Below are 426,823 nucleotides of genomic sequence, written 5' to 3'. Positions count from 1 at the left end.
GGGCGTTTTATGCTTAAATTTAAAAAATAATGCACTAATCACTAATCACTAATCAATAATCACTAATCACTTCACTAAAGAGGGGGTTGGTGGGATTTGAGTGAGCGGTAGAAATCAAATTAAAGGATTCAATTGTGATTTATACATTAGCTGTATTTTTTCCATGGGTAGCTTTTTTCTTGAGAGATAGGATTTTTTCGGCTGTATTCAGCTTTATTCTTTGGATCATTTTTGGTTATAATATTTTTGCTTTTGTTTTTTCAGGAGGTGGAGTTTTCGGTATTTCTTTGATTTTAGAGTCATTTTTTTTGTGGGTAATACTGACTGTTTGGTGCTGTTTAGTCATGCATTCAGATCAGAAGCAAGAAGACATGGAACAACTTATTAATGTTATTAATGGAATTGTTAAAGCAAATTCCGGTAAATCTTTACACCTAGAAACACAACAAACAAATGAAGCTAATGATATGAAACAATCTATTGGTGAAACCTCTAAAACAAATTCTAACGAAGCTGATGCAACCCGCATTCTTATTTGTGTATTTATTTTCTTTTTAGCCATTATTTTATTAGTTGCTTTTTTTATAAAAGGAGGATACCAATTAAGCAATAACCCAAGCATTGATGCTAAAAACCCTAATAACCCTGAATAAAAGGGCAAAAAGTAAAGGTTAGAAAAAATGGGGATAAAAATCCCCCTTTAATGTTTAAAAGAATTGATGCCTTAAAGCAATTTATAGAACTAAGAGCGTTGGGCTTTTAGCCTTTTTAGAATATTAAGTATAGTTTTAGACAAATGATATTAAAATCAGTAACCACTTTAGAAAAACAGCGATGGAGCGTGAAAAGTCGTTTGTTTTTAATAAGTGATAAAACAATATAAAGGAATAATATGGCATACAAATATGATAGAGACTTGGAATTTTTAAAGCAATTGGAATCTAGTGATTTATTGGATTTGTTCGAGGTGCTTGTTTTTGGTAAAGACGGCGAAAAAAGACACAATGAAAAACTCACAAGCTCCATAGAATACAAAAGGCATGGCGATGATTACGCTAAATACGCAGAAAGAATCGCTGAAGAGTTGCAATACTATGGGAGCAATAGTTTTGCGAGTTTCATTAAAGGCGAAGGAGTCTTATACAAAGAGATTTTATGCGATGTGTGCGATAAATTAAAGGTCAATTACAACAAGAAAACTGAAACGACTTTAATTGAACAAAACATGCTTTCTAAAATCTTAGAAAGAAGTTTGGAAGAAATGGATGATGAAGAAGTGAAAGAAATGTGCGATGAATTGTCCATAAAAAACACCGACAATTTAAACAGACAAGCCTTAAGCGCGGCGACTTTAACGCTGTTTAAAATGGGAGGCTTTAAATCTTATCAATTAGCTGTCATTGTTGCGAATGCGGTCGCAAAAACCATTCTAGGGCGTGGTTTATCGCTTGCGGGCAATCAAGTGCTTACAAGAACTCTGAGCTTTTTAACAGGTCCTGTTGGCTGGATCATTACAGGCGTATGGACAGCGATTGATATTGCAGGGCCGGCTTATAGGGTAACCATACCGGCATGCATTGTGGTTGCCACTTTACGCCTAAAAACACAGCAAGCTAGTGAAGATAAGAAGTCGTTGCAAATAGAATCCATTTAAGCTTTTTTTAGGGAAAAGGGTATAGAATGGAGACCTAGATGCGAAAAATGCATCTAGTTTTTATTTTAATTTAAGGGAGACACAATGAGTAACAGTTGCAGCAATCAAAACCACAATCAAAAAGGTGATGCTAAAAATCAAAACAACGAAAGTTGTCAAAAAAATAGCCAAAACCAAGCTAATCAATGCAACGCTAACCACGAACATAAAAACGATAAAAAGTAAGGGTTAGAGGGTTAAAGGAGGGGGTTTCTTGTGCCAAAAATCAAAGTAGCGTTTCATTAAATTATACCTAAAGAAAAATCAATAGTTTCCTACTTTCAAATCAGATTTATCTTATCCAAAATGATAAGCGTATCAAAATATTTTAATTATTATTATTCTTTGGTTGTAAAATCAATAAAGCCCATTAGCATTTGTAACGCAATATTCATGCGCAGTTAGCGGGTGTGATTGAGCCTTTTAGGGCGTTAGACATAATTTTAAAAAATGATGCTGTAATCACTAATCACTAATCACTAAAAGAGGGGGTTGGTAGGATTTGAGCGAGTGGTAGAAGTAAAATTAAAGGGATTGCATGGCATACAGACATGATGAAGACTTAGAATTTTTAAAGCGATTAAGCTCTAATGATTTGAAAGATTTGTTTGATGTGCTTGTTTATGATGAAGATGGCACACTAAGAATGAATGAAGAATTGACAAATTCAACAGAATATAAAAGGTATGGCCATGATTACGCCAAATACCCCGAAAGGATCGCTGAAGAATTGCAGTGTTACGGGGGCAATACTTTTATTAATTTTTTTAGAGATGAAGGGGTCTTATACAAAGAGATTTTGTGCGATGCGTGCGATCATTTAAAGGTTAATTACCATGAAGAATCTGAAACCTCTTTGATTGAGAAAAACATGCTTTCTAAACTTTTGAAAGGTAGTTTGGAAAAAATGAGTGGGAGAGAGATTAAAGAACTCGGCCATGAATTGGACATGTCAAATATTGATAAAATGATTAGCGAAAACAAACAACTCCTAATCGCATCTGTTTTAACGCTGTTTCAAGCGGGTGGCTCTCATTCTTATATGTTAGCTATAGCTGTTGCAGATGCAATGGTAAAAAAACTCTAGGGCATGGTTTATCATCTGTGGTGGGTAAAGTAGTGCTTAAAAAAACTCTAGGCATTTTAGCTGGGCATATTGGTTGGGTCATTACAGGTGCGTTAGTGAGCATCAATCTTGCAGGGCCGGCTTATAGGGTAACCGTTCCGGCATGCGTTTTGATCGCCGCCTTACGCCTAAAACTGAAAGCGGAACAAGAAGCAAATAAAACTAAGAAAATGTAGTATCTGGTTATTGTTTTTTGTATTCTCATTGGTCTGGCTGTTTTGGCTGTTTTTTACATGAAAGGGAAACACCATTCAAGCAATGACCCAAGCAATAGCCAAACAAGCGGTGTTGAAAACCTTAAAAACCCTAGCCACAAGAATTAAAGAATGGTAGCAACCGCTCCAAAACACAAAACCACCCCAAGCACAAAAACAACAAGGGAGCAGAGATTAAAGAGCGTTAAGGAGAGTAAAATCCCCTTTTAGCGTTTGAGGGAATTGACGGTTTGGAGCATGGCATCAGCGGTTTGAATGCTTTTAGAATTGGCTTCATAAGCCCTTTGAGCGGTGATTAGATCCGTCATTTCTTCTACCAATCTCACATTGCTCAATTCCAAAAAGCCTTGCCTTAACTTGCCCAATCCTTGAGAATCCGGGTTGCCCACAATCGCATCGCCGCTAGCGTTGGTGATTGAGAACAAATTATCCCCCATAGAATGAAGCCCCGCCGGATTGACAAAATTAGCCAGCGTGATCTGCCCGATCACATTAGAGGTCGTTTGCAAGCCTTGAGTCACGCTCACCGTACCATCCACACCGATGTTTACTTGCGTGGTGTCTTCAGGTAAAGTGATTTGAGGGATGAGAAGATAGCCTTCGCTCGTTACAAGATTGCCCTGTTCGTCTAGCTTAAAATTCCCGCTTCTTGTATAAGCGGTGGTGCCATCAGGCAACTGGACTTGAAAAAAGCCTTTACCCGTAATGGCAACATCCAAATTATTTTCCGTTTCTTTAGGGCTGCCTTGCGAAAACATTTTAGTGATCGCGCTAGGACGCACGCCTAAGCCCACCTCCATGCCATCTGGCGATAAAGTCGTATTGCTTGTGTTGGTGCCAGCGTATTGCATCGCTTGGTAGAACAAGTCGTTAAAATCCGTGCGAGATTTTTTAAACCCGGTGGTATTGACATTGGCGATATTGTTTGAAGTGGTGTCAATGTGCGTTTGTTGGGCAAGCATCCCTGAAGTGGCACTATAGAGAGAGCGAAGCATTTTTTCCCTTTAAACTAAAACTTAATAACCTAAAATTGTAACCAAAATAAGATTAAATTTGACTAAAATGCTCTTTTTTAACACCCTCTTTTTTAAGCTCTTGCCTCAGAATAACCGATACTTGACGCTATTGATAAATTTTAGGGCGTTTTATCATGCGCTTTCTTTTTGTATCCATTCACTCAAAACTTTTTAACAGCGTTCTTGGCGAAATGTTGGCGTTTTCTAAAGGGACAAAGCGCTTTTTTTGATAAGCTTCTAGGCTGGATCGCCCTATCATGGCGGCATTGTCGCTGCAAAATTCTAAAGGGGCTAAAACAAGCTTGCAATCAAACTCAACGCACAAATTTTCAAACGCCTTTCTTAAAGCCAAATTTTGGCTCGCTCCCCCCACAATGCCAAAAATTTTAGGGCGTTTGATTTTAAAATAGCGTTTAGTCTGCTGGATTAAATGCTCAATAGCCGCGCTTTGAAAATGATAGCCAATCTTTTGTTTGATCGCTTCATTCAAATTATGGGCGTTTTTTTCAACCTCCAAACGCACCGCATTTTTTAAGCCTGAAAAACTAAAAGCCAGATTCGGGCTGTTTTTTAAAGGGATAGGGAACATTAAAGGCTCGTTTGGGTGCATGTAATCAAGGGCTAATTTTTCCACTATAGGGCCTCCTGGATAGCCTAAATCAAGCATTTTAGAAACCTTATCAAAACTCTCCCCAAAGCTATCATCTAAACTCGTGGCAACGATTTTAATATTCTCATAATCTCTAGCCTCTAAAATCAAAGAATGCCCCCCAGAGACTAAGAGCACGCTTAAAGGCATGCAGGTTTGTTTTTCATTGATAAAGAGCGAATACACATGCCCTCTCAAATGGTCTTCCAAAATCAAGGGCAAATTCAAAGACAAGCTTAAGGCTTTTGCCATCATCAAACCTTCTATTAAAGTAACGCTCAAACCTGGCTGATTGGTGATAGCGATGGCTTTGAGCTTGGAAAAATCCTTATTCAAGCTTATTTTAATGCGTTCTAATAAGAGCGACAAATTCTCAGCATGCAAGCGCGATGCAAGCTCAGGCACAACGCCCCCATAAGAGCTGTGGTGCTTTTCTTGAGAGATTTTAAAATGAGCGATGAGTTTGGCGTCCTTTATTCTTGTAAGGGCTAAAGAGCTGTCATCGCAAGAACTTTCAATGCTTAAAATCATTATCTTTATCTTTGGGTGGTGTTTTTGCTTGAATTATACCTTGTTAGCAATACTCTAAAGCCTTTAAACCAAAACTAAAAAGTGGATTTACAAAAATACCAATGAATAGAAAGCTAGAATTAAACATTGAGCATGAAGAATAAAGAGATGAAATCTAAAATTAAAGCTTTGAATGAAATAAGCCCCCTTTCTAGAAAAAAGCCTTTAAGCCAAATATTTGATCGCATTCAAATAGCTTTTGTTGTTCGCTTTGTTTTGATAAGCGATATCAAACGCCGTGCCGTGGTCAGTGGAAGTGCGTAAAATGGGGGCGTTCAAACTCACATTGATGCTTTCATCAAAATAGAGCGCTTTTAAAGGGGCTAGCCCCACATCATGGCTCATGCTCACATAAAAAGGGGTTATTTTGCGCTTATTGGGGGCAAAAGCGCTATCAGCAGGCAGTGGTCCTAAAAAACATTCAAAGCCCAGCGTTTGGTTGCTCTTTTGAATGGCCTTTAAAATCTTTTCATCTTCTTCCCCAAACAAGCCCTCTTCGCCCGCATGGGGGTTAAAACCACACACTTGAACGATTTGAGCTTGAGTGCTTTTTTGAAACGCTAGTAAAAACCGGATCAACGCTCCCACTTGAATGAGTTGAGAAACCGCGCTTAAAGGCACGTGGTCGCTAAATAGCCCCACAAAGAGTTTTGAACACCCAAGCATCATGATGATTTGATGATCTTTGTAGCGTTGTTTTAAAAAATCGGTATGCCCCACAAAAGGGATTTGAGCTTGTTGCCATGCGAGTTTGTTGATAGGCAAAGTGCAAATGCCATCCACTTCTTTATCATCCGCTAACTCGCAAGCCTTTTTAAAACTCTCAAAACTATACGCCCCGCTTTGAGCGCTGACTTTGCCTATCGTGCTAGAGTTTAATAAGGGTAAGGGGGCATCAATAGTGAGCGCGTTAAGCGTTTTAGTTCCATAAGCGTTATGAAGCAATTGATTGGCCCGCTCTAAAAGTTCGCTATCAATGAGATACAACGGCTCACAAAGTGTGCTCACTTCCTTATGGCTCTTTAAAATCAATTCTAAGCCTACGCCCTGAACATCCCCGCAACTGATCGCAATTTTCTTTTTAGCCATTTTATCGCTTAATGAGTTGCGCCATTTCTAAAATCGCTTTTTCTAAGCCCACTAAAACCGCTTTTGAAACCACGCTATGACCGATATTAAGCTCTCTTAAAGAGGGGATTTTTAACAATTCTTTCACGTTAGAATAATTCAACCCATGCCCCGCACACGCCGTGATGCCCATAAAAAACGCTTCTTTACTCATTCTTCTTAATTGCAAAAAGGCGTTGTTCAATTCTTCTTTCAGTTCTTTAGGGCTTTTGTCTTTGAGCGCGCTAATGGCATGGATTTGATTGTTAGCGTTAGAATACAGAGCGTTGTGCAAATTCGCATACACCCCAGTGTGGAACTCCACTTGCTTGACTTGATACTCCCTTGCAAAATGCAAGGCGTCTTTTAAAGGGTCAATAAACAAAGACACTTCAATACCCTTATTGTGATACGCTCTAATAACCTCTCCTAAACCCTTTAATGAGCAATCCAATCCCCCCTCTGTCGTAACCTCATTTCTGTTTTCAGGCACGATCGTAACCTTACTTGGCTTATTTTTTAAAGAGCATAAAAAATCAGTGATGGCTGCATTGATAGAGCATTCAATATTAATAGGCAAAGGGCTTATTTCAAGTAGCCTCAAAACATCTTCATTTTGAATGTGCCGTCTGTCTTCTCTTAAATGAATGGTGATTAAATCCACTTTATGGGTGTTTTTAGCGATGAATAGGGCTTCTAAAATCTCAGGCTCATAAGTCTTTCTCACTTCTCTTAAAGTAACAATGTGATCAATATTCAATCCAAAACGCATGGCTATCCTTTATTTTATAATAATGATTTTTGGAATTGTAACATAAAACCCGCCTCTTACACCTATAAGATTTTATCATCAAGCTATCTTTTGCTATAATACCCAAAACAAAATGTCAATTAAATCCAATAAAAAGTGTTGTGGGTGCTATATTTTTTAACCAGTTTATTTATTTGCTCTTTGATTGTTCTGTGGTCTAAAAAATCCATGCTTTTTGTGGATAACGCTAATAAGATACAAGGCTTTCATCATGCAAGAACCCCACGAGCCGGGGGGCTTGGAATCTTTCTTTCTTTTGCGTTGGCTTGTTATTTTGAGCCTTTTGAGACGCCTTTTAAGGGGTTTTTTGTTTTTTTGGGTTTGTTGTTAGTCTTTTTAAGCGGTTTTTTAGAAGACATTAACCTTTCACTCAGCCCCAAAATACGCCTTATTTTGCAAGCTGTAGGGGTCGTTTGTATCATCTCATCAACGCCTTTAGTGGTGAGCGATTTTTCGCCCCTTTTTAGCTTGCCTTATTTTATCGCTTTTTTATTCGCAATTTTTATGCTAGTAGGTATCAGTAACGCTATTAATATCATTGATGGGTTTAACGGGCTTGCATCAGGGATTTGCGCGATTGCGCTTTTAGTCATTCATTATATAGACCCTAGCAGTTTATCTTGTTTGCTGGCTTACATGGTGCTTGGGTTTATGGTGTTAAATTTCCCTTTAGGAAAGATTTTTTTAGGCGATGGGGGGGCGTATTTTTTGGGCTTGGTGTGTGGGATCTCCCTTTTACATTTGAGTTTAGAGCAAAAAATCAGCGTGTTTTTTGGGCTCAATTTAATGCTTTATCCGGTCATAGAAGTGCTTTTTAGTATCCTAAGACGCAAAATAAAACGCCAGAAAGCCACCATGCCAGATAACTTGCATTTGCACACCCTTTTATTCCAATTCTTGCAACAACGCTCTTTCAATTACCCCAACCCTTTATGCGCGTTTATCCTTATTCTGTGCAACCTGCCTTTTATTTTAATAAGCGTCTTTTTCCGCTCAAATCCTTACGCGCTCATTGCCATTAGCCTGGTCTTTATCGCATGCTATTTAATGGGCTATGCTTATTTGAACAGGCAAGTTTGCGCTTTAGAAAAGCGAGCGTTTCAATGAAAAAGCTCAAAAGTCTTTTTTTGATCCTGCTCTTATGGGTCTATCCTTTAAGGAGTGAGCCAATCAATGAGGGGGCATATATTTTAGAAGAGATTGGCGATGTGCTTAGGTTTTTGCCTATTTTTGTAGGCACGGTCAGTTTGGCGATGCGCGATTATAGAGGGTTAGGGGAATTAGCGGTCGGCACATTGGTTACTCAAGGCGTGATTTATGGCCTTAAAGGAGCTTTTAGCAACGCCCATAAAGATGGGGCTAGAGTGGAATTTGCCAAACGCCCGTGCTGTAATTCTTGGAGAGGCATGCCAAGCGGGCATGCTGGGGGGGTGTTTAGCGCGGCTGGGTTTGTGTATTACCGCTATGGGTGGAAACCAGCTCTTCCTGTGATCGCTCTTGCAATCCTCACTGACGCTAGCAGAGTGGTGGCAAGACAACACACGATCTTGCAAGTTACGATCGGCAGCCTTATCGCATGGGGGTTTGCTTATTTATTCACTTCACGCTACAAACCTAAGCAATGGATGCTCTATCCTGAAATTTCTAGCGATTTTAAGGGCAGTAGCCGCTATGGGGTGAGCTTTTCTTATCAATGGTAAAGGGATAAAGTGCTAAAAAAATTATTATTCATTGCGCTCTTTTTAGGGTTTTTAAGAGCGCAAGGTGAACATTATGAAATCATTGTTGAGCTTTCAAAGGCTTTTGTGAAAGCCCAAGAAGTTTTGACTACGATCCATCAAGCTTATAAAACCTGCATAGAAACCGGGCATGATCGCACCCAAATACGCCTTCAAAGCACTTTTTTAGAGAACTTGTCTCAAACAGAACAGCAATTTGATGGCTATTTTGAGAAGGATTTTAAAAGCGTAGAAGTTTTAAAAACCTTGCTTAAAGACATCCAATCGTTAGAAAAAGCTTCCAACAAGCTTGCATGCATTGCTCCAAAAAACGCTCAAAATTTTGAAATTTTAGAAGGAGCGATAACGCAAATCATAGACTTAGAAAAACAGATGGATAAATTTATCAATGGCCATTCAAAATAAAGCCCATTTTTGCATAGCGATTTAATTGAATATTGATTGTAAAAAGCTTTAATTCAAGTGTTGAGCGATAACCTTTTAAAGCGTTTTTAGAGAATTGAGTTTCGCCACAAACAAAGCTTAGCGATCCTATTTAAAAAGCTAAAGCGTATTAAAGTTGACTTTGAATATTCGTATTTGATGAGAGCCAAATCCTAATACTTATGCTTTCTTAGGCGTTTCACCACATAATCCCCTACGCTTTGAACGATTTGCACCAAAACAATAATCACAACCACCGCATAAAAAAGCACATCGCCCCTATAACTTTGATAGCCAATCCTAATGGCTAAATCCCCCAAGCCCCCAGCCCCTAACGCTCCCGCCATAGCCGAATAGCCTATTAAAGAAATTAAGGTGATGGTGATATTGTTCACTAAAGAGGGCAGGCTCTCTAAAAGCATCATTTTAATGACTTCCAAATGAGACGCTCCCAAACTTAAAGTGGTTTCAATCTTGCCATGCTCTACTTCCATTAAAGAATTTTCAAAAAGCTTTGCGACAAAAGGAATGGCTGAAATGGCTAGCGGGATAATGCTCGCGCTAGAGCCAATGCTTGTGCCAATTAAAAAGCGCGATAAAGGCAGGAGCAAAATAATGAGAATGATAAAAGGGAAAGAGCGAGTCATGTTGATAGAAGTGTCTAAAATCTTATGCAAAAGGGGTTTGTTTAACAAATGCCCTTTTTTACTCACTAACAATAAAACCCCCAAAGGCAAGCCAAAAACAACTGCCAAAAAGCTCGCTACAAACACCATATAAAGCGTTTCTAGCGTGGCTTGAATGAGCATTTGAGAAATCATTTTAATCCTTTAATTTTTCAACCTGTAAGCCTAAAGCGTTTAAATACTCTAAAGCCCTTTGAGTCTCTGCAACATTGCCTAAAAACCGCACCACTAAATACCCTATATCTTTAGTCGTAAGCTCTTCAATGTTGCCTGAAATGATGCTCACATCTATTTTAAAACGCCTGATCAAATTAGAAATGATCGGTTCGTCTAAATGCTCCCCTAAAAACACGATGCGATAAACGTCTTGCGATTTCTTATCTGCATGCTCGTTTCTGATGCCAAGCAATTCTTTAGTAACGGCATGTTTAGGGTTAGCAAAAATTTCTTCTACCGAGCCTCTTTCCACAATTTCGCCGCTGCTGATCACACACATTTGATTGCACAATTCCTTAACCACTTCAATCTGGTGCGTGATGAAAACGATACTCAAATTGAGCTTTTTTTGAATGCCGCTTAAAAGCGTTAAAATAGAATGCGTGGTTTTAGAATCCAATGCGGATGTGGCTTCATCGCAAAGCAATAAATCAGGGCAATTCGCTAAACTCCTAGCGATCGCTACTCGTTGTTTTTGCCCGCCGCTGAGCTGTTTAGGATAAAAATGCATTTTATCTTCTAGCCCCACTAATTCCAATAATTCATGCACCCTTGATTGTATCTTGGTTTTTTCCCATCGCGCGATTTCTAAAGCGAAAGCGACATTTTCAAACACATTTTTAGCGCTCAATAAATTGAAATGCTGGAAAATCATGCCTATTTTTTGGCGCGCTTTTTGCAATTCTTTAGGCTTTAATTTTAACAGATTGACCCCATTGACTAAAACTTCGCCAGAACTGGGGCGCTCCAAGCAATTGATTAAGCGGATGAGCGTGGATTTCCCCGCCCCTGAATAGCCTATCACGCCTAAAATATCGCCTTTTTTTAATTCCAAATTCACGCCCTTTAGAGCATGAAACCCGTTTTCATAAATCTTTTCAATGTTTTTTAATTCTACTACCATCGTTTTAACTTTGTATTTTGCTCACTGGGACATTTGCGCGTTATTTTCCACGCTATTGAGCCATAAAAACACTTGCACCACGCTTTCATACAATTCTTCAGGTATCGTGCAGTCTAATTCCACCTTTAAAAGCGAATCCACCAGCATGGGGTTAGAAAAGAGCGCTATATCGTATTCCTTAGCTTTTTGAATGATCCTTTTAGCCACTTCGCCCACCCCGCTTGCGATCACTTTTGGGGCATGATCTTGCCCCATGTTATAGGCTAGAGCGGCGGCTTTTATGGTTTTATTCATCTAATACCCTAAAGTCAAAGAATCCGCGTCATTCCAAGAGAAATTTTTTTCAAACCCTTTTGTTTTTTTCAAAATAGACGCCACGCTGCGAACCAGCATGTCCGTTTCAATATTCACGCGCCGTTTGAGTTTATAAGTCTTAAAAAGGGTGTTTTCTAAAGTGTAAGGGATAATCGTTAGCCAAAACCCCTTTTCTTCTACCTTGCTTAAAGTCAAACTCACCCCATCAACTGCAATAGAGCCTTGCTCAACGCACAATAAAAGCGTTTCTTTAGAAGCGCTGATGAAAAAATCCACTTGATTAGCGTTGTGAATGATTTTTTCAATGACCCCGATAGCGTCAATATGCCCTTGCACAAAATGCCCATCCAAACTCGCATCGGCTTTTAGAGCTGGCTCAATATGGACTAAATCCTTGTAATTTTCTAACGCTACGCTGTTTTGGGTTTTTTGGCTCAATTCCACGCTAAAATGCGTTTTTGAACTTTCTATGGCGGTCAAACATGCCCCATTAATCGCAATGCTGTCGCCAAGCTTGGGATTGAGATCGCTCTCTACGCTTAAAATATTGTTTTGGAAACTTTTCACTTTAGCTATTTGATGGATTAGACCGCTGAACATCGTTAATGATTATTTTCCTTATGTTAAAATGCTTAAATATTGTAACATATTAAATAAAACCATAGGATAAAAGCATGTTTATTGATACGCATTGCCATTTGGATCACAGGGATTATGAAAACGATTTAGAAGAAGTGTTAAAAGAAAGCCTAGAAAAAGGCGTTACTCAATGCGTGATTCCGGGCGCGGACATGAAAGATTTGAATAGAGCAATAGAAATTAGCGAAAAATTTGAAGGCGTGTTTTTTGCCATAGGCGCTCACCCTTATGATGTGGAGAGTTTTGATGAAAGCCTGTTTGAAAAGTTTGTTGGGCATCAAAAATGCGTGGCGATAGGCGAATGCGGACTGGATTACTACCGCTTGCCTGAATTGAATGAAAGAGAAAATTATAAAAGCAAGCAAAAAGAAGTTTTTACCAAACAGATTGAGTTTTCTATCCAACACAACAAGCCCTTGATCATCCATATTAGAGAGGCGAGTTTTGATAGTTTGAATCTTTTAAAAAGCTATCCTAAAGCTTTTGGGGTGTTGCATTGCTTTAACGCTGATAGCATGCTTTTGGAATTAAGCGATCGTTTTTATTATGGGATAGGAGGGGTTAGCACCTTTAAAAACGCTAAAAGACTGGTAGAGATCCTCCCTAAAATCCCTAAAAACAGGCTTCTTTTAGAAACGGATTCGCCTTATTTGACCCCACACCCTTTTAGAGGCACCAGGAATAGCCCTGTGTATATCCCTTTAATCGCTCAAAAAATTGCCGAAATCATCAACATAGAGATTGAAGAGCTCGCTTCTTTAAGCACGCATAACGCCCAAACGCTCTTTAGTTTCCCCTAAAAATAAGGCTATATTTAAAAAAAGCATTATTCAAGTTTGGTTATAATTAGAGCCATTATTCAACTTATCAAACAATTAGGATTTTAAAAAAGAATGAAATATTTTAATACCAAATGGTTGTTTTTTTTAATGACTCATTGGCTCTTATTGGCTTCTTTAAGCCACGCTAAGATCGCTTTTGAATCTAATATTGACACTAAAGCGCTAGAGGCCTTTGGGGTTAATGCGGGCTTTTTATCCCAAATGCCAAACGCTTTAAAAAAAATGAATGAAGAAGAAGAATGGAAAAGACTTGTCAAAAGATTTGATGTGAATTACCAGTTCATCCCCATCATTAAAAACATGCTCATAGAAGCGAGCGTGCCGCAAGAATTTTTGTTTTTAGCCATGGCAGAGTCTAAATTTTCATTAAGGGCTTATAGTAGGAAAAAAGCGGTAGGGATTTGGCAATTCATGCCAAGCACGGCTAAAGAATTAGGGCTTAAGGTCAATCATTACATTGACGAAAGAAGAGATCCCATTAAAAGCACTCAAGCGGCGATCACTTACTTGAAACGGCTCTACAAACAAACCGGGGAGTGGTATTTGGTCGCTATGGCGTATAATTACGGCTTACGCAAGGTTCAAAACGCTATTAAAGCCACCGGCACTTCGGACATTAAGATTTTGTTAGATGAAGATAAGAAATATCTCCCCAAAGAGACACGAGAGTATATCCGCTCCATTCTAAGCCTGGCGTTGAAATTCAACAGCCTAGACAACCTCAAAGATAAAGAATATCTGCTCAATCGTGGGGCGAGGGTGAGTTTAGTGGGCGTTCCGTTTAAAAGGCACACTTCTTTAATCCAAGTGGCTAAAAATTTAAATTTGAGTTTAGAGACCTTAAAATCTTACAACCACCAATTCCGCTATAACATTCTGCCCTCTAAAGACCCCACCTACACCATTTATATCCCTTATGAAAAACTCGCCCTTTTCAAACAACGCCAACTCAAACAAAATAAAAACATTCAAGCCAGTCCTAAAAGCCCTTTTATCACCCATGTGGTCTTGCCTAAAGAAACCTTATCTTCTATCGCTAAACGCTATCAAGTCAGTATTTCCAGTATCCAATTAGCCAATAACCTCAAAGATTCCAATATTTTTACCCACCAGTGCTTAATCATCCCCACCAATAAGAAATTGATCGCTACAAGGGAATTTTAATGGGTTTGGCGTTAAAAAAAGTTTGTTTTTTAGGCGTTATTTTTTTGATTAGCGCTTGCGCGGTTAAAAAAGAGGGGGTAAGGAATTTGTCTTATAAGCATGAAAGCTTGCGCGCTTATGAAAACGCTAAAGACTATGATCCGACAACCAAAAAAGCCGCCTATAAACGCAATTTTTTTGAACGCCATTTCAAACACCGCTCCAATTTGCAAGATAGCAACACAAAAGATCAGCCACTAGATAACGGCATGCGCGATTCTAGCTCGATCCAAAGAGCCACCATGCGCCCTTATCAAGTGGGGGGCAAGTGGTATTACCCCACTAAAGTGGATTTAGGCGAAAAATTTGATGGCATTGCGAGCTGGTATGGCCCTAACTTCCATGCCAAAAAAACCAGTAATGGGGAAATTTATAACATGTATGCCCACACCGCCGCGCACAAGACTTTACCCATGAACACCGTGGTGAAAGTCATCAATGTTGATAATAACTTAAGCACCATTGTGCGCATTAATGATAGAGGGCCTTTTGTGAGCGATCGCATCATTGATTTGTCTAATGCGGCCGCTAGAGATATTGACATGGTTAAAAAAGGCACAGCCAGCGTGCGTCTTATTGTTTTGGGTTTTGGTGGGGTTATCTCCAAGCAATACGAACAATCCTTTAACGCTAGCTATTCAAAGATCTTGCACAAGGAATTTAAAGTTGGCGAGAGCGAAAAAAGCGTGAGCGGAGGGAAATTTTCTTTGCAAATGGGGGCTTTTAGAAACCAAATAGGCGCTCAAACTTTAGCGGATAAATTGCAAGCAGAAAATCCAAATTACAGCGTCAAGGTTGCTTTTAAAGATGATTTGTATAAAGTTTTAGTTCAAGGGTTTCAAAGCGAAGAAGAGGCTAGGGATTTTATGAAAAAATATAACCAGAATGCGGTTTTAACGAGAGAATGATTAAGTTATTGCTTTTAGATGTAGATGGCACGCTCACAGACGGGTCGTTGTATTTTGATGAAAATTTTCACGAGATGAAAGCTTTCAATGTCAAAGATGGGCTTGGCATGACGCTATGGCAAAAATTAGGCAAAAAAATCGCTATCATTACAGGAAGAACTTCAACAATGGTGAAAAAACGCATGGAGAGTTTGGGCGTTCAGTTTGTTTTTATGGGCGTTGAAAATAAAAGCATGGTTGTGGAGCGGCTCAAAAAAGACTTGCAATTGAGTGCGCAAGAAATCGCATGCGTAGGCGATGATTATAACGATTTAGGCATGTTTAAGGCATGCGCTTTGAGTTTCGCTCCTTTTGATGCGCACCCCTTGCTTAAAAGCAAAGCTTATAAAGTGTTGCAAAATTCAGGGGGCAAGGGGGCCGTTAGGGAAGCGATTGATTATCTTTTAGAATTAGAAGGCTTGCAAGATGAAGCGCTCAAGCTTTACCTCTAATAGCGTTTTAAACTTTTTTGTGGTTTTGTCTTTCATCACGATAGGGTTAGTTTTTTTCTTTTTGCGTTCCCAACCCACTAGCGTGGTCTCTAAAGAAAATATCCCTAAAATTGAATTAGAAAATTTTAAAGCGTTTCAAATCAACGATAAAATCCTTGATCTGTCCATAGAAGGCAAAAAAGCTTTACAATACGATGATCATGAGATCTTTTTTGATTCTAAAATCAAGCGCTATGATGAAGACACCATTGAAAGCGTTGAGTCCCCTAAAGCCAAACGGCAGCAGGATTTGTATTTCTTCCCTAATGGGGTTACTTATAAAAGAAGCGACGATTCTAGTTTTTGGAGTGAAACAGGGATTTACAACCATAAAGAGCAAAATTTTAAAGGCAAGGGCCGTTTCATTCTCACTTCAAAGGACAGCAAGATTGAAGGGCTTGATATTTCTTATTCGCATGTTTTAGCCGTTATTGAAGCTCAAAGCATTCAAGTGCATTTATTCTTAGACGAAATCAAACAGAGCCAAAAAGAAAAGAAAAAACTCCCCACTTTCAAAGGAGGTTTTTAATGCGTTGGTGGTGTTTTTTGGTGTGTTGTTTTGGTATTTTAAGCGTGATGGACGCTCAAAAAACAGACAATAAAGGTTTGAAAAAAGAAAGAGAGCTTTTAGAAATTACCGGCAACCAATTTGTAGCGAACGACAAAACCAAAACCGCCGTTATTCAAGGCAATGTGCAGATCAAAAAAGGTAAAGACCGGTTGTTTGCGGATAAAGTGAGCGTGTTTTTAAACGATAAACGAAAGCCAGAGCGCTATGAAGCCACAGGGAACACGCATTTTAATATCTTTACAGAGGATAATCGTGAAATCAGCGGGAGCGCTGACAAGCTCATTTATAACGCGCTGAATGGGGAATACAAATTATTGCAAAATGCGGTGGTTAGAGAAGTGGGGAAACCCAATGTCATCACCGGTGATGAAATCATTTTAAACAAAACTAAAGGCTATGCTGATGTGTTGGGGAGCGCGAAACGGCCCGCTAAGTTTGTGTTTGATATGGAAGATATTAATGAAGAAAATCGTAAGGCTAAATTGAAGAAGAAAGGCGCTAAGAAAAAACCATGATCGCCATTAAAGACGCTCATTTTCTCACTTCTTCTAGCCAACTTTTTCAATGCCCTGCGAGCTTGACTTCTGAAATGGTCATTTTAGGGCGTAGCAATGTAGGCAAAAGCTCGTTTATTAATACCTTGTTAGGAAAAAATCTCGCCAAAAGTTCAGCAACGCCTGGAAAAACCCGTTTAGCGAATTTTTTTTCCACCACTTGGGAAGATAAAGAAAACGCCTTAACGACCACTTTTAATGTGATTGATTTGCCCGGGTTTGGCTACGCTAAAGTTTCTAAAAGCTTGAAAAAAGAATGGGAGGGGTTTTTATGGGAATTGTTGAGCGTTAGGGTTTCTATCAAACTTTTTATCCATTTAGTGGATGCGCGCCATTTGGATTTAGAAATTGACAAAAACGCTAAAGAAAACATTCAAGCCCTTTTAAGGCCCGATCAAGCCTACCTTTCTCTTTTTACGAAGTTTGACAAGTTGAATAAAAACGAGCAACACCGCCTTTTTTTAAACGCTCCTAAACCTTTTTTAATCAATACCACCCATTTTAACGCCCTTTCTTCAAAATACCCAACCCTTGAAATCGTGCGCCAAACCCTTTTGAAATACTTGCTCACTAACCCTTTATAGGCCAAAAAAACCATGCTCTCTTTAAAACAAGATTCCTTTTTTTTCTTATGCTTAGGGATCTTTGGTTTTTATTTTTATAGCCTTTTGAGAGATTTAATGCCTTTTTTACCCCCCATGATTGGGTTTTTATTCTTGTTTTATGCGAAAAAATACGATCATTTTTTACCCAGTTTGAGCGTGTTTGGTTGTTTGTTTTGGTTTGAGAGCATGCATTTAAAGACTTTAGGCGTTTTGGCTTTATTGTTTTTAATCTACCACCAAATCGTCTATAAAAACTCTTTAAAGCTTTTTAATGACGGCTTTTTATTCAAAACTTTGCATGTTTTTTTGGTTTATTACCTCTATTTATCGCGCTTTTTTTCGGTGTCTTTGGATTTGAAGATGATCGGCTTTCTCGCTCTTTTTGCTTTAATAGAGAGCGCTTTGTGGGGTTTGTATGAAAAATCTTCGTTATAAGCTTTTGCTCTTTGTTTTTATAGGGTTTTGGGGGTTACTAGCCTTAAATTTATTTATTTTAAGCGTTAAAAATCAAGAATACTATGAAAAACTGGCCGAACGAAACATGACTAAAAAAGAATTTCTAGTCCCTACAAGGGGCGATATTACAGACAGAAATGATGAGTTTTTAGCCACTAACGAATTGGTGTTTGGCGTGTTTTTGCCCAGCAGATTGAAACAAAAAGAACTTTTAGAAAAAATTGAAATAATCCAAACATTTTTCCCTAACTTTTCCAAAGAAATGCTTTTAAACAATTACCAAAAAGAAAATTCGCTTTACAACCATAACCTCATTAGAGTGGTGGGATTCATTCCTTATATCGCCATGCAACCTCTTTATACCAAACTCATCCAAACTCAAGGCATTTTTGTGCACCCTTTAGACAAGCGCTACTATCCTAATAACGCTTTAGCTTCGCATGTTTTAGGCTATGTGGGGGTGGCAAGCTTGCAAGATCTAAAAGACGATGAAGAGAATCAATACAGCCAGATTGTGGGCAAAACCGGCATTGAAAAAGAATACAACAAGCTTTTACAAGGCAAGGTGGGCTATAAAATCATGCGCGTCAATGCACTCAATCAAGAATTAGCCACCTTAGAAGTAGTACCACCAAGCACCAACAACCACTTGCAATTGAGTTTAGACAAACGCTTGCAAAAAGAAGCGGACAAGCTCTTTGAAAATAAAAGGGGGGCGATTTTAGTGATGGATGCAGAAAATGGGGAATTGCTCGTTGCAGGAAGTTACCCTGAATACAATTTGAACGATTTTGTAGGCGGGATCAGTCAAGACAAATGGCAAAAACTTCAAGATGATATTTATAACCCCTTATTAAACCGCTTCGCTAACGCTTTGTACCCGCCGGGATCTGTGGTTAAAATGGGCGTGGGGTTAAGCTTTTTAGAAAATCTTCATATCACAGAAAACACCACTATCCCCACACCGCCTTTTATTGAAGTGGGCAAGCGCAAATTCAGAGATTGGAAAAAAACAGGGCATGGCAATTCCAATTTGTATAAAGCCATTAGGGAGTCCGTGGATGTGTATTTTTATAAGTTTGGGCTTGAAATCTCTATAGAAAAACTCTCTAAAACTTTAAGGGAAGTGGGCTTTGGGGAAAAAACGGGCGTTGATTTGCCGAATGAATTTGTGGGGATTGTGCCGGATAATTTGTGGAAACTCAAACGCTTCAATCAAGATTGGCGCGTTGGGGACACGCTCATTACCGCTATTGGGCAAGGCTCTTTTTTAGCCACGCCCTTGCAGGTTTTAGCCTACACGGGACTCATTGCTACGGGCAAACTGGCAACGCCTCATTTTGCTATCAACAACAAACAACCGCTCAAAGATCCCTTAAACAGTTTTCAAAAAAAGAAGCTCCAAGCCTTGAGAGTGGGCATGTATGAAGTGTGTAACCATAAAGACGGCACCGCTTATCATTCCACAAGGGGTTCTAAGGTTACTTTAGCGTGTAAAACCGGCACCGCGCAAGTTGTGGAAATCGCTCAAAACATCGTCAACCGCATGAAAGAAAAGGATATGGAATATTTCCATCGATCCCATGCGTGGATTACGGCATTCTTGCCTTATGAAAAACCCAAATACGCTATCACTATTTTAGTAGAGCATGGGGAAGGGGGGTCAAAACTAGGGGGCTTGTTAGTGAAAATGAGCAACAAACTCTATGAACTTGGCTATCTTTAATAAAATTTTAAACCTTTTCAAAAACGCAACCTTTTAAACGCTAAAGACCATTAGCCAACCTGTTTCCAAACTTGTTTCAGTGCTCTATAACCCAGTCTAACGGGTGGTTTAAAACTGGTATTCATTAAAGAACACTCTAAAAGCGTAAAACTTTAATGAGATTTAGGCTTGCTGTATGTTTGGCTTTATTCTAATCGCATATTGACAGCTAAAGTCTTGTTTAATATTTTGTTATTTTGCTTCATCGTTTTAGATTTTATCATGATTTTCTTAAAGGGATAGGGGGTTATTTTGCGCCATTTCCCCCTTTAAGAAATAACGCTTTTAAGAAATTGCCACTTGATTAGCGCAAGCTCTTTTATAGTTGTATTTTAAAAATATTTTTAGCGTTTTTAATGCTCAATGAGAAAAGAGCCTTTTATTAGTGCCTAAAGCCCCCATTCATCTTAAAGATGAATTTTATCCAAATGGCTTAAAAAGCTGGGATAATCGCTCCCTTATAGGTATCCAAAATAAATTTCCTGGTCTTTTCACTTTGTAAGGCTTCAATCAGCGCTTTTATAGCTTCATCTTGCGCGTTATCCTCACGAGCGGCTATTAGATTGGCATAAGGCGAGTTTTTGTCTTCTGAAAATAAGGCTCCGGTGAGTTTTGCTTGCAAGGCATAATTCCCTGTTACAATGGCCCCATCCACATCCCCTAAAACCTTAGGCAATAGCGCGGCTTCTAAAGGCTTGATTTTGATGTTGTAAGGATTTTTGACAATATCAAACTCCGTAGCGTATAGATTGCTTGGGTCTTTGAGAGCGATAAGGCCTTGTTTATGGAGTAAAATCAACGCCCTGCCTTGATTGGCCGGATCATTTGGCACGGCAATCACTGAGCCTTTTTTAAGGTTTTTAATGTCTGTGATTTTTTGAGAATAAAATCTTAAAGGCTCCACATGGATATTGGCCAAACCAACAAGGTGCATTTTTCTGTCCAAATTAAACCGATCCAAATAAGGGCGGTGCTGGAAGTAATTCGCGTCTAAAGAGCCGTCATTGAGCGCTAAATTAGGCAACACATAATCCGTAAAAGACACGATCACTAATTTGATCCCTTTCTCCTTCAAATCGTCCACGACTGATTGCAAGATTTGCGCATGCGGCACAGGGCTAGCGCCCACTTTAAGCTCACGAGTGATTTCATGCTTTTCTTTTTTTTCTTTGTGGTGTTTGGCGTCTAATAGACTAAACAAACCTAAAGCAATTACCCCTACACTAATAATACGCTTGAATATGTTCATAAAAAACCCTTTATTAAAAAAAATTAATTCAAAAATTATAAAAAGATAAAACGATACGAAAATTTTAGAAACTGGCAAAGAATAAAAAGAAAAAGATTCAACCAAGAAAAACGAAGTTTCTCTTGATCAAACAGCGAATTGAACCATTAAAGGTTAATGGAATTTTCTTTAAGATATTCTGCAACGCCTTTATGGGTAGCTTTCATACCTTTATCGCCTTTTCTCCAGCCTGCTGGGCATACTTCACCATGTTCTTCAAAGTGCAAGAGAGCGTCTACCATGCGAAGCATTTCATCTGCATTCCTACCTAATGGCAAGTCATTGATCACTGCGTGTCTTACTTTCATGTTTTTGTCAATCAAAAAAGCTCCTCTCAAAGCGATCGCTTCTTCAAACAGCACATCATAGTCCCTAGAAATGCTCTTAGTGATATCAGCCACCATAGGGAAAGTTACTTGACCAATACCGCCTTTTTCTACAGGGGTGTTTTTCCATGCAAAATGCACTTGTTCGCTGTCAATAGACACGCCAATCACATTAAAGCCTTTTTCTTGGAAGTCTTTCACTCTTTTGTCAAACGCAATGATTTCTGTAGGGCATACAAAAGTAAAATCTTTTGGCCAAAAGAAAAGAATCGCACCGCTCTTACCTAAATTTTTAGAAAGCTCAAAGTGTTCATCAACCTCGTTGTTTCCTAAAACGGCAGGTGCTTTAAAATCGGGGGCAAGTTTTGTAACTAACATATACAACTCCTTAAGTGTTTTAAAATTTTGTTGGATCAAAATTAAACCTGACTAGATTTAATTCATTATGCTTTCCACTCAATCAGCGGAAACATGGTGGAGTATATTCTTAAAAAGTTAATGAAAGGATATTTCCTTTTAAATTTTAAGATTTTGTGAAAAATAGTTTCATTTTTACTGCTTGTATTTCCTTAAATAGTGTTATAATCGCTTCATAAATCATACAAAAAGGATCGTTATGTTAGTTACTCGCTTTAAAAAAGCCTTAATCTCTTATTCTTTAGGTGCACTTATTGTTTCATCTTTATTAGGCGTGGCTAACGCTTCTAATCAAGAAGTCAAAGTCAAGGATTATTTTGGGGAGCAAACTATAAAGCTTCCTGTTTCTAAAATAATCTACTTGGGTAGCTTTGCAGAAGTGCCTGCTATGTTCAATACTTGGGATAGGGTTGTAGGTATTTCGGATTACGCTTTTAAATCTGATATTGTTAAAGCCACTCTCAAAGATCCTAAACGCATTAAATCCATGAGCAGCGATCATGTGGCGGCTTTGAATGTGGAGCTTTTAAAAAAGCTTAGCCCCGATCTTGTTGTAACCTTTGTAGGCAACCCCAAAGCGGTAGAGCATGCGAAAAAATTTGGGATTTCGTTCCTTTCTTTTCAAGAAAAAACCATTGCAGAAGTCATGGAAGATATTGACGCTCAAGCTAAAGCTTTAGAAATTGACGCTTCTAAAAAATTCGCCAAAATGCAAGAAACTTTAGATTTTATCAAAGAGCGTTTGAAAGATGTCAAAAAGAAAAAAGGGGTGGAGCTTTTCCACAAAGCCAATAAGATTAGCGGCCATCAAGCCCTTGATTCAGATATTTTAGAAAAAGGGGGCATAGATAATTTTGGCTTGAAATATGTCAAATTTGGGCGTGCTGATGTTAGCGTGGAAAAAATCGTTAAAGAAAACCCTGAGATTATCTTTATTTGGTGGATAAGCCCACTCACTCCTGAAGATGTGTTAAACAACCCCAAGTTTTCCACTATCAAAGCTATCAAAAACAAGCAAGTTTATAAACTCCCCACAATGGATATTGGCGGGCCTAGAGCCCCACTCATTAGTTTGTATATCGCTTTAAAAGCCCACCCTGAAGCGTTTAAGGGCGTGGATATTAATGCGATTGTCAAAGATTATTATAAAGTGGTTTTTGATTTGAAGGATGCAGAAATTGAACCCTTTTTATGGCATTGATTTCTTAAAAAAGGGCTGATATTTTTTAGCCCTTCGTGTATCGCGCTAGGCTTAAAACAAGCCCTATAGCTAAAATCTTCTTCCCTATTTTTATCTTACCTTTATCTTTTAAGATTTTATGAAAAATAGTTTCATTTTTACTATTGTTATTTTCTTAGTAATGTTATAATCGCTTCATAAATCATACAAAAAGGATCGTTATGTTAGTTACTCGCTTTAAAAAAGCTTTCATTTCTTATTCTTTAGGCGCACTTGTCGCTTCATTATTGTTGAATGTGTGCAACGCTTCAATGCAAGAAGTCAAAGTCAAGGATTATTTCGGGGAGCAAACCATAAAGCTTCCTATTTCTAAAATAGCCTACATAGGGAGCTATGTAGAAGTGCCTGCCATGCTTAATGTTTGGAACAGGGTTGTAGGCGTTTCGGATTACGCTTTTAAAGATGATATTGTTAAAGCCACTCTCAAAGGCGAAGAGCTTAAACGCATCAAACACATGAGCACTGATCATACAGCCGCGCTAAATGTGGAGCTTTTAAAAAAGCTTAGCCCTGATCTTGTTGTAACCTTTGTGGGCAACCCTAAAGCGGTAGAGCATGCGAAAAAATTTGGGATTTCATTCCTTTCTTTTCAAGAAACAACGATTGCAGAGGCCATGCAAGCCATGCAAGCTCAAGCTGCAGTCTTAGAAATTGATGCTTCTAAAAAATTCGCCAAAATGCAAGAAACTTTGGATTTTATCAAAAAGCGTTTGAAAGATGTTAAAAAGAAAAAAGGGGTGGAGCTTTTCCACAAAGCCAATAAGATTAGTGGCCATCAAGCCATTAGCTCAGACATTTTAGAAAAAGGGGGCATAGACAATTTTGGCTTGAAATATGTCAAATTCGGGCGCGCTGACATTAGCGTGGAAAAAATCGTTAAAGAAAACCCTGAAATCATTTTCATTTGGTGGGTAAGCCCACTCACTCCTGAAGATGTGTTAAACAACCCCAAGTTTTCCACTATCAAAGCCATTAAAAACAAGCAAGTTTATAAACTCCCCACAATGGACATTGGCGGGCCTAGAGCCCCACTTATAAGCTTATTTATCGCTCTAAAAGCCCACCCTGAAGCGTTTAAGGGCGTGGATATTAATGCGATTGTTAAAGACTATTATAAAGTGGTTTTTGATTTGAATGATGCAGAAATTGAACCCTTTTTATGGCATTGATTTTAAAAAAAAGGCTAGTATTCTTTAGCCCTTCGTGTATCGTGCTAGGCTTAAAACAAGCCCTATAGCGATACAATTCGCTAAAAGCGAACTCCCTCCATAGCTCAAAAACGGCACCGCTAGACCTTTAACCGGAAGAATTCCTCCCACTCCAAAGGCGTTGATCACTAAAGAAAAACTGATGAGTAGCACCACACCCACGCAAAATAGCGAGTATTTTGGCTCTTTCAAGCGGTTAGCGACCCTAAAAATCAAAACAATCAAAACAGAAAACAAAATAAAACAAACGCATAGCCCCAAAAACCCCCATTCTTCGGCGATTCCGGCTAAGACCATGTCCGTATGCACTTCGCTCAAAAACCCAAGCTTGATTTGCCCAAGCCCAAGCCCTTGCCCAAACAACCCCCCATTATGCATGGCATTGCCTGCATGAAAGACTTGATAGGATTCGGGCAAGTCGCTTATTCTAAGAGCGTTCGCTAATCTATCCGGCAAGAGCGTGAAAAGCGAGTTTTGCAAATTAGACCACCACAATTTCAGGCGTAAAATCCTATGCTCGCTTGTAACAATCGCTAAAACGCTGATCGCAAACGCCCCTGAAATAATCAAGCTAAACAAATGCGCACTCCCCCCAGAAAAAACCAACAACACCGCTAAAACCGCCCCCAAAAGAACGATCTGCCCCAAATCGTTTTGCAAAACCCCCACCCCAATCGCTAAGGCTACAAACACCACCGAATAAGGCACAAAAGTGATGAGTTCTTCTTTGACATTAACCTTTTCCTTTGCCACAAAGGTGCGAGACAAACTCCACGCAAGAAAAAAGGTGAAACCAACCTTTAAAAACTCCAAAGGCGCTAGAGAAAAAAACCCCAAACGAATCCATCTCTTCGCCCCCCCAGCGCTACTAGAAAGGCTTTCTGGCAAAAAAAAACATGCCAATAATGAGTAATGGTGGGATAAAAAGAAGAAAAAACCCCAAACGGCTAAACCACTTGCTAGGATCAACCCTAGACAACCCCCACATGATAACAATCCCCATGATCGCACTTAAAAGCTGGCGTATGAAAAAATGGAATTCCCCATAATGATACAGCACCACTGTGGTGTAAGTTGAGAGCGAATAGCTCATCAATACCCCCAAAAAAATCAATAGCGAAGCGCAAAAAAACAGGTTTCTGTCTGTAGTCATTAGGATTTCCTTATTTTGGTTTTTGAATAGGCGTTCTCTTAAGGTGTTTTAGGGGTATTTTACACTATAATGGATCTGAATTGGCTTATCGCTCAAGCTTAAGCATGTTTTGAAATTGATCGCATTCTTTAAGTGAAAAAGCGAGCCGGTTTTGGAATGCTTTTTGCATGTTATGAATTTGCAAGGGTTTAAAAAAGGGGTTTTATATGGATTTTTCTAAAGCGTTTGGATTGGTTTATAAAGCGTTGGATTATCGGTCTTTGCGTCAAGATATGATCGCTTCTAACATCGCTAATGTGGACACCCCTTTTTACAGGCCAAAGGATTTGGATTTTGAAAGCGTTTTAGCGGAGAAAAAAGCGGAAATTTTTGAAAACCAATCCAGTAAAGTTTTGCCATTAGCCCACACTAACCCTAGGCATTTAGACTTTGAAAATAGCGCTAAAGATGGGGCAAGCCTTTTTTTTAGAGACGGGCATTTGGCTAAAAATGATGGCAACAGCGTGGATTTAGACATAGAAACGAGTGAAATGGGCAAGAACTCCACCATGTATTTAGCCTTGAGTTCAGCCTTAAAAAAGTATCGAGGCGTGATCAATTACGCCATTGATTCCAGTAAGAATTTATAGTTAAGGGAAAGCATGTTTTTATCTTCTTTTGATATTAGCGGTTATGGTTTGTCCGCCCAACGCTTAAGGGCTAATTTGATTTCTTCTAATATCGCTAACGCTAACACCACGCGCACGAGCGAAGGAGGCCCTTATAGGAGGCAAGAAGCGGTGTTTAAGGCTTTTGATTTCAATGAGATTTTAAACCAAAAAATCGCTCAAAACAATCAAATTACCCCCTATGAAGACCCTTTAGATGAAAGCGATGACAACCTAATCCCCATCACAAGCGTGGTGGTGGATAAGATTGTGCGCGATGATAGCGAGCCGTTAATGAAATACGATCCCAGTCACCCTGACGCTAACGCTCAAGGCTATGTGGCTTACCCCAATGTGAATGCGGTGGTTGAAATGGCGGATCTAGTGGAAGCGACTAGGGCTTATCAGGCCAATGTTGCAGCCTTTCAAAGCGCTAAAAACATGGCGCAGAACGCGATTGGCATGTTACAAACATGAACGATTTTCAACAATTTATGGTAGTATAAGGAAATTTAGGTAGTATTAGCCAAAGATCAGTAGAATACAGAAATGAATAAGATATTTAATAGAGTTAAATTTTTAAAAAAGAGCTTAAGGAGGTTCTATGCAAGCCATACACAATGATAAAAGCTTATTGAGTCCTTTCTCTGAGCTTAACACAGACAATAGGACTAAAAGAGAAGAATCAGGTAGCACCTTTAAAGAACAAAAAGGTGGGGAGTTTTCCAAACTCTTAAAACAATCCATCAATGAGCTTAACAACACTCAAGAGCAATCTGATAAAGCCTTAGCCGACATGGCGACAGGGCAAATCAAAGATTTACACCAAGCGGCTATCGCTATAGGGAAGGCTGAAACGAGCATGAAACTCATGCTTGAAGTGCGCAACAAGGCGATCAGCGCTTATAAAGAGCTTTTAAGAACGCAGATCTAGTTTCTTAAGTGGCGTCTCTTTAAATGATCGCTTGGTCTTTTTTAAAGAGAGGGTTCGTTGTTGCTACGCCCCATTTTAACGGATTTTACCATCAAAAATTCATGTTCTCATGCGTTGTGAAGATCCAACGCTACGCCGTTTTCAAGTGAGCGTTCATGAATAATAAAAACATTGATCCCAACTTCAACCCAGAGCGATTTTTAGAAACCCAAAAATACAAGGTCGTATTTACGGCTTTAACCTTTTTGTTGCTTTTTATTGTTTTTTTAATGGTGGCTTTTAAAAAAGCTTTTTTTGCCCAAGCCAACATGCCCACTCTGGTGATGAGCAAACAAGACACTGCGACTAGGGGGACTATCTATAGTCAAGACAACTACAGCCTGGCTACTTCGCAAACCCTTTTCAAACTGGGCTTTGACACAAGGTTTTTAAACCCGGATAAAGAAGATTTTTTCATTGATTTTCTTTCTGTTTATAGCAATATCCCTAAAAAGTCCTTAAAAGACGCTATCAATACGAAAGGCTATATTATTCTAGCCTATGATCTCACGCCCAATACCGCTGCTAATCTTAGGGACTTGAATAAGAAATTTCTAGCCTTTGGGGTTTTTCAAAATTTCAAAGACGCGCGCGATAAGGTGTGGCAAAAGCAAGGGCTAAACATTGAAGTGAGCGGCGTTTCTAGGCATTACCCTTATCAAAATAGCCTAGAACCAATCATTGGCTATGTGCAAAAACAAGAAGAAGATAGGCTCACTTTAACTACCGGTAAAAAAGGCGTTGAAAAATCTCAAGATCACTTGCTTAAAGCCCAACAAAATGGCATGAGAACAGGCAAAAGAGATGTGAGTTTTAACTTTATTCAAAACCACTCTTACACAGAGATTGAGCGCCTTGATGGCTATGAGGTGTATTTGAGCATTCCTTTAAAACTCCAAAGAGAAATTGAAACCCTATTAGATAAAACTAAAGACAAGCTCAAGGCTAAAGAAATCCTAGTGGGTATCATTAACCCTAAAAGCGGGGAAATTTTATCGCTGGCTTCAAGCAAGCGCTTCAATCCTAATGCGATTAAAACTAGCGATTATGAAAGCTTGAATTTGAGCGTTGCCGAAAAGGTTTTTGAGCCAGGCAGCACGATCAAACCCATTGTTTATTCCTTACTGTTAGACAAGAATTTAATCAACCCCAAAGAACGCATTGATTTAAACCATGGCTATTACCAATTAGGAAAATACACCATAAAAGATGACTTTATCCCTAGTAAAAAAGCCGTTGTGGAAGACATTTTGATCCAATCTAGCAATGTGGGCATGATAAAAATCAGTAAAAATCTCAACCCAGAGGATTTCTATAACGGACTTTTAGGCTATGGATTTTCTCAAAAAACGGGCATTGATTTATCCTTAGAAGCCACAGGAAAGATCCCTCCTTTGTCCGCTTTCAAGCGTGAAGTGTTAAAGGGGAGCGTTTCTTATGGCTATGGGCTGAACGCGACTTTTTTGCAGCTTTTAAGGGCTTATGCGGTGTTTTCTAATGAAGGCAAATTGACTACCCCCTATTTAGTGCAACAAGAAACCGCCCCTAATGGCGATATTTACATTCCTAGCCCCAAACCCACCTTTCAAGTCATTAGCCCCAAAAGCGCTAGGAAAATGAAAGAAACCTTAATCAAAGTGGTGCGTTATGGCACAGGCAAAAACGCTCAATTTGAAGGGCTATACATAGGGGGCAAAACCGGCACGGCTAGGGTTGCTAAAAACGGGAGTTATAGCGCGCAGTCCTACAACAGCTCTTTTTTTGGGTTCGCTGAAGATGAAAGGCAGGTTTTTACTATCGGCGTGGTTATCTTAGGCTCGCACGGCAAGGAAGAATATTACGCTAGCAAGATTGCAGCCCCTATTTTTAAAGAAATCACCGAAATTTTAGTGCGTTACAATTATCTATCGCCCTCTATTGCGATTCAAAATGCGTTGGAGAAAAACCGCTTTAAAATTAAGTAAGAATAGTAGGGTAAAATTAGCGTAACTATACCGATGATCTAGTGGCATCAATTCAAGCTAACTAAAAGGCGAATTTAAATGATTAAAAGCATAGAGATTGAAAATTACAAAAATTTCAAGCACCTTAAAATGGAAAATTTTAAACTCATCAACTTTTTTACCGGTCAAAACGATACAGGCAAAACCAATCTTTTAGAAGCCCTTTATATCAACACGGGTCTTTGTGATTCTGCTGTTCAAGTCAGTCTTCCCCCTGAACATGTGGTGCTTGTTAGTGAATTTAGGAAAATCAAGCTCAATAACGACAACCTAAAAACCTTCTTTTACCAAGAGAATACCGCTAATCCCATTAGCATCCGCACTGAGTTTGAACATGCTACTATCCCTCTTACTATCCAATACCCCACACAAACCAATTACAGCAAAGACATCAATTTGAATAGCGATGATATTCATATGACAAACCTTATAAGCAAACCAATAACGAAGCCACAGCTCCAATTTTTCTACAATCCATCTTTTTCCCCCATGACAATGACTTATGAACTTGAAAGACAAAACTTAAGCTTAATCCATTCTGATTTAGATAAGATCGCTCAAACCTATAAAGAAAATGCAATGTTTATTCCTGTGGAATTATCTATTGTTAATTCTCTTCAAGCATTAGAAAATTTACGATTAGCGAGCAAAGAAAAAGAATTAATGGAAGTCTTAAAATATTTCAACCCTGATATTTTAGATGCTGATGCCATAAGAAAGTCTGTCTATATCCAAATCAAAAATGAAAACACACCGCTAGAAAAAAGCCCCAAAAGGCTTTTAAATTCGTTTGGTTGGGGGTTTATCAAATTCTTTATCATGGCGAGCATTCTTATAGACAATCGTGTTAAGTATCTTTTTATTGATGAAATAGAAAGTGGTTTGCACTATACAAAAATGCAAGAGTTTTTAAAAGCTCTGTTTGAGTTAGCTCAAAAACTACAGATTCAAATTTTTGCCACCACGCACAATAAGGAATTTTTATTGAACGCTATCAACACCATGCCCAATAATGAAACGGGAGTTTTTAAAGATATAGCCTTGTTTGAATTTGAAAAAGAAAGCGCTTTTGGCTTTATCAGACACAGCTATTCTATGCTAGAAAAAGTGCTTTATAGGGGCATGGAGGTTAGAGGCTGATGCGAGAAAAGATCGTTTATGTGGAGGGCGAATCAGACAAAATCTTTTTAACGATTTTAAATGAGGTTAAAAATTTAGGCCTTAAAGATTCTAATATTATCAATTGTGGGAGCAAGGATAAGCTTTCTGAAGAAGTCGAGAGTGTTAAAGAAAACCTAAAAGCTAAAGATATTTACATCGTTTTTGATTCAGACAACCAAACAAAAGAGGCTAAAATTCAAGAAATAAAGAAACAACTCCAAGAAAACCCAGAAGAAGAACACCGCTTAAACGATGAAGAGTTTAACCAGATTAAGATTTTTTTATTGCCAGAAAATGATGAGACTGAACACGACCCCAATTATTGCGAATTAGAGCCTTTGCTAGAAAAAATGGCAAAAGAAAGTGAAAATAAAGCGTTTTATCAAGTTTTTTGCGAGTCCTACGAGGAGTTTTTTCGCAAAATCAAACAAATCAAACCTATTCAATCAGAACAAAAAAAACATGCTAAATGTTGGCTACAACCCTATATTACGCTTTCTGTTTGTTTAGAGAGAGGTTTTGTTCCTTGTGGTTTAAACAATCTAGATCCTGTTTCTACAACCGCTAAAATGATAGATAAGCCAAAAAATACAGAAATTCTTAAAAAATTTTTTAATTTTGATTCAAAGGAACTTCAAGCATTGATTGATTTTTTAAATTGACAATTATAAATACCGCTCATTTATTCATGGGATAAACCTTGTTATCGCATGGCTTCCTTATGCGTTTATCGTTATAACTCTCATTAAATAAATCCCTCGTTTTTTCATAATCTTTGGTTATTATTCCTGCTAATGGCAATACGGTATGCAATAAATCATCGCTCATAAAAGGCTTGTGTAAAGCTTCTTCAAAACTTTTTACCATTTGGGGGTGTTTTTGTTTGAATGCATCGCTCATATAGATTAAAAATAGGATTTCCATGCTGGCATTTGAGCATTCATGGGTATTGAAAGCGCTTGATTCAAACATGTCATTGCCATGATCGCTCAGGTAGATAATGAGACTATCCTTATCTTTAAACAATTCAATCAAAGAATGCAAAACATAATCATTATAATAAACGCTGTTAATATAATCGGTTACAACTTGCTTGTCAGCATTGTTTTTAACTTTCAAAGACTTGTTTTTTGAAAAATAAGAAGTGTTATTGAGATTGAAGCGGGAAAATTCTTTAGGAAAGCGGTTTTTGTATTCAAAATGATTGCCAATCAAGTGAAAAACAACAAAATTTTTACGCTTTTTACTCTCTCTCTCTCTCTCTCGTTATTATAATACCGCTTGAAAAGAGCGGCCAAGTTTTCATCATAAGGTTTATCGTTTTCTATATAAGTATCAAAATGCTTAGCCACTTGATAATAGCTATTACCCCACATGAGTCCATAGCCTTGAGAAGTGATCCAAACGCTTTTACAATCGCTCAGTTTAAGGATATGGGCTAGGTTTTTATATTGATACCATGCTTTTTGGTTGAGATTATCCCTATTGGCGTAAGTTAAAAGCATTGTGAAACTTTTGTCCGTATAAAAAGCCGGGCTGATCACATTATCAAACACTAAAAGCGAACCTTTTTCTTTTAAAGCGTTTAAATAAGGGGTTGTAGGGGCTTGATAGCCATAAACACCCATAAAATTTCTGTTCAAACTCTCGCCAAAAACCAACACCACATTTTCAACACTTCCTGTATTTTTGAGCAGGTAATCTTTAGAATAAGAAGCTTTTTCTAAAGCTTGATTAGAGTTGTTGCTTTCTCTCAGACTGCTGATATTCCTACCAAAATAATACGCTCCTTTAGCCAAAGCAATGTATTCCATCGTCCCATCAGCGTTCAACAGGGCTTCACGCTCTTTATATTTTTTGATCGTTGCTATAGTGTGTGGCGCTTCTACAATCAAAAATAAAACGCTTAAAATACTAGCCATTTTTAAAGAAATGGGTTTATTAGGAATGAGACTGAATAGTTTTAGAGAACCTACAGCTATTAAAATAAGCCCTATCACAAAATACCAGTGCGGATAGACATAAGCATGGAGAAATTCCAAGCTCTCTTTATAATGCGTGGTGAATAAAATATTACCCAGCTCATTAGATAAAGGCAAATGAAAATAATACGAACCAAAAATATCTATACAGCTAAACACAACCCCTAAAATTAATATAAAACTTTTTAGGCTTTCTGTTACAAACCTATTCTTAATAAAACTGATCGCATAATAAATAATAAAAAGCCATATAAAACTATACAAAAATGCTTTGAAAATAAAACCAACACTCACCGAAGAGAGAAAGCATGTTGAAAGCACATTAAAAAAAATGAACACAAAAAATTTAGCATCTAAAATCATCGGACCACTCCATTAAGACATAAGGAAATTCTAAGCAACTGACCATAAAACAAGACCACAAAAAAAACACTCTCCCCCCTTTTTTTAATTCAATGCACTTCGCTCCAAACTTTTCTTTTCCACGCATAAGCCAAGAACGACAGCACCGCAAAGAAAATCATGATCTTAATCCCTAAGGTATTCCTTTCATGTTTTTTCCTATCGCCCGCTTTTTCCAAATAAGAGATGACTTGTTTTTGCGCTTGTTCACTCAATCCCACTCTAGGCATAGCCGTGCCAGGCAAAAGCTTTTGCGGATCGTTGATGAAAATATTCAAGCCATGTTCACCTTTAGCTCTAATCATCATGGACAAATCAGGCGCATGAGAGCCTAAATAATTGGCTAAATCTTTAGGATCGCTAAAGGCCTTATTTTTAGCATAATCCAAGCTATGACACCTTTGACAGCTTTGCGCGAACACTTCCTTATCGCTCAAATTTTTAGGCAAAATAGAAGTGAGATACGCCACAATATCGCTCAAATCTTTATCGCTAAATTGAGAAAACGCCGGCATAGGATAGGGCCTTTCATCGTTGAATTTATGGCTCAATTTCGCCGTTTTCACAGGGTCTTTGATGAAGTGGGCTAAGAAATTCGCGTTCAAAACCCCCGCCACATGGCTTAAATCCGGTGGCACGACCCCAAACGAGTTGCTCGCGCTAAGGCTGTCCATAGGGGCTGGAATGTTTTGGGATTTAATGCCATGGCAAGCGGTGCAATTTTCGGATACAAGCTGTTTGCCTTTATTAGCGTCGCCATTTTTTAAATCCATCGGCTCTAAATCCTTGAAAGCAAAATCTGCCGGAGCGACTTTAGGGTGCATCACCGAATGCGCATAAGGCTCAACCCCATAATAAATCACGCCTATCACCACAATAAGGATAATTAGAATCTTAAATTCTTTCATCTAACACCCCCTTGTTTCTTGCTCTCAGCGATAGTGATAATGGGCAATACCACAAAGAAAAGAGCCAAGAAAGTGATTGAACCCACTAAGCCAATGTATTTACCGATCCCAAGCGGGGGCAATTTACCATAGATCGTTAAAACAATCATATCAATGATTAAAAGCCAAAACCACACCATAAACGCAGGCCGTTTGTGAGCAGGAGCGACAACTGGGCTTCTGTCCAAAAAGGGCAGTAAGAAAAAGATCACTTGCGCCACGCCAAAGGCCATTAGCCCTAAATCAGCGCTGAAGAAAAAGCCCCTTAAGACTTCATAGCTCCATAAGAAATACCATTCAGGGTAAATGTGAGGCGGCGTTTTAAGGCTGTTAGCCCTTTCAAAGTTGATAGGATCCATCGCAAAATCATAGTGGTAACACACCAAGTAAAAGAAAAAGACCATAAACGCGCAAACCACAAAAATATCTTTAGACAAGAATACCGGCCAAAAAGGAATGACTTTGGATTCTTTTTTCTTGCCTTCAATGAATTTCTTTTCTTCTGATTCAAAGTCAATCTCTTCGCCTTCTTGGTTATTGACATGCGGGATGCGTAAAGAATAGAAATGCACCCCAATGAGTAAAATGATCGCAATGGGCAGTAAAAACACATGGAGCATGAAAAAACGCGTTAAAGTGGAATCCGCCACAACATAATTCCCCCTAATCCACTCCACCACATCAGCCCCAATGAAAGGAATGCCCCCAAATAAATTCGTGATAACCGCTGCGGCCCAATAGCTCATCTGCCCCCAAGGCAGCATATACCCGCTAAAGGCTTCCGCGCTAAAGACCACAAACAAAATCATCCCGCTAATCCAAATCATCTCACGGCCCTTTTTGTAAGAGCCATAATAGATGCCAACAAACATGTGGATATAAATGATGACAAAAATCATGCTCGCTGCCGTGGCATGCATGTGGCGCCAAAGCCAGCCATAAGCCACTTCTTGCATGATGGTGAAATTCACGCTATCAAACGCCATTTTCGCATCAGGCTTATAATACATGAGCAAGAAAATCCCTGAGATTACAAGCACGCCAAAAAGGGTCAATAAAATCACCCCCATAGCCCATAAGAAATTGATGTTTTTAGGGATCCAGTATTCTGTCATTAGCACTTTAACAAGTTTGTTAGTGCCAAGACGCATGTCTAGCCATTCGCCTAAATTCTTCGCTTTTTTTATCTCTGCCATTGAACTCTCCTTACGCTTTAGCCATCATTTTCTTGTATTCAGCCCCGGCTTCACCAAAAGTGATCTTATTGCCTTCAATTTTAAAAGGCGGAATATCAAAAGGGCGTGGAGGGGGAGTGCCGGCAATATTCACGCCATCAGAAGTGAAACGCCCCCCATGGCATGGGCATAAAAAGCCTTTTTCTTCATCTTGATAAGTGGGGATACACCCTAAATGCGTGCAAATTTGAATGGCTGTGGTAAAAACGCTCTCGCCAATTTTAAAATCGCGCTTTTCATTAAAGCCCTCTTTTTTAGAACGCTTGAGGATATAGACCGGTTTCCCACGCCATTCCACGGTGGAAAACTGCCCTTCTTGCATGTTCGCCACATCTATGGTCGTAAAACCGGCTGAAACAACGCTTGGAAGCGGATCCCAAGTCTTTTTCATCGCTACCAGACTCGCTATAGCCCCTATAGCTGTAACACTAGCAAGGCTCATTCCTAAAAAATCACGCCTTTGAATATCTGCCATGTAAAAAACTCCTTAATGATAATTACCTTTTAACGACTAAAGGCATAGCAAATCCCTATTTTACAACAAACTCTCTTAATAATCTTTTTAAAATAACAAAATTAACGCTAAAATCAAATGCTTTTAGTGTCGCTTTAAAGAAATTTGAGCGTGCAAATGTTTCAAAAGGGTTTCTAAAATATCGTTATCGTCTTTGCTTGGGGCTTTTAAGCTTTCTTTCTTTTCATCGCTATAAGTAATGGTGATGTTTTGATTGAAATTAGAAAGTTTAATGATGCCAAGCTGGTTGGCTAGAATTTTAAGCGTAATGATTTTAAAGAAATTTGAGCGTGCAAATGTTTCAAAAGGGTTTCTAAAATATCGTTATCGTCTTTGCTTGGGGCTTTTAAGCTTTCTTTCTTTTCATCGCTATAAGTAATGGTGATGTTTTGATTGAAATTAGAAAGCTTAATGATTCCAAGCTGGTTGGCTAGAATTTTAAGCGTAATGATTTGCAAAAATTGAGCGCTCAAATCGTCTATTTTGCCAAACCTGTCTTCTATTTCTTCATGGATTTGCCCCACCTCATCTGTATTTTCACACAAACTCAAACGGCGGTACAAATCCAATCTCAAACTATCGCTTGCAATGAGTTCAGGGTTTAAAAAAGCGCTCACGCTCAATTGGATTTCTACGCTCTTTTCAAGCCTTTTTTTCCCCCCACTCAATTCATAAATCGCATCTTCAAGCATGCGCGTATAGAGTGCATAACCGATATTTTTAATATGCCCGCTTTGATCTTGCCCGAGCAAATTCCCGCCCCCCCTAATTTCTAAATCATGATAAGCAATACTCTCCCCGCTGCCTAAATACGAATTTTTTTCTAAAGCGAGCAAGCGTTTTAGGGCCTGTTCATTCAAACTTTTTTGATCTTCTATGAGGAAATAGCAAAAGCCTTCTTTTTTGCCCCTCCCCACACGCCCTCTTAATTGGTGCAAATCAGCCAGCCCAAAATTTTGCGCGTTATCTATAATAATCATGTTAGCGTTAGGCAAATGAATCCCTGATTCCACAATGGAAGTGCATAATAAAACCTGATAGTTTCCCTTAGCAAACTCTAGCATGATTTCTTCGCTCTCATGAGCGCTAATTTGGGAATGCAAAATGGCGATTTTGAGTTTAGGGATTAAATCTTCTAGCTTGGTTTTGACTTTTGAAATGCTAGCGATGTGGTTATGGATGTAAAAAATTTGCCCGTTACGGCGCAATTCTCTATGAATAATCTCTTTTAAGAGTTCGTCATTCTTTTCTTTCAAAAAAGTGCGGCTGGGCTTTCTGTCTGTGGGCGGGATTTTTAAAGAGCTGATGCCTTTAATTTGAGAGAGTGCCATGTTTAGAGTGCGCGGAATAGGCGTAGCGGACATGCTTAAAAAATGCACGCTTTTACTCAATTCTTTTAAAGCTTCTTTTTGTTTCACACCAAATTTATGCTCTTCATCCACCACCACTAAGCCCAAGTTTTTAAATTTCGCGCCTAAAATCGCATGCGTGCCTACAAGCACATCAATTAGCCCTAATTCCACCGCCTTTAAAAGCTTGTTTTTTTCGCTCGCATACCTGTCCAAACGAGCCACTTTAACGCCAAAATTTTCAAAACGCGCCCTTAAAGTCTCAAAATGCTGGTGCGCTAATAAAGTAGTAGGCACAACCAGAGCGCTTTGAAAGCCGTTCAAAAACGCGCAAAAAATCGCATGCATCGCTACTTCTGTTTTCCCAAAACCCACATCCCCACTCAGTAATCTGTCCATCACTCTCTTAGAGCTTAAATCCTTTGAAATTTCAGCGATAGCCTTTTCTTGATCGCTTGTGTATTCAAACCCCGCATGCGATTTAAAGACTTCCAACTCCGCTAAATGCGTGTCCATCTTTTTACCCAAGATCAAATTGCGTTCAGCCGCTAATTCAATGATCTTGCCTGCAATCTCTAAAAGCTTAGTCTTAACCTTAGCTTTCAGTTTGAGAAAACTCCCTTTCCCTAGCCGGTCTTTAGTTGGCACGCTATCGCTTTGCGCCACATAGCGAGCGATTAGGTGCAGGTTTTCTACCGGTAATAGCAGTTTGTCTTCGCCCCAATAAGCGATTTCTAAAAAATCCCTCTTGCTCCCTAAAACGCTGTGTTGGACTAATTGAGAAAACACGCCCACCCCATAATCATCATGCACCACCCATTCGCCCGCATTCAATTCATTCAAAGCGAGCTTGGATTTTTGGCGTTTTTTCTTCCTTTCAAAAGAATTGAGCGAAATAAAAATCCCATCAGGGGTTTTAAAGTTTAGCACAAAGGGGGCGATGACGCATTCAATATGGCTTTTTTCAAGCGCGCTTATCGCATTGTCTAAAATCGTTTTATTAGGGGCTAGGAGCGTGATTTTACGATTTGAATGCAAAGCTATAAAGCTTTCTAGGGCATGCGCATGGATTTCTAAATCTTCATAGCCTTGCGGGTTTTCTAAAACCTTTAAAAATTTGAAACGCTCACCATCCAATTCGTTTAAGCTCGCTAATTCTTGGATTTCTTCTAAAGCTCTAGGGCTTATAACGCTTTTATAGGCATGCAACAAATCGTTTGCTTTTTCTCCTAAAAACCACAAACCAAAACTAGTTAAATCTTTAGAAAAGCTATTTAAGGGGCTTTGCTCCACTTTGGTTTTCAGATCCTTATAAGATTGTTCGTTCAAACTAAAAAGCGTGGGGGGGATTTCAATTTCTAACAAATCTTCTTTGAGGCTCATTTGAGTGGTGGGGTCAAATTCCTTAATGCTCTCACACTCCATGTCAAAAAAACTCAAGCGATACGCTTTAGAATTGGGCGCATAAATATCCACAATATCCCCCCTAAAGCTCGCTTCGCCTTCCACTTCCACTAAGTCTAAAATTTCATAACCATAATAAAAAAGCTTGTCTTTTAAATCTTTAAGGTTATATTTTTCTAAAAGAGTGATTTTAAAGCTTTCTAAAAGTTCTTTTTTAGGCAAATGGTGCAATAACGCGCTAATAGGGGCAATAATGATCGCTTCTTGCTTGTTCTCTAAGGCTTGATAAAACTCCCTTAAACCCCCTAAAAGCTGTAAAAATTCTTCAAAAAACGAACGCAAATCGTCGTTTTTTTTAGCCCTAAACTCCGGGAAAAGAATGGCTTTGATATTTGGCTTAAAATAGCTTATGACTTCTTTAGCGAGCTCGGACTCTTTAAAATCCTTACAAGCGAGTATTTGATAATCAAAGCCTTTGTTTAAGGCTCTATAAAGGCTAGATTGGATCATTCCCTATTTATTTTCAATTTTCTTTTCTTGCTCATTGATCAACAACGCCCCCCCTTGAATATTCTTAGGGCGAGTTTCCCCAATCAAAATCCCCTTTCTTTCCACCACAAGCTCTTGGCTAGAGATCTTACCATCCAAGCGCCCTAAAGGCATGATTTCTACCACTTCCGCTTCCACCGTGCCAGTGAACTTGCCATTAACCACTAATTTATTAGTGAAAATATCACCCACTACCGAGCCGGTTTGCCCGATCACCACTGCGCTTTTAGAATGCACCACCCCTTCTAATTCGCCATCTATGTGCAAATGGCAATCCAAATGAAGCTCCCCCTTTATTTTTGTGCCTTGAGCGATGATAGTCGCTGGTCCTGTTTTTGCATTAGCTGATTTATTATTGTTATCAAAGATTGCCATCTGATGCTCCTTTCTTTATTGAAAACTTCTTCAAAATCTTTCATGTTCCATTTGGTGAAACTCATGGGGTTTATGGGTTGATTTAAAAACCGCACTTCATAATGCAAATGCGGCCCTGTACTCATCCCTGTATTGCCACTATACCCAATCAACTGCCCTTTTTTGACAAATTCGCCCGTTTTTACGATGATTTTATTCAAATGGGCGTAGTAGGTTTTAAAACCAAAAGGGTGGAAAACTTTAATCAAATTCCCATACCCCCCATTCCACCCCTTGCTCGCTAACCCCACTACCCCGCTCGCGCTCGCATACACAGGGGTGTTAATAGCGGTGCTCAAGTCAAGCCCGGTATGGTTGTGCAACACATGCAAAATAGGGTGGATTCTTTTATTGAAGGCGGCTGAAACGCGCCGATAGGATTCTAGCGGGTAGTCATTAGGGATAAGGCGCATGATAAAGCTTTTTTGAAGCCCGGTAATCCCAGCGACATCTAATCGGCTGGAAAAATTGCCCTCTTCTTTTTCTTCTTCAGGCCTATTCACCCCCACCACTTCTTCTAAATCGTTGATGCGCTCCCCTGAAAGTTGCAAATCGTCTAAAAATTCATCCATTTGCAAAGAAAGTTTTTCATTCGTCTCTCTTTTTTTCTCAAATTCCTTAGTGATTAAGGCATGCTGCTTGTCAATGTTTTTAATCTCTTTATTTAAAACCAGTAGCGAAATGCCTAAAAACAATAAAGATCCCACAACGCTCAAAAGTGCATACAAGCCAATTTGACGAAATAGTATATGAACATTAAGATAACGGCTCCCTTTAGAGTCCGTAACCATCACAATCAAACGCCTGTCTAAAAACACTAAAATCCTTATTGGCTTATGAGCGCGTCTTTATCCACATGCTCTTGGAGCTGGACAATGTCTTCTAAAACCCAAAACAAATTCTTCCATTCAATAAATTTATTTTCTTCTAAAGCGCTTTGAAAATGATCTAAATCCCATGCTAGAAATTTTTCTGCATCTAAAATTTTACCTAAAAAGCGCACTTCATAATGCAATTTTTCGCCGCCGCTATTACCGCTCTTCCCGCTATAGCCAACCAACTGCCCTTTTTGGATAAAGCTTTTGGTCTGCACATTGACATGATCTAAATGCGTGTAAATGGAGCTAAAACCAAACGCATGTTCAATGCGCACCAAGTTCCCATACCCCACATTAGAATTGGTTTTCACAAAATCCACAATCCCATCAGCGCTCGCATAAACAGGCGTGTTCAATGGCGCGATAAAATCAATCCCAGATTCAACGCCCTTAATTTTTTTAATGGGGTGGTTCCTTTCTTTGGTGGGTTTGATAGCGCTATAAGTTTTCAAGGGCATGCCATTAGGAATGAGCATGAGCGCTAAATGTTTTTGAGCCAAATTCAAATTGTCTAAATCCACTTCATCATAGAGATGCACGCCCCCATTGGCCCCTCTTTTGACTTCAATCAAGGATTCTATCGTGCGAATCTTTTGCCCCACAATAAAGAGCTCTTCTCGCTTGTTTTTAATCTCTTTTGTCAAAGTGTAATTTTTTTGATATAAATCCCTAAAATCCCTTAAAACCGCATTCCTCTCGCTTGTCATCGTATCCATTTTAGCGATTAAAAATTTTAAAAACCCTACGCCAAGCCCCACGATCAATAAAAGAATGATAACAGAAATGATGAGATTGCGTTTTAAATTTTTAGAAAATTTGAGCTGTTTAGAGCCTGATTCATCAATGATGGTGATCACAAGCTGGTTTTGTGGCATCAATCCCTCTTCTTTTGATAGCGTTCATAAAAAGCGTTGGCTACCAGAAATGAGCCATACACCAAATAATTTTCATTTTCTTTCAAATCTTCAAACAAAGCGTGTTCTAACCCTAAAGTTTCTAAAATCCCTTTAAGTTTTTCTAATTGGATAATTCTTTCATTATGCAATTCTAAAATCAAAACCTTTTTAACCACAGGCTTTAAAATTTCTAACACCCCACAAGCGTCTTTATCTTGATAGCAATTATAAATTAAAATAATTTTAGTGTTAAAAACGCGTTTGATCTCTTCTTTTAAGGCTTTAGCGCTATGGGGGTTATGCCCCACATCTATTAAGATATTAGGGCTTAAAAGCTCGCAACGGCCGATTAAATTTAGGGGCTTTAGGTTTTTTAAAACTTCTTGTTTATTGCATGGCATAAGCGTTTCAAACGCTTTTAGGGCCACTTCTAAATTCATCGCTAAAAAATGGGCTAAATGGTAGCGTTCAATATAATCCTTGACTCCTTTTGAAATCTCATTTTGAACCACAATCAATTTTGCGTGTTTGTCTTTGGCGATCTTTTGAGCCACATTTAAAACCAGTTCTTGTTGGGGAGCGATGATATTAAGAGGGCTCATCGCTTTTAATTTAGTAGTCGCAATGCTTTCTAAACTATCCCCTAAAAATTCCTTATGATCATAATCAATGGGGGTGAAAACGCTTAGGGTTTTTTCTAAAGCGTTCGTGCTGTCAAACTCCCCCCCAAGCCCTGCTTCTAAAACCAAATAATCGCAATCTTTAGCGAGCATGACGGCTAGTAAGGTAGCGTATTCAAAATACGAGCAAGTGCTACTGAAAGCGTGCGATTGCAATTGCTGGTGGGCGTTTTCTAAAACGCTTTCTTCAACAACAGAGCCATTCACAAAAAAGCGCTCCCTAAATTCAAAAACATGAGGGGAGGTGAAATGCAACACCTTAAAATTTTGATCGGCTAATAAAAGGGTTAAAAACCGCCCTGTACTGCCCTTGCCATTAGTCCCTACCACATGAATGACTTTCGCTTGAACCTCAAAAAAAGCGTTTTTAAAATCTTTATAAATTTGAATGAAACGGCTAGGATCAAACTTGTGGTATTCTTTAGGCTTTGTTTCTAAAAACGCGCTCAATCTAGGGCTATTTTTCATTATTGAATTTCCCTTCATAAGCGATTTGAGCCACAAATTTAGTCAAAGTTTGCTCCACAGCCTGATTGATCGCGTAATAGCGGTTCTGGTAGGTATTAAGGGGGTCTTGCAAATTCACAGCGTAATTGTAATACCCGCTATTTTGAAAAGTCTTTTGTGTGCCTCTTTTGTTATCGTAAGTGTAGCTTACAGACACAGTCGCGCGATAGAAAGTCGTAAAGCCTTCTTTATTTTGCGTGATACTCGTATCGGTTACATTCGTGATTTCTATAATAATGATAGAATCCGCATCCTTTTCACTCGCTAAGCGGCTTTGGAAGCGTTGCACGACTAAACGATTCATCAAATCCTTAAACTCTACAGAGTTTTCAGGGTTAGGCAAATTCACGATGAGTTTCACGTATATGCTATCGCCTAAAGCGTTTTGAGCGTAAGCGGCGATGGGCTTATACCCACAACCCTTGAACCAAAGCAACAAAATAAAAAAAAGTAAAGCCTTCATGCGATAACAAAATTAACAAGCTTATTAGGCACATAAATTTCTTTTTTAACGCTCGCCTTTTCTAAATATTTCTCTAATTCTTTTTTAGCCAAAATAATAATTTCTTCCTTACTGGCGTTAATATTGACTTTCAATTCCGCGCGCCTTTTGCCATTAATGGTAAGCCCTAAAGTCATAAAGTCTTCCATCAAAGCGTTTTCATCGATCGCTATAGGCTTAAAATTCTCTCTTTTAAAAAGCCTCTCGCTCAACTCCCATGCGGTGTGTGGGATAATAGGCTCTAAAATTTGCAACAACACAAAATAACCCTCGCATAAAATTTGCTCATTATTTTGTGCACTCAAAGCGTTTAAAGCCTCCATGCAACTTGCGATCAAAGTGTTAAACGCGTAAGCGCTTTCAGCCTTATTGAAAATTTCATGCGATTTTTTTAACGCTTCATAGACTTTTTTACGCCCTAGTTTTTGCGCTTCATTCAAGCTGACTTCTTTAAATTCAGGCTTAGAAGTGGTAGGGGTAATGGCGTTCGCTTTATCGTATAAGCGCTTGATAAACCGGTGTGCGCCCTCTAAAGCGCTGTCATTCCATTCTAATTCTTTAGCCGGTGGGGCAGCAAAAAGGATAAAAAGCCTCGCCGCATCGGCCCCGTATTTTTTAAGTATCTCTTTAGGGCTAACGACATTGCCTTTAGATTTGCTCATCTTAGCGCCATTTTTTAAAACCATGCCTTGAGTGATAAGCTGTTTGAAAGGCTCATCTAAATGAAGATAGCCCAAATCCCTTAAAGCCTTAGTGAAAAAGCGCGCGTATAACAAGTGCAAAATCGCATGCTCAATGCCGCCAATATAAGTATCCACTGGCATGAAATACTTCAAGTAATTTTGATCAAACGCTTGATTTTCACGCTGGTTTTTGGGCGTGGTGTAGCGCAAGAAATACCAACTGGATTGGATGAAAGTGTCCATGGTGTCTGTTTCTCTTAAAGCGTCTTTGTGGCATTTAGGGCATTGAGCGAATTTCCAGCTCGCATGCTTTTCTAACGGATTGCCCTCCCCATCAATCACAATGTCTTCAGGTAAAGTTACCGGCAGTTGGGTTTCAGGCACAATCCCGCAATGTTTGCAATGAATCATAGGAATGGGCGCTCCCCAATACCTTTGACGGCTCACTCCCCAATCTTGCAAGCGGTAGTTGATCACCCTTTTACCGAGGTTTTCTTTTTCAAAATAAGCGATGATTTTTTCTCTGGCCACTGAGCTAGAAAGATTGCTCCACTCCCCGCTATTTTTTAAAACCTCTTCTTTGGTGTGGGGCAAATTTTGAGGGCTTTGAGTGATCACTTTAATAGGGATATGATAAAGATTAGCGAATTCAAAATCCCTTTCATCGCAGGCTGGCACGCCCATTAACGCCCCAGAACCATAATTAGCTAGGGCGAAATTAGCCACCCAAACAGGGATTTTTTGCTTTGTTAAAGGGTGGATAGCATAAATGCCTAAAAACGCCCCTTTTTTCTCTAAAGCTCTTTCTCTTTGAGTCGTGTTTAAAATCGCTTTAATCATCTTTGAATCTTCTTGACTCACTTGCTTAATGGCATGCTCTACTAAAGGGTGTTCTGGGGCGATGGCGATGTAAGTTACGCCATAAATAGTGTCCGCTCTTGTGGTAAAAACTTCAATTTCTTGAATGCCATTGCAAGCTTTCAAGCACTCATCAGCGATTTTAAAACCAAATTGCAACCCGCTAGATTTCCCTATCCAGTTTTTTTGCATAATTAGGACTTGAGAAGGCCAATGATTTTCTAAAGTTTCTAAGTCTTTTAGCAATTCTTCAGCGTAGTTTGTGATCTTCAAATAATATTGATAGAGTTCTTTTTGAATCACTTCTGTATCGCAACGCCAACACCTCCCATCAATGACTTGCTCATTAGCCAAAACGGTTTTGTCGTTAGGGCACCAATTGAGCATGGCTTTCTTGCGATAAATTAGCCCCTTTTCCCACAAATCAATGAAAAATTGCTGTTCAAATTTCGTGTAATCCGGATCTGAAGTGGCAAATTCCCTGTTTTTAGAAAAAGAAAACCCTAAAGCTTCAAACTCTTTTTGCATGGCTTCAATGTTTTCATAAGTCCAGGTTTTAGGGTGGATACCATGCTTAATGGCCGCATTTTCTGCAGGCATCCCAAAAGAATCAAACCCCATAGGGTGCAACACATTATAATGGTGCAAACGATAATAACGCGCCAACGCATCGCCAATGGTGTAATTGCGCACATGCCCCATGTGGATTTCCCCACTAGGATAAGGCAGCATGCTCAAAATGTATTTTTTAGGGAGGTTAAAATCGTCTTTAGGCTCAAAACTCTTATTTTTCCACCAAAATTCTTGCCATTTTTTTTCTATATTGATAAAATCCATCACTACCCCTTAATCTGTTTCGCTCGTTACAACGCTTTCAATCAACAAAAAGATGAGGCTGAAAGCGTTGCTAATCAACGCCCCAATCATGAGCATGTAAGCGGTAACCAAATTATTTAAAATCTGTAAAAACACAAACGCCGGTATGAGATGCAGCACGGTAGCTAAAGAGCTGGCCAACAGCTCTGAAGCGAAACGCTTGCACACCCCAATTTTGAGCGTAACAGAAATAAGGTTTAAAGCTAACGCTACAAACAACACCACCGTGTTAGGCTCATACAAAAACCCTGCAATGGTGGTTAAAGAAATAAGGCTGAACAGCACATGAACGACCCGACCCCAATCCATAGAAACTCCTTAAACTTGACCGCCCTCATACAAACGGTGCATTTTTTCTTTCTCTTGAGCTTTTTTGATTTTTCTAGCCTCATTCTCATAATATTTATCCATATCAAAGCCTAGCAATAACGCTACTTTAGGAGCAATGAAAATAGAACTATAAGTCCCTACAATCGTGCCTATTAACATGGGCAATGAAAAGCCAATAATGATCTTACTCCCGAACACGCACAAAATCAACACCACAAAAAACACGGTTAAAGAAGTTAGAAGTGTGCGCGTGAGCGTGCTGGAAATGGCTTCATTAATGGCTTGAATGGCGTTTTTGTTTTTTTGAGAGAGCATCTCTTCTCTGATCCTGTCAAAAATAATGATCGTATCATTAATGGAATACCCAATCAAAGTGAGTAAAGCCGCAATCACTTCCAGATTCATATCAATCTTAAAAACAATCACTGAGCTTGCCACTAAAATCACATCATGCACAAGTGCAATGACGCTCGCTAAAGCAAAACGCCATTCATAGCGGAAACTCACATAAACCATGATCGCTATTAAAGCTAAAATCAGCGACAAAACGCCCTTTTCTTTCAATTCGCTCCCCACTCTAGGGCCAACGGTGTCAAATTTACGGATTTCAAAATCGCCACTGGGTTTTAGAATGTTAGCCACGATAGCGTTCAAATCTTCATTTTCAGCCGTTTCTACAAAAGGGAATTTGATTAAGATTTCTTCTTTAGAGCCAAATTCGCTCACTTGCACGCCTTTAAAGCGAGCTTCTTTTTCAAAAAGATCGCGCACTTCTTTAATGGGAGCGTTTTGAGTGTAACGCACTTGCACCAAACTCCCCCCCGCAAAATCAATCCCTAAAGAAAACCCTTTAAAAAACAAAAGCCCCAACGCTAGAAGTGCTAAGATCGCTGAAACGATCACCCCATAATTGGAATAACGCATGAAGCTTAAGATTCTAGTTTGCTTGAATAATTCCATAAAACCTCCTAAGCTCTTTTATTCACGCCAAACCAAAAGTAAAGGCTTTTTGTTTGGGTGAGTTTAGGTAAAAGGGCTTGATAAATCCCTTGCGTGCCTATAATGGCGGTGATAATAGAGGCTAAAATCCCAATGCCTGTGGTTAGGGCAAAGCCTTTGATCGCTCCTGTGCCATAAGCGTATAATAACACTGAAGCGATCAAGGAAGTGATATTGGAATCAAAAATCGCTCTACTCGCATTGATATAGCCTAAATGGATCGCCTTAGCGATGCCCTCATTCTCTCTTAAGACTTCTCTAATGCGCTCATTGATAATGATATTAGCATCCACGGCAATCCCCACGGTCAAAACAATTCCCGCCATTCCCGGTAAAGTCAGCGTCGCTCCAAAAATCGCCATGACCGCCACAATCAAAAAAAGATTGACCACTAACGCCATACAAGCGATCACCCCCGCCATGGAGTAATAAAGCGCCATAAAGCCCATCACTAAAATAAAGCCCCCAATGAGGGCGATAATGGAAGTTTTAATGCTGTCTTTCCCTAAGCTCGGGCCTATAATCCTTTTTTCTAAAACCTGAATGGGCGCGCTCATCGCCCCACTCCTTAAAGCGATCGCTAAATCGCTCGCTTGAGCCACGCTAAAATTCCCGCTAATTTGCCCGCTCCCCCCACCGATACGCTCCCTAATTACCGGAGCTGAATAAACCTTATTGTCTAAAACAATCGCCATGCGTTTGCCCACATTCGCGCCTGAGAAATCCCCAAAAATCTTAGCCCCTTGCGCATCCAGCGTGAAGCTCACCACCGGCTGGTTGTTTTGGTCATACACCACTTTCGCATCTGTAAGCATTTCGCCATCTAAAATGGGGATCGCTTTGAGCAAGATTTTACCCCCCATTTCCACATCAGACAACAACACGCTGCCTAATTTTTGAGCCTCTAAATCCGTCATTTTCATCGCATCTTTATTGTGTTCTTCATCCACTGCCATCATCTGCAAATGAGCGGATCTTGAAATCAAGTCTTTAGCACGCCGTTCTTCTTCTAAAGTCTTAATGCCGGGCAATTGCACCGAAATTTCTTCTTTACCTTGCTGAATAACTACAGGCTCTGCCAAACCAAATTGATCCAAGCGGTTACGAATGATCCCTATCACTTGCAAAATCGTGTTTTTACGCAATTCTTCTTGCTCTAAAGGGGTGAGCTTCACGCTATAAAACTCCGCTTCTTTTTTGATTTCAAACTGGCTATGACCTTGCAATTCCAATAAAAGCGCGTCTAATTTTTTCGCTTCATCTTCATCTAAAAGCTCAAAACTGATCCCTTCTAAACTGGATTTAATGTCTTTAAGCAAGATATTTTGCTTTTTAGCGTTGTATTCTAAAGCGGACGCCAAGCTTAAATACTTGTTTTTTAAAGCTTCATCGGTTTGCACCCCTAAAAGCATGTTCAACCCCCCCCTTAAATCCAAACCTAAAGTGATCTTAGGGCCTTTAGTTTCTAGTAAAGAAGGCACAGAAAACCCTACCCCTAAAAGAAGCACGCAAACAAAAACGATTAAACGAGGGTTAAAAAGTTTCATTTAGTTGTTATTTGGCGTTGTTTCAAAGTTTTAGTACCAGATAATTTTGCCGAAATTTCTTCTCTGCCTTGTTGGATAACTATAGGCTCTGCCAAACCAAATTGATCCAATTCGTCTAATTTGAACGCTACATAGTTTTTAGAAAGTTTAGCGGTGGTGTCATCATTGAGCTTCACGCTAAAAAAATTCGCTTCCGCTTTAAGCACTTCAACGATCAACCCTCCTTGAGTAACAATTTTATCGCCCTTAGTCAAGCCCTCTATCATTTCTTTGTGCTTTTTTTGTTGCTGGCGTTGCGGGCGAACGATCAAAAAATAAAAAATAAGAAACAACACCACAAGGGGTAAAAGCGTCGTTAGAATGTCTCTAATTTGTCCCATTTAATTTCCTTAAAAGATGTTTTAATCTCAAATTATAGCATTTTTAGCTATTTCTTTAAAGTCGCTCTTTTGTCTAGCGCGAATAAATACAAAGCCCCTATGATCCCAGAAATCAAAGATCCGAGTAAAATCGCAATCTTTGCCACTTCCATAGCATCCTTATGCTCGCTCGTGAAAGCCAGATTGGAAATAAACATAGACATGGTAAAGCCAATCCCTGCTAAAAGCCCAGCCCCTAAAATATGCCACCAGCTGATGCCTTTAGGGCGTGCAGTGATTTTAAGCTTTTCGCTTATAAAAGTGATGAGAAAAATCCCTAAAGGCTTGCCCAAACAAAGCCCTAGAATAACCCCTAAAAGCACCTTATCCACTTCTAAATTGATGCTAGAATCAACGCTCACCCCAGCGTTTGCAAACGCAAATAAGGGCATGATGAAATACCCGCTAATGGGGGCTAAAAAATGCTCCAATCTTTCTAAAGGGCTTTGTAAGGCGCTCGCTTTTTCTTCAATGGAATGCAAGATCTCTTGCTGCTCTTTAGTCAAAAGCGCTCCTGAACTCGTTTCTGCGTATCGCTTGCCCAGTTCTAAAAGCTCTACATTTTTAGAATCTTTAGGGATCTTCACCGGTATCATAAAAGCTAAAATCACTGCAGCAATCGTCGCATGGATACCGCTCTCATGCACGCAAAACCAAAGCAACACCCCTAAAAGCAAGTAAGGGATAAGCGAGCGCATATTCAAGCGGTTTAATACAGCTAAAACAAGAACCACCCCTAAAGCCCCTAAAAGCCATGCGAATTTTAAATTTGTGGTATAAAAGAGCGCAATCACCACAATAGCCCCCAAGTCATCAGCCACCGCTAGAGTGATTAAAAAAACCTTTAAAGCGGTTGGCACCCTCTTGCCTAAAAGCATGATCACGCCTAAAGCGAATGCAATATCTGTCGCCATAGGGATCCCAAAACCATGCTGAGAAGGCGTGTCAGCGTTAAGAAAAAAATAAATCAATCCTGGGGCTATCATGCCCCCTATAGCCGCAATCACAGGAAAAGAAGCTTTTTTGAAACTGGATAGCTCCCCAAACAACAATTCTCGCTTGATCTCCAAACCTATCATTAAAAAGAATAACGCCATTAAAACATCATCAATCCAGTGATGCAAACTAAAGCCGATAAAAAAATCCCCTATTTGAAACCCAAAAGGGGTGTGCCATAGCGCAAAATAACTTTCTTTTAAAAACGAATTAGCCACCACCATCGCTAAAACAGCGTTTAAAAAGAGGAAAATCCCTCCAAAAGACTCGCTTTTAATAAAGTTTTTAAGCGTTACACTGAGCGCGTTTTCTGTTTTTTTGATATTCATAGACAACCTTAAAATTTTTAATTTCAAACCCATAATTTTTCAAGCAGTCTTTTATGAGCGTAAATAATGCCCGCTTGTATCTTAAAATGGGGGGCTTGAGTTTGCAAAAACGCAGCGTAATGAGAAACTTGTGCTTTATGGCTTTGCTGGTAATTTTGAGAGCTTTTATAATCTAAAACATACAAATTTTGCCCCTTATCCCACAACAAAACATCAATCCTAGACACAACCCCTTCAAATAAAAAAGCCGCTTCGCCCCTTAAGGCATAATTTTTAAAAAGAGCTTGTATCTCTGTATCGTTTTCAAAAAGCTCTAAACTTTCTTCTAACGCTTGGTAATCCAAACCATAAAAACCATGATGGTAGTTTAAATATTCTAAAACGCTTTCTTTAGGAATACTATAAGCGTATTGGTATTCTAATCCCTTATGCAAAGCGATACCAAAATTGATCGCTTCCTGGTCGTTATTCTTTTCATAATCGCTCTCTGGCTCTTCTTCTATCTCTTGGACTTGCTCGCCATAGGCATGGGGTTTGATTAACACGCTTGCGATTAAAGGCTCTTTTTGAGAAGAAATAGCCGGCACGATTTCGCCCTCTTCTAAAGGCGCAAGATCCAATTGTTCGTGCATTTTTTTGTTTTTGCTTTCTTTTTTGCTTTCTTTTTTGTCTTTGGCCACGACAATCAGCCCTAACTCAGCCCTAGTGAATGCGACATAATACACATTAATTTCTTCATGATCTTTAGCCGCTTCTTCTTCATCTAAAGCCCTAGCGTAATCTTTATCTACGATCTCACGATTTTTCATTCTGTAATAAAGGCGAAGAAGCTCTGCACCGTTATATTCTTCAAGGAATTGATTGGAGTTATTGGATTTAGGCTTGCCCAAGCGTTCGCACACGATCACATAAGGGAATTGCATGCCTTTAGATTTATGAATGGTCATGATCTGAGCGCCTTTTAAATTGAAAGAAGCGATCTTTTTAGCCTCTAATTTTTCCAAAAATTCATTCGCGTCTTCACACCCAACCGCCAACTCCAAACAGATTTGCGCGCACTCTCCATAAAGCTCAAACAATTCCATCACCTTCCACACAAAGTCTGCCACGCTCTCTTTTTTAGGGTCAAAACCAGCTAAAGCGATGGCATCATCATGCAAGTATCCAGCGAGTTTTAAAACGCTGTGCTTGTAAAAGGGCTTGTAAGGTTCTTCAGCTAGAGCGTATTTTAAAGCGTTCTTAATGATTTTAGATTCTACAAATTGAGACAATTTCGCGCTAGATTCCGTGCTTGGGCGAATGGCGCTCAAATTCTCTTGCAAATAATTTTTGATTTCTAAAGCGTCGTCATTAGTGGCGCATAAAATGGTAATGTCTTTAGGCTCAATGCGATGCTCTAAAAGGTTTTGAGCTTCTTGTAAGATTTGTTCCAATAACAATCCTCTTTCATCAGCCACTAAAGAGACTTTCACATAGCCGTCTGTAACATGTTTATTGCTGGAAGCTTTAGGGTATTTTTGCTCCAAATAAGCGGTGGAGGAATTTTGATAAGCTTTTTTAAAAATGGTGTTCACATAATTAATAATCAAAGGCGAACTGCGGTGGTTGAATTGTAAATTATCGTGGTAAAAATCTTTAGAAACGCTTTCAAACAAGGAGCTAAAACTCCCCCTAAAGGCATAAATGCTCTGCTTGACATCGCCCACAAAAAACACGCTCCTGTGCCATTTAGCTTGCCCTATCCCGGCTTTAATCTCATCAATAAAAGGGGCTAAAATCTTATAATCGTTCAAGCTCGTGTCTTGAAATTCATCAATCAAAATGTGCGCGATTTTGCTGTCCAATCTGAAATAAAAAAACTCCGCCGGCATTTCTTCATAACCTTTCAATAAGGCATGGACTTTATCTTTAATCGCATCAAAATCCAAAGCTTGGATTTTAGAAGTGGCTTTATCATAAAGCTGGATGAATTTAGGGAATTTTTTAAACAATGCACTTTCTTTGGCTTCATAATAGCGTTTTAAATCGTTTTCAATCTCTTCGCATTCGCTCTCTAAAGTGGGGATTTCATTTTTGAGTTTTTTGAAAGATTGATATTCGCTCTTTTTTTTAAGCCAGGTTAAAGAGCTGTTTAAAAATCCCCTAAAACTATCGCATTTAATGGCTGTTTTAGCCTTATCTGACGCTGTTTCTATGCTTTGAATTTGATTGTTTAAACTCCTTAATTTTTCTAAAAAACCCTCTTCATCAAATGCAGGCTCTTTCTTATTAGGATCAAATAAATAGAGCTTGTTTTTTAAAAAACGCAACCGCTCTAAAATGGAATCGCTTGTGTAATTATCATAACTTAAGCATTGAGCGATAAAAACGCTCAATTCCTCAAGCTGTTCGCCATTTAAAGCGCTCAAAAAACCCTCATTAAGCTGTTGCTGGTGCGCTTTGGTGTCTTCATTGACTTCAAAATTCGCGCTCAACCCCACAAACCAGCAAAATTTCCTTAAAATGCTTTGAAAAAACGCATCAATGGTGCTAATTCTGATTTCAGCGTTTAAAAAGCGTTGGTAGATTTTTTGAGCGCTATTTTGCACCAAGCTAGGGTCTAAATGGTATTTTTCTTCTAATTCTTTTAGGATATTTTGGGCTTTTTCTTTTTCTTTTTCATCTTCAAGGTTTTCTTTTTGCAAAATTTTTAAATAGTCTAAAATGCGCTCTTTCATTTCGGCGGTGGCTTTTTTAGTGAAAGTGAGCGTTAAAATCTCGCTAGGATTAGCCCCCTTAAACAACAGGGCCAAAAACCGCACGCTCAAAGCGAAAGTCTTCCCGCTCCCTGCTGAAGCCTTTAAGGCCATGCATTGTCTTTTTGTATCCATTGAGATCTATCCTAAAATTCTATTTTGTCTTTATTATAACCTAAAAGCCTTTTTTACTTAAGCTAAAAAACCCTAATCTTTTGCTATAATCGCAGGGTTTTGTCGTTTTTTCTATCATTTTAATAGGAATTAAAGGCAAAGACAGCGTCAAATTCACACATGCTAATCCTTGTATTTAGGTGTTCTTAAGAAATTTAAGAATCAAATGAGCATGGAGGAAGAGAACCAAAATAACTTTAAGGAGCGTATTCATGGTAACCATGAAAGATTTATTAGAATGCGGTGTGCATTTTGGACACCAAACAAGGCGTTGGAACCCTAAAACCAAAAAATTCATTTTTGGCGTTAGGAAAAATATCCATATTATTGATTTGCAAAAAACTTTGCGCTATTTTAGATATACCTATAATATCGTGCGCGATGCGAGCGCTCAAGGCAAGAGCATCATGTTTGTAGGCACTAAAAAACAAGCCAACGAGACTTTGAAAGAATTTGCTGAAAGCATTCAAGTCCCTTATGTCAATTACCGCTGGCTTGGTGGCATGCTGACTAATTTTAGCACCATTAGAAAATCGGTGAGAAAATTAGAAATCATTGAAGAAATGGAAAATAGCGGTCAAATTGATCTATTGACTAAAAAAGAAAAGCTCATGATTTTAAGGAAAAAAGAAAAGCTAGACAAGTATCTTGGTGGGGTGCGCCACATGAAAAAAATCCCTGATATGATTTTTGTGATCGATGTGGCTAAAGAAAAAATCGCTGTCGCTGAAGCCAGAAAACTCCATATCCCTATCGTGGCTCCCTTAGACACTAACTGCGATCCTGATTTAGTGGATTACCCCATTCCTGGAAATGACGATGCGATCCGCTCTATCAGGCTATTTTGTAAAGAAATGAGCGAAGCGATTTTAGAGGGGCGAGAACTCATGCAAGAAGAAATCGTCCATGCGGATGAAAATAGCGAAGAGATAGAGTTCGTGAGCAATGAAGAAAAAGAAGAAATGCTCGCTGAAATCCAAAAAGAAATCACTCAAGGAGCTGAATAATGTCAGGAATTAGCGCTCAATTAGTCAAAAAATTAAGGGACTTAACCGATGCGGGCATGATGGATTGCAAAAAAGCCCTTGTGGAAGTGGCTGGGGATTTGCAAAAGGCCATTGATTTCTTGCGCGAAAAAGGCTTGAGTAAAGCCACTAAAAAAGCCGATAGGATCGCTGCTGAGGGCGTAGTCGCTTTAGAAGTCGCGCCTGATTTTAAAAGCGCAATGATGGTAGAAATCAATAGCGAAACGGATTTTGTGGCTAAAAATGAGGGCTTTAAGGAATTGGTTAAAAAAACTTTAGAAACGATCAAAGCCCATAATATTCACACCCCAGAAGAGTTGCTTAAAAGCCCATTAGACAACAAGCCTTTTGAAGAATATTTGCACTCTCAAATCGCTGTGATTGGTGAAAATATTTTAGTGAGAAAAATCGCTCATTTAAAAGCCCCTAGCTCTCATATCATCAATGGTTATGCGCATTCTAACGCTAGAGTGGGCGTGTTAATCGGTATAAAATACGATAATGAGAAAAACGCTCCAAAAGTGGTGGAACTGGCCCGAAACATCGCTATGCATGCCGCAGCGATGAAACCTCAAGTATTAGATTGCAAAGACTTTAGCCTTGATTTTGTCAAAAAAGAAACTTTAGCCTTGATCGCTGAAATTGAAAAAGACAATGAAGAGGCTAAGCGCTTGGGCAAACCTTTGAAAAACATCCCCACTTTTGGGAGCCGCATTGAATTGAGCGATGAAGTTTTAGCCCATCAAAAAAAAGCTTTTGAAGACGAACTAAAAGAGCAAGGCAAGCCTGAGAAAATCTGGGATAAAATCGTTCCTGGAAAAATGGAAAGGTTTATCGCTGATAACACCCTTATTGATCAACGCTTGACCCTTTTAGGGCAATTCTATGTCATGGACGATAAAAAAACTATCGCTCAAGTGGTTGCTGATTGTTCCAAAGAGTGGGATGACGATTTAACAATCACTGAGTATGTGCGTTTTGAATTGGGCGAAGGCATTGAGAAAAAGGCAGAGAATTTCGCTGAAGAAGTGGCTTTGCAAATGAAGTGAGATTTTAGCAAACAACCTTTAAAGGTTGTTTCTTCTAACCTTTCAACTTTCTTTATTTAATCTCGTTTTTAAGACTAATCATCAATTTCTTTAATATTAAAAATAAACTCGTATTCTACAAGAAATAGATAAATGGGTGCAAATATGCTAATGAGTGAGCGTTTTCAAAAATTTTAAGACATTTTGTTCTCTTAAAATGTGATTATGCGAAAAGAAGCTTTCAATCTGGTGGTGGTTAGAAAATTCCTTTTTATGTTCATAAGCTTTTCTGATGTAGGGGGCAAACCCAAAAGGGTTTTCTAAGTCCTTTAAGGCGTTTTTCAAACTTTCTTCATCTTTATCTAAAGTATCAAAATACTTGAGCAAGACCTCTCTGGTTTCATAACTCAAAATATCTGAGCCTTTAAAAAAAGTGATGTCTGCATTAGCGACTCCATACACATAAATCGCATTGGGTTTAGGTAGGTTTGAATTCCACATGGGGCGAGAAGTTTGAAGGTTTTTTTCACCCTTATCGTTTTTAGAAAACTTGATTTCAATCCCTACCACATGATCAAAAATAAAAACCAAAAAATCAGGGTAATTTTGTGAGCCAAAAGGCTGGTATAAAAAATGGCTTGTAAGGTTTGAAAAAGGGTTTTTAAGGGTGTGTGGGTGGTTTTTTTCTAAAACTTGCTTTTTGAGTTGGTTAAAAGTGGTTTTGATTTCTTTATTAGGCTTTTCTTCAATATGGCTTAATTCTTCTGTTAAATCGCCGTTGATTTCGCTAAAGTGTTTTTTTAATTCATTCCTAAATTGGTTTTCAAACTGCTCCCCTGTGCTAGAACTTGCAAAAAACTTTCTTTTATTGGTAATTTCTTGAAACACTTTTTCAAGCATGCATTCCCTTTAATTTGCAATATTCTTCCACAAAATCATAAGTAGAAAACCCTAAAACTTGCGTGTTTTTATGAGCGAGTTTGTTGAAATCAATTTTATGGATAATCCTTAAAGCTTCTTTAGAATGGGCTTTGATGAAAAAATATTGTCGGTTTTTAATCAGTAAATTTGCATTGGTGATCTTTTCGTTGTAATCATAAAAGCCTTGTCTCACCACCGCAAAATCCCATTGGTATTTTTCTTTGTTGAAATATTTTAGGGTGTGTGGCGTGTTGTTATGAATGTAAGTGATGAAGTCATTATGGCGGATTTTTGGGGGTGCAATGATGCGTTCGTCTTTAAGATTTAGGGCGATATTTTTATGCATATAGATTTGAAAAACGCATTTCACATCATAGGGCCGTTCATTAAAAATAAAAGCGTTTTTCTCTAAATCAGCGTTTAAAACCAATTTTGCACGCTTATCAATGTGTTTTTGAATAGAATAGCGTTTGAATAAATTGGGCAAAATAAACGCTACAATAGGTGCTTCGTTTAAAGATTTGTTTAAAAAATCTAGGGCTAATTTCCCTCTATGCCCAAAAGGAGGGTTGCCAATAATGACACGCTTTTTGTTAAACTCAATCAATTCCAACAGATAATCTTTTTTTTGAATGCCTTGAGCTTTAGGGGCAATATCAAGGGCGTCCCAATCAGCAATCCCTAACTCTTTTAATGCATCAACAAAGCTCCCACTCCCTGCACTTGGCTCTAAAAAATGGAACGCGTTTAAGTCTAGCCCTAGATTTTGATTGATGAGATTTTTTAATAAATCCAAACAAAATCGTGCGATTTTGGGGTGGGTGTAAAAAGCGTCTAAATTTTTTTGCAAGGTAGTATTACTAACCATTTTAATCCCATTTTAGTTGAAATCAAACCCACCCGCTTCGCCTAAACTCATGCTCTCATAAGCCGCATCCACATAGCTGTTACGGATCTCGCATTTTAAAACCTTCTCGCATTTCAAGCAACTCGCTACCTGCTTTTCTTCTTGGCATGCTTTTAATTTCAAAAGAGCGTCATTAAAACGCTCTTCATATTCTAATTTTTTAGCGCTATTTTGCATCATTCTCCCTTTAAATATTTTTCTAAAATTTGAGCTTCATGCGGGCTGGTTAAATAGCATTCGCTTTTTTCATGGTAATTTTCTACGCTTTGCTCTAGCAAACGCTTTTTAACCCCCTTATCAAAATAAAACGCTTCCCCTTTAGCTTTTTCAACCATCAAGGCCAAAGGAAAGACTTCAAAAAGCTTTCGCAATTTCTTTTGCGGATAGGAAAACATTCCGCCTTTTTTAATGAGCACATGATGGACATCAGCCACCATAGATCCTGAGTATCGTAAGCGGTAATTTTCTGCAAAAAACCCTTCTAAAGCCTTTTTTAAGCCCGAAGAAAAATCCTTTTGATTGCCCCCGCTAGCGATGATTTTACCCTTATTTTCTAAAACAATGGTTTCTATAAAATGAAACTTGTTTTGGTAAAACGCGTAACGATAAACCTTGTCTAAAGCCACCACTAATTCAATTTTATGCCCAAAAACCACATAAAGGCTTGCGACTAAATTTTGTGCCTTATAATCCTTTTCATAAACCCCTATAATCGTGCCTACTAAGAAATTCGCCTCCATCACTGAACTCCCGTCTAGTGGGTCATAAGCGATCAAATAAGAGCCGTTTTCTTTAGTAACAGGCGTTTCTTTTTCTTCGCTAAAAACGCTTTTGACATTTTCTAAACTCAAAAAATTTTCTTCTAAAAATTTGTCTAGGGCTAAATCCGCTTTAATAGGCGTATCCCCGCTGCTGTTTTCTAACTTAGTGTAACTCCCAGCGTCTGGCCTTTCTAAAATTTCTTGGGCTTTTTTAACCCCTTTTTCTAAAAGACTGATGATTTCTATAACGATGTTTGCATGCTTGCATTTAAAATGTTTGTAATCCATAAAAACCCTTTTATGATTTGATTAAAGATGCTAATATTTTACTTCAAAACATTGAAAATAGGGAAGTATTTTGAAAGTAGCTCCGAGCCTTTTGAGCGTTGATTTTATGCATTTAGCCAAAGAGATAGAGAGCGTGAGTAACGCTGATTTTTTGCATGTGGATGTGATGGATGGGCATTATGTGCCTAATTTAACCATGGGGCCTGTGGTTTTAGAGAAGGTTACTCAAATGAGTAAAGTGCCTTTAGATGTGCATTTAATGGTAGAAAACGCGAGCTTTTTTGTGGGATTGTTCGCTCCTTTAAAACCGCAAATCATCAGCATTCATGCAGAAAATGAAAAGCACCCCCACAGGGTGTTGCAACTCATTAGAAATTCAGGCATCACGCCAGGAATTGTTCTAAACCCCCACACGCATGAAGAAAGCGTTAAATACTTGCTAGAAAGCGTGGGGCTAGTGCTTTTAATGAGCGTGAATCCGGGCTTTGGCGGGCAGAAGTTTTTAGATCTGGTGCTAGAAAAATGCCTGAAAGTTAAGGAATTGATTAAGCGCTACAACCCTAGCTGTCTTTTAGAAGTGGATGGGGGCGTGAATGATAAAAATATCTTTGAACTCCAACGAGCGGGCGTGGATGTGGTGGTTTCAGGGAGTTATATTTTTAAATCCAAAGATCGTAAGCTGGCTATTGAAGGCTTACAGAATGTCAGACAGCCTCTTGCATAAAGATATTCAAGCCCTAATCGCTCGCTTAAAGCACCAGGATTTAAGCTTAGGCATGCTAGAAAAATCGCTCTCTCGCCTTATTTATGATGAAATCAATTTGGAATATTTAAAAGCATGCGGGCTTAATTTCATAGAAACGAGCGAAAATTTAATCACGCTCAAAAACCTTAAAACCCCCCTTAAAGATGAGGTTTTTTCCTTTATTGATTTAGAGACCACCGGCTCTTGCCCCCTAAAACATGAGATTTTAGAAATCGGGGCCGTGCAAGTGAAGGGGGGGGAAATTATCAATCGTTTTGAAACCCTTGTGAAAGTCAAAAGCGTGCCTGATTATATCGCTGAGCTTACAGGCATCACTTATGAAGACACCCTAAACGCCCCAAGCGTGCATGAAGCTTTGCAAGAATTGCGGCTTTTTTTAGGCAATAGCGTGTTTGTGGCCCACAACGCTAATTTTGATTACAACTTTTTAGGGCGTTATTTTGTAGAAAAATTGCATTGCCCCTTATTGAATTTAAAGCTTTGCACTTTGGATTTATCCAAACGCGCTATTTTATCCATGCGTTATTCTTTGAGCTTTTTAAAAGAGCTTTTAGGGTTTGGTATAGAAGTCAGCCATAGAGCCTATGCGGACGCTTTAGCGAGCTATAAGCTCTTTGAAATATGCCTGTTAAACTTGCCTAGCTATATCAAAACCACAATGGATTTGATTGATTTTTCCAAATGCGCTAACACCCTAATCAAAAGACCCCCAAGAGCCAGATACCAAGAAACTCCACCGCCGTTTTCTCTTTTTGAGAGGACAAAGGGTTTGTTAAACATCATAAAAGCAACCAGTTAAACAAAAGCTGTTTAATGGGGCTTAATAGGGCTAGGATTTTATTGTTTTTGTTCTTTGAGAATATCGCATGCTTCTTTTAATCCTAGCTTGCAACTCTTTTCAAGGTTTTCTGTCGTTTGTTTTTCATCCTTTGCTACGCCCTTACCCTCATTATAAAACGCTGCTAGAGCGTAACACCCTTTAGCATCGTTCAATTCACAAGCTTTAGCAGAATATTCAAAAGCTTTTTTAAGATCCTTTGTTACGCCTTCACCATCACGATAAAACTCTCCTACAAGCGTGCATGTTAGAGCCTCGTTTAACTCGCAAGCTTTAGAGTAATATCCAAAAGCTTTTTTAAAATCTTGCGTTACGCTTTCACCAAGAAAATAATCCCCTCCTAATTTAGAACACCCTTCACCATTATTCAACTCGCAAGCTTTAGAGTAATATTTGAAAGCTTTTTTAAAATTTTGTGTTACGCCTTCACCATTATGATAAATATCCCCTAAAATCGCACAGCCATCGCCATAGTTTAACTCGCAAGCTTTAGAATAATATTCTAGATCTTTTTTATCTTTTTTCAAACCCTTTATCATATCGTTATAAAAAGTTGCTGACAGCATACACCCCTCAACATTATTTAACTTACAAGATTTAGAGTAATATTCTAAAGCATTTTTAAGATCGTTTGCATTAAAATAAAACTCTGCTAAGTCCTTGCATTTTTCAGCATCGTTTGATTTGCAAGCTTTAGCAGTAGCGGTGTGTTCAAGAGCTTTTTCAATGCTTTCTCTTGCACTTCCTTTTAGGATGACTTTAGAATAAGCCTCTCTTAAGATCGCACAACCATCAGCATCGTTTAATCTACAAGCTTTTTCAAAGTATTCCTTAGCTCTAGTGAAATCTTTATCCGTGTAAATAGTGATACCTGAAAATATAAGCTCTTTAGGGTTTGACTCTGCCATTAACCCCCCTAAACACAACACCCCCAAACACAAAACCCTAAAAACCGCTTTTTTGACACCCCTTAACATGACGCATTCCCTTTTGTTAAAATATAAGATTCTATTGTGATTGATATTGATAGCTAAAATCTTTTAATGTTTAAAAAACGGGGACTTGATTATTTTATTTTAAACTCATGAAAGGATAGGGGTTATTCGCGACACCCTACCCCACAATATCCAGCAAATGCTCTTCATGCCACAATTCAATTTCTTCTTCTTCCAAGCCAAACGCCTTAGCCCTTTGGCTGTTTTGATAGCGGTTTTTAGAGCCTTCTTTAGGGTCTTTATCGCTAATAGCTTGCATGTTTTCTAACGCTCTTGTTTCTTGAGCTAATTCAAGTTTACTTTGAAAGCTTTGCACTAAATCCAGCATATCACTTCTTGCACCCTGTTGGATAGCAGAATTTAAAGGAGCGTTTTGGTTGATATAAGTCACATTGCCTAAAGCTGAAACACCCATGCTAACCTCCTTAAGTGTTTAAGTGTCCTTTAGACTAATAGTTCGGTATTTTGAGTAAATGACATTAGCTCCTTTGATGATTTTGACAAATTTTCGTTGCGTGTAGTCAATTTCGTAACTATTAAACGCATCTTTTTGCATTTTAATCAACATTTTGGCTAATTCCATAATGACCTCATCTTTGGGCGTATTCTTTTGGCAAAAAACGATCAAATGCGATCCAGGAATATCTCTTACATGCATCCATAAATCATTCGCTCTTGCGTCTTGTAAGAGTTTGATATTCTCTTTTTGGTTTTTCCCTAAACCGATTTTAAAATCCTTATAATACAGCACTTCATACCCGCTCATCGGGCGTTTGATTTTGGAATTTTTTACCGGCATAAACATTTCTAAAACGCTTTCTTCTTTGGCTCCTTTAACATAATTAATTTGATTTTCTTTAAAAGCGATTTTTTCTTTTAGATTCTCTTCTTCTAAATACAAGAATTGCGATTTTTGTTTCTTTTTTTTACTGAGAGTGAATTTTTTATTGATAAAAGCGTTTAAGGGTATGCTCTTATCAATTTCAATCGCGCGTTCTTTATCTTCAAAATCCTTTAAAACCACGCGGCTTTCATGCCTGTTGATTAAATGTTGGTAAGTGAGTAATAGCTGGGCTTGAGTTTGCAATTCTTTCGCTTCCAGCTGTAAATTTTTAGGATCTTCTAATTTTTCTAATTTTTCTTTCAAGCGTTCTTTTTGGGTGTTTAATCGCTTGATGATTTGATTTTTCTTGTGTTCTAATTCTTTATGCTGATAGGATAAAAAATCTTTTTCTAAAATGTCTAACAATCCCTTAAAATCCAAATCCTCTTCTTGATGCTCGTAAATATTAGGAGGCAATGCCCCTAAAATATCGTTTTTAGCGACCCTGTCATTAAAACGAAAGGCTTCTATCACGCATTTTTCTTGATCTAAAATCATGAGGTTGGCTTTTTTAGGGATCATTTCTAAACGCAAAATAAAATTTTCACTCTTATAAGCTAAATCTTTAGCGCCTGTGATTTCTAAAATCCGATCGTTATCAATGATGTTTGCTTGTAAAATTTTGGCGTTTTTAGTGAATTTATTCAAACAAAAATCTAACGCTAGGGTGTTTTTTAAAACGCTCTCTGGGGGTTTTTTGGACAAACCGATATAAGGCACATTCAAATCCACAACAAAGGCGTGTTTTTCTTTAGAAAAAGTCTCTAATAAAAAGCTAGACGCACTCAAGCGTTTGAGGTTAAAATGCGTTTGAGCGTTTAAAAATTCGCTGAATTTCTTTAAAAGAAAAAATTTCATTCTTGCGCCTTTAATTTTTCTTTAGCGAAAGAAATCGCACTCTCAATGTTTTCGCTTCCCCCTATCATGCGCGCGATTTCTAAAACCCTTTCTTCGTTATTAAGGGTTTTTGCAAGGCTTTTATGGTTTTCTTTGAAAACTAAAATATGATTTTTAGCGAGTGCTGGGATATGGACTTGGTGTGAAATGGCAAAGATTTGTGAATGACTGCTCAAGGTTTCAAGGGCTTTAGAGACCGCCAAACTCTCTTCGCCGCTCAAGTTGGAATCCATTTCGTCTAACACCAACACGCCTTTAAAATCCTTTAAAAACTCCATTTCTAAAAGCATGAACGCCAGCCTCAAACGGCTGTATTCTCCAGAGCTTAAAGTCTCTAATTGGGAATTTTGTAAATGTAAAACGAGTTTTTGAGTGCCTTTTTCGCTCATGGGGGCTTCTTCTAAAACCAAACTAGGGCTTTTTAGGAGCAAATCTTTAGCCTTAACGCTTAAAAGAGCGTTAAAACCGGCTAAATACTCTTTTCTAAAGCCACTTATTTCTTCGCACAATTTCAAGCATTCGGTTTTTAATTGCTCTATTTCTTTGTGGTAAGTTTCGCAATGATGGTCAATTTCTTTTAGATTATGCAATTCGTTTTTAACATGCCCTAATCGTTCTTTAGCATGCACAATACTCCCATAATCCTTAATGATCCCGCTTAGCATGCCAAGCCTTTCTAGCACTTTTTCAATATCCAAACGCTCGCACTCTTCTAATTTAGCCTGCTCTTTTTCCAATAAAGCGCTCGCTTCTAATAAAGCGCTTTTTAAAAACTCCGCGCTATGGCCCACGCTCTCTAAAGCATGCGTGATTTTATGGGTATTTTCTAGCACCTCTAACGCCAGAGCGATTTTATCGTTCAATTTTTCCTTACTAGAGAGCAATTTTTTTTGCTCTAAAAGGCGTTCGTATTCATCTTCTTTTAAATCCAGCCTCTCTAATTTCATTTTTTCAAAATTCAACCGCTCTTCTAAATCCTTTTGGAAACGCTTTTTATCTTCTAATAATAGCCTTTCTTTTTCTAGATTCTCTAAACGGGTGAATCTTTCTTCAAGCGCGCCTAAAAGGGGGCTAAACGCCTTGTTTTTGTTTTGGATATAGCCATCTAGTAAGGAGAGCATTAAAGTATCGTTGAGTTCATTCTGGCTGAATCTGTCGTTAGATAAGCGTTTGATCAAACCTTTTAATAACGCTTTGAGCGTGTTTTTAGACAGGCTTGTTTGGTTTAAAAAATAGCGCGTTTTTTCTTTTTTAATCACGCTGATGACTAAGGGCTCATGTTCATCTTCTCTAAAAATGCCGTATTCTTCAGTGTCTAAAAAAGGCGCAATCAATTCCACTTCAATGTTTGAAGCGTTGCTCTCTTTAAGCCCAAACGCCCCTAAAAGGCTCGCAATAAGAACGCTTTTTCCCACCCCACTAGCCCCACTAATCGCGCTCAAGCCGTCTTTAAACTCTAGATCCAATTTTTCAAAAACAGCGTTTTGACGCACTTTCAAGCGTGTGATTTGAGCGTTATTAAAATCTCGCATGTTTTTTACCCTTTTTATCTTTTTTTGCTAGGGCTTTCCCCCCATAAGAGCTTTTCTTTAAGCACTTTAAAATAATCCCTTGAATTTTTTTGTAAGAGCTTGGTGGTCGTGGGGCTTTTTTGGATGTATAGGGGTTGGTTGGCTTTTAAATCATAGGTGGCTTGCCCATCAATGACCACAAGAGCGTCTTCATGAGCGCAAAAATTCAAACAAAATTCCGCTCCTAGCACTAAAGGGCGTTGCGTTAAAGAGAAATCGCACAAGGGCGTTAAAATATAGCTCTGGCTTAAAGCATGCACAATCGGCCCATGAGCGCTCAAATTATAAGCGGTCGAGCCTAGGGGCGTGGCAATGATAAGCCCATCGCCTTTATAGGTGTTAAAGGGCGTATGACCCGCATAAGCTTGGATGTCTAAAACCCCTAAAGCTTTTTTTTTGGCGATCACAATTTCATTGATCGCATAAAAAGAGGTTTTCCCAATACGGCCCTCTAAAGCCAAATGCTCTTCTAATTTGATCCTATCTTGCTTGAGATCTTGTAAGAAACCTTTCAAGCCATTCAATTCAACCGCACTCAAAAACCCTAAATTCCCTATTCTAACCCCAAAACATGGCTTATTGTAAGAATGCGTCATTCTTAAAGCCCCTAAAATCGTGCCATCGCCCCCTAAACATAAAAACGCATAGGCTTTTTCTATCAATCGTTCATCTTTTGCTCCATCAAGGCTATCAATCATAAAGCTTCCAAACCCTTCATCTTCTAAAAGCTTTAAAACCCATTCTTTAGCTCGCTCTAGCTTTTCAAAAAGAGGGTTTTGATAATGGGTAGGCCGCACAAACACGCCGATAGTTTGATGTGAATCTTTCATGCGTATATTGTAGCTTAAAGCTTGAAACAAAATTTTAAAAAAAGGGGGTTTTAATTGCTTTTTTATCATCTTGTGTAAAGTTCATGAAAAGTTTTTATTGTGGTTAATGTTTCATTTTTTAAACTTTTTTAATTGTTTTTTGGGTATTCTTTTTAAGAATGTAAACATTATGTTAAGGAATCACACATGAAAAAATTTTTTTCTCAATCTTTATTAGCTTTGATTGTTTCTATGAACGCGCTATTAGCTATGGATGGTAATGGCGTTTTTTTAGGAGCGGGTTATTTGCAAGGGCAAGCCCAAATGCATGCGGATATTAATTCTCAAAAACAAGCCACTAACGCTACGATCAAGGGCTTTGACGCGCTTTTAGGGTATCAATTTTTCTTTGAAAAACACTTTGGCTTGCGCCTTTATGGGTTTTTTGACTACGCTCATGCCAATTCTATTAGGCTTAAAAACCCTAATTATAACAGCGAAGTGGCGCAATTGGCGGGTCAAATTCTTGGGAAACAAGAAATCAATCGCTTAACGAGCCTTGCTGATCCCAAAACCTTTGAGCCAAACATGCTCACTTATGGGGGGGCTATGGACTTGATGGTTAATGTCATTAACAATGGCATCATGAGTTTGGGGGCTTTTGGCGGGATACAATTAGCCGGCAATTCATGGCTTATGGCGACGCCGAGCTTTGAGGGCATTTTAGTGGAGCAAGCCCTTGTGAGCAAAAAAGCCACGTCTTTCCAATTTTTATTCAATGTGGGGGCTCGCTTAAGGATCTTAAAGCATTCCAGCATTGAAGCGGGCGTGAAATTCCCCATGCTAAAGAAAAACCCCTATATCACTGCAAAAAATTTGGATATAGGGTTTAGGCGCGTGTATTCATGGTATGTGAATTATGTGTTCACTTTCTAGGGGCGCGTCCCTAGAGCGTTAGAATGCCCTCAATGATTTCAATCAGCTCTTCTTTTCTTTTTTCTAAGCTTTTGGGCGTCCATTCTGTGTAGCGACACACATCGTTTTTAGTCATATCATAGCAATCCATCACCTTAAAAGTTTTCTTATTGTCTAGTGCGATAGGTTTCCCCATATAGATTTCTTTTTTCTCTTTGAAATCTTGGTTTAAAGCCTGGCTTAAAGCTTTGGTGTTTTTCTTACCCCCTAAAAGCGTGAGATTGGCTAAAGAATGCGTGTATAATTCCCTTTCTTCTTCGCTAAAGTCTTTAACCCACTGGCTTGAAGGATCGGTGTTTTGGGGCAAAATGCGTTCAACATGAAAATCGTCATCCATTTTAATGTAAGCGGGGTTGGCGTTATCGCTCATGAAATATTCCACTAAAATGAGAATGGGTTTGAGCCATGAATTTTTTTTGCCAGATTTGCCAGTGAAGTAGAATTTTGTGTATAAGTTGCTGTCTTGCAGGTTTTCTTTAAAGCGTTGCGTGATATTTTTATCCTTAAAATATTTTTTCACAATAGAAGCGATGCTCTCTACGCTTTTCTTTTCCTTTAGGGTATTGATGATGTTGCAACAAGTTTGGTTGCGTGTGTAGCTTGTCTTCCCTGCAACCCAATCTTGGTAGTAAAACTTGACTAACAATTCCTTTAAAGCCTCTATATCTTGATCGCTATAGCGGTGCAACAAACTGGTGCACAAAATAACGCATAAATAATCATCGTCTTTATACGAGAGCAAGTAGGCGTGTCGGTCTTGCATTTCTAACGCCTCACAATAAGCGTTGTAAAAATCTTCTACGCCCTTAAGGTATTCTAATGGGGTTTTATTAAGATTTTTAAACCAAGTAACAAGCCTTTTTTCCATTTTTTCTTTAGAAGTTACCGGATTGAGATAGGTTAAATACCAGCTGAATAAGGTTTCTATCTTTAAGTCATTGTCCGAGCATTTTTGATACAGATCATTCCAACGAGACACAAATTCTTCTTGTTCATGTTCTTTAGCGTGTTTTAACAATTCCCCCTTAAAAATATCCGTCGCATTCAAAGCCAAACCTCTAGCGTTTAAAACATTAAAAATCCTTAACGCCTTGTCTGCATCAGGGCAAGTGATGGTGATGAATACGACCTTAAAATACAGCCACTCAATGAAATCGTTAATGTCTTCAATCTCTTTTTTTTTGAGATAGTTTTTTAAACAAATCGCATTTTTTAGGTAATTATTCTTATTGTTGCTTACAGGAGCATCATTGAAAGAAGTTAAGGCGTATTGAAAATCTTTTTTAGAATTAAACCCTATAGCGTTAAAATTCAACCGATCTTTTTTCCCATACCTACCATTCAAGCTCTCTTGTAAATAGTCTTTGCTCTCTTCAGTTAAACGCTCAGAATAAAGGGTGGCTAAAACTTTTGCGAGCAGAATGAAAGTGCTTAAGCGTTGCTGGCCATCCACAACATCATAGGTTTTGGCTTTAGAATCTTCGCTGATTGCAATTAAGACTAATGAGCCGCAAAAATAATCGCTTTCTCTGTCGTCTTCATAATTAAAAAACAAATCGTCTAAAAGCTTTTCGCAGTTTTCTTCTGTCCATTGGTAAGGGCGTTGGTAGATAGGGATTTGATAGTAGAGTTCGTCTTTTAAAATATCTCTTAAGTGAGAATCTTTGCTTTCAATTTTTGCCATAAAAACCCCTTGTATGATTTAGGGTAGATTATAACATTAAAAAGTGTTTTTTTTTTTTTTTTGAAATATTTCTATACATTAAGACGCATGGTTTTTGTTAGAGCAGACAGAAAAGAACCCCTAATTTAGGGGTTTTTGGGGTTTATTTCTTAAAATTTTCCATGGATTTTTTCATATCAATCACATAGCGGAAATTCCCTTGCCCGTTTAAGAGTTTGTCCCAAGTCGCATCAATTTCTTGACCGGTAACTAGCTCAATCTCAGGGTAAATGCCATGCTTGATGGAAAAATCCATCATTTCTTGGGTTTCTTTCACGCCCCCAATCCAAGAGCCATAAACCTTATGATTGCCTGAAAACAGCACCAAATCGCCAAAATCCAAATTCCTTTTCGGATCTTTTGGAGGGATACCCACAATCGCCACTTCACCGCCATATTTTAATAATTTCGTGTAAGCGAGCAAGTCATATTGCGTGGGAATACTAGAAATGATTAGATCAAATTTTTCTTTGCATTCTTCTACGCTTGTATAAAAGTTAGTCGCGCCTAGTTTTTGAGCCATTTGTTTTTTCTTGTCGTTCCTTGCGAACACGCTCACTTGCGCTCCCATAGCCACGGCGTATTTTAAAGCCATATGCCCCAACCCGCCAAAACCAGCGATACCCACTTTAGAGCCTTTAGTAACTTTAGAAAATTTCAAAGGCGAATACACGGTAATGCCCGCGCAAAGCAAGGGGCCACTTTGTCTAATGGGGCTTCTTTAGGGATAGAAATCACAAAGTTTTCGCTCACCACGATATTGTTAGAATACCCGCCATAAGTAGGCTCATTATTGTGGAAAGAATCTTCCCAGCTGTAAGTGTAAATGGTTTTGTTGTTTTCGCACCATTGTTCTTGGTGTTCATGCTTACAGGTATGACACTCACCGCAAGAATTTACCATGCAACCCACTCCAGCGTGATCGCCTACTTTAAACTTCGTTACCTTAGAGCCAACCGCGCTCACCACCCCAGCAATCTCATGCCCAGGCACCATAGGATAAATTCCAGGCAACCAATCGCTATGAGCGAAGTGAATATCCGTATGACAAATTCCTGAAAAATGGGTGTCAATGACAACATCGTATTCGCCCATGGCATGGCGGCTATGCTCCCATTTGTGGAACTTCCCGTCTTTGTTGTCTATCGCAAAACCTTTAAAAGGCACTCGTTGGCTGTTACAATTGCAAGCGTTATGCATAAAAACTCCTTAAAACATCAAAATATCATTCAGTCTTATTTGTAGTTTTAACAACAAGGAAAAAAGGGATTTTTGTGTGTTTCTGTAACCGTCAAACAGGTTCAAAAGAAGAGTGTTTGTGTGTTTCTGTAACCGTCAAAAATTTAACAAAAACTATTAAAGGCTAAATGTGGAAAGATTTTAAGGAATCTATGCTTAAAGCTTTCTTAGGCTAAAGAAAAACCTTTACCCTAAAGCGGCCTTTAAAACCCTTGCTAAAGCTTATTTTTTAAAGCTCCTTTAAAATCTCTAAAGGCGATTTGAACGCTAGATTGAAGGTTTTAGCGATGCCTTCTTGGGTGATATAGCCGTTATAAGCGCTCAAGCCTCCAAGGGTGTTTGCCACGATTTTAGTGTTGGCTATTAAAAAACCTTTCAAGCCATGCTCTAAATAATACAACAAATACGGCACGCTCGCATGGCTATAAGCCACAGAGCTTGTTTTAGCGACAATCCCTGGCATGTTCGGCACGCCATAATGCAACAAACCCTCTTCCACATACACCGGGTTAGAATGGCTTGTCTGGTGTATGGTCTCTATGCACCCCCCTAAATCGCAAGCCACATCTATCACTACCCCTTGTTTTTGCATGCGTTTTAAATGCCTTCTTAAAATCACTTTAGGGGTTTGGCTCGCTGTAACTAGCACCGCTCCCACTAGCCCCACCGCTCCATTTAAAGCCTGAATGATATTGGCTTCATTCACGCTTAAAACTTCTAAATCATACAAATGGTAATAGGGGTGGTTTTGTAATTTAGCGTAGTCTAATTCTAAAATCGTTACTTTAGCCCCCATTTGGCTTAAAACTTTCGCGCTCTCCATGCCAACCACACCGCCCCCAACTACGACAATTTTAGCCCTTTGCGCACCCGACAAACCCCCTAGCATGACCCCCTTACCCATAAAGCCCTTAACATGCTCTAAAGCCAGTAAATAATGCTGGACTAAATGCGCAGCCAACCTCCCAGCGACCACGCTCATAGGCGCTAAAATAGGGTAGTCGTTTTTAGGCCCGGCAATAGTTTCAGTGCAAATGGAAGTGATTTTTTTATCTATAAACATTTCGCACAAGCTTTTTTGATACGCTAAATCCAAGTAACTAAACAGCGTGGCTTTTTCTTTCAACAAAGGGTATTCATGCTCTAAAGGCTCTTTGCATTTGACCACCAAATCTTGCCCCCACGCTGTTTTAGAATCCACGATTTTAGCCCCCACGCTCTCATACGCTTCGTTGCTATAACCGCTATTAGCACCGGCATGATTTTCTACTAAAACCTCCACGCCCTTTTGAACGATTAGCGCCACATCATCAGGCACCAAAGCCACTCGTGATTCTAAATCCATGCTTTCTTTGACTAGCCCAATAGTCATGTTAATCCTTTAAATAGTAGTGTCAGTTATGATTATATTCGCTCAATAAGATATTTGTAGTGTTTTTCTGTCAAAAACTTGAATGGTTTTACTCTTTTACACAATGAAATTGTTCTATTTATTATCCATTTGCTTATTGATAATTGGTTGTTAATTTTGATTTAGAATAGAGATCATTAGAGGGGATTTGAAGGAGTTATACAATGATTTTAGTAGGATTGGAAGCGGAATTAGGAGCGTCAAAAAGAGGCACCGATAAAGGGGTTAGGCGTTTGAGAGAAGCTTTAAGCACAACGCATGGCGATGTGATTAAAGGCATGCAAACAATCATTCAAGAGCGGTGCGTGCTTTATAAAGAGTTTAGATACGCTAAGAATTTTGAAGATTACTACCTTTTTTGTAAAGAAAATTTGATCCCTTGCATGCGAGAAGTGTTTGAGAAAAAAGAATTTCCTTTGATTTTAAGCTCAGAGCATGCGAACATGTTTGGGATTTTCCAAGCCTTTAGGAGCGTTCATAAGGACAAAAAAATAGGGATTTTGTATTTAGACGCGCATGCGGATATTCATACGGCTTATGACAGCGATTCAAAGCATATCCACGGCATGCCTTTGGGCATGGTTTTAAATCGTGTCCGTAGCGGGTTCAATCGCATGAGCGAGAGCGAAGAAAAGGCATGGCAAAAGCTCTGCTCTTTGGGGTTAGAAAAGGGAGCGTTAGAAATTGATCCTAAATGTTTGGTGTATTTTGGGGTAAGAAGCACCGAACAGAGCGAAAGAGATGTGATTAAGGAATTGCAAATCCCTTTATTTAGCGTGGAAGCGATAAGAGAAAACATGCAAGAAGTGGTTCAAAAAACCAAAGAATTGTTAAAAGCGGTGGATATTATTTATCTTAGTCTAGATTTAGACATTATGGATGGCAAGCTTTTCACTTCTACCGGCGTGCGTGAAAATAACGGGCTGAGTTTTGATGAATTAAAGCAATTACTGGGCTTGCTTTTAGAAAGCTTTAAAGACAGATTAAGAGCCGTTGAGGTAACCGAATACAACCCCACGGTGAGCACCAAACACAATAACGAAGAAGAAAAGCAGGTTTTAGAAATCTTGGATCTCATCATCAATAGCTGTAAAATTAAAGATAAGAAGCACTCTTTTGCGATGAGTTACTGATCGCTTTTCAAACCAAACGATAAAAAGTTGAAAAAGGGGCAGTGTTTAGATGGAAAGTTAAACCGCTTTTAGCGTCAAAAAATACCTTGTGTGTTTTGAGAACGCATGCAAGCTCGTTGTGTGTCAAAAATGGGTATTTTCTACTAAAACCAAGCGAAATCAAAAAAAAAAAAAAAGATTTTCATGAGATTAATAAAATTTTAAGAATTTTATGATAAAAGTCTGAGAATTATTAAGTTTTTTTTGTTTTTATTACTTAATAGGCGTTCGTTATCAGTGTGGTTTTACTTGAAAAATTTAAACCATTTTTTAATCTCTCAAAACATAAGGAGTTTGTGTTGCATAAAAAAGTTCTGTTGGCTTTAACTGCTAGTTTGATTTGCCAAGAGTCTTTGTTCGCTAAGGAAAAAGACTACACTTTGGGCAAGGTTTCTACTGCCGGCAAAAAGGATAGATCTGATTATTCTGGGCAGGTCAATTTGGGTTATAGCGGGATCACCGCGCCTAAGAGTTGGCAAGATGAAGAAGTGAAAAAATACACAGGAAGCCGCACGGTGATCTCTAATAAAGCGCTCATCCAACAAGCTAACCAAAGCATTGAAGAAGCTTTGCAGAATGTCCCAGGTCTGCAAATTAGGAATGCGACAGGTGTAGGGGCTATGCCTACTATCCAAATCCGTGGCTTTGGGGCTGGGGGTTCAGGGCATAGCGATGCGACGCTTATGTTAGTTAATGGTATTCCTGTTTATATGGCCCCCTACGCTCACATTGAGCTAGACATTTTCCCTGTTACCTTCCAAGCCATTGATCGCATTGATGTGATCAAAGGCGGGGGCAGCGTGCAGTATGGGCCTAACACTTATGGGGGTATTGTCAATATCATCACTAAGCCTATCCCTACTCAATGGGAAAACCAAGCGGCTGAAAGGATCACTTATTGGGCTAAGGCTAGAAACGCCGGGTTTGCCGCTCCCCCTGATAAAACCGGCGATCCTTCTTTTATCAAGTCTTTAGGCAATAACCTCCTCTATAACACTTATGTGAGGAGTGGAGGGATGATCAATAAGCATGTGGGTATCCAAGCGCAAGCTAACTGGGTTAGAGGACAAGGCTTTAGGGACAATAGCCCCTCTAGTATTTCAAACTATTGGCTAGATGGGGTCTATGACATCAACGAAAACAACGGGATTAAAGCCTATTACCAATACTACGATTTTGCTATCGCTCAACCGGGATCACTCAGCGAGCAAGATTACAAAATAAACCGCTTCGCTAATTTACGCCCTATCAACCAAAAAGGCGGGCGCTCACAACGCTTTGGGGCTGTGTATGAAAACCGCTTCGGGGATTTAGACAGAGTGGGCGGGACTTTCAGCTTCACTTACTATGGGCAGTTGATGACTAGGGACTTTCAGGTAAGCTCCAGCTACAATAGCGCTAACACGGTTACTTGTTTTAGCGAAGCGGCATGTAGGGCGGCAGGACTCCCGGCAGGGTATAACTTGGCTGTGCCTTATTATGCCACCAACTACAATGGCTGGGCAGAAGTAGAAAACCCTGTGCGCTCCATTAACAACGCTTTTGAGCCTAAAGTGAATTTGATCGTCAATACCGGGAAAGTCAAGCAAACCTTTATCATGGGCTTGCGCTTCATGACCACCACTTTTTTACAGCGCCAATACTTAAACACCAATGAGTGCGCCACCAAAACGAGCGGTGAGGGGGCAGGATTCTTGTGTGAGGGCGCTAATGTGATGAGCGGTTGGAAACCCCACATCAAGCATGGCGTTTATAGAAACTGGAATAACTGGCGTAACAATTACACAGCGGTTTATTTGAGCGATCGCATTGAAGCTTGGGATGGGCGCTTTTTCATCGTGCCTGGTTTGCGCTACGCTTTTGTGCAATACAACAACGAAAATGCGGCTAACTGGATGCAAATCCCTGAAAAGGATTTAAGAAAAATCAAGCACATGAACAATTGGATGCCCTCAACCAACATTGGCTTTATCCCCGTGCAAGGCGATCACAACGTGCTTACCTACTTCAACTACCAACGCTCTTTTGTCCCGCCTCAATTAGATGTTTTGAGCTATGGAGGAGCGGAGTATTTTACCCAACACTTTGACACTGTGGAAGCAGGAGCGCGCTACACCTATAAAGATAAATTCAGCTTTAATGCGGACTACTTCAGGATTTGGGCGCGCGATTTTGCCACCGGGCAGTATTCAGTCTATACAAGCGGCCCCATGAAAGGTAATGTGCGCCCCATTAATGGCTATTCTCAAGGCGTGGAGCTGGAATTGTATTACAGGCCTATTAGAGGGTTGCAATTCCATGCCGCTTTCAACTACATTGACACTCGTGTAACCAGCCATGGCCCTTTAACAGACTTGAACGGAGATGTGCTAAAAGGGACTAGCTATAACAAGCATTTCCCTTTTGTAAGCCCTTTCCAGTTCATTTTTGACGCTCGCTACAACTGGCGTAAAACCACCATTGGTATTTCTAGCTATTTTTATAGCCGCACTTATAGCGGGATTAGCAACAGCGCAGCAGGAGGCTATTATGGGATGCAATATTATAGTGGGGGGAACAACTATGAAAGCGTTCTCAATAGCGGTTATCAATGCGAAGCTTGGTGTATGACCCAACATGAAGGGCTCTTGCCTTGGTATTGGGTGTGGAATATCCAAGTGAGCCAAATTTTTTGGGAAAACGGACGACACAGAGTTACAGGAAGCTTGCAAATCAATAATATCTTTAACATGAAGTATTATTTTACCGGGATTGGCTCTAGCCCTGCAGGCTTGCAACCTGCGCCTGGAAGATCGGTTACAGCGTATTTGAACTACACTTTCTAAAGGCTTTAAAAAGGAGGGGGTTATTGTGCGATGATGAGCCGCTCAAGTTAGCCACTTAGCGATTTTATTGAAATGATGAAATCTTCATTTAAGAGTGCTCCAAATAAGTTTCTTTGAGACTGGCCTTAGCCCTTTGCCAATTAGGTAAATACAAACTCAGCAAATCCCTAAAATATTCGTTATGGTGGCGCGCTTTTAAATGCAATAATTCATGCACAACCACATATTCAATGCCCTCGCTAGGCGCTTTAGCCAATTCCAAATTAAAAAGCAAGGTGCGTTTAGCAATATTACAACTCCCCCATATCCGTTTCATTTTTTGGATTTTAAAGCCTTGTATACTTTCGTTTAAAATCTTTTCGTATTGGTTGATATAGGTTTGTATTTTTTCTCTTAAAACTTGTCTGTAATAGCTTTCTAACACTTTTAAGCGGTTTTCTAAACTTGTTTTTTGATGGACATGCAAGATTAAATATTTAGGGCTTTGGAGGACGAAGTGTTTTCTTATGGTGTGTTCAATCTTTAACAAATAGCGTTTCCCAAAAAGATAATGGCTTTCTCTTTCTAGCATTCCTCTTTGGCTTTGTCTGTTTTGGTTTAAAAAATTTTGTTGCTGTTCTTTTATCCAAGGGAGTCTTTTAATCAAAGAAAGCCTAAGGCTCTCATCGTTTAAAGCTAGGGGGCAAGACACACGCACAAAGCCATCAGGCGGGCAAACGCTAATGTGTAAATGCTTAATATCCTTTTTTTCTATAATGATGTCTGTATCATTTAAAGTCAAACAATAAGCGTTCATTAATGATACTCGTCTATGTGTTTGGCTAAATTAAAGGTGTTTTCTAACAAACCCTCATCGTTTATGATTTTTCTTAAAGCGATTTTAAGGTTTTTTTCTTTTTGGTTATGCCCCACCCAACCATCTTTTTTATTATCCCTTATGCATGCGTCTATTTCTAGGGCTAAGGCTTCATTTTGATCTAAATTATCATAGAGGGTTTTCAAAGCGTTAGTGTTGATCTTTTTAGGGTAATTTTTATTTTCTTTATCAATAACCTGTTTGGCTAAATTGTGGATTTGTTGCAAGTATTCTAAATAGGTTAATTTCTTTTCTCTAAACTGGTTGATCAAATCGTTTAAAAGCAAAGATAATTTTTCGTAATACTTAGGATCGCTCGCTTCTTTTTCTATAATGCGTTTTCTGGTGTTATTAGCGATGCTTTCTGCCATAGAGCTTTCATTTTTAAATACTTGAGACAGCTCCTTATTAAAATCATTAATATCCATTTGGGCTAAAACTTCGCACAGCCCTTGATCTTCTATTTTAATTAGCGTCTTGCTATCTGTGGCTTTAATGTAAGCGTCTAAGATCCTGCGCATGTCTTCGCTATAGCTTTTTAAATCCACGCTATCCCCACTATTTAAGCTAACCGCTTTTTGTAAATGCCTATAAAATTGCGCTTCTTGTTTGATTTTTTGCATTTCTTCTTTAGAATAAACGGGCTTTTCTAGATTGTTCAATTCCACAAACATTCTTAAAAACATGCCAACAAGCTGATAAAACAACCGCCTTTTTTGAGCGTTTTTTTCTAAATCGCTCCCGCAAAAATAAGCGATATAATCCCTTTCATCTTTTGGTTCTTTCACGCTTTCACCAAGCGATTTCAATTGATCTCTAGCCTCTTCTAATTTTTTCTTAATCTTTTGGGCTTTGTTGGAGATAAGCCCTTGAATGTCTTCTTTTTCATAGTTTTCAAACGCCCCATTAGTGTAATCGCTGTGCGCTTCTTGCAGGCTGTCAAACAAATCGCTATAGTCTATGATACAGCCAAAATCCTTATCTTCGCCATCCAGTCTATTCACCCTACACACCGCTTGAAAAAGCCCATGATCTTGCATTTTCTTATCAATGTATAAATAAGTGAGGCTTGGTGCATCAAAACCGGTCAATAGCTTATCCACCACGATCAATAGCTTCATTCTATTAGGCTCATTAATAAAACGCTCTTTAACTTTTTCTTCAAACTCTTTAATTTTATTAAGGGCTTTTTTCTCATCTTTTTCATTAAAAAAGTTTTGCAGCATTTTGCAATAAGCACGGTATTTGTAACTCTCTTCGCTCTCATCGCTCCCGCAATCTTTCAGATCAGCGATATTGGGTTCATAGCTTGTGATCACAGCCACCTTATCCTTTAATTCTGTTTCTAAAAAGAGTTCAAAATACCGGCATGCGTTATACACGCTTTCAGCCACCAGCATGGCATTCCCCTTTTCACTCCTTAATCGTGGGAGTTTTGCCATATCCAATACAATATCTTGCACAATACGAGCTAATCTGTCTTTAGTGGAAAAAACTTTTTGCAAATTAACCCATTTCTTTTTAAGCTCTGTTTTAGCCGTCTCATTCAAGCCTTGGGTTTTTAATTCAAAATATTCGTCTAGCTTTTCAGGGCTACTGACATATTGATCCACGCTTCTGGCTTCATAATTTAAATCTAGCACCACCCTATCGCTAACGGCTTCATTAAATTTATAGCAATGGATATAATTCCCAAACACTTCCTGGCTTGTCTTTTTATCTTGTTTCAATAAAGGCGTGCCGCTAAAGGCGATAAAAATCGCATTAGGGAGCAGGCTTTTCATGGCTTTATGCAATTTACCGCTTTGGGTTCTGTGGCATTCATCCACTAAAACAACCCATTCCTTTAAAACAGGTTGTTTTTTTAAATCTTCTAAGTCGTTGTCATCAAATTTATGGACAAGCGCTCCAACTAAAAATTCCTTATTTTCAAACAGCACGCTCAATAAATCCTTCTTGCTGTCTGCGCGATAAAGATCCTCGCCTATCCCACTAAACACGCCTTGAATTTGAGCGTCTAATTCCCTCCTGTCCGTAACGATTAAAATCCTTGGCTGTTTGATATTTCCTCTTAGCCATCTAGCAAGCCACACCATAGTTAAGCTCTTGCCGCTGCCTTGCGTGTGCCAGATAATCCCCCCTTCTTTTCTGTTGATAAATTCCTGCGTTTTTTTAATTGCAAAATATTGGTGGAACCTGGCGCATTTCTTTTGCCCCTTATCAAAAATCAAAAAATCATGGATAAATTCTAGAAACCTTTCTTTTTTTAAAAAGCATTCAATCGTCTCAAACAAATTTTTTTGAACACCTTCTTCTTTCCAAGAAAGGTAGTATTTTTCTTTAGTCTCTATGACGCCATATTTTAGCCCTTGACTTTCATTGCCCGCCATAACCAATTGGATCGTTTTAAAAAAATCTCTAATAAATTCTTTCTTCTGGTTGTCTAAATTTTGCCGGATACCGCTTTCTACGCTCACGCTGGATTTTTTCAATTCCAGCACCCCTAAAGCGATCCCATTAACATAAAGCACTATGTCCGGCCGCTTCATGTTTGCCCCTTTAACGCTCACTTCTTCAGCCACGCTAAATTCATTCTTAGAAACATCTTTCCAATCAATGAGATAAGTCGTTTGGAAGTTTTCATTCTGACTTATTTTAGTTCCCACGCCATAAATCAAAAGGTTGTAAAATGTTTGATTCGCTTCGTATAAATCGTTTTTTAAAGCGTCATGGATTTTCTGCTCAATTCTTTGCCACCTTTCATCATTGATTTTTTGGTTTTTAACTAGCCATGCTTTCAAGCTTTCTTTATTGATGTTTTCATTATCGCTCTTTGTTAAATCCCCCAAATACGCATAGCCCATGCTTTTAAAAGTTTCTATGACTTGTTTTTGAACTTCTTTTTCTGTTTTCATTATTAAACCCCTTAAGAGCGTATCGCTTTATATTATAATCCTAAAAACAAAATAGGGCGATTAAAATGGCGATCAAAAAAAGCGAATTGTATAGCTCTTTATGGGCTGGGGCGGATAGTTTAAGGGGCGGAATGGATGCGAGCGAGTATAAAAACTATGTTTTGAACTTGCTTTTTTTAAAATACATCAGCGATAAAGCCAGAAACAATACTTATAGCGAAATAGAAGTGCCACAAGGGTGTTTTTATGAAGACATTCTCGCTTTAGAGGGCGATAAGGAAATAGGCGACAAGCTCAATAAAATCATCGCCAAAATCGCAGAGCAAAACGGCTTAAAAGGCGTGATTGACAGCGTGGATTTTAACGATAACACTAAGCTTGGAGAGGGTAAAGCGATGATAGACACCCTTTCTAATTTGGTTAAAATCTTTGCTGATTTGAGTTTGGGCGCGCATGGGGCTTTAGACGATGATTTATTGGGCGATGCTTACGAATATTTAATGCGCCACTTTGCCAGCGAATCCGGTAAATCCAAAGGGCAGTTTTACACCCCTAGCGAAGTTTCGCTTTTATTGTCCCTTTTGCTTGGCATTGATGAAAACACCAGACAGGATAAAAGCATCTATGATCCCACTTGCGGGAGCGGTTCGTTATTGTTAAAAGCTTCTAGTTTGGCCGGTGAAAAAGGTTTAACTATCTATGGTCAAGAAAAAGACATTTCCACCACAGCCCTTTGTAAAATGAATATGATCTTACACAATAGCGCTACTGCTGATATTGCTAAAGGGGGTTCTAGCACCCTTTCTAACCCCCTTTTTACTACTGAAAATGGCATGCTAAAAACCTTTGATTATGTTGTGGCTAACCCTCCTTTTAGCTTGAAAAACTGGACTGATGGGCTAAGTATAGATCCTAAAAGCAAGCAAGTCATTAATGATCGTTTCAATCGTTTTGAAGACGGCACGCCCCCTGAAAAAAATGGCGATTTTGCTTTTTTGCTCCACATCATCAAATCCTTAAAAAACACAGGCAAAGGGGCAGTGATTTTACCCCATGGGATGCTATTTAGGGGGAATGCTGAAGCACAAATTAGAAAAAATCTTTTATTAAAAGGCTATATTAAAGGCGTGATAGGCCTAGCCCCTAACCTTTTTTATGGCACTTCCATTCCTGCATGCGTGATTGTTTTAGACAAAGAAAACGCGCACGCCAGAAAGGGCGTTTTTTTGATAGATGCGAGCAAGGATTTTAAAAAAGACGGCAATAAAAACCGCTTAAGGGATCAAGATGTCCAAAAAATGATAGACACTTTTAACGCTTACAAAGAAATCCCTTATTATTCCAAAATGGTAAGCCTAGAAGAAATCAGCGCTAACGACTATAACTTGAATATCCCGCGCTACATTGCCGCCAAGCAAGAATCAGAAAAAGACTTGTTCGCTTTAATCAACAGCCACAAGGCTAGTTATTTGCCCAAAAACGAAATAAAAGCCTACGCCCCTTATTTTCAAGTGTTTAAAGAGCTTAAAAACACGCTTTTTAAAAAGAGCGATAAAGAGGGTTATTACGCTTTAAAAACAGAATGCGAAAACATTAAAGAGTCAATCATTCAAAGCTCAGAATACCAAACCTTCCACGCTTCTGTTTTAAACGCTTTTGACCGATTGGATTTATTTGAAACTTTTAACCATTTAGAGCCAGGTTTTAACCCAAAAACCCTCATAGAGAGCGTTTGCTCAAAGGTTTTAAAAGAATTTGAAAAGGGTGAAATTTTAGACAAATACGGCGTGTATCAGCTCTTTAAAGATTACTACAACGAAGTCTTGCAAGACGATTGGTTCCTTCTTTCATCCAATGGTTTCTTGAGCGCTAAAGAATTGAGGGAATTAACCCCCCTAAAAGACAAAAACAAAAAAGCCAATTATTTAGAGGAGCCGGATTTTGTCATTCAAAAAACCTACTATAAAAGCGATCTAATCCCTAAAAACCTGATCAAACAACGCTTTTTTGAAAAAGAAGCGAAAGAATTAGAACAATTAGAAAACGCCCTTAATGAAAAAGAGGCCAATTTTGAAGAATTTATAGAAGAGCATTCTAATGAAGAGGGGCTTTTTTATGAATCAAAAATCAATGAAAGCGTTTTGAAAAAAGAGCTAAAAAACGCCACCGATTCAGAAGATAAGAAAATCCTAAAAACCGCTTTAGAATGGCTAGAAGCTAAAAACAAGGCACTAAAAATGAAAAATAAAGCCCATGAGGAGCTGGAATTAAAAGCGTTCCACCAGTATAAAAACTTAGAATTAAACGAAATTAAAGATCTCATCATCAAAGACAAATGGCTTAAGAGCCTAAAAAACGCCCTAGAAAACAAAATTTTAAAACGCATCAACGCTTTTATTAGCGCCCTTAATAAAATCATTTCAAACTACTCTAACAGCTTGTTAGAATTAGATAAAGAAGTCAAAGAGAGCGAATCAAAAGTTTTAGAGCATTTGAAAGATTTGGGGTTAATGGGGTGACAGAACGCATGGACGCATTAATGCTACCCTTAAATTGGCAAAGAGTGAGGCTTGGGGATATAGGAATAACTATAAGTGGGTTAGTAGGAAAAACAAAGCAAGATTTTATCAATGGCAATGCTAAATATATTACATTTTTAAATGTTTTAAATAATGTTATAATAGATACTTCTATACTAGAAAATGTAAAAATATACCCAAATGAAAAACAAAATTCCTTTAGAAAATATGATTTATTTTTTAATACTTCTTCAGAAACTCCAAAAGAAGTAGGCATGTGTGCCGTGCTTTTAGATGATATAGACCAAGTTTTTTTGAATAGTTTTTGTTTTGGTTTTAGAATATTTGATAAGGCAGTTGATGGCTTGTTTTTATCATACTTAATTAATAGCGAAATAGGCAGAAAAGCTTTTGAAAATTTAGTGCAAGGTTCAACACGATACAATTTATCAAAGAGTGGTTTTAATAATGTTTGCCTTTTTTTACCCCCTCTAAACGAACAAATCGCTATCGCTAACATTTTAAGCGATGTGGATAATGAGATCACAAGCCTTAAAAACAAAAAAAGCCAATTTGAAAACATCAAAAAAGCTTTAAACCACGATTTAATGAGCGCTAAAATCAGGGTTTTAAAAAAATAAAACGCCCCAAAAGTCAAGGACAAACCCGCTTTTCAAAAGGAAACCCCTAAGCTTTTTAGGCTTAGGGGAACTTTGGCTAATACGTTACTTTTCTATAGAAAAGATTACTTTAAACCCCTTAAAAGAGATTTTAATGTATAATACTAGCCAAGAGTTTTTATCATGTTTTCTTCGCATGATAAACCCTTTTAACCGTGATTTGCCCCATATCGCAACTATGGGGCGTGATGAGATTTTACAACAAACCCCCTTAAAACTTCATCTAGTCAAACGCTAAAAACAAGGCGTTTTTAAAACATTAAAGAATTAGCGTTATTGAAGCGGTATTTTTTAAATCTAGTGCTTCAGGCAATCTTCAAACAAATATTGATGCTCGCAAGGCAAAGCGTCAAATAAGGCTTTGGCTAAATCTTGCATTTCTTTTAGGGCTTTATTACTGCTCCTTAAAGTCAATAAATTTTGCAAGCTCCTAGCGTTAATGCTATAGGCTAAATGCGTTTTATAGCTTTCAGGCATGGCGTATTTGGCTAAATCGTTTTTAATGTTATGCTCGCTCAATAAAACCCTTAGATTTTCTAAAGCCAAAACGCTCATTGCATTCACTTTCTCATTATCCACAAAAACTAAAAACTCTCTGGCTCTTTCTAAATTCGTTTCATTAAGGGGTAAAAAGCTCTCCACTTCTTTCAATTCCCTTAAAGTGTAACGGCTTGATTTCACGCTCAGGCTCGCTATTCGATGCCGGCTCAATTCTTGCAACGCTCCCCTACTCAAACCCTTGATTTCAAAATTGTAATAAAGATGCTCTAAAGTGGAAGAATGCCTAAAAATATTCCCCACCCTGTGGATGAGTTCCTTATCTTTAGAGCCTCCATCATCGCTGTATTCAAAGCTCTGCCAACAAGTGCGGATCGCTTGGCTTGCAATGTCTAAAGGGGTGTAATGCTTACAAATCACTTCCATTATTTGACTCCTAATCGCTTTTATTCCACGGTAACGCTTTTAGCCAAGTTTCTTGGGTGATCCACATCATGATTTAAACGCATAGCGATTTCTAGGGCTAAAAGTTGCATCGCTAAATTCATGCGGAAAAATTCTTCCATGTAGCTTTCGCTCTCTTCTAACTGGATAAAATCATCAGCGATCTCTAAAATTTCAGAGCTTAACACGCAAATCGTAGAATCCCTAGCACTCAATTCTTCAATATTGCTTTTGGTTTTATCAAATAACAAGTGCTTAGACAATAGAGCAATGGTAAAAAGGTTGGAATCCACCAACGCAATAGGGCCATGCTTCATTTCCGCGCTCGCATACCCCTCAGCGTGCAAGTAGCTGATTTCTTTAAGCTTTAACGCTCCTTCTAAAGCGAGCGGGTAAAACACATCGCGCCCGATATAAAAAAAGCCATGCCCATGCAAGTAGCGTTTGGATAGGCGCTTGATTTTTTCATGCAATTTAGGCTCTACTTTCATCGCATTCACGCTATTGAGCATGTTTTTAGCCTGGATTCTTTCTTCTTCTTTAGAGATCGTCCCTAGCTGTTTGCCTAGATACACGCTCAAAAGCCATAAAAGCATCACTTGCGAAGAAAACGCCTTAGTGGATGCCACGCTCCTTTCTACCCCTGCCCTGATCAAAAGCGTGTGATCGCTAATGCGGCTCATCATGCTAAAGGGAGCGTTGCACAAGCTAATGGTTTTAAGCCCTTGGGCTTTGGCTAATTTTAAAGCCTCTAAAGTGTCAGCGGTTTCGCCGCTTTGAGAAATCGCTATAAAAAGCTCGTTAGGGTTGCTTTTAAAATGAGCGTAGCGGTATTCGCTCGCTAAAATAGCCCTCGCTCTTATTTTGGCTAACCTTTCAAACAAATACACGCTCGCCAAACTCGCATGGTAACTGCTCCCGCAAGAACACAGCGTGATTTCATTCACATTCTCTAAGAATTCAGGATCGATCTCGCAATACACATTCAAGGCTTCCAAGCGCCCCTCTAAACACTCTAACAAACTGCTGTGCTGCTCATAAATCTCTTTTTCTAAATAATTCCTAAAATCCCCTTTAGAATAATCTTTATCCTCAAAAGCGTAATCTTTCATGTTTTCAATATTTTTTAAATCTTTAAAATTTTCTAAAGAAATCTGCCCCACGCTGTTTTCTTCTAAAATGACAAATTGATCCACTTTAGGGGCTAACACGCTCAAACTTGATGCAAAAAACACCCCCTCTTTGCCCTTACCCACGACTAAAGGCGAAGAAGATTTAGCGTAAAATAAGCTCTCTTTAGCCCTTTTATGGAGCATTAAAATCGCATAACTCCCTTTTAAAAGGCTGATGCTTTTTTCAAAAGCTTTCAATAAATCGCTCTCGCTTTTAAGCGTTTCTTCTAATAAATGCGCAATCACTTCCGTGTCCGTTTGGCTTAAAAACGCATGCCCTTTATTTTCTAACTCTTTTTTCAAGCTTGCGTAATTTTCAATGATGCCATTATGCACTAAGGCTAAATTTTCTGTAAAATGCGGGTGGGCGTTCGCGCTGCTTGGCTTGCCATGCGTGGCCCATCTGGTGTGAGCGACACTCACGCCAAAATTCAAAAACTCTTTATTTTTAAGCTCTGATGCAAGGTTTTCTAATTTCCCTTGAGTTTTAAACACTTCCAAACGATTGCCGCTCAATACGGCTAAACCCGCGCTGTCATAGCCTCTGTATTCTAATTCCTTTAAGCCCTCTAAAAGAACGGATTTTTTCTCGCTATCCCCTATATAACCTACAATCCCGCACATTTAAAACACCAATAACCCTTTTTTGATCTTATTTAAAGCGTTAATAAGCTCCTTCAATCGCTCCACTTCTTCGCTTAATTGCGTAAAAAACGCTTCATTCACGCCCTTTGGCATGTCCATGCTCCCTCTTTTAATTTCAATGAAATCCCCCAAACTCAAATCCGCTAATTTTAAAAGCATTTCAATTTCATTTTGCGAATCTTCAATATCCGCTAAAATCTTGCGTATTTTTTCAAACATGTGATCGCCTTTAATTTAGAATGCCCCATGATAGCTAAACTATTAAATTATTAAACTATCAATGATGTTTTCTAAAATCTGTTTGACTTTGGCGTGGTTTTCTTTAAATTGCTGATGCGCGTTAAGTCCCACATGGTTACTCACGCAAAAAATCCCTTTAGCCTTCAAAGAAAACGCCCTAGCCACGCTTAAAACGCTAAAAAACTCCATGTTTTCTAATAAAACGCCCTTTTGAGCCATTTTTTTAGCGAACATTTCGCTGGTGTGGATATAGTTACTGCTATTGACGCACACCCTTTCAAAAAGAGTCTCCTCTTTGGTTTCTATTTGAATGGAATTATCCAAAGGCGTGTAGCTGTTTAAATGGCTAAAACTCTCTTCAACTTGATAGCCACAAACGCTTTCAAACACGCTTAAAAGCTCAATTTCTGGGCTATAACTCCCCGCGCTCCCTATAAAAATAAGGCTTTCTGCATCAGGGTTTTTTAGGCACATTCTTGTTAAATTAATCGCGCTCTCTATCAAACCCACACCAATAGGAATCGCTCCCTTTAAAGTTTCATTCCTTCCAGCGCAAAGCAACATGAAAATCCTTTTTTCGCATCTATTAGATTATTATGAGTAAGCATTATAGACAAACCCTTAAAAGAAACACCTTAATTTTAAGGCTTTATTCACATTTCATTCACATGTTATTCCTTTTTCATTCACCACTTATTCACGCTATAATAATGCCATGGATACCAACAACAATATTGAAAAAGAAATCTTGGCGCTAGTCAAACAAAAAGTTAGCCCCATAGAATATGAAAATTGCTTGAGCCAGCTCAAATACAACCCTAACGCGAGCAAGAGCGACATTGCCTTTTTTTATGCCCCTAACATGCTCTTATGCAATTGGATTACGGCTAAACACGGCGAGTTGCTTAAAGAAATTTTAAGCCAAAATAAAGTCGGCATGCATTTAGCCCATAGCGTGGATGTGCGTATTGAAGTAGTGCCTAAAATCCAAATTAACGCCCAAGCTAATATCAATTACAAAGCGGTAAAAACGAGCGTCAAAGACTCTTACACTTTTGAAAATTTCGTCGTAGGCTCATGCAATAACACCGTTTATGAAATCGCTAAAAAAGTCGCCCAAAGCGATACCCCCCCTTATAACCCGGTGCTTTTTTATGGCGGCACAGGGTTAGGCAAAACGCACATTTTAAACGCTATCGGTAACCATGCCCTAGAAAAGCATAAAAAAGTCGTGTTAGTCACTTCAGAAGATTTTTTAACAGACTTTTTAAAGCATTTAGACAACAAAACCATGGATTCTTTTAAAGAAAAATACCGCCATTGCGACTTTTTCTTGTTAGATGACGCTCAATTTTTGCAAGGAAAACCCAAACTAGAAGAAGAATTTTTCCACACTTTCAACGAATTGCACGCCAACAGCAAACAAATCGTATTGATTTCAGACCGATCGCCTAAAAACATCGCTGGCTTAGAAGATCGCTTAAAATCGCGCTTTGAATGGGGGATAACCGCTAAAGTCATGCCTCCTGATTTAGAAACCAAACTTTCCATTGTCAAACAAAAATGCCAACTCAATCAAATCATTTTGCCTGAAGAAGTGATGGAATACATCGCCCAACACATCAGCGACAATATCCGCCAAATGGAAGGCGCGATCATTAAAATCAGCGTGAACGCGAACTTAATGAACGCTTCCATTGATTTGAACCTCGCTAAAACCGTTTTAGAAGATTTGCAAAAAGATCATGCTGAAGGCTCAAGCTTGGAAAATATCTTGCTCGCTGTCGCGCAAAGCTTAAATCTCAAATCCAGTGAAATCAAAGTCTCTTCGCGCCAAAAAAATGTCGCTCTAGCAAGGAAATTAGTCGTGTATTTCGCCAGGCTTTATACCCCAAACCCCACGCTCTCGCTCGCTCAATTTTTGGATTTAAAGGATCATTCAAGCATTTCTAAAATGTATTCTAGCGTTAAAAAAATGCTTGAAGAAGAAAAAAACCTCTTTGTCTTAAGCCTTAGAGAAGAAATCAAAAACCGCCTAAACGAATTGAACGACAAAAAAACCGCTTTCAATTCAAGTGAATGAAAAAAGGCTCATCAAAAAGCGTTTCATTCACTTTTTTACACATCCCACAACCCCCCTAAAAACGCGCACCTCTAAAGCTTTTTATTGTTTCATTCCATTCATTCACGCCCCTACTACTGTTACTAATTATTATTAATCAAAGTATTACCTATCTATAACTTATTGATAACTTTTATTAAACCTTTTTTTAAGCTATAATTCAAAATAAAAAGGAATAAGCATGAAAAAAACCCTTTGTCTGTCTTTCTTTCTGACTTTCTCTAACCCTCTTCAAGCCCTTGTGATCGAGCTTTTAGAAGAAATCAAAACTTCGTCGCATAAAGGCACTTTTAAGGCTAAAGTCCTTGATTCTAAAGAACCAAGACAAGTTTTAGGCGTTTATAATATCTCCCCACACAAAAAACTCACGCTCACTATCACCCACATATCCACTGCAATTGTTTATCAACCCCTTGATGAAAAACTTTCTTTAGAAACGACCTTAAACCCTAACCGCCCTACTATTCCCAGAAACACCCAAATTGTTTTTTCTTCAAAAGAATTGAAAGAGTCGCACTCGCACCAAATGCCTTCTTTAAACGCACCCATGCAAAAACCACAAAACAAGCCCCATTCATCGCAACAACCTTCTCAAAACTTTTCTTACCCAGAGTCCAAACTAGGCTCTAAAAACTCTAAAAACAGCCTTTTGCAGCCTTTAGCAATTCCTAGCAAAATAAGTCCCACTAACGAAACTCAAACGCCAACAAACGACACTAAACCCCCTTTAAAGCATTCTTCAGAAGATCAAGAAAACAACCTCTTTATAGCACCACCCACTGAAAAAACGCTCCCTAACAACAACGCTGATATTAATGAACACCATGAAAGCAATGAAAATAAGGATAATGTGGAAAAACAAGCCACTAGAGATCCTAATATTAAAGAATTTGCGTGCGGGAAGTGGGTCTATGACGATGAAAACTTGCAAGCCTATCGCCCAAGCATTTTAAAACGCGTTGATGAAGACAAACAGACTGCGACAGATATTACCCCTTGCGATTACAGCACCGCTGAAAATAAAAGCGGTAAAATCATTACCCCCTATACTAAAATCTCCGTTCATAAAACAGAGCCTTTAGAAGAGCCACAAACTTTTGAAGCTAAAAACAATTTCGCCATTCTTCAAGCCAGAAGCTCTACAGAAAAATGCAAAAGGGCTAGAGCAAGAAAAGACGGCACAACTAGGCAATGCTATCTGATAGAAGAGCCTTTAAAACAAGCATGGGAGAGTGAGTATGAAATCACCACGCAATTAGTGAAAGCCATTTATGAGCGCCCTAAACAAGACGACCAAGTAGAGCCAACTTTTTATGAAACCAGCGAATTGGCTTATTCTTCCACACGAAAAAGCGAAATAACGCAAAATGAATTGAATTTGAATGAAAAATTCATGGAATTTGTGGAAGTGTATGAGGGGCATTATTTAAACGATATAGTCAAAGAGAGCAGTGAATATAAAGAATGGGTTAAAAACCATGTGCGCTTTAAAGAAGGGGTGTGCATGGTTTTAGAAATAGAAGAACAACCACAAGCTAAAAGCACGCCTTTGAGCATTGAAAACTCTCGTGTGGTGTGTGTCAAAAAGGGAAATTATTTATTCAACGAAGTTTGAAATGGTGGCTTGAGGCGGAATCGAACCACCGACACGAAGATTTTCAGTCTTCTGCTCTACCGACTGAGCTATCAAGCCAAGCAAAAGACAATTATTACATAAAAAAGGTAAAATAAAGCTTAATTTTTAAAAAATGACTAAAAAATATAATTTACTCAAAAAAGAACAAGGATTACAATGAAATTGATTTCATGGAATGTGAACGGGTTAAGAGCTTGCATGACTAAGGGCTTTATGGATTTTTTCAACAGCGTTGATGCGGATGTTTTTTGCATTCAAGAATCTAAAATGCAACAAGAACAAAACACCTTTGAGTTTAAAGGGTATTTTGATTTTTGGAATTGCGCGATTAAAAAAGGCTATTCTGGGGTGGTAACTTTCACTAAAAAAGAGCCTTTAAGCGTGAGCTATGGTATCAATATAGAAGAGCATGACAAAGAGGGGCGCGTAATAACTTGCGAATTTGAGTCCTTTTATTTAGTGAATGTTTATGTCCCTAATTCCCAACAAGCCCTATCCAGGCTTAGTTATCGCATGAGTTGGGAAGTGGAATTTAGAAAATTTTTAAAAGCTTTAGAGTTAAAAAAACCTGTCATTGTGTGCGGGGATTTGAATGTGGCCCACAATGAAATTGATTTAGAAAACTCTAAAACAAACCGAAAAAATGCGGGCTTTAGCGATGAAGAGAGAGAGAAATTTAACGAGCTTTTGAACGCCGGTTTTATTGACACTTTCCGTTATTTTTACCCTAACAAAGAAAAGGCTTACACCTGGTGGAGTTACATGCAACAAGCAAGGGATAAAGACATTGGTTGGCGCATTGATTATTTTTTATGCTCTAACCCTTTAAAAACGCGCTTAAAAGACGCTTTAATCTATAAAGATATTTTAGGGAGCGATCATTGCCCGGTGGGGTTGGAATTAGTTTAAAGATAGAAAGTGTGCGAAATAAAGACAGAAAAAAGCCTCACAAAGGATGAGTCGTATTCAAAAGAAAAAGGCCATTTGATCCCCACTTCAATACTAGCGTCATGGTTGAATAGCACGGTTTGGAATTTAAACCCCACCAAACCCAACATCCTGAAATTGGAAGTTTTGAGCGAAAACCCTTGAATGCTACGCCAATCATCAATAATGAAATTCGCGCTGTGTTTGGAAATCGTCCATGTGTTTTCAGCAACTTGCATGCCATAAAAAAGAGAAAATACATACAAGGGGTTTTTATTGTATTCCACGATCAAATCCCCCCCAAAGCCATAAGTGAACATGTTCGCTTGAGCGCCCGTTCTTTTATTGAGGATGACATTCCCGTAATCCATAAAAAAGTAATAGCGGGAATAAAACCAATAATTAGTGGGGTTAATCTCCCAGCCTAAAGAAAAGCTCGCCCCCTCAATCGTGCGTTTAAGATCGTTGTATTTTTTCATGATCATTTTCCCTACCTGATACTGAGAAGCCACATAAAAACGGCTTTTGGCTTGCGTAAGGGTAGGGTTTAAAAAATAAACGCTTAAAAATAAGGGGATTACTTTTTTAAATAAATCCTTTGAAAAAAATTTCACACTTTAATACTTCCTGTTGAGTGGGGAGTTAAGATTGTCTTGGTGGTTAGTGGCTCGTTGCAAAACATTGTTCGTTCTTTTTTGCGAAGGATCAGCGTTTTCTTCATTATTGATTTCATCAATTTTATTTTCGTTATTGATCAAATCATTCACTTCTTTGGTGGTTTTTTCATCATCTTCTTCATGTTCAATTTTTTCCACATCGTTATTAGCCTGATTATTTTGATTGTTTTGCATCTTTTTAGTAGTTTGATTGTGGTTTTGATGCGATTGGGACGATTTTTTAGGCTCGTCTTTGCACGCACTAAACAGGCTTAAAACAAAAGAGATAGCGATAAAATGAGTGATTTTAGATTTCATCAATTAAATTTCCTTAAGTCAATGTATAATTTGACTATCTTATCATAAAAATGATTAAGGATTGGCTAGGGTAAGAACAAATTGCAAGAAACAGATAATTTATTAAAAACATTGAATGTGAAATCGCTTTTAGAAGCCTTGCTTGTTTATACGCCCAAAGGCTATAAAGATTTGAATTTATTAGAGCGTTTTGAAACGGGCTTGAGTGGCGTTTTAGAAGTGGGTATTTTAGAGAAAAGAAACTACGCCAAAGTTTTAAAGATTTTTGCCTATTCCAAACGATTTTACAAAAATTTAGAGCTTGTTTTTTTCAATTACAGCGCGTTCCATCACAGCCAATTTAAAACCGGCGAGAGTTTGTTCATTTATGGTAAATTAGAGCAAAGCTCTTTTAATCAAGCTTATATCATTAACACGCCTAAAATCCTTACCGAATTTGGCAAAATTTCTTTAATTTTTAAAAAAGTTAAAAATCATAAAAAAATACAAGAAAATTTACAAAAACTCATTTCACTAGAAAATTTAAAAAAGGAAGGCGTTAAAGAGAATATTGCGCATTTATTGTTAGAAATTTTTTTCCCCACGCCGCATTTTGTCAAGGATTTTGAAACGAATAAAAATTTTCCTTCACAACATTTAAATGCATTAAAATACATTGAAATGTTTTTTTATATGAAAAATTTAGAGCGCAAAAAATTGCAATTCAACGCTAAAATTGCATGCCCCAATAATAGCGAACGCCTAAAAGCGTTTATCGCTTCTTTACCCTTTAAACTCACCAACGACCAACAAAACGCCATTAAAGAAATCCAAAGCGATCTCACCAGCCCTATAGCGTGCAAGCGTTTGATTGTAGGCGATGTGGGGTGTGGGAAAACGATGGTGATTTTAGCGAGCATGGTATTAGCTTACCCTAATAAAACCCTTTTAATGGCGCCCACTTCCATTCTCGCTAAACAGCTTTATAACGAAGCCTTAAAATTTTTACCCCCTTATTTTGAAGTGGAATTACTGCTTGGTGGGAGCCGCAAGAAGCGATCCAATCATTTGTTTGAAACAATCACGCATGTGGTTATAGGCACGCAAGCGTTGTTGTTTGATAAGCGCGATTTGAATGAATTCGCACTAGTAATCACTGATGAGCAGCACCGATTTGGCACAAAACAGCGCTACCAATTAGAAAAAATGGCAAGCAGTAAGGGCAATAAACCCCATTCCTTGCAATTTTCCGCTACCCCCATTCCTCGCACGCTTGCCCTAGCCAAAAGCGCATTTGTGAAAACGACCATGATTAGAGAAATCCCTTATCCTAAAGAGATTGAAACTCTAGTTTTACATAAAAGAGATTTTAAAATAGTGATGGAAAAAATCAGCGAAGAAATCGCTAAAAACCATCAGGTCATTGTCGTTTATCCGCTGGTGAATGAAAGCGAAAAAATCCCGTATTTATCGCTCAGTGAGGGGGCGAGTTTTTGGCAAAAACGCTTTAAAAAGGTTTATACCACTTCAGGGCAAGATAAAAATAAAGAAGAAGTGATTGAAGAATTTAGAGAGTTTGGGAGCATTCTTTTAGCGACTACGCTCATTGAGGTGGGCATTTCTTTACCACGATTGAGCGTGATAGTGATTTTAGCGCCCGAAAGGTTAGGCTTAGCGACTTTACACCAGTTAAGGGGGCGCGTGTCTCGTAACGGATTGAAAGGCTATTGTTTTTTATGCACGATCCAAGAAGAAAACGAACGATTAGAAAAATTTGCTGATGAATTGGACGGCTTCAAAATCGCTGAATTGGATTTAGAATACAGAAAAAGCGGGGACTTGCTCCAGGGCGGGGAGCAGAGTGGGAATAGTTTTGAATACATTGACTTAGCCAAAGATGAAAACATTATCGCTGAAGTGAAACGGGATTTTTTAAAGACCGCTAGCGTTTCACGGGGAACATTTGAAAATTGAAAATTGAAAATTAAGGCAGAATTGGGTAATTTAAATCATTTAAAAAAAGGATAGAGATGCAAAATAAAGAAATTGGTGGAGAAAAAAGCGTTAATGAAAGAAATTTAGAGGTTTTTAATCGTTATTTTCCCGGTTGCTTGAGTATAGAAAATGATGATAAACTCACGCTAGATGTGAAAAGATTAAAAGCGTTACTAGGGGATTTTAGCGAAATAAAAGAAGAGGGCTATGGGTTGGATTTTGTGGGTAAGAAAATCGCCTTAAATCAAGCTTTTAAGAAAAATCATAAGATTTTAAAACCCTTAAATAAATCCACCAGCAAGCACATTCTCATCAAGGGCGATAATTTAGACGCTCTCAAAATCTTAAGACAAAGCTATAGTGAAAAAATCAAAATGATTTACATTGATCCGCCTTACAACACGAAAAACGATAATTTTATCTATGGCGATGATTTCTCGCAATCCAATGAAGAGGTTTTAAAAACATTGGATTATTCTAAAGAAAAATTGGATTATATCAAGAATCTTTTTGGGTCAAAATGCCATAGCGGGTGGCTTAGTTTCATGTATCCTAGATTGTTACTCGCTAAAGATTTGCTCAAACAAGACGGCGTGATTTTTATTTCTATTGACGATAACGAATGCGCCCAACTCAAACTTTTATGCGATGAAATTTTTGGGGAGGGGAATTTTGTGGCGTGTTTAAAATGGAAAAAGAAAAAACAACCAAGTTTTTTATCAAAAGTAGCCGTAATATTAGAATATATTTTAGTATATGCAAAAGATTTTAGTCTAATTGATAAGTTAGGTTTAGATAATGTATCTGATAGCGGTAAACCTATCATTAATACCTCTAATAATTTATCAAAAAGATATTTTAAAAAAGGTATTAGGGTTAAATCTGATTTAAATTTTATAAAGAGTGGAAAGTATCAAAATAAGACAATGACGATTGAATTTATGAATGATATTTTTATTGAAAATGGCAGAACTAAAAATGATTTTGAATGTATAGGTAAATTTAGAACAGGACAAGAAAATATTAATGAATTTATTGAAAAAGATTTAATTTTTATAACAAAAAATTTAGGGATTAGAAGAGATTTATTAGAAGAAGAGCAATCAAATAAAAAAACAATTACAGATTTATTAACAGAATGGGGACAAAATCAAGATGCTACTAATGAATTAAATATTTTATTTAATAATTCTAGCGATGAAAGTATTTTTTCAAATCCTAAACCTACAAAACTCATTAACCGACTGATTGAATTATCCACAAACGAGGGCGACATCATCTTAGATTTTTTTGCCGGGAGCGGGACAACCGCGCATGCCGTGTTAGAGAGTAATAAGAGCGATTATCAAAAATTAAGTGAGGGGGGGGGGGTTATTTAATGGCTTGAACGCTGAATTTAAAGAAAGGCGCTTCATTCTCGTCCAGTTAGATGAAAAAATTGACCCCAAGAAAAACAAAAGTGCACATGATTTTTGTTTAAACACCCTAAAATCACCCTCCCCAAGCATTTTTGACATTACCGAAGAAAGGATTAAAAGAGCGGGGGCTAAAATCAAAGAAGCTTGCCCGTATTTAGATGTGGGGTTTAGAGCGTTTGAAATCATTGATGATGAAACGAACGATAAAAATCTCAGTCAAGCCAATCAAAAGGATTTATTCGCTTATTCTAACCCTGACAAAATGGAAACCCAAACGATTTTAATCAAGCTTTTATGTTGCGAGGGTTTGGAGCTCACTACCCCTATAATTTGCTTGATTGAAAACGCCTTGTATCTGGCTTTAAATACGGCTTTCATTGTGGGGGATATAGAAATGAGCGAAGTTTTAGAAAACTTGAAAGATAAAGGGGTGGAAAAAATCAGCATGTATATGCCAGCTATCAGTAACGATAGGCTGTGTTTGGAATTGGGCAGTAATTTGTTGGATTTGAAATTAGAGAGCGGCGATTTAAAGATTAGGGGGTAGAGGTGAAAATCAAATTCAAACGATTGGATTATCAGGAGCAATGTCGGGACCAAATTTTAGGGGTGTTTAAGGGGATCTATTTGAGAGAGCCAGAAAATGACGCTCAAAGGATTTCTAACCATGTTTTTGAAATAGTGGAGATCAAAGATCTTTTATTAGAAAATATCCAAAATTTGCGATCGAAACAAAAAATAACCCATGGAAGCGTGGGGATTGAAAAGTCGTTAAACTGCGATATTTTAATGGAAACAGGCACCGGGAAGACCTTTTGCTTTTTGGAATGCGTTTATTCTTTGCACAAAAACTACCATTTGTCAAAATTTATCGTTTTAGTGCCAAGCAACGCCATTAAATTAGGGGTTTTAAAGAGTATTGAAATCACCAGAGAATTTTTTAAAAGCGAGTATTCTACGCACTTGGAAAGCGATGAAGATATAAGGAGCTTTATTCTAGCGAGCAATCACAAATGCTGCGTGTTGGTGATGACTTTTTCTGCCTTTAATAAAGAGAAAAATACTATCAATAAATCATGCCTAGAAAACACAAATCTTTTCAACGGTGCAAAAAGTTACATGCAAGCTTTAGCCAATATCCGCCCTATCGTAATCATGGACGAACCGCACCGATTTTTAGGCGATAAAACAAAAAAATATTTGGAACAATTAAACGCTTTAGTCACGCTCAGGTTTGGAGCGACTTTTAAAGACGATTATAATAATCTGATTTATGCGCTAGACAGCAAAAAAGCGTTTGATTGCGCCTTAGTGAAAAGCATTAGCGTGGCGTCTGTGGGGGAGAGTAACGAGTATTTTTTAGAGCTTAAAGGGATTGAAAAAAGAAATGGATATGAAGCTATGATTAACTACACGAATTTAGAAAATAAAACTCAAAGCGTCAAAGTCAAAGAGCATGATAATTTAGGGGTGGTAACTCAAATCAGTGCTTTAGAAGATTACATTGTAGAAAAAATCACTAAAACTGAGATTCGTTTTCTCAATGGCTTTAATTTGTTGCTGGATCAAAAAGAGCCTTTTTCTCATCTTTTAGAGGGCGAACAAGAAGTGATGCTGAAAGAAGCGATAAAAAGCCATTTTGAAAGAGAAGAAGGGCTTTTTAAAAAGGGGATTAAAGCCTTGTGCATGGTGTTTATTAGCGGGGTGAATAGCTATTTAAGCGAGAATGAACAGCCGGCTAAATTAGCCCTTTTATTTGAAAAACTCTACCAACAAAAGCTTGAAGAAGTCTTAAAAAAGCCTTTAGATGAAAATTACAGAGCGTATTTAGAACGCACCAAAGACGCTATTTACAAAGTGCATGGAGGGTATTTCGCTAAAAGCAAGAAAGAGAGCGATGAAGCCCAAGTGATCGCGCTCATTTTAAAAGAAAAAGAAAAATTGCTGAGTTTTGATTCCGATCTCAGGTTTATTTTTTCGCAATGGGCGTTGCAAGAGGGGTGGGATAACCCTAATGTGATGACGATTTGCAAATTAGCCCCCAGCCATTCTAATATCACTAAATTGCAACAAATCGGTAGGGGGTTAAGGCTAGCTGTGAATGATAAGGGCGAACGCATCACTAAAGAGCATGCTGATTTTGATTTTGTCAATGAATTGGTGGTGATCGTGCCGCAAGTTGAGGGGGATTTTGTGGGAGCGATCCAGCAAGAGATAAGCGAACATAGCTTGATTAAACAAGTATTTAGCGCAGAAGAGTTAGAAAAAAGCGGCATTGTTAAAAAAGGGTATTACGGGGTTTTGTTTGAAACATTAGAGGGTTTGGGTTTTGGAGAAAAAACAGGTGATGAAAACTTTAAACTCACTCTCAACCAAAACGAATTTTTAGAAAAAGAGCCAGAACTTGAAAAATTAAAAGATGAAAAATACTTGGATTTTGAAAAATTAAAAGATTTTTTAAAAGATCGCTTAGTTGGCAATCCTAGAGTGAGGGACAAAAACGAGCGAAAAACTGAAAAAATCAAAATCAATAAAGAAAATTTTAAAAAATTTGAAACCTTATGGGAGAGCTTGAATCATCAAGCCCGGATCGCTTATGCCATTGATAGCGAGAGCTTGATTGATGAGATTGTCAAAAATATTAATTCTTCTTTTAATGTCAGTTCAAAAATCGTTTCGGTTACAATGCATAAAAAAGTAGAAACGATGGGAAATAACGCCAAAACAGAGATTTTTGAGCGAGAAAGCGCATGCGTGTGGAGCTTGCATGAATTTATCAGCACCTTGTCCAATAAGGTGAAATTGAGTTTTAAAAGCGTGGCTAAAGTGTTAGAAAAAATTGATGAAAACAAGTTTAATGAAATTAAAAAAAACGAACAAGAGGGCTTAAAGTGCTTAGAAGAGCTGTTTTTGGAAATCATTTATCAAAATATTAAAGATAAAATCTCCTATCAAATGCGCGAAACGACGATTAAAAACAAAAAAAACGATGCGTTTTATGATGAAAAAGGAGAAATTAGAGAATTTTTAGACGGTAGTTTGGTGGGGGATAAATATGAGATTAAAAATTCAAGCGCGCAAGAAAAATGCCTGTATGAAAATTTCATGCAAGTGGAGAGCGAGATTGAAAAAGACACGATTGAAGAATCTAACGACACTAAAATCATTGTTTTTGGCAAGCTCCCTAGGGTTAAAATCCCAGTAGGGTTAAATCAAACTTACAGTCCTGATTTTGGGTATGTGGTTGAAAACAACGATAAAAAAGTGTTGTTAGTGGTAGAAACTAAGGGGGTTGAACATGAAAACGAATTGCGCGAAGAAGAAAAGCGCAAAATTTCAACCGCTAAAAAATTTTTTGAAGCTTTAAAAAAGCAAGGCGTGAATATTGAATACAAAACCAAAATTAAAAAAGATCAATTAAGCGCGTTGATTAATGAAGTTTTAAATCGTAAAGATTAGAGTTGCTTTAATGTTTCACATGGAACAATTTTAAAAAAAAGCGTTTTATTTAAAATTCATACCACTTTTGTTATAATCGTTTTTATCCCATTTCAAAGGCGTTTTCATGATTTGTTTCACTCATATCTCGCTCAAGGATTTTATTAAAAAACACAATCCCCAAGAACCCAAAAAGGAAACTATAGAAAATTTTGAAAAAGAAATAAACAGCTTATTAAAAAACGCACCAAAACAAGATGATGAAGAATTTCAAAAAAATGAAATCAATAAGTTTTTAAAAAATGCCTATGGTTATGACTGCAACACCAATAAAAAAGTGGATAGTGCGATCTATGTGGATGGGGAAGTTCGGGTGCTTATTGAAGCCAAAGCCCTAAACAATAGGAACGAATTCCCCAAAGACAGAGAAAACCCGCTCAGTAAAGCCTTTTGTCAAATGGTTTTTTATTTTTTAAATGCGATAGAAGACAATAACTCCCTAAAACACGCCATTATTTGCAACGCGCATGAATTTTTCCTCTTTGATTGTAGGGATTTTTGCACCCTTTTCCAAAACGATAAACGCATCAAAAAATTCTATGATAATTGCGCTAAAAAAGAAGGCACAGACCCTAGCACCAAAAGATTCTACAGCGATTTAGAGGAATATTTAAAAAAGGATTTTGAAGACGAACTCCGCTACACTCACTTTAATTTGAGCAGTTACGATCCTAAAGAACTCCCTTTGATTTATCAAGTTTTAAGCCACGAAGTCCTTTTAAAACAAAGGAAAACCCTTGACGCTAACACGCTTAACAAAGATTTTTATGAAGAATTGCTTTACATTTTAGGGTTAGAAGAGCAAAATGATAAAGGGAAAATCTTAATCAAGCCCAGTCACACCGAAAACTCCCTAAGCGATGCTTTAAAAAAGAAATACGAAAATTTAGACGATGAAGAAGTCATGGCGTTACTCATCGCTTGGAATAACCGCATCTTGTTTTTACGGCTTTTAGAAAGCCTTTTAATTTCTTTCAAGCATTTTGAAAATCCTTTCTTAACCATAGAAAACTTTAAGGATTTCAACGCCCTAAACACCCTCTTTTTTGAAGTCCTAGCCAAGAAAAACAGCGAGCGTTTACCAGAAATTAAAAAAGACAAGATTTTAGAAAAAATCCCTTATTTGAATTCCAGTTTGTTTGATAAAACGCCTTTGGAATTAAAGGGGTATGAAATCAAGCTTTTAGACAATAAAAAGCTAGAAATCTATAAAAATTCCGTTCTCAAAAAACATGAAGATTACCAAAAAGAAAAAGATTTGCCCTTGCTAAAATACCTTTTTGAATTTTTGTGCGTTTATGATTTCACCACCACCCCTAAAGACATTAAAGATAATCAAAATAAGAGCGAAAGCCGTTTGATTAACCCTAGCGTTTTAGGGCTTGTTTTTGAAAAACTCAACGGCTATAAAGAGGGGAGCTTTTATACCCCAAGCTTCATCACAAGCTACATGTGTAAAGAGAGTATCACGCCCATCGTGCGGGATAAATTCAACGCCATTTATCAGTGGGACTGCAAAGATTTAGAAGCGTTGCGAGAAAAAATAGACAGAAATTTTTCAAATCAAAAAGCTAAAGAATACCTAAACACGCTTTTAACCTTACGCGTTTGCGATCCGGCGGTGGGGAGCGGGCATTTCTTGGTTTCAGCGCTCAATGAAATGGTGTGGATCGCTTATGAGTTAGGGCTTATTGCTTCCTTGTATCGCCACGAGCTTAGATTAGAAAACGATGAAATCATCATTCACACGCTAGAGGATAAAGTCTTTAATTACACCATACCGCATAGCGAAAACGACCCCCACCACCAAATCCAAAAAGAACTTTTTGAGCTTAAAAAATCCATCATTGAAAACTGCCTTTTTGGCGTGGATATTAACCCCAATTCTTGCGAAATCACCAAGCTCAGGCTATGGATAGAGCTTTTAAAATACAGCTATTATATTTTTGAAAAGGGCAAGAACACTAACGCGCTTGAAACCCTCCCCAATATTGATATTAACATTAAGTGTGCTAACGGCTTGATCTCACGCTTTAATTTGAATGACGATCTCAAAAAGATCCCCAATATCAAGCAAAAAATCCAAGAATACAAAGATCTAGTCGCCCAATACAAAGACCCAAACCCTCTCTATCCCTTAAATAAAGCAGATCTTATCAACAAAATCCAAGACTTAAAAAACACTTTTTCCCTCACGCTCAAAGACCCTAAAACCAAAGCAGAGCTTGAAAAGGCTATTGAAAAACACATTAAAGATTACAATTATTTTGCCCTAGACGATAAGAGCTTGCTAGCTGGGTTAAATTACTTTACCCCAAGCCTTTTTGGCACACCCAAACTAAGCCCCAAAGAAGAGGAAGAGGCTTTTGCTTCTTATGGGCGTATTAGAGCTTTGAGAAAAAAGCTTGATGATGCTTTAAGTGGTGGAGAGTATCACAATGCGTTTGAATGGCGTTTTGAATTCCCTGAAGTGTTGAACGATGAGGGGGATTTTTCAGGCTTTGATTGCATCATAGGCAATCCGCCTTATATAAATACTCGTGAATTGAGTAAAAATAATTCTATTACTAAAGAGAAATATAGACAGATATATCGTGAAGTTAGTGGTTCATATGATATTTTTATATTGTTTATCTTAATGGGACTTCGGTTACAAAAAGTGTCTAATTTTGCTTGGATTATCCCAAACAAATTCACTTCAACAGAATATGGGAGACCAATTTTTGAGAAATTAAAGTCAGAAAACAAGATCAAAAGTATTGTAGATGTATCGTATATAAAGACATTTGAAAGTGCATCAGTTTACCCAATTTTATTGATTGGAAAAAACAATTCTGTATATTCTGAATATTATATAGAAAGTCAAGATGATTTAAGTGATAACAACCTAAAAGAAAGAACACTAAGTATTGCTAATCTCCGTTTTATCACAATGGCACAATATGGTTTAAAATTTCAATCAGGAACAACAGGATTTGAAGCTCAAAAAATTTTTAGTTATATTAAAAGTGGTTATCAGCAAGATTCAATTCCGTTTGCTGTAAGTGGATCTATAGATAAATATGTTTGTGATATATCAAGAGTTCCATATATGAGAAAACGATTCAAATATCCACATATTTCAGTAAAGGTTCCAGTTGCTAAAACAAAAATTGATTTTTGGATTAATGAAAAAATAGTTATTGCAGGTATGACTAAAATTATAGAAGCATACTATACAAAAACTCCTCTAGCTCTAGGTGTTGGAATATATGCCATATATGATTTTTGTGGTATCAATCCATTACTTATTTTGGGGGTTTTGAATAGTAGTTTTATGAGTTGGTATGCAAGAGAAAACTTTAAAGACAAACATATGTCAGGAGGCTATCTTGGATTAAATAAAGGTAACTTAGAAAAACTGCCAATGTTTGAACTTACCAAATCAAACAAGCCTACAGCCGATAAAATCATCGCTTTAGTGGATAAAATCCTACAAGCAAAAGAAAAAGACCCTAAAGCCAACACCCAAAGATTAGAAAAAGAAATTGACGCTTTAGTCTATCAGCTCTACAATCTCACCGATGAAGAAATTAAAATCATTGAAGACGGGCAGTGAATAAAAAGCGCTTGTTCTTTGTCTAAGAAACACCCCCCTTTAAAAAAGGGGGACTCTTGAAAAACTATCGTTTGATTTTTAATTCCAAACAAAACCCTAAAAAACTAATTTTAAGGTATAATGTTTCCCAAGAGTATTTACTATGATTTTTTCTCATAGAAGTCTCCTAGACAAACTTTACCCCCTAATCTCTAGCAAAATAAAAACTAGGGGGTGAGCGTTATTTTATCCTAACCCTTAAAACAAGCAAAAACAATCAAGTGCAATTTAAAGATTAAAAAAGCTTTTTCTAACGCATGGCTTTGGACTAAAACCATAAATAGTAGGGATCGTGATGTTTAAAGCAAACGCCTTAAAAACTAAAAAATACGATAAAATCGCTTTTAAATCTGTATATTGGCTAGGAAAACTTTCAAAAAGAGGGTAATGTTAGTGAAAAAAATGAAAGAAAAGACTTATTTTGAATGTCTTAATGAGATTTCTCAAAATAAACTTTTTAAGGGATTGTTAGGATACGGGATGTTTGCAGAAAGGATTCCTAATTTTCTGACATCAAAGCTTTTTTACAGATATTGCAAGAATAATAAAGATAAGATATTCCCCAAACGCAAGATGGGGTATCAGCATATTACTTATGAGGGAATAAGAGATATTGGAACGCCCAGATATTTTGCTATCCCTAATCCTTTGGCTTATTATAATCAATGCAAAATTCGATAATTGGGATAAATTAAAGGAGTATTTTAAAGAAAAGACAGATGGCAATACCCATAAGATCAGCCGTATCCACATTCAAAAAATCCCTAAAAATAAAAAAATTTTTCAAAACGATTATTCTAAAGATAGAGTTGCTATGAGAAAAAGTATTTTTGATATGGGTCATAAAGATATTTTTTGTGAGGGAAAATTAGAGAGAAGTATTCGTATTGGTGCTAGATACAAGCTAAAGGCTGATATATCCACTTGTTTCCCAAGCATTTATACGCATTCAATTCCTTGGGCAATAAGAGGTAAAGAAATTGCTAAAAAAGACAAAAATCATTGGAGCGATGAGATTGATACCCAAACAAGAAACATGAATCATAAGGAAACTACGGGGATTCTTATTGGACCGCATAATTCCAATTTGATTTCAGAAATTATTTTAGTCGCCGTTGATGGGGATTTAAAAAATTTAAGAAAAGGGCAAAATAAAACAGAATATAGATATATTAGGCATATTGATGATTATACTTGCTATGTGAATTCAAGAGATGAGGCAGAACAATTTACAATCGATCTCGCAAAGTGTCTTAAAAAATATAACCTTTCACTCAACCACAAAAAAACAAAAATTTTTGAACTCCCTTTGATGCATGAAGAAGAATGGATCAATCAGTTAAAAATTTTTAAAATGGATGAGTATAAAGGGAAAATTAAATACCCTAGCGTTGTTGCTTTTTTAGATAAATCTATTGCATTGATAAGGCAAAATGATAATAAGGCTTCTATTTTAAAATATGCTATAAAAATGCTCAACAAAAAGAAGATGACATATAACGCAAGAGAATATTATTTTAGCACCTTGCACCATTTAGTTTTGCTCTACCCCTATTTAATCCCTTGTATTGAAGGAGTGTTTGATAACAATAACTATCCGATCCAAACCAATCAAATTCAAGAAATTTCTAAGGATATATTTAAGGCAGGGTCAAAAAACAATAATTATGAAGCTTGTTCTTATGCGTTGTATTTCTCTCTAAAATATGATTTTGAGATGGAAAAAACTTGCCATAATATGGTCCTTGAAAGTAATGATTGTATTTTTATGCTTTTAGGATATTTGAGAGCAAGAAAAGATTCAGAGGGTTTTGCCATTGATGAATATTTAAAAAGAGCTGAAACAATGATTAAGTTAGAAGGTAGAATATGTATATTAGATGATGAATTTTGGCTTTTTGCATATGAAGTATTGAGAGTTGAAAACGAAAATGCACTAAAAAATTGCAATGGTTGGAGTGAATTGTCAAAAAAAGGGGTTTCATTCATCAAAAAAGAATTTCAAAAATAAATTAAAAAGGTTACTAAATTCCCTTAATATGTGAAATAGCTCATTAGTTGAACCATCAATTGATTTTTGCTATTTTGAAAGGCTAAATATCCATTGAAAAAAACTTGAATTATTTCTCTAGAATTAGCTTTAAGAAATTCAAGAGATTAAAATCATTGAAGAAGAAATGGTTAGAAAAGTTAACAATATTTAGTTAGAATTAGCAAAAACTAACTAGGGGGTATTAATGGTTAATGCTTTGGAACTAGCAAAATATATTCTTAAGCATTCAAACAAAGAATTGAGTAACTTAGAATTGCAAAAAACTTTGTATTTCACAGAGCTTGACTATATCAAAAAGTTTGACAAACACCTAGTTTCTGATGATTTTGAAGCTTGGAGATACGGGCCTGTTGCAAGAGAAGTGTATTATGAATACCGCAATTATGGTGCCAATTCCATTGACAAACCCAAAGAAGAAACGCTCTCACAAAATCTTAGAAAAGATGAACTTGAAACCATCAATTGCTCCATAGAAAAATGCAGCAAAAAATCTTATTGGGATTTAGTGAAAGAGAGTCATAAAGAAGACGGTGCTTGGCATAAAAGCTTCAAAGAAGATAGAAAAGAAATCATTAGCAAAGATTTGATCAAACAAGAAGCCAAACAAGCAAATGGAAACTAAAGAAGAAGATAAAGATAAAAAGCTAGAAGAAATTATTGTATCGCTGTGCGAAAAGGGGGATTTGTCTAGCCAAACAGATCAAATCATCAAAGATCTCAAAGAAATCTATGAAGGAGAATACAGGCATAAATACTCAAAAATTACAACTATTATTTTAAATTCTACAAGGGATAAAGAGCAAGCCTTTATGACGCTCGCACAAAATATAAGGACACTCAAAGAGATTCAAGATAATAAAGAAGTTGAAAGCATTAAACCAAAACTAGAAAAGCTTTATGATCACATGAATTTAGAGTGTATCAGACTGCAAGATTTTGATGAGAAAATGAGTAGAGTTAAAGATGTTTCTATAAAGTTAGAAAAAGATCTAAATAAAAACTATAAAAAATTAAGCGAAGAATTGAATAAGCAACAAACGCAATACATAACCATTTTAGGTATTTTTGCTTCTATTGTTTTAACATTTGTTGCGGGATTAGCGTTTTCCACTTCTGTTTTATCAAATATTGACAAAGCGAACGCCTACCGTTTGGTTTTTGTTATGGCTTTTATGGCTTTATTTTTTGGGAATATTTTGTATCTGCTTTTTTCTTTTTTATCAAAAATATCCTTATCAAAAGAGGAAAAAGATAAACAAGAAAATTTTTGCAAAAAACCTATTTTTTGGTTTAATTTAATAGTTACAATTCTACTTGTGATTGGTTTTTGTGGAGAATTGCATATAATACAGAGATTAGTTTCTAAATATCTTTAAATTCAACCCAACCCATTTTTTGCGTCATTCCAATAAAATTTGATGCAAATTTTTCTTAATTGAGTGTTTTTTGCAATTTTGAAAATCTCAATACTCATTGAAAAACCTGAATTATTTCTTTCAAATTTAGCCTTAAGAAATCCAATCACGCGCTTATTGAACACCGCAAGCCTTTTAACTTAAATTCTTTTTGATTAAAGACTCAATAAGTTTCACAGAAATCATTTCAATTCTTAAACAAAGACTCTAAAGCTTCTACCCCTACTTTTGGCGTTTCTTTTTCGCTTTCATTTTCTGCGTTTTCTTTCACGCTAGGAATGGTTTCAAACTCTATGTGATAGCCTGTAAGCATGGACGCTAAGCACACATTCACCCCGCCTTTACCGATAGCCTTAGATTTTTCAATGTCCAATAAACGCACTTTAGCCTTTTGCAAATGGTTATTGACAATGAAACGCTCTTGAACGGATTCTTTTTCTTCAGCATTCAATTCTTCTATGGGGATTTTTTTAATTTCAACGCTTAAAATTTTGGCTGGAGCGAGCGCGAGAGTGATATAAATTTCAGGCACATTAGAATACTCTATGCAATCAATGTTTTCTTTATTCAATTCGTTACTGATCGCATTAATGCGCACGCCCTTAACCCCCACAGCCGCGCCTATGGGGTCAATCCTAGCGTTATGGGAAAAAAAGCTCACTTTCGCTCTGTTGCCTGGGATTCGTGCGCAATGGATGATTTCAATTTCTTTATCTTTAATTTCAGGGACTTCTAATTCCAACAAAGCTTCAAGCATTTTAGGGGTGGTGCGGCTCAGCTCTAATAATAAGCCTTTTTTCGTGCGTTTGACTTGCGTTAAAACCGCTTTAATGCTATCGCCCACTTTAAAACTCTCACCCTTGATGCGATGGCGCATGGAAAGAACGCCCTGAAATTGCTGCTCAATCTCAATAAAAGTGTTTTGATTGTGATCCACTAAAATCACTTGCCCCATTAAAACGCTGTTAAGACGCTTTTGAAACGCTTCAAAGTGGCTGTCTTCTAACGCTTTTTCTAACTGGTATTGCAAATCTTTAAAAAGGCGGTTGATCGCTCCTTGCTTCATGCTCTCCAAACTCAAGCTGTAAGATAATTCGTCTTTAATCTTAACGCTTGGATCCATTTCTTTGGCTTTAGACAGGCTGATGTATTTAGAAGGGTCGTTAACCAATCTTTCATCACCATCTTCTAAAACTTCTACCAACTGGATAAGCTGGAGCTGCTTGTTTTCTTCAACCACCAAGTAGCACGCTAGGGGGTCTAATTCGTTTTGCGCCATTTTTAACAAACAGCCTTGAATCACTTTTGAAATCATCTCTTTAGGCAAATTTTTTTCATACGCAATGCATTCTATAAGATCGCTGATTTTTTCCATTCTTAAGTTCCTTTAAATTGATGTTCTATCGTTTTTTGTCATTTTCTATTGTGGGGGAGCGGCGCGTTTAAAAGAAATTTTATTATAGCGAATTTTTAAGCCTTGTTAAGGATTTCTGCTAAAACCAGAGCGATTTTTTCAAAATCTTTTTCATTCAAGCTAAAGACTTCAAAACACACAAATTCGCATGAAATTCTTGCAATAACGCCTTTTTGAAAAAGCTTTAAATAAAGTTTCTCACTATTTAGAGTGCGGGTGTTTTTGGACTGGATTTTCACGCAAAAGGATTCTAATTCTTTGTTGGGCAAATTCCCTATTTTAGAAAAGCTAGAGGCGATGCTCACGTTCAATTCTAAAGGCTTTAAAAGGGCGTAGAGTTTCAAGGCTTTTTGCAATAAGGCGTCTTTAGTTTGGTGGAGTAGCGCATGGATTGTGATTTCTTCTTGATGATTGACCCATGCGTTTAGGCTGCAAAAAAGCAAGGTGAGGGTGATTTTATCCGCTCTCAAGGCTCTATAAAGGGGGTGGTTTTTTAACGCTTCAACCCATTCTTTTTGCCCCATAATAATGCCCGCTTGCACGCTGTTAAAGGATTTATCTGCGCTAAAGCTTAAAAGCGATGGTTTTAGGGCTAAAACCTCTTCTAAAGCCGTTCTATTTAACAAATCCACATCCCCTAAATTGTAATAATCTATCAAATCATGCTCTTTAGCTAGGGCTTGTAAATCTTTAAAGGGCGTGTCTTTTTTAAAAGCGGGGTTATGGGTTTTAAAGAACATTTTGCTGTTTTCATTCAAGGCTAAGCGGTAATCCCTTAAATAAGTGCGACTGGTATTCCCCACTAAATGCAGCCTAGCCCCACTATTCAATAAAATATCTTTAAGGTTAAAATCCCCCCCCACTAATTCGCCATAAGAAACAATGATTTCTTTTTCTTGCGCTAAAGCGTTAGCGATGAGGAATATCGCACTGGTGTTGTTATTGACAATTAAAATTTCTTCAGTGCCAAAGCACGCCTTAAAAAGCTGTTTTAAAGGGGTTAAGCGGTTCTTTTTTTTAGCGGTGTTTAAATCGCATTCTAAATCAATGGGTTGGGTTAAAACTTCTTTTAAATAAGGTTCAATTTTTTCATAAAATTGCGGGCTAAAAAACGATCGCCCATGATTTTCATCAAAAACGCTCGCGCTCGCGTTGATGATTTTTTGATAAGGGCTTTTCAACAGATCCGGGGTTATTTCAAGCGTTTCTTTAGTCGTGATGTTAGCCATGATGAGTGCGTTTGATTCCTTTTTTGAGAGTTAAATAAAGCGTTATCTTAAACTAAACCCGCTAAATTTTTGATAAAACTACTTTTTTAAAATCCTTAAGAGCGTCTTAATGAGTTTATTGAGCGAGCGGAATTTTTTCCATAGAGTTTGGCGGTTTCTATAGGGCTTTTTCATGCTTGTTTCCATGTTCAAAATTCAAAAAGAAATCATAAGATTCCTTTCATTTTAGAACTGATAGGATACCTCAAAACGCGCATTAAATCCAGGAGCCGGGAGCGCCATGCGCTTGCCTTTAGGGATCATATCGCTCGCTGGAGCGTCCGCACTCGCTTGAAACACAGAAGTTTGATCCACATATTGCTTGTTTAAGATATTATTAAACACGGCTGAAATCCTTAAACCCTGCCATTTTTTAGAAGGCGGAGTCCAGTTGATAAAGACATTATGCACGCCATACCCGGGTTTATGGATTTTGATCAAGCCGTATTGCGGGTAATAGATAGAATAGCCTTCATAATACATGTTGGTTACAAAGCGCGAGAGCCAGGTTAAAGTAAGCCCCCACCTGCGAACATCATAATCGGCTTTTAAGATAAACACATTCCCAGTCGTTGCAGCTAGAGCGTAAGTGTCCGCTAATAAATGCCCCCTAGCCGTTGGCCAAGAGCGAGCCACTGAGAAAGTCCCTAAGAAATTCTTATACCTCACATTCCCTGAAACTTCATAACCATAGATATTAATGGTTTCGGGTAAATTCCCTGACATGTTTTTTGCGGTCGCGTTACCCCCACCATTTTTAGAAGTGTCTTGCCCGTAGCTGTTGATGAAATTATTAATGACTTGATAGAACGCAGCTCCACGCACATTGAAATACTTGCTGTTGAAATCCACATTGAATTCCACATTTTGACCGATCGCAGGGCGCAAGTTCCTTTGATAAATCACCGTAGGATCGCGCATCAAAACGCCATCGCCAGGCAAAGCCCCCTTAGTTACATACGCATAACTCACTTTCAAGCCAATGCTTTCAATGGGGTTATAAAGCACGGTTGCAGAAGGCGAGAAACCAGAAGTTACATGCGTGCGGCCGTTTTTATCTAGCAAGGTGTAAATATCATAACGAGTTCCCGCACCCACGATCACATTGCTTAAAATATTGTAGTTCGCTTGCATAAACCCTCCGATGATATTTCCGATCGCATGCGAATTTTGGGGCATGTTACGATAGAGTGGGTTAGGGGTGTTGAGATTTTGAGGGTATTGAGAGCTTTGATCGGTGTAGTAATGGCGGTAAGGCAAGCCCGGCCCATTAGGGTCGTTAGGATCAATGTTGTTTTTATAATAGCCGTTTTTGCCTTTATCCAATCCAGAGAAAACGCTCAGGTTTTGATAAATCATGCCGTATTCAAACACATTCCCGTAATCTTCGCTAATGGGGTGGGTTACTTTAAAATTAACGCCCGAGTTGATTAAGAAAATCCTTCTGGCTAAAGTCCCCTCAGCGTCCGCATTCCCTAAAGTCCAATCGTTTGCGCTAGGGTTTTGAGCGTTAGGGGGGGTCATGTCATAATCAGGATTTTTAGGGACAAGTCCATGATAAACATTCGCGCTTGCAGAAAGCATAGTAGCGTTAAGCTGCCCATACCCTGCTTGCGCCCCTCCACTAGAATCGTTAGATCCCTGCCAATTAATAGAATTAGGCGCACCATAGCCTATTTGATAGCCTCCATTAGAAGGCCTGATAGCCCCTTGCGTGCACTGGCTGATATTATCCGGGTTATTACACCACTCTTTCACTTCAGGGATATAATCCGGGTTAGCCGGCTCGTTAGAATTGTAAGCGAAAGGATTCACCACAGGGTTATAATTGCCCCCCCTTACCCCTAAAAAGGCGGTGGATTCAACGCGCGGCTGGTTAAAATTAGGGCCGCCTTCATGCTTGTATTTCAAGCTCAAATTGTGGTTGAAGTTGATCGTATGGGCTAATTCTTTCCCAAAGTCAATCACAAAGGGGGCTGGCTGGCTTCCTGGGTCATTGGCTTTAGAGAGGGCTGAAGTGGTGTTAGGGCGTAAAAGCCTTGTAGAATTGTCTCGTGTGAGGTTGTAGCTCACGCTGATGCTATCGGTTTCGTTGATATAGCCATTAATTTTAGCTAAAACGCTATTGACTTCACTCGGAGTCCCTACGCTCATTTCGCTATTGCTCGGATCTTGTAAATCGTAGTTAGGGTGGAAGACATTCCTAAAAGCGTTGTTCCCGTCTCTGTAGTAAAAAATATTTTGATGGTTGTAATAAGCGAGTATGTCCCAATTCTTCCCACGATAGGCTGCCGTGGCGTTCATGCGATACCCGAAGTTGGTATAAAAGGCCGCTTCCGCTTTAGCCCCATAAGTTTGATTCTTTCTTAAGAAGTCGTTAGCGTCAATCGTGGTGAAAGACAATTTACCCGCTACCGCACCAGGGCCTGCTGAAGCGTTTGCCGCCCCCTTAATCACTTCCACTTCTTTAACCATGTTAGGATCGATCACGGTGTTAGCGTCATGGTGGAAAATGTTACCATTTTGAGCGACGCCATCTATTGTTACCCTTAAGAGACGGCTCTCAATCCCCCTAACATAGATCTTTTGCGCCATTAAGCCCCCACTGGCCACATTCACATCCGCTCTAGTCCTAAAAATATCACGGACTTGGTTGCTTTGGCGTTGTTGGAGCTCTTTTCTGTCAATATACATTTTATTGTTGTATTCAAAAGTCCTTTCACCCTTAGTGGTTACCTTACCCAAAGTGTGGGTTTTTTCTTGAGCTTGCAAATTGCTAGCGACAATACAAGAGACAAACACGATACGAAATTGATTTCTAAGCATTTCTTTTAGCCTTTTTATTTACTTTTTTCTAAAAATTTAGTCAAGTTTTAAACCTAAGGTTATTATTACATTATTCTATTTAATAATACCTTAAATTTGTTTTAGGATTAAGAAAATACCAAGAAAAATGTGATTAAAAAAAGTTTTAGCATTTTATTGAGCGGCTGATGATTGAGCGGTTGAATCAAGCGCTATTTGTGAAGAAATGCTGCTAATTTCTTTTAAAAAAGTTTGAGAAGACACATTGATTTCAGCGTTTTGGCGGAAAATATCGCTTGGCTGGTTGCTTTGGCGTTCTTCTAAGTCATGGCGTTTGATAATGATGGTATTCCCCCATTGAAAGGGTCTATAAGCGCGCTTTTTTTTAATGATAAAATGAGGTTCTAAATTTAAAAATTGCGCGTAATTGGGGAAATATAACGGCTCTAATAAAGGGTTTATGGGGTGCGCTTTTAAAACAATAAGGAGGAAAAAGAGGCTAAAGATTGGTTTCATAGTAAATTTTCACGCTCGCTCCCACTTGAGAATTGGGAGAAATTTCTAATTTGCTGATTTTCAAATAAAGTTCAGTGATCTCCTTGTAGCGCGTTTTTAAAACATGGCTTAAATCTTTCAGGGCGTCTTCAATGAGAAGATATTGTTTTTCTTGCATCATCTTTTGAATAAGCTCTTGGATTTTTATGTAGTCTAAATAAGACTTATTGGGTAATTGCGTGTAGAAAAGATCCAAATCCACGCTTATTTTTTGGGGTTTTAAGCGTTCAAATTCTAAAATCCCCAAAATCGCCTCAAACACCAAGTTATGGATATGAACGCCTTGTTTAGTTTTCATAAGACTTTCTTTTCCTTACCGGCTAATAAATTAAAAATATTGCCCGCATGCTTGATAAGGGTGAAAATAAAAATAAGCACCATAGGCGTTTGCGTGCCGACTTCTTTAAGGATATTGACGCTATCTGGGATATGCATATAAGGCACAAAAAAGATAAGAACAGTCGCTGTGCCTACCCCTAGAATGCTAGCGAGTGAAGAGATTTTAAGCACCTTACCCACAAAAAACCACACCGTTAAGCCGATCAGGCTTTCAATAGGGATGAGCAACACCACAGAGCCCATGATTGTAGAAACGCCCTTACCTCCATTGAAATTCAAAAAAGGCGAATAGCAATGCCCTAAAATGCTAGCGATAGCGACCATCCATTGCAAACTATAATCCAACCCAAACAATTTGCTCAAAAACACCGCAAACATGCCTTTGAATAGATCTAAGATTAAGACTAATAAGGCCATTTGTTTAGCGTTACTCACGCCCTTACTTTGTAAAGCGCGTAAGACATTCGTCGCGCCAATGCCCCCCGATCCGATTTTAGTAATATCCATGCCGTAAAAGATTTTCATTAACGCATAGCCAAAAGGAATCCCCCCAATCAAATAACCCAAAAGGGTGAAAATCACATTGATATTGGTTAGGAAATTTAAAACGCTTTCCATAAATACCCTTTCAAATAAAATAGCGTTCATTATAACATGTTGCTTTTTAAGTGAAAGCGTTAAGTTGTTAGGGTATAGTGGCTTAAAAATTTTAGGATATTGAGAATGCTTGAATCTTCTAGCCATTTTTTAAAATCGTTTCGCTTGAAGCGTTATATAGGGTTTTTATTGATTTCTTTAGCGCTATTAATCACGCCATTTATTCGCATTGATGGGGCGCATTTGTTTTTAATCTCCTTTGAGCATAAGCAACTGCATTTTTTAGGCAAGATCTTTAGTGCTGAAGAATTGCAAGTCATGCCTTTTATGGTTATTTTGCTTTTTATAGGGATTTTTTTTATCACCACTAGCCTTGGGCGTGTGTGGTGCGGGTGGGCTTGCCCGCAAACCTTTTTAAGGGTGCTTTATAGAGATGTGATTGAAACCAAGATTTTCAAACTCCATAAAAAGATCAGCAACAAGCAAGAAATCCCTAAAAACACCCCAAGCTACAAGATGCGTAAAGCGTTGAGCGTTTTATTGTTCGCTCCTGTTGTGGCGGGGCTAATGATGTTGTTTTTCTTTTATTTCATCGCCCCAGAAGATTTTTTTATGTATCTTAAAAACCCTAGCGATCACCCTGTTGCTATGGGTTTTTGGCTTTTTAGCACGGCTGTGGTGCTATTTGATATAGTGGTGGTTGCGGAGCGTTTTTGCATTTATTTATGCCCTTACGCTAGGGTGCAATCGGTGTTGTATGACAATGACACCTTAAACCCTATTTATGATGAAAAGCGCGGTGGAGTGCTTTATGACAAGCAAGGCCACCTCTTCCCCTTACCCCCCAAAAAACGCAACCCAGAAAACGAATGCGTGAATTGTTTGCATTGCGTGCAGGTTTGCCCCACGCATATTGATATCAGGAAGGGCTTGCAATTAGAATGCATCAACTGCTTAGAATGCGTGGATGCATGCACGATTACCATGGCTAAATTCAACCGCCCTTCACTCATCCAATGGTCTTCAACTAACGCCATTAACACGCGCCAAAAAGTGCGGCTAGTGCGTTTAAAAACGATCGCTTATTTGGGGGTTATCGCTGTTGTAATAGCTCTTTTAGCCATCACTTCGTTTAAAAAAGAACGCATGCTCTTAGACATTAACCGCAACAGCGATCTGTATGAATTGCGATCTAGTGGGTATGTGGATAACGATTACGTGTTTTTATTCCACAACACGGACAATAAAGACCATGAGTTTTATTTCAAAATTTTAGGGCAAAAAGACATTCAAATCAAAAAGCCTTTAAACCCTATCGCCATTAAAGCCGGGCAAAAGATTAAAGCGGTAGTGATCTTAAGAAAACCCCTAAAAACTAACGCCACAGAATACAAACGCACTAAAGACGCTCTAATCCCTATTACCATACAAGCTTATAGTGCGGACGATAAGAATATTACGATAGAAAGGGAATCGGTGTTTATTGCGCCAAGTGAGGATTGAAGCCTAAAACTAGCGCTCAATCACTTCATAAGGCAAGCCTTGCCTAACCAATTCTTCCATAAAGGGATCGGTGTTTAATTCTTCTATGTTAAACACCCCAGCCCTAAAATGATCCGTGCTCCAAGTGTTATTACAAATCATTTTAGCCGCACACATCGCTGGCACGCCGGTGGTGTAGCTTATGGCTTGCGAACCCACTTCTTCATAGCATTTTTTATGATCGCACACGTTGTAAATGTAGAGCGTTTTGTCTTGGTTGTTTTTAATGCCGGTCATATAGCACCCGATATTTGTTTTACCGGTGGTGTCTTTGGCTAGAGTGGCTGGATCCGGAAGCAAGGTTTTTAAAAATTGTATCGGCACGATTTTTGTGCCTTGATGTTCCACTTCTTTAATGCCTAGCATGCCGACATTTTCCAAGCATTTCATGTGGGTTAAATAATTTTGAGAGAAAGTCATAAAAAACCTCGCCCTCCTTAAGCCTTTAATGTTTTTGACTAACGATTCCAATTCTTCATGGTATAAAAGATACGAATCCATTTCGCCAATCTGCGGGTAAGCCCACACTTGCTTGATTTCTAAAGGCTTTGTTTCAATCCATTTGCCATTTTCATAATAACGCCCTTTAGAGCTGACTTCTCTCAAATTGATTTCGGGGTTAAAATTCGTCGCAAAAGGGCGTTTGTGATCCCCGGCGTTGCAATCTAAAATATCTAAAGTGTGGATAGTGTCAAAATGGTGTTTTTGAGCGTGAGCGACATAAGCGTTAGTTACGCCCGGATCAAACCCAGCCCCTAAAACCCCTAAAATCCTTGCTTCTTTATAGGCCCTATCAAACGCCCATTGCTCTTTGTATTCAAACTTCGCTAAATCCGGGTGTTCGTAATTGGCGGTATCAATGTAATGCGTTTTGGTTTCTAAACATGCTTGCATGATCGTTAAATCCTGATAGGGTAAAGCCACATTAATAACGACTTTAGGCTTGTATTTTTGGATTAAAGTTACTAAGGCTTGCGTATCATCAGCATCCACTTGCTCAACGCCAATTTCCCCCAAACCCTTTTTGAGCATGCTTTCTTTAATCGCATAGCATTTGTCTAAGCTCCTGCTCGCTAAAATGATATTTTTAAACACATCTCTGTTCATGCCCATTTTGTGCGCTACCACACTGCCTACGCCACCAGCTCCAATTTGTAATACTGTATGCAAGGAACACCTACTTTCTAACTGATCTCGTTCTTTTAGGGGGGTATTATATTATAATAAGATAAATTTGATTAATAAGGATGCAAGCTTGCAAGAAATTAAGTTGGATATTTATGCCACTTTGGTGTGCATGGTTTTAGTGTTACTCTTGGGGCGTTATGTGATTTCTAAGGTCAAGTTTTTGCGCGATTATGATATTCCAGAGCCTGTTGTGGGCGGGGTTTTAGTCGCTTTTGCTATCATGTTAGCGCGTCAGTTTTATAATTTTGGCTTGCAATTTGATTCTTCTTTAAAAGATCCTTTAATGCTGACTTTTTTTATCACCATTGGTTTGAGCGCGGATTTCAAATCTTTGCAAAAAGGCGGGAAAATGCTTGCGGTTTTTTTGCTGGCTGTGGCGGGGTTTGTGGTGTGTCAAAATGTAGTGGGGGTTTCTATCGCTAGCCTTTTAGGGGTCAATCCTTTAATGGGGCTTTTAGGGGGGTCTATCGCTTTAGTGGGAGGGCATGGCACTAGCGCGGCATGGGCTAATTTTTTCACCCAACCACCTTATAATTTTAGCTCCAGCTTAGAAGTGGGCATGGCGTGCGCGACTTTTGGCTTGGTGAGTGGGGGGATTATTGGAGGACCTGTCGCTAAATATTTGATCTCAAAATACAAACTAGAACCTAAAGACACTAAAGAAAAAGATACTTTAGAGGGCGTGGTGTCTAAAGGCTTTGAAACCCCTAAAGAGCAGCGCCTAATCACCGCATCCAGTTTTGTAGAAACTTTAGCTTTGATTGCGATCGCTTTATTGGTGGGGACTTTTTTATCGCATTTGATGCCTAAAAGCTTCACTTTGCCGACTTTTGTGTGGTGCTTGTTTGTGGGGGTTATTTTAAGAAACACTTTGTCGTTTTTTAAGATCCATAGCGTGTTTGACAGAGAGGTTTCAGTCATAGGGAATGTGAGTTTGAGTCTGTTTTTAGCCTACGCTTTAATGAGCGTGAATTTATTGGAATTGCTAAAACTCGCTGTGCCTCTAGCGGTTATTTTGAGCGTTCAAGTGGCGGTTATGATCCTTTATGTGGTGCTTGTAACCTTTAGGGTATGCGGGAAGGATTATGATGCGGCGGTGTTGTGTGCGGGGCATTGCGGTTTTGGGCTTGGAGCAACCCCAACGGCTATGGTGAATATGCAAACCATCACCAACCACTATGGGCCATCGCATGTAGCGTTTATCGTCGTGCCTTTAGTGGGAGCGTTTTTTGTTGATATTATTAACGCTTTAGCGATTAAAGGCTTTTTGCTCTTGCCTTTTTTCCCGTCATGAGACTTTATGAGAGTTTATTAGAAATTTGCTTGAATAAGGCGTGGGAGCATCAAACCCTAGCCCTAGAAAACCCAAGCGTGGCTTGCATGGTGCTAGATAAAAACCATGAAATCTTGAGTTTAGAAACCCACAAAAAAGCCAAAACCCCGCATGCAGAAGTCTTAGCCGCTAAATCAGCGTTAAAGATTTTACGCCCCGGTTTAAAAAACGATTTAGAAAAATTAGAAGACCCTAAAACTTTAAGCGATTTTTTAAAAACGCACCACAACAACGCTTTTAAAGACTGCGTTTTTTTAATCACCCTAGAGCCATGCAATTCTTATGGTAAAACCCCGGCGTGTAGTGGGTTGTTAGAAATTTTAAAGCCTAAAAGAGTCATCATTGCCGCAGAAGAAAACGAAGCTAAAAAAGGGGGTTTAGCAAGGCTACAAAAGGCTCGTATTGAAACAATAATTTGCCACAATTTAGAAAACAAGGCTAAAGACTTGCTCCTGCCTTTTAGGATAATGGAACAAAAGGGGCGTTTTAATTTGTTCAAACTCGCTTTAAGAATGAATGGGGATTATCATCATGGCAAAATCACCGGGCAAAAAAGCGTTATTTTCACGCACAACCAGCGAGCGATATGCGACACACTTATTGTTTCTGGGAAAACCATAAGAACGGATAACCCCTTATTAGACGCTCGCTTTTGCGACAGCTTTTATCACAATAAAAACCCCAATATCGCTATTTTATCCAAGCGTTCAATTAACCCCCATTCAAAAGTTTTTTCTGCACCTAATCGTTTAGTTAATGCCTTCTGTAACCCCAAAGATTTACCCCTAGAGAAGGGGTTTAATTTCATTGAAGGGGGGTGGGAATTGTTTGAGAGCTTGAGGGATAAAATAGACGCGTTGCTTTTGCATTCGCATGCGTCTATGATTGGCGAAGCGTTTAATACGCTCGCTCTAAAAACCCCTTTTAAAGGGCGGTTGTTGCATGCGCAAATCTTAGAAAATGAAGCCCTTTTATGGATAGAAAACTCTTAAGATTATACCAGCCTTTAAACGCTTATTCTTACAATAGCGATTCGCTTTTTTTATACGATTTTTCACGCCCTTTTATCAAAAACAGCGGTGCGATTTTAGACATAGGTTCAGGGTGTGGGATCTTAGGCTTACTCTGCGCTAGAGATAACCCGCTAGCGAGCGTTCATTTAGTGGAAAAGGATGGCAAAATGGCGTTTTGCTCCCAAAAAAACGCCCTTAAATTCCCTAACGCTCAAGTGTTTGAAAGCGATTTTTTAGATTTCAACCCTCCGATTTTGTATGATGCGATTGTGTGCAACCCTCCTTTTTATGCCTTAGGCTCTATCAAATCTAAAAATAAAGGGCATGCGAGGCACCAGAGCGAATTAGATTTCGCTTCTTTAGCGGCTAAAGTGAAAAAATGCCTGAAACCTAAAGGGTATTTTATTTTTTGCTATGAAGCTTTGTCGCTTTGCTTGGTCATAGAGAGTTTAAAAAGCGCTAAACTCACGCTAGAAACTTTAAGGTTTGTCCAAAGTTTTAAAGACAAAAACGCCCATTTGATGCTTGGAGCGGCTAGGAATAATTCCAAAAGCGCTCTAAAAGTTTTGCCTCCTTTAATCACGCATAATTCCAAAAACCAAAGCGACAACACCAAAGAAGTTCTAAACATCTATCAAATTTGTAACACTTATTCTATCAAAGCGCTTTTAAATTAGCGCCTCACCAATTAAGGATTAAAACATGAAATGTTCGCATTGCCAGTTGGAGTTCAAAGAAAGTGAGCTTTTTAAAGAGATGATCCATCATAAAGAATTGTATTTTTGCTGCACAGGGTGCGCTAGGGTGTATGCGTTATTACTGGATTTGAATTTAGAGAGCTTTTATGACAAATTAAACGATTCCACTTTAGCCCCCGTAACGCCCCAAGATTCAATGAGCGCTTTAGAATTAGAACAGGCCCTTGAAGAAAACAATAAGGGCGATTTTATCCTTAATCTTTTGTTAGAAAAAACGCATTGTAACGCTTGCTTGTGGCTCAATCAAAAGGTTTTAGAGCGCTTAAAGGGGATTAAAAAAGTGAGCGTGAATTTCACCACCCACCATTTACAAATCGTGTTTGACAAGTCTTTAAACCCTAAAGAGATCGTTCAAAAAATTGAGAGTTTGGGCTATGGGGCTAAAATTTATAACGCAAAAAATTACGCCCTAAAAGCCCAAAAAGAGCAGCGCTCCTATTTGCTCACTTTAAGCGTGGGGTTTTTTGCCACCATGAATTTGATGTTTATTGCAATTGCCAAATACGCAAGTTATGGTGGCGCGAGTTATGGTGCTGGCATGGATAAGCTCATGCAAAGGAATTTGGATCTCGTGTCGCTCTTTTTAAGCTTGTTGGTGCTAGTGGTTGTGGGGCGTTTTTTCATTAAGGGGGCGTTTTATGGGCTAAAAAATGGCGTTTTGGGCATGGATTTGAGCGTGTCTTTTGGCGCGTTATCGGCGTTTGTTTATTCTATTTATGCCATGTTGGTGTCCCAAGAGACTTATTTTGAAGCGAGCAGCACGATTTTAACGCTTGTTTTTGGCTCTAAGTTTTTGGAATTAAAGGCCAGGCTGTTTGCGAATGAAAAATGTCTGGCCCTAGAATCGCATGAAATCCATAGCGTGATCGTTGTAGAAAATGGCAAGCAAATAGAAAAACACCCTAAAGATGTGGCGATAGGCTCTGTTGTTTTGGTGCCAAGCGGGGCTAAAATCGCTTTAGATGGAGTGCTTTTAAATAACGCGAGCGTGGATGCGTCTTTGATCAGTGGGGAATTTAAGCCTTTGGAATTGGGGGTTAATGATCCAATTTTGGGGGGTTATGTGAATGTGGGCGTGCCTTTTAGCTATCAAGTGAGCGCTAATTTTCAAAACTCACGCCTTTCTAGCTTGTTAGAAACTTTAAAAAAGAGTTTTTTAGAAAAGCCTTTAATTGAGAGCAACGCGAATAAAATTGCGGATATTTTTTCTAAAGCGGTGTTGTTTTTAGCCTTTGTAAGCTTTTTATTATGGCAATTTGGTTTGGGGGGTAATTTTGAAAAAGCCTTAATGGTGTGCATTAGCGTGTTAGTCATCAGCTGCCCTTGCGCATTCGCCTTGGCTACGCCCATTGCGTTAGTGATAGGGGTGTTTAAAAACCCTTTGATCGTGTTTAAAGAAGCGTTGTTTTTAGAAACTCTGGCTAAAGTGGAAAAAATCTTTATAGACAAAACCGGCACTCTCACGCAAAAAGAAGTCCTTTTAAAAGAAAAAATCATTTATGAAGAATTTGATGAAAGGCTTTTGAAGAGCCTTTTAAAAGTGAGAGAGCATTTAGCCCATAATGCGATTCTTAAAACATTAGATAGCGATGAGGTTAATTTAGAACAGATAGAGTTTTTCGCTCATGGCCTGAAAGCGAATTATCAAAACGAAACTTTGCTAGTGGGGAGTTTGAAATTTTTAAACGCTATGGGGGTTAATATAAAAGCTAAAGAGAGCGCTAATATCATGGTAGGCTTTGCTAAAAATAAGACCTTATGCGCGTTATTCATTTTAGAAGAGCGCTTGAAAAATAACGCTAAAGAAGTCATTCAGGCTTTACAAAATAAAGGTTTAGAATTAGAAATTTTAAGCGGGGATAATGAAAGCTCGGTTAAGGAGTGCGCGAAAAAATTAGGGATTTCTAAGTATCATGCCAATCTGACCCCTGAAGATAAGGCTCAAACCATCAGCTCTTATAAGGGCGTGTGCACGATGATAGGCGATGGCAATAATGACGCGCTAGCCTTAAAACAAGCGAGCGTTTCTTTAGGGTTTGAAAAAAGCGCTTTGAGTAAAAGCGCATGCGATATTTTGCTTTTAGAAGAGGATTTGAGTTTGTTAGAAAAAGCGTTTCATAACGCTCAAAAAGTCTATCAAGTGGTGTTGCAAAACATTGTTTTGAGCTTGATTTATAACGCTATTTTAATCCCAGTCGCTATGTTAGGATACATCAACCCTTTAATAGCGAGTTTGAGCATGAGTGGTAGCTCTCTCTTAGTGGTCTTAAATTCTTTGAGGTTGAAACGCTCTTAAACAAACCACATCGTTTTGGCTAAAATGGCGATTAAAAAGCCAAAAGTTAGAGCGATAGGGTGGATATATTTACCAATAGGGTTTTTCTTGCCCAAAAACTTACACGATAAAGAAAAAAGCACTAAAAGAAAAATGCTTAACGCTAAGATCACTTTAAGCATGAGTATCTTTTGAAAAGGGGTTTCACACCAGCCTTTATCGCCCCCCATGTATTGGCTAAGCATCATGCCCCCTGTTAAGACAAGCCCTAAAACGCATAAGGGCATGATTTTAACCGCTCTTTGAGCGATTCCTGTATTTGCCTTATTGGCAAACTCTTCGCCAAACATTTTCTTCACATTAGGGAAAATTACCCCATCAAAAAACAAGTAGCCAATAAAAATAATGGCGCACAATAAATGAACAACCAACACATAAGGATAAATCGCATCCATTTAAAATCCTTTATTCATGGGAAAATTAAAGAGTTTTTAATCTACTATAAAAGGGTTTTATTGTCAAGTATCCCACTATTATGGGAATTTTAGGGGTGGTTTTTGTTTGACTTTTAAGATTGCAATTAGCTATAATAAAATAATTAAAAAAGTAACACTTAAGCGGAGACCCTAGAGAGTGGTGCTCAATTTTATGACAAAGAAGAAAAATAGAATGCAAGATTGCAAAATGGTTTGTAAAAATTTTAATCGTAAGGAATCTGTTTTGATAGCTCAATCTTTAGATATTTCTAAAAAAGGCTCGGTAATTTTAGGCGTTCTTTTGAGTTCGTTATGGCTGACAAACCCCTTAAATGCCCATGAAAAGAATGGCGCGTTTGTGGGGATTAGCTTGGAAGTGGGTAGGGCTGATCAAAAGACCAACGCTTATAAAAACGGCGAATTGTTTCAAGTGCCTTTTGGCGATGTTTCGGCTAATGATAATGGTAAAGTTCCTGACGGGCAGACCGGTGGCTGTCAGCCAGCTTCAGGGACACCAGGAACGCCAGGCTACACTAAAGCTAATTGCGTGGTCAATTGGACTTCTCGTACCATGCTTAGCACCAATAAAAACATTCCTGGCCGTAACCAGCCGATGTATGGGCTAGGCGTGATGACAGGCTATAAGCATTTTATCGGTAAAAAAAGGTGGTTTGGGTTGCGTTATTATGGCTTTTTTGATTATGGGCATACCAATTTCTCTAACTCCAGAGCCGCTAACGCCATATCGCCTTTTTATTTGAGCGATCAAAAAGCGGACATGTATACTTATGGTTTTGGCACAGACATGCTTTTTAACATTATAGACAAGCCTAAAGCCACGGCCGGGTTTTTTCTAGGCGTGAATTTTGCGGGTAACACTTGGACCAATAATCGTGTGGGGTATTTTAAGGACGGGTATGTTTATGGCGTCAATACCGACGCTGACGCTTACATGACTAACGCTGATGGCACGATCACTTGCGGGGACACGACGCCGGCGAGTTGTAATGTGGGGATTAATCCTAATAGCGTCTATACCACAGGAAAATTGAACGCTAAGGTGAATCACACGATTTTCCAATTTTTAGTGAATGTGGGCATTAGAACTAATATTTTTGAACACCATGGCATTGAGTTTGGTATCAAAATCCCCACGCTCCCTAACCACTTTTTCAAAGGTTCTACTACTATCAAAGAGCAAAGCCAAGGCCCGCTAGAGAATGGCCAACCGACCACTATCACCGGAGCAGAAACCAATTTCAGCTTAACCCAAACCTTACGCCGTCAGTATTCTATGTATTTGCGCTACGTTTATACTTTTTAAATTTGGCAGGGGTTTTAGGCAGGGCTTAGGCAAGGCTTAGAGATGAAAGCTTGATTTGTCAAGCTTTAGGGTTGTCATTGAGTTGCAATAACTCTGCGCTGTTTTCTACTTTTTTGATGAATCTGTCATTACCGCACAATGAGTCCTTATGCTGTTGTGGGGATATTTCTATAATGCGTTCTAATTCTTCATCGCTAAAGGTATATTCATTGGAGTCAAATTTTTCTTTCAATTCTTTATTTTGATTGATAGATAGCTTTGCAAAGAGTTTAAATTAGACTAGGCTGGATTGTCTGAGATAAATACCTTTAGCGTCCTTTATACAAACGCCCTTTTGGTGTTAGAGCATAAAAACCTTTTTGCAATCTTTCAAAGAGTCCTAAACTTTGTTTTGAATGGCTATCTTTTTGATGGTGGTTGAGTTCGCCCCTAATGCTATTTTTAAAAGTATCGCTTTTGTATTTGTATCCCCACTCTTCTTTTTTTATTCTCTCTTCTAATGCCTGATAAATATCTTGTAATGCTACTTGTTTAACGCCTTTTTTCTCACAAGCGAAAATAAATTCTACTATCATTGCCTTGATAGAGGGGATAGTTCCAGGAAGCAATTTTTCTTGTTTTTCAATCTTTTTAATCTTTTCTTGAATGCTTTTATCTTTTGAGACTTTTTGTTCATTTTTAATAATGGCACTAAAAACTTCATCATAGCTTTCTAAATACTCTTCATTAGGAGTGAACAGACTATCTGCATATTTTATAGAATTGTAGATAGCGTTTAGTTGTGAGTAATATAGTGGTTTCTTTTCTGTAAAAATGGTATTGACTTCAAAATTATTCTCCAACCCTCCTTTGGTTAAATTAGCGCTACCTATAATGGAAGTTTTTTCTTTTCCGTTGTCAAACATATAAATTTTAGGGTGGAATACAATATCTGTTTTGTTATTTTCTTTGTCGCCGTAGCAGTAAAATTTTAATTTTTTATAAGTTTTATTTAAGTCTAGCAAAAATCGTATGGATTTTGAGTCAGTTGTTTTAAAATCAAGTCCTACAATAATCTCAAATTCTGCCCCCTTTTCTAAAGAATTAATCAAGGCATCTTGAATCACTTCAACCCCACTGTATTTTAAAAAAGCAACTGCAATATGAGTGTCTAAAGAATTCCTCAGCCCTTCGTTAATCACTTTGGGATAATTGAGATTAGATAGGATTTGAACAGAACTCACCAAAAACCTTAATAATTTTTTAGGTTATTTTATAAGTCTTAAGTTAATGTTGCATGGCAAGTTTCTTAATTTAACCCCCTAATGAGAGCTTGAGTTATCTTGACTATAAGTTTATAAATCTTACAATCTCTTATTAAGCTTTTTAAAATACCAAAGACTGAGAGATAGGAATACGAAAAAGGGCGATAGCACGCCTATTTCAGGAATGAGTATCCCTGAAATGCTGAACTTCCCTAAAGCAAAGAATAGCCCCCAAACAACGAGCGTGATAATGATAAACTTTAGCCCTAAAAGAGCCAGGTTTTCATAGCGGGCGAGACTGGGCGAAAAATAAGCGATTAAAACGCTTAAAAACGGCACAAAAAAGGGCAAAATCGCAAACACATACAAAAACGAACGCACTTTTTTCGTGTCCGCGTTTTGGCGCACTAAAGCATGCAAGGATAAAAGAGCGTCTGTGATAGAAACCGCGGGCTTATTTTGATAAATGGTGTCTAAAACTTTAGGGCGGAAATTTTTGAGCGTTTTAAAGGTTTTTAAACGCGTGGCGTTTAAAGCGTTGGCGCCCAGTTCAAAACTCAAGGGCATCTCATAGATAGTAGTGTCATGCAAGATCCAATACTTGTCTTCAAAAAAAGCTTCTTTAGCTTCAGCGTAAGATTCTAAAGTCTTATCTTTTAGGCGAAAAACCTTGATATTTTGGGCCTTTTGCAATAAGGGATTAATCTTATCAAAATACACATAATCATCGTTATATTTCACTAACAAATGCTCTGAGACGCTCAAAGAATTGTCTTTATAGATTAAATTTTGCGTTTTTTCTTCCATATACACAAAAGGAGTCGCATTCAGTCCCACATAAACAGCCGTGAAAAACAGGCTAATCAAAAAAATAGGGCTTAAAATCTGGCGTTTGGAAAAGCCAATGGAGAGTAGGGCGGTGTATTGGTTGGATTTAATGAATGAGATATAAAATAAAACCATCGCCAAAAGCAAGGAAATGGGCAAGGTGTAATTGAGGGCGAATAAGATGTCATAGGTGAAAAATAAAATGATCATGTTCGCAGAATCGGGCATTTTATCGGCGTATTTCAGGCTGTCAATGCCTACAAAAAACAATTCCAAAGCCAAAAGCACGATTAAAAAGTATTTGAAATAATACCACCCCACAAATCTAAACAAACGCACTTTAAACCCCTAACTTTCTATTTGTAAAGGTTTTTTAAGCGTGAAACGATTTTGCATAGCGTTAAAATCATGGCTTTCTATAAAAAATTTTAAGGCGTTTTTGGCATGTTCAAACACAGCGTTTTTTAAAGGCTCTTCGTTTTTGTGGAATTTTGAAAGCACATGCTCAATCACACCAATTCCTTTAGAAATCCCCACCCTCAAGCGGTAATAAGAATTAGAACACAATAAATCAATGGATTTTAGGCCGTTATGCCCTCCATTCCCCCCACCATTTTTAAACCTCACAACGCCCAAAGGTAAATCCAAGTCGTCATGGACAATTAAAAGTTCTTCAGTTTTGTAAAAATTTTTAGCGCTTAAAACGCTCTCGCCGCTTAAATTCATGTAAGTTTGGGGCTTGAGTAAGATAAAATCCTTATAAACGCATAAACAAGCGTTGTGTTTGGGAGAAAAAGTGAAAGAAAGATCCAATTCGCTAACGAGCGAATCTAAAATATCAAAACCAGCGTTGTGTCTGGTGTGAGCGTAACGCAAAGTAGGGTTGCCTAAACCCACTAAAAGCGTCATAGCCTAAAATCACTTCGCTTTAATCACACCGATCACAGCGATAGAATCATGATCTAAGATCTTCACATTCTCATGTTTTTCTAAATCGCGCACCAAAACAGACTCATTCACGTCTAAAGAGGCCACATCCACTAAATAGTGATCGGGCAAATGCTCTGGAGCGCATTCCACGCTGATACGCTTTTTAGAGAGCATTAAAATCCCTTTATTTTTCAAGCCCACTGGAGTGCCTTGGTGTTTAACGGGGACTTTAAACTTAGACTTCACGCCTTTAGTAACAGCGAGTAAATCCACATGGATAAGCTCGTTAGTAACAGGGTTTTTTTGGTATTCTTGAACCACGACTTCAAAAGTCTTATCCCCTAATTTCACCGGAAAAATCAAATGCTTTTTTTCCTTAAGGTATTTAATGAAAGGGTTTAATTTGAACGCGCCATTCACGTTTTCAATACCCTTTCCATAAACATTTGCGATTAGATAGCCATCTTTTTTTAAAGCTTTAGCGTTAGCTTTAGTAATACTCTCTCTAATAACGCCTTCTAACATGTCAATCCTTTAAAATAAAATAAGGGCTTATCCTATCCAAAAAACCCTTAAAAATCAAAAACTGCTTAAAAGCTTTTCAAAGGATTGTTTGAACGCTATCAAGCCTTCTTTAAGGAGTTTTTGAGCGGTGTTTTCTAAATCAATGTTGTGCGCTTTTAATTCTTTTTTAAACGCTTCAATTTCTGTGCTTTTTAAAGGGGTTTTGTATTCGGTGTTTGGGTCAAGCAAATAAGCGTTTAAAGCCTCTAATGGGGCTGTATTGATAGAGTTTTTAAAACACAGCGCTTTAATGTAATAATCTTTAGCTAAAGCATTAGACTTAACGCCGGTGGACGCAAAAAGGGCACTTGTTAGCTTATTGGCATGCTGATGGATTTGATAATAGCACTCGGTAGCGTTGATGATCCCGCTTTTAGCTTGCAAATTTTTTGGCGCTAAAGGGTCTATTTCTTTGTCAAATCGTGAAACAAACACGCTAATGACCGCTCTTTTTTGCGCTTCTTTGGCTAAGATTTGAGCGATTTCACCGGCAATTTTAGGCGAAAAGACTAAAGTTACATTAACAGGGATAGAGGCTTTAGTTAAAGCGCTAATGACTTCAAGAGCGCTTTCGCTCGCCGGGACTTTAATCATCACATTAGGGCGGTTTAATGTTTTGAATAACCGCTTGGCTTCATCAATGCTTTTAGCGGCATCATCTTCTAAAAAAGGGTCAATTTCTAGGCTAATGTAGCCATTGTTAGGGTCTTTTTCGTATAAAGGCATCAACGCGCTAGAGGCTTGTAAAATATCCTTTAACGCTAGAGTTTCATAAATTTCTTTAGCTTTTTTGCCTTTGAGTTTAGCGATTTCATCTTGATAAAACGCGCTTTTTATGATCGCTTCGCAAAACAAACTAGGGTTACTTGTCGCCCCGCAAATCGCCCCCTTATTAATGAGCTTTAAAAAGTCGTTTTCTAAAAAATCCCTTTCTATAAAATCGCACCACAAACTGAATTCTTGCATGTTTTATCCTTGTTTTAAATGTTGGTAATAGCTTTTAACGACTTCTTGGTCGCTAAAAAAAATCGTTTTGTCTTTAAAGATTTGAGTGTTTTCATCGCCCTTGCCTAAAATCAACAACACCTCATCGTCTTTTAAATTTTCTAAAGCGTTTAAAATGGCTTTTTTTCGGTCTTTTTCTATAATGACTTTAGAAGAATTATTGATGCCTTTTAAAATATCCTTAATAATGTCTTCTTCGTTTTCGCTTCTGGGGTTGTCTGAAGTTAAGATGATTTGATGCGCGTAACAACTCGCTATCGCTCCCATTTTAGGGCGCTTGGTTTTATCCCTATCGCCCCCTGCTCCAAAAAGAGCGGTGATCTTTTGGTTTTTAAAGCTTTCAAAGACTTGTTGCATGCCGTCTGTGGTGTGGGCAAAATCCACAACCACTAAAGGTTTAGAATGCACAATTTCCAAACGCCCCTTCACCCCATAAAAGTTTTCTAACAACGGTGCAATCGCTTCTAGCGGTAATTGAGTGAGTAATTTGACCCCTAAAACGCCCGCTAAGATATTATAAAGGTTGTAACGCCCTAAAAGGGGGGAATGGATGAGAGCGATTTCTTTAAGATTGGGATCTCTTAAATCTTGTTGGTAGCATAAAGACGCGCTAATAAAGGGGTTGAGCGAAAAGGCTTGAACATTTAAATGCGCTTTTTTATCCAGCGCGTAAGTGTGCGCGTTAATGGGGTTAAAAAGGGCGTTTGTTTCATCTCTGTTGATGACTTTCAAGCCCTCATCTTTAAAAAAGCTGTTTTTAGCGTCTCTGTAATTTTCTATATTTTGATGGAAATCTAAATGATCGCTTGTGATATTGGTTAAGATTTTAAGGGCAAAATCAAGCCCGGCAATGCGCTTTTGGACAATCGCATGGGAGCTCACTTCCATAATGAAATATTCGCACCCCAAACGAATCGCTTCTTCTAAATCGCTATAAAGCTCTAAAAGAGTGGGCGTAGTCAAGCCCTTTTCCTTGATTCGTTCATCGTTGATAAAAAACCCTCTTGTGCCTAAAAGAGCGGTCTTTTTATTCAAATCTAAGAGTAAGGAATACATCAAACTCGCTGTGGTCGTTTTACCATTAGTGCCAGTAATCCCTACAATTTTAATCTTAAAATCAAAGTAGTTTTTAAGCTCGTTAGAATCTAAAATAGCCAGGTTTTTTTCTGCAATTAAAGGAGAGTATTTTTCGTTTAAAGGCGTTTTGATAAAAAGGATTTCTTCAGGGTTTTCTAAAACTTCATTCGTGTTATCGCTTAAAAAAGAATAGGTGCGGTTGCGATAAGTCAGGGTTTTTTTAAGTTTCATTTTTTAAGCCTTATTGGATTTGAGAGCGTCTTCCAAAAGAGAACGCAAAAATTTATCGTAAATAAAAGAATCTTCATGCATGTTTTCAATGTAATTTATTGCTAATTCATAATAGCCATAATGGTTCAATTCTTTCAAAAATTCATAAAAATCCTCTTTATTGTCAAAAATCACCCTAGAGCTGAACATCAAATCTTCAAACGCTTCCTTAAAACCGCGCTCCAAGCTCAAGCGTTTGAAATCCGCGTACAAAATGCCATTCAACTCCTCGCCTTTTTGAGAAATTTGCGCGTCAATCTTTTCAGCCATTTGGTTTAGCCCCTTATCAAAAGAAGCGATCAAATTGATGATTTGCTCTTCAGCCTGGTTTTTTAAACTCCGTTTTTGCATAGCGATCAGGCTTTGATACAATTCATAAAAGCTATGGGCTTCTTTAGGGAAATCCTTAGCGATGTCGCTTAATAACGCCCCCACTTTGGCTTTTTGGTTGTCTTTATCCAAAAACAAAACTTCAGAAAAAAGGCGTAACGCTTCAGTGTAATGGGCTTGCTTGAACGCTAAAAAGCCATCTTTAATCAATGCGCGCTTTTTAAATTCATAATCAAACTTTTGCATGCCTATAATCCTTAAAGCTTATCAAACTCCTTAGCATTTTCTAAGCACACCACTTCTAAATTGGGGTGAATGTCCATTTTAAGCTGCCTTTCAATGACATTTTTTAAAGTGATTTTACTGCTAGAGCAAGTCTTGCACGCTCCCTCTAAAGCCACATAAATTTTCATGCTTTTCACCCCTAGCACTTCAATATTGCCGCCATCTTTGAGCAAGTAAGGGCGGATCTTTTCTATCACAATACGCACCGGTTTTTGTAAATCTTCATCGCTAAATTCTATCATTTTTTAAAACTCTCTTTAAAATTTTACTTTAAGATACCATATAGTGAGCCATTTTTATCAAACAACGCTTTTTAAGAGTGGCTCAAGGGCTAATTGGATAGAATAGAGCCACTACTAGAATAAGGTTTTTATGACGATATGGAAATTAAAAACATCAAAGAGTTTGAAAAAGCTTCCAAAAAACTCCAAAAAGACACTTTAAAGATCGCTCTCGCTCTTTTGTTTCTCATTGGTGTCGCTTTGCTCGCTCTTATTTTTGGGCAGGCTAATTCTAAGGGATTGTTGCTTATTTTTGCGGCTGTGATTGGGGGGTATATGGCGATGAATATTGGCGCGAACGATGTGTCTAATAATGTCGGCCCTGCCGTAGGCTCTAAAGCCATTAGCATGGGTGGGGCGATTTTGATTGCTGGGATTTGTGAAATGCTTGGAGCGATCATTGCCGGGGGGGAAGTGGTCTCTACGATTAAGGGCCGTATCGTTTCGCCTGAATTTATTAATGATGCGCATGTTTTCATTAATGTCATGTTGGCTAGCCTTTTGAGTGGGGCGTTGTGGTTGCATGTAGCGACTTTAATTGGCGCTCCTGTTTCCACTTCACACTCTGTGGTCGGGGGGATTTTGGGGGCTGGAATGGCAGCAGCTGGAATGGTGGCTGTCAATTGGCATTTTTTATCAGGTATTGTAGCGAGTTGGGTAATTTCGCCTTTAATGGGGGCTTTGATAGCCATGTTTTTTTTAATGCTCATTAAAAAGACTATCGCTTATAAAGAAGATAAAAAGAGCGCGGCTTTAAAGGTCGTGCCTTACTTGGTAGCGTTGATGAGCTTAACATTCAGTTGGTATTTGATGGTTAAGGTTTTAAAACGCCTCTATGCGCTGGATTTTGAAATCCAACTGGCTTGTGGCTGCATCCTTGCGCTTTTAATCTTTATCCTTTTTAAAAGGTTTGTGTTAAAGAAAGCCCCGCAATTAGAAAACAGCCATGAAAGCATTAATGAGCTTTTTAATGTCCCTTTGATTTTTGCCGCTGCGCTTTTAAGCTTTGCGCATGGGGCTAATGATGTGGCTAACGCTATAGGCCCACTAGCGGCCATCAGTCAAACTTTAGAAGATGCAAATAGCCCTATAGGGAATACTTTAAGCTCTGTGCCGTTGTGGATTATGGTAGTAGGGGCAGCTGGGATTGCTTTAGGCTTGAGTTTGTATGGGCCAAAGCTCATTAAAACGGTGGGGTCAGAAATCACAGAATTAGACAAAATGCAAGCCTTTTGCATCGCGCTTTCTGCAGTCATCACCGTGCTTTTAGCCTCTCAATTGGGCTTGCCTGTGAGCTCTACGCATATTGTGGTGGGCGCGGTGTTTGGGGTGGGCTTTTTAAGGGAGCGCTTAAGAGAGCAATCCAGAAGGCGTTTTGCTAGGATCAGAGATAATATTGTAGCGGCGCACTTTGGGGAAGATTTAGAAGAAATTGAAGGCTTTTTAGAGCGCTTTGATAAAGCCAATTTGAAAGAAAAATCGCTCATGCTAGAGAGTTTGAAGAAAAGCAAGAACACCGCCATCGCTTTGGAATTGAAAAAGAAAGAAAAAAAGTCGCTTAAAAAAGTGTATAAAGAAGAAGTGATCAAACGCTCCATTTTAAAAAAGATTGTTACCGCTTGGTTGGTAACCGTGCCGGTTTCTGCGCTTTTAGGTGCACTTCTTTTTGTGGCTCTTGGTTTTATAGAAAAGTATTTCTAGGGTTTTTGAAGGCTTGATTTTTAAAGTTAGGCTTAATCTTTTATGTTAAAATTCTAAGATTTTATCTTTATTTTATATTGATCGTTAGGTTTTAGGTTTAAATCATGGGGAGGAATCAAGGAGCTTATTTGGATCCGTCTGAATCGATTTTGATGTTGATGGTTGCTTTTTTATTGGTGCTGTTGAACGCTTTTTTTGTGCTTTCAGAGTTTGCCCTTGTGAAAGTGCGTAAAACCCGCTTAGAAGAGCTGGTTAAAATCGGTAATTCCAACGCTAAACTCGCTTTAAAGATGAGTCAAAGACTAGACACTTATTTGAGCGCTACGCAGTTAGGCATCACCCTTTCTTCATTAGCTTTAGGCTGGGTGGGTGAGCCCGCTATCGCAAAATTGTTAGCCGCGCTGTTTGAGTCTTTGGATTTGAGAGAAAATCCTATTTTTATCCATTCAATGAGCGTGGTCATAGCGTTTTTAAGCATCACTTTTTTGCATGTCGTGCTAGGCGAGATTGTGCCTAAATCTTTAGCGATCGCTAAATCTGAAAAAGCCGCTCTTTTTGCCGCACGCCCTTTGCATGTGTTTTGGGTCGTGTTTTACCCGGTGGTGCGCTTGTTTGATGTGATCGCTCATTTCTTTTTAAAAAAAGTGGGCATCAATCCTAAAGAACATGAGGGCACGCATTCTGAAGAAGAGTTAAAAATCATTGTGGGCGAGAGTTTGAGAGAGGGCATTATTGATTCAGTGGAGGGTGAAATCATTAAAAACGCGGTGGATTTTTCTGACACGAGCGCTAAAGAAATCATGACCCCACGAAAAGACATGGTGTGTTTGGACGAAGAAAACAGCTATGAAGAAAATATAGACATTGTTTTAAAAAGCCACTTCACGCGCTACCCTTATTGTAAAGGTTCTAAAGATAACATTATCGGCATGGTGCATATTAGGGATTTGCTTTCGCGCTCTATTTTTACCCCCAAAATGCATGATTTCAATCAAATCGTTAGGAAAATGATCATCGTCCCTGAAAGCGCTTCTATTTCTCAAATCCTTATTAAAATGAAAAAAGAGCAAATCCATACCGCTTTAGTGATTGATGAATACGGCGGCACGGCCGGGTTGCTCACTATGGAAGACATTATTGAAGAGATCATGGGGGAAATTAGCGACGAATACGACTTGAAACAAGAGGGCGTGAACAAGCTTGAAGATGGCGTGTTTGAATTAGAGGGCATGCTGGATTTAGAAAGCGTAGAAGAAGTGCTTCACATTGAATTTGACAAAGAATGCGAGCAGGTAACGCTTGGGGGCTATGTTTTTAGCTTGTTAGAGCGCATGCCTATGGAGGGGGATACAATCGTTTCGCATGGGTATGCCTTTGAAGTCTTAAGCGTGGATGGGGCTAGGATAAAACGCTTAAAAGCGGTTAAACAAGATCAGGGAGAAAATGAAGCATGAAAAAAACAACCCTCTTTGTATTGAGCCTGTTGTTCAATAGCTCTTTGAACGCTGTTGATGGAGTTCCTAAAACCGAGCCTTCTTCTTTGAATTTGGCTGAAGATAGCCTACCTTTGAACCATCCTAACGCTCAAAAGCTCTCCTTAAAAAACGCATGGGCTAGGGTATTGTCTAATCATGAAGGCTTGCATGCGCAAGAATACGCCATTAAAAGAGCGAGTAAAATGAAATTAGCGGCTAAGCTTTCTTTTTTGCCTCAAATTGATTTGAGCGCTTTTTATGTGTACCTCTCTAACCCCATTAAAATGGATTTTGCCAGCCAAAAACAACCGGGCGTGCAAAAAGCCACCAACCAGATCCATCAAGGCTTGCAAAACATCCAACAAAATATCCCCCCTCAAGTATTAACCCCTCAAATCCAAGCGGGCATGCAAGGGGTGATGCAAGGCTTTGGGGCTTTGAGCAGCACTTTAGAAGCCCCCTTATTGTTTTCTAAGCAAAATGTGGTGATTGGGGCTTTGAGCATTATTTATCCCCTTTATATGGGTGGGGCAAGATTCACGATGGTGCGCATTGCGGATTTGATGCAAAAAGACGCTAATGAAGTGTATCGTTTGAAAAAGCTTTCCACTTTTCAAGAGCTTGTGAGCGTGTATTATGGCATGGTGTTAAACGCAGAAGTGGCTGAAACTTTAGAAGAGGTAGAAAAAGGCCATTATAAGCATTTCCAAAACGCTTTAAAAATGCAAAAAGTAGGGCAAATCGCTAGGGTAGAAACCTTAGGCGCTCAAGTGGCTTATGATAAGGCCCATATCGCTAGCGTTAAGGCTAAAGACGTGTTAGAAGTTTCGCAGCTTTCGTTCAATTCTATTTTGTCTAGTAAAGACGATTTAGCGCCTTCAAGCAAATTAGAGATCCACACAGAGAAAAATCTGCCCGATTTGAGCTTTTTTGTTGCTTCCACGCTCAATTCTTACCCGGTTTTAAAGACTTTAGAAAATCAGATTCAAATTTCTAAAGAAAACACAAAACTGCAGATCGCTAAATTCTTGCCCCAAGTGAGTTTTTTTGGCTCTTATCTCATGAAGCAAAACAATTCGGTGTTTGAAGACATGATCCCTAGTTGGTTTGTGGGCGTGGCGGGGCGCATGCCCATACTCTCCCCCACAGGGCGTATCCAAAAATACCAAGCGAGCAAATTAGCCGAGTTGCAAGCTAATAGCGAACAAATCCAGGCTAAAAAAAACATGGAATTGTTGGTGAATAAGACTTATAAAGAGACGCTTTCTTATTTGAAAGAATACAAAAGCTTGCTTTCTAGCGTGGAATTAGCCAAGGAAAATTTAAAACTCCAAGAGCAGGCTTTTTTACAAGGCTTAAGCACGAACGCCCAAGTCATTGATGCAAGGAACACGCTTTCTTCTATCATCGTGGAGCAAAAAAGCGTGGCTTATAAATACATCGTTTCATTAGCGAATTTAATGGCGTTAAGCGATCATATTGATTTATTTTATGAATTTGTTTATTAAAGGAAAAAATCATGTCAAATAGCATGTTGGATAAAAATAAAGCGATTCTTACAGGGGGTGGGGCTTTATTGTTAGGGCTAATCGTGCTTTTTTATTTGGCTTATCGCCCTAAGGCTGAAGTGTTGCAAGGGTTTTTGGAAGCCAGAGAATACAGCGTGAGCTCCAAAGTCCCTGGGCGCATTGAAAAGGTGTTTGTTAAAAAAGGCGATCACATTAAAAAGGGCGATTTGGTTTTTAGCATTTCTAGCCCTGAATTAGAAGCCAAGCTCGCTCAAGCTGAAGCCGGGCATAAAGCCGCTAAAGCGCTTAGCGATGAAGTCAAAAGAGGCTCAAGAGATGAAACGATCAATTCTGCAAGAGACGTTTGGCAAGCGGCAAAATCCCAAGCGACTCTAGCCAAAGAGACTTATAAGCGCGTTCAAGATTTGTATGATAACGGCGTGGCGAGTTTGCAAAAGCGCGATGAAGCCTATGCGGCTTATGAAAGCACCAAATACAACGAGAGCGCGGCTTATCAAAAGTATAAAATGGCTTTAGGGGGGGCGAGCTCTGAAAGTAAGATTGCCGCTAAGGCTAAAGAGAGCGCGGCTTTAGGGCAAGTGAATGAAGTGGAATCTTATTTAAAAGATGTCAAAGCGACAGCCCCAATTGATGGGGAAGTGAGTAATGTGCTTTTAAGCGGTGGCGAGCTTAGCCCTAAGGGTTTTCCTGTGGTTTTAATGATAGATTTAAAGGATAGTTGGTTAAAAATCAGCGTGCCTGAAAAGTATTTGAACGAGTTTAAGGTGGGTAAGGAATTTGAAGGTTATATCCCGGCGTTGAAAAAAAGCGCGAAATTCAGGGTCAAATATTTGAGCGTGATGGGGGATTTTGCGACTTGGAAAGCGACAAATAATTCCAACACTTACGACATGAAAAGCTATGAAGTGGAGGCCATACCCTTAGAAGAGTTGGAAAATTTTAGGGTAGGGATGAGCGTGTTAGTTACCATTAAACCTTAAAAAGGATTGTTTTGTTCAAATTGATAAGCGCATGGGTTTTACAAGACAAGTTCTTGTTTGTCGTGTGTTTTATATTGCCTTTTTGTTTAGGGGTTTTAGGCACGCAAATCTTTAAACAAGAAATCCCAAGACAGCTCCCTATCGTGGTGGTAGATTTGGATAAGACCACTACAAGCCATCAGGTAGCGTTTGAATTGGGCGCAACGAGTGCACTTCAAATCAAATACCAAGTGGCTAGCCTTTTAGAAGCCAAACGCTTTTTAAATTCCGCTGAAGCGTATGGGGCGTTAGTTTTGCCTAGAGATTTAGAGAAAAAAATCAAAATGGGGCGAAAGGTGGATTTGCCCTTTTATTATAACGCTGAATATGTTTTAGTGGGGAAAACGCTCAAAAACGCCTTCTTACAAACCGCTTTAACTTTAGACGCTAAAACCTTAGCCACCAAAGCTTTAGTGCGAGATTCCAATTTGATTTCTGCTAAAGCTCAAGCAATGCCTATTGTTTTGCAATTGCATGCCCTATACAATGAAGAAAACAATTACACGCAATACCTTTTAAGCGTGATGCTGCCTTGCATGTGGCTTATTTTCATTGCGATTGGCATGCTCAATTTCATCCAAAAAACCTCTAACATGCGCGAGCTTTTAATCAGTATTGTAGCGAATGTGTGCGTGTTTAGTTTTTGGGGGATGGGTATGGCGTTTTATTTTAATTTCATTGGCATGCAGGGGAATTATGCACATTTGTTGTTGGTCTTTTTGGCGGTAGTTTTAATGGCACTCGTTATGAGCGGGTTTGTGGTGCTAGTTTATGGCATTTCAAAAAGCGTTATTGAAACCGCGGGCGCGATTGGGGTCTATACCGCTCCAAGCTTTGCGTTTGCTGGGGTTACTTACCCGCAAAACAACATGGAAATTTTTGGGGATTTTTGGAGCCATTGCTTGCCTATTAGCCATTTTATGAAGTTCTTTTTACAAGAGGCTTATTATAAGACAGATTTTACCGAGTCTTTAAATTCGTTAATGCCGCTTGTGTTCTTTTTGATTTTTTTAGCTTTAGGGCTTTTGATTTTTTATTTTTCTTTTAAAAAAGATAAGGCTAGTGCATGAATTTTTTTAAAATCCTTTTAATGGAGTTAAGGGCTATTGTTTCTCATAAAGGCGTTTTGTTAATCCTTATAGGCGCTCCTTTAATCTATGGCTTATTATACCCTTTGCCTTATTTGAAAGACATCGTAACGCAACAAAAAATCGCCCTTGTAGATGAAGACAATTCCTTCCTTTCTAGGCAATTAGCCTTCATGGCGCAAAGCTCCAACGAGTTAGAAATCGCTTTTTTTAGCCCCTCTATGCTGGAAGCTAAAAAGCTTTTAAAAGAAGAAAAAATTTATGGGATCTTGCATATCCCTTCGCATTTTGAAGCCAATATCCATAAACAAGTGCCTGTAACGATAGATTTTTATGCGAATTCCAATTACTTTTTGATTTATGGCGCGTTAGCGAATGCGGTGGTGGAGAGCATCAACGCTTTAAACGATGAAATAAGGTTCAAACGCAACGCCCAAATAGAAGAAGCTGAATTAGGGACAGACGGGATTAAAATCAGGCCTATCGCTTTGTATAACCCTAGTGAGGGGTATTTGAATTACGCGCTCTCTAGCGTGTTTATTTTCATTTTACACCAGGTGATGCTCATTGCAAGCAGCATGTTTACTAGCTCCAGGCGTTTGGAATTGGCCCTTTTAGACAAGAAAGAAATCGCTTTAAGGCTGTGCACAAGACTCTTGGTGTTTATGGGAGCGTTTAGTGTTTTTGTTTTATGGTATTTTGGGGCGCTGTTTTCTTTTTACGGGATCGAACGGCATGGAAGCGCTTTAATGGTGTTTTTGAATAGCTCCATCTTCATGCTTGCAACCTTGAGTTTGGGGTCGTTTTTAGGCGCATGGATCAAAAATGAAGCCCACACCACTCAAATCGTTTTAATCTCTTCTTTGCCCTTGATTTTTATGATGGGTTTTGTGTGGCCTTTTGAATCCTTGCCCTCTTATTTACAGGTTTTTGTTCAAATAGTGCCGGCTTATCATGGGATCAGTTTGTTAGGGCGATTGAATCAAATGCATGCGGAATTTATAGATGTTTCTGTGCATTTTTATGTGCTTATTGCGATTTTTATCGTGAGTTTTATAGGGAGTGTCTTTAAACTCAGCTCTTTAAAGAAAGCTTGTGAAAACGCTTAAAAACCTCATCGCTTCCAAGCACCAGACTAAAGCGTCTCGTTTTTTAGGGTATCTCATGCCTTTTAGCGATTTTGAAAAAACCCTTTTACAATTGAAAAAAGAGCATTTTAAAGCCGCGCATTTTGTAACGGCGTTCCGCTATTCTTTGGAGGGCAAAATCACGGAGGGTTTTAGCGATGATGGCGAGCCTAAAGGGAGTTCAGGCATGTCTATGCTTAGCGTTTTGAGACGAGAGGATTTAATCAATATAGGATTAGTGAGCGTGCGTTATTTTGGAGGCACGCTTTTAGGGGTGGGGGGATTGATGAAAGCTTATGCTAAGAGCGCGTTATTGTGCGTAGAAAACGCTCAAAAAGAAAACGCTTTGAAGGATTTTGTGGAGTTGGAAACTTTAAGCGCTCATTATTCTTACAAAGAATTAGACGCTCTTCAGCGTGAAATTAAGAAATTTAGTTTACAATTAAGCAAAAAGAATTTTTCAAACCAAAGCGTGGAAGTGGAAATCAGTGGCACGAGAGAAAATTTGCAAGCGTTTTTACAACAAAATAAGATAAATTAGGGAGAGTGGTATGGGATTTTTGAATGGGTATTTTTTATGGGTTAAGGCTTTCCATGTGATAGCGGTCATTTCGTGGATGGCGGCGTTATTTTATTTGCCACGCCTTTTTGTCTATCATGCAGAAAACGCGCATAAAAAGGAATTTGTAGGAGTGGTTCAAATCCAAGAAAAAAAGCTTTATTCCTTTATCGCTTCACCAGCTATGGGTTTCACGCTTATTACAGGGATTTTAATGCTGTTAATTGCCCCTGAAATGCTTAAAAGTGGGGGTTGGTTGCATGCTAAGTTGGCTTTAGTGATCTTACTTTTAGCCTATCATTTTTATTGCAAAAAATGCATGCGCGAGCTGGAAAAAGACCCTACAAGAAGAAACGCAAGGTTTTATCGCGTGTTTAATGAAATACCCACGATTTTAATGATTCTCATTGTGATCTTAGTGGTTGTCAAGCCTTTTTAAAGACAAGCCATGAAAAAAGAAAAGTCATGAAGAAAGAAAAGCACCTCAAGCAAGAAAAAATCATCAACATGTTTGATGATATAGCCAGCTCTTACGATCAAGCCAACCGCTTGATGAGTTTTGGCTTAGATGTTAAATGGCGCCAAAGGGCTTGCGAGCATGCGTTTTTGTTTTTGGAAAATAAGAAAGCGTTAAGGCTTGTGGATGTGGCATGCGGGACGGGGGATATGCTTGTGGCTTGGCAAAAAAGCGCTCTAAATTGCGGCATAGAGTTTAAGGAATGTTTGGGGATTGACCCCTCTAATAACATGCTTGAATTAGCCATTAAAAAATGTGAAGAGCTTGAAAATAAAGCTTCTTTCATCCAAGCTCAAGCCAAAGATTTAAAGGGCGTTGAAAATAACAGCGTGGATATCCTTTCCATTGCGTATGGCTTGCGCAATATCGTGGAAAGACAAGAAGCTTTAAAAGAGTTTTTTAGGGTGTTAAAGCCTAGGGGCGTTTTAGTGATTTTAGAATTTTTAAAAAAGGACAACCCCACATGGCTAGATAAAATCTCAGGGTTTTACACGAATAAGGTTTTGCCTTTAGTGGGAGGGGCTATCAGTAAGAATTATGGCGCTTATTCTTATTTACCGCAATCCATTGAGGGGTTTTTGAGTTTGGAGGGCTTGAAACATGAATTAAAAAACGCAGGTTTTGAGATTTTAAGGACTGAAGATTCTATCGCTCAAATTTCAACGACCATGCTTGTTAAAAAAAGCTAAAGGAATGTTATGCAAGATGAATTATTTGAAACCGAAAAAATCCCCCCAAAAAACGCTAAAAACGCCCCTAAAAAAAGCTTTGAAGAGCATGTTCATTCCCTAGAGCAAGCCATAGATCGCTTGAATGATCCCAATTTATCCTTAAAAGACGGGATGGATTTGTATAAAACGGCCATGCAAGAGTTGGTTTTGGCTCAAAAGCTTTTAGAAAACGCTTATTTGGAGTATGAAAAACTCCAAACGCCAGACAAAAAGGCTTAAAGGATGCGAGTGTTTGCTTTACAATTAGAGTCTTTTAAAGAAACCCTCATGCAATCCTTATTCAACTCCATACCCGAGCAAAGCGTAATCGTGTTGCCTGAATACGTGATCAACCCCTTTTTCCACCATAACATGGGATTGGATTTGAATGAAATCAGCGATCAGTCCAAGCGAGCGGTTGAATTTTTATCGCAAAAATGCGAAGAACTAGACTTAATTATCTCAGCCCCAGTGCTTTTAGAAGAACATTCTAAAATCTATAAAAAAATCGCTCTCATTTCTAAAGAAAGCGTGAAGTATTACACGCAACAACGCTTAATCCCCTATTCTCACTGGGATGAAGAGAGCTTTTTTGACAATGAAAAAAGCGCTTTTAAAGAATTGCTCGTCTTTGAAAGAGACGGCTTGAGAATCGCTCCTTTGTTTGGCTTTGAAGCGCATTTTGATGAAATATGGGTTCAGGCTAAAAATCAGGGCGTGGATGTGGTGCTTTTAAGCAGTGTGGCCACCTTTGAATCCAATGAAAGGTGGCGGCTTTTGTGCCAGATGCGCGCTTTTTGCGCTTCTTGCGTGGTGGTTAGGGCTAATAGAATCGGAGCGTATCGCCAAATCATTGTAGAAGAAGATCAAAAAAACGAATTTTTGTGGAAATTTTATGGGGATAGTTTTGTGGCTTTGCCTAATGGCACTATTGAAGATTCTTTAGAGGGTAAAATGGGGGCTTTGAGCGCTCAAATGGATAAAAATGAAATTGATGAATGGGCTAAATTGTGGCATTTTAGAACGATTAAAGAGGGTTGAATGATTGATAGAAAACTTTTATTGCAAGATTTTGACAGGGTGGCTCTTTCTTTAAAAAAGCGTAATAATGCGATGGATGATTCATTGGAGCGTTTGCGCGAAGTCATCACGCGTTATAAAAAGCGACTCATTGAATTAGAAGGCCTGCAAGCCTTTCAAAACAAGGTTTCTAAAGAATTTGGTATCAAAATGGCTCAAAAAGTGGATGCAAGCGATCTCAAAAAAGAGCTAGAAAACAATAAAATCAAACTGAATGAGCTTTCCAAAAGCGTGGGCGAATTGGAGCAACAAATAGATTTGAAGCTTTCCATAATCCCTAATTTAGTGGATGAAAAAACCCCTTTAGGCGCAAGCGAAGAAGACAATATAGAGATTAAAAAAATCTTAACCCCAAGGGTTTTCACTTTCAAACCCAAAGAGCATTTTGAACTCGCTCAACAAAATGGCTGGATTGATTTTGAAAGCGGCGTGAAACTCGCCAAAAGCCGTTTTTCTGTCATTAGGGGTTTTGGGGCTAAAATTTATCGTGCGCTCATCCATTTAATGTTAGATTTTAACGAAAAAAATGGCTTTGAAATCATCTACACGCCGGCGTTAGTGAATGAAAAAATGCTTTTTGGGACCGGGCAATTACCCAAATTCAAAGAAGATGTTTTCAAAATAGAAAATGAAAATTTGTATTTGATCCCCACCTCTGAAGTAACGCTCACTAATCTATACAACGACACGATTGTTAGCGTTGAAAATCTCCCTATTAAAATGACCGCGCACACGCCTTGTTTTAGGAGCGAAGCAGGGAGCGCGGGCAAGGACACAAGGGGGATGATAAGACAGCACCAATTTGATAAAGTGGAGCTAGTGGCTATCACGCACCCTAAAGAAAGCGATGTTATGCAAGAGCATATGCTAGAGAGTGCCAGCGAAATTTTAAAGGCTTTGGAATTACCGCACCGGTTTGTGCAATTGTGCAGTGGGGATTTAGGATTTAGCGCAAGCAACACGATAGATATTGAAGTGTGGCTGCCCGGGCAAAATTGCTACCGAGAAATCAGCTCGGTGTCTAACACGAGGGATTTTCAAGCCAGGCGCGCCAAAATCCGCTTCAAAGAAAATCAAAAAAACCAATTAGCGCACACCTTAAACGGCTCTTCTTTAGCGGTAGGCAGGACGATGGTCGCTTTAATGGAAAACCACCAGCAAGCGGATGGGAGCATTCATATTCCTAAGGCGTTAGAAAAATACCTTTAAGGCTAGTTTGTGCTGAATGAAGAGCAAAATTCATTAGAAGAAAAAGGGGGCGAAAATAAAAACAAAAAAGAAACCCCCCTAAAGGGCATTCATTCTAAAATCCCCTCTTTTAAGCAGGCTTTAGAGCAAACACTCAATAAAATCAAAAGCTCTAAAGAGTTTTTTAAACAATTTTTACACAATAAAAAAAAGCTTTATATCGCGCTTGGAATATTGCTTTCACTCATCGCGCTCATTGTAATTTTGAGTTTGTTACTAGGGCATAAAAAAGAAAATAAACAAACTTCTTTACAAACTAATACCGCCACCACCAATAACGAAACGCCTAATAACACCAACAACGCTAACAACACACAAGCCGAGGGGCAAATAGAGAATTTAGACTTACCCGATTTAATCGGCAAGGATTCCCTCAAACGAAACGATGAAAATCAAGTGGATGCGATGATGAAAAAAGCGAGCCTTTTGTATGAGCAAGGGCAAAAAGATGAAGCTTTGCATTTGTTTGACAAAGCCGCTTCTTTTTCGCAAGGGATTGCGAGCCATAATTTAGGGGTGATTAAGTTTAAGGAAAAGGATTTTAACGGGGCGTTGGATTTGTTTGATTCCGGCATCGCTTCTAAAGAAAACGCGAGCGTGAGCGCGATTGATGCGTTAGTGAGCGCTTATCATTTGCAAGATGAGGATTTGTATTATCATTATCTAAAAATTGTAAGAGACACTTTGTATAAAGACTATAAAAAGTCTTTTTATTCCTACGCTTACGCACTCAAATCCTATTACGCTGGAGAGTATTTTGAAGCCCTTTCGCCTTTAATGCACCCTAATTCCAACGCCTTTTTAAAGCCTAACGCGCGCTTAGCGTCTAAATTGTTTTTGATGTTTAAAGATGAAACGAACGCTTACAAGCAATTACAAAAAAGCGCAAACGCCCAAGATGAGCTTGCTTTAGGGCTTTTGCAGGCGCGTTTGGGCCATTACAAGCAGGCTTTGGAGCATTTGCAGCATTATTTGCACAACTACCCTAAAGATTTAAACGCTTTAATGGCTTTGGAATTGGTGAGTTTGAAAAAAGGCGACACCCTTAAAGCGAGCGAAGCCTTAAAATTAGCCAGCCACACAAAAGAAGACACGCTATTAGCCAACTCTTTTTACCCCATCAAGCCCACTATAAACCCTGTTTTTTTGGATAAAGAAAGAGCCAAAGAGCGTTTTTGGAACACGCAATATTTTGAAGGCAAAAGGGATTTTATCTACCGCTTGCTCTTTTATTACGCTCCTTTTAAGGTTTTAGACTCTAAAGAAACCTTAGGCGTGATTGAAGAAGGGCTGTTTCTTTTAGACTCTGATGCACAAAAGGATTTAGAGGGGGCAAGCCTTGCTTTTAAAAGGGGGCGTTTGATGGCGATAGCGGATAAAAACGCGCTCAAAGGGTTGAAAGCGTTAGAAAACAAGCACTTAAAAAAAGCCCTTGCTTTTTTTGATTTGTCTTTAAAAAACAGCCCCAATAACGCGCTCCTCCATTATAATACGGGCTTGATTTATGCGCAATTGGAAAATTACCACAAAGCCTATTTCCATTTTTTAAGGGCTTTCCATTTGAATTCCGCGGATTATTTGAGCGCGATTTTTGCAATTTTAGCCTCGCATTTCACCCACGAAGACACCACGGAGTTTTTAAGAGAAATCACAGAGAATTTTTATAGTCAGGATTTTTCTAGCCCCACGCAAAAAGCTTTACTCTCTTCGCTCATCGCTTATTTGAATTACCGCACCAATTGGGATATGGACTGGCTTAAAAACGCCCCTAAAAAGCTCCCTTTTTATTACGCGCTAGAAGCGGTGTTCGCTAAAGAGAGCAAGGATAAAAAATTGATGGTGCAATCTTTTGGGAATTTAAAAAAAATGCTCCCTAAAGATCTCATCTCTAATATCTTTTATGAAATCGTTTCGTATTATGATGCGAGCATCCGGCACACTTTAAGCATTTACACCCTTTTAGATTCGCGTAAAATCAGTTGGGATCAAACCATGCAAGGGCCCATTTTAGGGCGTCATTTCTACACTTACATGGGATTTATGGTCAATGATTTGGATCATCAAGAAAGATTATTAGAGCAAAAAATCGCCAGTTTAGAAGAGGGCGAAGCCCCTAACGATTGGTTAGAAAATTTAGCGCTAGTGAGCTTGTTTCAAGGCCAGTATGAAAAAGCGAGCGCGTTGTATCAAAACTTAATAAGCGATCTTAAGGACAATGAGGTGCACTTAAAAATCCTAGCGGGTTTGACTTATATCGCGCAGAATAATTACAATAACGCCGCTTTATGGCTAGAACTAGGGAAACTAGACGATCCTAATAATGAAAATATCCGTTACGCTTTAGGGTTGTTGTATCAAAGAAAAGGGGACTTGAAATCAGCGCTAAACCATTTTTTAGCCATTAAAACCTCTGATTTTTCTTCGCCTTATTTTGATTTTGAAATTGATACCAACCTTTTAAAAGAGCGTTTGAACCAAGAAAAAAAGGGCGAGTTTTTAGAATAATGGATTTTGAAAAAAGTATTTTAGACCATTTAAATGATGCGCAAAAAATCGCTGCAAGCCACATTCAAGGGCCATTGCTCATTTTAGCGGGAGCTGGGAGCGGTAAGACTAAGACTTTAACGAGCCGTTTAGCGTATTTGATTGGCGCTTGTGGCGTGCCTAGCGAGAACACTTTAACGCTCACTTTCACCAATAAAGCGAGTAAAGAAATGCAAGAAAGGGCTTTGAAATTGTTGAAAAACCAAGCCCTTATCCCCCCCTTGCTTTGCACTTTCCATCGTTTTGGTTTGCTGTTTTTAAGGCAACACATGGGCCTTTTAAAAAGAGCGTGCGATTTTTCGGTATTAGATAGCGATGAAGTCAAAACGCTGTGCAAACAGCTCAAAATTTCAAGCTTTAGAGCCAGTATTTCTCAAATCAAAAACGGCATGATGGATTTAAGCATGCAAGATAGCGAATGCTATAAAGCGTATGAGCTTTATCAAAACGCACTCAAAAAAGACAATTTAGTGGATTTTGACGATTTGCTTTTTTTAAGCCTTAAGATTTTACAAGATAATGAAAAACTCGCCAAAGAGATTAGCGAGCGCTACCATTACATTATGGTAGATGAGTATCAAGACACGAACGCCCTGCAATTGGAATTTTTAAAAAAATTGAGTTTCACGCACCATAATTTGTGCGTGGTGGGCGATGACGATCAGAGCATTTATGGTTTTAGGGGGGCTGATATTTCTAACATTTTAAATTTTTCCAAGCATTTTAAAGGGGCTAAGGTGGTGAAATTAGAGACCAACTACCGCTCTAGCGCTGAAATTTTAGCGTGTGCTAACTCCCTTATTAGCCACAACCAACACCGGCATATTAAAACGCTTCAAAGTTTCAAAGGCTCGCATAAAAGCGTGGTTTGTAAAGAATATTTGACGCAAAAAGAAGAGAGCCTGGATGTGGCTTATCAAGTCAAAGCCCTTTTAAAGAATGGCGAAAATTTAGAAAATATCGCTATTTTGTATCGCTTAAACGGGCTTAGCCGCAGCATTGAAGAGAGCCTAAACGCTTTGAATATTCCTTATAGGCTCATTGGGGCGGTGAGTTTCTATGAAAGAGCGGAGGTTAAAGACGCTTTGGCGTTCATGCATTTAGTGGCTAAAAAAGACGATCGCTTTTTTATTAAGCGTGTTTTAAACAAGCCTTCAAGAGGCCTTGGCAAGATCACTCAAGAGTTGATTTTTTCTCTTTTAGATGATGAGGGTTTGAATTTAGAAGAAGCGTTAAAACTTGGGGCGTTTAAAGACAAATTAAACCCTAAAAACGAACACGCTTTAAAGAAATTCACCGCTATGATAGGGCGTTTGAGGGAGACTTTTGAAATTTCAGTAGAGGAGTTTTGCGCTCGGTTTTTAGAAGAGACTAACCTTTTAAAAAGCTATGAAAAAGAAGACAATTACGAAGAAAGAGAGGGTTTTGTTAAAGAGCTTTTAAGCTTATTGAAAGAGCATTTTAAAACTAACCCCACGCATTCTTTACTGGATTTTTTGAATGAAAGCGTGCTAGATGTCCATAACACAGAAAACGCGCAAAAAGTGAGTTGCATGAGCGTGCATATGAGTAAGGGCTTGGAGTTTAAGCATGTGTTTGTGATCGGGTTAGAAGAAGGGTTTTTCCCGCATAGGGGGTTCAATCAAGAAAGCGATTTAGAAGAAGAAAGGCGCTTGGCTTATGTAGCGATCACTAGGGCTAAAGAAGGATTGCAGCTCTCTTATGTCAAAGAGCGTTCGTATTTTGGGAGGAAAATTTCTTGCTCGTCCTCTGTGTTTTTAGAAGAAGCCAAGTTGCTCAATCAAGACAACCCCCCTAAACAGAATTATCAAAAAGACGCGCCCATTAAAGTGGGGGACTTGATCAGGCATAAGATTTTTGGCACTGGGAGGGTTTTAGGCGTAGAAAAAGGCTTGAGCGGTTTGTGCTTGAAAATCAATTGCGGAGGGAATGTCTATGATAAAATCTCAGAAAAATTTGTAGAAAAAGTGGATAACGGGTTTTGAAATTTTTAATCCTTTTTTTTATCTGTTTAAACGCATTGTTTGCCCTAGATTCAAACGCGCTTAAAACAGAGATTAAAGAAGCTTACCTTAAAGAATACAAAGACTTAAAATTAGAAATTGAAACCATTAACTTAGAAATCCCAGAGCACTTTTCTAACGCTTCCATTTTAAGCTATGAATTAAACGCTTCTAACAAGCTTAAAAAAGATGGGGTCGTGTTTTTAAGGTTGGAAAATGAGCCTAATTTACGCCTACCGGTGCGTTATAGCGTGATAGGCAGCATGCAGGCTTTTAAAAGCATAGGAGCGATTAAAAAAGATGAAAACATCACCGCTAACAACACCCAAAAAGAGCGCATTCCTTTTGGCACGCTTTCTAACCCCTTATTAGAGGGCGCGATTGATAAAGTGAGCGCGAAACATTTTATCCCCCCTAACACGCTTTTAAGCGCGGATAAAACCCAAGCCCTAATCATCGTGCGTAAAAATGACATCATCACTGGGGTGTATGAAGAGGGGCAAATCAGCATAGAAATAAGCCTAAAAGCCCTAGAAAATGGCGCGCTCCATCAAGTCATTCAAGCGAAAAATGTAGAAAGCAATAAAATCTTAAAAGCAAAAGTGTTGAGCAGCTCTAAAGCACAAATCTTATAAAGGATATTCATGAAATTAGTTTTAGGCATCAGCGGGGCGAGCGGGATACCCCTAGCCTTGCGGTTTTTAGAAAAATTACCCAAAGAAATTGAAGTTTTTGTCGTGGCGTCTAAAAACGCGCATGTCGTGGCGTTAGAAGAGTCTAATATTAACCTTAAAAACGCCATGAAAGATTTACGGCCTAGTGGTACTTTTTTCAACGAGCAAGACATCCATGCGAGCATCGCTTCAGGGAGCTATGGTATCCATAAAATGGCGATCATTCCAGCGAGCATGGACATGGTGGCTAAAATCGCGCATGGCTTTGGGGGGGATTTGATCTCTAGGAGCGCCTCTGTGATGCTTAAAGAAAAGCGCCCCTTACTCATTGCCCCTAGAGAAATGCCTTTAAGCGCTATCATGTTGGAAAATTTGCTCAAACTCGCCCATTCTAACGCGATCATTGCACCGCCGGTGATGACTTATTACACCCAGAGCAAAACCTTAGAAGCGATGCAAGATTTTTTAGTGGGGAAGTGGTTTGACAGCTTAGGGATAGAAAATGACTTATACCCACGATGGGGAATGAACTGATGCAAAAAATCGGCATTTACCCAGGCACTTTTGATCCGGTCACTAACGGGCATATAGACATTATCCATCGATCCAGCGAATTGTTTGAAAAGCTCATTGTCGCTGTGGCGCATTCAAGCGCTAAAAACCCCATGTTCAGTTTAGATGAGCGCTTAAAAATGATGCAACTGGCCACTAAAAGTTTTAAAAATGTAGAATGCGTGGCGTTTGAAGGGTTGTTAGCCAATCTGGCTAAAGAATACCATTGTAAGGTGCTAGTTAGGGGTTTAAGGGTGGTGAGCGATTTTGAATACGAATTGCAAATGGGTTATGCGAACAAATCCTTAAACCACGAATTAGAGACCTTATATTTCATGCCCACTTTACAAAACGCTTTCATCAGCTCTTCTATCGTGCGATCCATTATCGCACATAAGGGCGATGCGAGCCATTTAGTGCCTAAAGAAATTTATCCTTTGATTTCAAAGGTTTAAAATGTATGTGGCGTTAGAAGGCGTTGATGGCGCGGGCAAAAGCACTCAAGTAGGATTATTAAAAGACCGGTTTAAAAACGCCCTTTTTACCAAAGAGCCAGGGGGGACGAGAATGGGAGAGAGTTTAAGGCATATCGCTTTAAATGAAAACATCAGCGAATTGGCTAGAGCGTTTTTATTCTTAAGCGATAGGGCTGAGCATATAGAAAGCGTGATCAAACCGGCACTGAAAGAAAAAAAGCTCATCATTAGCGATAGGAGTTTGATTTCTGGCATGGCTTATAGCCAATTTTCAAGCTTAGAATTAAACCTGCTTGCCACTCAAAACATCTTGCCTACAAAAATCATTCTTTTAGTGATAGACAAAGAGGGTTTAAAACAGCGCTTAAGCCTTAAAAGTTTAGACAAAATAGAAAACCAAGGCACAGAAAAATTACTCACAATCCAGCAAAAGCTCAAAACTCACGCTCATGCGTTAAAAGAAAGATTCGGGTGCGAAGTTTTGGAATTAGACGCTCAAAAAAGCGTTGGGGATTTGCACCGCCAGATTGCAGCCTTTATTGAATGCGTTGTTTGACTTGTTTGAAGCTTTCTTTTAAGCCCCTTTGTTCAAATTGCTTGAACGATTTGCCCTTAAGCTTAAAGGTAAGGGTTTTAGAGGGCGTGAGCGTGTATAGTTTTTACGCTTATAGCGAAATAGAAGAGCTCATTAAAAGCAAATACGCACTGATTGGCTCTCGCATTTTGCCCTTGCTTTCTCAAAAGGCCGGCGCGGAGTTTGTGAAAATCTTACAAGAACAAGGCTTGAATACCCCCCTTTATGGCATCGCTATTGACGATAAGATCAAATCCTTTTACTCGCATTCAGCCGCACTTTTAAAAGGCTTTTGTCAAGGCAATTTAAAGCCCACTTACGGGCGTTTAAGGGCTAATAATACTATTTCGTATGCCGGGAAAAGCCTAGAATTTCGTGCCAATAACCCACGGAATTTCACCTTCAAAGGCGATGAAAGTTTAGATTATTTTTTATTAGATGATATTATCACCACCGGCACCACCCTAAAAGAAGCCCTAAAATACCTTAAAACCCTAAACATCAAAGCCCATTTTGCGATCGCGCTTTGCAGCGCAGATGAATGAGTTATAATTTTAATTTTTAAAAGGATAAAACCATGCAAGCTTTTCGGTTAGAAGATGATGTTGATGACTATGTTAAAAAAGAATTGACCAATTTAGGGCTTATGAAAAATACGGATTTTAATGTTAAAAGCCAAATGAGTCCTAGCCTTAAAAACGCCCTTTTGAATGCGAGTAAAACTAAAGACAAAACTTCTTATGGCGAGCCAGATTTCAGTTTAGAAAAATACACGCACCCTAAAAATAAAGAGAGCGTTATCCCTATAATCATAGAAAACAAACTCTACGCTAAAAATTTAAAAAAGCTCAAAAACAGCGCGTTGCAAAACGATGATCATTCCATTTCAAAATTCGCCGTGAATGGGGCTTTACACTACGCTCAAAATATCCTAAAAAACAAAGAAAAATATAAAGAATGCATCGCCATAGGCATCGCCGGCGATGATGAAGAAAACCTTTTGATAGAAGTGTATTATGTTTTTGCGAGCGGGATCAATTCGCACAAGCTCACTAACGCTAAAAACCTGCATTTTTTAGAAAATCAAGAATCGTTTAACGCTTTTTATAAAGAATGCACGCTCACTGAAGAAGAAAAGCATTTTATCTTAATCAAAACCAAAGCCGATCTAAACGAAACCGCTAAAAAACTCAACCGCCTTATGCATAACCATAACATCACCGCACCCCAGCGCGTGCTATACGTGAGCGGCATGCTTTTGTCCATGCAAGAAATTAAAGGCAAAAAAGAGGGCTTAAAACCAAGCGATTTAAAAGGCGAATTGACCGATACTAGCCGTGATGGTGTTTTAGTGTTTAACCAAATCAGCGAATTTTTGAAAACCAAAAACTTGAGCGAAGAAAAACGAGATCTCATGCTCGCCAGTTTTAAAGAAATCAGTAAAGACCCGCAGCGCGATAAAATAACGAGCCTGGATAAAGCCATAAGCATGCTTTTAGAAAAAGATTCAAGCATCACTAAGCAAATTTTTACCTTTCTTTATGAATTTGTCCATAAGCCCATTAATGAAAGCGACAATACCGGTCATTTAGACATCATGGGCGAACTTTATAGCGAATTTTTAAAATACGCTTTAGGGGATGGTAAGGAATTAGGCATTGTTTTAACCCCACCTTATGTAACTAAAATGATGAGCGAACTTTTAGGGGTTAATGCGAAGTCTTTTGTGATGGATTTAGCCACAGGGAGCGCGGGCTTTTTAATTTCTTCTATGGTGCTAATGATTGAAGACATTGAAAAAACCTATGGTAAAAACACCACTAAAGCGAACGAAAAAATAAAAAACGCAAAAACCACGCAACTTTTAGGCGTGGAACTTAACGCTGAAATGTTTTCACTAGCCACCACTAACATGATTTTAAGAGGCGATGGCTCAAGCTTGATCATCAAAGGCAACACTTTTGAAACCAATAAAAAGATTTATGAGGATTTTAAACCCAATATCCTTTTATTAAACCCTCCTTTTAGCTACGAAGAAAACGGCATGCCTTTTATTAAGTTCGGGTTAGAGTATATGCAAAAAGGCGCTTTAGGAGCGATCATTATCCAAGATAGCGCAGGGAGCGGGCAAGCTTTAAAATCCAATGTTGAAATTTTAAAAAAACATTCGCTTTTAGCGAGCATTAAAATGCCCACCGATTTATTCATGCCTCAAGCCGGGGTGCAAACAAGCGTTTATATTTTTAAAGCTCATGAGCCACACGATTATGAAAAGCCCGTTAAATTCATAGACTTTAGAAACGATGGCTTCAAACGCACCAAAAGAGGCTTGAATGAAACCTCTAACCCCACCAAACGCTACGAAGAAATCATTAAAATTTACAAAGCCGGCTTAAACGCTAAAGTTTCTAAAGAGCTGTGGGGCGATTTAAAAACCATCTATATTGAAGATTTTATCGCTAAGCCGCACGAAAATAAGCATGCTAAAGACTTTAATTTTGAAGCCCACCAAAAGAATGAGACTAAACCCGAATTAGAGGATTTTAAAAGAACGATAGCCGATTACCTTTCTTATGAAGTGGGTTTGATTTTAAAAAACCAAACGCCCCCAAAGTGATAGGCCCCCTTAGCAGCCAACTCAACGCTATTAAGTGGGGCGAGTTCAAATTAGGGGATTTGTTTGAAGTGTTGCCAAGTAAGAAAATTTATCATGCCAACACGATAAAAATCCATGACACGCAAATAGAAAACAGCTACCCTTATGTCGTGCGCGCTGCAACCAACAATGGTATAAAAGGCTTTATTATAGATGACCCTACATTTGCTAATGAAAAAAATACCCTTTCGTTCGCGCAAGACACTTTCACCGTGTTCTATCAAAAACAACCTTATTTTACAGGCAATAAGGTTAAAATTTTAAAACCAAAATTTGCTTTCAAAAGCCCTAAAATCTTACATTTTATAAGTGCGATTTTACAATTTATTTTAAAACCCTTAACTTGGGGGCTAGGCTCTACAACAGAAAGCATTGCGGAGTTTAAATTTTCTCTACCCCTAAAACCCACCGCTAACACTCAAACCATTGATGACATTGATTTTCCTTTCATGCACACCCTTATAAACGCCTTGATGAAGCAAATTATTCAGGGCGTGGCTGAATACTGCGACGCTAAAATACAAGCCACAAAAGAGATCATCAGCCAAGAAGCGCCCATTCAAAAAGACTCGTTATTTTGAAATAGATGAGGTCCAGCTTGTGTTACAATAAATTTAAAATTTGCTTGATTGAAGAGGGTTGAACCATGGAGCAGCCAGTCATTAAAGAGGGGACTTTAGCGTTAATTGATACTTTTGCGTATTTGTTTAGAAGCTATTACATGAGCGCTAAAAATAAGCCTTTAACCAACGATAAGGGCTTTCCTACAGGGCTTTTAACGGGGCTTGTGGGCATGGTTAAAAAATTTTATAAAGACAGAAAAAACATGCCTTTTATCGTGTTCGCTCTAGAAAGCCAGACTAAAACTAAAAGGGCTGAAAAATTAGGCGAATACAAACAAAATCGTAAAGACGCCCCTAAAGAGATGCTTTTACAAATCCCTATCGCCTTAGAATGGTTGCAAAAAATGGGTTTTGTTTGCGTGGAGGTGAGTGGGTTTGAAGCGGATGATGTCATCGCAAGCCTGGCCACGCTAAGCCCTTATAAAACCCGCATTTATTCTAAAGATAAGGATTTTAACCAGCTTTTGAGCGATAAAATCGCGCTTTTTGATGGTAAAACGGAATTTTTGGCGAAAGATTGCGTGGAAAAATACGGGATTTTGCCGAGTCAATTCACTGATTATCAGGGCATTGTGGGGGATAGCAGCGATAATTACAAGGGGGTTAAAGGCATTGGGAGCAAGAACGCTAAGGAATTGTTACAGCGATTAGGGAGTTTGGAAAAAATCTATGAAAATTTAGACCTGGCGAAAAATTTACTCAGCCCTAAAATGTATCAAGCCCTTATACAAGACAAAGGAAGCGCGTTTTTAAGCAAAGAGTTAGCCACTTTAGAAAGAGGATGTATTAAAGAATTTGATTTTTCAAGTTGCGCTTTTCCTAGCGAAAATCCCTTATTGAAAATTAAAGATGAATTGAAAGAATATGGTTTTATTTCTACTTTAAGGGATTTAGAAAATTCCCCTACGCCTTTAATTTTAGACAACACGCCCCTATTAGAAAATACGCCCGCATCAGACAACGCCCCTAAAAAATCACGCATGATCGTTTTAGAAAATACCGAGCCTTTGAACGCGTTTTTAGAAAAATTAAAAAAAACTAATGCAAGGATTTTTATGCGTTTGGTGCTAGATAAAGAAAAAAAAGTTCTAGCCCTAGCGTTTTTATATGAAGATCAAGGCTATTTTTTGCCTTTAGAAGAGGCGTTATTTTCGCCCTTTTCTTCAGAGTTTTTGCAAAACGCTTTTTCTCAAATCTTACAGCATGCATGTATCATTGGGCATGATTTAAAACCTTTGTTAAGTTTTTTAAAAGCCAAATATCAGGTGTCTTTGGAAAACATCCGCATCCAGGACACTCAAATTTTAGCGTTTTTAAAGAATCCGGAAAAAGTGGGGTTTGATGAAGTTTTAAAGGAATATTTAAAAGAAGATTTAATCCCGCATGAAAAAATCAAAGATTTTAAGACTAAAGCGGAAAAATTAGAACTTTTAAGCGTGGAATTAAACGCTTTAAAGCGTTTGTGCGAGTATTTTGAAAAAGGGGGGCTAGAAGAGGATTTGCTCACTTTAGCTAGAGACATTGAAACGCCCTTTATGAAAGTCTTAATGGGCATGGAATTTCAAGGCTTTAAGATTGATGTGCCTTATTTCAAGCGCTTAGAGCAGGAGTTTAAAAATGAATTGCATGTTTTAGAGCGCCAAATTTTGGATTTGATCGGCGTGGATTTTAACCTCAACTCCCCCAAGCAACTTGGCGAGATTTTGTATGAAAAATTAGAGCTTCCTAAAAATAAAAGCCATTCTACCGATGAAAAAAATTTGTTAAAAATCCTAGACAAGCACCCAAGCATCCCTTTGATTTTAGAATACAGAGAATTGAATAAGCTTTTTAACACTTACACCACCCCCTTATTGCGCCTAAAAGACAAAGACGATAAAATCCATACCACTTTCATCCAAACCGGCACAGCTACCGGGCGTTTAAGCTCGCATTCGCCTAATTTGCAAAATATCCCGGTGCGATCGCCTAAAGGCTTACTCATTCGTAAGGGCTTTATCGCCAGCTCTAAAGAATATTGTTTGCTAGGGGTGGATTATTCGCAGATTGAATTGCGCTTATTAGCCCATTTCAGCCAGGATAAGGATTTAATGGAGGCGTTTTTAAAGGGGCGAGACATCCATTTAGAAACTTCTAAGGCGTTGTTCGGTGGAGATTTAGCCAAAGAAAAACGATCCATCGCTAAAAGCATTAATTTTGGGCTGGTGTATGGCATGGGGAGTAAGAAATTGAGCGAAACTTTAAACATCTCTTTAAATGAGGCTAAAAGCTACATAGAAGCGTATTTCAAACGATTCCCTAGCATTAAAGATTATTTAAATGGCATGAAAGAAGAGATTTTAAAAACTTCTAAAGCCTTCACTTTGCTTGGGCGTTATCGGGTGTTTGATTTTACCGGCGCAAATGACTATGTTAAGGGCAATTATTTGCGAGAGGGCGTGAATGCGATTTTTCAAGGGAGCGCGAGTGATTTATTGAAATTGGGCATGCTCAAAGTGAGCGAGCGTTTCAAAAATAACCCTTCGGTGAGGCTGCTTTTGCAAGTGCATGACGAATTGATTTTTGAGATTGAAGAAAAAAACGCCCCAGAGTTGCAACAAGAAATCCAACGCATTCTTAATGATGAGGTTTATGCTTTAAGGGTGCCGCTAGAAACGAGCGCGTTTGTGGCGAATCGTTGGAATGAACTAAAAGGTTAGTTTTTTAATTGAGTTTAAGAAAAAATATATTATTATTTCTTTATAAGTAATACTTAGCCATTTTAAGCTAATATAATATAGAGCGATTATCAAAAAATAAAGGGAAAAGACTGAATGTTGAAAAGAATTATATTATTAGGGGCTTTGGGTGTTTTAGCGAGCGCTGAAGAGAGCACGGCTTTTGTGGGAGTCAATTACCAGGTGAGCATGATACAAAATCAGACTAAAATGGTGAATGACAACGGCTTGCAAAAGCCTTTGATAAAGTTCCCGCCTTATGCAGGAGCGGGTTTTGAAGTGGGCTATAAGCAATTTTTTGGTAAGAAAAAATGGTTTGGTGTGCGTTATTATGGGTTTTTTGACTACGCGCACAACCGCTTTGGCGTGATGAAAAAGGGTATTCCGGTGGGCGAGAGCGGGTTTATTTACAACAGCTTTAGTTTTGGGGGGAATACTTTAACGGAAAGGGATTCCTATCAAGGGCAATACTATATCAATTTATTCACTTATGGTGTGGGGTTGGATACGCTGTGGAATTTTGTGAATAAAGAAAACATGGTTTTTGGTTTTGTGGTAGGAATCCAATTAGCGGGGGATAGTTGGGCAACGAGCATCAGTAAAGAGATCGCTAATTATGCAAAACACCACAGCAATTCCAGTTACAGCCCGGCTAATTTCCAGTTTTTATGGAAATTTGGGGTCCGCACCCATATCGCTAAACACAATAGTTTGGAATTAGGGATTAAAGTGCCTACGATCACGAACCAGCTTTTCTCCATCACCAACGAAAAGGGATACACCTTACAGGCTGATGTGCGCAGAGTTTATGCGTTTCAAATCAGTTACTTGAGGGATTTTTAACCCCTTTTTAGATACAATCACACCTGAAACTATCCATTTAAAGGTGTGAAATGCCAAATTTAGAAAATTTAGACTGGAAAAATTTAGGCTTTAGCTACATTAAAACGGATTTTCGCTTCATCGCTACTTATAAAAACGGCTCGTGGTCGCAAGGCGGATTGGTTAGCGAAAATGTGTTGCAACTCAGCGAAGGCTCGCCGGTCCTACACTATGGGCAGGCTTGTTTTGAAGGCCTGAAGGCTTACCGCTCTCAAAAGGGGAAAGCTTTACTTTTTCGCCCTTTAGAAAACGCCAAACGCTTGCAAACTTCATGCGAAAGACTGCTCATGCCCAAAGTGAGTGAAGAGCTGTTTTTAAGGGCATGTGCTGAAGTAGTAAAAGCGAATCAAAAATGGCTCGCTCCTTACAAAAGCGGGGCGAGTTTGTATTTGCGCCCTTTTGTCATAGGCGTGGGGGATAATTTGGGGGTAAAGCCGGCTAATGAATACCTTTTTATCGTGTTTTGTGCACCGGTGGGGGCGTATTTTAAGGGGGGCATAGAAAAAGGAGGGGCTAGGTTTATCACTACGATTTTTGATAGGGCCGCGCCTAAAGGCACCGGTGGGGTGAAAGTGGGGGGGAATTACGCTGCAAGCCTGTTAGCCCATAAAATGGCCACAGAGCAAGGCTATGATGATTGCATTTATTTAGATCCTGCCACGCACACTAAGATTGAAGAAGTGGGGGCGGCGAATTTTTTTGGCATCACGCATGATAACGCCTTTATCACCCCGCATTCGCCAAGCATTCTGCCAAGCGTTACCAGAAAAAGCTTGATGGTTTTGGCTAAAGAATATTTGAATCTCAAAGTAGAAGAGAGGGAAATCTTAATGGATGAGTTGGGCGCGTTTAAAGAAGCTGGAGCGTGCGGGACAGCCGCAATCATTACGCCCATTAAAGAAATCACGCACAACAACAAGTCTTATTTTTTTGAAGCGCCGGGCCATATTACTAAACAACTCTATGATTTGCTTTTATCCATCCAACAAGGCGAACAAGAAGCCCCTAAAGATTGGATTTTTGAAGTTGGCTAAAAGGTTAAAATTTATAGCTGTATGCCGCATAAAATAAGGGCGAAGTTTCAAAGCTGCTGGAGCTAGAAAGCAATCTGGCGGTGGGTAAGATTTTAAACCCTAATTCAATGCGGTGTCTTAAAAAAAGCGTGAGCATAACCCCCCCATTAATCGCTAAACCCCCTGAAACCACAGAATGTTTAAAAAACTTGAAATTTTGCTTGTCTGTATAAACGACTAAAGCCCCCCTAGCTCCTCCAAACGCCCCTAAATAATGCTTATAACTCCCTAAAGGAAATTCCATAATCACATCCAAACCCACCGCAAGCATGGTAAAAAAAGAGTTGGTAGGATCTTTATGGCTTTGGTAATTCACTTTTCCTGACCCAAGATCCCATGCAAAAACCCCCCTAATCCCGATGTATTTTTTAAAAAAACTTTGCACGCCGGTTTTTAAATTGAGCGTTGCAATCCAATCTTTCATTTCCTTGCCTTGATAGTCCTTAATGGCCTCTACAGCGCCAAACCCTCCTAAAAAATACCACCCGCTTTTTTTGCGCGTGAGCTTTTGGCGGTTAATGATGCTTCTATAGAGCTTTTCATGGGCTTCTTGGTAATTTTTTTTAGGGGTTTTATTATGCAAAATAGGCATGGCTTCAAGGGGCGGAATAACAAAACCCCCCATTAAGAAAACGCCAAAAAAAATGATTTTTTTAAACATTTTAAAAATAATCAATCCTTTATTAAACAGAGTATTGTTTAACCTTTTGTTTTATCATTGTGTTAAAATAGCCGTTTTAACAAACAAAATTTTGTTAATAGATTTTACCTAATCTGAGAGAGAATATATTTTAATGAAGACAGAGAAACAAAAATTTTTAGAGATGCGTAAAGATGGGGCGAACTCTGTGCTGATTTTAAGAGGGGATTGGGATTTTAAAACGAGCGTGTTTCGTTTAGATGAGTTGAAAAAAAAATTATTAGATCATCAAGGGCCTTTAAAAATGGATTTTTCAGGGTGTCAAAAAGTGGATTTTGTTTTTGGCATGTTTTTATTTGATTTAATTAAGGAGCGTTCTTTAAACATTGAATTGTGCAATGTGAGCGAGAATAACGCATGCGCTTTGAAAGTGGTTAAAGACTGGCTTGAAAAAGAAGAGGATTTAGAATCTAAAAAAGCGGGCAAAAAATACGAACTTATGATCACTAAATTGGGTAAGAGCATCGTAGAGACTTACAACACCTTTTTAAACGCGTTCAATTTTTGTGGCATGATTTTATTTTACTTCATTAAAAGCGTTTTCAACCCCAAACGCTTTTGCATCACTCCTTTGCTCTATCATATCAATGAATCCGGGTTTAAGGTTTTGCCGGTGAGTATTTTAACGGTGTTTATCGTGGGGTTTGCCGTTGCTTTACAAGGGGCTTTACAACTACAAGACTTGGGCACGCCTTTGATGTCGGTGGAAATGACGGCCAAACTCGCTTTAAGAGAGATTGGCCCTTTCATTTTAACCCTCGTGGTGGCCGGGAGGAGCGCGAGCAGTTTTACCGCCCAAATTGGGGTGATGAAGATCACTGAGGAGTTGGACGCGATGAAAACCATGGGCTTTAACCCTTTTGAATTTTTAGTGTTGCCTAGGGTGTTAGCCTTAGTGATTGTTTTGCCTTTATTGGTGTTTATCGCTGATGCGTTCGCCATTCTTGGGGGCATGTTTGCGATTAAATACCAATTGGATCTAGGCTTTCCAAGCTATATAGACAGACTGCATGACACAGTGGGTTGGAATCATTTTTTGGTAGGGATTGTCAAAGCCCCTTTTTGGGGGTTTGCGATTGCGATGGTGGGGTGCATGCGCGGGTTTGAAGTCAAGGGGGATACCGAGAGCATTGGGCGCTTGACCACCATTAGTGTCGTGAACGCTTTGTTTTGGATCATTTTCTTAGACGCTATTTTTTCTATTCTCTTTTCTAAGTTGAACATATAATGAACGCTACTAACAACCAAGTCTTAATTGAAGTGAAGGATCTCCATAGCGCTTTTGGAAGCACCATTATCCATAGGGGCGTGAGTTTTAGCGTGCATAAAGGTGAAGTGATGGCGATTTTAGGGGGGTCAGGGAGCGGTAAAAGCACGCTTTTGAGGTGCATGATCTTGCTCAATCGCCCTACAAAGGGGGAAGTGTTGCTTTTTGGGGAAGATATATGGAAACTCAAAGAAAGAGAGCAGCAAAAGATTTTTAACCGCTGTGGGATTTGCTTCCAGTTTGGCGCGCTCTATAGCTCTTTAACCGTTTTAGAAAATGTGGGCGTGATGCTAGAGCAATACGGCGCCTATTCTAAAAAAAATTGTTGAAGAAATTTCTAAAATGTGGATTGAAAAAGTGGGTTTGCCCCCTAGGGCTTACCACCTTTACCCCTATGAATTGAGTGGGGGCATGAAAAAGCGCGTGGGTATAGCTAGGGCTATGGCGACTAACCCGGAAATCTTATTTTTAGATGAGCCAACAAGCGGGCTAGATCCTTATAGTGCGGGCAAATTTGACGAACTCATCATGACGCTCAAAGAGAGCTTACAGCTTACGGTGGTGATGATCACGCATGATTTGGACTCCGTGCATGATTGCGTGGATCGATTCATCATGCTCAAAGACGGGCTATTAGAGTTTAATGGGGATTTAAAGGATTTTATTAAAAAGGCTCAAACTCAAGGGCTAGATGAAGGCAATTTATTCAATTCAACACGAGGAGAGAAATTTTGGAAAGGCATGTGAATTACACTTTAATCGGCGGGCTCTTCTTTTTATGCTTAGTGTGCATGGTAGGCTTTATTTTATGGCTAGGCCATTTGGGCTTAGAAGACGGAAAGTATTATGAATACGTGGTCTATACGGACAAAGACTTGGGAGGCATTGCGACCAACTCGCCCATTAATTACAAAGGGATTCAAGTGGGTAATGTTATCAAAGTGGGTTTTGCAAAGGATAAAGTGGGGGTGGTCCGTTTGGATTTGATGATTAAATCCAGCGTTAAGATCCGTAAAGACTCCAAAGTGGCGGTTTCTTCTAGAGGGTTTATGGGGTTAAAATTTTTAGCCTTAGAGCAAAGCCACAATGAAGAATTTTATGGTAGTGGCGATAAAGGAGAGCGGATTTTAATCTTTAAAGAAGGGCTTATGGATCGCTTGAGCGGTGATGCTAATCAAGTGGTGCAAGAAGTGATGAAAGCGATTAGGAACGTGAATAGGATTTTAGACGATGAAAACGTGGAAAAGTTCAAGCACATTCTCGCTTCAGTGGATGATCTCATCGCTAACTTGGATTCAAGAAAGACTCAATTTGATTCTTTGATCAACAACGCTAACAATCTTGTTTCTAATGTCAATAATGTGGCTTTAGATGTGGATAAGCGCTTAAAACAGGGGCAATACGACTTTAAGGCGATGTTCACTCCCTTAATCATGCAAGCGCAGTTGAGCTTAAGAAATATTGATAATTTTGTGGAAAAAGGCTCTGCTTTGATAGATAAATTTGACGCTAACCCCTATAAAACGATTTTTGGAGAAAGGAAATAATCATGAGAGCTACGGCGATAAAAATCTTTTCATTCTCATCAGCATTAGCGTTGTTGCTTCAGGGTTGCTTGAGCATCAATTTAAAACAAATGCTACCAGAGATCAGAACTTATGATTTGAATGCGAGTTCTTTTGAAATCACGCAATGCCCTAAACCTTTGACTGAAGTGAGACTCATTAGTATTTTGAGCGCGGATTTATTCAACACTAAAGAGATCGTTTTTAAAGCACAAGACGGGCAGATCACGCATGGGAAGCACCAAAAATGGATAGACTTGCCTCGCAACATGTTAAAAACCATGTTCATGCAAGAAGCGCAAAAAGCATGCTTAGGCGTGGCTTTGCCCCCTTATGGCGCGGGTGCGCCCACTTATGCGGTGCGTTTTACGATTTTATCGTTTTCTCTTTTAGAAAAAGAAAATTCTACCTATAGGGCGGAATTTGCGCTAGGCTATGACATTAGCGTGAAAGGCGATTCGCATTCTGGGGTGATCATTAAGCATGAAAACATTTCTAGCTTGGAAAATAAAACGACCAAAACGAGTAAAAATGGCAATCAAGATTTTCAAGAAAGCGCGATACAATCCCTCCAACATGTAAGCGTGCAAGCGATGCAAGAAGCGATTTCTTTGATTAAAAAAGCCATTGAAGCGCAAAGCGTAAGCCCGTTAAAAAAATAAACATAAGGAGGAATTGTTTGAATTTACGATTGGCTGGAGCAAGCGTTTTAACGGCTTGTGTCTTTTCGGGGTGTTTTTTTTTAAAAATATTTGATAAAAAACTTTCTAGCAATGATTGGCATATCCAAAAAGTAGAAATGAATCATCAAGTCTATGACATTGAAACCATGCTCGCTGATAGTGCTTTTAGAGAGCATGAAGAAGAGCAAGATTCCTCTCTAAATACCGCTTTACCTGAAGATAAAACAGCGCTTGAAGCCAAAGAGCAGGAGCAAAAAGAAAAAAGAAAACACTGGTATGAGCTTTTTAAAAAGAAGCCAAAGCCTAAAAGCTCTATGGGAGAGTTTGTGTTTGACCAAAAAGAAAATCGTATTTATGGCAAAGGCTATTGCAACCGGTATTTTGCCAGCTATGTATGGCAGGGCGATAAGCACATTGGGATTGAAGATAGCGGGATTTCAAGAAAAGTGTGTAGAGATGAGCATTTAATGGCGTTTGAATTGGAATTTATGGAGAATTTTAAGGGTAATTTTACGGTAACTAAGGGTAAGGACACGCTCATTTTAGACAACCAAAAAATGAAAATTTATTTGAAAACGCCTTGAGTTTATGTTTTGTGTTTTAAATGCGATCTAAAATCAAAAAACATTCTAAATGATAAAGAGATTAAAAAATTTTTAAAAAATAGGAGTAAAACTCATTCTTTTAAGGGGATAGGGGTATTTTGAAACAATTCTCCCCCTACAACCCTCCAACTAAATCCCTCTAAACCCCATAAAGATCGCTTTTTAAGAGATTACCGCTTGCTTTTGGCTTTTTGATTGTTGATTATAAAAGATGCTTTGAGCGTTTTTAGATTTAGCGCCAAAAGCCCCCCTAAAAGGACTTTTTAAATCAAAAAGAGGGTTTAGGGGTTTTGTCTGTCATTACAGGGAGTTCTGGATAGAGTATTTTAGGTTTTTTACCCTTTAAGGCTTCAAAGAAAATTTCAATTTTTTTCGCTTCTTCATCGCTGATTTCAATGCCTAACTGGATAGAGCCCATTTCTTTGATCGCATCCTTGACATCCCAAAATTGCCCGTTATGGAAATAGGGCATCGTTTCGGTGATATTCCTTAAAGTAGGCACTTTCACAAGCCCGTTTTTATCGCCTTTGAAATCGCCCACATTAGCGAATTTATAAGGTTTGACCACCCCAAAAGGCTGCATCGTTCCCCCAAGATTAATGCCGTTATGGCAAGCCACACAGCCTTTAGAAATGAATAAATTCAGCCCTTCTTTTTCGGCTTTGCTGAGCGCTTTAGGATTGCCCCTTAAAAAATCATCATAACGGCTTGGGGTGATGAGCGTGGCTTCAAACATGGCGATACTATCGGCGATCAGTTTAAAATCAATTTTGACTTTAGAGCCATAAGCTTTTCTAAAGAGTTTGACATAGCCTGGCATGGAATTGATTTTTTCTACCACCACTTTAGGATCGGCCCCCATTTCAAAAGAAGACTGGATGGGCCCTTGCGCTTGTTCGTTTAAATGCGTAACCCTGCCATCCCAAAACTGCACATCGTTAAACACAGAGTTATACACCGTTGGGGAGCTTAAAAGGTGGGGATTTTTCTTCCATTGAGAACCTATGGCGCTTGGGACTAAATCCACCCCGCCTAAGCCTAGATTATGGCATGTGTTGCAAGACACGAGATAGGAAGTGGAAATCCTAGGGTCAAAATAGAGCATTTTGCCTAATTCCACTTGAGCGGAGGTCATGATCTCGCTGTTTTTGGTGCCAATACCCACATCTCTGGTTTTTTTGATCTGGTATTCTTTGAGCGCTTTGCCCATAGGCATAGGCTCTAATTGGCTTTCCCTCGCTTTTTTGATCAAATCCATATCGCTTAAAGCATGAGTGCAAGAAAAAGCCAAGCAAACGCCCAATAAAACGGATTTTTTCATGATGAACTCCTAAAATAGCATTAAAAATAATAAAAACTTTCTTATTATAACCACCATTTTAAAATAATTCACCACTAAATAATCTAATAAAGAGTTTTTTAAAGAGCGATAGGTATAATGGCATTAAATCCAAATAGGGGTTATACAATGAAAGAGAATAAAGCTTTCACGCATTTGCACTTGCACACAGAATATTCGCTTTTAGACGGGGCGAACAAGATTAAAATTTTAGCCAAACGCGTTAAAGAATTGGGCATGAAAAGCGTGAGCGTAACTGATCATGGGAACATGTTTGGAGCGATTGATTTTTATACGAGCATGAAAAAAGAAGGCATTAAGCCTATCATCGGCATGGAAGCGTATATCCATAACGATGACAACCTTTCTAGCAAAGAAACCAAGCAACGCTTCCATTTGTGCCTGTTCGCTAAAAACCAAGAGGGCTATGAAAATTTGATGTTCTTAAGCTCTATGGCGTATTTAGAAGGGTTTTATTACTTCCCGCGCATCAATAAAAAGCTTCTAAAAGAGCATTCTAAAGGCATTATCGCTTCTAGCGCGTGCTTGCAAGGGGAAGTCAATTACCATTTAAATACTAATAATGAGAGAAACCGCAAGTATGGGGCTAAAGGCTATGATGAAGCTAAAAGAATTGCTTGCGAATACCAAGAGATTTTTGAAGACGATTTTTATTTAGAAATCATGCGCCATGGTATTTTAGATCAGCGATTCATTGATGAGCAAGTCATTAAAATGTCTTTAGAAACGGGGTTAAAAATCATCGCCACCAACGACACCCACTACACCATGCCTAATGACGCCAAGGCTCAAGAAGTGGCGATGTGCGTAGCGATGGGTAAAACCCTAAACGATAAGGGGCGCTTGAAACACTCCGTGCATGAGTTTTACATCAAGTCCCCTGAAGAAATGGCAAAGCTCTTTGCAGATATTCCAGAAGCTTTAGAAAACACCCAAGAAATCGCTGATAAATGCGTTTTAGAGATTGATTTAAAAGACGATAAAAAGAACCTCCCAACCCCTCCAAGCTTCAAATTCACTAAAGCTTACGCTCAAAATGAGGGGCTGAATTTTGAAGATGACGCTTCTTATTTCGCCCATAAGGCTAGAGAGGGCTTGAAAGAGCGCTTAATTTTAGTGCCTAAAGAAAAGCATGATCAATACAAAGAGCGCTTAGAAAAAGAAATTGAAGTCATTACGAGCATGAAATTCCCAGGGTATATGTTGATTGTGTGGGATTTTATCCGTTACGCTAAAGAAATGGGTATTCCTGTGGGGCCTGGTAGGGGGAGCGCGGCCGGGAGTTTGGTGGCTTTTGCTTTAAAAATCACGGATATTGACCCCTTGAAATACGATTTGCTCTTTGAAAGGTTTTTAAACCCTGAAAGAGTCAGCATGCCTGATATTGATACGGATTTTTGCCAACGCCGGCGTAAGGAAATCATAGAATACATGATTGAAAAATACGGCAAATACAATGTGGCTCAAGTCATCACCTTTAATAAGATGTTGGCTAAAGGCGTGATCAGAGATGTCGCAAGGGTTTTGGACATGCCTTATAAAGAAGCCGATGATTTTGCCAAACTCATTCCTAACCGCTTAGGTATCACGCTTAAGGGCTATGAAAAAAATGGCGAGTTCATAGAGGGGGCGTGGGAATTAGAGCCTAAAATCAAGGAATTAGTAGAGAGTAATGAATTAGCCAAACAAGTGTGGGAGTATTCGCTCAATTTAGAGAATTTAAATCGCAACGCAGGCGTGCATGCCGCAGCCTTAGTGGTGGATAGCCAAAAAGAGTTGTGGCACAAAACCCCTTTATTTGCCTCTGAAAAAACCGGCGGTATCGTTACGCAATATTCCATGAAGTATTTAGAGCCGGTGGATTTGATTAAGTTTGACTTTTTGGGGCTTAAAACCTTGACCGTGATTGATGATGCGCTTAAAATCATTAAAACGCAGCATAAAATTAGCGTGGATTTTTTATCGTTGGATATGGACGATCCGAAAGTGTATAAAACGATCCAAAGCGGGGATACGGTGGGGATATTCCAGATTGAATCTGGGATGTTTCAAGGGCTTAACAAACGCTTAAGGCCTTCAAACTTTGAAGACATTATCGCCATTATCGCGCTAGGCCGACCGGGGCCTATGGAATCAGGCATGGTAGATGATTTTGTGAATAGAAAGCATGGCGTTGAGCCTATCGCTTATGCGTTTAAAGAATTAGAGCCGATTTTAAAGCCCACTTACGGCACGATCGTCTATCAAGAGCAAGTGATGCAAATCGTGCAAACTATCGGCGGTTTTAGTTTGGGTGAAGCGGATCTCATCCGTCGTGCTATGGGGAAAAAAGACGCTCAAATCATGGCGGACAATAAGGTTAAGTTCGTAGAAGGCGCTAAAAATTTAGGGCATGATAGCCAAAAAGCGGCTAATTTGTGGGATTTGATCGTTAAATTTGCCGGCTATGGTTTCAACAAATCGCATTCGGCCGCTTATGCGATGATCACTTTCCAAACGGCGTATTTAAAGACTTATTACAAGCATGAGTTCATGGCAGCGATGCTCACTAGCGAATCCAATAAGATTGAATCCGTGGCGCGCTATATTGATGAGGTCAGGGCTTTAGAAATTGAAGTGATGCCCCCGCACATCAATTCTTCCATGCAAGATTTCAGCGTGGCGGAGTTTAAAAATCAAAAAGGCGAGCTAGAAAAGAAAATTGTGTTTGGTTTAGGAGCGATTAAAGGGGTTGGGGGTGAGCCGATTAAAAACATCATTGAAGAAAGGGCTAAAGGGGATTATGAGAGTTTAGAAGATTTTATTTCACGGGTGGATTTTTCTAAACTCACTAAAAAATCTTTAGAGCCATTAGTGAAATCAGGGAGCTTGGACAATTTAGGCTACACTAGAAAAACCATGCTCGCTAACTTGGATTTGATCTGCGATGCGGGGCGTGCTAAAGACAAGGCTAATGAAATGATGCAAGGGGGTAACTCCCTTTTTGGAGCCATGGAAGGCGGAATTAAAGAGCAGGTTATTTTGGACATGGTTGATTTGGGCGAACATGACGCTAAAACGCTTTTAGAATGCGAATACGAGACTTTGGGCATCCATGTTTCAGGCAACCCTTTAGACGAGTTTAAAGAAGAAATTAAGGGCTTTAAAAATTTAGTCAAAAGCATTGATATTGAAGAATTAGAAATCGGCTCGCAAGCTTATTTGCTGGGTAAAATCATGGAAGTTAAAAAGAAAATTGGCAAACGAAGCGGTAAGCCTTATGGCACAGCGGACATTTTGGATCGATACGGCAAGTTTGAACTCATGCTTTTTGAAAAGCAATTGAGCACTTTAGAAGAGTTGGATATTAATAAGCCTTTAGTGTTTAAATGCAAGATTGAAGAGCAAGAAGAAGTGGCACGATTAAGGCTTTTTGAAATCTTGGATTTAGAGAGTGCCAAAGAGGTTAAAATCCCTAAAGCCCGCTATAAAGACCCTGACAAGCAAAAAGAAGACATGCGTGAAATCCCCCCCATGGAAATACTCGCTTCTAGCTCTTGCTCTTTGGCGATCGTGTTAGAAAATGACGTGAAAAAAGAGTTTTTAAGACAAATCAAAGAGAGCGCTCTAAAACACCAAGGTAAACGCCCCTTGTATTTGATCATCAAAGATAAGGATAAGCAATTCAAAATCCAAAGCGATCTAATGGTAAATGAAAAGATTAAGGACGATTTTAAAGAATTAGAGTGGAGGGATTTAGCTTGAGGATCAACCAATTTTTAGCCCATTACACCAAGCATTCCAGAAGAGAGGCTGAAAAATTGGTTTTAGAGGGGCGGGTGAAAATCAACCATGAGCATGCCAAACTCGTTAGCGTGGTTAAAGAAAACGACAAGGTGTTTTTAGACAAACGACTCATCAAGCCCTTAAAAAACAAAAAATTCAGCGTGCTGGTCTATCACAAGCCAAAGGGCGAATTGGTGAGTAAAAACGATCCCTTAAAACGGCGCGTGATTTATGAAAGCTTGGAGAAAAAATACGCCCATTTTGCGCCGGTGGGGCGTTTGGATTTTGCGAGTGAAGGGGTGCTATTATTAAGCGATAGTAAGGCGGTGGTGAGCGCTTTAATGCATGCGAATTTAGAAAAAGAGTATCTCATTAAAATTCAAGGCTTTGTTACAAGAGAGATGGAAAACGCGATGCAAGAGGGCTTGAAATTAGAAAACGCTACTAAGGGAGCGCACCAAAAAACCCCCATTAAAAGCATGGAATTTTCCCCCTTTATTGGTTATGAAATCATCAAAAACCATGCCAAATACTCCAAACTTAGAGTCATTATCAATGAGGGGAAAAACAGAGAACTAAGGCGTTTTTTTGCGTTTTTTAACGCTGGAGTGTTGGATTTAAGGCGCGTTCGTTATGGTTTTGTGAATTTGAATGCCTTGCCGGTAGGGAAAATGCGTTTTCTAAACCGCCAAGAATACAACGAACTGCATGCGTTTATGGCTAATGCGGCTAATACTAAAGGGGATTAGCTTACGAGTTATGCTATACTTCAAAGTTGGGGGAAATAAAAATTAAGGATTATCATGTTAGAAGTGATTAACGGAAAGAATTACGCAGAAAAAACCGCTCATCAAGCGGTGGTGGTTAATGTGGGGGCGAGTTGGTGCCCGGATTGCAGAAAGATTGAGCCGATCATGGAAAATTTAGCCAAAACTTACAAAGGCAAGGTGGAATTTTTTAAGGTTTCTTTTGATGAGAGCCAGGATTTAAAAGAGAGCTTAGGCATTCGTAAGATCCCTACTTTGATTTTTTACAAAAACGCCAAAGAAGTGGGGGAAAGGCTTGTAGAACCTAGCTCTCAAAAACCGATTGAAGACGCTCTAAAAGCGTTATTGTAAGGGGTATCATAAAGGGCGTTAAAAAGCCTTGTTAAAATAAGAGCCTGTAAAAATCTTTTTTAGCCCCTTTTTTAATAGGGGGCTAACTTCAAATAGCTTTTACATTATTTCTTTATCTCAAAAAATCGTTTTTTATCGTTTTTAAATCAGCATGTTTGTAAAAAAGTTTCTTTAATTAAGCTAAAAATGAGCGAATTTGTGGTATTAATGCTTGCAGTGTGAAATTTGTAGGGCTAAAACTTGTAAAATGTGAAAAAAAAGACGCATAAAATGCTAAAATCCGCAAAAACACTGTGTGTTTAGATTAGAAGTTTAAAATTAGGAACGGAAGTATCTGTTTTAAATTTTGAATAGGGAGTTTCTATCATTATGTTATTGAAAACAAAATTAAAAATTATAAGCTCGGTGATTTTGAGTGCTTTATTGTGGGTGGGTTGCTCAAGCGAAATGGCAACTTATCAAAATGTGAATGATGCCACTAAAAATACGACTGCAAGTATTAATAGCACGGATTTATTGCTAACCGCTAACGCGATGTTGGATTCCATGTTTAGCGACCCTAATTTTGAGCAACTCAAGGGCGAGCATTTGATTGAAGTCTCAGATGTTATTAACGACACCACGCAGCCTAATTTGGATATGAATCTTTTGACGACCGAAATCGCGCGGCAGTTGCGGTTGCGATCTAATGGGAGGTTCAATATCACAAGGGCGAGCGGAGGGAGTGGCATTGCAGCGGATAGCAGAATGGTGAAACAGCGCGAAAAAGAACGAGAAAGCGAAGAGTATAATCAAGACACCACTGTAGAAAAAGGCACTTTAAGAGCCGCTGATTTATCTTTAAGTGGTAAAGTATCTAGTATCGCAGCCTCTATTAGTAGTTCTAGGCAGCGCTTAGACTATGACTTCACCCTAAGCCTTACCAATAGGAAAACGGGTGAAGAGGTATGGAGCGATGTTAAGCCTATTGTGAAAAATGCTAGCAATAAGCGTATGTTTTAAATTTATATTTGAAAGGATGAACAATGAAAAATCAAGTTAAAAAAATTTTAGGGATGAGTGTGATAGCAGCGATGGTGATCGTAGGTTGTAGCCATGCCCCAAAATCAGGTATCAGTAAAAGCAATAAGGCATACAAAGAAGCGACTAAAGGCGCTCCTGATTGGGTTGTAGGGGATTTGGAAAAAGTGGCGAGGTATGAAAAATATTCAGGGGTCTTTTTAGGAAGGGCTGAAGATTTGATCACCAATAATGATGTGGATTATTCTACTAACCAGGCTACAGCGAAGGCTAGGGCTAATTTAGCGGCGAATCTAAAATCCACTTTACAAAAAGATTTGGAAAATGAAAAAACTAGAACGGTAGACGCTTCTGGTAAAAGGTCCATAAGCGGCACTGATACTGAAAAAATTTCTCAATTAGTGGATAAGGAATTGATCGCTTCTAAAATGCTTGCCCGCTATGTCGGTAAAGATAGGGTTTTTGTTTTAGTGGGCTTGGATAAGCAAATTGTGGATAAAGTGCGCGAAGAGTTGGGCATGGTTAAAAAGTAGGGTTTTAATGAAGTGCCTTGCTATCGTGCTTGCTTTGGTGTTGGGGGTGGCGTGGGGGAAGTCCTTGCCTAAATGGGCAAAAGATTGCTCAAAAGAAGTGCAGATTGAAAAGACCCAAACCAAAGACGAAAAAATTTTAGTGTGCGGGGTGAGCGATATATTGCTTTCAGATATGGATTATAGCTTGTCCTCAGCCAGACAAAATGCCTTAGAGAAAGTGATGGAAGCTTTCAAGGGGGATAAAATAGAGATTAAGGCTAGTGAGCTAAAGGCCACTTTTATTGATACGGATAAAGTTTATGTGCTTCTAAGAATCACTAAGAAGCATGTCGCTTTAATGAATGAGTAAGGATTAATAATGAAAAAGATTATTCTTGCATGCCTTATGGCTTTTGTGGGTGCCAATTTAAGCGCAGAGCCTAAGTGGTATAGCAAGGCCTATAACAAAACAAACACCCAAAAAGGCTATCTTTATGGGAGTGGTTCAGCCACTTCTAAAGAGGCTTCTAAACAAAAAGCGTTAGCGGATTTAGTGGCGTCTATTAGCGTGGTGGTTAATTCCCAAATCCATATCCAAAAAAGTCGTGTGGATAATAAGTTAAAATCCAGCGATTCGCAAACGATTAACTTAAAAACCGATGACTTGGAATTGAATAATGTAGAGATTGTCAATCAAAAAGCGCAAAAAGGGATCTACTACACCAGAGTAAGGATTAATCAAAACTTGTTTTTGCAGGGTTTAAGGGATAAGTATAACGCTCTTTATGGGCAGTTTTCCACCTTAATGCCTAAGGTTTGCAAAGGGGTTTTTTTACAGCAATCTAAAAGCATGGGGGATTTATTGGCTAAAGCGATGCCTATAGAAAGGATTTTAAAAGCGTATTCTGTTCCGGTGGGTTCGTTAGAAAATTATGAAAAAATCTATTATCAAAACGCTTTCAAACCTAAAGTGCAAATCACTTTTGATAACAACAGCGATGCAGAGATTAAAGCCGCTCTCATAAGTGCTTATGCCAGAGTGCTGACCCCTAGCGATGAAGAAAAACTCTATCAAATCAAAAATGAAGTTTTTACAGACAGTGCTAATGGTATCACACGCATTAGAGTGGTTGTTAGCGCGAGCGATTGTCAAGGCACGCCTGTATTGAATAGAAGCCTTGAAGTGGATGAAAAGAATAAGAATTTTGCTATCACGCGCTTGCAATCTTTGCTTTATAAAGAACTGAAAGATTATGCCAATAAAGAAGGGCAAGGCAATACGGGGTTATAAGCAGGGTATTAATCTTGCTTGTGCTTTTGGTTATTGATTCAGTTTGGTAGCGTTATCATTTTGTTTAGCGTGGCGTTTTCGCACCCCTTAAAATAACCCTCTAAAGGTTTGTGGCTTTTGTTCTTGCCAAATAAACTAAATATCATTCAATACTCTTTATCCCACAAGCTTCTCTAAAACCACACCCGCTAAAAACTAAAATTAACAAAAACTAAAATCTTTTTAAAACCACCCAAGCAGAAATCCCAAATATCTTTGTAGTATAATACCCCCATACATTTGTATCTAGTGCAGGAAGTGTGCAAAGTTACGCCTTTATAGATATGATGCGTGAGAGCTGTAAGGAATGCGTTGGAGATCAAACTCTGTAAAATCCCTGTGATTAGGGACACAGAGTGAGAACCAAACTCTCCCCCAACATCAGCCTAGGAAGCCCAATCGCTTTAGCGTTTGGGTGCTTCACGAGCCTACACAAGCGAGCTTGTTTGAAAAAACCCAATGACTTTGGGCTTTCAAATCCCCAAGCTAGGGTCTATCTTTTTGCCCCACAAACCAACAAACTTTTTTAAAAGCTAACGCAATTTTAAACCAAACAAACGCTTAAAAAGGGGCGTTTGAATGCGAAAGGAGAATAAAAACATGAGACAAAATAACGAGACAGAAAAAAGCTCCAGTAAGCTTAAAGAAAACACGCAAGCGATACGAGAACAAAAAGAGCGATCTATAACGCTAACGCTCATGCGCAAAACCGAACTAAAAACGCCTACAAGAGAACCTAAAAAGAGCGTTTTAGAGCCAGAGTTAAAGAATATTTTAACCCCCTAGAAAATCCACCCGTAATTAAAAAACACTTTAAAATGGCTACCCCCTTCATTGAGGGTGATAGAATTGGTGGTTGCGCCATCGCTAGAAACGACCCTAGATTTCAACTGGACTAAAGGAACGCTAATGCCCACAGAATATTTAGAATGCTTGTAGCGGTAATTCAACCCACCGGTTACATTTAAATTACCGCTCCCTTTGTATTGATTCAGCAAATAATAGCTGTTGTATAAGCCCCTTAACCCCCCAAACACCCCAAGAGATGAAGTGAAAACTTTCTTGGTTAGATTGTTTTTAGGGTTCTTTTCGTTAGTGTAATTGGTGATGAAATCAAATAACACATCCATTCCCACACCATAGCTTAATTGTTGGATTTTTTCGTTATTGGCTTGGGCGTAGTTGTATTTGATAATGCCATAAGAAGACAACCCTAGGTAATCATTAAAATATTTTTGATAGCCCATTTTAAGATTAACGCCTAATAGGGGGGCTCCAAATGGTCGTGAGGTTTTTGAAGTGCGATAGGTAGTGGCGCTAGATTTAGTAGATGAAAGGCTTTGACTGATTGCGCTAAGCATAGTGGTCGCAAAATCTTGCGTGTTCAAACTAGCGTTTAAATAGTTGGTTTGGCCGCTCAAATTAGTAAAATCCACCGGTAGGGCGTTTTGATCAATGAGCTGCTGCCAAACCGCGCTTGTAACGCCTATAAGTCCAGCGGGGACTTGAGAACAATCAGTATAGATGGAGTTAGGATAGCTACCCGCTGTATAGGGCTTATCTTTAAAACGAGAACACACATCATAGAAAGAGCCATCGGTGTCTCGCACTTCATGCCCGTTGTCAAACACTTGCACTTCTTTCCCATCCACTTGCTCTATCTTCCCGCCCTTACAGCGCTCTTCTGGCCCATTGCCTTCTTCACACATGCGCACCCTTTGATAAGTCATGTTCCCGTTATGCGTATAGCCTAAAGTGTGCCCGTATTCATGGATAATATCTCTTAATTGCATGATAGCGACTTTATTCAAATCTTTGCCAAACAGTATTTCAGGGTCTAAGAAAGGAGACAATATCCCTAAAGCGCCAAAATTGGTGCCATCATCGCCTGGGCCATTCGGGCCACCATACTGAGACCCTAACCCTAAATCCCCTCCTCTTGGGGGTAAGAGATTCACATAAATATTATTAGCGACTCTATAGCTATAGATGACATCTTGCGGCGTTAATATCACTGAGCCTGTTTGTCCGTTTTCTATATTGTATTCATCTCCAGCGTTTTTAGCGATCAATTTAGGATCAACAAGCCCATCGTTGTAAGGATTCACGCATGTAAGGTAATCAGAATAACATGGCGCTGACAAGTTGTTGTCGCTAAACTGAAAGGGGGCGTTCTTAATGGCATCTTCCCAAGATTTAGAATCAAACACCGCCATCATGTTCAGCATTAAATTGGTCAAATTTTTAGCGTCTTGAGAGGTGAAAGACGGCACTTTAGCCACACAATTTTCTTGATTTTCGTATGGAGGGCATGGGGGTTTAGAACCACTGCCGTTACCGCTAGAAAATTGGTTGTAATTGATATAAGTCATTTGAAGATTGGTTGTAACCTTACTGAGCTTATCAAACAAATTCTGCGTGCTGGCATCAGAAAATCGTGTGGTGGTGGTTTGAAGTTGTTGGAAGCCATCAGCGTTAAGTTGCGGATCGTTAAACAAGCTTGCGGGCAGAATGATTTGAGATTGTTTAGGGATAGTTTCTATCACGCCCAAACTGACCACATTGCCTTGATCGTCTGTATAGCTAAGCTCAATATTGTTTAAATTATAAGGTAGGAAGTTTTGTATCATAATCAAGCTGTTATTGCCATAGCCCGCTTCCTCAGCATTTTCTTGGTTGTAAGCGGTTACATACACAGGGGTTAAAGAATAAAAGGTTAAGTTGGTGATATTGTCCTCTGCAAATAACTCAGTTGCATTCTTTAAAATGGTGCTTTGGGATATGTAGTATTTCCCATAGGTGCTTTGAGGGGTAATGGGTTTGGGTTTGGGTTTTTCTTGAGTTGTGGCTATGGTTTGTTCTTGGGTTTGTGTGCCTTGCAACAGCCCAGTTTCAAACCCGGCTTCTATAAAAAAGCCGTCTTTTTGGTGCTTTTGGTAGGCTTCTAAAGCGGTGAATGAGCCGATTAGGGACAAACAAATCGTTTTGCTAGCGAGTTTTAACATAAAATCTCCTTATGGTCTTTTTAAACATTTTTACTCAAAAATAGCTTATAGATATGTATACATTTTAAACTAGCTTATTTTACCCCTTTTTGAAAAATGGCAGTATTGTTTTTTATAAATATGGGTATTAAACGGCGCTAATGGGTAAAAAAGTCTTAAAAAGTGGCGCTAAAAAAGGGTTTTAACCCGTTCTTTAAGCGGTTTCATTTGCCTAAGCAAAATTCGCTAAACATGCTGTCTAGCATTTGGCTGGTTTCATAAGGGCGGGTGAGCAAGTTCAAGTTTTCTATCGCGCTTAAAAGATGATAAGAAAAAAGCTCTAAAGTTTCTAAATGGTTTTTGGCGTTTTGCAATTCAAAAATGGCGTTTTCTAGGGCGGTTTTTTGGGCTAGGGAAGTGAGTAAGAGCTTGTTTTGAGTGTCTAGTTTGGGGAAAAAGGTGCTGATTTTTTGGCTCAAATCTTTCAAACAAGCCTTTGAATTTAGGGTGCTAGTCTCTAGTAAAGAATAAGGGATTTTAAGATAAGATTTTAAGATTTCAAGCTCTAATTTGGGCGCTAAATCGTTTTTATTCAAAACAACAATGCAAGGCTTTTTAGCGCGATTGAGAGTGTCAATAAGGTTAAAATCTTCTTTTTCTAGGGGTTTAGAAAGATCAAACACGCCTAAAATAATGTCGCAATTTTCTAAACTTTTAAGGCTTTTTTCAATCCCTAATCGTTCTATTTTATCCGCACTCTCTCTAATGCCAGCCGTATCAATCAAGCGCACCTTATGCCCTTGCAATTCAATGACTTCTTCTATGGTGTCTCTTGTTGTGCCTTTAATATCGCTCACTAAAGCTCTTTCTTCTAAAAGCATGGCGTTTAATAGGGAGCTTTTGCCAGCATTGGGTTTGCCAACAATGCTTAAGGCATGCCCTTTATTTCTTTGTTTTTGCGCGTTAGAAAAATCCAATAAGTCTTTAAAAGAGGCGATTTGTTTTTCTAAATTAAGAGACACTTCATTTAAAAAATCGCTAGGAATGTCTTCTTCGCTATAGTCAATCAAAACTTCTGAGCTCGCCAAAAGCTTCAAAAGATCGTTCCTAGCTTCTTCAATAAAAATTTTTAACTCGCCCTTAAGCTGCCTGGCTAGAGCGTTTAAAACGCTTTCATCTTCACAAAGGATGAGCTGAACGCTCGCTTCAATCTCGCTCAAATCCATTTTGTGGTTTAAAAAGGCTTTTTTGCTAAATTCCCCCGCTTTAGCAAGCCTAGCCCCTAAATTCAAACAAGCTTGTAAGATATGTTGCGCTAAAAGGGGGCTTCCATGGCATTGGATTTCGCACACATCTTCACCAGTGAAACTATAAGGGGCTTTGAAATAAATGACTAACGCTTTGTCTAATAAAACACCATCAGAAAAAATATCGCACACATAAGCGTATCTGGGGGTGAAATCTTGTTTTTGGGCGAGTTGTTTAAGGATGTTTAGAGCGTTATTGCCGCTGATTTTAATGATGCTAATCGCTCCCTTGCCTAAAGGGGTAGCGATAGCAGCGATGGTGTCATTCATTGTTAAAGTCGTTGATGACGATGTATTTTTCATCGTTTAAATTGGTTTTGATGGAAACGTATTTATTAGGGAACGCTTTTCGTAATTTCTTTAAAGCGATATAGGTTAAAACGCCATCAGGGGCTTTCATCTGCCCCTTACCCACTTCATGCACGGTCATGATCGTGCTTTGGAGTTGCGCTTCCATAACTTTTTCTTGGTTTTGTAAAAAGGTGGAGATTTCTAAGCGGATATTATAGCCATAAGTAGGGTGGATCCAATTAAAGAGCAAGTAAGAAAGGGCTTTGTAACGATAACCTTTCTCGCCAATTAAAAGAGCGGAGTCTTCGCCATCAATATCAATCAATAAAACCCCCGGTTCATAAAGACTCACCTCCACTTTGTTGATTTTATAAGGCAAATGAGAGAATAAGTCTTTCAATTCTTGTTTAATCTCATGGAGTTTGTCTCCGTTATGAGATTCTTCTTTAAGGTTTTTTTTAGAGGGTTTAGGGGTGGTTATTTCTTCTTGCGGTGTTTTTGTTTCTGAGTTTTGTTTTTTTTCTCCTACGCTTTGATGGATTTCTTTCGTGTGGGTTTCTTTAACGCTCTCTTCTTTAACCGCTTTAACGCTTTCTTTAACACCCGCTAAAATAATGGCTTCTTTTTTACCTATATTTAAAAAACCTTTAGAGGGCGTTTGAATGACTTCGTATTGCAAATTAATAATGGGGCAATTCAAGGCGATAGAAGCTTGAATGAGGGCTTCTTCTAAGGTTTTGGCTTTGATTTCAATAAAATTTTGCATCAATTTTCCTTTTTGCTTTGCGCGTGCGCGCGTTTTTTATTCTCTAAAACTTTATTGATGATGAGTTGTTGCAACACCGAAAGGATGTTGTTCGTGGTCCAATACAAGACTAACCCTGCAGGGAAAGTGATTAAAAAGATTGTGAATAATAGGGGTAAGAGTTTAAAAATCTTCGCTTGCATGGGATCGGTCATGGTGTTTGGCGTAACGCTTTGGTGCCAATACATAGACGCTCCCATAAGAAGCGGCAAAATAAAATACGGATCCATGATGGATAAGTCATGGATCCATAAGATCCACTCTGAGCTTTTCAATTCCACAGCGTTATAAAGCACTCTATAAATCGCAAAAAACACCGGGATTTGTAAGATTAAGGGCAGACAACCCCCTAGCGGGTTGGCCCCATGTTTTTTGTAAAGCTGCATCATATGGGCTTGCAACTTTTGGGGTTCGCCCTTGTATTTTTCTTGGAGTTCTTTCATTTTAGGGGTTAATTCCTTGAGCTTTTGCATGCTCACCATGCCCTTATAGCTTAAGGGGTAAAGGATTAGGCGCACGATAATCGTCAAAAGAATGATATCCCAACCCCAATTGCCCACAAATTGATACAAATAATCCAGCAAAACAAACACGCCTTTCGCAAAGAAAGTGATTAAGCCATACTCTATCACATCAGTGAGCATGGGTGAAATCGCTTTCAAAGAGCGGTAATCCTTAGGGCCAATATAGCCATGCAAATTCGCTTCATTTTTAAGGGAAATGAAGCCTAAGGGGTTTTTAGTCCCGATTTCTGAATCAATTAAGGCTTCAAAACCTTGAGGATCTTTAGTGAAAAGCAAGGTGGTGAAATACCTATCCACGCTGGATAAAAAGAGGGTGTTAGAAAAGCGTTTGATTTCTTTAGCGTCTTTATCCTCAATTTTTTCAATTTTTTTGTCGTTATTTTCTAAAAGCACGCCTGAAAAGGTGTAGCTGTCCAAATCAGCCACCGGCCTGTAACCATTGGTGATCACATAGCTGGGGATAATATTATTGGGCGATTTGAAGGCGATTTGCAAATCATAATGCAAATCATCATAAAAAGTCAGGGTTTTAATGATGGTAAGAGCGCCTAAATCTTGGGTTAAAACAAGCTGTTCATTAGGCCCAAGAGTGGTTTTTGAAGTGCTATAAGGGGTGTTGAACGCTTTGTTATTGAGCGTGGGGTCTAAAAAACGCACTTCTAAAGGCTTGAGTTTATCGGTTGCTAAAAGGGGGAGTTCTTTTAGGGGGGTTTGCGGGTTAGTTTTGGGGTTAAAAAGATGGCTCACATGCTCTAAAAAGCCCTTTTGTTTGGGGGTTAGATACTTTTTATCCTTGAGATAAACCTGTTTGATACGCCCTAAAGAGTCAATTTCAATTCTGGCATGCTCAAAAGAAATCATGCTTAACAAATTCTCTTGGGGGATGGTTTGGGTAACGCTAAAATTTTGGGCGTTGGGCGTGTTGGGACTTGTTGCCGTGTGGTTGTTGGTTGTTTCTTGTTTTGTGGTTTGGGTTGTTGTTTTGTTTGGTTTTTGGAAAAAATAGCTATAAAGAGTGATAAATAAGAAAGACAGAGCGATCGCTAAAATAAGATTGGTGTTGTTGTTTTTATTCATTGTGATTAAACCTTAATGATGTAGTAAGTTGTGCGGCTTTTTGTGGGAACGAGCCAAAAAGTAATGGTTTTAAAATTGCGATTAGAATCTTTATGAGATTGGAGCAAACTGGGGCGTTTCAAGCGAGTAGTGGGGTAAGCGATGCCTCCAGAGCAAAAAGGGTTGCATGAGAGTATCCTTATAGCGATTTTACCCATAGCACTCAAAGGGTTTTCAAAATAAAGCAACCACAGAGCGTAGTTGGAGCAAGTGGGGTAAAACCGACAGCTTGAAAAGGTGAAGGCCGAAAAAAAGCGTTGGTAACCCCTAATTGATGCCGTAAAAATCGCGCTCAAAAAAGGCGTTTTATTGTTTCGCATAGGTATGAGTTATTCCTTTTTTCAAGTCTTTTAAGGCTTTGTTCACATAGTTTTTAATGGAAGTTAGCATTTCTAAAAAATGTTTTTCTAAAGCCCAAAAATCTAAATGGTAACAATCGCTTCTAGGCACAAACACCAAAACAAGCCCTTGACAAAGCGCAGCATGCTTTAATGTAAGCGAACGCAAACGGCGTTTGATAAGGTTTCGTTTCACGGCGTTGCCGACTTTTTTGGACACGCTTAAGCCTAATAAATAAAGTGCTTTTTTGTCTTTAAGCCTACAAGAGAGCGGATCTTTAAAGCCCTCTTTTTCTTTTGGTGGCTCTTTTGATAAATCCAAAACAAAGAGCGAAAAAAAAGGGTTGTGTTTTTTGAAACCCTTTTGATAAACCCTATCAAACTCGCTCTTGTTTTTTAAAGAGTCATAGGGTTTAGACGGAAAGCTTTTTTCTGCCCTTAGCTCGTCTGGCATTGATCACCTTGCGCCCGTTTTTGGTTTTCATCCTCACAAGAAAGCCATGGGTTCGCTTTCTTGGTGTGTTGTGTGGTTGGTAAGTGCGTTTCATTTAAAACTCCCTTGATAAAAATTAAACATAAACACAGATTTTAGCTAAAGAATGCTAAAAATTGACTAAAACTAATTTTTTTGATTCTTTTTATCTTCAACAAGGATGTAAAGTTGCTTCAAATTGTTCGTTTGCAATAAATCCACGACTTTGATAAAGTTATCCAAATTGCTTTTCTTATCGCCTTGCAAGACAATAGGGGTGTCTTTAGCCAAAGTGGAAACCTTGTGTTTTAAATTTTCAAAGCTGATTTCTTTATCGTCAAAATAAAAAGAACCCTTATTAGAAATGGCGATCGTAACTTGTTTTTTGTCCAACACATCTTTAGAATCAGTGCTGTCTTTATCCACTTGGGGAATGCTGATAGGGAGCTTTGAAGTTTGCACAAAAGACGCTGTTGTAAGCACGATCACTAGCAACACAAGCATGATGTCAATGAAAGGCACCACATTCATGGATTCTACTTTTTTCACCGCTTAATCCTTAGCTTTGTTGTAAATCTCATGGGATTGCGTGTCAACCGGGTGGTGGAAAATATCCCATTTAGTGACTAAAATCTCGCTTTTTCTCACTAGCAAGTTATAAATCACAATCGCAGGGATCGCCACCAATAACCCCATGCCAGTCGCTTTTAAAGCAAGGGCTAAATTAGTCATGATCGCTTTAGTGTCAATGCCAGAAGCGGAGCCTAAATCCATAAAAGTGAGCATGATCCCCATAACCGTTCCTAAAAGACCGATATAAGGGGCGTTAGAGCCAATCGTGGCCACTAAAGTCAATCGTTTGTGTAAGGCCAGTTCTAATTTACGCTTGTCTGTGTAGTCATCCACACGAAGAGTGGCAAAAAACCATAACCTTTCTATTGCGATCGCTATAACGATAACAGAGAGAAAGATCAAAAACCCTATAACCCCATAATCTACCATTTCTTTCATTATTATCCTTTAAAGTGGTGTTTTAAATCAGCAAGAATTTCTTTATTGAGCGCTTTTTCTTTGAGACTTTGTCTTTTGTCGTGCAATCTTTTTCCTTTCACTAAAGCAATTTGGATTTTAGCTCTATTTCTTTGGTTAAAATACAATTTCAATCCCACGATACTCAAGCGTTCTTTAGACGCTTCAATCTGCCATTTCAATAATTGCTTTTTGTGTAAAAGCAACTTACGCTCTCGCCTTTCATTGGGCTTGTAATACGCATGGATTGTATCTAAATATGATATATGAACACCAAATAAAAAAGCTTCTCCTTTGATTATTTTAACAAAATTATCTTTTAAATTCACCCTAGTTTGCCTCAAAGCCTTCACTTCAGAGCCTAAAAGCACTAATCCTGCTTCTAAAGTTTCCAAAATTTCATAGTCAAAATAGGCTTTTTTATTGCTGGCAATGAGCTTCATTCGCCCCCTTTTAACGCAGGCTTTAGCCTAAAAAACGCGCTCCCGCTCCCGCTAAAAAACCACTCCTTGCCTAATTCGCTTTCTATATCTCTTAAGGCTTGGTTAGTGAGTAAAGCCGGCTTTAAAAGATCGTTTAATCCGTTTCTATCATAAGTCTTTAGGCATTCCAAACTCGGCTTTTTAAGCCATTCTTTAGCTTGAGAAAAACAAGTTTCAGGTTTATAGGCTTGATAAACGGCTTTGGTGCTGCAAAAAACATGATTTGGCACATAGATTTCTAGGCGATTTTCTAAAGGCTCTTCTTCAAAATTTTCAATGACTTCGCCATAAGAAGTAGCGTTAGCGCTTTTGTATTGCGAGATGAAAAAATTGGTGTCCGCACCCATTAAAGATCCCATGCTATAAAGCTCTTCTAAACTCAAACGCCAGTCAAAAATCTGATTCAGATGATACAATAGCCCCCCAGCATCAGCACTCCCACCGCCTAATCCGGCTTGAGTGGGGATGTTTTTTTCCACTTCAATCGCTAGGGTGTCTAGGGATTTGATGGCAGAATGAGAGAAATTTTTTGATTTTAAAAAATTTTTTAAAATTTGGAGGGCTTTAAAGAGCGAGTTTTCTTCTAAGGGGCAGTTAAAATCCCCTTTTAACGAAAAGGAAAGCGCGCTTTTGACGCTAATAATATCCTTTAGCTTATCTTTGACTAAACACATGCGAGAAATGAGCTTATGGTAAGCCCCTTCTTTGTGAAGGATCTTTAAAAAAATATTGACTTTAGGATAAACCTCAAAAGCATGCATCAAGGCTTAATGACCTTTTTGATGTTTTCTAACAAGCTTTCATCTACGCACACAGAAGCTTTTTGGTTTTCGCTCACAATGGCCTCTTTGAGTTCAGTGCGCAAAATAAGGGTGCTTTCAGGGGCTTCAAACCCTAAACGCACACTCCCTCTGTCTATGGAAATGACTTTAATGTGGATGTTATCATCAATGACAATCCCCTCATTAACTTTGCGGCTGAGTATGAGCATGTCTAATCTCTTATTCCTTATAGGGAAGAGCTAAACACAACGCTCTCTATAATATCGCCTTGTTTGATTTTATCCAAAACGCTAAGGCTTTCTGCGTTTTTGATTTTGCCAAACACGGTGTGCTCGCCATCTAGATGAGGCAAATCCACAAAACACAAGAAAAATTGACTCCCCCCTGTGTCTCTTCCGGCATGCGCCATAGAGAGTGAGCCTCTTTTGTGCTTGTTGGGGTTATGGGCCACTTCGCATTTAATACGGTGTCCTGGCCCGCCCGTGCCTGTGCCATAAGGGCAACCTCCTTGAGCCACAAAGCCTGCGATCACACGATGGAAATTAAGCCCATCATAAAAACCCTTTTTAGCTAGAGCTACAAAGTTACTCACCGCTTGGGGCGCGTCTTTGTAAAAAAGCTCTAGAGCGATATTGCCTTTATTGGTTTTGATCGTGGCGTAAGCGGTTTTTGCAAGCTCTTCTTCTTTAATATCATAAGTTTTAATTGGATCCATCATAAACCTTTGCGATAAGCTTTTGTCATTCAAATGCTCTATTATAGCAACAAATTAAAACAAATGGTATTTTAGCCGATAGTGTTGTAGGATACTTTTGAAATTTAAGCGGTAAGTTGGATAATGGTGCGTTGGCATAAAAGATTGGCGGTTGGTTGTTGTATCGTTTTATTTTCATGCATGATGAACGCTAATAGCATTCAAATCGTTAGAGACGATCCGCCCCTTGATCCAACGCTCCCTGCATGGGTTTATTCTGTTGCGTTATTGAAAGTGTATTTTAGCGATGGGACTTATAAAGAAGGCTATGCGACTTTGCTCAAAAACGGGCGTTATATCGCTTCTTCTGAAACGCTTTATTCTAACGGCTTATACCCTAAAACGATTTTAGCCAAAATGCAAGACAGCAGCGCTAAAGAGCTGATTTGTATAGCCAGCTTGCGCCTTGAAGCGATGGATAGGAATCAAGGGCTTTCGCTTTTAAAAACCGCCGATTTTAGAGACGATTATTGCCATAAAAGAGAAGAGAGCTATTATCATGCAAGGATTTACACAAAATACGCTCAAACTTTTCATTCAAATCCTTATACCCATCAAAAAACACCCAATTCCGATCTCTACTACCCAGCGTTAAATGAGGGGAATTCTTTTTCTATACAGATAACGGGCATTTCTGTGGCTGAACTTTTGAAATCTAAAAAATTTCTTTCGCTTGATGCTTCTTTTAAAAAGGGGAGTGCGTTGTGGGGAGGGAGGCCTTATTTTAGCGAAGTGGGGGAGTTTATGGGAATGGCTAGCAGCACTTTAGAAAACCACGAAAGTTTAGTGATTATCCCTAAAGAAAAGATCGTAAAATTTTTAAGTACTCTAAAAAATCAAAATATTTTCCCAAACATTCCCTAAATTTAAGCAAACCTTAAGCTTTCTATGACTATACTTTCATTTCCTTGTTTCAGTAAGGGCTTTTAAAAAGCCGCTTGATACCTTACAAGGATAGCTGTTTAAAGCAAACGATCTTTGAAAACTAAGCAAATTGATAGAAGTTCTTTTTAAAGGGATATTCTAAAATGATTGTAAGGATGACTTATTATAAAGAGTGAGAGTTTCAATGACTTTTATTCTTGTATAAGAAATCCTTATCCAAACCAGTGCCAGTCAATATTATTGATTGTATTATTATGATTGATGGTTAATTGGCATGAGAGTATTTACTAGGTTAGCGTTTAGCTAAACCTTTTTAAAAAGTTTCTTTCTGTTTTGTTGTTGTAATACTTAAGAACACAACCCGTTTTATTCAATAATCAAATAAAACGAGTTCTTGTGATACGCTAAAGCTGTTGTTAGGAATAACAACAGCCTATCAAAAAACAAAAGAGCTTTAGGACAAACACTTTTATGGAGAGTTTGATCCTGGCTCAGAGTGAACGCTGGCGGCGTGCCTAATACATGCAAGTCGAACGATGAAGCTTCTAGCTTGCTAGAGTGCTGATTAGTGGCGCACGGGTGAGTAACGCATAGGTCATGTGCCTCTTAGTTTGGGATAGCCATTGGAAACGATGATTAATACCAGATACTCCCTACGGGGGAAAGATTTATCGCTAAGAGATCAGCCTATGTCCTATCAGCTTGTTGGTAAGGTAATGGCTTACCAAGGCTATGACGGGTATCCGGCCTGAGAGGGTGAACGGACACACTGGAACTGAGACACGGTCCAGACTCCTACGGGAGGCAGCAGTAGGGAATATTGCTCAATGGGGGAAACCCTGAAGCAGCAACGCCGCGTGGAGGATGAAGGTTTTAGGATTGTAAACTCCTTTTGTTAGAGAAGATAATGACGGTATCTAACGAATAAGCACCGGCTAACTCCGTGCCAGCAGCCGCGGTAATACGGAGGGTGCAAGCGTTACTCGGAATCACTGGGCGTAAAGAGCGCGTAGGCGGGATAGTCAGTCAGGTGTGAAATCCTATGGCTTAACCATAGAACTGCATTTGAAACTACTATTCTAGAGTGTGGGAGAGGTAGGTGGAATTCTTGGTGTAGGGGTAAAATCCGTAGAGATCAAGAGGAATACTCATTGCGAAGGCGACCTGCTGGAACATTACTGACGCTGATTGCGCGAAAGCGTGGGGAGCAAACAGGATTAGATACCCTGGTAGTCCACGCCCTAAACGATGGATGCTAGTTGTTGGAGGGCTTAGTCTCTCCAGTAATGCAGCTAACGCATTAAGCATCCCGCCTGGGGAGTACGGTCGCAAGATTAAAACTCAAAGGAATAGACGGGGACCCGCACAAGCGGTGGAGCATGTGGTTTAATTCGAAGATACACGAAGAACCTTACCTAGGCTTGACATTGAGAGAATCCGCTAGAAATAGTGGAGTGTCTGGCTTGCTAGACCTTGAAAACAGGTGCTGCACGGCTGTCGTCAGCTCGTGTCGTGAGATGTTGGGTTAAGTCCCGCAACGAGCGCAACCCCCTTTCTTAGTTGCTAACAGGTCATGCTGAGAACTCTAAGGATACTGCCTCCGTAAGGAGGAGGAAGGTGGGGACGACGTCAAGTCATCATGGCCCTTACGCCTAGGGCTACACACGTGCTACAATGGGGTGCACAAAGAGAAGCAATACTGCGAAGTGGAGCCAATCTTCAAAACACCTCTCAGTTCGGATTGTAGGCTGCAACTCGCCTGCATGAAGCTGGAATCGCTAGTAATCGCAAATCAGCCATGTTGCGGTGAATACGTTCCCGGGTCTTGTACTCACCGCCCGTCACACCATGGGAGTTGTGTTTGCCTTAAGTCAGGATGCTAAATTAGCTACTGCCCACGGCACACACAGCGACTGGGGTGAAGTCGTAACAAGGTAACCGTAGGTGAACCTGCGGTTGGATCACCTCCTTTCTAGAGAAAAGCTTTTAACATTCGCTTGTTAAAAGCCAAAGAGTATTACCTGACAAAAGAACTTCTTGTTGCTTAGTTTTGAAAGATTGGGCTTATTCTTTCTTTTTTTTTACTTCTTGATTGTTTTTAATATTTGCTTGCTTATTGTTTGTTATTTCTTAATGCTTATATTTTTAGTTGTTAGTGTCTTTATATTTAATGTTTAATGTGTTTAGTTTGCTTGTGTTGGTTTTTTAAAAAAGAATCGTTAAAATTTTTTCATAAAACCCCTTGACTCCAATGTTGAGTTTAGATACAATAGTTGAACTTGGTGTTTGGGACTACTGTCGTGTATTCGGCTTGTCTCCTGCTCCTAGGCGCTAAAAGCGAAATTTAACCATAGGAGTTTTCTCAAATGATAAGATTGCATTTAGCAACATTAACAATTCAAACGAATTTGTTTCATGTGGTGGATTTGTTCAATTTGCCGATAAGCAAGGTTTGGATTGTCCGCTCTATAAACTTTATTCTAAAATTCTAAAAAAAGGAAAATAGATGAATAGCTATCGAAAACTAAAAGCCGAAAATACAATGCTTAAAGCTGAAAACCAAGAGCTTAAAGGTAAGATAGAAAAGCTTGAAAAAGAAGTTTCTAGGCTCAATGATAATGTTGAAAGAATGTGTGATTTGCTTCTAGAAAAGATGGATACCCCAAACCAAAAATTTATATATTATAAAGGAGATGATAATAATTCTGTTGGGAAACTTGTTGGCATTGACTCTAAAAGAGAGAGATCTTCCATGCTTTATCCCTATGTGGTGGAGTAGATAGATATAGGGGGTTTAAAATATCTCAATAGCAGTGTCATTTTTGTTCAAATTCGGAAATTTGGACACTGTTATTTTAAATTGAACATGGTTTTAATTTTATTTTAGAGATAGCTTAAGCTCTCATCAAGAAGCCTTAAGTTACTAGGCATGCGGTATTAAATAAACATACAATTAGATTTCTCAAAGCTTGATTTAGAGAAACGGCTTAGTATTATTTAAATAGATATTTAGTTTTTAAAACAACAAAAACTACTCATAAATCAACCATTTAATAAGTAATAAGATTATCAAACCAATTCAAAAATATTAGTGTTTGGTGTTAGTAAGTTATAAAGTCTCACTATAGTGTAAAGCATTCAAAAAAAAATGAGTTTGCAAAAGGAATAAACCCTATCAATAGGACAGAAAGTTTTTGGGATTTCTCAAAAATTAGTTTGAGTGCGTTTAAAGAGATAGATAAATCAACCATTTACTCCATTTAGAAGAGCGTGAGTTTAGGTAAAACTTGTATCAAGTTTTATGGGAATGGATATGGAAAGTGGTGGGATTATTTTGCGATACCCTAAATCCTAAAACGCTTTAAAAGTTGTCGTTTGATTAGAATCAGGCTCTTTTATAGCTAACGCTTCATAAAACAGAATCAAAAACAAAACCATAGACCACCAAACAAAGACCTAACACCCAATAGGGGAAAAGGCTACGCGAACGCATGGCAGATAAGAATTGCGTTAATTGGCAAGTTTGATGAGCAGGAAAGACTTCAAATAACCTTTCATCGGTTTTAAGCCTGTTTTCTATCAGCCATTGGTATTGCTCCCTGAATAATTTTTCTTGCATGAGATAATAAGCGTCTAAAAGATAAAAGCATGCCAACAACACCCCTAAAACGCATAACCCATAAAGATGAGAGATCGCCTCTATTTTGAGGGATAAAACACCCACAGCGAGTGCGAGTGTCCATTTCTTGCACTCCAAAGAATTTTGTGCCATTCTGTTGATAACGCCCTGCAAGATTTTAAGCTCTTCTATAAGGATTTTTGCTCTGTCTTTTGGAGTATTTTCCATGTTTGATATTCATCTGTCAAAGTTAAAAGTCCAAGCGCCTTTGTCGGTTTTGACTCCAACTTCTATGAGATTTTGACACTTATAATGCGCTGTGAAACTTTCTCCAAATTTTAAATACACTGATAAGGTGTTTTTCTTGCTTTCTAAATCTTTAATGATTTTTTCCATTTTGTCAATACCTTGCGTCGCTTCAGTGAGTTCGACTTGATTGGCTTTGATAGACTTTTCTTCAGAACTAATCATCTTGTCAGTAATTTCTTTGGCATGCCTTGGGATAGCCTCTTTCAAATAGGCGAAATAAAATTTCCCTACGCTAGGCCACATGGATTTTAGTTTAGCAAGGCTTTGGAGACCTTTTTTTGATATCTTATCTTCATTTAAAAAGCCATCGGCTGAATTGCCATTATTATCAACAATACTATCTATTAATTTTTTGAGTTCTTTAAGGTTGATATAGGGGTAGTCTTTGGGGTTTTTAGTGTATTCAATAGTGTTTCTTATATCGTTTAGAATAATCAATAGCTTCAAATCTGGCACCTCTGATTCATATTTATAGCTATCAAGGTTATCAAGCATTCTCTTAACAACATATATTGGGTTATCATCTTTTGTATATTTATAATCATGGCCACTAACGAATAGTCCTTCATTTTCTAACAATTTATCAAGATTATTGGATTGTTGCACATGCTGTGTGAGTTCTTCTAAATCTTTTTGAAGTCTTGCGATTTTTGCTTGGTGGTTTTTAATCGCTTTTTCTTTTTCTGATGCAAACAGGTATGTATTGGCTGTTTCTTGTATTAACTTTACCAAGAAATTTTTATCATGCTCGCAATTCCCACGATTGAGCTTCAAGTCTTGGATTTCTATGTTGTCGGTTTTAGAAATGATTTTCAAGGTAGAATTGAAGCTATTTTTTTCAATCCCAACTAGTGGTTCGCCACTGTCGCCCCCACAGCCTGCTAAATATAACGCCAAACAGCTCGCACCCAGTAATTTTTGATAAGTTTTAAAAAACATGCTTGTTCCTATGAATTGATTTGTTGCGATAGTTTTTTAAGGGTTATAGTCTCAAAACTTTCTAAAAATGGCGATATATCATGAAAGACTTGCATGCTTTCCATCATTGGAATTGGGCGACTCTCACTAATAGAATGAGCGATTCTTAATTCTTCATAAATCCATACAGAATAAGTGATTTGTGATAGCCCTTGATTGGAAACGCTGTTCTTACTCTGTAAGAACACGAAATAGGGGCATTTTTCAATCATATCTTGTAAAGATTCTCTGAGAATGAGCGTGAAAGCGTCTTCAATCTTGCTTATATCATCGTATCTTGCTAATTTGTTTAAGACATCGTCTTTATAATCCCAAAAAAGCGAATCGATAAACACTTTGCGTTTTGTTTGGCTTTCCAAATAGTCTTTAACCTCTAAAGCCTTATTCCTATCTGCATGCGAGTGCGAGAGGAACACTTGAGCGTTTTTTAACTGCGGTTTGAACGGGCTAAAAAAGGCTTCTTTGATTTCATTGCGTTTTAAAACGATGTTGTCGTTAGAATATGGGGCGTTTTTAATGAGTTCGTGAATCTTTTCAGCCGCTTCATTAATTTGATGGGCTTGGTTGTTAAAAGAGCGTGCAATGGGTTTTAACATAATTTGATTTTTACTACTATCTAAATCAACCTTAAAAGCTTTTATGGTTTTTTTAATGTTTTCACTCATTCTAAACATTTATAAATTATAAATACGATTTTTAGTTCCCTTTAAAATCCTTTGATTATAGTAGACTTAGACTTAGCTTAAGAGCGCTTGAATTTTGGGGTGTTAGGGGCTGTTGGAATAGCTAAAAATCACCGCTAAAAAAAGCCTTTTTACAAACGAAAAAGGGCGTATAAAATTACAATGACCTTAAAAAGCGCAAAAAAACAACAAATGCAATCTAAAAAACCTCTTCGCACGCCTTCTTGTCTTTATGGAGTAAGCATTCTTTTTGCAACTCTATAAAACGCTTTTTCCTTTCTTCTTCGGTCATATTGTTAGGCTTTTCAATGGGGTGTGGAAGAGGGCGTGAAAGCTTTGAAGTGGGGGTGAATTTGGGTGCATACCCCAGTTTATTGACTGCATAAAAGCCTAAAGCAGCGATTAAAATAAAAATCCAATCTGTTTTTCTGATCTTGGGGCAAAATTTACACGCCATGATTTAATCCTTAAAACATTTGAAGTATAATACACTCTTATGGTCAAATATTAAGTTTAGGAAAAGCTGCATGTGGAGTTTCATTCAAAAAATCTTTAAGGCTTTAATCATTATGCCTTTAGATTTTATCACGAAGTATTTCAAATCGTTTGTGCTGTTATTGATTGTATTAGTCTTTTTTAGTGCTAAAGAAAGCACGCCAAGCGTCCCGCCCAATCTCGCTAAACTCTATTTAAATGGGGCGATTTTTAGCACGGAGGATTTTGACAAAGAAGTGGATAAGATCTTAAAAACCCCTAGCATTAAGGGCGTTTTACTTTTGATTGATTCTCCTGGTGGGGCGGTATCAGCGAGCGTGGAATTGAGCGAAAAAATCGCTGATTTGAAGCAAAAAATGCCCGTTTTAGCGTATGCTAGGGGGATTATGGCGAGCGGGAGTTATTATGCGGGCATGCAAGCGAGCGAAGTTTATGCCTCTAAAGCGAGTTTGATAGGATCCATTGGGGTGATTTTTTCGGGCACGAATGTGGAAAATCTGCTCAATAAAGTCGGCGTAGCCACTCAAGGCGTGCATGCGGGCGAATATAAAGAAATAGGCACTTTCACCAGGGCATGGAAACCCAACGAAAAAGATTTTTTGCAAAATTTAGTCAATGAGCAATACCAAATGTTTGTGAATGATGTCGCTAAAGCCAGAAAATTAGACGCTAAGGATTATAAGGATTTTGCTGAAGGGAAGGTCTTTAGCGCTCAAAACGCTCTAAAATTAAAACTCATTGATAAAATCAGCACGATCAAACAAGCCCAAGATCGCTTAATGGAATTGAGTAAGGTTAAAAAAGCTTATTGGCTAGAAAAAAGCCCTATGGAACGCTTCATTGAAAAAGCCACGCAATCAGCGAGTAATATCATCACGCAAGCCTTTGGCTATCAATTATTAATGAGATGAAGATGTTAGAATTTATTTTAAAAATTCAAGCTAGAGACTCTAAAGGCTTGGTGAGCGCGATTAGCACCACTATCGCTAACAAGGGCTATAACATCGTCAAAAACGATGAATTTGTTGATCCCTTAAAACAGCGCTTTTTCATGCGGCTAAAAATCCAAAAAGAAATGAAGCCCTTGAATACTGAAATTAAAGAGCAAGAAGAGCGATCCTTAAAAACGGCTCTTTTTAAAGCCTTAGAAAACTTTAACGAGCTATTGATTGAAGTCATTTTAACGCATAAAAAAAATATTATTTTACTCGCTACTAAAGAGAGCCATTGCTTAGGGGATTTGCTTTTAAGGGTGTATGGAGGGGAATTGAACGCTCAAATTTTAGGCGTTATTTCTAATTACGAGATTTTACGCCCTTTAGTGGAAAAATTTGACATCCCTTATTTTTATGCGCCTTGTGTTGATCAAATTTTGCATGAAAAAGAAGTTTTGGCAATCATTAAAGACCTGGAATTAAAACACAAAGTGAGTGCGGATCTGCTCGTTTTAGCCAAATACATGCGTATTTTAAGCCATGATTTTACGAAGCGTTATGAAAATCAGATCTTAAATATCCATCATAGTTTCTTGCCCGCATTCATCGGGGCCAACCCTTACCAGCAAGCGTTTGAAAGGGGCGTGAAAGTCATTGGGGCCACGGCACATTTTGTGAATGAAAGCCTTGATGCTGGGCCAATTATCATACAAGACACTCTGCCCATTAACCACAATTACAGCGTGGAAAAAATGCGCCTAGCGGGTAAGGATATAGAAAAACTGGTTTTGGCTAGGGCTTTAAAACTCGTTTTAGAAGATCGGGTGTTTGTGCATGAAAACAAAACGGTGGTGTTTTGAATGCTTTTAGATTTCAGCAACCTCAATGAGGAACCCCTAAAATCTAGCGTAGCCAAAGCCTTTTTTGAAAACTTTGACTTTAGCGGAGATAAAATTGATTTTATCATCACTTACAGCCATAAGAACAAAGGCAAGCCTTTGTGGGTTGAGCCGATTTTATGGGCTGAGGGCAAAAAAGGTAAAAGCGAGCTTTTTAAATCTTTAACCCAACTCATTCTAACAATAGGTAAGTATAAGTTTTATACGCATTTCCCCCCACCATATTTAGGGGCGTTTGATGCGTTTAGTTTTCTTTTTGTGGAATATCACAAACTGGATTTTATTTTTACACGAAGCGATATAGATTTTTCTGTAACTCCAAGCAACCATAACACCGAGAGTTTTAAACACCTACTCAATGAGCTTACACCACTCTTAGAAAAAGAAGCTTTAATCTTTGATTATGAAACTCAAAATAAAGAACTCAAAGCCTTTATTAAAGATAATTTACTCTATTCTAAACGCTCTAAAATTCCTGTAGATAAGAATAATTTCGTGCATGCGTATTTCAAATGGGTAGAACATGTTAAGCCTAGCATTTCTATTGAGTGGCAACAGGCTAAAAAACAAGGCATTTTGGACGCTGATTTTTACTTAGCGGATTTATTAAGCGAGAGTAATGAGACCATTTTGGAAAGCCTTAACACCATTTTAAAAGTCAATCATTACAAATTCAATAAGAAGTTAAATAATTTTGGGGCGTTTAATTTTGATGAAACTTCATTTAACGACAAGCAAAAAGCCCACCAAACCTTTTGGAACATCTATGAACGACCGCCTAAAAGAGAATTTTGGGACTACATCATAGAAAGGCGTGATTTACTGGTTTCAAATGATATTAGAGAAAGAAAGGGGGCGTTTTTCACCCCTAAGATTTGGGTAGAAAAGAGCCAAGAATATTTAGCCAAAATCTTAGGGCAAGATTATCAAGATGAATACATCATTTGGGATTGTGCTGGGGGGACTGGTAATTTACTGAGTGGCTTAATTAACAAAGCGAATTTATATCTCTCTACTTTGGATAAAAGCGATGTGTCAATCGTGAAAGAACGCATTAAAAATGGAGCGAAGCTTTTAGAAAACCATGTCTTTCAATTTGACTTTTTAAACGATGACTTTTTCAGCGATAAAACGCCAAAAAGCTTGCAAGAAATCTTAAAAGACAAAGAGAAACGAAAAAGGCTCATTATCTATATCAATCCGCCGTATGCAGAAGCGGGTAATAAATCTAAGATGAGTGGCACAGGCGAACATAAAGCCAAAGTGGCACGAGACAATCTCATCTGTGAAAAATATAGAAATGAATTAGGCAAGGCTAATAATGAAGTTTTCGCTCAATTTTTCATGCGTATTTACAAAGAATTAAACGGCGTTATCCTTGCAAGTTTTTCAAAGTTGAAAAACTTGCAAGGATCTAATTTTAAAAAATTTAGAGAAGTCTTTAAAGCAGAGTTTAAGGGGGGCTTTATGGTGCCAGCAGACACTTTTGATAATGTGAAAGGGCAATTCCCTATTGGCTTTTTGGTGTGGGATACCGCTACCCCCCCCCTTAAAACCAACCAACGCGCTCAATTTAGAAGTGTTTGACTCGCTTGGCGAATTTTTGGGGTATAAAAATATACACTCGTGCAATAAGGTTCTATTTTTAGCAGACTATTTACAAAAGTTTCAGCCAACAAAAAAAGATACTATTCTTGGTTATTTAGATCCTGGTCGCAATAGCTTTCAACATCAAAATTTAGTCCATATTAGTGTTATTGACAAATCAGAACAATCGCATGTAAAATATTTTCCAATCATTACAACTACAATATTATTAGTGTCTGTATTCTTCTCTGTCCGCCATTGCATCAAAGCCACATGGCAAAACGATAGAGACCAGTTTTACGCCCCCTACAATGATGCATGGCAAGATGATAACGAGTTTAAAAACAACGCTCTTGCTTTCATGCTTTTTCACACACAAAACCGCATTACCAGCACTCAAGGGACAAACCACTTCATACCTTTTGATGAAGAAGAAGTTGGGGCTAAAGAAAGATACGCTAGTCATGTGTTACTAGACTTTTTAAAGGGTAAATTACAAGAACAAACACAGAATAACAATCTCTTTGAAACGCTAAACAAAGAAATTAAACCCCTAAAATTTAGCGAGAATGCTTTAAGTGTGTTTAACGCAGGGCGTGAAATTTATCGCTATTACCACGCCCAAGATTTCACTAAGAACGACTATAACGCTAATGTGAGCTTGTATGATATTAAAGAGTTTTTTCAAGGGCGTAACGCACAAGGCAAGTTAAACCCACCTATGAAAGCAAAAGATACTTATTACAAACAACTTTATGCTAACCTACAAGACGCTTTAAAAGACTTAGCTAAAGATCTACAGCCTAAAGTCTATGAATACGGGTTTTTAAGGGAGTAGTTTTTAAGACAAATAATCAAAAAGCTAGAGCAAGCGGTATTTTTTAAAAGCACTCTATGAGGGGATTTAGTTTATAGAGGGGAGAATTATTTCTATTCCCTTAAAAAAATAAGTTTTACAACAAAATGATCAACGCCCCAAAAGTCAAGGACAAACCCGCTTATAAAGGAAACCCCTAAGCTTTTAAACTCAGGGGAACGCTCTTAGAAAAATCAGCGTTTCACAGAAACGATCACTTTAAGCCCCAAAAAAGCAAACTCAAAGTATAATGATCTCCAAGAGCGTTTGTTATGTGGCTTTGACATAACATGCTCCTTTTAAGGTGATTTGCCCCATAATGCAACTATGGGGCGTGATGAGATTTTACAACAACCCCCCTTAAAACACCCCTAGATCGCACCAGATATGCAAGACAAAGTTTTTATGCCCCATTACGACCACTCAATTAATAAAGTTTATCTTTATTGGATAGAAAACAGAGCCATTTGACAATCATAAAAAAGAGGAATTTTAAAAGTTTAAAAATCTAATGGAGTTAAAAGGGTTAGTTTAAACGGATAGATCTACTAGATTAAAAGAAAGGGTTAAAAGCTAGGAGTAGCCCTAAGGCTGCCCCCACAAACGCCCCAATCAATATTGTTGGTTTTGTTGTTGCGCTTTTTGTTGTTGTTGTTGGTGTGCTTGTTGTTGTTGTTGGTGTTGAGCTTGTTGCTCTGCTTGTTGTTCGGCGTGTTGTTGCGCGTTATGGTGGTGGTGTTCGCCGCCATAGTAATGGTGGTGGTGTGCATGGTGATGGTGGTGGTGTTGGCTGTTAGCCTGTTGTTGTTGTTGTTCATGGTGTGCCATGATGACTCCTTTAATTGAAATTTAAATTCTAGCTCATCGGCTAGGATTTCATTTTATAATGCGAAATCTAACCAATTATTAACGAAAAAGATTTTAATACTAATTTTTAATACGAGCACCAATTTAAGCGCTTCTATTGTCAAAACTACCAACATCTTTGAATGAAAAAAGCTATAATAAAGAAGTTGCATTAAAAAGGAAAGACAAATCCCCTTTTTAAGGTATGATATGAGGAGTTTTAGAAGTGCTTCTTATGGTAGTAGCTAAAAAGTCTTTAGGACAGCATTTTTTAACGGACGAGTCGTTTTTAGACAGAATTGTTAATGCTTTGCCCCCTTTGAACCCATTGAAATTAGTTGAAATTGGCGTGGGGCTAGGGGATTTGACTCTTAAGTTGTTGGATCGCTATCCTTTAAAGACTTATGAGATAGATAGCAGTTTGTGCGAAAAAATGCGATCAAAACTAAAGGTGCAAAAAAAGCCTTTTGGGTTAGAATTAGTGGAAAAAGACGCTCTTTTTTTAAAAGAAGAAGAGCCTTATTTTTTGATCTCTAATTTGCCTTATTATATCGCTACCAGGCTTGTTTTAAACGCGCTCAAAGACCCTAAATGCAGGGGCTTATTGGTGATGACACAAAAGGAAGTGGCGCTCAAATTTTGCGCTAAAGATTCACAGAACGCCTTAAGCGTTTTAACTCAAGCAATAGGGAACGCTACCCTTTTGTTTGATGTGCCACCCAGCGCGTTTAGCCCGCCTCCAAAGGTGTTTTCTAGCGTGTTTGAAGTGATCAAAGAGCCGCTGAAAGAAAAGGCGTTGGCTTCATTACTCCAAGCGCCATTTTTTGAAGAAGCCCTGCAAAAAGGGTTTGAAACATTAGAAGATTTTTTGAAAGCCTGTTTCTCATCTCCCAGGAAGACGCTTTCAAACAATCTTAAAAAAAGCGTTTCTTATAGAGAAAAGCTTGATAAGGTGTTAGATTTTTTAGCGTTAGAAAACCAACCAACAAGCGTGAGAGCGTCTGAGATAAAAGATTATCTCAAGCTCTTAAATTATCTTTTAAAAGGCTAATGCCTTTTTAAAAAATTGAAAGGAATAATCGTTATGACTGATAACAACCATTATGAAAACAATGAAAACAGCAGTGAAAACTCAAAAGCTCATCATGAGGCGCGAGCTGGGGCGTTTGAGCGATTCACTAACCGCAAAAAGCATTTTAGAGAAAACGTGCAAAAAAATGCAGAGTCTTCAAACCATGAAACGCCTTCGCACCATAAAAAAGAGCGCCACCCCAACAAAAAACCAAACCACCACCACAAAGCTAAACACACCCCCCAAAAGACTAGAAATTACGCCCAAGAAGAATTGGATAGCAACAAAGTAGAGGGCGTTACGGAAATTTTGCATGTGAATGAGAGAGGGACTTTAGGCTTTCATAAGGAGTTAAAAAAGGGCGTTGAAGCCAATAACAAGATCCAAGTGGAGCATTTAAACCCGCATTATAAGATGAATCTAAACTCTAAAGCGAGCGTTAAAATCACGCCTTTAGGGGGCTTAGGCGAGATTGGGGGGAATATGATGGTCATTGAAACCCCAAAAAGCGCGATCGTGATTGATGCGGGCATGAGCTTCCCTAAAGAGGGGCTATTTGGTGTGGATATTTTAATCCCGGATTTTTCCTACTTGCACCAAATCAAGGACAAAATCGCTGGCATTATCATCACCCATGCCCATGAAGATCACATAGGGGCCACGCCTTATTTGTTTAAAGAGTTGCAATTCCCCCTTTATGGCACGCCTTTGAGTTTGGGGCTGATTGGGAGCAAGTTTGACGAACATGGTTTGAAAAAATACCGCTCGTATTTTAAAATCGTAGAAAAGCGTTGCCCCATTAGCGTGGGCGAATTTATCATTGAATGGATCCACATCACGCATTCTATCATTGACAGCAACGCTTTAGCGATCCAAACTAAAGCCGGAACGATCATCCACACCGGCGATTTTAAAATCGATCACACTCCGGTGGATAATTTGCCCACGGATTTGTATCGTTTAGCGCACTATGGCGAAAAGGGCGTGATGCTTCTTTTAAGCGATTCCACTAACTCCCATAAATCCGGAACCACGCCGAGTGAAAGCACCATAGCGCCGGCTTTTGACACCCTTTTTAAAGAAGCGCAAGGGAGGGTGATTATGAGCACCTTCTCTAGCAATATCCACCGGGTCTATCAAGCCATACAATACGGCATTAAATACAACCGCAAGATCGCTGTGATCGGGCGCTCTATGGAAAAAAACCTAGACATCGCCAGAGAATTAGGCTATATCCATTTGCCTTATCAATCCTTTATTGAAGCCAATGAAGTCGCTAAATACCCGGATAATGAAGTCTTAATCGTAACGACCGGCTCACAAGGCGAAACCATGAGCGCGCTTTATCGCATGGCGACTGATGAGCACCGCCACATTTCTATCAAACCCAACGATTTAGTCATTATCTCTGCTAAAGCCATTCCTGGCAATGAAGCGAGCGTTTCAGCGGTGTTGAATTTTTTGATCAAAAAAGAAGCTAAAGTGGCTTATCAAGAATTTGACAATATCCATGTGAGCGGGCATGCCGCCCAAGAAGAGCAAAAGCTCATGTTAAGACTCATTAAGCCTAAGTTTTTCTTACCCGTGCATGGTGAATACAACCATGTTGCGCGCCACAAGCAAACCGCTATTTCTTGCGGGGTGCCTGAAAAAAATATCTATTTAATGGAAGATGGCGATCAAGTGGAAGTTGGCCCTGCGTTCATTAAAAAAGTCGGCACGATTAAAAGCGGGAAAAGCTATGTGGATAACCAAAGCAATTTGAGTATTGATACAAGCATCGTGCAACAAAGAGAAGAAGTCGCTAGCTTGGGGGTGTTTGTGGCTACGATTTTTGTGAATAAAAACAAGCAAGCACTTTTAGAAAGCTCTCAATTTTCCAGTTTAGGGCTTGTGGGCTTTAAAGATGAAAAGCATTTGATGAAAGAAATTCAAGGGGGATTAGAGGTGTTATTAAAATCCAGCAACGCCGAAATTTTGAATAACCCTAAAAAATTAGAAGATCACACTCGTAATTTCATCAGAAAAGCACTCTTTAAAAAGTTTAGAAAATACCCGGCTATTATTTGTCATGTCCATGCTACCTGATTACAACGCTATCGCCGTGCAAGTCTTAAAAGATGAAGCGAGTGCACTTTTAGAAAGCGTTAAACAATTCCAAGAACCTAACGATTTAGAAGCGATTGTCAAGCTCATTTTAAAAAGCCAAGAAAAAGGGGGTAAGCTTGTGATAGTGGGCGTGGGTAAGAGCGCTTTAGTGGCGCAAAAAATCGCGGCTTCCATGCTAAGCACCGGTAACAGGAGCGTGTTTTTACACCCTACAGAAGCCATGCATGGGGATTTGGGCATGGTGGAAAAAAACGATGTGATCTTAATGATTAGCTATGGAGGCGAGTCTTTAGAATTATTGAATCTAGTGAGCCATTTAAAACGCTTAAGCCATAAAATCATCACTTTCACTAAAAGCCCTAATAGTTCGCTCTCCAAACTTGGCGATTATTATTTGAGCTTGAAAATTAAAAAAGAAGCTTGCCCGATTAACACCGCTCCAACGACTTCTACTACCCTAACTCTAGCCTTAGGCGATGTTTTAATGGCATGCTTGATGCGAGCGAAAAACTTCAGCCAAGAAGATTTTGCTTCCTTTCATCCGGGCGGGCTTTTAGGCAAAAAACTTTTTGTCAAGGTTAAAGACTTATTGCAAACCACGAACCTCCCCCTAATCGCTCCTAATACAAGTTTTAAAGACGCGCTCATAGAAATGAGTGAAAAACGCTTGGGCAGCGCGATTTTAGTCAATGAGGCTAACGAGCTTGTGGGGGTGTTAAGCGATGGCGATGTCCGTAGGGCACTATTAAAAGGGCTTAGCTTGGAGAGCGAGGTGAGGCATTTTGCCACTTTAAAACCTAAAAGCTTTAAGAATTTAGACGCTCTTCTTTTAGAAGCGTTAGAATTTTTAGAGCGCCATAAGATCCAGCTTTTAGTGTGCGTAGATGATCATAATAAGGTTTTAGGGGTTTTGCACTTGCACCAACTTTTAGAATTAGGGCTTAAAGCATGAAAGCTAGCATTTATGATTTCACTTTAGATGAATTGAGTCAACTTTTAAAACCGAGTTTTAGGGCTAAACAGCTTTATTTGTGGCTCTATGCGAAGTATAAAACAAGCTTTAAAGACATGCAAAATAATTTTTCAAAAGATTTTATCGCTTATTTGGAGCGAGAATTTACTTTGCGCACGATAGAAATCACGCATGTGAGGGAGAGCGTTGATGGCTCTAAAAAATACCTTTTTAAATCTTTAAGAGACAACCACACTTTTGAAGCGGTGTTGTTGAAAATGAAGGATAAAAAGATTGACGAAGAGACGAACGCTATTTTAGAGGGGGAAAAATACACCGTGTGCGTGTCTTGTCAAATAGGCTGTCAAGTGGGTTGCGCGTTTTGTTTCACTCAAAAAGGCGGTTTTGTTAGGGATCTCAAAGCGAGCGAAATTATCCAGCAAGCCCTACTCATTAAAGAAGACAATAACCTCCCCATTGAAAAAGCGCTCAATATTGTTTTTATGGGAATGGGCGAGCCTTTGAACAATTTAGATGAGGTGTGTAAAGCGGTTGAGATTTTCAATACCGGCATGCAAATTTCGCCTAAAAGAATCACGATTTCCACGAGTGGCGTGGCCGATAAAATCCCCATTTTAGCGGGCAAAAATTTAGGCGTGCAATTAGCCATATCCTTACACGCCGTAGATGACAAAACGCGCTCATCTTTAATGCCCTTGAATAAAAAATACAACATTGAATGCGTTTTGAATGAAGTGAGGAAATGGCCTTTAGAACAGCGCAAAAGAGTGATGTTTGAATACCTTTTGATTAAAGATCTAAACGATGGCCTGGATTGCGCTAAAAAACTTTTAAAACTTTTAAACGGCATTAAATCCAAAGTGAATTTGATTTTATTCAACCCGCATGAAGGCTCTAAGTTTGAACGCCCTAGCTTAGAGAGCGCTAGAATGTTTGCGGATTTTTTAAACTCCAAAGGCTTATTATGCACCATTAGAGAGTCTAAAGCCTTGGATATTGAAGCAGCTTGCGGGCAATTGAGAGAGAAAAAACTCTCTCAGCAAATTTGAAAACTCTTTTTTGTGGTGTTTGTCTTTTTTCTAATGGGAGGTGTTGGTTTTAGTCAAGCGATAATTCAAAATTTAGGGAATATGGATTAAAAATTAGTGCTAAATTTTCTTTCATTAACAATTAATTAGATTTTATATTGTAGAATAAAATCCTAGCCAGTGAGCTAGAATTTAAATTTTTAATCAAAGGAGTCATCATGGCACACCATGAAGAACAACACGGCGGGCATCACCACCATCACCACCACACACACCACCACCACTATCATGGCGGTGAACACCACCATCACCACCACAGCTCTCATCATGAAGAAGGTTGTTGCAGCACTAGCGATAGTCATCATCAAGAAGAAGGTTGCTGCCACGGGCATCACGAGTAATATCGGTGTGGCTAGGGGCAACTTGACTAGGGTTGTCTCTGGTTTTGACTTTAAGATACAATCATTCAAATCTAACCCATTCTAATCAAACCCATTAAATCCAATCAAACCAACACGCTTGATTTTTATCGTTACAAACGCTCATTAATGCCTATAAAAAGTAATTTCTTATCCAATAATATTGTTAAGACTTTTAATTTAAGCTTCAATGTTTTACAATATTCAAAATATTAAAACAATTTTTCAATCAAGGAAAGGGTATGCAAGTTACCCCCCCCATTTTTTAAAAACCAAATTTTTATTTTTGGCTTTTTATTCTGTGCTAGGGTTTAATCTTAGCCACGCTATAGATGAGAGCGGGCTTAATGAACTCGTTGGAAAGAAGGTTCAAGAAGCTTTAGCGAAAGAAAAAGCTAAGGCTAAACATCAAAGAGTGGATAAAAGTGCTTTTTTTGCCGGTCTTGGCTATAGCGGGATGTTTTCATGGAATTTAGCTTATAAAGATAGTTTTGTTTTGCTGCCTCACTTCTTGGGTGGAAGACCCTTAGAAAGAAAAGATCCCAGCACAATCTTAAACGGCTTTAATTTTAAGGTGGGGTATCAGTATATCGCTCCTGTTAAGATTAAAAAAATGGGTTTTGGCGTTAGGGGAGGGTTCCAATATTCCTATAAAGCGGGCAATTACATGGAAAAAGATAAATACCAACAATCATTATTTGGAGTGATACCCATAGACACAATAAGTCCTGTTTCTTTTTTTAATGGTGGTATGATAACAATGTCAACTTACAGCTTTTTGTTAGATTTTTTACACAATGTGTATGAAAATGAGAAGTTTTTCATCGGTTATTTTATAGGGGCTAGGCTAGGGGGTGAGAGCGTAACAGCCAATGTTCTTAAAGATTTTGGTGATATATTAGTGCAATTGGCGCAATTTCAGGGCTATGGTTCGTTAGGGCTAAGAATGGGCGATAAGCGCCACACGCTAGAATTGAGCGCGAGCGTTCATGGCGACGCTCCTAGTTGTTCTTTAAAGAAGCTAAAGACTTGCGAAAGTGCTAGGGTTTTACAAGCAAAAATCCCTAGGGGCATTTTTGAAAGCTATGTTACTTGGAGCACGGATTATGTTTATCGTTTTTAAAAGTTTTTAAAAAATTAATGGCTTTGTTCCAATTGAATAGGGGTAATAAAATCTAAAAAATGCTTAAAGCGTTTTTTACAATCTGATCATAAAGAGCTTACGAAAAGCGAGCGATCACTTCATGCTTTATTGTTCCAACCCCCATGCGTCTTTAAAGGAAGCGTTTTTAAGCTTTAAATTCAAGCTCCCCTCAATCCACTTGGCGTTAGCCCCCTTTTGGTTATTGTCAAATAAAAACACCCCTAAAAAGCCTCTAGGGGTTTTAATCAGGCTCAATTCCACGCTAGGAAGAATGATTTTGCTATCAGGTTTGACTTCAAAGGCTAGGAAAAAGGGGCGGTTGTTTTTGAAATCATAGCCATTTTTGGTGTATGAATAGCCAGGAGCGCTCTGCAAGATGCCTTTTTGAGTTTCCACGCTAAAAGAATCCAAGTAGTAAAACCCAGGCTCTAGCTTGAACGATTGGGGTTTGGCTAAAGCGTAGCGGTTTTTCCATAAGAGCATGAAGCGCTCACTCCCTAGCATGAATAAAGGCCCCCTAGGGTCTTTGAGCTTTGCTTTAGGGTTTTTTTTAAGCGCTTCATTGTGTTTGGCGACAACTTCTCTATCCACTTTGCGCCAATAAGTGCGCACGCTTTGGCCTTGATGAGCGATATAAAGATTCACTAAACCAGAATGATGGCCTTTAGGGGGCAAGCAAGAGGCTAATAAAAGAGCGGCTAACAAACTTACGATTTGAAACTTCAAACAAATTCCTTAAAAAGAGTGGTGGCTGAATGCTAACATGCTAAAACTAAAACCCTTATAAGTTATGGATAAAAACTTAAAGAATAGGGTAAAATAAACGCATGCGAATAGACAAATTTTTACAATCAGTGGGTTTAGTGAAGCGACGCGTTTTAGCGACAGATATGTGCAATGTGGGGGCGGTGTGGCTCAATGGGAGTTGTGCTAAGGCTAGTAAAGAAGTGAAAGCGGGCGATGCGATTAGCTTGCATTATTTAAAAGGGATAGAAGAATACACGATTTTACAAATCCCTACTTTAAAAAATGTGCCACGAAAAGACACGCACCTTTATATCGCTCCTAAAACAAAAGAGTCATAATAAAAGATCAATAAAAGACCAAGGATCAATCAATGAAAGAATACAAAGACACCCTAAACTTAAACACAACCACCTTTTCTATGAAAGGGAATTTGAGCGTTAATGAGCCTAAGACTTACGCTAAATGGCAAGAGCAACAAGCGTTTAAACGCATGCAGAATAGGAAAGATAACCATGGGGATTTCACTTTGCATGACGGGCCGCCTTATGCGAACGGGCATTTGCATTTAGGGCATGCCTTAAATAAAATTTTAAAAGACATTGTCGTTAAAAGAGAATATTTTAAAGGGAAGAAAATCTATTACACGCCCGGTTGGGATTGCCATGGCTTGCCCATTGAGCAGCAAATTTTAGAGCAATTAGAAAAAGAAAAAACAAGCCTAGAAAACCCCACGCTATTTAGAGAAAAGTGCCGAGATCATGCGAAAAAGTTTTTAGAAATCCAAAAGAATGAATTTTTGCAATTAGGCGTTTTGGGGGATTTTGAAGATCCTTATAAAACCATGGACTTTAAATTTGAAGCGAGCATTTATAGGGCTTTAGTGGAAGTGGCTAAAAAAGGGCTTTTGAAAGAGCGCCATAAACCTATTTATTGGAGTTATGCGTGCGAGAGCGCTTTAGCGGAAGCTGAAGTGGAATACAAGATAAAAAAATCGCCCTCCATTTTCGTGGCGTTTGGTTTGAAAAAGGAGAGTTTAGAAAAATTAAAAGTCAAAAAAGCGAGCTTGGTGATTTGGACGACCACGCCTTGGACTTTGTATGCGAATGTGGCGATCGCTTTGAAAAAAGACGCTATCTATGCGCTCACGAAAAAAGGCTATTTAGTCGCTAAAGCCTTGCATGAAAAGTTAGCCGCTTTAGGGGTGGTGGATAGTGAGATCGCACATGAATTCAATTCCAATGATTTAGAATACTTGAAGGCGCTCAATCCTTTAAACCAACGAGATTCCCTAATCACTCTAGGAGAGCATGTCGGTTTAGAAGATGGCACAGGAGCCGTGCATACCGCGCCTGGGCATGGTGAAGAGGACTACTATTTAGGCTTAAAATACAATTTAGAAGTGTTAATGTCTGTAGATGAAAAGGGTTGCTATGATGAGGGCATTATCCACAATCAATTATTAGATGAAAGCTATCTGGGCGAGCATGTTTTTAAGGCTCAAAAACGCATCATAGAGCAATTGGGCGATTCTTTATTGCTAGAGCAAGAGATTGAGCATTCCTATCCGCATTGCTGGAGGACGCACAAGCCTGTGATTTACAGAGCGACCACGCAATGGTTTATTTTAATGGACGAGCCTTTTACCCAAAATGATGGCTCTCAAAAAACCTTAAGAGAAGTGGCTTTAGACGCGATTGAAAAGGTGGAATTTGTGCCAAGTAGCGGGAAAAACCGCCTAAAAACCATGATAGAAAACCGCCCTGATTGGTGCTTGAGCCGGCAAAGAAAATGGGGCGTGCCACTAGCCTTTTTCATAGACAAACGCACCAATAAGCCTTGTTTTGAAAGCGAAGTTTTAGAACATACCGCTAAGCTCTTTGAAGAGAGGGGTTGTGATGTGTGGTGGGAGTATAGCGTGAAAGATTTGTTACCCCCTAATTATCAAGATAACGCCACGCATTATGAAAAAGTCATGCACATTTTAGACGTGTGGTTTGATAGTGGTAGCACCTTTAAGGCGGTTTTAGAAGACTATCAAGGAGAAAAAGGGCAAAGCCCTAGCGATGTGGTTTTAGAAGGGAGCGATCAGCATAGGGGGTGGTTTCAAAGCTCGCTTCTAATCGGTTGCATTCTAAACAACCAAGCCCCTTTTAAAAAGGTCATTACGCATGGCTTTATCGTAGATGAAAAGGGCGAGAAAATGAGCAAGTCTAAGGGCAATGTGGTGTCTTTGGACAAGCTGCTTAAAACGCATGGGAGCGATGTGGTGCGCTTGTGGGTAGCGTTTAATGACTACCAAAACGATTTGAGGGTCTCTCAAACCTTTTTCACCCAAACAGAACAGCATTATAAAAAATTCCGCAACACCCTGAAATTCTTGCTCGCCAATTTTAGCGATATGGATCTTAAGAATTTAGAACGCTCCCATAGCTTCAGCCCTTTAGATCATTTTATATTAGAGGCTTTAGAAACCATAAGCACCGGAGTCAATAGCGCGTTTGAAGAGCATGATTTTGTGAAAGGCTTGAACATTTTAATGGCGTTTGTTACCAATGAATTGAGTGGGATTTATTTAGACGCTTGTAAGGATAGCTTGTATTGCGATAGTAAAAATAATGAAAAACGCCAGGCCATTCAAATGGTCTTACTCGCTGCGGCTAGTAAATTGTGCTACTTTTTAGCCCCGATTTTAACGCACACGATTGAAGAAGTTTTAGCACACAGCCAAGCGCTTCGCATTTTTTTACAAGCCAAAGATGTGTTTGATCTAAAAGGCATTAGCGTTTTAGAAAAACTCCGCCTTAAAGAGTTTAAAAAACCAGAAAATTTTGAAGCCGTTTTGGCCTTGCGTTCTGCCTTTAATGAAGAGTTAGACCGATTGAAAAAAGAAGGCGTGATCAAAAATTCGTTGGAATGCGCTATTGAAGTAAAAGAAAAAGCGTTGCGTGAAAATTTAGTAGAAGAATTGCTGATGGTAAGCTTTGTAGGGGTTGCAAAAGAAAAATTAAGCGAAACGCCAGCATTCACGCTCTTTAAAGCCCCCTTTTATAAATGCCCCAGGTGTTGGCGTTTTAAAAGCGAGTTAGAAAACACCCCTTGCAAGCGTTGCGGAGAGGTTTTAAAAGAGCGATGATAAAGGATAGGGCTTTTGGAAACTTTACAAACCCATAGAGTTTTGCAAGCCCTAATTAGCCATTTTACCCCTTTTTTAGAAAGCGGGATCACCGAGCTAATCATCAATACCGAGCAGGAGCTTTGGCTTTATAAAGTTAATAACACACGAGAAAAAAGAGGGCATGCGTTTTTTGATAAGGCGTTTTTGCTGAGGTTTTGCGAGCAATTGGCCAGTTTTAGGGGGTTGTTTTTTGATGAAGAGCACCCCACTTTAAATTGCTCTATCCCTTTCACGCGCTATAGGGTGAGCGCGAATCACTTTAGCATCACTACCAATAATCAAATCACGCTCAATATCCGTGTGCCTAGGCTTAAGCCCTTAAGTTTAGAGGATTTCACTTTCAAAGCAAGCAATCCAAAAGGTTTGAAAGATTTAGCGCTTAAAGGGCATAACATTCTCATTAGCGGGGAGACTTCAAGCGGCAAAACAAGCTTATTGAACGCTCTTTTAGATTGTGTCAATAAAGATGAAAGGGTGGTGAGCGTTGAAGACAGCCAAGAATTGGATTTAAAAGCGTTTAGTAATTGCGTGGGGCTTTTAGTGGGCAAGCAAGAAAACACGCGCTTTAATTATGAAGACGCTCTCAATATGGCCATGCGCTTAAACCCAGACAGGCTCATTGTGGGCGAGATTGATACTAGGAATGCAGCGCTTTTTTTGCGTTTAGGAAACACCGGGCATAAGGGCATGCTCTCAACCATTCATGCTAATAGCGCTCAAAACACTTTAGAAGCCCTTTCGTTGAATTTAAGCATGCGTTATGCGCATTCTTTGGATAAGGATTTAATGCGAGCGTATTTTAAAAGCGCGATTGATGTGATCGTGCATGTGAACAGGATCAACAATGAGCGTCAAATCGCTGAAATCTTATGGACTAAAGAGCTTTAAATGCCCCTAAAATCCTTAAAAAACCGCTTGAATCAGCATTTTGATCTATCGCCTCGCTACGGGAGCGTGAAAAAAATCATGCCCAATATCGTTTATGCGGATGGTTTTAACCCGTCTGTGGGCGATGTGGTGAAGATTGAAAAAAGCGATGGCACCGAATGCGTGGGAATGGTGGTGGTGGCAGAAAAAGAGCAGTTTGGTTTCACGCCCTTTAACTTTATAGAGGGGGCTAGGGCTGGCGATAAGGTGCTGTTTTTAAAAGAGGGGTTGAATTTCCCTGTGGGCCGTAATCTTTTAGGGAGGGTGCTTAACCCTTTAGGGCAAGTCATTGACAATAAGGGGGCGCTAGATTATGAGCGATTAGCGCCTGTGATTACAACGCCTATAGCCCCTTTAAAAAGAGGCTTGATTGATGAGGTTTTTAGCGTGGGAGTGAAGAGCATTGATGGGCTTTTGACTTGCGGTAAGGGGCAAAAACTGGGCATTTTTGCTGGCTCTGGGGTGGGTAAATCCACGCTAATGGGCATGATCACTAGGGGTTGCTTAGCGCCTATTAAAGTGATCGCTTTGATTGGGGAAAGGGGCAGAGAAATCCCTGAATTTATAGAGAAAAACTTAAAAGGGGATTTAAGCTCTTGCGTGTTGGTAGTCGCTACGAGCGATGATAGCCCTTTGATGCGCAAATATGGGGCCTTTTGCGCGATGAGCGTGGCGGAGTATTTTAAAAACCAGGGGCTAGATGTGTTGTTTATCATGGATTCAGTGACTCGTTTCGCTATGGCTCAAAGAGAGATTGGTTTAGCCTTAGGCGAACCGCCCACTTCCAAAGGCTACCCCCCATCCGCGCTTTCTTTATTACCTCAATTAATGGAGAGAGCGGGCAAGGAAGAAAATAAGGGGAGCATTACGGCTTTTTTTAGCGTGCTAGTAGAAGGCGATGATTTGAGCGATCCCATAGCCGATCAGGCCAGGAGTATTTTAGACGGGCATATTGTCTTAAGCAGGGAATTAACCGATTATGGGATCTACCCGCCTATTAATATTTTAAACTCCGCATCAAGGGTGACTAAAGACATCATCAGCGAGTCTCAAAACCTTTATGCGAGAAAATTCCGCCGTTTGTATGCGTTATTGAAAGAAAATGAAATGCTCATTCGCATCGGTTCTTATCAAATGGGGAACGATAAAGAGCTTGATGAAGCGATTAAGAAAAAGGCTCTAATGGAGCAATTTTTAGCGCAAGATGAAAACGCTTTACAGCCTTTTGAAACAAGCTTTCAGCAATTAGAAGAAATCTTAAGATAAAAGGAATATGATGGAATCACAACTCATGAAACTCGCCATTGAGACTTATAAAATCACTTTGATGATTTCTTTACCGGTATTACTAGCGGGCTTAGTGGTAGGGCTATTAGTCAGTATTTTTCAAGCGACCACTCAAATCAATGAAATGACCTTGTCTTTTGTGCCTAAGATTTTAGCCGTGATTGGGGTGCTGATTTTAACCATGCCGTGGATGACGAACATGCTTTTAGATTACACTAAAACCTTAATCAAGCTCATTCCTAAAATCATAGGCTAGAAAATGCTAGAAAAAACCATTGATTTTTCTCGTTACAGCAGCGTGAAAATCGGTGCGCCTTTAAAAGTGAGCGTTTTAGAAAACGATGATGAAATTTCTCAAGAACACCAGATTATCGGTTTAGCGAACAACCTTTTAATCGCTCCTAGCACAAAAAATCTCGCTTTATTAGGCAAGAATTACGATTATATTTGCGATAAGGGTGAGTGGGTGGAGATAGGGGGAGCGGCTAATGCGTCTAAAATTTTTAATTATTTTAGGGCGAATGATTTAGAGGGTTTGGAGTTTTTAGGGCAATTGCCTGGCACTTTAGGGGCGTTAGTTAAAATGAATGCTGGCATGAAAGAATTTGAAATCAAAAATGTTTTAGAAAGCGCTTGTGTTAATGGCGAATGGCTAGAAAAAGAGGCTTTGGGGCTGGGCTATCGCAGCAGCACATTCAATGGCGTTGTCTTAAGAGCGAGGTTTAAAAAAACGCATGGTTTTAGACAAGAAGTTTTAAAAGCGTGTCAAAGCATGCGCAAAAGCCACCCTAAACTGCCTAATTTTGGGAGCTGTTTCAAAAACCCGCCTAACGATTATGCGGGCAGGCTTTTAGAGGGCGTGGGCTTAAGGGGTTATTGTCTAAAAAGAGTGGGCTTTGCCAAAGAGCATGCGAATTTTTTGGTGAATTTGGGGGGTGCAGAATTTGAAGAAGCCCTGGATTTGATAGAACTCGCCAAAACCAGAGTGTCACAAGAATACGGCATTTATTTAGAAGAAGAAGTGAAAATTTTAAGGTAGGAAAATGGCTAAGAAAAATCAATCTCAAAGATTAAGCAAACAGCATAAAGAGTCTTTAGGTGTTACGAATATTTTTACCGATGAGGCCAAATTGCATGATATGGGTGTGAGCAGTATCTTTAAACTTATTATGCAAAAACTTGAAAATGAATTTAAGAATTTATCGTTTAGGCACAGAGCAAGTATAACCAAAGAAGAAATCAATTCTGTATTGCAGGGGCTTGATGATGAACTTGGAAAGACCTTGTTTATTCAAAGCTCTAAGATAAAACCTGATGGAGGTATCATTGAAGTTAAAGATGATGATGGGAATTGGAGAGTTATATTGATAACAGAAGCTAAATATCAGGGAAAAGATATAGAAAATATTCAAAAAGGAATATTGGTGGGTAAAGATAGTAATCAAGATTTAATGCAAGCTGGGAATGCTATAGAAAGAGCGTATAAAAATATTGCTGAAATGGCTAATTTTATGCTCAAAGAATTGCATTTTCCTTAACATTTTATTTTTAGAAGGCTCTAATTTTTTAACTCAAACCATATCGGTAAAAAGACCTGATGGAAGGGTAGTAACTCTTGAGTATAGTTCTGGAGTTCTTAATAGATTGGATAAATTAACGGCAGCTAATTACGGAATGCCTGTCAATCAAAATTTATGTCAAAACAAGTTTGTTCAGCATAAAGATAGAGTTATTATGTTACAGGCTATTTCTATTTACACACAAGGAGATGGACAAAGATGGAATTTAAATAAAATGTTTGAAGTCATGTTTGAAGTAGCTAGAACTTCTCTTAAAGTCTTAGGTAGTTCACTTTTTAATCAAATTGTTGGTAAAAACAATGTCAAGAAAAGCGACTAATCAAATATTGCAAAAAGCCAAGCAACTTAAAAGCGATGAATTTCACGGCGAGAACATTCAAGGCTATTTTTACTTTATAGATGAGGGTTTGAATAAAAATCAAAATTATTATAAAGAGGAATTGCAAAAATTATCTGTTGATTATGGCGTGCCTTTGAGTTTGTGTTATGGTAAGGAGTTGTTTGAAAAACTTAATATCCCCCAAGTTTGGGATGAGGTTTTAAACCATTTAGCGGCGTGAAATTTTACCGGATTTGCCTAGTTTGAATCTTGATGAAAATCTTTTAGAGAGCTTTAAAGAAATCAAAGATCTAGCGCCAAGCGTTTATAGGAAGCTTTTGGATAATGATGGAATTTTTAATCTTGTGTTAATTTTATTTCTAGAACAAAAAGTTTTAAAAATGTTAGCAGAGCATTTTAGACAACAAAATAAAACAATCTATCAGCAGTTAGCGTCAAAGTTAGCGGCAAGGTTATTGCCTTTGCGATAGAGGCTCTAAAGTAAGCCCCATTTCTAATGTTTTTGTAACGAACATGCTTTGCGATTTGCATGTGAATGGATCGGGGAGTTATGCGTTTTTGTTGTATCGTTTAGGCTCAAAATGAGTGAATGAATGGGCATGTTATCTAAATTTTAGATAAAATAAACGCAAAAAATTGAATAAAACCTTAAAGGTGATTCTTTCTAATCTCAAAAATGGGTGGTGCTATTAACAATGACAAAACGACTTTTTAAAGGGTTGTTAGCGATTTCTCTTGCTGTGAGTTTGCATGGTGGTGAAGTTAAGGAAAAAAAGCCGGTCAAGCCGGTTAAAGAAGATCCGCAAGAATTAGCGGCTAAAAGGGTGGAAGCGTTCAATCGTTTCACTAATGTGGTTTCAGAAATTGAAAAAAAGTATGTGGATAAAGTCAGTATTTCTGAGATCATGACTAAAGCGATTGAAGGCTTGCTCTCTAATTTGGACGCGCATTCAGCGTATTTGAACGAAAAGAAGTTTAAGGAATTTCAAGCCCAAACCGAGGGCGAATTTGGGGGGCTTGGGATCACGGTGGGCATGCGCGATGGCGTTTTAACCGTTATTGCTCCCTTAGAAGGCACTCCCGCTTACAAGGCTGGGGTTAAGTCAGGCGATAACATTTTAAAAATCAATAACGAAAGCACGCTGAGCATGAGCATTGATGATGCGATCAACCTCATGCGTGGCAAGCCAAAGACCCCTATTCAGATCACCATTGTGAGAAAAAACGAGCCAAAACCCTTGGTGTTTAACATCATTAGAGACATCATTAAACTCCCCTCTGTCTATGTGAAAAAGATTAAAGAAACCCCTTATCTGTATGTGAGAGTGAGTGGTTTTGACAAGAATGTTACCAAATCGGTTTTAGAAGGCTTAAAAGCTAACCCTAAGGCTAAGGGGATCGTGTTGGATTTAAGAGGCAATCCTGGAGGGTTATTAAACCAGGCGGTGGGCTTGTCTAACCTCTTCATTAAAGAGGGGGTTTTAGTCTCTCAAAAAGGCAAAAATAAAGAAGAAAATTTAGAATACAAGGCTAATGGCAGAGCCCCTTATACCAATTTGCCTATAGCGGTGTTAGTCAATGGCGGTTCAGCGAGCGCGAGCGAGATCGTCGCAGGGGCACTGCAAGATCACAAACGGGCCGTGATTATCGGTGAAAAAACCTTTGGTAAGGGAAGCGTGCAGATGCTGCTCCCTGTCAATAAGGACGAAGCCATTAAAATCACGACCGCGCGCTACTATTTGCCGAGCGGGCGCACCATTCAAGCTAAGGGGATCACGCCTGATATTGTGATTTATCCGGGTAAAGCGCCAGAAAATGAAAATAAATTCAGCTTGAAAGAAGCGGATCTAAAACACCATTTAGAGCAAGAGCTTAAAAAGATTGATGATAAAACCCCTAATTCCAAAGAGGCGGATAAAGACAAGAAAAACGAAGAGGAAAAAGAGGTTACTCCTAAAATGATCAATGATGATATTCAGCTAAAAACCGCTATTGACAGCTTGAAAACCTGGTCTATCGTGGATGAGAAAATGGATGAAAAAGCGCCTAAGAAGAAATAAAAACTTATGGGGTTTTTATTTGAAAAATCGTTAATGAGTTTTTGCACCCACTCAATCAAAATCATTAAAGTCATTGGCTTGATTTTAAGCCTTTTGGTAACCTTTTTGGTTGCCGAGAACGCTAATGAACCAGAAGAAATCAAGGCTAAAGTGGTTTATGTGAAAATCCCCCAATTAGAAGATTTAGAAAACAACCCGGTTTATATCGGTCAAATTATAGGCGTAACTTATGATTTATTGCTGTTTGACGCTGAGTTTTTGGAAGCCAAAATCAAAGACGGGTTGGATAAAACCCAAATTGAGCTTTTAAACAAGATGCCTAAATGGAAAAAGGTGGAAAAAGAGCTTTTCAGAGCGACTTATTATTACAAGATTAAGGGCGTAAAAGCGATTATTCCGTCATTAGAAGTGAGCGCGTTTTCCAATAAAGACAAATACATCGATCATTCCATAGCCCCAAAAGTTGCTTTGCAGGTAACGGATTTGTCCAAAAACCCTCGTTATGCGAATGTTATGGCCAAAGATTTACAAGTCTTGCAATACAAAACCAAAGATTATGACGATAAAAACAATATTTTGGTGATGGAATTAGCGTTCAAAGAAGCCACTTGGGAAGATTTTCACATCAAAGAAGCGATCAAACAAGGGTTTGATAACGCCTCTTTAAACCAAATCAAGGCTAAAGAAGGGAGTGTTTTTTATTATTGCGTGTTGCCTAAAACCATTCAAAACCTTTCTTTTGATTATTTTTCGCTTTCTAATAGACAGTTTAAAACCTTATCTTTTTCAACCATTCCCACTCAAGACACTACCGGTATTCAAAGCGATCTCATCCCTAAAAACAATTTTTTAGTCTTTTCTAATGTGGCGCTGCTCGCTTTGTGCGTGTTTTTCTTGGTGCTGTTTTTCATTTTTGGGCGCAAACTCATTTTTTTAGGGCTTGGGATTTTGTGCTTAGGGTTTGTTTTGTACCACCTTTTATTCACGCAAAGATCAGCCATTTTGCTCGCTCATAAAAAAATCCGCATTCTGCCCACGCAAAATTCCACCATTTTAGGGCTTTCTAAAAATGAAATGCCGATTAAAATCTTAGGTTCGCATGATGATTATTATAAAATCCTAACGCCGCATGAACAAATAGGATGGGTCAAAAAAGATGAAGTCAAATAAGAAGTCCAATCGTTTAAGAGCGATTTATAGGGCTTTAGTGATCGCTATAGGCTTAGCCGTTATCATTGTTTTCAATTATTTTAACCGCAAAAACAATAACGCCCGCTCCAGCCGTAGGGCTTGTTCGTGCTTTTTTTCCCTTACCGGGGTTAATTTAGAAAAAATAGGCGCTTTTGATACGGACGCTAAACTCATTGTCTTAAACCACCAAAGCTTACTAGACATCATTTATTTAGAAGCCTACCACCCTAGTAATATTTGCTGGATCGCTAAAAAAGAGCTAGGTGAAATCCCTTTTTATGGGCATGCCTTAACGGATACGGGAATGATTTTAATTGACAGAGAGGATAAAAAGGGGATTGTGAGTCTTTTGAAAGCGTGTAAAGAAAAACTAGATCAAAACCGCCCTTTAGTGATTTTCCCTGAAGGCACTAGAGGCAAAGGAGGAGAAAAATTCCTCCCTTTCAAGCAGGGGGCTAAAATCATCGCTGAAAAATTCCAACTCAAAATCCAGCCCATGGTGTTAATCAATTCCATTAAAATCTTTAATTCCAAGCCCCTAGAAGCCTATAAAGCCCGCACCCGTTTAGTCATGCTAGAGAGCTATACGCCTGATTTTAACTCGCCCACCTGGTATGAAGAATTACAAGAACGCATGCAAAAAGAGTATTTGAAACACTACCATGAATTAAACGCATGAAGCTTTTTGACTACGCTCCTTTAAGCTTGGCTTGGCGGGAGTTTTTACAAAGCGAATTTAAAAAGCCTTATTTTTTAGAAATAGAAAAACGCTACTTAGAAGCTCTAAAAAGCCCTAAAACCATTTTCCCTAAAAGCTCTAATCTGTTTTACGCGCTCAATCTAACGCCTCCTAGTGCGGTTAAAATCATCCTTTTAGGGCAAGATCCCTACCATTCCACCTACCTAGAAAACCAACAAGAATTGCCTGTGGCGATGGGCTTAAGCTTTAGCGTGGAAAAAAACGCCCCCATCCCCCCAAGCTTAAAAAATATTTTTAAAGAATTGCATGCGAATTTAGGCGTGCCTGTGCCTTGTTGTGGGGATTTGAGCGCGTGGGCTAAAAGGGGCATGCTGTTATTGAACGCCATTTTAAGCGTGGAAAAAAACCAAGCCGCTTCGCACAAACGCATCGGCTGGGAAGCTTTTAGCGATCAAATATTGATGCGCCTTTTTGAAGCCAACGCCCCCTTGATCGTGGTGCTATTAGGAAAGATCGCCCAAAAAAAGATCGCTCTGATCCCCAAAAACAAACACATTGTCATTACCGCTCCTCACCCTAGCCCATTATCTAGGGGGTTTTTAGGGAGTGGGGTTTTTACAAGCATCCAAAACGCCCACAGAAAGATTTACCATAAGGATTTTGATTTTAGTTTATGATTGATGCTTAATGAGACAGAACCCCTTAAGAATGCCTTTATTTAAGAGCATTTGTGATAAAATGGTGATTTTTAAATAAAGGGAAAACATGCCAATTAGAATCGCTATCAATGGGACTGGGCGCATCGGTTTGTGCGCTATAAGAGTCGCTAGTCAAAGAAAAGATGTAGAAATCGTTGCTATCAATTCTACCGCTGAAACAGAAACTCTTTTGCATTTGATACGCCATGACAGCGTGCATGGGCATTTTGAAGCCAAATTAAACGCTGATAGAACCCTAAATATCGGGCATAGTAAAAACATTTTAGTGTTGAGCGAGCGAGACATTAACAAGCTTGATTTTTCTATCGCTAACGCAGAAATCATCATAGAATGCACCGGGAAATTCAATTCATTAGAAGCTTCAAGCGCTCATCTTAAAAACAGCGTGAAAAAAGTCATCATCTCCGCTCCCGCGCAAAACACGCCCACCTTTGTCTATGGGGTGAATCACAAGAATTACCATAACGAAAGCGTGATTTCTAACGCTTCTTGCACGACTAACGCTAGCGCTCCTTTATTAAAAATCTTAGATGAAGCCTTTAAAGTAGAAAACGCGCTTTTAACCACCATTCACAGCTACACCAACGATCAAAACCTTTTAGACACCAAGCACAAAGACATCCGCCGCGCCAGAGCGGCCGGCCTTAACCTCATCCCCACAAGCACCGGCGTGAGCAAAGCCATTTCGCTAGTCTTACCGCATTTAGGCCCTAAGATCACAGGCCTTGCTATTAGAGTGCCTACCCCTAATGTGAGCTTAGTGGATCTGTCTTTAAGTTTTAAAAAATCCGTGAGTAAAGCGAGCGTTCAGCATGCGCTTAAAGACGCTTGTAAGCATGCTTTTAAAGGGATCGTGAGTGTTGATGAAGAAAGGCTTGTTTCAAGCGATTTTATTTCTTCGCCTTTTAGTGCGATTGTGGTTGATGATCAAATCATGACAATAGGCGAAAAAAATGCTAAAGTATTGGCATGGTATGATAATGAGATGGGTTATAGCGAGCGCTTGATAGACATGGTGCAATATATAGCGCAAAATTAAAAGAAAGGATTTTTCATGTTAGCTAAAATGTCGTTTATGCAAAATGTTAAAAGCATTCAAGAAGTGGAAGTGAGTCATAAAAGGGTGCTTATTAGAGTGGATTTTAATGTGCCTTTAGATGAAAATTTGAATATCACTGATGACACGCGCATTAGAGAGAGCTTGCCCACCATCCAATATTGTATTGACAACAAGGCTAAAGATATTATTTTAGTGAGCCACTTGGGCCGCCCTAAAGGGGTTGAAGAAAAATTGAGTTTAAAACCCTTTTTAAAACGCCTTGAAAGACTCTTAAACCATGAAGTGGTTTTTTCTCAAAATATCGTGCAACTCAAGCAAGCCCTAAACGAAAACGCGCCCACAAGGATTTTTCTTTTAGAAAATATCCGCTTTTTAAAAGGCGAAGAAGAAAATGATGAAAATCTGGCTAAAGACTTAGCGAGCTTGTGCGATGTGTTTGTGAATGACGCTTTTGGCACGAGCCACAGAAAGCATGCCAGCACTTATGGCACCGCCAAATTCGCCCCTATTAAAGTGAGCGGGTTCTTGCTCAAAAAAGAAATCGATTCGTTTTATCAAGCGTTTAACCACCCTTTACGCCCTTTATTGTTGATTGTAGGGGGGGCTAAGGTCAGCTCCAAACTCACCCTATTAAAAAACATTTTAGATCTCATTGACAAGCTCATCATTGCCGGAGCGATGAGTAACACCTTCTTAAAAGCCTTAGGTTATGATGTGCAAGATTCTTCTGTAGAAGACGCTTTGATAAAAGACGCCTTAGAGTTATTGCAAAGCGCAAAAGAAAAAAAAGTCAAAGTCTATTTACCTATAGACGCCGTAACCACTGATGATATTCTTAACCCCAAACACATCAAAATCTCACCCGTCCAAGACATTGAGCCTAAACACAAGATCGCTGATATAGGGCCTGCGAGTGTGAAATTATTTTCTGAAGTCATAGAGAGCGCGCCCACGATCATATGGAATGGCCCCTTAGGCGTGCATGAAAAACAAGAATTTGCCAGAGGCACAACCTTTTTAGCCCACAAGATCGCTGACACTTACGCTTTCTCGCTCATTGGTGGGGGCGATACCATTGATGCGATCAACCGCGCGGGCGAAAAGGATAACATGAGCTTTATTTCCACCGGTGGGGGAGCGAGTTTGGAATTATTAGAGGGCAAGATTTTACCTTGTTTTGAGGTTTTGGATAAACGCCATTAACTCTAAGGATTGCTTATGGTGAATGTGTTTTTCAAACAGCAAAAATTTGTCATTAAAAAACGCTTTAATGATTTTAATGGCTTTGATATAGAAGAAAATGAAGTCCTATGGTTTGAGTTAATCAACCCTACGCCCAACGAATTGGCCACTCTAAGCCAAGAATACGCTATCCACTACAACACAGACCATTCCCAACGAGTCTCATCAGTTACCAAGTATTGGGAAGACAGCTCCAGCGTTACGATCAACGCCTTTTTCACTAACCAGGATGAAAATGAAACTTTCCACACGGAAATGGCGACCTTTATTTTGTCTAATAACATTCTTTTCACGATTTATTACGGGACTTTAGAAATCTTTGATTCTATCCAAAAAAAGGTTTTGGCTAGCCCTAAAAAATTTGAAGACGGGTTTGATATTCTAACCAAAATCTTTGAAGTGTATTTTGAAAAAGGGGTAGAATGCCTAGAGTGGATCAACAAACAAACGAGCCTGTTGCGCAAAAACATCATTTTCAAAGAAACTTCTACGCATGATGATATTTTAGTGTGCTTGTCCAATTTGCAAGAATTTAATGTGGCTTTAAGGGATTCTTTTTTTGACAAACGGCGCATTATCACCGCTTTATTAAGGAGTAGTAAAGTGGATAGCGATACGAAAAATAATTTAAATATCATTTTAACCGATTTTAGCTCTTTGGTGGAGTCTACAACGGTCAATCTCAACTCGCTTGATAACATTCAAAACCTGTTCGCTTCTCAAGTCAATGTGGAGCAAAATAAAATCATCAAGCTCTTCACTGTGGCGACCATGGCGATGATGCCCCCTACATTAATTGGCACGATTTATGGCATGAATTTTAAATTCATGCCGGAGTTAGAATGGCAATACGGGTATCTTTTCGCGCTGATTGTCATGGCGATTTCTACGATTTTGCCTGTGCTCTATTTTAAAAAGAAAGGCTGGTTGTAGCCTTTTATGGAATTTTTATCCTCACTCTTAGACGCTCTTTCTACACCGCATGGCATAGTCTCCTTGGCTACGCTCACGCTTTTAGAGATCGTTCTAGGGATTGATAATATCATTTTTATCACGGTGATGGTCTATAAACTCCCCAAACACCAGCAAAATAAGGCCATGATTTTAGGCTTGGGCTTAGCGATGATCGCTCGTATAGGGCTTTTAGGGAGCTTGTTTTTTATCAGCCATTTGCAAAAGCCTTTATTCACTATAGCGGGCATGAGCTTTTCATGGCGTGATGTGGTGCTGCTTGTAGGGGGGGCGTTTTTGGCTTTTAAAGCGTTAGTGGAATTAAAAGAGCAGATCTACCCTAAAGAAAAACACCAAGAAAAAGCGTTTGGCTTTTTCATCACTTTAATAGAAATCATGTTTTTAGACATTGTCTTTTCTTTAGACTCCGTGATCACGGCTATTGGGATCGCTAAACACCTAGAAGTCATGGCGCTTGCTATTATTTTATCTGTAATCGTGATGATGTTTTTTTCCAAAATCGTTGGCGGTTTTATTGAAAGGCATTATCGCATCAAAACTTTAGCCTTTGTGTTTTTGCTCGTTGTGGGCGTGTTTTTGTTTTTAGAAGGCTTGCATTTGCATGTTGATAAAAATTATTTGTATGCTGGTATTGGTTTTGCCTTGCTCATAGAATGCTTGAACATTTTCATAGAAAAGAAAATGAAAAAAAGTTAAAAAGCGTTTTTTAAAAACAAAATTAAAGGAGTTATTTGTAAAAGGCTTTCATGCTTTTATGAACAACTAAATTTTAATCAAAACTCATAAGCGCATAGGGGCATTTCGCAATGAAACCCCCTTAAAAAGAGGATTTGCACCACCTAGTAAGCAAACACATAATTCAAATACACGCTATAGAGCCTTCTGTATTTGAGTTTAGCGCCCATGAAAGAATAATAGTTGGTGTTGATCGTAGGGATTTTCACGCCCAATTCCACGCCATGCTGAGCGGCATGATCGCTGTCTTTTTTCTTAGCCCTAGCGAGGTTCATTCTCAAGCCTAAATTGAATAAAAATTGGAAATTAGCCACATTCACTTTAGCGCTATAGATATTACCCACCATGTTCAAATTCACAAATTCAGAATTAAGCCATGAAGTCCCAGCTAATGCAAAGCCTCCAAAAAGCCCCACGGAGAGCTTGTTATTCTTGCCTAAAAAGTTGGTGTTTTTATCGTTGATGAAGTTATAAAGCGCATCCATACCCACCCCATAAGTCCAAACATCAGAAGCGGAGTTGAAAAAATTGGATTTGATGAACGCATGGTTATAATCAAAAAAGCCGTAATACCTTAACCCGCACCTTCTTTTTTTGCCAAAGAATTGTTTATAGCCCACTTGCACGCCGATCCCATTCATCGCGCCGTTATTGGTTTGAGAGCTAATCATGCCAAAGCGCCTGAAAGGGTTTTTGCCTAATTCTTGCGTGGTGGCTTGGAGCTGGTTGTATTTGTTGGTATCCAAAGAATAAGTGAGCAGACCTTCTGGGGAATTAGGGTTTTGAGTGGAATGCGTCATGTTTTGAAGAGATTTAGCGTTAGGCAAGCCAGAGATAGCGCTATTGATCGCTTTTTGGTCGCTTCCTAAAGTGTTAAGGGCTCCTTTAAAATCCAAAATGGTTTGAGCCAAAGCTTTCTCTTGATTGACCTGATTGCCATAATAAGCGGTGTGTTGCTCTAAAGAATTGAGAGTTTCTTTCACAAACGCGCAACCTGAACCATAAGTGTTGTCGTTAATCACGCCAGCTGATCCTGCTGTGCACTCTTCTAGATCTTGTTGGATAGGCCCTTGAATGCTGTGGAAATTGTCCGCAACTTGCTTAGCTAAATTTAAAATCTCTGCTTGAGTGTTCGCTCTGTTGAGCATTTCTTTGGCAAACCCTTTGTCTTCAGAAGTGTAGGGGTTGAAATTGTTTGGTTGCGTGATTTGGGCATTTTCATTAGCGTTAAGCTGTTTAGTTTTTTCTAAAACGGCTTGAGCGTTTTTAATCATCTCGTTAATCGCGTTAAAACTCTCGCCAAAAATATCCGTCACACTACCGGTCTTACCGCCAAACCCCCATGCCCCACCGCCACCATTCACATGCGGGTTTTGGGTGGTAAGGACATTGATGATAGTAGCGGCTTGTTGCAAAAGGTTTTCAGCGTCATTGACGCTGCTAATCTTTAGCTGGATTGGGATTGATGATCCGCCTGAATAATAATTGCCATTCCCATCGGGGTAAGTGTATTCTGTGGTGGGGTTTTTTGTGAAAGTTTGATTGATACTGACTACCATATTTTTAGAGCTGTTCAAGGCAGGCATCCCGCCTCCTTGGTTTTGGTTTAAAGCGGTTTGGATAGTTTGATAAGCGGTATTGAGAACTTGGTATTCACTGCTAGATAGGATACCATTTGGCCCTACATTACTAGCTCCATTGCAAGTGGTGGTGGTTGTTCCGCTACCGGTGTTGTAGCTGTAGTTGGGCGTGTTACTAAACGATCGAACGCCTCCATTTTCTAAATGTTCTGTGCCAAGATTGGGACCAGGGCCGCAACTGATACCAAAGGCTATGACTTGCCACATGCCCACGGCGGCATTGAGCACTAAAGCCACGGCTTGATAGGCTGGGGAAGTGGTGGTAGCGCTAGTGAGGTTGATTGCGCTTGAGCTTAAATTGTCAATCGCGCTTGTGATAGCACTGGGCGTGCTGGCTTGATTGACTAAGGAATTTAAGTAATTGTATTGGTTTAAAAGGTTGTTTAAGTTATCGTATCTGTCCGCAAGATTTTGCAACGCTCCTGTGTTTTTCACTTTTTGAACCGCTTCACCGATTTGATAGCCCACGCTCATGTAAAATCCGTCATCTTCAGCCCTTGATAATGAAGCCATGAGAGAAAGAGAGAGTAAGAGGGATTTTTTGATTTTCATGTTTTCTCCTTTTATTAGATTTTTCTTTGATAAAAAGAGATTTTGTGTTACAAGCAATAAATGGAATTTTATGGCTAATTTTAGCTCTAAATTTTAGAGATTTTTTTATAAATTGGGAAAAATGAGAGTTTGATTCAACTTTTAAGGCTTAAAACCGCCTTTAAAAGAAAGACTAGCTTAGTCTTCTTTCAAGCTATAAGCGATAGGGATTTTTAGATGCACGGTTTCTTCTGGTTTAGGGAATAGATGCGCCGCGCTTTTAATGGCCTCTAAAGCCGCATGGTTTAAAATATCTGTCGTGTTGCTTTTGACGACTTTAATGTCCGTAACGCTCCCATCAGGATTGATCACAAAGCTCACTAACACTTCGCCCTCAATGCCCCTAATCTGCGCCATTTTAGGGTAGCGGTTTTTAGAAGAAATAGCGGTTTGGATCTTCATTAAAAATTCGTTGCTCACTCCTGGGTTATAAGCTTGAGCTTCAGAAGTGGCCCCATCAGAAGTCTTGTTAGACTCTTCTTGCTTGTCTTTTTCTTTGACTATATCTTTAGTCGTTACTTGTTTAGGAGCGCTTTTTTCTTTAGCTTCCTCTTTAGCTTCTTCTTTTTTGGGTTCTTCTTTAGGCTCTTCTTTCTTAGGTTCTTCAACTTTAGGTTCAGGCTTAGGCTCGGGTTTTGGTTCAGGTTTGGGTTTAGGTTCAGGCTTAGGTTTTGGCTTGGGTTTGGGTTTAGGCTTTGGTTTGGGTTTAGGCTTCGCTACTTCTTTTTTTGGTTCTTCTTTCTTGGGTTTTTCTTTAGGTTCTTCTTTGGGTTTAGCGGATTCGGCATTCGTCTTCACTTTAGAATTGGTGTTAATGCTGGCTAAACTCATGGTAACCTTAGTGGTGCCAGCTTGGGCTAAAGGCGCTGGGGCCTCTTCGCGTAGTAAAAAATAGCCAAACCCTATAGCGTATAGGGCGAAAGAGATTAAAAAGCTAACACTCGTTGAAACTTTACTGAGCTTGCGTGGAGATGGAGAAATTTTCATGATTATGCTCTTTTAAAATATCCATAATGCTGATAAAAGTTTCAAAACGAGAGCTTTTGTCGCTTTTTAAGTCTATAAGGGTTTTAGGGTCTGTTTGTTTGACTACAGCGCTCAAAGCTTCTAAATTCGTCGGTTTGTCATCTACGAAAATATTGTCATGCTCATCTACGGAGATGACCACCACTTTTTGATCGTTTGGCTGGGATTTTTCCGCATTTTTAGCGTTAGGGAGACTGACTTTAATCTTACCTTGCGCGATAAAAGTAGAAATGCTTAGCACAATCGCTAGCAAAACGAGCATAATATCAATAAAAGGGACAACATTCAGCCCATCGCCTCTTCTGATGCTTTTCATTTTTTCATGATCCTGAATTTTTCACTCAAAACATCGGATTTTCTCAACAAGCTATTATAAGCGATCAAAGTGGGAATCGCCACAGCAAGCCCTAGAGCGGTCGCTTTTAAAGCTAAAGACAAACCTACCATGATCGTTTTAGCGTCCATCCCGCCGCTCATGCCCATGTCATAGAAAATCACCATGATCCCTAAAACCGTTCCTAATAAGCCCACATAAGGCGCGTTAGAAAAAATCACATAGAGAATGGTTAGATTCTTGGTTAAATCCAAATTCAGGGCATCTATATCATCATAAGCCTTCAAATTGACTTTGGAATAAAAAATAATCCTTTCAATCACAAACCACAAAGCTAAAAAACTCGCCACGCCAAGCACCGCAAAAATAAACACATCCACATAATCTTTCAACATTGCCATTGAAAAACCGCCCATAAAAACTCCTTGTCTATGATAAAATAATTCCCTTAAAATTAAAGCCACTGCGATACAGCCACACTAAAGAGCATGCGCTCTTTAAGAAGCATTCGTTCGCATAAACGCTCCAAAATGATAAAGGAATGTTGGTTTGTTGATTATATTGTTTTAATAATAATAAGTCAATGATGATTAAGCTAATAATTACAATCAAATTCAAACGCTATAAATAGTGTCTTATGACCAACCATTTAAATCCAGTTTGTATTATAATTGTTCATTTTAAATTAATTCAATCATACTAGCATGACGGCTTTTAACGAACTCATGCCAAAAAAGGATTTTTCTCAAATGGATACACCCAATAAAAACGATTCAATCATCCGCTTTTCGGTTTCTTTACAACAAAATTTATTAGACGAATTAGACAACCGCATCATTAAAAACGGCTATTCTTCTCGCTCAGAATTAGTGCGCGACATGATCAGAGAAAAATTAGTAGAAGACAATTGGGCAGAAGATAACCCTAATGATGGGAGCAAAATCGCCGTGCTTGTGGTGATTTATGATCACCATCAAAGGGAATTAAACCAGCACATGATAGACATTCAGCATGCCAGCGGGACGCATGTTTTATGCACCACGCACATTCATATGGACGCGCATAATTGTTTAGAAACGATTATTTTACAAGGCAATTCGCTTGAAATCCAACGCTTGCAATTAGAAATCGGGGGGCTTAGGGGGGTTAAATTCGCTAAATTGACTAAGGCGTCTAGCTTTGAACACAATGAATAGCGTCTTAAAATACAAAGAATTAGCGCTCTATGGAGGGAGTTTTGATCCCTTACACAAGGCTCATTTAGCCATTATTGATCAAACTTTAGAATTATTGCCATTTGCTAAGCTCATTGTCTTACCCGCTTATCAAAACCCTTTCAAAAAACCATGTTTTTTGGACGCGCAAACCCGTTTTAAGGAATTAGAAAGAGCTTTAAAGGGAATAGATAGGGTGCTATTGAGCGATTTTGAAATCAAGCAAGAAAGGGCTGTGCCTACGATAGAAAGCGTGATTTATTTTCAAAAACTCTACCGCCCACAAACGCTTTATTTAGTCATAGGAGCGGATTGTTTGAGGCATCTTTCTTCTTGGACTAACGCTAAAGAGCTTTTAAAAAGGGTGGAATTAGTGGTTTTTGAAAGGATTGGCTATGAAGAGATCCAGTTTAAGGGGCGTTATTTCCCTTTAAAAGGCATTGATGCGCCGATTTCTTCTAGCGCGATTAGGGCTAGTTTAGGGGTTTAAGCGTGTTTTTTAATGTGGCGGTAGGCTTCTTGAATGATAGCGAAGCGTTTGGCATAAAGAGCCTTTTTTTCTTTAAGATCGCACAAATCAGGGTGGTAGGTTTTAGCCAATTCTAAATAGCGCTTTTTCACTTCGCTGAAATTTTCATGCTTGATGAAACCTAACGCTTTATAGCATTCCCTTAATTTGCGCTCAGCCAAAGTGGTGTAGCTGTCCTTACCAAAGCCATTAGGATAGATGAAATATAAGCATGCGTTATGGACGATTTTGTTTTCATTGAGCGTTACAATGAGTTCCCAAAAACGCTCTGAATCGCCTCTTATATGCAATTCATCTTGGGTTTCTAAAAACACATAGCCGTTAAATTTTTGGCGTAAAAACCGCTTGGCGATAGGGTGCTTGGTGATAAAAAGCGCGTATTCCGCCCCAAAGGTTAAAACTTTCACTTCTATTTTTTCTAAAAGCGTGTTTTGAGCTATGATTTTGATGCGTATGGGCAGGTGGCTTTTTTGTAAGATTTCTTCTAAAGAATACGCACTAATATCTTTTTCATGCGCGCATTCAAGGGCATGATAGACCCAATTAAGCAAGTAGTTTTTTTTGAAGCATTCCGTGTCGTTTAAAATGAGTAACGATGAAGAGAGCATGTGGCACTGGCTGAAATGCTTTTTAGCGTAGTTTAAAACTTTTTTCAATAAAGGGTGGCTGTTAGGGAGCGCGATTTGCGTGAATTTGGCTAACAATTCAATTTTGGCCATTGCCCTTATTTTCTCCATGCGTTTTGATGCGATTTTAAAAAATCTTTAGGTATTTTAGCATGCCAATGGTTAAAAAAGGTGGTTATGAATGGTTTTTGCGCTAGACTACGAGCCATAACTCATTTAATGAAAGATTAAAAATGAAAATAGCGGTATTACTCAGTGGGGGGGTGGATAGCTCTTATAGCGCTTATAGCTTAAAAGAGCAAGGGCATGAATTAGTGGGGATTTATTTGAAACTCCATGCGAGCGAAAAAAAGCATGATTTATACATTAAAAACGCTCAAAAAGCGTGCGAGTTTTTAGGCATTCCTTTAGAGGTGTTGGATTTTCAAAAGGATTTTAAAAGCGCGGTTTATGATGAATTTATCAGCGCTTATGAAGAAGGGCAAACCCCTAACCCTTGCGCGTTGTGCAACCCTTTAATGAAATTTGGGCTAGCTTTAGATCACGCTTTAAAATTAGGGTGTGAAAAGATCGCTACCGGGCATTATGCGAGAGTCAAAGAAATTGACAAGGTAAGCTATATTCAAGAGGCTTTGGATAAAACTAAAGATCAGAGCTATTTTTTATACGCTTTAGAGCATGAAGTTATCGCTAAATTGGTGTTCCCTTTAGGGGATTTGTTAAAAAAGGATATTAAGCCTTTAGCCTTGAATGCGATGCCTTTTTTAGGCACTCTAGAAACTTATAAGGAATCTCAAGAAATCTGTTTTGTGGAAAAAAGCTACATTGACACTTTAAAAAAGCATGTTGAAGTGGAAAAAGAGGGCGTGGTGAAAAACCTACAAGGCGAAATCATTGGCACGCATAAGGGCTATATGCAATACACGATTGGCAAACGCAAAGGCTTTAGTATTAAAGGCGCGTTAGAGCCGCATTTTGTGGTGGGGATTGACGCTAAAAAGAACGAGTTGGTTGTGGGCAAAAAAGAAGATCTCGCCACGCATTCGCTTAAGGCTAAAAACAAATCTTTAATGAAAGATTTTAAAGATGGCGAATACTTTATCAAGGCCCGTTACAGGAGCGTGCCTGCTAAAGCGTTTGTGAGCTTAAAAGATGGAATGATTGAAGTGGGGTTTAAAGAGCCTTTTTATGGCGTGGCTAAAGGGCAAGCCTTAGTCGTTTATAAAGATGACATCTTGCTTGGCGGAGGCGTGATTGTTTAGGGCTTTTGGCACTTATAGCCTGATTGATCGCTTTTTTAAACACTCATTCTCGCTTAAAATTTTCAAAGCTAGGGAATCCATGCGGATCTAGGCGGATATTTTTAATAAGAGCCTTTCCATTGCTCAAATCACCGCTCACATTGAAGGGCTTTTTAGTCTGTTGTTGGGCTAAAAGGGCTAAAACTTTGGCGTTTAACGCCATGGTTTCATTCAAAAACGCCATTTGCTCACTCAATTCGCTTAAAAATTCTACATTCAAGGTTTTTAGCGTATGCTCGTAATTGGCTAAGATTAGAGCATGCTTTTCTTTATTATTTTTAGCGTTTTTTAGTTCTTTATCTCGCTCTATGAGGGCGTTTTGGTAGCGTTGGCGCAATTCTTTAGCGCATGATTTCAGGTTTTCTTTATCGCATAAAAAATGCGTTTTTAAAGTTTCTAGGCGTTTTTCTAAGGGTAAAAAGGTTTTTAGGGCGTCTTCTTTAGCTTGGATTTGGCTTTGAAGCTTGTTTTTAAATTTTTTCAAACGCATGGCTTTATAGGCTTGAAAATCATGGTTTTTAAGAGCGTTGTATTCTAGGGTTTTGTTATGGGATTGTTGGTTATGGGCTTGGTTTTCTAAAACTTGATCGCATAAGGTGCTTAAAGCGCTCATCAAATCCAATCGTGAGAGCAAACGGGCGAGTTTAGGATCTTTGAGTAAGAAAAGGGCGTTGTTTTGCTCTTGGACTTCTAAAGCGTTTGAAGCCTCTTCTAAATTCTTAACACCGCTCAAATAAGGGCAATGTTCTTGCAAGAAAAGCGTTTGGGATTCTTTGATTAAGCGTTCTTGTTCCATGCTCTCTTTTAAGCGTTTTTCTAAAGCTTGTAATTTTTCTAATTCCAAAGCGCTTTGCTTCAATAACGCATCAGTGTCCATAAGGCGGATCTGGCTGGCGTTAAAAAAACGCCTCTGGCTATTTAGGGCGCTGTTAGCTTTTTTGATTTCTTTGAGTTGATCTTGGTTATTGGAAAGCACGCTTTGATAGATTCTCAAACTTTCATTGAGTTTATAGAGCATGTCTGAAAGCTGTTCGTTAGAGCGCGAGAGCTTGGCGTTAGTTTGAGAATCAAAAGTCATCATTATCTGTGCGTTTGAAAAGGTTAGAAAAAATAAGAAGAAGCAAAAAAATCTCATAAGGTTATCTTTATTACTATAGTTTCACCGTATTATTTTATCTAAGTTTTGGCATGCGCCAAAACACGCAAATTATCGCTTTTAAGATAAAATAAGCGTTTTGATGCCATTTTTGGAGCGATCGTGGAATTGAGTTATTATGAAATTTTAGAAGTGGAAAAACACAGCAACCAAGAGACCATTAAAAAGTCTTACAGAAAGCTAGCTTTAAAATACCACCCAGACAGAAACGCCGGCGATAAAGAAGCCGAAGAAAAATTCAAGCTCATCAATGAAGCCTATGGGGTGTTAAGCGATGAAAAGAAACGGGCCTTATACGATAGGTATGGTAAAAAAGGCTTAAACCAAGCCGGCTCAAGCCAGAGCGATTTTTCTGATTTTTTTGAAGATTTAGGCTCGTTTTTTGAAGACGCTTTTGGGTTTGGCGCTAGGGGGAGCAAAAGGCAAAAAAGCTCTATCGCACCGGATTATTTGCAAACCATTGAATTGAGTTTTAAAGAAGCGGTTTTTGGCTGTAAAAAAACCATTAAAGTCCAATACCAGAGCGTTTGTGAGAGTTGCGATGGCACGGGCGCTAAAGATAAAGCCCTAGAGACTTGCAAGCAGTGTAATGGGCAGGGGCAGGTGTTTATGCGTCAAGGTTTTATGAGTTTTGCGCAAACTTGTGGGGCGTGTCAAGGTAAGGGCAAGATCATTAAAACCCCATGCCAAGCGTGTAAGGGTAAAACCTACATTCTTAAAGATGAGGAAATTGATGCAATAATCCCTGAGGGCATTGATGATCAAAACCGCATGGTGCTTAAAAATAAGGGCAATGAATACGAGAAGGGGAAAAGAGGGGATTTGTATTTAGAAGCGCGAGTCAAAGAAGATGAGCATTTCAAGCGCGAAGGCTGTGATTTGTTCATTGAAGCGCCGGTGTTTTTCACCACTATCGCTTTAGGGCATACGATTAAAGTGCCGTCTTTAAGAGGAGGCGAATTGGAATTAAAAATCCCTAGAAACGCCAAAGACAGGCAAACTTTTGCGTTTAGAAACGAGGGCGTGAAGCACCCCGAAAGCTCTTATAGGGGGAGTTTGATTGTGGTGTTGCAAGTGATTTATCCTAAAAGCTTGAATAAAGAGCAACAAGGGTTGTTGGAAAAATTGCATGCGAGTTTTGGCTATGAGGGCGAACCGCATAAAAGCGTTTTAGAAACCTGTATTTCTAAAATTAAAGACTGGTTCAAATAAAAGGTTGTTGATGCATGATTTTCTAAAAGCCTTTAGAGACGCTTTCCCTCATACCATTTCTATCTTTTTAGGGTATTTGCTTATGGGAATGACTTTTGGAATGCTTTTAGTCCAGCATGGCTATGATTATAAAGTCGCTTTGTTCATGTCGTTATTCATCTATGCTGGGGCGGTGCAGTTTGTAGCGATCACGCTTTTAAGCACGCAAGCGAGTTTGATGAATGTCGTTATTGTGAGCTTGTTGGTGAATGCGAGACAGACTTGTTATGCGCTTTCTATGCTAGATCGATTTAAAAACACCCAATGGCGTTTGCCCTATTTAGTGCATGCGCTCACGGATGAAACCTTTGCACTATTGAATTTATACGCTCCTAAAGAGGGGGTGAGTGAAAAAGACTTCATTTTTAGTATTTCCTTACTCAACCACTCTTATTGGGTTATTGGCTCTTTAATCGGCTCGTTAGCCGGATCGCATTTTTCCTTTGACACTCAAGGCATGGAATTTGTGATGACAGCGATTTTTATCGTGCTGTTTATGGAGCAATACAAACGCACCACGAATCATAAAAACGCATGGCTTGGGATTATTATTGCGGTCGTTTGTTTAGCGCTCTTTGGGACTGAATACTTTTTGCTCATCGCTTTAGTTTTAATGGTGCTTGCTCTTATTTTGTTTAGAAAGCAGTTAGAATGTTAATGCATTCTATACTCATTATTTTAGTCATCATATTAACGACTTATTTCATGCGCATCTGGCCTTTTATGGTGTTTAACGCTAAAAACCCGCCCAATGACTTTGTGCGTTATTTGGGTAGGGCTTTATCATGTTCAGTGATAGGCATGCTCGTGATCTATTGTTTTAAAGACATTCAAATTTTAAAACCCCCTTATGGGATCAATGAAATCACCGCTTTTTTATCCGTTATCCTTTTACACCGCATTTTTAAGGCGTTTGTTTTAAGCATCACGCTCCCTACCATTCTTTATATGGTTTTAGTCCAAAGCCATGCGTTAGAAAAGGCTTTTTTTAATCCCTAAAATGATGTTTGATTGCTTTTAACCCTAGCGTTTTTGATCACAAAATACGCCGTAGGGATAATAAAAAGCGTTAAAATAACGCTGCTTATCATGCCTCCTAGCATGGGCGCGGCGATGGATTTCATGATTTCACTTCCTGTGCCATGGCTGTACATGATTGGAATGAGTGAAGCTAAAATGCTAAAAAAGGTCATAAGCTTGGGCCTTACCCTAAGCACCGCCCCATGCATGATAGCCTCTTTTAAAGCGGTGCTGTTTTGCTCTTTTAAAGGGGTTTTGATGAATTTTTGAAACGCGTCTTCTAAATAAATAATCATCACAATAGCCGTTTCGCTCGCTACCCCTAAAAGGGCTAAAAAGCCCACTAACGCCGCCACGCTCATGTTAAAGCCCATGATATTCATAAAAATTAACCCCCCCAAAAACGCAAAAGGCAGAGTGAAAAAGCATAGTAAGGAATTAGTGAGATTCTTCAAAGCAAAGACAATTAAAATAAAAATGATAAACACGCTCACCGGCACGATGTATTGTAAGGTTTTAAACGCTTCTTCTAAATACTGGCTCTCACCGCTAAATTCATAATAATACCCGTTAGGCAATTTGATTTTTTCTAGCGCTTTTTGAGCCAGTTGCCTGTAAGTATCAGAGCTGATACCATTTTGCGGCACAATATAAATAAAATTCACGTTCAAGCCCTTTTCGCTCTTTAACACCGCCGGCGAGTTGTCGTAATAGATGCGGGCTAATTCCCTTAAGGGCATGTAATTGTAAGCGGTTTTGATGTAGAGGTTTTTTAATTTTTCAATGGTGTTTCTTTCTGTGTCTTCTAATCGTAAAGAAATGGGGTAGCTTTCTACGCCCTTAATCATGGTAGTGAGCGTGGCTCCGCCCAGAGCGAATTTAATCGCATCTAGCACGGCGTTTTTATTGATGCCATAACGAGCCAGATTTTCATCGTTCAAATCCAGCGTGATGTAGTAGCCGTTATTGGATCGCTCAGCAAAGACGGATAAACTCTCTTTTAGGGTTTTGAGCTGTTGCTCCATAAGGATCGCTAATTCTTGTAATTTGTCCGTATCGTTACCATAGAGCTTGATGCCTAGGGGCGTTCTAATGCCGGTTAAGAGCATGTCCGTCCTCCCACGAATGGGGTAAGTCCATGAATTGGTTAAGCCTTTTAATTGTAAGGTTTTTTCTAATTTGTCCCTAACTTCTTTGTAACTGAGCTTTTCTTTCCATTCGTTTTGTGGCTTTAATTCAATGTAGGTTTCTATCATTCCTAAACCGGCGGCATCGGTGCTGGTGTTAGCGCGCCCCACTTTACCAAAAACTTGTTTGACAAAATCCAACCGCTTGATAGCGCTATTGCTTTTTTTCAAATATTCTAAAGCAGTATCAATGCCCACGCCATTAATGGTTACAGGCATATACATCACTACCCCTTCATTGATTTGGGGGATAAATTCCCAGTTGAGTTTTTGATACGCTACATACAAGCCCCCTAAACCCACAACGCTCGCTATTAAAAAAGCGTATCTGAACTTAAGCACAACATTCAAGCTCACGCCATAAATTTTCATGAAAAAAGCGTTAATAGGGTTTTTAGACTCTTCTAAAATCCGCCCTTTAATGAGCCATACCATTAAAATAGGGACCATGGTGATAGAAAGCAAGGCTCCTACTAGCATGGCAAAGGTTTTGGTGTAAGCTAAAGGGGCAAAAAGCTTTTCTTCTTGACCGGTGAGTGCAAAAATTGGCAAGAAAGAAACCACGATAATCATTAAAGCAAAAAATATCGCGCCTCCCACATGCTTAACCCCTTGCATGATGGCATTAATTCTTTGAGCGTTGTCTTTTGTATCAATGTGTTGCAGATGCTTGTGCGCGTTTTCTACCATCACAATAGCCGCATCCACCATCGCCCCTATAGCGATCGCAATGCCCCCTAAACTCATAATACTCGCTTCAATATTGAAATAACGCATGAGCAAGAAACTAATGCACACGCTTAAAGGCAGAGTGATAATCACCACTAAAGCGCTCCTGAAATGCAATAAAAAAATCGCAATAATGACTAGCACAATGATGCTTTCTTCTATGAGCGTGTGGATTAAATTGTCAATGCCTTTTTCAATCAATTCGCTCCTGTCATACACGCTGGTGATTTTCACATCAGGATTACTCGCTTGTAAGGTGGCGATTTTTTCTTTAATGGCTTTAAGCACCTTACAAGTGTCAGCGTGATAGCGCACCATCACAATCCCCCCCACCACTTCCTTATCGCCATTGAGATTGGCCGCCCCTCTGCGTGGTTTTGGCACTAGCCTAACGCTGGCTATATCTTTGATTTTTAAAGGGATAGCCCCTTCTTTTTTGATCACAATTTCTTCTAAATCCTTCAAAGATTGGATATAGCCATGCGATCTTATGATTTTTTCAAACCCGTTTTCTAAAATAACCCCTCCACCGGTATCGTTATTGGAATTTTTAATCGCGTTAGCGACTTGCTCTAAACTCAAGTTATAACGGATCAAAGAATCGTTTTGAAGCGTTACTTCATAATCCTTCACAAAGCCCCCCACGCTTGCAACCTCACTCACCCCATCAACCCCCAAAAGCGCGTAGCGGTAATAGAAATCTTGCAAGACTTTCAGATCGCTTAAATTCTTGCTATCGCTAGATAGAGCGTATTGATACGCCCAGCCAATAGAAGTGGAATCGCTCCCTATTTCCACTTTAGCGTCCTTAGGCAAATTGCCTACTCGGTTTAATTGCTCTAAAACCCTATCTCTAGCCCAATACAAATTGACGCCGTCTTTAAAAATGATGTAAATTAGGCCGCTTTCATAACTAGAAATCCCCCTAACCGTGTCAATGTTAGCGATGCTCATGAAAGTAGAAACTAGCGGGTAAGTAACCTGCTCTTGCACGATTTTAGGGCTTTGATTGGGGTAAGTGATTTGCACGACCACTTGAGCGGGGCTTAAATCCGGCAAAGCGTCTAAACGGACGCTTTTTATCGCCCACAAAGAGGCTAAAAAAATGAGTAGAGTGACTAGAGTGGTAAGGAGTTTGTTTTTAACGCTTAAATCAATGATTTTTTCTATCATTCAATAATCCCCATTGTTTTGAGCGTCAGCGTCTAGAACGAATAAAGCGTTATTAGCGACTTCTTCGCCCGCTTCTAAACCCTCTAAAATTTCATAACTCCCATCGCTCAAGCGGACGGCTTTAATTTCTAACGGGCTTAAGCCAAAATCGTCTTTTTTGAACACGATAGCTTTCCCCCCCTTAATCAAAACCGCTTCTTTAGGCAAAATCTTCATTTTTTGTGGTTTTTGAAAGATTTCTACTTGAGCGAACATGTTAGGGTAATAAAGCTGTTTAACATTAGGCACATTGAAGCGCGCTTCTAGCATTTTATCTTGCGCATTTATGATGGGGTTGATGTTTTCAAGCGTGATTTCTTGCTTGCCTTTAATCCCTTCTACGAACAAGATCGCTTGATGCGTGTTTTTTAAAAATTCTAAATCCTCTTGATTGACTTTAACAAGCGCCCACAATTGGCTTAAATCTATGATTTGAAACAACTCTTGCCCTTTTTTAATGAAACTCCCCTCATTGAGATCCGTGCTTTTTTTAAAAATAATGCCGTTGAAGTGAGAGTAAATAGTCATTTCATTTTGAACTTGATGAGTGCTGATGATTTTTTCAATGCTGGAGTTTTCTAACCCTAATAGTTTTAATTTTTCTTTAATCGCTCCCACTTGTTGGTTGAATTTCAATGATGATAGCAATTCGCTTTGAGCGCTCACTAATTCAGGGGAATACACGCTCAACAACCTATCGCCCTTTTTAATGGGGGTATAGGTTTTATTCGCATAAAGCTTTTCCACATAGCCATCAAAACGCAGGGTTTGAGAAAAAATCAGCGCTTCATTAGGCTCTAAAAGCGCGTAATAGCGCCGGCTTTGAGAAAATTCTTTTTCTATGACCTTAGTGGTGGAAATATTAAAACGGGTTTGGCTTTTAGCTTCTTTAGTTTCTTTAGTTTCTTTAGTTTCTTGAGTTTTTTGAGCGTTAGCGAATAAGGGGCTAAAAAATAAAATCAAGGCTAAAAATAAAATCCGTTTCATTCTAATCCTTTAAGGTTTTGTAAAGACAAATAAGCGCTATTGAGAGCGCTTAAGGTTTCAAGCTGGGTGATTTGAGTTGTGATTTTGTCATTAAAAGCGTTGTAATAAGCGTTGTAATCGCCATTAGATTTCAAATCAAGCGCATAAATTTGCGCGATTTTTTCATTTTGCTTGATGATTTTATTGATCGATTCTAGGTTTTTTTGCAAGGTTTCTAATTTTTTAAGGAGTTTTAGGGCCAGGTGGTGCGTTTTGTTTTTGGTGTTTTCCACTTCGCTTTTAAACACCAAGCTTTCTTTTTTCTTTTGCTCCACTAATTTGGCTTGCTTGCCATAAAGAGGTAAGGGGATGGACAAAGCGACGCTAAACATGTCGTAGTTATAGTATTGTTTGGAGCGGAAATAATACACCCCGGTAACATTCACATCTTCTAAAAAGCTTTTTTTAGCCAAAGTGATGTCTTTTTGCGATTTCTCTTCATCAAGCCTAGCGATCGCAATATCGTAATTAGTGGCACTAATGTTATATAACTCTTGCTCCTTATTGAATTCAAAATTTTTAGGGGCAATGCTTAAAAGCTCGTTTTCTTTAAAAGTCAATTCACCCATGGAATAATGGCTGCTAGAGAGCGCTTCTTCTAAATTGTTTTTTTTGATTTCTAATTGCGATTTTAAAATTTCTAGCTTGGCGATCGCTATTAAATTGGGCGAACTGGAATGGTTGGCTTGATAAAGGGTGTTTTCTAAATTTTTAATCGCTGTGTTTAAAAGCTCTATTTCTTGTTGGTTTTTATAATTTTCAATGCCGCTTATCATTAAACTAATCACTAATTGCTGCTTGGTTTTTTTAAGCTCTAATATCTTTTTTTGCTTTTCTAAATTAATCATTTGAGACTGCGTGAGTTTTTTACCATTTAAATCCACTTTTTGAGATAAACCCACGCTCATGTTTTGCATTAAGGTGCTATCCAGCCTGAAAAAATCGCTCACATTAGCGTTGTTATAGCCTAAATACAAAATAGGGTTATCCCACTTGCTAACGGCTTTTTCTTGAGAACTTAAAGCGTCAATTTGCTCTTGTAAGGCTTGTATTTTTTGATTTTTAGAAAGGTATTTAGTTACAAAAGATTGGATCTCTAAATCTTTAGCCAAACCCAAACTAAAAAGCAGTAACAAGGCTGTTAAAAGGCGTATTGAAACGCCCCTTTTATCAAACGCGCTTATAAAAGATAGCATGCTCTTATAAATCCAGGCTTGTTTTAGCGCGATAAACTTGGCCCTCTTTAGATTTAATATCCACCCTAACCTGCCATGTCCCATTCATAGAAAGATTGGTTTTCGCTTCATAAAGGCCGTTTTTTTCACTCACTTGCGCCATTTCTTTCATCGCTGGCATGCCGGGCATTTCAGGCATCATAAACTGCACCCTAACGATAGCTTTTTCTAAAGCCTTACCTTTTAAAGTGGGGCTAAGCACAAAAGTGTTATCGCCTTTAATGGGGTTACCCACGGATTTGATTTTCACTTCTAAGTCGTTGGCTTTTAGGGTTTGCTCCCATGCGTTCAAACTCATAACCCCCAACACGCTTACTAAAAATAAAGCGGCTAACTTTTTCATCGTTTTGACCTTTAAATTAAGATAACAAGAAAATTCTTGTTGCGGATGAATGATAACCCTCTTTTGTGTAAAAATTGTGGAAATGGTTTTTAAAAAAATGGGGGTTTTAAGTAGAAGGTATAAGAGTTTATGCTATTTTTTTAAGGTTTTAAAATCAAATTTCAAAGGATTAGTATGCAATTTAGAATCGAACATGACACGATGGGCGAAATCAAAGTAGATGATAGCCAATACTGGGGGGCTCAAACGCAACGCAGTCTTGAAAACTTTAAGATCGGCACTGAAAAAATGCCTAAAGAACTCATTGGCGCGTTTGCCAAACTCAAAAGGAGTCTGGCGGTTGTCAATCACAAGTTAGGGAAATTAAGCTTGGAAAAATCCCAAGCCATTATCAAGGCGTGCGATTGCATTTTAAAGGGTGAGCTGTGCGGCGAGTTTCCCCTAGCGATATGGCAAACAGGGAGCGGGACTCAAACGAATATGAATCTCAATGAAGTCATTGCTAATAAGGCTACAGAAATTTTAGGGGGTAATTTCAGGGAGAAAAAACTCATCCACCCTAACGATGATGTGAACATGTCTCAAAGCTCCAACGACACTTTCCCTACCGCAATGCACATTGTGAGCGTGCTAGAAATCACGCATAAGTTACTGCCCAGTTTAGAGAATTTGTTAAAGACCTTTAAAGACAAAAGCCAACAATTTAAAGAGATTGTCAAAATCGGGCGCACGCATTTGCAAGACGCTACGCCTTTAACTTTGGGGCAAGAATTTAGCGGTTATGCGAGCATGTTAGAGCATTCTAAACAACAAATTTTAGAGAGTTTGGAACATTTAAGAGAATTAGCCATAGGCGGGACGGCCGTAGGCACAGGGCTAAACGCTCATAAAGAATTGAGCCAAAAAGTGGCTGAAGAATTGAGCCAGTTTAGCGGCGTGAAATTCATTTCTGCGCCCAATAAATTCCATGCGCTCACTAGCCATGACGCTATCGCTTATACGCATGGGGCTTTTAAGGCTTTAGCGGCGAATTTAATGAAGATCGCTAACGATATTAGATGGCTTGCGAGCGGGCCACGCTGTGGTCTGGGCGAGCTTAATATCCCTGAAAACGAGCCGGGCAGTTCTATTATGCCCGGTAAAGTCAATCCCACGCAATGCGAAGCGATGACCATGGTGGCCGTGCAAGTGATGGGGAATGATACCGCTATTGGCATTGCGGCCAGTCAGGGTAATTTTGAATTGAATGTGTTTAAACCGGTAATCATTTATAATTTCTTGCAAAGTTTGAGGCTCTTAAGCGATAGCATGGAAAGTTTTAATACCCATTGCGCGAGCGGCATTGAGCCTAATAAAGAAAAGATTGATTATTACTTACACCATTCTTTAATGCTAGTAACCGCCCTAAACCCGCATGTAGGCTATGAAAACGCCGCTAAAATCGCTAAAAACGCCCACAAAAAAGGCATTTCTTTAAAAGAAAGCGCAGTGGAATTGAAGCTCTTGAGCGCTGAAGATTTTGACAAATTCGTAGTTCCTGAAAAGATGATCGGGCCTAAGGCTTGAAACATGGCTAAGGTCAAGGATCAAGATTATAAAAAGTGGGCAAGAGAAATTGCGAGTGGGGGTGCTGTAGTGTTTTTTGGGGCTGGCTTTTCAGCTGGCGCTACAGGGTTTGATGGTGAATTGCCCTTAGGTAATCAGCTAAGAGATAAATTAGGTGAATTTTGTGGATTTGAAAGGAAGTATTATGAGACAAAAGATCTGAAAGATGTGGCTGAACATTGCCTACTTGAGAAATCTCGTCAAGAAATTGTTGAAAAACTAAAGGATATTTTTGCAGTTAAGCAACCAAAAGATGAACAAAAAGTTGTTGTAGGATGGCCATGGAAGAGCATTTACACGACAAATTACGATGACTTGATTTATTGTGCTGGCAAGCAAGTTGGTAAAAATATTGATATTTTAACGCTTGAAAGTATGTTGCCAAGTGAATCTAGAAATTTTTGTTTGCATATTAATGGCTGTGTGGATAGATTAGAACCAAAACATTTAGATAACTCCTTCAAATTGAGTCATTCTTCTTATGTTAATGGTGATGTTTTTGCAAATTCTTCGGAGTGGGAAAATAAGTTTAGAAAAGATCTGCAATATTCTGCTTTGGTGGTGTTTATGGGGTATTCTCTAGCAGATATGCCTATTGAGAGAATCTTATTTATGGAAATGGGAAATATGCGAGGGGAAGTTATTTTTGTGGTTGCAGATTCTAAAAAATACGATGAAGATCCTATAGGTGATAAAAAATTTGAAAGGTATGGGAAATTGCTTAGGATTGGTGTGGAATCTTTTGCAAACAAAATTCTAGAATGTTGGCCACAGGATACTAATTTAGGTTTTAACTATTTGGAAAAAATAATCATTTCTAATTCGTTGGATGTCAATATTAGAGACAATGACCTAAAATTATTTTTTGAGCAAGGTAAGTTTAAAGATGGATGGTTACAAAATGAAGTTTTGGGGTATTTAAAAAATGGGCATCAGATTAGAAAAAGTTTTTTAGGTAAGGGATTCACTCTAGGAGATAAGATAACAGAAAGGGTAAAGGATAAAAATATCTTGAAAAATCCTATTCAGTCAGATTATGTTCCTAAACTAATTCCTAGAAAAGAAGAAATTGATGAAGCTCAACGCGAATTAGCACGAGATAGCGTAGGGATTTTAGGGGTGTTTGGCGAATTAGGGAGTGGGAAAACGATATTTTTAAGACAATTAGCAATAGTGCTTGTTGAAAGTAGCAACTCAGTATATTTTGTTAGGCATGGGGATTTTATCTCTCAAAAAGAAGAAATAGATACCCTACTAAGACAACTCAAAGATAGAGATGAGAAGGCTTATATTTTTATAGATTCTTATCTGAATCAGCCAGAGATTTCTCGATATATCGCCAAGAAGGTTAAAGAAACTCGTTGTGTCAAATTGATATTGGCAACAAGAGCTGTTGATTGGCATGGCGATGAGGACTACAAGGTTATTCAAGGAGATTCCCTAATAGAAATAGGACAGCTAAGCGATTGGGATCTAGGTGTTTTTGCACAGATTATTAGTTATCTTGGTTTGTGGTCGAGAGATTTGAGTGGAGAATCTTTTAGAAGACAAAAAGGGTATCTTCAAAGAAATTGCAATGCTGAAATGATGCTTATTTTATTGGATATTTTTAATTCTCAACATATTCACAACAAGCTAAATGAAAATTTGGAAGATATTTTAAAAGAGAAACAAATAAAAAAGATATTGTTTGTTGTTTGTTTCTTGCGTGTAGCGAACATTACTAGTGGAGATATTGCGCTTTTGGCACATTTATTAGGAGATGATGGATTAGGAAAATTTAAGTCGCAATACATCAAACAATTTAGGGCTTTAAATTTATGGAATGATGGCGATTTTGGTTCTAGTATTCTAGCTTTGTTTGTCTTGCACCGCATGTTTTCGTATGATGAGATCACAAGGTATGCTTTTGAGATATTAAAAAGAGCAAGGAATACAAAGAAAAATTACCAATTCAATCAAGAACATAGAGTCTATCTTAAATTATTGAATTATCGCACTATGAGTCGTGTATTTGGTAAAGAAAAAGATAGCGATAAAGATAAGAAATTTAGATTTTTGCGTAGCTATTATGATGATGCTAAAAGAGAGATTTCAAGTCTTGCGGAGGATCCTCAGTTTTGGTTGCAATATGCAATGTGCCATATGCCAATAGGCAAGTTTAAAGAGGCACAAGACTATTTGAATCAAGCATATGGTAAGGCGAAGCAAAAAAATAGGCTCTATAATGTGGATTATATTGATAATCAGCAAGCTCGCTTATACATCTATCAAGGAACTAATGCTGAAGACAAAGAGGATGCGTTTAGGTTTTTCAAACAAGCTGTTGAGTTACTAGGAGAGCGTAGAAAAGAAGATGAATATAAATACAGCATTATTGAAAGTTTTTGGGAATTTTTAGAAAAACATTTTTTGCTTTTTGAAAAAAATAAGCAAGAAGTTATTCAGAAAGTTTTGGCGGATCATCATGAAAAGTTTTGTAGTTTTTGTGGGCAAGGTTCATGGTATAAACAAAAAGTTATTAGGGGGTGCGAGAAAGTATTTGAAAAGTATTTGCCTAATCTTGAAAAACCTAATCTCTCAAAAAATTTATCAAGCAAATGACTCTAGGCATTGATGAGGCGGGGAGGGGGTGTTTGGCCGGGTCGCTTTTTGTGGCTGGGGTGGTGTGCAGTGAAAAAACAGCCTTAGAGTTTTTGAAAATGGGTCTTAAGGACAGCAAGAAGCTCAGCCCAAAAAAACGCTTTTTCTTGGAAGATAAAATCAAAACGCATGATGAGGTGAAGTTTTTCGTGGTTAAAAAAAGCGCGAATGAAATTGATAACTTGGGTTTAGGGGCGTGTTTGAGACTCGCTGTGCAAGAAATTTTAGAAAATGGTCGCTCTTTAGCTAATGGAATAAAAATAGATGGCAACACGGCGTTTGGCTTGAATAAACGCTACCCCAATATACAAACCATCATCAAGGGCGATGAAAAGATCGCTCAAATCGCTATGGCGTCTGTTTTGGCGAAAGCCTTTAAGGACAGAGAAATGCGGCAATTGCACGCTTTGTTTAAGGAATACGGCTGGGACAAGAATTGCGGGTATGGGACTAAACAGCATATAGAAGCGATGATTAAGCTAGGGGCTACGCCTTTTCATCGGCATAGCTTCACGCTTAAAAACCACATCTTCAATCCCAAACTCTTAGATGTGGAACAACGCCTTATTTAAAATGGCGCTGAGATTGGTAGCGCTCGTTGAAGAAAGGTTGATGTGCTTTGCTTTAAAGTAAGCGGTTAAGTCTTTAGGCTGAATGAAAGGGAATTGCACCATAACATACACACGATGGTTGATGGTATCCACGAATCTTTTAGCTAAAATGGATTTAGACACTAAAAAATCAACAAGCCCGAATAAATCGTTGATAGCGTCATTTTTAACTTGAAGCGCCTTAACAATACGATTGTGCATTTTTGTGGTGATTAAAACGCTTTCTAAAGTGCTGTAAGCGTTCATTCTAGCCCTTAAAAAAGCCACTTTTTCAGCGTTCTTTTCAGGGGGCAATTTGTCATCATAGAGGATGTAGTTGGAGTAAAAATCGTTTTTTTCTTTCACGATAATGGCTGAACCAATGTATTGGTTGAGGTAGTGATCATGCTTAAAAAAATTGACTTTAAGCCAACTGGGATAGTCTGTGATGTCTTTCAAACTCTCAGCGTGTGCTGTTTGAGCGAAGAGGCATAGGGATAGCAAGGCGCAGAAACTTAATTTTTTCAATGTGTTCATTATAACTTCCTTTCTATAAAAGAATATTAGAAACGCCCTACGCTTTTAGGGTAGATGGTATTTCTCAAAAAGGCGAAATGCTAGGATAGTTTATAGTGGGTTAGCTTAAGAAAAAATAAAAAATATTAAATAATCAATTAAAAATTTTAGTAATAATATTAAATACATAAATACATAAATACATAAATATATAAATACATAAATACATAAATACATAAATACATAAATACATAAATACATAAATACATAAATACATAAATACATAAATACATAAATACATAAATACATAAATACATAAATACATAAATACATAAATACAAGTAATTATTATACCAAAATAGATTGAATATCCAAAGAAAAATCAATGAAATTAAGGTGTTTGTAGGGGGTATTGTTTGTTGGAGTGGGGGCGTTGATAGAAACGATTACAATTTTTAAAAACCCATGTTTATGGCACCATGAAAGCTGTTTTTCTAAAAAATGGGGCGTGGGGAAAGCGTGGGCGATGATGGCGAGCTTGTTGGTGGCGTTTTTGTGCAAGATAAAAATCCCGTTATCATGGGAGTAAAGCTCATGATTTGGGAATTGCTTGCAAAGCTCTAAAAAAACCATGTTTTCAAAAACGCTTAAAAGCGAAGGGCTAGGAGTTAGGCTATAAGGCAAGGCAAAATCGCACAGATACAATTTAGTTTTATGGTTTTCAAAACTGGGGACTAAAAAAAGGATGCGTTGTTTTTCTAGCGCGTGTAACAATTTATAAAGGGTGTCTTTAGAGATCTTAAGCTCTTTTTTGAGTTGCGTATAAAGATAAAAAGCGCTCACAAACTTAGACTGATACGAGCAGATTTTAGCCATTAAGGGGGCGTAAGCTTGAAAGATTAATTTGATATTTTCTTGTTTTTTTAGGATTTTTTCTTTCTCGTTTTCTGTAAAAAGCGAATCTAAAGCGTTGCCGTCTCTTAAAAAGCGGTTAAACAGGGTGTTTTTAGGGGTGTTGGGCTTGAAAAAGCTGGTGTATTCTTTAAAACTCAACCCTAACGCATAGCATAAGCTACAATCTGGCGTTGTTATGGGGCTTAAACAATTAGGGATAAGAACGATTTTAGAAAGCTTTGGCAGGCTGAAATCCAAGCGCTCAATATGATCTAAAATGAGCAAATCCATTTTCTTTTCCAAATGCCATTTTAAAAGCCATGAGCTTAGGATATTTTTATTCAAACGCATGTCGTTGTAATTGATATACACAGGGTTTTTAAAATCCTTCGCTAGTTTGAGGGCGAAAGTGGTTTTACCGGATTTCATCGGCCCTAAAAGACAGATTTTATCGCTTGAAGGCGCCTTTAAAAGCGGGTTGTTTAAGGTCGGCTCTTTAGGGGTTTCAAAAGGCCCAAAAGGGTGCAAGCAAGAAAGGGGCATGAACTTCCTTACAAATGAGATTGGATTGAGATAATCGTAGCGCGTTTTTTTATATTTCCTTATAAAAAGGAAGTAAAAATCTCTAAAAAGCCCTAAAAATAGCAAAAGTTATTGACTAAATGGCGCATTTTGAGTAGTATTTCAGTTTTTATTTTATTGTTTTATTCTGTTTTGAGTGACGAATGAAACGAGTTCTTTTAGGAGAGTTTATGGAAAAAATCAGGTTGAAGCTCAAAGCTTATGACCATAGAGTGTTGGATCGCTCTGTTGTGGCTATCGTGGAAGCCGTAAAGCGCTCAGGTTCTGAAATTAGAGGGCCTATCCCTTTACCGACTAAGAATAAGCGTTACACCGTTTTGCGCTCCCCGCATGTCAATAAGGATTCAAGAGAGCAGTTTGAGATTAGGGTTTATAGCCGGTTGATTGATATTATCTCGGCCACCCCAGAAACCGTGGATAGCTTGATGAAGTTGGATTTGGCTCCTGAAGTGGATGTAGAAGTAACTTCTATGGAAACGAAGTAGTCCTAACGCATTGAGATAATAAAATAAGGGTTAGATATGGAATTTTTAGTTCAAAAGATAGGCATGAGCCGCACCATTGACGCTAACAGCACGCCTGTAACCTTGCTTAAAGTCTTGCAAGCGAAAGTGTGCCAGCTAGAAAACGGGAAAGCTTTAGTGGCCTATGCGATGCATAAAAAACACAATAAGGCGATTGAAGGCCAGCAAAAGAAATACCAGCTCAGTAAAGAGTTTAACCATTTCGCTACCTTAAAAGCTTCCCAACAAAAAGAGTTGGGCGATTTGGATTTGAGCGCTTTAGAAACGCTCAAAAGGGTTAAAGCGAGCTTTAAAACTAAAGGGAGAGGCTTTGCGGGGGTGATGAAGCGTTGGAATTTCCAAGGCGGGCCTGCCGCTCATGGGAGTCGTTTCCATCGCCGCCCTGGTTCTATTGGTAACAGAGAATGGCCAGGAAGAGTGCAAAAGGGTAGGAAAATGGCAGGGCATTATGGCAATGAGCTAGTTACTTGCCAAAACGAGGTGCTCTCTTTTGATAAAGAAAGTATGGTGTTAGTGCTAAAGGGTTCAGTGGCCGGCTTTTCTGGGGCTTATGGACGCATTAGAGCGGTATAAAACCATACATTGAATATAATATAAAGGGTTTGATATGAGTAAGGCCATCGTTTTAGACAGCCATTTGAAAGAAAAGGGTAGCGTGGAGTTACCTAAAAGATATGAGGGTATCAACAGCCATAATCTCTATCTTTATGTGAAACATTATTTATCTTCTGCGCGCGCTAATACCGCTAAAAGTAAAAACCGCGCTGAAGTGAGCGGGGGCGGTAGGAAGCCTTGGGCGCAAAAAGGGGGCGGAAGGGCTAGAGCAGGGAGCATCACTTCGCCTGTATTTGTGGGTGGGGGTGTCTCTCATGGGGCCACTAACAACCGCAACTACAACCTTAAAATCAATAAAAAACAAAAACGCCTGGCTTTAGAATACGCTTTAGAAGAAAAAGCACAAGCGAACAAGCTTTTTGTGGTGGAAAAAATCGCTATAAAAGGCGTGGTTGAAGACAATAAAAGGAAGCATTTGACTAAAGAAGCCAACCAAATGTTCCAGGCTTTAGAGCAACGAGACACTTTGTTTGTGTGCATGAACATGGACGAATACACTGAGTTAGCCTTTAGTAACCTTAAAAAATGCCTCATTATTGATGTGAGCGAGTTGAACGCTTATCTTTTAGCGGCGTTTAGCTCTGTTGTGATGGAAGAAGCAGCGTTTCAGCATGTGGTGCAAGATAAGACAGAGGAGTAAAAAATGGCAGACATCATGGATATAAAGTCAATTCTTTACACTGAAAAGTCATTAGGATTGCAAGAAAAAGGCGTTTTAGTGGTCCAAACGGCTCAAAATGTAACCAAAAACCAGCTCAAAGAAGTGTTTAAAACTTACTTTGGCTTTGAGCCTTTGAAAATCAATTCTTTGAAACAAGAGGGTAAGGTGAAACGCTTTAGAGGGAAGCTTGGACAAAGAAAGTCGTTTAAGAAATTTTATGTGAAAGTTCCAGAGGGCGCTAGCATTGCCGCCCTTGGCGCGTAAGAAAGGAGAAAGCGTTATGGCGATTAAAACTTATAAGCCCTACACCCCAAGCAGACGCTTCATGTCGGTGTTGGATTCTAAAGACATTACCGCAAAAAGCAGTGTCAAAGGCTTACTCACTAAGCTTAAAGCAACAGCAGGGAGAAACAATAACGGGCGCATCACCAGCCGCCACAAAGAGAGAGGGGCTAAAAAACTCTACCGCATTATTGATTTCAAACGCAACAAATACAATATTGAAGGGAAAGTGGCTGCGATTGAGTATGATCCTTACAGAAACGCACGCATCGCTCTTGTAGTCTATCCTGATGGGGACAAACGCTACATTTTACAGCCAAGCGGCTTGAAAGTAGGCGATAGCGTTATCGCTGCTGAAGGCGGTTTGGATATTAAAGTGGGCTTTGCGATGAAGTTAAAAAATATCCCTATAGGAACGGTGGTGCATAATATTGAAATGCATCCGGGGGCTGGCGGGCAATTAGCCAGAAGCGCTGGGATGAGTGCTCAGATCATGGGTAGGGAAAATAAATACACCATTGTTAGGATGCCAAGCTCTGAAATGCGCTACATTTTAAGCGAATGCATGGCGAGTGTTGGCGTGGTAGGGAATGAGGATTTTATCAATGTCTATATCGGTAAGGCAGGGCGTAACCGCCACAGAGGGATCCGCCCGCAAACTCGTGGTAGCGCGATGAACCCAGTGGATCACCCGCATGGTGGGGGTGAGGGTAAAACAGGGACAAGCGGTCATCCTGTATCGCCTTGGGGCACTCCGGCTAAGGGCTATAAAACGAGAAAGAAAAAAGCTAGCGACAAGCTCATCATTTCCAGAAAGAAACATAAATAAAGGTTAAAGAATGTCTAGGTCAATTAAAAAGGGTCCTTTTATAGACGACCACTTGATGAAAAAAACGCTCAAGGCAAAAGAGGGTAAGGATAACCGCCCGATTAAAACATGGTCTAGAAGAAGCACCATTTTGCCTGAAATGATTGGTTTTACTTATAATGTGCATAACGGAAGGGTTTTTGTCCCTGTGTATATCACAGAAAACCATGTGGGTTATAAGTTAGGGGAATTCGCTCCTACAAGAACTTTTAAAGGGCACAAAGGTAGTGTCCAAAAAAAGATTGGCAAGTAAGGGGGTAGAATGAGTAAAGCGTTATTAAAATTTGTGCGGTTATCTCCTACTAAAGCCAGATTGATTGCAAGACAGATTCAAGGCATGAGTGCTGAATTAGCGATCGCTAGTTTGGAATTTACGCCCAATAAAGCGGCCAGAGTGCTTTCAAAAGTGGTGGCTTCTGCGGTCGCTAACGGCTCTTTAGACGCTAAGAGTGCTCTGATTGTTTCTTGCAGAGTGGATGCTGGCCCTGTGCTTAGGCGCTCCATTCCAAGGGCTAAAGGCAGGGCCACAGCCATTAGAAAGCCAACATCTCATGTATTCGTAGAAGTAGCAGAAGGGAAAGAAATGAAATCTTCTAAAAGCCATAAAAAAAATCAAGCAGAAGGTAAGTAGGGCATGGGACAAAAAGTTAATCCGGTAGGTTTAAGATTAGGTATTAATAGGAATTGGACTTCCAGATGGTTCCCTAGCGCTCGCACCGCTCCAAGCAATATTGATGAAGACAATAAGATTAGGAAATTCCTTAAAAAAGAGCTTTATTATGCCGGCGTGAGCGAGATTGTGATTGAAAGAGCGGCTAAAAAACTGCGTGTTACGGTCGTAGCGGCTCGCCCGGGGCTTATCATTGGTAAAAAAGGCGTGGATATTGAAAAAGTCAAAGAAGGCTTAAAAACGCTCATCAAAAAAGAAGTTTCCATTAATATTAAAGAAGTCAAACGCCCCCAAGCTGACGCCCAATTAGCCGCAGAAAATGTAGCCACCCAACTAGAAAAAAGGGTCGCTTTCCGCCGCGCGATGAAAAAAGTCATGCAAGCGGCGTTAAAATCCGGCGCTAAAGGGATCAAGGTGCGCGTTTCTGGCCGTTTAGCAGGGGCTGAAATCGCTCGCACCGAATGGTATATGGAAGGGCGCGTGCCTTTACACACCTTAAGGGCTAAGATTGATTACGGCTTTGCTGAAGCGATGACGGTATATGGTATTATTGGCGTGAAAGTGTGGATTTTCAAAGGGGAAGTTTTGCAAAAAGGCATCCAATTTGAGAAAAAAGAAGAGGCTAAAGAAGAAAGAGAGCCTAGAAGAAGCAGAAGAGGGAGGCAATAATCATGTTAATGCCAAAAAGAACAAAATACAGAAAGCAAATGAAAGGGCGCAATCGTGGGAAAGCCCATCGTGGTAATTCCATTGCGTTTGGGGATATTGCGATTAAAGCCATAGAGCATGGGAGGATTGATTCACGCCAGATTGAATCCGCAAGGGTGGCCATGACAAGGCACATTAAAAGAGCGGGTAAGGTGTGGATTAGAGTATTTCCCGATAAGCCTTTGACCGCCAAACCTTTAGAAACGAGAATGGGTAAGGGTAAGGGCTCTGTGGAAAAATGGGTGATGAATATCAAGCCGGGCAGAATCGTTTATGAAATGCTAGGCATTGAAGAAGGACTAGCGAGAGAAGCTTTAGCGTTAGCTCAGAGCAAACTTCCTTTTAAAACCAAAATTGTAACTTGTGAGAGCGAAAATGAAATATACTGAATTGAAAGATAAGAGTATCAAGGAATTAGAAGAGTTGTTGCATACTAAAAAAGCGGAGCTTTTTGAGTTGCGCGTTAAGTTAAAGGCTATGCAATTGAGTAATCCTAACGAGATTAAGAAAGCCAGAAGAAATATCGCTCGCATTAACACGGCCATTAATGCGCATTATTCTTCTAGCGTTGAGTAAAAAAGGGTAAGCAATGAATACGAAAGAGCCGCATAAGAGGTTAGTGCAAGGCAAGGTCATCAGCAAGTTTGCTGAAAAAAGCGCTGTGATTCTTGTGGAAAGAAAAGTGGTGCATGAAAAATACCGCAAGATTGTTAAAAAGTTCAAAAAATACACCATTCATGATGAAAACAATCAGGTGAAAGTAGGGGATTTTGTGAGCGCGATTGAGTGCAGACCGCTTTCTAAAACCAAGTCTTTCACGCTTAAAGAAATTTTAGTAGTGGGAGTATAAGCATGATACAGAGTTTTACAAGATTGAATGTCGCTGACAATAGCGGCGCTAAAGAAATCATGTGCATTAAGGTGTTAGGAGGTAGCCACAAACGCTATGCGAGCGTGGGTAGCGTGATCGTGGCTTCTGTGAAAAAAGCTATCCCTAATGGCAAGGTGAAGTGCGGTCAAGTCGTCAAAGCCGTTGTGGTGAGAACGAAAAAAGAAATCCAAAGGAAAAATGGTTCTTTGGTGCGTTTTGATGACAATGCAGCGGTGATTTTGGACGCTAAAAAAGATCCTGTTGGCACAAGGATTTTTGGGCCAGTGAGCCGAGAAGTGCGTTACGCTAATTTCATGAAAATTATTTCTCTAGCGCCGGAGGTTGTATAATGAAAAGCGAAATCAAAAAAAATGACATGGTGAAAGTCATTGCAGGAGACGATAAGGGTAAGGTCGCTAAGGTTTTAGCGGTGTTGCCTAAGACTTCTCAAGTGGTTGTTGAAGGGTGTAAGGTGGTGAAAAAAGCGATTAAACCCACTGATGATAACCCTAAAGGGGGCTTTATCCATAAAGAAAAGCCCATGCACATTTCTAATGTGAAGAAAGCCTAAGGAGTTGGATACATGTTTGGTTTGAAACAATTTTATCAAAATGAAGTGAGAATAAAACTCGCTCAAGAATTAGACATCAAAAACCCCATGCTTTTACCCAAGCTAGAAAAAATCGTTATCAGCGTGGGCGCTGGGGCTCATGCAAAAGACATGAAAATCATGCAAAATATCGCGCAAACGATTTCTTTAATTGCAGGGCAAAAGGCGGTTATCACTAAAGCGAAAAAATCCGTTGCAGGCTTTAAGATCAGAGAAGGCATGGCGGTAGGGGCGAAAGTTACCTTAAGGAATAAACGCATGTATAATTTCTTAGAAAAGCTGATTGTGATTTCGTTACCCAGAGTGAAAGACTTTAGAGGGATTTCACGGAATGGTTTTGATGGGCGCGGGAATTACACCTTTGGGATCAATGAGCAGTTGATTTTCCCGGAAGTGGTTTATGATGATATTATGGTCAGTCATGGCATGAACATCACTATGGTAACTTCTACAGACAACGATAAAGAAGCGTTCAAGTTGTTAGAATTGCTTGGATTGCCTTTTGCAAAAGTGAGATAAGGGGTTAATATGGCTAAAAAATCAATGATAGCAAAGGCTCAAAGGAAACCAAAATTTCAAGTAAGAGCCTATACCAGATGCCGCATTTGTGGGAGACCTCATTCGGTTTATAGGGATTTTGGACTTTGTAGGGTGTGCCTGAGAAAAATGGGCAGTGAGGGACTCATCCCAGGCTTGAGAAAAGCCAGTTGGTAAGGATAAGATATGGTAAATGATATAATTGCAGATTCATTAACTCGTTTGAGAAACGCTTCTATGCGCCGCTTAGAATTCACACAGCTTTATTACGCAAAGATCGTGGTTTCTATTTTAGAGATTTTTAAAGAAAAAGGTTTCATTAAAGATTTCAATGTCAAAGATAAAGACAAGAAACAATCGGTTTATGTGCAATTGGCTTATGATGAAAAAGGGCATTCAAAAATCAGCGAAGTGAAGCGCTTAAGCAAGCCTGGTCGTCGCGTGTATAAGCAAAAAAACGAGTTGAAGCGCTTTAAAAATGGCTATGGCGTGATTGTGGTAAGCACTTCTAAAGGGGTGATCACCAACGAAGAAGCTTACAGACAAAATGTCGGTGGCGAAGTGCTTTGCAGTATTTGGTAAAGGATTGAAAATGTCAAGAATCGGGAAAAGAATCATTGAAATTCCAAGCTCTGTGCAAGCGAGCGTTGAAGGGAGCAAGCTTCTTTTTAAAAACAGCAAAGAAAAGCACGAATTAGAAACTCACAACCGAGTGAAAATCACGCTTGAAAACAGCCAATTGAGCTTCCAGCCTGTGGGCGAAGACGCGCAATCTAGGGCTTATTGGGGGACTTATGGAGCGTTAGCCAACAACATTGTAATAGGCTTAAGCACCGGTTTTAGTAAGACTTTAGAAGTCAATGGCGTGGGCTATAAGGTGGCTTTGGGCAATAAAACTTTGGATTTGAGTTTGGGTTTTAGCCACCCGGTGAAATACCCCATTCCAGCAGGGATTGAAATGGTGGTGGAAAAAAACACGATCACGATCAAAGGGAGCGATAAGCAAAAAGTAGGGCAAGTCGCCGCTGAAATCAGGAGCTTCAGACCCCCAGAGCCATACAAGGGCAAGGGCGTGAAATACAGCGATGAAGTCATTATTAGAAAAGCTGGTAAAACAGCTAAAAAATAAATAAGGTGGAGTGATGAACGCAAAAGCATTGTATAAAAAGAAAGCCTTAAGGGATCGCCGAAAATTAAGGATTAAAAGCAAGCTCTTGGGCGATAATTTAAGACCTAGGGTGAGCGTTTTTCGTTCGAATCGCTATTTCTATGCGCAAGCGATTGATGATGTTAAACAAAGCACCATAACGCATATTGACGGCAGGAAAATGGGCTTTAAAAACACGCAAGAAGACGCTAAAAAATTAGGCGCTCTCTTTGCTGAAGAATTGAAAAAAGTAGGGATTGAGCGAGCGGTTTATGACAGGAATGGTTATCTCTATCATGGCGTGGTGGCAGCGTTTGCTGAAAGCTTGAGAGAGAACGGGATTGCTCTATGACAGAAAGGAAAGGTATGGAAGAGATTAACAGAGAAGAGTTTCAAGAAGTCGTTGTGAATATTGGCCGTGTAACCAAAGTGGTTAAGGGCGGTAGGCGGTTTCGTTTTAACGCTTTAGTGGTTGTGGGCAATAAAAATGGGCTTGTAGGCTTTGGTTTGGGCAAGGCTAAGGAAGTCCCTGATGCGATTAAAAAAGCGGTAGATGATGCGTTTAAAAACCTGATTCATGTAACGATTAAAGGTACGACTATCGCTCATGATATTGAGTATAAATACAACGCAAGCCGTATTTTACTCAAACCGGCAAGTGAGGGAACGGGAGTGATTGCTGGGGGTTCAACGCGCCCTATCGTGGAATTAGCAGGCATTAAGGATATTCTAACCAAATCTTTAGGCTCCAACAACCCCTATAATGTGGTGCGTGCGACTTTTGATGCTTTAGCGAAAATCAAGGCGTAGTTAAAAAGGATATGATGATGGGATTAGAAAATTTAAAACCGGCTAAAGGTAGCGTTAAAAAAATCAAACGAGTGGGTCGTGGTCAAGGAAGCGGTATGGGAAAGACTGCCACAAGAGGCGGTAAAGGCCAAACCGCAAGGACAGGCTATAAGGCTAAAAGAGGCTTTGAAGGGGGGCAACAACCCTTACAACGCCGTTTGCCTAAAATAGGTTTTAGGACTAAAGATTCTCATATCTATTCTATCAATGTAGAAAAGAATGAAGCGATTAAAAATTTAGAAGAAATCACTTTTTCAAGCTTGCACGCTTTACACCATTTCCCCCTTTATATTGAAGGTGTGAAATTGATTGGTAAAGACGCTAAAAACTTGGCTTCTAAAATTAAAGATGAGAGAATCAAAACAAGCGGGCAGAAGTAATGCCCTTAATCAGCTTGATTGGAGAGGAATAAGTTAATATGAATAAAGCTATTGCCAGTAAGATACTCATCACTTTGGGTTTTTTATTTCTCTACAGAGTCTTAGCTTATATCCCCATTCCTGGCGTAGATTTAGCAGCGATCAAGGCTTTTTTTGACAGCAATTCCAACAACGCTTTGGGGTTGTTTAACATGTTTAGCGGGAATGCGGTTTCTCGCTTGAGCATCATCTCTTTGGGTATCATGCCCTATATCACTTCTTCAATTATCATGGAGCTTTTGAGCGCGACTTTCCCCAACCTGGCTAAAATGAAAAAAGAGCGAGACGGCATGCAAAAATACATGCAAATCGTGCGCTATTTGACCATTTTAATTACCCTAATCCAAGCGGTGAGCGTTTCAGTGGGGTTAAGGAGCATTAGCGGAGGAGCCAATGGAGCGATCATGATTGATATGCAAGTTTTTATGATTGTTTCAGCGTTTTCTATGCTTACAGGGACGATGTTACTCATGTGGATAGGGGAGCAAATCACGCAAAGGGGCGTGGGGAATGGGATCAGTCTCATTATTTTTGCCGGGATTGTTTCAGGGATCCCATCGGCTATTTCAGGCACATTCAACTTGGTCAATACGGGCGTGATCAATATCTTAATGCTCATTGGTATTGTGCTGATTGTTTTAGCGACTATTTTTGCGATTATCTATGTGGAATTAGCCGAGCGCAGGATCCCTATTTCTTATGCACGTAAAGTGGTGATGCAAAACCAAAACAAGCGCATCATGAATTACATTCCTATTAAGTTGAATTTAAGCGGGGTGATCCCCCCTATTTTCGCTTCAGCGTTGCTCGTGTTCCCTTCTACGATTTTGCAGCAAGCCACAAGCAACAAAACCTTGCAAGCGGTTGCGGATTTTTTAAGCCCGCAAGGGTATGCATATAATATTTTGATGTTCTTGCTCATTATCTTTTTTGCTTACTTTTATTCTTCTATCGTGTTCAATTCTAAGGATATTGCGGATAATTTAAGGCGTAATGGCGGGTATATTCCAGGGCTTAGGCCTGGAGAAGGGACTTCATCGTTTTTAAATTCTGTAGCGAGTAAGCTCACTTTGTGGGGTTCATTGTATTTAGCGCTCATTTCTACCGTGCCTTGGATTTTGGTTAAGGCTATGGGCGTGCCTTTTTACTTTGGAGGCACAGCGGTGCTGATTGTGGTTCAAGTCGCTATTGACACCATGAAAAAGATTGAAGCGCAAATTTATATGAGCAAGTATAAAACTTTAAGTGCGGTAGGCTTTTAATGGCGATCTCTATTAAAAGCCCAAAAGAAATCAAAGCTCTAAGAAAAGCCGGGGAATTAACCGCTCAAGCGTTAGCCCTTTTAGAGCGAGAAGTAAGGCCTGGGGTTTCACTTTTAGAGCTGGATAAAATGGCTGAAGATTTTATCAAATCCTCTCATGCCAGGCCTGCTTTTAAGGGGCTCTATGGTTTCCCCAACTCGGTGTGCATGTCCTTAAATGAAGTGGTTATTCATGGCATTCCTACGGATTATGTTTTACAAGAAGGGGATATTATAGGCTTGGATTTGGGGGTGGAGGTGGATGGCTATTATGGCGATTCAGCCCTCACGCTTCCCATAGGCACGATAAGCTTGCAAGATGAAAAATTGCTCGCTTGCTCTAAAGAGAGCTTGATGCATGCCATTAACTCAATTAGAGTGGGCATGCATTTTAAGGAGTTGAGTCAGATTTTAGAGGGCGCTATTGTAGAAAGAGGTTTTGTGCCTTTGAAAGGATTTTGCGGGCATGGCATTGGTAAAAAACCCCATGAAGAGCCAGAAATCCCCAACTACCTAGAAAAAGGCGTCAAGGCTAATAGCGGCCCTAAAATCAAAGAGGGCATGGTATTTTGCTTAGAGCCTATGGTGTGTCAAAAACAGGGCGAGCCTAAAATACTAGCGGATAAGTGGAGCGTGGTTTCAGTGGATGGGCTTAACACAAGCCACCATGAGCATACTATCGCCATAGTTGGCAATAAAGCAGTGATTCTTACGGAGCGTTAATGGCAAGAGATGATGTTATAGAAGTGGATGGGAAAGTGATTGAGGCGTTGCCTAACGCCACTTTTAAGGTGGAGTTAGACAATAAGCATGTGGTGTTGTGCCGTATTTCTGGAAAGATGCGCATGCACTATATTAGGATTGCTTTAGGCGATAGGGTCAAGCTAGAGCTTACGCCCTATAGTTTAGACAAGGGTCGGATAACTTTTAGATATAAATGAATTTAAGGGTTATTTCAATGAAAATATGTTAGTATGAAAGTTTTTAGTAGTGCCTAATTTTTTCAAAGGAGAACAATCATGAAAGTCAGGCCATCAGTGAAAAAGATGTGCGATAAGTGCAAAATCATTAAAAGAAGGGGCGTTATTAGAGTGATCTGTGCTACCCCTAAACACAAACAAAGACAAGGATAAAGCATGGCAAGGATTGCTGGTGTGGATTTACCAAAAAAGAAGAGAGTAGAGTATGCCCTTACTTATATTTATGGGATTGGGCTTAAGAGTTCCAGAGAGATTTTAGAAGCGGTAGGCATTTCTTTTGACAAGCGCGTGCATGAATTGAGCGAAGATGAAGTGTCTAGCATCGCTAAAAAAATCCAGCAAAGCTACCTAGTAGAGGGCGATTTGCGTAAAAAAGTTCAAATGGATATTAAATCTTTAATGGACTTAGGGAATTATCGTGGGATCAGGCATCGTAAGGGTCTTCCTGTAAGAGGCCAAACTACTAAAAATAACGCTAGGACTCGTAAGGGTAAGAAAAAAACCGTGGGTAGCAAGTAGCGGATAAGGAGATGATGATTTAATGGCTAAGAGAAATGTAACGGCTAAAAAGAAAGTAGTCAAAAAGAATATTGCTAGAGGGGTTGTTTATATTTCAGCGACCTTTAATAATACCAACATCACTATCACTGATGAAATGGGTAATGTGATTTGTTGGAGCACGGCGGGCGGTTTAGGGTTTAAAGGCTCTAAAAAATCCACCCCTTATGCGGCCCAACAAGCTGTAGAAAGTGCTCTAAGCAAGGCTAAAGAGCATGGCGTTAAAGAAGTGGGCATTAAGGTTCAAGGGCCAGGTAGTGGGCGTGAGACCGCTATTAAGAGCGTGGGCGCGACAGAGGGCGTTAAAGTGCTTTGGATTAAAGACATCACCCCGCTCCCTCATAATGGTTGCAGACCCCCTAAAAGAAGAAGAGTGTAAGGAGGCTTTATGGCAAGATATAGAGGCGCAGTAGAAAGACTAGAAAGGCGTTTTGGGGTTTCTTTAGCCTTAAAAGGTGAAAGGCGATTGAGCGGGAAGGGTGCTCTAGATAAAAGGGCTTATGGACCAGGCCAGCATGGGCAAAGGCGCGCTAAGACTTCTGATTACGGGTTGCAATTGAAAGAAAAGCAAAAAGCTAAAATGATGTATGGCATTTCTGAAAAGCAATTTAGGAGTATTTTTGTGGAAGCCAATCGCTTGGACGGCAATACGGGTGAAAACCTTATCCGCTTGATTGAAAGAAGATTGGACAATGTCGTCTATCGCATGGGGTTTGCGACCACTAGAAGCTCTGCTAGGCAATTAGTAACGCATGGGCATGTGCTTGTGGATGGTAAGCGTTTGGATATTCCCTCTTATTTCGTGCGTTCAGGGCAAAAAATTGAGATCAAAGAAAAAACCAAGAGCAACTCTCAAGTGGTTCGCGCGATGGAATTGACAGCTCAAACAGGGATTGTGCCATGGATTGATGTGGAAAAAGACAAAAAATACGGTATCTTCACCCGCTACCCTGAAAGAGAAGAAGTGGTTATCCCTATTGAAGAAAGACTCATTGTAGAATTGTATTCTAAGTAAGGGGTTAGAGCATGAAAGTTATCAAAACAGCACCTTTGATCCCATCAGAAATTAAGGTGCTAGAGAAAGAGGGCAATCGGGTTAAGATTTCTCTGGCTCCATTTGAGTTTGGTTACGCTGTTACGCTCGCTCATCCTATTAGAAGGCTCTTGCTTTTAAGCTCTGTGGGGTATGCTCCTGTAGGTTTAAAGATTGAAGGCGTCCATCATGAGTTTGACTCATTAAGAGGGGTTACTGAAGATGTGTCGCTCTTTATCATGAATTTAAAGAATATCCGCTTTATAGCCAAGGCGTTAGTGGGGCAAGATAGCTCTTTAGAAAACCAATCGGTTGTGGTGGATTATTCTTTTAAAGGGCCTATGGAGCTTAGGGCTAGGGATTTGAATTCTGATCATATAAAAATTGTCAATCCGGAAATGCCCCTAGCGACAATCAACGAAGACGCTCAATTGAATTTTTCGCTCATTATCTATAAAGGAATGGGGTATGTCCCAAGCGAAAACACAAGGGAATTGATGCTTGAGGGCTACATGCCACTAGACGGCTCTTTCACGCCGATTAAAAAGGTCGTTTATGAGATTGAAAATGTTTTGGTTGAGGGCGATCCCAACTATGAAAAAATCATTTTTGATATTGAAACAGACGGGCAGATTGACCCTTATAAAGCGTTTTTATCAGCGGTGAAAGTGATGAGCAAGCAACTAGGCGTTTTTGGCGAAAGACCCATTACTAACACGGAGTATTCAGGCGATTACGCCCAAAGAGATGACGCTAAAGACTTGAGTGCTAAAATTGAAAGCATGAATTTGAGCGCTAGGTGTTTTAATTGCTTGGATAAAATCGGCATCAAGTATGTGGGCGAACTCGTGTTGATGAGCGAAGAAGAGCTTAAGGGCGTGAAAAACATGGGTAAAAAATCCTATGATGAAATCGCTGAAAAATTGAATGATTTGGGCTATCCGGTAGGCACAGAATTAAGCCCTGAACAAAGAGAAAGTTTAAAGAAAAGATTAGAAAAATTAGAAGATTAAAGGAGGTAACGACTGATGAGACACAAACACGGATACCGCAAGCTTGGGAGGACCAGCTCGCACAGAAAGGCGTTATTAAAGAATTTAGCGATCGCTTTGATTGAGCATAACAAAATTGAAACAGGGATTTATAAAGCTAAGGAATTGCGCAGTTACATTGAGAAATTAACGACAGCGGCTCGTGTGGGCGATTTTAACGCACACCGCCATGTTTTTGCGTATTTGCAAAACAAAGAAGCCACCCACAAGCTTGTAACCGAAATCGCACCCAAATACGCGCAAAGGAATGGCGGATACACCAGAATCCAACGCACCACTTTTAGAAGAGGGGACGCTTCCACTCTAGCCACCATTGAATTTGTGTGAAATTTGACGGGCTGCTAGCCAAGATTTTAGTCTTGGTTGGTATCGCTTTGATTTTATTTTATTTTAAAAAAGCGGTTAAAAGCTTTGATCTTGTTTTATTGATTATAAAATTTAAAAAATGCTAAAAGCGTTTTCTGTAATCAAAATATAAAAGAGCTTAGTTAAGCGATAACCTCCAAACTGCAAAAATAAATTTTAAAAAATCAAAATAAACTCAAAACTCGCACCGGCTTCTATCCCACCCTTTAATTGAGCGGTATTTCTTGCATTTTTATTAAGGCTTCTAATTGGTTTGATGATTTTAAGAAATCCAACTGCTGGAGATTGAGCCAGATGGATTCAAGCGTATTTTGAGACACGCTAGATATTGGCTATTCGTTTATGCTAAACTGCTTTGGATTTTAGCCGATGTAGGTGATGGGCTGATTTGTTCGCTTTGTAGTGGTTTTGTTGAAAAAATATGAACTCCTATTATTGTGTCCGCCACACAATGCACATTAAAAACACTAAACCTACCATCTCCACGCAAAGCGAAACTGAATCAATCTTTCTCTACTTGCTAACTCAAATGCTCCTTAACTTGGCGCAATATACAGATAAAAATTCGCCTAATAAAACCCGCTCATAAAAACTTTTGATACACCAACACCACCGATTTAGGTGTAGAGCTAAGGCTAAAAAAACTATCTGTAGCTTCATTGAGCGAGCCAGAAAAGAGCGTTTTTAAACGCAAGTTTTTTAAAGGGTATTTGAGATTTTTGGAAGTGAATTGGGCGTTAAAATCCAAGCTAAAAAGCGAGATTTGTTCCCCTTTAAAACTGGTCAAAGTAAAAGGGGTTTCTAGCACCCTAAAAAGACCATAATCGCTTACGGCTTGGATTTTTTTGCAAAATTTAAAATACTCCAACAATAAAAAAGTGTTCGCCAAAGCGTGGTCTTCTCGCTTGCCATTCAACCCTAAAAAAATAAAGTCATCACAGCCCCTATTCAAGGCATAAAAAAAGGCTTTGGACAAATCGTTGCTGTTTTGTTCGCTCATGCGTATAGGGTTATACAAGGCTTTCAAATGCGAATCAATGCTATCTAGATCGCCTATAACAACGCTGGGTTTGAATTGAAGCGCATGCAATGATATAACAGCCCCATCGCATGCGATTAAAAAAGGAGCGTTTTTTAAAAGGTCTAAGCATTTTTGGGATTTAGGAAACTCCCCATTCGCTAAAATCACTGCTTGCATGACTTATTCCAGCGGTTAAAATAATACAAACCAATAAAAAGGTATAGGATCGTTGTGAAGAGTTGCACCAAGCTCTCTGTTGAAATTTGAAAAATACAAAACCACACGATAATGGACACGATATTCCCCAAAGTTACTAGCGCATAATTTTCTATATAGCGCAAAACCTGTAAAATAAAAGCAATAATAAAGATGACAAAATTAAAACTCTCTGCCCATAAAAAATTCGTTTTAATCTCTTTAAAAAACAAAGCGCTCACATAAGTTAAAACCCCTATGCCTAAAACGAGCGCAAAACGCCAATTTTTGGGAAGTTTTTGAGCCTTGATAACGCCCTCATGCTGCTCTGTCTTTTTCCATGCGAACAGCCCATAAATCGTTACTGGCATATACAAAAAAAGGCATAAAATCACATCAGCGTTTAATTTCCACTGATAAGCGACATAAGCGTAACTCAAATTATAAACAAGACCAAATATAAAGCAAATCGTTTGCCTTTCTCCGGCAAAAAACGCATACAAAACCCCACTAAGCCCCGCTAAAAGATTGATAAACGAGCCTTTGACAAGAATGTTAGTGATGGTTAAAAACACGCAAGCGAGAATGAGCGTGGCGTAAAATCGTTTGGATAGTTGGGTGGTTATTAACATGCTATTTCCTTACGCAAGAATTACCTTGACAAGTTCTACGGGTTTGATCTCAGCCTTTTAAAAACTTGAGCGTTTTAAAAAGCACCCCTTAAATGCTCCTTATTGTAACACAAATCAGTGAGAACGCACTTTAAAATTTCTTTAATTTTTTACTCCCCCCTCCATTTAATGGCATTTGGGTTAAATCACCACCCTAATTTAGCACAAAGCCTAACACAAATCCCAAAAACACACACAAGGCCAAGAATGACCAAACCCTCTACAAGGAAGTTGCTAGGATGCCCGCAATACGCCGAAACCTCATGGATAGCGGCAATAAAGGGCATCGTTAAAAGCATCACATAAAAATCCCTTAGCCTTGATCCTAACACAGCGTTATAAAACGCGCCAAAAAACCTAGCCTTAAAAATGGCTTTGAGAAACCTAGGGTATCTTACTTGGAAAGATTTATAACAATCCCTACCTCGTGGGTCAAATAAAAGGTTAGACAACAAAGCCGCTATTAGACCCACTAGCCACATATAATAGCTGTATTTAGGGTCAAAAAGCGGATCGCTAGCTGAACCATTTATGTCATAAAAAATCCTAGCGTTTATGGAGATACATATCGTATAGACTAGAGCCACTGCCCATTGATATTCCCAGTCGCTCAAACGCTCTTTTGAACCATTCAAGTTCTCTTTTGTAGTATCCATGTTATTTCCTTCCCCCCATCACCTTGACTCATTTAAGATTACCAAGCATGCCCAAAACTATAGCCGTAATCATAAAAATCACGGATAGGTTCTCTTGGGGCTTGCGGTTCTCTAGTCTGAGGCTCTCTATCAACGCCACGGATATAATCTTCTACCCTATCGCCTACTTCAGACCCAATATATCCTCCTATTGCACCACCAACAAATCCGCCCATTTTATCACCAACAAAACCCCCAACACCACCCCCTATAAATTTGCCTAATTCACCCCTTGCCTCTATTTTAGGACCAGCTATAGCCGCATTAACCATTGCACCGCATAAAACCACTACACAACTAAATGCTTTTAATCCACTCATAACAAATCCTTTCATAAAATGGAGATTCAAGGCATGTTGGACACACCTTGATAAGAATATTTATACCACAACCCTATTAAAAGCATTGTTACAGATCAGCGAAATATCACAAAAATCTCAATAAGCGTTTTGTTTCTACTCAAATTACAGGATTAAAGTAAATCATTGGTTTTATGGTTTTAGCATTTTTTAAGCGTTTTAGAGCGTTAAGTTTCAAGCATTAAAGCCTTTAATTGCGTTTTTACACCAACCGCTTAAAAATTGAACGCCTATTTTGAATATATTAGACGCTTTTTTATTTTTATGTTAAACTATTTGAAGTTTTGGTCGATATGACTCAATACAGAGGTTAAACCAATCATAAATAGTAAGGTTGATTCCATCTCGCTCTGTAATAGGTTTGAAACCATGCATCTAAGATTGACTCCTATCTTGTAAGTGCCATACTACAAGTTCCCATAATAAAAACTTCTAAAAATCAAAACCTACAGAGCGAGATGGAATTAACCTTTTTATGATTACAAAGGATAGCCAATCTTAAACAATATAGAGGCAATACAAGCCTTATAATATCATTAATCGCTATTCAAAATCACAGATATTTTAATACAGCGTTCAATTTTTGAAAGCAAGAGCTTACTCACGAGCCTTTTTAAAAACAAATTTTTATACCATATCACAAGCTTTCGTGTTATAATGCGTTGAATGGATTTAGGAGTGTAAAAATGCAAGTTTCACAATATCTGTATCAAAACGCGCAATCTATTTGGGGGGATTGTATTTCCCATCCGTTCGTTCAAGGCATAGGGCGTGGGACTTTAGAAAGAGATAAATTCCGTTTTTATATTATTCAGGATTATTTGTTTCTTTTAGAATACGCTAAGGTGTTTGCTTTGGGCGTAGTTAAGGCTTGTGATGAAGCGGTGATGAGGGAGTTTTCTAACGCTATACAAGATATTTTAAATAACGAGATGAGTATCCATAACCATTACATTAGAGAACTTCAAATCACTCAAAAAGAATTGCAAAACGCGCACCCCACTCTAGCGAATAAATCCTATACAAGCTACATGCTCGCTGAAGGGTTTAAGGGCTCTATCAAAGAAGTTGCGGCGGCTGTTCTATCCTGTGGTTGGAGCTATTTAGTGATCGCGCAAAATTTGAGTCAAATCCCAAACGCTTTAGAACATGCCTTTTATGGGCATTGGATTAAGGGCTATAGTTCCAAAGAATTTCAAGCGTGCGTAAATTGGAATATTAATTTGCTTGATTTTCTCACTCATGCTTCTTCAAAACAAGAAATTGAAAAATTAAAGGAGATTTTTATCACTACAAGCGAATACGAATATCTGTTTTGGGATATGGCGTATCAAAGTTAAATAAAGGTTTTTGTGCCGTTAGAAAAACACAAGAGAAGAATATATCTATCTCTTGCAAAAAGTTTATTGAGCGTAAGCTTCTAGTTTGAGCTCAATCTTTATCTCATCTCCAACGACAGCGTCGCTAAAGGTTTTACCGATACCAAAATCCTTGCGGTTGATTTTGCCTTCAGCTTGTAACACCATGAATTCTTTTTTATTCATGGGGTTTTGTAAGGGGGCTTGGATTTTGGCTTCTAACACGACAGGTTTGGTTACGCCATGAAGGGTCAAATCCCCATGGATTTTACCATCTTCGTATTTTGTCATCTTAAAGCTCCCTTTTGGGTATTTCATGGCATCAAAAAACTCTGCTGTTTTTAGGTGGTCATCTCTTTTTTTGTTCCTAGTGTTAATGCTTTTAATATCAATTTTGCCTTCAAAAACATTGAGGGCTTTGGTATTAGGATCGGCATCAATTTTGCCATCAAAACTATCAAACACGCCTCTTGTTTCATTGAATTTGAAGTGCTTAACCTCAAACCACACGCTAGAGTTTGCCTTATCAATCGTATAAGGTTTTGCAAACGCCAGACTAACGCCCAAAAGGGTGAACATTAACGCTTTTTTCATTGTTTCCTCACTTCATTTTGAATTAAAAACGCCAACTATACAACAAATTGGTTAATGGTAAAATACTCCTAATCATCTGTTTTAAGGTATAATACAAAAAATCCCCATTAGGTAGGTGTTGTTATGATAAAAAAGACCCTTGCATCAGTTTTATTAGGATTGAGTTTGATGAGTGTGTTAAATGCCAAAGAATGCGTTTCGCCCCTAACAAGAAGCGTTAAGTATCATCAGCAAAGCGCTGAAATTAGGGCCTTGCAATTGCAAAGTTACAAAATGGCGAAAATGGCGCTAGACAATAATCTCAAGCTCGTTAAAGACAAAAAGCCAGCCGTCATCTTGGATTTAGATGAAACCGTTTTAAACACTTTTGATTATGCGGGCTATTTGACCAAACATTGCATCAAATACACCCCAGAAACTTGGGATAAATTTGAAAAAGAAGGCTCTCTTACGCTCATTCCTGGAGCGCTAGACTTTTTAGAATACGCTAATTCTAAGGGCGTTAAGATTTTTTACATTTCTAACCGCACGCAAAAAAATAAGGCATTCACCTTAAAAACGCTCAAAAGTTTTAAACTCCCCCAAGTGAGTGAAGAATCCGTTTTATTGAAAGAAAAAGGCAAGCCTAAAGCCGTTAGGCGAGAATTAGTCGCTAAGGATTATGCGATTATTTTACAGGTGGGCGATACTTTGCATGATTTTGACGCACTTTTTGCTAAAGACGCTAAAAACAGCCAAGAGCAACGAGCTAAAGTCTTGCAAAACGCTCAAAAATTCGGCACAGAGTGGATCATTTTACCCAACTCTCTTTATGGCACATGGGAAGATGAACCCATAAAAGCATGGCAGAATAAAAAATAAAATTTATCCATCGCATAAGAACGATTTTTGCTAACATGACAAAAAATTTGATCTCTTAGGCGGAGTTATGGATTTTGTAGGGTTTGAAGATTTAAAATGCAAAGATAAAGAAAACTCTCAAAAAGTTTTTGTGATCCGTAACGACAAGTTAGGCGATTTTATTTTAGCCATACCCGCTTTAATCGCTCTAAAGCATGCTTTTTTAGAAAAAGGCAAGGAAGTGTATTTGGGCGTGGTTGTGCCTAGCTATACCACCCCAATAGCTTTAGAATTCCCTTTCATTGATGAAGTCATCATAGAAGACAACCATTTGGCCGCCACTCTCAAAAGTAAATCCATTGACGCTCTTATCTTTTTATTTTCTAATTTTAAAAACGCCAGACTCGCTTTTAGTTTGAGAAAATTTATTCCTTATATCCTAGCCCCAAAGACTAAAATCTATTCTTGGCTGTATCAAAAGAGCGTGCGCCAAAGCCGATCGTTATGCTTAAAAACCGAATACGAATACAATTTGGACTTAATCCATGCGTTTTGTAAAGATCACAATCTCCCTAACGCTTCAATTAAAAAAATCGCATGGAAGCTTAAAGACAAAGTGCAAGAGCGATCCATCATCGCTTCAAAACTCAACGCTGATGTTGGTTTGTTGTGGATTGGCGTGCATATGCATAGCGGAGGCAGTTCGCCCGTATTGCCTACCTCAAACTTTATTGAGCTGATTGATTTTTTATACAAGAATTTGAATTGTGAGATCATTCTTATTTGCGGGCCAGGCGAGAGAAAAGCCACAGAAGAACTCCTTAAAAAAGTCCCTTTCGCCCACCTCTATGATACGAGCCATAGTTTAGTGGATTTAGCCAAATTGTGCGCGAATTTGTCTGTTTATATCGGGAACGCTTCAGGCCCTTTGCATGTGAACGCTTTATTTGACAACCAATCTATCGGGTTTTATCCTAACGAACTCAGCGCTTCTATTGCCAGATGGCGGCCTTTCAATGAACGATTTTTAGGCATCACCCCGCCTAATGGCTCAAACGATATGGGTTTGATTGACATCAAAAAAGAAAGCGAGAATATTATTGAATTTATCGCACCCAATCTTTCTTGTCGCTTAAAATTTCTAATTTCCTCATAAATTGAGCCTTGAAGATCCCATTTGAGTTTAAGTTAGATTAGTCCTTGCAAACTCTAATAGGGATATTAATTTATTGCCTATTTATCTATTTCTTGTAGAATACGAGTTTATTTTTAATATAAAGAAATTGATGATCAGTCTAGTAGAAAAAGCCCCTTATATTCCCTACCCCCTAGCTCTTTATGAAAAATTAGAGCGCGAGCACACCTTGCTTTTTGAAAGCGCTGAGATTGAGAGCAAAGCGCACACCAAATCCCTATTAATGGCTAAAGCCTGTTTGAAGCTAATTTGCAACCACAATATCGTAACCATCACTAGCCTAACGCCTAATGGCGGAGCATTTTTGCAAAAATTGAGCGCATTTTTTAAAACGCCTATACAAGATAATGCCCTAATTTTAACCTACACCAAAAATAAAAAAACGCAAGATGAGTTTTTAAAACTCTTTGAGCCTAGCCCTTTTGACGCTTTAAGGGGGCTTTTTAAAAGCGTTAAAACAAAACCCAAACACCCTTTTACGCTTTTTAGCGCGGGCGTTTTTTCTTTTGAAATGCTCAATTTTTTTGAAGACTTGCCCCACTTAAAAGCGCAAGACAACACCGCGCATGACTTTATTTTTTATGTCGCGCAAAATTTGATCATCATAGACCATAAAGAAAAAAGCACTGAAATCTTGGGGGCGTGTTTTGATGAACGCTTTAAAACAGAGATAGCTAAAGAATTACAGGATTTAAAAGAGTTGGCTAAAAACATCAAAAGCGACTTTATCCCTAAAAAATCCAAGCAAAGTAGAGAAGTTAGCGTTAGTTGTGATGATAGCGAGTTTGAAAAAAGAGTGCTATCCTTACAAGAAGAAATCAAAAAGGGCGAGATTTTTCAAGCGGTGTTGTCGCGCAGCTTTTATATGGAGTGCTTGGAGGGTTTGAGCGCGTATTATCATTTAAAACTAACTAACCCTAGCCCTTATATGTTTTATATCAAAGACAGCGATTTTATCCTTTTTGGGGCAAGCCCTGAGAGCGCTTTAAAATACAACGCCCTAATGAATACGGCTGAAATTTATCCCATTGCTGGCACTCGTTTAAGAGGTAAGGACAAACAAGGGAATATTGATTACGATTTAGATAGTAAAATGGAATTTGATTTGCAACACGACTATAAAGAAAGGGCTGAACACATCATGCTAGTGGATTTAGCCAGAAACGACATGGCCAGAGTTTCAAAAAAACGCTACTGCGATAAGCTTTTAAAAGTGGATAAGTATTCCAATGTCATGCATTTAGTCTCAAGGGTTGTTGGGGAGTTGAAAAAAGAGTGCGATAGTTTGCATGCTTACAGGAGCTTTATGAACGCCGGCACGCTTAGCGGAGCGCCTAAAATCTCTGCGATCAGGCTCATTTACCAATTAGAAAACCAAAGGAGAGGCTCTTATGGGGGGAGTGTGGGGTATTTAAATAGCGAGGGTTCTATGGATTCTTGCATCACTATCCGTTCATGTTTTATTAAAAACAATAGAGCCGTGATCCAAGCAGGAGCTGGTATTGTGCTAGACAGCGTGCCTAAAAACGAAGCGAATGAAACAAGAGCCAAAGCACAAGCCCTTATTGATGCGATCAGGAAAACAAGCTTATGAAAATCTTTTTTATAGATAATTTTGATTCTTTTTCTTATAACTTGGTGTATGAATTAGAATGTTTGGGTTATGAAGTTGCTGTTTATCAAAACGATATTGATCCGAGTTATCTTATGGATTTGATGAATGAAGAATCAAAAACGCCTTTATTGTTCGTTTCACCAGGGCCTGGTAATCCTAGCAGTTCAGGCAATCTTTTAAAAATCATTGAAATGGCTAAAAAGAAATTCCCTATTTTAGGGGTTTGTTTAGGCTTACAAGCTTTAGCGCAAAGCTATGGGGCTAAAATCATAAGGAGTAAAGAAATTGTGCATGGCAAAGCGACGACCATCGCGCTCAAAAAGCATGCCGTTTTTAAAGGTTTAGGGGAGAGCATGGTGGTGGGGCGTTACCATTCTTTAATGGCAAGCGGGTTGCCTAAAAATTTGGAAGTGATCGCTGAGCATGACAATATCCCTATGGCTATTATCAATGAAGAAGATAAGATTTTAGCCTATCAATTCCACCCTGAAAGCATCATGACTTTACAAGGGAGGGCGTTGTTAGAACAAAGCGTGGGGTTTTTAGAAGGGTTATTATGAAAGAGATTTTAAACGCTCTATACCATCAAAAAGACTTAAACGATGAAGAAGTCAAAAAATTATTCACCCTTATTATCAACGAAAAAGTAAGCCCCGCACAACTTGGGGCGATCTTATGCGCTTTAAAAATCAAGGGCGAGAGCTTTAAGGAAATTAGCGTTGCTGCAACCACGCTTTTAGAGCATGCCCATAAGCCTTTTGATAGCGGCTTGGATTTAATAGACAATTGCGGCACAGGAGGCGATGGGTTAAAAACGATTAACATCAGCACGATTGCTGCGCTCATTGCCAGCTCTATGGGATTATCTATGGCTAAACACGGATCAAGGAGCGTGTCTAGTCATAGCGGGAGCGCGGATTTGTTGGAAAATTTAGGCGTGAATATTGAAATGAATCCCACGCAATTAGAGAATTGTTTCAAACAAACGCATTTTGGTTTTTTATTCGCGCCTTTATACCATCAAAGTTTTAAAAAATCCGCCCCCTTAAGAAAAGAGCTTTTTGCTAAAACGATTTTTAATTGCTTAGGGCCTCTAATCAACCCCTTAAGGCCCAAAATCCAGCTTTTAGGCGTGTATGATAAATCCTTGTGTAAGACTATGGCGCTAGCATTAAAGGCTTTAGGCGTTAAAAGGGCGATGGTAATTAATGGAGGGGGGACGGATGAAATCGTGTTGCACGACATTACGCATGCGTGTGAATTGAAAAATAATGAAATTTTAGAGTATGACTTGAGCGCTAAAGATTTTGATTTACCCCCCTATGATTTGAAAGAATTACAGATTGAAAACGCACAAGAAAGCGTTCAAGCGTGTTTAGATATTTTAGAAAATAAAGGCAAGGATTCGCATACAATGGTGGTTGTGGCGAATGTGGCGAGTTTGTTGTATTTAAGCCATAAAGCTAAAGATTTAAAAGAGGGCGTGAGCATGACTTTAGAGCATTTAAAAACCAAAGCGCCTTATGTGCATTTGCAAAAAATCATAAGGTTAAGCCATGCCTAGCGTGTTAGAAAACATCCTTAAAGACAAGCTCCTAGAAGTCTCTGATCTCAAAAAAAACCACACTTTACCGACAAACATAAACCCAAGCGATAGGGATTTTAAAAAGGCGTTACTAGAAAAAAAAACCAGCTTTATTTTAGAATGCAAAAAAGCATCGCCCTCTAAAGGTTTAATCAGAAAAGATTTTGATTTGTTAAAAATAGCCAAAACTTATGAAAAATTTGCCTCTTGCATTTCAGTTTTAGCCGATTCTAAATATTTTTTAGGCTCTTATGAAAACATTAAGATGGTTTCGCAGCATTCCATTAAGCCCATTTTATGCAAAGATTTTATCATTGATGCTTTTCAAATCAAACTCGCTAGAATGATGGGGGCTAATGCGGTGCTTTTAATGTTAAGCGTATTAGACGATAAAAATTATTTAGAGCTTTTTAACCTCGCTAAATCCTTAAACATGAGCACGCTGACTGAAGTTTCCAATAAGCAAGAAATCAAGCGCTTACTCAAACTCCAATACGACATTATAGGCATCAATAATAGGGATTTGCACACCCTGACAACCGACATTAACAACACGCTCAAATTACGCTCTCTCTTACCTAAAGACGCGCTCGTGGTGAGTGAGTCCGGTATTTATTCGCACACGCAAATCAAAGCCCTAGCCCCTTATGTGAATGGCTTTTTAGTGGGCAGCTCTTTAATGAAAGAAAAGGATTTGAAAAAAGCGTGTATTAAATTGATTTTAGGCGAAAATAAAGTGTGCGGGCTTACAAAAATTAAAGACGCTAAAGCCGTTTATAAAAACCATTTTATTTATGGGGGTTTGATTTTTGAAAAATCTTCGCCAAGATACATCAAGCCTAAAGAAGCCCTAAAGATCACAAAAGCGGTTAAAAAATTGGATTTTGTGGGCGTGTTTGTGAAAGATAAGATTAAAAAAATTCAAAAAATCGCTAAAAAGCTTGATTTAAAAGCGGTGCAGCTTTATGGCTATTCGCAACAAGAAATCGCTCAATTAAAAAAATCGCTCCCTAAAACTTGCGCGATTTGGCAAGTAGTGAGTGTGATGAGCGCCAAAGATTTAGCGCCTAAAGTTAAAGAAGCCTCTCTAATCTTATACGACACTAAGGGGGATAAAATGGGAGGCAATGGCGTGAGTTTTGATTGGGGTATTTTAGAAAATGTCAAAACGCCTTTCATGTTAGCTGGCGGGCTTAATTTGGATAATATTCAACAAGCCTTGAAAGTTAAAGCGTTGGGTTTGGATTTCAATTCGGGTTTAGAAATAAGCCCTGGGATTAAAAATAAGGATAAAATCAAGCGATTAGCCCGAATTTTAAGAGAGTATTAAATGAATAAAAAAGCGTATTTTGGGGAGTTTGGAGGGAGTTTTGTTTCAGAATTGTTAGTGCCTGCATTAAGAGAGTTAGAACAGGCGTTTGATGCGTGTTTGAAAGATGAAAAATTCCAAAAAGAATATTTTCATCTTTTAAAAGATTTTGTGGGCCGTCCTAGCCCTTTAACCTTGTGTCAAAATATCGTTTCTAACCCTAAAGTCAAGCTTTATCTAAAACGAGAAGATTTAATCCATGGCGGGGCGCACAAGACTAATCAAGCTCTAGGGCAAGCCCTTTTAGCGAAAAAAATGGGTAAAACAAGGATTATTGCTGAAACAGGCGCTGGGCAACATGGCGTTGCAACGGCTATCGCTTGCGCGTTATTGAATTTAAAATGCGTGATTTTTATGGGAGGCAAAGACATCAAGCGCCAGGAAATGAATGTTTTTAGAATGCGCTTATTAGGTGCTGAAGTGAGAGAGGTTAATTCAGGGAGCGCGACGCTTAAAGACGCTGTGAATGAAGCCTTAAGGGATTGGGCGAGCAGTTACAAGGACACGCATTATTTGCTAGGCACAGCCGCCGGGCCACACCCTTACCCTACGATGGTTAAAACCTTTCAAAAAATGATAGGCGATGAGGTTAAAAGCCAAATTTTAGAAAAAGAAAACCGCTTGCCTGATTATGTTATCGCATGCGTTGGAGGGGGGTCTAACGCTATAGGGATATTCAGCGCGTTTTTAAACGACAAAGAGGTTAAACTCATAGGCGTAGAGCCGGCGGGTTTAGGGCTAGAAACCAATAAGCATGGGGCGACTTTGAATAAGGGGCGTGTGGGGATTTTGCATGGGAATAAAACCTATCTTTTACAAGATGATGAAGGCCAGATTGCAGAAAGCCATAGCATTAGCGCCGGGCTTGATTATCCAGGGGTGGGGCCAGAACACAGCTATTTAAAAGAGAGTGGGCGCGCGATTTATGAAAGTGCAAGCGATCTTGAAGCGCTAGAGGCTTTTAGTTTGTTGTGCCAAAAAGAAGGCATTATCCCGGCGCTAGAAAGCTCACACGCTTTAGCGTATGCTTTAAAACTCGCTCAAAAATGCGAAGAAGAAAGTATCATCGTAGTGAATTTAAGCGGTCGGGGGGATAAGGATTTAAGCACCGTTTATAACGCTTTAAAAGGAGGTTTAAAATGAGGTATCAAAACATGTTTGAAACCTTAAAAAAACACGAAAAAATGGCGTTTATCCCGTTTGTAACCTTGGGCGATCCTAACTATGAATTGAGTTTTGAAATCGTTAAAACCCTAATTACTAGCGGGGTGAGCGCTTTAGAATTGGGGTTTGCTTTTTCAGATCCGATAGCGGATGGCGTTACCATACAAGCGAGCCATTTAAGAGCGTTAAAACACGCTAGCATGGCTAAAAATTTCCAGCTTTTAAAAAAGATTAGAGGCTATAACGATGATATTCCCATAGGGCTTTTAGCGTATGCGAATTTAATTTTTTCTTATGGCGTTGATGACTTTTACGCTCAAATCAAAGAATGCGGTATAGATAGCGTTTTAATAGCGGACATGCCCCTAATAGAAAAAGAATTAGTCATTAAATCCGCTCAAAAACACCAAATCAAGCAAATCTTTATCGCTAGTCCTAATGCGAGCAGTAAAGATTTAGAACAAGTCGCTATGCATTCGCAAGGCTATATCTACACTTTAGCCAGGAGTGGGGTTACAGGGATAAGCCATGCTCTAGAGAACGATGCAAGCACGATCATCAAAACCCTAAAAACTTTTAGCCCCACCCCCGCCTTACTGGGCTTTGGCATTTCTCAAAAAGAACACATCAAAAACGCTAAAGAAATGGGTGCTGATGGCGTGATTTGTGGCTCAGCGTTAGTCAAAATCATAGAAGAAAATTTAAACAATGAAAACGCCATGCTAGAAAAAATTAAAGGGTTTATAGGAGGAATGATTTTTTAAGGGCTTTTAGGCTTTGTTGCGTTAAAAATTAAAGATCACAGATTAACAATCATCATCAGGTTTTATTGCATGTGCATTATTGTGGCGTTAGCGTAGAAATTACCGCCATAAGCCTAACAACAATATAAAAGCAACCCTGTAGTGTGGTTGATAGCGGCTTAAAATCACAGGTATTTTGATAACAAAAAAGGCTAATTCTTATACATACCAAGCCATAAGCTTTTTATAATGCTTTTAAAAAGAACTATTGATTACTCAGTCCTTTTCGTCTTCGGGTTCTATGTCTATTATGTTATTGTCATGGCTGATTGCTTTCAAAGTATTTAAGATTTTATCTGCCTTTTCTTTTGCTTCAAGCACCTGTTTATATCCTTCAGCTGCTTTTTTATATCCTTCAGATTCTTCTTTAGCCACATAGTATAGTGCTTCCAAGATTGGTTGCATTTCAGCTTTTTCACTTGCTTTTGCAAGACCTCCGTGTTCCTTTTTCATTTCGTGAGTGAGATGAGAAGCGTTTTTGTTGTTATTTTTGTTGTTATCCATTAAAATCCTTTACGATTAATTTAAAACTTTTCATTATAATAGGCTTAGGCTTAGCTTAAATAGTGTAAAAAAATTTGAGATCTTATGATTTTATGTGTGGTTTTAAAGCAACTTGTTTAATTGATTTAATATCTTTAAGAGTAAGGGATATGAAATGAGATTATCCCAAGCTCTATTTTAAAGTTTTTCTAATAAATTGAGCAACGCCCTTTTATACTCTAACGCCGTTGTTTCATCCTCGCCTTCAAAGCGGCTGACTAAATAGGGGGTGGTGTTGCTTGCACGAATAAGCCCAAAACCATGTTCAAAAACCACTCTCACGCCATCAATGCTGATTATTTCTTTGATTTTAGGGAAATGACTTGGCGGGTTTTTAAGCGCTTTTTGTAGGTTATGAATGATTTCAAATTTTTCTTCTTCGCTCACGGCGATTTTTTCTTCAGGCGTGGTGTAGGAATAGGGGAGGTTTTTAATGGTGTTTTCCAAATCGCTTGGGGTTTGTTCGAGCAATAATTCTAAAGCCCTTAAGCATGCATAAAGAGCGTCATCATAGCCAAAATAGCGCTCTTTAAAAAAGATATGCCCGCTCATTTCAGCTGCAAAATGCGCATGGGTTTCTTTGAGTTTGATTTTTAAATTGCTATGCCCGGTTTTATACATGAGCGTCTTACCAAAAGTATTGATCGTGTTATACATCACTTGAGAGCATTTGACTTCGCCGATCACAAAGGGGGTGGTGCCTTGAGCATGCAAGCGTTTAGCGAATAAAATCGCTAATTCATCGCCCGCATAAACATGATGAGAGCTTAACATTGCAATCCTATCCGCATCGCCATCAAAAGCAAAACCTATAGAAATAGCGTTTTCTTGCATGTGTTTTTCTAGATCTTTTAAGTTTTTCGCTTCGCTAGGGTCTGGGTGGTGGTTAGGGAAATTCCCATCAGGATCGCTATAAAGGCTGCTAAAATCAATGTTTAAAGCCTTTAAAATAGGCTCTAAGCCTAACGCTCCCACGCCATTACCAAAATCCAGGGCGATTTTGTATTTAAGATTTTTTAAATGCTTAAAGTCCTTGATCAAATAGCGATGATAGGCTTCTAGGGCATTGACTTTCTCTGGTGTTTCTTTTAGGGGTTTTATTTCATGCTTGGCGTTTAAAAGCGTGTCTTTTAAAGCCTGAATGTCCTTGCCATAAAACGGGTTTTGGTTGAGCGTGATTTTAAAGCCGTTGTATTCTTTGGGGTTGTGAGAGCCAGTGATCATGATGGAATTAGGGCATTGAATGCCATTGATTCCATTAAAGGCCGCAAAATACGCTACCGGTGTGGGGATTAGCCCTAAATCATACACTTTCAAGCCGCTTGATTGCAGCCCCGCGCTCAAAGCTTCAAACAAAAAGCGCCCATGCACCCTGGCGTCATGCCCTACAAACACGCTTTTATCGTATTCTCGCATGATTTTCCCCAACTCCACGCCGATACTAAAAGCCCCCTTCTCATCTAGCGTGGTGGGGTAAATGCCTCTAATATCGTATTCTCTAAAAATGCTAATGTCCATAGTTATGACTCCTTGTTTTTGAATAAATTTAAACCCTGTTCGCATAAATTTTGCCATGCGTTTGTTTGATCTTTTTGTTTTAACTGAACGCATTTTTCTAAACTGGCTCTAGATTTTGCTTTTTGATGGGTTAGATCTAATAAGCTGGATTGCAAGTATAAGGCTTTTTGGTGATCTTCTAAAGAAAGCCTGCGGTTTAAAAGCTTGTCTAGCGTTTCTAACGCTTTTAAATAGTCTTTGGTGGTTCTGTAAGCGTCAATAAGAGCAAATTCGCTAAAGGGTGTGTAAGAATAGTCCTTATAAGTGTCTTGGAGCTTGAGTAAGCTTGTGGCATAAATTTTGACGCTTTTAGGGTCTTTTTCATTTTCTAGCAATTTAAAATAAACCAACGCCATGCGTTTATCGTCTTTGAAATGCTTTTCTAAAAACGCATACAGATTGAGCGCCAATTCTTTTTCATTGTTTTGCATGTAATCTGAAAATAAAACAAAAGCAATATCATAAAATTCTTTTTTATTTAAACTTTGAGCGAGAGTTAAAGCGTCTTTAGAAGCCAGAGTGGAATTTTTAAAATCCCCTAAGCGGTAGTAATTGCGCCCCAAACGATAAAGCCATATTAATTTCTCGCTAGGGGTTTTAGCTGTTTTTAAAGCGTTTAGGGCAATAATTTGCGCTTTTTCTTTGAGCGATGCGAAATACAAACAATCAAAGGCTTGGATTTCTTCTTTGGGAGTAAATGCAAAGGCGGTGATTTGGGATAAGTATTTTAAGGCTTCTTCGCAACGATGGTTCTCTAATGGGGTTTTAGCAAGGATATTGAGCGTTTTTTGGATCAAAGGAGAATCTTTAGGCAAATTTTTTTGCATGCCTAACACTTCAGCATAACGCTTATTTTCAAACAAGAGTTGGGCTTTCAATTCTAAAGCCTTTAGGGCTTCATTAGAATTAGGGAAATTTTGAATGATTTTATCGTAGTGGGCGATTTTTTCTTGCGTGTTCCCCTCCATGGAAAAAAGGGCTTTTTCATCGCGCGCTCTAACGACAGAAGCTTTATCCAATTCCGCATGGTCTTGCAAATATTGCAGATTGTAAAGGTGGGCGTTCTTAAAGTCCTTGATCCTTGCATACAACGCCCCTAAATCATAGAGCGCTTGCTCTTTAGCTTTCAAGTCATCGTCTTGATTAAGGAGCAAGTGAGCGATCTCAATCGCGCTTTCATTCATCTGGTTTTTTTTCAATAACTTGAGCAAGTCTAGGGCTGATTCGCTATGCGTAGAAATATAATCTGGGTTGGATTGAACCACCTTATCAATGAGGTATTTAGCGTTATTAAAGTTTTGATAGTTTATCTCTACTTCAGCCCAATTAAGCGCGATTTCACTCGCGCTCTCTTTGTCTTTGGCGTTAGAGAAAGCTTCTTTAAAAAGCATACTAGCGTTGCTCAAATCAGAGCCTTCAGCCGCTTCAATGGCTAAACGCATTTGGGCTAAGGGAGCGTAGCGGGAGTTTTTGTATTCTAAAAGAATGCGTTTGTAATAGTGCATGGCCTGTTTGTAATTGTTGTTCTCGTCTAAAGCTTTGGCGACATAATATAACGCTTCAGGGATATTGGGATCAGTTGGGTAATTTTTAATCCACTTGGTGCCAATGTCTATAAGTAAGGATTTTTTAATGCCTAATTGGCCTAATGCGATAATTTCTAATAAATACAAATCTTTTTTAAACATCGTTTGAGGGTAGTTTTTAAACGCGCGGCTAATCGTTCGTAAAGCGTCAAAATAGGCTTGAGAATTGATTTGTTTTTTAGCCTCTAAATAAGCGTTTAAATCATAGCCCTTTGTGGTGAGTAGGGGTTTGTTATTCACATCTAGCTCTTGAATGATAGGGGTTTGAGCGTCTTTAATGACAATGGGGAAATTCAAGCCTTTTTGAGCGTTGTTTTTTTCACTCAAAAAAGGGATATTTTGATCATAGCCTATGATTTGCCACATTTTGGCTTTAGGATCGTTTTCCACAAAAAGGGGGATCGCTTTTTTATAATCCCTGTCAAAAGAAAAAAGGGTGAGCCTTCGCATCACTTTGGGTTTGATGTGTAAAATGAATTGTTGTTGGCGCATAGAATAGGTGATATGGAAAAAAGCGTTTTCTAAAGGGGTAAAGCCCTCCTTAGGGATAGAGTCTATCACGCATTCTATGGGGCGTTTAGCGCGTATAATGGATAAAGACGCTTCAATCCCGCTTGGCGGTTTTTCATTAGCATAAAAACAAGAAAACGCCTTGTTGTGTCGTAAGGTTAAAACAGAAAAATCTTCCCCCCCTTCCTTGCCTTGCGTGAGCGTGAGGCTTAAGGCGTTGAGAGAATGGGAGAGCAAACTCACGCCCATTAAAAGAAAGATTTTTGATTTAAGCCACAAACTCTAAAAGCCCTCGCATCATAAAAACAGAGAACAAGCACGCTAACGCCATGGCAATAATGACCGCATAAATGGGCATGGTAGCGTTTTGGGTGTAAATATCGTTTTGAGCGTAGCTTTGTAAGGGTTTATTGAAAAACATCGCCACGAGCCAACGGAAATAATAAAACGCAGCCACCGCGCTATTAACTAACATCACCACCGCCAAAAGAATGTGGTTGCTCTCTAAAGCGCTTTCAACGGCTAAAAATTTCCCCCAAAACACGCTAAAAGGCGGAATCCCTGCAAGCCCAAAAACAAAAATAGCACCCAAGATCGCCACTAAGGGGTGGGTTTTGATAAGGCCGTTGAATTTAGAGTAGGGGTGATCGTAGCGTTCATCCCATGTTTTTTCCCGGCTTTTTAAGAGCCACAAAAGACCAAAAGCCCCAATGTAAGTGAAAGCGAACATGAACCAATAAACAAACATCGCTTGTTGGCTGTCTTGAGTGTGGATAAACACGCACGCTAAAGCGAAACCAGAATGCGAAATGGAGCTATAAGCGAGCATTCTTTTGACATCTTCTTGCCATAAAGCAATGAAATTAGGGATGGTGATAGTCATAAGAATGAGGGCATAAAAAATGTCTTCTACCCAAGCGGTGCGAGTGTCTATAAACGCTCCAAAAAGGCGAGTCGCTACCACAAAGCCAGCGATTTTAGGCACAATGGAAATATAGCTCGCAAAGACCGGGTTATTGCCCTCATACACATCAGGCATCCAGGTATGGAAAGGCACTAAAGAAACCTTAAAACCAACCGCTCCAATCAAAAAGATAGCGCCCATCGCAAAGAGCATGGGGTTTGTGATACCTTCAGTGTGTAAGTATAGGGTAATGACTTCAAGATTCAAGCTCCCTGTGAGGAGATAGAAAGCCATCGCCCCCATAGCAAAAAACGCGCTCGCCATCGCCCCCATAGTGAAATATTTGATCCCTGCTTCTAATCCGTAGCGTTTATCGCTCAACGCCATTAACACACAAAGGGGTAAGGACGCTGTTTCTAACCCGATAAGGATTAATAATAAATGGTTGCTTGAAACCATGAATTGAAAGCCAGCGACAATAAACAAGTATAGGGAATAAAATTCAGCGGTCTGAAATTCGTTGAAGCGCTCTTTTGAAAGGGCTAAGAAAATGAGCAAGAAGGCTGAAATCAAGACAATGCTTTGAGAGATGAGCGAGAGAGTATCCAAGCTCAAAAACCCAAAAAAGGCGTTTTCTTGATCTTCTAATCCTAAAACCACCAAAAAATCCAAAACCAAAAAGAGCATGCATAAAAACACATTCAAATTGCGTGAAAACCTGGAAGTGAAAGCGTTGATTAAGAGCGTGAAAATCCCCCCACACACCAACACCAGCATGGGTAAAATGCTCTCAAAATTAAAGCTGTCAAAAGAGATGTGGAGACTATCTATTAACATAAGAAACCTCTTTTATCTTAGTATCCAATGAACCTAAAAAAGGGAGCGAGCGGATTTCTATCACCTCTAAAAGCTGCCTAGAGCCTTGCTCAATCGGTTTTAAAAGCATTTTAGGATAAATCCCTAAAATTAAGATCAAAGCTAAAATCACGCTTAAAACCCCTACCTCACGAGCGTTCAAATCTTCAAACACGCTTATTTGATTGTTCCCGGCTTTCAAATTGCCAAAGAAGACATCTTTATATGAAGTGAGCATGTAAATCGCTGATAGAATGATGCTTGTTCCGGCAATGATAGCTAAAAGAGGGTAGGTGGCAAAAAACCCTAATAAGCTTAAAAACTCTCCCACAAAGCCAATGCTTAAAGGCATGCCCACATTCGCCATTAAAACGATCATAAAAAAGGCGGCAAAAATAGGAGCGCTTTTAGCGATTGATCCAAAGCGAGCGATTTCTAAACTGCTGGCACGCTCTTCTAAGATACCAGCGAGTAAAAATAACCCCATGACGATAACGCCATGCGCAAACATCATAAACACCGCCCCAGAAATCCCCTCAACATTGAAAGAAAAAACCCCAAGCACCACGACTCCCATGTGCGAGAACGAGCTATAAGCGATGAGGGTTTTTAAATCTTTTTGAGCGTAGGCTAGAAAACCTCCATAAATGATCATGCATAGCGCCACAATGGCTATGGGGGTTAAATAAATTTCTGAAAGCTCAGGAAAAAGCGGGAGCAAGAAGCGCAATAAGGCGTAAGTCCCCATTTTAGAAAGCAAGGCTGAAAGCATGACGGAGCCTAAAGTAGGAGCGTTAGAATACGCATAAGGCAGCCATGTGTGTAAGGGAAAGAGTGGGATTTTAACTGCAATCCCTATTAAGAAAGCCACAAAGAACCAGGTTTTAACCTCGCTAGAAAAGTTCAATTGATACCAGTCTAAAATATCAAAACTCATCATGCCGTAATTATTCGCATAGTCATGCCCGATGTATAAAATGCCTAAGAGCATGCATAATGACGCTAAAAAGGTGTAGAGGAAAAACTTCATGCCAGAATAGATTTTATGGTTACGGCCAAAACGACCGATGAGGTATAAAACCGGCAAGAGCGAGATTTCCCAAAAAGCGTAGAAAAAGATCATGTTAAGAGAAGAAAACACGCCCATCAAAATCCCCTCTAACAACAAAAGACAGATCGCAAAGTCTTTACGATGCTCTTTGACATAAATCACGCACAATAACACCACGATAGCGTTTAAGAGCAACAAAAAGAGCGCGATGCCATCAACGCCCACATGGTAATTCACGCCAATTTGATAGATCAATTCCTTCATTTCTTCAAACTGCATGCCCGCTGTTTGAATATCAAACCCATGCCACAACAACAAGACTAATAACAATTCAATCAAAGCGATGACAATCGCATACGCCCTACTCGCTTGATCGCTCATAAAGAACGCTAATAGCGCGCTCAGCATGGGGAAAAAGATCACCACGCTTAAAAGATGCGCATGTAAAAACTGCATTTCTTATCTCCCAAAAAAAGCTACAAACGCTAATAAGATTAAAACCCCGGCTACCATGAAGCGCAGCATGGAAGTTAAATTCCCGTCTTGACTGATCCTAAACACACGCCCTATGACAAAAACGCTTCTTCCTATAGCATCCACTATCGCATCAATGATCTTTAATTCCACGACTTGGTGCAAGAATGAAGCGATGGCACCAAAAACTTTTGCAATCCCTTGATAGAGCTTGGGGATATAGTATTGGTTGAGCAAGAGCTTGTATAAAAAGCCCCCCTCTTTTTTGGAAGTGATACCATTTTTATATTTAAATATGGCATAGGCGATGCTTAATAACACCACTATGGTGGTGATACTGATTAAAAGAGCGAGCGGGACGGGATACTCTTCAACGCTAGGGATCACTTGAGAGATGAAATGGAAAAACGGCTCTTCAAAAAACCCGGCAATGACCGCTAAAACCCCTAACGGCAGCATGCTTAAAAGCATGAAATTTTGAGCCTCATGGGGATGGTTGATAGCGTGCTGTTTGGGTGCAAAAAACACAAGCATGATGAGCCTGAAGCTATAAAAAGCGGTAAAGATCGCCCCAATTAGAAGCGCAAGCCATAAAATATGGTGGTGTATCCCAAAAGCCACTTCTAAAATTTTGTCTTTAGAAAAGTATCCTGCGAAAGGGTAAATCCCGCACAAAGCCACTGAACCTATAATCATAAAGATAGCTGTGATCCGCATAGGTTTGTATAAAGCGCCCATTTTAGTAATATCCAGATTGTCTTCCATCGCATGCATGACATTCCCTGATCCTAAGAAAAGGAGGGATTTGAAAAACGCATGCGTAAAGAGGTGGAAAAGCGCGATCGCATAAGCCCCAAGACCGGCCGCTACAAACATATAGCCTAATTGAGAAAGCGTAGAATAAGCCACAATGCGCTTTAAATCCTTATTGACTAAAGCCATGCTCGCTCCAAAAAGAGCCACAAACGCCCCTAAACATGCGATAAAATACCCCACTTCAAACACCGCACTATACAAAGGATTGGCTCTGATGACTAGATACACCCCAGCGGTTACCATCGTTGCTGCATGGATGAGAGCGGACACGGGGGTAGGCCCCTCCATAGCGTTGGCTAACCATGTGTGCATAGGAAATTGCGCGCTCTTCCCCATAGCGCCAATGAAAAGAAACACGCTAATGTAAAAGAGCATGGAATAATCGGCGTTATTGAGCATGCTAAAGACTTCTTTATACTGGAGAGTGCCAAAATTCCAAAAGATCAAAATAATCCCCATGAGCATGCCTAAATCCGTGATTCGATTCATCACAAAGGCTTCAATAGAAGCGTTATTCGCACTTGTCTTATGATACCAAAAGCCAATGAGCAAGTAAGAGCATAGCCCCACCCCTTCCCAGCCAATGAAAAGCCCTAAAAAATTATCGCTCAACACCAACACCAGCATGGAAAACACAAAGCCGCTGAGGTAGGAAAAATAGCGGTTAAACCCTGCGTCATGCTCCATATAGCCTATAGAATACACATGCACTAAGAAAGAAACTAAAGTTACCACGACAATCATGACCGCATTGATATTATCCAGCATGAGAGAAAAGCCGACTTTAAAATTCCCTACCACGATCCAATCAAATAAATATTTTTCATAGCTTTGATTGTGCCATGCTTGAATGAAAAGAACCACAGCGCCAATGAAAGAAACCAGCACGCACAAAGAATTGAAAACGCCCACATGCAACGCTTTAGCTTTAGCCCCAAACAGCCCCGCATAAAGCGCACCGATTAAAGGCAAAAACAACACCACTGACAGCAAAGAAGAATATTGCATGCTTAACCTTTCATAGCGTTTAAAGAATCAATATCTAAGCTCTTGAATTTCTTAAACCACAAAATCACCAAGCCCAAACCAATAGCCACCTCACTAGCGGCAATAGCGATAATAAAGAGCGCAAACATCTGTCCGTCTAAATTATGCGTGTATTTAGAGATCGCTACAAAACCGATATTGATCGCATTGAGCATGATTTCTGTAGAAAAAAAGAGTAACAGAATGTTTTTGCGTTTCAGCATGCCCGCTAAACCAATGCAAAAGAGCAACCCTGAAACAATCAAATAGTGGTTTAACCCTATCATAGAGATTCCTTTATAAATTGCGTGTGATTTTTCCCATGGATTTTTTGAATCCCTGTAGCGATGCCTCCAACCATAGCGACCAAAAGCATTAAAGCCGCCGCTTCAAAAGGGATGAGGTAATTGGTAAAAAGCACATAACCAATGGCTTCAATGTTAGGGATTTGCGCATCAATAGCGTTGGAATTGACTTGCTTAGAAAGGTTTTCGCCAATGCTAGGAGCGCTTAAAATCAAGGTGAGTAATAGCGCCACGCCAAATGAAAGCGCGCACAAGATTTTAGGGCTTTGCTTGCGCTCAATCACTTCTGCAGCGGAGTTGAAAAACATCATGCCAAACGCATACATCACAATGACTGCGCCCACATACACCGTGATTTGGACCACGCCCAAAAACTCAGCGTCTAGTAAAAAGAAAAAAGCGGAAATAAAAACCATGCTGCTAGCAAGAGCGGTAATGGCATAGAGGATATTTGTGGTGGTGATCACCACTAACGCCATGCTTAAAGTAAGGATCGCAAAGAAATAAAAGGCAATGGTTTCAAACATTTTCATCTCCCTTATTGCTTTCTGGGTTTGTTGGAGTTTCTTCTTTTGATTCTTCTTTTGAAGGCTCTTGGACATAATCTAAAGGGGTGGCTTGCATGCGTTCGTTGTAATTAGGGCTTACCGCACCAAAGCCTAAAAACTCGGCATGAGAGCAGTTTTTAGCGTCTTGTTCGCTCGTTAGAAACTCGCTTTTAGAGCCGTATTGGGAGCGTTGGGTGCTGGCGTTTTCAAACCGATTCCCCATAACAATCGCTAATTCTGGGCAAACTTCTGCGCACAATCCGCAATAAATGCAACGCCCCAAATTGATCGTGTAAGAATCGATCTTTTTGCGGTTGTCTTCGCCCTTATGCGTGATGATCCTTATGCAATTGCTCGTGCAAATCTTTTCGCACAGCCCGCAGCCAATACACCTTTCAGAGCCTGAGTCTAAAAGCCGTTGCAAGTTATGCACCGCGCGATAACGAGGGCTTAAAGGGAGTTGCTCTATAGGGTAATGGATGGTTACGCTTGGGCTAAAAAATTCCTTGATCGTAAGCCCTAACCCTTTGAATAGATCCAAACCTAAGCTCGTTTTAAGGGTGTCTTTAAATTGCTCGGTCGCACTATGGACTTCAGATCGTTTAGGAAGTTGCTTGTATTCTTGTTTGGCCATAAAACCTCCTTTAAATTAAAATGATAATGCCTGTTAGCACAATGTTCAATAACGCTAAAGGCAGCATGATTTTCCAGCACATATCCATCAGTTGGTCTGGGCGCACATGCGGATAAGTCGCTCTAACCCACATGGATAAAAAGACAAAAAAGCCCGCTTTAATCAAAATCGCTATGCCTCCAGGGATAAAGCCCCATGCGTTAAACCCGCCAAAAAACACAATAGAAATCACAAAAGAAAAAGCGAATAAATGCGCGTATTCCGCTAAAAAGAACATGCCCCATTTCAAGCCGCTGTATTCGGTGCAATACCCTGCTACAATCTCGGCTTCATGCTCTAACAAGTCAAAGGGGGTTCGATTCAATTCAGCATAGCTTGCGATCAAAAACAAAACAAACGCTAGAGGCTGCTTAAACACAAGCCAGTCTAAAAACCCACCGCTTTGGTAATGATTGATTTCCACTAAAGAGAGCGATCCTACCACCATTAAAGGGGCTAGAATGGTTAAAGTGCTGACCACTTCAAAGCTGAGTAATTGGATCGTCGCTCTTGCTGAACCGATTAAAGAGTATTTGTTATTAGAAGCAAGCCCGGCTAAAATAGGCGCATAAATCCCTGCTGCACCCACGGCTAAGAAAAACAAAAAGCCAATGTTAATGTCAGAAATAAGGGGCTTGATCTCATAGCCAAACAGAGTGAAATTAGGGAAAAAGGGGATAGGCGCCATGGACACAAACGCACTCACCATCGCAATAATGGGCGCTAGCGTGAAAATGAACTTGTTAGCACCTTGGGGGATAATGTCTTCTTTGGCGAAAAGCTTAATGCCGTCTGCTGCGACTTGCAAAAGCCCAAAAGGCCCCACATAACAAGGCCCTAAACGGCGTTGGAAATAGGCTAACACTTTCCTTTCAATATAAGTGGCAAAGCCTCCTAAAGCTGAAAAAACAGCGACTAAAATCAAAATTTTAATCAGGGTTTCAATGATATAAGCGCTCATGCTTGCTCCTTTAAATCCACGCTATCAAACACGCCCTCTCTAAAAAAGCCAGAATGGTTTTTCAAAAGAGAAGGCGATATAACGAACACCTCTTGATCCAAGCTTTCATCAAGATACAAAACGCCTGTTAATTCCTCTTCTTCTTTAGATAAAGTGATGCTTTGCCCCACTTCTTTATTCAATTTTTTTAAGAAAGCTTTAGACACATAGACACCGGCTTTTAATTGCAAATTCTCGCTTTTATTGGTAGCGTTATTGAATTGCGTTTCTGGGTATTTCAAATACGCGTTGAAAGCGATTTTTTCTTTTAGAGGCTTGATAGGTTCGCATTCTGTGGTTTCGCATTCTTTAGCGCTCTTTTCAAAAGGGCTTGTTCCTAGCAGATAGCCTCTGTGATTGACTCTGTCGTTAGTGAAATAGTTGGTTAGATGGTCAAATTCTATGGCTTTAAAGCCCGCTTCTGTAGGGAGTTTGTGGGTGCATTCTGTGAGGTTTTCTTCCACAAAGCCAAAGCCTTGCATAATATCGCTCAAATCATAGCCTTCAAACCTTAAAGCCGGTTTTAAGGGCAACACGCGCCCTTCAATATTAGTGATCGTGCCTTCTAGCTGGTTGAGACTGGGTAAAATAAAATCCACTTTGCTGACAGCGTCTTTTCCAAAAACCCTATCATCGCTATTAATGGTGAAATCCCCTTGAGCGCGAATGCCTACAATTTTTTCATGTTCAAAAACTTCTTCGCTCAATTCACAAAGGGAAGCGATGCCTAAAGCGTTTGCGCTTGGGGGGATAAGAACGAGTTTAATAGCGCTTTTTTGGGCTAACAAACGCAACATTTTAGCGATATTGTGGGCTTGTTTATGGCTATAGATTTCTTCGCCAACCACTAGCAGGGTGTTATTTGATTTTTGCAAAAGAGTCAGAATTTTTTCATAAGTTTCTAAATTGATGCCCGCTTCTTCAAGCAACAAATAAGTGGTTTTGGTAGGGACTTCAACGCTTTCTTCTTTAACCTCTGTCTTGTTTCCTTCTTGATTTTCTTCTTTTGGGGTGGCTGCTTCTGTTTTATCCTCTTCTTGATTTTCTGTTTTATTTTCTCCTTCTCCAACACTGCACCCTTGCTTGGCTTGTTCTAAAGCTTTTTTTCGCTCTTCTTCTAAGGCTTTAAGGGCCGCTTCATCTACAATGCTTTGCTTGGAATCTTCTAAGCTTTTTAGGGCCATGCTTTCAATGTTAAGCATTTTTAAAAGCATGCCTAAAAGGATTTCTTCAGCCCCCACTTCATGGGTGATGCAAAAAGAGCTTCGGCACAAATTCACTAACGCGTTATCCTTGATAGGGTGCATAGCGATCAAAGAAGCTTTATTGAGTTTGAGGGCGTTATTGATGGCATAGCGCACCAAAGGGTTTTCTGTTTTGATAGAAGATCCTATCGTAATGACTAAATGAGAAGTTTTAATCTCTTCAACACTGGGGCGTTTAACTTCGCCCAATACTTTTAAAAATTGCTGGAAATGATACGCTTCTTGATTGTAGATTTTAAAATCAAGTTTTTTCCTCAAACGCTCTATTAAAAACGCCTCTTCATTCGTGATGTCTCCACCTATTCGCACCGCTTCGCATTCTTTGAGAGCGTTTTGTGCTTCTTTAAGATTAGCACTGCCTTTAGGGCTAGAGCTCACATCAAAAGCGAAACGGCCTGCCCCACAAATAGGGTTATGGTAAAAATCATTAAGCACTCTAAAAATTTTAGATTCTTCGCCTAGAGTATCAAAATGGCGCACATCATAAGAAATTAAACACCCGGCTGAGCAATGCGAACAAGTAGAATGGATCTTTTTGAGTTCCCATGCGTTAGCCGTGTAAGCGAAATCTTTATAGCTCAAAGCACCCACAGGGCATACCGCAATGCATTCCCCGCAATCATAGCAAGGCACGCTGCCCACAAAAGAAATAATGCCTTTTTGCTTACGACTCCACACGCTAAAAGCGTCTTTGGACATGCTGTCTTTAAATTTATCCGGAGCATGCAAGTCGGCTTTAGTGGCTTTGAGGTTGTTTTCGCCCACATTATCCTTGCAAGTGGTTACGCACCTTTCGCACATGATGCACAAATTAGGATCATACAAGGCTTTTGCCCATGAATCTAGCGCTTTAAAATCATCAGCCACCGCATAAGGTTGGTGCTCTACGCCGGTTAAATGCGTCATGTCTTGCAATTCGCACTCCCCGCTCTTATCGCACACGCCACACTCTAGGGGGTGGTTGACATCGTAAGTTTGCATGATGCTTTTTCTTTCATCCATGAGCGTTGGGGTGTTAGTGAGAATGGTGGCGTTATTTTTGGCTTTCGTGTTGCAGCTATAAACCCGTTTGCCATCCATTTCAACCATGCACATTTTGCATGCGACTGTGGGCGAGCAACCACTTAAATAGCAAATAGTAGGGATGTAAATCCCAGTGCTCCTAGCAGCCTCTAAAACGCTTTGTCCCTCTTGGCATTCAATCGTTTTGCCATTGATATTCATTGTGATCATGAAATTCCTTGAGAGTGGGATAAAATAGGGATATAAGGGTAAGCGTCAAAAAACGCCCCCTCTAAAATCGCAATCAAACCCTTCAAATGGGGGCTTTCTTCTAACTCGCATTCTAGCGTCTTATTTGAGATTTGAAACTCTGCTTTAGAATGCTTAATCTTGTTAGCGATCTTAAATTGCTTGGAAAAAGATAATTTGGGGGTTTCAAGGCTCTTATAAGAAACATAGACAAACGAGCCGTTAGCCTCACTCATTCGCTCTAAAAGCTCTAAATCTTTTGATTGGAGTTGCGATTCAAAAGGCAAAATGCCCTCTTTTAAGGCGGTTTCTAGAAGCCATTCTTGATCGTTAGAATCATAAAAAGCGGAGGTTGCACTTGAATTATTGCAAGGGATATGCAAAATTTCTAGGTAATTTTGCAACTCGCTTAAAAGGGTGTATAAAAAGGCGTTGTCAGCATGCTTAGTGATTTCTCTATTTAAAACAAGCGCCCTTTTTTTCGCTTTAATGATAAGAGCGATAAGTTCTTGTAGTTCTTCTTCGCTCATGTTCGCTTCAGAGCTTAAATACCCCACATCAACCTTTTCTAAAACATGCCCTTTTAATTGGGAAGTTTTTTCTAAAATGCCCCTTAAAATCAAGGCTAAAATCGCCGCTTCCGTGTGGATTTCATACGACGCAAAAAGGCAATTTTCTTGCAAGTCTCTTGTATCTTGTAAGGGTCTTAACAGGGCATAGGGGCGTTTTGATTGGTTAATGCTTCCTAAAATCAATCGTTCGTTTTCATTCAAACAAGCGTTTGAAAACCCCCCAAACAAAACGCACAAATCGCTTTTTTCTAAAAGGTTTAAGCTATCTTCGCTCAATTTGTAATTGATTTCAAACCCTTTTTGAAGAGATAATTTTTCTAAATAATAGGCTTCTTTCAAACTAATTGAAGAGCTTGCGCTTAAGGGAGAATTTAAGGGGTTAAAGCCGCTCAAAATCAAGCCTTTTTTCTTACGACAATCGTCCAATCCGCTTGATTGAAACGCAAAGAATTGAGAAGCTCATGCCCTTTAGATTGGATAAATTCAGCGCTCTTAGGGATATTAGAAAAATCCCCCACTTCAAACATGAAAATAGCGACTTCATTAGGTTGCATTTCTTTTTCAATCAATTCTTCTAAGCGTTCAAAAATACCCGCTTTTAAGGGGCGTAAATCAAAGCGTTTCATCTATCCACCTCGCCAAACACCGCATTGGTTGAGCCAATCACGGTTACCGCATCCGCTAAATATTGCCCCACTAAAATATCGCTTAAAGCCCCAATGTGATAAAAGCTAGGGGCTCTGATTTTTAGTCTATGAGGATACGGCTCGCCCTCTGAATGGATAAAAAACCCTAATTCCCCTTTAGGGCTTTCTGTAGGAGCATACACTTCCCCAACAGGCGGGCGCATGCCTTGAGCCACTAAAACAAAATGCTGCATCAAGGCGTAGTTTTGCGTCATTATATCTTCTTTAGGGGCGGAAATATAATGCGGGTTTTGAGCCATGATAGGCGTATCGGTTTTAGCATACATGGGAATGAGTTGTTCAATGATGCGAATGCTTTCATCAATTTCTAACATATACAAACAATACCGATCATAGCTATCGCCATAATTGCCCACCGGCACATCAAAATCAAGCTCTTTATAAAGCTCATAAGGCTCTTCTTTTCTAATGTCATAAGCGATCCCAGTCCCTCTTAACATGATACCGCTCATGCCCCAACTTTGCGCCATTTTGGGCGTTACAACGCCCACATTTTCCAAGCGCATCCGCCAAATGCGATTCTTATCCAATAAGCCTTGAATGAGTTTTTTGCATTCCCTCATTTCGCCTAAAAACTTTTTCAAGCCTTCTAGCCAATTAGGGGGTAAATCCAAAGGCACGCCCCCAATCCTTATAGCGTTATGCGTGAGCCTAGCCCCGCAATAATCCTCCATCAAATCCAACCCGTATTCCCTCGTTTTAAACGCATACAAGAACACGCTCATCGCCCCCACATCTAAAGCATGCACGCTGATAAAAAAGATGTGTGAAATCATGCGGTTAAGCTCTAGTAAAATCGTGCGGATCACTTGCGCTCGGCGTGGGATTTCTAAATTGAGCAAGGTCTCTACCGCATAAGCGTAAGCGTAATTATTACTGGTAGAAGAAGTGTAATCCAACCTGTCAGTAGTGGGCATGTATTCGTTATAGGTCATGTTTTCGCCTAACTTTTCACAGCCTCTATGCAAGTAGCCAATTTCAGGGGTAGCCTTAATGATTTTTTCGCCCTCTAATTCCAAAATCAAGCGCAATTGCCCATGGCTACTGGGGTGTTGAGGGCCAAAGTTTAAAATCATTTGGTTGTCGTCATGTTCAAAAATGATGTTTTCAAACTGAGGGTTGAGTTTCGTGAAATTTTGAGCCATTTTATAGCCTCTTTTTTAAGATAGTGGGGGCGATTTTGTGCAAATCTTTGACAAAAGGGATTTTCTTAAACGCATGTTTTTCTTCTACTTCTTTTAATTCTTCACCCTTGCCCTGCTCATAGCCAATTTTTGCAAAATTGAAAGTGTCTTTTTCATCCACTCTCGCGCTGTCTCTCTGTTCTTTGCCCACCACTTCTCGGTATTCTTTGCCAAAAATTTTATCCACTTCATACCATTGAGCGAATTCATCGCCTTTGAGTGGATAAGAACGCAATAAAGGGTGGCCTACCCAATCATGCGGCATGATAAGGCGTTTCAAATAAGGGTGTTTGTCAAACACAATACCCAGCAAATCATACGCTTCCCTCTCGCTCCAATTAGCCGATCGGTATAAAAAACTCAAAGAATCCACGCTCTCATTAGGCAACAAAACACACTTCACGCGCACCCTACGGCGGTTCTTACAGCTATCGCTAAAACCCACAAATTGATAAAACAATTCAAAATACCCTTTTTTAGCACACAAATCTATCGCGCTCATTTCGCTCAAACACTCATAACCCAAATGCCTTAAAATCGTAGCGACAGAAAAAATATCGTCTTTTTTGATCCAAAACACAGCCGTGTTAGTCTCTATATATTTGTCTAAAATCTCATGTTTGTAAGAAAGGTGGTTGTAAATGACCTCATAAGCGCTACCCTCTAAATATTTTTTAGGGGTGGGTTCTATGATTTTATAAGGATCATGCTGGCGCGATTGTTTTTGCACATCTTCATAGGGGGATTGTTTTCTTACCATCATACCAACCTTTTAGGAGCGTCTTGTTTGATTGCTTTGGAGCGTCTGATTTTATCTTGCAAAACCATAAGAGCGTATTGTAAAGTTTCTGGGCGTGGCGCGCAACCGGGCAAATAAATATCCACAGGAACTACCCTATCTGCTCCTTGAACGGTCGCATAAGTGTTAAACATCCCGCCCGTGTTAGCGCAACTCCCCATAGAAATCACCCATTTAGGCTCAGGCATTTGATCATAAAGCCTGCGCATAAATTCGGCATGCTTTTTAGTGAGCGTGCCAGCGATGATCATCACATCAGATTGCCTAGGGCTCGCTCTAAAAATTGTGCCAAACCGGTCAAAATCAAACCTTGAACCCCCTGTTGCCATCATCTCAATCGCGCAACACGCCAAGCCGTAGGTTAAAGGCCAGAGCGAATTAGAACGCCCCCAATTCAATAATTTATCCAAAGTGCTTAGAACAACCGGTGCTTGTTGCATTATTTCACCTCTAATTTTTGCCAGCTCAAAGCGTTTCGCTTTAAAGCGTAAATAAAACCAATGGTTAAAAAGAAGACAAAGCCTAGCATTTCAACGAGTCCAAACAAGCCTAATTTTTTAAAACCAATCGCCCAAGGGAACATGAAAACGATTTCTACATCAAATAAAATAAAAAGCATGGCCATGATATAGAAATGATGGGACACTCTATTAGGCTGTTTGAGAGCCACAGGCCCGCATTCATAGGGAGCGAGCTTGAGCTTTTCGCCCTTTTTTTGAGCCATTTTACGGCTTAAAAACCTTTGAATCCTTAAAGTCAAGTTAAACACCCAAAAGGTGAATACCAACAAAACAAAAACGCCAAAATAGGGGTGATTCAATGCTTCTGTGGCTTGTTGCATCAGACTCTCAAACTCCTTTAACTATTAGCAAATGACAAAGCCAATTAAACCATGTTTTTGCTAATCGTTAGCTGAAAAAATAAAAATTATTTTAGCATCTTTTTAGCATCTCTTAAGAAGCCATTTCTATGAGTTTGGGCATTAAATCTTGCATGGCATGCACCGCACTATCATTAATGCATTGGACATTCTGGGGTAAATGGGCGTTTTTAGCCTTAGGGTCAATGTAATAAATGAGAGCGTCTTTATGCGCATGCGTGTAGAGGCTAGCGGCCGGATAGACTTGCAAAGAAGTGCCAATGATGATTAAAAGATGCGCTTGTTTGACTAAAGAAATCGCTTCTTCAAGCAAAGGCACCGCTTCGCCAAACCACACAATATCAGGGCGTAATTGCGATTTGTCTTTGGCCAATTCGCCTAAATTCAAGTCCTTTTCCCACCTATAAACCAAATTTGGATCTTTTTCGCTGCGAACGCTTAATAATTCCCCATGCAAGTGCAAAATGCGAGAAGAACCCGCCCTTTCATGCAAATCATCTACATTTTGGGTGATGATATTAACTTGATAGTGTTTTTCCAATTCCGCTAAAGCCTTATGGGCTTTGTTTGGATAAACTTCAAAAAGCTGTCGGTGCCTTTGGTTGTAGAAATCCAACACCTTTTGCGGGTTCTTTTTCCAGCCATAAGGCGAGGCGACTTCCATGATGTCATGCCCTTCCCACAAGCCATCAGCGTCTCTAAAGGTTTTAATCCCGCTTTCTGCTGAAATGCCAGCCCCGCTTAGGATCACTAAATTTTTCATGTTTCCTCCTTGATGATTTCAATATGAGTGCCGCTGAGTTTGTCATGCAAAAAAAACTTAAAAATAAAAGGCGTAACAAACCCTATGAGTAACCCCATGCTCAACACCCACAAAACAAACCGCCACAAAGCTAAAAAAAAGCCCACTTCTTTGCGATTGTTTTTGACTAATTTAAACTGAGCGTAACGCATGCCAGGGCTTTGGGATTTAAAAGCGATAAAAAAGCTGTGCGTTAGGGCGTAAAAAAGCAAGCATAAAAAAATCGCGCTCTGGTTTTCCCTAAAATCCTTCGCACTCCCTAAAATCGCATAGGTCATTATGTAAAGCATGGGGGTATAAATCATAAAAATATCGGTGATAAAGGCCTTTAAGCGCAAAGAGAGATACAGCCCTTTTAAAGGGCTTTCTAACGCTTGCTTTTTTTTGGGGGTTTTATTTTTTTTGGTTTTTTTAGTTGCCACGACTTCCTGGCTTTATAGCAGTGCTAGTAGCGCATAAAGGGCAAGAGCTAGGCTTGTGCATGTCAAAAACAAAATCTTCTAAAGCAAAAAGGGGCAAATGGCTAGGCAAACAGGCATCATCTTGGGCTTTTAAATGAGAATGAGTGCGCTTGCAAATGCCCCGATTAGCTAAAGCGCCAAAAGCCACGATTTGAGCGCCCTTTTCTTCTAAAACTTTAGCGCATTCCATAGCGGATTTTCCCGTAGTGATAATATCCTCACACACTAAAATTCTTTCGTTTTTTTTGACTTCAAAACCACGCCTTAAAGCCATGATATTATCCACCCTTTCAGTGAAAATAAAACGCACGCCCAAAGCCCTTGCAAGCTCATACCCAGCCAAGATCCCCCCAATAGCAGGTGAGCACACGCATTCAATATTCAAATGGGCTTCTTGGATCTGTTTGGCTAATTCTTTGGCTAATTGTTCGGCCAGTTTGGGATCTTCTAAAACTTTAGCGGATTGCAAATAATAATTAGAATGAAACCCGCTACTGAGCAAGAAATGCCCCTCTAACAGCGCTTTAGCGTTTTGATAACATGCCTTAATATCCATGGTTTAGACCTTTAAAATCGCGTCTTCTTTGTTTTTCACGCTTTCATCAATTGTTTTAATGGCTTCATCGGTGGTTTTTTGGATCTGCTCTTGGGCTTTTTTGCTTTCATCTTCGCTGATTTCTTTGTCTTTTTCTAATTTTTTTATCTTGTTGTTAGCGTCTTGGCGGATATTCCTTACAGCCACTTTAGCCTTTTCACCCATCGCTTTGGCGTCTTTTGCGATGAGTTTTCTTTGATCGGTTGTCATGGGCGGGAAAAAAAGCTTGATCGTTTCGCCGTCGTTATTAGGATTCACGCCGATATTGGCTTCTTGAATGGATCTTTCAATTTCTTTGAGCAGGTTTTTTTCCCACGGGCTGATTTGAAGAGTGGTCGCATCCAAGCTCATCACGGAGCCGACTTGATTTAATGCCGTGGGCGTGCCGTAATAATCCACTTTGATGTGATCTAAAATATTGACTGAAACTTTCGCGCTCCTTAGAGTGGAAAAATCTCTATTTAAAGCTTGAATGCTTTTTTGCATTAGATCTTTGGTTTCGTTGTAAATGGCTTGTAACATTATTTTTCATCCTTTTTTTGGTTTGTATGGGCGTTGGTTTGCGTGTGCGTTTTAGGCTTTTGGTGGGCGGTTGGGGGCGTTTTTGTATCCTCTTTGGTTTTTTCAACGCCCTTTATATTATTATTCTCTTTATTCTCTTTTTTGGCACCATTTTTTTCATTCTGTTTGGGGCTTTCAATAAAAGGCGCTTTGGCTGGTTCTTTAGGGAGTTCGTTAGGCGTTTGTTTTGGCATTAAAGGATTAGTGGGGACTTGCTCTAAAGGGTTGAGCGTTGGGTTTAGTGTGGGATTGAGCGTAGGGTTAAGCGTGCCGGTGGCAGGGACTAAGGGCGAAAGCTCTTTGTTGGTTTTAGTTTCATCTAAAATGCTTTTGCCGTATTCTTTATTGTAAAAATAGCCCAAAGCGATGGTGTTGGCAACAAATAACAGCCCTAAAAACATGGTCAATTTCGCCATAAAGCTTGCGGGCCCTTTAGCGCCAAATAAAGACTCATTACTCCCACTATAAGCCCCTAAGCCGATGCTAGAACTTTTTTGCAACAAAACCACTACCACAATCAATACCGCTAAAACAATTTGTAAGCCTAACAGAGCACTCGTCATAAACACTGATTCCTTAAATGCCTAAAATTTAGAAAAAATTACGCTTGATCTTATCTAAAATTTGCTAAGAATACACTAAAATTTAGTTTTAATTTCAAGCGTGGTGCGTTAAAGGCGGTGGTGTTGGACTCTTTTCATTCATTCAATCAGCTTGCATTCAATCAGCATTCATTCAATAAGCATGCCAAAACTTATCACCTTTTTGCTCATATCCAGCAACAAATCGCTATCTGTCTTGTTCAATTTTTAAAACAAAAACGTTACGATAAAGTTTTGGATCTAGGATCGGGGAGTGGGGCTGTTTTTAACGCTTTAGAGCGGCAAAATATTGTGATTGAAAATTTTATCGCTTTGGATAATTCCATAAACATGCTCAAATTACACCCCACGCATTCTATCAACATCCAAAAAATCTCTTTAGAGCATGCGGATTTTGAAGAACATGTTTTTTGCGATTACGATCTGGTTGTGTCTTCTTCTTCTTTGCAATGGGCAAGGGATTTAAAAAGCGTTTTAGAAAAAATCGCTCTTTCTAGTAAGGAGGTGGCTTTAGCTATCCATACGGATTTTAGTTTGCATGAAGTGCATGAGTTTTTAGGCACGCCTTCGCCTTTAAGGGATCTTAAAACGCTCAAATCCTTAATCAAAAATGCTTTTAAAAATTTTCAAATAGAATTGGAAAACAAGCGCTTCGCTCTTTATTTCAACCGCAAACAAGACGCTTTGAATTACCTTAAAAAATGCGGTCTTTTGGGGGGCTCAACGCTGAGCTTCAAGCAAAAAAAACATTTTTTTCAAAACATGGCGTTTGAAAAATTGAGCTATGAAGTGTTACTCTTTTCTGGAATCAAGCGTTCTCAAAAACTAAGATAAATTAAAATATTAAAATTAGGTGGTTACAATAAACGCTAAACTAATGAGCGAGAAACAACATGCACAAAAAACGAGTCTTTTCAGGCATCCAACCGACCGGGCAAATCCATTTGGGCAACTATTTAGGAGCGATCAAGCATTGGGTAGAGGCGCAAGATGAATATGAAAACCTTTTTTGCGTCGTCAATTCGCATGCGATCACTCTACCCATAGATCCTGCATTTTTAAAATCCCAAAGCTATGAATTAGTCAAATTGCTTTTGGCTTGCGGGATTGATCCTAAACAATCGGGGTTATTCATTCAAAGTGAAGTGGATGAGCACCCGGCTTTAGCATGGCTATTAAATTGCCAGGTGTCTATGGGGGAAATGCAAAGAATGACGCAATTCAAAGACAAGTCTTTAAAAAACCCTAAAAGCGTGAATGTGGGGCTTTTCAATTACCCTATTTTGATGGCGTCAGATATTTTATTATACCAAAGCGATTTAGTGCCAGTGGGCGAAGATCAAAAACAGCATTTAGAGCTCACACGAAACATTGCAGAAAAATTTAACAGGGATTTTGGGAGTTGCTTTAAAGTGCCAGAGCCTTTGATCGCTAAAGTGGGGGCAAGGGTTATGGGGCTAGATGATCCAAAAGTGAAGATGAGTAAATCGCATCAAGGGGCTAACCATGCGATTTTTCTTTTAGATGAGCCAGACATTATTGTAAGAAAAATCAAAAAAGCGGCCACTGATTCTATGGGCGTTATTGCCTTTGATGAAAAAAGAGAGGGCGTTTTTAACCTTTTAAATATCTACATGCTTTTAAGCAATGAAAGCCCAGAAAACATAGAAGAACGCTTCAAAAATAAGGGCTATGGGGATTTTAAAAAGGAATTGGCTGAAGTGGTGATCCAGGCTTTAAAACCCATCCAAGAAAGATACAAAGAAATCAGCGATGATGAGGTGAAAGCCGTTTTAAATTGCGGTGCTGAAAAAGCCAGGCCTTTAGCGCAAGCGACTTACCAAAAGGCTAAAGAATTGATGGGGTTGGTTTAGATGAAAATTTTAGGTTTGTGGTTAGGGGTGTTTTGTTTCCTTAAGGCTACGCCTTATTTATACTTGGGCGAAGAGCCTAAATACAAAGACAATTTCACGCATTTTGAATACGCTAACCCTAACGCTAGAAAAGGCGGTGTTTTAAGGAATGACGCTATAGGGACTTTTGATAGCCTTAACCCTTTTATACTTAAAGGCACTAAAGCCGAAGGCTTGGATCTGATTTATGACACTTTAATGGTGCAAAGTTTGGACGAACCTTTTGCCGAATACCCCTTAATCGCTAAAGACGCAGAAGTGGCTAAGGATAACAGCTATGTGATTTTTACCTTAGACAAAAGAGCGAGATTCAGCAATAACGCTCCCATTTTAGCGAGCGATGTGAAGTTTAGTTTTGATACGATAATGGAATTAGGATCGCCTCTCTATCGGCAGTATTACCAAGATGTTAAAAAGGCGGTTATTTTAGACAAGCACCATGTTAAGTTCATTTTCAAAACCACTGAAAATAAAGAATTGCCTCTCATTTTAGGGCAGTTGCAAATCTTTTCCAAAAAAGCGTTTCAAAAGGATTATTTCACCAAAAACCCTTTACTCATTCCTGTTTCTAGCGGCCCTTATGTGATCGCTTCTTTTGATGTGGGCAAGAAAATCACCTACCAAAGAAACCCTAATTATTGGGCGAGGAATTTGCCTAGCAGAAAGGGGCAATTCAATTTTGATGAGATCAAATTTGAGTATTATAAAGACGAAACCATTGCTTTACAGGCTTTTTTAAGCGGGGCGTATGATTGGCGCATTGAAATCACGGCTAAGGTTTGGGCTAGGGGCTATGTGGGGAAAGCTATGGACAATAAAAAAATCACTAAATACCTAATAGCCCATAAAATGCCAAGCGGCATGCAAGGGTTTTTCTTCAATACGCGCCGGGAAATTTTTAAGGATAAAAGGGTGCGTGAAGCCTTATTTTATGCGTTTGATTTTGAATGGGCGAATAAAAATTTGTTTTTTTCGCAATACAAACGCACCACCAGTTTTTTTAGCAATTCTATTTATGCGTCCCCTCCTCTTCCAAGCCCTGAAGAAAAAGCTCTGTTAGCCCCTTATGAAAAGAGTTTGGATGAAAGGGTTTTTAAAGAGCCTTATGTCGTGCCTAGAACCGATGGGCCTGATGTTTTGGGCTATAATTTGAGGGAAAATTTAAAATACGCTCAAAAGCTTTTAGAAAGCACGGGCTTTTCTTACAAAAACATGCGTTTAGTGGATAAGAATAACAAGCCGTTTAGTTTCACTTTGCTTTTAAACAGCCCGGCTTTTGAAAGACTGGCTCTAGCCTTTGCTAAAAACTTAAGGGTGTTAGGGATTGAAATGAAAATCCAAAGAGTGGATTTAAGCCAGTATGTCAATCGGGTCAAAAGCTATGATTTTGACATGATTGTAGGGGTGATAGGCCAATCGTCTTTCCCGGGTAATGAGCAACGCTTTTATTTTGGCTCTTTGAGTGCTAAAGAAAAAGGCTCAAGGAATTATGCGGGGATCTCTAGTAAAGCGGTAGATGATTTGATTGAAAAAATCATTAACGCTAAAGATTATAAAGAGCAATTAGCCGCCATTCAAGCGATGGATAGGGTGCTGTTGTGGGGGTTTTATGTGATACCGCATTTTTATTTGCCTAATTACAGGATCGTGGCGTATAATTACATTGGCATGCCTGAAGTCAGCCCTAGCTATGGATTTTCGCCGTATTTATGGTGGATAAAAAAAGAAAGGGGTCCTAAATGATTGCTTACATTCTCAAACGCTTGCTTTTGATTATCCCTACTTTATTGGCCATCATGACGATTAATTTCTTTCTGATCCAATCGGCTCCTGGAGGCCCTATAGAGCAGATGATGGCTAAAATCAATAACACGCAGTCCAAAGAGATTCAAGGCGTTGTTAAAGAGCGTTCGTATAGGGCGTCTCAAGGGTTGGAGAGCGATTTGTTAGAAAATTTAAAAAAACTCTATGGTTTTGACAAGCCTATAGGGGAGCGCTACCTTCTCATGCTCAAAAAATACGCACAATTTGATTTTGGGGAGAGCTTTTATCGCCAGATTAAAGTGATAGATTTGATTAAGGAAAAATTGCCGGTATCCATTTCGTTAGGGTTTTTTAGCACGCTTTTGATTTATCTCATTTCTATCCCTTTAGGGATTTTTAAAGCCAAACGCAATAACGAGCCTTTAGACATGCTAAGCAGCGTGGTGATCATTGTCGCTAACGCTATCCCGGCCTTTTTGTTTGCAGTGGTGTTGATCGTGTTTTTTGCTGGAGGGAATTATTGGCATTGGTTCCCTTTAAAGGGGCTGGTGAGCGATAATTTTGAAAGTTTGAGCGCATTAGGCAAAATCAAGGATTATTTATGGCATATCACTTTGCCCGTTCTTTGCATTTCTTTAGGGGGTTTTGCAAGCCTTACGCTTTTAGTGAAAAACTCTTTTTTAGATGAAATGGGCAAGCTTTATGTATTGAGCGCTAAGGCTAAGGGCTGTTCAGTGGGGCGTATTTTTTATGCACATGTATTCCGCAATGCGATTTTGTTAGTGGTGGCGGGTTTCCCGCAGGCTTTTTTGGGCATGTTTTTTAGCTCAAGCTTGTTGATAGAGATTGTTTTTAGCCTAGATGGGTTAGGGCTTTTAGGGTATGAAAGCATTGTGAGCAGGGATTATCCTGTTGTGTTTGGCTCGCTTTATATTTTCACGCTTTTAGGTTTGGTGGCGAGTTTGATAAGCGATTTGCTCTGCGTGGTGATTGACCCTAGGATTGATTTTGAAAAGCGTTGAGAGTAGGAATGAAAACTGAGATGAAATCTTCTTTAAAACTTTTTATGCGGCCTTTGTTGGTGGTTTTGGCGTTCATGTTGTTGTATGCTTTAGCGCATGCTGCTCTTGGTTTTTATGCGAAAAAAGACAGCGCTCCAATAAGCCCAAATGCAGAAAAAACCGAAACAGAGCGTCAAAACAGCGCGCTTTCGCCCAAACAAGAAGAAGCCAACACGACCACAACCGCCACAGAAGAAAGCCCCACCAAAGACACAGCACCACCTTTAGAAACAGCCACGCAAGAAAAAGAAACTAAACAAGAAACTAAACAAGAGCAAGAAAAAGAAAACGAGCCTAAACAAGACAGCGCCTCGCCCATTCAAAACAACCAAAAAACCCCTACAACCCCCTTAATGGGAAAAAAACCTTTAGAGTATAAAGTCGCAGTCAGTGGCGTGAATGTGCGCGCTTTTCCCAGCACAAAAGGTAAAATCTTGGGATTGCTTTTAAAAAATAAAAGCGTGAAGGTTTTAGAAATCCAAAACGATTGGGCTGAAATTGAATTTTCTCACGAAACAAAGGGCTATGTGTTTTTAAAACTTTTAAAAAAGGCTGAATGAAAGAATAATGAAATTAAAATCTTTTGGGGTTTTTGGGAATCCCATTAAGCATTCCAAATCGCCCTTAATCCATAACGCTTGTTTTTTAACTTTTCAAAAAGAATTAGGGTTTTTGGGGCATTACCACCCCATATTACTCCCTTTAGAAAGCCGTATCAAAAACGAGTTTTTAACTTTAGGGCTTAGTGGGGCTAATGTAACCTTACCCTTTAAAGAAAGGGCGTTTCAGGTTTGCGACAAAATCAAGGGCATCGCGCTTGAATGCGGAGCGGTCAATACGCTTGTTTTAGAAAATGATGAGCTTGTGGGTTACAATACCGACGCTTTAGGTTTCTGGCTCTCTTTGGGGAATGAGGGCTACCAGAGCGCTCTGATTTTAGGCTCTGGGGGGAGCGCTAAAGCCCTAGCGTGTGAATTGAAAAAACAAGGCTTACAAGTGAGCGTGTTGAACCGCTCTGCTAGGGGATTGGATTTTTTCCAACGCTTGGGTTGTGATTGTTTCATGGAGCCTCCTAAAAGCGCTTTTGATTTGATTATTAACGCCACTTCAGCGAGTTTGAATAACAAATTGCCTTTAAATAAAGAGGTTTTGAAAGGGTATTTTAAAGAGGGCCAGCTCGCTTATGATTTGGCGTATGGGTTTTTAACGCCCTTTTTGTCTTTAGCCAAAGAGTTAAAAACCCCTTTTCAAGACGGGAAAGACATGCTTATCTATCAAGCTGCTTTAAGTTTTGAAAAGTTCAGCGCTTCTCAAATCCCTTATTCAAAAGCGTTTGAAATCATGCGAAGTGTTTTTTGATGCAAGGGTTTTTAAGAAGCTTGTTTTTTGGGGTTAAAAAGATCCCTAAATCATTCGCCCCTCTAATAGAAAAGGGCGTTTTAAAAGAAGCGCTTGGATGCAACAAGGAACGCTATTTTTTAAAAGAAGGCTTTGATATAGGCAGAATTGAATGGGTAGAAAATAAGGCGTTTTTCATTTCTTTAGCGAAAAATTACCCCAAAGACCCTTTCATCAAAAACTTACCCTCTTCTTTTAAAACAGACGCTTTGATTTTATGCAAAATAGAATGTTCTAAAAAACGCCCCATAGCCTTTTTTAAAGCCGCTCTTTTAAACACAGATCACACGATGATAGCTTACCTGGCTAAAAAAAATCACCAGATTGTGGCCATCCCTTTTAAAGAGCCTTTTAAAAAACCCATTCTTTTAAAGCACAGCCAAAAATCCTTATTAGAATTGCCTAGGCATTGCGTGGTAAAGATCGATTTTAAAAAGCGTGAAATCAGCGAAATTTTAGGGGCTTTAGAAGACCCTTTAATAGATGAAAACCTTTCTTTAAGCCTTTTTGACAGGATCAAAGGTTTTTCTAAAGATTGTTTGAATTTAGCCCAACATTACGCGCAACTTAAAGCGAGCGATTTTAAAAACAGGATCAATTATTCTCACATCCCTTTCATCACCATTGACCCCAAAGACGCTAAAGATTTTGACGATGCGATTTTTTATGATCAAGAAAAAAGGGTTTTGTTTGTGGCGGTTGCTGATGTGAGCGAATTTGTGCCGAAATATTCCAGTTTGGATAAAGAAGCTAGGATTAGGGGCTTTAGCGTGTATTTCCCTAATAGCGTGTATCCCATGCTGCCTTTGAGTTTATCTCAAGGGGCATGCTCACTAAAAGCGTTTGAAAAACGCCTGGCTTTAGTGTATGAAATCCCTTTAGATAATTTGGAAAACGCCCAATTGTTTCAAGGCGTTATTGAAGTTAGGGCTAATTGCACTTATGAAGAAATCAATCATTTTTTAACCACCCAACAAAGCTCTTTAGATAAAGGTTTGCAACAAAGCCTTTTGGGGTTTTTAGAAATGGCTTTAAAGTTAAAAAAGGAGCGTTTAAAAAAAGGGTTTAATTTCAATTCGTTTGAAAACAAGCTGTATTTGAATAAAGAAGGGCGTATAGAAAAAATTGAAACAGAAACAGAAAGCGATGTGCACACCCTCATAGAAGAAGCCATGCTGTTAGCCAACCAATCTAGCGCAGGGTTATTAGATAAGCATTTTCAAAATAAGGGGATATACCGCACCCATAAAGAGCCAAGTTTAAAGCAGCAAAAACGCCTCTACGACAAGCTTTTTGATTATGAGATCATGCGCCCTAAAAACATGGGCTTTTTTTCTTTTTTAGAGCATGCTTTAAAGATAGCCAAAGAAAAGAAGTTAGAAAGAGAAGTTTCGCGCTTAATCATTAAATCTCAAAATTTAGCCCTTTATAGCCCTATGCAAGAAAGCCATTTTGGTTTGGGGTTTGCCAGCTATACGCATTTCACTTCGCCCATTAGACGATACAGCGATCTAGCCTTACACAGGCTTTTAAAAGAATTATTATTCCATCAAGCTAAAGGCTGTTCGTATTTGTTAGAAGAAACGCCTGAATTATGCACTGAGTTGAACGCTTTGCAAAAAAAGGCCGCTTTGATTGAAAGGGATTTCATCAAGCGCAAATTCGCCCGCTTAGCTTTAGAACTTTTAGAAAAAGAATTTTTGGGCGTTGTTTTGGAGGTTAAAGATTGGGTGGTGGTGGGGTTAAAAGAATTTATAGGGCTTAAAGTTTTAGTCAAAACGAACAAGGTTTTTAAGCCTTTAGAAAAGGTATGCGTTAAAATCACGCATGCGGATTTGATTTTAGGGCAAGTTAGAGGCGAAATCGCAGAAAGGATTAAAGAGCATGTATCGTAAAGATTTGGACCATTATTTAAAACAACGACTCCCTAAAGCGGTGTTTTTGTATGGGGAGTTTGATTTTTTTATCCATTATTATATTCAAACGATTAGCACGCTTTTTAAACGCAATAACCCTGACACAGAAACTTCGCTTTTTTATGCGAGCGATTATGAAAAAAGCCAGATTGCGACCCTTTTAGAGCAGGATTCTTTATTTGGAGGGAGCAGTTTAGTCGTTTTAAAACTGGATTTTGCACTGCATAAGAAATTTAAAGAAAATGATATCAATCTTTTTTTAAAGGCTTTAGAGCGGCCTAGCCATAACAGGCTTATCATAGGGCTTTATAATGCTAAAAGCGACACCACCAAATACAAATACACTAGCGATTTTATCGTTAAATTTTTCCAAAAAAGCCCCTTGAAAGATGAAGCGATCTGCGCGCGCTTTTTTACCCCTAAAACTTGGGAGAGTTTGAAATTCTTACAAGAAATGGCTAATTTTTTACATTTAGACATCAGCAGCCATCTTTTAAACGCTCTTTTTGAAATTAATAACGAAGATTTAAGCATTTCGTTTAACGATTTAGACAAGCTAGCGATTTTAAATACACCCATCACTTTAGAAGACATTCAAGAATTAAGCTCCAATGCGGGGGATATGGATTTGCAAAAGCTCATTTTAGGGCTTTTTTTGAAAAAAAGCGTGCTTGATATTTATGATTATTTGTTAAAAGAGGGCAAAAAGGATGCGGATATTTTAAGGGGGTTAGAGCGGTATTTTTACCAGCTTTTTTTATTTTTCGCCCACATTAAAACGACCGGCTTGGTGGACGCTAAAGAGGTTTTAGGCTACGCTCCTCCTAAAGAAATCACCGAAAATTACGCTAAAAACGCCTTGCGTTTGAAAGAAGCCGGCTATAAGAGGGTTTTTGAAATTTTTAGGTTATGGCACATTCAAAGCATGCAAGGGCAAAAGGAATTGGGCTTTTTGTATTTGACCCCCATTCAAAAAATCATTAACCCTTGAAAAATGCCTAAGGCGTTTTTCGTTTTGAGCTTTAATATTCCAATAAAACTAAATTTAATCCAAAAACAAGCGAAAGCAAGGTATAATTGAAAGTTTTTTAGACCTTGCTCTTTTTTAGTAAAAAAAGGGCTATACAACCACAAGGAGAATGGATGAGGCATTATGAAACGATGTTTATTCTCAAACCTACTTTAGTAGAAGAAGAGATTAAATCCAAAATTGAGTTTTATAAAGAAGTGATCACTAAGCATCACGGCGTGATTGAAACGAGCCTGGATATGGGCATGCGTAATTTAGCCTATGAAATCAAAAAGCACAAAAGAGGCTATTATTATGTGGCGTATTTCAAAGCAGAGCCGTCAATGATTTTAGAGCTTGAACGATTGTATCGCATCAATGAAGACGTGTTGCGTTTCATTGTGATCAAATACGAAAGCAAGAAAGAAGTAGAAGCGTGGCATGCGTTAGTGGATAGGGCTAATAAAAAGCCATCGCACGCCAAAGAAAAACACGAAAAAACCGAACACACGCATTCTCACCATGTAGAGGAAGCAGAAAGCGTAGGATCTCATAGCGAATAAGGGCTTATCATGTTTAATAAAGTGATTATGGTAGGGCGTTTGACCAGGAATGTGGAGTTGAAATATTTGCCTAGCGGTTCGGCTGCGGCTACAATAGGTTTAGCCACAAGCAGGCGTTTTAAAAAACAAGACGGCACGCTAGGCGAAGAGGTGTGCTTTATAGATGCGCGTTTGTTTGGGCGAACGGCTGAAATCGCTAACCAGTATTTGAGCAAGGGTTCAAGCGTTTTGATAGAAGGGCGTTTGACTTATGAAAGTTGGATGGATCAAACGGGCAAAAAAAATTCCCGCCACACTATCACAGCGGACTCGTTGCAATTTATGGATAAAAAGTCAGACAATCCCCAAGCAAACGCTATGCAAGATAGCGTGATGCATGAGAATTCCAACAACGCTTATCCCGCTAATCATAACGCTCCTAGCCAAGATCCTTTTAACCAAGCCCAAAGTTATGCACAAAACGCTCACGCTAAAGAGAATTTACAAGCACAGCCGTCCAAGTATCAAAACAGCGTGCCTGAAATCAATATTGATGAAGAAGAAATCCCCTTTTAAGGGTTAAAATTAAGGAGACATTATGGAAAGAAAACGCTATTCAAAACGCTATTGCAAATACACTGAAGCTAAAATCAGCTTTATTGACTATAAAGATTTAGACATGCTCAAGCACACGCTATCAGAGCGCTATAAAATCATGCCAAGGAGGTTGACAGGCAACAGCAAAAAGTGGCAAGAAAGGGTGGAAGTAGCGATCAAAAGAGCCCGCCACATGGCTTTAATCCCCTACATTGTGGATAGGAAAAAAGTCGTGGATAGCCCTTTTAAACAGCACTAAATTTTTGGGCTAATAGGGGGCATGCCCCCTTTTAATCTTATTTAATCTTATTTAATCTTATTTAATCTTATTTAATCTTATTTAATCTTATTTAATCTTATTTAATATTATTTAATATTATTTAATATTATTTAATATTATTTAATATTATTTAATCTTATTTAATCTTATTTAATCTTGGCTTGGCTTTTATGGAGCTCTAGCGGTAAAAACGATAAAAATCCCCTTTAAAACCACCCGAGCAGAAATCCCAAATATCTCTAGTGTTTGGACGCTTCATAACAAAATGAAAGAGCTTGATTTTAGCGGTGATTTCTTAAGCGTCATTATTGAACTAGTGGGAATGTTATTTTGAAACACCCCCTTGAAGAGTTTTACAGCCAAATCTAAAACGATCCCACCAAGTTAAAAAACCCCCATTTTTATCCCTATTAAATCCCATTTTAAACCCTTTTTAATATTGAGAATGGTTCCAAAACACCCCAAAAACCTTTTTTTTTTTTTTTTTTTTTTTTTTTTTTTTTTTTTTGAAACAACAAAACCCCCATTAGCACAAAAATCTTATCAATCCATGCTATATTAACGAAATCTTGTGATAAGATCTTATAATTTTACAAGACTTACCTAGACCATTTTAATTCCAAGGAGAAAACATGAAAAAACACATCCTTTCATTCGCTTTAGGCTCGCTTTTAGTTTCCACTTTGAGCGCTGAAGACGACGGCTTTTACATGAGCGCAGGCTATCAAATCGGTGAAGCCGCTCAAGTGGTGAAAAACACCAAAGGCGTTCAACAGCTTTCAGACAATTATGAAAACTTGAGCAAGCTTTTAACCAGATACAGCACCCTAAACTCTCTCATCAAATTGTCCGCTGATCCGAGCGCGATCAACGCGGCGCGTGAAAATCTGGGCGCGAGCGCGAAGAACTTGATCGGCGATACCAAAAATTCCCCCGCCTATCAAGCCGTGCTTTTAGCGATTAATGCGGCGGTGGGGTTTTGGAATGTCTTAGGCTATGCTACGCAATGCGGGGGTAATGCCAATGGCACAAGAAGCACCCATTCAACCACCATCTTCAACAACGAGCCAGGGTATCGATCCACTTCCATCACTTGTTCTTTGAACGGGTATACGCCTGGATACTATGGCCCTATGAGCATTGAGAATTTCAAAAAGCTTAACGAAGCCTATCAAATCCTCCAAACAGCTTTAAAGAAAGGCTTACCCGCGCTCAAAGAAAACAACGGGACGCTCTCTGTAACCTACACCTACACATGCTCAGGGGAAGGGAATAATAACTGCACTATAACCGGGGTGGAACAACAAAACGGAAGCAAAACTGAAACCCAAACCATAGACGGCAAACAAGTAACCACCAAGATCAGTTCAAAAGTCGTTGATAGTAACGCATCAGGTAACACATCAAAGGTTTCCTACACCGAAATCACTAACGAATTAAACAGAGTGCCTGATAGCGCTCAAGCGCTCTTGGCGCAAGCGAGCACGCTCATCAACACCATCAACACGGCATGCCCGTATTTTAGTGTAACTAATACAAGTGGTGGCCCACAGATGAAACCGACTAGAGGGAAGTTGTGCGGTTTTACAGATGAAATCAGCGCGATCCAAAAGATGATCACAGACGCGCAAGAGCTTGTCAATCAAACGAGCGCCATTAACAGCAATGAACAAACAGCTCAAGTGGGAGGCAGTGGAGGCAAGCCTTTCAACCCTTTCACGGACGCTAGCTTCGCGCAAGGCATGTTCGCTAACGCTAGCGCGCAAGCCAAAATGCTCAGTTTGAGCGAACAAGTGGGGCAAACCCTTAACCCTGAAAGGCTTACCGGGGATTTTCAAAATTTTGTTAAAAACTTTTTAGCCACATGCAACAACCCCTCAACAGCTGGCACTGGTGGCAAACAAGGTTCAGCTCCTGGCACGGTTACCACTCAAACTTTCGCTTCCGGTTGCGCCTATGTGGAACAAACCATAACGAATTTAAACAACTCCATCGCTCATTTTGGCACTCAAGAACAGCAAATACAGCAAGCAGAGAATATCGCTGACACTCTAGTGCATTTCAAATCTAGATACAGCGAATTGGGCAACACTTATAACAGCATCACCACCGCGCTCTCTAAAGTCCCTAACGCGCAAAGCTTGCAAAATGTGGTGAGTCAAAAGAATAACCCCTACAGCCCGCAAGGCATAGAAACCAATTACTACCTCAATCAAAATTCTTACAACCAAATCCAAACCATCAATCAAGAACTAGGGCGAAACCCCTTTAGGAAAGTGGGCATCGTCAGTTCTCAAACCAACAACGGCGCGATGAATGGGATCGGTATTCAAGTGGGCTACAAACAATTCTTTGGGCAAAAAAGAAAGTGGGGCGCTAGGTATTACGGCTTTTTTGATTACAACCATGCGTTCATCAAGTCTAGCTTTTTCAACTCCGCTTCTGATGTATGGACTTATGGTTTTGGAGCGGACGCTCTCTATAACTTCATCAACGATAAAGCCACCAATTTCTTAGGCAAGAACAACAAGCTTTCTGTAGGGCTTTTTGGCGGGATTGCGTTAGCTGGCACTTCATGGCTTAATTCTGAATATGTGAATTTAGCCACCGTGAATAATGTCTATAACGCTAAAATGAATGTGGCGAACTTCCAATTCTTATTCAACATGGGAGTGAGGATGAATTTAGCCAGGTCTAAGAAAAAAGGCAGCGATCATGCCGCTCAGCATGGCATTGAACTAGGGCTTAAAATCCCTACCATTAACACGAACTACTATTCCTTTATGGGGGCTGAACTCAAATACAGAAGGCTCTATAGCGTGTATTTGAATTATGTGTTCGCTTATTAAAAGCTCGCATTAAACCCCTTTTGTGAAACTCTCTCTTTTAAGGGGTTTCTTTGAAGCCTTTCTTTTTTCTTTTTTTGAACTCTCTTTTTTAAGGGATTTCTTTTTGAACCCTTTGTTTTAAATTCTTTGTTTTAAATTCTTTTTTTGAAGTCTTTTTTTTAAATTTTTTTTTGGGGGGGTTTTGATCTTTTTTGCTGATCCCCACTGCTTTCGCTTTTTAATCTTTAGTTTTTTTGGGGGGTTTGATGCAAAACCCTTTTTAGTGTTTTTGATGATTGATTAGTGAAAAACTTGACGCTAAGTTAAGCAATAATCTCTTAGAAAGCACTTTTTTATAGGGGGATTAAGTTGGAGATTAAAAGGGAGAGAGAACGATTTCAAAGCGCTTTCTATATTCTCAAGAAAATAAAATAAAACTTTAAGAACTTTAATAAAATGATTTTTACAATAAAATGAGAGCTAGAACGATAAAATAAAGTTTCAAAACCCCATTTTTAAAAATGTAAAGAATATTAAAATTAATAAAGCTTATGGTGAAAATAAAGTTAAAAACAACCTAACGCTTTAATCCAAATCAAAGCGTTAAATCCAAACCAAGCAATAAAGCCAAAACACTCCCTAAAAAGCGTTTTAGCGTGTTTTCACCAAGATGGCTTAAGCGCGTTCAGATTTTTGTTTTTCTCTATACTCTATGATCATGCTGTGGATTTCATCTTTTAATTTTAATTTTTGTTTTTTCATGTGGCTGATTTCAGCGTCGCTAGCGTTTTGTTGCTCAGCGGTTTTGATGTCGTCATCAAGCTGGTTGTGTTTCTCAAAAATCTTATCAAAATGCGGATTATTCGCTTTTAACACGCTGATTTCGTCTCTAAATTCATGGAACATGGTTTTCTCCTTTAATTTTGGATGTTTAAAGTATAATAAACTATCTTTTTAAAAAAACAACTTAAAAGAGCTATAAAATAGCCTTAAAATGCGCGATAAAACAACAAAAAGGAATACCCATGGATATTCGCAACGAATTTTTACAATTTTTTCAAAATAAGGGGCATGAGATTTATCCCAGCATGCCTTTAGTGCCTAATGACGCTACCTTGCTTTTTACCAATGCCGGCATGGTGCAATTTAAAGATATTTTTACCGGGATTGTGCCACGCCCTAGCATTCCTAGAGCGACAAGCTCGCAATTGTGCATGCGCGCAGGGGGCAAGCATAACGATTTAGAAAATGTCGGTTATACCGCAAGACACCACACGCTTTTTGAAATGCTAGGGAATTTCTCTTTTGGGGATTATTTCAAAGAAGAAGCGATTTTGTTTGCGTGGGAATTTGTAACCAAAAATTTAGGGTTTAAGCCTAAAGATTTATACATCAGCGTGCATGAAAAAGACGATGAAGCCGTTAAACTATGGGAAAAGTTTGTGCCTGTTGATAGGATTAAAAAAATGGGCGATAAAGATAATTTCTGGCAAATGGGCGATAGCGGGCCTTGCGGGCCTTGCAGTGAAATCTACATTGATCAAGGTGAAAAACACTTTAAGGGGAGCGAGGATTATTTTGGGGGCGAGGGCGATAGGTTTTTAGAAATTTGGAATCTGGTGTTCATGCAATACGAACGCTCTAATGATGGCGTTTTGTCCCCCTTGCCAAAGCCTAGCATTGATACGGGCATGGGCTTAGAAAGGGTGCAAGCGCTATTAGAACGCAAGCTCAATAATTTTGATTCTTCATTATTTGCGTCCTTAATGGAAGAAATCAGCGAGCTTACAAGCCTAGATTATGCGAGCGGGTTCCAGCCAAGTTTTAGGGTAGTGGCCGATCATGCAAGAGCGGTAGCGTTCTTGCTCGCTCAAGGGGTGCATTTTAATAAGGAGGGCCGTGGCTATGTTTTAAGGCGCATTTTAAGGCGAGCCTTAAGGCATGGGTATTTAATGGGCTTAAAAGAAGCGTTTCTATACAAAGTCGTGGGCGTGGTGTGCGAGCAATTTTCTAACACGCATGCGTATTTGAAAGAATCTAAAGAAATGGTAATGAAAGAATGCTTTGAAGAAGAAGAGCGCTTTTTAGAAACTTTGGAATCGGGCATGGAATTGTTTAACTTGTCTTTAGAGCATTTGAATGGAAATAAAATTTTTGATGGCAAGATCGCTTTCAAGCTTTATGACACTTTTGGTTTCCCTTTAGACTTGACAAACGACATGCTAAGAAGTCATGGGGCGTGTGTGGATATGCAAGGCTTTGAAAATTGCATGCAAGATCAAGTGAAACGCTCTAAAGCTTCATGGAAAGGCAAACAAAACAACGCCGATTTTAGCGCTATTTTAAACGCTTATGCACCTAATGAATTTGTGGGGTATGAAACGACAGAATGTCCTGCTAAAGCCTTAGGGTTTTTTGATAGCGATTTTAAAGAAATAACAGAAGCAAATCCTAACCAAGAAGTCTGGGTCTTATTAGAAAAAACCCCTTTTTATGCAGAAGGTGGGGGGGCTATAGGCGATAGGGGTGCGCTTTTTAAAGACAATGAAGAAGCGGCTATAGTGTCAGACACAAAAAATTTTTTTGGGCTTAATTTTTCGCTCCTTGAAATCAAAAAAGCGCTAAAAAAAGGCGATCAAGTGATCGCGCAAGTGAGCGATGAGCGCTTAGAAATCGCCAAACACCATAGCGCGACGCATTTATTGCAGAGCGCTTTAAGAGAAGTTTTAGGTTCGCATGTGAGTCAAGCGGGGAGTTTAGTGGAATCCAAACGATTGCGTTTTGATTTCTCGCACCCTAAAGCGCTCAATGATGAAGAGCTAGAAAAAGTAGAAGATCTAGTCAACGCTCAAATTTTCAAGCACCTAAATAGCCAGGTGGAGCATATGCCTTTAAACCAAGCTAAAGATAAGGGAGCGTTAGCGTTATTTAGTGAAAAATACGCTGAAAATGTGCGGGTGGTGAGCTTTAAAGAAGCGTCCATTGAATTGTGTGGGGGCATTCATGTGGAAAATACCGGGCTTATTGGGGGGTTTAGGATTGTAAAAGAAAGCGGGGTGAGTAGTGGGGTCAGACGCATTGAAGCGGTGTGCGGGAAAGCCTTTTACCAACTGGCTAAAGAAGAAAATAAAGAGCTTAAAAACGCTAAGACTTTATTGAAAAATAACGATGTGATCGCCGGAATCAACAAGCTTAAAGAGAGCGTGAAAAACAGCCAAAAAGCCCCCGTTTCTATGGATTTACCGATTGAAAAAATCCATGGCGTGAGTTTGGTGGTGGGCGTAGTGGAACAAGGCGACATTAAAGAAATGATTGACCGATTGAAAAGTAAGCATGAAAGATTGCTCGCTATGGTGTTTAAAAAAGAAAATGAGCGAATCACTCTCGCATGCGGGGTGAAAAACGCGCCCATAAAAGCGAACGCATGGGCTAATGAAGTGGCGCAAATTTTAGGGGGTAAAGGGGGCGGGAGAGATGATTTTGCGAGCGCTGGGGGCAAGGATATTGAAAATTTGCAAGCGGCGCTCAATTTAGCGAAAAATACCGCTCTTAAAGCTTTAGAGGGATAGCATGGAGCTTATTTTAGGCTCTCAATCCAGCGCTAGGGCGAATCTTTTAAAAGAGCATGGGATTAAGTTTGAACAAAAAGCACTCTATTTTGATGAAGAAAACCTAAAAACCACAGACCCTAGAGAGTTTGTCTATCTGGCGTGCAAGGGGAAATTGGAAAAAGCTAAAGAATTACTTGCGAATAATTGCGTTATCGTGGTGGCTGATAGCGTGGTGAGCGTGGGTAATCGCATGCAACGAAAAGCTAAAAACAAGCGAGAAGCCCTTGAATTTTTAAAACTCCAAAATGGCAATGAAATAGAGGTTTTAACCTGCTCTGCATTGATTTCTCCTAAACTAGAATGGTTGGATCTATCGGTTTTTAGAGCGCGTTTAAAGGCGTTTGATTCTAGCGAGATAGAAAAATATTTAGAGAGCGGATTGTGGCAAGAAAGCACGGGCTGCGTGCGGTTAGAAGACTTTCATAGGCCCTATATTAAAAGCTCAAGCGAGAATTTGAGCGTGGGGTTAGGGCTGAATGTGGAAGGCTTGTTAGGGGCGCTAAAATTAGGGGCTGAAATTGCATCGTTATAAATGCTATTGTTTTATAAACATTAAAAACACTCTATCTAACTGATAAACCCCCTTGACAAATAAAAAAAAACGATATAATACAACATTTGATGTTTAAGGAGTTGTCATGGGGTCTTGGTCTCGTATTCTTTTATCAATCTTGATGGTGGTTTTGGGATTAGCGCTTACTACCATGCTCATAAATTGGCATGTTTAGCGGGAATGATCTATTGTGGCTATAAAATTATTACAGATTTTAGCGTTCTATCAGCCGCAATGGGGTGGTGGTCTTTATCAAAAATAACATGGTTTTGCATGGGTTATATCGCTTTATGGGGGCTTACGCTTATTATGGGTTTTTTTACATGTTCTACAATGGAAGACTATTCGTAAAAATTGATTGGAAAAATTAAAATAGGGGGGACGCTAGAACCTTTAAAAACAGGTTCTAGCAAAAATACAAGGTTAGGGATTATTTCCCAAAACGCCCACCGGTGGTAGGGTAGCCATAAATAGAGCCATCTTTGATTTTCATGTGATCTTCCCAAGGCAATTTGTATTTACCAGCGGCTAAGTCTTTGATGTAGGTTAAGCCTGCGTCATGTTCTCCGCCCGGTTTAGCCACATACCCTCTATGGCCTAGGTTGTAAATGTTGTTTTCTAAGCCCCAGCTTAAGCGAGCGTTGTCTGCCATTTTAGGATAGATTTCCCCGGTTACAATCTCCCAAGGGTTGCGGTGCCCTTGAACAAGAGTCGTGCCATCAAAGTTACAGATTTGCCCCTCACCAAAGTAGTAAAAGACATTATCATAGCCGGCTAAATTCACGCTCACGGTATACATCAAATTGTGCCATGCGTTGGAGCGGTTGGTCAAAATCCACTGATCATTGACTTGAGTGCTATAGCCTGAAATGCGGATATACACATTGCACCCTTTATAGGCTGCTTCTCTAGCGAGCTCTGGAATCATGCCGTCATGGCAAATGCACACGGCTAATTTTGATCCACCCGGACCCTCGCACACAGGCATTCCTAAATCCCCAGGATACCATGGTTCAATGGGATTCCATGGGAATAGCTTGCGGTATTTTAAAATGATTTCACCTTGCGGATTGATGATAATGGCGGTATTGTAGGGGTTTTTGTTAGAATCAGGATTGCGTTCCATGATTGAAAAAACACCATAAACTTTCGCCTCTTTACACGCCTTAGCGTATAGCTCTGTCTCTTTACCCGGGACATCTAATAAAAACTCTTCGCTAAGCCACTTAGCGGTATTCAAACCTTGCGTGCTATACTCAGGGAAAATGATAAGTTCCACTCCCGGATACCCCGCTTTAGTCGCATGCAAGGTTCTGATAATGCTTTCAATATTGTGATCAATATCCTTACGGCTATTGACAATTGGCACAGGAAACTGAATGGCTGCCACTAAAAACCCTTCAATAGGTTTGCCCATACTACCGATACTTCCCATAATAACTCCTTCTAAAAGTTTTGTCGCAATAACAATAACAATTATTGCGAGAGAATACTATTGCAAGAGAACTAATTTAGAGTAAATGTGAGATTTTTTGATAAAAAGATTTAAATCTATTTTTAAAGCGCTTTTTCAGCCTCTATAGGTGCTGTTTTAAAAACCCCTAAAAATCCTTTAACAATTCCACAAATTCCTTAAAAATATAATGGCTCTCTTTGGGGCCGGGGCTGCTTTCTGGGTGGTGCTGGACAGAGATAATGGGAGCGTTTTTATAACGCACGCCCTCAATGGTGTTGTCAAAAAGATTGCGGTGCGTGATAATGGCGATTTCTTCAATTTCTTCAGGGACGCAATAGTTGTGGTTTTGTGCGGTGATTTCAACGGCGTTTGTTTTTAGGTTTTTAACGGGGTGGTTGCTCCCATGATGGCCAAATTTGAGCTTGTAAGTAGGGTAGCCTTGCGCGATAGAGAGCAATTGATGCCCTAAGCAAATGCCAAACATGGGGATTTTAGCGTTAATGAGCTGTTTGATTTCTCCAATTTCTTGCTGCAAGCTCAAAGGATCGCCAGGCCCGTTAGAGAGGAAAATCCCGCTAATTTCTTTTTTTTCATAGGCCTTAATCAGCTCGCTAGCCTTAGTGTGGTGCGGGTAAATAAGGGCTTTTAACCCCACATTTTGAAGCTCGTTTAAAATATTGCCCTTAGCCCCAAAGTCTAACACGGCGATAATTTTATGAGAGGCTTTTTCATCAAAAGGCTTGTAATCTAGAGTTTTGAAATCAAAAGTCGCGCGCTGGTGCGTGATGATTTTTGGCGTAGAAACGCTAGACACTAGGGGGGATTGGGAAATTCTAGGGGCGTTTTTTAAAATTTCTTCAAGCTTGTTTTTGTCATGCTCTATCGTGGAAGCGACCATCATCAAGCACCCATGATGGCGTAAGGTTTTGATCAAACTTCTGGTATCAACGCCACAAACCCCTAAAACGCCACGCTCTTTCAAATAAGCGCTCAAGCTAAAATCCGCCCTTGAGTTAGAAAAAAAATCGTTGTAATGGCGCGCTAAAATCCCTGCACATGAAAAAAAGGATTCATCATCTTTAGAATTAGCGCCCACAACCCCAATTTCAGGCATGCTAAAAACCACAAATTGCCCCTTATAGCTAGGGTCGCTAATGACTTCTTGATAGCCACTCATAGAAGTGTTAAAAACAAGCTCGCCTACTTGCGTGCCGCTAGCCCCAAAACTTTGCGCTTGCAAAAAAAGCCCGTTTTCTAAATAGAGAGAAACCATTATAAAAAGCCCTTACGCCTTAATTCTTCTTCATAGAGCCTTTCAAACACCAACTCGTATTCATCGCTCCCTACGGGCAGTTTGCGTTTGTAATGCTTGATTTTTTCATGCACTTTATTTTCAATGCTTTCATACGCTTTAGAATAGGTGTCAATGGATTTGTAAATCAAATTTCTTATCAAATTCTCTGACACGCTAAACATGATCAAATCCTCATCTAAGATTTTATTCAAAATCTGGTGCGACAAATCGTTGCACCTTTCTTCCCAAAACAAATGGAAGCCCTCTTTTTGAGCGATCTGTCTTTTAATCATCCAAAAAAGCTGCCTTTCATCCATCCGCATGAATTCTATCTCATCGGTGTTTTCTTCTAAAAGCTCTCTGGCTTGCTCATCTATGGCGTTTTCTTTTTTAACGCTTTTTTCCAAAATCCCCTCTATCAATTCGCACAATAATTCTCTAGGGGCTTTTAATTCTAATAGTTTTGAATGGATAAAGTCATTGGCAATCTTATGGCTTATATGGTTTATATGGGTTAGTTTGAGTCTCATGGTTTTTCTCGCGTATTTTATTTATTTTTAGAGTGTATTTTATCGTTTTTTAGATAAAACGCTTTTTAAAGAATTAATTTAATGGCACACCAAACTATAGGATTGTAGAATTTTATCAGCGTAGATGATTGTAATATCCGGGCGTTTTTTAGAAATCTTAGTGTTAATCAGTCTTAACCTCCCCCCTTCTTTAATGCCATAGAATTGGAGCCTTAAAGCGAGTTGTTTATCGTTAGTGCGGATTTGATGGATACCCCTTAATTGCAAGGCTGTAGCGACTTCTTTGGCTAAGAAATGCCGGTTTAATAATTTTTCATTAGCGCCAGAAATTTTACTCCCCCATAAAAAAAGCGTTTCAGTGAGCATTAAAAGATACAAACTAAAAATGCGCAAATAATATTGCCCCCTAAATTCCTTCAAACGCACCCTAAGGCTATTTAAAACGCTTTTAACAAACAAAGGCAAACCGATTAACGCTAAGGGGGCGAAAGTTCTTAAATCTATCTCTTGGCGCATGCTCAAAAGCAAAGGGAAAAGCCAACCGCTCGCGCTCATAAAGGCTAATAACGATGGCTTTTTATCCAAAAGGGCTTTATAGAGTGTATAAGGGTAGTAGAGGAACAATAAGGGCGAGTATAAAAGCATGAGTTCTAAGCATGTGTCTATGAAATACCCACTAGGCAAGCCCTTATTGAAACTCCCGCTAAAAAGAGCGGTATTCACGCCTAAACCCACCAAAATAAAGATCGCACTCTTAAAATAGCGTTTTCTTAAAGCGTAGGCAAAAACCCCTAGTAAAAGCGGGATGAACGCGCCGTCTAAAAACGCGCAAGCGCTGAGGGTTAAATAAGGGATTTTTTGGGTTTTGATATATAAATAGCTGACTAAAAGCCCAAGGCTTAACACCAGCACGCTTTTAGCCAATAAAATCGCAAAGAGATTCACCCCAGGCAATAAAGCGTAAGTCAATACCACATAAAGGGCGTCTTTAGGCTTTTTTAAAATCTTTCGCCCTATCAAATAAAATAAAAACATGTTAATGAGATGAGCGATCAAAAAAGGCAATCTCAAAGCCAAATCGTTTTGACCCAAAATTTCAGTGCTTTTTTGAGCGATTTGAACAAACCATGCGCTGCTATAAAAAAAATCCTTCGCTTCATTGTAGCTGATAGAAATTTCTCCACTCATCAACAACCCCAAAGCCAGGATTAAAAAAACCATGATGGTAAAGACTAAATCGCTTAAATCAAAGCTTCTTGTTTTTTTCTCTGGATAAATAAAATAGCTAAAGTATAACAGAGCGCTTTGTAAGGGGCTTAGTTGCATGGCTTAAATTTTTTTTAATTCTTTTAAAAGAGCGGGCAAGGCAATGAGTAAGCCTGAACATAAAATCAAAGCCACCCCTAAAGAGCTTTTAAGATCCAAAAATTTATCGCCTAAATACAGCCCAAACAACAGCCCCCAAACAATGCGGGTGTATTCAATCGGGGCAATGATCCCAGCGGGCGCGTTCATGTAAGCATAAGTTAAGAAATACTGCCCTAAAGTCCCGTTAATCCCTATTAAAGAAATCCACAAAATGTCTTCTTTTCTAGGGATATGAATGCCTGTGGATAAAAAAGGAATATCAATGAACATGCCCGCTAATCCAAGAAGGCTCATGCCAAAAGCGAACGCTAAAATCACGGCTTGCTTGTCGTAATATTCCCTCAAATCCCTTAAAGTGATATACGCTAAAGACACAAAAATCCCGCTCAATAAGCCCATAATAATTTCAACCGGCCCCACATTTTCCACGCTAGGATCGGAGATCAACACCACCCCCACTAGCCCGATGCATGCGGAAATTAACGCGCTTCTTTTGAGCTTTTCTTTCAAAAGCAAAGGGGAAAGAAGCACCGTATAAATCGGCGCGCATTGCGAGAAAGCCGTCGCAGTAGCGAGCGAAATTTTTTCAATATTATAAAAAAACGCTAACATGGCCAATCCCCCTACAACGACCCTAAAAGCGAGCTTTTTAAAACCGCCTTGCTTGTAACTCTTTAAGCGGTAGGGTTTGAAAGGATAAACAAGTAAGAGTAAGAGCGTCATGGTAATGGAGCGGTAAAACACATTTTCCATAGGGGAAAAATAATCCGCTGTGATTTTAACAAACGCGCTCATGATTCCAAAGCAAAAATTTGCCAAGAGTATCATTGAAACGCCAAATAAAATGGTGTTACGCATGCCTTTTACCCATAAAGATTTTAGGGTAGTTTAACCTAAAATCTCTAATTAAGACTAAAGTTTTTAAGCTCTAAAAGCATAAAAGTTGCATTGATTGGTAAAATCATGCTATAACAATACTCTAGGAGTTTTACCTTTTGTCTAGAATAATTCTAGAAGCTTCAGCATTTCAAGCTCCTTATAGAAATATGAAAACATAAAAACACGAATCCTTTTTGAAAATAAACTCCTAGACCCTTTTTAAAGGGTTTGAACGCCACTAAGAAAACTCTTTTAAGCTTTTCAAGTCTCTTGTTTTGTTAAAAACCCATGCCATAAGATCTCATCTCATTAGGGAATGGATTTTGCTTATATCAGCGTAAAACTCAATTTCAGGAAATTCGCATGGCTGTTTCTTCTATCAATCAGTTTGATTCTAATCTCTATGGGCTTTTAAACGCTAAAAGCGCTCCTAAAGAAGACCTGGCTCCTATTGAAAACACAGAAAAAATAGAGCGAGAAAAAAAGGACGCTCCAACAGAAAACCTCCCCTTTAACCCTGACAAGCGGGAAACTTACGGCTTTTTGGTTTTAGAATTGATGAGCGATAGAGAGTATGAGGCTTTTTTAAGGGCTACGGCCGGAATGGATGAGAGCCAAAAACGCTTGGCCGCTCAGTCGCTCTATAGTTTGACGGATTTTTATAACGGGAAATTCTCTAAAGAAGTGGAAAACGCCCCCAAACAACCGATAAATGGCTTGCACAAAAAAGCCTTTCAAACCTTTAACGCTACCAACCATAACGCTTTTTTGCAACGCTATCAAAACGCTTATAACAACCCTTCAACGATGGATGTGATCCTTTAAAGATTAGGGTTAAATGGAGAACTGATCATCAAAAACGCTTTTAAGCGTTTTGATGATAACCAACACCCAGTGGGATCAAAGCTAAAAATTTTGGTTCAATCCGTTTCTTCCAAACTCTTAAACACCTTGATGAGATCGATATGCTCATCGATGTCATGCACTCTTAAAACGCTCGCTCCGTTTTGCAACGCCATTAAATGCAAACTCAAAGTGCCAGCGAGCCGGTCTTGAACTTCACGCCCAGTGATAAGCCCGATCGTGTTTTTACGACTCGCTCCCACCAATAGGGGTTTTTTGAATTTAAGAAAGTGGCTTAAATGCTTGATTAAGGCTAAATTATGCTCTTTTAATTTAGCGAATCCAAACCCAATATCTAAAATAATATCTTGAAGCGCGTATTTTTCTAAAACCTCTAGTTTTTCTTTAAAGAAGCGATCCATTTCATCAAATAAATTGTGGTAAAAAACATTTTCTTGCATGTCTTTGGGGGTTTTTTGAGCATGCATTAAAATGCAAGTGGGCTTGTAATCTTTGGCGACTTCTAGCATTGCAGCGCTACTAAAACCGCTCACATCATTAAGGATGGAAAAATAATGCTCTAAAGCCATTTGGGCGGTTTGGGCATGGTAGGTGTCTATGCTGAATTGAGTGCATTGGTAGAGTTTTTGGGATTTGATTTCTAATAAAATTTCTTTTAAGCGATCTTGCTCTATTTTTGGATCAATGATTTCACTCTGTGGCCTTGAACTGGCTGCGCCTATATCAATGAGTTTGATACCCTTTTCTAGCCATTGATAGATTTCTTCAAGCGCTTTTTTACTATCAAACCGGCTCTTTTCATAGAAACTATCCGGAGTCAGGTTTAAAACCGCCATGATTTGTGGAGCGTTAGGTTTTTGAGCTTTGAGGTGGCTTTTTAATTCTTGCGCTAAATGTTTAAGCCCAAAAGGTTGGGAATGGCACTTGACAATAAGGCGTTCTAATTGGCTAGCGCTCGCAACCAACACCCCATCATAAAAAGGCTCTTTAGCTAAAATACAATCTCTTGGCGTGGCAAAATCGCCCCCAACGCTTATGGCCTCTTGCTTTAAAATCAGCGTTGCGCTTAAGGGCAGATGTTGGATTTCAAAAACAAAGCTAACGCCTTTTTGGCACATACGATCTTGTGCGATCTTTTCTGGGCCTATTTTTTGTAAAGCGCTTTTGAGTGCATCAGGGTTAAGGCGTTTTACAATCATGGCGTTTTCTTTTTGGATAAAAGGCTTAAAAGCAGGGGTAAAAGATTATAGCTGAGCTTGTAATAAGAGCTGTTAGCCTTGATCGCTAAATCAAAGGCTTGCAATTCTTGCTCGCTCAAATAGATTTGGTGTCTGTGAATACTCTCTAACAGGCTTTCAATTTTTTCCCTCTGATTTTCTCTAGAATCAAAATTTTCTTTGTCTAAATTTTTTAAAAATGCGTAAATATCTTTCAAATCCAGCCTTGATAAATCCAAATCTAAAGGTTTTATGGGGATTTTTTGGCGTTTGTCTTCTTTGATCAGGCGGGATTTAATGGTGGCTAAAACATGGTTTGGGCTTTTAGCGAACATGATAAAACAAACATTATTAGGGGGTTCTTCTAAGATTTTTAAAAGCGCGTTTTGGGCTTCTACGCCATAGCTGGGCGCGGCGATTAAAAAGGCGTTTAATTCGCTGTGTTTGAGATTGGCTTTGGATAGGACTTCTTTGGCATGCTCTATTTTAAAATCCTTGTTAAAAGTTTTGATCACCTTTTTGTCTTTTTCAATAATCTCGGTGTAGAATTTAATGTGGTGTTCAAAAAGGCTTGCAGCCTCTTCTAGGCTCTCTTCAAGATTGTCCGTATAAATGAGACGGTTGGAGTTTTTCACAAAGTAACCTTATTGTATAGCACGCTAAAAAGCGCGTTTTCAAAGAGTTTGAAGAGTTGCAATAATTTATAGTCCAGCAATCTGTCATGCTCTTTTAAAAGCAAGCAATCTTCTTTAAGCTCTTCAAAAAGCCATAAAAAACTAGGGATTTTACTCAATAGTAAGGTTTTTAAGCCTTCATTTTCAATTTCCCCAACATGCCAAAACATGGGGTTTTGATAAGTCATCTCTATGGTGGCTAGAGAGAGATTCGCATCGTTTTTAGGATAGAAAGAAGAAGCGTTAAAATCAATGACTGACAATAAGGGGCGCTCTTTTAAATCTTTAGGGTTGAGATTAGAAAGAATGTAGTTTAAAAACCAGCGCCTAGAAGAATCCGCGCTCACCAACAGCGATCCGCCATTAAGCACATGCGAGATGGTTTGCGCGATGAGTTTTGCATAACTTGATCGCTCTAATTCCAACCACCCGCTTTGTTGGGCGATAAATTCCCCTTGATCGCGCACAAATTCTTTGATCCAGTCGTAGAAATTTTTCATTGATCTAATTGATACACCGCATGCAAAGTTCTAACCGCTAATTCAGCGTATTTAATGTCAATCAAAACCGAAATTTTAATCTCGCTTGTAGAAATCATCATGATATTGATATTGTCTTTGGCTAGGGCTTTAAAAGCGATACTCGCTACCCCAGAATGCGACTTCATGCCCACGCCCACTATGGAAACTTTAGCGATATTTTCATCATAATCAATGGAATCCATTTGCGCTAAAAAAGGCTTTAAGGCTTGCTTGGTTTCTTCTATTTGGGTTTTGACGATCGTAAAATCCAAATCGGTTTTGCCGTCTCTGCCGATCGTTTGGACTATCATATCCACATTAATGCGATACTCCGCTAAAGCGCCAAAGATTTCAGCGGCAATGCCTGGCCGATCTTCCACGCCCTCCATGCTCACACGAGCCTGATTCTTATCCAATGCGATCCCACTCACTATAGGGGTTTCCATGCGTTCTCCTTTAAAGTCTTTTTCAGCCACAATGAGCGTGCCTTCGCTATGGTTAAACGAATTGCGAGTCACTAATTTCACGCTGAGTTTTTTGGCCAATTCTACCGAGCGGTTTAACAACACTTTAGCCCCCATAGAAGCCAGTTCAAGCATTTCATCATAGCTGATTTGCGCGATTTTTTGAGCCTTTTCTTCAATGCGCGGATCGGTGGTATAAACGCCATCCACATCCGTATAGATTTCGCACAGATCCGCTTTTAAAGCCCCGGCCAAAGCGACCGCGCTCAAATCGCTCCCCCCACGCCCTAAAGTCGTTGTTTCGCCTTGAATATCAGCGCCTTGAAACCCAGCGATCACCACAATGTAGTTTTTTTCTAAAAGCTCTGTGATGCGTTTAGTGTCAATGGATTGGATCACGGCGTTTTGAAAATGCGAACTGGTTAAAATACCCGCTTCTTTCCCGCTCAATGAAATGGCTCTATGCCCATACCTCTCTAACGCCATGCTCAAAGCTGCGCTTGAAATCCATTCCCCCGCGCTCACAATCCTGTCCATTTCTCGCTTGTTAGGGTTATGGCTAAAATTCTTGCCAAATTCTAAAAGCCTGTCCGTTTCGCCGCTCATCGCAGAAACGACCACCACGACTTGATACCCTAATTTAACGCTTTCTAAAACCCTTTGAGCGACATTGTGGATCCTTTCTATGCTGCCCATGCTCGTGCCGCCGTATTTTTGAACGATTAACACCCTATAAATACCCCTCTCTTTTGAAATAAGCGATGACCTGGCGGTACACTTGGCGTTTAAAGGGAACGATTTTTTCAAGCAAATCCTTAAGATGAATGAATCGATAAGCCCTAAATTCTGGCGTGTGTTTATTCAAATCAATGTTGTTAGCATGCTTTAGGCGCACTAAAAAATAGCGTTGCTTTTGCCCGTCAAACGCATAGAATTTATGCTCCATGTTGCTTGGGAAATCATAGGCGATCCATCTGGGGTATTGCGCTAAAATCTCTATTTCATTCGTGCCAATTTCTTCTAATAATTCCCTATAAAGCGCTTCTAAAGGGGTCTCGCCCTCATCAATGCCTCCTTGGGGGAACTGCCACGCCCCTTCAATATCTATGCGCTCGGCGATAAAAACTTCGCATGCGTTAGGGTAGTCTGGCGACATGATAATGGCCGCAACATTAGGACGATATTTTTTATGTAGCATAGGTCTTTATTTTAGCTCTTTCTTGTTTGATTAAGATGATATTATAGTGTATGCTGGCTTTAAGTAGGGTTAAGAATGCCATTAAAATCAAAAATTAAAAAAAAGGGCTTGAAACTCATTTTAATAGCGCCCCAATAGCGCTATTAAAAATAAGAGAATTTATTTGAGAGTGGGGATGTATTTGGCTAAAGCTTTGATGTCTTCATCGCTTAATTTTTTAGCTTGCGCGGTCATGACAGGATTTTTGTTGGCACCGTTTTTAAAATCCATAAGCTCTTTTTCAATTTCCGCTTCACTCATCATGTTGACAATTTTGCTTTTGCCTAAAGCTTTTTTTTCAAATTTAACCCCATGGCAAGCGACACAGCCTTTTGCAAGAGCTTTAACATCTGTTGCCATTAAAGCGTTTGCGAACGCTAAAACGCCTAAAGCCATAATAACCTTTTTCATAGTGTGTCTCCTCATGCTTATCAAAATAATCTTAAAATGATACAATTACAAGTTTAAGTTTCGCTTAAAATGAAATGAAAATGAGAGAAATAAATATGATTTTATACATTCATATCCCCTTTTGTGAAAATAAATGCGGTTATTGCGCTTTCAATTCCTATGAAAATAAGCATGGGCTAAAAGAAGAATACATTCAAGCGCTATGCCTGGATTTAAAGCATGCCTTAAGCCAAACTGATGAACCCATTGAGAGCGTTTTTATTGGCGGCGGCACGCCCAACACTTTGAGCGTGGAGTCTTTTGAAAGGATTTTTGAAAGCATTCATCGCAATGCAAACTTGAGCATGGATTGTGAGATCACCACTGAAGCCAACCCCGAATTGATTTCTAAAGCTTGGTGTCAAGGCTTAAAAGATTTAGGGATCAACCGCTTGAGTTTAGGGGTGCAAAGTTTTAGAGAGGATAAATTATTGTTTTTAGAGCGCCAGCATTCCAAAAATATCGCTCCTGTAATAGAAACTATTTTAAAAAGCGGGATTGAAAATGTCAGCATTGATTTGATTTATAACACCCCATTAGACAATGAAAACTCTCTAAAAGAAGAACTAAAGCTCGCTAAAGAACTCCCTATCAACCACTTGAGCGCTTATGCTTTGAGCATTGAAAAAAACACGAATTTAGAAAAAAACGCCAAAAAACCCTCATGCACCCATTTTGACAATATAATAAAAGAGGTTTTAGAGGGCTTTTCTTTCAAGCAATACGAAGTGTCTAATTACGCTAGAAATTATCAAGTCAAGCACCATTTAGCTTACTGGGGGGCTAAAGATTATTTAGGGTGCGGGGCTGGGGCTGTAGGCTGCGTGGCGAATGAGCGTTTTTATGCGAAAAAACTCATAGAAAACTACATCAAAGACCCCCTAAAACGCCAAGTTGAGACGCTTAATAAACAAGACAAGCGCTTAGAAAAGCTGTTTTTAGGCCTAAGGTGCGCGCTGGGGGTTGAGCTTAGTTTCTTAGATGAAAATAAAGTAAGGTTTTTGATTGAAGAAAACAAGGCTTTCATTAAAAATAACCGATTGGTAGCGAGCGATTTTTTCATGGCCGATGAAATGGCTTTGTGGCTGTTGTAAGGCTCTGCTTAATCAAGCGTTAATAAAACGCTAAAAAGCGTTTCTTAATTAATGCCTACAAAATTTTTAGCCAAAAGCCAACCAATGGCTACCCCAATAAGCCCTAAAATGTTAGTGCCTAAGGCATAGGAAACGGCTTCAATGTATTGGGATTTTTGCAAGAGTTTTAAAGTGTCTAACCCATAAGAAGAAAAGGTCGTAAAACCCCCTAAAACCCCAGTTACAAAGAAAATCCCAAAATCATCACCAAAAACCTTTTTAACAGCCAAATGCCCCATAAAGCCGATGACAAAACACCCTATGATATTCACGCTAAAAGTCCCTAAAGGAAAACTTTCAAACATTAAAAATTTACTGGGCATCATTTTGCCCACAAAATACCTTAACGAACTCCCTATAGCCCCCCCTAAAGCGGCCCATAAAAAGACAAAATTCATGCATCATCCTTTAAAAAATAGCTGAGAGCATTATAATGAGATGTTTTTAACATTCCTTAATTCTCAAACTTAAAGCCAACTCTAAACACGCTTCTAAGGAAGGCTTTTTGGCAATATAGCTTGGAATGCCTTGTTCTTGTAAATAAAGAGCGGTCGTGTTGCCAATGCTTATAGCGGTGTAATTTTCTAAAAATTCAAAATAGTGCAAGAAAGCTTTTGCATGGCTTATAGCGGTAAAAATAAGAACGCTCTTTTCTTTGGGTTTTAGGGCGTTTCGTTCGCTTAAGGTCAAATGTTTGAGCTTGCTTTCATAAACAACGGCTTGTTTGAAATCAATGCCATGCTCTAAAAGAATGGTGTCTAAAGAAGAGGCAATCTCTTTTGCCCTGAGATATAAAACGCTTTTTTTTTCCAATAAAGGAAGGATTTCTTTAGCGAACCCTTTGCCATGGGCTTTTTTCCCTATAAAGGCGGTTTTAAAATGGTGATCTTGTAAAGTTTTTGCGGTGGGTTCGCTCAAAGCGTAAGCAGGAATGTTTTGTAAAATTTTGAGTTTGGGGCTGTTTTTTAGAGTTTCTAGCAAGGAAAACACCGCATTTTTAGAAGTGAAAATAAGAGCGTTAAAAGGGGTTGGATCTAATTCTAAGGGATAGTAGCACAATTCATTTAAAATGAGAGTCTTATAAGGGGCGATTCTTTGAGAATGCACCCATACAACCTCCCTCATGCCTAGTTTTTTTTATCTTTTTTGTCGCAAGTGTCATCATAGACCATTCTAAAGCCGTATTTTTCAAAATCATAGACATTGCCCTCTAAATAATAGGGCGTATAGCCTAATTCATGCATGCTTTTAGCCGCATCTAAAGCCCTGCGGCCAGCCCTACAATGGAGCAACACTTTTTTATCTTGGTGCTTAGATAAAAAATCAGCGAGCTTTTCTTGGTCATTGACGCTAATGAGCGTAGCGTTAGGCAAATGCAATTCTTCATATTCGTCCAATTCGCGCACATCTACGACAATAAAATCATTGAAATTGACTTCTTCTAAACTGATTGCATAATCTTCAAGCATGTTTATCCTTAATTTTTAAAGTTAGGTTATGTTACAATGATTTGATAAATAGGAATGTTTAAGGAGCGTGTGTGGAAGAAAATTATGATGCTTTTTTTACCGAAGCGAGTGGGTTTTTAAACGAGCGGATTTTTAAGGATTATTTACGCCGTTTGGCTTATGGCATTGATGCGTCATGTTATCGTTATATCCCTAAAATAGTCGCTTGGGTGAAAGATGAAGAAGAAGTCCAAAAGCTTTGTGTTTTAGCACAAAAACACAGCGTAACTCTGACTTTTAGAGCGGCTGGGAGTTCCTTATCAGGGCAAGCGGTCTGTGATGGGGTGCTGGTGGTGGTTGCGCATTTTTTCAAAGACGCTAAAATTTTAGACAACGCTACAAGCATTCAGCTCTCATGCGGAGTCATAGGAAGCAACGCGAACGCTTTATTGAAACCTTATCATAAAAAAATAGGCCCGGATCCCTCTACGATAAACACCGCTATGATAGGGGGGATTGTCGCTAATAACGCTAGCGGGATGTGTTGTGGGGTGGAGCAAAACAGCTACAAAACCCTAAAATCCTTAAGAGTGATTTTAGCTGATGGCACGCTTTTAGACACGGCCAATCATAAGAGCGTTGAGAATTTCAAAAACGCGCGTAAAGATTTGATTGAAGGGGTTTTGAATTTAAGAAAAGAGATTTTAGAAGACAAAGAATTGCATGCTCTAATTAAGAAAAAATACGAGATCAAAAACACCACCGGCTATAGCTTAAACGCTCTCATTGATTTTGAAGATCCGATTGAAATCATTAGCCATTTGTTCATAGGCTCTGAGGGGACTTTAGGCTTTATTTCAAGCGTGGAATTAGAATGCGTGAAAGACTACGCTTACAAAACTTGCGCGTTATTGTTTTATGAAAATTTAGAGTCATGCGCCAAAGCCGCTCAAATTCTAGCCGTTTTAAAAGCCAAACAACCTGAAATGATTTCTTCAGCAGAGCTTATGGATTATGCGTGCTTAAAAAGCGTGAAAGGTTTGGAGGGCATGCCTAGAGTGATTTTAGAAATCAAAGAGCCTAACGCATGCTTACTCATTCAAAGCGAAAGCGATGATCCTTTAATTTTAGAAAACAACATGCAAACGATTTTAAACGCCTTGAATGCGATACCGGTCGTTTTAGATTCTCAAATCAGCAGTGATCCTAATGTTTATCAATCATGGTGGAAGATCAGAAAAGGCATTTTCCCTATCGCAGCGTCAAAAAGGAAAAGCCAAAGCTCTGTGATCATTGAAGACATCTGCTTCAGTCAAGAAAATTTTGTAGAGGGGGCAAAAGCGATTGAGGGGCTTTTAAAAAAACATGGCTTTAAGGATAATGGCATTATTTTTGGGCATGCGTTAAGCGGGAATTTGCACTTTGTCGTTACGCCGATTTTAGAAAATGAAGCTGAAGGGAAGGCGTTTGAAAATTTAGTTTCTGACATGTTTTTAATGGTGAGCAAAAGCTCTGGCTCTATTAAAGCCGAGCATGGCACAGGCAGGATGGTAGCCCCTTTTGTGGAAATGGAGTGGGGAGAAAAAGCCTATAAAATCCATAAACAAATCAAAGAATTGTTTGATCCTAATGGCCTTTTAAACCCTGATGTGATCATCACAAACGATAAAGAAATCCACACTAAAAATTTAAAGAGCATTTACCCTATTGAAGAGCATTTGGACATGTGCATGGAATGCGGGTTTTGTGAAAGGATTTGCCCCAGTAAAGATTTATCTTTAACGCCACGACAACGAATCGTTATCCACAGAGAGGTAGAGCGCTTAAAAGAAAGGGTCAGTCATGGTCATAATGAAGATCAAGTTTTATTAGATGAGCTTTTAAAAGAGTCTGAATATTTAGCGCACGCCACTTGTGCGGTGTGCCATATGTGTTCTACCCTATGCCCTTTAAAAATTGATACCGGGAGCATCGCCCTAAATCATTATCAAAAAAACCCTAAAGGCGAAAAGATTGCTTCAAAGATCCTTAATCACATGCAAACAACCACAAGCATGGCTCGTTTTTCTTTAAAAAGCGCTCGCTTAGTTCAAAACCTCATAGGCTCTCACAACTTAGTGAGCCTAACCAAAGGGATTAAAAAGTTCATCAAACCCTTCCCTAAAGCCTTTCATTACATGCCCAAAAACAACGCCTATCCTTTAGAAAATAAAACGCTTAAGAGCGAAGAAAAAGTCATTTATTTCAGCACCTGCATCAACCGCTCGTTTGCTCCATCAACCAAAATGGCGGATAAAAGATGCATTCAAGAAGTGTTTGAATCCTTATGCCAAAAAGCCAAGGTTTCTGTGGTGTATCCTAATGGATTGGATGCGCTTTGTTGCGGGAAAGCCTTTATCAATTACACCGACTTAACCAAGCAGAACAACGAAAAAAACCATGCGATTTTTTTACAATTAAGCGATAACGGCAAGATACCGATCGTTTTAGACCATAGCGCATGTTCGACGCATTTTTTCAAGCAAATGAAAGCTTATAAGGATTTGAAAGTCTATGATTTGAGCGTCTATATTGAAGAAGTTCTAAGCCCTAAATTAAAATTCAACCCCATTAACGAAGACATAGGGCTATACACGATGTGCGCTTTAAAGTTAGAAAATAAAGAAGAGTTGTTATTCAATTTGGCTAAAAAATGCACTTTAGGCGAGATTGTTATCCACAAAGAGACGGGTTGTTGCGGCTTTGCGGGGAATAAGGGCTTTTTTACCCCTGAATTGAACGAGAGCGCTTTAAACGGCTTTCAAGCGTTTTACCAATCCTATGATCTTAAAAGGGGCTTTTCCACTTCTAGCACTTGCGAGATCGGTTTGAGTGAAAAAACCCGATTTGCTTGGCAGCATATCGCTTATTTAGTGGATGCTTGCACGCTTTAATGGTGTATAATTAAAGACTTTCTTTAAAGGGTAAAGGCATTGGATAACACTCTCAAACACCTTGCCATTATTATGGATGGTAATGGCAGGTGGGCTAAATTAAAGAATAAAGCTAGGGCTTATGGGCATAAAAAGGGCGTAAAAACCCTTAAAGACATCACGATCTGGTGCGCTAACCATAAGCTAGAATGCTTGACTTTATACGCTTTTTCTACGGAAAATTGGAAACGCCCTAAAAGTGAAGTGGATTTTTTGATGAAAATGCTTAAAAAATACCTTAAAGATGAGCGATCCACTTATTTGGATAATAACATACGCTTCAGGGCGATAGGGGATTTAGAGGGCTTTTCTCAAGAATTGAGAGACACGATCTTGCAGCTTGAAAACGATACCAGGCATTTTAAGGATTTTACGCAAGTTTTAGCTCTCAATTACGGATCTAAAAACGAACTTTCAAGGGCGTTTAAAAGCTTGCTAGAAAGCCCGCCTAGCCATATAAACCCTTTAGAAAGCTTAGAAAATGAAATTTCTAATCGTTTAGACACGCGCGATTTGCCGGAAGTGGATTTGTTGTTACGAACAGGGGGGGAAATGCGCTTGTCTAATTTTTTATTGTGGCAGTCCAGCTATGCGGAATTGTTTTTCACGCCGATTTTATGGCCTGATTTCACCCCTAAAGATTTAGAAAATATCATTAGCGATTTTTACAAAAGAGTGCGCAAATTCGGGGAATTAAAATGCTAGTAGAAATAGAGAATTTGACTAAAACCTATGGGAGTTTAAAAGCGTTAGACAATATCAATTTGAAACTGCCCAAACAGCAATTTATAGGGCTTTTAGGCCCTAATGGGGCGGGTAAAACCACTCTGTTAAAGATTTTAGCCGGATTGAATTTGAACTATCAAGGGGAAGTAAAAATTTTAAATCAAAAGATCGGCATAGAGACTAAAAAAAGCGTGGCGTTTTTAAGCGATGGCGATTTTTTAGATCCTAAATTAACGCCTTTAAAAGCGATCGCTTTTTACAAGGATTTTTTCAGCGATTTTGATTCATCAAAAGCCCTAGATTTACTCAAACGCTTCAGCGTGCCTTTAAAAAGAGAGTTTAAAGCCCTTTCAAAAGGCATGAGGGAAAAATTACAGCTGATTTTAACCCTATCACGAAACGCTTCTTTATATCTTTTTGATGAGCCGGTGGCTGGGATTGACCCTATTGCAAGAGAAGAGATTTTTGAGTTAATCGCTAAGGAGTTTAGCCAAAACGCAAGTTTGCTAGTCTCTACGCATTTGGTGGTGGATGTGGAAAAGTATTTAGACAGCGCGATTTTTTTAAAAGAAGCTAAAGTGGTGGCTTTTGGGGGTGTGGGAGAATTGAAAAAAGGGTATAGCAGTTTGGAAGCGGCGTATAAAGAAAGGTTGAAATAAATCAGTAAAGGATTTCCTATTGAGTGATAATATTTTAAGAAATACTAAAAGCGTTTTTTATAATAAAATATAAAAGATTTTGACGCTAGTTAAATGATAACTTCTTAAAAAAGCGCTCTTTAGGGTTAGGGGGTTTAGTTTGGGGTTGTAGGGGGAATGAGTTTTACTATTAAAAATAAAATCTAAATTCATGTCTAATCATAACAGATGGCTTGATTGCTAAAGATTGTATGGTTGCAGATGAAGCTTAAGATTGAATTGCGAGTTATCGCTTTGTTGGTGGTGAGATCTTTAGAAAAAATCTTTTTAGTAATATTTATGTTGGGTTTTGGTTTCGTTGAGTTTAGGTTTCATTAAGTTTAATGGGGTATTAAAATTAGAGATGGCTAGAATTTTTGTCTTATTGTTTTTGGTAGAATAATAATTTCTCACAAGGAATTACACATGGATAATATTTGGTTTCAGTATAAAATTGGCAAGCAACTAGATGGATTAGAAATTGAAGATTCTTTATGTCTTTCTTTATTTAAATCTCTTGAAAATTGTATTAAGTTTAAAAAACTTAGCAATATTGGATTAAAAGAAGCAGAAGTTAAAAGAGATACTGAAATTTTAAGAGAAAAAAATCTTAAAGAACAGCGTAGGCAAAAAGAAGAGCAAGAAAAAAAATCTCAAGAGAATTTTCAAAAGTTTTTAGAATTTTGCAAACAACAAAATCGTGTTCTTAAAAAATTTGATAACACCAATTTTTCGTTTGAATGCGATGAGCCGGCTACAAAAAAGCCCTTAGAAAACCCTACAAACAACATTCTTAACTCCAATCATCAAAATACACAGCCACAAAACAATACTAAAATGTTTGATTATTTTGATAATCCTATGTTTAGGTATTGAAGTGAAAAAAGCATTATCCATAACAAGTAAAATAACTCTTTGGTTATTGGCGCTTTTAGGTGTTTATGCTTTAGTGATCTTTGTTGCACTTAAAACCTATTATCAAAATAAAGGCTATAGTATTTTAACATTTGGAGTAATTATAATGACAGAAGAAACCTATGAAGCCTATCTTGATACGAATATTAAACAATTGGAAGAGATAAGAAATCAAAAGCTTAATAAAGCATTGGAATTGTGCAAACAATCAGGTCTTGTTCTCAGAAAGTTTGACGGCAAAAATTTTTCATTTAAATGCGATAAAACCAATCGCTCCAATAATCCTAACGAAAAGATAGATCCTTAGAATTTGAATTTTTTCTAAAAGATTAAGAGCAAAAAATTAGAAATTTGAACGCAATTGAAACCTTAACGCCCATACCCACGACTATAACTTCTCTCGTTTTCTATTTTTTGATTGTGTTTTTTATGCTGTATAGTTTTGCATGGAATTTCTTTAAAATTTAAGTATAATTGTAAGCATCGCCTAGATGATTCGTGTTTCTTATTGATGGCAAGTTCGTTGAAAAAATAAGTTAGGCTAAGGTAGTGGTTTTTGTGTGATGGCATTTTTTAAATCTGCCCCTAAGAAAATCCTCCTAGCCTTATTAGTGTAGGTTTGTTGAACTTATGCGCATGTAAAAGTAGCGGTCATCTGGGTTTTAAACGACCGCATTTTAGGGAAGACATGAAAGATAACAACAGCTATAATGTTTTAATTGTGGGGAATAAGGGGCGAGAGTATGCTTTGGCTCAAAGGCTTCAGCAAGATGAGCGAGTGAATGCTTTGTATTTTTGTTTGGGTAATGGTGGCACTCAAGATTTAGGCGAGAATCTGGAATGCGAACATTACGAGCATATCGTGGAATTAGCCCTGAAAAAGCAGATCCATTTAGCCATCATTTCAGAAGAAGAGCTTTTGATTTTAGGGCTTACAGAGATGCTAGAAAAAGCGGGGATTTTAGTGTTTGGGGCTTCTAAAGAAGCGGCTAAGTTAGAGGTTTCTAAAAGCTATATGAAGGCTTTTGTTAAAGAGTGCGGTATCAAAAGCGCGTCTTACTTTGAAACAAACGATTTAAAAGAAGCTCTCAATTACATTCAAAACGCTTCCTTCCCTTTAGTGATTAAAGCGTTGAATAAAAACACAAGCATTGTCCATCAACAAGAAGAAGCGATAAAAATCCTTGAAGACGCTTTCAAACAGAGCAATGAGCCTGTGATCATAGAGCCTTTTTTAGAGGGGTTTGAGCTTTCAGTTACAGCGCTCATAGCCAATGATGATTTTATCTTGTTGCCCTTTTGCCAAAACTACAAACGCTTATTAGAGGGGGATAACGGGGTCAATACAGGAGGTATGGGGGCCATCGCTCCTGCAAACTTTTTCTCTAATGAATTAGAAGAGAAAATAAAAAATCATATCTTTAAACCCACTTTAGAGAAACTTCAGGCTGACAACACGCCTTTTAAAGGGGTTTTACTCGCTGAAATTGTAATCATAGAAGAAAAGGGCGTTTTAGAGCCGTATTTATTGGATTTTAGCGTGCGTTTTAAAGATATTGAATGCCAGACGATTTTACCCCTTTTAGAAAGCTCGCTTTTAGATTTGTGTTTGGCCACAGCCAAAGGGGAATTACATTCTCTTGAATTGGTGTTTTCTAAAGAATTTGTGATGAGTGTGGCGCTTGTTTCTAGGAATTACCCCACTAGCTCTTCGCCCAAGCAAACCCTTTATATTGATCCGGTTGATGAAAAAAAGGGTCATTTGATTTTAGGGGAGGTGGAGCAGGATAATGGCGTGTTTGAAAGCAGTGGGGGGAGGGTGATCTTTGCCATTGGCAGAGGAAAATCCTTATTAGAAGCCAGAAATCATGCTTATGAAATCGCTCAAAAGGTGCATTTTGAAGGCATGTTTTATCGCAAGGATATTGGTTTTAAGGTGTTAGATTTGAAAGAATATTCTTAAAGGTTAAAGTTTAAGACAAACCAAAGAGTTTGTCTTGTTTGTTTTTGAATGCACTCTCCAAATTTAGAAAAAGAAGAAACCGAAATCATAGAAACACTCCTTATGCGTGAAAAAATGCGTTTATGCCCCTTGTATTGGCGCATCTTAGCGTTTTTAACCGATGGTTTGTTAGTGGCGTTTTTATTGAGCGATCTTTTAGACGCATGCGATTTTTTGCATTCTTTATATTGGCTAGCTAACCCCATTTATTACAGCGTGTTTGTCATAGTGAGTTTTATCATCTTGTATGGCGTTTATGAAATCTTTTTTGTGTGTTTGTGCAAGATGAGTTTGGCTAAACTGGTTTTTAGGATTAAGATCATTGATATTTATTTAGCAGATTGCCCCAGTAGGGCTATTTTATTGAAGCGTTTAGGGTTAAAGATCGTGGTTTTTCTATGCCCCTTTTTATGGTTTGGGGTGTTTAAAAATCCCTATCATAGGGCGTGGCATGAAGAAAAAAGCAAAAGTCTTTTGGTGTTGTTTTAATCATGATTTATTGGTTGTATTTGGCGGTCTTTTTTTTGTTGGGTGCATTAGAGGCTAAAGAAATCGCTATGCAACGATTTGACAAACAAAACCATAAGATTTTTGAAATCCTTGCGGATAAAGTGAGCGCTAAAGACAATGTGATAACCGCATCAGGGAATGCGATCTTATTGAATTATGATGTGTATATTTTAGCGGACAAGGTGCGTTATGATACCAAGACTAAAGAAGCGTTATTAGAGGGGAATATCAAGGTTTATAGGGGCGAGGGCTTACTCGTTAAAACCGATTATGTGAAATTGAGCTTGAATGAAAAATATGAAATCATTTTCCCCTTTTATGTCCAAGACAGCGTGAGCGGGATTTGGGTGAGCGCGGATATTGCTAGCGGGAAGGATCAAAAATATAAGGTGAAAAACATGAGCGCTTCAGGGTGTAGCATTGATAACCCCATTTGGCATGTCAATGCGACTTCAGGCTCATTCAACATGCAAAAATCGCATTTGTCTATGTGGAATCCTAAGATCTATGTCGGTGATATTCCTGTATTGTATTTGCCCTATATTTTCATGTCCACTAGCAATAAAAGAACGACCGGGTTTTTATACCCTGAGTTTGGTACTTCCAACTTAGACGGCTTTATTTATTTGCAACCCTTTTATTTAGCCCCCAAAAACTCATGGGATATGACCTTTACCCCACAAATCCGCTATAAAAGGGGTTTTGGCTTGAATTTTGAAGCGCGCTACATCAACTCTAAAAACGACAGGTTTTTATTCAACGCGCGCTATTTTAGGAATTACACTCAATACGTCAAACGCTATGATTTGAGGAATCAAAATATCTATGGGTTTGAATTTTTAAGCTCTAGCAGGGACACTCTACAAAAATACTTTCATCTTAAGTCTAATATTGACAACGGGCATTACATTGACTTTTTATACATGAACGATTTGGACTATGTGCGTTTTGAAAAGGTTAATAAGCGTATCACAGACGCCACGCACATGTCTAGGGCGAATTACTATTTGCAAACAGAAAATCATTATTACGGCTTGAATATCAAGTATTTTTTAAACCTGAATAAAATCAACAATAACCGCACTTTCCAATCTGTCCCTAATTTGCAATACCATAAATATTTAAATTCTTTGTATTTTAGAAATTTGTTGTATTCGGTGGATTATCAGTTTAGAAACACCGCAAGAGAGATTGGTTATGGCTATGTGCAAAACGCTTTGAACGTGCCGGTGGGCTTGCAATTTTCTTTGTTTAAAAAGTATTTGTCTATAGGGCTTTGGAACGATCTCCAACTGTCTAATGTGGCTTTAATGCAATCTAAAAATTCCTTCGTGCCTACGATCCCTAATGAATCAAGGGAATTTGGGAACTTTGTGTCTTCAAATTTTTCCATGTATGTCAATACGGATTTAGCCAGAGAATACAACAAGCTTTTCCACACGATCCAACTAGAAGCGATTTTCAACATCCCTTATTACACCTTTAAAAACGGCTTATTTTCTCAAAACATGTATGCTTTAAGCACGCAAGCCTTAAACAGCTACACTTCGCCTTTATTGAGAGATTATGATTATCAAGGGCGTTTGTATGACTCCGTGTGGAATCCTAGCAGCATTTTACCTAGCAATGCGAGCAATAAGACGGTGGATTTAACCCTAACGCAATACCTTTATGGCTTAGGGGGGCAAGAGTTATTGTATTTTAAAATATCGCAACTCATCAATCTTGATGATAAAGTTTCGCCCTTTAGAATGCCATTAGAGAGCAAGATCGGGTTTTCGCCCTTAACAGGATTGAATATCTTTGGGAATGTCTTTTATTCGTTTTATCAAAACCGCTTAGAAGAAATCTCCGTGAACGCCAATTACCAACGCAAGTTTTTAAGCTTTAACCTCTCCTATTTTTTAAAAAACAATTTTAGCAGTGGGATTAATAGCATTGTAGAAAATCCTGCGGATTATTTAAAGGCGGGTTTTAGCAACGACTTTGGTTATTTTTCCATGAGCGCGGATGTGGGTTATGATATTAGAAATAATGTGATCTTAAACTGGAATGTGGGGATTTATAAAAAAATCCGTTGTTTTGGGATTGGCTTTCAATTCGTCAACCAACGACGCCCTATCCTCACCGGCGATCCCAACCAACCTATAAGAGTGTTTGAAAATAACTATGTTAAGCTAGAATTAGACTTTTCACCGATCACTAAAACCAATGTAACTTACCGCTCCTTACAGCGTAAGTAAAAAAGGAATAGATTTGAATACGGACTTTAGCCATATCACCGATATAGAGGGCATGCGTTTTATCAATGAAGAAGACGCTTTGAACAAATTGATTAATGAAATCCACACGCGCCACATTGATTTAAAAGATTCCATCATGCTCGCTTTGAGTTTTAACGCTTTGTATTTGGCTAACGCTTTAGCGCAAAAATTTGGAGCGACTTATGATATACTTTTTTTAGAACCTATCCTAGCCCCTTTAAACTCAAAATGCGAGATCGCTTTGGTGAGTGAGAGCATGGATATAGTGATGAATGAAAGTTTGATCAATTCCTTTGACATCACTTTAGACTATGTTTATGGGGAAGCCAAGCGAGCTTATGAAGAAGACATTTTGTCTCACATCTATCAGTATCGCAAAGGCAATGCGATCAAAAGCTTAAAAGATAAAAATATTTTTATCGTAGATAGGGGGATTGAAACCGGGTTTAGAGCAGGGTTAGGCGTGCAAACTTGCTTGAAAAAAGAATGCCAAGACATTTATATTTTAACCCCCATTCTTGCGCAAAATGTCGCTCAAGGCTTAGAAAGTTTGTGCGATGGGGTGATTAGCGTGTATCGCCCTGAATGTTTTGTCTCTGTGGAGCATCATTATAAAGAACTCAAGCGATTAAGCAATGAAGAAATTGAAAAATACTTGGGCGCTAACAACGCGCCCAATTTAAAAAAGGAACATTAAATATGGATTTTATCACCATCAATTCTAGTAACAAAACCGAAGAGTTCGCTCTCAAACAAGTGGCCAAACAAGCCACCAGCTCTCTTTTATATCGCTTAGGAAAAACCATCATTTTAGCGAGCGTGTGCACAGAAAGAGAGCCTGTGAGTGAAGATTTTCTGCCTTTAGTGGTGCAGTTTTTAGAAAAATCTTATGCAGCCGGAAAGATCCCGGGCGGTTTTGTTAAAAGAGAAGGCAGGGCGCAAGATTTTGAAATCTTAACCTCTAGGCTTATAGACAGGACTTTACGCCCTTTATTCCCTAAAGACTACCGCTACCCTACGCAGATCACTTTAATGGTTTTAAGCCATGATATTGAAAATGACTTGCAGGTTTCTGCTTTAAACGCCGCTTCAGCCGCTCTTTTTTTATCCCATATCGCTCCCATTAAAAGCGTGAGCGCTTGCAGGATCGCTAGGGTGGATAACGAATTTATCATTAACCCTAACACAAGCCTTTTGAATCAATCCAGTTTGGATTTGTTCGTGTCAGGAACGAAAGAGAGTTTGAACATGATAGAAATGCGTTCTTTGGGGCAACAATTAAACGCTTTAGAAGAGCCTTTAATGCTAAAAGCTTTAGAATTGGCTCAAAAAAGTTTGAAAGAAACTTGCACGCTTTATGAAGAGATTTTCACGCCCCACCAAAACGAGCTGCTTTTTAAAGAGAGCCAAGCAATAGTCTTTAATGAAAGGCTGTTAGATTTATTGAAAAATCAGTATTTTGATGAAATCATCAAAGGCATTGAAAGTTCTGCTTTGAGCGAGCGAGAAAATGTTTTCAATGAAATTGCCAGAAAAATCAGTGAAGCCCACTCAGAATTCAGTTTAGAAGAAATTGAATTATCTTTAGAAAAAGTGAAAAAAACTGAGATAAGACGCATGATCATTAAGAATAAAATCCGCCCGGATAAGCGCGCGTTAGAAGAAGTGCGACCCATTTTGATAGAGAGCGATTTGCTCCCTATGGCGCATAGCTCCATTTTATTCACTAGGGGGCAAACGCAAAGCTTAGTGGTAGGGGTTTTAGGCACGGATAATGACGCTCAAACCCATGAGAGTTTGGAGCATAAAGCCCCTATTAAAGAGCGCTTCATGTTTCATTACAATTTCCCTCCTTTTTGCGTGGGCGAAGCGAGTTCTATTGGCGCGACTTCAAGGCGCGAATTAGGGCATGGGAATTTGGCTAAAAGAGCCTTAGAAACGAGCATTAAAAATAAAGAGCAGGTGATACGATTGGTTTCTGAGATTTTAGAAAGCAATGGTTCAAGCTCAATGGCGAGCGTGTGCGCAGGCTCTTTAGCCCTTTATGCAAGCGGTGTGGAAATTTATGATCTAGTCGCTGGGGTGGCTATGGGCATGGTGAGCGAAGGGCAAGATCACGCTATTTTAAGCGATATTAGCGGCTTAGAAGACGCAGAAGGCGATATGGATTTTAAGATTGCTGGGAATTTAGAAGGCATTACGGCTATGCAAATGGATACCAAAATGAGCGGTATCAAGCTAGAAATTTTATACCAAGCCTTACTCCAAGCTAAAGAAGCGCGGAAACATATTTTAAAAATCATGCATGAAGCGAAAGAAAAGATTGTGATCAATTTTTCCCATTTGCCCACGACTGAAATTTTTAATGTCGCGCCCGATAAAATTGTAGAAATTATCGGTCAAGGGGGGCGTGTGATTAAAGAGATAGTGGAAAAGTTTGAAGCTAAAATTGATTTGAATAAACCGAGCGGTGAAGTGAAAATCATGGGGAATAAAGAACGGGTTTTAAAGACTAAGGAATTTATTTTAAACTATTTGCATTCTTTAGATCAAGAATTGGAGCAATACGCTATTGATGAGGTGCTAGAAGCTCAAGTGAAACGAATCGTAGATTTTGGGGCGTTTTTAAGCTTGCCTAAGGGGGGCGAAGGCTTGTTGAGAAAACAACACATGGACAGGTGTCAAGTGGTTTTAAAAGAAGGCGATAGCATCAAATGTAGGGTGATTAGTTTCAATAAGGGTAAAATCGCTTTGGATTTGGCTTAAAATTTTAAAAAGCGTTTTTTAAAAGCGTTTTTAAGCTAGTTTGTATTAAAATAAATTCTTGCTTGTATTTTTGAAAGTAGAGGAACGATTCGAAATGAAAATCAAGCCCAATTTTTGAAACGGAGTGCGAAAATGAAATTTTTAGCGTTATTTTTTCTGGCTTTAGCGGGCGTTGCTTTCGCTCATGATGGTGGAATGGGTGGGATGGATATGATTAAATCTTATTCTATCTTAGGAGCGATGATCGGTTTAGGGATTGCCGCTTTTGGTGGGGCGATCGGCATGGGGAATGCGGCCGCAGCGACCATTACAGGCACAGCGAGAAACCCAGGAGTGGGCGGTAAATTGCTCACAACCATGTTCGTGGCCATGGCGATGATTGAAGCGCAAGTGATTTATACTCTAGTGTTTGCTATTATCGCTATTTATAGTAACCCATTCTTAAGTTAAGGGTTTTGATGGGCTAAATTATTGCTTAAAAAGCATGATTTAGCTATAATATTTGTTTATTTTAAATTTTTAGCACTGGTGGTGGAATTGGTAGACACGCCATCTTGAGGGGGTGGTGGGAGCAATCTCGTGCGAGTTCGAGTCTCGCCCAGTGCACCATTAAGTTTCTTTAAGGAATAAGTGGGTATAATCTCACTCTTTGCTTTATACACGCCGAAGTGGTGGAATTGGTAGACACGCTAGACTCAAAATCTGGTGGGAGCAATCCCGTGTCGGTTCGAGTCCGACCTTCGGCACCACTACTAGTAATTTTTTTCAATCTGCTTTTTATCTTTTTCGTTTAAAATAGTTTTATCCCAAATAAATGCCAAATCAATGTGGATTAGTGGGTTCTTTAAACCTTTTTTAAAGGATTGTTAAGAGAATTTAAAAAAATTAAAAAAGAGAGCGTTTTACTCTATTAATTTTACTCCATTAAAAGGAGTGTGAGTTTGGGTATAATGGTAAGAAAAATTTGCATCAAATTTTATTAGAATGGATGAGAAAAATCTGCTTAAGTCATGTTGATCCAAATATATTTTAACCGGAGACTCTGTCATGCTAGATCTGTCTTATAGCCTGGAGCGTGTCTTGCAAGAAGACCCGGCAGCTAGGAATAAGTGGGAGGTGCTCTTGCTTTATCCGGGCATTCATGCACTGCTTTGTTACCGCCTAGCGCATGCGTTGCACAAGCGGAGGTTTTACTTCATTGCGCGCGCGCGCTTTCTCAGTTGGCACGCTTTATCACTGGGATAGAAATCCACCCGGGCGCTAAGATTGGGAGAGGGCTTTTTATTGATCATGGCATGGGTGTGGTGATTGGCGAGACCACAGAGATTGGGGATGATGTTACCATTTATCATGGCGTAACTCTAGGGGGCACGGGCAAGTTTAAGGGCAAGCGCCACCCTACTTTAGGCAACCGAGTGGTAGTGGGGGCTGGGGCTAAGGTCTTGGGCGCGATTTATGTGGGCGATGATGTGAGGATTGGGGCTAATGCGGTGGTGCTTTCAGATTTACCTACGGGTTCTACGGCTGTAGGCGCTAAAGCTAAAACCATCACAAAGGATCGTTAATTCTAGACAAGCGGTTGGAGTTTGCGCCATGCGGGTCATTTTGAGGTAAATTGATTTATTTTTATGAAATTTTAAAGTAAAAAAGAATTATTTTTGGAACTCGCACAACCTGATAAAAATGGGGTGATTCGTTGGGTAGGCGTTAGAGAATTTGTAGGGAAATATCAAGGATTGCAGCTAGGTAATGGGGGGAGTTGGTGTAGGAATAACTCATCTTTGGCTAAAGAATTTATATTAGAATTTGATAAAGGGCAAACTCCAGGAAATTCTATTGATAGAATACGCTTGAATGGCTATAATACCGAATGCGTTTTTAACCAAAGTATCCGTCAAGACATTAAAAATCACTATAAGCAACAATGTTGCGCGATGTGCGGTGCGTGCGGCAATTCTGAAAACACTCAAATAGAAGTGGATCATAAAGACGACCGCAAGGATGATTCAAGAGTTTCTGATTTAAACACACAGACTTTTGATGATTTTCAGGCTTTATGCAAAGCTTGTAATGATTAAGAAACGCCAGATTTGTAAAGAATGCAAAAGAGACTGGCTATAGATTTGATGCAACAAAAATTCTTGGCAATCATTATCCTTTCTACGAAGGGGAGACTGAATATGACGGTTGCTTGTTATCAATATGACCCCATACAATACAGGAAAACTTGCAATAATAGGATATTTAATGAAGGGTATCAAAAAGGTTATGGTAATGGGTATCAAATTGGATACCATCAAAAGACTACTTTATAGCGGTTGCAATGAACTACATCGGCTCTAAATACAAGCTCATTCCCTTTATTAAGGAAAATATCCATGCGGTTGCGGGCAATGATCTCTCTGGCGCGATTTTTTGTGATCTGTTCGCTGGGACGGGCATTGTGGGGCGTGCGTTTAAAAAAGCTGTTAATAAGATCATCTCTAATGATTTGGAATATTATAGCTTTGTTTTGAATCAAAATTATATCGGCAACATTCAAGAAATCCCTAATCAAGAAGAGCTTATTAATGAGATTAATAGCGTTACTTTAAAAAAGTGCTTTATCTATTCGCATTATTCTTTGGGGGGGAGTTCAAGGCAGTATTTTAGCGAAACAAACGCTCAAAAAATTGATGCGATGCGTCTAAAAATTGAAGAGCTTAAACTTTCTCAAAACATTGATAATTGCGCGTATTATTTTTTGCTCGCATCACTATTAGAGAGCGCGGACAAGGTGGCTAACACCGCTTCAGTTTATGGGGCTTTTTTAAAACGCCTTAAAAAAAGCGCTCAAAAAGAACTCATCTTAAAAGGCGCTCATTTTGATTTGAGTTTAAACGCTAATGAAGTGTACCAGCAGGATTCTAATGATTTGATTGGAAAGATTTCAGGGGATATTTTGTATTTAGATCCCCCTTACAATGCGAGGCAATACGGGGCGAATTACCATTTATTGAACACGATTGCTGCTTATACGCCCTTTACTCCAAAAGGTAAAACCGGCTTGCCCAGTTACCAGAAATCCTCTTTTTGCTCTCGTGCTAAAATCTTAAACGCTTTTGAAAACTTGATCAAAAAAGCGCGATTCAAATACATCTTTTTAAGCTATAACAATGAAGGGCTTATGAGTGAAACAGAGATTGGAAATATCTTAAAAAAATACGGTGCTTACTCCTTAACTACCAAAACTTACATGCGTTTTAAAGCGGATAACAAACGCACCCATAAAGCCGCGCACACCAAAGAGTGTTTGCATATTCTTATCAAATAAGAGTCAAAACAACCCAACCTTTAAAAACGAGCTTTAAGTTAAAAAATCTAAAGAGCGTTAGAGTTTTTAAATAAGGCTTTAGCGGGCAGTATTTGATTAAAACCAATCCAAGATATTCCAATAATGATAAAAATAATCGCTTAAATACCGCTTGAATAAGGTAAAATGAAACCAAAATAAGCCTATAAAAAAGGGGAAATCATGGCGCTTGAAGTGGTTTTATGGGATTTTGATGGCGTGATTTTTGACAGCATGCATTTAAAAAATGAAGGGTTTAAGGCGTTGTTTCAAAAGCATGGTAACAAGAATCAAGAGGATTTGAAACAATTTGAAGTTTATCACTATCAAAGTGGGGGGATTTCAAGAAATGAAAAAATCCAATATTTTTATAACGAGATCTTAAAAACCCCTATCGCTCAAGAAGAAGTGGATGCATTAGCCCTAGAATTTGGCGCTATCATAGAGCAAAAGCTTTTTGATAGGGGGCATTTGAATAGTGAAGTGATGGCGTTTATTGATGAGCATTATCAAAATTACATTTTCCATATCGCTTCAGCGGCCTTGCATAGCGAATTGCAAGTGTTGTGCGAGTTTTTAGGGATCATTAAGTATTTTAAGAGCGTTGAAGGGAGTCCGCCCAATAAACCCAAGATCATCGCCAATATCATTCAAAAATACGCCTATAACCCAAGCCACATGCTAATGATAGGCGATAGCGTCAATGACTATGAAAGCGCTAAGGCTAATGAAGTGGCGTTTTTGGGTTACAACAGCAAGGTTTTGAAAAATTTAGTGGGTCAAAATGGCTATCAAGGGAAGTATTTGGAGAGCTTTAAGGGGTTTGATTTGCAAAATTTCATGAAAGAGTGAAGCTACTTGATTAGCCAAGCTTGTCTTTGTGCTGGCTCATGTCAATGATGACTTCACAGCGTTCAATCGTGCTTAAGCGGTGGGCGATAACGATTAGGGTTTTATTTTTAGCGATTTGATAGATTTCATCCATGATTTTACTCTCGGTTTCATTGTCTAGGGCTGAAGTGGCTTCATCTAAAACCAAAATTTCAGGGTTATCGTATAAGGCTCTTGCGATGCCTATGCGCTGTTTTTGACCGCCGCTAAGATTAGCACCCCCTTCGCCCACTTGGGTTTTAAGGCCCTCATGCTCGCATAAAAAATCATAAATATGAGCCATTTTGCACACCTTAATCAAGCGTTTTTCATCTATGGCGCTCCCAAAAGCGATATTATCCCCCACAGTGCCATCAAAAAGGTAAATATTTTGGGGGATATAGCCTATTTTTTTACGCCATGAGCGCCTGTTTTCGTTGGTTAAAAGGGTGTTATCAATAAAAATTTCCCCACTTTTAGGGTAAGTAAGCCCCATAATAATATCCGCCAGCGTGGATTTTCCGCACCCGCTATGGCCTATGAGAGCGACTTTTTGACCTTTTTGAATGGTGAGGTTAAAATCTTTCAAAACCGGGTGTTTTGACTTATAAGCGAATGAAATGTTTTGAAGAGTGATTTTTTCATTAAAGTCTAAAGGGACTAAATCCTCTTCAACGATGGTTTTAGAAAGGCTTTTAAAAACAATGTTGGTCGCAAGCTGGTTGTAAGCGATTTCATTGTATTGATTCAAAACGCCAGTAACAGAAGGGAGCGTGCGATAAAGCGCTAGAGCATACATAGAAATGGTAGGAAGCACCATTTTAGCTTCGCCGTATTTGAATAAAATGTAAGCGACCGCTAAAATCAACAAACTAAAACCCACCGTTTCTAATGAATACCTGGGGACTACTTGCAGAGTAGAATAAATAATCTCGGTGTCATGGGCTTTACGGTTATTTTCTCCAAAAAGCTTGTGGGCTTCTTCGTGGTTGTCTTTGAGTTTAGTGATTTTGAAATTGCTGAAAAATTTTGAAAAAACTTTAAGCGTTTGCGCCCTAGATTTTGCCGCTATCTCGCCCTTTTTTTGAATAAGAACGGTGATTTTTTTAGTGATAATAAAAATTTGTATGGAGATGATTAGAGTGAATACAAGCGTTATCTTCCAGTTTGTGATTAATAGCGTGGAATAGAAAAAAACGATCACGGTTAATTCAGTGAGTAAATTCAAAAAAGCGTTAAAACTTGCAAACATGCCTTCTGCTTTATTGTTGATAATATCTCTTAAAGAATCCAAGTTGTGGTTAAGGTGGGAGAGGTAGTTGCTTTTAATGTGCTGTAAAAAAAGTTGTTGCTTGATTTGATAAGCTTTTTTATTGGAAAAACGCCCTTTCAAATAAGTGAAAGACACCCCATAAAACATCCTGAACAAATAAATCCCCACCAAGCAAAAACTAAAGAAATACATAAGGCGAACGGGAGATGAAAAATGGAAAAAATCATAGACCATTTTCCAGTCTTTATCGTCTAAAGCCCTGCTGGGATCGGAAGCGAGAGTGATAAAAGGCATTAGGAGGGTTAGAGACATCACTTCCACAAAAGAAGAAAAAACCGCCATCAGCACAAGCAGGAAAAAAACCATTTTTTCCTTGAAAGTGATGAGCATATAGATTTGCTTTAAAGAGCGTAAAAAGTATTTTAAAGTAGAAATTTTATGTTTTTTTTTCGCCATAATTTAAGTGTCCATAAATTCTTTTATATGTAATAAGTTTGAGCTGTGTTAAGCCAAATTGAGCTAGATTATAGCTAAATTTTAACCATGCTCTGTGCCATACGAATAATTTAGCTTTCTGTCATCATTTCTTGACAAGTCAAGTATAAAACTGCTATAATCCCAAGTCTTTGATTATTTTAGTTGCTGGCTTAGCTCAGTTGGTAGAGCAGCTGCCTTGTAAGCAGCAGGTCGGGGGTTCAAGTCCCTTAGCCAGCTCCAGTTAAAATGTTATTTTGCAAAGTTTTTGGTGAGATACTCAAGTGGCCAACGAGGGCAGACTGTAAATCTGCTGACTATGTCTTCCGTGGTTCGAATCCACGTCTCACCACCATTTTGTTTTTTTAGATGCGGGAATAGCTCAGTTGGCTAGAGCATCAGCCTTCCAAGCTGAGGGTCGCGGGTTCGAGTCCCGTTTCCCGCTCCATTTTTAGGATAACATTTTAGTTTTTGAGACGCCTATATAGCTCAGAGGCAGAGCACTTCCTTGGTAAGGAAGAGGTCGGCGGTTCAATTCCGCTTATAGGCTCCAGTTTATAATCTCTTGAATGGCGATAAGACAAAAATGTCTTAAATTTTGTGGTAGCATTTAGGAATACTTAGGATTTTGTTTAGTATAATTCTAAAATCCATTTCAAAAAATTAAGGAGAAATACAAATGGCAAAAGAAAAGTTTAACAGAACTAAGCCACATGTTAATATTGGAACCATTGGGCATGTAGACCATGGTAAAACGACTTTGAGTGCAGCGATTTCAGCGGTGCTTTCTTTGAAAGGTCTTGCAGAAATGAAAGACTATGATAATATTGATAACGCCCCTGAAGAAAAAGAAAGAGGGATCACTATCGCTACTTCTCACATTGAATATGAGACTGAAAACAGACACTATGCGCATGTGGATTGCCCAGGACACGCTGACTATGTAAAAAACATGATCACCGGTGCGGCACAAATGGACGGAGCGATTTTGGTTGTTTCTGCAGCTGATGGCCCTATGCCTCAAACCAGAGAGCATATCTTATTGTCTCGTCAAGTAGGCGTGCCTCACATCGTTGTTTTCTTAAACAAACAAGACATGGTAGATGACCAAGAATTGTTAGAGTTGGTAGAAATGGAAGTACGCGAGTTGTTGAGCGCGTATGAATTCCCTGGCGATGACACTCCTATCGTAGCGGGTTCAGCACTGAAAGCGTTAGAAGAAGCGAAAGCAGGCAATGTGGGTGAATGGGGCGAAAAAGTGCTTAAACTCATGGCTGAAGTGGATGCTTATATCCCTACTCCAGAAAGAGACACTGAAAAAACTTTCTTGATGCCGGTTGAAGATGTGTTCTCTATTGCGGGTAGAGGGACTGTAGTTACAGGTAGGATTGAAAGAGGTGTGGTGAAAGTAGGCGATGAAGTGGAAATCGTTGGTATCAGAGCTACACAAAAAACGACTGTAACCGGTGTGGAAATGTTTAGAAAAGAGTTAGAAAAAGGTGAAGCCGGCGATAATGTGGGCGTGCTTTTGAGAGGAACTAAAAAAGAAGAAGTAGAGCGCGGTATGGTTCTATGCAAACCAGGTTCTATCACTCCGCACAAGAAATTTGAGGGAGAAATTTATGTCCTTTCTAAAGAAGAAGGCGGGAGACACACTCCATTCTTCACCAACTATCGCCCACAGTTCTATGTGCGCACGACTGATGTGACTGGCTCTATCACCCTTCCTGAAGGCGTAGAAATGGTTATGCCTGGCGATAATGTTAAAATCACTGTAGAGTTGATTAGCCCTGTTGCGTTAGAGTTGGGAACTAAATTTGCGATTCGTGAAGGCGGTAGGACCGTTGGTGCTGGTGTTGTGAGCAATATTATTGAATAATATTAGCAAAAAGAGTTACCATAAAGGGTCATTATGAAAGTTAAAATAGGGTTGAAGTGTTCTGATTGTGAAGACATCAATTACAGCACAACCAAGAACGCTAAAACTAACACTGAAAAACTGGAGCTTAAGAAGTTCTGCCCAAGGGAAAATAAGCACACTCTTCATAAAGAAATCAAATTGAAGAGCTAACTCTTTCTTTGGTGTTGTGATTTAAAAGGAGGGGAGGTTAGGTCAGTAGCTCCAATGGTAGAGCGTCGGTCTCCAAAACCGGTTGTTGGGGGTTCGAGTCCCTCCTGGCCTGCCATCTACTGATTTATTCTATCAAATTTGTGTTTCAATTGGATTGTTTTTAAATTTTTTAATTTTAGTTTAAGCTATTTTGGATAAAATTGAAAATTATTTTAATGTATAAATATATTAAGTTTAAGTGAGGGCGAAAAGAAACTATGGATAAATGGCTCATGCAATACAAATTAGCTAGAGAAGAGCTTTCTAAAGTGATATTTCCTATTAAAGAGCAGATACGCAACGCACTTATTTCTGTTTTGGTGGTGGTGAGTGCTATCACGCTGTTTTTAGCTTTGTTGGATTTTTCTCTAGGGGCTTTTGTCTCTAGTGTTCTATAGGTTGGTGGCTTTAAATAAGGAGAATAATGATGGATTGGTATGCCATACAAACTTATTCAGGGAGCGAGCAGTCCGTTAAGAAAGCGATTGAGAATCTAGCGAACGATCATAATATAAGAGATAGGATACAAGAGATCATTGTGCCTACTGAAGATATTATAGAGGTTTCTAAAAAAAGCAAGACGAAAGTAACGGAGCGAAGCCTTTATCCTGGATATGTTTTTATTAAGGTAGATTTAGACACGGTTTTGTGGCACAAGATACAATCTTTGCCAAGAGTGAGTCGTTTTATTGGAGAAAACAAAAAGCCAACCCCATTGAGTGAAGCGGATATTGGGCATATTTTAGAAAAAATGAATAACCGAGCGGCCCCCAAGCCCAAAATCTTTTTTGAGCAAGGCGAAGTGGTGCGCGTGGTGGAAGGCCCTTTTGCGAACTTTACCGCTACGGTGAAAGAGTATGATGTGGAACACCGCAAGCTCAAGCTCGATGTTTCTATTTTTGGTAGGAACACTCCAATAGAGATTTTGCATTCGCAAGTGGAAAAAATTATATAACTTTTAAGGAGAAAACATGGCTAAAAAAGTAGTCGGAGAAATCAAACTTCAAATCCCTGCCGGTAAGGCAAACCCTTCACCTCCCGTAGGGCCAGCGTTGGGTCAAAGAGGGGTTAATATCATGGAATTTTGTAAGGCTTTTAATGAGAGAACTAAAGACATGGGGAGTTTTAATATCCCGGTCATTATCACGGTTTATCAAGATAAGAGTTTCACTTTTATCACTAAAAAGCCTCCGGTAACGGATTTGATCAAAAAAGCTTCTGGGGTTGAAAAAGGTTCTGACAACCCGCTCAAAAATAAAATTGCAAAGCTCACCCACAAGCAAGTGGAAGAGATCGCACAATTGAAAATGGAAGATTTAAACACAAGCACCATGGAAGCGGCCAAAAAAATCGTTATGGGCAGCGCTAGGAGCATGGGCGTAGAAGTTGTGGATTGATTGGGTTTTGTTGAATTGAAAGAAATTTTTAAGGATTAGAATCGTGGCAAAAAAAGTATTTAAAAGATTGGAAAAACTTTTTTCTAAAATTCAAAACGATAAAGCGTATGGCGTAGAGCAAGGCGTAGAGGTGGTTAAGTCCCTCGCTTCAGCCAAATTTGATGAAACCGTGGAAGTAGCGTTAAGGCTAGGGGTTGATCCAAGGCATGCGGATCAAATGGTGCGCGGTGCGGTGGTGCTTCCTCATGGAACAGGGAAAAAAGTGAGGGTGGCTGTTTTTGCAAAAGACATTAAGCAAGATGAAGCCAAGAACGCTGGGGCTGATGTCGTTGGCGGAGACGATTTGGCTGAAGAAATCAAAAATGGTCGCATTGATTTTGACATGGTGATTGCAACACCTGATATGATGGCGGTTGTCGGTAAAGTGGGTAGGATTTTAGGCCCTAAGGGTTTGATGCCAAACCCTAAAACCGGAACCGTTACGATGGATATTGCTAAAGCGGTTACTAACGCTAAAAGCGGTCAAGTGAATTTCAGGGTGGATAAAAAGGGCAATGTTCATGCCCCTATTGGCAAGGCGAGTTTTCCTGAAGAAAAAATCAAAGAAAACATGCTTGAGTTGGTTAAAACGATCAATCGCCTAAAACCCAGTAGCGCGAAAGGCAAGTATATTAGAAACGCCGCTCTTTCGCTCACCATGTCGCCTTCAGTGAGTTTGGACGCACAAGAATTGATGGATATTAAATAGCGTTAGGAGTTTTTAATCTTAGGCTGAAGATCGTAAGAGCTAAAAAGCTTAAAATTTCTTTTTTAAAAAGATAATCTTGCAGAGGTCTAGTCTAGAAAGGAGGAAAAGATGCAAAAACAACATCAAAGGCAGCATAAAGTAGAGCTAGTCGCTAACTTAAAATCGCAATTTGCAGATGCCAAAGCCCTTTTAATTTGCGATTATAAGGGTCTTAGCGTGAGAAAGTTGGAAGCTTTAAGGAATAAGGCTCGCAATCAAGGCATTAAAGTGCAAGTGATTAAAAATACTCTTGCTCATATTGCCATGAAAGAGACCGGCTATTCTGATTTGGATTTGAAAGAAACCAATGTGTTTTTGTGGGGCGGTGATCAAATCGCTCTCTCTAAACTCGTGTTTGACTTCCAAAAAGAGCATAAAGATCACTTTGTGTTGAAAGCGGGCTTGTTTGATAAAGAAAGCGTTAGCGTAGCTCATGTGGAAGCGGTTTCAAAACTCCCAAGCAAAGAAGAGCTTATGGGAATGTTGCTTTCTGTTTGGACGGCTCCGGTGCGTTATTTTGTTACGGGTTTAGACAATTTGCGTAAAGCGAAAGAAGAAAACTAAGAGCCTATGATGGCTTTAATTTAAAAAAATTTGAAGGATTGGATTATGGCAATTTCAAAAGAAGAAGTGTTAGAATATATTGGTTCATTGAGCGTTTTAGAGCTTTCTGAATTGGTTAAAATGTTTGAGGAAAAATTTGGCGTGAGTGCGACTCCAACGGTCGTGGCGGGTGCGGCTGTAGCTGGCGGTGTAGCGGCTGAAAGCGAAGAAAAAACCGAATTTAATGTGATTTTGGCTGATAGCGGTGCTGAAAAAATCAAGGTGATTAAAGTGGTTCGTGAAATTACCGGACTTGGCCTGAAAGAAGCTAAAGACGCTACCGAAAAAACCCCTCATGTGCTTAAAGAGGGCGTGAATAAAGAAGAAGCTGAAACCATCAAGAAGAAACTTGAAGAAGTGGGCGCTAAGGTTGAAGTCAAGTAAGACTTAAAAACAGAAAGGTCTTTGCGCCTTTCTCTGATCTAGTGTGGCAGATGATTTTGCTCCATGATTTTGTTTGTGAGCGTGTGGCCTAAAGTGGTTAGTATTGCAGGTGGGTTTTTGGTATTTTTATCATGGATGGTTCTAAAGTTTAAAGATCCTTTTGCAATGCTTACTTGAATTAATGCATTAAATAACTCAAAATTTTTGATCAAAGGCTTGAAATATGTCAAAAAAAATTCCCCTAAAAAACCGCTTGAGAGCTGATTTTACAAAAACCCCAACAGATTTAGAAGTCCCTAATTTATTATTATTACAACGAGACAGCTATGATTCTTTCTTGTATTCCAAAGATGGCAAAGAGAGCGGGATTGAAAAGGTTTTTAAATCCATTTTCCCTATCCAAGATGAGCATAACCGCATCACTTTAGAATATGCGGGTTGCGAATTTGGCAAGTCTAAATACACTGTTAGAGAAGCGATGGAGAGGGGCATTACCTACTCTATCCCCCTCAAAATTAAAGTGCGCTTGATCTTGTGGGAAAAAGACACCAAGAGTGGCGAAAAGAACGGCATTAAGGATATTAAAGAACAAAGCATTTTCATTCGTGAGATCCCTTTGATGACAGAACGCACTTCATTTATTATCAATGGGGTGGAGCGCGTGGTGGTCAATCAGCTCCACAGAAGCCCCGGTGTGATTTTCAAAGAAGAAGAGTCCAGCACTTCTTTAAACAAGCTCATTTACACAGGGCAAATCATCCCTGATAGGGGTTCGTGGCTGTATTTTGAATACGATTCTAAAGATGTTTTGTATGCTCGTATCAACAAACGCCGTAAAGTGCCTGTTACCATTTTATTTAGGGCGATGGATTATCAAAAACAAGACATCATTAAAATGTTCTACCCGCTTGTTAAAGTGCGTTATGAAAACCATAAATATTTGATCCCGTTTGCTTCATTAGACGCCAATCAAAGAATGGAATTTGACTTGAAAGATCCTCAAGGCAAGGTTATTCTTTTAGCAGGAAAAAAGCTCACTTCAAGAAAGATTAAAGAGCTTAAAGAAAACCATTTGGAATGGGTGGAATACCCTATGGATATTTTACTCAATCGTCATTTGGCTGAACCTGTTATGGTGGGGAAAGAAGTCTTATTGGACATGCTCACTCAGCTAGATAAAAACAAATTAGAAAAAATCCACGATTTAGGCGTGCAAGAATTTGTGATCATCAACGATCTAGCGTTAGGGCATGACGCTTCCATTATCCATTCTTTTTCAGCCGATTCTGAGTCTTTGAAATTACTCAAGCAAACCGAAAAAATTGATGATGAAAACGCTCTAGCGGCGATTCGTATCCATAAGGTTATGAAACCAGGCGATCCTGTTACGACTGAAGTGGCTAAGCAGTTTGTCAAAAAACTTTTCTTTGATCCAGAACGCTATGATTTGACCATGGTGGGCCGCATGAAAATGAATCACAAGTTAGGCTTGCATGTGCCTGATTACATTACGACTTTAACGCATGAAGATATTATCACCACCGTTAAATACCTCATGAAAATCAAAAACAATCAGGGCAAGATTGATGACAGGGACCACTTGGGCAATCGTAGGATCAGAGCGGTAGGGGAACTATTGGCCAATGAATTGCATTCAGGTTTAGTGAAAATGCAAAAGACCATTAAAGACAAGCTCACTACCATGAGCGGGGCTTTTGATTCGCTCATGCCCCATGACTTGGTTAATTCTAAAATGATCACAAGCACCATCATGGAATTTTTCATGGGCGGTCAGCTCTCGCAATTTATGGATCAAACGAACCCCTTGAGTGAGGTTACGCACAAACGCCGCCTTTCAGCACTCGGTGAAGGGGGATTGGTGAAAGACAGGGTAGGGTTTGAAGCCAGAGATGTGCACCCCACGCATTATGGCCGAATTTGTCCCATTGAGACCCCAGAAGGTCAAAATATCGGTCTGATCAACACCCTTTCCACTTTCACAAGAGTGAATGATTTAGGCTTTATTGAAGCCCCTTATAAAAAGGTTGTGGATGGCAAGGTCGTGGGTGAGACGATTTATTTGACCGCTATTCAAGAAGACAGCCACATCATCGCTCCCGCAAGCACCCCCATTGATGAAGAGGGTAATATTTTAGGCGATTTGATTGAAACGCGCGTGGAAGGCGAGATCGTTTTAAACGAAAAAAGCAAAGTAACCTTAATGGATTTAAGCTCTAGCATGCTAGTAGGGGTAGCTGCATCGCTCATTCCTTTCTTAGAGCATGATGACGCCAACCGTGCCTTAATGGGGACTAACATGCAGCGCCAAGCGGTCCCCTTATTAAGAAGCGACGCTCCCATTGTAGGCACAGGGATTGAAAAAATTATCGCTAGGGATTCTTGGGGAGCGATCAAAGCCAATCGCGCAGGCGTTGTAGAAAAAATTGATTCTAAAAATATTTATATTTTAGGCGAAGGCAAAGAAGAAGCCTATATTGATGCGTATTCTTTGCAAAAAAACTTGCGCACCAACCAAAACACCAGTTTCAATCAAGTCCCTATCGTTAAAGTGGGCGATAAAGTGGGAGCCGGGCAAATCATCGCTGATGGCCCTAGCATGGATAGAGGCGAGTTAGCGTTAGGGAAAAATGTGCGCGTGGCGTTCATGCCTTGGAATGGCTATAACTTTGAAGACGCCATCGTGGTGAGTGAGCGCATCACTAAAGATGATATTTTCACTTCCACCCATATTTATGAAAAAGAAGTGGATGCTAGGGAGCTTAAGCATGGCGTAGAAGAATTTACTGCTGATATTCCTGATGTGAAAGAAGAAGCGCTCGCTCATCTTGATGAAAGCGGGATCGTTAAAGTAGGCACTTATGTGAGCGCTGGCATGATTTTAGTGGGTAAGACTTCTCCTAAAGGCGAGATTAAAAGCACGCCTGAAGAACGGCTCTTAAGGGCTATTTTTGGGGATAAAGCCGGGCATGTGGTCAATAAGAGTTTGTATTGCCCTCCCAGTTTGGAAGGCACGGTGATTGATGTGAAAGTCTTCACTAAAAAAGGCTATGAGAAAGACGCGCGAGTTTTGAGCGCGTATGAAGAAGAAAAAGCCAAGCTTGATATGGAGCATTTTGATCGCTTGACCATGCTCAATAGAGAAGAATTGTTGCGCGTTAGTTCGCTCCTTTCTCAAGCGATTTTAGAAGAGCCTTTCAGCCATAATGGCAAGGATTATAAAGAAGGCGATCAAATCCCTAAAGAAGAAATCGCTTCAATCAACCGCTTCACTTTGGCTAGTTTGGTGAAAAAGTATTCTAAAGAAGTGCAAAACCACTATGAAATCACTAAAAATAATTTCTTAGAGCAAAAGAAAGTTTTGGGTGAAGAGCATGAAGAAAAGCTCTCTATTTTAGAAAAAGATGATATTTTGCCTAATGGCGTGATCAAAAAAGTCAAGCTCTATATCGCTACAAAACGAAAGCTTAAAGTGGGCGATAAAATGGCAGGAAGGCATGGGAATAAAGGGATTGTGTCTAATATTGTGCCGGTTGCGGATATGCCTTATACCGCTGATGGCGAGCCTGTGGATATTGTCTTAAACCCTTTAGGCGTGCCAAGCCGCATGAATATCGGGCAGATTTTAGAAATGCATTTAGGCTTAGTGGGGAAAGAATTTGGGAAACAAATCGCTCGCATGCTAGAGGATAAAACCAGAGATTTTGCCAAAGAATTGCGCGCTAAAATGCTAGAAATCGCTAACGCCATTAATGAAAAAGATCCCTTGACAATCCATGCACTTGAGAGTTGTTCTGATGAAGAGCTTTTGGAATACGCTAAAGATTGGAGCAAGGGCGTTAAGATGGCTATCTCTGTGTTTGAAGGCATCTCGCAAGAAAAATTTTACAAGCTATTTGAATTAGCTAAGATCGCTATGGATGGCAAAATGGATCTGTATGACGGGCGCACAGGCGAAAAAATGAGGGAGCGCGTGAATGTGGGCTACATGTATATGATCAAACTCCACCATTTAGTGGATGAAAAAGTCCATGCCAGAAGCACAGGCCCTTATAGCTTAGTAACGCACCAACCCGTTGGGGGTAAAGCGCTTTTTGGGGGTCAAAGGTTTGGGGAAATGGAAGTGTGGGCGTTAGAAGCTTATGGCGCAGCGCACACTCTAAAAGAAATGCTCACCATTAAATCCGATGATATTAGAGGCAGAGAGAACGCTTATAGGGCTATCGCTAAAGGTGAGCAAGTGGGCGAGAGTGAAATCCCTGAGACTTTTTATGTCTTGACTAAAGAATTGCAATCGCTCGCTTTGGATATTAATATTTTTGGGGACGATGTGGATGAGGATGGAGCGCCTAAACCCATTGTCATTAAAGAAGATGACAGGCCTAAAGACTTTAGCTCTTTCCAGCTCACTCTAGCCAGCCCTGAAAAAATCCATTCTTGGAGTTATGGGGAAGTTAAAAAGCCAGAAACGATCAATTATCGCACCATAAAACCTGAACGAGACGGCTTGTTTTGCATGAAAATCTTTGGCCCCACTAAAGATTATGAATGCTTGTGCGGTAAATACAAAAAGCCTCGCTTCAAAGACATTGGCACATGCGAAAAATGCGGCGTGGCGATCACGCACTCTAAAGTCAGGCGTTTTAGAATGGGGCATATTGAATTGGCCACTCCTGTAGCGCATATCTGGTATGTCAATTCCTTGCCTAGCCGTATCGGCACGCTTTTGGGCGTTAAGATGAAAGACTTAGAGCGCGTGTTGTATTATGAAGCTTATATCGTTAAAGAACCAGGCGAAGCCGCTTATGACAATGAAGGCACTAAGCTTGTGATGAAATACGATATTTTGAATGAAGAGCAGTATCAAAATATCTCACGAAGATACGAAGATAGGGGATTTGTAGCGCAAATGGGCGGTGAAGCGATCAAGGATTTGTTAGAAGAAATTGATTTGATCACCTTATTGCAAAGTTTGAAAGAAGAAGTGAAAGACACCAATTCCGATGCGAAAAAGAAAAAACTCATTAAGCGTTTGAAAGTGGTAGAAAGCTTTTTAAATTCTGGTAACAGGCCTGAGTGGATGATGCTCACGGTTTTACCGGTATTGCCGCCGGATTTAAGGCCTTTAGTCGCGCTAGATGGCGGGAAGTTTGCGGTCAGCGATGTGAATGAATTGTATCGTCGTGTCATCAATCGTAACCAACGCTTGAAACGCCTAATGGAGCTTGGGGCGCCAGAAATCATTGTGCGCAATGAAAAAAGGATGTTGCAAGAAGCCGTGGATGTGCTTTTTGATAACGGCCGCAGCACCAATGCGGTTAAAGGGGCTAACAAACGCCCTTTAAAATCGCTCAGTGAAATCATTAAAGGCAAGCAAGGGCGTTTCAGGCAAAACCTTTTAGGTAAGCGCGTGGATTTTTCAGGCAGAAGCGTGATTGTGGTTGGGCCTAATCTTAAAATGGATGAATGCGGGTTGCCTAAAAACATGGCGTTAGAACTCTTCAAACCGCATTTGTTATCCAAGCTTGAAGAGAGAGGTTATGCCACCACGCTCAAACAAGCTAAACGCATGATTGAACAAAAAAGCAATGAAGTGTGGGAGTGCTTGCAAGAAATCACAGAGGGGTATCCGGTGCTACTCAACCGCGCTCCTACCTTGCACAAGCAATCCATTCAAGCGTTCCATCCAAAGCTGATTGACGGCAAAGCGATCCAATTGCACCCGTTAGTGTGTTCAGCGTTCAACGCCGATTTTGACGGGGATCAAATGGCGGTTCATGTGCCTTTAAGCCAAGAAGCGATCGCTGAATGCAAGGTGCTGATGCTAAGCTCTATGAATATCCTTTTGCCCGCTAGCGGTAAAGCCGTAGCCATTCCTAGCCAGGATATGGTTTTAGGGCTTTATTATCTTTCTTTAGAAAAGAGTGGGGTCAAGGGCGAGCATAAACTTTTTTCTAGCGTGAATGAAATCATCACCGCTATTGACACGAAAGAATTAGACATCCACGCAAAGATTAGGGTTTTAGATCAAGGGAATATTATCTCTACGAGCGCGGGGCGCATGATCATTAAGTCCATTTTGCCTGATTTTATCCCTACGGATTTGTGGAACAGACCCATGAAGAAAAAAGATATTGGCGTGCTTGTGGATTATGTGCATAAAGTCGGCGGTATCGGCATTACTGCAACCTTTTTGGATAATTTAAAAACGCTTGGCTTTAGGTATGCGACTAAGGCTGGTATTTCTATCTCTATGGAAGATATTATCACGCCAAAAGACAAGCAAAAAATGGTGGAAAAAGCCAAAGTAGAGGTTAAAAAAATCCAACAACAATACGATCAAGGGTTGCTCACTGACCAAGAGCGTTACAATAAAATCATTGACACTTGGACTGAAGTCAATGACAAAATGAGTAAAGAAATGATGACCGCTATCGCAAAAGATAAAGAGGGCTTTAACTCTATTTATATGATGGCTGATAGCGGCGCAAGGGGTAGCGCGGCGCAAATCCGTCAGCTTTCAGCGATGAGGGGTCTTATGACAAAGCCGGATGGCAGTATCATTGAAACGCCCATTATTTCTAACTTTAAAGAGGGGTTGAATGTCTTAGAATACTTTAACTCCACGCATGGCGCTAGAAAGGGCTTAGCGGATACGGCGCTAAAAACCGCCAATGCGGGGTATTTGACAAGAAAGCTCATTGATGTTTCGCAAAATGTCAAGGTGGTATCTGATGATTGTGGCACGCATGAAGGGATTGAAATCACGGATATTGCGGTGGGGAGTGAGCTGATTGAACCTTTAGAAGAGCGTATTTTTGGGCGCGTTTTATTAGAAGATGTGATCGATCCCATTACGAATGAAATCTTGCTTTATGCGGACACTTTGATTGATGAAGAGGGCGCTAAAAAGGTGGTTGAAGCTGGGATTAAATCCATTACGATCCGCACCCCAGTAACTTGTAAAGCGCCAAAGGGCGTGTGCGCGAAATGCTATGGCTTGAATTTGGGCGAAGGCAAGATGAGCTATCCAGGTGAAGCGGTGGGCGTGGTAGCTGCACAATCTATCGGGGAGCCTGGAACTCAGCTCACTTTAAGGACTTTCCATGTAGGTGGGACAGCGAGTAGGAGTCAGGATGAGCGCGAAATTGTAGCGAGCAAAGAAGGTTTTGTGCGTTTCTACAACCTTAGGACTTATACGAATAAAGAGGGTAAAAACATTATCGCTAACCGCCGTAACGCTTCTATTTTAGTGGTAGAGCCTAAGATTAAAGCGCCTTTTGATGGGGAATTACGCATTGAAACGGTCTATGAAGAAGTCGTTGTGAGCGTGAAAAATAGCGATCAAGAAGCTAAATTCGTTTTAAGAAGAAGCGATATTGTCAAGCCGAGCGAATTAGCCGGCGTTGGCGGTAAGATTGAGGGGAAAGTGTATTTGCCTTATGCTAGCGGGCATAAGGTGCATAAGGGAGGAAGTATCGCTGATATTATCCAAGAGGGCTGGAATGTGCCTAATCGCATCCCTTACGCGAGCGAATTGCTAGTCAAGGATAATGACCCTATTGCGCAAGATGTGTATGCCAAAGAAAAAGGCGCAATCAAATACTATGTTTTAGAGGCTAACCATTTAGAGCGCACCCATGGGATCAAGAAGGGCGATATTGTGAGCGAAAAAGGCTTGTTTGCGGTGATAGCTGATGATAATGGTAGGGAAGCCACTCGCCATTATATCGCTAGGGGTTCTGAGATCTTGATTGATGATAATAGTGAAGTGAGCGCTAATAGCGTGATTTCTAAACCCACGACTAACACTTTCAAAACGATTGCCACATGGGATCCTTACAACACCCCTATCATTGCGGACTTTAAAGGTAAGGTGAGTTTTGTGGATGTTATCGCAGGCGTTACGGTCGCTGAAAAAGAAGACGAAAATACCGGTATTACTAGTTTGGTGGTGAATGATTACATTCCAAGCGGATACAAACCAAGCTTGTTTTTAGAAGGGGCTAATGGCGAAGAGATGCGTTATTTCCTAGAGCCAAAAACTTCTATCGCCATTAGCGATGGCTCTAGCGTGGAGCAGGCTGAAGTGTTAGCGAAAATCCCTAAAGCGACCGTTAAATCCAGGGATATTACCGGGGGTCTCCCAAGGGTTTCGGAACTCTTTGAAGCGAGAAAACCCAAGCCTAAAGATGTGGCGATCCTTTCTGAAGTTGATGGGATAGTGAGTTTTGGCAAACCCATTCGCAATAAAGAACACATCATCGTAACTTCTAAAGATGGCCGTCCCATGGATTATTTTGTGGATAAGGGCAAGCAAATTTTAGTGCATGCTGATGAATTTGTGCATGCGGGAGAAGCGATGACGGATGGCGTGGTTTCAAGCCATGATATTTTAAGGATCAGTGGCGAAAAAGAGCTTTATAAATACATTGTGAGCGAAGTTCAGCAAGTGTATCGCAGGCAGGGGGTAAGCATTGCGGACAAGCACATTGAAATCATTGTTTCTCAAATGCTAAGGCAAGTGCGTATTTTAGACAGCGGGGATAGCAAGTTTATTGAAGGGGATTTAGTCAGTAAAAAACTCTTCAAAGAAGAAAACGCTCGTGTGATCGCTTTAAAAGGCGAGCCTGCGATTGCTGAACCGGTGCTTTTAGGGATCACTAGAGCGGCTATTGGGAGTGATAGCATCATCTCAGCGGCCTCTTTCCAAGAAACGACTAAAGTTTTAACAGAAGCCAGTATCGCTATGAAAAAAGACTTTTTAGAAGACTTGAAAGAGAATGTGGTGTTGGGGAGGATGATCCCTGTGGGAACGGGCATGTATAAGAATAAAAAAATCGTGCTAAGAACGCTTGAAGATGACTCTAAATTTTGATATAAAAAATCGGTTAAGATTTTTAAAAGAAAAATTAGGGTAAAATGGGAGAACTTTTAGTTTTAAATTTTTAGAATAAGGAAAAATAGTGCCTACTATCAATCAGTTGATTAGAAAAGAAAGGAAAAAGGTGGTTAAAAAAACGAAATCACCTGCATTAGTGGAATGCCCTCAAAGAAGAGGGGTTTGTACTAGGGTTTATACGACTACCCCTAAAAAGCCTAACTCGGCTTTAAGAAAGGTCGCTAAGGTTCGTTTGACCAGTAAATTTGAAGTGATCAGTTATATTCCTGGTGAAGGGCATAACTTGCAAGAACACTCCATTGTGTTAGTGCGTGGGGGTAGGGTTAAGGATTTACCCGGTGTGAAATACCACATCGTTCGTGGCGCTTTAGACACTGCAGGGGTCAATAAAAGAACGGTTTCACGCTCTAAATATGGGACTAAAAAAGCTAAAGCAACCGACAAGAAAGCAACCGACAACAAGAAAAAATAAGAGGAAAACAAAAACATGAGAAGAAGAAAAGCACCCGTTAGGGAGGTTTTGGGCGATCCTGTTTATGGGAACAAAGTGGTTACGAAGTTTATCAATAAGATGATGTATGACGGCAAGAAAAGCGTAGCGGAAAAAATCATCTACAAAGCTTTTAATAAGATTGAAGAAAAAAGCGGTGAAAAAGGGATTGAAGTGTTTGAAAAAGCCCTAGAAAGAGTGCGTCCTTTAGTGGAAGTGCGCAGCAGAAGAGTGGGTGGGGCTACCTATCAAGTGCCCGTAGAAGTGAGAGCGAGCCGTCAGCAGTCGCTATCTATTCGTTGGATTTTAGAAGCGACCAGAAAACGCAATGAAAGAATGATGGTGGATAGATTGGCTAACGAGCTTATGGATGCGGCTAGCGATAAAGGTGCGGCTTTTAAGAAAAAAGAAGATGTGCATAAAATGGCAGAAGCGAATAAAGCGTTCGCACACTATCGCTGGTAATTGGAGTTAGAATGGCTAGAAAAACCCCATTAAATAGGATTAGGAATATTGGTATCGCCGCTCACATTGATGCCGGAAAAACCACCACTTCTGAAAGGATTTTATTCTATACAGGCGTGAGCCATAAGATTGGCGAAGTGCATGACGGCGCGGCGACAATGGATTGGATGGAGCAAGAAAAAGAAAGAGGGATCACGATCACTTCTGCGGCAACGACTTGCTTTTGGAAGGATCACCAAATCAATTTGATTGACACTCCAGGGCATGTGGATTTCACTATTGAAGTGGAACGATCCATGCGTGTGCTAGATGGTGCGGTTTCGGTGTTTTGCTCGGTTGGGGGCGTGCAACCTCAAAGCGAGACCGTGTGGCGTCAAGCGAATAAATACGGCGTGCCTAGGATTGTTTTTGTCAATAAAATGGATAGGATTGGGGCGAATTTCTATAATGTAGAAAACCAGATTAAGCTTCGCTTGAAAGCTAATCCTGTGCCTATTAATATCCCTATTGGGGCTGAAGACACTTTCATTGGCGTGATTGATTTAGTCCAAATGAAAGCGATTGTTTGGAATAATGAAACCATGGGGGCCAAATACGATGTGGAAGAAATCCCCAGCGATTTGTTAGAAAAGGCCAAACAATACCGAGAAAAGCTTGTAGAAGCCGTAGCCGAGCAAGATGAAGCCTTGATGGAAAAGTATTTGGGCGGTGAAGAATTGAGTATTGAAGAAATCAAAAAAGGCATTAAAACAGGTTGTTTGAACATGAGCCTTGTCCCTATGCTTTGTGGTTCTTCTTTTAAAAATAAAGGCGTGCAGACTTTATTAGACGCAGTCATTGATTACTTGCCAGCGCCTACGGAGGTTGTGGATATTAAGGGGATTGATCCAAAAACTGAAGAAGAAGTTTTTGTGAAATCCAGCGATGATGGCGAGTTTGCCGGTTTGGCGTTTAAAATCATGACGGATCCTTTTGTGGGCCAACTCACTTTTGTGCGCGTGTATCGCGGCAAGCTAGAGTCCGGTAGCTATGTGTATAACTCCACCAAAGACAAAAAAGAGCGCGTGGGAAGACTGCTTAAAATGCACTCCAACAAGAGGGAAGACATTAAAGAAGTTTATGCGGGCGAGATTTGCGCGTTTGTGGGCTTAAAAGACACGCTGACTGGGGATACGCTTTGCGATGAAAAGAATGCGGTAGTTTTAGAGAGGATGGAATTTCCTGAGCCAGTCATTCACATCGCTGTGGAGCCTAAAACGAAAGCAGACCAGGAAAAAATGGGCGTAGCGTTAGGCAAGCTTGCCGAAGAAGATCCAAGCTTTAGGGTGATGACTCAAGAAGAAACCGGGCAAACCCTCATTGGCGGCATGGGTGAATTGCACCTAGAAATCATCGTGGACAGGTTGAAAAGAGAATTTAAGGTGGAGGCTGAAATCGGTCAGCCGCAAGTCGCCTTTAGAGAGACTATCCGCTCAAGCGTGAGCAAAGAGCATAAATACGCTAAGCAAAGCGGTGGTCGTGGGCAATATGGGCATGTGTTTATCAAGCTTGAGCCTAAAGAGCCTGGCAGTGGGTATGAATTTGTGAATGAAATTTCTGGGGGCGTGATCCCTAAAGAATATATCCCTGCGGTGGATAAGGGTATCCAAGAAGCGATGCAAAATGGCGTTTTGGCAGGCTATCCGGTGGTGGATTTTAAGGTTACCCTTTATGATGGGAGCTACCATGATGTGGATTCTTCAGAAATGGCGTTTAAAATCGCTGGCTCTATGGCGTTTAAAGAAGCGAGTCGCGCGGCTAACCCGGTTTTACTAGAGCCTATGATGAAAGTGGAAGTGGAAGTCCCTGAAGAATACATGGGCGATGTGATTGGCGATTTGAATAGAAGAAGAGGGCAAATCAATTCTATGGACGACCGATTAGGCTTGAAAATCGTGAACGCTTTTGTGCCGTTGGTGGAAATGTTTGGTTATTCTACGGATTTACGATCAGCCACTCAAGGGCGTGGGACTTACTCTATGGAATTTGATCATTATGGTGAAGTGCCTAGCAATATCGCTAAGGAAATTGTAGAAAAGCGCAAAGGCTGATTTGATAATAACGCTCTTTTATTTTAGGGGGTGTTATAGGCACTATTTAAACTTTTTCTCTTTTGGGTTTAAAAAGACTTCTTGAGTATTTTTATCTCTTTTTATCTCTTTTAATGACCTTTTTTAGTTTGCTTATGAAATTGATTTTTGACTCTATTCTTGTCAAATAGGAGTAATTAAAACTTTTTAATTTTTTAAAAAATGGGATTTTGGTTACTTTGTTTTATAGTAAAGTTTATTTTCTTTATTTAAGACTTATTTTCTCAAGGAGATAGGGGGCATTTTGAAATAACTTTTTCTCTTAACACCCACAAGATCGCATTATAGGAAATTCCGCTTGACTCATAACAAGCTCTTTTGTATTCAATTTGTGCATGCGATCTATTGTGCCCCTTGAAGTCCTAGAAACCGCCTTAAAAAACGCTTTTGAGCGTTTTTATTTTTTAAGAAAAATGGCTGATTGCTCCCAGGCGTTTTTTATATAGCAAAACGCAATCTACAAATTTCTTTAGTGAAAATTTTATTTGTTTCTATTCGTTTACTTTTGAGAAATATAATTCTCTCGCTTTTAAGATCATCACAAGGAGTTTTCGTATGAAAAAGCAAATCTTGACAGGTGTTTTATTATCAGTTTTGGCAGTGAGTTCTGCATACGCTCACAAAGATAAAAAAGACGCCAAAAAACCTGAGTTAAGCTCTCAATTAGTGGCTCACAAAGATAAAAAAGACGCCAAAAAACCTGAGTTAAGCTCTCAATTAGTGGCTCACAAAGATAAAAAAGACGCCAAAAAACCTGAGTTAAGCTCTCAATTAGTGGCTCACAAAGATAAAAAAGACGCCAAAAAACCTGAGTTAAGCTCTCAATTAGTGGCTCACAAAGATAAAAAAGACGCCAAAAAACCTAAAAACTCAGTGGTCTAATGGCTTTGACTCCAAAAAAGCGTTTTTAAAAACGCTTTTTTGGATACTATCTTACCATATTTTTTAAAACCCTTGGTAGGATTTATCGCTCTTCTCACGCTTTCAAAAGTAAAGTTTAAATCTTTTACTAGTATTTTGTCAATACAGCTGTGTTTTTAAAAAAGTGCATAAAGGGCGTTAAGGCTTTTCTAAAAGAGTGTGAGCGGCTTCTAGGACTTCAAGGGGCGCGATAGATCGCATGCACAAGTGGTTTTTTTCATTCTTTAAAGGGCAAACTCGTTTCTTGCAGGGCGAACAGCTTAAATGGTGGTTCAATACGATCGCTTTTTGAGCTTTATAGGGGCGAGTCTCTTTTTCATCAGTGGGGCCAAAAAGAGCGATTAAGGGGGTTTGTGTGCTGGCAGCCACATGCATAGGGCCGCTATCGTTAGTGATGAATAAATCTAAAACAGCGATGCGTTCTATCAATTCTTCAATGCTTGTTTTCCCGCACAGATTGTAAGCGTTATGGAATAATAAAGGGTTTTTTAATGAGCCTTTGATGAGTTTTAAAATTTCTTCAGAAACGATAGCGTCTTCTTTAGCCCCAAAAAAATAAATTTCATGCCCTTCTTCTAACAAAACAGCAGAAACTTCAGCGTAATAAGAAGCTGGCCATCTTTTAGCGCTCCCATAGCTTGCACTAGGGTTAAAGCCGATTTTTTTAGGGGTGTTTGGGGTGTGAGCGGGGAGGTTAAAGGCCAGTTTTAAGGGTAAAACGCTTTTTTTATCCAATTCTTTTTCTAAAAATTGCGAAAACAAAAAGCAATACTTTTCCACTTGATGATACTCTTTAGGGGCAGGAGCGATCGCATGGCTGAGAAACAAAGAACGAAAAAATTGAGCAAAACCGATGCGAACGGGCGTTTTTGTCGCATAGAGCAAAAAAGCGGAATAAAAATGGTTGTTTAAAGTGATCGCTATATCGCAACGCCCTATTTTTTGAGCGAGTTTGTGAGTGGCTAGTAGCCTGAAAAAGGATTTTTTGGTGTCGTCTATAAAAACGGCCTCTATTTTTTCATCTTTTTTGAAAAGTTCGCAAGTGATTTGTGGGCCCACTAAGATAAAATGCGCGTTAGGGTAGTGGTGTTTAAGGGTGTAAAAGAGCGAGCTTGCCATCACCCCATCGCCTAACCAATTAGGCAAACGCAATAAAATACGCATGCGTTTGGGTGCATTTACGCTCATCAATAGCCCTTTTTTAAAGATTTTAAGCTAAAATTTTAGCATACAAATACAAGGAAATGGAATGATTACCCCTAAAGTGTTGAGCGGGTTTAAAGACCGCTTGCCTAAAGATGCGATACAAAAAGCCCAGTTGCTTGCGAAAGTTTCAGTCGTGTTTCAAAGTTTTGGTTTCGTGCCGATTGAAACCCCTCATTTGGAATACGCTGAAGCGCTACTACCTGATGCGAGCAGCGATATTCAAAAAGAAATTTATCGTTTTAAAGACCATGGGGATAGGGATGTGGCTTTAAGGTTTGATTTGACCGTGCCATTAGCCCGCTTTGTCTCTTTGCACCACCAAATATTAGGCATGCCCTTTAAACGCTACGCTATAGGCAATGTTTTTAGGGGCGAAAGGGCGCAAAAAGGGCGTTACAGGGAATTTACGCAATGCGATTTTGATTTTATAGGGAGCGAAAGTTTGGTGTGCGATGCTGAGATCATTCAAGTGATTATCGCTTCTTTAAAAGCCTTGGATTTAGAAGATTTTTGCGTCTCTATCAACCACAGAAAAATTTTGAACGGGATATGCGAATATTTTGGAATCTCTCAAGTGAATGAAGTGTTGCGTATTGTGGATAAATTAGAAAAAATTGGCTTGAATGGGGTTGAAGAAGAATTAAAAAAAGAGTGCGATTTAGATTCAAACACCATTAAAGAGCTTTTAGAAATGGTTCAAATCCAACAAAACGATTTAAGCCATGCGGAATTTTTTGAAAAAATTGCTTATTTGAAAGACTATAATGAAAATCTAAAAAAAGGCATACAAGACTTAGAAAGGCTATACCAGTTGCTAGGGGATTTGCAAATTTCTCAAAACCTGTATAAAATTGATTTTTCTATCGCTAGGGGGTTAGGGTATTATACAGGGATTGTGTATGAAACCACGCTTAATGAAATGAAGTCTTTAGGGAGCGTGTGTTCAGGGGGTCGTTACGATCATTTGACTAAAAATTTTTCTAAAGAAAATTTACAAGGGGTGGGGGCTTCTATTGGGATTGATCGATTGATTGTGGCTTTGAGTGAAATGCAATTATTAGACGAGCGCTCCACCCAAGCTAAAGTCTTAATCGCTTGCATGCATGAAGAGTATTTTTCTTATGCAAACCGCTTAGCGGAGTCTTTAAGGCAAAGCGGGATTTTTAGCGAAGTCTATCCAGAAGCTCAAAAAATCAAAAAACCCTTTTCTTATGCTAACCATAAAGGGCATGAGTTCGTGGCTGTCATTGGCGAAGAAGAATTTAAAAGCGAAACCTTAAGCTTGAAAAACATGCATTCAGGCATGCAGTTGAATTGCTTGAGTTTTTTAAAAGCCCTTGAAATCATTGGAGAAAACGATGAAGACTTATAATGTCGCCATTGTTGGGGCTAGTGGGGCGGTAGGGCAAGAGCTGATTAAGGGTTTAGAAAATTCTTCTTTCCCTATTAAAAAATTTGTCCCGCTCGCTAGCGCTAGGAGTGCTGGTAAAAAGATTAAAGCTTTCCATAAAGACTATGAAATTTTAGAAACCACGCATGAAGTTTTTGAAAAAGAAAAAATAGACATCGCCTTTTTTAGCGCTGGGGGGAGCGTGAGCGAAGAATTTGCTACAAGCGCTTCAAAAACTGCATTAGTGATTGATAACACGAGCTTTTTTAGATTGGATAAAAAAGTGCCTTTAGTCGTGCCTGAAATCAACGCTAAAGAAATTTTTAACGCTCCTTTAAATATCATCGCTAACCCTAATTGCTCTACCATTCAAATGACGCAAATTTTAAACCCCTTACACCTTCATTTTAAGATAAAAAGCGTTATTGTTAGCACCTATCAAGCTGTGAGTGGGGCAGGGAATAAGGGCATAGAGAGTTTAAAAAGTGAGCTAAAAACCGCATTAGAGTGTTTGGAAAAAGATCCCGCTATTGATTTAAACCAGGTTTTGCGAGCCGGGGCTTTCGCTTACCCGATCGCTTTCAATGCGATCGCTCATATTGACACTTTTAAGGAGAATGGTTACACGAAAGAAGAGCTAAAAATGGTGCATGAAACCCATAAGATCATGGGCGTGGATTTCCCTATCAGCGCGACTTGCGTGCGCGTGCCGGTATTGAGGAGTCATAGCGAGAGTTTGAGTATCGCTTTTGAAAAAGAATTCGATCTTAAAGAAGTCTATGAAGTTTTAAAAAACGCCCCTAGCGTAATTGTTTGCGATGATCCTAGCCATAACCTCTACCCCACGCCCTTAAAAGCGAGCCACACGGATAGCACCTTTATAGGGCGCTTGAGGAAAGATTTGTTTGATAAGAAAACCTTGCATGGCTTTTGCGTGGCGGATCAATTAAGAGTGGGGGCAGCCACCAACGCGCTCAAAATCGCCATGCATTACATTAAGAACGCTTAGTTTTAGTCAAGCGGTAATTCTTTAAAAAGCGTTATTAGAGGGTTAGAGGGGATTGTTCTAAAACCCTTATCCCCTTAAGGAAATGAGTTTTATTAAAAATGAAGCAACTAAAACCCCATTTTTTAAAAATCAAGGCTTTAGTTGTCGGTATTCAATAAAACAGCGTTAGCGTTATTAAGTAACTTTCTTATTCAAACATATCCAACAATTCAGGTGATGTCTGGTATTGGTATTTGAAGTCATTACCTTTAAAGTGGTAAGCCCCCTCAAAGATTTGAGCGGTCAATACATTTTTGATTTGTGGTAACTTCACATTTTTAAGTGCTTCTCTTGGGATTTCTACCACTAATTGATTAAACGCTTGGTCGCTTAAAGGGTTATCAATATCAAAAATGAAACTCAATGTGTTGTGGAGTGAATTGTAGGTGATTTTGTCAATCAACGCATAATTTAGTCTAACGCCCTCCGCTTGCTCTATGGCGGTTACGATGCTTTTAGATAGTCTTGGGCTGATATTGTTAAGTTGTGTCGCTAAATCTGTCGGTGAGATAAAACAATAACCTGCATCGGTGTCTATGGTGTTAGCAAGCACTTTAGCAATTAGTGTCTTACTTACTTTTTTACCTTTTAGCATAGCATTGACAACCTTACGCACTTTAATATTGTGGTTATAGCTTGCTCTATAACTTTTGCTTGTGATACATTTTAGTTTTTCTCTTCTAAAAACAGCTTGTCGTTCCCAACTTTCTATATCGTCCATAAAGAACAATTTTTGATAACCATTAGCCCTAGAACAAGTCTGTCTATCTCTAATACTAGCTTTAACCAAGTTTGCGACCTCTAGTCTTTCATCAAAGTCTTTAGGGAGCTTCATAGCGGTTATTTTAGACTTAACAACCAAGTCCTCAAAGGTTACGCCATATTTGTCTTTTTCAGGGTGTTTCTTAAAGAATGTATAGACTTGGTCTTTTAATCTTGTGAGAGCGTTTGGTAAATCACTAGGTGTGGAGAATGTAATGTTATCAAATGTAGCCCATACATCGCCAATATCATTTGGTAGTGTGCTTACCAATTCCACTTGATACCTGTCGTTTTGAAGCACAATAGCGTTCTCACAATAGCAAATCGCCTCTTGGTCAAAATGTCTCCCTAATAAAAGTAACTCGCTCGCCAAATCAAATGATAAACTCATAGGTTGGTGTGAGAATACAAAGAAACTAACTTCTTTGTCTGGTAACATAGCGTCATTAGTGTTTTCTTTCCAATAATCTGTTACTTGTAGATAACCTAAAAAGTGTCGTTTTTTGTCTAATAGAGATTTTAGCTCTTGCGTTCTTTTAATATTGTCTTTTCTAGTGTAGCGGTATCTTTTGACAAATTTATCGCTAGACATAAAGTCCCTCATTGTGGCTTTGCTGTCTAAAAACTTATCAACATAGCCCTCACCTAGCACACTAACCAAAATTTCATAAATCTCCCCAACTAAAGTCTCATATTTAGGGAGAACTTTACCTTGTGGCATAAAGAAGTCTTTAACTTTAATGGGTTGTGTAGCTTTTTCTTTCACTTGAGCTAAATAGAGTTTTGTTATCTTGTCGTTTTTACTAGGTGTCAATCCACTCTTATAAGCACTCATCAACAAAGCTCTTTGGTCGCTATCAAAATCTTTAACAAAAGCGTCTTTAAAATGTCTAGTCGCAGAGATAGTTCCAAAAGGTAGTCCGCTTTTGATTTTCTTAAGAATATTACCAAGACTAGTGGCTTCAATTGTAGAGCCTTTAATAGTCGTTGTGTTTTGTTCTCTTTTAAGTCGTGAGAGTTCATCGCCAAAGGCATCTAATGTCGCTCTTAAAGATAGTCCCTCTTTTACCTTTACTCTAGGTCTAGTTGATTTAGCTAGTCTTTTAGCTTCTAATTCTTTATCAATAGCCTTTGTCAAAGAATAATCTCTTGTTCTGTTCTCTGTCTTACCATTTTCAAATTCTAAAAAGTCGTAACTCAATAGCATTTTGTGTCCTTTCGCTTTAAATTGATTTTAACCGCTCTTTTGTTAGAGAATGATAGTTATATCTAACTTTAGATAAAAATTGATTGTAGCCCATTTTAAGCCTTGTATTCCATATAAGATTTTATCAAATCTTTAGCAAACGCTTTCAATTCATTAAGAGAATGATAGTCTCTCTTTTGACAATACCAATTCACTTTAGCTTGTGTGGTTGCAATTTTTAGCGGTGTTTTATAAAAATGGTTTTGATCTCCCCCTTTATAAAAGAGGGAGTTTTCATTTTAATAGGTCTTTAGCGGGTCTCAGCTGAGCTTTTAATGATCACGGTGTTGTAGTCAGGCTGGACGGGGCGTTGGTTAGGCGAATTTTTCATGCGTTTTTTGATTTCAGCCAATTGTTTGGCGGAGACTTCCAAAGGCTCTTCTATGACAAACCATGCCACCCCTTCTGTGCAAGGAGGAGCGGTGAGAGAGCCGTTAAAATGGTAGTAATTGATGCTTTTAGGTAAGAAAGCGTCTAAAGCCACTTCTTTAAAATTCTGTTTCTTTTGAATGCCTTCTAAAATAGGATCAAGGTTGGGGTTTTCTTTCCCTTCTTCAAAACCTATCGCTAACACTAACAAACGCCCTTTAGCGTCTTTATGCACGAAATGCACGCTCAAAGGCCTGGTTTTATTATTGATTAAAAACTCCATAGGGGCGTGGAAATGCACATTATCCAGCACATAATCATGCCCTCTATAATTAATGTGGTTAGTCGGCTCAAACGAAGCTTTTAAAGTGTGGTGGGTGAAAAAGACCGCTTTAGGCTTAGAAGCGGCGTATTTGAATTGCAAATCGGCTTTATCTTGCGTGTGGTAGTAATGCTCAATGTTGATGGGCGATTGGCTTTTACCGCTTTTGCACACTTCAAAATCTTTGTGCAATTTGTCCCAGCGGTGCGGGCCATTTTCTTTATTTTTATAATCCCAATGGGTGTTTTCAGCGCCTATAAGAGAAGCCGTAAGCGCTAAAGCGATCAAAAAAGTTTTTTTCATTTTAATTATCCTTTGTTCTAAAATTCTAAAATATTAAAAAGCAATTAATTCTAGCGCCTAATCAATAATGACCGCAGTTACAAAAAATATATTGGTTAAAAGTTGGAAATGGTTTTAAATTCTGTTTTATATGGTAACAACTCTATTAAATTTTAATGCGCCTATGGAGCGGAAATATTTGTTTCAACCACCCCCCAATTTACAAGCGATTAAAATTTTTGTCTTATACTCCAAGTTTTCAAATGGAATAAAATTTAACCCCTTAAGATTTAAATGATGATAACCAAACAATCGTATCAAAGATTCGCCTTAATGCGGGTTTTTGTGTTTTCGCTTTCGGCGTTTATTTTTAACACCACGGAGTTTGTCCCTGTCGCGCTCTTATCAGATATTGCGAAAAGCTTTGAAATGGAGAGCGCAACAGTGGGGCTTATGATCACTGCTTATGCATGGGTGGTGTCTCTTGGCTCATTGCCTTTGATGCTGCTTAGTGCTAAAATTGAAAGGAAACGCTTATTGCTTTTTCTTTTCGCCCTTTTTATTCTCAGCCATATCCTTTCAGCGTTGGCGTGGAATTTTTGGGTGCTACTCATTTCCCGTATGGGTATCGCTTTTGCCCACTCTATTTTTTGGTCCATCACGGCTTCTTTAGTTATTCGTGTCGCACCAAGAAATAAAAAACAACAGGCCTTAGGGTTGTTAGCGTTAGGGAGTTCGTTAGCGATGATTTTAGGGTTGCCGCTTGGGAGGATCATTGGGCAAATTCTAGATTGGCGCTCTACTTTTGGCGTGATCGGGGGCGTTGCGGCTCTTATAATGCTGCTTATGTGGAAATTGCTCCCACATCTACCCAGTAAAAACGCAGGCACGCTCGCAAGTGTCCCTATATTAATGAAACGCCCGCTTTTAATGGGGATTTATTTGCTTGTGATCATGGTTATTTCTGGACATTTCACCACTTATAGCTATATTGAGCCTTTTATCATTCAAATCAGCCAATTTTCCCCTGACATTACGACGCTAATGTTGTTTGTGTTTGGGTTAGCAGGCGTGGCGGGGAGTTTTTTATTCGGTCGTTTGTATGCAAAAAATTCAAGAAAATTTATCGCTTTTGCAATGATTTTAGTCATTTGCCCGCAACTCTTGCTTTTTGTGTTTAAAAACTTGGAGTGGGTGGTTTTCTTACAAATTTTCTTATGGGGGATTGGGATCACTTCACTCACCATTGCGTTGCAAATGAGGGTGTTACAGCTCGCACCGGATGCCACGGATGTCGCGAGCGCGATTTTTTCGGGGAGCTATAATGTGGGGATTGGATCAGGAGCGCTGTTTGGCAGTATTGTGATCCACCAATTAGGGCTAGGGTATATTGGCTTTGTGGGTGGGGCTTTAGGTTTGTTGGCGCTATTTTGGCTTAGATTCATTACGATAAAGTTTAAAAAAACATAAAGAGCGTTAAAAGGATTAACCCAATAAAGGAAATCCCTTTCGCACTAAAAACCATTTTTTAAAATTTAATGATACGGCTTAATAACCGCGCTAACGGATAGATTGTCTCTCTTTTTATGTTAAAATAGAAAAATTTGTCATAAATTTTAAGCGGTGTGTTTTAAATGCTCAAAAAAAAGATTGATTTGCATAAAGATTCGATAAGAAAGCTCTTTTTTTATTATTTTATCCCTTTAGCTTTTTCTATGATTTCACTTTCCACTTATTCTATGATAGATGGCATGTTTGTGGGCAAGAAACTGGGTAAAGAAGCGATCGCTGCGGTCAATATCGCATGGCCTATTTTTCCAGGGCTCATTGCGTATGAATTGCTTTTTGGTTTTGGGGCAGCGAGTATTGTGGGGTATTTTTTGGGTCAAAATAAAACCCATAGGGCTAGGCTTGTGTTTAGCAGCGTGTTTTATTTTGTCGCTCTAAGCGCCTTTATTTTGAGCATGGCGTTATTGCCTTTTAGTGAAACTATCGCGCGTTTTTTTGGGAGCAATGACGCTTTGTTGAGCATGTCCAAACGCTACATTGAAATCATTTTAATGGGCGCGGTTTTTATGGTTTTGCACCCTTTGGCGGATGTTTTTGTGGTGAATGACAAACGCCCCATTTTAGCGATGGTAGCGATGCTGGTTGGCTCGTTAGCGAATATCTTTTTCAACTACTTGTTTATTTTTGTTTTAAAAGTGGGGGTTCAAGGCAGCGCGATAGCCACCGTGATAGGGCATGCGATAGGGGTTTTAGTCTTGATGCAGCATTTTTGGTTTAAAAAAGGGCAATTGTATTTCATCAAACGATTTTCCTTGTCTTCAGTCATTTCTTCAGCTAAAAGCGGCGTGCCTCAAAGCACGGCAGAATTTAGCGCTTCTGTTATGATTTTGTTGTTTAATACCGCTATCATGCACACGGCTGGGGAAAGGTTTGTGAGCATGTATGGGATCGTTATGTATAATGCGATTATCTTTTTTACGACTTTGTTTGCGATTTCTCAAGGCATCCAACCGATCGCGAGCTTTAGCTATGGGGCTAGAAATTTAGAGCGCGTGAAAGAGGCGTTTGTCTTTGGTTTGAAAGCAGCGTTTTGTATAGGGATTGTTTTCTATGGCGTTTATTATTTCTTAGATGAATTTTTAATCAAGCTTTATTTGCAGCTAAGCGAACAAGACCCCCTTTTTATACAAGAGACTAAAAGAGCGATGAATATTTATTATGTTGGCTATGTTTTTTTAGGCATGACTTTGTTGTGTGCGGTGTTTTTCCAATCCATCCAACGCACCAAAAGTTCGTTTATCATCACCCTTTCGCACACGCTGGGGTTTATGGTTATTTTATTGCCGATTTTAAGCCATTTCTATGGGATTAATGGCGTTTGGGTAACTTACCCTATCGCGCAATTTTTAGCGTTTTTAGTAGCGTTAGGGGTAACTTATTATGAAATCAAAAAAGGGGTTTTTACCCCTTATAAAGAGAAAAACCCTATCGCTTTGAAAACTTAACCAATAAATAAGGTAAAATTAAGACATGCATGCAGAATTTTTCACTTTCGCGCTCATCATGCTTTTAATTGTGATGGCCCCCTATATGTCTAGAATCTCTCGTTTGCCCATCACGGTCGTGGAGATTTTATTTGGGTCTGTTGGGGCGTATGTGGGTTTTATTGAGCCAACTAAAGGCTTTGAAATCATGTCCGAAATTGGCTTTTTGTTTTTAATGTTTTTATGCGGTTTGGAAGTGGAGATTTATTTGTTTAAAAAATTAGGGGTTTCTCTTTTAAAACGCATTTTTGCTTATCTGTTGATTTTATACACGCTTTCATTCATCCTTACTTTTAGCCTTAATTTAGAGCCTATTTTTATGGTGATTTTCCCTATTATCAGTTTGGGCATGATCATGACTTTAGTCAAAGATTATCGTAAAGAGATTTTGTGGCTTGATTTGGTTTTAAAAGTGGGCGTTATTGGGGAATTGTTAAGCATTTTTGGTTTGGTGGTCGTGGATGGGGTGTATTCGCATGGTTTGGGCATGGATTTGATTAAAGATTTAGGCATTCTCATTGTTTTTTTAATCTTAATTATCGTGGCGTTTCAAATCTTTAAAACTTTGTTTTGGTGGTTCCCGCATTTAAAGCTTTTTGTGATGCCTAAAAGCAGTCAGTTTAACCAAGATGTGCGTTTTTCGCTCATGCTCTTTTTTTCCTTGGTTGCGATCGTGGTGTGGCTCAAAATAGAAATGGTTTTAGGGGCGTTTCTAGCGGGGTTAGTCGTTTCTACTTTTTTCCCTCACAAATCAGAATTGATCCACAAGCTCAATGATGTGGGTTTTGGGTTTTTTGTGCCTTTGTTTTTCATCCATGTAGGCTCTACTTTAGACTTAAAATTAGTATTTTTAAACCCGCATTTGATTCTCCAAGGGATATTGATTGTCATAGCGATGTTGAGTTTGCACTTAATCACTTCAACCTTATTGTGGCGCAAATACTTTAAAGAAGCTAAGCATTTATTTTCATTCGCTTTAGGGGCTTCTATGCCTTTAACTTTTTTAGTAACCACCGCAGCAGTAGGCTTAAAAGCGCAAGCGATCTCACAAAACACCTACTACGCATTGCTCATGGCGGCTATTTTTGAAGGGGTATCATTCACGATTGCGATCAAAATACTCAACAAAAAAGCTTAAATGAAAGCTTAAGCGTCTAAATACTTAGCGTCGCTAAAGCTGTTCGCTTGAACATTGTTGAATGCGTTTTCTAAGCTGTCAAAGAAACGAGGGTGCAAGTTTTGCATTTCTTTTAAGAAATTTTTGGTGGCTAATCGCGCGATAGGAGGCTTATCAGAGGTGGGCTGTTTGGCTGGGCAATTGCAATCAGGGGCGACTGGGATATTTTGAGAAGTGACAAAATGAATGCTGCTGACTTCTCGAACCTTAATCAAAGGACGGATCACCAATAAGCCGTTTTCAGCCCTATAAATGGGGGGCATGCTCCTCAAACTCCCGTTATAAGTGAAATTCATAAAAAAGCTCTCCACCGCATCATCTAAATGGTGCGCGATAGCGACTTTATTATAGCCTTCTTCTAAAGCCTTAGAATACAAAGTCCCTCTCCTCAAACGAGAACAAAACGAACAAAATGAGCTTTTTTCACGGCGTTTTTCGTTGATCGTGGCAGCGATTTGGGTGTAAATGATCTCATGCTCAATGCCTTGCTCTTGGCACAAATCGCTCAACCATTTCAAATCTTCGCCCAAACCATAATGCACGGTAACCGCTTTAAAATCAAATTTGAAAGGGGCATGTTTTTGCATCCTGGCTAAGATGCAAGCGAGCATGATAGAATCCTTGCCTCCACTCAATCCTAATAAGACTTTATCGCCTTCTTCTATGAGTTTGTAAGTGGCGTTGGTCTTGCCTACAATGTGTAAGACTTTTTTAGAAATTTCATAGGCCATTTTTGATCCTTGATGGTTTTATTTTCTAAAGCTTTGCGCTAAGTGAATGATTTCTTCTTCGCTAATGTGATCGGAATTATATTTCACAATAATGATTTCTTCGCTAATATTGACATACCATTCAATGATTTTGTCTCCTAAAGTTTCAAATTGTTCCTCATTGTAAGCGTCTAAGGGGAAATAGACATTTTTTTGCTTGGAAGGGTTATGGAGTAAAAAGAGCGATAGCCCCCAAATAAGCCCTAAAGCTACAACGATTAAGCTTGTGTTAGAAACGCCTAAATGATGATAGCTTAACCCTCCGCTCACGCCCCCAACAAAGCTCCCTAAATAGCCAAAAGTAGTGAATTGCCCTAAAACCTTGCCTTTTTCATGCACTTTGGCGAATTTAGACGCTAAAGATTGCATGATAGGCTCTAAGGTGGCAAAACCAATAAAGAAAAACGCCACCCCAACAATAAAAAGCCATAAATATTTCCCTAAAAAGCTAGAGTCGGCTAAAAACAAGCACAAATAACTCACAATAAACAACAATACGCCAGAAAGCATCACCCCTTTAGGCTTATTGTATTTTTCAGCCATAACGCTCGCTACTCCCATGCTTAAAACCCCTAATAAGGCTCCAGGCACATACACCAAGATCAAAAAGCTTTCATCTTTATAAAATTCATTCACTAAGGCTAAGGGGATCAGCACAAAAATAAGCGTCATGAACGCTTTTTCAAAAAAAGAGCTTAGATACAAAAGATACAAGGCTTTAGAGTTGGGTTGATAAGCTTTTATGTTTTTGATCTGGTAAGAAATTTTAGGGGCGTCTTTGACTTTTAAAAGCATCAATAAACTCAATAAAGTTAAGATCGTAGTGAGTAAAAAGAGCCATTTTGCCCCCCCAAAAAACGCCACAACCCCAGGGCCAATCGCCATGCTTATAGTGAAGCTAATGAAAATAAACGCCCCCATGATCGCCATGGCTTTGGTGCGCTCTTCTTCTTTCACTTCATCAGCCACCATCGCACTAATAACCCCCCCTAAAGCCCCCATGCCTTGAATGAAACGCCCTATAACGAGCGTAATAATATCATTCGCCATAAAGCACACTAACGAGCCGGCTAAAAACAACAACAAGCACACCATAACCACCACTTTACGGCCTATCTTATCGCTAAGAATGCCCATGGGGGTTTGAAAAACAATTTGCGTAAGATACGCTCCGCCCACAGCCAACCCCACGAGTAAGGGACTGCTTGAATGGAAACTATCCGCATACAAACTAATGACCGGCAAAACAATAAAAAGCCCCAAAAACCGCAACGACGACACTAACGCTAATGGAAAAATTTTCTTAAACATGCGGGTTATTTTACAAGAAAATATCTAATTTTTATCATTAATTTAGGGAAATAGGACTGATAATAAAAGTTTAATTTTAATGGATTTTTAAGAAAATTTTTTGTATAATCCTATTCTTTTATTTTTTGTCAAGGTAGCTCAGCTGGTTTAGAGCGCTGGTCTCATAAGCCGGAGGTCGGGGGTTCAAGTCCCCCTCTTGACACCATGATTTGATTTAATCTTCATTTAATATCCGTTTAATCTTTTTTTTAGCAAAACTAAACTACAATAGCCTTGCATCTTTTAATTTCTTACATTAGGGATTTGACGATGATTTTTAGCTCTCTTTTTAGTGTTGTAGGGATGGCGGTGCTTTTTCTTATTGCTTGGGTGTTTTCTGGCAATAAAAGGGCTATTAATTATCGCACGATTATTAGCGCGTTTGTGATCCAGGTGGCTTTAGGGGCGTTGGCTTTATATGTGCCTTTGGGTAGGGAAATGCTGCAAGGCTTAGCTAGTGGCATACAAAGCGTGATTTCTTACGGCTATGAAGGGGTGCGTTTTTTATTTGGCAATCTCGCTCCAAACGCTAAGGGCGATCAAGGGATAGGAGGCTTTATTTTTGCGATCAATGTTTTAGCGATCATTATCTTTTTTGCTAGCTTGATTTCACTTCTATATTATTTAAAAATCATGCCTTTAGTCATCAATCTCATCGGTGGGGCGTTGCAAAAATGCTTAGGCACTTCTAAAGCAGAAAGCATGAGCGCAGCGGCTAATATTTTTGTAGCGCACACAGAAGCGCCCTTAGTCATTAAACCTTATTTGAAAAGCATGAGCGATTCAGAGATTTTTGCGGTCATGTGCGTGGGCATGGCTAGCGTTGCGGGGCCTGTGTTAGCCGGGTATGCGAGCATGGGCATTCCTTTGCCTTATTTAATAGCCGCATCGTTTATGTCCGCTCCTGGGGGGTTGTTGTTCGCTAAAATCATTTACCCGCAAAACGAAACCATTTCTAGCCATGCAGATGTTTCTGCAGAAAAGCATGTCAATGCCATAGAAGCTATCGCTAATGGGGCAAGCACAGGGCTAAATTTAGCCTTGCATGTGGGAGCGATGCTTTTAGCCTTTGTGGGAATGCTCGCGCTCATTAACGGGCTTTTAGGGGTTGTAGGGGGGTTTTTAGGCATGGAGCATTTGTCTTTAGGGTTGATTTTAGGCACGCTCTTAAAACCCTTAGCCTTTATGCTAGGCATTCCTTGGAGTCAGGCTGGGATTGCCGGAGAAATCATAGGCATTAAAATTGCGCTCAATGAATTTGTGGGCTATATGCAATTTTTGCCTTATTTGGGCGATAACCCTCCTTTAATCTTGAGCGAGAAAACTAAAGCGATCATCACTTTTGCGTTGTGCGGGTTTGCTAACTTAAGCTCAGTCGCTATGCTCATTGGAGGGCTTGGCAGTTTAGTGCCTAAAAAGAAGGATCTCATTATAAGGCTTGCTTTAAAAGCGGTGCTTGTAGGCACGCTTTCTAATTTCATGAGCGCGACTATCGCCGGGTTATTCATAGGACTAAACGCTCATTAAAAGGACAAAACATGCAAAAAAGAGTAATAATCTTATTATTAGATTCTTTTGGTATAGGGGCTAGCGAAGACGCTAAAGATTTTGGCGATTTGGGGGCGAACACTTTAGGCAATATCGCTAAGGCTTGTTTTAATAACTTGGCTAATTCTAACGATCGCAATGGGGCTTTGAAACTGCCTTATTTAGAGAGTTTGGGTTTAGGTTTGAGCGCTTTAAAAGTCGCAAATGAATTGCCCTTAGGCTTTGAATTGAAACCCAATTTAATAGGGGCTTACACTTATGCACAAGAACTTTCTAGCGCTAAGGATACGATTTCTGGACATTGGGAGATGATGGGTGCGCCCGTTCTTTTTGAATGGGGGTATTTTAAAGACAAAACCCATTCGTTTCCTAAAGAAATTTTAGATGAAATCATGCACAAAACTAAGATTAAGGGCTATTTAGGGAATTGCCACGCATCAGGGACAGAAATCATTAAAGATTTAGGCGAAAAGCATTTAGAAACTTTATACCCCATTTTTTACACTTCAGCGGATTCGGTGTTTCAAATCGCTGCACATGAAGAAAAGTTTGGGCTGGATAATTTATACGCTCTTTGTGAAGAAGCGTTTCAAATTCTAGAGCCTTTAAAGATCGCCAGAGTGATCGCACGCCCCTTTATTGGCGCAAATAGAGAGAGTTTCAAACGCACCGCTAATCGCAAAGACTATGCGATAAAGCCCCATAAAAAATTGCTTTTTGAAACATTCATTGAAGAAAAGCAAGGCGAAGTCATCAGCATTGGAAAAATCGCTGATATTTACGCTCATGTGGGGATCACTCAAAAATTCAAAGCCGGTAGTTTAATGGAATTATGCGATGTTACTTTAGAGCGAGTCAAAAACGCCCCAAACAACAGCTTGATTTTTACGAATTTTGTGCATTTTGATAGCGATTATGGGCATCGGCGCGATGTTAGCGGGTATGCTAACGCTTTAGAGTATTTTGATATGCGCTTAAAAGAGATTTTAGACAATTTAAGGGAAAACGATTTGCTCATTCTTTGTGCCGATCATGGGTGTGATCCTAGCTTTAAAGGCACCGATCACACACGAGAATACATTCCTGTTTTGTTCTATCACAAGGATTTACAACCAGCCTTTTTAGGCAAGAGCGATTCGTTTGCGGATATTGGGCAGAGTATCGCTCACTTTTTGGGATTAAGCCCCCTAGATTATGGCAAAAACTTATTAAACTTTAAAGGACAACCATGACCCCTCACATCAACGCTAAAATCGGCGATTTTTATCCTCAATGCCTTTTATGCGGCGATCCCTTAAGGGTGAGCTACATTGCAAAAAAATTTTTACAAGACGCTAAAGAGATCACGAATGTGCGTAACATGCTAGGCTTTAGCGGGAAGTATAAGGGTAAGGGGATTTCTTTAATGGGGCATGGCATGGGCATTGCGTCATGCACGATTTATGTTACCGAACTCATTAAAACCTATCAGGTTAAAGAGCTTTTAAGGATTGGCACTTGCGGGGCGATTAGCCCAAAAGTTGGTCTGAAAGACATTATCATGGCCACTGGAGCTTCAACGGATTCTAAAACCAATCGGGTGCGTTTTTTAAACCACGATTTGAGCGCAACGCCTGATTTTGAATTGAGTTTAAGAGCGTATCAAACAGCAAAGCGTTTGGGTATTGATTTGAAAGTGGGTAATGTTTTTTCAAGCGATTTTTTCTATTCTTTTGAAACGCATGCCTTTGATTTGATGGCCCAATACAACCATTTGGCTATTGAAATGGAAGCGGCAGGGTTATACGCCACGGCGATGGAATTGAGTGCTAAGGCTTTATGCTTATGCTCGGTTTCAGATCACTTAATCACTAAAGAAGCCTTAAGCCCTAAAGAAAGGGTAGAGAGCTTTGATAACATGATAATTTTGGCTTTAGAGATGATGAGTTAGCCTTTTTTGCCCCCATAAGTTAAGGATAAAATTTAAAGGAAAACCCTTAAAGCTAAAAGCCTTAAGGGAACTTTGGAAAAACTAAAGCTATCGTTTTACAGAAACTTCGTTTTACAAAACTATCGCTTCAATAAAACAACAACTTTACACCCCAAAAACGAAATTTCAAGGTATAATGTTTTCCAAGAGTTTTTGCCATGTTTGGTAACCATGACAAACTCCTTTTATGGATTTATCCCCATAATCCGACTTATGGGGGTGTTTATTTTACAACAATCTTTCTAAAAACCAAATCCCAATCAAATAAAAACACTCTTAAAAGCTTGATTGAGCGCGTCAAAACACCCTAAAACTTTTTTTGAAATCCAATAAATTTGTGGTAAAATTAAACGCATTGTAAATAAATTCTCATTTTGATACATTTTTTGCAATAAAACATTACTTTAAGGAACATCTTATGAAAAAAACGAAAAAAACGATTCTACTTTCTCTAACTCTTGCGGCATCACTCTTGCATGCTGAAGACAACGGCGTTTTTTTAAGCGTGGGTTATCAAATCGGTGAAGCGGTTCAAAAAGTGAAAAACGCCGACAAGGTGCAAAAACTTTCAGACGCTTATGAACAATTAAGCCGGCTTTTAACCAACGATAATGGCACAAACTCAAAGACAAGCGCGCAAGCGATCAACCAAGCGGTTAATAATTTGAACGAACGCGCAAAAACTTTAGCCGGTGGGACAACCAATTCCCCTGCCTATCAAGCCACGCTTTTAGCGTTGAGATCGGTGTTAGGGCTATGGAATAGCATGGGTTATGCGGTCATATGCGGAGGCTATACCAAAAGTCCAGGCGAAAACAATCAAAAAAATTTCCACTACACCGATGAGAATGGCAACGGCACTACAATCAATTGCGGTGGGAGCACAAATAGTAATGGCACTCATAGTTCTAATGGCACAAATACATTAAAAGCAGACAAAAATGTCTCTCTATCTATTGAGCAATATGAAAAAATCCATGAATCCTATCAGATTCTTTCAAAAGCTTTAAAACAAGCTGGGCTTGCTCCTTTAAATAGCAAAGGGGAAAAATTAGAAGCGCATGTAACCACATCAAAGTATCAACAAGATGATCAAACTAAAACGACAACTTCTGTTATTGATACGACTAATGATGCGCAAAATCTTTTGACTCAAGCGCAAACGATTGTCAATACCCTTAAAGATTATTGCCCCATGTTGATAGCGAAATCTAGTAGTGGAAGTAGTGGCGGAGCTACTACAAACACCCCTTCATGGCAAACAGCCGGTGGCGGCAAAAATTCATGTGCGACTTTTGGTGCGGAGTTTAGTGCCGCTTCAGACATGATTAATAATGCGCAAAAAATCGTTCAAGAAACCCAACAACTCAGCGCCAACCAACCAAAAAATATCACACAACCCCATAATCTCAACCTTAACACCCCTAGCAGTCTTACGGCTTTAGCTCAAAAAATGCTCAAAAACGCACAATCTCAAGCAGAAATTTTAAAACTAGCCAATCAAGTGGAGAGCGATTTTAACAAACTTTCTTCAGGCCATCTTAAAGACTACATAGGGAAATGCGATGCGAGCGCTATAAGCAGTGCGAATATGACAATGCAAAATCAAAAGAACAATTGGGGGAACGGGTGTGCTGGCGTGGAAGAAACTCAGTCTTTATTAAAAACAAGCACCGCTGATTTTAACAACCAAACGCCTCAAATCAATCAAGCGCAAAACCTAGCCAACACCCTTATTCAAGAACTTGGCAACAACCCTTTTAGGAATATGGGCATGATCGCTTCTTCAACCACGAATAACGGAGCGATGAATGGCCTTGGGGTGCAAGTGGGTTATAAGCAATTTTTTGGAGAAAAGAAAAGATGGGGGTTAAGGTATTATGGTTTCTTTGATTACAACCACGCCTATATCAAATCCAATTTCTTTAACTCGGCTTCTGATGTGTGGACTTATGGGGTGGGTAGCGATTTGTTGTTTAATTTCATCAATGATAAAAACACCAATTTCTTAGGCAAGAATAACCAGATTTCTTTTGGGCTTTTTGGAGGAATCGCCTTAGCAGGGACTTCATGGCTTAATTCTCAATTCGTGAATTTAAAAACCATCAGCAATGTCTATAGCACTAAAGTGAATACGGCTAACTTCCAATTTTTATTCAATTTGGGCTTGAGAACCAATCTCGCTAGACCTAAGAAAAAAGATAGTCATCATGCAGCTCAACATGGCATGGAATTGGGCGTGAAAATCCCTACCATTAACACGAATTACTATTCTTTTCTAGACACTAAACTAGAATATAGGAGGCTTTATAGTGTGTACCTCAATTATGTGTTTGCTTATTAAAAGCTCTCTTTTTTAAAAAAAAAGGGGGGGGGTTAAACTTCTAAAAAACCTAAAAATTTTCAAAAAAATAGTTATTAAACCTAAAAAATGAAATTTTAAGGTATAATGTTTCCGCCATTTTTATTTTTCGTTTTTAGTTTTCCATGGCAAACTCCTTTTTAGAATTTACCCCCATAATCGCTCTTATGGGGGTTATTTTGCAACAATCTTTTCAAATTTAAAAAACGCTCTCAAAAACCATTAAAGAGTGAAATTACCTTACAAGATGAGCTTTTTTGCGATTTTTATTAAAACGATTATTTTTTAGCGGAGTTTTTCTAAAAAAAGGGTTTTTTACTCACTTCTTTTGATTGAAACAACACAATCAAGAATCTTAAGGCAATTTAAAATAAAATGGCGCTAGCATGACCCCAAAGCCCCTTATTAAATTAATCTATACCAAATAGTAAGGAGTTATCTAACATGGGGTTTTTCAAGCTTAAAGAACACAACACGAACATTGCCACCGAGTTTAGAGCGGGTTTAACGACTTTTATCACCATGATTTACATCGTGCCCTTAAACGCTCTTATCCTTTCTCAAGCCAACATGCCTTATGAAGCCCTTTTGAGCGCGACTGCCATTATCACTATCTTATCGAGCGTGTTTAACGGGTTATGGGCAAACACCCCCATAGCCATGAGCGTGGGCTTAGGGTTGTCAGCTTATTTTAGCTTCGGGTTGGTTCAGGGGCTAAAACTCCCTTGGCAGAGCGCTTTAGGCATCGTAGCACTCTCGGGAGCGATTTTTGTGATTTTGTCTTTCACTAAATTTAGAAGTTGGGTCATGCGAAGCATTCCTAGCGATTTAAGGCGTGCGGTGAGCGCGGGGATAGGGGCTTTTATCGCGTTTATTGGCCTTAAAGAAATGCATATCGTCGTTACCCATAAGGCTACGCTTGTAACCTTAGGCGATTTTGGCGATCCGCATGTGTTATTGGGGGTTGTGGGGATCATTCTAACTTTCGCGCTCTACACGCTTAAAATCAGGGGTTCTTTCATTATAGCAGTCTTAATCACTTCCATTCTCGCATGGATTTTAAAGCTAGCCCCTTACCCTAGCGAGTTTTTTTCCATGCCCGCTAGCATTGGCCCTATCGCCTTTCAATTAGACTTTAAGGGTATTTTTTTTGATGCGAGTGGGGCTTTCACTTTAGCGTTAGTGCCAGTCATCATCACTTTTTTTGTAACCGATTTGTTTGATTCTTTAGGCACGCTTGCAGGGATTGGCCACAAGACTGATTTTTTCAATGATGAAGAAAAAAACAAGGAATTGGAAAAGACTTTAGAAGCGGATGCGGTAGCTTCTTTAGGGAGCGCGGTGGTGGGCGTTTCTACTACGACAGCTTTTATAGAGAGCGCGAGTGGGGTTGAAGAGGGGGGCCGCACAGGGCTGACAGCGGTTTTTACCGGATTATTTTTTGTTTTAACGCTCTTTTGCTTGCCTCTTTTAAAAGCTATTCCTAGCAATGCGATTTATCCGGTGCTAGTGGTAGTAGGGGTTTTGATGTTTAGCGTGTTAGAGGGGGTGAATTTTAAAGACATGGCCATTAGCGTTTCCACTTTTTTAACCGTGGTGATGATGCCTTTAACCTTCTCCATTGCCGATGGCTTAGCCTTTGGCTTTTTGTCTTATAGTATCATCAAATTGGTTCAAAAAGACTTCAAAGCGCTCAATTCAGGCATCATCATTCTCTGCATCATTTCTGTTTCTGTATTTATCTTTCGTTAAGCTCTTTTTAATGGGCTTTGCATTTTTTACTCATTTCATGCCTCTTTTTCTTTATTTAGACAGATTATTATCTTAAAATAATTGTAATATCATTATTATTATATCAACTCAATAAAAAAGGAGAAGGTATGCAAAAAACTTCTAACACTTTGGCGCTGGGGAGTTTGACAGCGCTATTCTTTCTAATGGGTTTTATCACGGTTTTAAACGACATTTTAATCCCACACTTAAAGCCCATTTTTGACTTGACCTATTTTGAAGCTTCACTCATTCAATTTTGCTTTTTTGGGGCGTATTTCATCATGGGAGGAGTTTTTGGGAATGTGATCAGTAAAATCGGCTACCCTTTTGGCGTGGTGCTTGGTTTTGTGATCACAGCGAGCGGGTGCGCGTTGTTTTATCCGGCGGCGCATTTTGGCTCCTATGGGTTTTTTTTAGGAGCGTTGTTTATTTTAGCGAGCGGGATTGTGTGCTTGCAAACCGCTGGTAATCCCTTTGTAACCTTGCTTTCTAAAGGTAAAGAAGCCAGAAATTTGGTTTTAGTCCAGGCGTTCAATTCGCTTGGCACAACTTTAGGGCCTATTTTTGGGAGCTTGTTGATTTTTAGCACGACTAAAATGGGCGATAATGCAAGTTTGATAGACAAATTAGCGGACGCTAAAAGCGTTCAAATGCCTTATTTGGGCTTGGCGGTGTTTTCGCTTCTTTTAGCGCTCATCATGTATCTTTTGAAATTGCCTGACGTGGAAAAAGAAATGCCTAAAGAAACGACGCAAAAAAGCCTGTTTTCGCACAAACACTTTGTTTTTGGGGCTTTAGGGATCTTTTTTTATGTGGGCGGAGAAGTTGCGATTGGCTCGTTCTTGGTGCTAAGCTTTGAAAAACTTTTGAATTTAGACCCTCAATCAAGCGCGCATTACTTGGTGTATTATTGGGGAGGCGCGATGGTGGGTCGTTTCTTGGGTAGCGTTTTGATGAATAAAGTTGCCCCTAATAAATACCTGGCTTTCAACGCCTTAAGCTCTATTTTTCTCATTGCTTTAGCCATTATGATTGGAGGCAAGATCGCTTTATTCGCTCTGACTTTTGTGGGCTTTTTCAACTCTATCATGTTCCCTACAATCTTTTCTTTGGCTACGCTCAATTTAGGGCATCTCACTTCTAAAGCTTCTGGGGTGATTAGCATGGCGATTGTGGGAGGAGCGTTAATCCCCCCCATTCAAGGCGTGGTTACAGACATGCTAGCAGCAACCGAGTCAAATCTGCTCTACGCTTATGGTGTGCCGTTATTATGCTATTTTTATATCCTCTTCTTTGCGCTTAAAGGGTATAAGCAAGAAGAAAACTCCTAAAAAAAGGGGGGGGTTTCTCTCTTATTTTCTTTCTTTTAGCTTGTTTTTAAAAATGTAAAAATGCTTAAATTAAATAAGGTTTGATTGATTAGCGTTTGAAACCAAAAGGCATGCAAATTTTAAAATTTTTAAGATGCGATCACAAATACCCCCAACGAATAAGGAAAACCTCCTAACCACAAAAGATTAAGAGATTTTAAGAATGGAGCAAAGAATAAAGACTAGTAAATGGGTTTGGCGTCTTTGAATTTATATTCCGTAAGAAACCCGGTGCCATCAAAATTACCCACCAAAGAAATCTTTGCAATATCGCCCACTTGGCAATCGGTTTCTAAGATAAGATAAGGCACTTCATCTTTACCGATTAAAGTGATCACTCGGCCCTTTTTTTCACGGCTTTGCTTGGGGAACTCTTTAGAATCAAGACCTGTGGTATTATCGCCGGTTTGGAGCATTCTAAAAGCATAGCACATGCCATCATTGATTTGAGCGCTATAAATTTTGCCTTTTTTAACTTCTTTTTTAACCCCCGGTTTAACCGCGATGCGTATTTCTGAGTGGATCTCAGCTTCTTGCATTTTGCCCTTATAATCTCGCACCTGAACCTTATGCACGCCATTAGGGTCTCCCTTTTTAAGCAGAGAATCTTCATAACTGAATTTTTGAATGTCTAAATCCCCATCAACAAAACTCCTAGCATCAAGCTGAACGCTCAAAAGCCCTAGCAACCCAATTAATGAAAATTTCAAACAACGCTTATAAAAATAACTCATCAACAAATCCTTTCAATGTAAAATCAAACAAATATATCCCAAAATGAAAAACAAAAAGATCACAAAACCGCTAATTTAGCAACAAAAACACGCTCTGTCAAGCAAAGCCTAAAGAAATCATTCAAAAATAATTTCTTCCGGTTTGATTTCATCGCCATAAACAGGCTCTAAAGTTTCCTTGTAAGCTTCTTTTAAAAAGTCGCTAGAAATGAGGGAATCAATTTCGTTGTTCAACCATTCTAAAAGCTTAGGGTTACCCTTTTTAATCGCTGGAGCGATCACATCCTTATCGCCAAGGCTTGTAATGCCTAATTTAAACTCAGGGTGCTGTTTCGCCCAAGCGAGCAACAAAGTGTTGTCATGGGCTAGAGCGGTAGCCTTATTATTTAAAAGGGCTAAAAAAGTCTCTGTGTTTTGTTCAAATTTCAAAAGTTTGATATTGGGGTAATTTTTAGTGAAATAAAAATCCGCTGTCGTGCCTTTATTCACAATCAACTCTTTATCCTTCAACTCTTCTATATTTTTAATGACCCCATCTTTAGAAATCACCCCCAAAGCGACTTTCATATACGGCTTAGCGAAATCCACGACTTTTTCTCTTTCTTTAGTGCGCGTGAAATTAGCCATGATAATATCCACTTTATTGGCTTTTAAAAATTCCACCCTAGCTGAGGCTTCTACAGGAATAAACTCAATCTTATTTTCATCGCCCAATAAATCAAGGGCCATGCGTTTAGCGATGACTACATCATAGCCTTGATATTGTCCCTTAGAATCCACAGATCCAAAAGGAGGCTTATCGCTAAAAACCCCCACTTTTAAAACCCCTCTTTGTTTAATGACTTCTAAAGCGTCCTTTTTTTCTTTATGGCTATCAGAGCATGCATTAAAGACTAAAGCGATTAAAACTAAAAATAGCCCCCACATTTTAAAAAGCCCGTTCGTTTTCATAAAAACACCTTTTTTTGAAATTAAAATCATCTTTTTAGCAAACTTTATTTAACAGCTCCCTAAAAAATGGAAAGTTTCTAAAAATTTTTGCACTCTTTGAGATTTCGGGTGGTTAAAAAATTCTTTAGCACTGTTTTCTTCAGCGATTTTACCGCTATCAAAAAACACGATTTTGCTAGCGATTTTTTGCGCGAATTTCATTTCATGCGTTACAATCACCATGCTCATGCCCGTTGTGGCTAGTTCTAAAATCACTTCTAAAACTTCTTTAACCATTTCAGGGTCTAAAGAGGCGGTTACTTCATCAAAAAGCATGATTTTGGGCCGCATGCACAAAGAGCGCACAATGGCTACTCGTTGTTTTTGCCCGCCGCTCAATTCTTTAGGGTAAGCTTGTTGTTTATGCTCCAAACCCACTCGCTTTAAAAGCTCTACGGCTTGAGAAATGACCTCATCTTTGGATCGTTTTTGCACTTTTAAAGGAGCGAGTAAGATATTATCCAGCACATTTAAATGCGGGAACAATTCATAATTTTGAAACACCATGCCTATTTTTTGGCGCATTTGATTCCAGTTAGTAGTTGGCGTATTAAGGTTAGTGTTTTCAAAAAGAATTTCACCTCCATCAATCTTTTCAAGCCCGTTTAGGCATTTTAAAAAAGTGCTTTTCCCGCACCCGCTAGGCCCTAAAATCACTGCCACTTCACCCTTATTTAAAGTGAAATTGATGCCGTCTAAAACCAAATGGTTTTGATAGGTTTTTTTTAACCCTTTGGTTTCTAAAATCGCACTCATTTTACCCTCTAATGTGTTGGAATTTTTTTTCTAAATAGGAACTATACAGGCTCAAACTATAGCATAAAGTAAAATAAAACATTAAGATAACGCCATAAACCACAAAGCTCGCATTGGGCATGCGTAAGAGATTAAGCTCTATGATTTGCTGGCCCACTTTTAACAAATCAACCGCTCCAATGAGAGAGACTAAAGCCGTGGTTTTAATCATGCGCGTGAATAAATTAAGGCTTGAGGGCAATAAAGACAAAAAGCTTTGGGGGAAAATAATGTTAAAAATCACCCTTTTTGAATCCATGCCTAAAGCCAGAGCGCTTTCTACTTGGTGTTTGCTCACGGAAGTTAAAACCCCTCTGGTTAAATCCATCATTTCAGCGCCACCCCACAAGCTAAAAACAATGATGCTCGCTAAAACCGCGCTAATATGCAAATCAAACCAGCTCGCTAACCCAAAATACACGATAAAAAGCCATGCTAAAAGCGGGATAATGCGAACGCTTTCTAAATACACACGACACGCCAAAACCACTATTTTAGAACCAAACGCCATCAAGCTCCCCAAAAGTATCCCAACAACGATTGAAACAACCGCAGAGCTAAGAGCGATCAAAAGAGTGATCTCAAACCCTTCTAACAAACGCTTAAGGTTGTCTAATTCTAGTAAAACTCCCATTTTTAAGCCACTTTCTTTTTAAAAAAACGCTCTAAGATCACAAGCAAAACGCTTAAAGGGAGTAAAGCGATCAAATAAGTGAGGCTTAACATCAAAAGGCTTTCAGTCGTTTTGTAATAAATGCCAATAAAATCTTTCGCCACAAACATAATATCGGTTAGGGCTATCGCGCCCACCACAGAAGTTTCTTTGAGTAAAAAAATCACATTCGCCCCTATAGAAGGCATAGAAACGCTTAAACTTTGAGGCAGAATAATATAATACATCATCTTCAAAGGGCCAAACCCCAAACTCAAAGCGCTTTCTCTTTGAATAGAAGCTAAGCTTTTAAACCCAAGCAAAAAACTTTGACTCATATACCCCCCACCCAAAAACCCTAACGCTAAAATCGCGCATTCTAAAGCGCTCAAACCGATTTCATTCAACCCGTAATACAAAAAGAAAAGCTGGATGAGTAGGGGCGTGTTCCTAGCGATTTCGCCATAGATATAGACGATAGGAGAGATAAAGCGCGTTTTAAAATACAAAATGATCGCACACAAAAACCCCACCAAAAGAGAGAGCAAAATCCCAAAGAAAGAAATATAAAGCGTGAGTTTTAACCCCTTAAAAAACGCAGGGATGGAGTGAAACATAAAATCCCAATCTAATGCCATAACGCTATACCTTAAAATTAATGACGCTTTAAAGCATCATGTTTAAAAACAGCTCTTATTTACCCTAATTGTTAGAAGTTTGGAAAACCCAAGCCCTTATTATGGAAAGTTTATGAGCCATTCAGTCCCTATTCAAAGAAAATTTGAATTATAATAAAAAAACTGGCTGAAATTAACAACAATGATTAAACAATCATTAAATGGAGAGGACATGCAAAAAAGTTTAGTTTCTTTGGCTTGGGTTTTTGTCGCTATTTTAGGAGCGATCTGTTTAGGGGTGTTAGCCTTACACAAGGGCGAGAGCATCAACACGCTATGGCTTGTAGTAGCGAGCGCTTGCATTTATAGCATAGGTTATCGTTTTTATAGCCATTTTATCGCTTATAAGGTGTTAAAGCTAGATGATAACAGAGCCACGCCTGCATGCGTAAGGAATGACGGCAAGGATTTTGTGCCAACCGATAAAGCCATCACCTTTGGGCATCATTTCGCCGCTATTGCTGGGGCTGGCCCTTTAGTAGGCCCGATACTGGCCGCTCAAATGGGTTACTTGCCCTCTATCTTATGGATTTTGATAGGCTCGGTTTTAGGGGGTTGCGTGCATGATTTTGTGGTGCTTTTTGCTTCCATTAGGCGCGATGGCAAGTCTTTAGGCGAAATGATCAAGCTTGAAATGGGTCAATTTGTAGGCATGATCGCAAGTCTTGGCATTTTAGGGATCATGCTCATTATCATTGCGATTTTAGCGATGGTGGTGGTGAAGGCTTTAGCGCATTCGCCTTGGGGCTTTTTTACGATCGCAATGACTATTCCCATTGCGATTCTTATGGGGCTTTACATGCGATTTTTCAGGCCGCATAAGATTTTGGAAGTTTCTGTTATCGGCTTTATTTTGTTGATTATAGCGATTTATGCGGGTAAATACGTTTCTTTAGATCCTAAATTAGCGTCAATATTCACTTTTGAGGCCAGTTCTTTAGCGTGGATGATCATGGGCTATGGGTTTGTGGCTTCTATTTTACCGGTATGGTTTTTACTCGCTCCACGAGATTATTTAAGCACTTTTTTAAAAATTGGCGTTATAGGGGTGTTGGTTGTGGCTATTGTTTTTGTCGCTCCGCCTTTACAAATCCCTAAAATCACGCCCTTTGTAGATGGCAGTGGGCCTGTGTTTGCAGGAAGCGTGTTCCCTTTCTTGTTTATCACGGTGGCTTGCGGGACGATTAGCGGCTTTCATGCTTTAATTTCTTCAGGCACGACCCCTAAAATGCTCGCTAAAGAAAGCGACGCCAGGCTAGTGGGCTATGGCTCTATGGTGATGGAGAGCGTTGTGGCTCTTATGGCGTTGGTGTGCGCGGGGATTTTACACCCAGGGCTTTATTTCGCTATCAATTCCCCAGAAGTGAGCATCGGTAAAGATATAGCTGATGCGGCTTCGGTGATTAGCTCATGGGGGTTTAGCATCAGCGCTGAAGAAATCCGTGAGATGACCAAAAACATTGGCGAAAGCTCCATTTTGAGCCGCACCGGTGGGGCGCCCACTTTTGCGATCGGTTTAGCGATGATCGTGTATCACATTTTAGGGGATCCAAGCGTGATGGCGTTTTGGTATCATTTTGCGATTTTGTTTGAAGCTTTGTTCATTTTAACCGCTGTGGATGCTGGCACACGAACCGCTCGTTTCATGATCCAAGATTTGCTCGGTAATGTTTATAAGCCTTTGGGCAATCTCAGCTCTTATAAGGCTGGGATTTTTGCCACTCTTTTGTGCGTGGCAGGGTGGGGGTATTTCTTGTATCAAGGCACGATCGATCCTAAAGGAGGTATTTATACGCTATGGCCTTTATTTGGCGTGAGTAATCAGATGTTAGCGGGCATGGCGTTGTTGTTGGTTACGGTGGTGTTGTTTAAAATGGGGCGTTTTAAGGGGGCGATGGTAAGCGCCTTACCAGCAGTTTTGATTTTATTTATCACTTTTTATAGCGGTATTTTAAAAGTAATGCCAAAGAGTAATGATAGCGTGCTTAATAACGTTTCGCATGTGGCGCAAATGCAAATCATCAAAGAAAAAATGGCTACCACTACCGATGAAAAAGCGCTAAAAACGCTCCAAAAATCCTTTTTTAACCATGCGATTGATGCGATTTTGTGCGTGTTTTTCATGCTTGTGGCGCTATTGGTTTTAATAGTGAGCGTTAGGATTTGCTCAAACGCTTATTTTAAAAATCAAATTTATCCGCCGTTAGCTGAAACCCCTTACATCAAAGCTACTTGAATAAAGGGGGCTTAAACCCCCTTTAAATCCATAGAAAAAAGTTTGACATCGTTTGTGAAGCGTGCAAACACTAAAGATGTTTGGGGCTTCTGCTTGGGTTTTTAAAAAGCTATCGCTTGATTTTTTAAAAGCTCAATTTTAAAGATGATTTAAAGATGATAGGTATTTTGTTTAATGGGTATGATTTAAAAAAGGGCTTTTGCTTGAAAAGAAATTTTATATATAGAGATTAGAGGAACAGCGTTAAAAAACGCTTATCCTATCATGGGAGATAGCATCAAAAGACGCCTACTATATTTTGTGATCATAGCATCAAAAAGACGCCTACCATAATCATAGGGTAGCATCAAAATGACGCTACTAGAGCCGTGTATAACGCGCTCCTGTCAGAATAAAGGGCGGGGAAGTCTTTAGGCACAGGCCCGTTTTCACCCGGTTTAAAGCCTTTGTTAGTATGCACGCCATAATACGCAAGATCCACGCTACCGCTCAAGTATTCAGTGAATTTATAACCTAAAGAGATCATCGCTCTCGCTTCCCAAGAGACCACTGAATTGGAATATTGCGTGGCGAATTTCCATGTGAATTTTTTGGCAAAATGAGTGCCGCCACAAGAAAGGAGAATGGTAGCGGCGTCTCTTTTAAGGGCTGTGCCTGTAAAACCCGCATACACGCTGTTACTCCCCATTATCACACCGCTTGGATTGCCCATATTGCCTATCCAACCATTAGCGTTTTGAAAGACTTTATAAAAAGCGATGGAAACATTGTAATTATTGATGTCAAAGCGTTGGCGGATAATGAGATTTTGCCCGTTTTGAGTGGCAGGCGTGTCGTATCTATAGACCGGACTCCCATCAGATTTAACGATCATCCAAGGGTAGTAAATGGGGAAAAACCCTATGACAGCTGTGTCAGAGCGAAAGCCTGTGCCGCTAAAATTAGGGTTAGAGTCCCAACCAATCTTAACGCCCGGAGCGTTAAAGATTTGAGGCGAAAGGTAATAAAAGCCTTCTATGAGGAAACGATGAGGTTTATAGGTGAGTTGCACCGCATGCGTGCCATAAAGCACCTTTTTCCCATGGCTATCATAACCTCCCTTATCGTTTTTGGTGAAGCCTCCGCTATAAGTGGTTCGTGCGGCAAACCAATCCATCAAAAACGAACCATAAGCGAACGCCCTCCCAAAAGAGCTAAACCAAGTCAAGCGCGCATGCTTGTATTGCCCAGAAACTTGAAAGCCTTGCGTTTGACCGCTTTTATAAGGCATAGTGGATAAATAGCGTCCGGCTTTTATTTCAAAATAATTCTTATAAGCGTATTCTAAATACGCATCGCTAAAGACATAATTGCGGACATTTTTATTGTGTTTCATGTTCTGTGTTTCAAGGCTATCGGTTTGTAAGATGTTTGTATAACCCCCCATGAACCCATCATAATAACCAAAGAGGTTGTAAGCTACAGATCCGTCTTCAAATTTCTTCGTGCCGTCATAGAAAATAGATCCCACCATGCCCCCTATTTTGCCTTTTAGAACATGGTCTGAAACCTTTTTGGGTAACAAGCTAAAACCAAGCCCTAAATAGCCCGCAATCGTTGCGAATTGCTGCATAGGGTAGATGCCTCTTTCTTTATTGATTTTATGCTGGTTAAAGCCGATAGTGCTGGATTGATCCACAAAGCCATTGAGCTTAGCTTCAAAACCTTGTAACGAAGAGCTTAAAAATGCCCCAAAGAATAAAACCTGACTTGCCTTTTTCATGCATGTCTCCTAAAATGAGATTGATAAATACAAATACTTTTAAAGATAAATCTATTCTTTGATTTTTATTATTCTTAGCTTTGAAATAATTATAATATGTAAAATAATGCATATGATGAGAAAATCCAACTTCTAAAAGCTAAAAACGATTAATTTGTGGAAAATTTACTCTCTTTAAATTCAAATGGCTAATATGTGGCGCTAAAATCCGTTATGATTGACGGATCATTTTGAACGGAGTGCTTGAGAATGGGGTTAAGCTTTGCTTGATTGTTTTTTAGGTTTTATCTTGTTATCAAACAAAGCCTATTGGTTGTAATTTTTATACAATTCTATTAAATGCTTAGTGGAGCTGTCAAAATAAGCGTTGCTTTTATGCCCTTCTAATTCTTGTAAAATCGGCACGGCCAATTCTTTCCCAAGCTCCACGCCCCATTGATCAAAGCTGTTAATATCCCAAATAACCCCTTGCACAAAGACTTTATGCTCATAAAGAGCCACTAACGCCCCAATATTGCTTGGTGAAATCTTTTCTAATAAAAGGATATTAGAGGGGCGGTTGCCAAAAAACACCCTGTGGTGGGCTAAATCTTTGGCTTCATCTTTGTCTAATCCTTTAAAGAGCAATTCCCCAAGCGCTTCTTCATAACTCTTGCCTTTCATAAAAGCTTGCGCTTGTGCTAAAACGTTGCTGAATAAAATCTCATGGTGGCCTTTAGCGTTAGGCTTTTTATCTAAGGAAGCGATAAAATCAATGGGTATTAAATGCGTGCCTTGGTGCAAGAGCTGGAAAAAGGCGTGCTGAGCGTTAATGCCCATATCGCCCCAAACAACAGGGCATGTGTCATAGGGGATGGTTTCGCCTTTTTTGCTGATGCGTTTGCCATTGCTTTCCATATCCAATTGCTGAATGAATTTAGGGAAATGCCTCAAATACTGATCGTAAGGAGCGATTAAATGGCTTTTGGATTGGAAAAAATTGATATACCACACGCCAATTAGCCCCATTAAAACGGGTAAATTGCTTTCAAAAGGGGCGTTTCTAAAATGCTCATCCATCAAATACGCCCCTTTCAAAAGAGCGTTAAAATTTTTCTTCCCTAAATAGATCATAATGGACAAGCCAATGGCCGACCACAAGCTATAGCGCCCCCCTACAAAATCCCAAAATTCAAACATGTTATGCTCGTCAATGCCAAATTGTTGCACAGCTTCTTTATTGGTGGATACCGCTACAAAGTGCTTAGCGATATGCTTTTCATTGCCACTTCTTTCTACAAACCATTTTCTAGCGGTTAGGGCGTTGGTTAAGGTTTCTTGAGTGGAAAAAGTCTTGGAAGCTACGATAAAAAGCGTGCTGGCCGGATTGATTTTTTCCAAAACGTCTAAAATCTGCGTGCCATCCACATTAGACACAAAATGCATTTTTAATCTCGGATGGCCGTAGCGTTTTAGAGCGGTGCAAACCATTAAAGCGCCTAAATCTGACCCCCCAATACCGATATTGACAATATCGGTGATCACTTGATTGGTATAGCCCAATCTTTTACCGCTCCTCACGCTATCGCTAAAGGCTCGCATGCGTTTTAAAACGCTCCGAACACTTTTTAACACTTCCATGTTGTCTAGCAAGATTTCTGCGTCGTTCAAACTCCTTAAGGCGGTGTGTAAAACGGCCCTTTTTTCGGTGGTGTTGATTTTTTCGCCCTTAAACATCGCCTCAATCTTTTCTTTTAAAGAGCAGTCATTCGCCAATTCAAAAAGAAGCTTTAAAGTGGTATCGTTCAAGCGGTTTTTGGAATAATCCAAGCTCAAGCTTTCCAATTGCACGAAATAACGGCTCGCTCGCTCTTTGTCTTTAGAAAACCAGTCGTGCATATGCGCTTCTTTGATTTCTTCATAATGTTTGAGTAATTTTGGATAAGTTTTTAATTGGGTTAGCATCAATACCCCTTAAATAAAAGATATAACGCTGTATTATAAGCTAGTTTTAATTATAATTTTCAAATGTTAAGAAAAAACATTTTAGCTTACTATGGGGCGAATTTTCTCTTAATTATCGCTCAAAGCTTACCCCATGCGATTTTAACCCCCTTGTTGCTTTCTAAAGGGCTTAGTTTGAGTGAAATCTTGCTCGTGCAAACCTTTTTTAGCTTTTGCGTGCTGGTGGCTGAATACCCAAGCGGTGTTTTAGCGGATTTGATGAGCCGGAAGAATTTATTCCTGGTTTCTAATGCCTTTTTAATCGCTAGTTTTTCGTTTGTGCTGTTTTTTGATAGCTTTATTTTCATGCTTGTAGCATGGGGGCTGTATGGTTTGTATAGCGCATGCTCTAGCGGCACGATTGAAGCTTCACTCATCACAGACATTAAAGAAAACAAAAAGGATTTGTCCAAGTTTTTAGCCAAAAACAATCAAATCACTTATTTAGGCATGATTATAGGGAGTTCTTTGGGGTCGTTTTTGTATCTCAAAGTCCATGCGATGCTGTATATTGTGGGGATTTTTTTAATCATGCTCTGCGTGCTAACGATCATTTTTTATTTTAAAGAAAAAGAAGAGGATTTTAAAAGCCAAAAAAGTTTGAAACTCCTTAAAGAGCAGGTCAAAGGCAGCCTTAAAGAGCTTAAAGATAACCCCAAGCTTAAAATTTTGTTAGTGGGGCATTTGATTACGCCCGTCTTTTTTATGAGCCATTTTCAAATGTGGCAAGCGTATTTTTTAAAACAAGGCATTAAAGAGCAATACCTTTTTATATTTTATATCGCTTTTCAAGTGATTTCTATCCTCATTCATTTTTTAAAAGCTTCAAATTACAGCCAAAAAATCACCCTAAGTTCGCTTTTGGTGTTACTGGGCGTTAGCCCCTTATTGCTTATGAATATCCCTTATTGTTTCATAGGGGTGTATGCGCTCATGGTGGCGTTTTTCACTTATATGAGTTATTGCTTGGGGTATCAATTCTCCAAATTCGTTTCTAAAAACAACATTTCATCGCTCTCATCGCTTTTATCAAGCTGTGTGCGCGTGGTCTCTGTGCTAATCTTATCGCTCAGCAGTTTGGAACTGCGTTACTTTTCACCCCTAACTATCATAACCATGCATTTTGCTCTAACGCTTCTCATTCTCTTTTTCTTTTTGTATAAGGCTAAGCCGTTTGATGAGTGAGCGGCTTTAAGAGCACAACCTTTTAGCGATTTCTTGCGCAACATCATAGCCATGATTTAGTGCGGTAGCGATGCTCGCTCCTGATTTGAATAAAATATCGCCCACGATGAACAAATTAGGGATATTGTTGCTCTCTAAATTTTCTTTCACCACAGGGATATTGGTGCTAGGATCTAATTCTAAAGAACAGCGTTTAAAAAACTCTAAAGGGGTAGAGCCTCCGATCGCATACAGCAAGCGATCAAAACTCTCGCTCGTGTTATCGGTGAAATTAACCTTAATTTGAGTGTTATCTTCTTCTAGGCTTTCAATATCCACTCCAAGCTTGCTTTTAAGCGTGTTATTGTCTAGGACTTCTTGCAAATTTTTAGCGTTGTCTTCATTGATACGGCTGAATTCTTTTTTGCGGTAATTGAGGGTGGTAGGGGTGGTTTTGCACAAAGCAATGGCGTATTCCACCGCTGAGTTGCCTCCGCCGATCACAAGGGTTTTTTCATTTTCCTTACAATCGTTGATGCTAAAAACCACTTGTTTGGAGAGTGCAACAGGGATTTTATAAGTAGGGCGGTTTGGTTGGCCCATTTTCCCGATCGCAACCACCACAAATTTAGCATGATAGGTTGTGTTAGAAGTGGTGGTGATTTTAAAGTATTCGCCTTCTTTTTTCACGCTCTCAATATCGGTTTTATAGCTTGGCGTGATGCGGTGCTCTTTTAAAAGATTAGTGAAATTCTCTAAAGTTTCTTCTTTAAAGCTGTCTTTAAAAGGGATATGCCCTTTAAGCTCTACGACTTGCTTTTTATAATCTTTATCAATCCTTTTACCGGCTTTATAAAACTTTTCCAGCATGCCTGAATGGCTTTCGGTTTTTTCGCATAAAAGCACCTTTTTAACGCCGGCTATTTCGCATTCTATAGCTGTGGCAATGCCCCCAGGCCCTGCGCCCACTATCAACACGTCTAAAACTTCTTGACTCATTTTCTATCCTTTTTATTTTAATTTTTTAATTCTCTTGGCGTTTTTCTTGTAAAATCGCTTCGTTCAAATCGCTCGTGCTGTCATACAACACGCTTTCAAGCATGCGTTTTTCATCGTCAAACTGACCGCTTTTAACCCCCCATAAAAACGCTATTAAGCCTATTAATCCCATAAGCACTGAGACAACTAACATGATGGTTAAAATTTCTGTATTCATCTCTATTTTTTTAGGTTATTAGAATAACGCTGTCATTATACTAAAAGATAGCGTTTAAATCACCAATAGGTTGAATAAGTTTGGATAACATGAAAATAAAAACGAAATCAAAAGAGGGTTTTTTATGCAAGAAGCGTTGTTGCGTTTTCAAGAGGGTTTTAAGGAGTGGGGTTATCTTATTTTATTTTTATATTCTTTAGGGGGTGGGTATGTGGGGATTGTCATCGCTTCCATTTTGAGCGCTACCACACACGCTTTAGATATAAAAATAACCATTCTTGTCGCTTTTTTAGGGAATATGGTAGGGAGTGGGGCTCTTGTAGTCTTTGCCCGCTATCAAAAAAGAGAGTTTTTAAAGTATTTCCAAAAGCATAGAAGAAAGCTTGCTTTAGCGAGTTTGTGGGTGAAACGCTACGCCTTGCTCATGATTTTTGTTAATAAATATTTGTATGGGATTAAAAGCGTTGTGCCTTTGGCGGTTGGTTTTAGCAAATACCCTTTAAAAAGGTTTTTATGGCTTAATGTTTTTTCCAGTTTTTTGTGGGCGTTAATCGTGGGGAGCGTTTCTTTTCAAGCGAGCGATTGGGTGAAAACGCTGTATGAAAGGCTTTCTCATTACACTTCGTTTTTTGTCATAAGTTTTGTTCTTATAGCGCTTTTAATATGGTTTTTATTGAAACGATATTCGCGCAAAATGGGTTTTTAAGCAAGATGTTTAATTAAATGCGCTAGACTACGCCCACAAGCATTCGCATAAAGTGGGTGCGTTAATATCTTTAAACACAAGGATTGAGAACATGGGAAAAATTGGTATCTTTTTTGGGACAGACAGCGGGAACGCTGAAGCTATCGCTGAAAAAATCAGCAAGGCTATTGGTAATGCGGAAGTGATTGATGTGGCTAAAGCTTCTAAAGAGCAATTTAATGGCTTTACAAAGGTTATTTTGGTCGCTCCCACAGCCGGTGCGGGTGATTTGCAAACAGATTGGGAAGACTTTTTAGGCACACTAGAAGCGAGCGACTTTGCGAATAAAACCATTGGGCTTGTAGGCTTGGGCGATCAAGACACTTACAGCGAAACTTTTGCAGAAGGCATTTTCCACATTTATGAAAAAGCTAAAGCCGGCAAAGTGGTAGGGTACACTTCCACTGATGGTTATCATTTTGAAGCTTCTAAAGCGGTAGAAGGCGGTAAATTCGTGGGTCTTGTGATTGATGAAGACAATCAAGACGATCTCACTGATGAGAGGATTTCAAAATGGGTAGAACAAGTTAAAGGTTCTTTTGCTTAATCTTTTAAGCCCTAAATTTTAGGGCTTTTTTAAACTTCTTTTTATATCTTATTGATGCTAGAAATAGACAACCAAACTCCGCTAAAATCAGACTTTTTATTATTAGAAAAAATCGCAAATGTTTTAGCCCCCACTCAAATTATTGAGCTTGTTTTGGTGAGCGATGAAACCATGCGAGAAATCAATAGGGATTTAAGGGGTTGCGATTACGCTACCGATGTTTTGAGCTTCCCTTTAGAAGCCATTCCTCACACCCCTTTAGGGAGCGTGGTGATTAATGCGCCATTAGCTCAAACTAACGCCCTGAAATTAGGGCATAGATTAGAAGAGGAGATCGCTCTTTTATTCATTCATGGGGTGTTGCACTTGTTGGGCTATGACCATGAAAAAGATAAGGGTGAACAACGCCAAAAAGAGAGCGAACTCATTAAGGCTTTTAACTTGCCTTTGAGTTTGATTGAACGCGCACAGGATTAGTTTTAGATCTTCTCTAACGCTGACAAATAAAGCTTTTAATTTTTAAGAATGGAATTTTATGCTTTTTTAAAAGCGTTTTGATTTCCAAATCATTCACAGGGCTTCTCTCCATCGCACTCAAATAAGCGGCTTTATCAATCCTATCCCAAAGCACAATTTTTTTCAATTCTTTTTTAAGCAACAAATCAAGCCATATCCTTGTGGCTCTGCCATTACCCTCCAAAAAAGGGTGAGCGATATTCATTTCCACATATTTTTCTATGATTTGATTGAAATGGCTTTGTGGCATGCTCTCAATTCTGGGTAAAATCAAATCCAAATACAAGCAGTTAGCGAACCTGAAATTCCCTTTAGAAATATTTTTATCCCTGATTTTCCCGGCAAATTCATACAACCCTTCAAACAAAAACCGATGGATTTCTTGCAAGCCCTTGATTGTGCCTACTTCTATGGTGTCAATCAGACCGCTTTGGATCAAATGCTTGGCTTTTTCTAAACTCTGCCTGTCTAAATGCATCGCGCTGATTTTTAAGAGTGTAATTTTTAGAGGCGCATTTTTTTTACGCTTTCATGGCAAGCTTCTATAAACGCTCCCCTAACCCCCTTTTTTTCTAAAACGCTCAAGCCTTCAATCGTGGCGCCTTTAGGGGTGCAAATTTGCTCTATAATCATTTCTGGGCGTTCTTTTTCTAACAGCTTGGCAAAGCCTTTAAAACTCATTTTTACCAATTCTAAAGAATCTCTAGCGTTCAAGCCCTCTCTAATGCCGGCGTCTTTCAAACTGCTCGCTACCAAGCTTAAAAAAGCGAGCGCGCTCCCATTGGTCGCTATACTGGCATCCACCTGCTCTTCGTTTCCCACTCGCACGCAATTCCCAAAACTTTCAATAATACTCAAAGCTTTCTCGCTTATTGAAGGCACAACCGATTTTTCACACACCGCCGTAGAAGAAAGGGCGAATTTGCTCGCAATGTTGGGCATGCATTTTAAGTAATGTAAAGAATTGATCGCATTGCTTAAAGCTTCAAAATTTACCCCGGCTAACGCGCTCAAAACGCTTTGGGCTTGCCCTTGATAATTAAAATCCTTAAGGTTATAAGGTTTGAAAAGTAAAAACACGAATTTTTGGTGTGTATCAATAGCTTCTTTGTAAGGCACGATTTGGGCTTGAATGTTTTTTTCTTGTAAAAAGGGGGCGATTTTTTCAGGATTTCGCCCAGTAATCTCTAAAATAAAACGCTTGGATAAAATTTCATGAGAGCCTTCTAAAATCGCTTGAGCCATATTCCCATAGCCGATGAATTGTAAGATTTCCATGACACACCCTTTTTTAAAACCCCATGATGTAATTGATATAGAAAGTATAAAGCCTCCTATAGCTCACATCAGCCCCAGCGCTTCTCAAATACGCTTGATTGATGAGAGGCACTTTGATCCCAAATTCCACGCTCTTTTGGCTTATAACCCCTTGATTGTGGAATTTCTTAGCAAAACGCTTAAACTCCGCAAAGTTGGTGCGCACCCCAAAATTCAGCGCCACTTGAAAATTCGTTGAATGAATGTCATTAGCGTTCCCCCAATTGTCAATGATTTGTTGCCTTAGAGAGCTAAGCCAAGTTGCACCGCCCAGTTGGACCCCAGCAAATAGCCCAAAATTCAACGCTTTAGTGTTGTAAGTCCTCCTGAATAGATTCCATAAAAAATCCGTGCCTACCCCATAAGCAAAGATATTCGCTTTCACGCTTTGATTGGCTAAGCCTATTTCACTAAAGCCGTAATCAAAGAAAAAATAATGCCTAAGGCCTAATTTTCTCGCTTTACCAAAGAAGTATTTATAGCCCAAACCAACCCCTAAGCCATTGCTCAGGCCGTGTTGGGTGCTTTTAGCGGCCGCATACTGGCTTAAAATGGGTTGAGAGCCGTAGTTATTGGCTTGATTTTGCGCGTTTTGAACCTGATTTCTAGCGTTAATCATCGCATCAATGAGTTTTTGTTGCACCATAAAGAATGTTTTATCCCCCAAAAGCTGCCGTAAGGTTTGCGAGAATGACTGAATGGTGGTGGTGTTAGAAGTGATTTCTTGGAGCAAGGTTAAAATCGCATTAGGGCTAATGTCGTTTTGCAAGGCTTGAAACCCTTGAGAAATAGCACTCGTAATGGCTTGAAAAGCGCTTGTAAGACTAGCACTATTGCTATTATTATTATTATTATTATTTTGGATAAATCCGGCGGTTTTAATAAATTCGGTGAGCAAATTAATTAAATTATTCGTATCGCTCACCCCATTGGTGGGGATTGCCCCTAAAAGGTTGATAAGCCCACCGGAGCAAGTAGAGCTACTACTACCGCTACTACTATTACCACATAAATTACTGAGACTGCTACTATTACTTTTTAACGCTTCAAAGAATTGTTTTAAGCCGTTTTCAACGCCTTTATTATTCCCAGAGCTGGCAATAATGTTGGCTATTTTTTGGGCATCGCTATAGACTTTTTGCAAGCTATTATTTTCGTTAGTGGTTGCGGTGGTGGCGTTTTGCGTTTTGCTAGGGGTGTAGCAATTGTTCCCACTCGTTCCATTGCTCCCGCTATTGCATGGCGTATAGCCGTTATTACTGCCACTACCTCCGCTACTATAAGTTCCCAACTTCCCATCACTGGCGTCTGTGAGCATTTGGTAGGCTGTGTTGATTTGACTAGTGCCATTCCCACTGCTTGCCCCATTACTGCCCCCATTAACGCCCTTAAGATTTGTGATAATTTGATTGAGCAAACCACTGCTAGTGAGCGTGATTTGTTGGACATTGTAGGTGATGCTGTTCCCACCACTGCTCCCATTTTGAGTTGTCGCTTGCGTTTGATACCCTAAAGCGCTTTGCAACCCGCTGTAATAAGCCTTAGAATCCGACCACTGCTGATAGCACCAGTTGCTATTACTCCCATTCGTTCCGCATGCGTTATTATTGTTTGTTGCCCCGCTTGTTTGTTGGGTTTGTTGGCTTTGATTAATTAAAGCGTTCATGTCTGTAGGCACTTGCTGGTTAATGGTGTTGATGAGCTGGTAGAAATTCGCTCTCAATTGGATGCGTAAATCTTGGTTATTGTTAGGAGTCATATATTGCGATTGACTCCCATTAGTGTTATAAATCGCATTCGCCCAAGCTTGGATATTGCTTTCTTGGTTTTGAAAAGCGCTTTGAATGCTTTGTTGGAAATTACTGACATTTTGCAATACGGCATTTAAAGCTCCCATCACCGTGCTGTTAGGGGATTGAGTGGTTGGCCCACTATTTTGAGCTAAATTAGTCGTTTTAGCTTCTTCTTCATTATTCACCATTACCATCGCTTTTAGTTTAGAAGCGTTGCTTTTAGCTTGAGTGGTAGTCCCATTAGTAGAGCTTAAAATATTTTGCAATTGGGCGTTCCCGCTGATGCTCAAACCCCCCGAAGAATTGTTGTTGTTGCATGTATCTTGCGAGCCGTTACTGCTATTTGGGCATAGTATCTTAGCGTTTTTTTGCAAATTTTCTTCTGAAGTTTTTAAAGAGTTATAAACGCTCCACACTTGAGAGACAAGGTTAAAAGAATTAACGCCGATCTGCTCTTTGCCCCCTATGGTTTGGATTTTGGAGGTAGCGACTAAAGAATTGTCAAAACTGCTGGTGGAACTTGTGGAGCTTGTGGCTGAGCATGAAATCCCGCTAGAAGCGCTGCTAGAAAGGCTTCCGGTAGCGCTTGCACAATCATAGGCGCTGATGTTTTGCCCTTGAGCGTTGGTAACCGTGCCGATTTGGTAGTTATTAGAAGTGTTTTTGAGCAAGTTTTTAGGCTCGCTAAAACTGATCCAAGAAATTTGTTTTAAAGCGTTATTGTATTGTTCTATCGTGCTTTCATAGGCTTGGAAATTCAAAGCGTTGTGCAAGTTGTTTAGGTTGTAGGTGGTGTTGTTGATCGCATTGTTGTCTAAAGTGTTGATAGCCACGCTTTGAAGCTTTTGAGCGATGGCTTGGACTTGCTGGTTGGCCTGGTTATTTGAAGTGGGGGTTGCGGCTAAAGGGGCTAAATTTTGGATGAATTGCTCTAAACACTGGACTTGATTGGCGCAACCATTGGGGTTATTTTGATTATTAGCGCTTAATTCCCCTTGTAAGGTGTTCATTAAAAGGGTGTTGTTGTATTGTTGTTGGTTGTTGCTGTTTGAAGAAGTATGGCCTAAAAGGGAATTGGTTGGATAAAATACGACTTGTCCCGGCGGGTTTAACACCACATGCGTTGAGGTTGTGGTGGGGAAAACCCCTACCCCTAAAGTGTTTAAAGCGTTAACAAGAGCGCTCACATAAGTGGTATTATTGCTAGAGGCATTCACCGCATCGGTCAGATTGGAGAGTAAGGATTGCGCGTAAGTGGTGCTAGTGGTTTTAGTGATGCTGTGTTCAATTTGTTGCAACAATTCTGTCATGGATTGCGCAGTGTTTTGGAGTTGGGCTTTGACTTCTTTGGCGTTGTTGCTAGGATTAAGGCTATTGATAGAGCTAATGATGCTAGTGCTTAGCGCAATGCCTTCATCAAACGCGCTTTGGGTGTTGGAAAGGAGTTTGGCTGTGATTTGTGAAGAGTGGGCTTTTAAGGGATCAGAGCTTCCTTTAAGCCCTATGATTTGCTGGGAAATGCTAGAGATTTGACGGCTAGAATAAAAGTCTTTTCTTTTGCCAATTTGATTCAAGATATTAGAAATGCCCTCTAATTGGTTGCCCACGGTGTTACTCACGCCATAGCCTAAAGCGTCAATGACGCTTTGAGAGCTTAAAGTGATTAAACCGGTAGTAGGCCCTGCAATATTGATCGTGCTTTGGGTTACGCTGTTGATGATGTTTTGATTTTCTAAAAGTTGTTTGTTATTGATGAATTGTTGCGTGCCACCGATTTGATAGCCTACAGACATATACCATCCATTGTCTTCAGCTAAGAGAGAGCCAATTAAAAAGAGTGGTATGAATTTTCTAGCTTTTTTTATCATATTTTTCCCTTATTTTGTTTAATCAAAAGCCTATGTTGTAGCCCACATAAAAACTAAAGGCTCTTCTATACTTCGCTGTAACGCCTTCTGATTGGTAATAGGTGTGATAAAGCACCGGTATTTTAATGCCAAATTCTATCCCTTGAGAAAAACGGGATCTTTTTTGATGAGCGATTTTGGAAAAATTAGTCCTTATGCCTAAATCAAAAAGGAATTGGAAAGAAGTGTCTTTGGGCTTAAGATGGTTGCCATCCACTTGATCTAAAAAATTCGTTTTCCAAGTTTGCCCTGCAAGTTGGATGCCGGCAAAAAAACCTATATCTATCGCTTCAGTCCCCCTTTTTCGGGTAAAAACATTATAAAGAAAGTCTGTGCCTGCTCCATAGCTAGAGAGAGTGGCTTTCACTAAAGAAGGTCCTGCGCCAAATTGCGCGTAACCAAAATCATAAAAGCCATAATACCTAAGCCCAAACATGCGCTTTTTGCCAAAGAATTGCTTATAGCCCATTTTCACGCCAAAGCCGTTCATGTTATTAGAATTAGAGTTATGCTCCAAAAAATTCCTAGCAAAGCCCATTTGATAGACTTGATTTATTTTAGTTTGCATTTCATTAATCACCCAGCCAATCACTGCTTTAGAGCGATAAAGCCCATAAGCCATTAAAGTTTTTGCCGTGGGGGAATAGGGGTTGGCTAAGATCTTGTCTATTTGTGCGGGGGTGGGGGCGTTTGTGGCTTGCTCTAGCTGGTTCATGATGACTTTTTGCTCTTGTTGGGCTTGTTGCGGGGTTAAATGATTTTGTGGGGTTTGATTATTAGCGCCATTCAATTGCCCCCCATAGCTAGGCAAGAAGTTCAAACCTTTGTTATTTAAATCCAAATAAGGGGCGACCCAATTGGTGATAAAATCCCCATACGCTACGGTGTTACTAAGCAAGCTTTCCCCATAGTTGATCGCTTCTTGCATCTGGCTATATCTTGAAGTGCCTGTCAGTTTAGCGGCTTTATTGGCGAAATTTTGCATGCCTGAAAAAATCATAGAAGCGGTGATGCCATTAGCGATGACGCTATCAGCCAAATAATAGACTGCCGAGCTAGGGTGGTAGGTGTATTGGCCATCGCCTGATCCAACTGTTGCTCCAGCGGGTAATTCTTTCAAGGGCGGCGTGGTGCTAGTGCCGTTTTTGGTGTAATAACCCGGGCCGCTAAAGCTTTGGTAGCCTTGTTGGGAATTGCTGCCATTAGGGGCTTTGTTATAGGTGAAGCCAAATTGCTTTTCATTGGCTAAGCCCCCTAAAATCCCTGCTTGCATTAAAGCCTGGAAGATGTTTTGGGCGTTTTGAGCGATAGAGTTAGCTTCATTAGTGGCGGTGCATTGGTTTTGAGTGCTGCAAATGGTTTGATTATTATTTGTATTATTTGCTGTGGCTAAGCCGTCTTGTAAAAGGTGTTGCAAGACTTCAGGGCTAAAACTCACAGAACTGCCATCAGGGGTGCTAAAAGATTTATTCGTTAAGGTTTGGTTATACCAGAGCGTGGTTAAAGCGTTGGTAATATCATTGTTTAAAGCGTCCATGGTATTGGCTAGACCCTCAGGCAATGCAATAACAGTGCTTTGATTGCCAAATTTGACATTAAAGACTTTGGCGTTAGAAAGATTTTCAGGGTTACGGATTAAAGTCTCGCCGATGAGTTGGGTGAGCTTGTTTAAATTATTGACTAAAGATTGCATATCAAAGGTGGCATTGACATTGCCTCTTGGGGGGTTGTTGCCTGTATCGCCATTTTGGGCGTTTTGTTGATAACCCCCCGCATAGAGCAAACATCTTTTAGAAGGATCAGGGCAGAGCATTTGCATTAAAACTCTGGTTTGTTGGCCCATCGCTTCTAAATAATAGGCTAAAGGCACTGCAGCAGATTCTAGAGCGATAGCGTTTTGGCGGATGTAGGTGGATGCGTCTTGACTGGCGTTAAGCCCTGAGTTATCCACCCTTTGAACGGCTAGAGAAGTTTGATAACTCACCCCCATAAAAAACCCATCATCTTCTGCCGCTAAGGGATTAAGAAAAAACAAGGGGAGTAGGCTAGAATAGATAAGCCATTTTTTATTAAAAACAAAGTCTTGCAAGGGGTTATCCTTTTCTTTTTAAAAGATTTGAGCTATCCTAAATTTTATCTTATTTATCGCTTAAAAGTTTAATGGTTAGTCGCTTAATTGTTGATTAAAATGGGCTATTTAGGCGCTCAAAATCGTTTCAATGATGGTTTTTGCACCATTTTTAGCGATTTTTTGTTGCAATTTGGCGCTGATAGTGGTGAGGTTTTTATTGCCTTGATCGTCTTTTTGGTTGAGCTTTCTAATGACTTCAAAGAGTTTTTTAGGCAATAATTCATTTTGAGGCACGACATAGCATAAGTTTTCTTTTTCAAATTCTAAGACATTGTAATACTGGTGGTTATGGCTCGCAAAAGGGTAGGGGATAAAAATCGTGGGTAAGCCATTGGCGCACAATTCCCACACGCTACTAGCACCCGCTCTGCTCACGCACAAATCCGCTCTATGCATGACTTCTATGATATTGTTGTGGAAAGCGAACAATTCTACCTTGTCCAACAGCCCTAATTCCTGGTAAAAAAAACGCATTCTTTCATGAGCGTTTGAGCCGCAAATGTGCGTGATTTTAATCCCTTGTTTGGTGAGTTTGGGAGCGTTTAATAGGGCAAATTCGTTGATCGCTTTTGCCCCTTGCGAACCGCCTAAAAATAAAATATGCTTGATTTCCGTGCGAGTTCTAGCGGAATCAAAAAAAGCGTTTTGCACGGGATAGGAGGTTAAAACATGATTTCCTTTATCTTTAAACGCGTAGCTTGAAAACACCGCCTTAGCTTTAGGGGAAAGGTAGCGATTAAGAGAGCCTTTAATCGCATTTTGCTCATGGATATAAAGGGGTATTTTATTGAGTAGGCTTGCAAAACTCGCCGGCCCTGCGCTAAACCCTCCCACGCTAATGGTGTGCGTGACCTGGTGTTTTTTTAAGATTTCTTTAGCCTTAAAAGCGGCTTTAGCTTGCAAGAATAAAGAGCCTATTTTTTTAAAGAAGCTTTTATTGATTACGCCTTGCGTGTTGAAAAAATAGCGTTCGCTAAATAAGGGGCTGTTTTCAAACCATTCTTTATCTTGCCCATAAGTGGAGCCCAGATAAATAGCCTCTATGCCTTGCTTTTCTAATTCTATGGCTAAGGCTTTAGCGATAGAGAGATGCCCACCTGTGCCTCCCCCTGTGAGAGCGAATTTCATGCTAAAAACCCTTAAGCTCGTTCTCTTTCTTGAATCACAAAACTTTTTAAAGGATCTCTAAAGCCAAAATCCGGATAATCCATCATAGAAAGCGCGATTTGAGCGCCAAAGCCATTTTTGGAATTAAACACCAAAGGGGCTAAGAAATTAACCATAGAATCTTCTAAATTTTTTTGCAACACGACCACGCAATACACCTCAACTTTGGAATGAGAATCTAATTCTAGCAGTAATTCTATGTATTTGGGTATCACAAAGCTGTATTCCCTCAAACAATAAGGATTCACTAAAACCATATCCAACGCCATGGGGGAATTGGTTTGGCCAATTAACCGGCTGAATAAGGAATCAATTTTTTCCAAACGCACTTCATGGATATGCTCAAATCCTAAAATAGGGGCTTTTAAAAAGTAATTCACTGGACTATCCTTTTTAATTTAAATGCTTTGTTGTATAATTTTAGAAAAATACGCAACAATTAAAAGCGTAAAAGCAAAAGGCGTTCCAAATCCAACTATTTTTTAAGGAACGCTCTATTTTAGGATAATAATAATAATGAAACAAGAACCTACCACTTACCAACCAGAAGAGATAGAAAAAAAGATTTATGAAATTTGTTCTCATAGGGGGTATTTTGAAATTGATGGCAATGAAGCGATCCAAGAAAAAAACAAACGATTTTGCTTGATGATGCCCCCTCCTAATGTGACTGGCATTTTACACATAGGGCATGCCCTAACTTTAAGTTTGCAAGATATTTTAGCACGCTACAAACGCATGGACGGGTATAAGACTTTGTATCAGCCAGGGTTGGATCACGCCGGTATTGCGACGCAAAATGTCGTAGAAAAGCAACTTTTAAATCAAGGGATTAAAAAAGAAGATTTAGGGCGTGAAGCGTTCATTCAAAAAGTGTGGGAATGGAAAGAAAAGAGCGGGGGAGCGATTTTAGAGCAAATGAAGCGTTTAGGTGTGAGCGCGGCCTTTTCTAGGACTCGTTTCACGATGGATAAGGGCTTGCAAAGAGCGGTTAAATTGGCGTTTTTGAAATGGTATGAAAAAGGCTTAATCATTCAAGATAATTACATGGTGAATTGGTGCACTAAAGATGGGGCGTTAAGCGATATTGAAGTAGAGTATGAAGAGCGTAAGGGGGCGTTGTATTATATTAGATATTATTTAGAAAATCAAAAAGATTATTTAGTGGTGGCTACCACACGCCCTGAAACCTTGTTTGGCGATAGCGCGCTCATGGTCAATCCTAATGATGAGAGATACAAGCATTTAGTGGGGCAAAAAGTGATCTTGCCTTTAATTAATCGCGAGATCCCTATTATCGCTGATTTGCATGTGGAAATGGAGTTTGGCACAGGGTGTGTGAAGGTTACCCCTGGGCATGATTTTAACGATTATGAAGTGGGCAAACGCCATCATTTGGAGACGATTAAAATCTTTGATGAAAAGGGGATTTTAAACGCGCATTGCGGGGAATTTGAAAATTTAGAACGATTAAAAGCCAGAGATAAGGTCGTAGAAAAATTAAAAGAAAACGCCTTATTAGAAAAGATAGAAGAGCACACACATCAAGTGGGGCATTGCTATCGCTGTCATAATGTGGTAGAGCCTTATGTGTCTAAGCAATGGTTTGTCAAGCCTGAGATCGCTCAAAGTTCTATTGAAAAAATCCAACAGGGTTTAGCGCGATTCTACCCTTCTAATTGGATCAATAATTATAACGCTTGGATGAGGGAATTACGCCCTTGGTGTATCAGCAGGCAATTGTTTTGGGGGCATCAAATACCGGTATTTACTTGTGAAAATAACCACCAGTTTGTAAGCCTAGACACCCCTTTAAACTGCCCTACTTGTAAGAGTGAAAAACTAGAGCAAGATAAAGATGTGCTAGACACATGGTTTAGTTCAGGGCTATGGGCGTTCTCTACTTTGGGGTGGGGGCAAGAAAAAAGCGATTTGTTTAATGAAAACGATTTGAAAGATTTCTACCCTAACACAACGCTCATTACCGGGTTTGACATCCTCTTTTTTTGGGTGGCCAGAATGCTTTTTTGCAGTGAATCGCTTTTAGGCGAATTGCCCTTTAAAGATATTTACTTGCACGCCTTAGTCAGGGATGAAAAAGGTGAAAAAATGAGCAAATCTAAAGGTAATGTGATCGATCCTTTAGAGATGATAGAAAAATACGGCGCGGATAGCTTGCGTTTCACTTTAGCCAATTTGTGCGCTACGGGTAGGGACATTAAGCTTTCTACTACGCATTTAGAAAATAACAAGAATTTTGCCAACAAGATTTTCAATGCGGTGAGTTATTTGAAACTCAAACAAGAAGCTTTTAAAGATAAAGAGCGTTTGAACGAATACCAAACGCCTTTGGGGCGTTATGCGAAATCGCGCTTAAATTTTGTGACTAAAGAGGCGCGTAACGCTTTAGATAACTACCGCTTTAATGATGCGACGACTTTGTTATACCGCTTTTTGTGGGGGGAATTTTGCGATTGGTTCATTGAATTTTCTAAAGTGGAAAATGAAGCGATAGACGAATTAGGGAGCGTGTTAAAAGAGGCTTTAAAACTCTTGCACCCTTTCATGCCTTTTATCAGCGAGTCTTTATACCACAAGCTCAGTAACACGGAACTAGAAAACACTGAATCTATCATGGTCATGCCTTACCCTAAAGATTTAGTGCAAGATGAAAAATTAGAGCATGAATTTGAAGTGATTAAAGATTGCATTGTGTCTTTAAGGCGTTTAAAAATCATGCTAGAAACCCCACCGATTGTTTTAAAAGAAGCGAGCGTGGGATTAAGGGAAGCCATAGAAAACACAGAGCGTTTGCAAACTTACGCCCAAAAATTAGCGAGATTAGAAAAAGTCAGCGTGATAGCTCTCAAGCCTTTAAAAAGCGTGAGCGATGTGGGGGAATTTTGCCAAACTCATGCGAATTTAGAAAACCTTGATTTAAGTCCGCTTGTTGCGCGTTTAAAAAAGCAGTTAGAAAAATTGGAAAAAGAAAAATTAAAACTCAATTTGCACAATGAAAATTTTGTCAAAAACGCGCCTAAAAGCGTGCTAGAAAAAGCTAAAGAGAGTTTAAAAACGCTTTTAGAAAAAGAAAGTAAAATTAAGCAAGAATTGGATTTGTTAGAACAACCATAATAAAAGGATAGAAAATGTTTCAAACATTAAGCGATGGGTTTAAAAACGCGCTCAATAAAATCCGCTTTCAAGATGATGAAAAAGCGCTAGACAGAGCGTTAGATGAATTGAAAAAAACGCTTTTAAAAAATGATGTGCATCATAAAGTGGCTAGAGAATTGCTCAAAAAAGTGGAAAGTCAAACCAAACTTAATGGCATTGGTAAGCAGCAATTTTTAGACGCTTTAGAAAAGAGTTTGTTAGAAATTTTAAGCGCTAAAGGGAGCAGTGGTTTTACTTTCGCTCAAACGCCCCCCACCGTGGTTTTAATGGCAGGTTTGCAAGGGAGCGGTAAGACAACCACCACCGCTAAACTCGCTCATTATTTAAAAACCAAAAATAAAAAAGTGCTTTTATGCGCATGCGATTTGCAACGCTTAGCAGCGGTGGAGCAATTAAAGGTTTTAGGCGAACAGGTGGGTGTGGAAGTTTTTTATGAAGAAAATAAAAGCGTGAAAGAAATCGCTAACAACGCTTTAAAAAGGGCTAAAGAAGCGCAATTTGATGTTTTGCTCGTGGATAGTGCGGGGCGTTTAGCCATTGATAAAGAGCTTATGCAAGAATTAAAAGAAGTTAAAGAAGTCTTAAACCCCCATGAGGTGCTGTATGTCGCAGACGCATTGAGCGGGCAAGATGGGGTCAAAAGCGCAAACACCTTTAATGAAGAAATAGGCGTGAGTGGGGTGGTGTTAAGCAAATTTGACAGCGATTCTAAAGGGGGTATCGCCTTAGGCATCACTTACCAATTAGGCTTACCCTTGCGTTTTATTGGGAGCGGGGAAAAAATCCCTGATCTAGATGTGTTTGTGCCTGAAAGGATTGTGGGGCGTTTGATGGGGGCTGGAGATATTATCTCGCTCGCTGAAAAAACCGCCAGCGTTTTAAACCCTAATGAAGCCAAAGATTTAAGCAAAAAACTCAAAAAAGGGCAATTCACTTTCAATGACTTTTTAAACCAGATTGAAAAAGTGAAAAAATTAGGCTCTATGAGTTCTCTAATTTCTATGATTCCAGGTTTAGGGAATATGGCAAACGCGCTAAAAGACACGGATTTAGAAAGCTCTTTAGAGGTGAAAAAAATCAAGGCTATGGTCAATTCCATGACTAAAAAAGAGCAAGAAAACCCAGAGATTTTAAACGGCAGCCGAAGAAAAAGGATCGCTTTAGGGAGCGGCTTAGAAGTGTCTGAAATCAACCGCATCATCAAACGCTTTGATCAAGCGAGCAAAATGGCAAAACGCTTAACGAATAAAAAGGGCATTAGCGATTTGATGAATCTAATGAGTCAGGCTAAAAATCAAACACCCCCTAAAATGCGCTGATTTTTAAGCATGTTTTAGGCGCTTTTGTTGTATAATCTCAAATTTAATATGAATATTTTAGGAGATTTTTGTAATGACAGTCATTAGACTCACGCGCATTGGGAGGAAGAAAAAGCCTTTTTACAGAGTGGTGGTAACCGATTCTAGGAAAAGAAGAGATGGAGGTTGGATTGAATCCATTGGGTATTACAACCCTTTGAGCGAACCTAAAGATATTAAGATTGATAAGGAACGCTTGAATTACTGGAAAGGCGTGGGGGCTAAAATGAGCGAGAGGGTGGAAAAACTTTCTCAAAAAGCCTAAGGTTTTGTGAGGCTAAATGCACGAATTGGATCCTTTGAACACGCCTTTTTCTCAAGCTGATTGTAAGGACTATTCGTATTGCGTGGCAACTTTTTTAGAAAAATATTTAAAAAAGGTTGTTTCTTTTCCGCAAGCTTTGAGCGTAGAGCACACGCTTTTAGAAGATAAAGTCAAACAAATCACTATTTATACCCACCCATCAGACATTGGGCATGTGATTGGTAAAGAGGGCAAAATGGTGAGTGCGATTAAGGCGTTTGTTTCTGGTGTGAAAGCCAAAGACGGGTTTTCTTATAAAATCGTTGTTTTTGCTAGTAAAAATAGCGATCAAACGCCTTGAATGGTTTCTATGCTTTTAGTGGGCAGAATTGGTAAAAGCGTGGGGCTTAATGGGGGGTTAAGGCTTCATTTGGAGAGCGATTTTCCGGAGTGCTTAAAAAAAGGCGTTAAGGTGAGTGTCGCTCCTTTGAATGCTTTCTTTTGCGCTTCTTCTTTTAAAGAATACACAATCCATTCTTATGAACATGCTAAGAACCTGTTGTTTTTAGAAACGATCCATACGCCAGAAAAGGCTAAAGAGCTGACTAATTTAGGGCTTTTTATGAGCGAAGCAGAGAGTAAAAAACTCTGTGTTTTAAAAGATGGGGAGTTTTTTTATTGCGATTTAGTAGGGCTTAGCGTGGTGGAAGAAAACGAGATTTTAGGAAAAGTCATAGAAATCCAAAGGATTTCTCAAATAGATTATTTTCTGGTTGAAACCGCAAGAAGTTTGGTTGAAAAAGGTTTGGCTAAGATTTTTTTAATCCCTTATAGGGATTTTTATATCAAAGAAATCCTTTTGCAAGACAAAAAAATAACCACCCATAACGCTAAAACGCTTTTAGAGAATAGTTGAGTGAAATTCAGCGTTTTAACCCTTTTCCCGCAACTCGTATGGCCTTATTTTGAAGATTCTATTTTAAAAAGAGCGTTAGAAAAAAATCTTTTTGAATTAGAAGTGTTAAACCTTAGAGATTTTAGCGCTAATAAATATCAAAAAGCGGATCACACGCTCATTGGTGGGGGTGCAGGGCAAATTTTAGACCCTGAAATGGTAGAAAACGCGCTCCATTCTGTTAAAAACCCTAAACACACGATTTTTTTAAGCGCAGTGGGCAAGCCTTTCAAGCAAACAGACGCAATGCGTTTGGCTCAAAAAAAGCATGTCGTTTTGGTGTGCGGGCGTTATGAGGGCTTTGATGAACGCTCTATTGAACTTGGCGCTGATGAGGTTTTTTGTATAGGCGATTTTATTTTAACAGGGGGCGAGCTTGGGGCGTTGTGCTTGATAGATAGTATCGCTCGCTACATTCAAGGGGTTTTGGGTAACGCCCAATCTTTAGAAAATGAGAGCTTTGAAAACCATTATTTGGAAGCCCCTAATTTCGCTAACGCTGTTTTTAAATCCAAAGAAATCAATAAAATCCCTGCACCTTTAGAATATTCTAAAGGAAATCATGCTAAAATCAAGCAACTAAAACTTGATTTGTCAAAATTAAGGACAAAATTCTACCGCCTTGATTTATTCAAACAGCACAAATCATGAAATTGACATTAAGGAAAACACATGAAAAACCGCTACATTCAGCAGTTTGAAGACGCTCAATTAAAAGACAAGACCATGCCAGCATTTAAAGCCGGCGATACTTTGAGGCTTGGTATCACCATTAAAGAAGGCGAAAAAACACGAACTCAGTATTTTGAGGGCGTGTGCATTGCGATTAGAGGCAATGGCGTGGATAAGACTTTTTGCGTGCGTAAAATAGGGGCTAACAATATCGGCGTGGAGAAAATTTTCCCTTTCTATAGCGAAAGTTTGGCGAGCGTTGAGGTGTTGCGTGTGGGTAGGGTGTGCCGTGCGAAGCTCTACTATTTGCGCGATAGGAGAGGTAAGGCAGCAAGGATTAAAGAAGTCCGCCATTAATTTCAAGGCTTTTTATCAGTCATGCTTCAATCAATGCTGATTGGTAGAACGCTCTTTAGGGATTGAAATCCGTTTTTTAACGCTTTTTAAAAATAGGGCAAAGCTTTTTAAATGGATTGGATTGGCTTGAAAAAGAGTTTTTTAATCCCTTTTTAGTTTTATCACCGACTTTTTTAAAACTCTAAACTCTTTTTAGCGTTGGTGTTCGTTTTTTTTCAAGGCAAAGCTTTAATCGCTTCTTTTCTAGCTTGCTGTTTGTTAAACTGAATTTTTGGCTCTGTTTTTTAATGGGGCGTTGGTTGTCAAATTTTAAAAAAGGTTAAAAAGCGTTTTTTACCATCAAAATACAAAAAGCTTGACGCAAGTTAAACGATAACTCCTTGAAAAAGCGATTGGGTTAGGGGATTTAAAGGGTTTGAAAGAACATTAAAGTGCGAAATATCCCCTCATATTCTCAAGAAAGTTTTACTATAAAGTTTTTAAAAAATGAAAGAAATTAATTAAGGCTTTGAGTGTCTGTTTGATGAGAACAGAACCTTTATTTTAAAAAACAAGGCATGTTTAAATCCCCATGCTATACTCAGCCCTTATGGCAAAATTCATATTTTGGGAGAAAGCATGGAAAAAACTGAAACCACGATTTTTGTGGATTGGGAAAATATTCTCGCCGATTTGAAAGCAATCCAAGAAACGGATGAGCGTTTAAAAGAGCCTAATTTTAATTTCAACAATCCCGATCAACTCTTAGCGTTAATCCGTTTGTTTTTGGAGCCTGAAGAGGAATTGAAGCGGATCTATTTTTATGTATCTGAGCCTTTCACAGAAGTTGAACCTAGAATCAAGGGCAATAAAAACGAAGAACTTGAGGAGTATAAAGAGAAGAATCCTAAAGATTATGAGGAAAGAGTGAATAAATTAGGGATTATCCAATCTTTCAACCATGCGATCGCCCAACAAAATCAAGTGAAATTACGAGTCGGGCGGGTAAAGTTCAAATTCGTATATAAGTTCGAAGACAAAGAAGTCTATAATGGTCTAGAAGCCAAGATTTTCATACCTTACTTAAAGTTGCGTCAAAAACAAGTTGATGCGCTGTTGGCGCACGATATTACCAAGCTGTATTGCACCAAACAAGGAGGGTGTATTTTGCTGTTCAGCAGGGATACCGATTTTGTGCCTGTATTAGAAGCCGCTTGGGAGAAAGGCTTTGAAGTCTTCATCGCCAACATTCAAGAAAGCCCCAATTCTGTCCCTTCAGACTTGAAGAAGTCTTGCAATGTGAGAGAACGCAGTGTCGCTGACATTGTAGATAACTTGCCAAAAAATCAGTACACCTCCAAGAAAAAGAACTTTTCCACCAACGAGCCTTTTAACAACCCATTTAAAGACCAACTCTTTAAGAAGAACTAACACGATCCCCCCACCAAGGGGACAAAAAAGCACCCAATTTAAAAGGGTTAGCTTAAGCGGATTTTTCTAATCCATGATTTCATTTTTTGCTCTACTATGGAGTGATTTTTGAAAACGGAGATAAATTAGCGCTTATAGTAGTGGTTTTATGGGGAATGTGTGCGTGTTTTTGGCGGTATTTAGATTTCTCAAAACCCAATCGTTTTAAAATTTTAACTTACTCTGTCAAAAATTTTTATATTTTAAGCAAACCTTAAGCTTTCTATGACTATACTTTCATTTCCTTGTTTCAGTAAGGGCTTTTAAAAAGCCGCTTGATACCTTACAAGGATAGCTGTTTAAAGCAAACGATCTTTGAAAACTAAGCAAATTGATAGAAGTTCTTTTTAAAGGGATATTCTAAAATGATTGTAAGGATGACTTATTATAAAGAGTGAGAGTTTCAATGACTTTTATTCTTGTATAAGAAATCCTTATCCAAACCAGTGCCAGTCAATATTATTGATTGTATTATTATGATTGATGGTTAATTGGCATGAGAGTATTTACTAGGTTAGCGTTTAGCTAAACCTTTTTAAAAAGTTTCTTTCTGTTTTGTTGTTGTAATACTTAAGAACACAACCCGTTTTATTCAATAATCAAATAAAACGAGTTCTTGTGATACGCTAAAGCTGTTGTTAGGAATAACAACAGCCTATCAAAAAACAAAAGAGCTTTAGGACAAACACTTTTATGGAGAGTTTGATCCTGGCTCAGAGTGAACGCTGGCGGCGTGCCTAATACATGCAAGTCGAACGATGAAGCTTCTAGCTTGCTAGAGTGCTGATTAGTGGCGCACGGGTGAGTAACGCATAGGTCATGTGCCTCTTAGTTTGGGATAGCCATTGGAAACGATGATTAATACCAGATACTCCCTACGGGGGAAAGATTTATCGCTAAGAGATCAGCCTATGTCCTATCAGCTTGTTGGTAAGGTAATGGCTTACCAAGGCTATGACGGGTATCCGGCCTGAGAGGGTGAACGGACACACTGGAACTGAGACACGGTCCAGACTCCTACGGGAGGCAGCAGTAGGGAATATTGCTCAATGGGGGAAACCCTGAAGCAGCAACGCCGCGTGGAGGATGAAGGTTTTAGGATTGTAAACTCCTTTTGTTAGAGAAGATAATGACGGTATCTAACGAATAAGCACCGGCTAACTCCGTGCCAGCAGCCGCGGTAATACGGAGGGTGCAAGCGTTACTCGGAATCACTGGGCGTAAAGAGCGCGTAGGCGGGATAGTCAGTCAGGTGTGAAATCCTATGGCTTAACCATAGAACTGCATTTGAAACTACTATTCTAGAGTGTGGGAGAGGTAGGTGGAATTCTTGGTGTAGGGGTAAAATCCGTAGAGATCAAGAGGAATACTCATTGCGAAGGCGACCTGCTGGAACATTACTGACGCTGATTGCGCGAAAGCGTGGGGAGCAAACAGGATTAGATACCCTGGTAGTCCACGCCCTAAACGATGGATGCTAGTTGTTGGAGGGCTTAGTCTCTCCAGTAATGCAGCTAACGCATTAAGCATCCCGCCTGGGGAGTACGGTCGCAAGATTAAAACTCAAAGGAATAGACGGGGACCCGCACAAGCGGTGGAGCATGTGGTTTAATTCGAAGATACACGAAGAACCTTACCTAGGCTTGACATTGAGAGAATCCGCTAGAAATAGTGGAGTGTCTGGCTTGCTAGACCTTGAAAACAGGTGCTGCACGGCTGTCGTCAGCTCGTGTCGTGAGATGTTGGGTTAAGTCCCGCAACGAGCGCAACCCCCTTTCTTAGTTGCTAACAGGTCATGCTGAGAACTCTAAGGATACTGCCTCCGTAAGGAGGAGGAAGGTGGGGACGACGTCAAGTCATCATGGCCCTTACGCCTAGGGCTACACACGTGCTACAATGGGGTGCACAAAGAGAAGCAATACTGCGAAGTGGAGCCAATCTTCAAAACACCTCTCAGTTCGGATTGTAGGCTGCAACTCGCCTGCATGAAGCTGGAATCGCTAGTAATCGCAAATCAGCCATGTTGCGGTGAATACGTTCCCGGGTCTTGTACTCACCGCCCGTCACACCATGGGAGTTGTGTTTGCCTTAAGTCAGGATGCTAAATTAGCTACTGCCCACGGCACACACAGCGACTGGGGTGAAGTCGTAACAAGGTAACCGTAGGTGAACCTGCGGTTGGATCACCTCCTTTCTAGAGAAAAGCTTTTAACATTCGCTTGTTAAAAGCCAAAGAGTATTACCTGACAAAAGAACTTCTTGTTGCTTAGTTTTGAAAGATTGGGCTTATTCTTTCTTTTTTTTTACTTCTTGATTGTTTTTAATATTTGCTTGCTTATTGTTTGTTATTTCTTAATGCTTATATTTTTAGTTGTTAGTGTCTTTATATTTAATGTTTAATGTGTTTAGTTTGCTTGTGTTGGTTTTTTAAATTTTATTTTTTCATTCTTATGTTTGAGTTTTTACTTCTTATTTTCTTGTGTTTAATGCTTTGTTTAATGTTTTGGCTTACTTGATCTTAATGTTTTGGTTTTTAGAGTTTTAAACGCTCAAGGATTTGGGTTTTAATTTCTTTCGGATCTAATTGAACAAGTTGTTGGCGTTCAAAATTGCGTGCTTGAAAATCAATGCAATAACTCAAAAATAATAGAATCGTTTTCATAGGGGGCAACTAGGCGCATGCCCGAATAATGGAATTGAGTGCAAGAAAGCGCAATAAATTCGTTGTAGGGTTTTAATAAGGGATTTTTATTATGTGGATTGAGTTTGATAAGACTTCCAAAAGCAATTGTTTTTATATTTTTGTTTTCATCAGATGGGCTTTGTAAAATAACTTGTTCTAAAAAATGATTGATGAGTGGCACTCTATGTGCTGATGCGGGTCTAGGGATAGACGCCTTTTGTAATGCTGATGCAAGACTTCTTCCCATCGTATTGTTCTCTAAAATTTGTGCTTTTGGGGCAACTTGCAACTGATCAATCATTACCTCAATTTCTTCATTTTCTTCATTTATAATGTAGTTTTTATGCGAAGGGTATTTTTTACCTTGTTTAAAGCCCTATTTTACTGAACTTATTGGATAAAACCTGCTTAAGTTAAATTGATCTCATTCTATTATAAAATATAAAAAACCAAATCTTAAAGGAAAATCATGCAAGAAAATCAAACCCGCCCTTTTATATGCCCCAAGTGTCAAGAGCCAATTGATGTGAATGAAGCGCTATACAAACAGATTGAGCAAGAAAATCAAAGCCGGTTTTTAGCCCAACAAAAAGCGTTTGAAAAAGAGGTGAATGAGAAAAGAGCACAGTATCAGAGCCATTTAAAAGCTTTAGAGAAAAAAGAAGAGGCCTTAAAAGAGCGAGAGAGGGAACAAAAGGCTCAATTTGATGATGCAGTCAAACAAGCGAGTGCACTAGCCTTGCAAGATGAAAGGGCTAAAATCATTGAAGAAGCCAGAAAAAACGCTTTTTTAGAGCAGCAAAAGGGCTTGGAATTGTTGCAAAAAGAATTAGACGAGAAGTCCAAACAAGTTCAGGAATTGCACCAGAAAGAAGCGGAAATTGAAAGGCTCAAAAGAGAAAATAACGAAGCCGAGAGCCGATTGAAAGCGGAAAATGAAAAAAAATTGAATGAAAAATTGGATCTGGAAAGGGAAAAAATAGAAAAAGCCTTGCATGAAAAAAATGAATTGAAATTCAAGCAGCAAGAAGAACAATTAGAAATGTTAAGAAACGAGTTGAAAAACGCTCAAAGAAAGGCAGAGTTAAGCTCACAGCAATTCCAAGGCGAGGTGCAAGAATTAGCGATTGAAGAGTTTTTGAGGCAAAAATTCCCCCTAGATAGCATTGAAGAAATCAAAAAAGGGCAAAGAGGGGGCGATTGCATTCAAGTGGTGCATACCAGGGAATTTCAAAATTGCGGGAAAATTTATTATGAGAGCAAACGCACTAAAGAATTCCAAAAAGCTTGGGTGGAAAAGCTTAAAAGCGACATGCGAGAGATTGGGGCTGATGTGGGGGTCATTGTGAGTGAAGCGCTGCCTAAAGAGATGGAGAGGATGGGGTTATTTGAAGGGGTGTGGGTGTGTTCGTTTGAAGAGTTTAAGGGGTTGAGCACGGTGTTAAGAGAGGGGGTTATTCAAGTGGGTTTGGCTAAAAAAAGTCAGGAAAATAAGGGCGATAAAATGGATTTGCTCTATCATTATTTGACAAGCTCTGAATTTTCTATGCAAGTGAATGCGATTATAGAGGGGTTTGAGCAATTGAGAGCGGATTTAGAAAGTGAAAAACGCGCGATGGCTAGGATTTGGAAAAGCAGGGAAAAACAAATTGACAAAGTGTTTGAGGGCACGATTAACATGTATGGCTCTATCAAGGGTATTGCGGGTAATGCGATAGGGCAAGTGAAAGCACTAGAGCTTGGGTATGATGGGGAGGATTTAGAAGATTAGTTTTTATGGTGCGCTTTTGAGATAGTATTATATTAGGAGAAAATATGGGCAATAAAGATCAGAATAAAGGTTCAAGTTGGCATAAATGGGATTTGCATGTGCATACGCCATACACACATTTAAATAAAGCGTATCAATGTTCTGAAGATGAGTTTATACAAAAACTATGCGGTAGCGAGATTGATTGCATTGGATTAACGAACTATTTTAAGTTTGATGAGAAAGAATTTGATTTAAAAGAAAAAATAGAAAAGGAGGGTATTAAGGTTTTTTATAATTTAGAAGTTAGGTTGGATTATAAGAACAATAGAAATGAGTTTTTAGATTTCCACATTATTTTTTCAGATAAGGTTACACAACAAGAAATAGATAATTTTTTAAGGAATGCAGATGCCAATGTTGGTGGAACTGAGAAAAGACTTGCAGATTTAAAAGAAAATGATTTTAATAAAGCGGTAGTTAATTTTGATCAATTGTTGGAATGTTTAGAGAAAGAGTCTTTAAAATTGAGAGGAAAGTATTTATTAGGGTTTTTATCAAGAGGGCATGGCAGTATTGAATGTGAGTTTCTTGAAAAAGGTGGTCGCAATGAGACTATTTATCAAAAAATCATTAATAAGTCGCATTTTTTAATCCACTCATCAAATAACCAAGAAAATCTTAAAAAGGATAGAGAATTTTGGCTTGGATATAACAAACCTCTTTTACAGAGTAGCGATGCCCACAAAGAGGAGCAAATAGGGAAAAAATACACTTGGATAAAGGCTGAAAAAACCTTTGAAGGGTTAAAACAAATTATTTATGAGCCAGAAACAAGAGTGAGTATTGATGAAGAGAAACCTCAAGATCCTTTGTATAAGATAGATAGTGTAGGGTTAAACTTTGATGAAGAAGTAAAAACCACCAATGAACAAGATGATACTCCTTTTTGTTATGCAGGATTTAATGAAACGCTATTTTTTAGTCCGAACTTTACTTGTGTGATAGGGGGTAGAGGGAGCGGTAAAAGCACTTTATTGCAATTGATAGCCTCAGCAATTAAAAATAAAAGTTTTGTTAAAGGCTTAAAGCATGAAACGATTCAAAAATATATAGAGATACAGCCAGACATAGACATAATGGATAGCGTAGAGTATTTAGCTCAAAATGAGGTAGAAGAATTTGCAACTAATGTCTCAAAATTCACGGAGGCTATTTTTAACAGAATAGATAGCAAGTCAGGTGGAAAACTTAAGGAGTTAGAAAAGCAAATCAAAGAAAGCATTGAAAAATTTGATGAGCAAATCGCATATTGGCAAGAAAAGAATAAGCTAGAAGAACAACTAAAAGAGAGCGAGAAAATAAGAAAGAAATACCAAAGCATTGTAGATGCTTTTACAGATAAAGACTATTTGGATAAAAAAACCAAATTGCAAGCAAAATACCAATCGCTAATTGATTTAAAACAATCTAAAGAGGGATTTTGGACTTTTATTAAAGAATTAAAACGGGTTGTGAATTTTGATTCAAAAGAAAACATGGAAGAAAAAAATAACTATGATAAAGTCTATAACCAGCTCAAACAAGATATTTGCAAGAAAATTGAAGAAATAGATACAAATAGAGAAAATGGGTGTTTTAATAGCGAAGATGAGAAAATAAGGACGCTAGGAGCAGAACACGAAGCATTGAGCCAAGAGATTAGGGAATTTCTTAAAGAAAAAGGCGTGAGCGATGAAAGTATAGGAGATATTAGAAACGCTAATGACCATTTAGCAAAAATAAAAATGGATATTAATGATTTAAAGCATGAAATAAAAGAGAACGCTAACAAAATAGAGAATTTTTCTTATGAAGATATGGATAAAAATATTGAAGAATTTAAAGATCAAATCAATGAGAAATTAAGCAAAATCAATTCGGCTTTTGAAGAAATTTCAAAAAATCACAAAGAAGTGAAACCAATTACCATAGAATATCGTTTGAATGAAGATATTTTTGAAGAGGTTTTTGAGGATTTTGATAAGTTGGTGGATAAGGGTTTTAATACCCAAAGACACCAATCAAAAATCAAGGAATATTTAAAAGAAATTGAATTAAAAAATGTTACAGGTATGCAACACGCAGAATTTATAGAAAAGCTTGATAGCCGAATTGAAAATAAAAAAGCGGCATTTTATGAAACCATGAAAGATATATTTGATAGAGAAATTCATTTTCAAATCTATCGGCTTCTCATTCTCAAACATTTAAGGAATGTTGAAAAATATAAAATTTTTGAAGTCCGTTATGACAAAAGAGTTTTAAACAAGACTTCCTTTGGGCAAAAATGCACTGCTGTATTGGTTGTCCTTTTATCTTTAGGGAATAACCCCATCATTATTGATGAGCCAGAAGCGCACTTGGATAGCACCTTAATCGCTAATTATTTAGTTACTCTAATTAAAAAGCAGAAGCAAAAAAGACAAATTATTTTTGCCACCCATAACGCTAATTTTGTTTTGAACGCTGATGCAGAGCTAATTATTCAGTTAAAAAATGAGAATAATAAGATAGTTGCACAGTCTTTTATGATTGAGAGCGATGCATATAGAGATGATTTATTGAAATTAGAGGGGGGCGAAGAAGCTTTTAAAAATAGAGAAAGAAAGTATGGTATTACAAAAGATAAAAATTAAGGGTTGGTAACATGCGCATCGTATTTATGGGAACGCCGGGGTTTGCTGAAGTGATCTTAAGGGCGTTAGTTGAAAATAAAGGCATAGAAGTGGTGGGGCTATTCACTCAAATGGATAAACCTTTTGGGCGTAAAAAGGAATTGAAAGCCCCAGAGACCAAAACATACATTCTAGAAAATCATTTAAATATCCCCATTTTCCAGCCACAAAGTTTGAAAGAGCCTGAAGTTCAAATTTTAAAAGATCTAAAGCCTGATTTTATCGTGGTGGTGGCTTATGGTAAGATTTTGCCTAAAGAGGTTTTAACCATCGCTCCTTGCATCAATTTGCATGCGTCGTTATTGCCTAAATACAGGGGGGCTTCGCCCATCCATGAGATGATACTCAATGACGATAAGATCTATGGCATAAGCACCATGCTTATGGATGTGGGGCTAGATAGCGGGGATATTTTAGAGAGCGCTTCGTTTTTGAGGGAGGAATACTTGGATTTAGACGCTTTAAGTTTAAAATTAGCGCATATGGGGGCAGCCTTACTCCTTTCAACGCTCAAAAATTTCTCTTCCATCACAAGAAAGCCTCAAGATCACGCACAGGCTACTTTTTGTAAAAAAATCACCAAAGCCGATGGTTTAGTGGGTTTTAAAGACGCTAAAAGCTTGTTTTTAAAATCGCTTGCATTTAAGAGTTGGCCAGAAATCTTTTTAGAAAACAGCCTTAAACTTTTAGAAGTGGAGTTGGTGGAGAATGAAAAGAGCCACAAGGAAGGCGAGATTTTAGAAATTGATGAAAAAGGCGTTCTTGTGGGTTGCTTGAAAGGTAGCGTGCGTATAGCAAGGTTGCAAGCGGTGGGTAAAAAGCCTTTGAAAGCGAAGGATTATTTGAATGGCAAGCGTTTGAAAATAGGCGGTATTTTGGCATGAGACAATGTGAAAAAAGGGTTTTTGATAGCCTGCCTTCCACGCAAATCTATCTTTTAGAAAAACTCAAAAATAACGAACTCAAAGCACCTATTTTGATCGTGGCTAAAAACCAAAGCGCTGGGATAGGCAGTAGAGGGAATATTTGGGAGGGCGCAAAAAGCGCTTTGACTTTTTCGCTCGCTTTAAACGCAAGCGATTTGCCTAACGATTTACCCATGCAAGCGAACGCTTTGTATTTAGGGTTTTTATTCAAAGAAGTTTTAAAAGATTTAGGCTCTCAAACCTGGCTTAAATGGCCTAACGATTTGTATTTAGGGAGTCAAAAAATAGGGGGCGTGCTGGTTAATGTTTATAAAGACATGCGGGTGTGCGGCATTGGCGTGAATAGGGTTTCACAGAAGTGGGCATGTTTAGATATTGGCGTGAGCGATGGTTTGATTATGGAGGGCTTTTTAAAAAAAATAGAAGAAAATCTTTTTTGGGGGGAAGTTTTAAGTAAGTATGCGTTAGAATTCCATAAAAACAACTCTTTTAGCTTCCATAATGATTGCGGTGAAGCGATGAGTTTGAAAGATGCGGAATTGTTAGAAGACGGCCGCATTTGTATTAAAGGTAAGATTTATGATAGGATGTGAGTATGATGAGTGAAATCATTGCAGTGGCTAATCAAAAAGGGGGTGTGGGCAAAACAATAACGGCGGTTAATTTAGCGGCTTCTTTAGCGGTGCATGAAAAAAAAATCTTGCTGATTGATTTTGACCCTCAAGCCAACGCCACTTCAAGCTTGGGTTTTAGGCGCGATAAAATTGATTATGATATTTATCATGTGTTGATTGGCCGTAAGCAAATTTCTCAAGTAATCTTAAAAACCCAAATGCCTTTTTTGGATCTAGTGCCTTCTAATTTGGGTTTAGCCGGGTTTGAAAAAACCTTTTATGATAGCCAAGATGAGAATAAACGAGGCGAGCTCATGCTCAAAAACGCCTTAGAGAGCGTGGTGGGGCTTTATGATTATATTATTATTGATTCCCCACCAGCTCTAGGGCCTCTCACGATCAATTCGCTTTCAGCAGCCCATTCGGTGATCATTCCTATCCAATGCGAATTTTTCGCCCTTGAAGGCACTAAATTATTGCTTAACACCATTAGAATGCTGCAAAAAAACACGAACCCTAAGCTCAAAATCAGAGGTTTTTTACCCACAATGCATGTCCCTCAGCTCAATTTGACAAAAGGGGTTTTAGCGGAATTGTTTAAGTATTTTGACTCAGAGTTTTTTAGAGATTCAGCTACAGGAGAGTATATTATGATCCCTAAAAGCGTGAAACTAGCGGAATCGCCTAGCTTTGGTAAGCCCATTTTGCTCTATGATATTAAATCTAATGGCAGTATCGCTTATCAAAAATTAGCTCAAAGCATTCTTCAAGGGTAGCATATGGCAAAAAATAAAGTGTTGGGTAGGGGTTTAGCGGATATTTTCCCTGAAATCAATGAAGTGTATGAGCAGGGGCTGTATGAAAGAGCGAATCGGGTTGTGGAGCTTGGTATTGATGAGGTGATGCCTAATCCCTACCAGCCCAGAAAGGTCTTTAGCGAAGATTCTTTAGAAGAATTAGCACAATCCATTAAAGAGCATGGTTTGTTGCAACCGGTTTTAGTGGTGAGTGAGAACGGGCGTTACCATTTGATCGCTGGTGAAAGGCGCTTAAGAGCGAGCAAATTGGCTAAAATGCCCACGATTAAAGCGATTGTTGTGGATATTGAGCAAGAAAAAATGCGTGAAGTCGCTTTGATTGAAAATATCCAGCGCGAAGATTTAAACCCTTTAGAGTTGGCTAGATCTTATAAAGAATTGCTTGAAAGCTATCAAATGACCCAAGAAGAGCTGTCTAAAATCGTTAAAAAATCCCGAGCCCATGTGGCTAATATCATGCGTTTATTGACGCTCTCTTCTAAGGTTCAAAACGCTCTTTTAGAAGAAAAAATCACTTCAGGGCATGCAAAAGTCTTGGTGGGTTTGGATGAAGAAAAACAAGAATTGATCTTAAATTCCATTATAGGGCAGAAACTCAGCGTGCGCCAGACAGAAGATTTAGCGCGTGATTTTAAAATAAACGCAAATTGTGAAAATAAAAAACATGGTTTCAAGGAAACCCAAACGCTCATCGCTGAAGATGAATTAGAACGCTTTAATCAAAGTTTGTGGGATCGTTACAAGCTTAAAGCGGCTTTGAAAGGGAATAAAATCATTTTACGATGTTATGAAAATTCTCTTTTAGAGGCTTTTATGAAAAAAATGATGTCTTAATGCTTAGATATTCTAAATTTTTAAGCGATTTTTTGTTAAGATAGAGTTAATGTTTTTATAACAAATGCGAGTTTCAAATATTTTGTAGGATTTTAGGAAAGAAATAGGTTATGAATATATCGGTTAACCCCTATTTAATGGCGGTCGTTTTTGTGGTGTTTGTGTTATTGTTGTGGGCGATGAATGTTTGGGTGTATAGGCCTTTGTTGGCTTTTATGGATAACAGACAGGCAGAGATAAAGGATAGCTTGGCTAAAATCAAAACGGATAATGCCCAAAGTGTGGAGATTGGTCATCAAATTGAAACTCTTCTTAAAGAAGCGGCTGAAAAGCGTAGGGAAATGATAGCAGAAGCGATTCAAAAAGCCACAGAGTCCTATGACGCTGTGATCAAGCAAAAAGAGAACGAACTCAGTCAAGAGTTTGAAGCGTTTGCAAAGCAATTACAAAATGAAAAGCAAGTGCTAAAAGAGCAGTTGCAAGTGCAAATGCCGGTATTTGAAGACGAATTAAACAAGCGTGTGGCTATGGGTTTAGGGAGTTGATAGATGGTGTTAGTTAAAATGGTGTTAGGGTTTTTGATCCTTTTAAGCCCTTTGTGTGCTACTGGATTGGATATTTCACAAACAGACATTATAGAGCGTTCTTTAAATTTTCTCTTATTTGCGGGGATTTTGTGGTATTTTCTGGCTAAAAAACTGCGTTCATTTTTGCACTCTAAAAGCCTTGAAATCTCCAAACGCTTAGAAGAGATTCAAGCCCAACTCAAAGTGAGTAAAGAAAATAAGAAAAAACTCTTAAAAGAATTAGAGCAAGCCAAAGAAAAAGCGGAATTGATTATTTCTGATGCGAATAAAGAAGCTTACATGATCACGCAAAAATACGAATTGCAAACCAAAATGGATGTGGAAAATTTGATCAAAAATTCTAAGGCGTTGATGGATTTAGAAGTTAAAAAGATCAAAAGAGAGCTGGTTGAAAGCGTTTTTAAAGATCTAAGAGAGAGCAAAAAAGTGTCTTTCAATGCACAAGATTGCGTGAATATTTTGAAACAAAGGCTTTAAATGCAAGATTTAAAAGTGATCGCTAATCATTATACTAAGGCGTTGAAAAACCACACTAAAGGCGATTTAGCGTTATTAGAAGAAATTGTTGTGGGGCTTAAAAATGTGGCAGAAGCCATAAAATTGCACAAACTCAACCAAGTGTTAGCCCATGTTTCTTTAAAAGTTAAAAAAGAGGTTGTGTTTGAAATCTTAGAAAAAATAACTTCTATAAAAGCATGTTCAGTGTTAAAGCCTGTAATGGAAGTGGTGTTAAAAAATAACAGGCTTGATGTGTTGGAATTGATCACTCAAGATCTGTCTTTTGATTCTAAAAAGACTTTAGAAGCCACGCTTTTAGTCCCAGAAAAGCTTGAAAATAATGAACTAGAATCTGTGCAGCAAAAATTGCAAGCACATTTTAACGCTCCTGTAGAAATCACTCAAGACACTTGGTCTAAAAAAGGGGTTTCTTTGAGCGTTTCAAGCCTGGATTTAGAAATAGGCTTTTCTAAAGAAGATATTTTAAAGAAAATAGAAAAACAGGTTATTCAATCTATTTAATCAATCTAAGGAGATAAAGATAATGTCCCAACTAAAATTGGAAGAAATCAGCTCGGTTATTGAAGAAAAAATCAAGAATTTTGAACTTGATTGCGATATGGCTGAAGTAGGAAAAGTCGTTTCATACGCTGATGGTGTGGCTAAGGTTTATGGCTTAAATGGTGTGATGTCGTATGAAGTGCTGGAGTTTGAAACAGGGGATAAAGGCGTTGCGGCTAACTTAGAAGAAGACAGCGTTGGCGTGATTGTGTTTGGTTTTGGCAACAATATTAAAGAAGGGATTGGCGTTAAACGCACGAAAAATTTGATGAAAGTTCCTGTTGGCGATGCGGTTGTGGGGCGTGTGTTGAACGCTTTGGGTGAGCCTATTGATGGCAAGGGTGAGATAGAAACGAATGAATTTAGCCTAATAGAGCAAAAAGCCCCGGGCATTATGGACAGAAAATCGGTGCATGAGCCTTTGCAAACAGGCATTAAAGCCATTGATGCGTTGGTGCCTATTGGGCGCGGGCAAAGGGAATTGATCATTGGGGATAAACAAACCGGTAAAACCACCGTAGCGATCGATGCGATCATTAACCAAAAAGGGCAAAATGTGATCTGTATCTATGTGGCTATTGGGCAAAAAGAATCCACTGTCGCACAAGTGGTCCGCAAATTAGAAGAATACGGAGCGATGGAATACAGCGTCGTGATCAACGCTTCGGCTTCCGATTCAGCTGCGATGCAATATTTAGCCCCTTATTCAGGTGTGGCTATGGGGGAATACTTTAGAGATCATGCCCGCCATGCCCTAATCATTTATGATGATTTGAGTAAGCATGCTGTCGCTTACAGAGAGATTTCTTTGATCTTGAGAAGACCCCCAGGTAGGGAGGCTTTTCCTGGAGATGTGTTTTATATCCACTCACGGCTTTTAGAAAGAGCGGCTAAACTTTGCGATGAAAAGGGTGCGGGTTCTTTGACCGCGCTCCCTATTGTGGAAACTCAAGCGGGCGATGTTTCAGCCTATATCCCTACGAATATCATTTCTATTACAGACGGACAGATTTTCTTAGAAACGGATTTGTTTTATTCAGGGATCCGCCCGGCTATCAATGTGGGCTTATCGGTTTCAAGGGTTGGAGGGGCCGCTCAAATCAAAGCGACCAAGCAGGTTTCAGGGACTTTGCGCCTGGATTTAGCGCAATACAGAGAGTTGCAAGCCTTCACGCAATTCGCTTCTGATTTAGATGAAGCGAGTAAAAAGCAATTAGAAAGGGGGCAACGCATGGTAGAAGTGTTGAAACAAGCCCCTTATTCGCCCTTGCCTATTGAAAAGCAAGTGGTCATTATTTATGCTGGGGCTAAGGGCTTTTTAGACAGCGTGAGCGTGAAAAAAGTCGTGGATTTTGAAGAGCAACTGCACCCTTTCTTGGAAGCAAAATACCCTCAAGTTTTAGAAGAGATCCACACTAAAAAAGTGCTAGATAAGGATTTAGAAGCCATGCTAAGAAAAGTCTTAGAGGAATTTAAGCTCACTTATAGCGAGTAGGAGACGGCTAGAATATGGCGAATTTAAGAGACATTAGAAAGAAAATTGGAAGCGTTAAAAACACGCAAAAGATCACGCATGCGATGAAACTCGTTTCCACTTCCAAGCTAAGAAAGGCCGAAGAAGTTGCAAGAAATTCCAGAGCGTATGCACTGAAACTAGACGCTGTGTTTGATGATGTGCTATCCAAGATGAAAAATCAAGGGATTGAAGACATTCAAAGCAAGTATTTTAGGGAACTAGAAAGACTTGAAATCAAAAAAGTGGATATTATTTTTATCACAGCCGATAAGGGGCTTTGTGGGGGCTTTAACACCAATACCATTAAAAAAGTTTTAGCATGCACGAATGAATACAAAGAAAAAGACATTAAAGTGCGTTTGCGCGGTATTGGTAAAAAGGGTAATGAGTATTTTAGCTTTAACGGGATAGAGGTTTTAGACAAGATCAATAATTTGAGTTCTATGCCTAATTATGAACGCGCGCAGGAATTCATGAAAAAAGTGGTAGAGGATTATTTGAGTGGGAAAACCGATAAGGTGATTATCATTCATAATGGCTTTAAAAACATGATCACTCAAGAAATAAGAGTCAAAACAATTTTGCCTATTGGGTATAAAATCATCCACCAAAACCCTCAGCCTAGTGAGGCGCAAGAGACTATTACTAGTGAGCCAAGCGGGAGTGAAGATGAAATTTTAGACTCTTTGGCAGAAAAATATGTGGAGTATAGTTTATACTACGCTTTGATTGATTCTTTAGCCGCAGAACATAGCGCTAGAATGCAGGCTATGGATACAGCGACGAATAACGCTAAAGATTTGGTTAAAACTTTAACCATTTCTTATAATAAAGCCAGACAAGAGGCGATTACGACCGAGCTAGTAGAAATCAATGCGGGCGTAGAAGCCCTAAAATAAAAATTACATTAAAATAAGGAGCGATGAAAGCGATGGAAGGCAAAATCATTCAGGTTTTAGGCCCGGTGGTAGATGTGGAGTTTGAATCCTATCTACCGGCGATTTTTGAAGCGTTAGACATTAATTTTGAAGTCAATGGCACTCAAAAAGCTTTAGTTTTAGAGGTGGCAGCCCATTTGGGCGGTAATCGGGTGCGAGCGATTGCTATGGATATGACAGAAGGCTTAGTGCGTAACCAAGCTGTCAAGGCTCGCGGCAAAATGATTGAAGTGCCTGTGGGCGAAGAAGTGTTAGGGCGTATTTTTAATGTTGTGGGCGAGAGCATTGACAATTTAGAGCCGCTTAAGCCGTCCTTAACTTGGCCCATTCACAGAAAAGCCCCTAGTTTTGAGCAGCAAAGCACCAAGACAGAAATGTTTGAAACCGGTATTAAAGTCATTGACTTGCTCGCGCCTTATTCTAAGGGCGGTAAAGTAGGCTTGTTTGGCGGGGCTGGCGTAGGCAAAACAGTGATCATTATGGAGCTTATCCACAATGTGGCTTATAAGCATAACGGGTATTCGGTGTTTGCAGGTGTGGGGGAACGCACTAGAGAAGGGAACGATCTGTATTTTGAGATGAAAGAAGGGGGCGTTTTAGACAAAGTCGCGCTGTGCTATGGGCAAATGAATGAGCCACCAGGCGCAAGGAACCGCATCGCATTCACCGGCTTGACGATGGCGGAGTATTTTCGTGATGAAAAGGGCTTAGATGTGTTGATGTTTATTGACAATATCTTTAGATACGCTCAAAGCGGTGCGGAAATGAGCGCGCTATTAGGCCGTATCCCTTCAGCCGTGGGGTATCAGCCCACGCTAGCCGGGGAAATGGGGAAACTTCAAGAGCGTATCGCTTCCACTAAAAATGGCTCTATCACTTCCGTTCAAGCGGTGTATGTGCCAGCAGACGACTTGACTGACCCAGCCCCTGCTTCGGTGTTTGCACATTTGGATGCGACTACGGTGTTGAACAGAAAGATCGCTGAAAAAGGGATTTATCCTGCAGTTGATCCTTTGGATTCCACTTCAAGGATTTTAAGCCCTCAAATGATCGGCGAGAAGCACTATGAAATCGCTACCGGTATCCAGCAGGTTTTGCAAAAATACAAGGATTTGCAAGATATTATTGCGATTTTGGGATTGGACGAATTGAGCGAAGAGGATAAAAAAACGGTTGAAAGGGCTAGAAAAATTGAGAAGTTTTTATCCCAGCCGTTTTTTGTGGCTGAAGTGTTTACAGGAAGTCCCGGTAAATATGTAACCCTTCAAGAGACTTTAGAGGGCTTTGGAGGGATTTTAGAGGGTAAATACGATCACATTCCTGAAAACGCGTTTTACATGGTGGGTAGCATTCAAGAGGTTTTAGAAAAAGCTAAAAACATGAAAAATTCCTAAGGGTTTTGTGATGGCTTTGTTGAAAATTAGTGTGGTAGTTCCTGAGGGGGAAGTTTATACAGGAGAGGTTAAAAGCGTTGTGTTGCCAGGAGTTGAAGGGGAATTTGGGGTGCTTTATGGGCATAGCAACATGATCACCTTGCTTCAGGCGGGAGTGGTTGAGATTGAAACTGAAAACCAAAAAGAGCACATTGCGATCAATTGGGGCTATGCAGAAGTTACTAATGAACGCGTGGATATTTTAGCCGATGGAGCGGTCTTTATTAAAAAAGAATCAGACGACAGAGATGATGCTATCTCTAGGGCTAAAAAGCTTTTAGAGGACGCAAGCTCTGACAGGTTAGCGGTCTCTAGCGTGCTGGCTAAGATTGAGTCTCTTTAAGGGGATAATCATGTTAGATTCAATCGTTTATTTTTTCAATAAGAGCGGGTTTGTTACCACGCTTGTTTTAGTTTGGATTTCGCTTTATTTGGTGATGACTTTATGGGTCTTTTTGTATAAAAGCATTGTGTTAAAGATTGAACTCAGGCGCGAGATGCAATCTTTGTCTAACATTCTTAATGGGGCGCAAGACGCTCCAGAGCATTTCATGTTTAATAAAAAAAGAAATGATGAGACCAAAAGGTATTCTAATGAATTGTTGCAGGCTTGGAAACACCAGGTTCTTAAGCAAAGCACGACGGGTTTAGTGGTGTTGAGCATTATCTCTTCTACAGCCCCCTTTATTGGTTTGTTTGGAACGGTGGTTGAAATTTTAGAAGCGTTTAACAATTTGGGCGCGTTAGGTCAGGCTTCTTTTGGGGTGATTGCACCCATTATTTCTAAGGCTCTTATCGCTACCGCTGCAGGTATTTTAGCAGCCATTCCAGCCTATTCTTTTTACTTGATTTTAAAACGCAAGGTGTATGATTTATCGGTTTATGTGCAGATGCAAGTGGATATTTTGTCTTCTAAAAAATAAAGCTTTAAGGGGATTTTATAAATATCTTAAATAGGGAGTTAGAAGGTTTTTATGAATTATGATAACTATTGGGATGAAGACAAGCCAGAACTCAATATCACGCCTTTAGTGGATGTGATGCTTGTTTTATTGGCTATTCTTATGGTAACGACGCCCACTCTTACTTATAAAGAAGAGATTGCTTTGCCTTCTGGCTCAAAAACTGCTAGAGCCACTCAAGATAAAATGATAGAGATTCGCATGGATAAAGACGCAAAAATCTATATAGATAGTCAAACCTATGAATACAACTCTTTCCCGGATACTTTCAACTTGCTTTCTAAGAAATACGATAAAGATACTAGGGTTAGTATCCGCGCGGACAAGCGATTGACTTATGACAAAGTGATTTATTTGTTAAAAACGATTAAAGAAGCGGGTTTTTTAAAAGTTTCTTTAATCACAAGTCCTTAAAAAGCAGGGCTAATTTGCATGAGTAAGAGCGCGATCTTTGTTGTTTCTGGCTTTTTAGCGTTCTTGCTTTATGCTTTGTTGTTGTATGGCTTGTTGCTAGAAAGGCATAATAAAGAAGCGGAGAAAATCCTTTTAGATTTAGGCAAAAAAAACGAACAAGTCATTGATTTGAATTTAGAAGATTTGCCAAGCGATGAAAAAAAAGATGAAAAAGTAGCTGAAAAAGTAGAAGAAAAAAAAGATGAAAAAGTAGTTGAAAAAAATGCAACTGATAAAGAGGGTGATTTTATTGATTCTAAAGAACAAGAAGAAAGCCTTGAAGATATTTTTTCTTCACTCAATGATTTTCAAGAAAAGACAGACGCAAACGCCCAAAAAGATGAGCAAAAAAATGAGCAAGAAGAAGAGCAAAGGCGTTTAAAAGAACAACAACGCTTAAAGCAAAACCAAAAAAATCAAGAGATGTTGAAAGGTTTGCAACAGAATTTGGATCAATTCGCGCAAAAACTAGAAAGCGTTAAAAACAAAACTTTAGATTTGCAAATTCCTAAACAAGATGGGGTTGATGAAAAGGCTTACCAAGAGTGGTACGCTCAAATCTATCAGATTTTATATAAAGGTTGGAAAGGGGTTTTTTATCACAAGGCTTCAGTGAGCGCGCTGATTATGATCACTAAAGATGGGGAGTTTGATTATACCATTCTTAGCTACTCTGATTTTAAGGATTATAACAAGAGTGTGATGACCCTTTTAAATGATTTAAAGAAAGTGGATTTTCCCCCATATCCTGGAGGAAACATGATTTCTATTCAAGTTAATTTCACCACTAAGGAAGAATAATGAGGTATTTATGGCTTTTTTTAATAGGCACTATAGGGCTTTTTGCAACAGATAAAACACTAGATATTATTAAAACCATTCAAAAACTTCCTAAGATTGAAGTGCGCTACTCTATAGATAACGATGCCAATTACGCTTTAAAATTGCATGAAGTCTTGGCGAATGATTTAAAGACTAGCCAGCATTTTGATGTTTCTCAAAACAAGGATCAAGGCGCTATCAATTACGCAGAACTCAAAGATAAAAAAGTCCATCTTGTAGCGTTGGTGAGTGTGGCTTTAGAAAACGGCAATAAAATTTCACGATTAAAACTTTATGATATCAATACAAGTGCTCTTGTTAAAACTTTTGACTACCCCATTTTAAGCGCTGATCTATACCCTTTTGCAGCGCACAACATGGCCATTGTGGTGAATGACTATTTAAAAGCCCCTTCTATCGCTTGGATGAAGCGCCTTATTGTTTTTTCTAAATACATTGGACCAGGAATCACAAATATCGCACTAGCCGATTATACGATGCGTTATCAAAAAGAAATCATCAAAAACAACCGACTCAATATTTTCCCTAAATGGGCGAACGCTGAGCAAACGGAGTTTTATTACACACAGTATGGCGAAAGAACGCCCATGATTTTAAAATACAACATTCAAAAAGCCACTCATGAGAATATCGCTAGCTCTCAAGGAATGGCTGTGGTCTCTAGCGTGAGTTCTGATGGCTCTAAAATCTTAATGTCTTTAGCCCCTGATGGCCAACCGGATGTGTATTTGTATGACACGCATAAAAAAACTAAAACTAAAATAACGCGCTATCCTGGGATAGATGTTTCAGGAGTGTTTTTAGAAGATGACAAGTCTATGGCTTTTGTTTCGGATAGATCCGGTTATCCTAACATCTACATGAAGAAATTGGGGTTAAAAGAAAGCGCGGAGCAACTCCTTTATGAAGGAAGAAGCAATGAATCCATTGACGCTTATAAAGATAGTATTGTGTATGTGAGCCGGGAAAACCTTAATGAATTTGGCAAAACGGTGTTTAATTTGAATTTGATCACTCTAAACAGCAAATATATCCGCAGGCTTACCGTGAATGGCTCTAACCAGATGCCTCGTTTTTCTACGGATGGGAGAAATATCATGTATATCAAAAAGACACCCCAAGAATACGCCATGGGGCTTATTTTGCTAGACTATAATCAGAGTTTTTTATTCCCTTTAAAGAATGTGAAAATACAAGCCTTTGATTGGTAAGGTTAAATTAAGCGAATGTGAGTTAATATTTACACTTATTAAAATTTGATTCTTGGAGAGTTTATAATGAAGAGATCTTCTGTATTTAGTTTCTTGGTAGCTTTTTTATTGGTAGCTGGCTGTAGTCATAAAATGGATAATAAGACTGTGGCTGGCGATGTGAGTGCTAAAACGGTTCAGACTGCACCTGTTACTACAGAACCAGCTCCAGAGAAAGAAGAGCCTAAACAAGAGCCAGCTCCAGTGGTTGAAGAAAAGCCAGCTGTTGAGAGCGGGACTATCATCGCTTCTATTTATTTTGATTTTGACAAGTATGAAATCAAAGAATCCGATCAAGAGACTTTAGATGAGATCGTGCAAAAAGCTAAAGAAAACCACATGCAAGTGCTTTTGGAAGGCAATACCGATGAATTTGGCTCTAGCGAATACAACCAAGCGCTTGGCGTTAAAAGGACTTTGAGCGTGAAGAACGCTTTAGTCATTAAAGGGGTAGAAAAAGATATGATCAAAACCATCAGTTTTGGTGAAACCAAACCCAAATGCACCCAAAAAACTAGAGAATGTTACAAAGAAAACAGAAGAGTGGATGTCAAATTAGTGAAGTAATTCTAGGATGAAAAGGCTTTTTTTTATCCCTTTTGTCGCTCCCTTTTTTCTCAATGGGGAGCCTTCAGCGTTTGATTTGCAAAGCGGAGCTACCAAAAAAGAACTCAAGCAGTTGCAAGTCAATAGTAAGAATTTTTCTAATATTTTGACCAAAATCCATTCGCAAGTAGAGGCTAACACTCAAGCTCAAGAGGGTCTAAGGAGCGTTTATGAAGGGCAGGCTAATAAGATTAAAGATCTCAACAACGCTATCCTTTCCCAAGAAGAATCCTTGCGAGCCTTAAAAGCTTCGCAAGA

General features: G+C 39.2%; 403 protein-coding genes, 9 tRNA genes, 2 rRNA genes and 15 pseudogenes (1 of these 429 running past the window's edge). 264 read left to right on the top strand and 165 right to left on the bottom strand.

Features of this window, described 5'->3' with window-relative positions:
* Positions 1 to 134: 134 nt before the first annotated feature.
* The 4 genes and pseudogenes from HPOKI112_RS07870 to HPOKI112_RS08525 all read left to right on the top strand — a co-directional run bounded on the left by HPOKI112_RS07870 (position 135) and on the right by HPOKI112_RS08525 (position 3,142).
* Positions 135 to 653, top strand: coding sequence for a hypothetical protein (locus HPOKI112_RS07870; RefSeq protein ID WP_025276532.1), 519 nt, complete (start codon positions 135 to 137; stop codon positions 651 to 653).
* A gap of 239 nt (positions 654 to 892) precedes the next feature.
* Positions 893 to 1,654: a YaaW family protein gene (locus HPOKI112_RS07865; RefSeq protein ID WP_000323696.1), complete on the top strand. Its 762-nt coding sequence runs from the start codon at positions 893 to 895 to the stop codon at positions 1,652 to 1,654.
* Between the two features lie 84 nt (positions 1,655 to 1,738).
* Positions 1,739 to 1,879, top strand: coding sequence for a hypothetical protein (locus tag HPOKI112_RS08385; RefSeq protein WP_000071328.1), 141 nt, complete (start codon positions 1,739 to 1,741; stop codon positions 1,877 to 1,879).
* Between the two features lie 352 nt (positions 1,880 to 2,231).
* A pseudogene (locus HPOKI112_RS08525) lies at positions 2,232 to 3,142 on the top strand (YaaW family protein).
* Between the two features lie 98 nt (positions 3,143 to 3,240).
* Here the strand turns inward: HPOKI112_RS08525 and flgG are convergent.
* The 4 genes from flgG to pdxJ all read right to left on the bottom strand — a co-directional run bounded on the left by flgG (position 3,241) and on the right by pdxJ (position 7,148).
* Positions 3,241 to 4,029 carry a flagellar basal-body rod protein FlgG gene (flgG, locus tag HPOKI112_RS07850; RefSeq protein ID WP_000946440.1) on the bottom strand — a complete coding sequence of 263 codons (789 nt, stop codon included), beginning with the start codon at positions 4,027 to 4,029 and terminating at the stop codon, positions 3,241 to 3,243.
* A 178-nt stretch (positions 4,030 to 4,207) separates the two neighbouring features.
* Positions 4,208 to 5,230 carry a tRNA (adenosine(37)-N6)-threonylcarbamoyltransferase complex transferase subunit TsaD gene (tsaD, locus tag HPOKI112_RS07845; protein ID WP_025310084.1) on the bottom strand — a complete coding sequence of 341 codons (1,023 nt, stop codon included), beginning with the start codon at positions 5,228 to 5,230 and terminating at the stop codon, positions 4,208 to 4,210.
* A gap of 204 nt (positions 5,231 to 5,434) precedes the next feature.
* A complete protein-coding gene (pdxA, locus tag HPOKI112_RS07840; protein WP_025310083.1) occupies positions 5,435 to 6,358 on the bottom strand; it encodes a 4-hydroxythreonine-4-phosphate dehydrogenase in 924 nt (307 codons plus the stop codon).
* A gap of 1 nt (position 6,359) precedes the next feature.
* Positions 6,360 to 7,148, bottom strand: a complete 789-nt coding sequence (pdxJ, locus tag HPOKI112_RS07835; protein ID WP_025276529.1) for a pyridoxine 5'-phosphate synthase — start codon at positions 7,146 to 7,148, stop codon at positions 6,360 to 6,362.
* Between the two features lie 135 nt (positions 7,149 to 7,283).
* Between pdxJ and wecA the strand changes: the two genes are divergently transcribed.
* Genes wecA through HPOKI112_RS07820 form a run of 3 tightly spaced genes read left to right on the top strand, consistent with a single transcriptional unit; the run spans position 7,284 to position 9,331 of the window.
* Entirely contained in the window at positions 7,284 to 8,294 is a 1,011-nt protein-coding gene (gene wecA / locus HPOKI112_RS07830; RefSeq protein ID WP_025276528.1) for an undecaprenylphosphate N-acetylglucosaminyl transferase WecA, read from the top strand.
* Complete coding sequence (lpxF, locus tag HPOKI112_RS07825; protein ID WP_014535114.1) at positions 8,291 to 8,887, top strand: lipid A 4'-phosphatase; 597 nt, start codon at positions 8,291 to 8,293, stop codon at positions 8,885 to 8,887. The genes wecA and lpxF overlap by 4 nt, the downstream gene beginning before the upstream one ends.
* 9 nt (positions 8,888 to 8,896) lie before the next feature.
* The gene (locus HPOKI112_RS07820) at positions 8,897 to 9,331 is read left to right on the top strand and encodes a hypothetical protein (RefSeq protein ID WP_025276527.1); all 435 of its coding nucleotides are present in this window, start codon (positions 8,897 to 8,899) and stop codon (positions 9,329 to 9,331) included.
* A gap of 191 nt (positions 9,332 to 9,522) precedes the next feature.
* On the opposite strand, the gene metI is transcribed toward HPOKI112_RS07820, so the two are convergent.
* The 4 genes from metI to ribE are packed head-to-tail and all read right to left on the bottom strand — an operon-like array spanning position 9,523 to position 12,070.
* Entirely contained in the window at positions 9,523 to 10,170 is a 648-nt protein-coding gene (gene metI, locus HPOKI112_RS07815) for a methionine ABC transporter permease (RefSeq protein WP_025310082.1), read from the bottom strand.
* A gap of 1 nt (position 10,171) precedes the next feature.
* Positions 10,172 to 11,155, bottom strand: a complete 984-nt coding sequence (locus HPOKI112_RS07810; protein ID WP_025277232.1) for a methionine ABC transporter ATP-binding protein — start codon at positions 11,153 to 11,155, stop codon at positions 10,172 to 10,174.
* Positions 11,156 to 11,176: 21 nt separating this feature from the next.
* Positions 11,177 to 11,449, bottom strand: a complete 273-nt coding sequence (locus HPOKI112_RS07805; protein ID WP_001044055.1) for a FlhB-like flagellar biosynthesis protein — start codon at positions 11,447 to 11,449, stop codon at positions 11,177 to 11,179.
* Positions 11,450 to 12,070, bottom strand: coding sequence for a riboflavin synthase (gene ribE, locus HPOKI112_RS07800; protein WP_025276525.1), 621 nt, complete (start codon positions 12,068 to 12,070; stop codon positions 11,450 to 11,452).
* Between the two features lie 74 nt (positions 12,071 to 12,144).
* Here ribE and HPOKI112_RS07795 point away from each other — a divergent pair, with 74 nt between their 5' ends.
* The 9 genes from HPOKI112_RS07795 to mrdA all read left to right on the top strand — a co-directional run bounded on the left by HPOKI112_RS07795 (position 12,145) and on the right by mrdA (position 19,504).
* Positions 12,145 to 12,909, top strand: a complete 765-nt coding sequence (locus HPOKI112_RS07795; protein ID WP_025276524.1) for a TatD family hydrolase — start codon at positions 12,145 to 12,147, stop codon at positions 12,907 to 12,909.
* 93 nt (positions 12,910 to 13,002) lie between these two features.
* Positions 13,003 to 14,115: a lytic transglycosylase domain-containing protein gene (locus HPOKI112_RS07790; RefSeq protein WP_025310081.1), complete on the top strand. Its 1,113-nt coding sequence runs from the start codon at positions 13,003 to 13,005 to the stop codon at positions 14,113 to 14,115.
* A complete protein-coding gene (locus tag HPOKI112_RS07785; RefSeq protein ID WP_025276522.1) occupies positions 14,115 to 15,062 on the top strand; it encodes a septal ring lytic transglycosylase RlpA family protein in 948 nt (315 codons plus the stop codon). Before HPOKI112_RS07790 ends, HPOKI112_RS07785 begins: the two co-directional genes overlap by 1 nt.
* Positions 15,059 to 15,553 (top strand): KdsC family phosphatase, encoded by a 495-nt coding sequence (locus HPOKI112_RS07780; RefSeq protein WP_025276521.1) that lies wholly within the window; start codon positions 15,059 to 15,061, stop codon positions 15,551 to 15,553. The genes HPOKI112_RS07785 and HPOKI112_RS07780 overlap by 4 nt, the downstream gene beginning before the upstream one ends.
* Positions 15,528 to 16,121, top strand: a complete 594-nt coding sequence (locus HPOKI112_RS07775; protein ID WP_025310080.1) for a hypothetical protein — start codon at positions 15,528 to 15,530, stop codon at positions 16,119 to 16,121. The genes HPOKI112_RS07780 and HPOKI112_RS07775 overlap by 26 nt, the downstream gene beginning before the upstream one ends.
* The gene (lptA, locus tag HPOKI112_RS07770; RefSeq protein WP_025310079.1) at positions 16,121 to 16,678 is read left to right on the top strand and encodes a lipopolysaccharide transport periplasmic protein LptA; all 558 of its coding nucleotides are present in this window, start codon (positions 16,121 to 16,123) and stop codon (positions 16,676 to 16,678) included. Before HPOKI112_RS07775 ends, lptA begins: the two co-directional genes overlap by 1 nt.
* Complete coding sequence (yihA, locus tag HPOKI112_RS07765; protein ID WP_021173482.1) at positions 16,675 to 17,301, top strand: ribosome biogenesis GTP-binding protein YihA/YsxC; 627 nt, start codon at positions 16,675 to 16,677, stop codon at positions 17,299 to 17,301. Before lptA ends, yihA begins: the two co-directional genes overlap by 4 nt.
* A gap of 12 nt (positions 17,302 to 17,313) precedes the next feature.
* Complete coding sequence (locus tag HPOKI112_RS07760) at positions 17,314 to 17,757, top strand: hypothetical protein (protein WP_000949828.1); 444 nt, start codon at positions 17,314 to 17,316, stop codon at positions 17,755 to 17,757.
* Complete coding sequence (gene mrdA, locus HPOKI112_RS07755) at positions 17,738 to 19,504, top strand: penicillin-binding protein 2 (RefSeq protein WP_025310078.1); 1,767 nt, start codon at positions 17,738 to 17,740, stop codon at positions 19,502 to 19,504. Before HPOKI112_RS07760 ends, mrdA begins: the two co-directional genes overlap by 20 nt.
* Positions 19,505 to 19,976: 472 nt before the next feature.
* Here the strand turns inward: mrdA and HPOKI112_RS07750 are convergent, their stop codons facing one another.
* Both HPOKI112_RS07750 and HPOKI112_RS07745 read right to left on the bottom strand, forming a co-directional pair.
* The gene (locus HPOKI112_RS07750; protein WP_025277226.1) at positions 19,977 to 20,792 is read right to left on the bottom strand and encodes a MetQ/NlpA family ABC transporter substrate-binding protein; all 816 of its coding nucleotides are present in this window, start codon (positions 20,790 to 20,792) and stop codon (positions 19,977 to 19,979) included.
* Between the two features lie 146 nt (positions 20,793 to 20,938).
* Complete coding sequence (locus HPOKI112_RS07745) at positions 20,939 to 21,535, bottom strand: peroxiredoxin (RefSeq protein ID WP_000961662.1); 597 nt, start codon at positions 21,533 to 21,535, stop codon at positions 20,939 to 20,941.
* Positions 21,536 to 21,773: 238 nt separating this feature from the next.
* Here HPOKI112_RS07745 and HPOKI112_RS07740 point away from each other — a divergent pair, with 238 nt between their 5' ends.
* Positions 21,774 to 22,775 carry an ABC transporter substrate-binding protein gene (locus HPOKI112_RS07740; protein WP_025310077.1) on the top strand — a complete coding sequence of 334 codons (1,002 nt, stop codon included), beginning with the start codon at positions 21,774 to 21,776 and terminating at the stop codon, positions 22,773 to 22,775.
* A 200-nt stretch (positions 22,776 to 22,975) separates the two neighbouring features.
* A complete protein-coding gene (locus HPOKI112_RS07735; RefSeq protein ID WP_025310076.1) occupies positions 22,976 to 23,983 on the top strand; it encodes an ABC transporter substrate-binding protein in 1,008 nt (335 codons plus the stop codon).
* A gap of 24 nt (positions 23,984 to 24,007) precedes the next feature.
* On the opposite strand, the pseudogene HPOKI112_RS07730 reads toward HPOKI112_RS07735, so the two are convergent.
* Positions 24,008 to 25,115 (bottom strand): annotated as a pseudogene (locus HPOKI112_RS07730) (FtsW/RodA/SpoVE family cell cycle protein).
* Between the two features lie 266 nt (positions 25,116 to 25,381).
* On the opposite strand from HPOKI112_RS07730, the gene flgB reads away from it, so the two are divergent.
* The 7 genes from flgB (at position 25,382) to HPOKI112_RS07700 (ending at position 30,621) form a co-directional block, all read left to right on the top strand.
* Positions 25,382 to 25,804 carry a flagellar basal body rod protein FlgB gene (gene flgB / locus HPOKI112_RS07725; protein WP_000347780.1) on the top strand — a complete coding sequence of 141 codons (423 nt, stop codon included), beginning with the start codon at positions 25,382 to 25,384 and terminating at the stop codon, positions 25,802 to 25,804.
* A gap of 12 nt (positions 25,805 to 25,816) precedes the next feature.
* Positions 25,817 to 26,299, top strand: coding sequence for a flagellar basal body rod protein FlgC (flgC, locus tag HPOKI112_RS07720; RefSeq protein ID WP_025276512.1), 483 nt, complete (start codon positions 25,817 to 25,819; stop codon positions 26,297 to 26,299).
* A 127-nt stretch (positions 26,300 to 26,426) separates the two neighbouring features.
* Complete coding sequence (fliE, locus tag HPOKI112_RS07715) at positions 26,427 to 26,756, top strand: flagellar hook-basal body complex protein FliE (protein ID WP_001147918.1); 330 nt, start codon at positions 26,427 to 26,429, stop codon at positions 26,754 to 26,756.
* A gap of 23 nt (positions 26,757 to 26,779) precedes the next feature.
* Entirely contained in the window at positions 26,780 to 26,905 is a 126-nt protein-coding gene (locus tag HPOKI112_RS08380) for a transcriptional regulator (RefSeq protein WP_080276280.1), read from the top strand.
* Between the two features lie 6 nt (positions 26,906 to 26,911).
* Positions 26,912 to 28,759: a peptidoglycan D,D-transpeptidase FtsI family protein gene (locus HPOKI112_RS07710; protein WP_025310075.1), complete on the top strand. Its 1,848-nt coding sequence runs from the start codon at positions 26,912 to 26,914 to the stop codon at positions 28,757 to 28,759.
* Between the two features lie 78 nt (positions 28,760 to 28,837).
* Positions 28,838 to 29,938, top strand: a complete 1,101-nt coding sequence (locus HPOKI112_RS07705; RefSeq protein ID WP_025310074.1) for an AAA family ATPase — start codon at positions 28,838 to 28,840, stop codon at positions 29,936 to 29,938.
* Positions 29,938 to 30,621, top strand: coding sequence for a DUF3226 domain-containing protein (locus tag HPOKI112_RS07700; RefSeq protein WP_025310073.1), 684 nt, complete (start codon positions 29,938 to 29,940; stop codon positions 30,619 to 30,621). Before HPOKI112_RS07705 ends, HPOKI112_RS07700 begins: the two co-directional genes overlap by 1 nt.
* A gap of 16 nt (positions 30,622 to 30,637) precedes the next feature.
* On the opposite strand, the gene HPOKI112_RS08585 is transcribed toward HPOKI112_RS07700, so the two are convergent.
* The 18 genes from HPOKI112_RS08585 to HPOKI112_RS07610 all read right to left on the bottom strand — a co-directional run bounded on the left by HPOKI112_RS08585 (position 30,638) and on the right by HPOKI112_RS07610 (position 52,125).
* Positions 30,638 to 31,174 carry a sulfatase-like hydrolase/transferase gene (locus HPOKI112_RS08585; protein ID WP_025276508.1) on the bottom strand — a complete coding sequence of 179 codons (537 nt, stop codon included), beginning with the start codon at positions 31,172 to 31,174 and terminating at the stop codon, positions 30,638 to 30,640.
* Entirely contained in the window at positions 31,171 to 32,304 is a 1,134-nt protein-coding gene (locus tag HPOKI112_RS08580) for a sulfatase-like hydrolase/transferase (protein ID WP_025310072.1), read from the bottom strand. The genes HPOKI112_RS08585 and HPOKI112_RS08580 overlap by 4 nt, the downstream gene beginning before the upstream one ends.
* Positions 32,305 to 32,393: 89 nt before the next feature.
* Positions 32,394 to 33,251 carry a cytochrome c1 gene (locus HPOKI112_RS07685; RefSeq protein WP_025310071.1) on the bottom strand — a complete coding sequence of 286 codons (858 nt, stop codon included), beginning with the start codon at positions 33,249 to 33,251 and terminating at the stop codon, positions 32,394 to 32,396.
* Entirely contained in the window at positions 33,248 to 34,486 is a 1,239-nt protein-coding gene (locus HPOKI112_RS07680) for a cytochrome b (protein WP_000807853.1), read from the bottom strand. Before HPOKI112_RS07680 ends, HPOKI112_RS07685 begins: the two co-directional genes overlap by 4 nt.
* Positions 34,487 to 34,496: 10 nt before the next feature.
* Positions 34,497 to 35,000 (bottom strand): ubiquinol-cytochrome c reductase iron-sulfur subunit, encoded by a 504-nt coding sequence (locus tag HPOKI112_RS07675; RefSeq protein WP_025310070.1) that lies wholly within the window; start codon positions 34,998 to 35,000, stop codon positions 34,497 to 34,499.
* A gap of 290 nt (positions 35,001 to 35,290) precedes the next feature.
* Complete coding sequence (gene mfd / locus HPOKI112_RS07670; RefSeq protein ID WP_025310069.1) at positions 35,291 to 38,302, bottom strand: transcription-repair coupling factor; 3,012 nt, start codon at positions 38,300 to 38,302, stop codon at positions 35,291 to 35,293.
* 3 nt (positions 38,303 to 38,305) lie between these two features.
* Positions 38,306 to 38,716, bottom strand: coding sequence for a bactofilin family protein (locus tag HPOKI112_RS07665; RefSeq protein WP_038418688.1), 411 nt, complete (start codon positions 38,714 to 38,716; stop codon positions 38,306 to 38,308).
* Positions 38,635 to 39,573 (bottom strand): peptidoglycan DD-metalloendopeptidase Csd1, encoded by a 939-nt coding sequence (csd1, locus tag HPOKI112_RS07660; protein ID WP_025310067.1) that lies wholly within the window; start codon positions 39,571 to 39,573, stop codon positions 38,635 to 38,637. Before csd1 ends, HPOKI112_RS07665 begins: the two co-directional genes overlap by 82 nt.
* 8 nt (positions 39,574 to 39,581) lie before the next feature.
* On the bottom strand, positions 39,582 to 40,508 hold the full coding sequence (csd2, locus tag HPOKI112_RS07655) for a M23B family cell shape-determining DD-metalloendopeptidase Csd2 (protein ID WP_025276502.1): 927 nt from the start codon (positions 40,506 to 40,508) through the stop codon (positions 39,582 to 39,584).
* Positions 40,508 to 41,677 (bottom strand): bifunctional folylpolyglutamate synthase/dihydrofolate synthase, encoded by a 1,170-nt coding sequence (locus HPOKI112_RS07650; protein WP_025277218.1) that lies wholly within the window; start codon positions 41,675 to 41,677, stop codon positions 40,508 to 40,510. The genes csd2 and HPOKI112_RS07650 overlap by 1 nt, the downstream gene beginning before the upstream one ends.
* Complete coding sequence (gene lptE / locus HPOKI112_RS07645) at positions 41,667 to 42,179, bottom strand: LPS assembly lipoprotein LptE (protein WP_025276500.1); 513 nt, start codon at positions 42,177 to 42,179, stop codon at positions 41,667 to 41,669. Before lptE ends, HPOKI112_RS07650 begins: the two co-directional genes overlap by 11 nt.
* On the bottom strand, positions 42,176 to 44,596 hold the full coding sequence (gene leuS / locus HPOKI112_RS07640; protein WP_015428442.1) for a leucine--tRNA ligase: 2,421 nt from the start codon (positions 44,594 to 44,596) through the stop codon (positions 42,176 to 42,178). The genes lptE and leuS overlap by 4 nt, the downstream gene beginning before the upstream one ends.
* A 9-nt stretch (positions 44,597 to 44,605) precedes the next feature.
* A complete protein-coding gene (locus HPOKI112_RS07635) occupies positions 44,606 to 44,944 on the bottom strand; it encodes a DUF6394 family protein (protein ID WP_000383774.1) in 339 nt (112 codons plus the stop codon).
* 9 nt (positions 44,945 to 44,953) lie between these two features.
* Positions 44,954 to 45,925, bottom strand: coding sequence for a protein translocase subunit SecF (gene secF / locus HPOKI112_RS07630; protein WP_025310066.1), 972 nt, complete (start codon positions 45,923 to 45,925; stop codon positions 44,954 to 44,956).
* Positions 45,926 to 45,933: 8 nt separating this feature from the next.
* On the bottom strand, positions 45,934 to 47,511 hold the full coding sequence (gene secD / locus HPOKI112_RS07625) for a protein translocase subunit SecD (protein ID WP_025276498.1): 1,578 nt from the start codon (positions 47,509 to 47,511) through the stop codon (positions 45,934 to 45,936).
* Entirely contained in the window at positions 47,508 to 47,891 is a 384-nt protein-coding gene (gene yajC, locus HPOKI112_RS07620) for a preprotein translocase subunit YajC (RefSeq protein ID WP_001917035.1), read from the bottom strand. Before yajC ends, secD begins: the two co-directional genes overlap by 4 nt.
* 47 nt (positions 47,892 to 47,938) lie before the next feature.
* Positions 47,939 to 49,255: a sodium/proton antiporter NhaA gene (gene nhaA, locus HPOKI112_RS07615; protein WP_025310065.1), complete on the bottom strand. Its 1,317-nt coding sequence runs from the start codon at positions 49,253 to 49,255 to the stop codon at positions 47,939 to 47,941.
* A 23-nt stretch (positions 49,256 to 49,278) separates the two neighbouring features.
* Positions 49,279 to 52,125, bottom strand: a complete 2,847-nt coding sequence (locus tag HPOKI112_RS07610) for a RecB-like helicase (protein ID WP_025310064.1) — start codon at positions 52,123 to 52,125, stop codon at positions 49,279 to 49,281.
* A 251-nt stretch (positions 52,126 to 52,376) separates the two neighbouring features.
* Here HPOKI112_RS07610 and rpsB point away from each other — a divergent pair, with 251 nt between their 5' ends.
* Together rpsB and tsf are read left to right on the top strand one after the other, a co-directional pair.
* Entirely contained in the window at positions 52,377 to 53,171 is a 795-nt protein-coding gene (gene rpsB / locus HPOKI112_RS07605; RefSeq protein ID WP_000258276.1) for a 30S ribosomal protein S2, read from the top strand.
* Complete coding sequence (gene tsf, locus HPOKI112_RS07600; protein WP_025276494.1) at positions 53,171 to 54,238, top strand: translation elongation factor Ts; 1,068 nt, start codon at positions 53,171 to 53,173, stop codon at positions 54,236 to 54,238. Before rpsB ends, tsf begins: the two co-directional genes overlap by 1 nt.
* Before the next feature lie 147 nt (positions 54,239 to 54,385).
* Here the strand turns inward: tsf and HPOKI112_RS07595 are convergent, their stop codons facing one another.
* From HPOKI112_RS07595 to HPOKI112_RS07580, 4 genes are read right to left on the bottom strand one after another with little or no spacing between them, the layout of a single operon-like run.
* A complete protein-coding gene (locus HPOKI112_RS07595; RefSeq protein ID WP_025276493.1) occupies positions 54,386 to 55,117 on the bottom strand; it encodes a hypothetical protein in 732 nt (243 codons plus the stop codon).
* A complete protein-coding gene (locus tag HPOKI112_RS07590; RefSeq protein WP_025276492.1) occupies positions 55,110 to 56,006 on the bottom strand; it encodes a type II methylase in 897 nt (298 codons plus the stop codon). Before HPOKI112_RS07590 ends, HPOKI112_RS07595 begins: the two co-directional genes overlap by 8 nt.
* A 12-nt stretch (positions 56,007 to 56,018) precedes the next feature.
* Positions 56,019 to 56,222, bottom strand: coding sequence for a hypothetical protein (locus HPOKI112_RS07585; RefSeq protein ID WP_001879690.1), 204 nt, complete (start codon positions 56,220 to 56,222; stop codon positions 56,019 to 56,021).
* A complete protein-coding gene (locus HPOKI112_RS07580; RefSeq protein WP_025277216.1) occupies positions 56,222 to 57,094 on the bottom strand; it encodes a class 1 fructose-bisphosphatase in 873 nt (290 codons plus the stop codon). The genes HPOKI112_RS07585 and HPOKI112_RS07580 overlap by 1 nt, the downstream gene beginning before the upstream one ends.
* Positions 57,095 to 57,164: 70 nt before the next feature.
* Between HPOKI112_RS07580 and rpe the strand changes: the two genes are divergently transcribed.
* On the top strand, positions 57,165 to 57,818 hold the full coding sequence (rpe, locus tag HPOKI112_RS07575) for a ribulose-phosphate 3-epimerase (protein ID WP_025276489.1): 654 nt from the start codon (positions 57,165 to 57,167) through the stop codon (positions 57,816 to 57,818).
* The gene (locus HPOKI112_RS07570) at positions 57,796 to 58,659 is read left to right on the top strand and encodes a 3'-5' exonuclease (protein WP_025277215.1); all 864 of its coding nucleotides are present in this window, start codon (positions 57,796 to 57,798) and stop codon (positions 58,657 to 58,659) included. Before rpe ends, HPOKI112_RS07570 begins: the two co-directional genes overlap by 23 nt.
* A gap of 38 nt (positions 58,660 to 58,697) precedes the next feature.
* Here HPOKI112_RS07570 and hcpG read toward each other — a convergent pair whose 3' ends face one another.
* The 5 genes from hcpG to HPOKI112_RS07545 form a co-directional block, all read right to left on the bottom strand.
* Positions 58,698 to 59,675: a Sel1-like repeat protein HcpG gene (hcpG, locus tag HPOKI112_RS07565; protein ID WP_025277214.1), complete on the bottom strand. Its 978-nt coding sequence runs from the start codon at positions 59,673 to 59,675 to the stop codon at positions 58,698 to 58,700.
* A gap of 136 nt (positions 59,676 to 59,811) precedes the next feature.
* Positions 59,812 to 60,108: a hypothetical protein gene (locus tag HPOKI112_RS07560; protein WP_021303912.1), complete on the bottom strand. Its 297-nt coding sequence runs from the start codon at positions 60,106 to 60,108 to the stop codon at positions 59,812 to 59,814.
* 18 nt (positions 60,109 to 60,126) lie between these two features.
* A complete protein-coding gene (locus HPOKI112_RS07555; protein ID WP_015428428.1) occupies positions 60,127 to 61,434 on the bottom strand; it encodes an NFACT family protein in 1,308 nt (435 codons plus the stop codon).
* Positions 61,431 to 63,005, bottom strand: a complete 1,575-nt coding sequence (locus tag HPOKI112_RS07550) for a DNA repair protein RecN (RefSeq protein ID WP_025310063.1) — start codon at positions 63,003 to 63,005, stop codon at positions 61,431 to 61,433. Before HPOKI112_RS07550 ends, HPOKI112_RS07555 begins: the two co-directional genes overlap by 4 nt.
* 14 nt (positions 63,006 to 63,019) lie before the next feature.
* The gene (locus HPOKI112_RS07545) at positions 63,020 to 63,874 is read right to left on the bottom strand and encodes an NAD(+)/NADH kinase (RefSeq protein ID WP_025277212.1); all 855 of its coding nucleotides are present in this window, start codon (positions 63,872 to 63,874) and stop codon (positions 63,020 to 63,022) included.
* Positions 63,875 to 64,060: 186 nt separating this feature from the next.
* Here HPOKI112_RS07545 and HPOKI112_RS07540 point away from each other — a divergent pair, with 186 nt between their 5' ends.
* Positions 64,061 to 64,789, top strand: coding sequence for an outer membrane protein (locus HPOKI112_RS07540; RefSeq protein WP_025276483.1), 729 nt, complete (start codon positions 64,061 to 64,063; stop codon positions 64,787 to 64,789).
* Between the two features lie 10 nt (positions 64,790 to 64,799).
* Here the strand turns inward: HPOKI112_RS07540 and HPOKI112_RS07535 are convergent, their stop codons facing one another.
* The 3 genes and pseudogenes from HPOKI112_RS07535 to HPOKI112_RS07525 all read right to left on the bottom strand — a co-directional run bounded on the left by HPOKI112_RS07535 (position 64,800) and on the right by HPOKI112_RS07525 (position 69,162).
* Positions 64,800 to 66,512 carry a DUF262 domain-containing protein gene (locus tag HPOKI112_RS07535; RefSeq protein ID WP_025310062.1) on the bottom strand — a complete coding sequence of 571 codons (1,713 nt, stop codon included), beginning with the start codon at positions 66,510 to 66,512 and terminating at the stop codon, positions 64,800 to 64,802.
* A gap of 142 nt (positions 66,513 to 66,654) precedes the next feature.
* A pseudogene (locus HPOKI112_RS07530) lies at positions 66,655 to 67,751 on the bottom strand (NAD(P)-dependent alcohol dehydrogenase).
* Between the two features lie 268 nt (positions 67,752 to 68,019).
* Positions 68,020 to 69,162 (bottom strand): alanine dehydrogenase, encoded by a 1,143-nt coding sequence (locus HPOKI112_RS07525; protein ID WP_025277209.1) that lies wholly within the window; start codon positions 69,160 to 69,162, stop codon positions 68,020 to 68,022.
* Between the two features lie 203 nt (positions 69,163 to 69,365).
* Between HPOKI112_RS07525 and rocF the strand changes: the two genes are divergently transcribed.
* Together rocF and HPOKI112_RS07515 are read left to right on the top strand one after the other, a co-directional pair.
* A complete protein-coding gene (gene rocF / locus HPOKI112_RS07520; protein ID WP_025310061.1) occupies positions 69,366 to 70,334 on the top strand; it encodes an arginase in 969 nt (322 codons plus the stop codon).
* Positions 70,335 to 70,672: 338 nt separating this feature from the next.
* The gene (locus tag HPOKI112_RS07515) at positions 70,673 to 73,198 is read left to right on the top strand and encodes a TonB-dependent receptor family protein (RefSeq protein WP_025310060.1); all 2,526 of its coding nucleotides are present in this window, start codon (positions 70,673 to 70,675) and stop codon (positions 73,196 to 73,198) included.
* A gap of 88 nt (positions 73,199 to 73,286) precedes the next feature.
* Here HPOKI112_RS07515 and HPOKI112_RS07510 read toward each other — a convergent pair whose 3' ends face one another.
* Positions 73,287 to 73,994: a M48 family metallopeptidase gene (locus tag HPOKI112_RS07510; protein ID WP_025277207.1), complete on the bottom strand. Its 708-nt coding sequence runs from the start codon at positions 73,992 to 73,994 to the stop codon at positions 73,287 to 73,289.
* Complete coding sequence (locus HPOKI112_RS07505; RefSeq protein WP_025310059.1) at positions 73,994 to 76,969, bottom strand: type I restriction endonuclease subunit R; 2,976 nt, start codon at positions 76,967 to 76,969, stop codon at positions 73,994 to 73,996. Before HPOKI112_RS07505 ends, HPOKI112_RS07510 begins: the two co-directional genes overlap by 1 nt.
* 65 nt (positions 76,970 to 77,034) lie before the next feature.
* Between HPOKI112_RS07505 and HPOKI112_RS07500 the strand changes: the two genes are divergently transcribed.
* The 3 genes and pseudogenes from HPOKI112_RS07500 (at position 77,035) to HPOKI112_RS07490 (ending at position 80,406) form a co-directional block, all read left to right on the top strand.
* Complete coding sequence (locus HPOKI112_RS07500) at positions 77,035 to 79,488, top strand: type I restriction-modification system subunit M (RefSeq protein ID WP_025310058.1); 2,454 nt, start codon at positions 77,035 to 77,037, stop codon at positions 79,486 to 79,488.
* Positions 79,489 to 79,523: 35 nt separating this feature from the next.
* Positions 79,524 to 80,129: pseudogene (locus HPOKI112_RS07495) on the top strand (restriction endonuclease subunit S); the annotation flags it as partial.
* Positions 80,130 to 80,262: 133 nt separating this feature from the next.
* A complete protein-coding gene (locus HPOKI112_RS07490) occupies positions 80,263 to 80,406 on the top strand; it encodes a hypothetical protein (RefSeq protein ID WP_025276474.1) in 144 nt (47 codons plus the stop codon).
* A gap of 59 nt (positions 80,407 to 80,465) precedes the next feature.
* Here the strand turns inward: HPOKI112_RS07490 and thyX are convergent, their stop codons facing one another.
* Genes thyX through HPOKI112_RS07470 form a run of 4 tightly spaced genes read right to left on the bottom strand, consistent with a single transcriptional unit; the run spans position 80,466 to position 83,731 of the window.
* Positions 80,466 to 81,092 carry an FAD-dependent thymidylate synthase gene (gene thyX / locus HPOKI112_RS07485; protein WP_025276473.1) on the bottom strand — a complete coding sequence of 209 codons (627 nt, stop codon included), beginning with the start codon at positions 81,090 to 81,092 and terminating at the stop codon, positions 80,466 to 80,468.
* A 20-nt stretch (positions 81,093 to 81,112) separates the two neighbouring features.
* Positions 81,113 to 82,906: a glutamine--fructose-6-phosphate transaminase (isomerizing) gene (glmS, locus tag HPOKI112_RS07480; RefSeq protein WP_015428412.1), complete on the bottom strand. Its 1,794-nt coding sequence runs from the start codon at positions 82,904 to 82,906 to the stop codon at positions 81,113 to 81,115.
* Positions 82,907 to 83,146, bottom strand: coding sequence for a DUF2443 domain-containing protein (locus tag HPOKI112_RS07475; protein ID WP_000461832.1), 240 nt, complete (start codon positions 83,144 to 83,146; stop codon positions 82,907 to 82,909). It abuts the gene before it with no gap.
* Positions 83,147 to 83,188: 42 nt separating this feature from the next.
* Positions 83,189 to 83,731 carry a phosphorylase family protein gene (locus HPOKI112_RS07470; protein ID WP_025310056.1) on the bottom strand — a complete coding sequence of 181 codons (543 nt, stop codon included), beginning with the start codon at positions 83,729 to 83,731 and terminating at the stop codon, positions 83,189 to 83,191.
* Positions 83,732 to 83,882: 151 nt separating this feature from the next.
* Between HPOKI112_RS07470 and dnaA the strand changes: the two genes are divergently transcribed.
* Complete coding sequence (gene dnaA / locus HPOKI112_RS07465) at positions 83,883 to 85,250, top strand: chromosomal replication initiator protein DnaA (protein ID WP_015428410.1); 1,368 nt, start codon at positions 83,883 to 83,885, stop codon at positions 85,248 to 85,250.
* A gap of 220 nt (positions 85,251 to 85,470) precedes the next feature.
* Positions 85,471 to 86,904, top strand: coding sequence for a hypothetical protein (locus tag HPOKI112_RS07460; RefSeq protein ID WP_025310055.1), 1,434 nt, complete (start codon positions 85,471 to 85,473; stop codon positions 86,902 to 86,904).
* Between the two features lie 2 nt (positions 86,905 to 86,906).
* On the opposite strand, the gene HPOKI112_RS07455 is transcribed toward HPOKI112_RS07460, so the two are convergent.
* Positions 86,907 to 86,982: transfer RNA gene (locus HPOKI112_RS07455), tRNA-Phe, on the bottom strand.
* A gap of 99 nt (positions 86,983 to 87,081) precedes the next feature.
* Between HPOKI112_RS07455 and HPOKI112_RS07450 the strand changes: the two genes are divergently transcribed.
* A complete protein-coding gene (locus tag HPOKI112_RS07450; protein WP_025310054.1) occupies positions 87,082 to 87,834 on the top strand; it encodes an exodeoxyribonuclease III in 753 nt (250 codons plus the stop codon).
* Here HPOKI112_RS07450 and HPOKI112_RS07445 read toward each other — a convergent pair.
* On the bottom strand, positions 87,831 to 88,466 hold the full coding sequence (locus tag HPOKI112_RS07445) for an outer membrane protein (protein ID WP_025277202.1): 636 nt from the start codon (positions 88,464 to 88,466) through the stop codon (positions 87,831 to 87,833). The genes HPOKI112_RS07450 and HPOKI112_RS07445 overlap by 4 nt on opposite strands.
* Before the next feature lie 3 nt (positions 88,467 to 88,469).
* Positions 88,470 to 88,826 carry a hypothetical protein gene (locus HPOKI112_RS07440; protein WP_025276469.1) on the bottom strand — a complete coding sequence of 119 codons (357 nt, stop codon included), beginning with the start codon at positions 88,824 to 88,826 and terminating at the stop codon, positions 88,470 to 88,472.
* An 81-nt stretch (positions 88,827 to 88,907) separates the two neighbouring features.
* Here HPOKI112_RS07440 and recG point away from each other — a divergent pair, with 81 nt between their 5' ends.
* The 8 genes and pseudogenes from recG (at position 88,908) to HPOKI112_RS07400 (ending at position 102,782) form a co-directional block, all read left to right on the top strand.
* The gene (gene recG / locus HPOKI112_RS07435; RefSeq protein WP_025276468.1) at positions 88,908 to 90,779 is read left to right on the top strand and encodes an ATP-dependent DNA helicase RecG; all 1,872 of its coding nucleotides are present in this window, start codon (positions 88,908 to 88,910) and stop codon (positions 90,777 to 90,779) included.
* 56 nt (positions 90,780 to 90,835) lie between these two features.
* The gene (locus HPOKI112_RS07430; RefSeq protein ID WP_025310053.1) at positions 90,836 to 92,179 is read left to right on the top strand and encodes a site-specific DNA-methyltransferase; all 1,344 of its coding nucleotides are present in this window, start codon (positions 90,836 to 90,838) and stop codon (positions 92,177 to 92,179) included.
* A 4-nt stretch (positions 92,180 to 92,183) separates the two neighbouring features.
* Positions 92,184 to 92,765: a site-specific DNA-methyltransferase gene (locus HPOKI112_RS08640; RefSeq protein ID WP_025366623.1), complete on the top strand. Its 582-nt coding sequence runs from the start codon at positions 92,184 to 92,186 to the stop codon at positions 92,763 to 92,765.
* 2 nt (positions 92,766 to 92,767) lie between these two features.
* Positions 92,768 to 95,677, top strand: coding sequence for a type III restriction-modification system endonuclease (locus tag HPOKI112_RS07420; protein ID WP_025310051.1), 2,910 nt, complete (start codon positions 92,768 to 92,770; stop codon positions 95,675 to 95,677).
* A 106-nt stretch (positions 95,678 to 95,783) separates the two neighbouring features.
* Positions 95,784 to 99,314, top strand: a complete 3,531-nt coding sequence (locus HPOKI112_RS07415; RefSeq protein ID WP_025310050.1) for a type IIG restriction enzyme/methyltransferase — start codon at positions 95,784 to 95,786, stop codon at positions 99,312 to 99,314.
* A gap of 426 nt (positions 99,315 to 99,740) precedes the next feature.
* A pseudogene (locus HPOKI112_RS07410) lies at positions 99,741 to 101,364 on the top strand (RNA-directed DNA polymerase).
* Between the two features lie 226 nt (positions 101,365 to 101,590).
* Positions 101,591 to 102,028, top strand: coding sequence for a Panacea domain-containing protein (locus HPOKI112_RS07405; RefSeq protein WP_025276464.1), 438 nt, complete (start codon positions 101,591 to 101,593; stop codon positions 102,026 to 102,028).
* Positions 102,018 to 102,782 (top strand): hypothetical protein, encoded by a 765-nt coding sequence (locus HPOKI112_RS07400; RefSeq protein WP_025276463.1) that lies wholly within the window; start codon positions 102,018 to 102,020, stop codon positions 102,780 to 102,782. The genes HPOKI112_RS07405 and HPOKI112_RS07400 overlap by 11 nt, the downstream gene beginning before the upstream one ends.
* A 226-nt stretch (positions 102,783 to 103,008) precedes the next feature.
* Here the strand turns inward: HPOKI112_RS07400 and nusA are convergent, their stop codons facing one another.
* The 6 genes from nusA to plsY all read right to left on the bottom strand — a co-directional run bounded on the left by nusA (position 103,009) and on the right by plsY (position 109,820).
* Positions 103,009 to 104,196, bottom strand: coding sequence for a transcription termination factor NusA (nusA, locus tag HPOKI112_RS07395; RefSeq protein WP_025310049.1), 1,188 nt, complete (start codon positions 104,194 to 104,196; stop codon positions 103,009 to 103,011).
* 95 nt (positions 104,197 to 104,291) lie between these two features.
* The gene (locus tag HPOKI112_RS07390; RefSeq protein ID WP_025277196.1) at positions 104,292 to 105,464 is read right to left on the bottom strand and encodes an aminotransferase class V-fold PLP-dependent enzyme; all 1,173 of its coding nucleotides are present in this window, start codon (positions 105,462 to 105,464) and stop codon (positions 104,292 to 104,294) included.
* Positions 105,465 to 105,689: 225 nt separating this feature from the next.
* Positions 105,690 to 108,329, bottom strand: coding sequence for a TonB-dependent receptor (locus tag HPOKI112_RS07385; RefSeq protein WP_025277195.1), 2,640 nt, complete (start codon positions 108,327 to 108,329; stop codon positions 105,690 to 105,692).
* Between the two features lie 153 nt (positions 108,330 to 108,482).
* Complete coding sequence (locus HPOKI112_RS07380; protein WP_025276459.1) at positions 108,483 to 108,824, bottom strand: hypothetical protein; 342 nt, start codon at positions 108,822 to 108,824, stop codon at positions 108,483 to 108,485.
* Positions 108,808 to 109,161: a FolB domain-containing protein gene (locus HPOKI112_RS07375; protein WP_025276458.1), complete on the bottom strand. Its 354-nt coding sequence runs from the start codon at positions 109,159 to 109,161 to the stop codon at positions 108,808 to 108,810. Before HPOKI112_RS07375 ends, HPOKI112_RS07380 begins: the two co-directional genes overlap by 17 nt.
* Positions 109,158 to 109,820: a glycerol-3-phosphate 1-O-acyltransferase PlsY gene (plsY, locus tag HPOKI112_RS07370; RefSeq protein WP_000446716.1), complete on the bottom strand. Its 663-nt coding sequence runs from the start codon at positions 109,818 to 109,820 to the stop codon at positions 109,158 to 109,160. Before plsY ends, HPOKI112_RS07375 begins: the two co-directional genes overlap by 4 nt.
* Before the next feature lie 105 nt (positions 109,821 to 109,925).
* Between plsY and ccoG the strand changes: the two genes are divergently transcribed.
* On the top strand, positions 109,926 to 111,302 hold the full coding sequence (ccoG, locus tag HPOKI112_RS07365) for a cytochrome c oxidase accessory protein CcoG (RefSeq protein WP_025276457.1): 1,377 nt from the start codon (positions 109,926 to 109,928) through the stop codon (positions 111,300 to 111,302).
* 9 nt (positions 111,303 to 111,311) lie between these two features.
* On the opposite strand, the gene HPOKI112_RS07360 is transcribed toward ccoG, so the two are convergent.
* Positions 111,312 to 112,511, bottom strand: coding sequence for a saccharopine dehydrogenase family protein (locus tag HPOKI112_RS07360; protein ID WP_025310048.1), 1,200 nt, complete (start codon positions 112,509 to 112,511; stop codon positions 111,312 to 111,314).
* Positions 112,512 to 112,596: 85 nt separating this feature from the next.
* Between HPOKI112_RS07360 and gltS the strand changes: the two genes are divergently transcribed.
* From gltS to HPOKI112_RS07340, 4 genes are read left to right on the top strand one after another with little or no spacing between them, the layout of a single operon-like run.
* On the top strand, positions 112,597 to 113,823 hold the full coding sequence (gene gltS / locus HPOKI112_RS07355; RefSeq protein ID WP_025223335.1) for a sodium/glutamate symporter: 1,227 nt from the start codon (positions 112,597 to 112,599) through the stop codon (positions 113,821 to 113,823).
* Positions 113,820 to 114,854: a dihydrofolate reductase family protein gene (locus tag HPOKI112_RS07350; RefSeq protein ID WP_025276454.1), complete on the top strand. Its 1,035-nt coding sequence runs from the start codon at positions 113,820 to 113,822 to the stop codon at positions 114,852 to 114,854. The genes gltS and HPOKI112_RS07350 overlap by 4 nt, the downstream gene beginning before the upstream one ends.
* Complete coding sequence (locus HPOKI112_RS07345; protein ID WP_025310047.1) at positions 114,836 to 115,552, top strand: tRNA1(Val) (adenine(37)-N6)-methyltransferase; 717 nt, start codon at positions 114,836 to 114,838, stop codon at positions 115,550 to 115,552. The genes HPOKI112_RS07350 and HPOKI112_RS07345 overlap by 19 nt, the downstream gene beginning before the upstream one ends.
* A gap of 25 nt (positions 115,553 to 115,577) precedes the next feature.
* The gene (locus HPOKI112_RS07340) at positions 115,578 to 117,929 is read left to right on the top strand and encodes a heavy metal translocating P-type ATPase (protein WP_025310046.1); all 2,352 of its coding nucleotides are present in this window, start codon (positions 115,578 to 115,580) and stop codon (positions 117,927 to 117,929) included.
* Here HPOKI112_RS07340 and HPOKI112_RS07335 read toward each other — a convergent pair.
* Positions 117,926 to 118,363: a CopD family copper resistance protein gene (locus tag HPOKI112_RS07335; RefSeq protein ID WP_001920217.1), complete on the bottom strand. Its 438-nt coding sequence runs from the start codon at positions 118,361 to 118,363 to the stop codon at positions 117,926 to 117,928. The genes HPOKI112_RS07340 and HPOKI112_RS07335 overlap by 4 nt on opposite strands.
* Before the next feature lie 178 nt (positions 118,364 to 118,541).
* Between HPOKI112_RS07335 and HPOKI112_RS07330 the strand changes: the two genes are divergently transcribed.
* Positions 118,542 to 119,708 (top strand): outer membrane protein, encoded by a 1,167-nt coding sequence (locus HPOKI112_RS07330; RefSeq protein ID WP_080276225.1) that lies wholly within the window; start codon positions 118,542 to 118,544, stop codon positions 119,706 to 119,708.
* 58 nt (positions 119,709 to 119,766) lie between these two features.
* On the opposite strand, the gene HPOKI112_RS08375 is transcribed toward HPOKI112_RS07330, so the two are convergent.
* The 9 genes from HPOKI112_RS08375 to HPOKI112_RS07285 all read right to left on the bottom strand — a co-directional run bounded on the left by HPOKI112_RS08375 (position 119,767) and on the right by HPOKI112_RS07285 (position 126,483).
* Positions 119,767 to 119,940, bottom strand: coding sequence for a hypothetical protein (locus HPOKI112_RS08375; protein ID WP_024118175.1), 174 nt, complete (start codon positions 119,938 to 119,940; stop codon positions 119,767 to 119,769).
* 76 nt (positions 119,941 to 120,016) lie between these two features.
* Entirely contained in the window at positions 120,017 to 120,931 is a 915-nt protein-coding gene (locus HPOKI112_RS07320) for a phospholipase D-like domain-containing protein (RefSeq protein WP_025276450.1), read from the bottom strand.
* Between the two features lie 120 nt (positions 120,932 to 121,051).
* Positions 121,052 to 122,119: an LptF/LptG family permease gene (locus tag HPOKI112_RS07315; protein WP_025277191.1), complete on the bottom strand. Its 1,068-nt coding sequence runs from the start codon at positions 122,117 to 122,119 to the stop codon at positions 121,052 to 121,054.
* 9 nt (positions 122,120 to 122,128) lie between these two features.
* Positions 122,129 to 122,689 carry an aminoacyl-tRNA hydrolase gene (gene pth, locus HPOKI112_RS07310; protein WP_025276449.1) on the bottom strand — a complete coding sequence of 187 codons (561 nt, stop codon included), beginning with the start codon at positions 122,687 to 122,689 and terminating at the stop codon, positions 122,129 to 122,131.
* Between the two features lie 9 nt (positions 122,690 to 122,698).
* Positions 122,699 to 123,235 carry a 50S ribosomal protein L25/general stress protein Ctc gene (locus HPOKI112_RS07305; protein WP_025276448.1) on the bottom strand — a complete coding sequence of 179 codons (537 nt, stop codon included), beginning with the start codon at positions 123,233 to 123,235 and terminating at the stop codon, positions 122,699 to 122,701.
* A 54-nt stretch (positions 123,236 to 123,289) separates the two neighbouring features.
* Positions 123,290 to 124,240, bottom strand: coding sequence for a transaldolase (tal, locus tag HPOKI112_RS07300; protein ID WP_025276447.1), 951 nt, complete (start codon positions 124,238 to 124,240; stop codon positions 123,290 to 123,292).
* A 3-nt stretch (positions 124,241 to 124,243) separates the two neighbouring features.
* A complete protein-coding gene (locus HPOKI112_RS07295) occupies positions 124,244 to 125,587 on the bottom strand; it encodes a UDP-N-acetylmuramoyl-L-alanyl-D-glutamate--2,6-diaminopimelate ligase (protein ID WP_025310045.1) in 1,344 nt (447 codons plus the stop codon).
* Positions 125,588 to 125,590: 3 nt separating this feature from the next.
* On the bottom strand, positions 125,591 to 126,202 hold the full coding sequence (locus HPOKI112_RS07290; protein WP_025276445.1) for a hypothetical protein: 612 nt from the start codon (positions 126,200 to 126,202) through the stop codon (positions 125,591 to 125,593).
* 11 nt (positions 126,203 to 126,213) lie between these two features.
* Positions 126,214 to 126,483, bottom strand: coding sequence for a NifU family protein (locus HPOKI112_RS07285; RefSeq protein WP_000569296.1), 270 nt, complete (start codon positions 126,481 to 126,483; stop codon positions 126,214 to 126,216).
* Positions 126,484 to 126,621: 138 nt separating this feature from the next.
* Here HPOKI112_RS07285 and HPOKI112_RS07280 point away from each other — a divergent pair, with 138 nt between their 5' ends.
* From HPOKI112_RS07280 to ilvE, 24 genes and pseudogenes are all read left to right on the top strand, one after another.
* The gene (locus tag HPOKI112_RS07280) at positions 126,622 to 128,223 is read left to right on the top strand and encodes an inorganic phosphate transporter (protein ID WP_025277188.1); all 1,602 of its coding nucleotides are present in this window, start codon (positions 126,622 to 126,624) and stop codon (positions 128,221 to 128,223) included.
* 104 nt (positions 128,224 to 128,327) lie between these two features.
* On the top strand, positions 128,328 to 129,677 hold the full coding sequence (locus HPOKI112_RS07275) for a hemolysin family protein (protein ID WP_025310044.1): 1,350 nt from the start codon (positions 128,328 to 128,330) through the stop codon (positions 129,675 to 129,677).
* Positions 129,674 to 131,206, top strand: a complete 1,533-nt coding sequence (locus HPOKI112_RS07270) for a TolC family protein (RefSeq protein ID WP_025276442.1) — start codon at positions 129,674 to 129,676, stop codon at positions 131,204 to 131,206. The genes HPOKI112_RS07275 and HPOKI112_RS07270 overlap by 4 nt, the downstream gene beginning before the upstream one ends.
* An 11-nt stretch (positions 131,207 to 131,217) precedes the next feature.
* Positions 131,218 to 132,207, top strand: coding sequence for an HlyD family secretion protein (locus HPOKI112_RS07265; protein WP_000071819.1), 990 nt, complete (start codon positions 131,218 to 131,220; stop codon positions 132,205 to 132,207).
* Between the two features lie 11 nt (positions 132,208 to 132,218).
* The gene (locus HPOKI112_RS07260; protein WP_025277185.1) at positions 132,219 to 133,316 is read left to right on the top strand and encodes an ABC transporter permease; all 1,098 of its coding nucleotides are present in this window, start codon (positions 132,219 to 132,221) and stop codon (positions 133,314 to 133,316) included.
* Positions 133,313 to 134,443 carry an ABC transporter permease gene (locus tag HPOKI112_RS07255; protein ID WP_025276440.1) on the top strand — a complete coding sequence of 377 codons (1,131 nt, stop codon included), beginning with the start codon at positions 133,313 to 133,315 and terminating at the stop codon, positions 134,441 to 134,443. Before HPOKI112_RS07260 ends, HPOKI112_RS07255 begins: the two co-directional genes overlap by 4 nt.
* On the top strand, positions 134,430 to 135,002 hold the full coding sequence (locus HPOKI112_RS07250) for a YigZ family protein (RefSeq protein ID WP_025276439.1): 573 nt from the start codon (positions 134,430 to 134,432) through the stop codon (positions 135,000 to 135,002). Before HPOKI112_RS07255 ends, HPOKI112_RS07250 begins: the two co-directional genes overlap by 14 nt.
* 10 nt (positions 135,003 to 135,012) lie before the next feature.
* Positions 135,013 to 135,459: a protoporphyrinogen oxidase HemJ gene (gene hemJ / locus HPOKI112_RS07245; protein ID WP_025276438.1), complete on the top strand. Its 447-nt coding sequence runs from the start codon at positions 135,013 to 135,015 to the stop codon at positions 135,457 to 135,459.
* Positions 135,460 to 135,485: 26 nt separating this feature from the next.
* Positions 135,486 to 136,226, top strand: a complete 741-nt coding sequence (ubiE, locus tag HPOKI112_RS07240) for a bifunctional demethylmenaquinone methyltransferase/2-methoxy-6-polyprenyl-1,4-benzoquinol methylase UbiE (protein ID WP_000711710.1) — start codon at positions 135,486 to 135,488, stop codon at positions 136,224 to 136,226.
* Positions 136,227 to 136,235: 9 nt separating this feature from the next.
* Complete coding sequence (locus tag HPOKI112_RS07235; RefSeq protein ID WP_015428367.1) at positions 136,236 to 136,487, top strand: exodeoxyribonuclease VII small subunit; 252 nt, start codon at positions 136,236 to 136,238, stop codon at positions 136,485 to 136,487.
* A gap of 3 nt (positions 136,488 to 136,490) precedes the next feature.
* Positions 136,491 to 137,288 carry a carbon-nitrogen hydrolase family protein gene (locus HPOKI112_RS07230; RefSeq protein WP_015428366.1) on the top strand — a complete coding sequence of 266 codons (798 nt, stop codon included), beginning with the start codon at positions 136,491 to 136,493 and terminating at the stop codon, positions 137,286 to 137,288.
* The gene (gene serS / locus HPOKI112_RS07225) at positions 137,289 to 138,536 is read left to right on the top strand and encodes a serine--tRNA ligase (protein WP_025310043.1); all 1,248 of its coding nucleotides are present in this window, start codon (positions 137,289 to 137,291) and stop codon (positions 138,534 to 138,536) included.
* A 9-nt stretch (positions 138,537 to 138,545) separates the two neighbouring features.
* Positions 138,546 to 141,080, top strand: coding sequence for a tetratricopeptide repeat protein (locus HPOKI112_RS07220; RefSeq protein WP_025310042.1), 2,535 nt, complete (start codon positions 138,546 to 138,548; stop codon positions 141,078 to 141,080).
* On the top strand, positions 141,080 to 143,125 hold the full coding sequence (uvrD, locus tag HPOKI112_RS07215) for a DNA helicase UvrD (protein WP_025310041.1): 2,046 nt from the start codon (positions 141,080 to 141,082) through the stop codon (positions 143,123 to 143,125). Before HPOKI112_RS07220 ends, uvrD begins: the two co-directional genes overlap by 1 nt.
* Positions 143,122 to 143,778 (top strand): flagellar basal body P-ring formation chaperone FlgA, encoded by a 657-nt coding sequence (gene flgA, locus HPOKI112_RS07210; protein ID WP_025310040.1) that lies wholly within the window; start codon positions 143,122 to 143,124, stop codon positions 143,776 to 143,778. The genes uvrD and flgA overlap by 4 nt, the downstream gene beginning before the upstream one ends.
* A 9-nt stretch (positions 143,779 to 143,787) precedes the next feature.
* Positions 143,788 to 144,351, top strand: coding sequence for a UbiX family flavin prenyltransferase (locus HPOKI112_RS07205; RefSeq protein ID WP_000780122.1), 564 nt, complete (start codon positions 143,788 to 143,790; stop codon positions 144,349 to 144,351).
* Positions 144,351 to 144,824: a pantetheine-phosphate adenylyltransferase gene (coaD, locus tag HPOKI112_RS07200; RefSeq protein ID WP_024118156.1), complete on the top strand. Its 474-nt coding sequence runs from the start codon at positions 144,351 to 144,353 to the stop codon at positions 144,822 to 144,824. Before HPOKI112_RS07205 ends, coaD begins: the two co-directional genes overlap by 1 nt.
* 1 nt (position 144,825) lies before the next feature.
* Positions 144,826 to 145,401, top strand: coding sequence for a dTMP kinase (gene tmk, locus HPOKI112_RS07195; RefSeq protein ID WP_025276432.1), 576 nt, complete (start codon positions 144,826 to 144,828; stop codon positions 145,399 to 145,401).
* Positions 145,389 to 145,964, top strand: a complete 576-nt coding sequence (locus HPOKI112_RS07190; protein WP_025276431.1) for a ComF family protein — start codon at positions 145,389 to 145,391, stop codon at positions 145,962 to 145,964. The genes tmk and HPOKI112_RS07190 overlap by 13 nt, the downstream gene beginning before the upstream one ends.
* A gap of 32 nt (positions 145,965 to 145,996) precedes the next feature.
* A complete protein-coding gene (locus HPOKI112_RS07185; RefSeq protein WP_025310039.1) occupies positions 145,997 to 148,036 on the top strand; it encodes an HsdM family class I SAM-dependent methyltransferase in 2,040 nt (679 codons plus the stop codon).
* A 29-nt stretch (positions 148,037 to 148,065) separates the two neighbouring features.
* Positions 148,066 to 148,656, top strand: a pseudogene (locus HPOKI112_RS07180) (restriction endonuclease subunit S); the annotation flags it as partial.
* 65 nt (positions 148,657 to 148,721) lie between these two features.
* On the top strand, positions 148,722 to 151,397 hold the full coding sequence (gene polA, locus HPOKI112_RS07175) for a DNA polymerase I (protein WP_025310038.1): 2,676 nt from the start codon (positions 148,722 to 148,724) through the stop codon (positions 151,395 to 151,397).
* A gap of 114 nt (positions 151,398 to 151,511) precedes the next feature.
* Positions 151,512 to 152,258 carry an outer membrane protein gene (locus HPOKI112_RS07170; RefSeq protein ID WP_025276427.1) on the top strand — a complete coding sequence of 249 codons (747 nt, stop codon included), beginning with the start codon at positions 151,512 to 151,514 and terminating at the stop codon, positions 152,256 to 152,258.
* Between the two features lie 50 nt (positions 152,259 to 152,308).
* Positions 152,309 to 153,331 (top strand): branched-chain-amino-acid transaminase, encoded by a 1,023-nt coding sequence (ilvE, locus tag HPOKI112_RS07165; RefSeq protein ID WP_025310037.1) that lies wholly within the window; start codon positions 152,309 to 152,311, stop codon positions 153,329 to 153,331.
* Positions 153,332 to 153,335: 4 nt separating this feature from the next.
* Here ilvE and HPOKI112_RS07160 read toward each other — a convergent pair whose 3' ends face one another.
* Positions 153,336 to 154,031 carry an outer membrane protein gene (locus tag HPOKI112_RS07160; protein ID WP_025310036.1) on the bottom strand — a complete coding sequence of 232 codons (696 nt, stop codon included), beginning with the start codon at positions 154,029 to 154,031 and terminating at the stop codon, positions 153,336 to 153,338.
* A 133-nt stretch (positions 154,032 to 154,164) separates the two neighbouring features.
* On the opposite strand from HPOKI112_RS07160, the gene HPOKI112_RS07155 reads away from it, so the two are divergent.
* The 5 genes and pseudogenes from HPOKI112_RS07155 (at position 154,165) to HPOKI112_RS07135 (ending at position 158,169) form a co-directional block, all read left to right on the top strand.
* Positions 154,165 to 155,298 carry an ABC transporter permease gene (locus HPOKI112_RS07155; RefSeq protein WP_025310035.1) on the top strand — a complete coding sequence of 378 codons (1,134 nt, stop codon included), beginning with the start codon at positions 154,165 to 154,167 and terminating at the stop codon, positions 155,296 to 155,298.
* A pseudogene (locus HPOKI112_RS07150) lies at positions 155,298 to 156,084 on the top strand (ABC transporter ATP-binding protein). Before HPOKI112_RS07155 ends, HPOKI112_RS07150 begins: the two are co-directional and overlap by 1 nt.
* Entirely contained in the window at positions 156,069 to 156,884 is an 816-nt protein-coding gene (locus HPOKI112_RS07145; RefSeq protein ID WP_025310034.1) for an MlaD family protein, read from the top strand. Before HPOKI112_RS07150 ends, HPOKI112_RS07145 begins: the two are co-directional and overlap by 16 nt.
* Positions 156,885 to 156,886: 2 nt before the next feature.
* On the top strand, positions 156,887 to 157,564 hold the full coding sequence (locus tag HPOKI112_RS07140) for a hypothetical protein (RefSeq protein ID WP_025276423.1): 678 nt from the start codon (positions 156,887 to 156,889) through the stop codon (positions 157,562 to 157,564).
* 17 nt (positions 157,565 to 157,581) lie between these two features.
* Complete coding sequence (locus HPOKI112_RS07135) at positions 157,582 to 158,169, top strand: META domain-containing protein (protein ID WP_025276422.1); 588 nt, start codon at positions 157,582 to 157,584, stop codon at positions 158,167 to 158,169.
* Between the two features lie 289 nt (positions 158,170 to 158,458).
* Here the strand turns inward: HPOKI112_RS07135 and HPOKI112_RS07130 are convergent, their stop codons facing one another.
* Positions 158,459 to 159,511, bottom strand: coding sequence for a cytochrome-c peroxidase (locus tag HPOKI112_RS07130; protein ID WP_025276421.1), 1,053 nt, complete (start codon positions 159,509 to 159,511; stop codon positions 158,459 to 158,461).
* A gap of 147 nt (positions 159,512 to 159,658) precedes the next feature.
* Here HPOKI112_RS07130 and dnaE point away from each other — a divergent pair, with 147 nt between their 5' ends.
* The 8 genes from dnaE to HPOKI112_RS07090 all read left to right on the top strand — a co-directional run bounded on the left by dnaE (position 159,659) and on the right by HPOKI112_RS07090 (position 168,081).
* On the top strand, positions 159,659 to 163,294 hold the full coding sequence (gene dnaE, locus HPOKI112_RS07125) for a DNA polymerase III subunit alpha (protein WP_025310033.1): 3,636 nt from the start codon (positions 159,659 to 159,661) through the stop codon (positions 163,292 to 163,294).
* Entirely contained in the window at positions 163,276 to 164,064 is a 789-nt protein-coding gene (locus tag HPOKI112_RS07120; RefSeq protein ID WP_080276022.1) for a pseudouridine synthase, read from the top strand. Before dnaE ends, HPOKI112_RS07120 begins: the two co-directional genes overlap by 19 nt.
* Before the next feature lie 54 nt (positions 164,065 to 164,118).
* Positions 164,119 to 164,433 (top strand): thioredoxin family protein, encoded by a 315-nt coding sequence (locus HPOKI112_RS07115; RefSeq protein ID WP_000895155.1) that lies wholly within the window; start codon positions 164,119 to 164,121, stop codon positions 164,431 to 164,433.
* Between the two features lie 369 nt (positions 164,434 to 164,802).
* Positions 164,803 to 165,435 (top strand): penicillin-binding protein activator LpoB, encoded by a 633-nt coding sequence (lpoB, locus tag HPOKI112_RS07110; RefSeq protein ID WP_025276418.1) that lies wholly within the window; start codon positions 164,803 to 164,805, stop codon positions 165,433 to 165,435.
* A 23-nt stretch (positions 165,436 to 165,458) separates the two neighbouring features.
* Positions 165,459 to 165,986 carry an LPP20 family lipoprotein gene (locus HPOKI112_RS07105; protein ID WP_025310032.1) on the top strand — a complete coding sequence of 176 codons (528 nt, stop codon included), beginning with the start codon at positions 165,459 to 165,461 and terminating at the stop codon, positions 165,984 to 165,986.
* A gap of 7 nt (positions 165,987 to 165,993) precedes the next feature.
* The gene (locus HPOKI112_RS07100) at positions 165,994 to 166,335 is read left to right on the top strand and encodes a hypothetical protein (protein WP_001891134.1); all 342 of its coding nucleotides are present in this window, start codon (positions 165,994 to 165,996) and stop codon (positions 166,333 to 166,335) included.
* A gap of 9 nt (positions 166,336 to 166,344) precedes the next feature.
* Complete coding sequence (locus HPOKI112_RS07095; protein ID WP_025310031.1) at positions 166,345 to 167,256, top strand: LPP20 family lipoprotein; 912 nt, start codon at positions 166,345 to 166,347, stop codon at positions 167,254 to 167,256.
* Between the two features lie 639 nt (positions 167,257 to 167,895).
* The gene (locus tag HPOKI112_RS07090) at positions 167,896 to 168,081 is read left to right on the top strand and encodes a hypothetical protein (protein ID WP_235169415.1); all 186 of its coding nucleotides are present in this window, start codon (positions 167,896 to 167,898) and stop codon (positions 168,079 to 168,081) included.
* Here HPOKI112_RS07090 and HPOKI112_RS07085 read toward each other — a convergent pair.
* From HPOKI112_RS07085 to HPOKI112_RS07025, 13 genes are all read right to left on the bottom strand, one after another.
* A complete protein-coding gene (locus HPOKI112_RS07085) occupies positions 168,078 to 170,300 on the bottom strand; it encodes an outer membrane beta-barrel protein (protein WP_025310030.1) in 2,223 nt (740 codons plus the stop codon). The two genes, HPOKI112_RS07090 and HPOKI112_RS07085, sit on opposite strands and share 4 nt — an antisense overlap.
* A 203-nt stretch (positions 170,301 to 170,503) precedes the next feature.
* A complete protein-coding gene (gene mnmE / locus HPOKI112_RS07080) occupies positions 170,504 to 171,856 on the bottom strand; it encodes a tRNA uridine-5-carboxymethylaminomethyl(34) synthesis GTPase MnmE (protein ID WP_025310029.1) in 1,353 nt (450 codons plus the stop codon).
* Entirely contained in the window at positions 171,849 to 172,643 is a 795-nt protein-coding gene (locus HPOKI112_RS07075; RefSeq protein WP_025310028.1) for a Jag N-terminal domain-containing protein, read from the bottom strand. Before HPOKI112_RS07075 ends, mnmE begins: the two co-directional genes overlap by 8 nt.
* The gene (gene yidC / locus HPOKI112_RS07070; RefSeq protein WP_025310027.1) at positions 172,643 to 174,283 is read right to left on the bottom strand and encodes a membrane protein insertase YidC; all 1,641 of its coding nucleotides are present in this window, start codon (positions 174,281 to 174,283) and stop codon (positions 172,643 to 172,645) included. Before yidC ends, HPOKI112_RS07075 begins: the two co-directional genes overlap by 1 nt.
* Before the next feature lie 5 nt (positions 174,284 to 174,288).
* A complete protein-coding gene (gene yidD, locus HPOKI112_RS07065; RefSeq protein ID WP_015428338.1) occupies positions 174,289 to 174,642 on the bottom strand; it encodes a membrane protein insertion efficiency factor YidD in 354 nt (117 codons plus the stop codon).
* Positions 174,629 to 175,114, bottom strand: a complete 486-nt coding sequence (gene rnpA, locus HPOKI112_RS07060; protein ID WP_025310026.1) for a ribonuclease P protein component — start codon at positions 175,112 to 175,114, stop codon at positions 174,629 to 174,631. The genes yidD and rnpA overlap by 14 nt, the downstream gene beginning before the upstream one ends.
* Complete coding sequence (gene rpmH, locus HPOKI112_RS07055) at positions 175,074 to 175,208, bottom strand: 50S ribosomal protein L34 (protein ID WP_001847286.1); 135 nt, start codon at positions 175,206 to 175,208, stop codon at positions 175,074 to 175,076. The genes rnpA and rpmH overlap by 41 nt, the downstream gene beginning before the upstream one ends.
* Before the next feature lie 71 nt (positions 175,209 to 175,279).
* The gene (locus HPOKI112_RS07050) at positions 175,280 to 175,681 is read right to left on the bottom strand and encodes an ExbD/TolR family protein (RefSeq protein ID WP_000755082.1); all 402 of its coding nucleotides are present in this window, start codon (positions 175,679 to 175,681) and stop codon (positions 175,280 to 175,282) included.
* A gap of 3 nt (positions 175,682 to 175,684) precedes the next feature.
* Positions 175,685 to 176,143 (bottom strand): TonB-system energizer ExbB, encoded by a 459-nt coding sequence (gene exbB / locus HPOKI112_RS07045; RefSeq protein ID WP_015428336.1) that lies wholly within the window; start codon positions 176,141 to 176,143, stop codon positions 175,685 to 175,687.
* A 2-nt stretch (positions 176,144 to 176,145) separates the two neighbouring features.
* Positions 176,146 to 176,604 (bottom strand): SsrA-binding protein, encoded by a 459-nt coding sequence (gene smpB / locus HPOKI112_RS07040; RefSeq protein WP_000766500.1) that lies wholly within the window; start codon positions 176,602 to 176,604, stop codon positions 176,146 to 176,148.
* Positions 176,601 to 177,404, bottom strand: a complete 804-nt coding sequence (locus HPOKI112_RS07035) for a 4-(cytidine 5'-diphospho)-2-C-methyl-D-erythritol kinase (protein WP_025276412.1) — start codon at positions 177,402 to 177,404, stop codon at positions 176,601 to 176,603. The genes smpB and HPOKI112_RS07035 overlap by 4 nt, the downstream gene beginning before the upstream one ends.
* On the bottom strand, positions 177,404 to 177,634 hold the full coding sequence (locus HPOKI112_RS07030) for a carbon storage regulator (RefSeq protein WP_000906457.1): 231 nt from the start codon (positions 177,632 to 177,634) through the stop codon (positions 177,404 to 177,406). Before HPOKI112_RS07030 ends, HPOKI112_RS07035 begins: the two co-directional genes overlap by 1 nt.
* 17 nt (positions 177,635 to 177,651) lie before the next feature.
* Positions 177,652 to 178,140: a peptidylprolyl isomerase gene (locus tag HPOKI112_RS07025; RefSeq protein ID WP_025276411.1), complete on the bottom strand. Its 489-nt coding sequence runs from the start codon at positions 178,138 to 178,140 to the stop codon at positions 177,652 to 177,654.
* Positions 178,141 to 178,263: 123 nt separating this feature from the next.
* Between HPOKI112_RS07025 and HPOKI112_RS07020 the strand changes: the two genes are divergently transcribed.
* From HPOKI112_RS07020 to HPOKI112_RS07010, 3 genes are all read left to right on the top strand, one after another.
* Complete coding sequence (locus HPOKI112_RS07020) at positions 178,264 to 179,043, top strand: hypothetical protein (protein ID WP_025276410.1); 780 nt, start codon at positions 178,264 to 178,266, stop codon at positions 179,041 to 179,043.
* Positions 179,044 to 179,532: 489 nt separating this feature from the next.
* Positions 179,533 to 181,036: ribosomal RNA gene (locus HPOKI112_RS07015) — 16S ribosomal RNA — on the top strand.
* Between the two features lie 534 nt (positions 181,037 to 181,570).
* Positions 181,571 to 181,843, top strand: a complete 273-nt coding sequence (locus HPOKI112_RS07010; RefSeq protein WP_001089885.1) for a hypothetical protein — start codon at positions 181,571 to 181,573, stop codon at positions 181,841 to 181,843.
* Positions 181,844 to 182,473: 630 nt separating this feature from the next.
* Here the strand turns inward: HPOKI112_RS07010 and HPOKI112_RS07005 are convergent.
* From HPOKI112_RS07005 to HPOKI112_RS06990, 4 genes are all read right to left on the bottom strand, one after another.
* Positions 182,474 to 182,911 (bottom strand): hypothetical protein, encoded by a 438-nt coding sequence (locus tag HPOKI112_RS07005; protein ID WP_025276409.1) that lies wholly within the window; start codon positions 182,909 to 182,911, stop codon positions 182,474 to 182,476.
* Between the two features lie 9 nt (positions 182,912 to 182,920).
* A complete protein-coding gene (locus HPOKI112_RS07000; RefSeq protein WP_025276408.1) occupies positions 182,921 to 183,931 on the bottom strand; it encodes a hypothetical protein in 1,011 nt (336 codons plus the stop codon).
* 8 nt (positions 183,932 to 183,939) lie between these two features.
* Positions 183,940 to 184,635 carry a toll/interleukin-1 receptor domain-containing protein gene (locus tag HPOKI112_RS06995; protein ID WP_025276407.1) on the bottom strand — a complete coding sequence of 232 codons (696 nt, stop codon included), beginning with the start codon at positions 184,633 to 184,635 and terminating at the stop codon, positions 183,940 to 183,942.
* Positions 184,636 to 184,852: 217 nt separating this feature from the next.
* Positions 184,853 to 185,110, bottom strand: coding sequence for a hypothetical protein (locus HPOKI112_RS06990; protein ID WP_025276406.1), 258 nt, complete (start codon positions 185,108 to 185,110; stop codon positions 184,853 to 184,855).
* Positions 185,111 to 185,180: 70 nt separating this feature from the next.
* Here HPOKI112_RS06990 and sppA point away from each other — a divergent pair, with 70 nt between their 5' ends.
* The 3 genes and pseudogenes from sppA to HPOKI112_RS06975 all read left to right on the top strand — a co-directional run bounded on the left by sppA (position 185,181) and on the right by HPOKI112_RS06975 (position 189,407).
* Positions 185,181 to 186,059 carry a signal peptide peptidase SppA gene (gene sppA, locus HPOKI112_RS06985; RefSeq protein ID WP_025310025.1) on the top strand — a complete coding sequence of 293 codons (879 nt, stop codon included), beginning with the start codon at positions 185,181 to 185,183 and terminating at the stop codon, positions 186,057 to 186,059.
* Between the two features lie 2 nt (positions 186,060 to 186,061).
* Positions 186,062 to 186,943 (top strand): formyltetrahydrofolate deformylase, encoded by an 882-nt coding sequence (gene purU / locus HPOKI112_RS06980; protein ID WP_015428328.1) that lies wholly within the window; start codon positions 186,062 to 186,064, stop codon positions 186,941 to 186,943.
* A pseudogene (locus HPOKI112_RS06975) lies at positions 186,944 to 189,407 on the top strand (hypothetical protein).
* 630 nt (positions 189,408 to 190,037) lie between these two features.
* Here HPOKI112_RS06975 and hpnL read toward each other — a convergent pair.
* Entirely contained in the window at positions 190,038 to 190,253 is a 216-nt protein-coding gene (gene hpnL / locus HPOKI112_RS06965; RefSeq protein WP_080276276.1) for a nickel-binding protein HpnL, read from the bottom strand.
* 253 nt (positions 190,254 to 190,506) lie between these two features.
* Between hpnL and rsmA the strand changes: the two genes are divergently transcribed.
* The 7 genes and pseudogenes from rsmA (at position 190,507) to HPOKI112_RS06935 (ending at position 196,995) form a co-directional block, all read left to right on the top strand.
* Positions 190,507 to 191,322 (top strand): 16S rRNA (adenine(1518)-N(6)/adenine(1519)-N(6))-dimethyltransferase RsmA, encoded by an 816-nt coding sequence (gene rsmA / locus HPOKI112_RS06960; protein ID WP_025310023.1) that lies wholly within the window; start codon positions 190,507 to 190,509, stop codon positions 191,320 to 191,322.
* A gap of 33 nt (positions 191,323 to 191,355) precedes the next feature.
* Positions 191,356 to 193,431 carry a ribonuclease J gene (locus HPOKI112_RS06955; RefSeq protein WP_025310022.1) on the top strand — a complete coding sequence of 692 codons (2,076 nt, stop codon included), beginning with the start codon at positions 191,356 to 191,358 and terminating at the stop codon, positions 193,429 to 193,431.
* Complete coding sequence (locus HPOKI112_RS06950; RefSeq protein WP_025310021.1) at positions 193,415 to 194,404, top strand: KpsF/GutQ family sugar-phosphate isomerase; 990 nt, start codon at positions 193,415 to 193,417, stop codon at positions 194,402 to 194,404. The genes HPOKI112_RS06955 and HPOKI112_RS06950 overlap by 17 nt, the downstream gene beginning before the upstream one ends.
* On the top strand, positions 194,401 to 195,474 hold the full coding sequence (rlmN, locus tag HPOKI112_RS06945; protein ID WP_025310020.1) for a dual-specificity RNA methyltransferase RlmN: 1,074 nt from the start codon (positions 194,401 to 194,403) through the stop codon (positions 195,472 to 195,474). Before HPOKI112_RS06950 ends, rlmN begins: the two co-directional genes overlap by 4 nt.
* Before the next feature lie 197 nt (positions 195,475 to 195,671).
* Positions 195,672 to 195,791 (top strand): annotated as a pseudogene (locus HPOKI112_RS08680) (hypothetical protein); the annotation flags it as partial.
* Complete coding sequence (locus HPOKI112_RS08505; protein ID WP_232728594.1) at positions 195,742 to 195,939, top strand: hypothetical protein; 198 nt, start codon at positions 195,742 to 195,744, stop codon at positions 195,937 to 195,939. The pseudogene HPOKI112_RS08680 and the gene HPOKI112_RS08505, both read left to right, overlap by 50 nt.
* Before the next feature lie 219 nt (positions 195,940 to 196,158).
* Positions 196,159 to 196,995: an outer membrane beta-barrel protein gene (locus tag HPOKI112_RS06935; protein ID WP_025276398.1), complete on the top strand. Its 837-nt coding sequence runs from the start codon at positions 196,159 to 196,161 to the stop codon at positions 196,993 to 196,995.
* Between the two features lie 126 nt (positions 196,996 to 197,121).
* Here the strand turns inward: HPOKI112_RS06935 and HPOKI112_RS06930 are convergent, their stop codons facing one another.
* Positions 197,122 to 197,742 (bottom strand): hypothetical protein, encoded by a 621-nt coding sequence (locus HPOKI112_RS06930; protein ID WP_025310019.1) that lies wholly within the window; start codon positions 197,740 to 197,742, stop codon positions 197,122 to 197,124.
* Between the two features lie 101 nt (positions 197,743 to 197,843).
* Here HPOKI112_RS06930 and HPOKI112_RS06925 point away from each other — a divergent pair, with 101 nt between their 5' ends.
* The 17 genes and pseudogenes from HPOKI112_RS06925 (at position 197,844) to HPOKI112_RS06850 (ending at position 213,712) form a co-directional block, all read left to right on the top strand.
* Positions 197,844 to 198,101: an RNA-binding S4 domain-containing protein gene (locus HPOKI112_RS06925; RefSeq protein WP_001217152.1), complete on the top strand. Its 258-nt coding sequence runs from the start codon at positions 197,844 to 197,846 to the stop codon at positions 198,099 to 198,101.
* 32 nt (positions 198,102 to 198,133) lie between these two features.
* Positions 198,134 to 200,896, top strand: coding sequence for an isoleucine--tRNA ligase (gene ileS, locus HPOKI112_RS06920; protein WP_025310018.1), 2,763 nt, complete (start codon positions 198,134 to 198,136; stop codon positions 200,894 to 200,896).
* A 15-nt stretch (positions 200,897 to 200,911) separates the two neighbouring features.
* Positions 200,912 to 201,826, top strand: a complete 915-nt coding sequence (locus HPOKI112_RS06915) for a CpaF/VirB11 family protein (protein WP_025310017.1) — start codon at positions 200,912 to 200,914, stop codon at positions 201,824 to 201,826.
* Positions 201,827 to 203,131, top strand: a complete 1,305-nt coding sequence (gene fliI / locus HPOKI112_RS06910) for a flagellar protein export ATPase FliI (RefSeq protein ID WP_025310016.1) — start codon at positions 201,827 to 201,829, stop codon at positions 203,129 to 203,131. It abuts the gene before it with no gap.
* 10 nt (positions 203,132 to 203,141) lie between these two features.
* Entirely contained in the window at positions 203,142 to 203,408 is a 267-nt protein-coding gene (fliQ, locus tag HPOKI112_RS06905; protein ID WP_000445741.1) for a flagellar biosynthesis protein FliQ, read from the top strand.
* A gap of 3 nt (positions 203,409 to 203,411) precedes the next feature.
* Positions 203,412 to 204,191 carry a UDP-N-acetylmuramate dehydrogenase gene (locus tag HPOKI112_RS06900; RefSeq protein ID WP_025310015.1) on the top strand — a complete coding sequence of 260 codons (780 nt, stop codon included), beginning with the start codon at positions 203,412 to 203,414 and terminating at the stop codon, positions 204,189 to 204,191.
* Positions 204,192 to 204,195: 4 nt separating this feature from the next.
* Positions 204,196 to 205,051: pseudogene (locus tag HPOKI112_RS08285) on the top strand (EcoRI family type II restriction endonuclease).
* Between the two features lie 43 nt (positions 205,052 to 205,094).
* Positions 205,095 to 205,542, top strand: a pseudogene (locus HPOKI112_RS08370) (HpyAIV family type II restriction enzyme); the annotation flags it as partial.
* Positions 205,532 to 205,657, top strand: a pseudogene (locus tag HPOKI112_RS08500) (DNA methyltransferase); the annotation flags it as partial. The pseudogenes HPOKI112_RS08370 and HPOKI112_RS08500, both read left to right, overlap by 11 nt.
* 110 nt (positions 205,658 to 205,767) lie before the next feature.
* A complete protein-coding gene (locus HPOKI112_RS06885; RefSeq protein ID WP_025276391.1) occupies positions 205,768 to 207,132 on the top strand; it encodes a S41 family peptidase in 1,365 nt (454 codons plus the stop codon).
* A 6-nt stretch (positions 207,133 to 207,138) separates the two neighbouring features.
* The gene (locus tag HPOKI112_RS06880; RefSeq protein WP_025276390.1) at positions 207,139 to 208,302 is read left to right on the top strand and encodes an SH3 domain-containing protein; all 1,164 of its coding nucleotides are present in this window, start codon (positions 207,139 to 207,141) and stop codon (positions 208,300 to 208,302) included.
* On the top strand, positions 208,289 to 209,002 hold the full coding sequence (locus HPOKI112_RS06875) for a 1-acyl-sn-glycerol-3-phosphate acyltransferase (protein WP_000841278.1): 714 nt from the start codon (positions 208,289 to 208,291) through the stop codon (positions 209,000 to 209,002). The genes HPOKI112_RS06880 and HPOKI112_RS06875 overlap by 14 nt, the downstream gene beginning before the upstream one ends.
* Entirely contained in the window at positions 208,999 to 209,700 is a 702-nt protein-coding gene (gene ung / locus HPOKI112_RS06870) for a uracil-DNA glycosylase (RefSeq protein ID WP_025310014.1), read from the top strand. Before HPOKI112_RS06875 ends, ung begins: the two co-directional genes overlap by 4 nt.
* Before the next feature lie 88 nt (positions 209,701 to 209,788).
* A complete protein-coding gene (gap, locus tag HPOKI112_RS06865) occupies positions 209,789 to 210,781 on the top strand; it encodes a type I glyceraldehyde-3-phosphate dehydrogenase (protein WP_025310013.1) in 993 nt (330 codons plus the stop codon).
* Positions 210,782 to 210,796: 15 nt separating this feature from the next.
* Positions 210,797 to 212,005: a phosphoglycerate kinase gene (locus HPOKI112_RS06860; RefSeq protein ID WP_025310012.1), complete on the top strand. Its 1,209-nt coding sequence runs from the start codon at positions 210,797 to 210,799 to the stop codon at positions 212,003 to 212,005.
* A 15-nt stretch (positions 212,006 to 212,020) separates the two neighbouring features.
* Complete coding sequence (gene corA / locus HPOKI112_RS06855) at positions 212,021 to 212,977, top strand: magnesium/cobalt transporter CorA (protein ID WP_025276385.1); 957 nt, start codon at positions 212,021 to 212,023, stop codon at positions 212,975 to 212,977.
* Between the two features lie 6 nt (positions 212,978 to 212,983).
* Complete coding sequence (locus tag HPOKI112_RS06850) at positions 212,984 to 213,712, top strand: TerC family protein (protein WP_025276384.1); 729 nt, start codon at positions 212,984 to 212,986, stop codon at positions 213,710 to 213,712.
* A 143-nt stretch (positions 213,713 to 213,855) separates the two neighbouring features.
* Here HPOKI112_RS06850 and sabA read toward each other — a convergent pair whose 3' ends face one another.
* The 4 genes from sabA to exbB (HPOKI112_RS06830) all read right to left on the bottom strand — a co-directional run bounded on the left by sabA (position 213,856) and on the right by exbB (HPOKI112_RS06830) (position 217,758).
* Positions 213,856 to 215,943, bottom strand: coding sequence for a Hop family adhesin SabA/HopD (gene sabA / locus HPOKI112_RS06845; protein WP_025309613.1), 2,088 nt, complete (start codon positions 215,941 to 215,943; stop codon positions 213,856 to 213,858).
* 177 nt (positions 215,944 to 216,120) lie between these two features.
* On the bottom strand, positions 216,121 to 216,969 hold the full coding sequence (locus HPOKI112_RS06840; protein WP_025276382.1) for an energy transducer TonB family protein: 849 nt from the start codon (positions 216,967 to 216,969) through the stop codon (positions 216,121 to 216,123).
* Positions 216,935 to 217,324, bottom strand: a complete 390-nt coding sequence (exbD, locus tag HPOKI112_RS06835; RefSeq protein ID WP_000836356.1) for a TonB system transport protein ExbD — start codon at positions 217,322 to 217,324, stop codon at positions 216,935 to 216,937. Before exbD ends, HPOKI112_RS06840 begins: the two co-directional genes overlap by 35 nt.
* The gene (exbB, locus tag HPOKI112_RS06830; RefSeq protein WP_000508548.1) at positions 217,321 to 217,758 is read right to left on the bottom strand and encodes a TonB-system energizer ExbB; all 438 of its coding nucleotides are present in this window, start codon (positions 217,756 to 217,758) and stop codon (positions 217,321 to 217,323) included. The genes exbD and exbB (HPOKI112_RS06830) overlap by 4 nt, the downstream gene beginning before the upstream one ends.
* A gap of 333 nt (positions 217,759 to 218,091) precedes the next feature.
* On the opposite strand from exbB (HPOKI112_RS06830), the gene nikR reads away from it, so the two are divergent.
* Together nikR and nadD are read left to right on the top strand one after the other, a co-directional pair.
* Positions 218,092 to 218,538, top strand: coding sequence for a nickel-responsive transcriptional regulator NikR (gene nikR / locus HPOKI112_RS06825; RefSeq protein WP_025310011.1), 447 nt, complete (start codon positions 218,092 to 218,094; stop codon positions 218,536 to 218,538).
* Positions 218,531 to 219,046, top strand: a complete 516-nt coding sequence (nadD, locus tag HPOKI112_RS06820) for a nicotinate (nicotinamide) nucleotide adenylyltransferase (RefSeq protein WP_001918980.1) — start codon at positions 218,531 to 218,533, stop codon at positions 219,044 to 219,046. Before nikR ends, nadD begins: the two co-directional genes overlap by 8 nt.
* On the opposite strand, the gene HPOKI112_RS06815 is transcribed toward nadD, so the two are convergent.
* Positions 219,043 to 219,804: a J domain-containing protein gene (locus HPOKI112_RS06815; protein WP_025310010.1), complete on the bottom strand. Its 762-nt coding sequence runs from the start codon at positions 219,802 to 219,804 to the stop codon at positions 219,043 to 219,045. The genes nadD and HPOKI112_RS06815 overlap by 4 nt on opposite strands.
* Before the next feature lie 140 nt (positions 219,805 to 219,944).
* On the opposite strand from HPOKI112_RS06815, the gene mnmA reads away from it, so the two are divergent.
* Positions 219,945 to 220,973: a tRNA 2-thiouridine(34) synthase MnmA gene (gene mnmA, locus HPOKI112_RS06810; protein WP_025310009.1), complete on the top strand. Its 1,029-nt coding sequence runs from the start codon at positions 219,945 to 219,947 to the stop codon at positions 220,971 to 220,973.
* Between the two features lie 43 nt (positions 220,974 to 221,016).
* Here mnmA and HPOKI112_RS06805 read toward each other — a convergent pair whose 3' ends face one another.
* Positions 221,017 to 222,093 (bottom strand): hypothetical protein, encoded by a 1,077-nt coding sequence (locus HPOKI112_RS06805; protein ID WP_025276377.1) that lies wholly within the window; start codon positions 222,091 to 222,093, stop codon positions 221,017 to 221,019.
* 177 nt (positions 222,094 to 222,270) lie between these two features.
* Between HPOKI112_RS06805 and dnaJ the strand changes: the two genes are divergently transcribed.
* Genes dnaJ through HPOKI112_RS06790 form a run of 3 tightly spaced genes read left to right on the top strand, consistent with a single transcriptional unit; the run spans position 222,271 to position 224,418 of the window.
* Positions 222,271 to 223,380 (top strand): molecular chaperone DnaJ, encoded by a 1,110-nt coding sequence (gene dnaJ / locus HPOKI112_RS06800; RefSeq protein ID WP_025277154.1) that lies wholly within the window; start codon positions 222,271 to 222,273, stop codon positions 223,378 to 223,380.
* Between the two features lie 10 nt (positions 223,381 to 223,390).
* The gene (azlC, locus tag HPOKI112_RS06795) at positions 223,391 to 224,077 is read left to right on the top strand and encodes an azaleucine resistance protein AzlC (protein ID WP_025310008.1); all 687 of its coding nucleotides are present in this window, start codon (positions 223,391 to 223,393) and stop codon (positions 224,075 to 224,077) included.
* Positions 224,071 to 224,418 (top strand): branched-chain amino acid transporter permease, encoded by a 348-nt coding sequence (locus HPOKI112_RS06790; protein WP_015428277.1) that lies wholly within the window; start codon positions 224,071 to 224,073, stop codon positions 224,416 to 224,418. Before azlC ends, HPOKI112_RS06790 begins: the two co-directional genes overlap by 7 nt.
* Here the strand turns inward: HPOKI112_RS06790 and HPOKI112_RS06785 are convergent.
* From HPOKI112_RS06785 to crdA, 4 genes are read right to left on the bottom strand one after another with little or no spacing between them, the layout of a single operon-like run.
* Complete coding sequence (locus HPOKI112_RS06785) at positions 224,415 to 227,528, bottom strand: efflux RND transporter permease subunit (protein ID WP_025310007.1); 3,114 nt, start codon at positions 227,526 to 227,528, stop codon at positions 224,415 to 224,417. The two genes, HPOKI112_RS06790 and HPOKI112_RS06785, sit on opposite strands and share 4 nt — an antisense overlap.
* Positions 227,529 to 228,554 (bottom strand): efflux RND transporter periplasmic adaptor subunit, encoded by a 1,026-nt coding sequence (locus tag HPOKI112_RS06780; RefSeq protein ID WP_025310006.1) that lies wholly within the window; start codon positions 228,552 to 228,554, stop codon positions 227,529 to 227,531.
* On the bottom strand, positions 228,551 to 229,789 hold the full coding sequence (crdB, locus tag HPOKI112_RS06775; protein WP_025310005.1) for a copper resistance outer membrane protein CrdB: 1,239 nt from the start codon (positions 229,787 to 229,789) through the stop codon (positions 228,551 to 228,553). Before crdB ends, HPOKI112_RS06780 begins: the two co-directional genes overlap by 4 nt.
* Before the next feature lie 4 nt (positions 229,790 to 229,793).
* Positions 229,794 to 230,171 carry a copper resistance determinant CrdA gene (crdA, locus tag HPOKI112_RS06770; RefSeq protein ID WP_000731627.1) on the bottom strand — a complete coding sequence of 126 codons (378 nt, stop codon included), beginning with the start codon at positions 230,169 to 230,171 and terminating at the stop codon, positions 229,794 to 229,796.
* A 174-nt stretch (positions 230,172 to 230,345) separates the two neighbouring features.
* On the opposite strand from crdA, the gene fumC reads away from it, so the two are divergent.
* Genes fumC through HPOKI112_RS06755 form a run of 3 tightly spaced genes read left to right on the top strand, consistent with a single transcriptional unit; the run spans position 230,346 to position 234,991 of the window.
* A complete protein-coding gene (gene fumC / locus HPOKI112_RS06765; RefSeq protein WP_025310004.1) occupies positions 230,346 to 231,737 on the top strand; it encodes a class II fumarate hydratase in 1,392 nt (463 codons plus the stop codon).
* A gap of 3 nt (positions 231,738 to 231,740) precedes the next feature.
* A complete protein-coding gene (locus HPOKI112_RS06760) occupies positions 231,741 to 234,380 on the top strand; it encodes a P-loop NTPase (protein WP_025277149.1) in 2,640 nt (879 codons plus the stop codon).
* A complete protein-coding gene (locus HPOKI112_RS06755; protein ID WP_025310003.1) occupies positions 234,377 to 234,991 on the top strand; it encodes a ribonuclease HII in 615 nt (204 codons plus the stop codon). The genes HPOKI112_RS06760 and HPOKI112_RS06755 overlap by 4 nt, the downstream gene beginning before the upstream one ends.
* Here HPOKI112_RS06755 and HPOKI112_RS06750 read toward each other — a convergent pair.
* On the bottom strand, positions 234,965 to 235,546 hold the full coding sequence (locus HPOKI112_RS06750) for a hypothetical protein (RefSeq protein WP_025310002.1): 582 nt from the start codon (positions 235,544 to 235,546) through the stop codon (positions 234,965 to 234,967). The genes HPOKI112_RS06755 and HPOKI112_RS06750 overlap by 27 nt on opposite strands.
* 327 nt (positions 235,547 to 235,873) lie before the next feature.
* A complete protein-coding gene (locus HPOKI112_RS06745; RefSeq protein ID WP_025310001.1) occupies positions 235,874 to 236,962 on the bottom strand; it encodes an ATP-binding protein in 1,089 nt (362 codons plus the stop codon).
* Positions 236,963 to 237,171: 209 nt separating this feature from the next.
* Between HPOKI112_RS06745 and rpsJ the strand changes: the two genes are divergently transcribed.
* The 29 genes and pseudogenes from rpsJ to rplQ all read left to right on the top strand — a co-directional run bounded on the left by rpsJ (position 237,172) and on the right by rplQ (position 251,012).
* Positions 237,172 to 237,486: a 30S ribosomal protein S10 gene (gene rpsJ / locus HPOKI112_RS06740; protein WP_000411561.1), complete on the top strand. Its 315-nt coding sequence runs from the start codon at positions 237,172 to 237,174 to the stop codon at positions 237,484 to 237,486.
* A gap of 36 nt (positions 237,487 to 237,522) precedes the next feature.
* Positions 237,523 to 238,098, top strand: coding sequence for a 50S ribosomal protein L3 (gene rplC / locus HPOKI112_RS06735; protein WP_000395313.1), 576 nt, complete (start codon positions 237,523 to 237,525; stop codon positions 238,096 to 238,098).
* Positions 238,099 to 238,132: 34 nt separating this feature from the next.
* Positions 238,133 to 238,780: a 50S ribosomal protein L4 gene (gene rplD, locus HPOKI112_RS06730; protein WP_000030157.1), complete on the top strand. Its 648-nt coding sequence runs from the start codon at positions 238,133 to 238,135 to the stop codon at positions 238,778 to 238,780.
* Positions 238,781 to 238,783: 3 nt separating this feature from the next.
* The gene (locus HPOKI112_RS06725; protein ID WP_000763613.1) at positions 238,784 to 239,065 is read left to right on the top strand and encodes a 50S ribosomal protein L23; all 282 of its coding nucleotides are present in this window, start codon (positions 238,784 to 238,786) and stop codon (positions 239,063 to 239,065) included.
* A 16-nt stretch (positions 239,066 to 239,081) separates the two neighbouring features.
* A complete protein-coding gene (gene rplB, locus HPOKI112_RS06720) occupies positions 239,082 to 239,912 on the top strand; it encodes a 50S ribosomal protein L2 (RefSeq protein ID WP_025310000.1) in 831 nt (276 codons plus the stop codon).
* Between the two features lie 10 nt (positions 239,913 to 239,922).
* Positions 239,923 to 240,204: a 30S ribosomal protein S19 gene (gene rpsS, locus HPOKI112_RS06715; RefSeq protein ID WP_000091385.1), complete on the top strand. Its 282-nt coding sequence runs from the start codon at positions 239,923 to 239,925 to the stop codon at positions 240,202 to 240,204.
* Positions 240,205 to 240,213: 9 nt separating this feature from the next.
* The gene (gene rplV / locus HPOKI112_RS06710; RefSeq protein ID WP_000030354.1) at positions 240,214 to 240,582 is read left to right on the top strand and encodes a 50S ribosomal protein L22; all 369 of its coding nucleotides are present in this window, start codon (positions 240,214 to 240,216) and stop codon (positions 240,580 to 240,582) included.
* Between the two features lie 3 nt (positions 240,583 to 240,585).
* On the top strand, positions 240,586 to 241,290 hold the full coding sequence (gene rpsC, locus HPOKI112_RS06705; protein WP_000529972.1) for a 30S ribosomal protein S3: 705 nt from the start codon (positions 240,586 to 240,588) through the stop codon (positions 241,288 to 241,290).
* 2 nt (positions 241,291 to 241,292) lie between these two features.
* Positions 241,293 to 241,718: a 50S ribosomal protein L16 gene (rplP, locus tag HPOKI112_RS06700; RefSeq protein WP_000928961.1), complete on the top strand. Its 426-nt coding sequence runs from the start codon at positions 241,293 to 241,295 to the stop codon at positions 241,716 to 241,718.
* Complete coding sequence (rpmC, locus tag HPOKI112_RS06695) at positions 241,705 to 241,905, top strand: 50S ribosomal protein L29 (RefSeq protein ID WP_025276363.1); 201 nt, start codon at positions 241,705 to 241,707, stop codon at positions 241,903 to 241,905. The genes rplP and rpmC overlap by 14 nt, the downstream gene beginning before the upstream one ends.
* Positions 241,906 to 241,918: 13 nt before the next feature.
* A complete protein-coding gene (gene rpsQ, locus HPOKI112_RS06690) occupies positions 241,919 to 242,179 on the top strand; it encodes a 30S ribosomal protein S17 (protein WP_001092746.1) in 261 nt (86 codons plus the stop codon).
* A gap of 2 nt (positions 242,180 to 242,181) precedes the next feature.
* Positions 242,182 to 242,550: a 50S ribosomal protein L14 gene (gene rplN, locus HPOKI112_RS06685; RefSeq protein ID WP_001870914.1), complete on the top strand. Its 369-nt coding sequence runs from the start codon at positions 242,182 to 242,184 to the stop codon at positions 242,548 to 242,550.
* The gene (gene rplX, locus HPOKI112_RS06680; protein WP_000834238.1) at positions 242,550 to 242,771 is read left to right on the top strand and encodes a 50S ribosomal protein L24; all 222 of its coding nucleotides are present in this window, start codon (positions 242,550 to 242,552) and stop codon (positions 242,769 to 242,771) included. The genes rplN and rplX overlap by 1 nt, the downstream gene beginning before the upstream one ends.
* A 12-nt stretch (positions 242,772 to 242,783) precedes the next feature.
* On the top strand, positions 242,784 to 243,329 hold the full coding sequence (rplE, locus tag HPOKI112_RS06675) for a 50S ribosomal protein L5 (protein ID WP_000467384.1): 546 nt from the start codon (positions 242,784 to 242,786) through the stop codon (positions 243,327 to 243,329).
* A 9-nt stretch (positions 243,330 to 243,338) separates the two neighbouring features.
* Positions 243,339 to 243,524, top strand: coding sequence for a type Z 30S ribosomal protein S14 (locus HPOKI112_RS06670; RefSeq protein ID WP_001085694.1), 186 nt, complete (start codon positions 243,339 to 243,341; stop codon positions 243,522 to 243,524).
* 9 nt (positions 243,525 to 243,533) lie between these two features.
* Positions 243,534 to 243,929 carry a 30S ribosomal protein S8 gene (rpsH, locus tag HPOKI112_RS06665; protein ID WP_000245805.1) on the top strand — a complete coding sequence of 132 codons (396 nt, stop codon included), beginning with the start codon at positions 243,534 to 243,536 and terminating at the stop codon, positions 243,927 to 243,929.
* A gap of 10 nt (positions 243,930 to 243,939) precedes the next feature.
* Complete coding sequence (gene rplF, locus HPOKI112_RS06660; protein WP_025276362.1) at positions 243,940 to 244,476, top strand: 50S ribosomal protein L6; 537 nt, start codon at positions 243,940 to 243,942, stop codon at positions 244,474 to 244,476.
* A gap of 13 nt (positions 244,477 to 244,489) precedes the next feature.
* On the top strand, positions 244,490 to 244,846 hold the full coding sequence (gene rplR, locus HPOKI112_RS06655) for a 50S ribosomal protein L18 (protein ID WP_025276361.1): 357 nt from the start codon (positions 244,490 to 244,492) through the stop codon (positions 244,844 to 244,846).
* A gap of 14 nt (positions 244,847 to 244,860) precedes the next feature.
* A complete protein-coding gene (gene rpsE / locus HPOKI112_RS06650) occupies positions 244,861 to 245,304 on the top strand; it encodes a 30S ribosomal protein S5 (protein ID WP_001881394.1) in 444 nt (147 codons plus the stop codon).
* A 17-nt stretch (positions 245,305 to 245,321) separates the two neighbouring features.
* A complete protein-coding gene (rplO, locus tag HPOKI112_RS06645; protein WP_000522164.1) occupies positions 245,322 to 245,723 on the top strand; it encodes a 50S ribosomal protein L15 in 402 nt (133 codons plus the stop codon).
* A 38-nt stretch (positions 245,724 to 245,761) separates the two neighbouring features.
* Positions 245,762 to 247,024, top strand: a complete 1,263-nt coding sequence (secY, locus tag HPOKI112_RS06640) for a preprotein translocase subunit SecY (protein WP_001030187.1) — start codon at positions 245,762 to 245,764, stop codon at positions 247,022 to 247,024.
* Entirely contained in the window at positions 247,024 to 247,785 is a 762-nt protein-coding gene (gene map, locus HPOKI112_RS06635) for a type I methionyl aminopeptidase (RefSeq protein ID WP_025309999.1), read from the top strand. Before secY ends, map begins: the two co-directional genes overlap by 1 nt.
* Positions 247,785 to 248,003 (top strand): translation initiation factor IF-1, encoded by a 219-nt coding sequence (gene infA / locus HPOKI112_RS06630; RefSeq protein ID WP_000090248.1) that lies wholly within the window; start codon positions 247,785 to 247,787, stop codon positions 248,001 to 248,003. Before map ends, infA begins: the two co-directional genes overlap by 1 nt.
* Before the next feature lie 78 nt (positions 248,004 to 248,081).
* A complete protein-coding gene (gene rpmJ / locus HPOKI112_RS06625; RefSeq protein ID WP_000868339.1) occupies positions 248,082 to 248,195 on the top strand; it encodes a 50S ribosomal protein L36 in 114 nt (37 codons plus the stop codon).
* Positions 248,196 to 248,198: 3 nt separating this feature from the next.
* Positions 248,199 to 248,561 carry a 30S ribosomal protein S13 gene (gene rpsM, locus HPOKI112_RS06620; protein WP_000090809.1) on the top strand — a complete coding sequence of 121 codons (363 nt, stop codon included), beginning with the start codon at positions 248,199 to 248,201 and terminating at the stop codon, positions 248,559 to 248,561.
* A 22-nt stretch (positions 248,562 to 248,583) separates the two neighbouring features.
* Positions 248,584 to 248,979 carry a 30S ribosomal protein S11 gene (gene rpsK / locus HPOKI112_RS06615; RefSeq protein WP_001129289.1) on the top strand — a complete coding sequence of 132 codons (396 nt, stop codon included), beginning with the start codon at positions 248,584 to 248,586 and terminating at the stop codon, positions 248,977 to 248,979.
* Between the two features lie 9 nt (positions 248,980 to 248,988).
* Positions 248,989 to 249,615 (top strand): 30S ribosomal protein S4, encoded by a 627-nt coding sequence (gene rpsD / locus HPOKI112_RS06610; RefSeq protein ID WP_025309998.1) that lies wholly within the window; start codon positions 248,989 to 248,991, stop codon positions 249,613 to 249,615.
* Positions 249,616 to 249,626: 11 nt separating this feature from the next.
* Positions 249,627 to 250,662: pseudogene (locus tag HPOKI112_RS06605) on the top strand (DNA-directed RNA polymerase subunit alpha).
* On the top strand, positions 250,662 to 251,012 hold the full coding sequence (rplQ, locus tag HPOKI112_RS06600; RefSeq protein ID WP_001216119.1) for a 50S ribosomal protein L17: 351 nt from the start codon (positions 250,662 to 250,664) through the stop codon (positions 251,010 to 251,012). Before HPOKI112_RS06605 ends, rplQ begins: the two are co-directional and overlap by 1 nt.
* A 622-nt stretch (positions 251,013 to 251,634) precedes the next feature.
* On the opposite strand, the gene HPOKI112_RS06595 is transcribed toward rplQ, so the two are convergent.
* The 4 genes from HPOKI112_RS06595 to HPOKI112_RS06580 form a co-directional block, all read right to left on the bottom strand.
* On the bottom strand, positions 251,635 to 252,249 hold the full coding sequence (locus HPOKI112_RS06595) for a thiamine diphosphokinase (protein ID WP_025309997.1): 615 nt from the start codon (positions 252,247 to 252,249) through the stop codon (positions 251,635 to 251,637).
* Positions 252,237 to 252,899: a nicotinamide riboside transporter PnuC gene (gene pnuC, locus HPOKI112_RS06590; protein ID WP_025277144.1), complete on the bottom strand. Its 663-nt coding sequence runs from the start codon at positions 252,897 to 252,899 to the stop codon at positions 252,237 to 252,239. The genes HPOKI112_RS06595 and pnuC overlap by 13 nt, the downstream gene beginning before the upstream one ends.
* Positions 252,900 to 253,084: 185 nt before the next feature.
* The gene (locus HPOKI112_RS06585; RefSeq protein ID WP_038418638.1) at positions 253,085 to 253,594 is read right to left on the bottom strand and encodes a hypothetical protein; all 510 of its coding nucleotides are present in this window, start codon (positions 253,592 to 253,594) and stop codon (positions 253,085 to 253,087) included.
* A gap of 38 nt (positions 253,595 to 253,632) precedes the next feature.
* Positions 253,633 to 253,953 (bottom strand): hypothetical protein, encoded by a 321-nt coding sequence (locus tag HPOKI112_RS06580; protein ID WP_000015761.1) that lies wholly within the window; start codon positions 253,951 to 253,953, stop codon positions 253,633 to 253,635.
* 725 nt (positions 253,954 to 254,678) lie between these two features.
* Here HPOKI112_RS06580 and tenA point away from each other — a divergent pair.
* Entirely contained in the window at positions 254,679 to 255,332 is a 654-nt protein-coding gene (gene tenA, locus HPOKI112_RS06575; protein WP_025276353.1) for a thiaminase II, read from the top strand.
* Positions 255,333 to 255,395: 63 nt separating this feature from the next.
* Here tenA and HPOKI112_RS06570 read toward each other — a convergent pair whose 3' ends face one another.
* Positions 255,396 to 255,944, bottom strand: a complete 549-nt coding sequence (locus tag HPOKI112_RS06570) for a YceI family protein (protein WP_025277140.1) — start codon at positions 255,942 to 255,944, stop codon at positions 255,396 to 255,398.
* Between the two features lie 123 nt (positions 255,945 to 256,067).
* Between HPOKI112_RS06570 and HPOKI112_RS06565 the strand changes: the two genes are divergently transcribed.
* The 8 genes from HPOKI112_RS06565 to trpA all read left to right on the top strand — a co-directional run bounded on the left by HPOKI112_RS06565 (position 256,068) and on the right by trpA (position 264,476).
* A complete protein-coding gene (locus HPOKI112_RS06565; protein WP_025276351.1) occupies positions 256,068 to 256,805 on the top strand; it encodes a 5'-nucleotidase, lipoprotein e(P4) family in 738 nt (245 codons plus the stop codon).
* Positions 256,806 to 256,872: 67 nt separating this feature from the next.
* Entirely contained in the window at positions 256,873 to 257,940 is a 1,068-nt protein-coding gene (locus HPOKI112_RS06560) for a glycosyltransferase family 9 protein (RefSeq protein ID WP_025309996.1), read from the top strand.
* 130 nt (positions 257,941 to 258,070) lie between these two features.
* Positions 258,071 to 259,573: an anthranilate synthase component I gene (gene trpE, locus HPOKI112_RS06555; protein ID WP_025309995.1), complete on the top strand. Its 1,503-nt coding sequence runs from the start codon at positions 258,071 to 258,073 to the stop codon at positions 259,571 to 259,573.
* Positions 259,570 to 260,154, top strand: a complete 585-nt coding sequence (locus tag HPOKI112_RS06550; RefSeq protein ID WP_025277137.1) for an aminodeoxychorismate/anthranilate synthase component II — start codon at positions 259,570 to 259,572, stop codon at positions 260,152 to 260,154. The genes trpE and HPOKI112_RS06550 overlap by 4 nt, the downstream gene beginning before the upstream one ends.
* Complete coding sequence (gene trpD / locus HPOKI112_RS06545) at positions 260,151 to 261,158, top strand: anthranilate phosphoribosyltransferase (protein WP_025309994.1); 1,008 nt, start codon at positions 260,151 to 260,153, stop codon at positions 261,156 to 261,158. The genes HPOKI112_RS06550 and trpD overlap by 4 nt, the downstream gene beginning before the upstream one ends.
* Entirely contained in the window at positions 261,151 to 262,509 is a 1,359-nt protein-coding gene (trpCF, locus tag HPOKI112_RS06540) for a bifunctional indole-3-glycerol-phosphate synthase TrpC/phosphoribosylanthranilate isomerase TrpF (RefSeq protein WP_025277135.1), read from the top strand. The genes trpD and trpCF overlap by 8 nt, the downstream gene beginning before the upstream one ends.
* Positions 262,510 to 263,691, top strand: coding sequence for a tryptophan synthase subunit beta (gene trpB, locus HPOKI112_RS06535; RefSeq protein ID WP_025276346.1), 1,182 nt, complete (start codon positions 262,510 to 262,512; stop codon positions 263,689 to 263,691). It begins immediately after the preceding gene.
* The gene (gene trpA, locus HPOKI112_RS06530) at positions 263,688 to 264,476 is read left to right on the top strand and encodes a tryptophan synthase subunit alpha (protein ID WP_025276345.1); all 789 of its coding nucleotides are present in this window, start codon (positions 263,688 to 263,690) and stop codon (positions 264,474 to 264,476) included. Before trpB ends, trpA begins: the two co-directional genes overlap by 4 nt.
* Before the next feature lie 255 nt (positions 264,477 to 264,731).
* Here trpA and HPOKI112_RS06525 read toward each other — a convergent pair whose 3' ends face one another.
* The 22 genes from HPOKI112_RS06525 to secG form a co-directional block, all read right to left on the bottom strand.
* Positions 264,732 to 265,019: a hypothetical protein gene (locus HPOKI112_RS06525; protein ID WP_025276344.1), complete on the bottom strand. Its 288-nt coding sequence runs from the start codon at positions 265,017 to 265,019 to the stop codon at positions 264,732 to 264,734.
* Between the two features lie 177 nt (positions 265,020 to 265,196).
* Positions 265,197 to 266,576 (bottom strand): phosphomannomutase/phosphoglucomutase, encoded by a 1,380-nt coding sequence (locus HPOKI112_RS06520; RefSeq protein ID WP_025309993.1) that lies wholly within the window; start codon positions 266,574 to 266,576, stop codon positions 265,197 to 265,199.
* Between the two features lie 2 nt (positions 266,577 to 266,578).
* On the bottom strand, positions 266,579 to 268,990 hold the full coding sequence (locus HPOKI112_RS06515; RefSeq protein WP_025309992.1) for a tetratricopeptide repeat protein: 2,412 nt from the start codon (positions 268,988 to 268,990) through the stop codon (positions 266,579 to 266,581).
* Positions 268,980 to 270,452: an NADH-quinone oxidoreductase subunit NuoN gene (gene nuoN, locus HPOKI112_RS06510; RefSeq protein ID WP_000904202.1), complete on the bottom strand. Its 1,473-nt coding sequence runs from the start codon at positions 270,450 to 270,452 to the stop codon at positions 268,980 to 268,982. The genes HPOKI112_RS06515 and nuoN overlap by 11 nt, the downstream gene beginning before the upstream one ends.
* On the bottom strand, positions 270,439 to 271,977 hold the full coding sequence (locus tag HPOKI112_RS06505; protein ID WP_025309991.1) for an NADH-quinone oxidoreductase subunit M: 1,539 nt from the start codon (positions 271,975 to 271,977) through the stop codon (positions 270,439 to 270,441). Before HPOKI112_RS06505 ends, nuoN begins: the two co-directional genes overlap by 14 nt.
* 3 nt (positions 271,978 to 271,980) lie before the next feature.
* Entirely contained in the window at positions 271,981 to 273,819 is a 1,839-nt protein-coding gene (gene nuoL / locus HPOKI112_RS06500; RefSeq protein WP_025309990.1) for an NADH-quinone oxidoreductase subunit L, read from the bottom strand.
* 2 nt (positions 273,820 to 273,821) lie between these two features.
* Positions 273,822 to 274,124: an NADH-quinone oxidoreductase subunit NuoK gene (gene nuoK, locus HPOKI112_RS06495; protein WP_000579758.1), complete on the bottom strand. Its 303-nt coding sequence runs from the start codon at positions 274,122 to 274,124 to the stop codon at positions 273,822 to 273,824.
* On the bottom strand, positions 274,121 to 274,669 hold the full coding sequence (locus HPOKI112_RS06490) for an NADH-quinone oxidoreductase subunit J (protein WP_000464169.1): 549 nt from the start codon (positions 274,667 to 274,669) through the stop codon (positions 274,121 to 274,123). Before HPOKI112_RS06490 ends, nuoK begins: the two co-directional genes overlap by 4 nt.
* Positions 274,662 to 275,324: an NADH-quinone oxidoreductase subunit NuoI gene (nuoI, locus tag HPOKI112_RS06485; RefSeq protein WP_025309989.1), complete on the bottom strand. Its 663-nt coding sequence runs from the start codon at positions 275,322 to 275,324 to the stop codon at positions 274,662 to 274,664. Before nuoI ends, HPOKI112_RS06490 begins: the two co-directional genes overlap by 8 nt.
* Positions 275,325 to 275,334: 10 nt before the next feature.
* Positions 275,335 to 276,324, bottom strand: coding sequence for an NADH-quinone oxidoreductase subunit NuoH (nuoH, locus tag HPOKI112_RS06480; protein WP_025309988.1), 990 nt, complete (start codon positions 276,322 to 276,324; stop codon positions 275,335 to 275,337).
* A complete protein-coding gene (locus HPOKI112_RS06475) occupies positions 276,321 to 278,861 on the bottom strand; it encodes an NADH-quinone oxidoreductase subunit G (protein WP_025309987.1) in 2,541 nt (846 codons plus the stop codon). The genes nuoH and HPOKI112_RS06475 overlap by 4 nt, the downstream gene beginning before the upstream one ends.
* Positions 278,858 to 279,844 (bottom strand): hypothetical protein, encoded by a 987-nt coding sequence (locus HPOKI112_RS06470; RefSeq protein WP_025276334.1) that lies wholly within the window; start codon positions 279,842 to 279,844, stop codon positions 278,858 to 278,860. Before HPOKI112_RS06470 ends, HPOKI112_RS06475 begins: the two co-directional genes overlap by 4 nt.
* Before the next feature lie 2 nt (positions 279,845 to 279,846).
* Positions 279,847 to 280,077, bottom strand: coding sequence for an NADH-ubiquinone oxidoreductase subunit E family protein (locus HPOKI112_RS06465; protein WP_000819168.1), 231 nt, complete (start codon positions 280,075 to 280,077; stop codon positions 279,847 to 279,849).
* Positions 280,074 to 281,303: an NADH dehydrogenase (quinone) subunit D gene (gene nuoD, locus HPOKI112_RS06460; RefSeq protein WP_000068229.1), complete on the bottom strand. Its 1,230-nt coding sequence runs from the start codon at positions 281,301 to 281,303 to the stop codon at positions 280,074 to 280,076. Before nuoD ends, HPOKI112_RS06465 begins: the two co-directional genes overlap by 4 nt.
* A 1-nt stretch (position 281,304) precedes the next feature.
* Positions 281,305 to 282,102 (bottom strand): NADH-quinone oxidoreductase subunit C, encoded by a 798-nt coding sequence (locus HPOKI112_RS06455; protein WP_025309986.1) that lies wholly within the window; start codon positions 282,100 to 282,102, stop codon positions 281,305 to 281,307.
* Positions 282,102 to 282,581 (bottom strand): NuoB/complex I 20 kDa subunit family protein, encoded by a 480-nt coding sequence (locus HPOKI112_RS06450; protein ID WP_001183511.1) that lies wholly within the window; start codon positions 282,579 to 282,581, stop codon positions 282,102 to 282,104. Before HPOKI112_RS06450 ends, HPOKI112_RS06455 begins: the two co-directional genes overlap by 1 nt.
* On the bottom strand, positions 282,581 to 282,982 hold the full coding sequence (locus HPOKI112_RS06445; RefSeq protein WP_001183543.1) for an NAD(P)H-quinone oxidoreductase subunit 3: 402 nt from the start codon (positions 282,980 to 282,982) through the stop codon (positions 282,581 to 282,583). The genes HPOKI112_RS06450 and HPOKI112_RS06445 overlap by 1 nt, the downstream gene beginning before the upstream one ends.
* 112 nt (positions 282,983 to 283,094) lie before the next feature.
* A complete protein-coding gene (locus tag HPOKI112_RS06440; RefSeq protein WP_025309985.1) occupies positions 283,095 to 283,784 on the bottom strand; it encodes an SIR2 family NAD-dependent protein deacylase in 690 nt (229 codons plus the stop codon).
* Positions 283,781 to 284,245: an RDD family protein gene (locus HPOKI112_RS06435; RefSeq protein WP_000201771.1), complete on the bottom strand. Its 465-nt coding sequence runs from the start codon at positions 284,243 to 284,245 to the stop codon at positions 283,781 to 283,783. The genes HPOKI112_RS06440 and HPOKI112_RS06435 overlap by 4 nt, the downstream gene beginning before the upstream one ends.
* Positions 284,235 to 284,840, bottom strand: a complete 606-nt coding sequence (gene pyrE / locus HPOKI112_RS06430; protein ID WP_025309984.1) for an orotate phosphoribosyltransferase — start codon at positions 284,838 to 284,840, stop codon at positions 284,235 to 284,237. Before pyrE ends, HPOKI112_RS06435 begins: the two co-directional genes overlap by 11 nt.
* Positions 284,841 to 284,843: 3 nt before the next feature.
* Complete coding sequence (frr, locus tag HPOKI112_RS06425) at positions 284,844 to 285,401, bottom strand: ribosome recycling factor (RefSeq protein WP_025309983.1); 558 nt, start codon at positions 285,399 to 285,401, stop codon at positions 284,844 to 284,846.
* On the bottom strand, positions 285,401 to 286,003 hold the full coding sequence (secG, locus tag HPOKI112_RS06420) for a preprotein translocase subunit SecG (RefSeq protein ID WP_025309982.1): 603 nt from the start codon (positions 286,001 to 286,003) through the stop codon (positions 285,401 to 285,403). The genes frr and secG overlap by 1 nt, the downstream gene beginning before the upstream one ends.
* 123 nt (positions 286,004 to 286,126) lie before the next feature.
* Here secG and HPOKI112_RS06415 point away from each other — a divergent pair, with 123 nt between their 5' ends.
* From HPOKI112_RS06415 to holA, 8 genes are read left to right on the top strand one after another with little or no spacing between them, the layout of a single operon-like run.
* Complete coding sequence (locus HPOKI112_RS06415; protein WP_025309981.1) at positions 286,127 to 286,876, top strand: methyltransferase domain-containing protein; 750 nt, start codon at positions 286,127 to 286,129, stop codon at positions 286,874 to 286,876.
* Between the two features lie 59 nt (positions 286,877 to 286,935).
* On the top strand, positions 286,936 to 287,916 hold the full coding sequence (gene trpS / locus HPOKI112_RS06410; protein WP_025309980.1) for a tryptophan--tRNA ligase: 981 nt from the start codon (positions 286,936 to 286,938) through the stop codon (positions 287,914 to 287,916).
* Positions 287,917 to 289,698, top strand: a complete 1,782-nt coding sequence (locus HPOKI112_RS06405; RefSeq protein WP_025309979.1) for an extracellular solute-binding protein — start codon at positions 287,917 to 287,919, stop codon at positions 289,696 to 289,698.
* Positions 289,695 to 290,741, top strand: coding sequence for a microcin C ABC transporter permease YejB (locus tag HPOKI112_RS06400; protein ID WP_025309978.1), 1,047 nt, complete (start codon positions 289,695 to 289,697; stop codon positions 290,739 to 290,741). Before HPOKI112_RS06405 ends, HPOKI112_RS06400 begins: the two co-directional genes overlap by 4 nt.
* An 8-nt stretch (positions 290,742 to 290,749) precedes the next feature.
* Positions 290,750 to 291,340: an SH3 domain-containing protein gene (locus tag HPOKI112_RS06395; RefSeq protein ID WP_025277121.1), complete on the top strand. Its 591-nt coding sequence runs from the start codon at positions 290,750 to 290,752 to the stop codon at positions 291,338 to 291,340.
* Positions 291,341 to 291,347: 7 nt separating this feature from the next.
* The gene (locus HPOKI112_RS06390; protein ID WP_025309977.1) at positions 291,348 to 292,139 is read left to right on the top strand and encodes a shikimate dehydrogenase; all 792 of its coding nucleotides are present in this window, start codon (positions 291,348 to 291,350) and stop codon (positions 292,137 to 292,139) included.
* Positions 292,139 to 294,073: an RNB domain-containing ribonuclease gene (locus tag HPOKI112_RS06385; protein ID WP_025309976.1), complete on the top strand. Its 1,935-nt coding sequence runs from the start codon at positions 292,139 to 292,141 to the stop codon at positions 294,071 to 294,073. Before HPOKI112_RS06390 ends, HPOKI112_RS06385 begins: the two co-directional genes overlap by 1 nt.
* On the top strand, positions 294,063 to 295,085 hold the full coding sequence (gene holA / locus HPOKI112_RS06380; RefSeq protein ID WP_025277118.1) for a DNA polymerase III subunit delta: 1,023 nt from the start codon (positions 294,063 to 294,065) through the stop codon (positions 295,083 to 295,085). Before HPOKI112_RS06385 ends, holA begins: the two co-directional genes overlap by 11 nt.
* Here holA and HPOKI112_RS08635 read toward each other — a convergent pair.
* Complete coding sequence (locus HPOKI112_RS08635) at positions 295,064 to 295,246, bottom strand: hypothetical protein (protein ID WP_001120514.1); 183 nt, start codon at positions 295,244 to 295,246, stop codon at positions 295,064 to 295,066. The two genes, holA and HPOKI112_RS08635, sit on opposite strands and share 22 nt — an antisense overlap.
* Here HPOKI112_RS08635 and rpsF point away from each other — a divergent pair.
* The 4 genes from rpsF to babA all read left to right on the top strand — a co-directional run bounded on the left by rpsF (position 295,238) and on the right by babA (position 299,371).
* Positions 295,238 to 295,666 carry a 30S ribosomal protein S6 gene (rpsF, locus tag HPOKI112_RS06370; protein ID WP_001216701.1) on the top strand — a complete coding sequence of 143 codons (429 nt, stop codon included), beginning with the start codon at positions 295,238 to 295,240 and terminating at the stop codon, positions 295,664 to 295,666. The genes HPOKI112_RS08635 and rpsF overlap by 9 nt on opposite strands.
* A gap of 9 nt (positions 295,667 to 295,675) precedes the next feature.
* Positions 295,676 to 296,221 (top strand): single-stranded DNA-binding protein, encoded by a 546-nt coding sequence (locus HPOKI112_RS06365; protein WP_025309975.1) that lies wholly within the window; start codon positions 295,676 to 295,678, stop codon positions 296,219 to 296,221.
* A 22-nt stretch (positions 296,222 to 296,243) separates the two neighbouring features.
* Positions 296,244 to 296,501: a 30S ribosomal protein S18 gene (gene rpsR / locus HPOKI112_RS06360; protein ID WP_000440196.1), complete on the top strand. Its 258-nt coding sequence runs from the start codon at positions 296,244 to 296,246 to the stop codon at positions 296,499 to 296,501.
* A gap of 653 nt (positions 296,502 to 297,154) precedes the next feature.
* On the top strand, positions 297,155 to 299,371 hold the full coding sequence (gene babA, locus HPOKI112_RS06355; protein WP_025309852.1) for a Hop family adhesin BabA: 2,217 nt from the start codon (positions 297,155 to 297,157) through the stop codon (positions 299,369 to 299,371).
* Between the two features lie 654 nt (positions 299,372 to 300,025).
* Here the strand turns inward: babA and HPOKI112_RS06350 are convergent.
* Positions 300,026 to 300,256, bottom strand: coding sequence for a YdcH family protein (locus HPOKI112_RS06350; protein ID WP_000468326.1), 231 nt, complete (start codon positions 300,254 to 300,256; stop codon positions 300,026 to 300,028).
* Positions 300,257 to 300,375: 119 nt separating this feature from the next.
* On the opposite strand from HPOKI112_RS06350, the gene alaS reads away from it, so the two are divergent.
* The 3 genes from alaS (at position 300,376) to HPOKI112_RS06335 (ending at position 303,865) form a co-directional block, all read left to right on the top strand.
* A complete protein-coding gene (alaS, locus tag HPOKI112_RS06345) occupies positions 300,376 to 302,919 on the top strand; it encodes an alanine--tRNA ligase (protein ID WP_025309974.1) in 2,544 nt (847 codons plus the stop codon).
* Position 302,920: 1 nt separating this feature from the next.
* A complete protein-coding gene (gene maf / locus HPOKI112_RS06340; protein WP_025276319.1) occupies positions 302,921 to 303,493 on the top strand; it encodes a septum formation inhibitor Maf in 573 nt (190 codons plus the stop codon).
* Between the two features lie 114 nt (positions 303,494 to 303,607).
* Positions 303,608 to 303,865, top strand: a complete 258-nt coding sequence (locus tag HPOKI112_RS06335) for a hypothetical protein (protein WP_025276318.1) — start codon at positions 303,608 to 303,610, stop codon at positions 303,863 to 303,865.
* Positions 303,866 to 303,944: 79 nt separating this feature from the next.
* Here HPOKI112_RS06335 and HPOKI112_RS06330 read toward each other — a convergent pair whose 3' ends face one another.
* The 5 genes from HPOKI112_RS06330 to HPOKI112_RS06310 all read right to left on the bottom strand — a co-directional run bounded on the left by HPOKI112_RS06330 (position 303,945) and on the right by HPOKI112_RS06310 (position 309,020).
* Positions 303,945 to 304,949: a formamidase gene (locus HPOKI112_RS06330; protein WP_000534783.1), complete on the bottom strand. Its 1,005-nt coding sequence runs from the start codon at positions 304,947 to 304,949 to the stop codon at positions 303,945 to 303,947.
* 166 nt (positions 304,950 to 305,115) lie between these two features.
* Entirely contained in the window at positions 305,116 to 306,243 is a 1,128-nt protein-coding gene (gene carA, locus HPOKI112_RS06325) for a glutamine-hydrolyzing carbamoyl-phosphate synthase small subunit (protein ID WP_025309973.1), read from the bottom strand.
* Positions 306,243 to 306,794, bottom strand: coding sequence for a DUF507 family protein (locus HPOKI112_RS06320; protein ID WP_025276316.1), 552 nt, complete (start codon positions 306,792 to 306,794; stop codon positions 306,243 to 306,245). Before HPOKI112_RS06320 ends, carA begins: the two co-directional genes overlap by 1 nt.
* 78 nt (positions 306,795 to 306,872) lie before the next feature.
* Positions 306,873 to 308,120, bottom strand: coding sequence for a glycosyltransferase family 39 protein (locus HPOKI112_RS06315; protein WP_025309972.1), 1,248 nt, complete (start codon positions 308,118 to 308,120; stop codon positions 306,873 to 306,875).
* A 3-nt stretch (positions 308,121 to 308,123) separates the two neighbouring features.
* Positions 308,124 to 309,020, bottom strand: coding sequence for a DMT family transporter (locus HPOKI112_RS06310; protein ID WP_025276314.1), 897 nt, complete (start codon positions 309,018 to 309,020; stop codon positions 308,124 to 308,126).
* Between the two features lie 384 nt (positions 309,021 to 309,404).
* Here HPOKI112_RS06310 and HPOKI112_RS06305 point away from each other — a divergent pair, with 384 nt between their 5' ends.
* The gene (locus tag HPOKI112_RS06305) at positions 309,405 to 309,866 is read left to right on the top strand and encodes a hypothetical protein (protein ID WP_025276313.1); all 462 of its coding nucleotides are present in this window, start codon (positions 309,405 to 309,407) and stop codon (positions 309,864 to 309,866) included.
* 95 nt (positions 309,867 to 309,961) lie between these two features.
* On the opposite strand, the gene folP is transcribed toward HPOKI112_RS06305, so the two are convergent.
* From folP to HPOKI112_RS06275, 6 genes are all read right to left on the bottom strand, one after another.
* Positions 309,962 to 311,104: a dihydropteroate synthase gene (folP, locus tag HPOKI112_RS06300; protein ID WP_025309971.1), complete on the bottom strand. Its 1,143-nt coding sequence runs from the start codon at positions 311,102 to 311,104 to the stop codon at positions 309,962 to 309,964.
* Positions 311,101 to 311,757: a DNA polymerase III subunit delta' gene (locus HPOKI112_RS06295; protein WP_015428217.1), complete on the bottom strand. Its 657-nt coding sequence runs from the start codon at positions 311,755 to 311,757 to the stop codon at positions 311,101 to 311,103. The genes folP and HPOKI112_RS06295 overlap by 4 nt, the downstream gene beginning before the upstream one ends.
* Positions 311,754 to 312,296, bottom strand: a complete 543-nt coding sequence (locus HPOKI112_RS06290) for a HobA family DNA replication regulator (RefSeq protein ID WP_015428216.1) — start codon at positions 312,294 to 312,296, stop codon at positions 311,754 to 311,756. Before HPOKI112_RS06290 ends, HPOKI112_RS06295 begins: the two co-directional genes overlap by 4 nt.
* A complete protein-coding gene (locus HPOKI112_RS06285; RefSeq protein WP_025309970.1) occupies positions 312,293 to 313,510 on the bottom strand; it encodes an aspartate kinase in 1,218 nt (405 codons plus the stop codon). The genes HPOKI112_RS06290 and HPOKI112_RS06285 overlap by 4 nt, the downstream gene beginning before the upstream one ends.
* Before the next feature lies 1 nt (position 313,511).
* Positions 313,512 to 313,979, bottom strand: a complete 468-nt coding sequence (locus HPOKI112_RS06280) for an RNA pyrophosphohydrolase (protein WP_025309969.1) — start codon at positions 313,977 to 313,979, stop codon at positions 313,512 to 313,514.
* Positions 313,980 to 314,138: 159 nt separating this feature from the next.
* Positions 314,139 to 314,429 (bottom strand): c-type cytochrome, encoded by a 291-nt coding sequence (locus HPOKI112_RS06275; RefSeq protein WP_025309968.1) that lies wholly within the window; start codon positions 314,427 to 314,429, stop codon positions 314,139 to 314,141.
* Between the two features lie 95 nt (positions 314,430 to 314,524).
* On the opposite strand from HPOKI112_RS06275, the gene hemW reads away from it, so the two are divergent.
* Entirely contained in the window at positions 314,525 to 315,562 is a 1,038-nt protein-coding gene (gene hemW, locus HPOKI112_RS06270) for a radical SAM family heme chaperone HemW (RefSeq protein ID WP_025309967.1), read from the top strand.
* Between the two features lie 44 nt (positions 315,563 to 315,606).
* Here hemW and crcB read toward each other — a convergent pair whose 3' ends face one another.
* From crcB to HPOKI112_RS06255, 3 genes are read right to left on the bottom strand one after another with little or no spacing between them, the layout of a single operon-like run.
* Positions 315,607 to 315,999, bottom strand: coding sequence for a fluoride efflux transporter CrcB (gene crcB, locus HPOKI112_RS06265; protein ID WP_001011986.1), 393 nt, complete (start codon positions 315,997 to 315,999; stop codon positions 315,607 to 315,609).
* A 46-nt stretch (positions 316,000 to 316,045) separates the two neighbouring features.
* Positions 316,046 to 316,726, bottom strand: a complete 681-nt coding sequence (locus HPOKI112_RS06260; protein WP_025277104.1) for a uroporphyrinogen-III synthase — start codon at positions 316,724 to 316,726, stop codon at positions 316,046 to 316,048.
* A 2-nt stretch (positions 316,727 to 316,728) separates the two neighbouring features.
* The gene (locus tag HPOKI112_RS06255) at positions 316,729 to 317,070 is read right to left on the bottom strand and encodes a rhodanese-like domain-containing protein (protein WP_024113682.1); all 342 of its coding nucleotides are present in this window, start codon (positions 317,068 to 317,070) and stop codon (positions 316,729 to 316,731) included.
* Positions 317,071 to 317,141: 71 nt separating this feature from the next.
* On the opposite strand from HPOKI112_RS06255, the gene HPOKI112_RS06250 reads away from it, so the two are divergent.
* From HPOKI112_RS06250 to HPOKI112_RS06160, 17 genes and pseudogenes are all read left to right on the top strand, one after another.
* On the top strand, positions 317,142 to 319,982 hold the full coding sequence (locus HPOKI112_RS06250) for an FAD-binding and (Fe-S)-binding domain-containing protein (RefSeq protein WP_025277103.1): 2,841 nt from the start codon (positions 317,142 to 317,144) through the stop codon (positions 319,980 to 319,982).
* Between the two features lie 39 nt (positions 319,983 to 320,021).
* Entirely contained in the window at positions 320,022 to 320,726 is a 705-nt protein-coding gene (locus HPOKI112_RS06245) for a di-trans,poly-cis-decaprenylcistransferase (RefSeq protein ID WP_025276303.1), read from the top strand.
* Positions 320,720 to 321,406, top strand: coding sequence for an ABC transporter ATP-binding protein (locus HPOKI112_RS06240; RefSeq protein WP_000959606.1), 687 nt, complete (start codon positions 320,720 to 320,722; stop codon positions 321,404 to 321,406). The genes HPOKI112_RS06245 and HPOKI112_RS06240 overlap by 7 nt, the downstream gene beginning before the upstream one ends.
* Positions 321,407 to 321,850: 444 nt before the next feature.
* Positions 321,851 to 322,300: a hypothetical protein gene (locus tag HPOKI112_RS06230; RefSeq protein ID WP_025276301.1), complete on the top strand. Its 450-nt coding sequence runs from the start codon at positions 321,851 to 321,853 to the stop codon at positions 322,298 to 322,300.
* A gap of 1 nt (position 322,301) precedes the next feature.
* Positions 322,302 to 322,646: a hypothetical protein gene (locus HPOKI112_RS06225; protein ID WP_025276300.1), complete on the top strand. Its 345-nt coding sequence runs from the start codon at positions 322,302 to 322,304 to the stop codon at positions 322,644 to 322,646.
* Between the two features lie 381 nt (positions 322,647 to 323,027).
* Positions 323,028 to 324,302: a phosphoribosylamine--glycine ligase gene (gene purD / locus HPOKI112_RS06215; RefSeq protein WP_025309966.1), complete on the top strand. Its 1,275-nt coding sequence runs from the start codon at positions 323,028 to 323,030 to the stop codon at positions 324,300 to 324,302.
* A gap of 48 nt (positions 324,303 to 324,350) precedes the next feature.
* Positions 324,351 to 324,830 carry an RDD family protein gene (locus tag HPOKI112_RS06210; protein WP_025276298.1) on the top strand — a complete coding sequence of 160 codons (480 nt, stop codon included), beginning with the start codon at positions 324,351 to 324,353 and terminating at the stop codon, positions 324,828 to 324,830.
* A 2-nt stretch (positions 324,831 to 324,832) separates the two neighbouring features.
* Positions 324,833 to 327,094 (top strand): LPS-assembly protein LptD, encoded by a 2,262-nt coding sequence (locus HPOKI112_RS06205; protein WP_025276297.1) that lies wholly within the window; start codon positions 324,833 to 324,835, stop codon positions 327,092 to 327,094.
* A 13-nt stretch (positions 327,095 to 327,107) separates the two neighbouring features.
* A complete protein-coding gene (locus HPOKI112_RS06200) occupies positions 327,108 to 327,812 on the top strand; it encodes a phosphoribosyltransferase (RefSeq protein WP_001869148.1) in 705 nt (234 codons plus the stop codon).
* A 2-nt stretch (positions 327,813 to 327,814) separates the two neighbouring features.
* On the top strand, positions 327,815 to 329,881 hold the full coding sequence (locus HPOKI112_RS06195; protein ID WP_025309965.1) for a polyribonucleotide nucleotidyltransferase: 2,067 nt from the start codon (positions 327,815 to 327,817) through the stop codon (positions 329,879 to 329,881).
* 132 nt (positions 329,882 to 330,013) lie between these two features.
* Complete coding sequence (locus tag HPOKI112_RS06190; RefSeq protein WP_000669961.1) at positions 330,014 to 330,331, top strand: F0F1 ATP synthase subunit C; 318 nt, start codon at positions 330,014 to 330,016, stop codon at positions 330,329 to 330,331.
* A gap of 72 nt (positions 330,332 to 330,403) precedes the next feature.
* A tRNA-Leu gene (locus tag HPOKI112_RS06185) sits at positions 330,404 to 330,490 on the top strand.
* Between the two features lie 53 nt (positions 330,491 to 330,543).
* Positions 330,544 to 330,630: transfer RNA gene (locus HPOKI112_RS06180), tRNA-Leu, on the top strand.
* 298 nt (positions 330,631 to 330,928) lie between these two features.
* Positions 330,929 to 331,446, top strand: a pseudogene (gene cysE / locus HPOKI112_RS06175) (serine O-acetyltransferase).
* Positions 331,447 to 331,539: 93 nt separating this feature from the next.
* Positions 331,540 to 332,196 (top strand): annotated as a pseudogene (locus HPOKI112_RS06170) (HNH endonuclease).
* A gap of 8 nt (positions 332,197 to 332,204) precedes the next feature.
* Positions 332,205 to 333,194: a DNA adenine methylase gene (locus HPOKI112_RS06165; protein ID WP_025277100.1), complete on the top strand. Its 990-nt coding sequence runs from the start codon at positions 332,205 to 332,207 to the stop codon at positions 333,192 to 333,194.
* A 201-nt stretch (positions 333,195 to 333,395) separates the two neighbouring features.
* Positions 333,396 to 334,064, top strand: a complete 669-nt coding sequence (locus tag HPOKI112_RS06160) for an HAD family hydrolase (protein ID WP_025276294.1) — start codon at positions 333,396 to 333,398, stop codon at positions 334,062 to 334,064.
* 10 nt (positions 334,065 to 334,074) lie between these two features.
* Here the strand turns inward: HPOKI112_RS06160 and HPOKI112_RS06155 are convergent, their stop codons facing one another.
* Positions 334,075 to 335,811: an ABC transporter ATP-binding protein/permease gene (locus HPOKI112_RS06155; RefSeq protein WP_025309964.1), complete on the bottom strand. Its 1,737-nt coding sequence runs from the start codon at positions 335,809 to 335,811 to the stop codon at positions 334,075 to 334,077.
* Between the two features lie 185 nt (positions 335,812 to 335,996).
* On the opposite strand from HPOKI112_RS06155, the gene HPOKI112_RS06150 reads away from it, so the two are divergent.
* The 18 genes from HPOKI112_RS06150 to HPOKI112_RS06060 all read left to right on the top strand — a co-directional run bounded on the left by HPOKI112_RS06150 (position 335,997) and on the right by HPOKI112_RS06060 (position 353,996).
* Positions 335,997 to 336,072: transfer RNA gene (locus HPOKI112_RS06150), tRNA-Thr, on the top strand.
* 27 nt (positions 336,073 to 336,099) lie between these two features.
* A tRNA-Tyr gene (locus tag HPOKI112_RS06145) sits at positions 336,100 to 336,184 on the top strand.
* Between the two features lie 16 nt (positions 336,185 to 336,200).
* Positions 336,201 to 336,277 (top strand) — tRNA-Gly (locus HPOKI112_RS06140).
* 30 nt (positions 336,278 to 336,307) lie between these two features.
* Positions 336,308 to 336,382: transfer RNA gene (locus HPOKI112_RS06135), tRNA-Thr, on the top strand.
* A gap of 126 nt (positions 336,383 to 336,508) precedes the next feature.
* Entirely contained in the window at positions 336,509 to 337,708 is a 1,200-nt protein-coding gene (gene tuf, locus HPOKI112_RS06130; RefSeq protein ID WP_025276292.1) for an elongation factor Tu, read from the top strand.
* A gap of 33 nt (positions 337,709 to 337,741) precedes the next feature.
* Complete coding sequence (gene rpmG, locus HPOKI112_RS06125; protein ID WP_000865159.1) at positions 337,742 to 337,900, top strand: 50S ribosomal protein L33; 159 nt, start codon at positions 337,742 to 337,744, stop codon at positions 337,898 to 337,900.
* Between the two features lie 39 nt (positions 337,901 to 337,939).
* A tRNA-Trp gene (locus HPOKI112_RS06120) sits at positions 337,940 to 338,015 on the top strand.
* A gap of 142 nt (positions 338,016 to 338,157) precedes the next feature.
* Positions 338,158 to 338,337, top strand: a complete 180-nt coding sequence (gene secE, locus HPOKI112_RS06115) for a preprotein translocase subunit SecE (protein WP_000362121.1) — start codon at positions 338,158 to 338,160, stop codon at positions 338,335 to 338,337.
* A 29-nt stretch (positions 338,338 to 338,366) separates the two neighbouring features.
* Complete coding sequence (gene nusG, locus HPOKI112_RS06110) at positions 338,367 to 338,894, top strand: transcription termination/antitermination protein NusG (RefSeq protein ID WP_025277098.1); 528 nt, start codon at positions 338,367 to 338,369, stop codon at positions 338,892 to 338,894.
* A 16-nt stretch (positions 338,895 to 338,910) separates the two neighbouring features.
* The gene (gene rplK / locus HPOKI112_RS06105; RefSeq protein WP_001085997.1) at positions 338,911 to 339,336 is read left to right on the top strand and encodes a 50S ribosomal protein L11; all 426 of its coding nucleotides are present in this window, start codon (positions 338,911 to 338,913) and stop codon (positions 339,334 to 339,336) included.
* A 43-nt stretch (positions 339,337 to 339,379) separates the two neighbouring features.
* Complete coding sequence (gene rplA / locus HPOKI112_RS06100) at positions 339,380 to 340,084, top strand: 50S ribosomal protein L1 (RefSeq protein ID WP_001085847.1); 705 nt, start codon at positions 339,380 to 339,382, stop codon at positions 340,082 to 340,084.
* A 108-nt stretch (positions 340,085 to 340,192) separates the two neighbouring features.
* A complete protein-coding gene (rplJ, locus tag HPOKI112_RS06095; protein ID WP_025277097.1) occupies positions 340,193 to 340,687 on the top strand; it encodes a 50S ribosomal protein L10 in 495 nt (164 codons plus the stop codon).
* Positions 340,688 to 340,732: 45 nt separating this feature from the next.
* Positions 340,733 to 341,110, top strand: coding sequence for a 50S ribosomal protein L7/L12 (rplL, locus tag HPOKI112_RS06090; RefSeq protein WP_001018236.1), 378 nt, complete (start codon positions 340,733 to 340,735; stop codon positions 341,108 to 341,110).
* Between the two features lie 223 nt (positions 341,111 to 341,333).
* Complete coding sequence (locus HPOKI112_RS06080; protein ID WP_025309963.1) at positions 341,334 to 350,006, top strand: DNA-directed RNA polymerase subunit beta/beta'; 8,673 nt, start codon at positions 341,334 to 341,336, stop codon at positions 350,004 to 350,006.
* An 88-nt stretch (positions 350,007 to 350,094) separates the two neighbouring features.
* Positions 350,095 to 350,502 (top strand): 30S ribosomal protein S12, encoded by a 408-nt coding sequence (rpsL, locus tag HPOKI112_RS06075; protein WP_001142321.1) that lies wholly within the window; start codon positions 350,095 to 350,097, stop codon positions 350,500 to 350,502.
* A gap of 15 nt (positions 350,503 to 350,517) precedes the next feature.
* Complete coding sequence (gene rpsG / locus HPOKI112_RS06070) at positions 350,518 to 350,985, top strand: 30S ribosomal protein S7 (RefSeq protein ID WP_001254365.1); 468 nt, start codon at positions 350,518 to 350,520, stop codon at positions 350,983 to 350,985.
* 11 nt (positions 350,986 to 350,996) lie between these two features.
* On the top strand, positions 350,997 to 353,075 hold the full coding sequence (fusA, locus tag HPOKI112_RS06065; protein ID WP_000101825.1) for an elongation factor G: 2,079 nt from the start codon (positions 350,997 to 350,999) through the stop codon (positions 353,073 to 353,075).
* A gap of 594 nt (positions 353,076 to 353,669) precedes the next feature.
* The gene (locus tag HPOKI112_RS06060; protein WP_000744163.1) at positions 353,670 to 353,996 is read left to right on the top strand and encodes a hypothetical protein; all 327 of its coding nucleotides are present in this window, start codon (positions 353,670 to 353,672) and stop codon (positions 353,994 to 353,996) included.
* 177 nt (positions 353,997 to 354,173) lie between these two features.
* Here the strand turns inward: HPOKI112_RS06060 and waaF are convergent, their stop codons facing one another.
* Entirely contained in the window at positions 354,174 to 355,223 is a 1,050-nt protein-coding gene (gene waaF / locus HPOKI112_RS06055) for a lipopolysaccharide heptosyltransferase II (RefSeq protein WP_025309962.1), read from the bottom strand.
* A 61-nt stretch (positions 355,224 to 355,284) separates the two neighbouring features.
* On the opposite strand from waaF, the gene hisS reads away from it, so the two are divergent.
* Both hisS and asd read left to right on the top strand, forming a co-directional pair.
* Entirely contained in the window at positions 355,285 to 356,613 is a 1,329-nt protein-coding gene (gene hisS, locus HPOKI112_RS06050) for a histidine--tRNA ligase (protein WP_015428190.1), read from the top strand.
* Positions 356,600 to 357,640, top strand: a complete 1,041-nt coding sequence (gene asd, locus HPOKI112_RS06045; RefSeq protein WP_025277092.1) for an aspartate-semialdehyde dehydrogenase — start codon at positions 356,600 to 356,602, stop codon at positions 357,638 to 357,640. The genes hisS and asd overlap by 14 nt, the downstream gene beginning before the upstream one ends.
* A 187-nt stretch (positions 357,641 to 357,827) precedes the next feature.
* On the opposite strand, the gene HPOKI112_RS06040 is transcribed toward asd, so the two are convergent.
* Both HPOKI112_RS06040 and HPOKI112_RS06035 read right to left on the bottom strand, forming a co-directional pair.
* Positions 357,828 to 359,648: a hypothetical protein gene (locus HPOKI112_RS06040; protein WP_025276284.1), complete on the bottom strand. Its 1,821-nt coding sequence runs from the start codon at positions 359,646 to 359,648 to the stop codon at positions 357,828 to 357,830.
* A 289-nt stretch (positions 359,649 to 359,937) separates the two neighbouring features.
* Positions 359,938 to 360,681, bottom strand: coding sequence for a carbonic anhydrase (locus HPOKI112_RS06035; protein ID WP_025276283.1), 744 nt, complete (start codon positions 360,679 to 360,681; stop codon positions 359,938 to 359,940).
* Between the two features lie 273 nt (positions 360,682 to 360,954).
* Between HPOKI112_RS06035 and HPOKI112_RS06030 the strand changes: the two genes are divergently transcribed.
* The 3 genes from HPOKI112_RS06030 to HPOKI112_RS06020 all read left to right on the top strand — a co-directional run bounded on the left by HPOKI112_RS06030 (position 360,955) and on the right by HPOKI112_RS06020 (position 364,851).
* Positions 360,955 to 362,130, top strand: a complete 1,176-nt coding sequence (locus HPOKI112_RS06030) for a sugar transporter (RefSeq protein WP_025276282.1) — start codon at positions 360,955 to 360,957, stop codon at positions 362,128 to 362,130.
* Between the two features lie 164 nt (positions 362,131 to 362,294).
* Positions 362,295 to 363,674 carry an HP1184 family multidrug efflux MATE transporter gene (locus HPOKI112_RS06025; protein WP_025277090.1) on the top strand — a complete coding sequence of 460 codons (1,380 nt, stop codon included), beginning with the start codon at positions 362,295 to 362,297 and terminating at the stop codon, positions 363,672 to 363,674.
* Positions 363,675 to 363,699: 25 nt separating this feature from the next.
* Entirely contained in the window at positions 363,700 to 364,851 is a 1,152-nt protein-coding gene (locus tag HPOKI112_RS06020) for a cation:proton antiporter (protein WP_025309961.1), read from the top strand.
* Positions 364,852 to 364,859: 8 nt separating this feature from the next.
* Here the strand turns inward: HPOKI112_RS06020 and HPOKI112_RS06015 are convergent, their stop codons facing one another.
* Both HPOKI112_RS06015 and HPOKI112_RS06010 read right to left on the bottom strand, forming a co-directional pair.
* Positions 364,860 to 365,621, bottom strand: coding sequence for a tRNA 2-thiocytidine biosynthesis TtcA family protein (locus HPOKI112_RS06015; protein WP_025309960.1), 762 nt, complete (start codon positions 365,619 to 365,621; stop codon positions 364,860 to 364,862).
* A gap of 18 nt (positions 365,622 to 365,639) precedes the next feature.
* Complete coding sequence (locus HPOKI112_RS06010; RefSeq protein ID WP_327062195.1) at positions 365,640 to 366,932, bottom strand: MFS transporter; 1,293 nt, start codon at positions 366,930 to 366,932, stop codon at positions 365,640 to 365,642.
* A gap of 166 nt (positions 366,933 to 367,098) precedes the next feature.
* On the opposite strand from HPOKI112_RS06010, the gene HPOKI112_RS06005 reads away from it, so the two are divergent.
* The 8 genes from HPOKI112_RS06005 (at position 367,099) to HPOKI112_RS05975 (ending at position 375,993) form a co-directional block, all read left to right on the top strand.
* Positions 367,099 to 367,176, top strand: a tRNA-Met gene (locus tag HPOKI112_RS06005).
* 104 nt (positions 367,177 to 367,280) lie between these two features.
* Complete coding sequence (locus HPOKI112_RS06000) at positions 367,281 to 368,537, top strand: NupC/NupG family nucleoside CNT transporter (RefSeq protein WP_025309959.1); 1,257 nt, start codon at positions 367,281 to 367,283, stop codon at positions 368,535 to 368,537.
* Between the two features lie 11 nt (positions 368,538 to 368,548).
* Positions 368,549 to 369,790, top strand: a complete 1,242-nt coding sequence (locus HPOKI112_RS05995) for a phosphopentomutase (protein WP_025309958.1) — start codon at positions 368,549 to 368,551, stop codon at positions 369,788 to 369,790.
* On the top strand, positions 369,787 to 370,488 hold the full coding sequence (gene deoD, locus HPOKI112_RS05990; protein ID WP_025276277.1) for a purine-nucleoside phosphorylase: 702 nt from the start codon (positions 369,787 to 369,789) through the stop codon (positions 370,486 to 370,488). Before HPOKI112_RS05995 ends, deoD begins: the two co-directional genes overlap by 4 nt.
* A gap of 72 nt (positions 370,489 to 370,560) precedes the next feature.
* Positions 370,561 to 370,773, top strand: coding sequence for a hypothetical protein (locus tag HPOKI112_RS08630; RefSeq protein WP_327062194.1), 213 nt, complete (start codon positions 370,561 to 370,563; stop codon positions 370,771 to 370,773).
* Positions 370,774 to 370,945: 172 nt separating this feature from the next.
* Positions 370,946 to 372,871 (top strand): Hop family adhesin HopQ, encoded by a 1,926-nt coding sequence (gene hopQ, locus HPOKI112_RS05985; RefSeq protein WP_025309759.1) that lies wholly within the window; start codon positions 370,946 to 370,948, stop codon positions 372,869 to 372,871.
* A 462-nt stretch (positions 372,872 to 373,333) separates the two neighbouring features.
* Entirely contained in the window at positions 373,334 to 374,641 is a 1,308-nt protein-coding gene (locus HPOKI112_RS05980) for an NCS2 family permease (RefSeq protein ID WP_025277087.1), read from the top strand.
* A gap of 128 nt (positions 374,642 to 374,769) precedes the next feature.
* A complete protein-coding gene (locus HPOKI112_RS05975; protein ID WP_025309957.1) occupies positions 374,770 to 375,993 on the top strand; it encodes a sugar MFS transporter in 1,224 nt (407 codons plus the stop codon).
* Between the two features lie 221 nt (positions 375,994 to 376,214).
* On the opposite strand, the gene HPOKI112_RS05970 is transcribed toward HPOKI112_RS05975, so the two are convergent.
* The 5 genes from HPOKI112_RS05970 to HPOKI112_RS05950 form a co-directional block, all read right to left on the bottom strand.
* Positions 376,215 to 376,766 (bottom strand): hypothetical protein, encoded by a 552-nt coding sequence (locus tag HPOKI112_RS05970; RefSeq protein ID WP_000120141.1) that lies wholly within the window; start codon positions 376,764 to 376,766, stop codon positions 376,215 to 376,217.
* Between the two features lie 117 nt (positions 376,767 to 376,883).
* Positions 376,884 to 377,717, bottom strand: coding sequence for a transporter substrate-binding domain-containing protein (locus tag HPOKI112_RS05965; protein WP_025277085.1), 834 nt, complete (start codon positions 377,715 to 377,717; stop codon positions 376,884 to 376,886).
* 48 nt (positions 377,718 to 377,765) lie between these two features.
* Complete coding sequence (locus HPOKI112_RS05960; protein ID WP_025276271.1) at positions 377,766 to 378,512, bottom strand: amino acid ABC transporter ATP-binding protein; 747 nt, start codon at positions 378,510 to 378,512, stop codon at positions 377,766 to 377,768.
* Position 378,513: 1 nt separating this feature from the next.
* Positions 378,514 to 379,185, bottom strand: a complete 672-nt coding sequence (locus HPOKI112_RS05955) for an amino acid ABC transporter permease (RefSeq protein WP_025276270.1) — start codon at positions 379,183 to 379,185, stop codon at positions 378,514 to 378,516.
* A 2-nt stretch (positions 379,186 to 379,187) separates the two neighbouring features.
* Positions 379,188 to 379,841, bottom strand: a complete 654-nt coding sequence (locus HPOKI112_RS05950; protein ID WP_025276269.1) for an amino acid ABC transporter permease — start codon at positions 379,839 to 379,841, stop codon at positions 379,188 to 379,190.
* A gap of 181 nt (positions 379,842 to 380,022) precedes the next feature.
* Here HPOKI112_RS05950 and HPOKI112_RS05945 point away from each other — a divergent pair, with 181 nt between their 5' ends.
* Complete coding sequence (locus HPOKI112_RS05945) at positions 380,023 to 382,116, top strand: carbon starvation CstA family protein (RefSeq protein ID WP_162471556.1); 2,094 nt, start codon at positions 380,023 to 380,025, stop codon at positions 382,114 to 382,116.
* 346 nt (positions 382,117 to 382,462) lie between these two features.
* Here the strand turns inward: HPOKI112_RS05945 and hofH are convergent, their stop codons facing one another.
* Both hofH and pgi read right to left on the bottom strand, forming a co-directional pair.
* Complete coding sequence (gene hofH, locus HPOKI112_RS05940; RefSeq protein WP_025309956.1) at positions 382,463 to 383,878, bottom strand: outer membrane beta-barrel protein HofH; 1,416 nt, start codon at positions 383,876 to 383,878, stop codon at positions 382,463 to 382,465.
* A gap of 306 nt (positions 383,879 to 384,184) precedes the next feature.
* On the bottom strand, positions 384,185 to 385,822 hold the full coding sequence (gene pgi / locus HPOKI112_RS05935; RefSeq protein WP_025309955.1) for a glucose-6-phosphate isomerase: 1,638 nt from the start codon (positions 385,820 to 385,822) through the stop codon (positions 384,185 to 384,187).
* A 63-nt stretch (positions 385,823 to 385,885) separates the two neighbouring features.
* On the opposite strand from pgi, the gene HPOKI112_RS05930 reads away from it, so the two are divergent.
* Positions 385,886 to 387,046, top strand: a complete 1,161-nt coding sequence (locus HPOKI112_RS05930) for an HP1165 family MFS efflux transporter (RefSeq protein ID WP_025309954.1) — start codon at positions 385,886 to 385,888, stop codon at positions 387,044 to 387,046.
* A 6-nt stretch (positions 387,047 to 387,052) separates the two neighbouring features.
* Here HPOKI112_RS05930 and HPOKI112_RS05925 read toward each other — a convergent pair whose 3' ends face one another.
* Both HPOKI112_RS05925 and ccoS read right to left on the bottom strand, forming a co-directional pair.
* Positions 387,053 to 388,024 (bottom strand): NAD(P)-binding domain-containing protein, encoded by a 972-nt coding sequence (locus tag HPOKI112_RS05925; protein WP_015428169.1) that lies wholly within the window; start codon positions 388,022 to 388,024, stop codon positions 387,053 to 387,055.
* Between the two features lie 25 nt (positions 388,025 to 388,049).
* Positions 388,050 to 388,241, bottom strand: a complete 192-nt coding sequence (ccoS, locus tag HPOKI112_RS05920; RefSeq protein ID WP_001090943.1) for a cbb3-type cytochrome oxidase assembly protein CcoS — start codon at positions 388,239 to 388,241, stop codon at positions 388,050 to 388,052.
* Positions 388,242 to 388,365: 124 nt separating this feature from the next.
* Here ccoS and HPOKI112_RS05915 point away from each other — a divergent pair, with 124 nt between their 5' ends.
* The 3 genes from HPOKI112_RS05915 (at position 388,366) to ybeY (ending at position 390,010) form a co-directional block, all read left to right on the top strand.
* Positions 388,366 to 388,947 carry a DedA family protein gene (locus HPOKI112_RS05915; RefSeq protein ID WP_001879496.1) on the top strand — a complete coding sequence of 194 codons (582 nt, stop codon included), beginning with the start codon at positions 388,366 to 388,368 and terminating at the stop codon, positions 388,945 to 388,947.
* A gap of 91 nt (positions 388,948 to 389,038) precedes the next feature.
* The gene (locus HPOKI112_RS05910) at positions 389,039 to 389,533 is read left to right on the top strand and encodes a flavodoxin (RefSeq protein ID WP_015428168.1); all 495 of its coding nucleotides are present in this window, start codon (positions 389,039 to 389,041) and stop codon (positions 389,531 to 389,533) included.
* A gap of 54 nt (positions 389,534 to 389,587) precedes the next feature.
* Complete coding sequence (ybeY, locus tag HPOKI112_RS05905; protein ID WP_025309953.1) at positions 389,588 to 390,010, top strand: rRNA maturation RNase YbeY; 423 nt, start codon at positions 389,588 to 389,590, stop codon at positions 390,008 to 390,010.
* 13 nt (positions 390,011 to 390,023) lie between these two features.
* Here ybeY and fic read toward each other — a convergent pair whose 3' ends face one another.
* The 6 genes from fic to fliW all read right to left on the bottom strand — a co-directional run bounded on the left by fic (position 390,024) and on the right by fliW (position 398,744).
* Positions 390,024 to 390,527: a protein adenylyltransferase Fic gene (gene fic, locus HPOKI112_RS05900; protein ID WP_025309952.1), complete on the bottom strand. Its 504-nt coding sequence runs from the start codon at positions 390,525 to 390,527 to the stop codon at positions 390,024 to 390,026.
* A gap of 26 nt (positions 390,528 to 390,553) precedes the next feature.
* Positions 390,554 to 391,327: a pyrroline-5-carboxylate reductase gene (proC, locus tag HPOKI112_RS05895; RefSeq protein WP_025309951.1), complete on the bottom strand. Its 774-nt coding sequence runs from the start codon at positions 391,325 to 391,327 to the stop codon at positions 390,554 to 390,556.
* 13 nt (positions 391,328 to 391,340) lie between these two features.
* Positions 391,341 to 395,027 (bottom strand): Hop family outer membrane protein HopL, encoded by a 3,687-nt coding sequence (gene hopL / locus HPOKI112_RS05890; protein ID WP_025309950.1) that lies wholly within the window; start codon positions 395,025 to 395,027, stop codon positions 391,341 to 391,343.
* A gap of 22 nt (positions 395,028 to 395,049) precedes the next feature.
* On the bottom strand, positions 395,050 to 397,155 hold the full coding sequence (gene hopI, locus HPOKI112_RS05885; protein WP_025309949.1) for a Hop family outer membrane protein HopI: 2,106 nt from the start codon (positions 397,153 to 397,155) through the stop codon (positions 395,050 to 395,052).
* A 108-nt stretch (positions 397,156 to 397,263) separates the two neighbouring features.
* Positions 397,264 to 398,325, bottom strand: a complete 1,062-nt coding sequence (murG, locus tag HPOKI112_RS05880) for an undecaprenyldiphospho-muramoylpentapeptide beta-N-acetylglucosaminyltransferase (protein ID WP_025309948.1) — start codon at positions 398,323 to 398,325, stop codon at positions 397,264 to 397,266.
* 11 nt (positions 398,326 to 398,336) lie between these two features.
* On the bottom strand, positions 398,337 to 398,744 hold the full coding sequence (gene fliW / locus HPOKI112_RS05875; protein WP_001105840.1) for a flagellar assembly protein FliW: 408 nt from the start codon (positions 398,742 to 398,744) through the stop codon (positions 398,337 to 398,339).
* 136 nt (positions 398,745 to 398,880) lie between these two features.
* On the opposite strand from fliW, the gene valS reads away from it, so the two are divergent.
* From valS to HPOKI112_RS05830, 9 genes are all read left to right on the top strand, one after another.
* Entirely contained in the window at positions 398,881 to 401,499 is a 2,619-nt protein-coding gene (gene valS / locus HPOKI112_RS05870; protein ID WP_025309947.1) for a valine--tRNA ligase, read from the top strand.
* Between the two features lie 14 nt (positions 401,500 to 401,513).
* Positions 401,514 to 402,860: a signal recognition particle protein gene (ffh, locus tag HPOKI112_RS05865; protein ID WP_025309946.1), complete on the top strand. Its 1,347-nt coding sequence runs from the start codon at positions 401,514 to 401,516 to the stop codon at positions 402,858 to 402,860.
* A 73-nt stretch (positions 402,861 to 402,933) separates the two neighbouring features.
* Entirely contained in the window at positions 402,934 to 403,164 is a 231-nt protein-coding gene (rpsP, locus tag HPOKI112_RS05860; protein WP_000216125.1) for a 30S ribosomal protein S16, read from the top strand.
* Between the two features lie 16 nt (positions 403,165 to 403,180).
* Positions 403,181 to 403,504: a KH domain-containing protein gene (locus tag HPOKI112_RS05855; RefSeq protein ID WP_025309945.1), complete on the top strand. Its 324-nt coding sequence runs from the start codon at positions 403,181 to 403,183 to the stop codon at positions 403,502 to 403,504.
* Positions 403,505 to 404,059, top strand: a complete 555-nt coding sequence (rimM, locus tag HPOKI112_RS05850) for a ribosome maturation factor RimM (RefSeq protein WP_025276254.1) — start codon at positions 403,505 to 403,507, stop codon at positions 404,057 to 404,059.
* Positions 404,060 to 404,749, top strand: a complete 690-nt coding sequence (gene trmD / locus HPOKI112_RS05845; protein WP_025276253.1) for a tRNA (guanosine(37)-N1)-methyltransferase TrmD — start codon at positions 404,060 to 404,062, stop codon at positions 404,747 to 404,749.
* A gap of 21 nt (positions 404,750 to 404,770) precedes the next feature.
* Positions 404,771 to 405,127 (top strand): 50S ribosomal protein L19, encoded by a 357-nt coding sequence (rplS, locus tag HPOKI112_RS05840; protein WP_025276252.1) that lies wholly within the window; start codon positions 404,771 to 404,773, stop codon positions 405,125 to 405,127.
* Between the two features lie 618 nt (positions 405,128 to 405,745).
* Positions 405,746 to 406,537: an NYN domain-containing protein gene (locus HPOKI112_RS05835; protein ID WP_025276251.1), complete on the top strand. Its 792-nt coding sequence runs from the start codon at positions 405,746 to 405,748 to the stop codon at positions 406,535 to 406,537.
* Positions 406,538 to 407,266: 729 nt separating this feature from the next.
* A 16S ribosomal RNA gene (locus tag HPOKI112_RS05830) occupies positions 407,267 to 408,770 on the top strand.
* Positions 408,771 to 409,200: 430 nt separating this feature from the next.
* Here the strand turns inward: HPOKI112_RS05830 and HPOKI112_RS05825 are convergent.
* Entirely contained in the window at positions 409,201 to 409,560 is a 360-nt protein-coding gene (locus tag HPOKI112_RS05825) for a hypothetical protein (RefSeq protein WP_025309944.1), read from the bottom strand.
* A 168-nt stretch (positions 409,561 to 409,728) separates the two neighbouring features.
* On the opposite strand from HPOKI112_RS05825, the gene HPOKI112_RS05820 reads away from it, so the two are divergent.
* From HPOKI112_RS05820 to HPOKI112_RS05730, 19 genes are all read left to right on the top strand, one after another.
* Positions 409,729 to 411,030, top strand: coding sequence for a DUF2130 domain-containing protein (locus HPOKI112_RS05820; RefSeq protein ID WP_025276250.1), 1,302 nt, complete (start codon positions 409,729 to 409,731; stop codon positions 411,028 to 411,030).
* Positions 411,031 to 411,074: 44 nt separating this feature from the next.
* Positions 411,075 to 413,687 carry a TrlF family AAA-like ATPase gene (locus HPOKI112_RS05815; protein ID WP_025309943.1) on the top strand — a complete coding sequence of 871 codons (2,613 nt, stop codon included), beginning with the start codon at positions 411,075 to 411,077 and terminating at the stop codon, positions 413,685 to 413,687.
* Between the two features lie 11 nt (positions 413,688 to 413,698).
* On the top strand, positions 413,699 to 414,610 hold the full coding sequence (gene fmt, locus HPOKI112_RS05810) for a methionyl-tRNA formyltransferase (protein WP_025276248.1): 912 nt from the start codon (positions 413,699 to 413,701) through the stop codon (positions 414,608 to 414,610).
* Positions 414,607 to 415,245, top strand: a complete 639-nt coding sequence (locus HPOKI112_RS05805) for a biotin--[acetyl-CoA-carboxylase] ligase (RefSeq protein WP_015428152.1) — start codon at positions 414,607 to 414,609, stop codon at positions 415,243 to 415,245. The genes fmt and HPOKI112_RS05805 overlap by 4 nt, the downstream gene beginning before the upstream one ends.
* Before the next feature lie 5 nt (positions 415,246 to 415,250).
* Positions 415,251 to 416,042 (top strand): chromosome partitioning ATPase Soj, encoded by a 792-nt coding sequence (gene soj, locus HPOKI112_RS05800; protein WP_025276247.1) that lies wholly within the window; start codon positions 415,251 to 415,253, stop codon positions 416,040 to 416,042.
* Positions 416,043 to 416,045: 3 nt separating this feature from the next.
* Positions 416,046 to 416,918, top strand: coding sequence for a ParB/RepB/Spo0J family partition protein (locus tag HPOKI112_RS05795; protein WP_015428150.1), 873 nt, complete (start codon positions 416,046 to 416,048; stop codon positions 416,916 to 416,918).
* Positions 416,919 to 417,028: 110 nt separating this feature from the next.
* Positions 417,029 to 417,463: a FoF1 ATP synthase subunit B' gene (locus tag HPOKI112_RS05790; RefSeq protein ID WP_015428149.1), complete on the top strand. Its 435-nt coding sequence runs from the start codon at positions 417,029 to 417,031 to the stop codon at positions 417,461 to 417,463.
* A 3-nt stretch (positions 417,464 to 417,466) separates the two neighbouring features.
* A complete protein-coding gene (locus HPOKI112_RS05785) occupies positions 417,467 to 417,982 on the top strand; it encodes a F0F1 ATP synthase subunit B (protein ID WP_025276245.1) in 516 nt (171 codons plus the stop codon).
* Positions 417,983 to 418,525, top strand: coding sequence for a F0F1 ATP synthase subunit delta (locus HPOKI112_RS05780; RefSeq protein WP_025276244.1), 543 nt, complete (start codon positions 417,983 to 417,985; stop codon positions 418,523 to 418,525).
* Positions 418,526 to 418,547: 22 nt separating this feature from the next.
* Positions 418,548 to 420,059 carry a F0F1 ATP synthase subunit alpha gene (atpA, locus tag HPOKI112_RS05775; protein ID WP_025276243.1) on the top strand — a complete coding sequence of 504 codons (1,512 nt, stop codon included), beginning with the start codon at positions 418,548 to 418,550 and terminating at the stop codon, positions 420,057 to 420,059.
* Between the two features lie 14 nt (positions 420,060 to 420,073).
* Positions 420,074 to 420,979 (top strand): ATP synthase F1 subunit gamma, encoded by a 906-nt coding sequence (gene atpG / locus HPOKI112_RS05770; RefSeq protein ID WP_000002182.1) that lies wholly within the window; start codon positions 420,074 to 420,076, stop codon positions 420,977 to 420,979.
* Between the two features lie 32 nt (positions 420,980 to 421,011).
* Complete coding sequence (gene atpD, locus HPOKI112_RS05765; protein WP_025276242.1) at positions 421,012 to 422,412, top strand: F0F1 ATP synthase subunit beta; 1,401 nt, start codon at positions 421,012 to 421,014, stop codon at positions 422,410 to 422,412.
* A 10-nt stretch (positions 422,413 to 422,422) separates the two neighbouring features.
* The gene (gene atpC / locus HPOKI112_RS05760; protein WP_001196331.1) at positions 422,423 to 422,794 is read left to right on the top strand and encodes an ATP synthase F1 subunit epsilon; all 372 of its coding nucleotides are present in this window, start codon (positions 422,423 to 422,425) and stop codon (positions 422,792 to 422,794) included.
* Between the two features lie 10 nt (positions 422,795 to 422,804).
* A complete protein-coding gene (locus HPOKI112_RS05755; protein WP_000887326.1) occupies positions 422,805 to 423,374 on the top strand; it encodes a MotA/TolQ/ExbB proton channel family protein in 570 nt (189 codons plus the stop codon).
* A 51-nt stretch (positions 423,375 to 423,425) separates the two neighbouring features.
* A complete protein-coding gene (locus HPOKI112_RS05750) occupies positions 423,426 to 423,827 on the top strand; it encodes an ExbD/TolR family protein (protein WP_001105106.1) in 402 nt (133 codons plus the stop codon).
* Between the two features lie 18 nt (positions 423,828 to 423,845).
* Positions 423,846 to 424,667 carry an energy transducer TonB gene (locus HPOKI112_RS05745; RefSeq protein WP_015428146.1) on the top strand — a complete coding sequence of 274 codons (822 nt, stop codon included), beginning with the start codon at positions 423,846 to 423,848 and terminating at the stop codon, positions 424,665 to 424,667.
* Complete coding sequence (gene tolB, locus HPOKI112_RS05740; RefSeq protein ID WP_025309942.1) at positions 424,667 to 425,920, top strand: Tol-Pal system protein TolB; 1,254 nt, start codon at positions 424,667 to 424,669, stop codon at positions 425,918 to 425,920. Before HPOKI112_RS05745 ends, tolB begins: the two co-directional genes overlap by 1 nt.
* Before the next feature lie 66 nt (positions 425,921 to 425,986).
* Entirely contained in the window at positions 425,987 to 426,526 is a 540-nt protein-coding gene (locus tag HPOKI112_RS05735) for an outer membrane protein Omp18 (RefSeq protein ID WP_000831158.1), read from the top strand.
* Positions 426,527 to 426,533: 7 nt separating this feature from the next.
* Positions 426,534 to 426,823 carry the start of a tol-pal system YbgF family protein gene (locus HPOKI112_RS05730; RefSeq protein WP_025309941.1) on the top strand. It continues 706 nt past the right edge of the window, so 290 of the gene's 996 nt are visible here — the first part of the coding sequence; it begins with the start codon at positions 426,534 to 426,536; its stop codon lies off the right edge, out of view.

This window comes from Helicobacter pylori oki112, assembly GCF_000600085.1.
Lineage (GTDB): Bacteria > Campylobacterota > Campylobacteria > Campylobacterales > Helicobacteraceae > Helicobacter > Helicobacter pylori_CY.
This window is presented reverse-complemented; position numbering and strand designations above follow the sequence as displayed.

Coding starts and splice junctions, on each gene's coding strand:
- HPOKI112_RS07865 (WP_000323696.1), top strand. CDS start 893: ATGGCATACAAATATGATAGAGACTTGGAATTTTTAAAGCAATTGGAA.
- HPOKI112_RS08385 (WP_000071328.1), top strand. CDS start 1,739: ATGAGTAACAGTTGCAGCAATCAAAACCACAATCAAAAAGGTGATGCT.
- flgG (WP_000946440.1), bottom strand. CDS start 4,029: ATGCTTCGCTCTCTCTATAGTGCCACTTCAGGGATGCTTGCCCAACAA.
- tsaD (WP_025310084.1), bottom strand. CDS start 5,230: ATGATTTTAAGCATTGAAAGTTCTTGCGATGACAGCTCTTTAGCCCTT.
- pdxA (WP_025310083.1), bottom strand. CDS start 6,358: ATGGCTAAAAAGAAAATTGCGATCAGTTGCGGGGATGTTCAGGGCGTA.
- pdxJ (WP_025276529.1), bottom strand. CDS start 7,148: ATGCGTTTTGGATTGAATATTGATCACATTGTTACTTTAAGAGAAGTG.
- lpxF (WP_014535114.1), top strand. CDS start 8,291: ATGAAAAAGCTCAAAAGTCTTTTTTTGATCCTGCTCTTATGGGTCTAT.
- metI (WP_025310082.1), bottom strand. CDS start 10,170: ATGATTTCTCAAATGCTCATTCAAGCCACGCTAGAAACGCTTTATATG.
- HPOKI112_RS07810 (WP_025277232.1), bottom strand. CDS start 11,155: ATGGTAGTAGAATTAAAAAACATTGAAAAGATTTATGAAAACGGGTTT.
- HPOKI112_RS07805 (WP_001044055.1), bottom strand. CDS start 11,449: ATGAATAAAACCATAAAAGCCGCCGCTCTAGCCTATAACATGGGGCAA.
- ribE (WP_025276525.1), bottom strand. CDS start 12,070: ATGTTCAGCGGTCTAATCCATCAAATAGCTAAAGTGAAAAGTTTCCAA.
- HPOKI112_RS07795 (WP_025276524.1), top strand. CDS start 12,145: ATGTTTATTGATACGCATTGCCATTTGGATCACAGGGATTATGAAAAC.
- HPOKI112_RS07790 (WP_025310081.1), top strand. CDS start 13,003: ATGAAATATTTTAATACCAAATGGTTGTTTTTTTTAATGACTCATTGG.
- HPOKI112_RS07785 (WP_025276522.1), top strand. CDS start 14,115: ATGGGTTTGGCGTTAAAAAAAGTTTGTTTTTTAGGCGTTATTTTTTTG.
- HPOKI112_RS07780 (WP_025276521.1), top strand. CDS start 15,059: ATGATTAAGTTATTGCTTTTAGATGTAGATGGCACGCTCACAGACGGG.
- HPOKI112_RS07775 (WP_025310080.1), top strand. CDS start 15,528: ATGAAGCGCTCAAGCTTTACCTCTAATAGCGTTTTAAACTTTTTTGTG.
- lptA (WP_025310079.1), top strand. CDS start 16,121: ATGCGTTGGTGGTGTTTTTTGGTGTGTTGTTTTGGTATTTTAAGCGTG.
- yihA (WP_021173482.1), top strand. CDS start 16,675: ATGATCGCCATTAAAGACGCTCATTTTCTCACTTCTTCTAGCCAACTT.
- HPOKI112_RS07760 (WP_000949828.1), top strand. CDS start 17,314: ATGCTCTCTTTAAAACAAGATTCCTTTTTTTTCTTATGCTTAGGGATC.
- mrdA (WP_025310078.1), top strand. CDS start 17,738: ATGAAAAATCTTCGTTATAAGCTTTTGCTCTTTGTTTTTATAGGGTTT.
- HPOKI112_RS07750 (WP_025277226.1), bottom strand. CDS start 20,792: ATGAACATATTCAAGCGTATTATTAGTGTAGGGGTAATTGCTTTAGGT.
- HPOKI112_RS07745 (WP_000961662.1), bottom strand. CDS start 21,535: ATGTTAGTTACAAAACTTGCCCCCGATTTTAAAGCACCTGCCGTTTTA.
- HPOKI112_RS07740 (WP_025310077.1), top strand. CDS start 21,774: ATGTTAGTTACTCGCTTTAAAAAAGCCTTAATCTCTTATTCTTTAGGT.
- HPOKI112_RS07735 (WP_025310076.1), top strand. CDS start 22,976: ATGTTAGTTACTCGCTTTAAAAAAGCTTTCATTTCTTATTCTTTAGGC.
- flgB (WP_000347780.1), top strand. CDS start 25,382: ATGGATTTTTCTAAAGCGTTTGGATTGGTTTATAAAGCGTTGGATTAT.
- flgC (WP_025276512.1), top strand. CDS start 25,817: ATGTTTTTATCTTCTTTTGATATTAGCGGTTATGGTTTGTCCGCCCAA.
- fliE (WP_001147918.1), top strand. CDS start 26,427: ATGCAAGCCATACACAATGATAAAAGCTTATTGAGTCCTTTCTCTGAG.
- HPOKI112_RS08380 (WP_080276280.1), top strand. CDS start 26,780: ATGATCGCTTGGTCTTTTTTAAAGAGAGGGTTCGTTGTTGCTACGCCC.
- HPOKI112_RS07710 (WP_025310075.1), top strand. CDS start 26,912: ATGAATAATAAAAACATTGATCCCAACTTCAACCCAGAGCGATTTTTA.
- HPOKI112_RS07705 (WP_025310074.1), top strand. CDS start 28,838: ATGATTAAAAGCATAGAGATTGAAAATTACAAAAATTTCAAGCACCTT.
- HPOKI112_RS07700 (WP_025310073.1), top strand. CDS start 29,938: ATGCGAGAAAAGATCGTTTATGTGGAGGGCGAATCAGACAAAATCTTT.
- HPOKI112_RS08580 (WP_025310072.1), bottom strand. CDS start 32,304: ATGATTTTAGATGCTAAATTTTTTGTGTTCATTTTTTTTAATGTGCTT.
- HPOKI112_RS07685 (WP_025310071.1), bottom strand. CDS start 33,251: ATGAAAGAATTTAAGATTCTAATTATCCTTATTGTGGTGATAGGCGTG.
- HPOKI112_RS07680 (WP_000807853.1), bottom strand. CDS start 34,486: ATGGCAGAGATAAAAAAAGCGAAGAATTTAGGCGAATGGCTAGACATG.
- HPOKI112_RS07675 (WP_025310070.1), bottom strand. CDS start 35,000: ATGGCAGATATTCAAAGGCGTGATTTTTTAGGAATGAGCCTTGCTAGT.
- mfd (WP_025310069.1), bottom strand. CDS start 38,302: ATGATCCAATCTAGCCTTTATAGAGCCTTAAACAAAGGCTTTGATTAT.
- HPOKI112_RS07665 (WP_038418688.1), bottom strand. CDS start 38,716: ATGGCAATCTTTGATAACAATAATAAATCAGCTAATGCAAAAACAGGA.
- csd2 (WP_025276502.1), bottom strand. CDS start 40,508: ATGCCACAAAACCAGCTTGTGATCACCATCATTGATGAATCAGGCTCT.
- HPOKI112_RS07650 (WP_025277218.1), bottom strand. CDS start 41,677: ATGAAAAATAGCCCTAGATTGAGCGCGTTTTTAGAAACAAAGCCTAAA.
- lptE (WP_025276500.1), bottom strand. CDS start 42,179: ATGAAGGCTTTACTTTTTTTTATTTTGTTGCTTTGGTTCAAGGGTTGT.
- leuS (WP_015428442.1), bottom strand. CDS start 44,596: ATGGATTTTATCAATATAGAAAAAAAATGGCAAGAATTTTGGTGGAAA.
- HPOKI112_RS07635 (WP_000383774.1), bottom strand. CDS start 44,944: ATGGATTGGGGTCGGGTCGTTCATGTGCTGTTCAGCCTTATTTCTTTA.
- secF (WP_025310066.1), bottom strand. CDS start 45,925: ATGGAATTATTCAAGCAAACTAGAATCTTAAGCTTCATGCGTTATTCC.
- secD (WP_025276498.1), bottom strand. CDS start 47,511: ATGAAACTTTTTAACCCTCGTTTAATCGTTTTTGTTTGCGTGCTTCTT.
- yajC (WP_001917035.1), bottom strand. CDS start 47,891: ATGGGACAAATTAGAGACATTCTAACGACGCTTTTACCCCTTGTGGTG.
- nhaA (WP_025310065.1), bottom strand. CDS start 49,255: ATGAATATCAAAAAAACAGAAAACGCGCTCAGTGTAACGCTTAAAAAC.
- HPOKI112_RS07610 (WP_025310064.1), bottom strand. CDS start 52,125: ATGGATACAAAAAGACAATGCATGGCCTTAAAGGCTTCAGCAGGGAGC.
- rpsB (WP_000258276.1), top strand. CDS start 52,377: ATGGTAACCATGAAAGATTTATTAGAATGCGGTGTGCATTTTGGACAC.
- tsf (WP_025276494.1), top strand. CDS start 53,171: ATGTCAGGAATTAGCGCTCAATTAGTCAAAAAATTAAGGGACTTAACC.
- HPOKI112_RS07595 (WP_025276493.1), bottom strand. CDS start 55,117: ATGCTTGAAAAAGTGTTTCAAGAAATTACCAATAAAAGAAAGTTTTTT.
- HPOKI112_RS07590 (WP_025276492.1), bottom strand. CDS start 56,006: ATGGTTAGTAATACTACCTTGCAAAAAAATTTAGACGCTTTTTACACC.
- HPOKI112_RS07585 (WP_001879690.1), bottom strand. CDS start 56,222: ATGCAAAATAGCGCTAAAAAATTAGAATATGAAGAGCGTTTTAATGAC.
- HPOKI112_RS07580 (WP_025277216.1), bottom strand. CDS start 57,094: ATGGATTACAAACATTTTAAATGCAAGCATGCAAACATCGTTATAGAA.
- HPOKI112_RS07570 (WP_025277215.1), top strand. CDS start 57,796: ATGTCAGACAGCCTCTTGCATAAAGATATTCAAGCCCTAATCGCTCGC.
- hcpG (WP_025277214.1), bottom strand. CDS start 59,675: ATGTTAAGGGGTGTCAAAAAAGCGGTTTTTAGGGTTTTGTGTTTGGGG.
- HPOKI112_RS07560 (WP_021303912.1), bottom strand. CDS start 60,108: ATGGGTGTTTCAGCTTTAGGCAATGTGACTTATATCAACCAAAACGCT.
- HPOKI112_RS07555 (WP_015428428.1), bottom strand. CDS start 61,434: ATGAAATTTTTTCTTTTAAAGAAATTCAGCGAATTTTTAAACGCTCAA.
- HPOKI112_RS07550 (WP_025310063.1), bottom strand. CDS start 63,005: ATGCGAGATTTTAATAACGCTCAAATCACACGCTTGAAAGTGCGTCAA.
- HPOKI112_RS07545 (WP_025277212.1), bottom strand. CDS start 63,874: ATGAAAGATTCACATCAAACTATCGGCGTGTTTGTGCGGCCTACCCAT.
- HPOKI112_RS07540 (WP_025276483.1), top strand. CDS start 64,061: ATGAAAAAATTTTTTTCTCAATCTTTATTAGCTTTGATTGTTTCTATG.
- HPOKI112_RS07535 (WP_025310062.1), bottom strand. CDS start 66,512: ATGGCAAAAATTGAAAGCAAAGATTCTCACTTAAGAGATATTTTAAAA.
- HPOKI112_RS07525 (WP_025277209.1), bottom strand. CDS start 69,162: ATGACTATTGGGCTAGTCAAAGAAAGCATGGATTTAGAATCACGAGTG.
- rocF (WP_025310061.1), top strand. CDS start 69,366: ATGATTTTAGTAGGATTGGAAGCGGAATTAGGAGCGTCAAAAAGAGGC.
- HPOKI112_RS07510 (WP_025277207.1), bottom strand. CDS start 73,994: ATGAACGCTTATTGTTTGACTTTAAATGATACAGACATCATTATAGAA.
- HPOKI112_RS07505 (WP_025310059.1), bottom strand. CDS start 76,969: ATGAAAACAGAAAAAGAAGTTCAAAAACAAGTCATAGAAACTTTTAAA.
- HPOKI112_RS07500 (WP_025310058.1), top strand. CDS start 77,035: ATGGCGATCAAAAAAAGCGAATTGTATAGCTCTTTATGGGCTGGGGCG.
- HPOKI112_RS07490 (WP_025276474.1), top strand. CDS start 80,263: ATGTATAATACTAGCCAAGAGTTTTTATCATGTTTTCTTCGCATGATA.
- thyX (WP_025276473.1), bottom strand. CDS start 81,092: ATGGAAGTGATTTGTAAGCATTACACCCCTTTAGACATTGCAAGCCAA.
- glmS (WP_015428412.1), bottom strand. CDS start 82,906: ATGTGCGGGATTGTAGGTTATATAGGGGATAGCGAGAAAAAATCCGTT.
- HPOKI112_RS07475 (WP_000461832.1), bottom strand. CDS start 83,146: ATGTTTGAAAAAATACGCAAGATTTTAGCGGATATTGAAGATTCGCAA.
- HPOKI112_RS07470 (WP_025310056.1), bottom strand. CDS start 83,731: ATGTTGCTTTGCGCTGGAAGGAATGAAACTTTAAAGGGAGCGATTCCT.
- dnaA (WP_015428410.1), top strand. CDS start 83,883: ATGGATACCAACAACAATATTGAAAAAGAAATCTTGGCGCTAGTCAAA.
- HPOKI112_RS07460 (WP_025310055.1), top strand. CDS start 85,471: ATGAAAAAAACCCTTTGTCTGTCTTTCTTTCTGACTTTCTCTAACCCT.
- HPOKI112_RS07450 (WP_025310054.1), top strand. CDS start 87,082: ATGAAATTGATTTCATGGAATGTGAACGGGTTAAGAGCTTGCATGACT.
- HPOKI112_RS07440 (WP_025276469.1), bottom strand. CDS start 88,826: ATGAAATCTAAAATCACTCATTTTATCGCTATCTCTTTTGTTTTAAGC.
- HPOKI112_RS07430 (WP_025310053.1), top strand. CDS start 90,836: ATGCAAAATAAAGAAATTGGTGGAGAAAAAAGCGTTAATGAAAGAAAT.
- HPOKI112_RS07415 (WP_025310050.1), top strand. CDS start 95,784: ATGATTTGTTTCACTCATATCTCGCTCAAGGATTTTATTAAAAAACAC.
- HPOKI112_RS07405 (WP_025276464.1), top strand. CDS start 101,591: ATGGTTAATGCTTTGGAACTAGCAAAATATATTCTTAAGCATTCAAAC.
- HPOKI112_RS07400 (WP_025276463.1), top strand. CDS start 102,018: ATGGAAACTAAAGAAGAAGATAAAGATAAAAAGCTAGAAGAAATTATT.
- nusA (WP_025310049.1), bottom strand. CDS start 104,196: ATGGAAAAAATCAGCGATCTTATAGAATGCATTGCGTATGAAAAAAAT.
- HPOKI112_RS07390 (WP_025277196.1), bottom strand. CDS start 105,464: ATGGCTAACATCACGACTAAAGAAACGCTTGAAATAACCCCGGATCTG.
- HPOKI112_RS07385 (WP_025277195.1), bottom strand. CDS start 108,329: ATGCTTAGAAATCAATTTCGTATCGTGTTTGTCTCTTGTATTGTCGCT.
- HPOKI112_RS07380 (WP_025276459.1), bottom strand. CDS start 108,824: ATGAAACCAATCTTTAGCCTCTTTTTCCTCCTTATTGTTTTAAAAGCG.
- HPOKI112_RS07375 (WP_025276458.1), bottom strand. CDS start 109,161: ATGAAAACTAAACAAGGCGTTCATATCCATAACTTGGTGTTTGAGGCG.
- plsY (WP_000446716.1), bottom strand. CDS start 109,820: ATGGAAAGCGTTTTAAATTTCCTAACCAATATCAATGTGATTTTCACC.
- ccoG (WP_025276457.1), top strand. CDS start 109,926: ATGCTTGAATCTTCTAGCCATTTTTTAAAATCGTTTCGCTTGAAGCGT.
- HPOKI112_RS07350 (WP_025276454.1), top strand. CDS start 113,820: ATGAGACTTTATGAGAGTTTATTAGAAATTTGCTTGAATAAGGCGTGG.
- HPOKI112_RS07345 (WP_025310047.1), top strand. CDS start 114,836: ATGGATAGAAAACTCTTAAGATTATACCAGCCTTTAAACGCTTATTCT.
- HPOKI112_RS07340 (WP_025310046.1), top strand. CDS start 115,578: ATGAAATGTTCGCATTGCCAGTTGGAGTTCAAAGAAAGTGAGCTTTTT.
- HPOKI112_RS07335 (WP_001920217.1), bottom strand. CDS start 118,363: ATGGATGCGATTTATCCTTATGTGTTGGTTGTTCATTTATTGTGCGCC.
- pth (WP_025276449.1), bottom strand. CDS start 122,689: ATGACGCTTTTAGTGGGTTTAGGCAACCCTACTTTGCGTTACGCTCAC.
- HPOKI112_RS07305 (WP_025276448.1), bottom strand. CDS start 123,235: ATGTTAGAAGGCGTTATTAGAGAGAGTATTACTAAAGCTAACGCTAAA.
- tal (WP_025276447.1), bottom strand. CDS start 124,240: ATGCAAGAATTCAGTTTGTGGTGCGATTTTATAGAAAGGGATTTTTTA.
- HPOKI112_RS07295 (WP_025310045.1), bottom strand. CDS start 125,587: ATGAAACTTAAAAAAACCCTGACTTATCGCAACCGCACCTATTCTTTT.
- HPOKI112_RS07290 (WP_025276445.1), bottom strand. CDS start 126,202: ATGCAAAAGTTTGATTATGAATTTAAAAAGCGCGCATTGATTAAAGAT.
- HPOKI112_RS07285 (WP_000569296.1), bottom strand. CDS start 126,483: ATGATAGAATTTAGCGATGAAGATTTACAAAAACCGGTGCGTATTGTG.
- HPOKI112_RS07280 (WP_025277188.1), top strand. CDS start 126,622: ATGGAAATTAAAAACATCAAAGAGTTTGAAAAAGCTTCCAAAAAACTC.
- HPOKI112_RS07275 (WP_025310044.1), top strand. CDS start 128,328: ATGGGGAGGAATCAAGGAGCTTATTTGGATCCGTCTGAATCGATTTTG.
- HPOKI112_RS07270 (WP_025276442.1), top strand. CDS start 129,674: ATGAAAAAAACAACCCTCTTTGTATTGAGCCTGTTGTTCAATAGCTCT.
- HPOKI112_RS07265 (WP_000071819.1), top strand. CDS start 131,218: ATGTCAAATAGCATGTTGGATAAAAATAAAGCGATTCTTACAGGGGGT.
- HPOKI112_RS07255 (WP_025276440.1), top strand. CDS start 133,313: ATGAATTTTTTTAAAATCCTTTTAATGGAGTTAAGGGCTATTGTTTCT.
- hemJ (WP_025276438.1), top strand. CDS start 135,013: ATGGGATTTTTGAATGGGTATTTTTTATGGGTTAAGGCTTTCCATGTG.
- ubiE (WP_000711710.1), top strand. CDS start 135,486: ATGAAGAAAGAAAAGCACCTCAAGCAAGAAAAAATCATCAACATGTTT.
- HPOKI112_RS07235 (WP_015428367.1), top strand. CDS start 136,236: ATGCAAGATGAATTATTTGAAACCGAAAAAATCCCCCCAAAAAACGCT.
- HPOKI112_RS07230 (WP_015428366.1), top strand. CDS start 136,491: ATGCGAGTGTTTGCTTTACAATTAGAGTCTTTTAAAGAAACCCTCATG.
- serS (WP_025310043.1), top strand. CDS start 137,289: ATGATTGATAGAAAACTTTTATTGCAAGATTTTGACAGGGTGGCTCTT.
- uvrD (WP_025310041.1), top strand. CDS start 141,080: ATGGATTTTGAAAAAAGTATTTTAGACCATTTAAATGATGCGCAAAAA.
- HPOKI112_RS07205 (WP_000780122.1), top strand. CDS start 143,788: ATGAAATTAGTTTTAGGCATCAGCGGGGCGAGCGGGATACCCCTAGCC.
- coaD (WP_024118156.1), top strand. CDS start 144,351: ATGCAAAAAATCGGCATTTACCCAGGCACTTTTGATCCGGTCACTAAC.
- tmk (WP_025276432.1), top strand. CDS start 144,826: ATGTATGTGGCGTTAGAAGGCGTTGATGGCGCGGGCAAAAGCACTCAA.
- HPOKI112_RS07190 (WP_025276431.1), top strand. CDS start 145,389: ATGCGTTGTTTGACTTGTTTGAAGCTTTCTTTTAAGCCCCTTTGTTCA.
- HPOKI112_RS07185 (WP_025310039.1), top strand. CDS start 145,997: ATGCAAGCTTTTCGGTTAGAAGATGATGTTGATGACTATGTTAAAAAA.
- polA (WP_025310038.1), top strand. CDS start 148,722: ATGGAGCAGCCAGTCATTAAAGAGGGGACTTTAGCGTTAATTGATACT.
- HPOKI112_RS07170 (WP_025276427.1), top strand. CDS start 151,512: ATGTTGAAAAGAATTATATTATTAGGGGCTTTGGGTGTTTTAGCGAGC.
- ilvE (WP_025310037.1), top strand. CDS start 152,309: ATGCCAAATTTAGAAAATTTAGACTGGAAAAATTTAGGCTTTAGCTAC.
- HPOKI112_RS07160 (WP_025310036.1), bottom strand. CDS start 154,031: ATGTTTAAAAAAATCATTTTTTTTGGCGTTTTCTTAATGGGGGGTTTT.
- HPOKI112_RS07155 (WP_025310035.1), top strand. CDS start 154,165: ATGAAGACAGAGAAACAAAAATTTTTAGAGATGCGTAAAGATGGGGCG.
- HPOKI112_RS07140 (WP_025276423.1), top strand. CDS start 156,887: ATGAGAGCTACGGCGATAAAAATCTTTTCATTCTCATCAGCATTAGCG.
- HPOKI112_RS07130 (WP_025276421.1), bottom strand. CDS start 159,511: ATGAAAAAATCCGTTTTATTGGGCGTTTGCTTGGCTTTTTCTTGCACT.
- dnaE (WP_025310033.1), top strand. CDS start 159,659: ATGAAAGAGAATAAAGCTTTCACGCATTTGCACTTGCACACAGAATAT.
- HPOKI112_RS07115 (WP_000895155.1), top strand. CDS start 164,119: ATGTTAGAAGTGATTAACGGAAAGAATTACGCAGAAAAAACCGCTCAT.
- lpoB (WP_025276418.1), top strand. CDS start 164,803: ATGTTATTGAAAACAAAATTAAAAATTATAAGCTCGGTGATTTTGAGT.
- HPOKI112_RS07105 (WP_025310032.1), top strand. CDS start 165,459: ATGAAAAATCAAGTTAAAAAAATTTTAGGGATGAGTGTGATAGCAGCG.
- HPOKI112_RS07100 (WP_001891134.1), top strand. CDS start 165,994: ATGAAGTGCCTTGCTATCGTGCTTGCTTTGGTGTTGGGGGTGGCGTGG.
- HPOKI112_RS07095 (WP_025310031.1), top strand. CDS start 166,345: ATGAAAAAGATTATTCTTGCATGCCTTATGGCTTTTGTGGGTGCCAAT.
- HPOKI112_RS07090 (WP_235169415.1), top strand. CDS start 167,896: ATGAGACAAAATAACGAGACAGAAAAAAGCTCCAGTAAGCTTAAAGAA.
- HPOKI112_RS07085 (WP_025310030.1), bottom strand. CDS start 170,300: ATGTTAAAACTCGCTAGCAAAACGATTTGTTTGTCCCTAATCGGCTCA.
- mnmE (WP_025310029.1), bottom strand. CDS start 171,856: ATGAATGACACCATCGCTGCTATCGCTACCCCTTTAGGCAAGGGAGCG.
- HPOKI112_RS07075 (WP_025310028.1), bottom strand. CDS start 172,643: ATGCAAAATTTTATTGAAATCAAAGCCAAAACCTTAGAAGAAGCCCTC.
- yidC (WP_025310027.1), bottom strand. CDS start 174,283: ATGAATAAAAACAACAACACCAATCTTATTTTAGCGATCGCTCTGTCT.
- yidD (WP_015428338.1), bottom strand. CDS start 174,642: ATGCGAAACAATAAAACGCCTTTTTTGAGCGCGATTTTTACGGCATCA.
- rnpA (WP_025310026.1), bottom strand. CDS start 175,114: ATGCCAGACGAGCTAAGGGCAGAAAAAAGCTTTCCGTCTAAACCCTAT.
- rpmH (WP_001847286.1), bottom strand. CDS start 175,208: ATGAAACGCACTTACCAACCACACAACACACCAAGAAAGCGAACCCAT.
- exbB (WP_015428336.1), bottom strand. CDS start 176,143: ATGAAAGAAATGGTAGATTATGGGGTTATAGGGTTTTTGATCTTTCTC.
- smpB (WP_000766500.1), bottom strand. CDS start 176,604: ATGAAGCTCATTGCCAGCAATAAAAAAGCCTATTTTGACTATGAAATT.
- HPOKI112_RS07035 (WP_025276412.1), bottom strand. CDS start 177,404: ATGCATGCTTTTGAGGTTTATCCTAAAGTCAATATTTTTTTAAAGATC.
- HPOKI112_RS07030 (WP_000906457.1), bottom strand. CDS start 177,634: ATGCTCATACTCAGCCGCAAAGTTAATGAGGGGATTGTCATTGATGAT.
- HPOKI112_RS07025 (WP_025276411.1), bottom strand. CDS start 178,140: ATGGATCCAATTAAAACTTATGATATTAAAGAAGAAGAGCTTGCAAAA.
- HPOKI112_RS07020 (WP_025276410.1), top strand. CDS start 178,264: ATGGTGCGTTGGCATAAAAGATTGGCGGTTGGTTGTTGTATCGTTTTA.
- HPOKI112_RS07010 (WP_001089885.1), top strand. CDS start 181,571: ATGAATAGCTATCGAAAACTAAAAGCCGAAAATACAATGCTTAAAGCT.
- HPOKI112_RS07005 (WP_025276409.1), bottom strand. CDS start 182,911: ATGGAAAATACTCCAAAAGACAGAGCAAAAATCCTTATAGAAGAGCTT.
- HPOKI112_RS07000 (WP_025276408.1), bottom strand. CDS start 183,931: ATGTTTTTTAAAACTTATCAAAAATTACTGGGTGCGAGCTGTTTGGCG.
- HPOKI112_RS06995 (WP_025276407.1), bottom strand. CDS start 184,635: ATGAGTGAAAACATTAAAAAAACCATAAAAGCTTTTAAGGTTGATTTA.
- HPOKI112_RS06990 (WP_025276406.1), bottom strand. CDS start 185,110: ATGGCGTGTAAATTTTGCCCCAAGATCAGAAAAACAGATTGGATTTTT.
- sppA (WP_025310025.1), top strand. CDS start 185,181: ATGTGGAGTTTCATTCAAAAAATCTTTAAGGCTTTAATCATTATGCCT.
- purU (WP_015428328.1), top strand. CDS start 186,062: ATGTTAGAATTTATTTTAAAAATTCAAGCTAGAGACTCTAAAGGCTTG.
- hpnL (WP_080276276.1), bottom strand. CDS start 190,253: ATGGCACACCATGAACAACAACAACAACAGGCTAACAGCCAACACCAC.
- rsmA (WP_025310023.1), top strand. CDS start 190,507: ATGGTAGTAGCTAAAAAGTCTTTAGGACAGCATTTTTTAACGGACGAG.
- HPOKI112_RS06955 (WP_025310022.1), top strand. CDS start 191,356: ATGACTGATAACAACCATTATGAAAACAATGAAAACAGCAGTGAAAAC.
- HPOKI112_RS06950 (WP_025310021.1), top strand. CDS start 193,415: ATGTCCATGCTACCTGATTACAACGCTATCGCCGTGCAAGTCTTAAAA.
- rlmN (WP_025310020.1), top strand. CDS start 194,401: ATGAAAGCTAGCATTTATGATTTCACTTTAGATGAATTGAGTCAACTT.
- HPOKI112_RS08505 (WP_232728594.1), top strand. CDS start 195,742: ATGGCGGTGAACACCACCATCACCACCACAGCTCTCATCATGAAGAAG.
- HPOKI112_RS06925 (WP_001217152.1), top strand. CDS start 197,844: ATGCGAATAGACAAATTTTTACAATCAGTGGGTTTAGTGAAGCGACGC.
- ileS (WP_025310018.1), top strand. CDS start 198,134: ATGAAAGAATACAAAGACACCCTAAACTTAAACACAACCACCTTTTCT.
- fliI (WP_025310016.1), top strand. CDS start 201,827: ATGCCCCTAAAATCCTTAAAAAACCGCTTGAATCAGCATTTTGATCTA.
- fliQ (WP_000445741.1), top strand. CDS start 203,142: ATGGAATCACAACTCATGAAACTCGCCATTGAGACTTATAAAATCACT.
- HPOKI112_RS06900 (WP_025310015.1), top strand. CDS start 203,412: ATGCTAGAAAAAACCATTGATTTTTCTCGTTACAGCAGCGTGAAAATC.
- HPOKI112_RS06885 (WP_025276391.1), top strand. CDS start 205,768: ATGACAAAACGACTTTTTAAAGGGTTGTTAGCGATTTCTCTTGCTGTG.
- HPOKI112_RS06880 (WP_025276390.1), top strand. CDS start 207,139: ATGGGGTTTTTATTTGAAAAATCGTTAATGAGTTTTTGCACCCACTCA.
- HPOKI112_RS06875 (WP_000841278.1), top strand. CDS start 208,289: ATGAAGTCAAATAAGAAGTCCAATCGTTTAAGAGCGATTTATAGGGCT.
- ung (WP_025310014.1), top strand. CDS start 208,999: ATGAAGCTTTTTGACTACGCTCCTTTAAGCTTGGCTTGGCGGGAGTTT.
- gap (WP_025310013.1), top strand. CDS start 209,789: ATGCCAATTAGAATCGCTATCAATGGGACTGGGCGCATCGGTTTGTGC.
- HPOKI112_RS06860 (WP_025310012.1), top strand. CDS start 210,797: ATGTTAGCTAAAATGTCGTTTATGCAAAATGTTAAAAGCATTCAAGAA.
- corA (WP_025276385.1), top strand. CDS start 212,021: ATGGTGAATGTGTTTTTCAAACAGCAAAAATTTGTCATTAAAAAACGC.
- HPOKI112_RS06850 (WP_025276384.1), top strand. CDS start 212,984: ATGGAATTTTTATCCTCACTCTTAGACGCTCTTTCTACACCGCATGGC.
- sabA (WP_025309613.1), bottom strand. CDS start 215,943: ATGAAAATCAAAAAATCCCTCTTACTCTCTCTTTCTCTCATGGCTTCA.
- HPOKI112_RS06840 (WP_025276382.1), bottom strand. CDS start 216,969: ATGAAAATTTCTCCATCTCCACGCAAGCTCAGTAAAGTTTCAACGAGT.
- exbD (WP_000836356.1), bottom strand. CDS start 217,324: ATGAAAAGCATCAGAAGAGGCGATGGGCTGAATGTTGTCCCTTTTATT.
- exbB (WP_000508548.1), bottom strand. CDS start 217,758: ATGGGCGGTTTTTCAATGGCAATGTTGAAAGATTATGTGGATGTGTTT.
- nikR (WP_025310011.1), top strand. CDS start 218,092: ATGGATACACCCAATAAAAACGATTCAATCATCCGCTTTTCGGTTTCT.
- nadD (WP_001918980.1), top strand. CDS start 218,531: ATGAATAGCGTCTTAAAATACAAAGAATTAGCGCTCTATGGAGGGAGT.
- HPOKI112_RS06815 (WP_025310010.1), bottom strand. CDS start 219,804: ATGGCCAAAATTGAATTGTTAGCCAAATTCACGCAAATCGCGCTCCCT.
- mnmA (WP_025310009.1), top strand. CDS start 219,945: ATGAAAATAGCGGTATTACTCAGTGGGGGGGTGGATAGCTCTTATAGC.
- HPOKI112_RS06805 (WP_025276377.1), bottom strand. CDS start 222,093: ATGATGACTTTTGATTCTCAAACTAACGCCAAGCTCTCGCGCTCTAAC.
- azlC (WP_025310008.1), top strand. CDS start 223,391: ATGCATGATTTTCTAAAAGCCTTTAGAGACGCTTTCCCTCATACCATT.
- HPOKI112_RS06790 (WP_015428277.1), top strand. CDS start 224,071: ATGTTAATGCATTCTATACTCATTATTTTAGTCATCATATTAACGACT.
- HPOKI112_RS06785 (WP_025310007.1), bottom strand. CDS start 227,528: ATGATAGAAAAAATCATTGATTTAAGCGTTAAAAACAAACTCCTTACC.
- HPOKI112_RS06780 (WP_025310006.1), bottom strand. CDS start 228,554: ATGAAACGGATTTTATTTTTAGCCTTGATTTTATTTTTTAGCCCCTTA.
- crdB (WP_025310005.1), bottom strand. CDS start 229,789: ATGCTATCTTTTATAAGCGCGTTTGATAAAAGGGGCGTTTCAATACGC.
- crdA (WP_000731627.1), bottom strand. CDS start 230,171: ATGAAAAAGTTAGCCGCTTTATTTTTAGTAAGCGTGTTGGGGGTTATG.
- fumC (WP_025310004.1), top strand. CDS start 230,346: ATGCAATTTAGAATCGAACATGACACGATGGGCGAAATCAAAGTAGAT.
- HPOKI112_RS06760 (WP_025277149.1), top strand. CDS start 231,741: ATGGCTAAGGTCAAGGATCAAGATTATAAAAAGTGGGCAAGAGAAATT.
- HPOKI112_RS06755 (WP_025310003.1), top strand. CDS start 234,377: ATGACTCTAGGCATTGATGAGGCGGGGAGGGGGTGTTTGGCCGGGTCG.
- HPOKI112_RS06750 (WP_025310002.1), bottom strand. CDS start 235,546: ATGAACACATTGAAAAAATTAAGTTTCTGCGCCTTGCTATCCCTATGC.
- HPOKI112_RS06745 (WP_025310001.1), bottom strand. CDS start 236,962: ATGCCCCTTTCTTGCTTGCACCCTTTTGGGCCTTTTGAAACCCCTAAA.
- rpsJ (WP_000411561.1), top strand. CDS start 237,172: ATGGAAAAAATCAGGTTGAAGCTCAAAGCTTATGACCATAGAGTGTTG.
- rplC (WP_000395313.1), top strand. CDS start 237,523: ATGGAATTTTTAGTTCAAAAGATAGGCATGAGCCGCACCATTGACGCT.
- rplD (WP_000030157.1), top strand. CDS start 238,133: ATGAGTAAGGCCATCGTTTTAGACAGCCATTTGAAAGAAAAGGGTAGC.
- HPOKI112_RS06725 (WP_000763613.1), top strand. CDS start 238,784: ATGGCAGACATCATGGATATAAAGTCAATTCTTTACACTGAAAAGTCA.
- rplB (WP_025310000.1), top strand. CDS start 239,082: ATGGCGATTAAAACTTATAAGCCCTACACCCCAAGCAGACGCTTCATG.
- rpsS (WP_000091385.1), top strand. CDS start 239,923: ATGTCTAGGTCAATTAAAAAGGGTCCTTTTATAGACGACCACTTGATG.
- rplV (WP_000030354.1), top strand. CDS start 240,214: ATGAGTAAAGCGTTATTAAAATTTGTGCGGTTATCTCCTACTAAAGCC.
- rpsC (WP_000529972.1), top strand. CDS start 240,586: ATGGGACAAAAAGTTAATCCGGTAGGTTTAAGATTAGGTATTAATAGG.
- rplP (WP_000928961.1), top strand. CDS start 241,293: ATGTTAATGCCAAAAAGAACAAAATACAGAAAGCAAATGAAAGGGCGC.
- rpmC (WP_025276363.1), top strand. CDS start 241,705: ATGAAATATACTGAATTGAAAGATAAGAGTATCAAGGAATTAGAAGAG.
- rpsQ (WP_001092746.1), top strand. CDS start 241,919: ATGAATACGAAAGAGCCGCATAAGAGGTTAGTGCAAGGCAAGGTCATC.
- rplN (WP_001870914.1), top strand. CDS start 242,182: ATGATACAGAGTTTTACAAGATTGAATGTCGCTGACAATAGCGGCGCT.
- rplX (WP_000834238.1), top strand. CDS start 242,550: ATGAAAAGCGAAATCAAAAAAAATGACATGGTGAAAGTCATTGCAGGA.
- rplE (WP_000467384.1), top strand. CDS start 242,784: ATGTTTGGTTTGAAACAATTTTATCAAAATGAAGTGAGAATAAAACTC.
- HPOKI112_RS06670 (WP_001085694.1), top strand. CDS start 243,339: ATGGCTAAAAAATCAATGATAGCAAAGGCTCAAAGGAAACCAAAATTT.
- rpsH (WP_000245805.1), top strand. CDS start 243,534: ATGGTAAATGATATAATTGCAGATTCATTAACTCGTTTGAGAAACGCT.
- rplF (WP_025276362.1), top strand. CDS start 243,940: ATGTCAAGAATCGGGAAAAGAATCATTGAAATTCCAAGCTCTGTGCAA.
- rplR (WP_025276361.1), top strand. CDS start 244,490: ATGAACGCAAAAGCATTGTATAAAAAGAAAGCCTTAAGGGATCGCCGA.
- rpsE (WP_001881394.1), top strand. CDS start 244,861: ATGGAAGAGATTAACAGAGAAGAGTTTCAAGAAGTCGTTGTGAATATT.
- rplO (WP_000522164.1), top strand. CDS start 245,322: ATGGGATTAGAAAATTTAAAACCGGCTAAAGGTAGCGTTAAAAAAATC.
- secY (WP_001030187.1), top strand. CDS start 245,762: ATGAATAAAGCTATTGCCAGTAAGATACTCATCACTTTGGGTTTTTTA.
- map (WP_025309999.1), top strand. CDS start 247,024: ATGGCGATCTCTATTAAAAGCCCAAAAGAAATCAAAGCTCTAAGAAAA.
- infA (WP_000090248.1), top strand. CDS start 247,785: ATGGCAAGAGATGATGTTATAGAAGTGGATGGGAAAGTGATTGAGGCG.
- rpmJ (WP_000868339.1), top strand. CDS start 248,082: ATGAAAGTCAGGCCATCAGTGAAAAAGATGTGCGATAAGTGCAAAATC.
- rpsM (WP_000090809.1), top strand. CDS start 248,199: ATGGCAAGGATTGCTGGTGTGGATTTACCAAAAAAGAAGAGAGTAGAG.
- rpsK (WP_001129289.1), top strand. CDS start 248,584: ATGGCTAAGAGAAATGTAACGGCTAAAAAGAAAGTAGTCAAAAAGAAT.
- rpsD (WP_025309998.1), top strand. CDS start 248,989: ATGGCAAGATATAGAGGCGCAGTAGAAAGACTAGAAAGGCGTTTTGGG.
- rplQ (WP_001216119.1), top strand. CDS start 250,662: ATGAGACACAAACACGGATACCGCAAGCTTGGGAGGACCAGCTCGCAC.
- HPOKI112_RS06595 (WP_025309997.1), bottom strand. CDS start 252,249: ATGCAAGCAGTGATTTTAGCGAATGGGGAGTTTCCTAAATCCCAAAAA.
- pnuC (WP_025277144.1), bottom strand. CDS start 252,899: ATGTTAATAACCACCCAACTATCCAAACGATTTTACGCCACGCTCATT.
- HPOKI112_RS06585 (WP_038418638.1), bottom strand. CDS start 253,594: ATGGATACTACAAAAGAGAACTTGAATGGTTCAAAAGAGCGTTTGAGC.
- HPOKI112_RS06580 (WP_000015761.1), bottom strand. CDS start 253,953: ATGAGTGGATTAAAAGCATTTAGTTGTGTAGTGGTTTTATGCGGTGCA.
- tenA (WP_025276353.1), top strand. CDS start 254,679: ATGCAAGTTTCACAATATCTGTATCAAAACGCGCAATCTATTTGGGGG.
- HPOKI112_RS06570 (WP_025277140.1), bottom strand. CDS start 255,944: ATGAAAAAAGCGTTAATGTTCACCCTTTTGGGCGTTAGTCTGGCGTTT.
- HPOKI112_RS06565 (WP_025276351.1), top strand. CDS start 256,068: ATGATAAAAAAGACCCTTGCATCAGTTTTATTAGGATTGAGTTTGATG.
- HPOKI112_RS06560 (WP_025309996.1), top strand. CDS start 256,873: ATGGATTTTGTAGGGTTTGAAGATTTAAAATGCAAAGATAAAGAAAAC.
- trpE (WP_025309995.1), top strand. CDS start 258,071: ATGATCAGTCTAGTAGAAAAAGCCCCTTATATTCCCTACCCCCTAGCT.
- HPOKI112_RS06550 (WP_025277137.1), top strand. CDS start 259,570: ATGAAAATCTTTTTTATAGATAATTTTGATTCTTTTTCTTATAACTTG.
- trpD (WP_025309994.1), top strand. CDS start 260,151: ATGAAAGAGATTTTAAACGCTCTATACCATCAAAAAGACTTAAACGAT.
- trpCF (WP_025277135.1), top strand. CDS start 261,151: ATGCCTAGCGTGTTAGAAAACATCCTTAAAGACAAGCTCCTAGAAGTC.
- trpB (WP_025276346.1), top strand. CDS start 262,510: ATGAATAAAAAAGCGTATTTTGGGGAGTTTGGAGGGAGTTTTGTTTCA.
- trpA (WP_025276345.1), top strand. CDS start 263,688: ATGAGGTATCAAAACATGTTTGAAACCTTAAAAAAACACGAAAAAATG.
- HPOKI112_RS06525 (WP_025276344.1), bottom strand. CDS start 265,019: ATGGATAACAACAAAAATAACAACAAAAACGCTTCTCATCTCACTCAC.
- HPOKI112_RS06520 (WP_025309993.1), bottom strand. CDS start 266,576: ATGGACATTAGCATTTTTAGAGAATACGATATTAGAGGCATTTACCCC.
- nuoN (WP_000904202.1), bottom strand. CDS start 270,452: ATGTTAATAGATAGTCTCCACATCTCTTTTGACAGCTTTAATTTTGAG.
- HPOKI112_RS06505 (WP_025309991.1), bottom strand. CDS start 271,977: ATGCAGTTTTTACATGCGCATCTTTTAAGCGTGGTGATCTTTTTCCCC.
- nuoL (WP_025309990.1), bottom strand. CDS start 273,819: ATGCAATATTCTTCTTTGCTGTCAGTGGTGTTGTTTTTGCCTTTAATC.
- nuoK (WP_000579758.1), bottom strand. CDS start 274,124: ATGATAGGGTTAAACCACTATTTGATTGTTTCAGGGTTGCTCTTTTGC.
- HPOKI112_RS06490 (WP_000464169.1), bottom strand. CDS start 274,669: ATGTTTGAAACCATTGCCTTTTATTTCTTTGCGATCCTTACTTTAAGC.
- nuoI (WP_025309989.1), bottom strand. CDS start 275,324: ATGGCCAAACAAGAATACAAGCAACTTCCTAAACGATCTGAAGTCCAT.
- nuoH (WP_025309988.1), bottom strand. CDS start 276,324: ATGAGCGCTTATATCATTGAAACCCTGATTAAAATTTTGATTTTAGTC.
- HPOKI112_RS06475 (WP_025309987.1), bottom strand. CDS start 278,861: ATGATCACAATGAATATCAATGGCAAAACGATTGAATGCCAAGAGGGA.
- HPOKI112_RS06465 (WP_000819168.1), bottom strand. CDS start 280,077: ATGAAACGCTTTGATTTACGCCCCTTAAAAGCGGGTATTTTTGAACGC.
- nuoD (WP_000068229.1), bottom strand. CDS start 281,303: ATGGCTCAAAATTTCACGAAACTCAACCCTCAGTTTGAAAACATCATT.
- HPOKI112_RS06455 (WP_025309986.1), bottom strand. CDS start 282,102: ATGGTAAGAAAACAATCCCCCTATGAAGATGTGCAAAAACAATCGCGC.
- HPOKI112_RS06450 (WP_001183511.1), bottom strand. CDS start 282,581: ATGCAACAAGCACCGGTTGTTCTAAGCACTTTGGATAAATTATTGAAT.
- HPOKI112_RS06445 (WP_001183543.1), bottom strand. CDS start 282,982: ATGCAACAAGCCACAGAAGCATTGAATCACCCCTATTTTGGCGTTTTT.
- HPOKI112_RS06440 (WP_025309985.1), bottom strand. CDS start 283,784: ATGAAAAATTTAGTGATCCTAAGCGGGGCTGGCATTTCAGCAGAAAGC.
- pyrE (WP_025309984.1), bottom strand. CDS start 284,840: ATGGATATTAAGGCATGTTATCAAAACGCTAAAGCGCTGTTAGAGGGG.
- frr (WP_025309983.1), bottom strand. CDS start 285,401: ATGTTACAAGCCATTTACAACGAAACCAAAGATCTAATGCAAAAAAGC.
- secG (WP_025309982.1), bottom strand. CDS start 286,003: ATGACGAGTGCTCTGTTAGGCTTACAAATTGTTTTAGCGGTATTGATT.
- trpS (WP_025309980.1), top strand. CDS start 286,936: ATGCACAAAAAACGAGTCTTTTCAGGCATCCAACCGACCGGGCAAATC.
- HPOKI112_RS06405 (WP_025309979.1), top strand. CDS start 287,917: ATGAAAATTTTAGGTTTGTGGTTAGGGGTGTTTTGTTTCCTTAAGGCT.
- HPOKI112_RS06400 (WP_025309978.1), top strand. CDS start 289,695: ATGATTGCTTACATTCTCAAACGCTTGCTTTTGATTATCCCTACTTTA.
- HPOKI112_RS06395 (WP_025277121.1), top strand. CDS start 290,750: ATGAAAACTGAGATGAAATCTTCTTTAAAACTTTTTATGCGGCCTTTG.
- HPOKI112_RS06390 (WP_025309977.1), top strand. CDS start 291,348: ATGAAATTAAAATCTTTTGGGGTTTTTGGGAATCCCATTAAGCATTCC.
- HPOKI112_RS06385 (WP_025309976.1), top strand. CDS start 292,139: ATGCAAGGGTTTTTAAGAAGCTTGTTTTTTGGGGTTAAAAAGATCCCT.
- holA (WP_025277118.1), top strand. CDS start 294,063: ATGTATCGTAAAGATTTGGACCATTATTTAAAACAACGACTCCCTAAA.
- rpsF (WP_001216701.1), top strand. CDS start 295,238: ATGAGGCATTATGAAACGATGTTTATTCTCAAACCTACTTTAGTAGAA.
- HPOKI112_RS08635 (WP_001120514.1), bottom strand. CDS start 295,246: ATGCCTCATCCATTCTCCTTGTGGTTGTATAGCCCTTTTTTTACTAAA.
- HPOKI112_RS06365 (WP_025309975.1), top strand. CDS start 295,676: ATGTTTAATAAAGTGATTATGGTAGGGCGTTTGACCAGGAATGTGGAG.
- rpsR (WP_000440196.1), top strand. CDS start 296,244: ATGGAAAGAAAACGCTATTCAAAACGCTATTGCAAATACACTGAAGCT.
- babA (WP_025309852.1), top strand. CDS start 297,155: ATGAAAAAACACATCCTTTCATTCGCTTTAGGCTCGCTTTTAGTTTCC.
- HPOKI112_RS06350 (WP_000468326.1), bottom strand. CDS start 300,256: ATGTTCCATGAATTTAGAGACGAAATCAGCGTGTTAAAAGCGAATAAT.
- alaS (WP_025309974.1), top strand. CDS start 300,376: ATGGATATTCGCAACGAATTTTTACAATTTTTTCAAAATAAGGGGCAT.
- maf (WP_025276319.1), top strand. CDS start 302,921: ATGGAGCTTATTTTAGGCTCTCAATCCAGCGCTAGGGCGAATCTTTTA.
- HPOKI112_RS06330 (WP_000534783.1), bottom strand. CDS start 304,949: ATGGGAAGTATCGGTAGTATGGGCAAACCTATTGAAGGGTTTTTAGTG.
- carA (WP_025309973.1), bottom strand. CDS start 306,243: ATGGTTTCTCTCTATTTAGAAAACGGGCTTTTTTTGCAAGCGCAAAGT.
- HPOKI112_RS06320 (WP_025276316.1), bottom strand. CDS start 306,794: ATGAGACTCAAACTAACCCATATAAACCATATAAGCCATAAGATTGCC.
- HPOKI112_RS06315 (WP_025309972.1), bottom strand. CDS start 308,120: ATGCAACTAAGCCCCTTACAAAGCGCTCTGTTATACTTTAGCTATTTT.
- HPOKI112_RS06310 (WP_025276314.1), bottom strand. CDS start 309,020: ATGCGTAACACCATTTTATTTGGCGTTTCAATGATACTCTTGGCAAAT.
- HPOKI112_RS06305 (WP_025276313.1), top strand. CDS start 309,405: ATGGCTGTTTCTTCTATCAATCAGTTTGATTCTAATCTCTATGGGCTT.
- folP (WP_025309971.1), bottom strand. CDS start 311,104: ATGATTGTAAAACGCCTTAACCCTGATGCACTCAAAAGCGCTTTACAA.
- HPOKI112_RS06290 (WP_015428216.1), bottom strand. CDS start 312,296: ATGAAAAATTTCTACGACTGGATCAAAGAATTTGTGCGCGATCAAGGG.
- HPOKI112_RS06280 (WP_025309969.1), bottom strand. CDS start 313,979: ATGCTACATAAAAAATATCGTCCTAATGTTGCGGCCATTATCATGTCG.
- HPOKI112_RS06275 (WP_025309968.1), bottom strand. CDS start 314,429: ATGAAAAAGGTTATTATGGCTTTAGGCGTTTTAGCGTTCGCAAACGCT.
- hemW (WP_025309967.1), top strand. CDS start 314,525: ATGATTTTATACATTCATATCCCCTTTTGTGAAAATAAATGCGGTTAT.
- crcB (WP_001011986.1), bottom strand. CDS start 315,999: ATGAATTTTGTCTTTTTATGGGCCGCTTTAGGGGGGGCTATAGGGAGT.
- HPOKI112_RS06260 (WP_025277104.1), bottom strand. CDS start 316,726: ATGAGGGAGGTTGTATGGGTGCATTCTCAAAGAATCGCCCCTTATAAG.
- HPOKI112_RS06255 (WP_024113682.1), bottom strand. CDS start 317,070: ATGCTTGAAGATTATGCAATCAGTTTAGAAGAAGTCAATTTCAATGAT.
- HPOKI112_RS06240 (WP_000959606.1), top strand. CDS start 320,720: ATGCTAGTAGAAATAGAGAATTTGACTAAAACCTATGGGAGTTTAAAA.
- HPOKI112_RS06230 (WP_025276301.1), top strand. CDS start 321,851: ATGGATAATATTTGGTTTCAGTATAAAATTGGCAAGCAACTAGATGGA.
- purD (WP_025309966.1), top strand. CDS start 323,028: ATGAAAGATAACAACAGCTATAATGTTTTAATTGTGGGGAATAAGGGG.
- HPOKI112_RS06210 (WP_025276298.1), top strand. CDS start 324,351: ATGCACTCTCCAAATTTAGAAAAAGAAGAAACCGAAATCATAGAAACA.
- HPOKI112_RS06205 (WP_025276297.1), top strand. CDS start 324,833: ATGATTTATTGGTTGTATTTGGCGGTCTTTTTTTTGTTGGGTGCATTA.
- HPOKI112_RS06195 (WP_025309965.1), top strand. CDS start 327,815: ATGGATTTTATCACCATCAATTCTAGTAACAAAACCGAAGAGTTCGCT.
- HPOKI112_RS06190 (WP_000669961.1), top strand. CDS start 330,014: ATGAAATTTTTAGCGTTATTTTTTCTGGCTTTAGCGGGCGTTGCTTTC.
- HPOKI112_RS06165 (WP_025277100.1), top strand. CDS start 332,205: ATGAACTACATCGGCTCTAAATACAAGCTCATTCCCTTTATTAAGGAA.
- HPOKI112_RS06160 (WP_025276294.1), top strand. CDS start 333,396: ATGGCGCTTGAAGTGGTTTTATGGGATTTTGATGGCGTGATTTTTGAC.
- HPOKI112_RS06155 (WP_025309964.1), bottom strand. CDS start 335,811: ATGGCGAAAAAAAAACATAAAATTTCTACTTTAAAATACTTTTTACGC.
- tuf (WP_025276292.1), top strand. CDS start 336,509: ATGGCAAAAGAAAAGTTTAACAGAACTAAGCCACATGTTAATATTGGA.
- rpmG (WP_000865159.1), top strand. CDS start 337,742: ATGAAAGTTAAAATAGGGTTGAAGTGTTCTGATTGTGAAGACATCAAT.
- secE (WP_000362121.1), top strand. CDS start 338,158: ATGGATAAATGGCTCATGCAATACAAATTAGCTAGAGAAGAGCTTTCT.
- nusG (WP_025277098.1), top strand. CDS start 338,367: ATGGATTGGTATGCCATACAAACTTATTCAGGGAGCGAGCAGTCCGTT.
- rplK (WP_001085997.1), top strand. CDS start 338,911: ATGGCTAAAAAAGTAGTCGGAGAAATCAAACTTCAAATCCCTGCCGGT.
- rplJ (WP_025277097.1), top strand. CDS start 340,193: ATGCAAAAACAACATCAAAGGCAGCATAAAGTAGAGCTAGTCGCTAAC.
- rplL (WP_001018236.1), top strand. CDS start 340,733: ATGGCAATTTCAAAAGAAGAAGTGTTAGAATATATTGGTTCATTGAGC.
- HPOKI112_RS06080 (WP_025309963.1), top strand. CDS start 341,334: ATGTCAAAAAAAATTCCCCTAAAAAACCGCTTGAGAGCTGATTTTACA.
- rpsG (WP_001254365.1), top strand. CDS start 350,518: ATGAGAAGAAGAAAAGCACCCGTTAGGGAGGTTTTGGGCGATCCTGTT.
- fusA (WP_000101825.1), top strand. CDS start 350,997: ATGGCTAGAAAAACCCCATTAAATAGGATTAGGAATATTGGTATCGCC.
- HPOKI112_RS06060 (WP_000744163.1), top strand. CDS start 353,670: ATGAAAAAGCAAATCTTGACAGGTGTTTTATTATCAGTTTTGGCAGTG.
- waaF (WP_025309962.1), bottom strand. CDS start 355,223: ATGAGCGTAAATGCACCCAAACGCATGCGTATTTTATTGCGTTTGCCT.
- hisS (WP_015428190.1), top strand. CDS start 355,285: ATGATTACCCCTAAAGTGTTGAGCGGGTTTAAAGACCGCTTGCCTAAA.
- asd (WP_025277092.1), top strand. CDS start 356,600: ATGAAGACTTATAATGTCGCCATTGTTGGGGCTAGTGGGGCGGTAGGG.
- HPOKI112_RS06040 (WP_025276284.1), bottom strand. CDS start 359,648: ATGCTATTGAGTTACGACTTTTTAGAATTTGAAAATGGTAAGACAGAG.
- HPOKI112_RS06035 (WP_025276283.1), bottom strand. CDS start 360,681: ATGAAAAAAACTTTTTTGATCGCTTTAGCGCTTACGGCTTCTCTTATA.
- HPOKI112_RS06030 (WP_025276282.1), top strand. CDS start 360,955: ATGATGATAACCAAACAATCGTATCAAAGATTCGCCTTAATGCGGGTT.
- HPOKI112_RS06025 (WP_025277090.1), top strand. CDS start 362,295: ATGCTCAAAAAAAAGATTGATTTGCATAAAGATTCGATAAGAAAGCTC.
- HPOKI112_RS06020 (WP_025309961.1), top strand. CDS start 363,700: ATGCATGCAGAATTTTTCACTTTCGCGCTCATCATGCTTTTAATTGTG.
- HPOKI112_RS06015 (WP_025309960.1), bottom strand. CDS start 365,621: ATGGCCTATGAAATTTCTAAAAAAGTCTTACACATTGTAGGCAAGACC.
- HPOKI112_RS06000 (WP_025309959.1), top strand. CDS start 367,281: ATGATTTTTAGCTCTCTTTTTAGTGTTGTAGGGATGGCGGTGCTTTTT.
- HPOKI112_RS05995 (WP_025309958.1), top strand. CDS start 368,549: ATGCAAAAAAGAGTAATAATCTTATTATTAGATTCTTTTGGTATAGGG.
- deoD (WP_025276277.1), top strand. CDS start 369,787: ATGACCCCTCACATCAACGCTAAAATCGGCGATTTTTATCCTCAATGC.
- hopQ (WP_025309759.1), top strand. CDS start 370,946: ATGAAAAAAACGAAAAAAACGATTCTACTTTCTCTAACTCTTGCGGCA.
- HPOKI112_RS05980 (WP_025277087.1), top strand. CDS start 373,334: ATGGGGTTTTTCAAGCTTAAAGAACACAACACGAACATTGCCACCGAG.
- HPOKI112_RS05975 (WP_025309957.1), top strand. CDS start 374,770: ATGCAAAAAACTTCTAACACTTTGGCGCTGGGGAGTTTGACAGCGCTA.
- HPOKI112_RS05970 (WP_000120141.1), bottom strand. CDS start 376,766: ATGAGTTATTTTTATAAGCGTTGTTTGAAATTTTCATTAATTGGGTTG.
- HPOKI112_RS05965 (WP_025277085.1), bottom strand. CDS start 377,717: ATGAAAACGAACGGGCTTTTTAAAATGTGGGGGCTATTTTTAGTTTTA.
- HPOKI112_RS05960 (WP_025276271.1), bottom strand. CDS start 378,512: ATGAGTGCGATTTTAGAAACCAAAGGGTTAAAAAAAACCTATCAAAAC.
- HPOKI112_RS05955 (WP_025276270.1), bottom strand. CDS start 379,185: ATGGGAGTTTTACTAGAATTAGACAACCTTAAGCGTTTGTTAGAAGGG.
- HPOKI112_RS05950 (WP_025276269.1), bottom strand. CDS start 379,841: ATGGCATTAGATTGGGATTTTATGTTTCACTCCATCCCTGCGTTTTTT.
- HPOKI112_RS05945 (WP_162471556.1), top strand. CDS start 380,023: ATGATTAAACAATCATTAAATGGAGAGGACATGCAAAAAAGTTTAGTT.
- hofH (WP_025309956.1), bottom strand. CDS start 383,878: ATGAAAAAGGCAAGTCAGGTTTTATTCTTTGGGGCATTTTTAAGCTCT.
- pgi (WP_025309955.1), bottom strand. CDS start 385,822: ATGCTAACCCAATTAAAAACTTATCCAAAATTACTCAAACATTATGAA.
- HPOKI112_RS05930 (WP_025309954.1), top strand. CDS start 385,886: ATGTTAAGAAAAAACATTTTAGCTTACTATGGGGCGAATTTTCTCTTA.
- HPOKI112_RS05925 (WP_015428169.1), bottom strand. CDS start 388,024: ATGAGTCAAGAAGTTTTAGACGTGTTGATAGTGGGCGCAGGGCCTGGG.
- ccoS (WP_001090943.1), bottom strand. CDS start 388,241: ATGAATACAGAAATTTTAACCATCATGTTAGTTGTCTCAGTGCTTATG.
- HPOKI112_RS05915 (WP_001879496.1), top strand. CDS start 388,366: ATGCAAGAAGCGTTGTTGCGTTTTCAAGAGGGTTTTAAGGAGTGGGGT.
- HPOKI112_RS05910 (WP_015428168.1), top strand. CDS start 389,039: ATGGGAAAAATTGGTATCTTTTTTGGGACAGACAGCGGGAACGCTGAA.
- ybeY (WP_025309953.1), top strand. CDS start 389,588: ATGCTAGAAATAGACAACCAAACTCCGCTAAAATCAGACTTTTTATTA.
- fic (WP_025309952.1), bottom strand. CDS start 390,527: ATGCATTTAGACAGGCAGAGTTTAGAAAAAGCCAAGCATTTGATCCAA.
- proC (WP_025309951.1), bottom strand. CDS start 391,327: ATGGAAATCTTACAATTCATCGGCTATGGGAATATGGCTCAAGCGATT.
- hopL (WP_025309950.1), bottom strand. CDS start 395,027: ATGATAAAAAAAGCTAGAAAATTCATACCACTCTTTTTAATTGGCTCT.
- murG (WP_025309948.1), bottom strand. CDS start 398,325: ATGAAATTCGCTCTCACAGGGGGAGGCACAGGTGGGCATCTCTCTATC.
- valS (WP_025309947.1), top strand. CDS start 398,881: ATGAAACAAGAACCTACCACTTACCAACCAGAAGAGATAGAAAAAAAG.
- ffh (WP_025309946.1), top strand. CDS start 401,514: ATGTTTCAAACATTAAGCGATGGGTTTAAAAACGCGCTCAATAAAATC.
- rpsP (WP_000216125.1), top strand. CDS start 402,934: ATGACAGTCATTAGACTCACGCGCATTGGGAGGAAGAAAAAGCCTTTT.
- HPOKI112_RS05855 (WP_025309945.1), top strand. CDS start 403,181: ATGCACGAATTGGATCCTTTGAACACGCCTTTTTCTCAAGCTGATTGT.
- rimM (WP_025276254.1), top strand. CDS start 403,505: ATGGTTTCTATGCTTTTAGTGGGCAGAATTGGTAAAAGCGTGGGGCTT.
- rplS (WP_025276252.1), top strand. CDS start 404,771: ATGAAAAACCGCTACATTCAGCAGTTTGAAGACGCTCAATTAAAAGAC.
- HPOKI112_RS05835 (WP_025276251.1), top strand. CDS start 405,746: ATGGAAAAAACTGAAACCACGATTTTTGTGGATTGGGAAAATATTCTC.
- HPOKI112_RS05825 (WP_025309944.1), bottom strand. CDS start 409,560: ATGATTGATCAGTTGCAAGTTGCCCCAAAAGCACAAATTTTAGAGAAC.
- HPOKI112_RS05820 (WP_025276250.1), top strand. CDS start 409,729: ATGCAAGAAAATCAAACCCGCCCTTTTATATGCCCCAAGTGTCAAGAG.
- HPOKI112_RS05815 (WP_025309943.1), top strand. CDS start 411,075: ATGGGCAATAAAGATCAGAATAAAGGTTCAAGTTGGCATAAATGGGAT.
- fmt (WP_025276248.1), top strand. CDS start 413,699: ATGCGCATCGTATTTATGGGAACGCCGGGGTTTGCTGAAGTGATCTTA.
- HPOKI112_RS05805 (WP_015428152.1), top strand. CDS start 414,607: ATGAGACAATGTGAAAAAAGGGTTTTTGATAGCCTGCCTTCCACGCAA.
- soj (WP_025276247.1), top strand. CDS start 415,251: ATGAGTGAAATCATTGCAGTGGCTAATCAAAAAGGGGGTGTGGGCAAA.
- HPOKI112_RS05795 (WP_015428150.1), top strand. CDS start 416,046: ATGGCAAAAAATAAAGTGTTGGGTAGGGGTTTAGCGGATATTTTCCCT.
- HPOKI112_RS05790 (WP_015428149.1), top strand. CDS start 417,029: ATGAATATATCGGTTAACCCCTATTTAATGGCGGTCGTTTTTGTGGTG.
- HPOKI112_RS05785 (WP_025276245.1), top strand. CDS start 417,467: ATGGTGTTAGTTAAAATGGTGTTAGGGTTTTTGATCCTTTTAAGCCCT.
- HPOKI112_RS05780 (WP_025276244.1), top strand. CDS start 417,983: ATGCAAGATTTAAAAGTGATCGCTAATCATTATACTAAGGCGTTGAAA.
- atpA (WP_025276243.1), top strand. CDS start 418,548: ATGTCCCAACTAAAATTGGAAGAAATCAGCTCGGTTATTGAAGAAAAA.
- atpG (WP_000002182.1), top strand. CDS start 420,074: ATGGCGAATTTAAGAGACATTAGAAAGAAAATTGGAAGCGTTAAAAAC.
- atpD (WP_025276242.1), top strand. CDS start 421,012: ATGGAAGGCAAAATCATTCAGGTTTTAGGCCCGGTGGTAGATGTGGAG.
- atpC (WP_001196331.1), top strand. CDS start 422,423: ATGGCTTTGTTGAAAATTAGTGTGGTAGTTCCTGAGGGGGAAGTTTAT.
- HPOKI112_RS05755 (WP_000887326.1), top strand. CDS start 422,805: ATGTTAGATTCAATCGTTTATTTTTTCAATAAGAGCGGGTTTGTTACC.
- HPOKI112_RS05750 (WP_001105106.1), top strand. CDS start 423,426: ATGAATTATGATAACTATTGGGATGAAGACAAGCCAGAACTCAATATC.
- HPOKI112_RS05745 (WP_015428146.1), top strand. CDS start 423,846: ATGAGTAAGAGCGCGATCTTTGTTGTTTCTGGCTTTTTAGCGTTCTTG.
- tolB (WP_025309942.1), top strand. CDS start 424,667: ATGAGGTATTTATGGCTTTTTTTAATAGGCACTATAGGGCTTTTTGCA.
- HPOKI112_RS05735 (WP_000831158.1), top strand. CDS start 425,987: ATGAAGAGATCTTCTGTATTTAGTTTCTTGGTAGCTTTTTTATTGGTA.